Genomic DNA, 407,497 nt, shown 5'->3' with positions numbered 1-407,497 from the left:
CCGTCTTCATGGCGAGATCGGGCACGTGCCTCCTGTCGAGTTCGAAGTAGTCCACGCGCAGCTGCCTGCTCGGGCGTTGGCATCAATTTCCAGATAGAAATCCCTCTACAAAACTCGGGGCTTGACAGTTGGGCGGGGCATCGATGTCCCACCTCTGCGGTGCGTCGCACTGTGAGCCTACGAACCCGGGGCGCTGTCCATACCGGGGGTGTTCAGAAGATGAACAGTCGCATTCGGCCGGCCCGTCGGATCAACGAACCGGTCGAACTCGACGGGAGAGGCGGCTGTCCTCAGCCGGCCGTGGCATCCCAGGCATCGATGACCTCCTGATCCCATCCGGACAGCTCGGTGGAGGCCTCGTGCTGGCAGTCGTGGGGGTTCAGTGCCGTGCCGTCGGCCGTCGACTCGAACGTGAGGCACGGGGGATGTTCGACGGTGATGCGTGCAGTTCCCTCCCAGTCGACGCCGCGGAGAGCTGCGACGAGGGCATCGCGGCCCGTCGCAGTGGTGATGTCCGGCCCCTGGCCGTGAGGGAGTGTGACGTCGGGGGATGCAGACCCACCGCGGTCCGTCGCAGTGGTGAAGCCCGCGCCCCACAGTGAGGCGAGGACGTCCACGCGCTCGCCCCATGCCTCTGCGGGGAGGAACGAGGCGACATCCGGCGAGTCCGGATGGCTGAGTGCGATGCGCTGTGTGGGCTCCAGCGGCCACGCGGACGAGGACACCGCCTCTGCGACGTCGCGCAGGGCATCGGCGTCAGGCGCTTCGATCTCAGCCTCCTGCAGACTCTCCGATACTGACGTCAGTGCGGCGCCGAGGTCCTCGATCTGCTGATGGGCGGCCAGGACGTCGCCGATCGACGGAGCGCCCTGGCCGGTGTGGCCCTGCATGGTCGACCCGTAGTCCAGACGGAACCCGTCTCCCGTGTGGAATGTGAAGCCGGTCAGCACGTCGTACTCACCGGCGAACACGTCATCGAGCTGTTCGAGATCGGCGAGTGATTCCAGCTCCAGGTCCGCGTCGACCTCCCCCTCCGAGGAGACCTCCGCCGTGACGACCGCTGCGTCCGCGGAGTCAGCGGCGGCGAACAGCTTCTGAACGGTGTCGGCGTTCTTCTCGGAGCCAAGGTGGAACGTGAAGGACTCCTCGAGCTCGTCGGATTCGGCGGGGACCGGCACGACGTCTGTCTTACCGCTCCCCGTGTCGTCGGCAGTCGGTGCGTCCGCTCCTCCGTCCGTCCCCGGGGAGCCGTTCGGAGACTCGGTCTCCTGTGAGTCATCCTGCGCGGGGTAGGCGCGCACCCGTGAGCGTCCGTCCCGGGTGACGGCGTCCTCGACCCAGGTGTGCAGGTCCGTCCCTTCCGTGAGGGTGACGGTCGCAGTGCCATTGTGCAGGGTTCCCGATGCGACGTCGGGCAGCTCGCGGAGGTGGGGCAGCGCCGTCAGGTCCAGGCGGTGCGATCGGTAAGGGCCACCGTCCGGCTCGCTGTAGCCGTACGTGCCCGCGATGGTGTACGGACCGCTGACGATCGTGAGGGGCGAGGTCTCATAGGAGACTCCGGCATCGTCGAGCAGCCGCATGATGCGACGGCCTGTCGTTCGCAGTGCGGCCTCGCTCGCCTCAGCGGAGATCTCGGCCACGATTGCTTCTCCAGCGGCGGCCGATTCGACCGATGCGACGGCGGGGAGTTCGGCCACCGACTCGGCGAAGCCTTCGTAGTCGATGCTCGACTCCTGTTCGGAGTCGACGTGGCCGCATGCCGTGACGGTGAAGGCGAGTGCGAGACCGCTCAGGAGTGCGGGCAGGCGGGATCGGAAGTTCATGATGCTGACTCGTTCCATGCGTCGACGAACTCCTGTCCCCAGCCGTGTACGTCGGCCTCCGCACCGGAGGCGGTGTTGTGCGGGTTCTGGGCGCGACCGTCGGCGGTCGTCGTGAAGGAGGGCATGTCCCCGCTGGCCAGGGTGATCCTGGCGGTGCCCTTCCAGTCCACTCCTCGCAGTGTTTGGACGAGGGCGTCGCGGCCCGCCGGCGTGCTGAACTCGGACTCCGGTCCGATCTCGAGCGTCGTGTCGACATCCTCATGGCCGTACCTGTAGGCGACATCGACGAGCCCGGCGTCCCAGAGGTCGGTGAGCAGCGGCTCCCGTTCGTCCCACTCGTCGGCGCTGAAGGGCGCCTTGTAGTCCGAACTGTCCTCGTGGCTGACACGCACCGAGGTGTCCTGCGGCAGTGGCCAGGCAGCATCGGAGATCGTGTCGACCACGCTGCGGAGGACCTCGGAGTCGGGAACGGTGAGTTCGACGTAGCTGCCGCCTCCGCCGATCCGGGTGACCGCGGAGCGTGCGTCCGTCAGCAGACGGCGGGCCTCCATACTGTGCTCGATCGGGGGTCCGTCATCGTCCACGAGCACCTCGAGCCCGTCGTCCGTGACGATCTCGAAGCCGCTCAGCTCACGGTCGGGGACTTCCGCGACGACTGCGTCGTGCACGGCGGGGACGTCCGAGGGGCCTGCGACGCGCAGGGTCGCCGACGGGTACTGGATGCTCTGCTCGACAGAGGCCTCGACGACCTCGGCGCCGGTCAAGTCTGCGAGGTCGAACAGTGACGCCACGGCGTCCGCAGTGCCGTCGGCGCCCAGGCTGAGCACCAGCCACCGCGACTCCGGCTCCTGTGCCGTGCGAACGATCAGACGCGTCCGGACATCGGTCTCGAGCGCGTCCGCGACCCACCCGCGGACATCCTGGTCTTCTGCGAGCACGACCTCCGCGCCGCCTGCGGTGAGGGAACCGGATTCGACATCGGGGAGCGCACGGAGGTCGAGGAAATCGGTGAGCTCGATCCGGTCCTGCCCGCACGCGTCCGCGCAGGCCACGTATTCGCTGTCGGGACGCGACTGCGCAATCTCCGCGGTGAACGGCCCGTACCCGACGGTGACCTCAGGAGCGCCGGACGGGTACCTGTGGTCGTTCACCAGCGTGTGCGAGCGCTTGCCCACCGTGCGCAGCTCCGCCTCGCCGCTGTCCGGATCGAGGACGACGGTGAACGTCGAGTCCGTGGCGGGGGACGAGGGGGAGTGGCCAGGGGGTGAGGGGGAGGAAGGGCCGGCGTCGGCGTCGGCCACCGGCGTGTCCGGGGCCCCCGGCGTGCTCTCGACACTGTCGACTCCGGGGAGCGAGCGCAGCTCGTCGACGAGAGTCGCGTAGTCCGACGCCGGGCGATCGTCGCGGTCGTCAGGTTCGCACCCGGCGAGCAGGGCGAGGCTCAGGGTCGCGCCCCCGGCCGTCGCTCGGGTGACGGTCCGCCATGGCGTCTGCGACGTGGTGCGGCGGCGTGTGCGCGTGCTGGTCATATGACCAGTGTGGGTGGGGTCGGGCAGTCGAAGGCGACGCAGTCGTGCTCGAAGCCGCACACGTGTAGCGGATCAGGCACGACGGGCGCGGCGGGTCGGCCCAGGCGAGGCAGGCCGCCTCGGCGTCAGCCCTTGATCGGTGCCGCTGTGCCGTCGAGCCGGCCGCTGAAGTCCTCGACGTCCTCGAGGGGGAGCGCGAGGAGGCGGTCGAGTTCCGCGTCGTCCGGGTCGTGGGCGAGTAGGCGGAGGCTGAAGCGCGTGTACTCCCGCTCCAGATCGTCAATCGTCATGTCGCCGTCTTCGGAGAACCACAGCGGGATCGCATTGACGATCGACAGGATCGCGCGCGACGCGGTCTCTGCGCTCTCGACCGCGAAGACGCCGGATGCCCGGCCCTCTTCGACGACGCCGGCGAAGATGTTGCGGGATTCCTTCTGGAGTTCCCGGATCAAGCTGAAGCTGTCGGCGTTCAGCCGCTCGGTGTCGCGGAGGATCACGCGGCTGATCTGGCGGTACATCGACCGGTAGCGAACAGTGAAGCGGACCAGCACGGAGATCCGCTCGACCGGGTCCGAGCCGATCGCTTCGACGGTAGCGCTCGCTCGCTCACTGAACCACGAGAAGGCGTTGTGGATGAGTTCGCGCAGCGCATCCTGCTTGGAGGGGAAGTAGTAGTACAGTGCGGAAAGGCTGAGCCCCGCCTCCTGCGCGATGTCGCGGATCGACGCACCGTCGAATCCGTGCCGTGCGAAGGTGATCCGCGCGGCGCGCAGGATCTCAGCGCGTCCGTTGGTGGTCGCCACGTCGAACTCCTCTTTCGTCGTCCGCTGTCGGAAGCGCGTCCACGACGAGGCGACACTGCCCCGCGTGGGCTCTTCGGACGAGCTCCGGTCTCAGGCCTCACCGATCTGAGTGATCGTTCGGTAAGGGTGCATTCAGACACTACCTGAAATATTCGGTGCGTGGCGCGGTGAAGAGTGGTCCACCTCTGTGATTCACAGCCCATGAGGGGGCTCGGCTCGTCTGTGCGGCGACGTGCGTCCGCCCATCTGCGCCCCGTCGAGGCGGGCACGGACATCGTACAGAGTGACAGCGGCGGCCCCCGCCCACGCGAGGGTCTCGCCGCAGGGGCCCTTTCCAGGGCCCGTGGTGGGCGCCGAGGCAGGGTCACCGTCCGTCACACGGCGCTGCGTGCTCGAAGTGCCCGGCGTCGCGCTGACATACTGTCAGGGACGCATATGTCCCACCCCAGGAGGAACTGTGACCATCACCGTCAAGGCACTGCAGAAGACCGGGCCGGAAGAGCCCTTCCGCGTGACGGAGATCGAGCGGCGCGACGTGGGCCCCCGCGACGTCCTGATCGACATCCGGGCCGCAGGGATCTGCCACAGCGACATCCACACGATCCGCAATGAGTGGGGCGAGGCGCACTTCCCTCTCGCAGTGGGCCACGAGATCGCAGGCATCGTCGAGGCTGTGGGCTCGGAGGTCTCGGACCACGCGGTCGGCGACCGCGTGGGCGTGGGATGCCTGGTGAACTCCTGCGGCGAGTGCACGGCGTGCACCGACGGCGAGGAGCAGGACTGCACCGGCGGCAAGGGGAAGAAGGTGGGCACGTACAACTCGGTCGATGTCGACGGCTCCGTGACGCAGGGCGGTTACGCGCAGAAGGTCGTCGTCGACGACCGGTTCGTCCTGCGCATCCCCGACGCACTGGACTTCGACCGTGCGGCGCCGCTGCTGTGCGCGGGAATCACGACCTACGCGCCGATCGCCCGCTGGGGGGTGGGCGAAGGCACGAAGGTCGCTGTGCTGGGACTGGGCGGCCTGGGCCACATGGGCGTCCAGATCGCTGCGGCGAAGGGCGCTGACGTGACCGTGCTGAGCCGCAGCCTCAAGAAGGAGGAGACCGCGCTGAAGCTGGGCGCCTCACGCGTGCTCGCCACGACGGAGGAGGACTTCTTCCGCACCCACCGCGGCGCGTTCGACTTCATCCTCAACACGATCAGTGCGGACATCCCTCTCGACAAGTACCTGGGCCTGCTGCGCCGGCGTGGAGTCATGGCGGTCGTCGGACTGCCGCCGGAGAAGCAGCCCGTGGGCTTCGGCGCGCTGATCAGCGGCGGAAAGGTGCTCACCGGTTCCAACATCGGCGGCATCCGGGAGACCCAGGAGATGCTCGACTTCTGCGCCGAGCACGGTCTGGGATCGTGGATCGAGAAGATCGGCGTCGACGATGTGGACGCAGCCTACGACCGCGTGGTGGAGGGCGACGTGCTCTTCCGCTTCGTCATCGACACGTCGACGTTCGACAGCGCGGAGGGTGCTGAGAAGGTCTGATCTGAGACGGATAGTGCTGATGCGGAGACCGCCGAGTCCCAGGTCGATTGACGTGGACAGGCCGGCGCGCTCCGCTCGCCCGCAGCGGCCCGCAGCAGCCGGCCGCAGCCGGTTCTTCCGCGAGGGACGGGCTGAAGGTTCGAGGGCCGGGCGCACACACCCGGCCCTCAAGCCTCGGAGGTGTCCCTCGCGGCAGGACGGCGTCGTCACCCGCGGCAGGACGGCGGAGTCACCCGATTCGCGGGCCTGACGGAGCGAACCCTGGCCGGATGGACCCGGACTGGGCGAACTCTGACGGGGTGGGTTCTGATCGTGCAGATCCCGCCTCGTCCGTGCCGGACTGACGCGTCGAATGGACTGCGAGTCCGGAACGATCGGGTGCGAGGGGCGACCTGAGGACGAGGTCCTCGTCGTAGTCGCCGCCGTTCTGCGAGCGGTAGGGGATCGGCTCGGTCTCTCCGATCGCGGTGACCTGCCGGCGCACCGTTTCGGCAGCCGCGCGGTACTGCTGGTCGTCCAGTCGATTCGCGCCGTAGACGGCGACGGGCGGAAGCACGGACATGCCCGTGTACCAGAAGGTGCCGTGCAGCAGTGGGAAGAGGATCTGGTCGAGCTGGCCGTTGATCCCGCGCGGGGAGAAAGCGGCCTCAGGTCCGCCGGTGCTGGTGAGGACGAGTGCGCGCTTCCCTGACAGGACCCCCTCGCCATAGCGCAGGGTCCTGCCGGGGTGGTCCGGGTCGGTGACTCCGTAGGCGTAGCCCTTCACGAGCACGCGGTCGATCCAGCCCTTCAGGATCGCCGGGGGTGCGAACCACCAGAGCGGGAACTGGAAGACGACCGCATCGGCCCAGTCGAGCTTCTGGTGCTCTGCGGTGATGTCCTCGCTCAGGGTGCCGCGGTCGTAGGCGTGCCCGGACGCCCGGCCGATGCCTGCAGGGTCGCCATGGTCCTCCGTGAAGTCGTCGCGGTCGAGGGTGGGCTTCCACCCCATGGCGTAGAGGTCCGAGACGCGGTGGGAGTGTCCGGCTTCCGTGAGTGCGGCGAGGCCCTCGTCGCGCAGCGCTGCGTTCAGCGAGGACTGGTCCGGGTGGGCGAAGATCCACAAGACGTTCATGGTGGTCCTGTTCTGTCGGTGGCTGTGCTCGCGTCCAGTCTTCAGCGCGCGGCATCCCGACTCGAGTGGCCAGCCAGACAATATGTGAAAGAATCCGGCCATGCCTGGGTTCGCGTCCTCCGATCGACACCGCGTCGCAGTCCTCGTCCGTCCGGGGGTGCGGCCGATGGAGCTGGGACTGATCCATCAGCTGTTCGGAGCTGCTCGCTCGAGTGACGGCGCCCAGCTCTACGAAGTCCTCACCTGCAGTCCGGAACCGGGCACGATCCGCACGAACACTGATTTCGGGATCACGGTGGAGTACGGTGCGGACCTCCTGCGTGAGGCCCATACAGTGGTGATCCCAGCGGCGCAGGAGGACTACGCGCCGCTGTCAGATGGTGGTCTCTCCCCACAGATGCAGGACGTCGTCGCGCAGTTCCGTCCCGGGGTCCGCGTCGCCTCGGTCTGCACGGGTGCGTTCGCTCTGGCAGCTGCGGGGCTGCTGGACGGACGCAGAGCGACGACTCATTGGAATCACGTCGAGCACTTCCGGGCCCTGTACCCCGCGGTGGAGCTCGTGCCGGACGTGCTCTACATCGATGCGGGCGACGTGCTCACCTCGGCCGGTGAGGCCGCTGGCATCGATATGTGCCTGCACATGATCCGGAACGATCATGGAACAGCTGTGGCGAACTCCGTCGCGCGCACCACTGTCGTTCCACCGCATCGGGACGGCGGGCAGGCCCAGTTCATCCGTCTGCCCGTTCCAGAACCGACGTCCGGCGGGATCGGCGCAGCCCGGGAGTGGGCGCTGGAGAACCTGCACCGCTCCCTGCCGCTCCAGGACCTGGCGAAGCGGGCGACGATGAGTGTGCGCACCTTCACCCGGCGATTCCGTGCCGAGGTCGGCATGACTCCGCGGCAGTGGCTGATCCAGCAGCGCACGGAGCGGGCGCGGGAGCTGCTCGAGGATTCCGACCTGCCGATCGACGAGGTCTCGGCAAGGTCAGGGTTCGGCACGTCCGTCTCCCTGCGCCAGCACTTCAGGGACACTCTGGACACGACGCCGAGTGCCTACCGCAGGACGTTCCGAGGCGGAGCGCGTCCGGGAGCGACGGTGCAGAGCTGGGCCCCGAGGTGAACAGACAGCGGAGGACGCGCGCTAGTCGGCGAACGACAGCTCCGGCAGGATCGTGACCAGGTCCGGGAAGAAGATCAGGACGAGCGCGACGACGATCGTGATCGGGATGAACGTGATCGCCGCGCGCATGACATCCGTGATGGTGATCGTCTGCCCCAGGTTCACCTCCTCTGACTGCGAGAGGCGGTGGATCACGTACAGCAGCACACCGACCGGCGGGGTGATGACGGCGAGCTCGCCCAGCAGCACGATGAAGGCACCGAACCACAGCGGGTCGATGCCGAACGCGGGCGTGATCGGCAGCAGCAGCGGCACTCCTCAGGAGCGCGGGCCGCCGATCGTGACGGTGAGTGTGCGGCCCTCGCCGTCACCGGCGACGCGGGAGGTCCCGCTGGGCCCGCAGGCGGTCAGAGCGACCGCTGCGGTGCCCGCGATGGCTGTCAGGGCCATCGACGTGCTGCGCATGTTTCGTCCTCTCGTCGCGGAAGGATCTGTCGGTGTGGTCGGGCGAGGCTCAGCGCCTCGGCCATCGCAGACGTCTCAGACGCCCTTCTCCAGGCGTTCGCGGGTGCGGGCGTCCTCCGCGCCTGCCGCAGGCGGGAAGTCGAAGCGCGCCGCGTCCCAGCCGGACTCCAGAGAGGACCAGAAGAAGAACGACACCTTCCGCTCCTGGAATCGCCACCCGCGAGCTGTGCGCACGAGGGTGTCCTCGTACCGCCCCGCGGCCAGCTGGGACTCGCTCTCGACGACGCACGGCTGGAGCAGCCACGTGGTGCCGTGGGCGGAGTCGCCGTCGACCTCCACCGTCTCGTTGGAGCTGAAGTGCCACCACGACGTGACGGTCGATGCGTTGAGGGTGGGGAAGAACTCCAGCATCTCTTCGCGGCCCCGGGCGGTCGACAGTCCGACGAAGGCGCCGTCGGGGGTGAAGGTGTCCGCGAGGTCCTCCCAGAGTCCGTCGTCGAGGGCCTGGCAGTACCGTGCGCGCAGCTGAGTGATGTCGTGGATGTCCTCGAGGCGCTGGATGCGGGACGCGAGGTCGTCGTGTGAGGTGCTCACCTGGTCATCTCCTTCCCGGCGACTGTGCCGGAGTGGAACGGGGGTGAACGGAGGGGCTCGTGGTTGCACAACCTCATCGCTGAACCCGACCGCCCACAAGAACGATCGTTCTTGAGTCTCCAGGAGTGTCCCAGTTCACGTCGTGGTTGGCAACCGCCCGCAGGTGCGCTGGTCCGCGATGCCTCGGGCTGCGGCGGGTGGCGGGGTGCGGTGGGATTGACGCCGCGGGCGTCCGGGGCGTTGCGCCTGTCGCTCGCCGTCGTGGACGAGGTGAACAGCATGCGCTGAAGCACTGTCGGACGCCACGGGGCCTGTGATACAGTTCACTAGGAACGAACGGTCGTTCTTGCTTAATGGTCACACTCGTGCGGTTCAGCACGCACAGCAAAGGAGCTGGCAAGATGCAGTATCACCATGACGGCTACGTCGGCCATGACCCTCGCGTCAGGGAGGCCGCAGGGACCGGTGTCGATCGGACCGAAGAGCTTCCGGAGACGATGGACGTGCTCATCGTGGGCGCGGGTCCGGCAGGCATCGTCCAGGCTGCTCAGCTGACCGACTACCCCGATGTCCACACGCGCATCATCGAGCGCCGCCCGACGCGTCTGGCCGCCGGCCGCGCGGATGGGCTCTTCCCCCGCAGCGGTGAGACGTTCCAGGCCTTCGAGTTCTATGACTCCATCGCCCAGGAGGCCGCCCACATGCGGGAGATGAGCTTCTGGGGCCCCCATCCCGAGAACCCCACCGAGATCGCTCGCGGAGCCCGGGCTCCCGACCCGCCGGCCTCGGTCAGTGAGTTCCCCATCCTGACGGTGAACCAGGCGCGGGTGATCGACTACTTCGCGGCCCGGGCCGCCAACGGGCCGGCGCGCATCAACATCAACTACGGCTTCGAGTTCCTCGACCTGACGGTGCATGACAGTGGGGAGTACCCGGTCGAGGTCCGGCTCCGGGAGGTGGACGGCTCGGAGCGCACCGTCCGCGCCAAGTACGTCATGGGCTGCGACGGCGCACGTAGCCGGCTGCGCGGCTGCATGGATGTGGAGGTCAGTTCCGACTCGGCATCGCAGGCCTGGGCGGTCATGGACATCCTGGCGAACACCGACTTCCCGGACTTCCGCACCAGAAGCGGGATCCAGTCCGACAAGGACGGCACCATCCTGCTCATTCCGCGCGAAGGAGGCTTCCTGACCCGGTTCTACGTCTCCCTGGAGAGCCCGAACGACGAGAATCGCGAGCGGGTCATGTCCACCACTGCGGAGGAGGCCATCGAGCGGGCGAACCGCATCCTGCACCCCTACTCGGTCGATGTGCGCAAGGTGGCCTGGTACAGCAACTACGAGGTGCGCCACACTGTGGCCGAGAGCTTCGACGATGTGGCCGCTCAGCAGAATCCCGACCTGACGCCGCGGGTGTTCATCGCCGGCGATGCCTGCCATACCCACTCCGCCAAGGCCGGACAGGGCATGAACGTCTCCATCCAGGATGGGTGGAACTTCGCGTGGAAGATCGGGCAGGTGCTCGAGGGCCGCAGTGATGAGTCCCTGCTGCAGACCTACCATGATGAGCGCCAGGTCGTCGCCCAGAAGCTCATCGACTACGACAAGGAATGGTCGGCGATGATGTCCAAGCGTCCGGAGGAGATGGCGGGCCCGCAGGAGATCGTGGACTTCTTCGTCGACACCGCGAACTTCCCGGGCGGCTTCGAGACGCACTACCAGCCCTCCAGGATCACCGGAACCGCTGAGCACCAGGCTCTGGCCAAGGGCTTTCCGATCGGTATGCGCTTCAAGTCGGCCCTTGTCTCCCGCGTGGCGGACTCTCTGCCGGTGCATGTCGGTCATCATTTCCGCGCAGATGGACGGTGGCGCCTCTATGCATTCTCCGACGCGGAGGGGACCGACGTGGCTGATCTCGCCGCGTGGCTGGAGGACTCGAAGGATTCGCCGGTCAGGCTCTTCACGCCGGAGGGCGCCGATATCGACAGCGTCTTCGACGCCAAGGTGATCTATCAGCAGGACTACCACGCGGTCGACGTCAACGACGTGCCGAGCCTCTTCAGGCCGAAGGTGGGCGAATACGGCCTGACGGATTGGGAGAAGGTGTACGCGACGATCCCCGACGAAGACTTCTTCGACGCCCGCGGGATCGACCGCTCAGGCGCTCTGGTGATCGTCCGCCCGGACATGTATGTCGCACATGTTCTGCCGCTGAGCGCGCGCAATGAGATCACCGAGTTCTTCGCTCAGAGCATGGTCCGGCAGGCAGCTCCCGATCTCGTCCCAGCATGAAGAACCAGGCCGTGCAGGACGACAGGGAGGACGTGATGCCTTGAACGCGCCTCACTGGACCCTCTAGATTCAGCTCACCAGTACTTCGAGCCCGTGCATCCACAGCGACGCGCCGCCGCATCGCTGTTCCACACCCTCAGGGAAGGAATACTCATGAACACCCACTCCCCAGCAGCTGCCGACTCCGGTGCGAGCGCCACAGACGTCTTCCGCCAGTCCGGTCGTTCCAGCGCCGGCGCCGACATCCCGGTCGAGCGCGCCCAGGCTCTCATCGGCGATGCCATCAAGGCGATGAGCGACATCGCTGAGAAGCACTCGATGACCTACGAGGAGTTCAACATCCTCAAGGGCTGGCTGATCCAGGTCGGTGAAGACGGCGAATGGCCGCTGTGGCTGGACGTCTTCCTGGAGCACACGATCGAGGACATCGTCACGCGCGACCGCAAGGGCAGCAAGGGCTCCATCTTCGGTCCCTACTACGTCCCGAACTCGCCCGTGATCCAGTCCCCGGCCACCATCCCGATGCGTGACGACGAGAAGGGCACCAGGCTGAAGTTCACCGGCAACATCGCCGACGTGGACGGCGGGGCGCTCACGGATGCCACCATCGAGCTGTGGCAGGCGGACGAGGAGGGCTACTACTCCCAGTTCGCCCCAGGCATCCCCGAGTGGAACCTGCGCGTCACGGTGCCGGTCGATTCCGAGGGCAACTTCGAGATCAGCACCATCCAGCCCGCGCCGTATCAGATCCCCACCGACGGCTCGACCGGCAAGATGATCGCAGCCATCGACGGGCACGCCTGGCGCCCGGCTCACCTGCACATCCTCGTGAAGGCTCCCGGTCACCAGGACCTCATCCAGCAGCTGTACTTCCCCGGTGATGAGCACAACGACGACGACGTCGCACAGGCCGTGAAGCCGGAGCTGATGCTGGACCCGCAGCCCGACGGTGAGGGCGGCAAGACCGCCGTCTACAACTACCAGCTGGACAAGGCGTGAGCGGCTGAACAGTTGCGCCGTCCCTCGGGCGTGGCCCAGTCCGCGGCACTCCACCGCCGTAGACTGGGCCACGCCCGGTGGGCTAGTTCCCATGGGCTCCTTCCCGTGGGGAGCCCCCCGCCGATTCCCGTGACCTCTCCTCGTGCCGACGGAGCGGCTGCGGACTGATGGCAGACCCTGCGGCGGATCGGGCCGAGGTCTTGTGGGACGCGGCGCGCATGAAGCCCCGGCACCACCGCGTGAGACGATCGTGCTGAGAACGGCACAGGCGAGGACTGAGAGATTTGACCGAAGCAGGATTGCGGCGCCGAGCGCCGAACTTCATCGACCGTGAAACGGTCATCGCCGCGGCCCTGCAGGTCTTCGCAGAGCGCGGTTTCAACGGCGCCTCGATGCGCGGTATCGCCGCCGTGGCCGAGACGTCGCAGTCCAACCTCTACAACTACTTCGACTCCAAGGACGGGCTGCTGAAGTTCGTCCTCGAGGCGACCGGCCGCGAGCTCGCCGATGCGCTCGAAGCTGCCGAGGCCGAGGCGGGGGAGCCGCCCGCTGACCGGCTCGTCGCCGCCGTCACCGCCTACATTCGGTTCGTCGTCGCGAAGCCCAGTGCCTCGACCGTCGGGATCACGGAGTTCCGTTATCTGTCCGGTGACGACCGCGCGAGCGTCATCCAGGAGCGGGACCGGACCGAAACCGTCTTCCGGCGCATCGTGGAGGCCGGGACGCGTGCAGGCGACTTCGACGTCGCGGATGAAGGGTTCGCCACACGTGCCCTGGTGACGCTGTGCAATTCGATGTCCGGCTGGTACCGGCCGAATGGGCGACTGAGCCCCGACGACATCATCGTGCGCCAGGTCGACCTTGCGCTCGGCCTGGTGCGTTCGCCGCGCCGTCACTGACTCTTCGCGCGTCGTGCACGATCGCAGGCAGGTGCACGATCGACTGCGGGGAGGGAGCGCCGCTCCTTCCCCGCAGTTCTCAGCCGCGACCGATCTCAGTCGCGACCGAGCAGGTCGTCGGAGATGATGCGCATCTGGATCTCGGAGGAGCCCTCGAAGATCTTCGTCAGACGTGCGTCGCGCCAGTGGCGCTCGACGGCGAAGTCCTTCGTGTAGCCGGCCCCGCCGTGGATCTGCACGGCCTCGCTGGTGACCTTCTCCGCCATCTCGGCCGCCAGGTACTTCACCATCGCGGCCTCACGGTCGCAGCGTGCGCCCGTGTCGATCTGCGTGCACACGTGGTACATGAGCTGACGGCAGGCCTCGATCTGCGCGGCCATGTCCGCGATCTTGAACCGCAGGTGCTGGAAGTCGGCCAGCTTGTGCTTGAACTGCACACGCTGCTGCATGTACGCGATGGAGTCCTCCAGGGCGGCCTGCGCCAGTCCGATCGACCGGGCCGCGGTGTGCGCGCGCCCGACCTCCAGGCCGGACACCGCCTGATAGAAGCCCTTCTCCTGTTCGCCGAGCAGCGCATCGGCCGGCAGACGCAGACCGTCGAAGTTCAGGTCCCAGGTCTTCCAGCCGAAGTAGCCGATCTTCCGCGCAGGCGTGCCGGACATGCCTGCGGGGAACGAGCCGCGCTCCTTCTCCAGCAGGAACGTCGAGATCCCGCGGTGGCGCTTCTCCTCATCAGGCGAGGACGTGCGCGCGAACAGGATGATGTAGTCCGCCTGGTCGGCGTACGTGCACCACATCTTCGTGCCGGTGATGATCCACTCGCCGGTCTCCGGATCCTGGTCGGCCCTGCACGTGATGTTCGCGACATCGGAGCCGGCCTCGGCCTCGGACAGGGCGAAGGCGCCCAGGTACTCGCCGGTGGCGACCTTCGGCAGCAGTCGCTGCTCCTGCTCTTCGGAGAATCCGCCGCCCATGCCGTTGCCGCGAGCCAGCAGGCCGGACACGCTCATCCATGCGCGCGAGAGCTCCTCGGCGACCAGGCAGTACTCGAAGACACCCAGATCGAGCCCTCCGTACTCTTCCGGGATCAGGATCCCGAAGAAGCCCATGTCGGCCATCTGCTGGACCATCTCCGGCGGGAAGTCGCCCTCTTGCGGATCGACCTCATTGGCGATCGGCAGGACGACCTCGCGGGCGAACTGCCGGGCGAGCTGCTGGAGCTCGACCCGTTCCTCGGTCATGTAGTGGGGTGTGCCAGGGCGCGGGCGCGGCTTGTGCGTCATCCGAAATCTCCTCAACCGTCGATCGTGATATCAATCGATCGTCTCCATTATACAAATGTAATCAATCGTGCGCGGCGGCATCTCGCTCCGTGATGCGCAGTCCGTCCAGCGGACCGTCAGATCCCCGCACCTTCTGCACGGGGCTCGTTCGCCCATTCCCGCAGGGTCACGGTCCGGATCTTCTGTCCGTTCGTGCCTGCGGTGGTCGGCATGTCCTCGACTATCCTCACCTCCGCGGGCACCTTGTAGCGGGCCAGGTCCGCCTTCGTGTGCGCCTGCAGATCCTCGCCCGTCACCGTCGCGCCCGGGGTCGTCACGACGAAGGCGACGGCCTCCGTCTCACCCGCGGCGTCCGCACGTCCGACGACCTTCGCGACGACGACCTCCGGATGCGTCGCCAGGTGCATCTCGATCTCTGCGGGATCCACCATGAAGCCCTTGAGCCGCAGCACGTCGCCGATCCGGCAGATGTACGAGTACGTGTGGCCATCGACGGCCTCGGCGAGGTCGCCGGTCCGGAACCAGCCGTCGTCGGAGAACGCCTTCGCGCCCTCGCCGGCATCGCCCAGGTAGCTGGTCACCACGTTCCGCCCGCGCAGCTGCAGCTCACCGCGCTCACCGTCAGGCAGCTCGTCCTCCGTCGCCGGATCCGCGATGCGGTACGCGTAGTCGTCCGCGACCAGGCGACCGCCGCCGCCCACGCGGGGCTCGACATCCCCGTCGAGCGTCCAGAACGAGGTGAGTGCGAAGACCTCCGAAGAGCCGTACACGCCCACGGACCTCGTCCCGAATGCGGCCGCGGCCCACTCGGCGATCTCCTCCGACATTCCCTGGAAGTCGCCGATCCCGGTCCACCGCCAGCTGGAGAGGTCCTCGCGGCTGGACTGCCACGCATCGCGCAGCCGGGCGAGCATGTCATCGCCGCCCACGTAGTGCGTCCCGCGCTCCGTCTCCCATGCCCCGAGCAGCGCTGCGGGTTCGAAGACGGGCTGGATGAGGACTCCTGCTCCGCCGAACAGCGCGACCATCCCGGCGACGTAGCCGAACACGCCGGAGTAGGGCAGCGGCTCGACCATGAGGTCGCCCGGCCGGAACCCCACCTGCGCGGCGGCGGACTGCATGTGGTGGATCGTGTCCGCCTCGCCGTGTGCGGCGAGCTTCGGCATGCCCGTCGATCCCGAGGTCGTGAAGGCGACCGTGAGCAGATCGTCGCCGCCGTCTCCCGCAGCCGTGCCGCTGTCGGCGCGCAGGCCGGCCAGGGCCTCGGGCGCGGGCTGCGGCAGCTGCGAGGCGTCCGCACTGCCAGCGCCGAGGTCCCAGGCGCCCAGGTCCGGTCCCTGGTCGGCACCCGGGGCCGGGGTGACGAGCACGAAGGGTGTGGGAGTGCCCTCGGGCAGACCCTCCGCGACGCGGCGCAGCGTCGCGAGGAAGTCCACGCGCTGGAAGCCGTGAGCGGTCACGAGCACCTTGGGTCGGGCCTTGACGAGCACGTGGCTCACCTCCGCCACGTTGTAGCGGGTGTTCACGCCGATGACGTGGGCGCCCACGGCTGACGCCGCGAACTGCCATGCGTAGGATTCCGCCCAGGACGGCAGCCAGACGGCGAGGCAGTCGCCTTCGCCCACTCCCTGCGTGCGCAGCCATGCCGCGAGGGTGCGGGTGCGGGCGAGGAGACCGTCGGTGGTCACGCGCGCGGTGCCGAGCTCGCCCGGATCCACCTGCGTCACCAGGATGCGGTCGGGGTCCGCCGCGGCCCAGTCGTGCAGGTGGCCGTAGAGGGTGCGTGCAGTCGTCTGATCCGTGCGCGTCATGAGAGTGAACCTCCTGTGTCTCCACGATCCTGCCGTGTGTCGGATGAGAGGGCGTCCTGGATCCAGCCGTGGAGGACCGGCGCGAAGTCCGCCATCTCCTCCATGGGATAGTGGCCGATCCCTTCGAGCAGTGTGAACTGCGCGCCGGGGATCTGTGCAGCGGCGCGGCGGATCGTCTCCGGGTCGATCCAGAGGTCCCCGCTGCCGGCCACCAGGTGGGCGGGGGCGGTGATCTCAGGGAGCCGGTCGATGATGTCGTGCGTACCCCAGCCGATGAGGTCGGAGTGCGAGATGTCCGGATCCTCGCGGCGGTGCATGCGGGCGATGATCTCGCGACGGGCCTCGGGGACCGCGCCGCCGACGACGGCGCGCGTGCCCCAGTACGTGCGGTCGGAGCGGGACGGGGTGGAGATGTCGTTGAGCTCGCGCCGCATCGCCTTGACGTTCACGTGCCCGCGATCGGCGTTCGCGGCCATCGCCACCACCGCGCGCACGCCGTCGCCCAGGCGGATGCCCACATCGAGTGCGATCTTGCCGCCGATCGAACAGCCGACGACGACGGGACGCGTCACCTCGAGCGCGTCGAGCACCCGGATGCAGAACGCGGCGTAGTCGCCCAGGTCCGTGACCGGTCCGCCGGCCGGCTGCTCCGAATGCCCGTGTCCCGGCATGTCCGGGACGATCACCCGGTAGCCATGGGCGGCGAGCTCGCGTGCGGCGTCGCGATACTGGACGCCGGACTGCCCGGCGGTGTGGATCGCGAGAACGGGGAGGCCGTCGGCCGGCCCCCACTCCTGGACGAAGGTCAGGCGGCCGTCGAGCTCCAGCTGGTGCGCGCGCAGCCGTGTGTGGGCGGGCCGGTCCACTGCCATGGGATCCGCCGCCGAGGTCGCAGTCGGCTGAGCGGCTGCCGCGCCGCTCACGGTGGGTGCGGCCTCGTCGTGGGCGAGGGCCGTGCCTGCGCTGGAGGATGTGGGGGACGTCGTGGTCATGCCGAGGCTCCTTCCGTGACGGCGGCGCCGGGGACGTCGGAGGCCCCGGAGTGGCCCCAGCCGGCATCGGCGGCGAGGCTGCGGCAGAGGTCGATGACGCGGATGAGCGCGGTCGTCATCCGGAGGTACTCGTACCCGGAGCCCGATGAGCTGAGTCGACGGAGCATCGCCGACTCCATGAACATGTTCGCCTCCGCGGTCATGAGGGAGATGAACTCTGCGCCACTGATGTCGATCACGAAGTCGGCGCCCCTGATCGAGCGGGGCGACACTTCGAGCACCCGGCCGCGATAGCAGCGGATGTGGACCTCGCGTCCGCCGATCCGCAGCCCGATCGTGCCGTCGTAGGTCTCGATGAGCTCGGTGAACTCCTGGTCCGCGACGAGCCTCTCCTGCAGGAGACGGGCCCACTCGCGGGACCCGGGTGCCGCAAGGGGGTGGGGGGCCGGCAGATTCGTGAGGATGGAGAGTTCGACGGTGCCGAGGACCTCGGCGTCGGCCGTGGGGACGTCAGCGGAGGGAGCGTTCGTGAGGGTGACCGTGACCTCGGCGACAGTGCCCTCGCGAGTGCCGAGGAGAGCGGTCACGACCGCCTCGGCCTGCACGCTCGTCGGCGCATCGGTGGAGACGGAGGCGCCGGGCGACAGCGCGATCCGCGCGGCCCGGACGTCACCCGGACCGGCGGCCAGAGGGTGCAGGGCGACGGCGGTGGCTTCGTCCGCGAGGGCGAGCGTGCCCGACTCCGTCGTGACGGCGATCGTCGCCAGCAGGGTGCCGGGGGCGATCCCGGGGAGTGCTCCGAGCGAGGGGGATGCGGGTGCTGTCACCGTGGGTCCTTTCGTGGGCCGGCGGCGCCGGCCCGACTGCGAGGGGAGCGGCTGGGGTGCGCATCCCGGGGATGCGGGTAGCTGCGGAGGGGTGCGTGTGGGGCGAGGTGCACGGGAACGACGTGAGCGCGGACGATCACAGCGACCCGAGCAGGAGGATCGAGGCGCTGTACACCACGCCCAGGAAGAGCAGGACGAGGAAGAGATAGCCCATCACCTCGCGCAGCTTGATGCCGGAGATCGCGAGCACGGGGATGATCCAGAACGGCTGGATCGCGTTCGTCCACTGGTCGCCGTAGGCCACGCCCAGGGCGGTCACTGCGTGATTCGCGCCCATCTGCTGGGCCGCTTCGATCATGATCGGCCCCTGGACAGCCCACTGCGCACCGCCCGACGGAGCGAAGAGGTTGATCAGGCCGCCGGCGAGGAAGCTGAAGAACGGCAGGGTCTCCGGAGTGGAGATCGCGACGAATCCTCCGGCGAAGGTGATCATGAGGCCGGACCCGGCGAGCACGCCCATGATGCCGGCGTACAGCGGGTACTGGAGGAGGACGCCCGCGACCACGCCCACGCTGGCGCGCAGCCCGACGAGGATGTTGTTCGGGCGTGCGAAGAGGAGCAGGGTGAGGGAGAGGAAGGTGAGGTTGATGATGTCGAAGTCCACGCCGTCGCCGCCTGCGAAGTGCAGGACGGTGTAGAACAGTCCGACAGCGCCCAGCAGGATGCCCACCAGGGGGTTGGCGTTGAGGCGGTCGGCGAAGGTGTCGCGAGCCTCGTCCTCGGCGGCGGCAGGAGCCTCCGCCTGGGCGGGCGGCTCCGTGAACGCGATGACCTCGTCGTTGCGCGCCGGGTGGAGCAGGGCGAGGAAGACCGGCATGACGAGGATGACGACGATGCTGGTGGTGAGCACGATGGGATGGAAGATCGTCTCCGAGGTGGGGAGGATCCCCATCTGCTCCTCGAGGATGTGGCCCGGGGTGGCGATCGTCAGCGGGATCGTGCCGGACAGCCCGATGCCGTAGAGCGAGAAGCCCGCATAGCCGCCGGCGACGGCGAGCGGGTAGTGCAGTCCCGGGACGGTCTTCGCGAGCTTCCGCGCCAGCACGACGCCGATCACCAGCCCGAAGCCCACATTGAGCCACGTGCCCAGAGCGCCGGCGAACGTCGCGATGGCGACGGCGACGCGGGGATTGGTCACGCGGCTCGCGAGTGCGTTGAGGCCGCGATCGACCAGCGGGGTGTTCGCGAGCATGTAGCCGGTCAGCAGGAGCATCGCGATCTGCATGGAGAACGCGAGGAGGTCCCATGCGGACCCGCCCCACATCCGGGTGACGTCGATCGGGTTCTGCCGCTCGACCACGATCGCGAGGAGGAACGTCACGAATGTGAGGAACACCGCCACGACCAGCGATTCGGGGAGGAATCTGTAGAAGGCGCGGGACAGTCCGGCTGCGAGTGACTTCATCGTCGATCCGTTTCGTGGGAACTCAGGGGCGATTGCTTCGACGAGTTCTCGACTGAGGGCTCGTGCGGTGCGTACTCCGTGGTTCGCTCCCGCGGTTCGCCGCCTCGGCGGACTGCGGACTGCGAGCGACGGGCTGCACTTGCCGGAACAGACAAGAACGATCGTTCTTGTCTGTCATCGTAGGCGCACGGCCGGTGTTCGGGCAAGAGGGCGAGGGGTTCCGTCCGGATTGCCCGGGGCAGTGGGGCCGCGCGATCCGCCCCCCGTCACGCCGGCGCTTCCGGCAGATGGAGTGGGTGCAGCCCGGCCCCCGCGGGTCGGTTCGGGGCCGGGCTGCACCCACTCGCGGGATGACGTTGCACTCACTCGCGGGATGACGAAGACCTTCTTCGAGGGGGCTTCAGTCCCGTCGCTGTGATGTGACGGTTGCAGTGGTGTGACGGCGCGGGTGTGTGACGGTGCGGGTGCACTCAGCCGGTGGCGGGCCAGGTGGTGCCGTGGAGCCGCTCGTCGACAGCGAGGCGGCAGAGGCTCATGCCGGAAAGCACAGAGGCCCGCACGGCGCCGAGGCCATTGCCGAGGCCGTTGCCGAGGGCCTCGCCGAGGTCGTCACCGAAGTCGTCAGTCGGAGGCCAGCCACGCCCGGATCGCGTCGCCGTCCTCGCCGAGCTTCGGCGGTTCCTTGCGGTATGAGGGAGGTGTGGCGGACATCGTCAGCGAGTTCCGGATCGTGGCGACGGAGTCCGGGTCGTCCGTGTGCCAGACCGGATCCAGGCCCAGATCCTGTGCCGTCTTCAGTCCCTCGCCCACGTTCTGCACGGGCGAGCAGGGGAGTCCTGCCTCACGCAGCAGGAGGAACCATTCGTCCCTGCCCTTGTGGGACAGCGCCTCTTCGAGCAGGGGGCGCAGTTCGCCGCGATTGCGATTGCGCTTCTCCGGCGATCCGAATCGCTCGTCGTCTGCCCACTCGGGGTGTCCGAGAGCTGCGGAGAGGCGACCGAACTGGCCGTTGTTCGCGCCCACCACGATGAGGTCGCCGTCGCCGGTGGGGAACGCGTTGTAGGGATAGATCGACGGGTGCTCGTCGCCGGCGCGAGTGGGGACCGCTCCGTGGGTGGCGGTGGACTGGTACTGGTTGAGCATCGTGAAGACGGCGTTGCTCATGAGGTTGTTCTCGACGAGCTGTCCCTCACCGGTGAGATCGCGGTGGCGGACGGCCGCGGTGATTCCCAGTGCGGTCATCATCCCCGTCGAGAGGTCGAAGAGGGAGATGCCCGAACGGACGGGCGGCCCGTCGGGGCTGCCGTTCATGTCCATGAGCCCGGCCATGCCCTGGACGAGAACGTCGTACCCGGGCAGCTCCGCGCCCCCCTTCGTGCCGAATCCGCTGATGTGGGCGTAGATGATCGACTCATTGAGCGCGCGCACGTCGTCATAGCCGAAGCCCAGTCGCTCGATCGAGCCCGGCTTGAAGTTGTGGACGAAGACGTCCGCGCGGGCGGCGATGCCGCGTGCGGTCTCTCGGTCGTCCTCATCCTTGAGGTCGAGCGCGATCGAGTGCTTGTTGCGGTTCACCGCCTGGTAGTAGCTGGCCTGGTCCTTGTACGCGGGCGGCATCCACCCGCGGGTGTCGTCGCCGTCCGGGCTCTCGACCTTGATGACCGTCGCTCCCAGGTCCGCCAGCAGCATCGTGCAGTACGGGCCGGCGAGCACGCGTGCGAAGTCCGCGACCACGATCCCGTCCAGGGGTCCCGGGGTGGACGATGGTGCGGTACTGGGCAGAGCGGTCATCGAAGTCTCCTCATTCCTCGTCGAAGCGATTCTCGTCGACCATACTCACGCACGGTCGTGCGGGTTCATCCAGGGTGTGGACCGCGCTTGACGGTCACGACAGACCTTTCTAGCGTAGTAGGCATACAGGCCGAACGTTTGATCAGCTTGAGTGGTGAGACGTTCCGACAACGCGTGCCCGCGTGCGCGATGTGCAGGCGCGGATGTGCGTGTGGCGAAGACGCCATGGGGTCCGCGGGTGCTATGCCCTTCAGTGAGGAGACCGACGGCGATGTCCCCAGAACAGTCCAGTCCAGAGCAGACCACCGCAGTGAGCACTGATCCGCGCGGGATCGATGGCCCGCGCGTCCGTGCATGGATCGCCCAGAGGCAGAACGTCGACGCGGATGCCGTGGGGTTCCAGGTGCTGTCCGTGGGGCGCTCCAACCTCACGTTCACCGTCACCCACGACGGTGCGCCGACGTGGGTGCTGCGGCGGCCGCCGCTGGGCCACACGGGCGGCAGCGCGCACGATGTCAAGCGCGAGGGGCGGATCATGGCGGCCATGGGGCCCACTCCCGTGCCGGTGCCGAACGTTCTGGAGATCGTCGATGATCCGGACGTGCTCGACGTGCCGTTCGTCTTCCAGGACCACTGCCCGGGCTTCACGATCCACGCGCCGGAGGACCTCGAGCTCATCCCTGCTGGCGGTTCCGTCCGTGAGTCGATGCTGGACATGGTCGGTGCGCTGTCGAAGGTGCACGCCGTCGACGTCGATGCGGTCGGACTGGGCGACCTGCGGCGGCCCGGCGGCTTCGTGGAGCGCCAGCTGCGGCGATGGCTGGGTCAGTACGAGGCGATCACGACACGTGACCTGCCGGTCATCGGCGAGGTCCAGGCGGTGCTGTCGGAGGAGATCCCGCCGGAGAACGCCACCGGCATGGTCCACGGAGACGTGAAGCCGAACAACATGCTCTTCGATCGGACCACGGGCAGCGTGCAGGCGATCGTGGACTGGGAGCTGTCGTCGATCGGCGACGTCGTCACGGATCTGGGATACCTGCTCGCCATGATGTTCGTGGATGATTCGCTCACGGGAATCTGGACCCCAGGGGCGGAGGAGGGGTCGCCGACCGCGGAGGAGCTGTCGGCGCACTACTCGACGCTCACGGGTCGCGACACCTCGAACGTGCCGTACTACGCCGCGTTCGCCGTGTGGAAGCTCGCGTGCATCCGCGAAGGGGTCTACACGCGGCTGCTGCAGGGGAAGATGGGCGACCTCGACGTGGATCCGGAGGAGGCCGGGGCGAGCGTCGAATCCCTCGCCTCGTACGCCCTCGACATCTTGCGCACCGGTCGCATCTGAGCGGCAGGAGCCTGTGCGGCAGGGCCCGGGCCGGCGTCCGCGGCGGGGTCCGCGGTGGCTCTGACCCGGTGGCGCTGATCCGGCGGCCCTGACCCGGTAGCACTGACCTGGTGGCCCCGCAGCCGCGGCACTGCGGAGTATTCCCCCTCGTGAGGTGGGGGTTCTCACGCTGACCGTGACTCCTTGTGGCCATACCATGTAGTTGGAAGCTCAACTACATGGTCCCGCGTTACGCGGACACAAGGAGGAACGCACATGCGCATCGGAGTCATCGCAGGCAGCAGCCGCCCCGGAGCACTCAACCCGCAGATCGTCGACTGGGTCTCGACACAGCTGGCCGAGCGCGGACTCGACTCCGAGGTCCTCCACTTCGGTGCGTACGACCTGCCGATCCTCGACGAGGCGATCCCCGGCGGCGCCGGCATGTACGAGAACGAGCACACGAAGGCCTGGGCGGCGGCGCTGCGCCCGTTCGACGCCTACATCGTCGTGACGCCCGAGTACAACCACTCGGTGCCCGGCCCGCTGAAGAACGCGATCGATTTCGTCGGCCAGGAGTTCGCCCACAAGCCCGTCGCCTTCGTGTGCTACGGCGCGGACAAGGGAGTGCGTGCGGTGGAGGCGTGGCGACTGGTGTTCGCGAACTTCCGTGCGGCGACGGTCCGCGGCGCCGCGTCCTTCTCGATCTTCACCGACTTCCGGGATGGCGCGTTCGCTCCGGAGGAGGTCTCCGCGCAGACGTTCGCCCCGATGCTCGAGGACCTGGTCGCCTGGGCCGACGGCTTCGCCCACGTCCGCGCGAAGCTCGAGGAGAAGGTCTCCGCCTGACGCTCTCGGTCGTCGCCTGACACTCGTCAGCGAGCGCCGGCAGACGGCGTGAGTGCTCTCCGGCCCCCGACGTGACGTCGGGGGCCGGAACGCACTCACACGAGGCCGTGCGGGGAGAGCGCGCCGTCGAGCCGGCTCGACGTCAGTCCGCGACGAGCACGGTCCGGCCGGAGATCGTGCCCTCTTCGATCGCGGTGAGTGCGGCGTTGACCTCTGCGGCCTCGAGCGGCTTCTCCGTGATGGGCAGCTGGGGCAGCTGAGTCGACTTGGCCAGTTCGATGAGCTCGCGCAGTTCGGGCAGATTGCCCACGAAGTTGCCCTCGATCTTCAGCTGCTGCAGAGCGACGACGGTCGTGGGGAACGCGAGCTGGCCGCCGAACAGACCGACACCCACAAGCTTCCCTCCGGTCCCCAGGGTGCCCAGCGCGATCGACGACGTCACCGTGTTGTTGACGAAATCGATGACCGCAGCGAGCTTTCCGCCGCCTGCCTGGACGATGTCCTTCACCGGGTCGTCACCCGTGGTGAGGACCGTCGAGGTCGCGCCCGCTGCCTCCGCATTCTTCAGCGCGTTCTCGGAGACGTCCGCCGCGACGACGTTCTTGTGTCCGCGAGCCTTGAGGAGCACGACGGCGCTCAGCCCCACACCACCGGTGCCGATGACGGCGATCGGTCGGTCGACCTCGGTCGTGAGAGCCTTCGACACGGCGGCGTAGCCGGTGAGTCCGGAGCATGCGAGCGTCGCCGCCCAGCTGGGATCGAGATCGCCGACGGGGATGAGGTAGCGCTCGTCGGGCACCCAGACCTCGCGTGCGAAGCCTCCGTCGTTCTGCAGCGACAGGTTCCGTCGTGCACCGGTGCAGTAGTTCTCGCGGTCCTCCGCACACGCACCGCATTCGCCGCAGCCGATCCAGGGGAAGACGATGAACTTCTCCCCGCCCGGACTGAGGCTCGCATCGGGGCCGACTGCGGTGACCTCACCGACGATCTCATGGCCGAGGACCAGGGGGAACGACATCCCCAGCGACTCGACGGGCGCCTTGCCGGCGTCGCCCATGTCGAAGAAGCCCTCCGCGCAGTGGACATCGGAGTGGCACACTCCCGAGTTCGTGACCTTGACGAGAACTTCCCTGCCCGTGAGGTCTGGTGTGGGCCTCTCCGCTTCCTGTGCGGGAGCTCCGGCTGATGCGACTTCGAACACCTTCATGGGGTTCCTCCTGACGAATCTGTCACCCAGCTCCGTCGCCGGGTGCGTGACTTCAGCCAATCACAGAACGTTCATCCGTTCTAGAGCGGTCCGTCGTTCCCGGCCAGGTCAGCGCACCGAGTGAGTGGCTCCTCGCAGCGATCGTCCGTCAGCCGGCGGAACCGCCGGGTGGCCACCGCAGGGACCGGAGATGCTTCCCGCGCACCGTCCCCAGAGCAACGAGGAGCAGGGTGATGATCGTGGTCATCCCGATCGTTCCCCAACTGAGCCCTGGCTGCTGGGGCTGGAACGCCAACTGGGAGATGAGTGCGGACAGGATCGACGCGCAGATCGCAGGGACGGTCCAGGACGCGGAGACGCGCGATGAGATGGAGATGATGACGATCGCACCGCCCGCCATCGCCAGCGGAGCGACCTGCCACACCGTGATCACGACAAGACCCGCGACGAGTGCCGACGGCGGCCCGATGTAGGAGTCCTCCTCGAGCTCCTCCGTGTCATGGGCGATGGCGGCGGGCACGAGGCACAGGGCCAGCAGGCCCAGGATCAGGTCTGAACCCAGGAGCACTCCCACCAGCTGCCGATCAGGCACCTGCATGTGTGGGATCCAGCCGCTGATCGCAGCGGAGTGGTACGCGACCGAGTTCAGGACTCCCAGGACGACCGCGGCGGCGAGGAGAACGCGGATGCGCTGCCTGGAGCGCCGCGGCGGAAGGAACTGCATGGGCTGGGTCATGCGACGGGGCTCCCTGCGTGGGGGTTCTGCGGGCCGAAGGCTGCGGCGAGGCCGCCTCCGGAGACCGCATCGGATCTGTCGTCCATGGTAGTGAGATCGGGCCCTCGTCCACGACGACTAGGGTTTTCCCTACCGAGTTCTGCTGTTGACCCCGTGGCTCGGATGTGCCGTGGGCTGGAGAGTGGATGACATGAACGACGAACCGACCACGAGGCCGCTGCGGCCCGACGACGACAGACCCAGAACTCCCGAACCAGGTGCGACCGCATCGGCGGAGACCCGGGCATACGAGCCGCAGACTCGGCCGTACGATCCGCAGGGCGAGGAGCTCACGACGCAGGTCTCCACCCCCGTCCCCGCACCGACTGCTGTGATGGATGCCCCGGAGCACACCGGCGCCGTGCCGACGGGCCATGATCTGAGCACCGCACCGGCCGTGCCGCGGACCCATGGCCGTGACGCGGCAGACAGCGTCCGCCTCTTCGAACCGCAGCGACTGCCGTGGGCCATGGGGATGCTGAATGTCCTCGTCTCCGCAGTGCTCACCGTCGTGTGGCTCTGGTTCCCCATCGTCCTCTTCGTCACCGGGCTGGGCGGGATCTTCGCCCTGGGCGCGGGCATCTTCGCGCTCGCCGCGTGGTTCTTCCTGCAGCGCGGGGTCAATCACCTCGAACGCGTACGGTCGGAGGCTGTCTACGGCGAGCAGAACCTCGTTCCGGCCGCGCGGAGGACCCGCCGCACCGGCTTCCCGGGGTGGCTGCATCAGCAGTGGCTCATCCTCACCTCACAGGGATTCTGGAGGTCGACCGCGCACCACGTGGTGAAGACGCTCTACGGCGGGACCATCGGGATCCTTCTGCTGGCGGGGCTCACGTTCTCGACGTTCGCCCTCACCTCTGCCATCAACCCTGTGATCTTCGACGGTCTCATCTCTGCCGATGCGTCCATGGCCGCCCGCATGGGCCTGGGCCTCGCCGGTGGTGCGTCGGCCGTCGTCGGATTCGTCATCCTCGGACTGTCCGTGCTGCCGGACCGGCTGCTGGACCGCAGTCTGCTGCCGCCGACCCGTGCCGCTGCACTGCGTGCCGAACGCGACACGCTCACCCGGGAGGTGGGAGCCCTCGAAACGGCTCGCACCGGTGCGGTCGACGCGGCGACGACGGAGCGGCTGCGGATCGAACGCGATCTGCACGATGGCGTCCAGCCGATGCTCGTGGCCCTCAGCATGAAGCTGGGAATGGCGCGCAGGAAGCTCGACACGGATCCGGAAGGCGGACGGGACCTCGTCGCCGAGGCCCACCAGGATTCGAAGGACGCGATCACGGAGCTGCGCCAGCTGGCACGCGGCATCCACCCGGCAGTGCTCGAGGACCGTGGTCTGGACGCTGCGATCAGTGCCCTCGCCGCACGGTCGTCCGTACCTGTCGCGGTCGATGTGCAGGTGCCCGCTGACTTGAACAAAGAAGCGGAGAGCGTCTCCTACTTCGTCGTCGCGGAATCGCTGACGAACATCGCCAAGCACGCACAGGCGCACAGCGTGCGGGTAGCCGTGCGCGGGGCGCAGCCGGGCCGACTGCAGATCGTCGTGGCCGACGACGGTGCAGGTGGAGCACGGATCGACCGCGGCGGCACCTCCACCGGGCTCGCCGGCCTGGCGGACCGTGTCGCATCGGCCAAGGGAACCCTGACGGTCACCAGCCCCATCGGCGGCCCGACCACCATCGTTGCGGAGGTGCCATGCGCATCGTGATCGCTGAAGACAACGTCCTGCTCCGGGAGGGGATCTCCCGCCTGCTCACCGACTCGGGACACGAGGTCGTGGGTGCTGTGGCAGAGGCCAACGGCCTGCTGAGCTCGGTCGCCGCGCTCAATCCCGACCTCGCGGTCGTGGACGTGCGGATGCCCCCGACGTTCACGGACGAGGGAATCCGCGCGGCGACACTCATCCGTGAGCAGAACCCGGACGTGGGAGTCCTGGTGCTCAGCCAGTACGTCGAAGAGCGCTATGCGAGCGAGCTGATCGCCGGCGGCGGAGCCAGCTTCGGCTACCTCCTCAAGGATCGCGTAGCAGACGTCGGTGACTTCCTCGACGCGGTCGAAGAGGTGGCCGGGGGCGGCACCGTCCTCGATCCCGAGGTCGTCTCCCAGATCCTCGTCCGCTCACGGAAGCAGGACGGATTGGCCGGCCTCAGCGGGCGGGAGCGCGATGTGCTCGAGCATATGGCGTCGGGCAAGTCGAACTCCGCGATCGCCTCGACCATGTACCTGTCCGCCGGAGCCGTGGAGAAGCACATCAGCTCCATCTTCACGAAGTTCGGCCTCTCCGCAGACACGACCGAGAACCGCCGCGTGCTCGCCGTCCTGCGCTTCCTGGACGCGTGAGCGGCATGAACGCTCCGCAGCCGATCGGTGCACCGGACACGGGCACTCGCCCCACGACACAGCAGACACTCCTTGGCAGTCGCGCACATCGCGCACGCTGGAATGAGCATGAGGAACGACCATGAGCACCCCGCACGTCCCCGGCCCCGCTAGCGGGCAGAACCCCCGGTACCCCCAGAACCCCCAGAATCAGCACCAGGGCCCGCAGCAGGGCCAGCACCATAGCCAGCAGCAGCCGAACGATTTCGCTGCGGGTCCGCACCAGTCGCCGGAAGCGGCATCTCACGGCGCGGGACAGTACTCCCCGGCTGCACCGCAGGCCGGCCACCATGGTCCCGGCACCCATAATCCCGGCACCCAAGGCTCGGCCGGAGGCGCACATCAGCCACCGCCGATGGCACCGACCTCCGAGTCGGCCGGGCCCGCACGGCCACTGACCGTGGGCAGCGCTCCGCGGTCGCTCATGCGCGTCGGAATCGCGGTCGTCGGAGTGCTCGCGCTGCTCATGCCGGTGTCCGCGCTCGCGTACACCGGCGTGGGACTGTCGACTCTGGTGCGGGAGGAGACGACCCACGATCTTCCGGCGGATCTCGAGGCCCTCACCGTCAACGCTGACAGCGCCACAGTGGAGGTCGAATCGCGCGACGACATCGACGCGCCGCTGGTCCGCCACACCTACCGGGGCGCCGACACGCAGAAGAGCACCCCGGCGATCACGGGCGATGAGGGAACCGCCACCGTCTCGATACCGCGTGCACCGGGGAGCTACCGCTGGTGGACTCCGAACGTCGGAATGGAGAACACCGTCACGATCGAGCTGCCGAGCGATCAGGCGCGGACGATGGACCTCGACGTCATGAGCGATTTCGGCTTCACCGAACTGGTCGGCGAGTTCAACGACGTGCGGGTGCAGACGCAGGCAGGTGCGATGGTGCTCGACCTCGAGGCGAGCACCGTGGAGGCACGCACGCGCACAGGATTCCTCGACGTCTCCGGTGCGATGGACAGCCTGTCGATGGAGGCGACGGCCGGGTACATCGACGGGTCGCACCTCGAAGTCGCGGAGACCGTGACTGCGCGGACGACGACGGGTGGGATCGAGCTCGGCTTCAGCGGGACCGTCGTCCCGGTGCAGGGCATCGAGGCGCACGCGCAGAACGGAGCGGTCACGGTATCGCTGCCGCGCGAGGAGAACCTCGTGGATCAGGACGTGACCGGATACTCCGTGAACGCCGGGTCCTCTGCGGGCTGGACTGACGTCGCTGTGCAGCAGACTCCTCCCGGCGACGGGGTCGTGCCCGTGACGGTCTCGTCGGACAGCGGCTCCGTGAATGTGCAGTACCGCGACGGCTCCGATGGAGCGCGTGGTGCTGACACAGATGACGACTGGGACGACGACTGGGAGGACGACTGGGAGGACGGCTGGGACGACGATCAGGATGACCGGGGCGGCGACCGGGACTCCGGCGGGGAGTCTGACCGGGACTCCGACCAGGACGGCCAGGACGCTGATCGGGACTCCGACGAGGTCTCCGACCAGGATGCGGACCGGGACTCCGAGGGCGGAAGCGAGTCTGCGGCGTCAGACGCAGGTCGCGTCTGACGCAGGCCGGCCCTGACGGACGGGGACCCTGACGGACGGGGACCCTGTCGGACGGGGATCCTGACGGACAGGGATCCTGACGGACCGCGTCCGCGGTCTGCGGTGATGGACCCGCGACGGGCCGGGGGTCGCAGGTCGTGAAGGCCGGGCTAGTAGGCTGATCGGCACAGCCGTCGCACGCTTCTATCCGTGGCGGTTGACCAGCGCGAAGATGCGCACGTGTGCGTTCGGCACCGTCGCGTTCGTAGATGCCGACTTCGGCAGAACAGGGGATCCCGATGACCGAGACCTATCGCAGCTACCGACTCGCCGCCCGCCCGACGGGCGCGCCCACCGCAGACGACTTCGACATCGTCTCCAAGCCCATCCCGACCCCGCGCGATGGCCAGGCCGTCCTGCGCACCCTCTACCTGTCGCTCGACCCGTACATGCGCGGCCGGATGGACGACGCGAAGTCCTACGCGCCGCCGGTCGAGATCGGCGGACTCATGGTGGGCGCCACGGTGTCCGAGGTCGTCGCCACCGAATCCGACGCCGTCGCCGTGGGCGACGTGGTGCTGGGCTACGGCGGCTGGGCGGAGTATTCGGTCGAGGATGCGGCGAACCTGCGAGTGCTGAACCCGGACGAGGTGCCGATGACGACGGCGCTGGGCGTGCTGGGCATGCCCGGCTTCACGGCGTACGCGGGTCTGCTGGCGATCGGGAGGCCTCAGGAGGGCGAGACGGTCGCCGTCGCCGCGGCGACCGGGCCGGTGGGTTCGGCGGTCGGCCAGATCGCGAAGCTCAAGGGCGCGAAGGCGATCGGCATCGCAGGAGGCGAGGAGAAGGTCGCACTGCTGAAGGAGTTCGGCTTCGACGAGGCACTCGACCACCGCGGCGATGACCTGCGGGGTGCGCTCAAGGCAGCGGCTCCGGACGGAATCGACGTGTACTTCGAGAACGTGGGCGGTCCCGTGTGGGAATCCGTCCTCCCGCGTCTCAACCTCTACGCGCGCGTCCCGGTGTGCGGCCTGGTCGCGAACTACAACGGAACGGCAGAATTCGCCCCAGCCGGCTCGATGGAGAAGGTCATGCGGATGTCCCTCACCAAGTCGCTGACGATCCGCGGCTTCATCCAGAGCGAGTTCGTCGAGGCGATGCACGACGACTTCCTGCGCGACATGACCGCCTGGGTGAAGTCGGGCGACGTGAAGTACCAGGAAGAGGTCATCGATGGCTTCGACAACGTGCTCGACGCGTTCAACGCCATGCTCGAGGGCAAGAACTTCGGCAAGACGGTCGTGAAGATCGGGGAGTGAGCCACACCTGCGTGGAAGGGGCCGTGCGGAGACCGCGCTCGGGAGACCGGGCCGTCAGGACTCCGCGCGGCCCCCTGCTCGTGCCAGACGATCGCCGAGCCAGCACTCGATCGTCGGCTCGAGCCATCCGCGGGTCCCTCCGACGGTGACGTCCGGCTCCGGCAGGTCCGAATCCGTCTCCACCTGCGTGTGCGTGACGCCCAGCAGTTCGGCGACCTCCGCGACGGACAGGCAGCGGAGGGGGCCCTCCTGCGGCGCCTGTTCGGTGGTGGTCGACGGGCTCTCCCACGGATCGCCGGGTGTGGTCGGAGGCGGCAGGATCCCACTGCGCTGCCCAGCGAGCACTCCCAGTGACCCGAGTGCCGTTCCCAGGGCGGTGCCCAGTCCCACCAGTGCCAGCTTCCCCATCATGATCCTCCCGTGCGGTCGATGTCTGCGTCCGGTCCCAGTATGGAGCAGGCGAGTTGGATGGAGGCCGCCGGGAACGGTCAGAGACCCGGGAGGTCCGTCCCGAAGGTGAGCGCGAGGACCAGTGCCAGGCGGGCCTTCCGCGCGTTGAGCGTCCCCGCGGGGACGAGTCCGCGTCCCAGCAGGTCGATCTCCGCACCGGGGTACCCGTAGGTCTGCTCGAGTGTCGCACCGGCACCGGTGCGAGAGGCCAGGACGACCGGGATCTTCGCAGCGAGCTCCGCGACGCGCCCGACGGTCGACTGCGGGACGTGACCGCCTCCCACTCCAGCCAGGACACAGCCCGCGTACCCGGCCTCGGCGAGCTCCTCCACCAGCGACAGGTCGTCGTCGAGGCCCGCCTCGATGACGGCGACACGGGGGAAGGCCCGAGCAGCGCCGGGAGCTGACGGGTCGCCCTCCGGGTCCTCGGGAACGGACCAGCCGGCGACGGCGCGGGACACGGCGGGGACGTGGGGCAGGACGAGCCGGTCCTCGGACACCCAGCCCAGCGGACCCTGGCCCAGCCCGGCCTGGAACGCCGCGAACGAGGTCGTGTGCGCCTTCGTGACGGACAGCGGGTCGAAGACCTCGTCGGCGAAGACCAGGGCGGCGGCCAGACGACGGTCGGCTGCGAGGTCCTTCATCGTGGGGTCGAGGGCTGTGCGGGCGGCTGCCCGCACGTTGGCCCCGCCATCGGCGCCCGGCGACGAGGGGCTGCGCATCGCGCCCGTCAGGACGACGGGGATGCCCGCGTCGTTGAGCAGGGCGAGGACGAAGGCCGAATCCTCGAGCGTGTCTGTGCCCTGTGTGAGGACGACGCCGTCCGCGCCGGCGGCCGCCGCCCGGCGGATGGACCGCACAGCCTCGAAGAGGTGAGGGAGCGTGATCGACCCGGAGCCCACCTGCGCGAGCTGCTCGAAGGTGATCAGCGGGGGCTCGCCGGCTGCGGCTGGGCCGGCGTCCCGGGCGGTGCCTCCATCACTGACGGTGCCACCACCGGTGACGCGGAGCGTGTCGAGACGCGCGGCGGCTGCGATCTGCTCCGCACCGATGCTCGGGGAGACGCCGGGGGCGGCATCGGACTGCGGTGCGGAGGCGATCGTGCCTCCCAGGGCGATGACGTGGAGTCGGGGAGCACTCATGCCGCGAGTGTAGCGAGCCGCAGCCCCGTCACCGCGAAGCCCACGAGGTCGATGAGCCAGAGGAGCGTCGTCCATCCGCGGCGGGCGTCCGCAGTCGATCACGCCCCACGCCCTCCGTCGAGCGACCGCAGCGCATCGAATGCGTTCTCCGCACTCATGACGCACATGGGCAGCCCCACCCCGGGGGCGGTGTACGCCCCGGCGCGCAGGAGGTTGGACACCTGCGGCGAGACCACCGAGTCGCGGAACATCGCACTCTGCTTCAGCGTGTGCGCGGGTCCCAGCGCGGTGCCGGACCACGCGCGCAGGTGCAGGGCGAAATCACCGGGTGCGCGCACGTGCCGCACTCGCACCCGGGAGCGCAGGTCGGGGGCGCCCACCCGTGCCCCGACGGCGTCGATGATGCGGTCGACATAGCGCTCGATCTCCTCCTGCCCCGCCTTCAGCGCGGGGTCCGCAGGGAACGGGACGAGCACGAACAGGCTCTCGCAGCCCTCCGGGGCGACGGAGGGATCCGTGACCGTCGGCGCGCAGACATAGGTGCTCGCGGGTTCCGGCGGTCGAGCGCCGCGTCCGCCGAAGACGGACGCGAAGTTCGACTCCCAGTCGTCCGTGAAGAACAGGGTGTGGTGGGAGAGTCCGGGCACACGCCCCTCGACCCCCAGCATCACGGTGAGTGCGCCCATCCCCGGATCGCGCTTCTCCCACTCTCGCTTCGACACGCTCACGAGCTTGGGCGGCAGCAGGCGCGTCTCCACGTGGTGGAGATCACAGGCGGCGACGACCCAGTCGGGCTCGATGCTCTGCGGCCCGTCCGCGGACCGGTGCACGACCTCGGTGATCGCCCGGCTGCTGCCGGGGCCGGGGCGCAGGGACAGGACCTCGGCGTCGGTGACGATGTGGACGCCCGCGTCCAGTGCAAGGCGGGTGAACGCATCGATGAGCGTGCCCATCCCTCCCATCGGGTACTTCACCCCGTCGACCAGATCCATCCGGCTCATGAGGTGGTAGAGCGCCGGCGTGCGCCCGGGATCGGAGGCGAGGAACATCGACGGATAGAGCAGGATCTGCCGCAGCAACGGGTGCCGGAAACGTGCGTGGATGTGGTCGCGGAACGATCCGGTCAGCAGGCCCGGCAGCTGCGGCAGTGCCGCTCGCGCCTGCGGATCCCTGCCCGCTCCCGCGAGCACATCGGCGCCGAGGCGCCCAAGACTCCGCACCCGCCGCGGCATCCCGGCCGCGCCCCGGTGCTCGCGGCCGAAGTCGGTGCGCAGGGCGTGCTCGCACGCGAGGTCGTAGAGGAGGGAAGCGCTCGCCAGGTGATCGTCGAGCACCTTCGACGATCCCGGCTCCAGACGTTCGAAGAGCGCGTGGAGAGCGGCGCGCTCCGGCACGATGTCGAGGGGCTCGGGCAGGCCGGCTGGGTCGCTGTGCGCGGGGCCCCCGTTCGGAGGCCGTGCTGCTGTGGGGTGCACGTGGCTGGGGAAGAGCCGGTAGGACGGGCTGAGGTCGACGAGGTCGAGCTCCTGGTCCGCGGTGGTGCCGAACCGGCGGAAGAACGCGTCGAACACCTCCGGCATGAGGTACCAGGACGGTCCCGTGTCGAAGAGGAAGCCGTCGTCCGCGCGTGTCGCAGCGCGGCCCCCCACCTGTGACAGCCGCTCGAGGATCGTGACGTCGTGCCCGTCCTGTGCGGCGAGTGCTGCGGTCGCGAGGCCGGATATGCCTGCACCGATGACGACGACGCGGCTCACGCGGACCTCCTCGAAGACCCCACGGGCAGCCCCGGCCACGGACGTCCCGCCGCTGCGCGCGCGGTCCGTGTGCGGCGATGCGCGGGGGATCGGTGCGGCAGGGTGGGCATGGACGTCATTGTCCCTGATGCGTGCGCTCAGCGTCCCTTCACATACTTGTTCCTGAATGCGCGCTCCGCATGACGATCGCCGAGCAGCACGACGTGCGTGAGGTCTTCGGTGGGGATGTCCTCCGTCTCGACCTGCAGAGTCCCGTCGGAGTCGATCGCTGCGACGATGTGACATCCCGTCGTGTCGTGGATCTTCTCATCGCGGAGGGCCGCTCCGCTCAGTGAGCGCGGGCGGGGGACGGAGAAGAGCTCATTGCCCTCCGCGATGACCACGCGGTGCGCGCGGCCGAGTTCGTTCCACAGAGCAGTGGCCCCGATCGTGGCGTAGGACAGGACGCTGTCCGCTCCTGCGCGGTAGAGGGTCGCCACATTGCGCTCGGACGTCGCACGGGAGACGATCTGCAGGTCTGGTCGCAGCCGCCGGCAGTAGAGCGTGAGGTACACGTTGAAGTCGTCGTCGTGAGAGGTGATCACGACCGCGGAGGCCGCTGTGAGTCCCGCCGCCTGCAGGACCTCGATGTCGGAGGCGTCGCCTTCGACGACAGTGAGGTCGGAAGGGGTCCGGCCGGGGACCTTCTCCACGATCGTGGTGGGTACGCGGGAGTCGTCGAGTGCTCCGGCGACGGCTCGCCCGACGCGTCCGCCGCCGAGGATCAGCACGGGGCTCTCCACTCCCTCGGGGCTCTGGAACTGGTCGTTGAAGGTGTCGAGATCCTCCCGTGAGCCGGCCACGATCAGGACGGCCCTCTCGTCGATCCTGCTGTCCGGTCCCATGGGGCGCAGCCGTCCGCGCTGCATGATCGCCAGGATCGAAGCGGGGCAGCCCATCTGGTGCGTGACCTGATCGAGTGTGAGGCCGACCAGCGGTGTGCCCCGCACAGCGGCCTCTGCGATGAGGGTCTCCCCGATGGAGCCGACCACATGAGCATGGCCGCGGGTGCCGACGGCCCGGCTGGCCAGTTCTCGTCCGAGGCTGGAGCTGAGCTGGAAGATGTGGTCCGCCCCCGCCAGCTGCAGGACGTCCACAGAAGCGTCCTTGTCCGCCGTCACCGCGATCTTGACGGTCTTGTTCACCTGCCGAACGGTGAAGGCGACGTTGGTGTTCGTCGTGTCGACCTGCGTCGAGACGACCATGACGGCCCGCTCGACTCCTGCTTTGCGGTACGTGGCGGGAGAGTCCAGGGGGCCGACCATCACCTGATAGCCCTCGTCGTGGAGCCGGCTGGCGTCAGCCGGGTCGTCCACGAGCACGACCGACGGTGTCCTGGCCCGCTTCGCGCGAGCGATCAGGGTCTGGGTCACGGCGTCGAAGCCGACCAGGATCAGATGCCCGCGCAGGTGCTCCGGGACGCTGCGCGGAGCCCTCGACCTCTCCCGCTGCTCCATCCAGGGCCGCACGATGAACTGCACGAACAGGAACGGCAGAAGCACCAGGATGAGCAGGATCCCGCTGGCGAGGACCAGCATCGAGAAGAGGCGGCCCGCACTCGACGAGAAGGTGATGTCACCGTAGCCGAGCGTGGACATCGTGGTGATCGTCCAGTAGACGGCGTCGATCCAGCCTTGCGGCCGGCCCTCGCGGTCCATCAGGAGGAGGAAGATCGCACTGTAGGCCGACACCATGCCGATGCCGCCCAGTGTCATCCACAGCATCAGCCGCGAACGCCGACGATTCTGTCTCATCGTGGCCGCATTCGGCTCGTGGGGAGTGTGCTCCATGTCGTGACTCGGATCTTCCTTCTCCCGCATCTCCCGATGTGCGATCATCGCGGAGATCCGGGGCTACGGGATCATGCATGACCAGAGGTCTCAGGTCTGCGGCGCAGGGCCGGAGGAATCGTCGCAGAACTGCTCGAGCGCGTCCACTGCACGGGGCCCGCCGCACCACGCCCACTGCCGCGGGTGCCGTCTGCTGCGTGCGGCACTCGACCTGCGGTGCGCAGCAGACGGCACTCTGCCCGACCAGCAGCCTGCCCGACCAGCAGGCCGGTCAGCCGCGGCGGATGCTCCGCAGAAGGGCGGCGGTCTGCAGGGCCGCGGCGGTCGCCTCGTACCCCTTGTCCTCGACGGACGGCTGACCGTCGCCACGATCGGCGAGCCCCGCACGGTCGAGTGCCTGCGCATCGTCATCACAGGTGAGGAGTCCGAATCCCACTGGCGTACGGGAATCGATCGACACCCGCGTGAGACCGTCGGTCGCCGCCCGGCACACGTAGTCGAAATGCGGGGTGCCCCCGCGGATCACGACGCCCAGCGCCGCGACCGCGTCGTACCGCTCGGCCAGGTCCGCCGCGGCGACCGGCAGCTCGAAGCTGCCCGGCACGCGGACGACCTCCGCGTCCGCGCCGGCGTCCGCTGCGGCGCGTTCGGCGCCGGCGATGAGCCCGTCCATGACGGTGTCATGCCAGGAGGCGGCGAGGATCACGGTGCGCAGGCTGCTGAGGGAGTCCTCGGGATTCTGCGGGTCGGCCGGAGTGAGTGCGGGGGACGGTGCGCCGTGGTGGGCCATCAGGATGCCTTTCGGTCGGAGGGTGTGGAGTCTGCGGGTATGGAGCCGCCGGACGGGGAACCGGACGGGGGACTGGACGGGGAACCGGAGGCGGAAGCCGTCGTGCCACCGCCCAGGAAGTGCTGCATACGAGTCCGCTTCGTGTCGAGGTAGCGCGCGTTCTGGGGGCGGGCCGTGGTCTCCACGGGGATCCGTTCGGCCACCTCGACGCCCAAGACCTCGAGCGCCCGGATCTTCGCGGGGTTGTTCGTGAGCAGGCGGACCCGCTCGACCCCGAGGGCGCTGAGGATCGCAGCCGCGGCCCGGTAGTCGCGGGCGTCTTCCGGGTGGCCCAACCGGAGGTTGGCGTCCACCGTGTCCGCACCGGTCTCCTGCAGCGCATACGCGCGGATCTTCTCCCACAGGCCGATGCCCCGGCCCTCGTGACCGCGCACGTAGACGACCACGCCGCCGTGCTGCGCGACCAGGTCGAGCGATGTCTCCAGCTGCTCGCCGCAGTCGCAGCGGTGCGAGCCGAACGCGTCCCCGGTGAGGCACTCGGAGTGGACGCGCACCAGCGGGGTGTCTGCAGACGCGGGAGCGACCGCTTCGAGTGTGAGGTGCTCGATGCCGGGGCGTCCCGCGGAGTCCAGTTCCCGCCATGCGCGGGTGAGGAACGTGCCCTGCGGAGTGGGGAGCGCGACGGGCTCGGTGCCGACGACCTCGGGCGCGGTGGGGGCGTCGTCCTCCGGGACGGTGGAGACGGCATCGCCGTCCCGGGCGTCCAGGTGGACGATGAGGTCCGCGATGGACACGAGCGGCAGGTCGTGGGCGTCCGCGAACGTCCGCAGGTCCTCGCCCCGCATCATCGGACCGGCATCGTGGACGAGCTCCGCGATGACGGCGACCTCGCCGCTGTCGACCAGGCGGCACAGTTCGACGCCGGCCTCTGTGTGTCCGGGTCGTTCGCGCACGCCGCCGTCGCGGGCGATGAGGGGCAGCACGTGGCCCGGGCGCGTGATCGCCGTGGGGTCCGGCGTCGCGGTGGCGAGCGTGTGCACGGTGACCGAGCGGTCGGCTGCGCTGATGCCGGTCGTGACCCCGGTGGCGGCATCGCACGTGAGTGTGTAGGCGGTGCCCTTCGCGTCCTCGTTGACCTGGGTCATGGGCGGGAGGTCGAGCGCGCGTGCCCGAGCCTCGGGCATGGGCGCGCACACGACGCCCGAGGTGTGCCGGATCATGAAGCCCATCCACTCCGGCGTCATCGCGACGGCGGGCATGATGAGGTCGCCCTCGTTCTCCCGGTCCTCGTCGTCGACGACGACGACGGGTCTGCGGTCGCGCAGCGCGGTCAGCGCGGCGTCGATGCTGTCGAGGCGGATCATGACAGGTCTCCTTCGTGAGCAGGGGTGGCGTGTCGGTGGGCGGTCGCCCGGAACTGCGTGAGGCGGGCGGCGTACTTCGCGATGACGTCGACCTCGACGTTCACCTCGTCGCCGACCGCGAGCACGCCCATGCGGGTCGCGGCGAGCGTCGCGGGGATCAGGGCGACCTCGATCCAGTGGTCGGAATCGGACGGGGCCGGGTCGGACGGATCCGCCGCCGAGGCGGTGGCCGGCCGGGCGGTCTGCTCGCCCGCCGGTGCGGGGCTCACCGCCGACAGCGTGAGTGAGATCCCGTCGAGCGCGATCGATCCCTTCTCCGCGGTGAAGGGCGCGAGCTGTGCGGGGACGGCGATCCGCAGCGTCACCCAGTCTCCCTCGTCGACGCGCGCCAGCACCCGGCCCGTGCCGTCCACGTGGCCCTGCACGATGTGGCCGTCCAGGCGATCGCCCGCGCGCGGGCAGCGCTCGAGGTTGACGGGGTCCCCCGGCCGCAGCGCGCCCACGGTGGTGCGGGTGAGCGTCTCGCCCATGACGTGTGCGACGAACGTGCCGGTCGTCGGGGAGGCGGCTGTGCCGGTGGCGGGCACTGCGGCGGCAGCTGTGGCCTCGTCCTCGGGAAGCGACTCCGGTGCCTGCGTGAGGCACACCCCGTTGACGGCGAGCGAACCGCCGTCCGGCAGCCCGTCCAGCACAGCGCCTGCGCGGAGCGTCAGGACTGCTGAGCCCGCTTCCGTGGCTGTGAGCGAGACGACCTCGCCCAGCTCCTCGATGATTCCGGTGAACATGTCTCAGCGTCCCTTCGTGGGCTCGGTGGCCGGTGTGGTGGTCTGTGCAGTGGTCGGTGTGGTCGTGGATCCTGTGGTGGGGGTCGCCTCCGCCGGCGAGTCGGCCGGCCGGAGGCGGAGGATCGTGTCGGGGTTCGGCCGGGATGCGCTGTGGGAGACCCCGGCAGGGGTGTCGTCGGGGACCCAGCGGACGGCATCGGCGAGTGTCGTGACGCCCAGACCTGCGAGGCCCGGCAGTCCGTCGCCCAGGAGCAGCGGGGCGATGTGCAGTTCGAGCTCGTCGACGACTCCGGCGCGGAGGAACGCGCCGGCGAGGTGCGCACCGCCTTCGACGAGCACGTGCTCGAGGCCCTGTGTCCGCAGGGCCTGCAGCGCGGCGAGCGGGTCGTGCGTGCGCAGGTGCACCGTGCGCGGGTCGCGGGCCAGGTGGGAGTCCGGTGCGAGGTCGCGCATCCCCACGACGACGGGGATCGGTTGGGTGAGGGCGGCCGGCTGGGCGGAGTGGTCTGGCCGGGCGGCCGGGTCGGAGTGTGCGACGGGAGTCGACCTCGTGGTCCGCGCCGGCTGCGTGGCTGGAGTCCCGGTACGAGCGGTGAGCCGGGGATCGTCGGCGTGCGCGGTCCCGGTCCCGACGACGACGGCGTCGACGCGGGCCCGCAGAGTGTGGACGCGCTCGCGGGACGCGGGTGAGGTGATCCACTGCGAGGTGCCGTCCGCGGCGGCGATCCGGCCGTCCAGGCTCTGCGCGATCTTGAGGGTGGTGAACGGGCGATGCTCGTCCACGGCCCCCAGCCACCGGGCGTTGAGTGCGCGGGCCTCTGCCTCCCGCACGCCGGTGCGCACAGTCACTCCGGCGTCGCGCAGCCGTGCGCACCCGCCCGCGGCGGACGGGTTGGGATCGGCGAGAGCGATGACGACCTCGGGCACTCCCGCCTCGATGAGCAGATCAGCGCACGGACCGGTGCGCCCGTGGTGGGAGCAGGGCTCCAGGGTGACGCAGACGAGCGAGGCGGCGAGGTCGATGCCTGCGGACCGAGCGGCAGCCAGCGCGTCCGGCTCCGCGTGCGGCGTGCCGGCGCCGCGGTGGTGTCCGGTGACGATGGTGCCGTCAGGTGCGAGCACTGCGGCTCCGACGAGGGGGTTGGCGCCGCGGACGCCGAGTCGCGCGGCTGCGAGGGCGGCGTCCATGGCCGCATGCACAGAGCTGAGCCGTGCTGAGATGGGGGAGTGGCGCTCCACCGACCGTTCCATCCGTCCCTCCCGGGTTCTACACCGGGGTGTGGGAGGAGGCTGCGCGGCGGGTGCTGCGTGCCTGCGCGGGAGTGCGGTCAGGGTGCTTTCGAGCGACCCGTGACGCGAGACGACTGTCCTGCGCTCACGATGTTCCTCCCATCCAGACTTTACTGTCGGCCTCGGAATTCCACCGAGTCAACCGGTCCCCCTGTGAGGGAGGACGCGGGTCGCGGACTATCACCGCCGGTACGGAATCTCGCCGTCCCCGGAACATGCGGAACCCAGTGTAGCAAGCGACGTGTGGCGTGGCACACCCGGGTCCGAGACGGGGCGCCCGCGCCGTGTCCGTGCCCTCGCCTAGAGTGCCGATACGGTGGAGATCTCCGCCGGTACCGGACGGATGCGAAGACCGGAGGCGCCAGATGCAGGACAGCGGACCGAACGAGAACGGACTCCTGGAGGAGGCCGCACGACTCCTGGGTGATCTCACCGGCAATCCCGATGCGCAGCTGCGCGACGGTCAGGCCGAGGCGATCGAGGCGCTCGTCGCGGATCGTCGCAGGGCGCTCGTCGTGCAGCGCACCGGCTGGGGGAAATCGGCCGTCTACTTCATCGCGGCGAAGCTCATGCGCAGTGCCGGACGCGGACCCTCCCTCATCATCTCGCCGCTGCTCGCTCTCATGCGCGACCAGGTCGCCGCGGCAGCGCGTGCCGGCGTGGTCGCGCGCACGCTGAACTCCTCGAACATGACGGAATGGGACGAGGTCCGTGACGATCTCGCGGCAGGCCGCGTCGACGTCCTGCTCGTCTCGCCGGAGCGGCTCACGAACCCCGCCTTCCGGGACTCCGTGCTGCCGGATCTGATCGGCGCGGTGGGCATGATCGTCGTGGACGAAGCGCACTGCATCTCCGACTGGGGCCACGACTTCCGCCCCGACTACCGCCGCATCGGCGCGATGATCCGGGATCTGCCGCCCGGCACCCCGGTCCTCGCCACGACTGCCACGGCGAATTCGAGGGTGGTCGCAGACGTCGCCGAGCAGCTGGGCGACGACACGCTCGTCATCCGGGGCGAGCTCGCTCGAGCGTCCTTGAGGCTCGGCGTGACACCTGTGCGCCCGCCCGGGGTGCGACTGGCCTGGCTGGCGGAGCATCTGGGTGACTTCTGGGGGTCCGGAATCATCTACACCCTCACCGTGTCGGCGGCGCAGGACGCCACGCGCGCCCTGCGGGACTCCGGATGGGAGGTCGAGACCTACACGGGCGGCACGGATACGGAGGAGCGCGAGCGGCTGGAGGTCGCGCTCAAGGAGAACCGGGTGAAGGCACTCGTGGCGACCTCGGCTCTGGGCATGGGCTTCGACAAGCCCGACCTGGGCTTCGTCATCCATCTGGGCGCCCCGTCCTCTCCCGTCGCCTACTACCAGCAGGTCGGACGTGCAGGGCGCGCGACGTCGTCGGCGGACGTGCTCCTGATGCCCGGCAATGAGGACTCCGACATCTGGGAGTACTTCGCGACCGCCTCGATGCCTTCGGAGGAGGACGCGCAGGGGGTGCTCGCAGCGCTGGACAGGGAGGGGACGCTGTCCGTCCCCGCGCTGGAGACCCGGGTGGGTGTGAGGCGCGGTCGCCTCGAACTGCTCCTCAAGACGCTGAGCGTCGACGGGGCGGTCCAGCGCGTGCGCGGCGGGTACAGCTCGACGGGGGTCGGGTGGAGCTACGACGGGGAGCGCTACCGCCACGTGGCGGAGGTGCGACGTGCGGAGGCGCAGGCGATGCTGGAGTACGAGACGACGACGGGCTGCCGGATGCGGTACCTCGTCGACGCGCTCGACGATCCGGACCCGCAGGACTGCGGACGCTGCGACACCTGCGATGCGCAGTGGTGGGACGACTCGGTGAGCGATGAGGCCCGTCATCAGGCTCGTCAGGTGCTGTCCGCCGTGGGGATCCCCCTCGAGCCGCGGGGGCAGTGGCCTTCGGGGATGGCCAACCTGGGCGTCCGGCTGTCCGGCCGCATCCCGGTCGAGGAACGGGCGGAGGAGGGCCGCGCGGTCGCGCGCCTCACGGATCTGGGAGCCGGGCAGAGGCTGCGGGAATTCCTCGCGCCGGCTGCCGCGGACGGTCCGGTGCCCGACGACATCGGTGCGCTGTGCGTGCAGACGCTCCAGCAGTGGAGGTGGGAGCGCCGTCCCGATGCGATCATCGCGGTTCCCAGCGCAGGTCGTCCGCAGACCGTGCGCTCACTCGCGGCGAACCTGGCGGCCGCGGGCAAGCTCGAGGATCTGGGGGATCTGCAGCTGGTCCATGACCACGGTGGACCGGACGTCAACAGCGCCTTCCGGCTCAAGGAGGTGCACAACGCCTTCGCGCTGTCGCCGGAGCAGGCGGATCAGGTGCGTGGACGCGCGGTGCTGCTCGTCGACGACATGGTCGTCTCCCGGTGGACGCTCACCGTGTGTGCTCGGGAGCTGAGGCTGGCCGGTGCGGAGGCGGTGCTCCCGTTCGCGCTCGCCGTCCGCGGCTGATGCGGTGCACGATCGCCATGACGATCGCCGCGCACACCGCGTATGCGACGGTCGTCGTGAGGACGGCGAATGCGAAGTCGTGCAGAGAGAAGCCGGAGGCCGTCCGAGTCGTGGGGGAGAGCGCCCGGGACGCACCGTAGACGACAGTTGCGGATCCGGCGCCGGCGACGAGCACGGGGATCGCGAACATCCAGGCTGCGAGCTCTGGACGCCGCTGCGGGACCGCACGCGCGTCCCGTCGTGCCACTCGCAGCCACAGCCAGACGACGACGCCGAGCGCCCCGAGCAGACTGGAGGCGTACTGGAGCAGCAGGCTGTAGGAGAACCCGGCGATCGATCCCTGCAGCACACCGATCCGCTCCGAGATCACGGCGCCCTCGTCCGTGAGCTGGTCCCAGAAGAGGTGCGTGAGTGATCCGATGAGCAGTGCGGGGAGGGCGAGCAGCCACGGACGCACTCCCGTCGGGGCCGGGTTCGTCCGATCGCGCAGAGGCTTCGGCAGCGCGTCCCTGTAGGCAGGGCGCAGCAGCAGCCACCACAGGGCCAGGACGATCAGTCCGATGAGGACGTTGACGGTCAGGAGGCCCGTCAGGGAGTGGAGGAACTCGTACTGGTCGAACATCGTCGGCAGGGTGGGACCGTCGACCAGCAGCGTCAGCACGTCGAGCCCCGGAATCGCACGAGCGAAGAGCGGCAGGTCGGGGACGACAGTGCCGATGACGAGGGCGCCGAGCGGCAGGCCCGTCCTGGCGAGGGGCGCGACCGCGAGGGGGTGAGCGAACGTGACGGGCATCGGTGTCGGGCTCCTGGCACTCTGACGGGACATCTCAGAATAGGCGCTCCGACTGTGTGCGCCCCGACAGACTGAAGGGTGTACGCAGACAGGCTGAGAGGTGGCGCAGATGACTCCGCGCGCACTCGCAGGACAGACTTGTGAGTGCAGACAGGCAGGTGCTCGTGCCCACCGGTGCGTGCACTCGTCTGCTGGACACGAGAGGGGATCCATGCGCATCTACGGCTTCGACGAGTACGGCGGACCGGGCGTCCAGCACTTCCATGAGGTGGAGGAGCCCCCGCTGCGTGACGGGTGCGTGAGGATCCGCACTGCTGCGGCCGGGGTGAATCCGGCGGACGTCAAGGTGCGCTCAGGTGCCCGCCAGAGCGGCTTCCCGGTCGCGTTCCCGATGGCGATGGGCCGTGAGGCGTGCGGCCAGGTCGTCGAGCTGGGGCCCGGTGCGCCGCACCGGATCTCCGTCGGCGACCGCGTGTTCGGCTCCTGTGCTCCCGGGGTCGGGGCCTTCGCGGAGACGTCTGTGCTCGATGCGACGAGCGCCGTCCGCCTTCCCCCGAGCCTCGATCCCGTGCGGGCGGCGTGCATCCCGGTTGCGGTGGGCACCGCGCACGATGCGATCGCGGAGCTCGAGTGCGGCGCCGGCGACACGGTCCTGGTCCTCGGGGCGGGCGGCGGTGTGGGTGTGCACGCGATCCAGCTCGCACGGTTGGCCGGAGCGCGCGTGCTCGCCGTCGCGAGTGCGGGCAAGCAGGACCTGCTCGCGGGACTCGGTGTCGAGCACATCGCGTCCGGGGCCGGCTGGGAGGAGCGGGTCCGGGAGCTGACGGCCGGCGACGGGGCCCGGCCGGTCGATGCGTTCCTCGACTGCGTGGGCGGCAGGGCGCTCGCGGGCGGTCTCACTCTGCTGGCGGGCACCCGGATGCGCAGTGTCGCGGACCCGGAGACGGCCTCGGCCGCGGGTGGTTCAGGGGTCGTCCGGAGACGGACTGCGGAGGTCTTCGGTGCGCTCGCCTCGCGGGCGGCCGCGGGGAGCCTCGACGTCGTCATCGACGACGTGGTGCCGTTCGCCGAGGCCGCACGGGCGGTCGAGCGAGTCGAAGCCGGTCACGCGCGCGGGAAGACGGTTGTGACGTTCACCTGAGCGTGTGGGCGGGGCGCGTGCGCCTCACCCGACCGACGGCCATGCGTTCGGTTCGCACCCCTGCAGGCCCTTCGTCTGCTGCTGCATCAGCGGTGCGGTCCGGCCTGGCTCCGGGCAGGTCTCGTGGCCGTGGCCCAGTGCGTGTCCGACCTCGTGGTTGATGAGGTACTGCCGGTACTGGGTCAGCGAGTCGAACTCGTCCGTGGCAGACACCCACCGCTTCGCATTGAGGATGACGTCGCGGCCGCTGCGGCACGACAGTTCACCGTTGGTGATGAGCGGAGCACACATCTGGTCGGTCGTGTTCGGCGAGGCGAGGCTGATCACGGCGTCCGCACCGTCGGCCTCCGCCACGAGGCCGAAGGAGACGCCGTCGAGTTCCTCCCACCCCCGTTCGTCGCGGAGCGTCTCCATGATGAATGCGGAGGCCTGCTCCACGTCGATGGGCAGGTTCGACTCGACCCGGACGGCGACGTCGAAGGGTGCGCCGTCGCCGGTGGCCTCCGACCCCACCGAAGCGGTGTCCCATTCGCCGCTGCCGGCTGAGGGGACGTCTGTGGGCAGCGGCGTGGGCGAGGCTGTGCTGGGTGCGCCGGACGGCGTCGGCTCCAGGCCGACGAGCGGTTCCGCTGTGCCTGCGGCGCTCGGGGATGCAGATCCGCCGCTCGCAGGTGCGCTCGTGGCCGGGCGCTCACCCCCGTTCACACATCCGGCGAGCACGGTGAGGGCGATGACCGCCGTCGCCGCGGGTGCTGTGGATCGGGGGAGGGGCCTGCGAGTGCGCACCCGCTCAGGATCTCATCCCCCGGCCGCTGAGGCGACGACCGGCATCAGGTCGGGGACCCGGCGGTCCGGCGGGCCGGTGGGTCGGGGACTCGGCGGGCCGGGGACTCTCGGCGGTCCGGGGGCCCGGGCGTCGGTGATCTGGGGACCCGGGGCCGCCGCCGGCAGCCGGGGTCGACGGCGGCTCACAGGTGCGAAGACCAGTCCTCACGACCAGCGCCCCGAAGCAGTCGCGAGGCCGCGCATCCGCTGGGCCGTCCGGGCGAAGGCGTCGGGTGGGAGGCTGTGGGTGGGGCCGGTGACGGTGAGGGCGGCTTCGACCGTTCCGTCCGGCAGGCGCAGCGGCACCGCGACGGCGGTGATGTGCTGTTCCCACTCCTCGTTCGATGCGGCCCAGTCCTGTCCGCGTGCCCGGGCGAGCTCGGCTTCCAGCCCGTCCGTGTGCGTGATCGTCCGCTCCGTGTGCGGCTCGAGCGTGAGTCCAGCGATGGTCTGCCGCGCGGACTCGCTGTGTGCGAGCAGCATCTTCCCGGAGCTGGTCGCGTGCCCCGGCGTCCGCAGGCCCACATAGTGCCGGGGCGCGAGCAGCCCGGTGCCCACGGCCTGGGACACATTGACGGCATGGACGTCGTCGAGCACTGCGACGTTCGCGGTGAGGCTCAGATCCTCCGCGACCCGGTCGCAGAGGCGCTGCGCGATCTGCGAGAAGTCCAGTCTGCTGGTGACCGCGCTCGCCAGGCGCACGAGTCCGAACCCCAGGGCGTAGGTGCCGCCCGCGTCCCGCTGCTCGACGAGACCGTGCGCGGCGAGCGAGGACAGGATGCGTGACGCGGTCGATTTGTGGACGCCGAGCCGCTCTGCGACCTGACCGACGCTCGCGGTGCCGGTCGCGGCGAGGGCTTCGAGCGCCTCTGCCGCCCTGTCGACGGACTGGATCCCCATGCGTCACCCTCCTGCTCCTGTGCGGACTCCGACGGCTCTGCGAGTTCCGACGCAGTGTCCTCACCCTCTTGACGTGGTTCTCGTCACACGCTTGAATGGTTGCACGATACGCGCCCGTTGCAGTATATGCAACACAGGTCAGGTCGATGGTGACCCCGCCAGTGCGTGCATCCCCTCAGGACACCCCCTCAGCACCGCCCCACAGCACATCCACCACCGTATGCAGGAGGCGCCATGACCGGCACCGCCCCCAGAACCACCGCCAGCAGCGCGGCCACGACCCTCCCCGATCGTGTGAGCGCGCACCACCCTGAACCCGTCGACCCCTCGTCCCGCATCGTCGTCATCGGCGCAGGTGTCGTGGGCGCGGCACTTGCGGATGAATTGGTGATGCGCGGCTGCACGCACGTCACGGTCATCGACCAGGGACCCCTGCCCGTCACCGGTGGGTCGTCCTCGCACGCGCCCGGCTTCGTCTTCCAGGTCAACGGCTCCAGAGTGATGTGCGGCCTGGCGCAGAGGACGCTCGACAAGCTCGACGGGCTCGAAGTCGACGGCCGGCGCGTCCTCGACCGCACCGGTGGCCTCGAGGTCGCGACCACCGACGGCCAGCTCGCAGAGCTGCGCAGACGCTACGGCTACGCCCGCGCCTGGGGCGTGCCCGCGGAGCTCATCGACCCCAGCCGCGTCGCACAGCTGTGGCCCGGCGTCGACACGTCGCAGATCATCGGGGCGCTGCACACCCCGACCGACGGCGTCGTCTTCTCGAAGCGAGCGGTCGAGTACCAGCTGGCGCGTGCGGAGGAGGGCGGTGCGGTGGCCATCGGGCTGACCCGTGTCGTCGACGTCGAAGCGGAGGACGGGCGCGTCACGGGAGTCGTCGTCGAGGATGCGGCAGTCACCCCTTCGGACGGGGCCTCGGCGGACGGCACCCCGTCGGACGGCACCCCGTCGGACGGCACCTCGTCGGTCGGCGCCTCGGCGGGTGGGAGCCGCCGCACGATCCCGGCCGATGTCGTCGTCGCGACCGGCGGCATCTGGGGGCACCTGCTGGGGAAGCTGGGCGGGCTGCGGCTGCCGATGCACCCGATGGAGCACGGGTACGCATGGACGGCGCCGGTCTCGGACCTGCCGGGCACCGCCCCGGACGGTACGACGCTGGCCGACGACCAGGCCGGCCGGCCGATGATCCGTCACCAGGGTGCAGGTCTGTACATCCGCGAGTTCGGCGACCGGATCGGCATCGGGGCCTACGAGCACAGGCCGATTCCGATCGCGCCGGAGGACCTCACCGACACGGCGCACCTGCTGGAATCGGGTCAGGAGCCGGCGAAGCGGGCCTTCACCCACGAGGACTTCGAGTTCTGCAGGGCGGAGGCCGCCCGCCTGCTCCCCGCGATCGCGGACCTGCCGCTGGAGGACGCGTTCAACGGCGTCTTCTCCTTCACCCCTGACGGCGGCCCGATGCTCGGGCCCTCGCCGCGGCTCGACGGATTCTGGGCTGCGCAGGCGATCTGGGTGACGGCCTCGGCAGGCTGTGCTGAAGTGCTGGCCGACTGGATGATCACCGGCGATCCCGGCGTGGCGACCCAGGAGCTCGACTTCGCGCGCTTCGACCCCGCTCTGCTGAGCGACCAGTGGATCCGTGAGCGCGCGGCGGAGGCCTACGACGAGGTCTACGACGTCACGTTCCCCCACCAGGGCACCGCGGTGACACGTGGGCTCAAGACGAGCCCGTTCCACACGCGGATCCAGGAAGCGGGCGGCTGCTTCGATGAGGCGAACGGCTGGGAGCGGGCTCTGTGGCACGGACAGAACGCGAAGCTCCTGAACGACCCCCAGTTCCGCACCCGTCCCGTCAAGGCGTTCGGTGCCGCGGCCGCTGCGGCGACGGCACTCACGGATCCGGCGGTGCCGGGAGCAGTGGGCGGAGCCGCGGGCGAGGCCGGGACCGGGGACCCGGGTGGGGCCGCGGGCGGCGACGCCGACGAATCAGTCCCGGTGGTCGTCCCACGACGCGATGCGTGGGACCAGGTGAACTGGTCGCCCATCGCGGCGGCGGAGGCGTGGGCGACCCGCAACCGCGTCGCGGCCTACGACATGACGTCCCTCACCCGCTACCGCGTGCGCGGTGCCGGGGCGACGGAGTGGCTCGAGCGCCTGAACACGAACAAAGTGGGCAAGCTGCCCGGCGCGGTCACCTACTCGCTCATGCTGGACGAGACGGGCGGGATCCTCTCCGACATCACGGTCACCAGCCTGGGCGGTGAGGAGTACATGATCGGGGCGAACGGACCGCTCGACCTGGACCGCCTCTCGCGCCTGCTGCCGGCGTCCGGCACCGTCGTGCTCGACGACATCACGACGTCGACGTGCTGCGTGGGCCTGTGGGGACCTCGGGGGCGGGACGTGCTCGCCCCGATCACGGAAGGCGACATCAGCCACGAGGGCCTCCGCTACTTCCGCGCAGCCCGGATCCGGGTGGCCGGCGTGCCGGTGCTCGCGCTGCGGGTGAGCTACGTCGGAGAGCTCGGCTGGGAACTGTACACGGAGGCCGCCCACGGGCTGCGGCTCTGGGACGCGATCATGGAAGCGGGGGCCCCGTACGGGATCGTGCCCGGCGGGCGTGCGGCGTTCTCCAGCCTGCGGTTGGAGAAGGGATACCGCGCGTGGGGCTCCGACATGACCCGCGAGGACACCCCGGACGATGCGGGACTGGGCTTCGCAGTGCGGATGCAGAAGGACGGCGGGTTCGTCGGTCGGGAGGCGCTCGAGGAGCAGCCGTCGCGCGGGCGGAGGCTCGTCGCATTCGGGATGCGGATGGACGCGGGCCGTCCGGAGGCGGGGTCGCCGGTCTTCGCGGGGACCGGGTCCGGTGCGGTCGGCACGGAGGCGTTCGTCTCCACGGAGGCGTCTGCCGCGGAGTCGCCGACCGGTCAGGCCCTGGACGCCGATGCCGTCGGCTGGGTCACGAGCGCCGACTTCGGCTATGTCACCGGCCAGGTCATCGGACTCGCCTGGGTCGCTGCGGAGTACGCGGAGCCGGGCTCGCGGCTGGGGATCATGCGGTTCGGGCGAGTCCTGGATGCCGAGGTCCTGGCCGAACCTGTCTACGACGCCGGGATGAGCCGCATCCGCCGGTGAGCAGCGGGCTGTGAGCGGTGGAGATCCGCGAGGGGCGGGTCACTGGTTCGAGGGGCGGGCGCAGACGGCTGTCCTTCGAACCAGCGACCCGTCCCTCGCGCGTGCGAGACCGTGCGTGAGGCCGGGGCGAGTCGTGCGTCGTGGTGCGGTCCTGCGGATGTTCCTGCGCCTGTCACGCGTCGATGATGAGGTCCGTCGTCGCCGTTGAGCAGCAGGGCAGGAACTTGCCTGCATCGATCTCCCGCTGGCGGATGCCGCCCTGGTGGTTCATCTGCACCTCACCGGACAGCTTCACGGACTTGCACGACCCGCACATGCCCTCCTGGCAGTTCGCGCCGATCCGGATGCCCGACTGCTTGGCGACGGACAGGATCTCCTCTTCCTCGTCGATCCTGACGTTGAGCCTGCTGCGGACGAACGACATCGTGAGCGATCCCGTGCCCACGGTCTCGAAGTCTGCGGGGTCAGGGCCCGGCGCAGCCGAGTCGATGTCATCGCCCGCAGCGCCCGTACCTCCCGCAGAGGCCGCAGTGCCCGTGGTGCCCGCACTGCCCGTGGTGCCCGCACTGCCCGTGGTGCCCGCGGTGCCCGTAGACGCCGCAGCGCCCGTGGTGCCCGTAGAGCCCCGGGTGCCCGCGGCCTCGGACATCGGCGCCGCGGACGTCTTCACGGTCTCCGGCGCCGCGGACGTGGTGGCAGCCGCGGTGGTGTTCCGGGACCCGGCGGAGCCGCCGCCGGTGTCGGTCTCCAGGGCCTCGGCGTCGGGGTTCGAGACGAAGACGTTGAGCGCTGAGGTCTGGGCCTCGTGGAGGTCCTGGACCGCTTCCGCGTACTCCTCTGCGAGCTCCCCGGCCAGAGCGACCTCTTCCTTGTACTCGAGGCGCACCTGGCGGTCGCCGGAGAAGTACTCGACGTGGATGGCGGTCTCGTCGACCCCCAGCGTCACCAGGAGGTCCGCCGCGACGTCCAGGTAGCCTTCCGGTCCGCAGGCATACACATGGCGGCCGTTCGCGTCGGGGGCGACGTCGTCGATCATCGACGCCGTGAGCCGACCGACCATCCCCTCCCACGTCCCGTCGACGCTGCGGTCGCCCAGCGAGTAGTAGACGGTGATGCGCGAATCGACGGAGGCGAGGTACTCGAGTTCGCGCGAGAACGCGAAGGTCCCGGGCTTCGCGCCGTGGTACAGCATGACGATGTCGGCGTACCCCGGCAGCGAATGGATCGTCCGGATCATCGACATGATCGGGGTGATGCCGGACCCGGCCGCGAGCAGGAGGTAGCGGGGGCGCCGCTCCGCATCGGGCAGGTGGAACGCGCCCACGGGTCCCAGCATGTCGAGCACCGTCCCGGGGTGCACGGTGTCATGCACCCACCCGGAGACCCGCCCTTCCTCCTCCCGCTTGACCGTGATGTCGAACGTCCACGGCTGGGTCGGCGCCGATGAGATCGAGTAGCTGCGGTCCACCGGGTCCGCGTCCGGTCCGTCGACGGGGAAGGCGATGTTGAGGTACTGGCCCGGGCGGAATGCCAGCGGTGCACCGTCGACGCGGCGGAAGACGAAGGTCTTCATCCCGCCGGATTCGGGGACGGTGCCGACGCACTCCGCCTGGAACTCCTGGGGGTGCCACGGGTTGAGTGCGCGCGCCGCTCCCGCCTCCTCGGCAGTCGCCTGCAGGACGCGGTTCCACGGCATCTGGAGGTCGCGGATGCGCTCCGTGGCCTGCGCGTCCTGGCCGTTCGACCCGTGCTCGTGCGGCCCGTGCTCGTTCGACCTGTGCGCGCCGGCGGAGGCGGTCGGCGCCTGCTGTGCGTCCTGAGTCGCCGTCGAGGAGCTGCTCATGCGTAGTGCTCCTGCATCCGCTGGACGTACCAGCTGATGAAGGCCTCGACCTGGTACTCGCTCTTCATGTACGGGCCCGGTTCGTACGCGGGGCTGCTCGTGCCCTGCTGGCACAGCTCGACGAACGCCTTGTCCTGGAGGTTCGTCTGCTTCCACGTGTGCGTGAGCGTCTCGAGGTCGTAGTCGACCCCCTCAACCGCGTCGTCCGCCACCAGCCAGGTGGTCCGCACCAGGGTGCGGCCCGCCTCGAGCGGGAACGCGGAGAACGTGATGACGTGGTCGGACAGGAAGTGGAACCAGGAGTTGGGCTGCAGGTGCATCGAGCAGCGCCCCAGGCGGAAGTCCCGCAGGTCTCCCAGCAGCTTCTTCGACAGGCGGCGGCCGGACTCCGAGAAGGACTCCCCCTCTCCGTCCAGAGGCTCGCGCGAGATGCGGATGCCGGCGATGCGGGTGTCGAGCTCCTCGACGACCTCGTACGGCAGTCCGTAGCGGGCGCACCGCTGCTGGAGCGAGAGTTCCGCGGACAGGTTCCTCTCCCACACGTCCGCGAGGTGCGGGGGGACGATTCCGTCGGTGAGTCCCCACGTGGGGAACAGTGAGCACGCGAGCTCCGGGTGGCCGTCGCAGTGGTAGCACTCGCGGTTGTTCTCCATGACGAGCTTCCAGTTGCCCTCCTCGACCAGTTCCTGCTGGAACGCGACCTTCGTGCGTGAGAGGTCGTGCGGCGCCAGGTACGGCTCGAAGACTGCCGAGACCTCGTCGAAGTCCTCTGGGGGCTCGTCCGCGAGGCACACGAAGATCAGGCCCGAGACCTCCCGCGCGTGGGCGCGCTTGAGGTTGAAGCAGCCCGGTGCGAAATCGGCTTCGCCGGGGGCCGAGGCATGGATGAGTTCTCCCTCGGGGGAATAGGTCCACGAATGGTACTGGCAGACGAGGTTCCCGGTCGTTCCCGATGGTGCGGTCAGAACCCGCGCACCGCGATGCCTGCACACGTTGTGGAGTGCGTTGATGCCGCCGTCGTCGGTGCGGAGCACGATGAGCGAGTAGGGGCCGTACTCGACCGTGATGTAGTCGCCTGCGTCCGGAAGCTCCGCGATGCTGCCGGCGAACACCCAGTGCCGGCCGAAGACGCCTTCCATGTCCGCAGTGAAGAACGCGGGGTCGGTGTAGAAGGGCGCGGCGAGTGAGAATCCCGTGGGGCGTTCGGCGAGGAGCCGCACGTGGTCCGCGACGCGGTCCTGCGGGAGGGAATCGGTGAGCCGCCGGCCGGTCTTCGGGGTGAGGTTGACTGCGCGGGCCATAGGTCTGCTCCAAGCGTGAGAGTGCCGGGCGCACGTCGCTGTGGACCGGTTCTCCCGACACCATAGGAGTACTTGTCGTACTGGAAAAGCGCAGGTCTCAGCGGAATATCGTGCGCGGAAGCTGCATGGTTGAGAGATCTTGACGGCGGGGCTCAACGGCTCCAGACTTCGAGGACCGCTGCATATACGACTGATATATCAAACGATCGGAGGCTCGACGATGAGCAATAGAGCAGTCAGCTACGCGGGGCCCGGACGCGTCGAGGTGATTGATGCTCCGTATCCGGACTTCGAGCTCAAGGACGGACCCGGCGTCCACCCGGCCAACATCGGCCGACAGGTGCACCACGGGGTCATCCTCAAGACGATCGCGACGAACATCTGCGGCTCCGACCAGCACATGGTCCGCGGCAGGACGACGGCTCCAGAGGGGCTGGTCCTGGGTCACGAGATCACCGGCGAGGTCGTCGAGGTCGGTCGCGATGTGGAGTTCGTGCAGGTGGGCGACGTGGTCTCCGTGCCGTTCAACATCGCATGCGGCCGATGCCGCAACTGCAAGGAGGGGCAGACCGGCATCTGCCTGTCGGTGAACCCGGATCGCCCCGGCTCTGCCTACGGCTATGTCGACATGGGCGGCTGGGTCGGCGGCCAGGCCGAGTACGTCCTGGTCCCGTACGCGGATTGGAACGTCCTGACGTTCCCCGATCGAGACCAGGCGATGGAGAAGATCCTGGACCTCACGATGCTGTCCGATATCTTTCCGACCGGCTTCCACGGTGCTGTGGGCGCGGGCGTGACCGTCGGCTCCACCGTCTATGTCGCGGGGGCCGGCCCGGTCGGTCTGGCTGCGGCGACCTCGGCGCATCTGCTGGGCGCTGCCGTGGTCATCGTCGGAGACCTCAATGAGGACCGACTCGCGCAGGCGCGCAGCTTCGGCTGCGAGACCGTCGACGTGTCCCAGGGGAATCCGGTGGAGCAGATCGAGCAGATCCTGGGCGTGCCGGAAGTGGACTGCGGGATCGACGCGGTCGGCTTCGAGGCTCGCGGCCACGGAGCGGGGGCCGCGACCGAGGCCCCCGCCACCGTCCTCAATTCGCTCATGGAGATCACTCGTGCCGGTGGCAGCCTGGGCATCCCCGGCCTCTACGTCACGGGCGACCCGGGTGCGGTCGACGAGGCGGCGAAGCAGGGATCGCTGTCCATGCGGTTCGGATTGGGCTTCGCGAAGTCTCACACCTTCGTCACCGGCCAGTGCCCGGTCATGAAGTACCACCGGGGCCTCATGCACGCGATCCTCGCGGACAAGGTGACTATCGGGCGGAACGTGAACGCGACCCCGATCTCCCTGGACGACGCGCCCCAGGGCTACGCGGCGTTCGACGAGGGTGCGGCGCAGAAGTTCGTGCTCGACCCCCACGGGCTCATCCCGCGGTGACGGCCGTGGTGCGTGGTCGGGTGCGCGCGGCGGATGTCCTGTCCTCCTGCAGAGAAGTTCGCATCTGTTCGATTTGACTCTAGATTCCTGTGCGTCTATCGAATAGACTGTTCGAAAGACACATAGAACAGAGCTGTTCAGCAGACGCGACGGGGAGTGATCATGACGACGGCGCACAGCCCGGATGGTTCGGTCGAGGCGCCGGCCTTCCGCGTCCCCTTCTCTGATGCGGACAGGGAACTGCTGGTGGGCAGGGCTCCGGATCTCGTCGAGCTCATAGACCTTGGCCGGCGTGTTCGCGCTTCGCGTGCTCGGGGTTCGCTGGGGACGAGGGAAGTCTTGGCTGCGGTGCGCTCCCTCGAAGTGGTGCGGCGGGCAGTCGACTCGCTCAGCACGGACCTCCTGGCGACGTACCAGCGGATCGGCGACAGCTCGGTGCACGGATACCGGACGACCGAGGCTCTGCTGGCGGGCGAATTCCGGATCACTCCGCGGGAGGCTCGGCGTCGCACGCATCTCTGCGAGTACGTGGCGGGCCGCATCTCCGAGACCGGCGACGTGCTGGAGCCCTTGCGGCCCGCGATCGCGGACACCTTCGCGGACGGTCGCATCAGCGCGGATGAAGCGCGAGCACTGTGCGATGCGATCGATGATCTGCCGTCGTCCGCGCGGGCGATGCACGCGGACGCAGTGGAGAAGACGCTCGTGGAACTCGCCCCGGCGGTGCGGCTGAAAGACCTGCCCAAGCTCACCCAGCGGATCATCGATCACGTCGACCCGGATGGGAAGCTTCCGAAGTTCGAAACCGATCCTCACCGGTACAAGGTCAATCTCTTCCAGCAGCGCAATGGGGACTGGCGGCTCTCCGGTCTCCTCGACTGCCCGTCGGGCACGACCCTTCATGCGCTGCTGTACCACCGCATGAAGGACGCGGATGTGCCCGTGAGCGTGCGTCCTCATCGGGAGTGCACCGACGACCCCTCTGCGACCCAGGTGTCTGACGACGGTGCGGCCGGAGCAGGGGCGGCGGATCCTGGCATGCCGGGTGCAGACCTGCCAGGGCCCGTTGCGCTGTCTTCAGAGGGACCGCAGCGCGGGAGCTCCGACGGCGCGTCCCAGCGTGGCAGTGCACGCCAAGGGACTGCCGGGAGCGAGTCGACCGCCGGAAGACCTTCGAGCGGGGGAGTGCCGCACGACGATCACGAGTACTCGGTGACGTCCGCGCAGGGCGACGACGACGTGCCGATACCGACCATCCCGCGGGAAGCCGTCTGGGAAGGCACGCGGATCACGGTCCACGCGGATGCCCGGGTCGAGATCGAGGGGGCGTCCTACACGCTCGATGAGGATGAGCCGCAGTTCGTCCTGAACGCGGATGGATGGCCCTTCCGTATGCGGAAGGCGATCGCACGGGACGTGCAGGCGCTGCTCGAGCGAGTGCGCGCTGAGGGGGTAGACGTCTTGGAGTCGGTCGTGTGGGAGAAGATCCTCGGACGCCGTCCTGTGTCAGATGCGGGGGGCGCTGATCCCGATGCGGTCGAGATCCCCGACGAGGTCGAAGCCGCTGACCCGGGCTCGCCTCGCAGCGGTGGGCCACCCGGCGACGCCGTGTACGAGTATGACCCGGGCGGGCGTGTGTTCGCCGATGGGAGCAGGAGCAGGAGCTTCGCGGAACTCAAGGAATCGGATTCGCCGGGCCTGGCCCGCCACGACCGGTTCGCCTTCCTGCTGCGGTGCGCTGCGCGGGAACGCGTCCTCCACGGCGCCGACCATGCACTCGTGGTCACGGCACGCGCTGACGAGCTCGACACACCGGATGCCCTCTTCAGCACACACGCCGGTGGGCCCGTGACCCTGACCGACCTGGAGGGAAGGTCGAACGCCGCGCAGACGTTCCTGCACCTCGTCGACGGAGGCGGACGCACCGTCGAGGTCCGGTCGCAGGGCCGCTTCGCCACCCGCAGCCAGATGGCGGTCCTCGCCGCTCGCGATCAGGGCTGCACGTTCCCCGACTGCGATGCGCCGGCCGAATGGTGCGAAGCCCACCACATCCTCGCCTATGCGCGGGGAGGGAAGACGGAGATCGACAACCTCACCCTCGTCTGCCCCTTCCACCATCGCTGGTTCGAGCGGTCCGGATGGGACTCGGTGTTCCGTCGCGGGCTCCCCGGATGGCTCCCGCCCCAGGCCGTCGATCCGCGACGGAGGACGCTGTTCCACTCGAGGTTCCGAGTGGCGCTCCTGGGCCTCCCTCCGGAGCTTCCGCTCAGCGGCGCATGACGGAGCTTCCGCTCGGCAGAAGCTGATCCCAGCTCGAGATGACGGTGCCGATACTCATCGGAGGGTGTCCCTGCCGACACTCATCGGAGGATGACGGTCCGATCCACGTTGAGGAACACGCGCGACTCGCAGTGCCATCTCACGGCATCGGCCAGCGCCTTGTTCTCCGAATCGCGCCCGGCCGCCACGAGGTCCTCCGGCCCGTACGTGTGATCGACGTCGATGACCTGCTGTGTGATGATCGGTCCCTCGTCCAGCTCGTCGTTCACGTAGTGCGCCGTCGCGCCCACCGTCTTCACCCCGCGTGCGTACGCCTGGTGGTAGGGCCTGGCCCCCTTGAACGACGGGAGGAACGAGTGGTGGATGTTGATCGCCCGGCCCGTCAGAGCGCGCGAGAGCTCGTCAGAGAGGATCTGCATGTAGCGGGCGAGCACCACCAGGTCGACGTCGAACCTGTCGACGAGGTCCAGCAGCTTCGCCTCCGCCTCCGGCTTCGTGTCCTTCGTGACCGGCACGTGGAAGAACGGGATGCCGTGCCATTCGACGGTCTGCCGATGGTCGGGATGGTTCGAGACGACCGCGACGATCTCCGCGTTCAGCTCTCCCATCCGTGCGCGGTAGAGCAGATCGTTGAGGCAGTGGCCGAACTTCGACACCATGACGAGCATACGCTGCTTCTGTGAGGTCGGCCGGAACGACCACTCCGCCTCGTAGTCCTCACCGAGTGCTGCGACGTCCGCGCGCACCCGACCCAGGTCCGTCCCCGCAGCGAGCGAGAACCGGATGCGGGAGAAGAAACGGTGGGTCAGCGGGTCGTCGAACTGCTTGAGCTCGATGATGTCGCCGCCGTGCTCCACGAGTACACCCGTGAGTGCGTGGACGATCCCGCGACGCTGCGCGCAGGCGAACGTGACGACGTGATCGTGATCTGTGGCTGCTGCCGTGGTTGTGGACATCGTTGTCTCCTGGATTGAGCGGCAGTGCGGGAACGCCGGCGCGGATCGTGGTCCGACGGGAATGCAGCCGCCGCGGCGACTTCGTGCTGTGGCCGTGGATCTATGCGCTGAGCGCGCGGAACTCGAGCATGGCATCGCACAGCCACCGCACGGTGTACTGCGCGAAGGACGACCGCGGAAGCAGCCGGAACGTCTCCTCATGAGCCCGATGGACGATCATCGGCACTGGTCCCACCAGCGTGGACACAGCACATCCGACGGGGAACTCCCGCGGGTGCAGGTCGACGTGGCAGCCCTTCTCCAGGACTGCTCGCGCGCTGGGCCCGGTCAGCTCCAGGACGGTGCGGTTGCCGGACAGATCCACGACCTGTCCGGCGGTTCGTCCCGCACCCGGCCGATCATCGTCCAGCACTGCGGCTGCCGCCTCGGCCTCGCCCTGGACGTGAGTGCGGGACACGTCGATCGTGAGGAACTCATCGGGCCCGATCCAGACGCAGTGCAGCCCGTCCGGGTCGCCTGAGGTCGTCCCGACCGCTGCGGGCAGAGTCACTCCCACGACGCGCTCGATGCGCGCGGCGGCCTCCTCGCCGGGCACTGCGCGGATCCCCAGCTGTGCGACGAAGGGGATCTCGCGCAGCGCGACCCTGTGCGGTCCCGCCGTGCACGCCTGCTCCATCGCAGCACGCATGTCGTGCGCGGGGGAGCGGCGCAGGTGGACGGGTTCCGGCCTCGGGGTGGGTGTGTGTGAGTCAGCCATCTCTGCGCTTCCCTTCGGGGTCGATGAAGACGGAGGAGGTGATCTCGACGTCGACGAGCGTTCCGCCCACCGGCGACCGAACGATCTCGCCCATGCGGTTGAAGCCGTTCTCCACGAGCGCCAGACCGAACGGGCGCCCCAGCTCCGCGGACAGGTAGGAGGAGGTGACGTGGCCGATCATGGGGACCGGGCCCGCCTCCGGAGTCACGGGCGTCCCCGCGGCGATGAGCTGTGCGCCCTCGTCCAGGCGGGTGACGCCGTCGACCGGCAGCACGCCCACGAAGTGCTTGCGGTCCGGCCGGGCCGTGTCCGTGCGCTGGAAGGATCTCTTGCCCACGAAGTCCTTGAGCTTCGACACCGCCCAGCCCATGCCGGCATCCTGCGGGGTGACGGTGCCGTCCGTGTCCTGACCGATGATGACGAGTCCCTTCTCCGCCCGCAGTACGTGCATGGTCTCCGTGCCGTAGGGGGTGATGCCGAACTCCTGGCCGGTGTCGTCCACCAGTTCCCACGCGGCCAGGCCGTAGAAGGTCGGGACATTGACCTCGAACGCGAGCTCGCCGGAGAACGAGATGCGGCAGATGCGGGCCGGGATCCCGTTCGACAGCTGCGTCTCCCGGAACTCCATGAAGCCGAACGACTCGTTCGCCACGTCGATGTCCGGTGCGATCGTGGCGATGACATCCCGCGAGCGGGGACCTGCGACCGCGATCGTGTTCCACTGCTCCGTCACAGAGGTGAAGAGCACGTCCATGTCCGGCCATTCCGTCTGGTGCCACTCCTCGAGCCAGTCGAGTACGCCCGCTGCGCCCCCGGTGGTCGTCGTCATGAGGAAGCGGTCCTCGGCGAGCCGCATGGTCACGCCGTCATCGAACAGCATGCCGTCGGCCCCGCACATGAGCCCGTAGCGGCCCTTCCCCACCGCGAGCTTCTTGAAGCCGTTCGTGTAGATCCGGTTGAGGAACTCCGGGGCGTCGGCACCGCGGATCTCGATCTTCCCCAGAGTGGATGCATCCTGGAATCCGACGGAGGTCCTCACGGCGGCGCATTCGCGCAGCACGGCGGCGTCCATGTCCTCGCCCGCCCGCGGGAAGTACCGGGGGCGCTTCCATTGGCCGACGTCCTCGAACTCCGCCCCGTGGGCCACGTGCCACGGCTGGATGTTGGTCACCCGCGCGGGTTCGTACAGGTCTCCCCGGCGCCGTCCGGCGAGCGCGGCGAAGGCGACGGGTGTATAGGGAGGGCGGTTCGTCGACGTTCCGACCGATGCGGGGTCCGCGTCTTCCAGGAGCGAGGCGATGACCCCCATCGCATTCACGCTGCTCGTCTTGCCCTGGTCATTGGCGGTCGAGATCGACGTGTACCGCTTGATGTGCTCGACGGACCGCATCCCGGCACCGACCGCGCGGAGGACGTCCGCGACGGTCTGGTCCCGCTGGAGGTCGACGAAGTGGGACGCCCAGTGCTCGGGTGCGAGGGCTGGGGTGCCGTTGCCTGCGAGGGGCTGAGCAGTGGTGGGTGCCTCGGAATCGGCGGGCGCCCGGGGAGCGGTCGGCCCATGCGGACCGGCCGGAGCCCCGGGCGAGGCGATGAGCCAGAGCGGGTGCACGGGCCCGGGCGCCGACGCCGAGGCGGTCGGCACCACGAGCGGTCCTCGCGCTCCGGTCTCCGCCGCCGCGGCATGGCCCGCGTGGGCGCCCTGTTCGAGGGCCGTGCCGAGGCTGACCGCGCCGTTCGCGGAGCCCACGACGGACTGCCCGGACACCGGGGCCTCGGGCACGAAGCCCGCGAACGCCTCATCCCAGCGGGTCCGGCCCTGCCGCTGCGTGTGGAGGTGGAGGACGGGGGAGTGCCCGCCGGAGACGGCGAGGGTGTCGGCCGGAACCGTTTCGACGGCTCCGGCCGGGCGACCGGATCCGTCGACAGACGCGAACGAGACGGCCGTGACCCTGCCGCGGTCAGCTGTGCCGCCGGTGTCGGACGCGTCCGCCTGCCCGTTCGCCGAGGTCCCCACCACGGCCGCTCCGAACACGCCGCGGGCGCCGGTCGCCTCGAGCGCTGCGCGCGCCCGGTCAGATGGTTCCGGCCGGGAGTCGACCACGACCGGGACGGCGATGCCCGCGGTGTGGAGGTCTTCGAGCAGCGCGTAGACGCTGTCGTTGGTCGTCGCGAGGACGATGCGCTGCCCTGCCGCAGCTGCGTAGCGGTTCAGATAGGTGCGCACGGCTCCGGCGAGCATGATTCCGGGACGGTCGTTGTCCGCGAAGACGAGGGGTCGCTCGTGGGCGCCGGTCGCAAGGACGACTCGCTTCGCACGAATGTGCCAGATCCGTGCGCGCGCCACTCCGGCAGAGGCAGGGGCGGCGACGTCCGCCGCGCTCCGTTCGACAGCGACGACGTAGTTCGCGTCGTAGGAGCCGATCGCGGTGGTGCGGCGCATGTACGTGAAGTCCGGCTGCGCGGTGAGACGGTCCAGGGCGGCGCACGCCCAGGCCACGGCCTCGGTGTCGTCGATGGTCTCGTCCCTGCCGGACAGCAGGGACCCGCCCGGTGCGGACTGCTCGTCCAGGAGCACTGTGCGCGCCCCGGTCTTCGAGGCTTCGCGCGCTGCCGCGATCCCCGCCGGTCCCGCGCCGACGACGAGTACGTCCGTGTGCACGTACTTCCGGTCGTAGTAGGCGTCGTCGCCCGCGGGGTCCAGCACCCCCATGCCCTGCAGCCAGTGGGCGCTCAGCCCGTCGACGGCGTCGACCGTCGTCGCCGGGAGCATCGATTCGGACGGGGCGCCGGGAGTGCGCGCCTCGATGCGGAGCAGCGCGTTCGGCTCTTCGACCCCGGCGGCGAGGATGCCGCGGGGGCGCGACATGTGGATGGAGGGGCCGCAGCCCAGGCGGCCGGAGGCGATGAGGGCGCTGGCGATGCTGTCGCCGGTGAAGGCGGGCACGCTGGCCCCGTCGACGGTGACGGTGATCCCCGCGTCCCGGTCGATCCCGTGGCCGGGGGACAGATCGGGGTCCACGCGATATCCGGTCAGGCGGTGTGCGGTCATGAGGGATCACTTCCGGAGTCGTGTGCGGAGTCGTGCGCCGGGGGAGAGGCGGTCGACGTGTTCGGCGGAGGGGAGCCCATCGGGTAGACCGCGAGGAATTCGTACGTCACGGTGTCGCGGATCGCGTTGAACCACTTGCGGCATCCGACGGCGTGGACCCAGCGTTCCGCGAAGGGCCCGCGCGGGTTGTCGCGGTAGAAGAGGAACTCCGCCCATGCGCGGTCCGAGAGCGCGTACGGATCCACCGGGTAGGGCACGTGCGCCTGGCCGCCGTAGTGGAACTCGACCTCGTCCCGGGGCCCGCAGTGGGGGCAGTCGATGAGGAGCATGACCGTCAGGCCTTTCGTCAGGGGCGTCAGTGCGGTTCGTCAGGGGCGTCGGGATGGTCCGTCGGTGTGATGCGTCAGTGCGCGACGCCCGCGGCGCCGTGCTCGTCGATGAGGTGTCCGGTCTCGAACCGGTCCAGGAGGAACGGTTCGTTGAGGGGGTGCGGTGCCCCGGTCGCGATCGTGTGCGCGAACGTGTACCCCGCTCCCGGCGTGCCCTTGAAGCCTCCCGTGCCCCAGCCGCAGTTCACGTAGAGCTCGTCGATCGGAGTGGGGGAGATGATCGGAGAGGCGTCGAACGTCGTGTCGACGACGCCGCCCCACGTCCGCAGCAGATGCGCGCGGGAGAAGATCGGGAACAGCTCCACCGCTGCTGCCATCTGGTCCTCGATGATGTGGAAGCCGCCGCGCTGTCCGTAGCCGTTGTACGCATCGACCCCCGCACCCAGGACGAGTTCGCCCTTGTGCGCCTGCGACACGTACACGTGCACATGGTTCGACATCACCACGGTGGGGTGGACCGGCTCGAAGAGCTCTGACACGAGCGCCTGGAGCGGCCGGGACTGGATGGGCAGGCGGAAGCCGGCCTGGTCCGCGAGCACGCTCGAGTGCCCGGCCGCGGCGAGTCCCACCTTGCCCGCGCCGATCCGTCCGCGGTTCGTCTCGACGCCCACGACCCGGTTCCCGTCCTTGACGAAGCCGGTGACCTCGCAGTTCTGGATGATGTCGACGCCCATCGCGTCGATGGCGCGTGCGAATGCCCACGCCACATGATCGTGCTTCGCGATGCCGGCGCGCGGCTGGTAGGTGGCGCCCATGACCGGATATCGGATGTCGTCGGAGACGTTGATGATGGGGCACGCCTCCTTCACCTGATCGGGCTCCAGGAACTCCGCGTCGACGCCGTTGAGCTGATTGGCGTTGACCCGGCGGCGGGATTCGCGCACGTCCTGGAGGGTGTGGGCGAGGTTGAGCACGCCGCGCTGGGAGAAGAGGAAGTCGTAGTCCAGCTCCTCCGGCAGCTGCTCCCACAGCCTGATCGAGTGCTCGTAGATCGCGGCGGACTCGTCCCACAGGTAGTTCGACCGGATGATCGTGGTGTTCCGGGCCATGTTGCCGCCGGCGAGCCAACCGCGCTCCAGGATCGCGATGTTCGTCATCCCGTGGTTCTTCGCGAGGTAGTAGGCGGTCGCAAGGCCGTGCCCGCCCCCGCCCACGATGACGGCATCGTACGACGGCTTCGGATCTGGGTTCCGCCAGAGGAAGGCCGGGTGCTCCGGCAACTGATCGGCCACGGATGCGCTCCTTCGCGCCGTCGGACAGGTGATCCCCAACTGATATATCAGTTGTGCGTCTATAGTAGGTCGAGGTGTTCACGCGACGCAAGAGGTGCGGCAGGACCTGCGAGCGGGCACCGGGCCGACGGGCGCTGAGCAGACGGACACCAGCAGACGGACACAGGCCGACGGGCACGGGCCGACGGACACCAGGCCGACGGTCCGGGACGAGGGAGAGGACGGGCATGACAGCCGACGTGGAACTCGCAGACGAGACCCTGGCAGATCGGGCGTACCGCGTGCTGCGCGACCGCCTCGTCCTCCTCGACATCAGCCCGGGCGAGCCTCTGTCCGAATCTGTGCTGGCAGACGAGATCGGGGTGGGGCGGACCCCGATGAGGGAAGCCCTCAAGCGGCTCGAGGCGGACTACCTGGTCGTCACGTACCCCCGGCGCGGCACCTTCGCGTCCGCGGTCGACCTCACCGATCTCGCGGAGATCACGGAGATCCGCGGTGCTCTGGTCCCGCTCGCCGCCCGGCGTGCCGCGGCCGTGCGCGGTGGGGAGGCCGCTGCGGCGCTCACGGCCGTCCTCGAAGAGGTGCGTGCGGTCACGGGCGAGGAATCCCGCCGGGACCTCATGGAGCTCGATCTGGCGGTCCACCGGATCGTCGACCATGCGGCGTCGAGCTCGTACCTCGAGGAGACGCTGGTGCGCTTGGACGGGCTCGGCACACGGCTGTGGTGCCTCCTCATCGACCGGCTGCCGGCCATGCGGGATCACGTCTGCGAGCACGTCCCCCTCATGGAGGCCATCCTGGCCGGGGATGAGCAGGAGGCGGAGGCCCTCGCGCGCGCACACGTGCACCACTTCGACACCGCGGTCCGCGCCGTCCTCTGACAATCCGAGGTCGGCCCTCGCGAGACTCTGCTGGATCCTGTTATAAACAGTCGTAAAGCGTCAGGACCCGTGCATCGGACCGCTGACGACCAGCCGCGGGCGCGTCGGCGGGCCGGACGCGGGGAGGTGCCGATTCAGCCGGTGGTGCGGGTCGCCTCTGCGGCGGAGCGCAGTTCGCGGAGCGTCTCCGCGAAGAGCGAGTGCGCGCCGGCTCCGCGGCGCATCACCGCCAGGACCCGGCGGCTGGGGGCAGACGGCCCGTGGAGGGGGATGCGGACGGCCCGCGAATCCCCACTCAGCCGCATCAGGCGGGGGATGAATGCGACTCCCAGCCCGTCACCCACGAGCGATTCCTGCGAACCCCAGTCGGAGACCTGATGGACGACCCGCGGGGTGGCGCCCGCCGCCGTGAAGGCGGTGACGAACAGGGCCCGGTACGGAGTCCCGGGCCGGTCGGTGATCCACGGGTCCCCTCCCAGTTCGTCGAGGCCGACGGATTCGCGATCCGCGAGGGGGTGGTCGTTGGGGACCAGCACGTCCAGCGGGTCGTCGAGCAGCGGGATCTGCTCGACCCTGCGCTGATTCAGCTCGTGCCTCATCTGCATCGCGACGATCACGGCGATGTCCAGCCGGTCCGCGGTGAGCAGGTCCACACAGCGTGCGGGGTCGGCCTCGATGATGTGGACGTCGAGCCCCGGGTGATCCGCGCGGAGGCGCGCAGCGACCGGTGACAGGAGTGAACCGGTCGCCGTGGAGAATCCGCCCAGGCGCACGATCGCCGGGGCGAGGTGCTCATCCGCGTCCCGGACGGCCGCGTGGGTCTCCTCCCACAGCGCGACGAGGTCGTCCGTCCGTTCGACGAGCTCGGCTCCGGCGGCGGTGAGCCGCAGCCCGCGCCCGTCCCTGACGACGAGTCGGACGCCCAGCGCCCGCTGGTACTCGCGCAGCTGGGCGGAGACGGCGGAGGGAGAGTAGCCGAGGGCCTCGGCGGTCGCCGCGATGGTTTCCCGCGCGGCGAACGTGCGCAGGACGGTGAGGCGGTGGTCGAGCACAGGGACACCTTCGAGGCGGAGGGACCGGTCCCTGTAATCAACCACAGCGGTGAGCGCGGCGCAAGAGGGGGTCGCGGCGCGGGCGACCAGGTGGAAGGATCGTGCCATGTCGACCGAGGGTGCCATGTCGACCGAAGGTCCGGGGATGGTGGCGTTCCCGCCGACGGTGGTCGCCGTCCTGACCGACGGTGAGGACGGCGACGCGGCTGACGATCATCGCGAAGGGCTCACGCTTCGGAGTGAACCTCGCGACGCCTGCTCTCGATGCAGCGCTCGCTGCGATCGGGGCGGTCGTCGGGGACACTGTGCAGGAGCCGGTCGAACAGGACGACGGGATCCGTGATTGCGGCGGTTCGTGACCGGTCCGGCAGCCTCATCCGCATCCACGAGACGAAGGAGAACGACTGATGGTCGGGAAGAAGAACGCGCAGAAGGGCGGCTTCAGCGAGGCGGAGCTCGCCGCCATGAAGGAGCGCGCCGCGGAGCTGCGAGCGGAAGGAGCGGGCGGCAGCGGGACGGCGAAGAAGAAGCGGGAGGCCAAGGCCTGTGCGGATGCTCTCGCGAAGCTCGAGGGGACGGACCGCGAGATCGGGGATCGACTCCACACGATCGTCGCGGAGGAGGCGCCGCACCTGGATCCGAAGACCTGGTACGGCTTCCCGTCCTACGCGCGTGACGGCAAGGTCGTCGTCTTCTTCACGCCTGCTTCGAAGTTCGACGAGCGCTATGCGTCTATCGGCTTCAATGAGGACGCACTCCTGGACGACGGGATCCTCTGGCCGACCGCGTTCGCGGTGCTGGGGATGAACGACGAGGTCGAGGAGCGACTGCGCGACCTCGTCCGGCGCGCGGCCGGCTGAGCCCGCCGGCTGAGCCCGCCGGCTGAGTCCACCAGCTGAGTCCACCAGCTGAGCCCGCGGCTGAGCCCGCGGCTGAGCCCGCGGCTGACGCGGACTCGGCCGGGGGCGACGCGACCGGCTGGCGTCAGTCGCACTCTGCGTTCGCGAGGGCGCGCCGTCGCCGTGCGGCGGGGCGCATCACTGCGGGGTCATCACGGCGCGTGTGCGACAGCCAGCTCCGCTGTCAGTGCGGTGCGTCCGTCCTCGTCGCCATGGAGCGCGGCCGGCGTGTTCTGGAAGAGGTCGATGCTCCACGCATCCCCGCTGCGGGTGGCGACGATGGTCTGACGGGCGTTCGCCTCAGGAATGATCGCGTCTGCACCCGGCCGACGCATCCCAGCATCGGCGAGCAGGATGGCGGTGTCGCCGACAGAGCGGACGGACCGGACGATCGTGACGTACGAGGCGGTCGGGTGGTCGGCGAAGATCGGCGCAAGGTGTTCGATGACGCGCGTGCGACCGTCGACGATGCTGCCGTCGAAGCCGATCATGGCGCCGTCCGTGGCGAAGCAGTCGCCCATCGCCTGCGCGTCCCTGTCGTTCCACGCTCTCAGCAGCCGGAGGTACAGCTCGCGGACTCCGTCGGTCGTATCCATGTCGCACCTCATCACTGCTCTTCCTCCACGCCGTCCGCGTCGGCGCGAAGCAGGACGCTGTGGGGACCGGAGCGCGGGGTCACGAGGAGGATTCCCGACCGACGCTCGTGACGGTCGTCAGCAGGAACGCGCTGTCTTCGAGCGCCAGGACGGAATGGCGTTCGTGCGTGAGCGTCCACAGCTCCCCAGCGCCGAGCTCGCCCTGGACGTGCGTGTCCAGCTCGACTCGGATGCGACCGGCGAGCACCTGGATGCTTGCCGCGGGGGGAGAGTTGTGCTCGGGCAGTCGTGTGTCCCGGGCGAGCGCGATCACCGTCTGGCGCAGCTCTCCGTCGTGGACGACCAGTTCAGCGCTGCGCCCTCTCTCATCGACTCGTGCCGTCGCCAGGTGGGTTGTGGCCAATGCGTTCAGATCGGGCATGTCTGTCCTCACGAACTCGGATGTACGGGCTGTCCGCAGTGACGAGCCCTCGGGCCAGCCTACGGGTCAGCGGGACAGCTCGGAAGATCCTCGAGCTCCGAGGAATAACACCCCACCCATAAGGGTTGAGTCGAGTACGCGCAGGTTTGGTGAGGTGCGGCTTGACATCGACCCGGACCACTCGCAAGACTTACGACAGAACCTGAGCCGACCCGGCTCAAAGAGTCTTCCATCAGCAAGGAGAGTGAAAACATGGCACGAGCAGTCGGTATCGACCTCGGAACCACGAACTCGGTCGTCGCGGTCCTCGAAGGCGGCGAGCCCAAGGTCATCGCGAACGCAGAGGGCGCACGCACCACCCCGTCGGTCGTCGCAGTCAACAAGAACGGCGACTCGCTGATCGGCGATATCGCGAAGCGCCAGGCCGTCACGAATGTGAAGAACACCGTCGCGTCGGTCAAGCGCTACATGGGCTCGGACTGGACCACGGAGCTGGGCGGCAAGACGCTGACGGCGCCGGAGGTCTCCGCGCGCATCCTCCAGAAGCTCAAGCACGACGCGGAGGACTACCTCAACGAGGACGTCACCGACGCCGTCATCACCGTCCCCGCCTACTACGGCGACGCGGAGCGCCAGGCGACGAAGGACGCCGGTGAGATCGCGGGCCTCAACGTCCTGCGCATCATCAACGAGCCCACCGCTGCGGCACTGGCCTACGGTCTGGAGCGCGGCAAGGAAGATGAGCTGATCCTCGTCTTCGACCTGGGCGGCGGCACGTTCGACGTGTCCCTCCTGGAGGTCGGCAAGGACGAGGACGAGTTCTCCACGATCCAGGTGCGCGCGACCTCCGGCGACAACAAGCTGGGCGGCGACGACTGGGACCAGCGCATCGTCGACCACCTCATCAAGACGGTCAAGGACAAGGACGGCGTCGACCTCTCCAACGACACGACGGCACTCCAGCGCCTCAAGGAGGCTGCAGAGCAGGCGAAGAAGGAGCTGTCCTCGGCCTCCAGCACGAACATCTCGCTGCAGTACCTGTCGATGAGCCAGGACGGTCCGATCCACCTGGACGAGGGGCTCACGCGGGCGAAGTTCGAGGACCTCACCTCTGACCTCCTCGACCGCACCAAGAAGCCGTTCGAGCAGGTCATCAAGGATGCGGGCGTCACCGTGTCAGAGATCGACCATGTCGTGCTCGTCGGTGGTTCCACCCGCATGCCGGCCGTCAGCGAGGCCGTCGAGAAGCTCGCGAGCCGTGAGCCGAACAAGGGCGTGAACCCGGACGAGGTCGTGGCGGTCGGCGCGGCTGTGCAGGCGGGCGTGCTGAAGGGTGAGCGCAAGGACGTCCTCCTCATCGATGTGACCCCGCTGTCGCTGGGCCTCGAGACCAAGGGCGGCGTCATGACGAAGCTGATCGAGCGCAACACCCCGATCCCGACGAAGCGCAGCGAGACCTTCACGACGGCGGAGGACAACCAGCCGTCGGTGTCCATCCAGGTCTTCCAGGGTGAGCGCGAGTTCACGCGCGACAACAAGGCGCTGGGCACGTTCGAGCTCACCGGCATCGCGCCGGCGCCGCGCGGCGTCCCGCAGGTCGAGGTCTCCTTCGACATCGATGCGAACGGCATCGTGCACGTGTCCGCGACGGACAAGGGCACGGGCAAGGCCCAGTCCATGACCATCACGGGCGGCTCCGCAATGGAGAAGGACGACATCGAGCGCATGGTCCGCGAGGCTGAAGAGCACGCGGAGGAGGACAAGAAGCGCCGCGAGGAGCAGGACACCCGCAACAACGCGGAGACGCTCGCGTACCAGACGGAGAAGCTCGTCTCGGAGAACGAGGACAAGCTGCCGGAGGACGTGAAGACGGAGATCAACTCCGACGTCGAAGCGCTGAAGGAAGCCCTGAAGGGCGAGGACGAGGACGCAGTGAAGTCCGCCTACGACCGCCTGGTCGAGAACCAGCAGAAGATCGGCGAAGCGATCTACTCCCAGCAGGCCGACGAGGCCGCAGACGGTGCCGAGGGCGCCGAAGAGGCTGCGGACGCCGCTGAGGACGAGGTCATCGATGCAGAGGTCGTGGACGAGGACAAGGACGAGGAGAAGAAGTGACCGCTGACGAGGGTCCTCAGGACGGGCACACCGAGCCGGGCTTCTCGTTCACCGACAAGCGACGCGTCGATCCTGAGACGGGCGAGCTGAGGCCAGAGGCCCAGCAGGCTCCTGAGACGGATGCGACCGACGCCGAGGCCCCGGCCGGCACAGGTGAGCAGGCCGGGGAACCGGTCCCGGCCGCGGATGCCCCGGACGGGGATGCTCCTGCGGCGGACCTCCCGGCGGACGATCCGGCGCAGGCCGCAGGTGCCGACGCAGCGGACCTGGGGATCGAGATCCCCGACGACGCCTCCTCGATCGACGGGGCTTCCCTGGAGGAGCCTCTGTCTGCGGATGCGCAGCTCGCCGCAGAGCGACTCGCGGATCTGCAGCGCATCAACGCGGAGTACGCGGCGTACCGGATGCGGGCGACGCGGGAGCAGGAGAGGGCTAAGGAGAGCGGCGTCGTGGCGCTCGCCGAAGCACTCATCCCCGTGCTCGACGAAGCGCGGCTGGCGGAGGAGAACGGCGACGTCACGGGACCCTTCGAGGCCCACGTGACGAAGCTCTTCGCCTCGCTCGCGAAGGCCGGAGTCGTCCAGTACGGCGACGTGGGGGAGGGGTTCGACCCCGCATTCCACGAAGCGCTCATGCAGCAGCCGAGCGACGAGGTCGACGGCCCGACCATCTTCATGGTCATGCAGCCGGGATACCGCTACGGGGACCGCGTCATCCGTGCGGCCCGCGTGGGCGTCCAGCAGCCGGCCGACTGATTCGGTCCATCGCCCGGACCGGCCCTCCAGCCGGTCCGGGCGCTTCATCCGGACGGTGACCGTCCCGTCCCCGCAGTCGTGGGGACGGGTGCGGTGGCCGCCCAGCAGACGAAAGGAGGTGCCAGGTGAATACAGGACCTCAGAACGACTGGTTCGAGAAGGACTTCTACAAGACCCTCGGCGTCTCCGCGGACGCCACGGACGCTGAGATCAAGAAGGCGTATCGGAAGCTCGCGCGGAAGTACCACCCGGATCAGAACCCCGGTGACGCGAAGGCCGAGGAGAAGTTCAAGGAGGTCGGTCAGGCGCAGCAGGTGCTGGCAGACCCGGACACGCGAGAGCAGTACGACCAGGTCCGGCAGATGGGCCGCGGTGCGCGGTTCAGTGCAGGTTCCGGAGGATCCGGCGGTGGCGGAGGCGGCTTCGAAGACGTCTTCTCCGGTCTCTTCAACACCGGTGGCGGGCCGGCCGGCGGCGCACGCTACCGCACGGGCGGTGATGTCCCGCCCGACCTGTCGGACCTGCTGGGTGGGTTCGGAGGAGGCTTCGGCGGAGGCGGATCCCCGTACGGCGGATCGCCCTACGGCGGAGGATTCTCCACCGGCCCCACGAAGGGCGGCGACTACACGGCGTCCACGAATCTGTCCTTCACCGAAGCCGTCAGCGGCGCATCGGTCAAGCTCACGCTGCCCGGCGGCGTACCGCTGACCGTCCGCACGCCCGTGGGGGTGAAGGACGGGCAGAAGGTGAGGTTGAAGGGCAAGGGCAAGTCCAGCCCGAACGGCGGCGAGCCCGGCGACCTGATCCTCACCGTGAACGTGAAGCCGCACCCCCTCTTCACCCGCGACGGCGACAATCTGCGGCTGGAGCTCCCCGTGAGCTTCGCCGAGGCCGCCTTGGGGGCAGAGGTCTCCGTGCCGACGCTCGACGGTCAGCCGGTGCGCGTGAAGATCCCGGCGGGCACCCCGTCCGGTCGCGTGCTGCGGGTGCGGGGCAAGGGTGTGGCGGCGAAGAAGGCTACGGGTGATCTGCTCGTCACCGTGGAGATCGCGGTGCCGAAGGATCTGCCCCAGGAGGCGCAGGAGGCGGTCGCCGCCTACCGCGAGGCCACCGCCGGCATCGACCCGCGTGAGGGCCTGGACGACAGGGCTCGGAAGGCGTGATGCATGATGCGCATTCCCGCCACTGCAGCCGTCTACGTGATCTCCGTCGCCGCGGAGCTCGCGGGCATGCACCCGCAGACCCTGCGGCAGTACGACCGCTTGGGGCTCGTCACCCCTGAGCGCACAGTGGGGCGAGGCCGGCGGTATTCGGCTGAGGACATCGCCCGGCTGCAGCTCATCCAGCAGCTGAGCCAGGACGACGGGATCAACCTCGCCGGCATCCGCAAGATCCTCGACCTGCAGGACGATCTGAGACGGGTGCGCGCCCGGGCACGTGATCTGGAAGGGCAGGTCACGCGGTTGGAGGCGGAGCAGGAGCCCTCGTCACGCGTGTTCGCCGCAGGAAGCGGCGGGGACGTCTTCTCGATCCTCCGCGGCGAGCGTCCGCGCCGCCGCACTCCGGGCTCCGCGCTGGTCGTGTACCGACCGCATGGTCGCGGGGCGGCCCGCGCCTAGCTGCTGGGAGCTGCGGCCGGTCCGGGCAGGGTGGGTCGGCCGTGCTCAGCCTGCCCGGACCGGCGGCTGGTAGGCCCGGAAGCAGGTCAGGTCGGCCGCTCACCGGCCGGAGTGCATCTCAGAGCCAGTCAGTCAGAGCCAGGTCGGCGGTGCCGGGAGGTCTTTCGCGGTCCCGCCGCGCACACCCTTGCGGCGGTCGTCGGCAGTGGAGCGCGGCCAGCCGCGGCCCATGAGGTAGGACAGGACTTCGGCGGACTCGCCTGCGACGATGATCGGTTCACCGGTGCTGTCGCCTGCGCGGATGATGCGCTCCTCGTCCCGGTCGGAGAGCTCCAGCCGGTAGTGCGCACTCACACCCTTCTTCTCCCAGATCGGCGCGATGTCCTCGTACAGTCTATCGACGATCGACGCAGGGAAGTCGAGTGAGGTCGCACCGATGCCCAGGTCCAGCGCGTGGACGAAGACCTCACGGGTCCGCAGCCAGGGGATCTCCGCGGCGATGATGTCGTCGCCCCGGCCGGAGACGATGTGGGCCTTCCAATCCTCTTCACTCATCGCGGCGATGGCCTCGTCCAGTTCATCGACGACCTCGTGCGCGATCGCGATGGCGTCCTCCCCACCGGTGTGTGCGACCGATTCCTCGATCTCCCGGTCCCGTTCTTCCCGCGACGGGTACATGGGGGTCTTCACGCCGGTGCGCGCCCACTCGAGGAGGCGCATGAACCCCTCGGCGTTGTGGACGACGTGCATCGCGACGTGGGTGCGGGTCCAGTTGGGCAGCAGGGACGGTTCGACCATGCCCTTGGGCGAGATCTGGTCCAGTGTCTTGAGGTAGAACCGCTCGCCCAGCGTGCGAAGGTCGAGTTCCGTGGTGAGCGTGTCCGCGTCGAAGGTCATGGCACCACCCTATGCAACGAAGGCGCGGCGCGCGCGAGGACTCCGCCGGAAGAACTCGCCACTCGCGTGCAGCGCGGCCGCCGGATGGCAGATGTCAGACCACATACGGTGCACGACGGGGAATGGCCCGAGGCCCCTGCACGGTGGTGCAGGGGCCTCGGGTGCCGAGCGGGTCGGCAGGTGCGCTGGGGCGAATCAGGCCGTCGCTGCGCGGCGACGGCTGAGCAGCACGGTCGCTCCGCCGATCGTCAGGAGCGCTGCGCCGGCGGCCAGTCCGCCGAGCTCCATACCGGTGCGGGGGAGGTTCGAGCCGCCCTCGTCTTCGCTGCTGTCCGAGTCGTCTTCGCCGGCCTCGCTGTCGTCACCGGCTGCGTCGGTGACGGTGAAGGAGCCGGAGACCGTCTCATCCGACTCGTTCGTCGCGGTGACGTCGTAGTCGCCCAGGTATGCGCTGGGGTTGGAGGCGTCGAGTCCGTAGACGTTCCACTGGGCGACGCCGTCCTCGTCCGCAGTGACGACTTCGGTGAGGGATTCGACGTTGCTGCCCGCGGCTGCCACGGAGAACTCCGCCTCTTCGCCGGCTTCGAGGCCCTGGGCGGTGAGCGTGACGCCCTTGTCCTGGTCGACGAAGTCGGCCGGGCTGATCTCCTGCGGATCGACGTGGAGCGCGTACTCCACGTCCGCGTCGTCCTCGTCGTCGGTCGGAGTGGCGGTGGGCTCCGCGGTCTCCGTGGGCTGGTCCGTGGGGGTCGGCTCGGCCGTCTCTGTGGCCTCGTCCGTCGGATCCTCGGTGGGCTCGGCCGTCTCGGGCGGCTCCTCCGTGGGCTCCTCGGTCTCGCCGGAGTAGGACTCGACGACCTCGAAGGATGTGGAGACGGTCGTCTCTTCGCCGTCGGCGTTCGTGTAGGTGACGGTGAAGTCGACCGGTCCCAGCTCGGGTGCACTGTTGGAGACGATGACCCAGGACGCGATGCCGTTCTCGCCCACCTCGCCGAGCTCGGGGCTATCCTCCGTGAGGCTATCCATGGCGAACGAACCGGGCTGTGCATTCTGAACGATGACGGCGACGCCGGTGGACTGCAGATCGGCCGAGGTGACCTCGGGCTGCACAAGGACGTTGGAGTCCGATGTCGGTGCCGGGTCGGGCTGCGGAGCGGGTGCCTCAGCGGTGGCCGTCGCGGCGAAGGTGCCAGCGGGTGCCGAGAACGCCGGGGCGACACCGAATCCGGTGATCGCGACGGCGACGGCTGGGGCGAGGAGGAGCTTCTTCACGAAGTGGCCTTTCAGAGAGAATCAGCGCGGTGGTGACTCGTATGGCGACGACGTTATGCGAATGCTCAGGTGAGTGGAACTTGTGATCATTTATGGTCACGGTCGATTCTCAGTGCGAGGCGAACGGAGGGGGCGGCGCCACCGACTGGTGGCGCCGCCCCCTCGAACAGGTCCCAGCGACGTGCCCTCACGGACTCGTCAGCTGAGACTGCAGTGGCCGTATGAGACTCTCAGCGACCGTTGCCCGTGCTCTGCGCGTGCGTGGGGCGACCATCGTCTCCGCGTGCGGGGCCCTTGTCCTGCACGTGCTCCGGACGTCCGTCGGGACCGCGATCCGGCCCGCGATCCTGTGCGTGCTCAGGGCGTCCGTCAGGACCGCGGTCGGGTCCCTTGTCCTGCGCGTGGTCGGGCGGTCCCTGAGGTCCGCCGTCGGGCTCGACCTCGGTGATCCGGATGTGGTTGCGGGTGGTGCCGACGCGGACCTGGAGGACGTCCTGGTCGGCTGCGGTGCCGGAGCGGACGTCGTCGAGGAACTCTGCAGGCAGGGTGACCTGGAATTCGCCGTCTGCTTCGGTGACTGTGGCGGGTGCTTCGTAGGTGCCTTCGCCGTGTGTCTGGGTGTATCCGTTGACGATGACGCGGATCTCGTCGCCGTCGGTGGCGCCTGTGTGGGCGACGGTGGTGGTGAAGTCCTCGCCGATGGTGCGTTCTGCTGTGTTGTCCGGGTGGTCGGGGAAGGTGACGGCCGGCGCCGCCGCGGCATCGGCCGGTAGGGAGGTCGATCCCGCGGTGGCGGTGGGCGACGCGTCTGCGGCGTGCGCGCTCGTGGCGATGGCGGGGGCGGCGAACAGGGCGCCCGCCGCCAGGATCACGGCCGGGGCGAGTGTGCGTGTGCGGATCGTTGACTTCGTCATGGAGCAGCCCTCCAGGTGCAGGGGTGGCGTCCGCGAACAGGTCGACCGGACGCGGACGTGAACGATGTGCAGTCCGAGTCTGCGCGATCAGAGCGACAGGAGATCATCGTCTGTGTGAACTATGGGCGAACCCTGAACAGTGTGCGCGAGTGGCGTGTGCATGACCCGACTGTGATGCCGGGCACCCGTCGATCCTGCCGCGAGGATGCGCCGGTGCGACGGCTCAGTGGCTCAGCGCCGCTCCTCACCGACCCTCAGATCGTCAGGTACGGGCCGTCGTTGTCCCCAGGCCGAACGCCTCGCGGCGGATGCTCCTCTTGATCTCCGGGGTCGGGCGCTTCACGTACAGTGACGCGGGTTCCACGGCGAGCTCGAAGAAGTCGGTCTTCCCGTAGGCGTCTCCGTCCACCTGCACGTCGACCTGTTCCTGCGCGCGGATCGTGAAGGACTCCGCCTGCAGCGTCGCCGTGTGGAGCCCCCGGCGCACCCGCTTGCCCATGATGGAGGCCATGACGCCCACCCATTCCGCGAGATTGCGCGGGGAGACGATGAGGAGGTCGATGAGTCCGTCATCGATCACGGCATCGGGGAAGAGCCACAGGCCGCCCTGCAGCCGGCCGCAGTTGCCGGCGACGACCGACCGGATCTTCGCCTCCCTCTCCTCGCCCCCGTCGGACGCGATCGTCACGGAGATCCGGTGGCCCAGCAGGCGCCGGGACCCGGACTCCACATAGGCGAACCAGCCCATCTTGTCCTTGAGGTCCTCATCCACGTTGTCCATGACCTCGGCGTCGAACCCGATGCCCGCCATGACCAGGAACGTGTGCGCCTCCCCGTCCGGATCGATGCGGATCTTCCCGGTGTCGATGAGGGCGGACCGGCCGGTCAGAGCCGTTCGCAGCGCCCACTCGTGCCTCTCGAGGACGATGTCGAGGTTCCGGGCCAGGAGATTCCCCGTTCCCAGTGGGACGATCCCCAGTGCGACATCGGTGCCCACGAGCGCTCCGGCGACCGCGCGGACCGTCCCGTCACCGCCCGCGGCGATCACGACGGTGACGCCCTCCTCGACCGCTTCCCGTGCGGGGCCCCTGCCGGGGTCGTCCTCCGTCGTCTCCAGGACGAGCGGGTCGTCCCACTGCTCTTCGCGGCTGATCCGCAGCAGCAGTCGGCGCACCTCGTCGGCACCCGCCTTCGTGGGGTTGATGACCAGTGCCGCGCGCTCCCTGCGGACGGGCTCCGGTTCGTGACCGGCCCCGTTCTCGGGTGTGGCGGGTGCCCCCGTGCCCGAGGTGCCGGTCGCCTCGGGCGCGTTCGCGGCGGTGGCCCGCTGGTTGCGGAGGACGAGTGCGCGGCCGATGAGGAGGCCGGCGACCAGGAGGACCGCGGCGAGCGCGATCAGCAGCACCACATGGATCTCGAGCGTCATGCAAGCACGGTACAGCGACCCTGCAGGCGCGGCGGTGTCGGCCGCGCGGTTCGCGGCGACTCCTCAGCTGGTGGGCGGATCCCTGGACGCTCGCCGGGAAAGGCTCGTCGGCTAGGCTGGGGGCATGATCGACCTTCAGCGACTGCGCGACGAACCGGACGTCTTCAAGGCCTCACAGAGAGCCCGTGGCGCGGACGAATCCCTGGTCGACGACGTGCTGTCCGCGGATGCCGCGCGACGCTCCGCGCTCACGGCCTTCGAGGCGGCCCGCGCGCAGCAGAAGAGCTTCGGCAAGCAGGTCGCACAGGCCGCGGGCGAGGAGAAGGCCGCTCTCGTGGCGGAGGCCCAGGAGCTGTCCGCCAGGGTCAAAGCGCTGCAGGCGGACGCGGACGACGCGGAGTTCGCCTTCGACACCCTGCTGCGCCGCCTGCCCAACCTCATCATCGAGGGCGTCCCGTCCGGCGGCGAAGACGATTCGGTCGAGATCCGCAGCGAGGGCACTCCGCGCGATTTCACCGCGGACGGCTTCGAGCCCAAGGATCACGTGGAGCTGGGCGAGAGCCTGCGCGCGATCGACACGCAGCGCGGCGCGAAGGTGTCCGGTGCGCGCTTCTACTACCTCACCGGCTTCGGTGCCCGCCTCGAACTGGCGATGCTCACCATGGCGCTCGACACGGTCGAGGCCCACGGCTTCATCCCGACCATCACCCCGACACTCGTGAAGCCAGAAGTCATGGCCGGAACGGGATTCCTCGGGGAGCACGCCGACGAGATCTACCGCCTGGAGGCGGACGACCTCTACCTCGTGGGCACGTCGGAGGTGCCGCTGGCCGGCTTCCACATGGACGAGATCGTCGATCTGTCCGACGGGCCCAAGCGGTACGCCGGCTGGTCGCCCTGCTACCGCCGGGAGGCGGGCAGCTACGGCAAGGACACCCGCGGGATCCTCCGTGTCCATCAGTTCCAGAAGGTCGAGATGTTCTCCTACGTCCGGACCGAGGATGCCGAGGCCGAGCACGCCCGCATGCTTGCTGTGGAGGAGGACATGCTCGCGAAGTGCGAACTCGCGTATCGGATCGTCGACATCGCGGCCGGCGATCTGGGCGACTCCGCCGCGCGGAAGTTCGACACGGAGGCGTGGATCCCCACGCAGGGGACGTATCGTGAGCTCACGTCGACGTCGAACTGCACCACCTTCCAGGCCCGCCGCCTCAAGATCCGTGAGCGCGTGGAGTCCGGGACCCGCCCCGTGGCCACGCTCAACGGCACCGTCGCCAACACGCGGTGGCTCGTCGCACTGCTGGAGAACCACCAGCAGGCGGACGGATCCGTTCGGATCCCCGAGGCGCTGCGCCCCTACATGGGCGGAATGACCGCCTACGGCCCGAACGGGCCGATCCACTCGTAGCACCCGCGCGCCACGACTCGGTGGCTGCGCGTCCCCGATGACAGGAGAGATCACCGGTGAGCATGACCGTCACCCGCCCGCAGCTCGTGGCACTCGACGTCGACGGCACGATCGTCGACTACGACAACCGGATGTCCGAGGTGGTGCGCACCACTCTGGAAGCGGTCGTCGAGGCCGGACACCACGTGGTCGTGTCCACCGGACGGTCCGTCGGAGGCGCGCTGGAGACAGCCAACCGTCTGGGCCTCACAGAGGGCTACGTCGTCGCCTCGAACGGTGCAGTCGTCGTCCGGCTCGCTCCGGAGTCCGAGACGGGCTGGGTCGTCCAACACGTGGAGACGTTCGATCCGGGACCTGCGCTCGAGCGCATGGTCGAGGTCATGCCGACAGCGCTCTACATGGTGGAGGACGAGAGCCTCGTCCGCTACGCCTCCGCAGAATTCCCCTCGGGTGAGCTCGCGGACATGGAGGACTTCACGATCGTCTCGTTCGACGAGCTCAAGGAGCGCCGCGCGACCCGCATCGTCATGCGCGATCCCAACGGCACGTCCGACGATTTCCGCCAGGCCGTTGAGCGGGTGGGTCTGCACGGCGTCACCTACTCCGTGGGCTGGAGCAACTGGTTGGACATCGCCCCGGACGGCGTGTCGAAGGCCCACGGCCTGGAGATCGTCAGCGAACTGCTGGACGTCGCGCGCGAGGACACGATCGGTGCGGGCGACGGCAGCAACGACATCGAGATGATCGAATGGGTCGACTACGGGATCGTCATGGGCCAGGCGGGGGACGAACTCAAGTCATTCGCCAGCGTCGTGACCGCTCCGGTCGGCGAGGACGGCCTCGCAACGGCACTCATCGAGAGGCTCGGCCTGGGGGCCGTCGCCACGGCCTGAACACCACGGGCCGTCGCCACGGCGTGAGCACCACCTGCTGAGCTCTACCGCGTGAGGTCCGGCGGGAGGCCCGCTTCGGCCTCCGAGATCAGCCCGGCCGCCCGGTCCACATAGGTGCGGGCGGCGTCAGCGTACTCAGCGGACCTCGCCGACGGTCCGTGCGGATCCACCGTGAGCCGTGCGCGGAGCATGGTCGCGGACTGCAGCGCCTGTGCGACCAGGGCTGAGGCCCGTGACAGTCGCTCCGGCACGTCGCCCAGCCGCGCGCGTCCGGCGGCCGGGAACACGAGCCCCTCGAGCGGCACCTCGCGCTGCGCGGCCTCGGCGAGCGCCGCCACCCGATCATCCAGGCCGTTGAGGACCAGGGTCAGCTGCGCGAGCTGAGCGATCTGGGCTGCGGCATCCGATTCACCATGCTCCTCATGCAGCGCACTCGCCGTCTCGAAGAACCTGTCCACAGCCCGGGAGAAGCGATCCCGGTGCTGCCGCCACAGCCCGGTTCCGAACCGCTTCTCCTGCGGGCTGCGCCGGTCGCGCCGGAACGCGGACAGGAGTCCCACCGGTGCAGGCTCAGCCGTCGGCGGCGACGGACAGCAGGATCTTGCCGATGTTCTCGCCCGCCTCCATGCGCGCGTGGGCCTGCGCTGCGTCCGCAAGCGGGAACTCTGAGTCGACGATCGCCTTGATCCCGCCGTCCATCGCCACCCGCCAGAACGTCTGGGCGATGTCTGCGACGATACGGGCCTTCTGCGCTTCGGGGCGTGCGCGCAGCGTCGTCGCCATGACCGTGAGGCGGCGGGGCAGCATCCGTCCGAGGTTCGCCTCCGCCTTGACGCCGCCCTGCAGCCCGATGATGGTGAGGCGTCCGTCGACTGCGAGCGCCTTGAGGTTGCGGTCGAGGTACTTCGCTCCCACGACGTCGAGGATCACGTCCGCGCCGTCGCCGGGGGTGTCGCCGTCCCCGGTGATCTCCCGGAGGCGCTCGACGAAGTCCTCTTCCTTGTAGTTGATGACGGCGTCCGCGCCCAGTTCGCGGCAGAAGTCGCCCTTGCGGTCGCTGCCGACCGTCACAGCGACCTTCGCGCCGTGGGACTTCGCCATCTGGATGGCGGCCGTGCCGATGCCGGATCCGCCGCCGTGGACCAGCAGCCACTCGCCGGGCGCGAGCGAGGCGGCTGTGAAGACGTTCGAGTGGACGGTGCACAGGACCTCGGGCAGAGCCGCGGCCTCGGCGAGTGAGAACCCGTCGGGGACGGCCAGCAGCTGGCCCGCGGGAACCTCGACCTGCTCCGCGTATCCGCCCTCGGAGAGCAGTGCTGCGACGCGGTCGCCCACTGCCCAGTCGGTCACTCCGTCACCGAGTGAGGAGATGGTGCCTGACACCTCGAGGCCGGGGATCTCATGCTCTGTGTTCGCGCCGGGCGGCGGGTTGTAGTGGCCCTGGCGCTGCAGGAGGTCGGCACGGTTGAGGCCCGCCGTGTGGACGTCGACGACGACGCTTCCGGGCCGTGCGGTGGGCGCGGGGATCTCCGAGACCGTGAGGACGTCGGGACCGCCGTGTTCGGTGAGGGTGATAGCACGCATGCCACCACTCTACGGCGGCTCAGACGAACATGCGGAAGAGCGGCGAATCCTGGCTGACGCGCTCGATCTGGAGCGGCGATTCGTCCATCCGCTCCAGCAGTCCGCCCAGGTCGGACGGCTGTCCCAGTGTGACCCCGACGAAAGCGGGTCCCGTCTCCCGGTCCGATCGCTTCATGTACTCGAACATCGCGATGTCGTCATCCGGTCCCAGGACCTCGTTGAGGAAGCGGCGCAGAGCGCCCGGCTCCTGAGGGAAGTCGACGATGAAGTAGTGCTTGATGCCTTCGTGGACGAGGGAGCGCTCGATGATCTCCGAATAGCGGGAGATGTCGTTGTTGCCCCCGCTGACGATGCACACGACCGTGGAGCCGGGAGCCACGGTGACCGGCGATCCGGAGCCGGTGGGGCCGACGGCCGCGGACGCCAGCGCCCCGGCGGGCTCGGCGATGATGCCCTCCACCTGGTAGAGGTCCAGCATCTCCGTCGCCGCACGACCCTCCGGCACGGTGAACAGCGGGATGTCGTGCTGCGCGAGCAGCTCGTAGGTGAAGTCGCCCGCCCTCCGCACTGCCGCACCGTCCGCGAACGAGTCGATGTTGCTCAGGGTGACGGGGCGACCGGCCGCCATCGCGGCCATCATCGACGCGGCGCCCTCCGGCTCGACACCGACGACCGTCGTGTCCGGCATGTGCACCGATGCGTAGGCGACGACCCCGGCCAGCAGGCCGCCGCCGCCCACCGGCACCACGATGATGTCCGGATCGTGGGGCAGCTGCGTGTGGATCTCCTGCGCGATCGTCCCCTGACCGGCGATCGTGAGGGGGTCGTCGAACGCGGAGACGACGAGTGCGTCGGTCACCTGGGCGTGGCGCTTCGCGAGATCCGACGCGTCGTCGTAGGTCGAGCCCTCGATCATCACGTCCACGTGCCGACCGCCGAAGTGGCGGATGCGCTCGATCTTCTGCCGCGGGGTCGTCTTCGGCACGAAGATCGTCCCGTGGACTCCGAGCGCGGAGCAGGCCCGTGCGAAGCCCTGAGCGTGGTTGCCCGCGGAAGCGCAGACGACGCCCCGCTTCCGCTCCGCCGCCGTCAGCTGCAGGATCATGTTGAACGCCCCGCGGATCTTGTAGGACCGCACCGCCTGGAGGTCCTCCCGCTTGAGGTGCACCGTTGCGCCCGTCGCGGCGGACAGGCGGTCGGAGACATAGAGGGGAGTGGTGATGACCTCATCGGCGATGCGCGCGGAAGCCGCCTCGACATCATCGGCGGTGGGCAGGGCACGGCGGGCGTTCTCATGGATCAGCACCCCTCAATTGTGCGTCATCGGAGAAATCCATGCGCGCAGGTGGCCTGTCCGTCCCACACCGTGGTCCGGTCCTTGGCTAGAGTCTATGAACGCGTGCGCCGTCGCACGGAGAGAATCGGTCGAGTAGCGGAGGGGACCACGCATGGCCATCAGCAGCGATCTGGAGCGTCTGCTCGCCCGCTGGCTGCCGCGCCAGCGATGGATGCCGGCACTGGGCGGACGTGCGGGCGAGGAGCCCGACATCACGCCCCTGTCCGTCGCGAGGATCGCCGAGGTCTCCGACGACGATGCGGGCACGGTGCAGTGCCTGCTCGTGGTGCTCACCGTCCGCGGCCCGCGCAGACACACCCGGCTGTGCGTCCCGCTGTCCGTGCGGACGGTCGAGGACTACGCCCTGCGTTCGCACCTGGTGGGCGTGGTCGATGATCTGCTGCTGGGGAAGAGCTACGTCTACGACGGCGCAGCGGACCCGGTCTTCGTGCTGGCGCTCGCCGACGCCATCGTCGACGCGCACGGGACCCCCGACGAGCAGCTCCAGTCGTTCCGTGCGGGCGATGAACTCCCGGACGCCGATCCGGCGCCCGTCCGCGGGCAGGGGCCGGAGCCGGGCGCGTCCCTGCTGGCGAGGGCGAGTGCTCACCGCTTCCGTCGGACCGACGGTCTGGGCAGCGAATCACGCGTCGAGATCGACGGACCGGCCGGGGTCTTCGCCCTCACGATCCTGCGCGAGATCGGTGCGGAGAACCCTCCCGCCGTGCGATACCCCTTGGCTCTCACCGCAGTGGAGTCCGCCTCCGTGCACCCCGCGGTGGGATGGTCGCAGACCCGGTGGTTCGACGACACGGATCTCACGACGATCGCGGCTCCGTTCGCGCTTCTGTCGCACGCGCTGCCCGAATCCCGCCGCGCCTGGCGGGCTGCAGTGGAGACGGCGCTGCGCGTGGACTCCGGATCCGTCGGCTCCTTCAATCGACAGGCGTCCGCACTGGGAACCGCGGTGGGCGGACTGCACGTCGACCTCGGCTCCGAATTCGGTCGCGTGAGGAGTGAAGGCGAACCCACCCGTCGCCTCATCCGCAAGTGGCGCGAGCGCATCGACTGGGCGATCAGCCGCGCGCCCGGCGCGCTGGGCTCCCTCGAACAGCAGCTGCGGGAGCACGCCGACTCCCTCGACGGGATCCACGGCCTCGGTCCGCTCCAGCGGGTCCACGGCGAGCTGACCCTCGACCACATATCGGTCGGCACAGCGGAAGGGCCCCGCGTCATCAGCTTCGCGGTGACCCCCGACGAGCCCCGGCCCGTGGAGATCGACCTCGTCGCGATGCTCCGCAGCATGGACTATGCCGCGGGCTATGCATGGCTGCAGCGGACGGGGTCTCTGGCCGAGGGCGAACCGCGCATCCGTGCTCTGGCGACCCGGGGACTGGAGGACACCGAGCTCCGCGACGACTACCTCGCAGCACCGGAGCATCTCTGGTACCGGCAGACGGCGAATTCGTTCCTGTCCGGGTATGCGCACGCGCTCGGCGAGACGAAGTCCGTCACGGACCCGCTGCTGCGCGCGGCGCTCATCGACCGGCTGCTCGTCGAGGTCGTCTCGGAGATGAGGGACCGACCCGCCTGGCTCATCGTCCCGCTGGCCGCGCTCGCCGCAGCGCTGGGTGACGGTTCGGACGATGCGGGCCGGACGAGTTCCGAGCATGGATCCGAGTCCGGGCACGCAGAGACCGATTCCGAGGCCGAGACCTCGACGGGGGGTCCGGACGAGGAGGACGACGTGTTCGCCCGTGCGGTCAGCGCCGGGACACGCGATGGCGGTTCCGCAGAAGACGGGTCCGTCATCGAGGTCGCGGCGGGTGCCGACATCCTTCCCGGCCGGACTGCTGTCGAGGACGACGGTGTGGGGAGATGGGGGCGTCGCTCCACGGAGCCGCCCGCAGAGGAATCCGCTGAGCCTGAGTCCGCAGAGTCGGAGCCCGCAGCAGAGGCGGCGGCAGCAGAGGAACCGGCTGCGGAGGAACCGGCAGCAGAGGAACCGGCAGCAGAGATACCGGCTGCGGAGGAACCGGCTGCGGACCGGCCCGCAGCAGGCGACCTCACAGCGGACGACCTCACAGCGGACGAGTCCGCGGGGAGCGAACCCGTTGCGGACGAGGCTCCCGAGACGCCAGGCGCCACCCACCCGATTGAGGATGCGGGGGCCGCCGCGTTCGGAGTGCCTCCGAAACCGGACCGGCTGCCGCCCGGTATGGCGCATTCGGGCCTGGTGGAGGACGAGGATCCGGACGCGGACGAGTCTCTGGATGAGGACGGGGCCGGCGAGGATGAGCGCGATTCCGCCGTGCCGCCGCGCAGTGCGCGAGACAGCCGGGGCGTCACAGACTGATCCTCTGAGTGAGACGATCCTGAATGAGCGATCAGTCATCCGATACTGTGCTGTGACAGACACCACTGCACGAAAGGGGTTCGGATGACACCGCAGACCGACCTGCGTCCGCTGAGCGCCGCTCAGGCACAGGCGTGGAAGGACCGGGTGCTGCCCGCCGTCGAACGGATCGCAGACGGCACGTGGGCGGTTCCCGTCCCGATCCCGGACAACCCTCTCCGGTATACCTACAGCTACCTCCTCGAGGCCGACGACGGCGTCGCGGTCGTGGACCCCGGATGGGACGGCGACGCGCGGCTCCAGGCGCTCCTGGAGGGCCTGTCAGGTGCGGGATACGCGCCGACAGACATCGTCGGGATCGTCGTGACCCACTATCACCGCGATCACCTGGGGCTGGTCCCGGCGCTGCTGAGCCTCCAGCCCGGAGCGTGGCTCGCCCTGCACTCCCATGACGTCGAATCGATCGACGCGTTCCGCGTCCGAGCGTCCCGCACGACTCCGTCCTCGCTCCTGGCGCTCGGTGCGGACCTGGGACTGCCCGAACAGCGGTTCGAGGAGCTGGCGAAGTCGTTCGGGGGGCGGGCGCGCTCCGCCGACCGGACGGTCTTCGCCTTCGACTGGCCCGATGCTCTGCTGAAGGTCGAGGACGAGGCGCTTCTGCCGATCGCCGGGCGTCAGATCCGCGTCCTGTGGACGCCGGGTCACACATTCGGGCACATCGCGCTCCACGACGAGGAGACGCAGACCTTCTTCTCGGGCGACCATGTGCTTCCGGGGATCTCGCCGAACATCGGCCTCGACGTCACCTCGATCGGACACAGCCTGGGCGACTACCTGGGATCGCTCGAGCGGATGCGCGAACTTCCCGAAGACGTGGCGGTGGCACCTGCTCATGGATTCCGCTTCGATGGTCTGCGCATCCGCGCCGACCAGCTGATGCAGCACCACGATCAGCGCCTGGATGAGCTGCGGGCGCGGGCCGCGGCCACGGACGACCAGTCGGTCTACTCGATGTGCCGCGGGATGGAATGGGCGCGCGGGTTCGAGGGGCTCGCCGGCTTCCAGCTCTACGCCGCCCTCATGGAGACGGCCGCGCACATGCACTATCTGGACATGCCCGTCCCGTCGCTGGACGGTACACGACAGGGAGCGTGACGACCATGGCACACACGTCTGCACTCACTCAGCCGGAGCTGGCCCGGCCCGTGTCGCTCCGCCTGCCGCCGGGAACGGTGGAGGAGCGGGGCCGCCGACGCGGGGAGGAACTCGCGTCGCTCATCCGTGCGGCCGTGGATGGCTACACGGCTCTCTTCGACGCGCGCGGCATCTCACGGGAGGACCAGGCCTCCGCGGCTGCCGAGAGCCTCGAGGCCCTCCATCGCTGGGACCCGCTCCAGCACGCGGAGGTCCTCGCTGTGGCGCAGGCGGCTCAGGTCGGCCCGCACGAGCTGGGGGTCGTGGTCGCCCGCACGGAGGTCCTCGCCGCTGCGGGGGTCGGAGAGCCCGAGTGCTCGACACTCGCGGGTCTCACCCCGACGGGGTCCGGAGTCGGCGCGCAGACCTGGGACTGGCAGCTCGAGCTCGCTCCCCTCTGGCACATCCATGAGGTGGATCCGGGCGAAGGCACGCTGGGACACGTCGGATTCGCCGAGGCCGGAATGCTGGGCAAGATCGGCATGAATGCGTCCGGGGTCGGCGTCATGCTCAACATCCTGGCGAACGACGGAGACCGTGCAGGCGGTGTGCCGGTGCACGCGGTCCTCGCCGCGGTCCTCAACCGGGCGACGAGCCTCGACGAGGCGCGGGACATCGTCCGGTCGGCGTCGACGTCAGCCTCCTCGACGATCACGATCGTGGCTCCCGACGGTGTATGCATCGTGGAGATCGGACCGCAGGGCACCGTCGAGCTGCCGGTCAGCGGCGTCGCGGCCCATACGAATCACTTCGTCGCGGACGAGCTGCAGACCGGCGCGCGGGAGCTGTCGTCGGAGACGCGCTCGCACGAGCGCCTCGCGCTGCTGCAGCAGCGCATCGACGGGATGTCAGCGGCAGGTGCGGCTGACGAGCTGGCGGCGCTGCTGTGCACCTCTCCCGCCGAAGCTCCCGTCAGTCTGCTTCCCGACCTGCAGAAACCGCGGTGGGAGCGCCTGGCGACACTGGTCAGTGTCCGCATGGACGCCGCGAGCCGCAGTATCGGGATCGCCGCGGGCAGCCCCGCGAAGGCCAGTGCCGACGACTGGGTCACTCTGACCGCGTGGCGCAGGTGAGGTCACTCTGACGGTGTGACGCCGGGTTCCCGCCTCTCAGGTGGGCTCCGCGCGAGCCATCGGGCCGCGAATGCTCCGAACCCGATGCCGAGGACGTCGGCGACCGCGTCGGCCGCTTCGCCGGATCGGGACTCCATGAAGAGCCCCTGGATCAGCTCGCTGACGATCGCGTGGCCCAGCATGAACACGATGACGGGCACCCACGGCAGACGCGCCAGCAGTGCGAAGGCCGTGGCGAGGAGGAATGACCCGGCGTGGAGCACCTTGTCCCCGTGCGGGGGCAGGGGCAGAGTCCCGTCGCCCGAAGAGGGTGTGTAGAACCCCACCGCCTGGACCAGCACCACGAGGATGCCGAGGACCAGCCACAGGCGCCGGAGCGGCGCGTGCTCACGGTTCACGGTCGACAGGTCCTCACGGCTCACAGCTCACGGCTCACGGATCCGTCGGGCCGCCGGGCTCAGCATCCTCATCGACTCCGGCGATGCCCAGGAGCGCGGAGACGAACACGTCACCGGTCCGGTTCTGCAGTGCCGTCATGAGCAGTCCCAGGACGGACACGTCGATGGTGACTCGGGCCTCGGGCTCGGCTTCGGTGCCGGGACGTGCCTCGGGGTCAGCGTGTGCGGGAGCTGCGTCGTCACCCGGATCCGGCACCTGGACGTAGGGCATCCCGTGGTCGGATCCGTCCGGGTCGTGCTGCCACGACCCTCCGAGCGTTCTGAGGAACGTCTCGCCCACGTACCGCATGAGGTCCTCGGCAAGACGCTGGTTCGCCGGGGCAGACGCCAGCGCGGGCGTGGGGAGTCGTGACACTGCGTAGGCCTCGATCCACGGCAGTGATGCGGGGGAGAGGTCCTTCACGAAGGTGCGCTCCTCGTCGCCGACTTCGACGGTCTCGGGGAGACCGTGTGCGATGAAGGCGTTCAGCCTGTCGTCCATCGAGCTGAGGAACGCGGTGAAGGCGTCGGTCTGGTCGGCAGATGCGGAAGACATCCCCACAGACTAGTCGGGACGTCCCGCCGACCGGGCACCCCGCCGACCGGCCGACCCGTCGCCCGGTCGCCCCGATCGCTGGGACAGCGCGTCAGTCGGCAGAGCACGGGAGCCGGGGCGGCGTCCGTCAGGACGGCGCGCTGTCCGTGCTGCCGCAGTCCTCGGGGAACTCGACGAAGCTCACGAGCACGGTGAGCAGCATGGACCGGTCGACGTCGACGGTGTCGGCGTCGGGGTGTGCGACGACGGCGTCCTTCGCCGCAGTGTCGTAGCAGCTGTGGCAGATGTCGACGAGCGTGCGCAGCGGCACCGTCGACCGGGCGCCGTAGTGCGTGAGGATGTCGGAGACCATCGTGTAGAGGCGCTCCTTGTGCGTGCGCGTGACGTCGTCCAGGCGCATCCGCAGTTCGGGGTGCCGCAGGGAGTGGACCTCGATGTCGCGCATCGCGATGATCCGGGTGGGCGTGCTGGAGAACGGGAACCGGAACTGCTCGAGCGCGTGGCGGAGGACGTCGCGCTGCGCCGCAGGACTGTCGGCAGTGTCGCCGTCGCCCGCTTCTGCGCCGCTGATCGCGCGGCCGCGGGCAGTCGGGCGGTCCGGGTCGCCGTCGAGTCGATCCTTGAGGTCCGATGCACCTGCGACCGCCAGTGCGAACTCCTCGTCGATGAGCGCGAGCACGAGCTCGTCCTTCGTCGCGTAGTTCGAGTAGAACGCGCCGCGGGTGAACCCGCCCTCCTCGCAGATCTCCTCGATCGAGGCGCCGGCCACACCACGGCGGGCGAAGACGGTGAGGGCCGCGTCCTGCAGGGCGGAACGGGTGCGCTGGCGGCGCTGGCTGATGGTCACGGATCCCCTCGGTGGTCGGTAGGGCGGTTCGAAGCGGTCCTGTGCGGCAGCAGTGAGTCTGCCACGCGAGTTTGCGTCGGTGCGAAACACCCGCCAGAATACATGACTGTATCCGATACAGTTCTGTATCGAGGCTGTCTCGACCGTTCTCCACTCGCTGTGCGAAAGGGGCCCCTTGTCCTCGTTCCTCTACGACCTCGGTCGATCGTGCTTCCACCGCCGCAGGAGCGTCGTCGCCGTCTGGGCAGTGCTGCTCGCCGTGATCCTCGGTTCGGTGGCGCTCTTCGCCCAGTCCTTCGAGGACGACTTCGAGCTGCCCGGCTCAGAGGCGCAGGAGGCGCTCGATTCCCTCGCGCTCACCTTCCCGGAGGTCTCCGGCGCGAGTGGCCAGGTCATCGTGGTCGCCGCGGACGGTGACAGCATCGAAGAGGCCCCGTACCGCGAGCGGATCGACGACGCGGTGGACGACTTCGGCGAACTCGACCACGTGGAGTCGGCGACGTCCCCCTTCGCGGAGGCGGTCGAGGGCACGATCAGCGACGCGGGCTCCGCAGCGCTCATCTCGCTCCAGTACGACGAGTCCGTCGAGAATCTGCCGGACACCACGCAGGCAGACCTGGAGAGCGCGGTCGACGCGCTCATCGCGGATCTTCCCGCAGGCTCCGAGGGCTCTCCCGGCGGTGAGCTCTTCAACGCCACGGGAGTGCATCTGTCGATCGTCGAGGTGATCGGCGTCATCGTCGCCTTCGTCGTCCTCCTCGTGACCCTCGGTTCTCTGCGCGCGGCCGGCATGCCGCTGATCTCCGCGCTGCTGTCCGTGGCGATCGGGCTGCTCCTGGTCGTCCTCGCGACGGCGTTCTTCACGGTGAACTCGACCACCCCGATGCTCGCGCTGATGCTGGGGCTGGCAGTCGGCATCGACTATGCGCTCTTCATCGTGTCCCGGCACCGGGCATTCCTGGAAGAGGGCCTGCCCGCGGACGAGGCCGCTGCCCGCGCCAACGCGACCTCCGGCTCCGCGGTGGTCTTCGCGGGCGTCACCGTCATGGTGGCGCTCACCGGACTGTCCGTGGCCGGCATCCCGTTCCTCGCAGTCATGGGCATCGCCGCGGCAGTCACCGTGGCCATCGCGGTCGCCGTCTCACTCACGCTGCTGCCCGCACTGCTGGGCTTCGCGGGGGACCGCATCCGGCCCTCGCAGAAGAAGGCCGCCGCTGCCCCCGTCGGCGCTGCCCCTGTCGCCCCCCGGCCCTCGCTCGCCCATCGCTTCTACTCCGGCTGGGTGCGGGCAGCCATCAGGGTCCCCGCTCTCACGATCGCGATCATCGTCGTGGGCCTCGGCCTCTTCATGATCCCCGCGTCGCAGCTCCAGCTCGCGCTGCCGAACGGCGGGGGAGCAGAGGAGGGTACGCCGCAGAAGGTCTCCTACGACCTCATCGCAGACGAGTTCGGGGAGGGCTTCAACGGTCCTCTCGTCGTCACGGCGGACATCATCTCGTCCGATGACCCGGTGGGCGACATCGAGGCGATGGGCGAGGACATCGAAGCCGTCGAGGGCGTCGAGCAGGTCGTCATGGCGACGCCCAACCGCAGCGCGGACACCGGCATCATCCAGGTGATCCCGACGACGGCGCCGGACGCACCGGAGACGGAGGCGACGGTGGAGAGGATCCGCGCGCTGGAACCGCAGCTGCTCGATGAGTACGGCCACCAGATCGCCGTCACCGGTGCGACCGCGCTCGCCATCGACATCAGCGCCCAGCTGGGCGGCGCACTGCTGCCGTTCGGCATCTTCGTCGTGGGCTTCTCGCTGCTGCTCCTCATGGTGGTCTTCCGCTCGATCGTCGTGCCGATCAAGGCGACCGTGGGCTTCCTGCTGTCCGTCATCACCGCGTTCGGCGTGGTCGTCCTCGTCTTCCACGAGGGTGTGTTCGCCGGACCCCTCGGGATCACGGACACCGGACCGGTCATCAGCTTCCTGCCGATCATCCTCATGGGCATCCTGTTCGGCCTGGCGATGGACTACGAGGTGTTCCTCGTGACGGGGATGCGAGAGGCGTATGTCCACGGCGCAGACGCGCGCACGGCGATCGTCAGGGGCTTCACGACCTCCGCGAAGGTCGTCACCGCTGCCGCGGTCATCATGATCGCCGTGTTCGGTGCGTTCGTCCCGACCGGCGAGCCGATCATCAAGTCGATCGCCCTGGGCCTCGCCGTGGGCGTGTTCACCGATGCGTTCCTCATCCGCATGACGCTGGTGCCGGCAGTGCTGGCACTCCTGGGTGACAGGGCCTGGGCACTGCCGCGCTGGCTGGACCGTCTTCTGCCCAAGGTCGATGTCGAGGGCGAGGGCCTCGTCCATCAGGTCGCGCTGCGCGACTGGCCCCATGCCGACGCTGCATACGCCGCCTACGGAGAGGGCCTCACGCTCGAGCACGCGGACAGCGCGCCCGTCTACGCCGATCTCGACGTCGCAGTGGCTCCCGGGGACGTGCTCGCAGTATCCGGGCACGGATCGTCGGCGCTGCTCCTGACGCTCTCCGGCAGGATCGTCCCGGATCACGGCACTCTCAAGGTCGCCGGTCTGGTGGTCCCGGAGGAGAACCGGAAGATCCGCCGCGAGGTCCCCTTCCTCACGCTCGACTCCCCGGACGCGGGACTCATGGTCGACGCGGCCGCGATGCGGCAGATGGCGAAGAACCCGCCCGCGCTCCTCGTCCTGGACCACGCCGACCGCGCCCATGACCGCGAGACCGCGGCGGCGACGGAGGCCCTCGTCCGCGCGGCCGTGGAGAACGGCTCCGCCGTCGTCCTGGGTCTCGTCGACCAGCGGGCCGACTGGATGATCCCGTCGCAGGTCCTCTGCACACAGCTCGATCTCGAGGCGGACCGCCTCGCCGCCCATTCCACCGGAGGTACGCACTGATGGCGATGTTCGAACGCGCCGACTCGGACAAGCGGGTCACCTGGCTCACCCTGGTGGGACTCGTGCTCGTCCCCGTCCTCATCGCAGCAGGCTTCGTCTTCGCCACGTGGAAGGCCGGTGACCGACTCGATCAGGTCACCGCCGCCATCGTGAACAGCGACGACGGAACGGAGATCGACGGGCAGCAGGTGCCGTTGGGCCGCCAGCTGGCCGCGGGCCTCGTCGACTCCGATGCGCAGCAGAACATCCGATGGGTGCTGTCCGACGAGGACGACGCCGCCGCTGGGCTGTCCGACGGCCGCTACGCCGCCTCTGTCACGATCCCGGAGGGATTCTCCGAGTCCGTGGCCTCCGGGACACGGGACGACGCGACGGCCGTGCAGCAGGCGACGCTCGACGTCGTGAGCTCGCGGACGTCCCCCCTGGCGGACACCGTCATCGTCCAGGCCATCACGTCCGCTGCGACCTCACAGTTCAACCAGATGTGGTCCGAGCAGTATCTGGACGGCGTCTTCGTGGGCTTCAACGACATGGGCGATCAGATGCGCGAGATGGGCGACGCCGCGGGCGATCTTGCGACCGGTGCCGATGAACTCGATTCCGGCGTGGGCGAGCTGTCCGACGGTGCGGGGCAGCTCTCCGACACGTCGGGTGAGATCACTGACGGTGCCGGTGCCCTGAACGACGGTGTCGGGGGTATCGCAGAGGGCGCCACGGGGCTCTCCGATGGGGCCAGCGCGCTGTCGGTCGGCATCGGACAGTTCGATGACGGCGCGCAGGAGCTGGCCGGTGGTGCCGGCGACCTCGCCGACGGCCTGCGCGAACTGCACGACGGTGTGGAGGAGCTGCCCGACCAGACGCAGCAGCTGGCCGACGGCGCGTCCGACCTGGACAGCGGTGCAGGGGACCTGAGCAGCGGGGTCGATGAATACACGACGGGGATCGACGAGATCCTCAGCGGCTTCGCCGGTGACGGCGACGACGGAGGCGTCCAGGACCTCGCCGATGGCCTGGGCGAGCTCGCCGACGGCGCCGACCAGCTGTCCGACGGTGCCCAGGGCGTGGCCGGCGGCCTGGAGGAGTACCAGTCCGGGCTCGAAGAGGGTGCTGAGGGCGCTGGCGGACTCGCGGAGTCGACCTCGCCGCTCACCGTGGACACGCTCGTGGACGCGGGTGTCGTGGGTGCGGACGAGGCCGCCCAGCTCGAGGGCCAGGTGGGCCGGCTGTGCGGAGAGGCTGAAGAGCCCGCCACCTGCGAGGACACTTTCCTCCGCGGGTTCGCCTCTGGCCTGGCCGGCGGACTCGGAGGTGCTGCGACCGGTCTTGACGAGCAGGACCCCGCCACTGGCATGTCACTCAACGACGGCGCGTCCGGTGTCGCGGACGGTGCCGACGAGCTGTCGAGCGGCGTCGGGGAGGCCCAGGACGGCGTCCAGCAGCTGGCCGATGGCATGACGGACCTGTCCGACAATGCTCCGCAGCTGCTCGAGGCCTCACAGCAGCTGCGGGACGGCGCCTCCGGCCTGTCCGAAGGGACCGGAGAGCTCTCCGACGGCGTCCAGCAGCTGGCCGACGGCATGGGGCCGGTGGCCGAGGGCGTGGAGCAGTCGAGCGACGGCGCGGGGGAGCTGGCCGATGGGGCCGGCGCGTTCGCAGACGGCGTGGGCGAACTCGGCGACGGCGCAGGACAGCTGGCCGACGGCGCGGGTGAGCTCGCGACGGGAGCAGGAGAGCTCGGCACCGGCGCGGACGAGTTCACCGTGGGCCTGGGCCAGTACACCGACGGTGTGGTGCAGCTGGCCGACGGCACGGCTCAGCTGCAGGATGGAACAGAGCAGCTGGCGGACGGGACCGGCGAGTTCGCTGACGGCATCGAAGAGGGTGCCGAGGAGGTGCCCAGCTACTCGGAGGAGGAGCGCGACGATCTCTCGAAGGCCGTGTCGCAGGCGATCGGAGGCGACGAGGACGGCTTCTCCGGCCTCACGCAGGGATCGACGATCGCGCTGCTCGTCATCATGGCGATGTGGGTCGGTGCGCTCATCACGTACACGATCGTGCGAGCCGTGCCCGCGCGGGCGCTCACCTCACGTGCCCCCTCGTGGCAGGTGCTCCTCGTCGGCCTGGGGCCGGGGCTGTTCGTCGGCCTCATCCAGTCGGTGGTGCTCGCGGTCCTCGCCCATGCCGTCCTGGGGCTCCCGGTCTTCGACTTCGCTCCGCTGCTGGTCCTGCTGCTCTTCGCGGCGCTCACCTTCGCCGTCGTCACCTTCGCACTGACCGCGCTGTTCGGCGGCGTCGGGCGCATCCTCGCCGTGGCGATGGTCGTGCTCGCGGTGGCCGGACGACTGGTGGGCGCCGTGCCCGGATGGTTCGACGCGGTCGCCCCATTCCTCCCGCTCACCCCGGCGATGAACGGGGTGGCCGCGCTCGCCGCGGGAGCGCCCGGAGTCGGAGCTGCGTTCGGAGGACTGCTGGGCTGGTTCGTGCTGGGTCTCGTCGGCGCGTTCAGCGCTGTCGTGCGCGGTCGCATGGCCGGCAGCAGCGGGCTGGCGCGACTGTCCCGCAGCGGCGCCTGAGCAGGGCCGTCGGACCGCTCCCGAGGTGCCGGTCGCTCAGTGAGGCGACAGGCACCTCGGGAACGGATCAGTCGAGTCCGAGGACGGCGCGGGCGACGGCGTCCGCATCGCGCAGCGTCTGCGCGTCGGTGTCCGGGTTGGCCGCGATGGCCAGGCCCAGCTGTACGGACGACAGCTGGAGTGAGAGGCAGTAGCGACGGGGGTGCACGCGTGCCTGGGCGTCGAGAGTGCGGTACGGGGAGCCGGTCACGGCGAGTCCCGAGGACGGGACGCGGGTGCCGTCCTCCAGGTCGTGCGCCGCCGCGCACAGCTGGCCGCGGTCGAGCATGCCCCGGATCAGGGAGTCGTCGGCCTGCTGGACGCGGTTCGCGGGCGAGCTCGCGTCGATGAGTGCACGAGCGCGGAGCGAGCCCGGCGCAGCCGGACTCGTCGCGATGAAGGCCCCGGGCTCCCCGGGGCGGGACGTGGTGATGCGGACCTGCGGGCCCGCGAAGTCGACGAGTCCAGCCTCTGCGAGGGCCATGAGCTCTGCGAAGCGCTGCGGTGGCGGCCCGTCGCACAGTCCGGAGACGAAGTCCTCGAACCAGCCGCGCACCTCACGGATGAAGCTCGCCGGGGCGAGCCTGTCGTCGACGACGAGCTCCTTGAGCAGGGCGCGGGCCTGCCACAGGACGGGGAACAGCGATTTGAGCGGTGAGTGCGCCGGGCCGATCAGCGACTCCTCCAGGTCCGTGCGGAGGAACTCCATGAGTGCGGCGCGCAGCGATCCCCGGTCGGGGAACGACCCATCGCCCAGGGGGCGGAGGAGGCGGCGCATGGTGAAGACGAGGTGGGGTTCGGCGGCGATCACCTCTGCCCGCAGCACGCGCTCTTCGCGGATGTGCCACCGCTCGGACTCGTGCGCCGCGCCTTCTGCCACGACCCGCTCGACTCCGGTGGCGAGAGCGCCCAGCAGCTTCGACGGGTCCTCCGCGAACACATCGGGGCGCGTGCGGGCCAGCGTCGAGTACCAGGCGGAGCGCAGGTCCGCGAGGATGAGCGGCCACAGCTGTGCGTCGAAGCGCAGTCCGTCGCCGTGCAGCGGGAGTCGCGCGATCGTCTCCGGCGTGAAGAACCGCAGCTGCTGCTCCGGGTCAGCCGGCAGCGGGTGCGCCGGGGTGATCGGTTTGGAGCGGTAGGGGACGCCGCGGCGCGAGCCCGGGAGCAGGATGGGTTCGTCGCCGCTGGGCGTGTACGTGAGTGCGAGGGGACCGCGCTCCGGAGCGGGGCGGAATGTGCCTCCGCGGCCGTGGGTCAGCAGGGCCTGGAGGTCGAAGAAGTTGAGTCCGAATCCGCGGATGAGGACAGGTTCGCCCGGCCGCAGCGTGTCGACGGGCGTCTCTGCCGGCAGGCCCGGAGGGAGGTACGCGAGACCTGCGTCGCGGGCGAAGCGGCGCCACCGAGTGCGCTCATCGCTCAGGGCGGCCGGGATGTGGCCCACGCAGAGGACCGCTGCGTCGACGTCGACGCAGCGGCCGTCGGACAGCCGCAGCGTCTGCGCGTCGGACGGGGCGTCGAGGATCGTCGTCACCTCGAACGGTTCGTGGACGATCTCCACGTGGTCCGGGGCTGAGGCCGTGATCTGCTCCCAGCTCCAGGCGAGGTAGCGCCCGTAGTCGCGTCGCTGTGGGAACCGACCCGCGGGCGGTGCGGACTCCGCCCACTCCGCCATCGTGGGGCCCGTCCCGCCGTGTGCGACGTCGCAGGCGGCGTCGGGGAACACCGTCTGCTCCTCCAGGACGGTGTTCATGAGCAGATGCGGAGACTGGTCCGTCCGCCACACGCGACCGGCTCCGGGCGCGTACGGGTCGACGATCCGGATGTGGAGGGGAGAGCCGGCATCGACGGCGTGGGCGACCAGCCGTTCGAGCACGGTGAGGCCGCGGGGGCCCGCACCGATGATGCCGACCCGCAGGGGGACGGTCACCGGTCAGGACTCCTCGGGGCCGGGCCAGCCGGGCCAGCCGGACCCGGGCTCGTAGCCCTCCGGGTAGCACTTGCCCGCGTCGTTCTCGACGCCGGGCATGGGCGCCTCCGTGGGCTCGGACTCCTCAGTCTCCTCGGTTGCTTCGGACTCCTCGGTCTCCTCGGTCTCAGGAGCCTGCTGCTCCTCCGCCTGGCTGGGCGCGGCAGCAGTGATCTGCTCGTCCACCCACTCGTGGAGGACCTCATAGTCGGGGCTGTACGTCGAGGTGACGTCGTTGTTGATCTGCGCGGACTTGATCACTCCGCTCTGTATCGCGGCGGCCAGTTCGACGAAGGCACTCACCTCGCTCTGCGGGATGTCCGTGAGGATGTTCCGGCCGGCGGAGCCCGCGAGCTTCGGATAGGCGATCGCGAGCTCCTGCGGGTCGACCTGGTCGAGGGTGGACTTGAGCATCCGCTGCTGCCGGCACATGCGGTCGTAGTTGTCCGAGCCGTCGCGGGACCTGACGTACCAGAGCGCCTTCTGTCCGCTGAGCTTCTGCTCTCCCGGGTCGATCCAGCCGTAGATCTGGTTCTTCATGCCGGTGTTGAGGTTCGTGCCGCCGCCCATCGGGATCGGACGCTCGACATCGATCTCCACGCCGCCGATCGCGTCGACGACGTCCTCGAAGCCCTGCATGTCGACGCTCGCGTAGTAGTCGAGGCCCAGCCCCAGCGATCCCTCGACCGCCTGCATCGTGGCCTCCATGCCCGGATCGAGTGCCTCGGGCACCTCGCCGACGTCTTCGGGGTACTCCTCCGCCCAGGTCCACACGGCGTTGATCATGCTCTCCTGCGGGCCGAACGCGTTGAAGCCCTCGGGGAAGCGCTCTGCGAGCATGGAGCCCTCGGGGAACATGGCGCTGTTGAGGTTGCGGGGCACGCTGATGAGGGTCGTGTCGCCGGTGTGGGGCTTGATCGAGGCGACCAGCATCGTGTCCGGGCGGGTGCCCTCACGACCGTCGCCGTTGTCGCGACCGATCAGGAAGACGTTGATGCGCTCCTGGTTCCCCCACAGGGTCTCGATGTCGACTCCCTGCTTCCCATCACGGCCGAACACCTCGACGATGGCGTCCGCATGGACTTTCGAGTACGCGGACCCGATGCCCAGGGGGATGCCGACGCAGAGCACGAGCGAGGCTACGAGGCCCCATCCCAGCCACGTCTGCAGATCTGTGATCCGGTGGCCCCTCCGGAGCACTGCGTAGGACCTCAGGATGGTGAGTCCCCAGATGATGATGCCGATCGCGAGGACCACCGCGAGCGCATAGAGGATGGTCGGGGAGCCGGCGACGCGGGCCACCGCCTTGAGCGGGGAGCGCCAGACGACCCAGGCGAGGACGACGACGATCGCAGCGAGGAATCCCAGCAGCAGGATCCATCCTGTGCGGGAGCGTCCACGGATCATCCCGAGGCCCGGGAGCAGAGTGCCGAGGGTCGTCCACTTCACGATGGTGGGGAACGCGTCGCCCTCCCTGCGGGAGTGGCGGGGGCGGTCGTCGTCACGGGTGGACGCGGAAGCTGCTCCCGCACCCGGAGCTGTCCCCGTCCTCGGAGCTGCGGCTGCTGCGGCGGCGGCAGGGACGGCGCCTGTGCCGGCCGACGCCGCAGTGCCCTCCGTGCGCTGGGACGTTGGGCGGGATTCGTCGCCGAACGTGGGAGTCGCAGACGAGGCGGCGGCATCCGTCCCTCTGCGCCGCTGTGGGCGCGGCGACTGCTTCTCACGAGCCAGCGCCTCGCGGCGAGCACGACGGGAGGTGAAGCCCTGCGAGGCGGAATCGGCTGCGGAATCGGAGGTGGGAGACTGCGCCGCGGGGGTGTGCGCGGGGCCGCCGGCCGGGGAGTGGGAGGGAGCGGTGCCGGTGCGGGGAGCCGCAGGCATCGCCCCATCAGCGGGCTTCGCCTCCTCAGCAGCTGCCTCCAGATCGCTGTCGCGGGCGCCGAAGTAGTCGTCGCGCCGCACACCGTCCTCGCCGCGGAGTCGGGCACGGTCTGACGCGCGCAGCGGGCGCTTGTGTGCGGAAGGGTCACTTCCTGGGCGCTCGTCTCCGCGGCGGTCGTCGGCATCGGCCACTGGTGGGTCTCCTCGGGGCGGCACGCCTCACGGAACGCGGTCGAGGTGATCGTCCGGCGGGATGGGGCGTGTCTGGGGCAACGTGTCTCGCGAATAATAGTAGGGACTGAACTTGAGCTTTTGGTGACACCGCCCGTCTTTTGCCGCGCGGCTCGTCCGTTGTGTACTCTTGAGACGCTGTGCGTGAGTGCGCAGCAGTGGAGTCGTGGCTGAGCGGCCTAAAGCACCACCCTGCTAAGGTGGAGTCCTCTCTGAGGGGACCGTGGGTTCAAATCCCACCGGCTCCGCGTTTCTACCAGTTGCCGGGACATCGTTCATTCGATGCCCGGCATCTGTCGTTTCACGGGTGTGCGCGGGATGAGCGCGGTGAGCGGAATGAGACCGCAGTGCGGCCGGACGGCGCAGCGGCCCCGCAGTGTCGCATACTGGAGGGACGCAGAACGCACACTCATCGTGGAGAACGGAGTCGATCATGACGGAGCAGTCCTTCACCCTCACCTCGCATCTCGCGCGGGCGGCTCGCGCTCTCGTCGAGACCTCGGCGACGACCACCGGCCAGGGAGCGGATCTCACCCGCGGGCAGGTGCGGGACTTCGAGCGGGGCCGCATCGACCTCACCGCGGAGCAGCGCCTGGCTCTCCAGCACTCTCTCGAGGAACTGGGGGCGGTGTTCCTCGCGGACGATGCGACCGTCGGTGCGGGCAGCGGCGTGGGGGTGCGCCTCAAATTCAGTGCGGAGAAGTCTCGTCGCATCGACACGTGGGAGGGCGAGGGCGGCCCGGTCTACGAAGACGACGTCTGATCCGGCGCCCCGTGCGGATCCCCGGGCCGGAGGAGTGGCCGCCATGCGCATCGACGTGAACGCAGATCTCGGCGAGACGGTCGACGATGTCGCCGTGAGCGACGATGAGGCCATGCTCACGGTCGTGTCCAGTGCCAACGTCGCGTGCGGGTTCCACGCGGGAACCCCCTCGCACATCGCTCGGACGCTGGCGGCCGCGGCGGCGCGCGGCGTGACAGTCGGCGCGCACGTCTCCTACGACGACAAGCCCGGCTTCGGTCGCATCCCGATGGACTACGACCCCGGCGTCCTGGCGGACGAACTGCTCTACCAGATCGGGGCACTCGACGCCCTCGCCCGCGCAGCAGGCACCCGAGTCGCATACGTGAAGCCCCACGGAGCCCTCTACAACCGCATCGTGCACGATGACGTGCAGGCGCGTGCCGTGGTGGACGGAGTCCGTGCATTCGGTGATCTGCCCCTCCTGGTGCTCCCCGGCTCCGTCGTCGAGGATCGCGCACGAGCGGCCGGGCTGAGACCGGTGCGCGAAGCCTTCGCAGATCGTGGCTACGCGTCAGACGGAACGCTCGTCCCGCGCACAGAGCCCGGGGCCCTCGTCACCGACCCCGCGGCGGTCGCAGAACGGGTCGTCCGCCTCGCCGACCGCGGCACACTCATCGCGGTGGACGGTTCGGAGATCCGGGTCGACGCGGAATCGATCTGCGTCCACGGCGATTCGCCGGATGCAGTCGTGCTCGCCCGATCGATCCGTCGGGCTCTCCTGGGTGCGGGGGCTCGGATCGAGGGGTTCGCGTGACCGCGGACGCGCCGGACATCCGGCCGGCGGGCGATCGCGCCCTGCTCGTGGACGTCGGATCGCTCGCGGCGGCGATGACGTGGCAGTCAGCACTGCAGGGCGCCCCGCTGGGAGGTCAGGTCGAGGTCGTCGGTGCTGCTCGGACCGTGCTCATCCGCTTCTCCTCCGGTCCCGCCGCCGAGGCCGCAGTCGCCTCCCTGTCCTCGTTCACCCCTGCGCGGACGGGAGAAGACGCCCCCCGCGCGCACACACTCGACGTCGTCTACGACGGAGAGGACCTCGCGGAGACCGCCCGCCTGCTCGCCATGAGCACCGACGCGCTCGTCGCGGCGCACTCCACGACGGTGTGGCGGGCCGCGTTCGGTGGCTTCGCACCCGGGTTCGCATACTGCGCGGCGATCGCAGGTCCCGCAGCCGGTACGCAGTCACCGATGAGCGGCGCGCACGGACCCGCAGGCGACGCCCACGGATCCACAGCCGGCAGACCCCTGTGGGACGTGCCCCGGCTCACCGAACCTCGCACCGCAGTGCCTCCGGGCGCCGTGGGGCTCGCGGGGCCCTTCTCCGCGGCCTACCCTCGTCGCAGCCCGGGAGGATGGCGACTCATCGGATGCACCGACGCGGTGCTGTGGGACGGAGGGGCGGAGCGCCCCGCTCTCCTCGCCCCCGGCGACAGCGTCCGCTATCGCGCAGTCCGCGGCTTCGCTCGCACTGCTGCCCCCGACGTCGTCCGCACGGTGGATGAGGACAGCGACTCCGCCTCGCACACCCGCACAGTGCTCCGCGTCGAGGACCCGGGACTCCTCACCCTCATCGAGGATGAGGGGCGCCCTGGTCGCGGAGGCCTGGGGGTCTCCCCGTCGGGAGCAGCGGACACCGCGTCAGCCGTGGCCGCCAATGCGGTCGTGGGGAACCTGCCCGGAGCGCCCCTCCTGGAGATCGTGGGCGGTGCACGCTTCACCTGTCGTGCCGATGTGGTCGTCGCGGTGGCCGGGGCGGCTGGTGGCACGACCGTCGCACCGCAGCTGCTGCGAGCCGGGGAGGAGCTCGCGCTCGCCCCGGCCTCGGACCTCGCGCGGTCGTATCTGGCGCTGCGAGGAGGTGTGTCGGCAGCCCACGAGGTCGGTTCGGCCTCGGCGGATGTCCTGGCGGGCCTGGGGCCCGGCCCTCTCGTCGCCGGCGCCGAGGTCGCAGTCCCTGCCCGTGGCCCCGCAGCCTCCGTGGAGCAGGGAAGGGAGAACCCCGCACGGGTGCGGCGCGACGAGCAGCGGGCAGCCGCCGCGGGCGTGCGGCCGTCTGCGGACGGCTCCGAAGCGCCGGAACAGCTGTCTGTGGATTCCGAGTCCGTGGTCCTCCGCGCAGTCGCAGGTCCGCGCGACGACTGGTTCGCCGACGGCGAGCTCGCTCGGCTGGCCGCGATCCGCTGGGTGGTGGGGGAGCAGTCGAACCGTGTGGGCACACGGTTGGAGCCCGCAGACGGTGACGCGCCCCTGACTCGCTCCCGCGACGGTGAGCTCGCGAGCGAGGGGACGGTGACCGGAGCGGTCCAAGTGCCCCCCAGCGGGTCACCCGTCGTCTTCGGTCCGGACCGTCCGGTGACCGGCGGGTACCCCGTCATCGCCGCGCTCGTCGCAGAGGACCTCGACCTCCTCGCCCAGCTGTCGCCGGGCGCCTCCGTGCGCTTCGTCGTGGTGGACGGGGCGGAGCAGGGATGAGCTGAGCACGAAAGAGGGCCATCCGCATCCCGGCTCTTGGATGCGGATGGCCCTCTGGTTCGTGAGGACTCAGGACGTCACTTGAGGCCCAGGCGGTCGCGCAGCTCCTCGACCTCGGCTCGCAGTTCGGCGGGGACGTGCTCGCCCAGCTCGTCGTACCACGCGTCGATCGACTGGAGCTCTTCAGCCCACTCATCGGGCTTGACCTCGAGTGCCTTCTGGACCTGCTCCTCGGTGATGTCGAGGCCGTCGAGGTCGATGCCGCCCGCGACCGGCGCGAAGCCGACCGGGGTCTGCACAGCATCGGCGGTTCCGTTCACACGCTCGAACACCCACTTGAGGATGCGGGCGTTCTCCGTGAAGCCCGGCCACAGGAACGAGTTGTCCTCGGCGCGGCGGAACCAGTTGACGTAGAAGATCTTCGGCAGCCGGGCACCATCGGTCTTGCCGATGTTGATCCAGTGCTGCAGGTAATCGCCCACGTTGTAGCCGATGAACGGACGCATGGCCATGGGGTCACGACGCACGACTCCCACCTTGCCGACGGCTGCTGCGGTCGTCTCCGAGGAGAGGATCGAGCCCATGAAGACGCCGTGGTTCCAGTCGGAGGTCTGGGTCACCAGCGGCATGGTCGTCTTGCGACGCCCGCCGAACAGGATCGCGGAGATCGGGACGCCGTCCGGGTTCTGCCATTCCGGCGCGATCGTCGGAACGTTCGCGATCGGGGTGCAGAAGCGCGAGTTCGGGTGCGCGGCCGGGGTCTCCGACTCCGGAGTCCAGTCGTTGCCGCGCCAGTCGGTGAGGTGCGCCGGCTTCTCGTCGGTCATGCCCTCCCACCAGACACCGCCGTCGTCGGTGAGCGCGACGTTGGTGAAGACGTTGCCGCCTGCCTCGATCGCCGTCATCGCAGTGGGGTTGGTGACGTAGCCCGTGCCCGGAGCCACGCCGAACAGGCCGAACTCCGGGTTGACCGCGTACAGCTGGCCGTCCGGGCCGAAGCGCATCCACGCGATGTCGTCGCCCAGCGTCTCGGCCTTCCAGCCGGGGATGTTGGGCTCGATCATGGCGAGGTTCGTCTTGCCGCAGGCGCTGGGGAACGCAGCGGCGACGTACTTCGACTCGCCCTCCGGGTTGGTGAGCTTGAGGATGAGCATGTGCTCGGCGAGCCAGCCCTCGTCATGGGCGATCGCAGAGGCGATGCGCAGGGCGTAGGCCTTCTTGCCCAGCAGCGCGTTGCCGCCGTAGCCCGATCCGTAGGACCAGATCGAACGGTCCTCCGGGAAGTGGGTGATGTACTTCGTGGAGCTGCAGGGCCACGCGACGTCGTCCTGGCCGGGCTCCAGCGGAGCGCCGACGGAGTGGACGCACTCGACGAAGTCGGCACCGAGGCGGTCGATCGCCTCGAGGGCGACGTCACCCGTGCGCGCCATGATCCCCATGGAGAGGACGACGTAGGGGGAGTCGGTGACCTCGATGCCGAACATCGGCTGCGTCGCGTCGACGTGTCCCATGACGAAGGGGATCACGTACATGGTGCGTCCGCGCATCGCGCCGGCGAAGACATCGTTCAGGATGCCCTTCATCTCTGCGGGCGCCACCCAGTTGTTGAGGGGGCCGGCATCCTCTTCCTTCTCCGAGCAGATGAAGGTGCGGTCCTCGACGCGGGCGACATCGTCCGGGTCGGAAGCCGCGTAGTACGAGTCCTCGGGGTGGGACAGCTTGACGATGGTGCCGGTGTCGATCGCCTGGGAGAGGAGCGACGAACGCTGCTCCTCCGAGCCGGTGATCCATTCGATTGCATCGGGAGTCGTACGTTCTGCGATCGAGCGGACGAAGTCCAGAACCTTGGAGTTCTTCGTCGGCGCGTTCACGAGAAGGTCTTCGACTGAGCCACGGTCGATGACGGTCATGATGGGGTATCTCCTGGGTCGGACGCCCCCGGGTCCTCCGGGTTGACTCACACGCTACGGATGATGCGGAGTCTGGACCTCCTGTCCGGCGCCGAGGATCTGTGCTGTGACTCACAGAGGGCGAAGCTCTGACGTATATGAGTCATTCAGTTGACTCGTTCTGCCACACGGGTGACTGTTCATGCCATGTGAGTCATTCTCGGCCCTGCGGCTCGCCTGCAGGTGCACTGTCGAGGGTGTGCGCCCGAGGGTGACGCGGAGCTCACCGCGCAGGTTTGAGAAGGCTGATCCGTCTATGTATAGTAGTGCGAGTCGCAACGACGGCGCGCCACTAGCTCAACGGATAGAGCATCTGACTACGGATCAGAAGGTTGGGGGTTCGAATCCCTCGTGGCGCACCACAGGAAGAGGCCCCCGCCAGCGGAGACGCAGGCGGGGGCCTCTTCGTCTCGATCCCAGTAAGGTGCTCGTGTGCATTCGTTCACCGCCCGTCATCTGACCCCCTGGGCCCCCGCGATCGCAGCCGCGTCCGCGTTCGTGCTCTACGCCTCGTTCGCGATCCTCATGTGGCGCATCCACTACTCGCCGTCGTGGGACCTCGGAATCTTCACCCAGATGCTGTCCCAGTACGCGCAGGGCAATGCGCCGATCGTCGACATCAAGGGGCCCGGCTACAACCTGTGGGGCGATCATTTCCACCCCATCCTCATCCTGCTGACCCCGCTCTTCTGGGTCTTCCCGTCCGGTCTCACTCTCATGCTCGCGCAGGCCGCGCTCTTCGCGGCATCGGTCTGGCCCGTCGTCTCCCTGGCGTTCGAGCGGCTCACGGTCCGCGGTGCCTGGCTGCTGGCCTTCTCGTACGTGCTGTCCTGGGGACTGCTCAACGCGGTGCACTCCCAGTTCCACGAGATCGCCTTCGGCGTGCCGCTGCTGGCGTTCGGCCTGGTGTGGTGGATCCGCGGCAGGCGTCTGTCCGCGGTCGTGGCGATCGGACTGCTCGTCTTCGTCAAAGAGGACCTGGGGCTCACGGTCGCAGTGTTCGGGCTCGTCGTCTGGCTGCGGGACCGGTCCGAGCTCAGGCTTGCGCTGGCGCTCATCGCGTGGGGCGTGGGGTGGATGGTCTACGCAGTCATGCTCTTCCTCCCGCTGTTCAATCCGGAGGGCGGCTACGACTACACGGAGAACGTCTCGCTGGCGCAGACTCTGACGGACGGTCTGACGGTGAAGATCGGGACGGTCGGCTTCCTCGCCCTCGCCGCAGGCGCCATCGGTCTGCGGTCGCCGTACATGCTCCTCATGCTGCCCACGCTGGCGTGGAGGTTCGCGGGCACTGTCGAGGGCTACTGGGACACGAGCTTCCACTACTCGGCCGTGCTCATGCCGATCGCGGCGGTGAGCCTCATCGACGGCGCCGGGAGGGCTCACAGGTCCCTGGCCCCGCTCGTCGCCGCGATCGCCGCAGCGGCGCTGCTGAGCCAGACGAAGGCGGACCTCTTCTGGACGTCCGAGGGACACGCGGTCGACGCCGGCGGAGCGATCGAGGAAGCCTCTCAGTACGGCTCGGTCGCCACCGACGTCCGGCTGCTCGCCTATCTCGCACCGCACGCGCGCACGTACTGGTACGGAAGCATGGAGGACGCCGTGCCGGAGGCCGTGGTCCTTCGCCCTGACGACGTCGACTCCGCGATCGAGCCGTGGGCGGAGGAGCGCTTCGACGGCGACTGGGAGACCGTCTACAGCAGCGGCGGGTACGACCTCGTGGTGCCGGCAGGCTGAGCCCAGATGCACAGGCAGCAGAAGGGCCGGTCCGCGTCGTGCGGACCGGCCCTTCTGCTGGTGCAGGTCAGCTGATCGACCTCACCGGTGGTCAGACCCTGCGGCGGCGTGCGATGAGCAGAGCGATCGCGCCCGCTGCGACGAGGACGCCGCCCACCGCGAGTGCGGTGAGTCCGGTTCCCGTCCGCGGCAGGTCGCCGTTGCCGCGGTCGCGGTCTCCGCTGTCACCCTCGCTGTCGTCGCCACCGTCTCCGCCGTGGCCTCGGTCACCCTCGTCGCCGGAGTCACCCCGGTCGCCGCCCTCGTCGTCATCGCGCCCGTCGTCAGAGGGGTCGTCGGACGGATCCTGCGTGGGGTCACCGCTGGGGTCCTGCGATGGATCGTTCGTGGGCTCGTCTGACGGATCGTCGCTCGGATCCGCGGAAGGCTCCTCTGACGGATCGCCGGTGGGGTCCTCGGACGGCGTATCGGTCGGCTCGTCCGTCGGGTCATCCGTGGGATCCGGCGCCGGTGTGTCCGCGCCGCGGGCGAGGCCCATGATCAGGGGATCGTGGTCCGACGATCGGAAGGGACCCTCCGCATGGAGGTCCGTCACGTTGTTGTTGTACCGGCTGTACTCGAGGCCGATCGATTCGACGGAGTTGATGTTCCAGATGTCTGCGCCGGTCACGTCTTCGACGAGCCCATCCGACGCGAGGACGTGGTCCAGGCTGCCCACACGGCCGCCGAACAGGTACGTCTGCTCGTCGGTGAAGTCCTTGCCGATGTTCGCATACCCCGCGGAGTAGAGGACCTGCATGGGGTCCTCCTCCGTGTAGGAGTTCAGATCACCGAGCAGCACGACGTCGTCAGTGCCCGCCGCTGCCTTCTGCGCGTCCGCGAAGTCGACGAGAGCCTCTGCCTGGTCCACGCGGTCGGCGTTCGAATTGCCCTGGCCGTCGCCGTTGTCGACGTTGCCCTCACCGGAGCCGGACCCCTTCGACTTGAAGTGGTTGACGATCGCGACGAACGGCTCGTCGTCGTCGCCGGTCGTGAACGCCTGGGCCAGCGGTTCGCGGGCATTGCTGAACGCGTCACTGCCCGTGAGGATCGTGGAGCCGCCGACGGGCTGGACATCGGTCGGCTGGTAGATGAACGCGGTGCGGATGACGTCCTCGCTCTCCGGCAGCTCCTCCGGTGATTCCGCGAACGCCCACTTGTCGGATCCGGCATCCTCATTCAGCGCGTCGACGAGGATCGACAGCGACTCGTCGCGGTCCTTGTCGAATGCGGCGGACTGCTCGATCTCCTCGAGAGACAGGACGGAGGCGTCCAGGCCGTTGATCGCATCGACGATCTTGGACTGCTGGCGCTCCAGGTTGTCCGCGTCCCATGCGCCGCGGGCGTCGCAGCCCCCGCGCACGGTGGTCGGATCGCCCTCGCGGTCCTCGTAGAACGTGCAGCCGTTCAGCTGGTCGCCGGTCGTCGTGAAGTAGTTGAGCACGTTGAAGCTCGACACGGTGATGTCGCCTCCCACGTCCTGCGGTGCGGCTTCGCGGGTGTCCTCGAACGTCGCCGGCTGGACATCGTCGGCATTCTCGCCGGTCAGCCACTCGGTGGGCTGCAGACGCCACATGTCGAACCCGTAGCCCACGACGACCGGATCGGAGAAGGTCGCTGCGCCGCCCACCCGGAGCGGATCATCCGTCGAGACGTAGGGAACGGGGACATCGGAGGCCGAGCCTGTGTAATCGACCGATGCCCCGTCGTCCAGGACGTAGGCGCGCTGAGCGCTCTCCTCCTCGTACGCGATCGCCTCGGCCCCGGGGGAGACGACGTCGGTCGCCTGGAAGAGGGGCTCCGTGCCGTTGACCAGCCCGACCTCTCCGTACCGGTTCGTGCCGTAGGTGTCCGACACCGTGATGTCGCCCGTCGGCAGGATGAGCATCGATTCGAGCGACTCGCGGGCGTCGTCGCCCTCGGGGAACTCGCCCTCGATCGGGGTGGGTGCCTCGAGTGCCTCGTCGAGCTGCTGCAGGCCGCTCGACGTGACGGTGATCTGGGTCTGCCCGTAGTACTCGGAGACCGCACCGGTGACCTGCACGGAGTCGCCGACTGCGACCTCGGCGGCGGTCTGCGGCGAGTACACGAACAGGCCGTCGGACGCATCGCCGGCCTCTTTCGCGGCGCCGCCGGTCCCGGCGGTCTGGATGGTGTACCCGTTCAGGCCGCCGTCGGCCCAGACCGCGGTGACGACGCCGTCGGTGGTGACAGTCTGACCTGTGTAGTCAGATTCCGGGCCAGTGCCCTGGATGTCCGCGATCGGGAGCGATTCGCCGGGTTCCTGCGGCGGATCAGTCTCGCCGCCGTCGTCGCCGGGCAGTGCGTCAGGAGTGGGCGCGCCCGCGGTCCACGAGCCGTCGATCAGCTGGATCGACTCGCCGCGAGGCGCCGTGGCGCCGGTGGGCGTGGCCTCCTGGCCGCGCACCGATTCCGGCAGGTTCGACGAGTTCGTGGCCGTGACGCCTGCACCGCCCACGACCCCGCCGACCTGGTCGAAGTCGACGAGCGCGCCGTCGGCGTCCACGACGAATGCGGAGGATCCGTACGAGCCGTCCGCGGCGGCGCCGGAGTTCACGGAGTTCGTGATGGGCACCTCGACGGCGAGGGCGCCGGAGTCGCCCACGGCGATGCCGTCGGCGAGCGTCGTCACGTGAGCTTCCGAGTGCGGGCTGCCGCCGCGGGTCACCGAGCCGACGGTCCAGCCGGAGACGTCGGTGCCGGGGTCCGCTGCGATCTCGATGAAGTCCGTGTCGTCGCCGCCGGCATAGGCGATCTCGGAGATCTCCGGCTGGTCGGCGGCCTGCGCGGAGATCGGCAGGAGCATGGGGCTCGTGACGACGGCGGCGGTGACCGCCGCGGCCAGCGTGGCCCGCAGCTGCGGGGAGGTGGAAGTGGGCATGGAGTGGGGTCCTCGATCTGTCGGAGCCCGCACCGGGGCGCGGGGCTGTGTGGCGGGGCTCTGGCGGGGCTGAGACGGGCAATGGCTCCGAATGCGGCTGCGCTCTCAGAGCGGACACGCACACACTACCCAGGATGCACACAGGAACAGCGACGTGCGAGGGAACTGCGGGTGAACGGTCGGCTGGCGCGGGAGGGTGCGGCGTCGGCCTTGACCTCGCCGTCTCTCCTGTGTCACTGTATTAACCACTTAGTACAGTGACACAGAGGGGAGGCTCCGATGCAGTTCGATACGTCGACACCTATCTGGGTCCAACTGGTCGCAGACTTCTCGCGCCGGATGGCGACGGGGACGTGGGCGGCGGGCGCTCGCGTCCCGGGCGTGCGCGAGCTCGCGGTCGACGTGGGGGTCAATCCCAACACGGTGCAGCGGGCTCTGGCGGAGCTGGAGCGCGCAGGGCTCTGCCGGTCGGAGCGCACCGCGGGCCGCTATGTCACCGACGACGAGGACCGGCTGGACCGACTGCGCATCGAGCTCGTCGGTGACGCCGCCGATGACTTCATCCGCCGCGCACGCGGTCTGGGCATGGGCCGCGCACAGGTGCAGGAGCTCCTCGAGGAGAGATGGAACGACCATGACGGAGATGACCGAGCATGACGACCGCAGACACGCCGACGACCAGCACGCCGACGGGTGGGGCGAGCAACCTGACGGCGACCCCGCTGTCGGCGTACTTGAGACCGGAGCAGCACATGAGGCCTGAACAGCAGAGGGGGGCCGGCCCGATGACCGATGACACGAGAATCCCGCCGCTCCTGCGGACCCGCGACCTGCGGCTCACGTACGGCGCCAGGCAGGCGCTCGACGGTGTGGACCTGGACCTTGCTCCGGGCCGCATCGTCGGGCTGCTGGGGCCGAACGGGTGCGGAAAGACCAGTCTGCTGAAGATCCTCGCGGGAGTGCTGACCGGCTACTCGGGGGAGGCGACGATCGCGGGGCACGCGCCCGGACCGGAATCGAAGGCGCTCGTCTCCTTCCTCCCGGACGCCAGTGCGCTGCCGAACGGGGCGCGGGTGAGCACCTGCATCGCGATGTACCGCGACTTCTTCGCGGACTTCGACGAGGACCGGGCGCACGAGCTCGTCGGATTCTTCGGCCTGGACGAGTCGATGCGGCTCAAGCAGATGTCGAAGGGCATGCGGGAGAAGGTCCAGATCGCGCTCGCCCTCTCGCGGAGGGCGCGCGTCTACCTGCTCGACGAACCAATCTCCGGGGTCGACCCCGCAGCGCGGCAGACGATCCTCGACGGGATCCTCCGCGGATTCGACGACGACGCGCTCATGATCGTCTCGACGCACCTCGTGCACGACCTCGAGCCGGCGCTCGACGCGGCGGTCTTCATGGACCGCGGGCGCGTCGTCCTGACCGGTATGGCCGACGAGCTCCGCGAGGAGCATTCCGCCGGCCTCGACCAGATCTTCAGGGGGATGTTCCGATGATCACCACACTCCTCGCACATGAATGGCAGCGGACCCGCGTCATGGTGGGCGCCGTGACGGGGATCGCGCTGCTCGTCGTCGGCGCGGCCGCGCTGCTCATCGCCCCCGGGTGGCCGGGGCTCTCGCTGTTCGGCATCCTGCTCGGGGCGGCGGTGCTCTGCGGGTACGTCCCCGTCCTCCAGGTGCTGCTCGCGGTCGACTACTGGCGCTCGAGCTACGGCCGCACCGGGTACTTCACGCAGACGCTGCCGATCCGCGGCGGGACGATCTTCGCGGCGAAGTTCCTCCACATGAACCTCGTGATCCTCGCGGGACTCCTCGTGACGGTGCTGCTGGTGCCCCTCTACTGGTGGGGCCTCGCCTCCGGCGGCATGGTGGACCTCGGTCTGTTCGCCGCGGTGCGGGAGCTCTGGGCCACCATCACAGCGGTCCTCTCGCCCCTCCTGATGCTCGGCGCCGTCGCGGCCTTCCTCGGCCTCATGCTGTCGGGGCAGGCGATGTACACCTTCAGCGCGTCGATCGGCAGCGAGACGCCGATCAACCGTCTGGGATTCGGAGGCCCCGTCGTCGTCTACCTCGTCCTCTACGGCATCTCGCAGGTGCTCACGTTCGCGGCGCTCTTCGCGATCCCCCTGGGAATCGGCATGACCGGGGACGGGCTGGGGCTCGTGAGATTCGACGTCCTCGCAGAGGTGACGGGGGGCGCGGAATCCGACGAGGTCATGCCGGTGGCATTCCTCGCGCCGCTCCTCCTCATCGGAGCCCTGTGCGTGTGGCGGACAGCGCACTCGTGGAACCGGAAGGTCGCGCTGACCTGAGCCGCCGATCGAGCAGTGAGGGCCGAGGTCAGCGACGCTGCTTGAACTCCACCTCCACGAACGCGCACTCCTCGTCCGATTCGTTCACCACGTTGTGGGTGCTGCCGATCGGGCGGGTGTAGGAGGCACCGGGCGCCAGGGCGTTGTCGAAGTCGCCGTCCGGGGTGCGCACGCGCAGCGTCCCGCCGGTCGTGGGGACCACGACGTAGTCGAGTTCGTGCGTGTGCATCCCGGTCTGCGAACCGGGCGGGAATCGCCACTCCGTGACCCGCGTGAGGTCGTTGTCGATCTGGACCGTCGCGATCGCGGTCGTGCGGGTGTCGTCCATGGCACGACGCTATCAGCGGCGAGGACGACCCCACCGTCACCCCGCCGCAGACGATGGGCGTCGCGCCGGGTCCGTGGGTCGTGCCGTACCCGTGAGTGATGCACTGCGAGGCGAGCGCCGCGCCCAATAGCCCACGACCGCTGCAGACACTGCCGCGGGCCACAGGAAGAACGGGACGTAGGCGATCAGCAGGAGCACTCGTTCGCCGTCGGACATCCCGATGTCCGGTGTCCAGCCGTCGGTGATCCCCATCCACCTGCGCATGAGGGCCGCTGCGAGTGGCAGGAGGATCATCCACAGTGCGATGGCACCGGCGGTTCCGGCCGCCGTGGGGATCAGCCGGTGGATCGTCCTGCCGCCCACAGCCGGCAGCCAGTGGGGGAGGACCTCGCCCCAGGAGCGGATCAGCCCGAAGCACAGCAGTGCGACCAGCAGCTGGACGGATTCGAGTCCGACGACGTAGATCGCGGCGCCCGCCGAATCGCGATAGCTCGCCGCATCGCGGAAGCCCACGTCGATGCCCGCGAGCATCGCCATCCTCCACAGGATCGACGGCAGCGGGAGGAGAAGGCTCGCCCACCCGGCGACCGCGGCCCAGCGGGGGACCGGTGCGCCGACGACGCCCGGGTGTCGGAGAGTGTGTGTGCCCATACTCCGAAGCTAGTGGCCTCATCCTCCTCGGCAGAGGGGGAAGGCCCGACGAATGCGGTGGGGAACCTCCTGCCGCGGGCCGGCCCCTCCCCTCAGCCGCGGAGGCGGTCGGCCAGGGCGTGGAACGAGCGGCTCGCCGTGCCGAAGCGGTGCAGCGTCATCGACACCGCCTGTTCGTGCACATAGTGGCGCAGCTCGACCTCACCGGAGCCGGTGACGGGCCCCTCGAGGATGGCGACCTCCGGACGCTCCTGGGTCGTGCGCCGCAGGGCGTCCTCGACCGCGCCGACGACCCGGACGCGAGCCCCCACGGTGTCGTCGATCTCTCCGGCGGCCACACGCGCGGCGAACGCGTCCGCGTCCTCGACCACGACCTCGGCGGCGGAGGGTGCCGTGCCTGCGGCCACAGGCGCGAGGCTCCACCCGAGCGGTGCACCGGCCGTCGTCGCGGCGTGGGCGAGTCGCTCGAGCACCTGGGGGGCGACTGCCTCGGTCACACGGATCGTGACGGCCCGGGGAAGGACGCGGAGGATGTTCGCCTCCGACTCCAGCCCCGTCGGGTCGGCGGGCCGCATCGACTCCCACCCGTCGCGGTCCGATTCCTTCGCTGCCGCCAGCCATGCGCCCGGGTCCGCAGGGCCGGCATCATGCCACGTGCCGAACTGCATGAGGTAGCGCGGGCCGCCCGCCTTCGAGCCCAGTCCCACGCTCGACTTCTTCCACCCGCCGAACGGCTGGCGCTGGACGATGGCACCGGTGATCCCCCGGTTCACATACACGTTGCCGGCCTCCACACGATCGAGCCACGTCTCCACCTCGGCCGCATCGAGCGAGTGGATGCCCCCTGTGAGGCCGAAGTCGACAGCGTTCTGCATGTCGATGGCCTCCTCGAGCGACGAGGCGCGCATGATGCCGAGGACCGGTCCGAACACCTCCGTGAGGTGGAAGTGCGAACCGGGCGCCACGCCCGTCTTGATGCCCGGAGACCACAGGCGACCGGTGTCGTCCAGGCGTTCGGGTTCCAGCAGCCATTCCTCGCCGGGCTCGAGCGTCGTGAGCGCCTGCAGCAGCTTGTCCTCCGGATCGACGGTGAGCGGCCCCATCGACGCGGCGTGGCTGTGGGTGCGCTGCGCACCGTCCGGGCCGACGGTCGGCCAGCCCACGATGAGGGAGGACGCGGCGTCCACCAGTTGATCCCGGAACCGCTGCGAGTCCGCAGTCGATCCGACGAGGATCGCGAGCGATGCGGCGGAGCACTTCTGTCCCGCGTGCCCGAAGGCGGACGTCACGAGGTCGGCGACCGCCAGATCCCGGTCCGCGGACGGAGTGATGACGAGTGCGTTCTTGCCCGAGGTCTCGGCGGCGATCTGCAGGTCCGTCCGGAAGGACCGGAACAGCGATGCGGTCTCCGACGACCCGGTGAGGATGACGCGGTCGACGTGAGGGTGGGACACGAGGGCGCGCCCCACCTCGCGCTCGTCCGTCGTCACGAGCTGCAGGACGTCCTCCGGCACACCGGCCTGGTGGAGGCACTCGATGATGAGGGCCGAGCACCGCGGGGTCGGAGACGACGGCTTGTGGATCGCGGACGCACCCGCAGCGAGAGCCGCGACCGTCGACCCCGTGGGGATCGCGACCGGGAAGTTCCAGGGCGGCGTGATGAGCACGACGGAGTCTGGAGCGAACTCCGCGCCCTCCACCCGGTCGAGGTCCTGAGCCCGCAGCGCGTAGTAGCGGAGGAAGTCGATGGCCTCCGACACCTCGGGATCGGACTGGTCGGGCGTCTTGCCGACCTCGTCGGCCATGACGGAGAGGAACTCGCCCCGCCGTGCACCCATGATGTCCGCGGCGCGCAGGAGCATGCGGCCCCGATGCTCGGCCCCTGCATCGCGCCATCCGGCAGAGGCGGCACGTGCACGCCCGACGACTGCGTCGACCTCATCGGAGTCCGTGAGGTGCGTCGCATGCAGCGCTGCCCCGCCGTCGCTGTCGCGGTGCTCTTCCCACCAGCGGCGGTTGGAGGCGAGTGCCGGGTCCGTGTCCGGTTCATTGCGGAACTCCCCCGGCAGGGGAGGGGGTTCCGAGGAGGCGGTTCGGACCGCGGCGGCCTCCGCGACGCGGTCCTGGGTGCGGCGGGGTGCGGGAGGAGTGTCGTCGTCCGCTGCGATCGTGTCGGTGAGGCTGGCGACCGAGGCGCGGAACCGGGCCTCCTCGCGCTGGAAGATGTGATTGCCGTTGCGCAGCTCCGTGATCCCGGACATGAAGTTCTCCGGGGAGGAGTTCTCATCCAGGCGGCGGACCAGGTAGGACACGGCCGCATCGAAGTGGTCCGGGTGGACGGCGGGGACGTAGAGACGGATGTCGCCCACATCCCGTCCGATCGCGGCGGCCTCTGCCCGTGCCATGCCCTGGAGCATCTCGAACTCGACGGAGTCGTCGACGCCGCGAGCGCGTGTGAGCTCGTGGGCGAAGGCGATGTCGAAGATGTTGTGGCTGGCGATGCCCATGCGGAGGCCGTCGAGGTGCTCGCGCCGCAGGACCCAGTCGAGGACCCGCTTGTAGTTGGCATCGGTGTCCTCCTTCGACGGGCACACCGTCACAGGCCACCCGGCGAGCTCGCCGTGGACCTGTTCCATCGGCAGGTTCGCGCCCTTGACGAGGCGGATCTTGATGCCTGCACCGCCGCGGGCCACACGAGCGGCGGCGAACGCGGACAGACGCTGCACGGCACTCAGCGCGTCCGGCAGGTACGCCTGGATGACGATTCCCGCCTCGTAGTGGAGGAGCTCCGGTTCGCTGAGCAGTCGGGTGAAGACCGCCATCGTGAGCTCGAGGTCCTGGTACTCCTCCATGTCGAGGTTGACGAAGGCCGTGCCGGCGGGCTGGGCGGCGGCGAAGCGCAGCAGCGGGCGCAGGCGCTCGCACACCATGTCGGTGGACTCCTCGAACGCCCACAGATCGATCTGGGAGGCGATCGAGGACACCTTCACGGACACGTAGTCGACGTCGCCGCGCTGCAGGAGCCGCTGGACCTGCTCCGTGTGGTGCGCGGCCTCGGTCTCACCGAGCACGGCCTCACCCAGCAGATTGACGTTGAGCTTCGATCCGTCGGCGCGAAGGGAGGCGACCGCGCGGCCGAACGGTCCCGGTCGGGCGTCGACGATCATGTGGCTGAGCATCTGGCGCATCCGGGCCCGGGCAGCGGGAACCACGACCTGCGGGATGACAGGGGCCAGCGCGGCGCCGGTGCGTATCTGCGCGCGGTCCAGAACGGGGAGCGAGGCGGGTGCACTCCCCGCGATGTCGACGAGCGCGGCGCCCGCGGCGCGAGGGTCCTCGGTGCGGATCACACGATCGACGAACCCCACGGTGAAGTCGACTCCGCCCTCATCGCCGAGGACCGCGGCGAGCCGGTCCGCGGACGGATCCTCGACCTGCAGGCCGGAGGCGATTCGCAGCCATCGGCGCGAGGTGTCGACGGCGCGGTCCGCGATCTCGGTGAGCTCCGCGTTCCGGGCGACCGGTGAACGGTCGACGCCGACGGCTGCGGTGTCGGAGCCGGCCGTGGGAGGTGTGGCGGGGGTGCGGGTCTGCATGGTGGTCTCCTCTGCTGCGTCCTCGTCAGCTGTCCGAGTCGGATCCGCGCTGAGTCGCGGTCCACATCTGTCTCCAGTGTGCGCGCCGGGTTGCGAGGCGGTCACGGTCTGCGCCCGCGTTCTGCGGTGAATGAGTCATAATTGGTCGGACGGTGGTGGGGCCGGACCGAAGGCCGGGCCCGGTGACAGGGTTCGTTGAGGAGGTCCGATGGTGGGGTCTGGCGGTGGGTCCGGTGCAGGGGCGGCGCGCGGTCGGCCCCGGATCCAGGAGACCGCGGACGCCGCGGTGGCGCGGATGCTCGCCGGAGCGGGTGAGTCGGTGGACCGACCTGCGTGGTCGACGAGGTCGCTGGCGGAGCGCATGGGACTGAGTCAGACGATCGTGTCCCGTGCGGTGCGGCGGCTGGCGGACGGTGACGCGGACAGCGGATGCGGGGCTCCCTCGAGCGCCGGCCCGCCGGCTGTGCACCGTCTCGTCCTCACAGCGGTCGACGTCGACGGTCATGCGTGCAGGACGACCTTCGACGTCGCGCCGCAGGATGCCCAGAGCGCGCCGGCATCCGGTTCGCGCGTGCACAGGCGCCGGCGCGCGGCCTTCCGTGCGGCGATCGGGGTGCTCGGCGTCTCCGAGCCGCCGGGGCTGGAGGAGGACCTCGCGTCGGCAGTCGATGTGCCGCTGGGCGCCCTCGCGGCCCTGGCGGAGGCGGTGGAGTCGGGCGACGCGGGGCGGAGGGTGTCGTGGAGGCCGCTGCCGGATCCTGCGCAGGCGGCGAGTCGACGAGCGGCTGGGGTCCGGAGCAGGACAGCGGTCGGGGCTCAGGCAGAGGGTCCGATTTCTGACTCGTCGGAGGATCTGGACGTCTGGCTGCCACGTGCGGGGGTGTCTGTCACGGAGATGCTCGCAGTGCGCCTGCGCGACGCGATCATCGCGTCCGACCTGCGTCCGGGAGACGCCCTCACCGCCGCATACACCGCACGGCTGCTGGATGTCCCACGATCAGTGGCGGCCGATGTGCTCCGGAGGATGGTCGACGATGAACTCCTGGACGGCAGTCGTGGGCACGTGCGCATCCCTCTGGCATCCGCGAACGACGTCATCGAGCTCTACGCCGCACGCATGCTCCTGGGCGATGTGCTGCTGCGTGCCGCGTCCTCACGGCCTCGTCGGCACCTGCTGCGAGCGCGACGGGTGCTCGACGTCATCGCAGCGGGGGCCGCGGCCGGCACCAACGTGGGCGACGCGGACCTGCGGTTCCAGCAGGAGGTGGCCCGCGCCTCGGGCCTCGAGCAGACGGTGAGGCTCTTCGAATCGTCGACGGTGCGCGTGCGCATGCTCATCGCTGTCCTGCGGATGGACTACGCGCGCACAGCCCAGAGCATCCTGGCGGATGATCGTCGGATCCTCGCAGCGCTGGTAGCGGGGGACGCGGACGGGGCGGTGCGGGCGTGGCATCGGAAGACGGACGCCGCTGTCCGCCACATGCACGGCCGCGCGAGGCACGCGGCGTTCGACGTCGCTCTGTGGCGCCTGCTCACCGCACTGTGAGAGGCACGCGCCGGACACCTAGGATGTGATGCGGAAGACACCCTCAGGCGCGTCGTGGTCCCGTCCTCCGGCGCGCAGACCCGAGCAAGGAAGCTGGTCCTGATGCCCGAATCTCCCGCCGTGCTGTGGCGCCCCGATCCCGCGACCGTCGAAGCCTCGCAGATGCGTGAGTTCCAGAGGCTCATGGGTGAGCGCCACGACGCGCCCCAGGGCGACTACGCAGAGTTCTGGCGGTGGACGATCGATCGACTCGACGTCTTCTGGGAGGAGATCATCGAGTTCTCGGGCGTCGTGTGGGAACGCGGTGACGGACCGGTGCGCGACGGCGACACCATGCCCGACGTCCGCTGGTTCCCGGGTGCACGGATCAACTACGCGGAGAACCTGCTGCGCTGGTCCCACGAGCGGGGCGACGAGCCGGCGATCATCGGCCGCCACGAGGACGAGCGCCGTGAGGTGCTCACGTGGGACGAGGTGCGCGGACAGGTGGGGGCGCTCGCGGCGCGGCTGCGGAACTGGGGCGTGGGCCCGGGGGACACCGTGTGCGCGGTCCTGCCGAACGTGCCGCAGACAGTCATCGCGCTGCTCGCGACAGCCGCCGTCGGCGCGGTCTGGTCCGTCGTCAACACCGACTTCGGACCACGGGGCGTAGCGGAGAGGTTCGCGCAGATCGAACCGAGTGTGCTCTTCACCGCGGACTCCGTCCTCTTCAACGGGAAGACGCTCGACCTGACCGAGGCGATCCCCGCTCTGCTTGCGGTGCTGCCGACGGTCACCCGGCACGTGCTCGTCGATCAGGCGCCAGGGCGCTCGCCGGGCGAGCGCGGGTCCGTCGTGCGGTCTGATGACGGCCGCGACGTCTCGTCGGAGCTGTTCTCCTCCGTCGTCGGATCGCCGCAGGAGCCGGACTTCGAGCGGGTCGAGTTCTCCCATCCCCTGTGGGTCCTCTACTCATCCGGGACGACCGGAGCGCCCAAGGGCATCGTCCACGGGCACGGCGGAGTCGTGGTCGAGGCGAATCGGGCGAACATCCTCCAGTACGACGGTCGACCGGGCGACATCCAGTACTCCGCCGTCGCGACGACGTGGGTGGTGTGGAACCTCATCGTCAACGCGCTGAGCCGCGGCTTCACGATCGTCACGTATGACGGGGCGCCGTTCGCCGGCGGTCCGCACCGGCAGTTCGAGCTCCTCGCATCGGAGCGCGTCACGCACTTCGGGACCGGTGCCGCGATCCTGTCGACCGCTCAGCGGCTGGGGTATTCGCCCCAGGCCGACTACGACCTGTCCGGTCTGCGATCGATCCTCTCGACCGGCTCGCCGCTGCCGGACCCCACGTGGGACTGGGTGTACGAGCAGGTGAGCGCGACAGTGAAGCTGGGCTCCGATTCCGGCGGCACGGACATCGCCAGCGGGTTCATCGGTTCGAACCCCACCGCACCCGTGGTCCGCGGCCGGCTGCAGGGGCCGTACCTGGGCGTGGCGGCGGATTCGTGGGACTCCCACGGGAAGCCGGTGACGGGAGAACTGGGCGAGTTCGTCGTCACCGCTCCGATGCCGTCGATGCCCGTGGCGTTCTGGAACGATGCGGACGGCTCCCGGTACCGCGAGGCGTACTTCGACGCGTTCCCCGGCGTGTGGCGCCATGGAGACTGGGTCACGCGCCACGACGATCAGAGCTACGTGATCCACGGCCGCTCCGACTCGACGATCAACCGCGGCGGTATCCGCATGGGCTCCGCGGACATCACGCAGATCGTCGACCGGGTCGCGGGTGTGCACGCGTCCATGGTCATCGGTGCGGAGCTGTCGGGCGGCGACTACTACATGCCACTCTTCGTCGTGCCGGTCGACGGCGGTGCGGTCGACGACGATCTGGAGGAGCGGATCGTCGCAGCCATCAGGGAGCAGCTCTCGCCGCGCTATGTCCCGGACGAGATCATCCCCGCGCCGGGTGTGCCGACGACCCGGACCGGAAAGCTGCTCGAGATCCCGGTCAAGCGCCTGCTTCAGGGCGGCGATCCGCAGAGTGTGAATCGAGATGCGGCTGCGGACACGAGCGTGCTCGACTGGTACATCGACTTCGCCGCGAACCGACGCTGAGGCGCCGGCTGGGGGTGGAACGACACGCCCCTGCCAAGAGGCCGGCTCGACCTGAGCAGCGTCGGGAGCGACGCGATGTCCTCCGCCTGACGTTCCGGGCCGGCGGCGATGTCCTCCGCATGAGTACGACTCAGGAGGTGGGCGTACCGGTGGTCTCCGAGCCGGACCGCGAATCGTCCGTCACGAAGCTTGGCGCGGCAGCGGGTCCCTGATAACGGGTCTGCCCGCGCGGCGCCCCGGACATCGAGTCCGGGGCGCCGCGCGGGCGTTCGATCCCGGCTGTGCGTGCCGGCGTCTCTGCCGCCGGCAACCGTGCCGCTGCGATCAGCGTCGGCGGGTGACGGTGAGTGCCGCGACGCCCACTGCGATCAGCGTGATCGCCAGACCGAGGGCCATTATGGAGTCCGCGCCGGTGCGGGGGAGCGACGTGGGCAGGGGGTCGTCCTCGGCAGCGTCACGCGGCGCGTCGTTCGGCTGGTCCGGCGCGGACTCCACTGGCGGAGCCTCGGGCGTCTCCGGAGCCTCATCCACTGGCGGAGCCTCGGTGGTCTCCGGTGCGTCGGGGGTCGTGGCCCCGTCGGGGGACTCGCCGACGTCCGGAGTGCTGTCCGGTGACTCGGAGGGGGTTTCCGGAACCTCAGGTTCCGGGGAAGACTCCGGGGCTGTCGTCGGTGCCGGAGGCTCCGTGGAGGGAGTCTCCTCGGGTTCCTCAGAGGGCGTCTCAGCGGGCTCTTCTGACGCTTCTTCTGTGGGTTCGGGCGTTCTGGTGGGAACCGGCGGCTCCGGTGTGGCCGATGGTGTGGGCAGGGTGGTCGGTCTGGGCATCGGGAGCTCGACGCGGGGCTGATCGGTCTCCTCGGGCTGCGGCGGGCGCTCGTAGACCGCCTGCGCAGTGGCGTTCGTGGGTTCCCCGGCTGTGACGACTGCCTGCACACGATCGGAGCCGAGGCCTCGGGGGCGGTGCAGCTCGACCGTCGTCGCCGGCAGCTCCGCAGCGGAAGCGTCGACGACGAGGCGATCTGCGTCGAGGTCGGTGAGCGCGACGACCGTCGGCTGCTCGGCTGTCACGACGCTGTCCACAGCAGTGCGTGCGCCTGTCGCGTCCAGATCCACGCGGTGGCCGGCCATCGGCTGACCCGAGGCGCTGGTGAGTGACACGACGGCCTCCAGCGGGAATCCGGAGGTCGGCTGCGTCCCGTCGTCTGAGGAGGACCGGTCGACAGCCTCGTCGACACCCACGGCAGCGTCGCGCAGAGGGGGACCGAACTGCCCGTCGAGCGCTCGGAACGTCCGCACGCGGATGTCCACCGACAAGGTGTAGGGGCCGGCGAACAGCTCTGCGTCGTTCTCGATCGCGGCGAACTCCGCGGCGGCGTCCGCGAACGCGGCACCCAGTTCCGACGGATGGCCGGGTGGGATCTGGTGGCGGTGGGGTATCTCCTCATCGAGCCGTACCAGTGCGGACAGCGCGGACTGGACATCTGCCGACTCCGACTGGGCGTGCGTGTCGAGCGCCCAGCCGGACCGGGCTGATGCGATCGCCTCGCCTTCCTGGTCGCCGTCGAAATGCCGGCTGTGGGGCGTCCTGAGCCCCGCGTCCACGCAGTAGGCGAAGTCGTCCGGGAACGTCCGATAGGCGCCGTACCAGGTGCGCCCCTGCTCGGCCGTGTACCACTGGCCCGGCCCCAGGACGCTGTCGACGGACCGGCCGAGCAGCCACGTCCCCTCCTGTGACGCGGACAGCTGCGGATCGGAATCGCCGCCGAGGCTCGTGTCGGCACCGTCCTGGTCGGATCCGCCCAGCCGTGCGTGACCCCCGAGCTGAGCCGCACTGATCAGCCGAGCCGATCGGCTCACCATGAGCGTCCCGTCCCTTTCTTCCGGCCCGTCCAGTCGTGTCGGAGGGCCGAGCGCTGTGGGCTCTCCCTCGCGCTGTGCGGAGGCGTCGGAGACGGGGGCGTGAACGGTGCCGCCCTGACCTGGTTGCCGAGGATGCTCGGACCGCTCGACATGCTGCAGTGAGTGGCCCGCTGCCGGAGCGACGGCCGGGGAGACGACGAGCAGAGAGGTGAGGAGTGCTGCGCAGGCGGTGCGGGCAGTCGGACTGAGGTGCATGCGTGGTGTCATGGCGCCATTCGACGGGTCCGGAGGGGTCGAGCACAGGGCTGCAGGGGGACTGTGGACGGACCGGCCGTCCTCCACACCGTTGTGTGCGCATCGCGGGGCCGAAGCGGGCGGGGGCTGTGACCTCGAGTCAGGCTGACGATTGCTGCGGCGCCATCCGACAGGGCCGATTCAGTGCGGGAACACCCACGGGAGTAGAGTCGGAGTGTTGTGGCACGTGAGGCACTCCCATGCTCGTGACGTGCCCCCAGAACCGACCTGCATGTGAAGAGGCGAGGGTTTCGATGACCACACCCACGGACAACGCTGACGTCGTACTGATCGGCGGCGGCATCATGAGTGCGACGCTCGGTGCGCTGCTGAACGACCTGCAGCCCGACTGGGACATCCGTGTCTACGAGAAGCTCGACTACGTCGCCCGCGAGAGCTCCCACGCGTGGAACAACGCGGGGACCGGGCACGCAGCGCTGTGTGAGCTCAACTACTCGCCGCGGACCGCTGACGGTGACATCGACATCACCAAGGCCGTCACGATCAACGAGCAGTTCCACCAGTCGCGCCAGTTCTGGTCCTTCCTCGTGAAGGAAGGGATCGTCGCGGACCCGTCGACGTTCATCAGCCCCGTGCCCCACATGTCGTACGCACGCGGTGACAAGGGCCGCGACTACATCCGCGACCGCTACGAGACGATGGTCCGGAACCCGCTCTTCGCGGACATGGAGTACACGGACGACCCCGCGACGCAGGCGGAGTGGCTGCCACTCATGTTCGACAAGCGCGGGCCGGGGCAGGTCAACGGCGTCTCGAAGGTGGACCTCGGCACGGACGTGGACTTCGGGTCGCTCTCCCGCCAGCTGCTGACCCACGTCGAAGACAACGGAGTGCAGATCCGCACGGCACACACCGTGACGGACCTCGAGCGGTCTGCCGACGGGTGGAAGGTCTCCGTCCGGGACGACCGCGCACACGAGACGACCGAGGTCAACGCGAAGTTCGTCTTCGTCGGAGCCGGTGGTGGGGCACTCCACCTCCTCCAGAAGTCCGGGATCGCGGAGGGGCGCGGCTACGGCGGCTTCCCCGTGTCGGGCCTGTTCCTCCGCACATCCGACCCGGAGCTGGTGGACCGCCACTACGCGAAGGTGTACGGCCAGGCCGCGACGGGTGCTCCGCCGATGTCCGTGCCGCACCTCGATACCCGCGTCATCGACGGCAAGCGCTACCTGCTGTTCGGCCCCTACGCGGGCTTCTCTCCGAAGTTCCTCAAGGGTGGCAGCTTCTTCGATCTCCCCTCCTCCGTGCGCGGGAACAATCTGCCGGTCATGCTCAACGTCGCCAAGGACAACTTCGATCTCGTCACCTACCTCATGGGTCAGCTGGCGGAGTCGAAGAAGGGCCGCTTCCAGTCGCTCGAGGAGTTCACTCCCGAGGTCGATCCTGAGCAGTGGGATCTCATCACTGCGGGGCAGCGCGTGCAGATCATGAAGCGCGACCCGCAGAAGGGCGGTGTCCTGGGCTTCGGCACGGAGGTCGTCTCCGCGGCCGACGGCTCGATCGCCGCTCTGCTGGGCGCTTCGCCGGGCGCCTCGACGGTCACGTCGATCATGCTCGGCCTGCTGGAGCGCTGCTTCCCGCAGCAGTACGCGAGCTGGGAGCCGCGCCTCAAGGACATGGTCCCGTCGCTCGGTCGACAGCTGAACGAGGACGAATCGCTCCTCAGGGAGATCTCCGACTACACGGCGGGCACCCTGCAGATCGGCTGATCCGCTGGAGGTCCGTGCTCACGCGTCCGAGGCCCCGTCGTCCGCGAGGACGGCGGGGCCTCGTCGTGGAGTGACCGCCTCGTCGTGGAGGGGCAGAAGAGGCTCGGAACCTGTCGTTGCGGAACCGTCACGAGGCACGGAGCGCAGTGTCAGGCGGCGACCGTAGACTTGCGACAGACCAGAGCCCGACGTGCGTGCGGCGGGTGGCGAGACGGCCCGGAGGACTGAGGATGACGAACGGGAGGAACGACCCCCGCATGCAGCGGCCGGCGGGCGAGCAGGGACAGCCTCCGGGCAGCGGGGGAGCCCCCCGACAGCCCTTCGTGCAGCCGCCTCCTGTGCAGCAGGTGAACCAGCAGTACGGCTCGCAGCCGGGTCCGGGTCAGCCAGCTCAGCCGGGTCCAGCTCAGCCGGCTCCGGGTCAGCCGGGTCCAGGTCAGCCGAGTCCGGGTCAGCCGGGTCCAGAGGGCCCCGGGCCCGCCCACCCGGCCCAGCAGCAGCCCGCGGGCTTCCCACGGCAGCCGGCGTACCAGCAGCCTCCGATGCAGCAGCGGCCTCCCGCCCAGCAGCCTCCGATGCAGCAACCGCCTCCCGCCCAGCAGGCGCCCATGCAGGCAGGATTCCAGCAGCGGCCTCCCGTGCAGCAGCCGATGGGCGGCCCGCACGGTTCCGTGATGGCGCCGGGGCACTCACATGCGGGTGCTCACGTGATCCAGCCGCATCCCGGCGCCCCCGCCAATGCGTCGTGGACCACGCAGTTCACAGTGCGATCGAATGATGTGAATCCCCACCGGACGCGGAACATCGTCCTCCTCATCGCCGGCATCCTGCTCACCGGTGCTCTGGGGCTGGCGCTCTTCGTCATCGTCCTCTTCCAGTCGATCGCCTTCAGCGGCGTCGGGTTCGTCATCCTCCTGCTGTCGGCCATCCCGCTCGTTGCGATCATCGGAACGGTGCTCCTGCTCGACCGGTGGAAACCGCAGCCGATCCTCCTCATGGCTTCGTGCGTCCTCTGGGGTGCGGTGGCCTCAGTGGTCATCACCCTCGTGGGGCAGCTGATCTTCGGCGTCGCCGCGTTCGCACTCACCGGGATCGACACCTCGAGCCCGATCCTCAGCGCGGTCGTGCTGGCGCCGGTCTTCGAAGAGTCGGCGAAGACTGTGTTCCTCGTGGTGATCGTCCTCGCCGCCCGGAAGTTCTTCGAGGGGCCCCTCGACGGCTTCATGTACGGATCATTGATCGGCGCGGGCTTCGCCTTCACGGAGAACCTGCTCTACCTCAACAGCGCATACGCGGAGGCCCAGGCCGGCGGCCTCATCATGCTCTTCTTCGTCCGGTGCGTGATGAGCCCGCTGCTCCACTCGAGCTTCACAGCCTTGGCGGGCCTGAGCATCGGCTTCGCCGCGCGCCGTGGCACGTGGTGGATGGCTCTGCTCATGTGGGTTCCGGGCCTGATCGCGGGCATGGTCCTCCACGCAGCCTGGAACGGCGTCGCGAGCCTGCCACTGTCCGGGGTGATGAGCCTGATCGTCATGCTGGCTCTGTCGATCATCATCGGCGTCCTCTGGTGGGCGACGGCCTTCTTCCTCTGGTATCGGGAGACGAAGACCGCCCGCGAGGCGCTCATGCGCTACGCGGGTGCCGGTTGGCTCACCGAGGAGGAGGCCAGGATGCTCGGAACGTGGAACGGGCGTCGTGCCGGCCGTCGGTGGGCCCAGGGCTCGGCACGTACGCACATGAAGGCGATGATCCGTGTCGCCGCGAGCCTCCCGCCCGTCCGCGACCGGGTGGAAGCCGGAGTGGGCGGTGCCGCGGAGAAGGAGTACGAAGTCTTCCTCCTGAATCGATTGGCCGCTGAGCGCCGATCAATGATGAGAGCGATGGGTCTGCTCGCCCCGTGACCGCCTTCGACGTCGCACTGATCGTCTTCGCCGCACTGGCCGGGGCGGCCGGATGGTCGCAGGGACTCGTCGCAGGGGCGAGCACTCTCGTGGGCTTCGTCGTGGGTGCGGTCGTCGGGAGAGTGGCCGGTCCGCCGCTCGCGGAGCTCGCGGTCGATCAGGGCATCGCGTCCGAGGCGGGTGCATCCGGTCTGACGACCCTGCTGCCGCTGATCCTCGGGATCGTCTTCGCCTGCGGCGGAGGGTGGACCGGGGCGACGCTCAAGACCGCGCTGGGGGACGGTCCAGGGCGCGTCGTCGATGCTCTGGGAGGCGCGCTCACGGGGACCGTGGCGTTCTTCCTCATCGTATGGCTGATCGCCGGGTGGGTGCGCACGACGCCTCTGGTCGCAGCGAACGAGGCAATCGCAGAATCGCGCGTGGTCTCCGTCCTCGACCGGATCGCCCCCGTCACGTCCGCCGAGGCGGTGGGTGCCATCTCGCAGACACTTGCCACGAATGGATTCCCCCAGGTGTTCGCGGGGGAGTCGGAGCACATCCAGTCGGTGGGAGAGCCCGACCCGGCCATGATCGATGTGGGGCGCGAGGTGGAGGGCCGGACGGTGCGGGTGACGACGACGGCGTCGCAGTGCCCCGCACTGCAGTCCGGGTCCGGCTGGGTCTTCGACGACGACCTCGTCATGACCAATGCGCACGTGGTGTCGGGGTCGACGGAGCGCATCGTCCAGGTGGGCGGCGCAGGACGGCCGTACACTGCCGAACTCGTCCTGCTGGATGCCGCGCGGGATATCGCCGTCCTGAGGGTCCCGGGACTGGACGCGCAGCCGTTGGAGCTGGGGGACGCCCTCGCCGCCGACGACGACGCGGTGGTCGTCGGGTATCCGGAGAACGGGCCGTACACGATCTCACCGGCGCGAGTGCGCGAGGCAGTGACCGCCCAGGGGCTCGACATCTACGACGAGGACACGGTGGTGCGCGATGTGTACGCACTGCGCGCGGTCGTACGCTCGGGGAACTCGGGAGGCCCGCTGCTCGATGAGGATGGCAGAGCCGTCGGCATGGTCTTCGCGCGATCCGGTGAAGATCCGGAGACCGGGTATGCGCTCACGCTCTCGGAGCTCGAAGAGGCACTCGCCGAGGGCCGCAGTGCTGAGGAGCGCGTGCCGGTGGGAAGCTGCACCACGCAGTGAACCGGCCGCGCTGTGCCGCTTTCGGATCCAGCGCACACCGCCGGTCCGGGGCCCGGGAAGGCAGCCCGGGAACGCAGCTCGGGGAGGCAGCTCGGAAACCAGCCTCGGGGAGGTGTCGGTGGAACGACGTCAGGAGTCTCGCGGGTCTCCCGCGAGTCGTGGCCGACCTCAGAAGTCGTAGGAGACGAAGAGCGCCCGGTGGTCGCTCGTCCCGCGGTCCTGGACCTCATCGCCGATCGGTTCGAGGCCTCGGCTCAGGGAGTGGTCCAACCGGGTGAGGGGGAACCGCGACGGCCAGGTGAAGCCGAATCCGCCTCCGGTGGCCTCCCGCGAGTCGGTGAGGTCGTCTGTGAGGTCGGAGAAGTACCGGTCCGTCGCGGACGCGTTGAAGTCGCCTGCGACGATCACGCGTTCCGCCGGGTCGTTCTGGATGCGGTCGGCCAACGTCGTGAGCGCCGCGTTGCGCAGCGATTCCTGACCGGGCCGCACCGACGGCAGGTGCACGGCGTAGAAGCGGACGTCCCCCTGGTCGGTGCTGATGGTGGTCGCGAACGCGCGGGTCCACGAGAGACCGAGGTCGATCTCCTCAGCCTCACTCATCGGCCAGTCCGACCAGACGCCGACGGAACCCTCCACCTGTGAGTGTGCGAAGTGGGAGTCCATCTGCTCCTGGATGATCTGCCCGGACAGTGACTCGATCTCCTGGACCGTGACGATCTTCGGGTCCTGCTCGATGATGCTGAGTGCGGTCGCGGACGGCTGGGGCAGTCGGGCTCCCACGTTCTGCGTGGCGACCGTGAGGTCAGGGTCGACCGGGTCACTCGACGGTCGGAGGAACGGCCAGAACATCGAAGCCCACACGACGACGGGGATCAGGACGCCGGCGATCGACAGCAGCGAGAGCCGGAAGAGGGCGATGAGGAGCAGGAGTGCGATGAGCACCCATGACCACGGCAGCATGCTGTCGACGATGAGGGCGAGTCCTCGGGTCGTCGGTACGAGACTGTGCATGGCGAGCAGGGCCGCCAGGACGATCCCGCTCGCGAGGATGAGGACCCCTCTGAACGGGGAACGGCGCGGCGAAGTCACCCGGAGATTCTATGTCTCGATTCTGGAGTGATGCTGGACGAACGATCCCTGCCAGCCGTATGGGCGACCAGGGGCCATCGGCCGGTCAGTAGCTGGCGCGCGCCTGCCAGACTGCGACATCCGGATGCTCGTCGTAGCGGTAGCCGGTGCCGCGGATGGTGCGGACGATGGACGAGTATCCGCCCAGGCGGCGGCGCAGCCGACGCACGTGCACGTCGACGGTCCTCGCATCCGGTCGATCCCCACCTTCGGACCAGAGGGCGTCGATGAGGTCCTCGCGGGACAGCGTGCGACCAGTGTTCGCGACGAGGGTGGCGAGCAGGTCGAACTCCTTGTTCGTCACAGTCACGAGCGCGTCGTCGGTGTGGACCTCACGACGGGGGATGTCGATGCGCACGGGAGCGTGCTCATTCGGGTGCGACTTGGACCTGATGGCGGGCTGTGCGGGTGGCGCGGCAGCAGTGAAGGGTGCGGGCGGTGCCGGAGAGACCTGATGCGCAGGGGCCGCAGGGAGGTCCTCACGGCGTGGCGGAGGGCTGAGCCGGGAGGGGATGCGCTGGCGGACGGGGCCGTGCATCCCCGCAGGGCTCCCGGTCGCGGACTGGGACCCGTTGGAGACTGCTCGCACAGCGTCGATGTCGTTGCCCAGACCGTCAGGAGCGAGGGCGATGATGGCCTGCGTCTCTGCTGCGGACGCCAGCTCCGACACATGGTCCTTGAGGGCCTGGGCGATCTCCGTGAGATTCGTGCCCTCTGCCGCGGCCTTCGCTTCGTCCAGGCCGACGTAGAGGACGATGCCGCGTGCCGCGCGCGGACCCGCGGACACTCCTGACGGTCCGTAGGTGCGAGGGGCCGTCTGCGGGTCGATGGGGGTCAAGCGAGCTCCGGTTCGGCGTGCGGCGCGGGCACTGCGCGGGTGGATGGGCGTGGGCTGCGGTGCTGCGGCGCTCATGGCTCTCCTGGAACGACGTGATCTGTGCGGTGGACGCGTGGGCGTCCGCCGAGTGCGCTGTGGAAGATCTCGTTCGCGACCGGCACAGCAGGTGTCAGTGGACGTCGCGAACGCATGGCATCGCCGTGCTGGCGACGGGGCATTGCGAGATCGCTCGATGTGAGGCCACTGACTGCATGATCGCCATTGTTGTCGCCACTCCGTGAAGACGCAAGACTTATGTGACGAAGTGTTACGCACTGTGACTGCATGGGTCATTCCAGTGCCAACCGGTGAATGCAGAAGACGCCCCAGAGGTGGGTCTGGGGCGTCTTCTGCGTGTCACCGGGTGGAGGCGCACCGAGCCTCTGGCGCGGTGTTCTCGCCCGCTGGTCGCAGGCGGGGGTCTCTCAACCGCTGGTCGCGGGCGGGGGTCCTGGTGCGGTGATTCTCAGACGATGCCGTAGAGGCGGTCCCCGGCGTCGCCGAGGCCGGGGACGATGTACCCCTTCTCGTTGAGGCGCTCGTCGAGGGCTGCGGTGTGCACGGTGACCTCCGTGATCCCTCGGTACTTCTCCGCGATGGCCTCGACGCCCTCCGGGGCGCTGACCAGGCAGACTGCCGTGACGCTCGAGACGCCTCGTTCCAGCAGGAAGTCGATCGCCATAGCGAGTGTGCCTCCGGTCGCGAGCATCGGGTCGAGGACGAACACCTGCCGGTCGGTGAGGTCCGCCGGGAGGCGCTCTGCGTATGCGTGGACGTCGAACGTCTCGTCGTCGCGGACCATCCCCAGGAACCCGACCTCCGCGGTCGGCAGCATCTTGAGCATCCCCTCGAGCATGCCCAGGCCGGCGCGCAGGATCGGGACGACCACGGGACGGGGGGCGGACAGTGCCGTGCCGGTCGTCGTGCTCACCGGGGTGGTCACGTCCTTGGGCTCCGTGCGGATGCCGCGGGTCGCCTCGTAGGACAGCAGCATGACGAGTTCGTCGGTGAGGGTGCGGAACCGGGACGAATCGGTCTGCGCGTCCCGCAGGACGGTGAGCTTGTGGGCGATGAGGGGGTGATCTGCGACGTGGAGGTCCATGGGTGCGAATCTACCGGAGGGCGCCCGGTCCGACAGTGACATCCGCGGCGAATCGGTGACAATGGAGGCATGTCGTACTTCACTGCAGTGATGTCCCGGACCGATGACCGCTTCCGCCTGCTCGACCTCGCGGTCGAAGACGTGGCGGACCTCGCGGAGCTCGCCGACCTCATCGACGGCGCCGGCGACGGCTCCGCAGACGGGGACGCGATCGCGGTGATCGAGCATGAGGACGAGTGGTTCGCGTTCGTCCGCGTCGTGGGGGAGGAGACGGCAGTGTTCCTCTCCGACGCGAGGGCCGTGGCACAGAGCCCGTACGCGGAGCTGTTCGTGGACTACCTCGACTCCCAGCCTGACGAGTACGAGCAGGACGACGTCGTCGACCCGGACGAGGAGCTCGAGGAGGACGACGGCGACGAGGCTGAGGACGAGCCGCAGATGCTCGACTTCGAGGCTCCGCCTCTGTGGAGCGGCGATGCCAGCCTGTTCGCGGGGGACGGGCTGCAGGCGGCAGAGCTGCTGGATCAGCTCGAGCGCCACAGCTCCGACCCGGCGCGCATCGTCGCTCACGTGGGCGAGGCCGTGGGGTTCGCGGAGGTCCTGGAGGCGTCGCGCTGACTTCCATGGCCGCATCGGAGGGGGCGGCCGGATCGTCGGCCGCCCCGGTTCCGCGCACGGGTCTGGCGCCGAGGTCCGAGCACGAGGCGTGGATGAGGATGGCGCTCGCGGTCGCCGCCGAGGCGGCCGCCTCATCCGATGTGCCCGTCGGTGCCGTGGTGGTCGACTCGGAGGGGGCGGTGCGCGGGCTGGGGCACAACGTGCGGGAGGCTGTCCACGACCCGACGGGGCACGCCGAGGTCGTCGCGCTGCGCGCCGCGGCCGCGGACCTGGGACGGTGGCGCCTCGACGGGACGGTTCTCGTGGTCACCTTGGAGCCGTGCGTCATGTGCACAGGTGCGGCAGTGGCCGCCCGTGTCGACGGGATCGTGTTCGGCGCCTGGGACGACAAGGCCGGCGCCTGTGGGTCGGTGTGGGATCTGCCGCGCGACCGTGCGTCGCTGCACCGCCCCGACGTCTACGCCGGAATCCTGGCCCACGAATGCGCGGCGCTGCTCACCGACTTCTTCGCCGCGAACCGGGCCGCGGACTGAGATCACCGAGGCGTGCTGCAGCTCACAGAAGACGATTTGGGTGACGAGCCGCCGCGTGTGTACAGTTGTCGGCGGTAGCGTGTCCGAGCGGCCGAAGGTGCGACACTCGAAATGTCGTGTAGGGCAACCCCCTACCGTGGGTTCAAATCCCACCGCTACCGCCATGTGAAACGCCGGGTCTCAGATATTGAGACCCGGCGTTTTCGTATCTGCTCCTGCAGTCGCAGGCTCAGCGCCCGCGTGGACCGTCAGCGGCCCGTCGCTGGCCCGGAGGCTGAGCTGTCGAGGCCCGACGGGGGCTGGTCGACTCTGGCTGGTCGCCTCTGTCAGCGGACGGGGCCTCCGCCTCACCCCTCCACGCGCTCGATCGACCTCCGCAGGCGCGCAACCCCCTCGCCCATCCGATCGACGGTCGTCCGGGAGAAGCTCAGACGGATGTTCGCGTTGGGCCGCGAGTCCGCGAAGAACGGTCCGCCCGGCACGAACGCGACGCCCTCCTCAGCCGCTGCGGCCGCCAGCTGCGTCGAGTCGACGCCCGGGATCTCCAGCCAGGTGAAGAAGCCTCCGCCCGGGTGCGTCCACGAGGCGCGGTCGCCCAGACCCTCTGCGAGTGCGTCCATGAGCCCCGCGCAGCGCGCCGCATAGGCGCTGCGAAGGATCGGCAGGGAGGCCGCGTAGTGGCCCTCTGCGATGTAGGACTCGAGGATCGTCTGCCCCAGGGCCCCCGCGCACTGGTCCGTGTTGGTCTTCGCCTGCGCCATCGCGTCGATGACGGTCGCGGGTCCGCAGGCCCAGCCCATCCGCGTGCCCGGAGTGAAGGTCTTCGAGAACGTGCCCATCTGCACCGTGACGTCCGGCCCCAGTGCGTAGAGCGACTCGATGGACGAACCGTCGAACGCGAGATCGCGGTATGCGACGTCCTCGAGGACGAGCAGGCCCAGCCGCCTGGCGATCTCGATGATCTCGCCCCGCCTCTCGAGCGACAGGCGGAGCCCCGAGGGGTTCTGGAAGTCGGGAATGACGTAGACGACCTTGGGCGGGTGGCCGGCGGCCCGGGCCTGTTCGTACGCCTCCTCGATGCTGGCCGGGATCAGCCCGTCCTCGTCGTTGCGCATCGAGAAGCACGCGCCGTCGTGTGAGCGGAACACGCTGAAGGCTCCCAGGTACGACGGCGCTTCGACGAGCACTGCGTCCCCGTGGTCGAGCATCGACTTCGACACGAGTGTGATCGCGTCGACGCCCCCGGACGTGACGATCAGGCCATCCGCGGCGGGCGTGACGCCCTGCGTGCGGGCGACCTCCCCGCGCAGCACCTCGCGCAGCGAGGCGATGCCGTAGTTGGGTGCGTACTGGAGCGCGACCCCGGGCTTCGACGCGATGGCCTTCGACGCGGTCTCGCCCAGCAGTGCCGTGTCGTAGAGGGAGGGATCCGGGAAGCCGCCGGAGAAGTCGACGAGGTCCCCGCCGGCGGAGGCCAGCGCCAGGATGGCGGACAGGTCACTGGGTCCGCCCTGCGCGCGGGCGGCGAGCCGGGGGAACCACTCATCGTGTGTGATCTCAGTCATGCCCGCATCCTAGAGCTCCCGGCGCGCCGCGCCATCGGACCGTCCGCGTGCCGGTCACGTCCCCGCCGGCGAGCCCTCTGCCGTCGAGGATCCCCACGGCATGACGTCGGCGGTCAGGAACCCGCGGGCGAACCGCAGGAGGCCGGAGAACGCCTCGATCTGCGCTGTGGGGTGGGAGAGGAAGAGGTCGTGCATCGCGCCGGGGATGCGGTTGAGGGCGACGGTCCGTCCCAGGTGGATGGATCGACGGGCGATCGCGTCGACGTCGAGGACGATGTCCGTCGCCTCCATCTCCGGGTCGTATCCGATCTTCCGCAGACTCCTCGACGACGTCTGGACGAGGATGGGCGCGTCGACCTCCAGTCCGTCCTCCACAGCGGCGTGCCCCGCGAAGATCGCGCGGATCCAGCCGGCGTAGACGGGGAAGGAGTCGGTGGGCTTGAGCCGGGCGTCGTAGGGCAGGCGGCCGTGCGTCGCGGACGTCGCAACGGCGGAGTAGTTCGGCATGCGGAGACGCAGCGGGGTGGTGGCGGACCGTCCCCGTCCCAGGAACGGCTGGAGGATCTTGCGGATGGCGGTCGAGTACTGGAACTCGAGCCACGGCGAATTGAGCGTGATCCCGCTCAGGCGTCCGGGGTTGCGGTCCGCCCACAGCACGGCGATCAGGCCCCCGGTGGAGTGGCCTGACACGATGATCCGCCGCCCAGGAGAGGTCTCCTCGATGACTGCGAGCGCGGCTTCGAGATCTGCGTCGTACTCCCCGAGGTCCGTGATGTACCCGGGTCGCTGCACGTGGTCGTCGTCTTCCGAGCGGGGTGCGTGCGCCTTCTCCACGCGGTCGGGATCGAGGTTCCGGCCGTAGCCGCGCAGGTCCAGCGCGTAGAAGTCGGCGCCCATGTGCGACCAGAACCGGGCGAGGTGTGCGTGGTAGAAGTAGTCCGACCATCCGTGGAGGTAGAGGACTGCGACGTCGTCCAGGAGGTCGCGCGGCATCGAGTCCTCCAGCGTCGACCAGGTGTCCCGGTCGATCGCTGAGAGGGGTGTTCCGGCCGCAGGGTCGTAGGCGATGAGCGTGGCCTGCTCGTCCTCCGGCAGCGGCAGGCGGAGGCAGCGGAAGCCCCCGTCCAGCACGTCGGGCCGCCACTCGTGCGCGCCGCCGCCGTGTCCGATCGGAGGGCGGCCGGTGTCTGGTGCGGTGGGCTCGGCGTCCATACCTCCCAGTATCGGGCATGCACCGGCGGGCCCCGGTCCCTGCGTCAGTGCGAGGTGGCAGAATCTATGCATGACGAACTTCCGCGTGCGCCGTTCCCTGGCCGACACTCCCGCCTATATCCCGGGTCGTCCTCCCGCCGCGGTGGAGGGGATGACCAGCTACAAGCTGTCGTCGAACGAGAACCACCTCGCGCCGCTGCCGGCGGTCGTCGACGCGATCACCGGGGTGTCGGACACCCCTGCCCTGTATCCGGATCCGGCGGGGACAGACCTGACTGCCGCGCTGGCCCGGTTCCACGATGTGGCGACGGATCAGGTGGTGCTGTCGGCGGGTTCTTCGGAGAGCCTCGCCGCGCTCGTCGGGATCACCCTGGAGCCCGGCGCGCAGGTGGTGTACCCGTGGCCGTCCTTCGAGATGTACCCGCAGCTCACCAGCTTCGCGGGCGCCGACCGCATCGCCGTGCCGCTCGACGCGGACGGCCGACACGACCTGCCGGGGATGGCGGAGGCGATCACCGATCACACACGACTGGTCCTCCTCTGCTCGCCCAACAACCCCACCGGCACGGTGCTCGGGGACACGGAGTTCGACACCTTCATGTCGCAGGTGCCCGAAGACCTCATCGTCGTGCTCGACGAGGCGTATGTGGAGTTCGCGGACGGCAGCGAGGCCGCAGCGCGCATCCGCACACCGGAGGGCAACCTCGATGCCCCCGTCGACGCGGAGCAGGCGCTCGCCACGTACTCGAACCTGGTGGTGCTGAGGACGTTCTCGAAGGCGCACGGACTGGCCGGTCTGCGGGTCGGCTACTCCCTGGCGCACCCCGCGATCATCCACGAGATGCGCAAGTCGATCGCCCCGTTCAGCGTGGGCGCGGCCGGTCAGGCGGCGGGTCTCGTGTCCCTCGCAGTGCGCGACGAGGTGCTCGTGCGGGCGAAGGAGGTCGGTGCCGCGCGTGACGACCTCGCCGCCCGGCTGCGGGAGATGGGCATCGCCGTTCCTCCCAGCGGTGGGAACTTCGTGTGGCTGCCGCTGGGCCAGCACGACTCCGCGGCGTTCTCCGAGGCCTGCATGGCCCGCGGCCTGGCCGTGCGCAATCTGGGCGCAGGCGTCCGGATCACAGTCGGTCCGCGAGAGGCGATGGAGCGGCTCGTGGACGTTGCCGAGGAGTTCATGAGAGGGCGCGACGCATGACGGCCGCGCACACCGGCGGCAGCGATTCGGGAGCCGTCGACGCGGCACCGGCACTCCTCACCGAGCCCGCCGCGCTCGGGCTGACCGCGCCCGAGGTCCCGGTCGACCTTGCACCGCTCGTCGAGGCTCTCAGCCCGGGTGCCGTGGTCGACGACCCGGACGTCGTCGCCGCGCATTCGAGGGATCGCGCAGTGTTCGCGCCGATCGGTGCGCCTCGGGCCCTCGTCCGCGCACGCAGCACCGCGGACGTGCAGACCACCCTCCGCTTCGCACACGAGCACCGAGTACCCGTCATCCCGCAGGGAGCGCTCACAGGGCTGTCCGGCGGGGCGAACGGGGTGGACGGCGCCCTTCTGCTGAATGTCGCGGGAATGGACCGCATCCTCGACGTCGATGCCGTCGAACAGACCGCGACGGTGGAGCCCGGTGTCCTCAACCGGACCCTCAAGGACGCACTCGTCGAGCACGGACTGTCCTATCCGCCTGATCCGGGGTCGGTCGACATCTCCACTCTGGGCGGCAACGTCGCGACGAACGCCGGCGGACTGTGCTGCGTGAAGTACGGCGTCACGAAGGACTACGTCCGCAGACTGACAGTCGTCCTGGCCGACGGCTCGATCACGACGGTGGGGCGGCCCACGGCCAAGGGCGTTGCGGGGCTGGACCTCGCGAGCCTCTTCGTCGGATCGGAGGGGACGCTGGGCGTCGTCGTCGAGATCGTCGTCGAACTGATCCCCGCGATCCCCGACCCCATCACGGGGGTGGCGCTCTTCGACGACATCCGCGACGCCGCTCGCACGATCACGGAGTTCATGTCGTCCGGAGCGACGCCGTCGCTGCTGGAGATCCTCGACGGACAGTCGATCGAGTGCATCAACGACTACGGCGACTTCGGTCTGCCGGAGGGCGCGGCGGCGATGCTGCTGGTCCAGGCGAACGGCGACGGATCGCTCGAACGGGCGGCCGCCGATCTCGCGGTGTTCGAGCGGATCGCGGAGTCCCAGGGCGCGACGGAGGTGACGATCTCCGACGACCCCGCCGACTCGGAGATGTTCATCGCTGCGCGCAGGTCCGTGGGACACGCGCTGGAGAAGTACGCGATGGCGAACGGCGGGGGCGAGCTCGTCGACGACGTGTGCCTGCCGCGCGCAGCACTCGCAGAGTTCTTCACGCGGATGCGGAGCATCGCGGACGAGCACGACGTGCTCATCGCCGTCGCCGGGCACGCCGGTGACGGGAACATGCACCCGAACGTGCTCTTCGACGCGCAGGACCAGCCCTCCGTCGCCCGTGCCCACGCGGCATTCGACGCGATCATGGCGACGGGGCTGGCGCTCGGCGGGACGATCACGGGCGAGCACGGTGTGGGAGTGCTGAAGAACAGGTGGCTCGCACGGGAACTCGACCCGGTCGCACAGCGGCTCCACGTCGCCGTCAAGAGGGAATTCGATCCGCGGGGCATCCTGAGCCCCGGCAAGATGCTGGGAGAGCTGGCTGGATGACTGAGACGACGACTGCGGCCGCGGACTCTGCTGCGGACCGATCGGAGTTCGGCTTCGATGTGGGGACGACCATGTCGGAAGGCGGCCGGACGGGGACGATCCGCACCCCGCACGGGACCATTGCGACACCCGCGTTCATCCCCGTCGGCACGAAGGCGACCGTCAAAGCGGTGAAGCCGGAGGACGTCGATGCGCTGGGCGCGGACGCGGTCCTGGCGAACGCCTACCACCTGTTCCTGCAGCCGGGCGCGGACATCGTCGATGAGGCGGGCGGCCTGGGTGCGTTCATGAATTGGCCCGGTCCCACCTTCACCGACTCCGGCGGCTTCCAGGTGATGAGCCTCGGCGTGGGGTCGAAGAAGGTGCTCACCACGGAGTTCGCCGGCAAGGACCGCTCCGACCTGCAGACCGTCGACAAGGAGCGCCGCATGGCGAACGTCGACGAGGACGGAGTCACGTTCCGTTCGCACCTCAACGGCGACATCCACCGGTTCACCCCGGAGGTGTCGATGCAGGTCCAGCACCAGCTGGGGGCGGACATCATCTTCGCGTTCGACGAACTCACGATGCTCACGAACACGCGGGCCTACCAGGAGGAGTCGCTTGAGCGGACCCGCCGCTGGGCGGAGCGCTGCGTGACAGAGCACTTCCGGCTCACCCAGGAGCGCTCGCACCGTCCTTACCAGGCGCTCTTCGGTGTGCTGCAGGGAGCTCAGTACGAGGACCTGCGGCGGAGGGCCGCCCGCGACCTCGGGGCGATGGACGTCGACGGGTTCGGGATCGGCGGTGCACTGGAGAAGGAGAACCTGGGCACCATCGTCGGCTGGGTGTGCGAAGAGCTGCCCGAGGAGAAGCCGCGGCACCTGCTGGGCATCGGCGAACCGGATGACCTGTTCGCAGCGATCCGCCGCGGCGCGGACACGTTCGACTGCGTCTCCCCTTCGCGGGTCGCCCGGAACGCCGCCGTGTATTCGCGGGACGGCCGCTACAACATCTCCGGAGCCCGCCACAAGAGGGACTGGCGGCCGATCGACCCCGAGTGCACGTGCTACACGTGCACGAACCATTCGCGGGCGTATCTGCACCACCTGTGGAAGGCGAAGGAGATGCTGTTCTCGACCCTCTGCACGATCCACAACGAGTACTTCATCGTGCAGCTCGTCGCAGAGATCAGAGGGGCGATCGAGGACGGCCGGTATGACGAGCTCGAGGCGGACGTGATGGGACGCTACTACGCGAAGAGATGACCTCTGCTCGACGTGGGCTCCTGCGCGTGTGGTGACTCCTGCCGCGAAGGTGATCCGCTGCAGCCCTCGCCGCAGGAGACCGCCACCTGGTTGAATGGCGACATGAGCGATGAACTCTTCGAGCACGAGACCGAGTCCACGATGACCCGCGAGCAGGCGGCCGCAAAGCTGCGAGAGCTCGCGGACTCCCTGGAGCGGCAGAACGACGTGCGGGTCGTCCAGTCCGGCCGTGACGTGACGGTCCGGGTCGCAGACACCGTCGAGTATGAGCTGGAGATCGAGGTGGAGCCCGGCGGCACGTCCGAGATCGAGGTCTCCATCAGCTGGTCGTGACGGTGGAGGACGGTGCTGGCGGCGCGCCGACGAACGGGGGCGGCCCGGCGAACGACGACGGCCGCACTGTCGGTGAGGGCGAGGACGGCAGCGCGGCGACGATCGACGTCCTGTCGCTGGCCGCGCCGCCCGATCCCGAGCACCCACGAGGACGCCCCGCAGTGAAGCGCCTCATGGTGGGCGACGGTGCGAACCTCATCGCCTTCACCTTCGCGCCGGGGCAGTCGTTCCCGGACCATTCCGTCGCGCATCCGATCACCGTGCAGTGCCTCTCGGGGGAGCTCACGTTCGGGTGCGGGGACGAGACGATCCGGCTCACCCCCTGCGCCGTCGTGCACTGCCGGGAGCGAGTGCTGCACAGAGTCGACTGCCCCGACGACGCGCCGGATACGAACGTCCTCCTGCTGACGATGCTCACCGGCGAGCGCCACTGAGGCGCGCCTAGTCCGCCGATTGGCCGGTGGGGTGTTCGCATCGCCGGTGCAGTGCGCGGTGTCCCGAGCACGCCCCCGGCGAATCGGCACGCTGCTGGGCACGCAGGAAGGCCCACCTACTCCGCTCCGCCGGGCGCGTAGGTCGTCTCACGCTTCTTGACAGCCCGGATCACGCGGTACGTCACCGGCATGAAGAGCACCTCGACGGCGACCTTGTAGACGAAGCCGACGATGACGTAGTTGACGAAGTCCCACCCGGGGATGACACCGGCGAATGCGACGACGCAGAAGATGAGCGTATCCGCGAACTCTCCCACCCCCGTGGAGGTCAGCAGCCGCACCCACAGGTGCTTCTCTCCCATGCGCTGCTTGACCTTGACGAGGATGTACGCGTTGAGCAGCTGTCCGACGAGGTAGCCGCACAGAGAGGCGAGCACGATGCGCGGGTAGAAGCCCAGGACAGCCTCGAACGCGGACTGGTTCTCGTACCCGGGGCCCGGAGGTGCGATCTGGACCGCGAAGAAGACGAGGACCGCCAGGGCCTGCATCGCGAAGCCCATGAGGACTGCCCGCTTCGCGGCCCGGAAGCCGTAGACCTCGCTGATGACGTCGCCGAGTATGTAGGCGAGCGGGAAGAGGAAGGCTCCGCCGTCCGCCACGAACGGGCCGATCTCGATGACCTTCGTGGCAGAGATGTTGGAGATGAGGAAGACGCAGCACATGAGCGCGAGGATGTACGCGTAGAAGCGGCCTCGCGTGCTCGCGAACGCGGTGAGGCCGGCCGTGTGGTCGTGGAGCGAGTGCTTCTCTGTGTTCTCCGCCGGACCGGACTGCGGGAGTGTGGCGCCTGCGCTGCTCACTCCCGTGTCCCGGTCCGGCTGCCCAGATGCGGGCACGTCCGCGCCCCAGGGGGCGTCATCGCTGTTCGACATCGATCTCCTGTCCACTCGTCAGGTCGACGAGTTCCGAATAGGTGAGTGGCACCATCGCTTCGATGGTGCCGCCGCCGGCCCACAGCTTCTCGTGCATCCGCAGGTCGCGGTCGACGAAGGTGCGCAGGGGTGCGGGATGCCCTGCGGGAGCGACGCCGCCGACTGCCTGGCCGGTGGCGGCGAGCACCTGTTCGGGCTTCGCGCGCTTGAGCCGACGGGCGCCGATCGTCGCCGCGGTGAACTCCGTGTCGACGCGGTGCGCACCGGAGGTCATGATGAGGACGGGCTCGTCCTGGACCGGGGCGTCCGGTTCGGACGCGGAGGCGGGATCAGCCGCCGCGTCTGCTCGGGCGTCGGCCCTCCCGTCGTCTGCAGCGGTTCCCTCGGCCGACGAGGCGTCTTCCTCCACCTCGAACTCTGCGATGAAGACGAGCGAGTTCGCGATGGCGCCGAGGTCGACCCCGTGGTGCTCCGCGGCAGCCGCTGCGGTGGGGAGGGGCTCCGGATGTGTGACGACCTTCGTGTCGATGCCGGCCACGCGCAGATCACGTTCGAGCTTCGCGTGAGTCGGGTGCGCGGGCCCGGCAGGGCGCAGCGGAGCCAGGCCGCGGCGACGCAGCAGCGGTTCGACGGTGACGTCGTCGCCCAGGAACCTCCGCAGCGCGCTCAGCGGGTCGACGGAGAACCCGGGGGACAGGACCTCCGACCGGTAGCGCGCACCGAGCTCCGGGTCGAGCCCGCCGTGGTCCTCGAACATCTCGGACACCGCCGCAGCGTACTGCTCCGACCAGAGGTAGGAGTAGTAGCCGGCCGCATAGCCGCCCGTGAAGGTGTGGGCGAAGTACGTCGACCGGTACCGAGGCGGCACGACGGGATCGAAGCCCGCGGCGTAGAGGACTTCTGATTCGAAGGTGAGGACGTCCTCGATCGACTCGCCGTCCTCGAGTGCGTGCCACCCCAGGTCGAGCATCGCCGCGGCGAGGTATTCGAGCGTGGCGAGGCCCTGGCCGAATCCCTGGGAATCGAGAAGCGTCTCCACGAGGCTCTGCGGAATCCGCTCGTCCGTCTCCCAGTGGAGTGCGTACGCGGGCAGGACCTGCGGGTGGAGTGCCCACATCTCGAACTGCTGCGAGGGGAACTCGACGTAGTCCCGCGGCACCGAGGTGCCGGCCTGCGACGGGTGCACGGAGTCGGCGAAGAGCCCGTGGAGCACGTGGCCGAACTCGTGGAACAGCGTGATCGTCTCGTCGACGGTCAGCAGGGCCGGACGGCCCGGTGGAGGCTTCGGCACGTTGAGGCTGAGCGTGGTGACGGGGTGCAGTCCGGTCAGCCGCGAGCCGGTGACGAGCTCGTCCATCCAGGCTCCGCCCTCCTTGCCGGCGCGGGCATACGGATCGACGAGGACGAATCCCAGGTGGCGGGTCCCGTCGAGCGCTTCATACACACGGACGTCCTCGTGCCATCCCGACAGGTCCGGTCGCGACGTGAAGGCGAGCCCGAAGAGGGTCCCCGCCGTCGCGAAGACGCCGTCGATGAGCACCCTCTCGAACTCGAAGTAGGTCGACGCCTGCGCGGAGTCCAGTTCGAACGCCTCTGCGCGGTAGCGCTCCCACAGATGGGTGAGGTCCGCGCGCTCCAGCGGCTGTGACTCGTCCAGTCCGAAGTATTCGCGCACCCGTCGCGATTCGCGGGCGAACTGCTTGAGCGCCGGATCGATGAGAGATCGCAGCAGCCCGCCCGCGGACTCGACGTCCGGGGCGACCTGGTCGTCGACGGAGAACTGGGCGTAGCTGTGGAATCCCAGGTGCGATGACAGTGCGGCGCGCAGAGCAGTGAGGTCGGTGATCATGTCACGCGTGTCACCGGGGCCGCCTGACGACCCTCGTCCCATCGACAGGTCGAGCAGACGGGCACGGGTCGCAGGATCCGTCAGCTCCGCCAATGCGTCCTGCTGCGTGGTGTTCGTGAGCGGAAGGCGGAGGCCCTCGACGCCGTGACTCCGGGCGTCGTCACGGGCGGCTCGGATCGCGTCCTCGCTCAGACCCGCCAGTGCGGACTCGTCCTCGACGACGAGAGCGCGCGACGCGGCCTCGCGGAGCAGGGTCTGGCCGAACTCCGTCTCGATCCGATCGATCTCCGTCGCGATGGCGGACACCCGCTGTCGGTCCTCTGCCGGGAGGCGCACCCCTGCGCGGACGAAGTCGTTGACCATGAGCTCGTGGAGCCGGCGGTCCTCCGGGATGAGATCCGAGGTGGGCACTGCCTGCAGGCGGTCGAACAGTTCGGTGTCGAGTTCGACGCCCAGGCGCAGGGAGGTGAGCTGGCTCCACACGCCGGCCGCGGCCTCGGCGACGGCGTCGGTCTGGACGTTCGATTCGTACACCCGCACCAGCGCGCTCAGCGCGTCCGCAGGCTGCATCGCCCGCTCCAGTGCCAGGGTGACCGTCTGGAATTCGGCTTCCTCCGACGAAGCCAGGATTCCCGCCACCGCGTCCTGCGCGTAGCCCACCGCCAGCGTCGCCGCCTCCGTGAGGTGGGCGGGGGTGATGCCCGCGAAGTCGGGCAGCGCGAGGTCAGGGGTGCTGCTCACGAACTCCCACGCCGGGTTCGGCGTGGAGGGGACTGTCGGGGGCTGGGTCACTGGTTCTCCTGTGTCGACGACGACTGCACCCACCCCGCCATCCGTCAGTGCGGACGCCGGTCTAGGCTTGGCGCGTGAGCGACTTCGAAGGCTACCTGCGCGGGGACCCGCAGGCTAAACGCATTGAGGTCGGACTCCTCATGGCCGGTCTCGCAACTTTCACCCTGCTCTACGCCACACAGGCGATTCTGCCGTATTTCACCCGTGACTACGGCATCTCGCCCGCAGAAGCCGCCTTGTCGGTCTCGATGGCGACGGCGGGACTGGGCGTCGGCCTGATCTTCGCGGTGCCTGTGTCGGAGCGGATCGGCCGCGTGCGCCTCATCCGCTGGTCGCTTATCCTCGCCTCCCTCCTGGCACTGGTGGTCGCATTCCTGCCGTCCTGGCCGCTCTTCCTGGGTGCCCGCTTCCTCATGGGGTTCGTGCTCGCGGGACTGCCCGCGACCGCGGCGGTGTACCTGAAGGAGGAGATCCACCGCACGTACGTCGCGGCGGCGACCGGCATCTACATCTTCGGAACGACGCTGGGAGGCCTGTCCGGCCGGGTGCTGTCCGCACTGACGATCGAGGTCGCGCACCAGTGGGGATACGCCGGCACCGGTGTGCTGAGCGAATCCCACCTGGCGCTGTTCGTCACGGGCCTCCTCGCACTGGGGTGCGCGGTGGGCTGCTGGTTCCTGCTCCCCGAATCGCGCGGCTTCGTCCCGCACTTCGATTCGCCGCGGGAGCTCATGCGGAAGTTCGGCCGTGCCTTCCGCGATCCCGTGCTGCTGGGGCTCTACGCCATCGGCGGCCTGGGGATGGGCACCTTCGTGGGGGCGTTCAACTCGCTGGCGTTCCGCCTCGAAGCGGCGCCGTACCTGCTGTCCGTGGGAGCGATGGGCCTCATCTACTTCGTCTACCCGGTCGCCGGAGTCGGCTCGATCGTCGCGGGGCGGCTCGGCGGTCGGTACAGCCTGCGCGCGGTGCTGCCGTACGGTCCGCTGGTCGCGGTGATCGGGATCCTGCTCATGGGCCTCAGTCATCTGGTCTGGGTCGTGCTCGGTATCGCGATCCTGTCCGTGGGCTTCTTCATGAGCCACTCCCTGGCGTCCACCTGGGTGGCGCAGAGGGCCACCGCATCCGTGGGAGTGCCTGCGCAGGCCGCATCGATGTACATGCTCGTGTACTACGCGGGCTCCTCCCTCAACGGGAACCTCGCGCCGCTCGCGTGGGAGCTGCGGGGATGGAGCGGGGTCACCACGCTGAGCCTCGTGTTCATGGGGACGGCGTTCGTCCTCTCCGTGCTGCTCGCGCGCAGCCGGCCGCTCGTCCGATAGACGACGGGACGGATGTGCGACGATGATCCCACCGGCGCACGACCCAGGGAAGGGCCTTGTCATGAGGATCGAACTGACCAGCATCTTCGTCGACGACCAGAACAGAGCACGGGACTTCTACACGGGGGTGCTCGGGTTCGAGATCCGCCATGATGAACCGATGGGGGACGGCGCTTTCTGGCTCACCGTCGGCTCGCCCGAACGTCCGGACGGCCCGGAGATCCTGCTGGAACCGGCGGGGCACCCTGCGGTCGGACCGTACCGGGAGGCGCTGATCGCAGACGGCATCCCGCTCGCGCAGCTGGCGGTCGATGACGTGCGTGCTGAGGTCGAGCGGCTGCGGTCGCGCGGAGTCGCCATCACCCAGGAGCCCACCGACTTCGGTCCCGGGGTCTTCGCAGTCTTCGACGACACGTGCGGGAACATCATCCAGCTGCTCGAGATGAAGCCCGACGAGCAGGCGTGAATCAGGTCGATGGGGCCGACAGCCGGTCGGGGCTGAACGACCGGAATCACACCGGCCCCCGTGCGCCGCGGGCCGGCGCTGACCGTGAGGGCGGCGTCGGCGCGACCGGACTGCGGCGCGTCCTCAGCCTCCCCGGCGCGGTGATCGTCGGGGTCGGGTCGATGGTGGGGGCGGGAGCCTTCGCGGCTTTCGGCCCCGCAGCCGCTGCGGCGGGCTCGTGGCTGCTGCTGGGACTTGCGATTGCGGCGTTCGTCGCTTTCCTGAATGCGACGTCGACGGCACAGCTCGCGGCTCAGCACCCGGTCTCCGGAGGAGTGTACGCATACGGGACTGCGCAGCTGGGACCGGTGTCGGGCCTCGTCGCGGGATGGGGCTTCGTCCTCGGGAAGACCGCCTCGACGGCCGCGATGGCACTCGTCGCAGCGTCATACCTGCTGCCTGCCTCCCTGTCCGGATCGATGTGGGTCACGCTCGTCGCGCTGCTGCTCCTCGTCCTCGTGACCGGAGTGAACGCGCTCGGCGTGAACCGCACGGTGCAGGTGACCGCAGTGCTCCTCACCGTCGTCCTCGTCGTGCTCGTCCTGGTCATCGGCACGGTCATCGCGCGTGACGACTTCGCTCTCGGTGTGCTGGCATCGCCGGCTGCGGCCGGGCCGCCGATCACCCTCATCGGGGTGCTCCAGTCCGCCGGGATCCTGTTCTTCGCCTTCGCCGGCTACGCCCGGATCGCCACCCTGGGCGAAGAAGTCCGCGATCCGGCTCGGACGATCCCCCGCGCGATCGTCCTGGCACTGGGCAGCACGGTCGTGCTGTACACCGTGCTCGGGCTCGTGCTCCTGGGGAGTCTGGGAGCCCAGGTGCTGGCGGAGACGGATGCCCCGGTGGCGAAGCTGGTCGCCGGAGCGCCGATCGTGTCGCTGCTGGCGCGGATCGCCGCGGTCCTCGCAGCGCTCGGCGCACTCCTGGGTCTGACGGCGGGCCTGTCGCGGACGGCCTTCGCGATGGCGCGCGACCACACGCGGACTTTCGGAGCGCTCGCCCACATCCACGCACGGTCCGGTGTGCCGCTGCGCGCACAGGTGCTCACATCCATCGGCGGTGCACTGCTCATCGTCCTCGGTGATCTGACGGTCGCGATCGCGGTGTCGAGCGTGTTCGTGCTCGTCTACTACTTCATCGCGAACAGGGCGGCGCTGACTCAGACGGGGGCGCACCGCCGCTACCCGCGGTGGATGCAGATCGCCGGCATGGTGCTCTGCGCGCTGCTCGCCTGCGTCATGATCCCCGTCTGGTTCTTCTGAGGAGGGAGGGACGATGCTGGCGCTTCTGCTCCGACTGTTCGGACTCCTGCTGGTGGTCGCGCTGTTCGCAGTCGTGGTCGTCATCGGGATCGTTCTGATCCGTCGCAATCGGGAGCTGGTCCGACACGGGATCCCCGTGCGCTCGACGGTGGTCCGCGTCAGGGCCCAGGCGATCGACTCCTCGTTCGTCTACCTCCCGACGGTGCGCTACGAGCTGCACGGCAGAGTGTGGGAGTCCACGCCGTCCCTGGGGCAGCACGCCCTGAAGACGAAGGGATTCTGGAAGACGAGCTGGGCGGGGGAGCAGTTCATCGGGATGCCGTTGGACGTGCACGTCGATCCGGAGAACCCCGTGGTCTCCACGGTGCCCGGGCAGAGCCGGCTGGGGATCCTGCTCGTCGTCGTCGGATCCGTCTTCGGGGGTCTCATCCTGCTGTTCGGGCTCCTCGGAGTGCTGATCGGTCTCGTGCGCTGACGTGAGTTCGTGCGTGGATACGAGGAGTCTGCGACCCTGGAGGCATGGGGACGCAACCAGCCGGTGACGGCGCGCCCGGCGCGACGAGGACGCTGCGAGACGAGATCGTGGGGCCCCCTCGTCAGACCCGGCGGGCCCAGTTCTGCGTGGTCGGCTTCGGCTCGCTGCTCGTCGCCGGCCTCGTGATCACGGCACTGTCGGACGCCGAGGTGCCGCCTGGGATGTCGCTGGTGATGGTCGGGCTCATGGTCCTGTGCGGATTCGCGGAGCTGCTCGATCCGCGGCAGCGGCGGTTCGTCATCGCCCTGCGTGTCGCGGGTGCCGGAGCGGCCGCGCTCGGGTTCGTGCTGCTGCTCCTCTGACCCGGAGCTGAGAGGCAGCAGCGCACGGTCTCAGTGCTCGTGGCCCGTTCGCTGCAGCGCGTCGAGTGCCTCCTGCTCGGACACGTCGACGGTGAAGTGTCCCATCATGCCGTCGTCCTCGTGGAGCATGAGGTGGCAGTGGTGCATGTACGGCAGCTGCGAATGGTCGTCCGCGTGTGCGGGGAAGGCCACAGCGATGCGCACATCGCGCTGTGGAGGCGTGTAGATCGTGTCCTTCCAGCCTGCCATCTCAGGAGGTGGTGGCTCCCCGCTGATGTCCAGGATCCTGAACTGCGCATTGTGGATGTGGAAGTTGTGCGGTGACGAATCGAGGTTGCTCACCTGCCAGACCTCGGGCTGGTGCGAGGACGACACCAGATCGATGCGGCCCATATCCATCGACCGGCCGTTGATCTGACGGCCGCGCAGCGTCATCTGCCGCTCCCGACCGTCGGAGACCGGTTCCGGGATCTCGACGAGCTGTGCCGGCAGCCCGAGGTCCACGATCGATGAGGGCCCAGAGCCGTTCGCACGACCGGGGCCGTTCAGACCACCCGAGCCGTTCAGACCACCAGAGTCGCTCGAAGCAGCGGAGCCCGCCTCCCCGCTGCCTGCGTGCTCGAGGTGCAGGATCGTGAACTCGTCCTCACCACCCACCGCCTCGTAGTCGGCGACGTTGCCCAGATCCGGCTCGGACGACACGAGTGCCACGCCCTCGTCGGGGACCTCGAGGAGCACCTCGGCGCGTTCGGCCGGTGACAGGCTGATCGATTCGACCTCGACGGGTTCTGGAAGCAGCCCCCCGTCGGAGCCGATGACGGTGAGCGGTGCGCCGGTATCGAGCCGCAGCCCGTACGAGCGCGCCTGAGAACCGTTGAGGAGCCTGAGTCGCAGGACCCGTCGGTCCGTCGTGTGGACTGCGCCGACGACGCCGTTCGTCACGACGGTGCGACCCAGGAGCCCCACTTCCGACGTGAAGTTGTGGCCCAGCAGTTCGCCGTCCTCTGTGATCCGCATGTCCTGGATGACGACGGGGATATCGTCGACTCCGTACTCGTGGGGCAGGGCGGCGAGCACCTCTGCGGAAGGGGAGGGGGCCTCGGCGGCGGAGGGGGCGGAGTCCCCTGAAACGGTCCCCGGCGGGTGCGCGTCCGCATCGTCGAGGATCAGCATGCCGGTGAGGCCGCGGCGCACCTGCTGAGCCGTGGCCTCGTGCGGATGGGGGTGGTACCAGAGCGTGGCGGCCGGCTGGTCGGGGGTGAAGGCGACGGTGCGCGTCTCCCCGGGCCGGATCGGGTCGTGCGGGCCGCCGTCCGCGTGCGCTGGCACCAGCATGCCGTGCCAGTGGACCGTCGTCTCCTCGTCCGTGTCGTTCGTGATGACGGCCTCGACGGGGCGGCCCCGCTGCATGCGGATGGTCGGGCCCAGGTAGTCGCCGTCGTATCCCCACGTGTCAGTCGTGACGCCCGGGATGAACTCCATCGTCCCCCGCCCCGCGGTGAGCGTGAAGCGGCCGTCCGCATCCGGCTCGAGGAGCGGTGGGATGGGGAGGGGGGCGCCCGCGTCGGTGACCGGCACCTCGGTCTCCCGGGAGCAGGAGGCGAGGACCGGTGCGAGTGCGGCGATGCTCAGCAGTACGCCGCCGGCCCGCAGCAGGCCCCGGCGATCCAGGGACAGGCGCTGGTCGTCCGGCGCGGGGACCCGGGCCAGGAGCGTGGGTCGGCGGCCCTGGCTGCGAGGGGGGCGGGATGCGGACATGCACCTGATTGTCCCTGCCTGTGCCGTGGTCCCGCTGGGCGTTGCTGTCGGTGAGACGGCCCCGTCCGCTGGGCAGACGTCGCGGGGCGAAGGGCCGGTGCGCGGACCAAGATGGGTCATTGTGGCGCACCTCACGCGCGCGTAGGCTGGAGGGCCAGGTCGACGGCAGCGAGGGCCGGATCGACGTCAGCGCCGAGGAGGAGCCATGACCGTCCACGCAGCAGCACTCGAAGCAGCCCCCACGATCGACGGTGAGGATTTCTCCCGGGTCGCCTTCACGCAGGACGCGGTCGACCTGCTGGTTCGACTCATCGATCGCAGCGGCCCCGTCATGTTCCACCAGTCCGGCGGCTGCTGCGACGGCTCGTCTCCCATGTGCTATCCGGCTGGGGACTTCCTCACCGGGGATGCGGACGTCCTCCTGGGCGTGTTCGAGGTGCCGCTGGCGGATGGGCAGAACAGCGAGGTCGAGTTCTGGATGTCCGTGGAGCAGTTCGAGTACTGGAAGCACACCCATCTCACGATCGACGTCGTGGACGGGCGCGGATCCGGCTTCAGCCTCGAAGGCCCCGAGGGCAAGCGCTTCCTCACCCGCTCACGGCTGTTCTAGTCGGCTCAGTCCAGCGCGGACAGCTCCTGCCAGTCCTCCCACGAGTACACCCAGTCGGAGATGTCGCTGTGCTCCGTGCTGAGGTCGACTGACGACCCGGTGATCTCCACGGGATCTCCGTAGAGCGCCATGTCGTAGTACTCCTTCGCGCGCTCCGTCGACAGGTTGATGCAGCCGTGGGACACATTGGCGCTGCCCTGGACGCCCACGGACCATGGGGCGGCATGGACGAACTCGCCGTTGTTGTGGATACGGACGGCCCAGCTCACGTCCGTCTCATAGTCCCAGCGCTCCGAGGTCATCGTGTAGAACTCGTGCTTCGCCATGACGACGTGGGTTCCGTTGTAGGACGGGGCCTGAGCGGATCCCAGCGATGTCGGCCAGTCGGCGATCTGCTCGCCGTCCCGCTCGATCGTCATCCGGTGCGACTGGGCGTCTGCGACGACCCGCTGGTCCCGGCCGACGTCGAAGGACAGGTCGACGTCCTCCTTGCCGTACCAGCGCGGCGAGTACTCGACGCCCTCCAGCGGGAGGCTCACGTCGACGCTCACGTCGGCGGGCCAGAACTCCTGCGGTCGGTAGTGGACCCGGCTGATGCCGTCTGCTGTGTCGTAGAGCCAGCCCCACGCGCCCTCGACGTCGACCGGTGCGCCGTCCGCGTCCGTGACGTCGACGCTGAGACGCGCCTCGATCGCTGCCCGGGCCTCTTCCGGGACCGTCGAATTGAACGACACCACGATCGGCGCCCCCACGCCCACGGTCTGGTCGTCCGCGATGAGGGTGTTGGCCGTGAGCTCCTCCTGGGCCGTGGTGTCCGGCGTGGTGACGGTGCCGGTCGCGGTGTGCTCGGCGCCGTCAGGAGCGACGGTGGTCGCCTCCCACGTGTACGTCGCGCCGGTCACGAGTGCCGTGGAGGATTCCCATTCCGTGCCCGAGGTGCCCACCTCCTGCTCCGAGGCCTCATCGTCTCCTGCGGTCGCTGCGGAGTCCTCGACGTCCACGAGACCGTGGGTCGGATCCGTCGTCCCGCCGGCCCTCGCCTGTTCGTCGGTGCCCGCGGCCGCTGCTGCCTCTTCCGAGTCCTCTGATTCGCCGGAGTCCGCTGTCGCGTCTGTGCCGGTCGGGTCCTCTTCCGTGTCGAACGTCCCTCTGTCCGTGGGAACGGAGTCGTGGTCGGCGTCGACGAGTGTGACCTCGGTGAATGCGCCGCCTTCGACGGTGAGCCCGAGCTCGTCCCCGGCATCGATCATCCGGGAGTCGGCAGGTGGTGCGGAGGTTCCGGATTCCGCCTCGTCGTCCGCGATCGCCTCGTTCACGACCGTGACGACGGGCGCGGGATCGCTCTGCGCCGTGCTTCCGTCGGTGACCGGGGCAGTCGGATCCGTCGGACCCGCGGTGCACGCGGAGAGGACGATCGCGGCAAGACCGGCGGTGGCGACAGCAGAGAGGGCACGACGACGCACGGAAAACCTCCGAAATGGGTGGGGACTGAATGGATGGTACGCCGCTTCTCGGGGGTGTCCCTGTGCGCTGCGCGACCGTGCCCGCGGTTCCGGGGCGTTCTCAGGTTGCAGATGTGCAACCCCGGCCGCAGATGTAGTCCTGACCTGCGGCGATGTGGTGATCGGGCAGGGGAGCGTGTTGCAGAATCGTGACCGGCGTGAGGTGATCAGAATGAACGGAACGTGCTCCGGAGTGCTGCCGTGACGTGCGGCTGCGGCGTGCGGCGGAGCGTCCGGCCGGGGTGCGACAGCCCTCGATTTCACCTGAGCGTGCGAGTCCGGTAGGGTCATCTGCGGAGGATTCGCCTAGCGGCCTATGGCGCACGCCTGGAACGCGTGTTGGGTTAACGCCCTCAGGGGTTCGAATCCCCTATCCTCCGCAGTGAGAAGCCCCCGGTTCGCCGGGGGCTTCTCATATTCACTGACTCCACGGGCTGCGGACCGCGAGCGGCCTCGCGTGGGGCTCCCGGCCGAGGGGCCTGCTCGCCGGGGCTCCTGCGCAGTCTTCCCGCTCAGGACCCCGGACGGTTCTCGAGCGGCCCGGTCTCCTCGTACACCGCCCAGGCGTACTCGTCGAAGTCGGCGTCCCTGTCGACCCATTCGTTGATGGTCTCCATGCCTCCGCCGTCCTCGTAGCCCAGCTCTCCGATCGTCGCGGTCCATTCCTCTTCGAGTTCAGTGATCCGCGTGAGCGTCTCGTCGTCGATCGTCCCGTTGTCGATGGCCTCCTGCTGGAGGGTGGGGATGTAGTCGGCCAGCTGCTCCTGCCAGGCGTCGTCGAATTCGTTGATCGTGCCGTCGACGGAATGGAGGTCATCGATGTGCTGTGCGTTGGAGTTGATGTACCCCTGGACATCCGCGGCGAGCGACATCGCAGAACTGTCCGCGATGATCTGCTGGTAGGCGAGCGGCAGGTCCGCGAAGGACGACCCCGCCATGTACGCGGCGGGGAAGCGCGGCCAGCTGGCCTGCGTCGAGTACGTCAGGTGCGGCGCAGCCTCATAGACGCCGCTGATGTCTTTCGCGGACATGGGGGAGAGGTCGCAGTCGATCGTCCCGCGCTGCATCGCCTCGAACGCCTCCGTGAACTCCATGCTCGTGGGCACTGCACCGAAATGGTCGGCAGCTGACTGCTGCGAGGCCGCGCCGATCCGCACCTGCTTGTTCTCGAACTCCTCTGCCGTCGCGATCTCCGAGTTGCAGTTGAGCGAGTAGGCGCCGGACGTGATGAAGGGGACGAGGGGTGTGACGCCCTCGTCTTCGAAGCGCTGGAGGTGGTCCTCGTTGCTCCATCCGATCGCGCTGCCGACCGCATAGGCTGTCATCTCCCCGACCTGCGGCGAGTACTTGACGCTGGCGAGCGCCGTGCCGATGTCGGTCGCCTCCGGGAAGCGCTGGGGCTCGTAGCCGAGCAGGTGGTACGAGATGTCGACGCGACCGTCCTGGAGTGCGTCGACGACCTCCGGGTAGCCGGCGATGCTCATGCTCCAGGCGATGTCGACCGTGATCTTCCCGCCGGACCGCTCTTCGACCTCCTCCTTGAACTCGACCGCCTGTTCGCCGGTCGTGGAGATCTCTGACGGTGAGCCGCTCTGGAACGTGAGCGTGACGGGTTCGAGGTCGGCGAGCGCGGCGTCAACGTCGTCCTGTGAGGCTCCGTACTCGAACCCCGAGTCCTCTCCTGTGGCCTGCCCGGGCCCGTCGCCGCCTGCTCCGCCGGCGCAGCCCGCGAGCAGGGCCAGGGCTGATGCGGCGGCGCCGATTCCTGTGAGTCGTCTCCCGGACAACGGGTGAGTGGATCGCGTCATCTGCGGCTCCTCGGTGAGTGAACTGTGCTGGCGCATCGACGGTCTCGGAGCATCCCTGCTCCGCGCGTCGAGCCGTCTTCGCCGAGTCGCCATTGACACCGACGAAGACTGGTTCCGAGCGTAGTGTGCAAACGCGTGATCCACGTCACGTTCAGGTAACGATTGAACGAGCGATCAACCGTGGTCGAGGGGGGCGCTGGTGCGCGTGGATGCGCGCACGCGGGTGCCTGCAGGCACCCGGGAGAGCGTCCATGTCCTGCCGCGAAGATCAGGTGGACAATGGGGGCATGGACCTGTGGACGGAGTCTTCGGCCGTGGAGCTGGGCTACCTGGCTCTCGCGTTCGTGCTGTGCGCGTTCATCGGGATCGAGCGGCAGGTGCGCCAGAAGGCCGCCGGGTTCCGCACGCACGTGCTCGTCGGCACGGGGTCCGCGGGCTTCACCCTGGTGTCCGGCTTCGGCTTCGCCCATGTGTTGGGTGATGACGTCACGCTCGACCCGTCCCGCATCGCGGCGCAGATCGTCACGGGTATCGGCTTCCTCGGCGCCGGCGTCATCTTCACGCGCCGGGATGCAGTGCGCGGCCTCACGACTGCGGCGACCATCTGGGTCTCCGCGGCCGTCGGCATGGCGGCGGGTGCCGGCATGGTGTCACTCGCGGTCGGGCTCACCGTGGCCCACCTCTTCGCGCTCGTGGCCATGGGGCCGGTCGTCGCGAAGATCCCGACGCGCGATACGAACCGGGTGCTGCGGATCGTCTACGCCGACGGGGAAGGGGTGCTCCGTCGGCTCCTCGCGGTGGCGACGGATGCAGGGTTCTCCGCCTTCATCCTGTCGACCCATCGACTGGATCGGTCGGACCTCGTCCAGCTCGATGTCCGCTTCAAGGGGCGGATTCCCCTGCGGGACCTCGTGCCCCACCTCCACGAGGTGGCCGGTGTGCGCTCCATCCACGTGCAGCGCGACGCGGACGACGACGAAGAGGAGTCGCGGACGTAGGTCCAGCGCGACGTCACGGGGTCGTCCCCGTGAGCGGATGTGCGCGCCGCGTCCTGAGCCGCACCGGCGTGGGGCGGTCGAAGGTCTCCTCCGATAACTCCCTCGTCGCCGGTGCGAACGTGTGGAGCGCGGCGGGGGGCGTCGTTCAGGCGTTCAGGCGAGCGCCTCGCGGATCGCGGCGTTGAAGGCCTCGAGGTCGCCGGGGTTGCGGGACGTGATGAGATTGCCGTCGACGACGACCTCCTCGTCGACCCAGTGGGCACCCGCGTTCTCCAGGTCGACCTTCGTCGAGGCGTACGAGGTGAGGCGGCGGCCCTTCGCGACTCCGGCCTCGGCGAGGATCCAGGGGCCGTGGCAGATCGAGGCAACCGTCTTGTCCGCATCGAAGAAGGCCTTCACGAGCGCGACCGCCTCATCGTTCGTGCGGAGGGAATCGGCATTGAGGGTTCCGCCGGGCAGGATCAGCGCGTCGTAGTCATCGGCGGATGCCTGCGCGACCGGCACGTCGACGGGGAACGTGTCCGCGTGCGTCCAGTCCCCCTCCATCGCCTGCAGCGTGTCCTTCGACGGTGAGACGAGGACGGTGGTGGCTCCTGCCTGCTCCAGTGCGGATCGTGGGTTGGTGAGCTCGACCTGCTCGACGCCGCGGGTGAGGAGGAAGGCGACCTTCGTGCCGGTGAGGGGAGTGGGTGCAGCAGCCATGACAGCTTCCTTTCGTCGCGGGATGACGTCCACTCCCCAGAACGGGTGGAGGGCGGATGCTATTCCTGCGCGGGAGTGGCTGGCGCGGACGTGGTGCTCATGCGTGGGGGAGGGGTTCGTCGCGGCTGCAGTCGGAGGGCTCCAGCTGGAACGTCGTGTGCTCGATGCTCTCCTCGAAGTGATCGCGCACGCACGCGCGGAGGTCCTCGAGGATCGTCTGCGTGTGGCCCGCGGTGAAGCAGTCGGGGTCGACTTCGACGTGGGCCGTGAGCACCGGCAGCCCCGTTCCGATCTTCGACACGTGCAGGTCGTGGATGCCGAGGACGTGCTCGTTCTCCAGCAGGTGGCCCCGCACGTCGTCGAGGTCGAGCCAGGGCGGCACCGACTCCATGAGGATCCGTACGGAGCTGCGGAGGAGAAGGAAGGCGCGAGGGACTATGAGCGCGGCGATGAGGAGCCCGGCGAGGGTGTCGACCTGGGCCCACCCCGTCGTCGCCAGAATGATTGCGCTCGCGATGACCGCGGCGGATCCGAGCGCGTCATTGAGGACCTCGAGGAATGCCGCGCGGAGGTTGAGGTTGGAGTTCCGGCCGCCCAGGAGGATCATGAGCGCCGCGATGTTCCCCGCCAGCCCGATGATGCCGAAGACGAGCAGGCTGCCGGCCGGGACCTCGGGCGGGTCGAACAGCCGCTGGGCGGCGGCGATGGCGGCGTAGGTGCCGACGGCCAGCAGGATCAGCGACTGCAGTGCGGCGGCGAGCACCTCCGCGCGGCGCAGGCCCCACGTGTGCTTCGCGGACGCGGGGCGCAGCATGAGCTGCGCTGCGATGAGCGCCATGAGCAGGCCGCCCGCGTCGGTGAGCATGTGCGCGGTGTCCACGAGCAGCGCGAGCGACCCGGTGAGGACGGCTCCGGTCGCCTGGGCGACGAGGATGGTCGCGGTGATCCCGAAGGCCACGGCCAGGCGCGTGCGACTGCTGTGCGCGGCGCCGTGGTCATGCGGGTGTCCCTGGGTCACGGACATCGGCCTCTTCTGAGTGGGTGAGCGATCGACCCCTACATATTAGCAAACATGCATACGTGGGGCGGTGAGATGCAGCACGCCACGCGCCGGAAGCGCGCCCTCAGTGACCCTTCGTGCCCAGGGGAGTGAGGCTGATGACACCCAGCACGAGTGAGCCCGCGATGAATCCCAGCACCATCGAGCACAGAGTGTTGACCAGCCACGCGAGGAGACCGCCCACGGCCGCGATCCCCGCGACGGGGGTCTCGAGGGAGTGGACGAGGTCGTAGGGCAGGGAGAGGCCCAGGTCGGACATGCCGACGAGCAGGATATGGCCGCCGACCCACAGCATGGCGAAGGTGCCCACGATCGCCAGGCCATCGAGCACGTGGGGCATCGCCGTGACGAGTGCGCGCCCCACGCGCTGTGCAGCAGCACGCGGTCGCTGGGTCATCGCCAGGCCCACATCGTCCATCTTCACGATGATCGCCACCGCGCCGTAGACGAGTGCGGTGATGCCGATCGCCACGACCACGAGGATGATCGCGCGCGTCAGGAGCGTCTCCGCTCCGACCTCATTGAGGGAGATCACCATGATCTCGCAGCTGAGGATGAAATCAGTGGTGATCGCACCGCGCACGACGGTGTCCTCGGCCGCCCTGCCCTTCACCTGAGTCGGCTCCTCGTCCCGCTCCGCGTGCTTCCCCCGGAGCTTCTCCCACACCTTGTGCGCACCCTCATACGACAGATACGCGCCGCCCAGCATCAGCAGCGGGGTGAGGACCTGCGGCAGGAACGTGCTGAGGACCAGCAGGATCGGAACGATGATGAGGAGCTTGTTCCGCAGCGACCCCTTCGTGATCCGCCAGATCATCGGGAGCTCACGCGCCGGCTTCACCCCGGTCACGTACTGCGGGGTGACGGCTGCATCGTCGATGACCACACCGGCGGCCTTCGCTCCCGCTTTCGCGGCTCCTGCGGCGACGTCGTCCACGCTCGCCGCCGCCAGCCGTGCCATCGCGGCGACGTCGTCGAGGAGCGCGACCAGACCGCCGCTCATCGGAGGGATCCTGTGCTCGTGTGCATGGTGACAGCCTAGAACCGACGCGCCCTCTTCGGCGATGAGATCGCCGTCTCCTTCATAAGAGAACGCTCATGATCGTCTAACACGTGTCTCACACCCTCTCCCTAGCGTGGATCAGGCACACACCGGCGGCGGAAGTCACCGCCGGTCGACCGAACCCCAGGAGAATCGATGCGCGACACCACCACCGCGGACGCACTGAGAGTGGTGCTCTACTCTCATGACTCCGTGGGCCTGGGCCACACGCGGCGCAACCTTGCGATCGCCGAGGCGCTGGCCGCCGGCCTGCCCGAGGCGACTGGCCGTCCGGTGTCCGGCCTCATCATCTCCGGCGCAAGCGATGCCGCCCAGTTCCCCCTGCCCGACGGCTGGGACTGGCTCCTGGTCCCCGGCATCACGAAGGAGGCGACGGGGACGGACCACGGGCACCGTGACGTCTCCTCCTACGTGCCCCGCCGGCTCGACGTCGCGCCGCAGCGGGTCCGGGGACTGCGCTCCTCGGTCATCACGGGCGCTCTGCTGACCTTCCGCCCGCACCTGGTCGTCGTCGACCGCCACCCGTTCGGTGCGGACGGCGAACTCGACGGGCCGCTCACCGAGTTCCGGGCGCAGAAGCCCGAGGCGCGCATCGTGCTGGGTCTGCGCGAGGTGCTCGACGACCCGGTGACCGCGATGCGCGAGTGGGAGCACGTGGGCGTCGACCGGGTCGTCGACCTCTACGACGAGCTGTGGGTCTACGGCGACCGCTCCGTGCACGACACGATCGCCACCGGCGAGATCCCGCCCCAGCTCGTGCACATGACCCGCTTCACCGGCCTCCTCGCGGCCGACAGATCGGCGCGCGCGGACGTCGATCTCCCGAAGACCCCCTTCGTCGTCACCATGGTCGGGGGCGGTGGCGACGGCGCAGCACTCGCCGGTGCCGCTGCGGCCGCACCACTGCCCGAGGGTGTCGAGCACCTCCTCGTCACCGGCCCGCAGATGCCGGCCGCTGATCGTATGGCGGTGCATTCGGCCGCCGTCGTCGCGGGCTCCCGCACTCGCGTCGTCACGACCGTGCCGGACGGTCTCGCCTGCATCCGCTCGGCTGACGCCCTCATCGCGATGGGCGGCTACAACACCGTGACCGAGGCGCTGGCCACCGACACGCCCCTGCTCGTCTGTCCGCGGGTGGAGCCTCGCACGGAGCAGCTCATCCGGGCGCGCGGGCTGGGGGCGCAGGGCGCCCTCGACTGGTGCACCCCCTCGCGGCTGGCTCCCGAGTCGATCGGAGAGTGGATCGCCGCCGCAGTGACCGACGACGGAGCCGTACGGGACCGCCAGGTCGCCGCGCGCGGTTCCCTGCGCCTCGACGGACTCGCCCGCGTGGTCGAGCTGGCCGCAGGCCACGCCACGGGGGAGTCCGCGCGCGTGCGGACCCTGCCCCGCCCTGCTTCTGCACATCCCGCACCTACGTCCACGCTCGTACCCACACCCACACCCACACCCGATACCGCGCCCGCGAGCGCCGCGCCGCGCACCGCCCCCGGTGCACGTGCCACGGGTGGAGACCGAAGGGAGGCCGCCCATGTCGGCTGAACGACGCACCTCACCTGAACGACGCGCCTCATCCCGTCGCCGCACCGCCTACGTCGTCAAGGTCTATCCGCGCTTCTCCGAGACGTTCATCGTCACGGAGATCCTCGCCCGCGAAGCCGCAGGGGACTCGCTCGACATCTTCGCGCTCCGCCCCACCACGGACGTGCGATTCCACCCGGAGCTCGCCCGAGTGAAGGCCCCGGTCCACTTCGTTCCGCGCCCGCGGAAGATGTCGGAGGGCTGGGAGACCATCGGTGTGGCTACCGCGCATCTGCCCGGATTCGCACAGCGCTGGGCCGATCTCCTCCCGGAACTCACCGCCTACCCCGCAGACGACGTGCATCAGGCCGTGTGGATCGCGCTCGAGCTGCACCGCCGCGGCATCACGCACCTCCACGGGCACTTCGGTTCGCTCGCGGGTCAGACCGCGGAGCTCGCCGCGCTGCTGGCGGGAGTGACGTTCTCCGTCACGACGCACGCGAAGGATCTCTTCCACGATTCGGTCGACCCGGATCGCCTGCGCCTCCTGCTGAGTCGTGCGCACCACACCGTGACGATCTCCTCCTACAACCTCGACCACCTCGCTCAGCTCGCGCCGGACTCAGCCGACCGCGTCCACCTGGTCTACAACGGACTCGAGCTGGATCGCTTCCCCTATCGAGCTCCCCGCCGCGTCGACCAGACGACACCGCTGCAGATCGTCGGAGTCGGTCGCCTCGTGGAGAAGAAGGGCTTCGCCGACCTCATCTCCGCCGCCCTCCGTCTGCGGGACGGGGGGATCCCGGTCCATGTGCGGATCGCCGGTGACGGCGACCAGCGCGAGGCTCTCACTGACATGATCTCCGAGGCGGAGGCGGATGACGTCGTCACCCTCCTGGGTGCTGTGACGCAGGTCGAGGTCGTCGACCTGCTGCGGGACGCGGACGTCTTCGCGTCGCCGTGCGTCGTCGGTGCCGACGGCAACGCGGACGGGCTGCCGACCGTCCTGCTCGAGGCGATGGCGATCGGTGTCCCCTGTGTCGCCTCGACCGTCACCGGCATCCCCGAAGCGGTGCGCGACGAGGACACGGGGCTGCTCCACGCGCCCGGCGACCTCGACGGACTCGTCCGCGCCCTCACACGGCTCGCGGACCCCGCGTTCGACCGGGCGGGGATGGCCCGCCGGGCGCGATCGCTCATCGAGGCGCGCTTCGATTCGGGGCGTCAGGGACGCACCCTCATGGGTCTTGAGGACGGTGTGTCCACCGATGCGCTGTCGGCCGCTGACACCGCGAGCCTCCGGGCCCGGGCACAGGCGAGTCCGGCAGAGGGCTCGGCAGCCGCCCCGGCCTCGGCGGATGCTGCAGTGGCCGGACCGGTGCCGGATCTGCGGGGCAGGCGGGTCGCGTACGTGTGCGTCGATCCGGGGATCCCGGTGTTCGGCACGAAGGGTGCCACCGTCCACATCCAGGAAGTCGTGCGCGTCCTGCGCGACCGCGGCGCCGACGTCACCGTCTACGCCGCGCGGCGCGGGAAGGTCGAACCCCCCTCCGACCTCGCGGATCTCCGTGTGGTCCACGTGCCGGTGGGATCCGGCGGCACTGCCCAGCGCGAACGCGCTCAGGTCGATGCTGCTCAGGAGATCGCCCACCGCGTGCTGGCAGATGGCACAGACCTCGTCTACGAGCGGTACTCCCTCTTCTCCGACGTGCTCGCACGGGCCGCCGTCGAAGGCGTCCCGGGCGTCCTCGAGGTGAACGCCCCGCTCATCGACGAGCAGCGGGAGCACCGCGAGCTCGTCGACGCGGACGCGGCACTCACAGCGCTGCGCTCCCAGACCTCGGCTGCGACCCGCATCGCCTGCGTGTCCGAGCCCGTCGCGGACTGGGTGCGGACGACGGGAGGGGACGCCGTGAGCGGATCGACGATCGTTGTCGCGCCGAACGGAGTGAACACGCGCCGACTGCTCCCGCGTGAGGAGGACGCCGAGCAGGCGCCGGCACCAGCACGGGTCGTGTTCGTCGGCACCCTCAAGCCGTGGCACGGGACCGATGTGCTGCTGAGCGCACTCGCGGAATCAGCCGGGGACTGGCGACTGCGCATCGTGGGCGACGGGCCGCAGGGTGAGGAGCTGCGCGCACGCGTCGCCCAGCTGCCCGGGCACACCGCCGCCCGGGTCGAGTTCACAGGAGCAGTCGCCCCGGAGCAGGTCCCCGATCTGCTCGCGGACAGTGACGTCGCCGTCGCGCCATACCCGTCGGCGGCCGCGTCGGACTCCTACTTCTCCCCGCTCAAGGTCTACGAGTACCTCGCTGCGGGGCTGCCGGTCGTCGCATCGGCGATCGGACAGATCCCGCAGGTCCTGGACGGCACCGGTGCGGGGATCCTGGTGCCGCCGTCGGATGCGGGTGCGCTCGGCCGCGTCCTCGACTCGTTGGCCGAGGACCGGCATGCGCGTCAGGACATGTCCCGCCGCGCTCGCCGACTGGCCGTCGAGCGCCACGACTGGAACCGCGTCGTCGACGCCGTGCTCACGGGTATGGAGACCGGGGTCCTGGAGTCGCCGATCACTGACCGGGTGCCGGCATGACTGCCGAACCGGCCGTGCCGACCGAACCGACGGTGCCCACCGAACCGACTGTGTCCACCGCTGCGGATGCCGACGCTCGACGGGGGGCGTCTCGCAGTGGGCCGACCGGCCGCGTCGACGGTCACGCGCTGCGCCGCACTCTCGGCATCGTGTCACCGCACGTGCGCGGACACCGCGGTCTCATGGCCGGCGGCGTCGTCGCACTCCTCTTCGAGGTCGTCTTCCGTGTGCTGGAGCCCTGGCCGGTGAAGTTCGTCGTCGATGCGGTCTCCGCCCGGCTCGGTGCAGACCTCGACGGGGCGGCCGAGGCGACCACCGGCCTGCTGCTGGCCTGCGGTGCCGCCGTCGTGGTGATCATCGGGATGCGCGCTCTGGCGAACTACCTCGCGACCGTCGCGTTCGCGCTCGCCGGTTCGCGCATCGCCACACAGCTGCGCGCCCGCGTGTTCAGCCACGTCCAGCGGATGTCGATCGTGCGGCAGCGCCGAGCGCGCCGCGGCGATGTCGTCCAGCGACTCGTCGGAGACGTCGGCAAGCTCCAGGACGTCGCCGTGACCGCAGGACTGCCGCTGTTCGCGAACATCATCACGCTCATCGCGATGGGCATCGTCATGGCGATCCTCGATCCGCTGCTGGCCCTGGTGGTCGTCCTCGCCTGTGCGTCCTACGCGCTGCTGTCCCGCGGCTCGACGGGGAAGATCACACGGGCCGCGCGGAAGACGCGACGGGGTGAGGGGCAGCTGGCGGACATCGCCCAGGAGTCGCTGGGCGCATCCGACGTGGTCCACGCCTACGGACTCGAGGACGAGGTCTCCGGACGCTTCGCAGGATCCAACGCGAAGACCCTCAAGGAGGGTGTGCAGGCGAAGCGCCTGGCAGCCGGGCTGGAGCGCCGCACCGACGTCATCGTCGGCATCGCGACCGCACTCGTGCTCGCCGGAGGAGGCTGGCGCGTGACACAGGGCGCGATGACGCCGGGCGACCTCGTCATCTTCCTCACCTACCTCAAGACCGCGATGAAGCCGCTGCGCGACCTCGCGAAGTACACGGGTCGCATCGCGCGGGCGACGGCATCGGGTGAACGCGTGGCCGACCTGCTCGACGTGCCGATCGAGATCGGCTCTGCCCCGGGGGCTCGGGAGATGGGGCGGACGGAGGGACGTCTGCGGTTCTCCGGCGTGCATGCCGGCTACGGGATCCCCGGCGACGAGCAGGGTTCGGCTCCGCAGGTGCTGCGGGGCCTCGATCTGGACATCCCCGCCGGCCAGTCGGTCGCCGTGGTCGGACCATCCGGGGCGGGCAAGTCGACGCTTGCGATGCTGGCGCTGAGGCTGCTCGACCCCGTCGGCGGTCGCGTCGAGCTCGACGGGACCGATCTGCGCACCCTCACTCTTGAGTCCGTGCGCTCCCACATGGCGTACGTCCCACAGGACACGGTGCTGTTCGCCGGCACGATCCGCGACAACATCCGCTTCGGTCGGCTCGATGCGGATGACGCGGAGATCGTCGCCGCCGCACGCGCGGCATCTGCGGATGACTTCATCACCCGGATGCCTGACGGGTACGACACCCTCGTGGGCGAACGCGGCGGGACACTGTCCGGCGGCCAGCGTCAGCGGATCGCGATCGCACGAGCCGTCCTGCGCGATTCGTCCGTCGTGGTCCTCGACGAGGCGACCACCGGGCTGGACCCGTCCTCCGCCCAAGCGGTGCGCGATGCACTGGACAGCCTCACTCGCGGGCGGACCACTCTGTTCATCACGCACGACGCGGCGACGGCGCTCGACGTGGACAGGGTCGTGTGGATCGAGGAGGGCCGGATCCTCGTGGACGGTGCACCGCTCGACCTGCTCGCCCACGGGGAGGAGCGCTTCACCGCCTGGGTCGAATCCCAGCGCGAGGCGAATGGCGAGCGGGACGCGCGGAGTCCACGAGACGAGCCGGCAGTCCTGGGAACGAGCGCGGAGGAGCAGGTGACCGGTGCCCCGGCAGCGGAGCTCGCGGCCTCGGCGTCCGAACCGACGACGATGCTTCCCCACATCCCGCCCAAGCCCTCGTGGCACCCGGCAGAGCAGCCTCCACCGATGCCCGCGCACCAGCCGGCGCGCCGTGTGCGGACCTCGGCCGACCGCATCCACGTGCGGGGGTGAGGGCTGTGCACGGAGACCAGCGCATCGACGAGCCGCACGCGCTCGCTGACCCGCACGGGATCGGCGCATCGCCCACGACCGGGCCCTCGCGTGCGACGGGGGGCCGCCCTATGACCGCCCTGCTGGAATGGGTGCGCGACGCCGCGGTCGGAGGTGAGGCCGGCCGCGAGCTCGCACAGATCCTCGGGACCGACGTCCGGCTGGAGCACCTGCGGTACAAGCCGGGATACTCGCTCGTCGCCCGAACGGTCCCTGACGCACAGGAGCCACCCCGCTGGCTGGTGCTCTTCGGTCCCGAATCGCGTGACAAGATCTCGAATCTGCGTCGTGCCGCGAAGAGATCCGGCATTCGCCTCGTCGACGCTCCTGTGCCGCGCCATCCGGACTGCACTCTGCTGTCGGGACCGATCGGTGCGGACCTGCGACTGCGACGCCGCCTGCGTGCGGTCCGCCGGCTCGTCCACCGTGACGGGTCGCCTCGAGGACGCGTCCTGGCGTACAACCCGTGGAAGCGGCTCGTGCAGATCGCCGAATCACCGCGCGTCGACGGCGCCGTCGTGGCGGACGGGGAGGTCGTCGTCAAAGTGAGCGCAGCCGAAGACGATGCCGCCGACGACGCAGTGGTGCGAGTCCTCCGGAATCTCGCTGCGCAGGGGGTGCCGGTGCTCGAACCGTGCGCGGCGCCCGCTCCGGGGGTCCAGATCTTCCCCGTCATGCCCGGCGGAGACCTGGCCCGCGCGCTGGGAGCCACGGCCGCGGAGGCGCGTGCGTCTGCTTCTGCCGGTGCCTCTGGTGCGGCCAGTGCGGACGGCGACCGCCTCCTCACTGAGACGGCAGAGGCGCTGGCCGCTCTCCACACGGCAGACCGACGACGAGTGGACCGGGCGCTGGAGAGCACGGGACCGCTGTGCGAGATCGACCCCGCGGCACGCGTGGCAGGTGCTCGCGATGCGATCATCGCATTCGCGCCCGCACTGGTCGCCGCTTTCGACGCAGTGGCGCATTCGGTCCTGCGTTCGTTCGAGGACGCCCCGCCGGTCGTCCTCCACGGAGACTTCTCCACCGACCAGGTCCTGCTGGGCGATCGGGTGCTGCTGAACGACTTCGACCGCGTGAGCGCGGGAGCCCCCGGTTTCGACCTGGGGTCGTTCGCGGCCGTCGAGCTGCTCGCCGATCGCGCCGCGACGATCGACCCGTTCCTCGACGCGTACGCGTCCGCCGGGGGCCGCACACCGATCGATGTCCCTGTGTGGACCGCTCTCCACGTGCTGCTGCGCTGCAGCGAACCGGTGCGCGATCTCGTCCCCGACCCCGTCGACGAGGTCGAGCGGAGGATCTGGCTCGCGGATGCGCTCGTGGGCTCGACGGACTCCGTGGGCGCGGGCTCGCGATCGGCGGTGGACACGACCACCCGACGGGCTTCCCGACCGCTGCTGTCGCACTCGGTGGAGACCGCTGACGGGAACGTCGCGGTGGGCCGTGCCTGGCCGAGCGCTGACGGAACCCAGCTGTTCGAAGGCCGTGACGAGGCGGGCAGACTGCGCGCCGGGATCTTCGACGAGGACGGCGACATCCGCCTGCTCCCGCCTGCGACGGACGAGCGCCTGCCCGGACTGCGGCCCGGCGGCGAGCTGCTTGTCCACCGCGCCGGCCGGCGGGCGGTCGTGCGGCAGGCCGTGGATGATGCTCCCGGTGGAGTCGTCTACGTGAAGCACCTGCGGCCGAAGAAGGTCGCCCGCGTCGCGGAGGCGGCGGAGACCGCCGGCCGGCTGGCCCGTGGGGCAGGCTTCTGGGCGCCCGAGGTGCTGACCACCGACCAGCACTCCCTCACCCTCTCCTCCGCAGCGGGAACGCCCGTGGCGGACCTGGCCGCGCGTGCGGACCTCACCGCGTGGCAGGAGATGTGGGAGAGCTGGGTGGAGAACTGGCCCGGACTCGTGCGCTCGACCGGCGGGGTCGCAGACGTCCATGACGCAGATGCCGAGGCCGAGGTCGTGGCGACCTGGGCGGGCCATCTCACCGACTACGACCCGTTGGGCTGGTGCGACAGTCCTGCGGGCCGGGCGATGCGCAGGCAGTACGTCGCCGCCGCGGACGATGTCGCGTTCGCACTGCGGAAGCGGGCCGGGGGCCTCGGCATCAGCCACCGGGACCTGCACGACGGACAGATGCTGTTCGATCGGGGAACCGGCGCACTGTCACTGCTCGACTTCGACACGCTCGCGTACGCAGAGCCGGAACTGGACCTCGGCAATCTCATCGCCCACATGCGCCTGCGCCACCACCAGGGACTGATGAGTCAGCAGGCCCGGGACATCGCGCTCGCCGCCGTCGATCGGGCGGCGGAGCACCTGGAGGCCGATGAGGCGCGACTGGAGGCGTACACGCGCGCCTCAGCACTGCGCCTGGTGGGCGTCTATGCGTTCCGACCGCGCTGGCGTCCGATCGCGCAGTCATGGTGCGCAGAGGTCTGCGGCGAGCGCGGACAGGTCAGCGCTGGGCGCGGGCCACGAAGTCGACCGTGACGTCGAGGACCTTCTTGCCGTGCTGATTCACCAGTGACCCTGATGAGACGCCGACGGCGCGGCCCTCCTGCGGCGGACTCATCTCCTCCACCCGCATCGAGCCGGTGAGGGTGTCCCCCGGCCGGACCGGTCGCAGGAACCGCACGGAGCGCAGCTGCTTGCCCGCGACGATGTCGAAGCCGCTCAGCACCGTCTCGACACTGAGCCGCTGGAAGACCGCGAGGGTGTGGATGCCGCTGGCGATGAGACCGCCGAAATCCGACTGCTCCGCCGCAGCCGCGTCCACGTGGAAGTACTGGGGGTCCCAGTCGCGGCCGAAGGCGAGCACTTCTGCCTCCGTCACCGTGTGCGATCCGAGCGCTCGCTCGACACCGACGGGGATCTGCTCCGCGGGCAGACGGGTGGACGTGTGCGGAGTGGCTTCAGTCATCATCGACTCCTCGTTGGAGAGTGAAGGACTTCCCACGCACCCGCCAGAGCTCACTTACCCTTGCTGCCTTTCGGCCCTGGGGGAGTTCGCAAGATGACGCCGCGTGGGAAGCCGGGAGTCAGTCTAGTCCAGTGCTCGCCGAACGGCGAACCGGCCCCTGCCGGACGAGGGGACCGGGGATGCTTGAATGTCACCATGACTTCCCTCGACATGGTCTCCCAGGACGCGGCGACCGGCTCCTACGTCCTCACACTCCACTGCGATGACCGGCCCGGCATCGTCGCAGGGGTGAGCCGTGTCCTGAGTGAGCACGGATGCAACGTGACGGAGTCGAAGACGTTCGAGGACGCCGTCCACGGCACGTTCTTCGCGCGCTTCGCCTTCACGGTGCCTGCACGGGCGGACGCGGAATCCGCTCTGCGCACAGACCTGGACGTCGTCGCGGAGGAGTTCGCGATGACGCTTCTCCTGAGGCCCCTGGCGCGCCGCATGCCGGTCGTGCTCATGGTGTCGAAGTGGGTGCACTGCCTGCGTGACCTCCTCTACCGCGCGCAGTCCGGTCATCTCCCCGTGGAGATCGCGGCCGTGGTCTCGAATCACGAGGACCACCGGTCTCTCGTGGAGTGGCACGGTGTTCCGTTCCACCACGTGCCGGTCACCCCCGGCACCAAGCCGGAAGCGGAGTCGCGCCTCCTGGAGATCGTCGACCAGACGAGTGCGGAGCTCGTCGTGCTCGCCCGCTACATGCAGGTGCTGTCAGAGGGACTCACGGAGGAGCTGAGCGGTCGATGCATCAACATCCACCACTCCTTCCTGCCGAGCTTCAAGGGCGCCAAGCCCTATCACCAGGCGTTCGAGCGCGGCGTCAAGATGGTCGGAGCGACCGCCCACTACGTCACCAGCGATCTGGACGAGGGGCCGATCATCACGCAGCGGGTCGCATCCGTCGATCATTCCTACAGTCCTGCGGACCTGCAGCGGCACGGGCAGGACGCAGAGGTCGCGGCCCTGACCGACGCAGTGCGGATGCATGCCGAGCACCGGGTCATCATGCAGGAAGGGCGCACTGTCGTCCTGCGGTGAGCCGAGGCCCATCAGCGGGGTTCATCGATGAGAGTGCCGAGGCGCCGTCATTCCAGTGCTGAGGCCATGACCGTCGCGGTCATCTCCTGCACCTGCTCGAGGTGGGAGTCCTCGACCGCGCCCGTCCAGACGACCGGGTCGTGGGACAGCTTCCACCCGATCCCGGTGGTGAGCGCCTCCATCGCCTTCTCTGCGCCGGTGGTGTCGTAGCCGCCGTGGATCCAGTACGAGAACGGTCTGCCCGCCGTCTGCTCGCGGACATGGTCGTACACCGTGTCGAAGAAGTGCTTGAGGGCGCCGGAGATGTAGCCGAAGTTCGCGGTGGTGCCCAGGACGTAGGCATCGGCCTGCAGTACCTGGTCGATGTTCGGCTCCAGTGCGGCGACCTCGATCAGTTCGAGCTCGCCCAGCTCCGCGAGGTCGGGGAGCTTCGCTGCGCTCAATGCGGACGCGGCGATCTTCTGCGTCGACTCCGTCGGCGAGTGATGGATGAGCAGGATGCGAACCATGTCTCCACGGTACCGTCTACTGTTGAAACATGGGAGACGCAGATCACACAGAGGGCGCGGTGCGCGAAGACGTGCGCATCGGCAGCCCGTACGACAACGAGTCCGTCGCCGAACGACTGGGCGGTGAAGCCTTCACGACAGAGCTCGACGGGCTCGTCTTCGACGGCTTCCGCGTGCTCGCGACAGAGGATTCGGAGGCGGCCCCGGGCGGATCCCCGGCCCGGACCTCGGCCGCGGGCCCGGCCTCGGCGGAGCGCCCCGTCGCAGTGCTCGTCCACGGCTGGCCGCAGTTCGCGGCATGCTGGGAGGACACCGCGCGGCAGCTGGCCGCGAACGGCATCGATGTCATCGCCTACGACCAGCGCGGCTATTCGCCGGGCGCGCGGCCGACCGATGTCGCCGACTACGCACTCGACCGACTCCTCGACGATCTCGACGGGCTCCGCCGCGCCTGGGGCCTCGACCGCTTCCACCTGGTGGGCCATGACTGGGGCGGAGTGCTGGGCTGGTCGTACGCCGCACAGCATCCCGAAGCGCTCGCCACGTTCACCTCCGTGTCGACGGCGCATCCGGTCGCGCACGCGACCCGCATCGCGGAGGACCCGGAGCAGCACGAGCGGATGCACTACATGCGGCGGATCCGCACGGATCCCGCGGGTGTGGAGGAGCGGATGCTCGCTGACGGCGGGGCGAAGCTCGCCGCGCTCTACGACGGCACCTTCGCCGAGGACCGGGTCCAGTCGTACATCGACCGGTTCTCCCAGCCCGGAGTCCTGAAAGCCGCACTCGCGTACTACCTGGCGTATGGGGGAGCGCGATCGGAGGACGGACCGGTCACCATCCCCACCCTCTACGTGTGGGGCAGTGAGGACCTGGCATTCACGCGCGGCGCGGCGGAGCTCACCGGCCGGTACGTCGAAGGCGACTACCGCTTCGTCGAGATCCCCGGTGCTTCCCACTGGCTGCCGGAGCAGGAGCCGGAGGTGGTGGCAGGGTCCGTGATCGACTGGATCCGCGAGCACCCGTGAGAGGGTTCCAGCATGAGTGGTGAGTGCAGCAGACCCTCCGACACCGGGGGACCGCCGTGGCTGTGATCCGGGATCCGCTGCGGGGTCGTGAGCGCCCGGCCGCCCCGTCGCACACGGATGCGGAGATCATCGACCGGCTGCTGACCGTGGGCGCTGCGCGGACCGTCGTGCTCGCAGGGGCGGGGATGAGCACCGATTCGGGCATCCCGGACTACCGCGGCCCGGACGCGCTCACCCGCTCACCCATGACCTATCAGAAGTTCCTCGCCGGACCACTCGAGCGCTCGCGCTACTGGGCGCGCAGCTGGGTGGGCTGGGAGAGGATCGTGTGGGCGGAGCCGAACGCGGCACACCGCTCGCTCGCTGCTCTGGGGCTGCTCGGCACCATCACGCAGAACGTCGACGGGCTCGACCGGTCGGCGGGAGTGCAGAACGTCGTCGAGCTCCACGGTCGGCTCGACCGCATCGTGTGCCTCTCCTGCCGACGCACGAACTCCCGCCAGTGGATGCAGGATGAACTCACACGCCTCAACCCGGGCTTCCTCGACCGGATCGACGTCGATCCGCGCGATATCGAGGTCGCGCCCGACGGCGATGCGGAGCTCGAGCAGACGCGCGGGTTCCGAGTCCGCGACTGCCCGGTGTGCGGCGGACTGCTCAAGCCCGACCTCGTGTTCTTCGGAGAGACGGTCGATCGGGGCGTCGTCGACAACGCGCTGGGCATGGTCGAGCAGGCCGACGCACTCGTCGTGCTGGGCTCGTCGCTGGCCGTCATGAGCGGACTGCGATTCGTGCGAGCGGCCGCGAAGCGCGGCGCGCTCGTCGTCATCGACACCGACGGGCCGACCCGTGGCGATGAGCTCGCGGACATGCGGTCCCTGTCACGGACGGCGGACTTCCTCACCGCGTGGTCGAGCGCCGCGGGGCGCGGGTGACGAGTCGGGTGAGGGCGCACGGGACCTGAGCAGCAGGTGTCCCCTCTCTGTTCGTTGGTGCACGGGGCGTGGTCATGCTCGACACGCGCGGTCCCCTGGGGCACGCTTGGGGTATGACATCGCTCGCACGGGAAGAACGACTCAGGCTCGCATCTCTCCTGCGGAAGGTGGGGCCCGGAGCGCCCACTCTGTGCGAGGGCTGGGATACCCGTGACCTCGCAGTTCATCTGGTGATGCGCGATCGCGACCTCCCCGCCCTCGTCGGTGAGCACCTCAAGCTCTTCGCGAAGCGCCACGAACGAGTCGACGAACTGCTGCGAGACACCCCGTGGATCGAACTGGTCGGCAAGATCGCGCAGGGGCCCACCGCCTGGAACCCCAGTTCGTGGGGCGTGGGCGTCGACTCGCTCATGAACACAGCGGAGTTCCTCATCCACCACGAGGACGTGCGGCGTGCACAGCCGGGCTGGCGTGCGCGGGAGCTGGGCACTCAGGTGCAGAAGGACATGCTGCCCCTCGTCCGTGCGCTCGCGCTCTCGTATGCGATCCGTCAGGGCCTCCACGTCGTCCTGCAGCCACGGGGCTTCGACCCGTTCCGTGCCGGTCGGACCAACAAGACGACGGTCACCGTGACCGGGATGCCGATCGAACTGCTGCTCTACCTGTTCGGACGCGAATCGCATGCCGTCGTGGATGTGCGCGAATCAGCCCCTGTCTCCGACGACGAGGACGCCGAAGTCGTGGGCGGCACCCCGGACGAGGTCGCCGCGGCGGAATCCGACTCCGTCGCGGGCGAGTGGCCGGCCGCCGTGCAGCACCAGAAGAAGAAGCGCGGCCCGATCGTGGAGAGGCCCGAGGGCTCGGAGATCTGAGGGCTCACACGTGTGAGGGGTGAGGCTCGACCACGGGAGCGAGGCTGCCGTCGGTCATCTCGTATGTCGCATCGAAGCGCGGCATGAGCTGCAGGTCGTGGGTGACGAGCAGCGTCGCCGTGCCCAGGTCGCGGGTGAGGTCCACGACGAGCTCGATGATCTCCTCGCCGCGCGCACGATCCAGCGCGGAAGTGGGTTCATCGACGATGAGGACGTTCGGATGCCCCATGAGGGCGCGTGCGATGTTGATCCGCTGTCGCTGACCACCGGACAGCGCAGCGGGACGAGCGTCGCGGTGATCGCCCAGTCCGACGACGCCGAGCAGTTCGTCCGCAGCCCGATGACGTGCAGCGCGGGCGCTGCGATCACCGTCCATCTCGCCCATGATGAGCAGCTGTTCGCGAGCGGTGAGTGACGGCAGCAGGTTGGATTGCTGGAAGACGATGCCGATCCGCTCGCGCCGCAGGCGGGCCGCGTCCGTCTGCGAGAGCGAGGTCGCGTCGACGTCCGCGATCCGCACGGTGCCCGCATCGGGCCGCACGAGTGTGGAAGCGACGGCCAGGAGACTGGACTTCCCCGAACCGGAGGGCCCCGTGAGGCCCGCGACGGTGCCGTCGGCGACCTCGAGATCCGCACTGTCGACGGCGGTGATCCGGCTGGTGCCGTCGGGGAATGTCAGGGTGATACCGGTGAGCGAGAGCATGAGAAGGGTCCTTTCGGTGGAGCTGGGACTCATCCCAGCTGGGATTCAGCGGCGGGCGAGGGCACGGCCGGCAGACCGGCCCCCGGATCGACCGGTGCTCAGCGTGCGGTGCCCAGCGCGGTGAGTGGGTCAGCCTGCGTGACGGAGCGCAGTGCGAACCCGGCCCCCACGAGTCCCAGTGCGATGAGGAGCACGGCGGGCAGGAGCGTGGTGTACCAGGCGACGATGAACGGCACGACACCGCTGACCGCCAGTCCCAGTGCGGCCGTGAGCAGGATCCCTCCGCCCACTCCGGCGATCAGCACTGCCAGGGACTGGCCCAGGGCGTCGCGCATGAGCGACGGGGTCGACGCGCCCAGTGCCTTGAGCACGGCGACGTCGCCCGTGCGCTGCATGGTCCACACGGTGAAGAATGCGCCGACCACCAATGCAGAGATGCCGAACAGCATGCCCACCATCATGAGCAGGGAGCCGATCTCTGAGCGGAACGAGGCGATCGCGAGCAGTGAGGAGAGGCTGCTGCTCGCGGTCGTCGAGGACTCGTCCGCGAGCGCATCGATCTGCTCGGAGACGCTGGTGCCGCCGGCGTCGGCGGCACCAGAGGAGACGTCGAGGGTCAGCGCGGTCGCCGCCACGTCGTCGCGTCCCAGGCGGGTCTGCATGTCGTGCCAATCGTTCATCGTCACGTAGGCGACGGGGGTGTGCGCATACCAGCGGTCGTCGTCGAGCACGTCCACCGCGAGGTCGATGCCGAGGACTGAGACGTGGTCGTCGTCGCCGACGCCGAGGTCCTCCGCGGCCTGCGGGCTCAGCGCCACCTGGCCGTCGCGGGAGGGGGAATCGGAGGCGCCGCCGAACATCGCGGCGGAGATCCCCGAGCCCGAGGTCCCGGTCCCGTCGGCGGTCGCCGCGTCGGCGCGGCCGGGGTCGGCTTCGGGACCGTCGATCGTGAACCGGAGGATTCCGACCTCCCGGACGCTCTCCACGAGGTCCGAGTCGCTCCAGGCCTCGACCTGCGAATCGGTGAGCTCGGACTCGTCGAACGTCTCCGCCGCCAGCACGACGCGTTCTCCGTCGAGTGCGCGGACTGCGGAGATGTTCTGCTGCGCGAGCCCGCCCGTGAGGCCGGAGAGCAGCCCGATGAGGAGTGTCATGAGCAGGACGACTCCGGTGATGAGGGCGAAGCGGCCGCGGGCGAATCGCATGTCGCGCCAGGCGAGGAACATGACAGCCTCCGATGTGATGAGGAGCGGGGTGGTTGCGGACGGGTTCCCATCCGATGACCCCAGTCTTCTCGTCGCGGCACCGTGGCACATCGGACAGGTGGACGGTCCTCTTGCGCGGATAGGACGACTCCCGCCTCGTCCTTTCGACTGATACGCATGAAGACGCTGCGGAAGCGATGCCCGCAGCAGCGGCGGCGCAGTAGCGTGGGCAGCATGCCCCGCTCGTCCGCACTCCCCGCCGAACCGTCCGACGGCCGCGCCTCTGCCCTGACCTCGACATCCGTGTCGGTCGCTCTGCAGTGGGGACTGCACGTCCTCATCGTCGGCCTGGGCCTCCTCGTGGTGGTCCGCGCACTGTCGGGAGACGCGAGTCATCCGACCGCGGCCATCGGGCTGGTCGTGGCGTTCGAAGCGCTCTATGTCGTCGGAGCGGTGCTGGCGGGCCGGCTCGTCCGACTGCGGCTCGTCCGACTGCGGCTCGTCTGGGTGGCAGCGCTCGTGATCCTGTGGCTCGGCACCCTGGCGCTCGCCCCGGATGCCGCCTTCCTCGCGTTCCCCCTCTTCTTCCTCTGCTTCCACCTGCTGCGCGACTGGTGGGGGCCGCTGTCGGTGCTCGCGATCGCGCTGGCGGCGATCGCGGGACTCGCATTCCACCGCGGGCTCACCGTCGGCGGGGTCACCGGCCCGCTCGTGGGTGCTGCCGTCGCTGTGGCCATCGGGCTGGGCGTGCGCACCCTGGTCCGCGAAGTCCGTGCTCGCGAGCGACTCGTCACCCGTCTGCTCACCGCGCAGACGCGGCTCGCAGAGACGGAGCGGGCTGCGGGTGTGGAGGCAGAGCGCACGCGTATGGCCGCAGAGCTCCACGACACCGTGGCGCAGGGCCTCTCGAGCATCCAGCTGCTGCTGAGCGCGGCGGAGCGGCGCATGGGTCCGGAGGCCGCGGGGCTCCACGAGATCGCGCTCGCGAAGTCGTCGGCCGGCTCCGCGCTGGCGGAGACCCGTGCATTCATCCGTGCTCTGAACTCTCCGAAGCTGGCGGCCGCGACCCTGCCGGACGCGCTCGCCCGTGTGGTGAGCGAGACCGGTTCCGAGGCCTCGACCGCGGGGTTCGAGACATCAGGGTCTGAGACGTCGGGGTCCGAGGCGGCGGGGTCCGAGGCGGCGAGCCGCGCCGCAGCTGCCAGAGCCGCCGATCTCACGTTCCGCACGAACGGTGCGGCGCGCCCGCTTCCCCGGCCCGTCGAGACGACGATCCTCCGTCTCGTGCAGGGTGCGCTCGGCAACGCCGTGTCCCACGCACACGCGGACCGAGTGCGCGTCACGCTGACGTACGGGCACGACCGGATCGCGGTCGACATCACCGACGACGGACGGGGCTTCGATCCGTCGGCTGTGCGACCGTCGGGTGAGTCTGATTCGTTCGGGCTCGACGTCATGCGCGCCCGGGCACGTGCCGTGGGCGGGACGCTCACCGTCGAATCGCGGCCGGGTGAGGGCACCACGGTGCGTGCGGTGTTCGATGCGGGTGACGAGGGGAGTGGTGTGTGATGAGGAGAAGGAGACAGCGATGACGGTGCGCGTGCTCGTGTGCGATGACCACCCGGTCGTGCGGGCGGGGATCACCGCTCTGCTCGCGACTGACGAGGGGATCGAGGTGGTCGGTGAGGCCGCGACGGGGGAGGAGATCGTCCGACTCGCGGCGGAGGTGCCTGCGGACCTCGTCCTCATGGACCTCCAGCTGGGCGGCGGTGACGGCGTGGTCCACGGCCCGGAGGCGACTCGCCGGATCCGTGCGGGCGGCGCCTCAGCACCGAACGTCCTCGTCCTCACGAACTATGACAGCGACGCGGACGTCGTGACAGCGATCGAGTCGGGCGCGGCGGGCTACCTGCTCAAGGACACCCCACCGGATCAGCTGCTCGACGGGATCCGACGGGCGGCGGCGGGGGAGACTGCGCTGTCGCCCGACGTGACCGCCATGCTCATGAAGCGGATGAGGACTCCCGCCGTCAGCCTGAGTGTGCGGGAGCTCGAAGTCGTCGAAGCAGTGGCAGACGGCCTGTCGAACTCCCAGATCGCGGGGCGGCTCTTCGTGTCGGAATCGACGGTGAAGACCCACCTCGCCCACGTCTTCGACAAGCTGGGCGCCCGTTCGCGGACGGATGCGGTGGCGAAGGCTCGCGAGGCGGGTCTCATCCGGGGGTGAGGCGCCGTGCACCTCCCGCGTGAGACGCGGGGACGTCCGAACCGGTCGGGACGGCCCGGCCGGTTCGGACGGCCCGGCCGCCCTGTCCGGTGAAACGGTGGCGAGGGACGGGTGCAGCGTTCGACGGGCGGCCGCGCGCGCCCGTCCTTCGTACCGGCAGCCCGTCCCTCGTCGTGGAGCAGCCGCGAAGCCTCAGCCGCGACCGCGCTCCACAGCCGGGTGATTGATCGCATCGACGATCGCGCTGCCCAGACCGGCAGTGGTGCCCGTCCCGCCCAGGTCGGGGGTGACGACCGTCGTGTCACCGGCGGCCACGACGGACTCGAAGGCGTCTTCGACGGCCGCGGCGGCCTCTGCCTCGCCCAGGTGATCGAGCATGAGCGCTGCCGACCAGATCTGGCCGATCGGATTCGCGATGCCCTTGCCCGCGATGTCTGGGGCGGACCCGTGGACGGGCTCGAAGAGCGACGGGTGGGTCCCCTCAGGATTGATGTTCGCACTGGGGGCGATGCCGATCGTCCCCACGCACGCGGGTCCCAGATCGGACAGGATGTCGCCGAACAGGTTCGAGGCGACGACGACGTCGAACCAGTCCGGGTGCAGGACGAAGTTCGCCGCGAGGATGTCGATGTGGAACTGGTCGACGTCGATATCCGGGTACGACTCGGACATCGCGGCGACGCGCTCGTCCCAGTACGGCATGGTGATCGCGATGCCGTTGGACTTCGTGGCGGAGGTGACCTTCTTCGCAGGGCGCCTCTCCGCCAGGTCGAACGCGTAGCGGAGCACCCGGTCGATGCCCGTGCGGGTCATGATCGTCTCCTGGATGACCGTCTCCCGGTCCGTGCCCTCGAACATGCGACCGCCGACGGAGGAGTACTCGCCCTCCGTGTTCTCGCGGACGACGTAGAAGTCGACCTCGCCCGGCTCTCGCCCGGCCAGCGGGCTCCGCACACCCTGGAGGAGCTTCACGGGTCGCAGGTTCACATACTGGTCGAACACGCGCCGGAACTGGAGGATCGATCCCCACAGGCTCACGTGGTCGGGGACGACGTCGGGCCATCCGACCGCGCCGAAGAAGATCGCATCGACGGTCTCCAGCCGCTCCGCCCAGTCCTCGGGCATCATCGTGCCGTGCGCCTGCCAGTGCCCCGCGCTCGCCCAGTCGAGCTCCACGAGGTCGAGCTCGAAGCCGTAGACGTCCGCTGCGGCCTGGAGCGCACGGACGCCCTCTGGCATGACCTCGGTGCCGATCCCGTCACCGGGGATGACCGCGATCCTGTAGGTCCTGTCACTCATCGGTCGACTCCTTCCCTCCGTCGCGTTCGGACTCCCCGTCGAGCCCACGCTCCTCGTCGAGCCGGTCGACGTCCTCGAGCCGACGCTCATCCTCCAGCCTACGGCGTTCGCGCTCGAGGCGCCTCTGATCCTCGAGCTCCTCCCAGCGCTTCCGCGTGCGGGCACCGATCGCGGCGTCCGGGTTCTTCACCGTCCGGAGGATCAGCCAGCCGCCGCACACGATCGTGACGAAGAAGGCGCACGTGATGATGATGATCCCCACGGTCGAGGGTTCGGCCACCATGGTTCACGACCTCTTCTCGAGTCTGCGCTTGTCGAACCAGTTCGCATAGCGTGCAGTGAGGGTGCTCATGCCCAGCGAGCCGCGCACCCGGACGAGGGGGAGGCCCGGGCGCGGCACGTGGTCGACGTGGGACTTCCTGGTGCCCCAGGAGCCGCGGACGTCGTCGATGTCGACGCCCCATCCATCGGGCACGACGATGAGGCAGGTGCCCATGGCCCCGGCGACGTCGACGTTGATGACCTCCGGCGCGTTCTCGACCTCGAGGAAGCTCAGCTCCACGGTCGCTCCGATCGACTCGACCCGGATGAAGGGCGGGACCTCCCAGCGGCCTCGGCGTCGTTCGTCCTCCCACCCGGCGCGCAGCACGAGCGGACGGCCGAGCTCCCAGCCGGCGGCGTCCCTGGCCGGCACGACCGCGCCCGAGGCCGTCCGCGCCACCGTGCCGGCAGCGCCGCCCAGCGCACTGGACGGCGGTGGCACGGGAAGGTCGTCCACGAGGAGGTCGAGGTCCGCATAGGTCCTGGCGTCCGCGGTCTTCTCCATGCGCTCCGTGAGCTCTTCGACCGTCAGGCGTCCCTCACCTGCAGCGACGCGCAGCGTCTCGATGACGTCCTCGCGTTCGGCGTGTCCGATCCGGATCTTCCGGGCCGCGGAATCGCCGTCCATGTGCTGGTCCTCCTCGCCCGTGGGCTGCTGTCTGTCTGCCCGTGGGCTGCCGTCCGTGCCGGCGTCTGGGCTGATGCTCTGTGTCCGTCCCTGACTATAGGGTGGGGGACGTGTCCACCGCACTGTATAGGCGCTACCGCCCCGAAGCCTTCGATGAAGTGATCGGGCAGGAGCATGTGACCCGCCCGCTGTCCGCCGCTATCGACGCAGGGCGCATCAACCATGCCTTCCTGTTCTCCGGTCCCCGCGGCTGTGGGAAGACGACGTCGGCGCGGATCCTGGCGCGCTGCCTCAACTGCGTCGAAGGCCCCACGTCGAATCCGTGCGGTCAGTGCCCCAGCTGCCAGGACCTGGCGAACGGCGGATCGGGATCGCTGGACGTCGTGGAGATCGACGCGGCCAGCCACAACGGCGTCGATGATGCCCGTGACCTGCGGGAGCGGGCCGTGTACGCGCCGGCCAGGGACCGCTACAAGGTGTTCATCCTCGACGAGGCCCACATGGTGACGACGCAGGGCTTCAACGCCCTGCTCAAGCTCGTCGAAGAACCGCCGGCCCACGTGAAGTTCGTCTTCGCGACGACGGAGCCGGACAAGGTCATCCAGACGATCCGGTCGCGTACGCACCACTACCCGTTCCGGCTGGTCCCGCCGGAGACACTGGTGCGGTACCTCGACGATCTGAGCGGCCGGGAGAACGTGAACGTCGGCAAGGGGGTCCTGCCGCTCGTCGTGCGTGCGGGTGGGGGATCCGTCCGTGACACCCTCTCCGTCCTCGACCAGCTGATGGCCGGTGCCGACGATGAGGGCGTGGACTATCCGACGGCGGTCGCGCTGCTCGGCTATACGGACGACTCGCTCCTGGGTGACATCGTCGATTCGTTCTCCGCGGGCGATGGCGCCGGGGTCTTCCGCGTCATCGACCGCGTGGTCGAATCGGGGCACGATCCGCGTCGCTTCGTCGAGGACCTGCTGGAGCGCTTCCGCGACCTCTTCGTCATCTCCGCCGCAGAAGACGCCGCGGCCTCGTTCCTGCCGGAGGTGCCCGCGGACAGGTTGGAGCGCCTCAAGGTCCAGGCGCGTGCTTTCGGGCCGGCTGAACTGTCACGAGCGGCGGACCTCCTCAATGTCGGACTGACGGAGATGACCGGTGCCACGTCGCCCCGTCTGCAGCTGGAACTGATCTGCGCGCGGATCCTGCTGCCGGGGGCGGAGGACTCGCGTCGCTCCGTCGTGTCCCGCGTCGACAGGCTCGAACGGCGCATCGGAATGAGCGCCGGTGGCCGCATCCCGGCAGGAGCAGTGCCCGCGCAGGCGGACTCTGAGCCCGTCGGGGCGGGGCCAGCCAGAACTGAGTCCTCCAGAACTGCGCATTCCGGAGCTGAGACTGTCGGGACTGATTCGGCACGCACTGAGCCGGCACCGGGTTCGGGGGCTGCTCACGGGCAGGCGCCGAGTGCTGTGCAGGGCACGGAAGCGTCCGCGATCGCGGCGCAGGACGCGGACCCGTTCGCGGGTGTCGCGGATGCCATGGCATCGGCTCGCTCGGTGCTCGACTCCAGGCCGGAGGACAAGCCTCGCGGCCCGTCGGCGTCGGCCCCTGCGGAACCTCCTCGAGCGGACCAGCGGCCCGCCCCCCGGGCCGAACAGGTGCAACACGCTGAGTCGCAGCAGCGACCGGAGCGCGCTGAGCCTGCGGAATCGCCACAGCAGCGCCCTGAGCGCCCTGAGCGGGCGGAACCCCCGCAGGGGCGTTCCGAGCGCCCCGAGCCGGAACCCCCGCAGGAACGGCGACCTGTGCGCTCGGGATCACAGGCGGGCGCGCCCGCGGCAGATCAGCACGTGCATGCCCCGCAGACAGGTGCACCGCAGACGGCGCCACCGCAGACGGCGCCACCGCAGGCAGATGCCCCGCAGGCAGACGATTCGTCGGTCGACGTGCCGGAAGCACATGCATCGCCGGAAATCCGGCAGGCCCCCGGTGTGGGCGCGGAGATCGACGCGATCCGTCGCGGTTGGCCCGACGTGCTGGCCAGGCTTCAGCAGCTGCGCAAGCTCTCGTACGCGATCGTGAGCGGCAACTCCTTCCCGCAGCAGTTCGCCGATGGTGTGCTCTTCCTCGGCTTCAGCAACCCCGGGTCGGTCCAGGCCTTCCGCCGGGGCCCCCATGCGCAGTTCGTGAGTTCAGCCGTCGAAGATTCTCTGGGCATCCGCGCAGAAGTGCGTGTGGGCGACGAGAACGCAGGACCGGCTACCGCACCTCCGGCACCCAGTGGGCCTCAGCCCGGTGGTCCTGCCGGGCAGGGCAGCTCCGGTCCGGGTGGCAGAGGTTCGGACGGCTCCGGTTCGGGCGGCCCAGGCCAGAGGGCGGCGGGCCCCCACGATCGCTCGGGGCCGCGTCAGGTGACGCAGGAAGAATTGGACTCCGTCGTCGGTCCGCGCGAAGCTGATCGGGCGCCTGTCGACCACGAGCGGTATTGGCAGAGTGGCTCGGCCGATCAGAGTGGCGCCGTGCGATCGGGGGCGCCGAACAGTCCGCCTCCGTCCCCGCGGGGACGCGAAGGCCGTGACGATGCGGAGGGCGACAGTCGGGCCCCGCTGAGGGGTGCAGACGCTGAACGCGGCTCGCATGAGCCCTCCGCAGACCTGCACGGGGCGGCGACCGCGGTTGCTGCTGAACAGGTTGCTGCTGAACAGCCCGTCTCCGAACGCCCCTCGGCTGTTGAACCACCGGCCACAGAGTCAGGTGCGGCAGGGCCGCTGGCCACCGAGTCAGCTGCCACAGAGCCACCCGTCTCAGAATCTGCAGCCTCAGGGCCACCTGCCGCAGAGTCCGCGGACGCGGACTCGATGACTTCCGAGCCGACGGCTGCGGGCCAGTCGGGGTCAGTGCAGTCGGCGCAGGATCCGTGGGCACCGGACCCGTGGGCACCGGAGGCCGGGAACGAAGCGTGGTCGGGTTCGTCGAGCCAGGATTGGTCGGGCGACTCTCGCGAGGACTGGTCGGGCGACTCGACCGATAGTGATGAGCCCGTCGCGACCGCGGCGGGGGACAGGGCAGTGGATTTCGGTGCTGTCCTGGTTCCGCCGCCCGTCGACATCGAGCCCTCCCCCGAGGACGGGGAGTACGCGGACGAGTACGCGGATCCGTACGGGGACGCCCCACCCGGTCCCGTCGACGAAGGATCCGGGCACGGGATGCGCGATCGTGCGGAGTCCGAAACCTCCATGGATCGCGAGCCGATGGAGAACCAGTCACCCGCGGCGCGCGGCGACCTCGATTTCCTCGGTGCGTACGCGGACGTGGACATCTCGTTCACAGAGAATCCCGGCCACGCGCAGACATCGCGCACCGCTGAACCTGCAGCGTCCGCAGACTCACCCCTGGGGCGGTACGCGAACCTCGCACAGCGGCACAGCGGCGATGTGAAAGGGGCGGGCCAGCCCGCGCCGCCCATCGAAGAGCATGTGCCGGACCCGGTCGAGAACTACACCGACTACGACACCGAAGGCGACGCTGACATCGAGCACGACGATGAGTACGGGCCCGCCGTCGTCGAGCGCATACTGGGTGGCGTGATCATCGAGGAGCTGAACGAGTGAGCCTGCTGTACGAAGGCGCCCTGCAGGATCTGGTCGAGGAGTTCGGTCGTCTGCCGGGCATCGGTCCCAAGTCCGCTCAGCGCATGGCATTCCACATCCTCCAGGCGGACACCGCAGACGTCGACGCTCTCGCCCACGCGCTGCGCGAAGTGAAGCGCCGCGTCCGGTTCTGCGACACGTGCGGCAATGTCGCAGAGGACGCGACCTGCGTCATCTGCAAGGACGAGCGCCGCGACCGGACGATGATCTGCGTCGTGGAAGAGCCCAAGGACGTCCTTGCGGTGGAGCGCACCCGGGAGTACCGCGGTCTCTACCACGTGCTCGGCGGTTCCATCGATCCCATGGCTGGAATCGGCCCCGACGACCTCCGCATCAAAGACCTCCTGCCACGGCTGCAGTCAGGGGATGTGCAGGAGGTCGTCATCGCGACCGACCCCAACCTCGAGGGCGAGGCGACTGCTACGTACCTCATCCGCCTTCTCGGCAGTGTGGGCCTCACGGTGTCGCGGCTGGCATCGGGGCTGCCGGTGGGCGGTGACCTCGAGTACGCGGACGAAGTGACCCTGGGCCGAGCGTTCGAAGGACGCCGTTCCGTCTCCTGACGTCTCCCGGCGCGTGACACAGTGCTCACTGCCTCTTGACTTCTTATCGATAAACGGCAAGTATATTGTTTATCGATATATCGATCATCGATAAGAAGCAAGCGTAGCGCCAGGGGGCGAGCAGATATGAGCACCACGGATCCGCAGACACCCGATCAGACTCCCGATCCGACACCGCCGACCAGTGGAAGCTCGAACAAGAAGCCGTCGTGGGGGTTCGAGCTCTTCCTCATCTTCCCGCTCATCGCTCTCCTCAACCTCGCGGCGTCGCCGCTGTTCAGCCTGGCGCTGTCCGACCGGCTTCCCGCAGTGCTCGAGTTCGTTGAGCCGGCGTCGATCGCCCTCGACGGGACGGAGGTGGCGGTGGAGGGTCTGACGACGCTCACCGTCCCGGTGGACGACCTCAGCGGATGGGCGATCGGGCAATTCATCGTCGCGAAGGCGATCTGGATCCTCGGTCTCTTCGTCGCCACGTGGTTCGCCGCGCGCGTCGTGTCCGAGGTCGTGCAGGGTCGCCCGTTCTCGACCCGCGCCTCGAGGGGTCTTGCAGGGCTGTCCTGGACCCTCATCATCACCGGCCCGCTCTTCGCGCTGGCGCAGGTCCCGGGCGACAATCTGGTGATCCGCGATCTGGGCCTGCAGGACCTCGACGTGAGCCACAGCGTCACATCGAACATGACCTATCTCTGGATCGGCGCGGTCTTCCTCGCAGAGCTCCTCCGCAGGGCCGTCAGGCGCGGCCGCGAGGTCCAGGACGAGCTGGAAGGTGTGATCTGAGGTGGTGGATGTCGGCGGCCCCCGAGTCGCCTGCCATATCGACAGCCTGCTCGCGCAGCGGGAGATGACGCTCACTCAGTTGTCCGAGCGAGTGGGGGTGAGCCTGGCGAACCTCTCCGTCCTCAAGAACAACCGCGCGAAGGCGGTGCGCTTCACGACGCTCCTGGCACTGTGCGAGGTCCTCGAATGCCAGCCCGGCGACCTCTTCAGCGTCGTTCGCTGAGCCGGGGCACGGGACGCCCACCGCATCGCGAGATGAAGTGCCGAGGCGGTGTCGGTCCATCACGGCCGGCGCCGCCTCGGCGTCCCAGCATGACGGGGTGGCCGGAAGCCGGCCGGGAAGAGCCTCTAGAATGGTGCATGGCTCGGCCGCAGCGGTGCTGCATCGTTTCGCCGCCGGCCGGACCGAACAGCCCGCGAGAGAATTGAGCACATGAGCCTCGTCGTACAGAAGTTCGGAGGTTCCTCCGTTGCCGACGCCGCATCCGTCAAGAGGGTCGCCAAGCGCATTGCGTCCTACCGCAAAGCCGGCCATGACGTGGTAGTCGTCGTCTCAGCCATGGGGGACCAGACAGACGACCTGATCGACCTCGCCCAAGAGGTCTCGCCCGTTCCGCCGCCGCGTGAACTCGACATGCTGCTGACCGCGGGAGAGCGCATCTCCATGGCGGTCCTGGCGATGGCGATCGCGAACCTGGGGGAGAGCGCGCAGTCGTTCACCGGTTCTCAGGCCGGAGTGATCACAGACGAATCCCACGGGCGCGCCCGCATCATCGACGTCACGCCGGGCCGGATCCGTTCCGCGCTCGACGACGGCCACGTCGCGATCGTTGCAGGGTTCCAGGGCGTGAGCCAGACCACCAAGAACATCACGACACTGGGCCGCGGCGGCTCCGACACGACCGCCGTCGCGCTCGCCGCAGCCCTGGACGCGGACGTCTGCGAGATCTACTCGGACGTCGACGGCGTGTTCACGGCGGATCCCCGGATCGTGCCGTCCGCCCGCAAGATCGACAAGATCGGCTACGAGGAGATGATGGAGATGGCCGCCTCCGGCGCCAAGATCCTCATGCTCCGCTGCGTCGAGTACGCGCGCCGTTCCGGTGTGCCCATCCATGTCCGCTCGTCGTTCTCGAAGCACAGCGGCACGTGGGTCACCGACGGGGAGATCCCCGAGCCCTTCAGGACCGCAAGCACGAAGGATTCCACCATGGAACAGCCCATCATCTCCGGAGTCGCGCACGATCGCTCCGAAGCCAAGCTCACCATCGTCGGAGTGCCCGATGTGCCCGGCAAGGCGGCGGAGATCTTCAGCATCATCTCCGAGCAGGAGATCAACATCGACATGATCGTGCAGAACATCTCCACGCGCGATCCCGGTCGCACAGACATCTCCTTCACGCTGCCGATGACGGATGGCGCGAAGGCGATCGAAGCACTCGAGAGCCGCAAGGACAGCATCGGCTTCGATCACATCCGCTACGACGACCAGATCGGCAAGCTGTCGGTCGTCGGCGATGGTATGCGCTCGAACCCAGGGGTCACCGCGACCCTGTTCCGCGCGCTGAGCGACGAGCACGTCAACATCGATCTCATCTCCACCTCGGAGATCCGCATCAGCGTCGTGACGCGTGCCGAGGATCTGGACCGCGCCGTCACCGCGGCGCACAGCGCATACGGTCTGGACAGCGATGAGACGCAGGCGATCGTGTACGGAGGGACAGGACGATGACAGCAGTGACCATCGGAATCGTCGGGGCCACCGGGCAGGTGGGCGCGGTCATGCGCACCCTGCTCGAAGCGGACCCCGGGTTCGAGATCAAGGCGATGCGCTACTTCGCGTCCGCACGCTCGGCCGGTTCGACTCTGCCGTTCCGCGGCCAGGACATCGTCGTCGAGGACACGGCGACGGCCGACCCGACGGGCGTGGACATCGCGCTGTTCTCCGCCGGGGGCGATACCTCCCGTGCACAGGCTGAGCGCTTCGCCGCCGCCGGGGCGGTCGTCATCGACAACTCGTCGGCGTGGCGCGGCCATGAAGAGGTCCCGCTCGTCGTGAGCGAGGTCAACCCGGATGCGGCGGACGCGCGACCGAAGGGCATCATCGCCAACCCCAACTGCACGACGATGGCCGCGATGCCGCCGCTGAAGGCGCTGCACGACGCAGCGGGGCTCGAGCGCCTCAAGGTCGCCACGTACCAGGCCGTGTCCGGGTCCGGACTGGCCGGTGTCAAGGAGCTCACAGACCAGGCACAGGCGGTCGCACCGCATGCATCCGCCCTGGTGAGCTCCGGCTCCGCCGTCGATTTCCCGGAGCCGCAGGTCTACACGGACCCCATCGCGTTCAATGTGCTGCCTCTGGCAGGCGCACTCGTGGACGACGGCGAGTACGAGACCGATGAGGAGAAGAAGCTCCGCAACGAGTCCCGCAAGATCCTCGCCCTCCCGGAGCTGATGGTCGCCGGTACATGCGTGCGCGTGCCCGTCGTCACTGGTCACTCGCTGTCGATCCACGCGGAGTTCTCCCGCGCGATCTCCGCGGACGAGGCGCGTGCGGTGCTGGCGAACGCTGCCGGAGTCGAACTCGAGGACGTGCCCACCCCGCTCAAGGCCGCGGGTGCGGACCCCAGCCTCGTCGGACGGATCCGGCAGGACCAGTCCGTGCCGGAGGGCCGCGGTCTCGTGCTGTTCGTCGCGAACGACAACCTCCGCAAGGGGGCTGCGCTGAACACGGTGCAGATCGCACGGCTGGTGGCGGACCGCCTGGGCTGATCGCCGGCAGTCCGATCGGGCACCGGTCCATCGCGCGTTCGACGGCGCCTCGTCCCGCTGAGGGAAGAGGCGCCGTCGGCATTATGACGACGGGGTGACCGCATCGAAACATCGACATATCTGCATTAGTCCCGGCCTGGGGCCCGGCGTAGCCTGACAGCAGTATGCGCGATCTTCTGCGGAAGACCGGGCCGCCGATGTCACTGACCCCCTGGAAAGGCTCCACCAATGCGCCGTTCGCCTGCATTCCTCGCACTCCTGTCCGCCTCCGGTCTGGTGCTGGCGGGCTGTGGCTCCGGCGCGGGTGCGGCCGATGGCGACAGCAGCACGACAGTGGTCACCTCGACGAACGTCTACGCCTCTCTCGTCGAAGCAGTCGCAGGCGACGCGGTCGACGTCGTCCCGATCATCGATGATGCCGCACAGGACCCCCACGAGTACGAGGCGACCGCCCGCGATCAGCTGGAGCTGTCGCGCGCTGACGTCGTCGTCATGAACGGAGGAGGGTACGACGCCTTCATGACGACGATGCTCGACGCGATCGACGAGGATCCCGACGTCATCGATGCAGTCGCGACCTCGGATCTCCCCGGTGCCGAGGAAGCAGCAGCGAACGGACACGACCACGACCATGCTCACGACCACGAAGAGTCCGGCGAGGGCGAGGACGCTCACGACCATGAGGGCCACGATCACGAAGAGTCCGGCGAGGGCGAGGACGCTCACGACCATGAGGGCCACGATCACGAAGAGTCCGGCGAGGGCGAGGACGCCCACGACCACGAGGGCCACGACCACGGATCGTTCAATGAACACGTCTGGTACTCCGTCCCGACCATGATCGCCCTGGTCGACGAGATCGAGTCCCACCTCGCAGAAGCGGTCCCCGACAGTGCGGAGACCGTCACCGCGAACGCCGATGCGGCGCGCGGGGAGCTCACGGAGCTGGACGACCGGATCGCAGACCTCGCTGATTCCCACGGGGGCGAGAACGCCGCAGTGACCGAACCCGTCGCGCTGTGGCTCTTCGAGGACCTCGGACTCACGAACGTCGTCCCCGACCAGTTCGTGTCCGCCGTCGAGATGGGCTCGGACGTCTCGCCGATCGTCCTGCAGGAGGCGACGGAGGCGCTTGACGATGACGTGAGCGTATTCGCGTACAACACCCAGACCTCGGGCCCCCAGGCGGACGCGCTCCGTGCCGAGGCCGACAGCAGCGGCATCCCCGTCGTCGAGGTGACCGAGACGATGCCCGAGGGCACCGACTACGTCACGTGGATGACGGAGACCGTCGACGCCGTGGAGCAGGCGATCGCATGACAGATGCGCCGCCCGTCCGCGAGCCGGTCCTGGAGCTCTCCGACGCGGAGCTGCGCTTCGGAGAGCGTGTCGTGTGGCACCACCTGACCCTCGACGTGCAGCCGGGCGAGTTCATCGCAGTGCTGGGACCCAATGGCACGGGCAAGACGTCGCTGCTGAGGGCACTGCTGGGGCAGTACAGGCTGCGCGCCGGCTCGATCCGCGTGAACGGCCATCCGCCGCGCACCGGTGACGGCGACCTCGGCTACATTCCGCAGCAGAAGGGCATGGATCGCGATACCCCGATGCGGGGTCGCGATCTCATCCGCATGGGCCTCAACGGGCACCGGTGGGGGATGGGCCCCCTGAAGCGCGCCGACCGCGATCGGGTCGAGGAACTCATCGACGCAGTCGGTGCCCGCGAATATTCGGACTCGCCGGTCGGACTCCTCTCCGGCGGTGAGCAGCAGCGCCTGCGCGTCGCGCAGGCGCTCGTCGGGCAGCCGCGGATCCTGCTGTGCGATGAACCGCTGCTCTCGCTCGACATGCAGCACCAGCGCCGCGTGGCGGCGCTCATCGACGAGATGCGCAGGACGCGCGACACTGCGGTCGTCTTCGTCACCCACGAGATCAATCCGATCCTCCCCTACGTCGACAGGGTGCTCTACCTGGCGGGCGGCCACCACCTCATCGGTCCGCCGCGTGAGGTCATGACCTCGGCATCGCTCAGCCGGCTGTATCGCAGCCCGATCGAGGTCGTGGAGGTCGGCGGACGGCTCGTCATCGTCGGCGGAGACGACCACCACCCGCATCACGACACCGACGAGGATCCGGCCGATGAGCCGGGCATACTTCTCGGAAAGGGAGACCACTGATGGATGTTCTCACCGGTCTCTTCACATTCGAGGACTACGGGGCGCTCGTCTCCCTGCTCCTCAACTCGATCCTCGCGGCGGCACTGCTGGGCGTGGTGGGCGGCCTGGTGTCAGTCTTCGTCATGACTCGCGACATCGCGTTCGCCGTCCACGGCATCGCGGAGCTGTCCTTCGCGGGGGCCGCGCTCTTCCTGCTCATCGGCTTCGACGTCGTCCACGGCAGCTTCGTCGGCTCGATCATCGCGGCAGCCATCATCGCCGTGGGCGGAGTGCGCGAATCGGAGAAGAACTCGATCATCGGCGTGCTCATGCCGTTCGGCCTGGGCCTGGGAATCCTCTTCCTCGCACTCTACGACGGTCGGGCGGCGAACAAGTTCGGCCTGCTCACCGGTCAGATCGTCGCGATCAGTGGCGAATCCCTGCGGCTGCTGGTCGTGACCGCGCTCATCGTGCTCGTGGTCCTTGCGGTCATCTGGCGACCGCTCATCTTCGCTGGACTCGATCCGCAGGTGGCGCGAGCCCGCGGCGTGCCGGTCGCGTCGCTCCACCTGATCTTCATGGTGGTGCTGGGTCTGTCAGTCGCACTGTCCGTGCAGGTCGTGGGCGTGCTGCTGGTCATGGCGCTGCTGGTCACTCCCGCAGCCGCAGCCACGCAGGTCACCGCCTCCCCGGTCGTCACCCCGATCCTGTCCGTCGTCTTCGCGGTCGTGTCCTCGGTGGGCGGTGTCCTCGTCGCGCTCGGTTCACCGGTCGTGCCCATCAGCCCGTTCGTCACGACGATCAGTTTCCTCATCTATGCGGTGTGCCGACTGATCGGTCGACGCCGGATGCGGCGCCACATACGTGCCAGGACCCAGCGGGAGTCCGACCTGGACCGTCACCCATCGCTGCGGTGACGACCCCCGTCGAGGTGCGAGTCATACGCCGCGGTCGGGAATCCTGGCCGCGGCGCTGACATAATCGGGCGCATGGCCTCAGCACGCTCATCCCGCAGTCTCCGACGCGCGGCGGGAATCGCAGCGGGGATCGGACTCGCGGGCATCGCGGGCTTCGGGTACTCCGCCGTCGTCGAACCGCGGATGTTCCGGGTCCGTCGTCACACACTCCCGCTGCTTCCGCCGGGGTCCGACCCGGTCCGGATCCTCCATCTGTCCGATATGCACCTGGCGGGGAATCAGGGCTACCGATCCCGCTTCGTACGATCGCTCGCAGAGCTGGAGCCCGACCTCGTCGTCAACACGGGGGACAACTTCGGCGGCGATACGCTGCCGCTCGTGCTCGAAGCCCTGGATCCGCTGCTCGATGTGCCGGGAGTGTTCGTGCTCGGCTCCAACGACGTGTGGGGACCCACCTTCAAGAACCCCGCCCGCTATCTCACCCGCCGCACGACGCAGGGGGAGGACAAGTCGAAGGAGCCCACCCTCCCGGTCGATGAGCTCAGGGCATCGTTCGAGGCCCGCGGGTGGTCTCACCTGGACAACTGCACGAGCTCCCTCACGGTCGGGGACACGGCACTCGCCTTCGCAGGTCTGGGCGACGCCCATATGAATGCCGATCGCGTCACGGACACGCACCCGCGCTTCCCCAGCGGTCACGTGCGGATCGGAGTCACGCATGCTCCGTACTCACGGACCCTCGAGGCGTTCGCGGGGGCGGGTGCCGACCTCGTGCTCGCAGGACACACGCACGGCGGGCAGATCCGGGTCCCGTTCTGGGGCGCTCCCGTGACCAACTGCGATCTGGACCGGACACGTGCTCGTGGGCTCTTCTCGTATCGGCGGTCTCGCGTGCATGTGTCCGCTGGTCTGGGGTATTCGCCGTACTCACCTGTCCGGTTCGCCTGTCCGCCGGAGGTCAGCCTGCTCATGCTGGTCGGAAGGCCGGGTTCGGACTGAAGCACGCATACTGGCAGCGCCATCGGCGGACTCTGAGACCCTGCGATTGCCCGGGGCGCTAAAATCTAGACCATGGTGTCCTCTGTCGCATCCAAGAAGCCCGCCAAGCTCAGCGCGCTCATCCAGTTCATCGCGGTCAGCTGCATCGCCGGAGTCGTGTCCGCAGGACTCGCGATCCCGTCGGTCGGGATGGCCGCCGCTGCGGGTGACGGCGCTGTCGAGGTATTCAACGCGCTGCCTGCGGAGCTCGACGAGCGACCGCTCGCGCAGCAGTCCCGCATGCTCGCCGCAGACGGATCGCTCATCGCGAACTTCTACTGGCAGAACCGCAAGGAGGTCGCGTTCGACGACATCTCCCAGGAGATGAAGGACGCGACCGTCGCGGTCGAGGACTACCGCTTCTACGAGCACACCGGTGTGGACCTCAAGGGCATCGCCCGCGCGGTGGTGCACAATCTCCTCTCCGATTCGACGCAGGGCGGGTCGACACTCACGCAGCAGTACGTGAAGAACGTGCTCGCGGAGAACGCCCACGCGATCGAGGACTCTGAAGGAGTCGAGGCGGCGAAGGAATCGGACGGAGCATCCGGCTACGCCCGCAAGCTGCGCGAGGCGAAGCTGGCGCTCGCAGTGGAGAACAAGTACGACAAAGACGAGATCCTCCATCGCTACCTCAACATCAACAACTACTCCGGATCGCCCAACGTCTACGGCGTCGAAGCCGCTGCACAGCGGTACTGGGGCATCCCCGCATCAGAGCTGAACGCCACACAGTCGGCGACCCTGGCGGGAATCGTGAAGAACCCCAGCGCGAACAATCCGGAGCGGTACCCGGAACAGACGCTGGAGCGGCGCAACACCGTGCTGAGCCTCATGCACACCCACGGCTACATCGACGACGCGGAGTACCAGGAGGCGACGGAATCCGACCTGGACCTCGACATCCACAAGACGCCCAACGGCTGCGCGACGGCCGGCAACATGGGCTACTTCTGCGATTACGTGCAGCGCGTCGTCGAGAACGATCCGAGTTTCGGTGAGACGAAGGGCGAACGGCTGCAGTTCCTCAACCGGGGCGGCCTCACGATCCGGACCACGATCGATCCCGACATCCAGGCGGCCGCAGACGAGGCAGTCAAGGACCGGGTGCCCGTGGGCGATCCGTCCGGTGCGGGCCACGCGGCAGTGACCGTGGAGCCGGGCAGCGGTGACGTCATCGCGATGGCGCAGAACCGCAACTACGCGGTGGCCGAAGGCGAGGAGGACGTCGACACCCAGCTGAACTACAACGTCGACCGCGCCCACAACGGGGCCAGCGGCTTCCAGGTCGGTTCGACGTGGAAGCCCCTCGTGCTCGCCGAATGGCTGGATGAGGGCAAGGGGCTGAACACCGTCGTGAATGCGACGCGGCGCGAGTTCTCCGCAGGTTCGTGGTCGTACTCCGGATGTCCGGCGATGGGCGGAGCGTGGCACCCGAGGAACGCCGGCGACGGCGACGGGAGTCCCTCGATGACCGCGATAGAGGCCACGAAGCAGTCGCTCAACACCGCGTACGCGGCGATGGGCAATCAGCTCAACATGTGCGGCATCCTCGACACCGCCCAGTCTCTGGGCCTCAAGTACGGCAGCGGAGAACCTCTCGACACGGCAGACGACACGGGGTTCGTCCCCGCTCTCAGCCCCGCGTCGATCCTCGGCACCGTCGAGGTCGCACCGATCGACATGGCTGCCGCATTCGCGGCGTTCGCTGCCGATGGCGAGTACTGCAGGCCCACACCCATCCAGTCGATCGAGGACGGTGACGGCGAAGAGCTCGACGTGCCGTCGGCTGATTGCAGGCAGGCGATCGACGAGGAGGTCGCACAGGGCGTCGCCTACGCGATGAGCCAGACCTTCAACGGAGGCACGACCAGCAGCCTCGGGATCGGCGTGCCCGCGGCGGCGAAGACCGGTACGACGAACTTCGAGGTCGGTTCGACCTCGCTGATCGGCTTCACTCGTACCCTGTCCACCATGGTGTGGACCGGTGACCCGGACGGCAGCCGTGACTGGCGCAGGAACTCCGAGGGCGCAGTCACCGGCTACGTCTACGGCGCGACCGTGTCCGGCGCCACGTGGCAGGCCTACATGCGGGACGCGGTCCAGAAGACCGAGGGCAACACCGGCTTCTCCCGTCCCGGCGGCAGCGTGGGCGGCTCACAGGGCAGCGACCGCTCCGGTGGCGGAAACGGCGGCGGAGGCGGCAGCAACGGCGGCGGAAACGGCGGCGGAGGCGGCGGCGGGAACGACGACGGCGGGGACGACGGCGGGGACGACGGCGGGGACGACGGCGGGGACGACGGCGGGGACGACGGCGGGGACGACGGCGGGGACGACGGCGGGGACGACGGCGGGGACGACGGCGGGGACGACGACGACGGCGATGACGGCGGCGGTGGCGCCGGCCTGGGCGGGAACTGACGCCGACCATCTGTTCGAGGCGCAGGCTGTCTGGCCCTCCATGAGGAAGCCGCGGGATCACCGAATCGTTCGGTGGCCCCGCGGCTTCGTCGTCTGCGAGTTCAGCGTCTGAGTCCCCGGTGTCCCTCCTGCCTGCGAACACATAGCATGGGCAGAGCATGCGGGATCGAGCCCGCACGGACGACGAAGGAGCACCTCATGACGAAGTGGGAGTACGTGACCGTCCCCCTGCTCATCCACGCGACGAAGCAGATCCTCGACCAGTGGGGGGCAGAGGGGTACGAGCTCGTTCAGGTGGTTCCGGGACCCGAGGGCAGCAACAACCTCGTCGCCTACATGAAGCGCCCGCTGGCGGGCTGAAGGGAGTCACCATGAATCGCATCGAATCGGAGCTCGCTGAGCGCGGTCTCGCCCTTCCTCCCGTCGCCGCACCCGCCGGCGCCTACGTCCCGGCCCTGCGCGTGGGCGACCAGGTCCTCACCTCGGGTCAGCTGCCGTTCGTCGATGGGGCGCTTCCGAAGGTCGGTGCCGTGGGCGGCAGCGTGACCGCGGAGGAGGCCTACGAACTGGCCGGCGTCTGCGTCCTCAACGCACTGGCTGCGGTCAAGTCCGTGATCGGCGACCTCGACCGCATCGAGCGCATCGTCAAGGTCACGGGCTTCGTGAACTCCACCCCGGACTTCACCGGTCAGCCCGGAGTCGTCAACGGCGCCTCGGAGCTGCTGGGCGAGCTGTTCGGTGAAGCCGGGCAGCACGTCCGCTCCGCGGTGGGCGTCGTGTCGCTGCCGAAGGGCACGCCGGTGGAGCTGGAGCTCACTGTGCAGGTCCGCGCGGGAGAATGACGATGGCGGACGACCACCTGCGGCGTGCACTCGCGGACGACGGCGTCGATCTGGTGCTGGCGGACAATCCGTCACCCATGACGCTCGAGGGGACGAACAGCTACATCCTGAGGTCCCGGGACGGGGCGTCCGCGCTCCTCCTGGACCCTGGGCCGATGCTGGTGGAGCACCGTGATGCGCTGGTCCGCACGGTAGGCTCCGCGGAGCTCACCGCCATCGTCCTGACGCACCGCCATGGGGATCACTCCGGTCTGCTGGAGACCGCGGGGCAGTGGGCTCCCGGCGTCCCCGTCCATGCCGTCGATCCGACGTTCGCCTCTGGTGCCACGCCGCTGGTGGACGGCGAGCGCATCGCGTTCGGGACGCACGACGCCGACGTCCTCACGATCGTCACGACCCCGGGGCACACGGACGACTCCGTGTCGGCCGTGCACGGCTCCCGCCTGTTCGCCGGGGACACCGTCCTGGGTCGGGGCACGACGATGGTGTCCTTCCCGGACGGATCGCTGGGCGATTACCTCGACAGTCTCGAGCGTCTGACCGCTCTCGAGGCGGCAGGGGCCGTCACGACCATCGCGCCGGCTCACGGAGAGCAGCGGGAGGACGTGCGCGACCTGCTCGCGCACTATCTCTCCCATCGCCGGGAACGCATCAGCCAGGTGCAGGACGTGCTCGCGAGCGGTCGCACGACGGCGGAGGAGGTCGCGGACGTCGTCTACGCGGACGTCCCCGATTCCGTGAAGCCGGCGGCCCTGCAGATCGTCCGTTCTCAGCTCGCCTACATCGAGTCGCTGGAGGGCTGACCCCTCAGGCGCACGCACAGCCGCAGACGCCGAGGCCGTGGTCACCGGGAGGGTGACCACGGCCTCGGCGTCTGTGCAGGTGGTCCTGCACCGATACTCCTGTACTGGTGTCAGGCGGCGCGGTGGCGCAGGCGGTCGACGTCCAGGAGGACGACGGCGCGGGCCTCCAGGCGCAACCAGCCGCGCTGCGCGAAGTCGGCGAGGGCCTTGTTCACCGTCTCACGGGACGCGCCGACCAGCTGGGCGAGCTCTTCCTGCGTGAGGTCGTGGGCGACATGGGTGCCGTCCTGCGTGGGCTGGCCGAAGCGGTCCGCCAGATCGAGCAGGGCCTTCGCGACACGACCGGGGACGTCCTGGAAGACCAGGTCGCCCACCGTGTCGTTCGTGCGTCGCAGGCGGATCGCCAGGGCGCGCAGCAGATTCAAACCGGCCTTGGGCCGTTCTTCGAGCCACGTGGTGAGGTCCTCGTGTCGGAGGCTCAGCAGCTCAGTCTGCGACACCGCGGTCACGTTGGAGGAGCGCGGGCCCGGATCGAACAGCGACAGCTCGCCGATGATCTCGCTGGGCCCCACGACTGACAGGAGGTTCTCGCGGCCGTCGGGCGACTCGCGGCCGACCTTGAGCTTGCCGGTCGCGACGATGTACAGCTCATCGCCCGCATCGCCCTCGCGGAAGAGCACTGTCCCGCGTCGGACGCTGCGCGGCTTCATGAATTTGAGCAGCGCACTGGTCGCCTCGTCGTCGAGCCCGGCGAAGAGCGGGGCCCTGCGTACGACTTCGATGTCCACTTGGTTCCTCCTGATCGGTTCACGTCTGCGGCTAAATCTACCCTCACGCTGATGCTCCTGCCCACAGTTCACGCCGCCGATCCTGGTACGAGAGCCGCTGACACTCCCACGAGCGCCGTGGAGGCCCGCAGGGCACCGATAGGATGGTGCGGTGCTGTCAGTCGCAGAGAAGAGCAGGCGGCGCTTCCTCGAGGAGACTCCACTGGGGCGCACACGCCGAGCCAGGAAGATCCACCGCATCCTTGCGGACACCTATCCGGACGCCCATGCGGAGCTGGACCACCGCGACGCGTTCGAACTGCTGGTCGCCACGGTCCTGTCCGCGCAGACCACGGACATCCGCGTGAACTCCGTGACTCCCGCCCTGTTCTCCGTCTACCCGGATGCCGATGCGCTGTCTGCGGCCACACATGAGGACGTCGAGGAGATCATCAGACCCACGGGCTTCTACCGTGCGAAGGCCCGCAGCATCGTGGGACTGGCCCAGGCCCTCGTCGACCACTTCGACGGCGAGGTGCCCGCCTCGCTCGAGCAGCTCGTGACCCTGCCCGGTGTGGGGAGGAAGACGGCGAACGTGGTGCTCGGCAACGTCTTCGACGTCCCGGGGCTCACCATCGACACCCACTTCGCGCGCCTTGCCCGGCGATTCCTGTGGACCGACACGGACAATGTCGACCGCATCGAGAAGGACGTCGCCGCGCTCGTCCCGCGCAAGGACTGGACGATGCTGTCCCACCGGGTCATCTGGCACGGCAGGCGCATCTGCCACGCTCGGACTCCCGCGTGCGGAGCCTGCCCGATCAGTGCGCTGTGCCCCTCGTTCGGCACCGGCGAGCTCGATGAGCGGAAGGCGCGCAAGCTCCTGCGGTTCGAACTGGCGGAGGGTGCGGAATCCGCGGGGAAGTCCGACGGGGGATCGCGCGTTGAACCGACGAAGGCAGACGGGTTGACGACGGAGCATGGTTCGAGGAGCGCGGACGGCTCGGCGAACGGGGACGCACGGACGAACGGAGAGGATGCGTGATGACCGGTACGGGTCCGGTGGAGCGGACAGTGGACGGAGTCGTGGATCTGCGGGCTGCGCTGGACGGGCTGCTCGAGGCTGAGGCGCCGAGCTCCTGGCTGCGTCGACCGGATGCGCCCGAAGGGCTCAACGTCCGGGAGGCGTCCGTCCTCATGCTGTTCGGGCGCGGAACAAGGCCGCGCACTCCCGCGGGGCGGGACGAGCTCGAGCGGCTGGACGGCCTCGGCGTCGCCGATGTCGACATCGTGCTCCTGCAGCGTGCGTCGACGCTGCGCAGTCATGCCGGGCAGCCGGCGTTCCCCGGCGGTGCCCGCGACGAGGGTGACGGGTCCGCTGCCTTCACAGCGCTGCGTGAAGCGCAGGAGGAGACGGGGCTCGACCCCTCGGGTGTCGACGTGGTCGGGACGCTTGAGCCGCTCTTCGTCCCGCCGAGCCGCTTCGACGTCACCCCCGTCGTCGGGTGGTGGCGGGAGCCTATGGCCGTTGAAGCCGTGGACCAGGCCGAATCCGCCCTGGTCGCACGCATCGCCATCGCAGACCTCGTCGCACCGGGGAACAGGGGGATGTTCAGTCCCGTGGACCGGCCGTTCTCCACCCCCGTCTTCGACCTGGGCATCATGCGTCCGTGGGGCTTCACCGCGGGGCTGCTCGACTGGTCGCTCGAGACGTTGGGATGGGCGCGCGAATGGGATCGCGACAGGATGATCCACGTGGAGTTCTGACCGTGACCTCGCGTCCTGAGAGCGTGACGGAGGCCCAGCAGGATCACCTGCTGGGCCTCCGTCACGCTCTGTGAACAGGTGCTGCGCTCAGTAGCGAGGACCGCCCGGGTTGGACAGCGCACGCTTGATCGCAGTGACGACCGACTTGCCCGAGGCGATCGCGCTGGTGGGCGTCGGATTGCCCTTCTTGAAGAGGGGCAGGGCCACCGCGACGAGGATGAGCGCGATGAGGACCAGGAGGCCGAAGACGACGAGGAAGCTCAGCCACCAGGCCCACCCCAGCCCTTCATGGAGGGCCGAGGCGACGGTGAACATCGCCATGAACGACGACAGGAACAGAAGGAAGAGGGCGCCGATCGCCAGCCCCGCCCCGATGCCGAGGTTCTTCGCGCCATCAAGGGCTTCGGACTTCGCGAGCGCAGCTTCCTCCTGGGCAAGGGCCTGCGCGTCTGCGCCGATGTCCTTGACCAGCTTGGAGATGGACCGTTCCGACATGGGGCTCCTTCAGTGTTCGCGGCTGTCGTGGGCATGCAGCTGATCCCCACTTTAATGCCTGCTGAGCGTGCCTGACCACGACTCGCCCAGCGGGCACGTCAGCAGAGGGCCTCACCAGGTGCTCCGGCGCTGTTTCAGGACCCCTGCACCTGCTTCGAGATGACGTCCATGACGGAGGCGTCCGCGAGGGTGGACGAATCGCCCACCCCCTTGTCCTCCGCCAGGTCCTTGAGCAGTCGGCGCACGATCTTGCCGGACCGCGTCTTGGGCAGCTCATCGACGATGTGGACCCGCTTGGGCTTGGCGATCGGCCCGATGTCCGAGCCGACGTGCGCCCGCAGCGTCTCTTCCATGTCGTCCGTCCGTTCGACGCCGCCCCGCAGGATCGCGAAGGCGACGACGGCCTGACCGGAGGTCGCGTCCGCAGCGCCGACGACGGCGGCCTCCGCCACGATGTCGTGCGCGACGAGGGACGACTCGATCTCCGTGGTCGACAGTCGGTGCCCGGATACATTCATGACGTCGTCCACGCGGCCCAGGAACCAGATGTCCCCGTCCTCGTCGTACTTGGCGCCGTCACCGGCGAAGTAGATGCCCTCGAACCGCGACCAGTACGTGTCCTTGTAGCGTTCGGGATCGCCGTAGACGCCGCGCAGCATGGCGGGCCACGGCTCGTCGATGACCAGGAGCCCCGGTTCGTCGTTCTTCAGCGGATTGCCCTCGTCGTCGACGACCTTGACGGAGATCCCCGGCAGCGGACGCTGCGAGGATCCCGGTTTCGTCGCCATCGCACCCGGCATGGGAGCGATCATGTGCGCACCGGTCTCCGTCTGCCACCATGTGTCGACGACGGGGCAGCGGTCCTTTCCGATCACGCTGCGGTACCAGGTCCACGCCTCCGGGTTGATGGGCTCGCCCACGGTGCCCAGCAGGCGCAGGGAGGAGAGGTCGTACTGTCCGGGGATCTCGTCGCCCCACTTCATGCAGGTTCGGATCGCGGTGGGCGCGGTGTAGAGGATCGTCACCCCGTACTTCTGGACGATGTCCCACCAGCGGCCCGTGTCCGGCGTGTCCGGAGTCCCCTCGTAGATCACCTGGGTCGCGCCGGCGGACAGCGGACCGTAGACGATGAAGGTGTGGCCGGTGACCCAGCCGACGTCCGCAGTGCACCAGAAGACGTCCTTCTCCGGCTTGAGGTCGAAGGTCGCGAACACGGAGTACGTGGCCTGCGTGAGGTAGCCGCCGGAGGTATGGAGGATCCCCTTGGGCTTGCCCGTGGTGCCGGAGGTGTAGAGGACGTAGAGGGGGTTCTCCGCCTCGAACGCCTCTGCGGTGTGCTCGTCGGGCTGTTCGCCCATGAGATCGGCCCACGCGACGTCGCGATCGTCGAACCACTCGACGTCCTGGCCGGTGCGCTCGACGACGACCACGTGCTCGACCGGGGTGCCGCCCTTCTCGATCGCCGCGTCGACGGCCGGCTTGAGGCTCGAGGGCTTGCCGCGGCGGAAGCCGCCGTCGGCGGTGATGACGACCCGGGCCTCTGCGTCGAGGATGCGGGAGTGGAGCGCATCGGAGGAGAACCCGCCGAACACCACGGAGTGCGGTGCCCCCAGTCGGGCGCAGGCCAGCATCGCGATGACGGTCTCCGGGATCATGGGCATGTAGATCGCGACGCGGTCGCCCTGCGAGACACCCAGTGAGATGAGTGCGTTCGCCGCCTTCTTCACCTCGGCCGTGAGCTCGGCATACGTGATGCCGCGGGAGTCGCCCGGTTCCCCTTCGAAGTGGATGGCGATCCTGTCGCCGTTTCCGGCCTCCACGTGCCGATCCAGGCAGTTGGCGGCGACGTTGAGACGCCCGTCGGAGAACCAGCGGGCGAATGGGGGGTTCGTCCAGTCGAGGGTCTCCGTGAAGTCGGTCTCCCAGTCGAGGAGCGATCGGGCCTTGTCCGCCCAGAACCCCAATCGGTCCTCGTCGGCGCGTTCGTACTCCGCGGCGGTCACGTTCGCGTGTGCTGCGAACTCCTCCGGGGGCGCGTAGGTCGTCGACGTCGATTCCGTGTGATCAGTCATCTGTTCGTCCTTCCCAGCATCGTCGATGGCAAGCCGCGAGTAGTCATCGCTGACTCCGGGATCCGAGCCTATACCGCACCCGGCGCGATGCGCAGGCCGGAAGTTGCACAGGAGTTGCCTGAGCGACCTGAGGTGGGGAGCCTGCTGGGAACCGTCTGATCGTCGCGTCGCTCTTGGGGCATGACAGCAGTGCAATGCAATGATGGGGATGGAAGCGCACACGACAGTGCCGATTCCGTGCTGTCCGCGCGGAATTCGGAAGGAGACGAGATGAGCACGCCCTATCAGCCCCCGCAGGGCTCGGGCCACTATGAATGGGGCCAGCCCGGTGGGGAGCCCGCCGCGCAGTACGGCTCCGCGGCGGCCCCCGCCTACGGTGCACCGCAGCAGTACGGCCAGCAGCAGTACGAGCAGTACGGCCAGCAGTATGGCCAGCAGCCATACGGTGCTCCTGCGCAGGCCTACGGTTCGCAGGGTCAGCAGTTCGCTGCGCAGGGGCAGGCCCATGGTTCTCAGGGGCCGGGCTACGGCGCTCCCGAACAGGCCTATGGTTCGCAGGGCCAGCCGATGCAGACGGGCCCGGGGTACGACCCCTACGCGCAGCAGTACGGATCGATGCCGGGTGCGCACGGCTCCGGTCCGGCTGCTCACGCTCCGGCTCCGCAGGGTGCACCGAATCCGCAGGGTGCACCGATGCGGAATGCGCATGGCGGTTCCGGTTCCCCAGCCCGGCCGGGAAGTCTGCTGGGGCCGCTGAGCCTGCGCGATCTCATGCTCCTGGTCGCCGCACTGCTCGCCTTCATCGGCATGGTGACGCCCTTCTTCCGCTTCGGCGGCCTCAGCATGGGCTACGGGGCGTCCACCGTGTTCTCCTGGTCGTTCTGGGGCATGGGCATGGTGTTCCTCGGGATCCTGCCGCTCATCGTCGCGGGCGTTCTCACGCTTCTCCACAAGACGGTCTCCGGATTCCCCTCGCGGCTCGGTTCGCTGAGCATCGCGCAGGTGACGTCGGTCCTGACCTCCGTCGCGTTCACCGCGAACATCATCAACGTGTTCACCGGTGCGCCGATGCTGCACGTGGGCGCGTGGCTCGTCTTCGTCGCCGCGCTCATCGCCTTCTTCTTCGGCGTCTTCACGTTCCTGCCGTTCCTCGCAGCCGAGTTCACCACGCTGCCGGAGATGCAGACGCACCCCAAGGCGCGCGCAGCCTCCGGTGTCGCCTCCCAGCAGTACGGATCGCAGCAGCACGCAGGAATGGGGCACGCCGGTGCCGCTATGGGCGGCGCGGCTGCCGGAGGTGCTGCCATGTACGGCGCCGCTGGCGCACAGGGTCAGGCCTACGGGTCGCAGGGTCAGGCCTATGGTTCGCAGGGCCAGCCGTACGGCGGTGCTGCTCCCTACGATCCCACCGCACAGCAGTACGGGTCACAGGGCCACGCCTACGGGTCACAGGGGCAGGCCTACGGGTCACAGGGCCACGCCTACGGCGATCCGTATGCAGCGCAGCCCCAGAGCTTCCAGAGCCAGCCCGCCCCGCACACGGAGCAGGGCGCAGCACAGGCCGACGTCCTCGGAGGCCATGCAGCTGCGGGGTCGACAGCCTATGACGGGCAGTCCGCCGCGTACCACCAGGACCCGGAGCCCGATCAGAGCACGGCAGACGGGCAGGCGTATCTGGGTGCAGAGAACGCGACGTCTCCCGCGTTCGCCCAGTCCGAGCCGACCCAGGCGTTCGCCGCCGGAGCATTCGGGGCGGGAGCGTTCGGCGAGCCCGAACCGACTCCGCAGTCGGAGACCGCCTCGGGTGAGCAGACGGCTGCTGCCGATGCTCGGAACGCAGAGCACTCCGTTCCCGCAGCCGAAAGCTGGACGGCGCCCGAAGGCGCATCTGCCGAGGACACCCCGCGCGCCGACGGCGCTGTGCGGAATGGCGCACCCGATGAGGCGGGTCACCCCTTCGTCGCGTCGCAGTCGGCGTGGACGGCGGAACCTGCTGACACTGCTGACGATCAGCCCGTCGTCGCGCCGGAGGCACCTGCCCCCGAGCACGTCGCGCCGGAGGCCCGGGCGGCCGAGTACGCCGATTCGTCCCCCGGTGCGGACGCACCCGCGGCCGAGGGCCGGCAGGAGCGCTCCGGCTCCATGTTCGGTGCTGCAGCCGGTGGTGCCGTTGCGGGCGGCGCAGCTGTCGCCGGCGGCGCGGCACTCTCAGACGGCGACGACACGCACGAGGCCGAAGGAACAGGACTCCACGAGCCTGATGCGGCGGACATCGCCGCAGCGCAGGAGACTGCGATTCCGGTCGAGCCTGCGGCATCCGAAGCCGAACCGACCGAGCAGGGTGCGACCGACCACGCCGGCGATGCCGGGACGGATGCGGAACCCGCTGAGCAGCCGGCGGCCTCGGCCCAGACGCCTGCGGACCGTGACCCCCGGGAAGGTTCGGCTGCGGCCGACGCTCCCGCAGGCCACTTCCGCGGCGAGGAGCAGGGCGGTTCGGAGAACGAACCGACTCAGTGGTTCCGCATGGGCGGTGACAGCAGCGCACCTGCTGAGGAGGGGGCCCCCGCACCCACGTACGACGCGACGCAGGGCGAGCCGACCCAGGCGTTCAAGCCGGTCGTGTCGCAGATGTTCTGGTTCGCGGTGACGGAGCCCCGCCCGGCGGTCGATCCCGTCACCGGTCAGGAGATCTTCACGGTCACGCCGAACGAATGGTTCCTCGCGCTGGAGGATCACGGTTCGTTCTTCAAGGTCCGCGATGCCCACGGCCAGGAGGGCTACCTCAACAACGTCGAAGGCATCATCCGCGGCTGATCCGTCACAGCTGATACTCAGCAGTCCCACCACGCACCCGTCCGGCCCGGCGCCGGGCGGGTGCGTGCGCTTCGGCGGGTGTCGGAGCCTCACTCGAGGTCACAGGACGTCGATGAGGAGCCCCTCCGTCCACAGGTGGGAACGCGCGGTTCCGCTTGCGCCCGACGTCGCCCAGAGTGGGCGCATGTCTCGGATCGCGCTCCTCACGCAGCTGCCCAGTCTCGTCGACCAGTGCGCTGCTCTGGCCGACGGGATCGGCATCACCCTGGCCGTCGCCTCACCGATGACGGGCGGGTGGCAGGACGCCGCACTGGTCCTGCTGGGCGAGGACGTCTCCGATCCGCCCGGGGGCATCTCCGCGCCGACAGTGCTCATCGCCGTGGAGGACCCCTCGACGGCCTCACGGACTTCGGCAGACGCGTTCGGCGCCGCCGCCCGGCTCGGTGCCGACCACGTGGCGATCCTGCCCGCTGCCGCAGAGTGGCTCGTCCAGCGCATGATCTCGGCCGTGGAACCCCCGGTGGCGCCCGCGACGACTGTGGGCATCGTCCCGGGATGCGGCGGAGCCGGTGCGACGATGCTCGCCGCGGCACTGGCGGTCGAGGGACAGCGCACCGGACTGCGGACCGTGCTCGTCGACGGAGATCCGCTGGGCGGCGGCATCGACCTCGTGCTCGGGGCGGAGACGACCGAAGGCCTCCGCTGGCCCGCGCTCGCCGCCTCGAAGGGAAGCCTCCGACCGTCGACGCTGGTGGACGCGCTGCCGCGGGTCGCCGGCATGGCCGTGCTGTCGTGGGACCGCACCGACGCCGCCGACACGTCCGGGCACGTGTTCGACACCGTCCTGGGTGCGGCGCAGCAGGCATTCGACTTCGTGGTCGTCGATCTGCCGAGGCACGCTGCCGGGGGAGTGGTGCGCGCCTGTCACCATGTGCAGCTCGTCGTCCCTGCGAGAGTCCGTGCGGCGGTCGGTGCGGCACAGGTCGCGGGACGGCTGAGAGCCGGTCACCACAGGGTGGGCCTCATCGTGCGAGAGGACGAGCGGAGTGGGATCCCCGCCCAGCAGGTCGCGGATGCTGTGGGCCTGCCGCTGACCGCGCGGATGCGGGCGGAGCGGGGACTCGCGACCCGCATCGACCGCGGGGAATCGCTGCCGACCCGCAGGTCGTCACTGACCGCGACGGCGGCCGCGCTGGTCGAGGAGTGGTTCCCCGCGCGCGAGGTCCCGGAGACGGGGAGGGAACCGGTTCCGATGGGTGCCGGGCTCGCTGAGCGGATGGCGGCGGGGCTGCGATGACCGTTCGCGCCGAGGGGTCGTCGGGCCTCGGCGAGGCGGGGTGGTTGGATCCCGCGCTCGTCGCAGAGATCCGCGATGACCTGCTCGATCACCCGGGACCGGTCACGGACTCCGCAGTGGCGGCCGCAGTGCGCCGGTCGGGGCGGGTGCTCGGGTCCGCCGCGATGCTGGAGCTCGTCGCACGGCTGTCCGCACAGCTGGCGGGAGCGGGCCCCCTGCAGCCGCTGCTCGACCGGCCGGGCGTCACAGACGTCTTCGTCAACGGCCCCCGCGACGTGTGGGCGGACTTCGGCGCCGGCCTGGAGCAGGTGCCGCTGAGTCTGGGGGCCGAGTCCGACGTCCGGGCACTGGCTGTACGGCTGGCAGCCTCTGGAGGACGCCGACTGGATGATTCGTCGCCCCTGGTGGATGTGCGGATGCCCGACGGAGTCCGGGTCAACGCCGTCATCCCGCCGCTGTCCGGAGACGTCACCGTCCTCAGCTTCCGGATCCCTCGCCCGCGTGCGTTCACGCTGCCTGATCTGATCGGTGACGGCTTCGTCCCGGCGGCGCTCGTCACCCTCGTCGAGGAGACCGTTGCACGGCGTGCGAACTTCCTGATCTCCGGTGGGACCGGGTCCGGCAAGACGGTTCTGCTGGGAGCGATGCTGTCCGCAGCGGACCAGGCTCACCGACTGCTGCTCGTGGAGGACTCCCGCGAACTCGTCGTCGTCCACCCCCACGTGGTGCAGCTGTCGGCTCGGCAGGCGAACGTCGAGGGTATCGGGGACGTGCCGATGACCGCTCTGGTCCGCAATGCGCTGAGGATGCGACCGGATCGCCTGGTCGTCGGCGAGGTGCGCGGTGAAGAGGTCCGCGACATGCTCACCGCACTCAACACCGGACACGAGGGCGGGTGCGCGACCGTCCACGCGAACACCTCCGCCGCCGTCCCCAGCAGACTCGAGGCCCTGGGAGCGCTCGCCGGGATGAGCGCTGCGGCCGTCCACGCGCAGACGTCCACCGCGATCGACCTGCTCCTCCACCTCCGCCGCGATGGGGCGGGACCCGGAAAGCGTGGGATCGCCGAGGTCGCAGTTCCCGTCCTCGTCGAGGATCGCGTGCACACGCGCCTGGTCTGGGACCGGGCGACCGGGTTCCAGCGGGAGGGGGTGGCACAGCTCCAGCGCACATTCTCCACCAGGTCGGCTGCACCGTCCGAGTCGACGCCTGCGCATGCCTCGCGGATGCCTGCCTCGCCGCCGTCGGCGGGTCCCGGCCCCTCACGACGAGAGGCGCCTCGACTCGCTGTGATTGAGCAGGAGGACGGACGGTGATCGTTCTCCTCGTGGCCTGCGGCGCCGCCGTCCTCGGCATCGTGCTCGTGACTGTGGACCTCGCCGCGATGCGTCTGCGAACAGTCCTGTCGCCGCATCGGGAGAGGCCCCGCGATGCGCATCGGCCCACCGGGTCTGACGTGGCAGGCGGGCCTGAGTCCACCCTCGGTTCCGATGCGCGTCCCAGTTCGTCTGCGGCCGTGAACGATCCTTATCGAGCGATCGCCGTCATCGACCGGGCGGCTGCCCTGCTGCGCATCGGGATGCCGCCGGCGACGGTCACGACGCAGCTGGCGGAGGTGAGCGACCCCGACCTCGCAGCGGTCCTCATCCGTGTCTCACGCTCGATGAGCCTGGGAGACGATCCGCGCACCGCGATCGCACGCCACGTGGATGGCCTCCCGCCCACGCTGGCAGAGGTGCTCGTGGGGATGGGTGCGGTGTGGGAGGTGGCGGAATCGGCCGGAGCCCCCGCTGCCGACGTCCTCACACGGTACGCGCACAGCCGCCGTGAGATCGCCGACGCAGAGCGGGAGCGCGTCGTCGCGCTCGCGGGACCGCAGGCCACCGTCACCGTGCTGACGTGGCTGCCCGCCGCAGGGCTGGGGCTCGCGCTGCTCATCGGTGCCGACCTGGGGTCGCTGCTGGTCTCTCCCGTCGGCCTCGCCTCGATCGGAGGAGGCATCGTCCTGCTCGCGTGCGGGAGGGTGTGGATGAAGCGGATGCTGGAGCAGGCGACATGATCGCCGCGGCACTCCTCGTCGCGTCGGCACTGGGCGGTGTCTTCCTGCTGACGCGTGCCCCGCAGGTGAGGCGCTTGGCCCGACTCACCGGTGCAGGCACGCGTGGGGGTCGGGACACACGGACTCCGCAGAGCCCCCGCAGCGGTGGCGACGTCCCCGCGGGGACTTCTGCCGTGGATGATCTGGCGTTCGATCTGGATCTCGTCGCAGTGTGCCTGCAGGCGGGGCCGCCGGTGGATCGCGCACTCGACCACACTGTGCGGGCGTCGGGAGACCGTTCCGGGCTCGCCCATATCGCCCGGTCGGCACGGCTCGGACTGGCGGAGGACACCGGCGGCGAACGGACCGAGCTCTCCTCCGTCATCGCGGTCATCCGCTTCTCCAGTCGGACTGGTGTCGCGCTGGCACCGCTGCTGCAGGCGCACGCGGACGAGCTGCGTCGCCGCGAGCATCGGAGGAGGCAGATCGCAGCGGCGCGCCTGGGCGTCATGCTCGTCATGCCGCTGGGAGTGTGCGTGCTCCCAGCGTTCGTGCTCCTGGGAGTCGTCCCCGTCCTCCTCACGCTCCTCGGCGATCTGGCTCCAGCGCTCACCGGGCGGTGACGGTGCGGCGGGTGTCCGTGGGAGCGGCGCTGCGTCACAGCCGCGGTGTGTCATCACGTGTCCCTGCGCACACGACGCTGTGGACCGCATGCGATCCGTCCACAGCACAGGGCAGGGTCTTCTGCCGCCGATGAACGACGTGGAAGCTCGTGGCACGACAGCCACCAGGGCGTCGTCGCCGTGGGACGGACCCGCGGTGTCGCAGGACGGGACGAGACCCGTGCTGGGGAAGCACGGACGGGATGAGACCCGTCCGAGGGAAGGGGAGCACCATGACGACGACGCCATGTGATGACAGGAGCGGTCCGGAACGACGTGCGCACGAACGGGAGGAGCCGGATGCCGGCCACCTCGACGGAGTGGTGGCCCGGCCGGGAACGGTGCGGGAGTGCTTGTCCGATGACACCGGGGCGACGACTGCGGAGTACGCGATCACGACGCTCGCGGCGTGCGGGTTCGCCGCACTCCTGGTCGTCGTCCTCAAGAGCGATCCGCTCCAGGAGATGATCACGGGAGTCATCACCGGCGCATTGGGACTGGGCGGAGCCTGACATGTCGGGACGCACCGGCGCGCGCGACGAGGGTGCCGCAGCCGCGGAGTTCGCGATGATCATGCCGGCACTGGTCCTCATCATCGGGATCGTCGTGGGCGCCGGTGCTGTCGGCGCGACCCAGCTGCGCGCCATGGATGCCGCGCGGGGCGCGGCGCGAGAAGTGGCGCGCGGTGAAGCTCGGACCGCGGTCGTGGAGGAGGCGCGGAAGCGCGCAGGCGACTCTGCGCAGGTCCTCATCGCTGAGGACGGCGGCTACGCGGAGGTCACCGTGGAAGTGCCGCTGCCAGACGTACTCGCACCCGTCGCGGACACCGTCTCCGCCCATGCGACTGCACGGAAGGAGAGCTGACGTGTCGGCCGATTCCGTGGCCGGCACCCAGATCCGGACGGGCACCGAAGGTGCAGGACCGTCGCTGAGCGCTCAGGACCCGGCGTCCGGGCGGAGCACGGTCGCCCAGGTCTCCGACGCAGGTTCCAGCACGGTCCCGGCAGTCGGGATCGCGGGCGCCGCCGCAGCGCTCGCCCTCATGGTGGGGACGATCGGACAGGGACTGGATGCCCGGGCGCGTGCCGATGCTGCGGCGGACCTCGCGGCGATCGCCGTCGTGCAGGTGCAGGGCGAGAACGGCTGTGCGACCGCGGAGGAGGTCGCGGAGCGCAACGGGGCGAGGGTCTCCGAATGCATCACGCGCCCGGACCTGGGAACGGCGACCGTGACGGTCGAAGCGCCCCTGGGTATCCGGATCCCCGGGACGGACGATGACCTCACGGTGGAGGCGACAGCAGTCGCAGGTCGCGCTGAGTGACCGTCGCGATCGCCCAATGATTCATCGGTCGCTGTATAGTTCACCGTATGCTGACCATTGTTGATCGCCTTGGCGTGATGAATCGTCTTGGCCGTGCGATGGCCGATCCCACGAGGTCGCGGGTCCTTCTCGCGCTGCTGGCACGGCCGAGCTATCCGTCTCAGCTGGCACGAGACCTCGACCTCACCCGCCCGAATGTGTCGAACCATCTGACCTGCCTGCGTGATTGCGGGATCGTGGTCGCACAGATGGAAGGGCGCCAGACGCGCTATGAGATTGCGGATCCGCATCTGACCCGGGCGTTGAACGCGCTGGTCGAGGTGACGCTTGCTGTCGATGTCGACGCGCCGTGCATCGATCCCGGCTGCTCTGTCCTGGGCTGCTGCCACACGGCGGAGGGTTCGGCATGAACGCGGTCTGCTGCGCGCCGGCCGAGCAGGCCGTGTCTGCGGGCGATGTCGACGTGCCGTGGTGGAAGGATCGCTCCGTCTGGGTCCCCGTCGCCTCCGGCGTCGCGTTCCTGGCAGGTCTGATCTGTGGATGGTCCGGGGCCGGCATGGCGGCGCGTGTGCTGTTCTGGGCGGGTCTTCTGGTGGGAGCGTCCACCTTCGTACCGGGCGCGCTGCGCCGGCTTCTCAGCTCGGGCAGGGTCGGCATCGGACTGCTGATGACGATCAGCGCGGTCGGGGCCGTTCTCCTCGGCTATATCGAGGAAGCCGCCGCGCTGGCATTCCTGTACTCCATCGCTGAAGCTCTGGAGGACAAGGCGATGGATCGTGCCCGCGCAGGACTGCGAGCGCTCCTGACGCTGGTGCCCGAGACCGCGACCGTCATCGAGGACGGCACGGCGGGTGACGTACCGGCCAGCCGTCTGCAGATCGGTCAGACGCTTCTGGTGCGCCCCGGGGAGCGGCTGGCCACGGATGGCGTCGTGCGGCGTGGGCGCAGCAGCATGGACACCTCGGCCCTCACGGGCGAGTCCATCCCGGTCGAGGTCGTGCCCGATGACCAGGTCCTGGCGGGATCGATCAGCACATCGGGGGTGCTGGAGGTCGAGGCGACCGCAGCGGGCACCGACAACTCGCTGACGACCATCGTGAGGCTGGTCGAGCACGCGCAGGAGGAGAAGGGCGAACGGGCCCGTCTCGCCGATCGGATCGCCCGCCCACTTGTGCCGGGCGTGATCGTGCTCGCGGCCATCGTCGCATTCCTCGGCTCTCTGCTGGGGGACCCGGAGCAGTGGATCACTCGTGCACTGATCGTGCTGGTGGCTGCGTCCCCGTGCGCACTGGCGATCGCGGTGCCGGTCACAGTCGTCTCCGCGGTCGGTGCCGCCAGCAGGTTCGGCGTCGTCATCAGATCCGGAGCCGCCTTCGAACGGTTCGGCGGCATCCGGCATCTCGCCATCGACAAGACCGGCACGCTGACGCGCAACCAGCCGACTGCGGCCCGCGTGATCACGTCCCCCGAGGTCTCGTCGGAGGACGTGCTGACCTGGGCGGCGAGTCTCGAACAGCTCAGCACCCACCCTCTGGCGGCGGCGATCACGGCAGCGGCCCCGGACGCGACCGCCGCCACGGACGTCTCCGAGACCGCCGGACACGGCATCACGGGAACCCTCAGCGCGGGCACCATCACAGTGGGCAGCCCCCGCTGGTTGGATCCTGGAGCACTCGCAGACCAGGTCGAGGCACTGGAGCACGACGGCATGACAGTGGTCGTCGTGCATCGCAGCCAGTCCCCGGTCGGGGCGATCGGAATCCGCGACGACCTGCGTCCCGAAGCGCCCGAAGTGATCAAGACCCTCGCAGACCGGGCAGTGGGCGTGACGATGCTGACCGGCGACAACGCGCGCACCGCCCACGCGCTGGGCGCCCGGGCCGGCATCAGCGATGTGCAGGCGCAGCTGCGGCCGGCGGACAAGGCCGCCGCGGTCACCTCCCTGTCCCGCTCACGGCCGACGGCGATGATCGGAGACGGAATCAACGATGCCCCGGCGCTCGCCGCCGCAGACGTGGGGATCGCGATGGGCGCCGCCGGGTCAGACGCTGCGATCGAAGCATCCGACATCGCCTTCACCGGCGACGATCTGCGCCTGATCCCGCAGGCTCTCGCCCACTCTCAGCGGGGCCGCAGCATCATCAATCAGAACATCGCCCTGTCCCTGCTCATCATCGTCGTGCTCCTGCCGCTGGCGATCACAGGGGTGCTCGGCCTGGCCGCAGTCGTCCTGGTCCACGAGCTCGCCGAGGTGGTGGTGATCCTCAACGGACTGCGTGCCGCCCGCACACGCGCTCCGGGTCAGCCGACGAGCTGACGCCGGGCTGGTCAGCCCAGGACGACGCGCAGCAGTCGGGCCGCAGCGTCCTTCTCCAGCGGTTCGTTGCCGTTGCCGCACTTGGGCGACTGCACGCAGGAAGGACAGCCGCTCACGCACTCGCAGGCATCGATCGCCTCACGGGTCGCAGTCTGCCACGCGGTGAAGGCCTCGAATCCGCGCTCTGCGAACCCCGCCCCGCCCGGCTGCCCGTCGTGGACGAACACGGTCGCCACCCCGGTGTCCGCGTGGCGGGCCGTCGACACGCCGCCGATGTCCCACCGATCGCACCCGGCGAACAGGGGGAGCAGCCCGATCGCCGCGTGCTCAGCCGCGTGCACGGCACCGGGCAGATCGCCGGCCGACACATCCGCCTCGTCGACGAGCGCGTCGGGAGCAGCCCACCAGACCGCGGTCGTGCGGAGGACCTGCGACGGCAGCTCGAGAGCGTACTCGCCCAGCACGGTGCCGCTGCCGGCCTGCCGCATCCTGTAGCCGGTCACCTGCGACGTCACCTCGACCTCGCCCCAGCTCACCGCAGCACCGGACGGCAGCGGGGCCGTCGCACGGGTGCTGAGGATCCCGATCTCCGTGACGGACTGCGATTCCGTCGTGTAGTCGATATGGCGCTGCTCGAGGAGGGCCACCCGCTCCTGCGGATCCAGGTCGACCACGACGAAGGTGCGTCCCTGATGGACGTACACCGCCCCCGGATGGCTCTGGTGGTGACTTCCCGCATCATCGACCGTGCCCAGCAGTGCACCCGTCTCCCGCTCCACGAGGCGGATGGTCCCGCCGCCTCCGGAGCGGATGTCAGAGAGGTCCGCAGGGTTCTCCGCCTTCGACCAGAACCACCCGCTGGGCCGGCGCCGCAGCATCCTCGCGCTCGTGAGCTGGTCGACGATGGATGGTGCGGTGTCCGGGAAGTGGCGGAAGTCGTCGTCGGTGAAGGGGACCTCGGCTGCGGCTGCGCACAGGTGGCCGGCGAGCACGTACGGATTCCCCGGGTCGATGACGACGGCGTCCACGGTCGTGTCGAAGATCGCCTCCGGGTGGTGGACGAGGTAGGTGTCGAGCGGGTCGTCGCGCGCGACGAGCACTGCGATCCACTCCTGTCCGCTGCGGCCGGCGCGGCCCGCCTGCTGCCACAGGGACGCCAGCGTGCCGGGCCAGCCGGCGATGATGACTGCGTCGAGCCCCGATACGTCGATGCCCAGCTCCAGCGCGTTGGTCGACGCGACGGTGAGCAGGCGGCCGCTGCGCAGCGCAGTCTCCAGCAGGCGGCGCTCTTCGGGCAGGTAGCCGCCGCGGTAGGCGGCGATCGTGCGCACCAGCGAGTCGTCCACGCGGGCGACCCCGTCCTTGACGATCGAGGCCAGGGCCTCCGCGCCCCGGCGGGAGGCGATGAAGCCGATCGCTCGTCTGCCGGCGCACGTGGTGTCGGTGAGGAGGTCGGCGGCCTCGGCGAGCGACGACCGGCGCGCCTCGGAGACCTGCGTGGCCGGGACCTCGGTCACGGCCGACGAACCGGGGGAGGAGAGTGGTTCCGGCCCGCGAGCGTCCGGCCCGCGAGCGTCTGGTCCTCGTGCGCCCGGTACGGACTCCGCCCACGGATCGGGTGCGAGAGCGGGATCGGATGTGAGAGCCGCGATCGGCTGCTGTTGCCCGGCCATCGCGGGCGGCTCGGCCGGATCGATGCCGGGCAGCAGCGGCGGCTCCCACAGCAGGAATCGGCCTGCGGCACGCGGTGAGGCGTCGTCGACGACTGCGCGGGCGGGGGCTCCGATGAGGCGGGAGAAGACCTCGGCGGGGTCGCCCGCTGTTGCTGATGCACCGATCACGACCGGAGAGGCGCCGTAGTGTCGCGCCACGCGCAGCAGCCGGCGGAGGATGAGGGAGACGTGCGAGCCGAACACCCCTCGGTAGCGGTGGGCCTCGTCCACGACGACGTAGTCCAGGCGCTTGAGGACGGAGGAGAACCGTTCGTGGCCGGGCAGCATCGAGCGGTGGAGCATGTCCGGATTGGTGAGGATCAGGTTCGCGTGACGGCGTGCCCAGTCACGGTCCGCCCGGGGCGTGTCTCCGTCGTAGGTGGTCGGACGCAGACCCTTGAGGACGAGCTCGCGCAGGGAGGTCAGCTGGTCTGCCGCGAGCGCCTTCGTCGGTGAGAGGTAGAGCGTCGTCGACCCGCGGCCGCTGGGCGCGGCCGTTCCGCGGAACGCGGCGTCGAGCACCGGCATGAGGTAGCCCAGGGACTTGCCCGACGCCGTGCCGGTCGCGACGATGACGTTCTCGCCGGCCCGGGCGATGTCCGCGGTCTCCACCTGATGCTCGTAGGGTCGCTCGATGCCGGCGGTCACGAATGCGTCGTGCACCGCGGGGTCCAGCCATGCGGGCCAGTCCGTCGTACGGCCGGGGCGGGCGGGCAGCCGTTCGACATGGGTCACACGGTCGACGCGGTCGCCGAACCGGGTGAGGATGTCGAAGAGCTCCGAGGTCATGGGCCCATCGTAGGGACTCCTCCTCGCAGGGAATCCGATCCGACACGTCGAGACCCCGAGTGCCGCGAACGGCACGCCACCTGGGTTCCCAGTCCCTCCGCTGCCCGCGACCTGCAGGATCGTCTGCAGGTCGCGGGCAGGCGGTCACCCGTGAGCCGGCTCCTCAGAACAGCGTGTCGCCGATGAAGCCACCCTCCTGACACCCGGGCGGTATTGCGAAGACCGCGGAGCCCACGGGAGTCGTCCACTGGTTGAGGAGGTCCAGTTCGTCGAGTCTCCGCTGCACCGGGACGAATCCTTCGTCGACATCGCGCTGGTAGGCGAGGAACAGAAGCCCTGCATCGGTGATCTCCCCGTCACGTGCGCCCACCGTGTCGTCGTCGTAGTTGTAGCTGCGACGCAGCATGGTGGGCCGCGGGTCGTCACCGCGAGCGCGGGCGATGTGGGAGAAGTCCGGGATGACGGGGAACCCGTGCGGCCCCATCGCCTCGAAGTCCGGTTCGTCGAACTCGTGCTCGCCGGTCAGCGGCGCCCCGTCGGACTGCCGCCGTCCCATCGCCTGGTCCCTCCCCGGGGTGTCCAAGCGGTCCCAGCCGTCCAGATCCATCCGGATCCGGCGCAGCACGCAGGATGTGCCGCCCTTCAGCCACCCCTCCTCGCTCCAGACGCCGGACGCGAAGTCGTCGTCGCCCGGACGCAGGTTGACCGTCCCGTCGACCTGACCGAAGAGATTCCGCATCGTGGTGCCCGGCTCTTCTGAGCCCCGCGATCGGCGGAACCCGGACTGCCGCCACGTCGGCACAGCGGTCGCCCGCGCCGTCTTCAGCAGCATGCGCACGGCGTGGGCGACGGTGACCTGGTCATCGGCTGCGACGTGGAGCAGCAGGTCGCCTCCGGTCCACCGGTCCTCGAGCTCGTCGATCCCGAACGCGGGCAGCGGCTTCAGCCATGTCGGCACGGCCGATGCGCCCGCGACCCGGCGGACCAGCGCGGGACCGAACCCCAGTGTCACCGTGAGCCGGGCGGGCGTCACAGCGAGCTCGGGCTCAGTGTCCGCGAGCGCGCCCCGGCCCTGGGTGAGCCTCGACGCGTCGTCCGTGAGCACCTGCAGCATCCGCCGAATCGCGTCCGCATCCGCGTCGTCCCGCAGTGTGAGTGCTGCGAACGTCGCGAACGCCTGCGGCTTCGTCGCGATCCCCGCCTGATGCTCGCCGAAGAACGGGACGGTGTCCGACCCGACGTCCAGGAGGGCGTCCTCCAGCTGCTCGTCGGGGCGCGGCGTGCACGCGGTGAGCGCGGCGAAGCCGGCTCCGGCTGCCGCACCTCCCAGCAGCATCCCCCGTCTGCTCAGGGCGGTCATGAGTCATCACCGTCGCCGAGGTCGTGGTCGGCGTGGTCGTCCTCGGACTCCTGGCCGTCGTGGTCCTCGTGACCTTCGTGGCCGTGCGACTCCTCGTCGCCGTAGGACTCGTCGGCGCCCGCGAAGTCCCGGATCGACGCCTCGTAGTCCAGGCGCGAGTCATCGGAGAAGACGAGGGTGAGATCCACCGTGTCTCCGGCCTGCAGCGGCCCGTCGATGTCCATGAACATGATGTGGTCTCCACCGGGTGCCAGGTCGAGGGAGTCGCCGGCCGTGATCGTGAAGCCGCCCTGCTTCTCCTCCATCGACATCGCGCCGGAGCCGTCGTCGGAGGTCTGGTGCAGCTCGATGTCCTCGGCGATCGCCGATTCGACCGCCACAAGGGTGACGTCCGCCTCTCCCGCGTTCTCGACGAGTCCGAACGAGGAGGTCATTCCCTCGTCGGCGGCCTTGACCCAGGGGTCTTCGACGGTGACGGTCGAGGAAGCGTCACCGGTGGAATCGGAGCCGTCGCCGCTCGCACTGCAGCCGGTGACGAGGACGAGTGCGGCAGCGGCGGTGGAGGACAGCAGGACAGCAGTCTTCTGGATGCGCATGGTTCGCGCCTTTCGTGTGTGCGGGCGCACGGCGGCGCGAAGCATCGACGACGCGCGGGCCGTGCGGCCCGGTGGAGAAGGAGGGGATCGGTGAGCCCACGGAGGCCCGCGAAGGCCCTGAGTGCCCTGCAGGACCAGGGTCCATGTCGACCGGAGTGGTCCAGTGCTCAGGCGTGGGCGAGGACGCCCGCCGGGGGGCCGCGATCAAGTCGCGTCGACCGGATGACACCCAGCGATGCGGGCGTGTCGACCTCGCAGCCAGTGCCCAGGTGGAGCCGCGGCGACGTGATCATCGCGGTGTCGGTGAGCAGACGCCGCAGCGGGGCGAATGTGCTCCCGACCATCCGCAGCAGTCCCGCAAGCGCCCGCAGGACGACTTCGGACCGATAGAGCACTGCGATCGTCACAGCCGCGGCGACGATGTGGGCCGCCGTCATCGCGCCATCGCCGTGCGCAGCGTGGTGGGAGGCGCCTGCTCCGGTGACCGCTGAGGCGAAGCCGCTCGGCACACCGCCCACGTGGTTCGCGTGCAGGGCGAGCTGTGCCGCGGACGCGCCGGCTGCATCGGCGGCGGTCGTTCCGACGGCTCCGCTCGGGGCACGTGAGGCCGCTTCGAAGATCCAGTGGAAGACGGTCTGGCTGATGCCCACAGACGCACTGAGCCGCACCAGCGATGCCTTCCGCCCACCGAGTACGACACACACGAAGACGGCGAAGAGCAGCGGGACACCGACCCCCAGGGGAGTGGGGGACTGACCGCCGCCCGCGATGTGGGAGAAGAGCGCGACGAAGGTCGCGAAGAACCCGGCGGCGACTCCGCGCAGCAGACGCGTGTGATTCGCCCGCGCGTCGTCGAGGACGGGGGCGTCGGTGCTGGACATCTCGACCATCGTCGCAGGCTCTCTGCATCGCATCCATGCGGACCGCAGTGCGGACACTCCGGCTCACCAGACGGACGAGTCGGATGAGGCGGGAGGAGACGACGCGCACCTACGATGGTCCGGTGACTTCTCTTCCGCCCGTACCGGTGCTCTCATCGGCAGCGATCGATCTGCTCGCCGCAGCGCTCACCCGCGCGCACTACACTCCCGCTGCGCTGCGAGGACTGTGGGGGACGGACGTCGACGCAGCACTCGACGCGAACGATCCGGCGCCCGCCCGCCGGCACTGCCTGCGTCTGCTCGGAGCCTGTCCGAGGACAGCTGACGGGGTCGGAGGCCGGGCACAGGACCGCCCCGGCGCCGAGGCGGTCCCCGCCCGCGATCGTGCGCTCGCCGCGATCGCGCTCCTCTTCCTCCTGGACACCCCTGTGGAGGTGGACGCCGCGGCGGCGGCGCTGGGCAGCGATCTGGTCGCGACGCTGGGCGCCGAAGGACTCCTGGTGGAAGGGAACGAGGAGACCCCCGGTCTGCTCCGCTCCGTCCTCGCCCTCACCGCGCACCCGCTGCCGCTGGGCGTGCCCCGAGGTCTGACACCCGGCGACGACACGCTCCGCCTCTTCGCCGACCACGGCACCCTCACCCGCCCGGACGCCCTCGACGGAGACTACGTGCTGGGCTACGGCGGCGCGGGACGGACACTCCTCGACCTCACTCCGCGCGGTCCCGTCGAGCTCGCGGCGGACATCGGCACCGGATGCGGGATCCAGGCGGTCCTCCTGGCTCGCCACGCAGACCGCGTGATCGCGACGGATCTCTCGCAGCGCGCACTCGCCATCGCCCGCCTCACGGTCGGGCTCGCGGGAGTCGCGGACCGCGTCGAACTCCGCCACGGATCGCTCTTCGAACCCCTGCCGGAGAGGGTCGACCTGCTCGTCTCGAACCCGCCGTTCGTCATCACCCCCAGGTCGGAGGGGGCGCCGGGGGAGGACGCTGCGCGCTCCTACGGGTACCGCGACGGCGGACTGGCCGGGGACGCGATCATGCGGGCGATGGTGTCGGGAGCCCCCGCGCACCTGCGGGACGACGGCACGGCCGTCATGCTCGGCAACTGGGAGCACGGGCCCGATCGTGAGCCGCCCACCGCCTGGGTGCGCGGAGGCTCGGAAGCGCGAGGGACCTCGGCGACGGTGATCGAACGGCAGCGCATGCGCCCTGCGGCGTACGCGCGAACCTGGATCCGCGACGGCGGGATCGCCCGGGCGTCGGCCCGCTGGCACGCGGACGTCGACCGCTGGCTCACCGATCTGGAGGACCGCGGCGTCGAGGAGGTGGGATTCGGCTGGGTCGTCCTCCATCGCGCAGCCTCAGCTCATGCCGCCGTGCGCGACTTCGCCCGGATCGATTCCGGACCGGGGGCGAACCCTGCAGGGCTGGCAGCGTTCCTCGCCGCCCGCATCGCGCTGCTCGAGTGGCTGCAGGAGGCCGATGACGCGGAGCTGGCCGGAACCGTCTACCAGCTGTCCCCCGACGTCACCGAGCATCGTCACCTGCGCCCCGGCGCGGACGATCCCACGATGATCACCCTCGAACAGGGCGGAGGCCTCGCACAGACATTCCACGCCGATCCTGCGCTCGCCGGCTTCCTGGGAGTGTGCGACGGGACGCTCACGATGGGGCAGATCTCCGCAGCGCTCGCCCAGCTGCTGGCCGTCGACGAATCGGCTCTCACCACCCAGCTCCTCGACCAGGTCCGCACGCTCGTCCCGGCGGGAGTGATCGTCCCAGTGACGGACTGACAGGAATACGCAGCAGGCGGCTGGTGCTACATTGTGCACACATCCGACCGCGGAACGATTCGCCGTGCCCGAAAGCATGCGGATGAGAGCAGGTGAAAGGAATCCATGGCCGCTACCTCGACCCCCCATCGACTCGTCATCGTCGAGTCACCCACAAAAGTCCGCACGATCGTGGGGTATCTGGGGGACGGCTATGACGTCACCGCCTCCGTGGGCCACATCCGTGACCTTCCGCAGCCCTCGGAGCTGCCGGCGGACATGAAGAAGGGCCCGTACGGACGCTTCGCCGTCGACGTGGACTCCGGTTTCGCCCCGTACTACCGGGTCGACCCGGACAAGAAGAAGACCGTCACAGAGCTCAAGAAGCTCCTCAAGGACGCCGACGAGCTCTATCTCGCAACTGATGAGGACCGCGAGGGCGAGGCCATCGCGTGGCACCTGCTCGAGGTGCTCAAGCCGAAGATCCCCGTCAAGCGGATGGTGTTCCACGAGATCACTCCGGAAGCGATCGAGCGTGCTCTCGAGAACACCCGTGAGCTCGACGCGGACCTCGTCGACGCGCAGGAGACCCGCCGCATCCTCGACCGGCTCTACGGCTACGAGGTCTCGCCGGTCCTGTGGCGCAAGGTCCGTGCGGGCCTGTCCGCCGGCCGTGTCCAGTCCGTCGCCACCCGCCTGGTCGTCGAGCGTGAGCGCGAGCGCATGGCCTTCGTGTCCGCGGACTACTGGGATCTCGACATCGAACTGACCGAGGCCGCAGGCGGCACCGCGTTCAAGGCCCGCCTGGAGACCGTCGACGGGACGAAGGTCGCATCGGGGCGCGATTTCGATGACCGCGGTCAGTTGAAGAAGGCTGCGGGTGCCCTCGTGCTGGGGGAGCCGCAGGCGACCTCGCTGGCATCGGTCCTCACGGGGACCGCTCAGCAGGCGCTGTCCGTCACCTCCTTGGAGACGAAGCCGTACACGCGGCGCCCGGCGGCTCCGTTCACCACCTCGACCCTCCAGCAGGAGGCCGGTCGCAAGCTGCGGATGTCGGCGCGCCAGGCGATGCGCGTCGCGCAGTCCCTGTACGAGAACGGCTACATCACGTACATGCGTACGGACTCCACCCAGCTGTCCGGGCAGGCGATGGCTGCGGCCCGCAGTCAGATCGGAGAGCTGTACGGGGCGGAGTACGTGCCCGGCAAGCCGCGCATGTACGGGTCGAAGGCGAAGGCCGCGCAGGAGGCTCACGAGGCCATCCGTCCGTCCGGCGACTCCTTCCGGACGCCTGCGCAGGTGTCCGGTGCCCTGGGCGGCGACGAGTTCCGCCTCTACGAACTCATCTGGAAGCGCACCGTCGCCTCGCAGATGGCCGATGCCAAGGGCTCGACCGCGACGATGAAGATCGGCGCGGATCTCGCGGCGGCCTCGGCGGAGCTCGTCGGCGGGGGCTGGGAGACGGCTCCTGCGAAGGCCGGCTTCACGACCTCGGGAACGGTCATCACGTTCCGCGGATTCCTCGCGGCGTATGAAGAGGGCCGCGACGTCGAGCGCTACTCGGAGTCCGGCAAGGACGGGGAGTCCCGGCTCCCGGACGTCAAGGAGGGCGACGCGATCGCCGTCGACCGGGCGGAGGCAGACGGCCACACGACCGCGCCGCCGCCGCGCTTCACGGAGGCGAGCCTCGTGAAGCGGCTCGAAGAGCTGGGGATCGGACGCCCGTCGACCTACGTGGCGACCATTTCGACGATCCAGGACCGCGGGTACGTGACGAACCGCGGCAACGCCCTGGTGCCCAGCTGGGTGGCGTTCTCCGTGACCCGGCTGCTCGAGGAGCACTTCGCGGGCCTGGTGGACTACCAGTTCACGGCAGACCTGGAGGCGCAGCTCGACGAGATCGCCGGCGGCCGAGAGGACCGCACGCAGTGGCTGCATGACTTCTACTTCGGTGGTGAGGGCGAAGGCTCCACGCCCGGCCTCAAGGCAGTCGTCGACGACCTCGGCGACATCGACGCGCGTGAGATCAACACCGTGCCGATCGCAGAGGGCATCGAGCTGCGCGTGGGCCGCTACGGCCCGTTCCTCGAGATCGCGCCGGAGAAGGAGGGCGACTCCCCGGGTCGTGTGTCCGTGCCGGATGACCTCGCCCCCGACGAGCTCACCGAGGCCGCCGCCCGTGAACTCATCCGCACGCAGGGCACCGGCGACCGCGAACTGGGCCCCGATCCGGAGACCGGCCACACGATCGTCGCGAAGTCCGGCCGCTTCGGCCCCTACGTGACAGAGGTGCTTCCGGAGCCCGAGGAGAAGCCGAAGCGAGGTGCCAAGAAGCCCAAGCCGCGCACGGCCTCGCTCTTCAAGTCGATGGAGCCCACGACGGTGACGCTGGAGCAGGCGCTGCGCCTGCTGACGCTGCCCCGCACCGTGGGTGAAGACGCGGAGGGCACGCCCATCACCGCGCAGAACGGTCGGTACGGCCCGTACCTGAAGAAGGGCACGGACTCTCGGTCACTGGAGCGCGAGGAGCAGATCTTCGGGATCACGCTCGAGGAGGCGCTCGAGATCTATTCGAAGCCCAAGCAGCGCCGCGGCGCACAGGCCGCCCCGCCGCTCAAGGAGCTCGGCGAGGACCCGGAGTCGAAGAAGCCGGTCGTCGTGAAGGACGGCCGGTTCGGCCCGTACGTCACGGACGGCACGACGAACGCGACCCTTCGCAAGGACGACTCCGTCGAGGGCATGTCCGAGACGCGTGCGTACGAGCTGCTGGCGGAGAAGCGTGCCAAGGGGCCGGCGAAGAAGCGCACGACGACGCGGAAGACGACTGCTTCCAAGACGACTGCTTCGAAGACGACGACGGCGAAGAAGACACCTGCCAAGAAGACCACGACCGCGAAGAGCACGACCGCTGCCAAGAAGCCGGCTGCCACGAGCACCGCGACGAAGAGCACTGCGGCCAAGAAGACGACGACGGCTGCGAAGAAGACGACGACGCCGAAGACTCCGTGATCGCCTGACGACCCGTGACGGGTCGGCGCTCCTCGACAGGGCGGGTTCCTGCACCCCGGTGCGGGAACCCGCCCTGTGCGCGTGCCGGGTGGGGACTGCGGCGGCTGCGGTTCAGAGGAGGTGGGCGTCCATGAATCCGCGTGCGGCTTCGGCATCGGTGGGTGTGAGCGCAGCCGGGACCAGCTCGTACTCGCGCGCGTACGCGGTGAGGAGCGCCTGCTCCACGGCGTCCGCCGTCACGCCCGGGTGGAGTTCCGCGATGGCCCCTCCCGTCCGGGGCTCCCAGTCGAGCCCGAGCGCCGCCTGCACGTCCGTGAGGACCGCACGGATGGGGTCGGGGTCCGTCACGATGATCGACGACGAGAAGAGCCAGGCCCCGCCCACCACGCGCTGCGCAGTGCCGATCGCCTTGATCTCTCCGCCGACGTTCACACTGTGCTCGCCGGGGCAGTACTCACCGGGGATCTCGCCCATCCGCGCATCGATGCCGATGTCCCGCAGGGCGGCGGCGTACATCTCGCCGAACCGCACGAACCGGTCCTGCGTCTGGGTGAGGAACTCCTGCGTCGGCTCGATGTGATCGATGACGATGCTGCCCGGATGGTAGGCGGCGACCCGTCCGCCCAGTGTGCGCAGTGCGGGGGTGAAGCCATGCGAGCGGGATGCCTCGACCGCCGGCTGGAAGCCTGCGAGGAACCGATCGCGCGCACCGAAGGCGACGGTGGGGGAGGGTCGGTACATCCGGAGGGTGGGGCCGCGGCTGCCCGTGCGGACCGCGTCGAGCAGGGCCCGTGCCATCGCGAGGTCCGTGAGCGCGTCGCCCGGTCCGTGTCGCAGCACCGTGAGCTCAGGACGGGTGCCCCCGCCGGGCTCGTCTGTCGTCTCGTCGTTCGTCTCGTTCCGCACGTCCCAAGGATAGTCGTGCAGGCGGCGGTCGGGTCGTGCGCGGTGGGACCCGGGCGGGTGCGCGGCCGACCGGGTCCCGATGACGGATCTCCCGGTCCGTGTCAGGGGCCGCGGGTAAGGTGTGACCCGTGAATCATGTCGGATCCTCGCCCCCCGCATCGAAGCCCGCACGGTCGCAGGGCAGCCGCCCGGCGGCCGGTCGGCCCCGCACTGATGTCCTGGGCGTCTTCATCGTGGAGGTCGGTGCCTGGCTGACGATGCTGTCGGCCGCAGCGCTGAGCTTCGCAGTCGCAGGGGCCTACGGCGTCACTGCATTCCTCGCCCCGGACGTCATGGCGGACATCCACACGCTCACCGGCGAGGGGGGCTTCGCCTCCCGGCCTGCCGTGCTCCTCTACGCCGCGGTGATCGCCGCGGGGGTGGCGGGGATGTTCGTGCCGCAGGAGAGGCTCTCGGCACGGGTGTCCCTGCGCGTGGCACTCATCGCCGCCGTGGTGATCACGGGCCTTGCGCTCACTCAGCTGTTCACCGTGTCCGCGATCCTGGGCGTATTCGTGGGCCTGGGGGTGGGCGCCGCACTGGCCGCTGTCCTGAGTCTGGTGGCCGGTACGCGGGTGAAGCCGTGGCGCAGTGCGGGTGTCGCCGCAGCCGTCATGCTCTTCGCCTCGTACGCCGCGCAGCTGGTCGGCGGGACCGCCGGCGGACACGAAGCGCTGCGCTGGCTCCTGCTCGTGGGCAGCCTCGTGATGCTCGCCGGAGTCATCGTGCTCCTCACCCAGACGACCGATCAGGGCGTGGGACTGCCGGAGACCGGCGGGCACGTGCTGGACCGCAGCACTGCGCGTCCCGGTACACCTGTGACCTTCGCGTGGCCGTGCCATCTGCTGTTCGGCGTGCTGGGCACGGTCGGAATCCTCGCCCAGCCGTCCGTGGCGGATCTGGGCTTCGGCCAGGCGGGGATGTCCGTCATCCTGTGTGCGGTGCTGCTGGGGTGGGCCGTCGGCTTCGAGACGGGGCCGGACTTCGCGCCCGGTATGACGCGCACCCGGCTCACCTCCTTCTCGCTCATCGCCGCGGGCGTCTTCACAGTCTCCGCCGGTGTACTCGCTGAACTGTCGGGCAAGGCCGTCCTGTCCGGCGGAGTCGCGTTCCTCGTGGGGCTCGGGGTGCGTTCGCAGCGCTACCGGTTCTCGCGGCGGATCGGCGCAGTCGTCGGCATGGCCGTCGCGACCCTCATCACCGCCGTCGGCTTCACCGCAGAGATCCCCCTGAGCTCTGTCGCGTCGTGGAACATCCTTCCCGCTGACCTGGCCTACGTGCTGATCGGAACCGTCGCGTTCATCGGCGGCGTCGTCTCGCTCTTCACATTCGGTCCCACCGGGATCAGCGGGATCGGCGTCGATGTCATCCACGCGTTCCGACGGCCGGCCGCGTCCGGTGAGGTCGCGGCGGCGAGTGCGACCACGGCGGCGGGTGCGTTCGCTGCGGGGGCGGACACTCCGGTCGGGGCCGCGGATGCGGCAGAGGCCCCGAACGACTCTGTCGCCGGTGGGGGCGCGCAGTCCCTCGCCGCGGCGCTGGGCACGACTCCGGGCGCCGCCGGGTCAGTCGGTCCGGACGCACCGGGCGGCCTATTCATCGCGATGGAGGGCGGCGACGGCACCGGCAAGTCGACGCAGATACACCTCCTCGCGGATGCGCTGCGCGACCAGGGGCACGGCGAAGTCGTGACGACCCGGGAGCCCGGCGGCACGGCAGCGGGCACGCTGCTGCGCTCCGTGGTGCTCGACGGCGACGGCATCACCCCCCGTGCGGAAGCGCTCGTGTTCGCCGCGGACCGCTCCCACCACGTCGCGTCGCTCGTCCGTCCCATCGTCGAGCGCGGCGGCATCGTCATCACGGACCGCTACATCGACTCCTCCCGGGCCTACCAGGCGGCGGGCCGCGATCTGGGAGACGACGAGATCGCGGCGCTGTCGACGTGGGCGACAGAAGGGATGCGTCCCGATCTGACGATCATCCTCGACGCGAACCCCGCGGTGACCCGTCAGCGGACCACCGTCCGCGGCGACGAGAACCATCTCGATGCGCTCGACAACGACTTCCACTCGACGGTGCGCAGGTCGTTCCTCGACTACGCGGCGGCCGCTCCAGACCGCTATGTCGTCGTCGACGCTGGGCACGACATCGACACCGTCGCAGCGGACGTGCTCCGTGCGGTCGAGCAGCGGATCGCCCAGCGTTCTGCAGGAGCCGACCCCCAGCAGCATGCGGCGGGAGCAGACGTGCAGCAGCATGCGTCCGAGGACCCGGTGACGGTGGCACAGCCTGCTTCCACGGGCCCTCCGCACGCAGAGACGAGCCCAGAGCACTCTGCTGTTGAGCTCTCTGATGCAGAGCACTCTGATGCAGAGCACTCGAACGCCGAGGATTCGGTCACCGTGGCGCAGCCCACAGCCGGATTAGCGGCGGCTGCATCGGATGACCCCGCCACGGAGCTGCGTCCCGCTCCGGGGGCAGGTCACACCCCGGGTGCACGTCCTGTCGCGGACGACGACGAAGAGACCCGCGTCGTGCGCCGAGCGGATCCGACCGCCCAGCAGAACCATCCCCCCGGTCCCCAGACCCCACCTCCGCCACCCGTCGTGGAAGGGTCCGAGGCCCCGACCACGGTCCAGCCGGCGGTCCCGTCGACGAGCGGAGCGGGCCGTGCCGGGTTCACGCCTTCCCGCCAGACCAGCAGGGAGCGCCTGCGGGCCCAAGCGGAGATCGAACGCCAGGCGCGTGAGCGGCTCCGTGCCCAGCACGGCCACGACCGCCGCGGCCCGGACGCACCGGGACGGCGATGAGCGTCTGGAACGAACTGGTCGGCCAGGAGCGCGCGGTCGAGCAGCTGGCACGGGCCGCCGGTGCGGACAGCACGGCGATGACCCACGCGTGGCTCCTCACCGGGCCGCCGGGCTCCGGCCGTTCGAACGCAGCACGCGCCTTCGCCGCCGCACTCCTCACACCGGACGCGGGCGCCCATGATTCTCCAGAGGCTCAGCGAGCACTGCGCGGCATCCACGAATCCATGACGGTGCTGTCGACGCAGAAGTCGCTGATCTCGATCGATGAGGTGCGCGCGCTCGTCGCCACCGCCCATCAGGCGCCGGTGAACGCGGCCTGGCGGGTCGTCATCATCGAGGACGCGGACCGCATGGCGGAGCGCACGTCGAATGTCCTCCTCAAGGCCATCGAAGAGCCTCCTCCCTCGACGGTGTGGATCCTCTGCGCGCCCAGTCCGGAAGACGTCCTCACGACGATCCGGTCGCGGTGCCGCAACGTGAACCTCCGCATCCCTAGTCCGGACGCGGTGGCACAGCTGCTGCGCGAACGCGAAGGGACGGATGCCGATACCGCCCGCTGGGCGGCTCATGCGGCGCAGAGCCACATCGGTCGGGCTCGCCGCCTCGTGACATCGCCGACGGCACGGTCAGAGCGGTCCTTCATCCTCGACATCCCGCGTCAGCTGACATCCGTCGGCTCGACCATCCGGATCGCCGCGCGCATCGTCGACGTGGCGAAGGACAGGGCGAAGGCGCGCACCGAGGAGCGCAATGCGCAGGAGAAGGAACAGCTCCTGCGGACGCTGGGCATCGAAGCCGGGGGAAAGATCCCACCCAGCGCGCGCAGCCAGATCCGACGCCTCGAAGAGGAGCAGAAGCGCCGCGACGTGCGCGCACGCAACGACGAACTCGACTCGATCTTCATCGAGCTGCTCTCCCTGTACCGCGACGTGCTGGCCGCTCAGCTCGGTGCGGACACCGGGACGATCAACGTGGACGAGGACGAACGGATCGGCAGGCTCGCAGAAGAGGGCGACTCGACCGCGACGCTCAAGCGGATCGACGTCCTGCGACAGGCCCGGGAGCGGCTGGCGACCAACATGGCGTCGGCTCTCGTCGTCGAAGCGGCCTTCGTCGGTCTGTCCAACCCGTGGATCACCGACTGACGCAGCGGGGGAGGTCGCCTTTCAGCGAGCAGGCCCCTGAGTCGCTGCCGTGGTCGTCGTTGTGGTCGCCGTCGGGCGGACCACCGGGTCCCTCAGCAGTGAGAGGACCAGAGACGCCGTGAGCTCGACGCGCCGAGGGATCCATGACAGCAGCGCGTGCTCGTCGTCAGCGTGTGACCCGCCGCCCACCGTGCCCAGACCGTCGAGGGTCGGTGTGCCCACCCCCGCCGCGAAGTTGGCGTCCGACCCTCCGCCCACACGGATCGCCTCGAGCGGCGGATGGCCCAGCACCGCAGCCGCCGCCCGTGCGCGCTCGAAGATGTCTGCAGCGAACCGCTCTTCGAGAGGCGGTCGGTTGATACCGCCGTGCAGGGTCAGCTCCGCCTCCGGGTGAAAGGAGCGGAGCCCGCGCAGTGCGCGGTCGACCCGCTCCTGCTCCGTGACGGTCAGAGCGCGGGAGTCGACGCCGACGGTGGCCCTGGCAGGCACCGTGTTCGTCGTCGTTCCCGACTGCATGACCGCAGGCACGACGGTCGTGCTCCCGTCCGGGGTGCCGATGCCGTCGATCGCGAGGACCTGGCGGGAGACCTCGACGGTCGCGTTCACCCCGGACTCCGGCTCGACCCCCGCGTGGGCGGCACGGCCGACGACTTCGAGCTCATAGATCGCGACACCCTTGCGGGCGACCTTCACCTCGCCTGCTGGTCCACCGGATTCGAAGACGAGCACCGCCTCCGCCTCTCGAGACAGCTGCTCGATGAGCAGCTGCGAGGTGGGAGAGCCCAGCTCTTCGTCCGCGGTGAAGAGGATGCTGACTCCGTCGAGGTCCTCCTCGTCCACGTGGCGCAGCAGTGCGCCCACTGCGTGGAGAGCGATGAGGATCCCGCCCTTCATGTCGTCCGTCCCGGGCCCGCGGACCGTATCGCCGTCGACGGACCACGGCATGGAGGTGAGGGTTCCGCGCGGCCAGACCGTGTCGTGGTGGCCCAGCAGCAGGACTCGCCGCGGCCCGCTCCCGATCCGGAAGAGGATGTGGGGGAAGCCCTCGATCGTGCGGACGTCGGGGCGGATCCCCGTGATCTGCTCGCCGATCTCACCGATGAGTCGAGCGCTGGCGGCCAGGGACTGCGGGTCGTTCGACGGCGACTCGCATGCGACGAGGGCCCGGAACTGGGCGAGGAGCGTCTGGGCCCTCTCCTGCGAGAATTCGATCACTCTGCTCCACACCTCTGGTCTGCGGGGTCCGTCTGTGTGGTCGAGATTACGCCACGGCGAGCCGCGCGGCGATCATCAGCATGACTGCGGCGATCGCCACGTCGACGACCCGCCACACCCGGGGACTGCGCAGCACCGGAGCGAGCAGGTGTGCTCCCCATCCCAGGGCCGCGAACCAGACGAGTGAACCGAGCATCGCTCCGCCGGAGAAGACCCAGCGGGCCTCGTGCTGGTTCGCAACCGTGCCGAGCATGACGACGGTGTCGAGGTACACGTGCGGATTGAGGAACGTGAGCGCCGCTGTGGCCGCGACGACGGAGACGGCGGACCGCCCCTCCGCAGTCGTGGCACCGCTCGCAGTCGGGGCGAGCGCCTCGGAGTCGCCGAACGCCGACCGGATGCTCGTCCAGGCGAACCACACGAGGTAGGCGACGCCTCCCCACCGCATGATCTCCACGACCCACGGAGCGTGCTCGAAGACGATGCCGATCCCCGCCGTACCGAGGGCGATGAGCGCGACGTCAGCGATGACGCAGACGAGCACGACGACGGCGACCCGCTCACGACGGATTCCCTGTCGGAGGATGAACGCGTTCTGCGGACCGATGGCGATGATGAGTCCCACCCCGGTGAGGAAGCCGGTGGCGAGGAGAGCGAGGACGGGCATTCTTCGAACGTACGCCGCGCGGACGGTGAAGACCACGTGCATGGCCTTCACATGGTTAAGCTTGTCTTCATGAGCGAGAGCATCGCATGAGATCCGATACCCCCAGCCTCGTGCAGCTGGCGGCGCTCGTCGCAGTGGTGGACGAGGGCGGCTTCGACGCCGCCGGGTTCGCGCTGGGTGTGAGCACGTCCGCGGTCTCTCAGCGGATCCGGGCCCTGGAGTCGACGATGGGGCATGTGCTCGTCGCGCGCTCCACCCCTCCTCGCGCGACATCTGCGGGCGAGGCTGTGCTCGCCGCAGCGCGGCAGGTCGTCGCGCTCGTCGACTCCCTCGCCCCCGCCGTCGATGCCCCGATCAGGTCGGTGCTGCCGGTCGCGGTCGGTGCGGACGCCCTGGGCACATGGCTGTCCGGGGTCATCGAGGAGGCTGCAGACTGGGACGACGTCGTCCTGCGGGTGCGCGTCGAGGATCAGGACATCGGTCACCAGGCGCTCGCGCGCGGGGATGTGCTCGGAGCCCTCAGTTCTCTGCCCACCGCCCAGACGGGGTGCACGGCGACGCCCCTGGGGAAGATGCGCTATGTTCCCGTCGTGTCGCAGCGGCTGGCAGCGCGGCATCTGTCCGCTGACGGGACTCTCGATCTCACGACGTGTCCGGTGCTGACGTTCGGCGCAGCGGACGAGCTCCAGCACAGGGTCCTGCGGGCATGGTGCGAGGAGCACGACGAGGAGGCGAACCCGCCGACCCATATGATCGGGGCTCAGGACGGCTTCGTGACGGGACTGCGCGCGGGTCTGGGGTGGGGGTGCATCCACGAGCTGCTCCTGGGCGCACTCCCCGATGTCGACGACCTCGTCCGGATCCCCGGACTGCCCATGCTCGACGTCGACCTGCACTGGCACCGGTGGGCGACTGAGCTGCCCGTGCTGGACCGGTTCAGCGCAGCTGTCGAAGCGGCCGCAGCGCGGGCCCTGCGCCCGTTTTGACCTCGTCGCAGAGATGGGGATAAGCTCTTCCGCGTTGCCTCCTTAGCTCAGTCGGTAGAGCGTTTCACTCGTAATGAAAAGGTCGTCGGTTCGATTCCGACAGGAGGCTCGGTCTGGAAGCCCTGTCACCACCCGGTGGCAGGGCTTCCGTCGTTCGGTCCTCATCGTCCCGACACGCGACGGGGCGCTGCAGGAGTGCGCCGTCCTTCACTACCATCAGGGGAGGACCCGGATCTGAAGGAGGCGCTGTGCAGCTGAGCGGAGACGTGATCGTCGGAGTCGACGGTTCTGACCAGAGCGCCGAAGCCGCGGCGTGGGCCCTCAAGGAGCTGCGCGGCACCGGCCGTGCCCTGCGGCTCATCCATGTCATCACCCCCGCGCACTTGGAGATCGACGACGAAGCCGAACTCACGGAGGCCGGCCGGACCGTGCTCACGGGACTCGCGGACCGGCTCGGCGATCTCGATGCCGTGCATCCTGACGGCGCCTCGGGCACGGAGATCCTCACGGAGGTCATCGTCGGCGACGCGGGCGAGGAGCTCGCGATGCGGGCCGAGGATGCCGGCCTGCTGGTGCTCGGTCGACACGGCGCGGGGACGGTCAACAGCAGGCGGATCGGCACGGTCAGCTTCGGGCTGCCCGGTCATGCGCTCAGCGCCGTCCTGGTGCACACGGTGCGCGACGGCAGCGAGTTCGACGATCCGAGCGGTCACCCCAGCATTGCGCGCGGTGGGGCGAGGGGCGGAGTCGTGGTGGGGCTCGACACGTCGGAGTACGCCGGCGTGGCGGCCCTGGACGCCGCATCCCTGGCGGTGGCGAGCGGGTGGCCGCTGCGCGTGCTCGTCGGCGTCGACGCACTGGGCGATCGGGCCGAGGCGGAATCCCGGGCCCAGTCCGATCTCGCCTGGCTGCGCGAATCCTTCCCCGAGCTCGACGCGGACATCGAGTTCCCTCCCGGGGACCCCGCGGAGATGCTCATCGACGCGTCGAAGACGGCCGATGTCGTCGTCGTCGGCAAGCGCGGCAGGGGAGTCTTCGCCGCGATGACCTCGCAGCTGGGCCGCACGAGCTCTGCGGTTCTGACCGATGCGGAGGCGAGCGTCCTCCTCGTCCCCTATCGCCGGGACCCGCGCCTGAGCGCACGGTCCGCGTGAGCGGCGCGCCCCTCACGGACTTCCCCCGCCCCTCGCTCGCGGTCGACACCGCGACCTTCACCGTCACGGGCCGCGGCCTCGAGATCGTGCTCGTGAAGGAGGACGTCGGGTTCGCCCTGCCGGGCACGTTCGTCCACGAGCGGGAACGCCTCCACGCGGCCGTGCTGCGGAGCCTGCGGAGCAAGGCGGGGATCACGGGGCGCGAACCGCAGCAGCTCAAGGTCTTCGACGATCCGGATCGCGACCCGCGGGGATGGGTCGTCACAGTGGCCCATCTCGACGTGGTGCCCGGGTCCGTCGTCGCGGAGGGGCTGCGCGGGGGGAGCATCACGCTCGCTCCCGTGGGGGAGGTCGAGGCTGAAGGGGGAGTGCGGCTGCCCTACGACCATCCGAGGGTGTTCGTCGAAGCGCTGCGCCGGGTCCGGGAGGCGTATGCGGAGTACCCCGATCCCTGGGGGCTCCTGCCCTCGTCGTTCAGTCTGGGCGACCTCCAATCGCTGCACGAGTCCGTGGCGGGTGAGGATCTGCCGCGCGACACCTTCCGGCGGGCGATGAAGCGGCAGCTCGAAACCACCGGAGAACTCACCGACGGACGGCGAGGCAGGCCGTCCCGCCTGTATCGGATCCCAGCAGGAGCCCGTTCCCGGCATTCGTGACCGCGATGCGATCCTGTCGCTACTCTGTGACCATGACCACAGTCAGTGCTGAAGGTGGAGATGCACGTCGGAGTGTCGACGAGGTTCCGGGCAGTGCAGATGCGGTTCAGGCAGGTGCGAGCGCCAGCGTGGGCGGAGTCGGAGCAGCCCGTTTCGGTGCTGGCCGGTCAGCCGCGGTCGTCGTCGTGTCCACCCCGACGGCCAGGGGCCTGGAGGACGACAGGAGCGGTCCGAGGCTCGTCGAGTGGCTGCGGGCCTGCGGATACGAATGCCCGTCTCCCCGATATGCGGAGGACGGGGGTCCCGTCGGTGACGTCCTCCGCGAGCTCCTTGGAGGCGGCGCCGACTCCGATGGGGATGCTCAGCGCGCTCCTCGCGTCGTCGTGACCACTGGAGGAACGGGCCTCAACCTCGCCGACCTCACCCCACAGGTGACCGAAGCGCTGCTTGACCGGCAGACGCCCGGCATCATGCACGCACTCTGGACCGCGGGACTGCAGAGCACGCCCACTGCGGTGATGAGTCAGGGCGTGGCCGGCGTGGCCGGCACCGCGTTCGTCGTGAATCTGCCGGGGTCGACCGGTGGCGTCCGGGATGGGATCGCAGTCCTCACCCCGCTCCTCCCTCATATCCAGGCTCAGCTCGAGGACTGCGGGGAGCCTCCAGCCCTGTGATCCTCCGGAAGTCCTCCGCAGTGTCGAAGTCCTCGACGCTGGCGGCGCTCACGTCGACGAGCACGTGCTCGACGCCTTCCCAGAGGCGGCGCACCGGCTGATCCGCGGGATCGCCGATCAGCCACAGGCGATCACGCAGCAGTGTGTCCGGCCACGCCGCGCACAGGTACTGGAGTCGACCGGATGCATCGGCGCATCCGGCTGCCCTCCCCGTCGCTGCACTCGTCTCCGCCAGCAGGGAGAGGTCGGCGGTCGATGTGTAGGGGACGTCTCCGGCCAGGAGGAGCACGACCGCCCCGGGATCTGCGGGCATGTCCGACACGGCGGCGGCGATCCCTGCCAGCGGGCCGGAGAAGCGAGGTCTCTCGAAGACCTGACGAACACTGGGGCGCGCGTCCTCGTGCAGGCCGTCGGTGGGACCGGAGACCCAGATCGCGTGCACGGGCAGAGCGGTGAGTGCGGCGTGCAGACGAGTGAGCACCGGGGTGCCGTCCACGGAGACCCCCGGCTTGTGCACGCCCCCGAATCTGCTGGATCGCCCACCAGTGAGGATCAGCGCGTTCACTGCCCGTTCAGCACCCATGGGCTGATGGTAGGGGATTGCCCGCGTGTGCAATAGGTCACAGAATGCTGAGTGATCTCTTGCCGCGGATTCTTGCGGGTGAATTGTCCCAACAGTTCCCTGAGTGCACTAACGAGCCGTTCGGCGGGTGCGCGCCGATCGTTCGCCCGCCGCACCTTCCGTCTCCATGTCGTGCCGTCAGTGCCGCTGGTGCACCTCTTGCGAGTCTGGGACCTCCTGGGGAAGTGTTGTGCGAGAGATCACATTCCCGTCGAGTGGGGAGATGACATGCCGGACGCGACGTTGACCGACCATCAGGCTGCGGGCCGGCACCCGAACCAGGCCGCCCGCAGCGTCGCGCTCCTCATGGCCACACTCGGCTTCGCTGTGAACTTCTGGGCCTGGTCACTCATCAGTCCTCTGGGGCCGGTGCTCGTCGCTGACGGAGTGATGGACGACGCCGCGCTCATCGTGGCCGTCCCGGTGCTGGTCGGCTCGCTCGGCCGGATCATCGTCGGCGCGCTCACCGACCGATTCGGCGGGCGCCTCATGATGCCGGCAGTCTCCCTCCTCTCCGTCATCCCAGTGCTCTTCATCGGCTTCGTGGGGCAGTACACCGTGGCCACCCTCATCGTGGGCGGGTTCGTGCTCGGTGTGGCGGGCACCAGCTTCGCCGTAGGGGTCCCATACGTGAACGCGTGGTTCTCCAAGGAGAAGCGCGGAACGGCCATCGGCATCTACGGAGCCGGCATGGGCGGCACTGCCGTCGCCGCGTTCACCACCGTTCCCCTCTACGAGGTCGGGGACGCGGTCCCCTTCATCGCCGCCGCCGTCGGGCTCGTCGTGTACGCGGTCGTCGCACTCATCGTCATGAAGGACCCGCCGGGCTGGTCGCCCTCGCGGAAGCACCTGGGGGAGCAGCTCGCAGACACCGCACGCATCCGCCTCACGTGGCAGACGTGCTATCTGTACGCACTCTCGTTCGGCGGGTACGTCGCGTTCTCCGTCTATCTGCCGTCCTACCTGATGAATGCGTATCAGCTCGACGCCGGGGACGCGGCGATGCGGATGGCCGGATTCGTCGTCGCGGCAGTCGTGATGCGGCCCATCGGCGGGATCCTGTCCGATCGGATCGGCTCAGTCACGACGCTCGTCATCTCCTACCTCGTGGTCGCCGCGTGCGCACTCACCCTGGTCTTCGACCCGCCGCTGATGCTGCTCGGCACAGTCGCCTTCATCGTCATGTCCATGAGCCTGGGCATGGGGGCCGGTGGAGTGTTCGCCCTCATCGGCGGGGCGAGCGACCCTGCGAAGGTCGGTGCGATCACGGGCTTCGTCGGCGCGGCCGGTGGACTGGGCGGATTCGTCCCACCTCTGCTGCTGGGGATCCTGTGGCGGTCGCAGGGAACCTACGCGCTGGGACTCGTGCTTCTGGCCCTCGCCACCGTCATCGCTCTGCTCATCACCCTGTGGGTGGGACGCGACGCCCGCAGGGCCGCGCAGAGTCCCTCTCCGGACTCCTCAGCGAACGACCCCAGCCAGCCAGAACAGCACACTCAGCCGGACCAGCACACTCAGCCAGCACAGCACACTCAGCCGGACCAGCCCAACCAACCAGTACAGCCCAACCAGACAGCACAGCCCAACCAGACAGCACAGCCCAACCAACCAGCACAGACGGGGCGGGCAGCGCAGTCAGCGCACACAGACCCGTCGAGTCGGGAGGACTCGCCATGACGATCGACGACCGCTTAGGCGACCCACAGGCGAAGGGGATCGACAACCCGCTCATGGATGCCCTGATCGGTGCCCGCAGGTTCTTCAGCCGGAGGGCCGAAGTCTCCGAAGACAACCGCGAGGTGCATTACCAGGGCGGCCGCCACGGGGACTCGTTCTACCGCAACCGGTGGGCGCACGACAAGGTCGTCCGCTCCACTCACGGAGTGAACTGCACAGGCTCCTGCTCGTGGCAGGTCTTCGTGAAGGACGGGCTCATCACGTGGGAGTCTCAGGCGACCGACTACCCGAGTGCGGGACCGGACATGCCCGAGTACGAACCGCGAGGCTGTCCGCGCGGCGCGTCATTCTCCTGGTACACGTATTCGCCCACCCGCGTCCGATATCCATACGTGCGCGGTGCGCTCGTCACCATGTTCCGACAGGCGAAGCGCGAGCACGGCGGCGATCCTGTGCTCGCCTGGCAGTCGATCGTCGAGGACCCGGTGAAGTCGAAGCGCTACAAGTCCGCGCGCGGCAAGGGCGGCCTCGTGCGGGCGACGTGGGACGAAGCAGTCGAGATCGTCGCCGCGGCATACGTGTACACCGTCAAGCACCTGGGGCCGGACAGGACGACGGGCTTCTCTCCCATCCCGGCGATGAGTCCCGTCTCGTTCTCGTCCGGGGCACGCTTCCACCAGCTCATAGGCGGCTCGATGCTGTCGTTCTACGACTGGTACGCCGATCTCCCTCCAGCCTCCCCGCAGGTGTTCGGGGACCAGACGGATGTGCCGGAGTCGGGCGACTGGTGGAACGCGAGCTACCTCATGATGTGGGGCTCGAACGTGCCGCTGACACGGACGCCGGATGCCCACTGGATGGCCGAGGCCCGCTACCGGGGGCAGAAGGTCATCTCGATCGCGCCGGACTATGCGGAGAACGTGAAGTTCGCGGACGAGTGGCTGGCGCCGCACAGCGGCACCGACGGCGCGCTGGCGATGTCGATGGGCCATGTCATCCTCAAGGAGTTCTTCGTCGATCAGACCACCGACTACTTCGACGACTACATCCGTCGCTACACGGATCTGCCGTTCCTCGTAGAGCTGGACGCCGGTGAAGACGGCGCGTACACCCCTGGAAAGTTCGTCGTCGCGAGCGACCTCGGCGGTGCTGCGACCCCGGAGGCGGACACCGAGCACGCGGACTTCAAGCCGGCGCTGTGGGATGCGGCGACCGACGCGCCTGCCGTGCCGAACGGGACGCTCGGGCACCGCTACGCCGACGACGGGAAGGGCCGGTGGAACCTCGACCTGGGTGATCTGCGGCCCGCCCTGACATTCCTCGATACTGCCGATGACACCGTCGAACTGGACCTGGCCCGCTTCGACACCGCAGCGCAGGGGGAGATCGACACGATCCGCCGCGGCGTTCCCGTCCGCAGGATCGGCGACCGCCTCGTCACGACCGTGTTCGACCTCCTCCTGGCCGAGTACGGCGTGGGCAGGCCGGGGCTGCCGGGGCAGTGGGCGAGCGGGTACGACGATGCGACGTCGCCGGGGACTCCCGCCTGGCAGGAGCGCATCACGGGCGTGCCGGGTCCCGCAGCGGCGCGGATCGGCCGTGAGTTCGCGCAGAACGCGCGGGACTCCCAGGGCCGCTCGATGATCATCATGGGAGCAGGCACGAACCACTGGTTCCACTCGGATCAGACGTACCGCACATTCCTCACGCTCACGACACTATGCGGGACGCAGGGGGTCAACGGAGGAGGCTGGGCCCACTACGTCGGGCAGGAGAAGATCCGCCCCTTCACCGGCTGGCTCCACCTGGCCAACGCACTCGACTGGTCGCGGCCTCCGCGGCAGATGACGCAGACGACCTACTGGTACATGCACACGGACCAGTGGCGATACGACCAGTTCGGCGCCGACACCCTGAGCGCCCGTGCCGGCAAGGGCCGGTTCGCGGGGATGTCCACCGCAGACGCCATCGCCCAGGCCACCCGCCTGGGCTGGCAGCCCTACTACCCGACGTTCGATCGGAACCCGCTCGACATCACCGACGAGGCGGCGGCGGCCGGGAAGTCGAGTGCCGATCACCTCGTCGACTCCCTCAAGGACGGCAGCATCAACTTCGCCGTCGAGGATCCGGATGCGGAGAACAATTATCCGAGGATCTGGTCGATGTGGCGGGCGAACACGCTGGGCTCCTCTGCGAAGGGCGACCAGTACTTCCTCAAGCATCTGCTGGGCGTCGACAACACCGTCGCTGCGGAGGAGACGCCGGAGGCCGCACGGCCGCGGGACGTGCGCTGGCGCGACGAGGCTCCGATCGGCAAGATCGATCTGCTGCTCACCCTGGACTTCCGGATGACGACGACCACGCTGCACAGCGACGTGATCCTCCCGGCTGCCACCTGGTACGAGAAGCATGACCTGTCGACGACGGACATGCACCCCTTCGTCAACACCTTCAACCCCGCGATCTCCACCCCGTGGCAGTCGCGGAACGACTGGGACACCTGGGCGACGATCGCGAAGAAGTTCTCCGAGCTCGCCCGCACGCACCTGGGAGTGCGCAGGGACGTCGTCGCGGTGCCGCTCCAGCACGACTCGCCGGACGAGGTGAACACCCCGCACGGACGCGTGAAGGACTGGAAGTTCGGCGAGGTCGAGCCGATCCCCGGAGTGACACTGCCCAAGCTGATCGAGGTCGAGCGGGACTTCACCGCCATCCACCAGAAGTACACGTCGATCGGACCCCTGCTGGAATCCAAGGGGATGTCCGCGCGGGGGATCGACTTCGACGTCGATCACCACGTCGAGCGCCTGCGGAGGCTCAACGGCGTCGTCACTCACGGTGTGGGGAAGGGGCAGCCCAAGCTCGAGACGGATCGGCAGGCCGCGGACTACATCCTCGGACTGTCGGGCACGACGAACGGGCTGATGGCGACCGAGGGCTTCACGACACTGGAGGAGCGCACCGGCACGAAGCTCGCGGACCTGTCGGCGGAGCACGAGGGCAAGCAGGTGTCGTTCGAGGACGCGAAGGCCGCACCGGTGCCCGTCATCACCTCGCCGGAGTGGTCCGGCTCGGAATCCGGCGGCAGGCGCTACTCGCCCTTCACCATCAATGTGGAACGGCTGAAGCCGTGGCACACCCTGACGGGTCGCTACCAGTTCTACATCGACCACGACTGGTTCCAGGAGATGGGCGACAGCCTGCCCACCTTCCGGCCGCCGCTCGATATGAACGCCCTGTTCGGGGAGCCTGCGCTTGGGGAGACCGACGGCACGTCGATCACGGTCCGCTACCTGACCCCGCACAACAAGTGGGCGATCCACTCGATGTACCAGGAGAACTTCTTCATGATGTCCCTGGGCCGCGGCGGCCAGACCATCTGGATGAGCGTCGAGGACGCGGAGGCCGTGGGCATCGCGGACAACGACTGGATCGAGGCCGTCAACCGCAACGGCGCCGTAGCCGCCCGCGCGATCGTGTCGCACCGGATGCCGAAGGGCACGGCCTTCATGCACCACGCGCAGGAGCGGACGGTGAACGTGCCGCTGTCGGAGACCACCGGGCAGCGCGGCGGCATCCACAACTCGCTGACCCGGATCATGATCAAGCCCACGCACCTGGTGGGCGGCTACGGGCAGCTGTCGTTCGCGTTCAACTACTACGGGCCGACCGGCAACCAGCGCGACGAGGTCACAGTGATCCGCAGGCGCACGAACCAGAACGTCGAGTACTGAGGAGGTATGGGCGATGAGGGTCATGGCACAGATGGCGATGGTGATGAATCTCGACAAGTGCATCGGATGCCACACGTGCTCCGTCACCTGCAAGCAGGCGTGGACCAACCGCAAGGGCACCGAATACGTCTGGTTCAACAACGTCGAGACCCGCCCGGGACAGGGCTACCCCCGTGGGTATGAGGACCAGGACAAGTGGCAGGGCGGCTGGGCGCTCAGCGGTTCCGGCAGACTCCGCCTCAAGGACGGGGGCAAGCTTCGAAAACTCGCGCGCATCTTCTCGAACCCGAAGATGCCGAGCATCGAGGACTACTACGAGCCCTGGACCTACGAGTACGACAACCTGCTGAACTCGCCGGAGCAGAAGCACATCCCCACAGCCCCGCCCAAGTCGCTGCTCACCGGTGAGCGGATGGACATCCAGTGGTCGGGCAACTGGGACGACGACCTGGGCGGGACGTACGCGAACAAGGACAGGGATCCGATGCTCAAGGGCATCCAGGACAAGGTGCGGCTCGAGTTCGAGGACACCTTCATGTTCTACCTGCCGCGGATCTGCGAGCACTGCCTCAACCCGTCCTGCGTCGCGTCGTGCCCGTCCGGCGCGATCTACAAGCGGGAAGAGGACGGGATCGTGCTCGTCGACCAGGAGCGGTGCCGCGGCTGGCGCATGTGCATCACCGGCTGCCCCTACAAGAAGATCTACTTCAACCACAAGACGGGGAAGGCGGAGAAGTGCACGTTCTGCTATCCGCGGATCGAGAACGGCGAGCCCACCGTGTGCGCGGAGACCTGTGTCGGACGCCTGCGCTACATCGGCCTCGTCCTCTATGACGCGGACCAGGTGACGGCGGCCGCGTCGATGCCGGACGACAAGGACCTCTACGCGGCGCAGAGGGACCTCATCCTCGATCCCTTCGACCCGGAGGTCATGGAGGCCGCTGAGCAGGAGGGCATCCCCTACGACTGGATCATGGGGGCCCAGAAGTCCCCGATCTACAAGCTCATCAAGGAGTACGAGGTCGCGCTGCCGCTCCATCCCGAATACCGGACGATGCCGATGGTCTGGTACATCCCGCCGCTGTCTCCCGTCGTCGATGTCGTCAAGGACACGGGCTACGACGCGGAGGAATCGAGCAACCTGTTCGCCGCGATCGAAGAGCTGCGGATCCCGATCGAATACCTCGCGAACCTGTTCACCGCCGGCGATGTCGACATCGTCTCGGATGTGCTGCGCAAGATGGCGGCGATGCGGTCCTACATGCGCGACATCAACCTGGGCGGTGAGGGCGACGAGTCGATCCCCCATGCGGTGGGGATGGACGCGGAGTCGATGGAGGAGATGTACCGGCTGCTGGCGATCGCGAAGTACGACGAGCGCTACGTCATCCCGCCGGGCCACTCGGAGTCGGCTCACGACCTCGAGGCCGTCGGCGCCGACTGCCCGCTGAACTTCGACGGAGGCCCGGGCATGGAGGATGTCCCCGGCCTGCAGGGCGACGGACTCAAGCTCGCCGATTCCGGCGATCGTCCCGGGCTCAAGGGTCGTGTGAATCTGCTCAACTGGGACGGCCGGGGCAAGCCCGACGGTCTGTTCCCCGGGACGCAGGGGGCGTGACATGTTCGTACCCCTGGCGTTCCTCAAGAAGTGGAAGGAGCGGGCGCGCGCCGCGGCGGACGGTCAGCTGGAGACCGCGGTCCCTCTCACCGATGATCAGGTGCGCGCCACCTGGCTGACAGCTTCGTGGCTCGTCGGCTACCCCGACGACGCGGTCGTCGAGCGACTGGACCTCATCGAGCAGCTTGCGGGAACCCTTCCGGCCGGGGTCTCCGCAGACCTACTCGACGCAGCCCGCAGCGTTCGCGAGACGGACCCGGAGACGATCCGAGCGGAGTATGTGGAGACCTTCGACACCCGCCGGCGCGGCTGCCTTTACCTCACGTACTTCACCAACGGCGACACCCGGAAGCGGGGGATGGCACTGCTGGACATCAAGCAGACCTACCGGGAGGCCGGTCTCGAGGTGTCCGACGACGAGCTGCCGGACCACCTCGCGTACGTGCTCGAATTCGGTGCCGCCCATGACCTCCACCGAGGAGTGTCGATCCTCCTGTCGAACCGTGCGGGCCTCGAACTGCTCCGGATCCACCTGGACGAGACCGGATCATCGTGGGCCGGTGTGCTCCGGGCCGTCTGCGCGACCCTGCCCGCGCTCGACGGCGATGACATCCGTGCTGTCGACCGCCTCATCGCGGAGGGAGTGCAGGAGGAGTTCGTGGGGCTCACCGGCTACGGCTATGAGGACGGTTCCGCCGACATGCCGCCTGCGGACATGAGTCCGTACGCCATCGACCCGGCGGGACCGCCGGCGTCTTCGTTCACGGATCCGGCCCCGGGCGGGACGACATTCATCCCGCTCAGCGATGTGAAAGGTCTGCAGAGATGAGTTCCCCCTCGGCGCTCGCCACAGTCATGTGGGTCATCGTCCCCTACCTCGCACTGGCGGTCTTCGTGCTGGGCCACATCTGGCGCTATCGCTACGACCGCTTCGGATGGACCACGCGATCGAGTCAGATATACGAATCGAAGCTCCTCCGCGTCGGCTCACCGCTCTTCCACTATGGCGTCATCTTCGTGTTCCTGGGGCACGTCGTCGGTCTGGGCATCCCCAAGACATGGACCGCGGCGGTCGGCGTGACAGACGGCATGTACCACTTCATGGCGATCACCGTCGGGCTCGGCGCTGCGGCCGCGACGGTGGGCGGACTGGCCATCCTCATCTATCGGAGGCGCACGAACAACCGCGTCTTCGGAGCAACGACCAAGCTCGACAAGCTCATGTACCTGATGCTCGCGGTGACGATCCTCGCCGGCACGTACTCCACGATCGTGGAGTCGGCGATCGGGCATTACGACTACCGCGAGGGGATCTCAGTGTGGTTCCGGCAGTTCTGGGCGTTCCAGCCCGACGCGGCGCTCATGGCCGCGGCTCCGCCGGGCTTCCAGACCCACGTGTTCACCGCGATCCTGCTGTTCGCGCTGTGGCCGTTCACCCGACTCGTGCATGTGTTCACGGTGCCGCTGGGCTTCCTCACGCGCCCCTACATCGTCTATCGATCGAAGGACGAGCTGCGGCAGCCGCAGCGTCGCGGGTGGGAGACGATCGACTTCTGAGGCGCACTCTCGTCGGGCTCACTCCACCCCGAGTGCGGACCTCGCCGAGGCCCGCAGCTGCGTCGCCACGACCTCGGCGGGCAGCCGCCTGCTGAGGTGCGGCGTCGAGTTCACCATGCCGAAGAGTGCGTGGACGCGGACCGTCGCCTCCTGCTCGGTCAGCCCCGGATTGTTGGCCCGCACGACGCCGGCCCAGGCCGTGACGTACTGGCGCTGCAGTCGGCGCACGCTGCGACGCTCCGCGTCGGGGAGGGAATCGAGGTCGCGGTCCTGGATGCGGATGAGCTCCGGTTCGGTGAGCGCGAAGTCCACGTGGAAGTCGATGAGGTCACTCAGGGTGCGCTGGGGAGGTCTGCCCGCCGCGATGATCCGCTCACCGCCTGTGTGCAGGTACTCGGAGATGCCGACGAGCAGTTCGGTGAGCACGGCCTCCTTCGACTCGAAGTGCCGGTAGACGGCGGGCCCGGACACCCCTGCGCCCTGCCCGATGTCGCCCAGGCGGACCGCGCGGAATCCGAAGCGCGCGAACTGCTGCTTCGCGGAGCCGAGCAGCAGCCGGCGGCGCTCGGCCTTCGCGGCCTCGCGGCTGTTCGCCGGAGCCGCGGAGTTCGCTGGGTCCGGCGAGGTCCCTGTCCGGGCCGGGGCGCTCGTTCCGTCCGCGGAGAGACTCTCTGTGCGCCTTGTCACGTCGGCTCCTTCCGGGCTATCATCACATCAGTTAATCATTGTTAACTGAGTGTGTCGATGAAGCCGTCGCTCCGGACCTGCTGGTCCTGCTGAACCCGCGCGGGCGTCGTGCACACCTGATTCGGAGGAGACTCATGCGTTCCATCGGCTCGCCGGTCGATCCGCAGACTTCACCCCACACCCAGGCGCACGCGCAGCTGCTCGATGAACTGGGGCAGCGCACCGCGGCGACCGCACTGGGCGGGTCGGAGTCCTCGCGGCAGAGGCACCTGGATCGCGGCAAGCTGCTGCCGCGCGATCGCGTGGAAGGACTGCTGGACCCCGGCAGTCCGTTCCTCGAGTTCTCCGCACTGGCGGCGAACGGGATGTACGACGACGCGTCACCGGGGGCCGGCATCATCACCGGCATGGGGCTGATCTCCGGCCGGCTCTGCGTCATCGTCGCGAACGATGCGACCGTCAAGGGCGGCACGTACTACCCGGTGACGGTGAAGAAGCACCTGCGGGCGCAGGAGATCGCGCAGCAGAACAACCTGCCGTGCCTCTACCTCGTCGATTCCGGCGGTGCGAACCTCCCCAATCAGGACGATGTGTTCCCCGACCGCGACCACTTCGGCCGCATCTTCTTCAACCAGGCGACGCTGTCCGCCGCGGGCATTCCGCAGCTGGCAGCGGTCATGGGCTCCTGCACCGCAGGCGGCGCCTACGTGCCGGCGATGGCAGACGAGTCAGTCATCGTGAACGAGCAGGGCACGATCTTCCTGGGCGGCCCCCCGCTCGTGAAGGCCGCGACCGGTGAGGTCGTCACGGCTGAGGAGCTGGGCGGCGGCGCGCTGCATTCCCGCACCTCCGGCGTCACGGACCACCTCGCGGCGAACGACGAGCACGCGCTGGAGATCCTCCGCGACATCGTCGCCACCTTCGGCCCCCGCCACGCCCCGGCATGGGATCGTGCGGAGCCGCAGGCGCCCGCCCACGACCCGGATGAGATCACCGCGGTCGTCCCCGTCGACTCGAAGGTGCCCTACGACGTGCGCGAGGTCATCGCCCGCCTCGTCGATGCCTCAGAATTCCACGAGTTCAAGGCCGAGTACGGCACCACCCTCGTCACCGGCTTCGCCCGCATCGACGGACACCCCGTGGGCATCATCGCGAACAACGGCATCCTCTTCGGGGAGTCCGCGATGAAGGGCGCGCACTTCATCGAGCTGTGCGACCAGCGCTCCACTCCTCTGGTGTTCCTCCAGAACATCTCCGGCTTCATGGTCGGCCGCGACTACGAAGCCGCCGGGATCGCGAAGCACGGCGCGAAGATGGTCAACGCCGTCGCGACGGCCCGCGTGCCGAAGTTCACCGTCGTCATCGGCGGCAGCTTCGGTGCCGGAAACTACTCGATGTGCGGTCGGGCCTACTCGCCGCGCTTCCTCTGGATGTGGCCGAACGCCCGCATCTCCGTCATGGGCGGCGAACAGGCCGCGAGCGTGCTCGCGACCGTGAAGCGCGACCAGATCGCCGGCCGCGGCGAGGACTGGTCCACAGAGGACGAGGAGTCCTTCAAGGATCCCATCCGCCAGCAGTACGAGGACCAGGGCAACCCCTACTACTCGACTGCCCGACTGTGGGATGACGGCATCATCGCCCCCGCCGACACCCGTCGCGTGCTCGCACTCGCCCTCGAGGCCGCGCGCTTCTCCCCACTCGAACGACCGCTGGCCGCTTCCGGCTACGGCGTCTTCAGGATGTGAGGCACATGTTCACCAGGATCCTCATCGCCAATCGCGGCGAGATCGCTCTGCGCGTCATCCGCACCTGCCGCGCCCTCGGCATCGAGACCGTCGCCGTCTACTCCGACGCGGACGCCGATGCCGCGCACACCAGGGCCGCGGACGTCGCCCACCGACTGGGGCCCGCCCCGGCGGCCCAGTCCTACCTCGATATCGAGCGCGTCGTCGCTGCGGTCAGGGCCACGGGCGCCCAGGCGGTCCACCCCGGCTACGGCTTCCTCTCCGAGAACGCGGCATTCGCCCGCCGCCTCGAGGAGGAGGGGATCGTCTTCCTGGGTCCTACCGCGGCGTCGATCGACGTCATGGGCGACAAGATCTCCGCGAAGCGGGCTGTCGCGGCACGCGGCGTGCCCCTGGTCCCCGGAGTCGCGGAACCCGGCCTCACCGATGAGCAGCTGATCGCGCGCGCGGACGAGGTCGGCTTCCCCATCCTCGTGAAGCCCTCGGCCGGCGGCGGCGGCAAGGGGATGCGCGAGGTCCACGATCCCGCCGATCTGGCAGAGGCGCTGGCCTCTGCCCGCCGTGAGGCCGCGGGCAGCTTCGGCGACGACACCCTCTTCCTCGAGCGGCTGGTGCTCACTCCGCGCCACATCGAGGTGCAGGTGCTCGCCGATGAGCACGGGAACGTCATCCACCTGGGGGAGCGCGAGTGCTCGCTGCAGCGCCGCCACCAGAAGGTCATCGAGGAGGCGCCCAGCGCACTGCTCGACGAGGCCACCCGCGCCCGCATCGGGCAGGCTGCCGTCGACACCGCGAAGTCCGTCGACTACCGCGGTGCGGGCACGGTCGAGTTCATCGTGTCCGCGGACAATCCGGACGAGTTCTTCTTCATGGAGATGAACACCCGCCTCCAGGTCGAGCACCCTGTCACCGAACAGGTCACCGGAGTCGACCTCGTCGAATGGCAGCTGCGGATCGGAGCCGGCCAGCAGCTGGCCCTCGCGCAGGACGACGTCACGCTCACCGGCCATTCGATCGAGGCCCGCATCTATGCGGAGGACCCGGCTCGCGGCTTCCTGCCCACGGGCGGCACCGCGCTGGACGTCTCCTTCCCCACGGGTGAGGGCATCCGCGTGGACGCCGGACTGGAGCCCGGTCAGCGGATCGTGAGCGACTACGACCCGATGATCGCGAAGCTCATCGTCACAGCCCGGGACCGGCAGGAGGCCGTCGCGCGCACGCGCACCGCACTGGCCGGGTCCGCCGTACCGGGCATCGTCACGAACATCGGATTCCTCCAGACCCTCCTGGAGATGCCGGAGGTCGTCGCAGGCGATCTGCACACGGGTCTCATCGATGCGATGACGGAGGACGACCTCGCCGAGGCCGTCGACCCCGCTGCGCTGCAGCTCGCCGCCGCACACGTCGCGGCTGCGGAAGCAGATCGGGCGACCGACTCCCACATCGCGGGCGAGCCGGTCGGCATGTGGGCCGATGGAAGCGGCTGGCGCGGCGTCGCACCAGCACGGACAGTCGTCCCGCTCGTCCACCGCGGAGAGCGCCACGACGTGGAGTTCCTGCACCCGCCGGTGCGGGCGCGCGGGAATGCTGCGGACCGCAGCGGGGCCGCTTCCGGCTCAGTCATCGGGGCCCCGGGTGCGGGCAGCACCCTCCGGCTCACGCTGGAGGGTGAGCAGGTCACCGGACGGGTGTGGGCCTCGGCGGACGGCCGCACCCTGTGGGTGCGCACGAACGCGGGACTCGCACAGCTCACCCGACCACGGGCGGACACGGCGATCGGTGCGGCAGCGGCCGGGGCCGAGGTCCTGGCCCCCATGCCGGGCTCGGTCACCGGCCTCCGCGCTGAGGACGGGGAGACCGTCGTGACGGGGCAGCCGGTCGTCGTCGTCGAGGCGATGAAGATGGAGCACGTGCTGACCGCACCCGCTGACGGCGTCGTGCAGCTGAGCACCGTGCAGGGCGCGCAGGTGGCGCTGGACGAGGTGCTGGCCGTCATCGTCCCGGAGGACGCGGAAGCCGGCGCAGACGCCGGCACCGGGATCGAATCCGGCGCAGCCGCCGACGCGGTCCTGCAGGACGCCGCGGTGCAGGCCACGAGGGAGTGAGCGGCGACGTGACCGCGAAGAACCATGGAGGAGACGCTATGACCGTGTTCGTTCCGGGCATGCTGCCCGAAGAGTACGAGACCCTGCGACGGACCGTCGCGACGTTCACCGACGGTGAGGTCGCGCCGGTGAGTGCCCAGCTCGATGCGAAGCACGAGTTCCCGTACGCGCTCGTCGAGCAGATGGGCGACATGGGGCTGTTCGGCCTGCCGTTCCCCGAGGAGTACGGCGGTATGGGCGGCGACTACTTCGCCCTGTGCCTGGCGCTCGAGGAGATCGCGCGGGAGAACCAGTCGCTCGCGATGACGCTGGAGGCGGGGGTGTCGCTGGGAGCGATGCCGATCTTCCGGTTCGGCACGGACGCGCAGAAGCAGGAGCTGCTGCCGCACGTCATCGACGGCCGCGGGCTGGCCGCGTTCGGGCTCACGGAGGCCGAGGCAGGATCCGACGCGGGCGGCACGAAGACGAAGGCGGTCCTGGAGAACGGCGAGTGGGTGGTGAACGGGTCGAAGTCGTTCATCACGAACTCGGGCACCGACATCACGAAGTTCGTCACCGCCACCGCCGTGACCGGCACGCGGACGGGCAGTGACGGCAGCCGGAAGCCGGAGATCTCCACGATCATCGTCCCGAACGGGACTCCGGGCTTCACCCCCGAACCGGCCTACGACAAGGTCGGCTGGAACTCCTCGGACACGCATCCGCTCACGTTCGACGGCGTGCGCGTGCCGGAGGCCAACCTCCTGGGCGAGCGGGGACGCGGCTACGCGAACTTCCTGCGGATCCTCGACGAGGGTCGCATCGCGATCGCCGCCGTGTCCGTGGGCGCGGCGCAGGGCTGCGTGGACGCGAGCGTGCAGTATGCGAAGGAGCGCACGGCGTTCGGGAAGCCGATCGGCGACTACCAGGGCATCAGCTTCAAGATCGCCCGCATGGAGGCGCGCGTGCAGTCTGCTCGTGCCGCCTACTACGCGGCGGCGTCGAAGATGGAGTCCGGCCTGCCGTTCAAGAAGGAGGCGGCCATCGCGAAGATGGTGGCGTCCGAGGCGGCGATGGACAATGCGCGAGACGCCACGCAGGTGCACGGCGGGTACGGCTTCATGAACGAGTCCCTCGTCGCCCGGCACTACCGGGACTCGAAGATCCTGGAGATCGGCGAGGGGACCACGGAGGTCCAGCTCATGCTCATCGCCCGTGACCTCGGGCTGTGAGCGCAGAGGCTGTGAGGGTGTCCTCGACCGCTCGGCCTGCGGGCGGTCGAGGACACGTGAAGCACTTCTCACAGTGAGTGCATAGTCTGTGGTCGTGGACTCCAACGCACTCGACCTCGCCGGATGGGACTGGGCGCAGATCCTGTCGTCGACGATCCTCATCGTCGACTACACGATCAAGGTGATCGCGATCGGCGTCGTCCCGGAGAACCGGCGACCGTCGTCATCGAGCGCCTGGCTGCTCCTGATCCTGTTCCTGCCCCTCGTCGGGATCCCGCTGTTCCTTCTGCTGGGCAGCCCGTACATCACGGGTAGGCGGGAGAAGATCCAGGAGGAGGCGAACACCCGGCTGCGGCAGGGCACCGCGGACATCCCCGACTGGCCGGAGGCGCTGGGAGTGCCGGAGATGTTCGGCGGGCTCGTGACACTCAACCGGAACCTGACCTACCTGCCGATGGTGACGGGAACGGACCACGGTGTGCGGACGGACTACGAGGAGAACATCCGCGTCATGGCCGAGGCGATCGACGCGGCGGACGACTACGTCGACGTCTGCATGTACATCATGACTGCGGACTCCACGACGGAGCCGTTCCTCGCCGCACTCGAACGGGCCGCCGGCCGCGGAGTCACGGTCCGCGTCCTGTTCGACCACCTCGGGTCGCGGCCGTATGCGGGGTTCCGCCCGCTCATGCGGCGGTTGGACGCAGCGGGGATCGAATGGTCACTCATGCTGCCGTTCCAGCCGCTTCGGGGCAGGATGCGGCGGGTCGACCTGCGCAACCACCGCAAGCTCATGGTCGTGGACGGCACGCGGGCCTTCATGGGGTCGATGAATATGATCGAGGCCTCGTACGGAAGCGCTCGCAACGCGCAGATCGGTCGGCTCTGGCACGACATCATGGTCGAGCTCACCGGCCCGGTCGTGGCCTCGCTCGAAGCGGTGTTCGTGACGGACTGGTTCACCGAGAAGGGGGAGGACCTGTCGATCCGGGCATATGACGACGAGGAACGGCTGCAGAAGCGCGAGGCCGCGATCGGGCAGCGGCTCACGTCCGGGAAGGGTGTGAGCGCGGCCCGGGAGAGCGCGCCCGCGACGGTCGACGGAGCCGGAGCCGAGGCCTCGGCATCGTCCGACAGTGCGTCCGTCACATCCGTGCCGTCGGATTCGGAGCTCAACGCGGTTCAGGTGATCCCGTCCGGTCCGGGCTTCCGCACCCACCCGAACCTCCGTCTGTTCGTGTCGCTGGTCTACCTCGCGCAGGAGCGGCTGCGGATCGTGAGCCCCTACTTCGTCCCGGACGAGTCGATGCTCGCCGCAGTCATCACCGCGGCGCACCGCGGAGTGGAGGTCGAGCTGTACGTGAGCGAGCAGGCCGACCAGTTCATGGTCGACCACGCCCAGAGCTCGTACTACGAGGCGCTGCTGGAGGCGGGGGTGCGGATCTACCGCTATCCTGCGCCGAAGGTGCTGCACACGAAGTGCTTCACGGTCGACGACCTCTGCTCGGTCATGGGCTCGTCGAACATGGATATGCGGTCCTTCGGCCTCAACTACGAGGTGAGCCTGCTGGCCTATGGCGGCGACATCACGGAGAGCCTCCACGGGATCATGGACGAGTACCGCTCTGTGAGCTCGGAGCTCACAGAAGAGGAATGGGAGCAGCGTCCGTGGGGCCGCCGCTGGCTGGATTCGGCCATGAGGCTCACATCGGCGCTGCAGTGACGGACTGCTGACCCGTCGGTACGGGTCGGCTCAGAGGATTTCGGTTCAGAGGAATGCGGTTCAGAGAGGAGCCCCGCACATGACGGAGCAGAACGCAGCAGGAGCACCGGGCGCAAGCGCGGCCGCGCAGCCGGCGACGGCGGACGCGCAGCAGGAGGGCCCCGTCATCACACAGCGCGGCCTGTGGTTCGAGGAGTTCGAGGTGGGAGTGACGTATCGCCACGCTCCCGGCCGCACGATGACGGAGGCGGACAACACGTGGTTCACGGCGGTGACGATGAATACGCAGGCGCTGCACCTGGACGCGCACTTCGCGGAGTCGGAGCCGTTCGGCGAGCGCCTGGTGAACTCGATGTTCACACTCGCCACGCTGGTGGGGCTGTCCGTCTCGCAGCTGACGCAGGGCACGATCGTCGGGAATCTGGGCTTCAGCGAGGTCGCGTTCCCCACACCGGTCTTCCACGGGGACACGCTGTATGCGGAGACGCGGATCCTCGACAAGCGCCGGTCGCGATCGCGACCGGGGGAGGGGATCATCTCGCTCGAGCACATCGGTCGCAATCAGAACGGCGACGTGGTCGCGCGAGCAGTGCGCAAGACGATGGTCTTCACGCAGGACCACGCGAAGGACGCCTGAGCCGGGGCCAGAGCTGACGCAGTGCTGAGGGGCCGTACCGGAGCTCCGCCCCTCAGCCCGCCGTCAGCGGTCGGTGATGATGATGACGTCCAGCTGCCGCGGTCCGTGGACCCCCTCGACGCGCTGGAGCTCGATGTCGCTCGTGGCGGACGGTCCCGAGATCATCGTGACCGGACGCGTGAGGTCGATGAGAGCGACTGCCTCCGGCACGAGCTCCACGACCGTCGACTCCGGAACGAGGCACACGTGGTGGTCGGGCACCAGGGTGATCATGCGGCGACCGCAGTCCGTGTCGCCGTCGAGCATGATCGTGCCCGTCTGCGCGACGGACACCCGTGAGGCGGTGATGACAGCGCTCGTCTCGTCGAGCTCGTCGATCGTATGGATGCGGCGCTCCGCACTGGCGAACCGGTCAGCAGCCTCCGACTCCACGTCTCCGTCCGCGACCGCACCGTCCTGCGCCTCTGCGGCGTCGACGTTGATCCGCACGCCGTCGGGCAGCTGCGAGACGACGACCGCTTCGAGGCCGGGCGGGACCACGACGGAATCGGCCTGCTCCAGCCTCTCCGCCACGATGCGAGGAACGTCCGCAGCCGGCGCCTCTGCCACCCACGCCTTGTAGTCCACGAGCCGATCGACCAGCTGTGCGAGGACGGCCGGCCTCGCGAGGGATCCCTCGCGCAGGTAGGCGCGGGGGACCTCGGCGTCGAGATCGACCGGCTTCCCCGTCGACGGCACGATCCCCGGCCGCGTCGTCGTGCCGTCCTCGCGGCCCAGCGCAGTGCGCAGGCGGGTCAGGATCTCTTCACGCGCGCCGGTCATCGTGCGTCCCCTTCGTTCTGCGAGCCCTGATCGTGACCTGCATCCTGCTGAGCGGCGATCGCGTCCGCATCCGTTCCGCGAGACCTCCGCCACCAGTTCCTGAACGACTGGTCGGGCAGCGCCGGGATGTCGCGGCTGGAGGTCCACTTCCCGACGACTCCCGGCAGTCGGCTGATGCCGCCGGTGAGGCGAGTGAGGGCCGCGGCGATGGGCATCGCGCGTTCGGCCAGGGCGATCCGTCGTCCGTCGGCCATGGCCCACGACGCCGCGGCGAGTCCGGCGGAGAGCTGCCCGGTCGAGCTCGTCGCGTCCGTGAGTCGCTCCGCAGCCGAAGCTCCCTCCGCCTTCGTCGCGACGTCCTCACCACGCAGATGGACGAGGATCGACGGGATGTCGATCTTCACGGGGCATGCGTCGAAGCAGGCTCCGCAGAGGCTCGAGGCGTACGGCAGGGAGTCGTTCTCCTCCGCCTGCACGCCGGTCATCAGCGGCGAGAGGATCGCGCCGATGGGCCCGGGATAGGTCGACCCGTACGCGTGTCCGCCGGTCCGCTCGTAGACCGGGCACACGTTCATGCAGGCAGAGCACCGGATGCAGTTGAGGGCGGACCGGCCCCATTCGTCCGCGAGTGCACGGGACCGGCCATTGTCCAGGAGGACGACGTGGACGTTCTGCGGCCCATCGCCGGCAGTCGCCCCGGTCCAGAAGCTCGTGTACGGATTCATGCGCTCCGCGGTGGACGACCGCGGCAGCAGCTGGAGGAACACCTCCAGGTCCTCGGGCTGCGGCAGCAGCTTCTCCACGCCCATGACGGTGATGAGCGTCTCCGGGAGGGTGAGGCACATGCGGCCGTTGCCCTCCGATTCGACGACGCCCAGCGTGCCCGTCGACGCGATGCCGAAGTTCGCGCCGGACACCGCGACCTTGGTCGTGAGGAACTTGTGCCGCAGATGCTTCCGCGCGGCCTCGGCGAGCTTCGCCGGTTCATCGGTGAGGCCCGGGTCGACCCCGGGGATGCCCTCGAGGAAGATGTCGCGGATCTCCGAGCGGTTCTTGTGGATCGCCGGCACGAGGATGTGGCTGGGCAGATCATCGCCCAACTGGACGATGAGCTCGGCCAGGTCCGTCTCGAACGCGTCGATCCCGTGCGGCTCCAGGTACTCGTTGAGCCCGATCTCCTGCGTCGCCATCGATTTGATCTTCACGACCTCGCGGCGGCCGTTGCCCAGGATGGGTGCGTTCTCCTCGATGAGGTCGCGGACGATCGCGTTGGCCTCCTGGGCGTCGCGCGCCCAGTGGACGTGGCCACCGCGCGCTTCGAACGCGTCCGCGAACTGTTCGAGGAGGTCGGGCAGCTCCGCCATGACCCGCTGCTTGATCGCGGCACCGGAATCGCGGAGGTCCTCCCAGTCGGGCAGCTCCGCGACCGCGCCCAGGCGCTTCTCGCGGATCGTCCTGGTCGCGTGGCCCAGGTTGCGGCGCAGCTGTTCGTCCTCGAGCTCTCGCGAGGCGTACTGCGGGAACTGCTCGCGCTCGAACACGTTTCCCTGGGCTCCGGGCAGACCGTCGGCGATCTCTGCGCCGTCGGCGCGCAGGACTGCGGGCATGCCGAGGAATGTCGTCATCGGAGGCTCCCTCCTGACAGCAGTGGTTCGGATCGTGGGGGCAGGAGCGGCTTCTCCCGCGTCGACGCGAGGATCCGCGCCAGGTGTACGGTGCCGACCTCGCCGCGCTGGCTGCGGGCTCCGGTGCGGGACAGTCCGCCGCCGATGTGCATGAGGCAGCTCGCGTCGCCGCCGGTGCACAGGCTCGCTCCGGTCATGACGATGTTCTCCGCCTTGTCGGCGAGCATTGCGGTGGACACCTCGGCGTTCTTCATCGAGAACGTGCCGCCGAACCCACAGCACTGGTCCGCCTGCGCCAGGTCGCGCAGGTCGATGTCCTGGACCGTGCTCAGCAGATCGAGCTGGCGATCGCCCAGGCGGAGGATGCGCATGCCGTGGCACGACGGGTGGTAGGTGACGGCGTGGGGGAAGTACGACCCCAGCTGTGCGCCGGCGTCGGTGATGCCCAGCACGTCGGTGAGCAGCTGGCTGAGCTCGTAGGTGCGGCCCGCGAGGTCCTCTGCACGACTCGCGAGGTCGTCGTCGCCGGCGCGGCGGGCGATCATCGGCTGCTGGTGGCCGGCAGAGGCGGCGCAGGAACCCGAGGGCGCGCAGATGACGTCCCAGTCGGGGCCGTCCTCGAAGGCGCGGACGTGTCCTTCGACCACGGGCACCGCTCCGGCGAAGTCGCCGGAGTTCACGTGCATCTGACCGCAGCACGCCTGGCGTTCGGGGAAGACCACCTCGTGGCCCAGCCGTTCGAGGACTGTGACCGTGTCACGGGCCACTTCCGGGTACATCGCATCGACGATGCAGGTGGCGAACAATGCGATTCGCATGCGGCTCCTCCTCGGGGACGACCGCAGCCGCCGGAGGCTGCGTGCTGGGTCACACTCTAGGTCGGAGTCGCGGCGGAGGGTGAACGAGGGCGCGCGGGGAATGGCGGCCCCCACGGCCGGAGAGTCTCACGTGAACCTCTGGCGCGACGTGCGCGGCGGTGGCAGCGCTACGATGTCGACGACGAGGACGTCCCCGAACTGAAGGTGAACATGAGCTTCGACATCCGCCCCGCATGGCTGTTCGTCCCCGGTGACAGGCCGGATCGCTTCGCGAAGGCCGCGCAGCGATCCGACATCGTCATCGTCGATCTTGAGGACGCTGTCTCCGCCGGCGACAAGGACACCGCGCGGCAGGCACTGCGCGACGCTGCCCGCGACATTCCGGATCTGTCTCCGAGCCGCACTGTGATCAGGGTGAATGCAGCGGATACGGAACACTTCTCTGCTGATATCGAGCTGCTGCAGGAGCTCCCCTTCGAGATGATCATGCTGCCGAAGGCGGAGTCTGCGGAGGACGCCGCTCGGCTCGCCGTGACGCTGCCGGGCACCGGCGTCATCGCCCTCATCGAGACCCCTGCCGGTGCGGTGAATGCGGCAGAGATCGCAGCCGCGCCGAACGTCCACGGGCTCATGTGGGGGTCGGAGGACCTCATCGCGTCGCTGGGCGGCGGGTCGTCGCGCGGAGCCGATGGGTCCTACCGTGCCGTCGCCATGCACGTGCGGTCGCAGACCCTGCTGGCGGCGAAGGCGCACGGCAAGTGGGCGCTCGATTCGATCTGGACCGCGATCGACGATGTCGACGGGCTCGCGGACGAGGCGCTCGATGCAGTGGAGAGCGGATTCGACGCCAAGGTGTCCATCCACCCCAAGCACGTGTCCGTCGTGAGGAAGTCGTTCGCACCCACGGCGGATCAGACCGCCTGGGCCGCCGGTGTGCTGGAGGCGGCGAAGGGTCAGAAGGGCGCGTTCACCTACGAGGGATCGATGATCGACGCACCCCTGCTGTCGCACGCCCGTTCGATCCAGGCACGGGCCGCAGCGGTGCGGGACGCCTGAGCCGGGCCGGCGCGGTGCACCGGACGATCCGCTGATCGGCGCTCAGTCGGCCTGCGCGTGAGCGGAGCCTCTCTCCTCTGCGCGCACCTGCGCGCGCTCAGAGACCCAGCCCACAGCGGAGCGGAGGCTGGCAGTGGATTCGGCGACGACCTCGGCGGCGTTCAGCAGTGTGCGGTCCTCGCCGTAGTGCCGACTGCGCACACGGATGGCAGAGTCGACCTCCGCGAGGTCCACCCGCAGCCGGGTGAGCACGGTCCGCAGCTGTGCCGCGGCGCTCGTCCCGCCGGCACCGCCGTAGCTCACGATCGACCCCGGCAGATCGGCCCATTCGTCCTTGAGGAAGTCGATCGCGTTCTTGAGCGGGGCGGGATAGCCGCCGTTGTACTCGGCAGTGACGAAGACGCATCCGTCCACTTCGGAGATGGCCTCGGACCACGCTCGGGAATGGGGGAGGGTGCGCTCGCCGGAGGACGGGGGAGCGGGCTCGTCGAGGAACGGCAGTGCGATCTCGCGCAGGTCGAGGATCACAGGGGTGACGCCGGAGAACTCGTCACGCGTCAGGTCTGCGACCACGTCGGCGACCGCGTCAGCGATCTGGCGACCGATGCGCACCGGCCGGGTCGAGCCCACGATGATCCCGATGCGGGGGCGGTCGGAGTCCGCATCGTGCGGACGGTCGGTCACGCCTGCGTGCGGCGGTGCGGTCGTGGTCTGCGAGAGTGCGCTCATGCGGTCACGGTACGAAGAAGCGCACCTCGCACGCGGACGTGAGGACTCGAAGCGACACAGCGCGACGCTGCATGGCGCGAAGCGCCTGGCCGGGACGATACACGTGGCCGGGACGATACACGTGGGCAGGACGACACGGATGGACAGGACGATACGGATGGACAGGACGGGTGGATGATGGATCCGACGGAGACGATGAGCACGACGGACACGTCTGACGCGGCGATCCGCGACGCGGTTCGCAGGCTGCTCGAGGCGGCGGACGCGGCGGACGGCCTCCTGCCGATCGTCGAAGCGGGCGACCCCGTTCTGCGCACCCCGTGCGCCCGTGTCGACGGACAGCTGGACGATGCGGAGCTGAGCGCCTTCGCCGATGCGCTGCAGCGCACGATGCGCGCGGCACCCGGCGTCGGCCTCGCCGCTCCGCAGGTGGGAGTTCCGCTGCGGATGTTCGTCGCCGAGGACCCGGTGCCCACCCAGCCGGACGAGTCGGTCGCAGCGCGACTGGCTGCTCGGCGTCGTGTGCCGTTCGGGCCGCGGACGATGCTCAACGTCGAGTACACGGCGACGACGGACCGGACGGCCTCGTTCTACGAGGGATGTCTGTCGGTGCCGGGGTATCAGGCGGTCGTCGACCGGCCGCTCACGATCGGGCTGACCGGCCAGGACCTCGGCGGTACAGCGATCGCCGAGGAGCTGACCGGCTGGCCGGCGCGGATCGTCGCCCACGAATCCGATCACCTCGACGGCGTGCTCTACCTGGATACGGCGCAGATGCGGTCGTTGGCCACGAATGACGCAGTGGCCCGCTGGTGGGGCCGGGCCGATACCCGCGAGGCCGCCGCCGCACTCGGGTTCGACGTGCCGGCGACGAGCGTGTTCTGAGCCTGACCCCGCTGACGAGCCGCCCGGCACCATCCAACCCAATCCGGCCCAATCCGGCCCAATCCAGCCGAGCCCAGCCGAGCCCAGCCCGACCCAGCCCAGGGCCGTGTCTGGTGACCGTGCCGGTGCTATCCGCCGTCGCTGTTCGTGCCCGTGGGGGCAGTCAGCTCGAGATGCTGTCCCGTCCAGCCCTGGCGGAGCCACCGATCATGGGACGTGATCACGACTGTGCCGGGATAGTCCAGCAGAGCATCTTCGAGTGCGGTGACCAGGTTCAGGGAGAAGTGGTTCGTCGGCTCGTCCAGCAGCAGGACCTCGGGCGGATCTGCCAGCAGCACGGCCAGCGCGAGGCGGCGCTGCTGTCCTACGCTCAGCTCCGAGACTGGACGGTTGTGATCGCGACCGGCGAGCAGACCGAACGTGCTGAGGGGGACGTGATCGGCACGGTCAGTGCCGATCACGTCCGCATAGACCTCACGCACAGTGCGTCCGGCGCCGCGGCCAGAGGGGTCGGGCAGCGCGGTCTCCTGTGCGAGGACCTTCACACGGTCGTTCGCTGAGTGCGTGACCTGTCCTGTAGTGGGCGGCAGGCTCGCTGCGAGGACGTTCAGGAGCGTCGACTTCCCTGCCCCGTTCGGTCCGGTGATGAGCCACTTCTCCCCGCGACTGATGCTGAGCGAGAGGGGAGCCAGCCGGTCCTGGACTGCGACGTCCGTGACGGTGAGCACCGGCTCCACAGGGCCGTTCACCCGCAGATCGCCAGCGGCGGTGAGGCCGCCGAACTCCAGATGCGCCGGGGGTCTGCGGATCTGTTCGGCCTCGCGAGCCTCGAGGCGTGCTCGGGCGTCGTTGACGCGGCGGGAGACGACCTTCGCGTTCCGGTCGGCATAGAACTTCTGTGCCCCGCGGACCTCTGTGCGCGGCTTCCAGTCCGCATGCCCCACCGTCTGCTGATCCCTGACGGAGGCGCGGAGCCGGGAGAGCGCTGCCTGCTCGTGGTTGAACTGCCGTTCCCACCGCTGCTCGGCCTGAGCGCGCACGGTGAGGTAGTCGCTGTAGGCGCCGGTGAAGCGGGTGACTCCGATGCCGGTGCCGGTGCCGTCCTGAACGAGTGGGCCGGCGACCGCGTGCGGGATCGGGGACGGGTCGAGGTCGAGCAGGGACGTCGCGGTCTCATCGAGGAACGCCCGGTCGTGACTGGCCATGAGCAGAGGCCCGCGCCACGAGGTGAGCACGCTGACGAGGTAGGCGGTCGCGGCGTCGTCCAGGTGATTCGTCGGTTCATCGAGCAGCAGCACATCCGGGGCGCTGAGGAGCAGCCAGACAAGGGCCAGTCGTGCCTGCTGCCCACCCGAGAGCGCACCCGTCGGACGCGTTCGGTCGATGTCCCCCAGTCCCAGTCCTGACATCATCGTGGAGATCCGGGCATCGACGTCCCACGCTCCCACGCGCTCGGCCGTTTCCAATGCTCGGGAGAAGGCATCCGACGTCGACTGGTCCTCGGGATCCTGTGCCAGGGCCGTACCCAGGTCGCGCACCGCATGGGCGGCACTCCGCGCAGGGGCGACCGCAGTCTCCAACGACTCGGAGATCGAGGACGCGGCGGGGAAGGGCGCTTCCTGATGGAGCAGTCCGATCACGGGTTGACCGGTGCCGGGAGCATGGGCGGTGACGGTGCCGGCGGTGGGTGTCAGAAGTCCCGCGATCACGCGCAGCAGGGTGGACTTCCCGGAGCCGTTCTCGCCGATCAGACCCACCCTGTCGCCCGCGGGTACGACGAAGGACACGTCGGTGAGCACGCGGCGGTCGGCGAAGGAGAGGGAGACTCCGTCGATCCGCAGATGCGAATCCGGTGCCGAGGATGACGGAGAGATTGAAGCGGAGGGTGAGTGAGACATGAGTGTTCCCGTGAATGACGCGGAACCCGCCGGGCAGTCGGCCGCGGACGCAGGTCGGGTGACACTCACAGCTTCATGCCGCCACTGTATCAAGCCGCTCGAGGAGTGGACGCGAGCCACTCGGGCGTCGATCGGCCAGTAGTAGGCCGTCGTGACCGCATGATCGAAGGCCTGGACCGAGGAACCGACGAAGAAGCCGATGAGAAGGCTCCCGTTCGGGCGGAGCACCCGGCCCGCGTCGATGATCATGCCGCCCGTGCGGTCTGTTCATGTCTCGACCAGGTGACGGTCGGCGTGATGCACGGCGTCCATCGACCCGAGATGCGCGGTGTACTCGCCCGCGCTGGAATAAAACGTGCCTCCGGCCTGTCTGCACTGGCATGCAGACTCTTACCCTGGGCGCCGGATGCTTCTGGTGCCTCGACGCCGTCTACCAGCGCACGCACGGAGTCTCCTCGGTCGTGAGCGGATACACCGGAGGTCATGTCGACCACCCCACCTACGAGCAGGTGTGCGCCGAAACCACCGGCCACGCGGAAGCGCTCCAGGTGACGTTCGATCCGGAGATCGTCCCGGAGCACATCATCCTCGGGCTGTTCTTCACCGGCCATGACCCCACGAGCCTCAACCGCCAGGGCAACGATGCGGGCACGCAGTACCGGTCCGCGATGTTCTACCGCGATGAGGACGAGAAGAGCCGGTTCGCGCAGATCATCGAGCAGGTGCAGACGCAGATCGAGCGGCCCGTGGTGACGACCCTCGAACCGCTGGGGACGTTCTGGGAGGCGGAGACCATCCACCAGGACTTCTACTCGAAGTATCCCACCAACGGATACTGCCGCTTCATCGTGGAGCCGAAGCTCGCCACCGCCCGTGCCCACTTCCACGAGTGGGTCGCGTGACCGAACTCCTGGGGGAGGAGGGCGCGGTTCGACCCGCCCGCCGCACCCTCGTCAATGCACCGGGCGCATCCGCCTACCGGACCCCGGTGCTCGCCGCGATGGCACGACGTCGGTCCGTCGCGAAGGTCGGTTCGAAGGCGCCGGACGACCGTGAGCTCCTGACGCTCCTGCGCTCCGTCGTGACGGTCGCGGACCACGACGCGCTGCGCCCCTGGCGCCTGCTCACTGTGCGCGGGGATGATCGCGTGCGGCTGGGAGCGGCGCTCGACTCCGCCGCCGGCACCCAGCGCGCCGTCGGGGAGTCCAACCTCAAACCGCTGCGCGCGGAACTCCTCATCGCGCTCATCGCCTCGCAGATCGACCACCCGAAGGTGCCGCGCTGGGAACAGGTCGCCACCGCGGCCGGAGCGGGACACCTCCTGTCGCTCGCGCTGTCCGAGGCGGGATGGGGCGTCATGTGGCGGTCGGGCGTGCACACGAACGCGCAGCCGGTCCGCGATCTCCACGGTCTCGCGGACGATGAGCTGCTCATGGGCTGGCTGTACGTGGGTGACGTCGACCCGTCGTTCGCGCGCAGGTCGGCCACGTCCTCGCGGCCGGTCCCGGATCCCGCGTCGTTCCTCGGCACGATGCCGCAGGGGGACGGCACGATGCCTTCCATGGCCGACAGCCAGATGCCCCGATGACCGACCGTTCGCGAGCGTCGGAGCCGACCGGTCCGGAGTCGAGGGGTACGGAGCCGACCGGTCCGGTGTCATCCGGCTCCACGCCGACCACCGCTGAGGATCGCACACCGTCGCCGCCGCTGCCGACCGACATCTGGGTGCTCGTCTCCGCCGCGTTCATCGTGGCGATCGGCTTCGGCATCATCGCGCCGATCCTGCCGCAGTTCGCGGCGAGCTTCGACCTGGGAGTCACTGCCGCCAGCATCGTCGTGAGCTCCTTCGCGTTCTTCCGGCTGGTCTTCGCCCCGATGGGCGGCAGGCTCGTGGACAAGCTGGGGGAGCGGCGCGTGTACGTCGTCGGCCTCCTCATCGTCGCGGCATCCACGTATGCGGTGGCTGCGGCGACCACGTACTGGCAGCTGCTGCTGTTCCGCGGCCTGGGCGGCATCGGTTCGACGATGTTCACCGTGTCCGCGATGGCGCTGATCATCCGCATGGCGCCGCCGAAGGCCCGCGGGAAGGCCACCGGGGCGTATGCCTCCAGCTTCCTCTTCGGCAACATCCTCGGCCCCGTCGTCGGCGGCATGCTCGCGGGACTGGGAATGCGCATCCCCTTCGTGATCTACGCGACGGGCCTGCTGCTGGCCGCCGCGGTCGTGTGGTTCCGTCTCGAGCGGAAGCCGCAGCTGGACCGCCCCGTCGCCGAGCCGGCCGACGACGAGCCGGCCGACGACGGGCCGGCCGACGACGGGCCCGCACCCGAGGTGGGCGAGACGTCCGCGGTCACCGGCACCTCGGGAAGGGAGGCCGCCTCGACGCCTGCGGACCGTGAGACGGAAGCGGAGCCGGCGGGCGGGCAGACCGAAGCGGCTCCGGTGAGCCGGGAGATCGCCGGCATGCCACGGATGCGGTTCCGGGACGCGTGGCAGGACTCCGCGTACCGCGCGTCGCTGGGCTCCGGAATCGCCGTGGGCTGGGCGGCGATGGGCGCGCGGATCGCTCTGTACCCGCTCTTCGTCGTCGCGGTGCTGGGAGCGGACGAGCGCGTGGCAGGGATCGCGCTGACGGTGTTCGCCGCCGGGATGGCCGTGTCCGTCGCGGTGGCCGGCCGCCTGACAGATTCGTGGGGGCGGAGGCCGTTCATCCTCGTCGGTCTCGCTCTGCTGGGCACGGCGACGATCGCGGTGGGATTCTCCAGCACCGTGTGGGTGTTCTTCGCGCTGACCCTGATCGCCGGGCTGGGCGGTGGACTCGTGAACCCGTCGGTGCAGGCGACGGTGGGCGACGTGATCGGCAACGATCGGCGGGGCGGCACTGTCCTGTCACGGTTCCAGATGTCGATCGACGTGGGCGCGATCGCGGGGCCGGTGGTCTCCGGCATGCTCGTCGACGCGTTCGGCTACGACTGGGCGTTCCTGGTGACGGGCCTGGTCGTGCTCGTCGCACTGGCGATCTGGCTGCGCGGCCGAGAGACCCTTCCGAGCCGGCAGGAGGCGTCGCCGACGCGACGGTAGCGATCGCCGCGTCGTGCGGCGTCCCGGATGCGATGAGTGGTGGCGGGATCGCAACATCAGGAGTCGGCGCGGTGCGTGCGGCGTGCGGCACGATGGAGTCATGGACGAATCGACTCCCGGGCATCGCGCTGCGACCGGTCGCCACCAGCCGCCGCACGAGTGGCACGGGCGGCCCGATGAGCGGCAGCCGCGTGGGCCTCTGCGTGTTCCGCCCCCACGTGCACCGCAGCCCACTGAGGAACAGCGCCGCGACGAGGCCGCGCGGCGACTGCGCGCAGTGCGACGGGCCGAGGAGGACTCGCAGGTCCCCTCGTTCGGCCGCGACCTGCTCAGATCCGTGGGGCTCGCCGTCTTCGCGCAGGTCTTCTTCGCTGTCACCATCCTGCTGGTCCGCTGGCGGGTACTGCGCCACAACAACATGGAGACCGTGGACGATGCGCACAGCTGGGCGCAGATCAGCGTCATGGTCGCTGCGCTGCTGTGGGTCTTTCTCCAGCTGAAGCGGTCACGGCCGGACCACGGCTTCCGCAGATCGGGACTGGTGCCCTTCCTGCAGGTGGCGGTGGTTCTCGTGACGCTCGTCCAGCTCATCGCGATCCTGGTGTGGCCGGTGCTGATCGGTCCGGACCTGAGGTCCGGCACAGTGCTCGCAGACGTCGGGTCGGATCCACTGGCATTCCTCATCGCTGCAGGCTTCGTCCTGCTCCTGAACGCGCTGTTCACCGCCATCGCGCTCCCGATGATGACGTGCGGCTGGAAGGCCGCGCTCGTGTGCGTCCTGCCGTACCTCGGCATGATCCTGGTGGGTGGGTACCTGTCGACCGTCGTCCTCGACGGAACCCCCTCAGAGTCGCCTGCAGCCCTGTGGATGGGCGCGGGCGTGGGCGGGCTGGTGCTGCTGGCGGTCTCCTCTCTGGTCGTCCACTGGGTCCGGCGCAGCGACGCGACGGTGCGTGGAGCGCGGTGAGCCGCAGAGGATAGGTGGAGAACCTCCGGAACCTCCCCCCCCAGGAGGGCGGATAACCCTACTCCGCCGCCGCCATGCGCCACCGTAGAATCACCGTGACGCATCTTCTTCTGGCAAGGACCTCCGTGCTTTCTCTTACTCGCTTGAGCCTGCGCAATCGCGCCCTCATCGCACTCGTCACCCTCTGCGCGGCAGTCTTCGGCATCATCGGCACGTCGGCGCTGAAGCAGGAGCTGTTCCCACCCGTCGAACTGCCCCAGGCGTTCGTCTCCGCCCAGTACGAAGGCGCGTCGCCAGAAGCTGTCGAGCGCGAGGTCACAGTGCCCCTCGAAGAGGCGCTCACCGGCGTCGAGGCGGTCGAGAGCATCCAATCGACCTCGTCCTCCGGTGCGTCCCAGGTGATCGTCGAAACCGACTACGGCACGGATTCCGATGACGTGGTCCGATCCCTCCAGCGTGCGGTCTCCCAGGTGCAGTCGCAGATGCCGGACGGAGTCGAGCCCTCCGTCATGGCCGGTGGCCTCGCCGACTTCCCGATCGTCATGCTGTCCGTGAGCGGACCGGAGGATGTCGGCGCACTCGCATCCGACCTCGAGGATGTCGCGATCCCGGAGCTCAACGGCATCGAAGGCGTCCGCAGCGCCACCGTCACAGGCGACCGCCCTCTGCAGGTGAACATCACGGTCCGTGAGGATGACCTCGCGGACGAGGGCGTGAGCGTCGACTCGCTCGCCGGTCTGCTGCAGGCGAACGGCGTCCCCTCCTCACCCGGCCAGCTGGAGTCGGACGAGGGGTCCGCTCCCGTCGAGGTCGGCAGCCGCCTCACATCCGTCGACCAGATCAGCGAACTCGTCGTCGGCGGTGCGGACGGACCCGTCCCCGTCAGCGACGTGGCCGATGTCGAGCTCGTCGAGGCGCCGGCCACCTCGATCTCACGGACCAACGGCGACGACTCGCTCATGCTCCAGATCATGAAGACCCCGGACGGCAACACCGTCGAGGTCTCGCACGGGGTGGAGGAGGCCCTCGCCGAGATCCAGGAGACCTTGGGCGACGACGTCGAGTTCGTCACCCTCTTCGACCAGGCCCCGTTCATCGAGCAGTCCATCGAGGACCTCCTCGTCGAAGGTCTTCTGGGTCTGGGCTTCGCCGTCCTCGTTATCCTCGTCTTCCTGCTGAGCGTGCGGGCGACGATCATCACGGCGATCTCGATCCCCGCCTCCCTCCTCATCACCCTCATCGGACTGTGGGTGTCCGGATACACCCTCAACATGCTGACGCTGGCCGCACTCACGATCAGCATCGGCCGCGTCGTCGACGACTCGATCGTCGTCGTCGAGGCGATCCGCCGCCGGCACGCACTGGGCGGCGACAAGGCGGAGAACATCCGGGCTGCAGTCGGTGAGGTCGCCACAGCGATCACCGCCTCCACTCTCGTGACCGTGGCCGTGTTCCTGCCAGTCGCATTCGTGGGTGGACAGACCGGTGAGCTGTTCCGGCCGTTCGCCCTGACGGCATCCCTCGCGCTGCTCGCGTCCCTGTTCGTCGCCCTGACGATCGTGCCCGTCCTCGCGTACTGGTTCCTCTCCCGCCGAGGGAAGGAGGCGACGCTGACACGCGATCAGAAGCGCGCGTGGAAGTCGGACCGCCGCCAGTTCGTCGCGCAGTGGCGACAGGAGCGGAGGACCGCCGCCAAGCGACCCGTCGACGCCTCCAACCCCTCCGGGCGCCGCTCCACATCGGAACTCCCGGTGGTCGGGACCTACGGTGCCGACGCTCATGACGAGCCGGTGGAGGTCGACGAGATGGCGGCGATGCGTCAGCCCGTCACCCGTCTCCAGAAGACCTACGTCCCGGTCGTCGACTGGACGGTCCGTCACCCTGTCGCAGTCCTTCTCGTCGCAGTGCTCGTGTTCGCCGGCACCGTTGCGATGACACCGCTGCTGAAGACCGAACTCATGGGCGACACCGGTGATCCGGTCGTCCAGATCTCCCAGGAGTTCGAAGCGGGCTCAGCTCTCGACGAGGCGTCCGAGCAGGCCCGCGAGGTCGAAGCGATCCTCGCCGACACCGCAGAGGTCGCCTCCTCGCTCGTGAGCGTGAGCGGTGGCGGCGACGGGTTCTCGATGGGCTCGACCGGAGGCATCTCCGGGCAGTACATCGTGAATCTGGACGAGGATGCGGACGTGGAGGCCGTCGGCTCCGATCTCCAGACCCGGTTCGACGAGCTCGACGGGGTCGGCACGATCGAGGTGCTCGCCGCAGACTCCATGGGTGGCAGCTCGACCATCGATGTCCGCCTCACGGGCAATGACACCGATCAGCTGGAGGACGCGGCGTCCGAGCTCAGCGCCGACCTGGCCGACGTCCACGGCATCCGGTCCACCACCGACGACACGGCGGCGCTCCAGCCGATCGTCGAGGTCGCGATCGACCACGAGGAGGCCGCTGAGTACGGCCTCACGGAGCAGAGCATCGGCCAGATGGTGTCGCGTGCGATGGGCGGCCAGCAGCTCGGTCGGCTCGTCATCGACGATGTGGGACGCAGCGTCCTGCTCTTCGAGGGCGACGTCGAGACCGTCGACGAACTCCGCGGCTTCGAGTTCGAGGCCACTCCGGTCTCCAGCGGCGCCGCTGATTCGGGCGCCGGTCAGGCTCCCGGTGAGGGACAGGGCCCCGGAACCGGGGAGATGCCGGGTGTGCCGGACGGCGGAGCCCCCGCACCGCCTGAGCCTGAGACGCTCGAGCTCAGCGATGTCGCCGAGGTGACCGAGGAGACCACCGCGCCGACCATCAGCCGTGTCGACGGACTGCGTGCCGTCACCGTGGCCGCGACTCCTGAGGGCGACGACCTGGGCATGGTGAGCACGAACGTCCGGACTGCGGTCGACGAGCACACCTTCCCCGACGGCGTCCGTGCGGACATCGGGGGTGCATCGGCGGAGCAGGACGAGGCATTCGCCCAGATGGGACTCGCGATGCTCGTTGCGATCCTGCTGGTGTTCGTCATCATGGTGGCGACCTTCCGGTCGCTCATCCAGCCGTTCATCCTGCTGGTGTCGATCCCCTTCGCCGCAACTGGTTCGATCGGTCTGCTGCTGCTCACCGACACGGCCCTGGGCCTCACTGCGCTGATCGGCATGCTGATGCTGATCGGGGTCGTCGTGACCAACGCGATCGTGCTCATCGACCTCATCAATCAGTTCCGCGATCGCGGGGCGGATCTGCGCACCGCGATCGTGCAGGGGGCACGCCTTCGCTATCGTCCGATCATCATGACGGCGGCTGCGACGATCTTCGCTCTCATCCCGATGGCACTGGGCCTGACGGGCGGCGGGATCTTCGTGTCGAAGTCGCTTGCGATCGTCGTGATCGGTGGCCTGGTCTCGTCCACGATCCTGACGCTCATCCTGGTCCCGGTCCTCTATTCGCTGGTCGAGGGCTTCAAGGAACGCCGCATGGAGAAGCAGAAGATCCGCGATCTCACCCGCGACCGGGCGGCCGCGGCGACGGCACCCGCAGCCCACGAGGAGCCACCGGCGTCCGAGGCTGCCGATGAGGCAGCCGTCCAGAAGGGCGAAGAACGCTGATAGAGCAGAGCCCCGCCAGCGCCTCGGCGAGCACCCCGTCCCTCACGAAGAGGCAGGTGGTCGCCGAGGCCCTCGTGGTCGCGGGCCTGAGTCTGGCGCAGTCGGGCGTCTACGCGGTCGTGCGACTGCTGGACCTGCTGTCTCGTGCACCGCTGTCCGAGGCGCAGGCGGATCTCAACGTCTCCACGACCGATCGGCCGTGGTTCGACCTCACCTATCAGCTGCTCGGGATCGGCTTCGGCCTCGTCCCCGTCGCACTGGTGCTCCTGCTGCTGGGGCGTGACCGACTGCTGCGAGGCGGTGAGACCGTCCCACCGGTGCTTCGGCGGCTGGGTGTGGCCGGTGGTGGGCGATCAGCCTGGCGAGACCTCGGGCGCGGCAGCCTGCTGTTCCTCGTGATCGGGGTGGGGACGCTCGGCGTCTACGCTGCGGGCCGCGGGCTGGGCCTCACCGCCCAGATCAACACGGACAACCTCGCCGCCCAGTGGTGGACGGTGCCGGTGCTCGTGCTCGCGGCCGTGAAGAACGGGCTCCTCGAGGAAGTGCTGCTCATGGGGTACTTCCGGATCCGTCTGCACGCGCTGGGCTGGTCGCCCTGGACTGTCATCGTCGCCCTCGCCGTCCTGCGGGGCAGCTATCACCTGTATCAGGGGGTGGGCCCGTTCATCGGCAACCTCGCGATGGGCCTGATCTTCGGATGGTGCGCACTCCGCTGGGAGGGGACGCAAAGTCCACCTCGCAGCACTCCTCGTGCGAGTGGTTCTGCCCCGGCGGCCGTCTCTGGGCCCGGCTCCGCGATCATGCCGTTCGTCTGGGCGCACATCATCATCGATGTGGTCGGGTTCCTCGCTCCCGGAATCCTCCACATGGTCGACCCACTGGCGTGACGGGTAGGGACCACCAGCCTGGTTGACCAGGGGGTCGACGGGCCGGGTCACGCGGGACTCACCGCACCGCGTGACGTCGCTTCCAGCTGACGAAGAAGAGCGCTGCCATGCCGCAGAGCAGGAGTGCGAACGACACCCAGGAGAGCAGCCACTCCGCGCTGACGTTCGTGCCCTGCATGCGCAGGGCCGCCGCCTGCACGACGGCGCGCACGAGCGTGAGTCCCACGGCGCCGCACAGTGCGATCATGTGAACGGAGACTGCCCGCCCGGCAACGATGTTCCATGCCGTCAGCAGGCAGACCGCGTGCGCGAACATCACGGCAGCGGACGAGATGAGCAGGAATGCGGAGAAGACGGCACCCGGACCGATGCCCACAGCTGAGGCCATCGACCCCTGCACGGTGTTCACCGCGAGGGAGAAGACGGGGAGGAACAGGACGATTCCCATCGCTGTCAGTCGTCGCTCCATCGGAGCGGTGCGGAACAGCAGGACACCGGCGACCATCAGACCGGTCGTGATGGTGTGCTCGACAGCCCTGACGAGACCGAACACGACATCGGCTGAGCCAGGGTTCGTGGAGGATGCGGCGAAGACGGCCTGGACGATGTAGCCGAAGGCGACCGTGTACACGATCGTGAGACCGACCCCACTGAAGTAGAGCGCACGCGCGACCGGGGGTGCGTCTGCCTGGGCTCGCGCAGGCACGTGAGCGGGAGGCGGCGGAGCTGCCTGCGGCGCGCGATCTGATCCCCTCAGTGCGCGGCTGTCCGGATCGTGATGCGGAACGGGAGGAGGGTGCGCGGTCAGGAGTATCTCCGATCGAGGGTGAGGAGTGCTCCGTGCTGTCCTCCCGCCAGTGGACGCAGCTCCGGCAGGTCAGTGCCGGTGGACAGCGCCGGGAGTGGCACGGTCAGATCGTGACGAGACCCCGCGGGGTCGCGAAGGTCACGGACTGGATGCCGGGTGCCCCGTGGGGTGCGACCCAGTCGATGCTGATCTCGGAGATCGGCTTCCTGTCGTCCGTGCCCAGCCAGTCGCGGACCCGGTCGCGGTCGCCTGCGATCGACAGCTCCGCGATGGAGACGTCGTTGCGCGGCCCGAGTGCGGCGGGGTGCTGCGCGGCGGGGGAGTCCCAGCGGATGAAGTAGGGCAGCTGCGGATCAGCGATGAGGCCCTTGATGCCGATCTGCTTCCAGACGACCTCGTCGTGTCCCGGAGGCGTCCGGTTGCCGTCGACGGCAGCGCGCTCCAGTCGAGCCTCCACGGGTGCGAGGTCATCGACTCGGATGACCCAGCCCATCCATCCGCCGCCCATCTCCGAGCGTGCGCGGACGGCCTGGCCGAACGGGGTGGAGAGGGTGGCCGGGTGCTCGAGAGGTTCGACGACCTCCAGGTAGTGGCCGCTCTCCAGCGGGAAGACGAGGTTGCGTGTGCCGAACCGGGGGTGGACCCCACCGTCGTACGCCTCGATGCCCAGTGCATCGGCGAGGCGCCCGGCGGCGGCCTCGAGACCGTCGGGTTCAGCGGCGAAGGAGACGTGGTCGAGATGCATATGTGCAGAGTGTCACATTCGCCGCATCGGGGGCAGTGAGGTCACCCTAAGTCTCGTGGCTGTCGCCGCTGGGGCGGACACCACGCTCAGCGGACTCCCTCCACGCACAACGGACCCCTCGCGGAATCGTCGCTGCCCGCTGCGGTGAGGGGTGCGATCGTCCCGTGGGGGTCCGATGCGGAGCCGGCGGCGACGATCCGGGTCGGCAGGGATCGCCGCCCCGATGAGTCGGCCGGGCCGCCTCTGTCAGCTGTCGAGGTCGCCGCGCTGGGCGCCTGCGGCCTCGTGCGCCTCGTTCGGGTGGCCCTCGGCCTTGAAGCGCTCGATGGATTCGGTGACGATGCGCTCCGCCTCATCCTTGCCGGCCCATTCGTGGCCCTTCACGTACTTGCCCTTCTCGAGGTCCTTGTAGCGGGCGAAGAAGTGGGCGATCTCCTCGAGGCGGTACGTGGGGATGTCCTCGATGTCCTGGATGTGGTCGAAGCGGTGGTCCCCGCCCAGGACGGCCAGGACCTTGTCGTCGCCGCCGGCCTCGTCCTCCATGCGGAAGACGCCGATCGGGCGGGCGTCGACGAGGCACCCGGGGACTACGGACTCGTGGAGCAGCACGAGCACATCGAGCGGATCGCCGTCCTCGCCCAGCGTGTCGTCGAAGTACCCGTAGTCGGTGGGGTACGACATCGCGGTGAAGAGGTAACGGTCCAGCTTCAGCCGACCGGTCTCATGATCGACCTCGTACTTGTTGCGGGAGCCCGCCGGGATTTCGATGGTGGCGAGAAGTTCCATGTGGTCTCCTTACAGATGACTGACTGTCAGTTGCCTGACTGTGCACCACAGACGCCTGCCTGTGGAACGGCGCGTGGCCGTACGGACGGGAGCGCTCCCCGCGCTCCGGGAAGACTCACCTAGCATAGTGAGCGAATCCCGTACCGCGCGCAGGAGGCCGAGTGTCCCACACCACTGATCGCCGCCGGTCGCGCGCAGGCGGTCGCCGTCGACCGCGCACCGCGTGGCTGGTGTCGGTCGGCGCCGCAGTGCTGGTGGCCGCGTTCGTCGCACTGGACGCGGCAGACATCGTTCCGGGACCGCTCACGACTGCCCCGCAGATCGAGGTGGACGCGCTGCCGCGTCCAGGTGCGGTCGATCCCGAGGCGGCGGATGCCGCTGAGCCCCTCCCCGCAGACGCGCCGATCCCCACGGGTCTCGCTGGCATCGTCGAGCCGGTGTTCGAGGACGCAGAGCTCTCCGGCCGCTGGAGCTATGACATCCGTGACGCACTCACCGGCGATGTCCTGCTCGCCCGCGACGAAGCGACTGCCCACACGCCCGCATCGGTGACGAAGGTCCTCACGGGCGCCGCAGCGCTCGGTGCGCTCGGTGCCGACACCCGCTTCATAACGCGCGCCGTGGTCGATGCCCCGGAGGCAGACGACCTGGCTGCCGGCTCAGCTCCGGCGCCCGACGCGGATCCGGCTGCCGGCTCAGCCGGGCGGGCGGACGCAGCGGACCCCGACGAACCTGTGACAGTCCACCTGGTGGGCGGCGGCGACGTCCTGCTCGGGCCCGGCGCGAACGACGCGGACGCCGTCATGGGGCGTGCGGGTCTGACCACGCTGGCCACAGACACGGCCGCTGAGCTCGTGGAGTCGGGCACCACGCACGTGACGGTCTCCGCCGATCTGAGCAGATACTCCGGCAGCGGCTGGCATTCGGGATGGGAGCGGGCTGACATCGCCAGCGGCTACATCACCCCGATCGTCCCGCTCATGCAGGAATCCGGCTACGAGGAGCCGGACGAGCGGTACTCGGCGCGGCACGAGGACCCGGCGGCGGTCGCGACCGATGTATTCGCCGAGGCCCTGGCCGACGCGGGCGCGGGGATCGGACTCGACGTCGAGACCGAGGTGGTCGAACCGTCCGCCGCCCCCGCCGATGCTCGTGAACTCGCTGCCGTCGAGTCCGCACCGGTGTCGCAGCTCGTGGAGTTCATGCTCGTCCACAGCGACAACGTCGTCGCAGAGACCCTGGGCCGTGAGGTGGCCCTCGCGACCGACCGGGAGGCCACTGCCGCCGAAGCCCCGTCCGCCGTCATCGACGCGCTCGCCTCCCAGGACCTGGACACCGGCTCGATCGCCCTGGAGGACGCGTCCGGACTGGACTACGGCAACCGGATCTCCGCGGGCGACCTCACGACGATCATCGAGGCATCCGCCCGGGCGGAGGGCGACCTGTCGATGCTCGTCCCGGCGATGCCGGTCGCCGGGTTCTCCGGCACTCTCGCGCCGCGCTACACGAACGACGAGTCCGAGGCCGGTGCCGGCGTCGTCCACGCGAAGACCGGGTCGCTCGCCACGGTGAGCTCGCTGGCCGGCACCGTCGTGACGACGGACGACCGGCTGCTCGTGTTCTCGATGATGGCGGATGAGATGGACCGGGGCACGTCCGATGAGGCCCGTCTCGCCTTCGATGCGGCACTCGCCCGCATTGCGGAGTGCGGCTGCGCGTGACCGCGAGGTCGACCCCGCGTGTGCGGTTGCGGTGAACAGGGGTGTCCGTCCACGGCGGAGTCCGCGTATGGGGCAGGATGGATGCATGGACGGACACGGCACGGACATCCTGGACCTCACTCTTCTGGAGCGCTCGGTGAAGGAGCTGGTCCCGGGCGGTCCTCGCCTCCCGACGAAGGAGACCGCAGAGGTCGTCGACCAGCTGCGCGAAGCGGCGGACACGTCGATCGACCTCGTCCTCGACGTCATGCGCCTGGATCCCGGGGAAGCAGACGCCGTCCGCACCCGGGCCGCCGCCGGCGACGTCCTGATCGTCGACCGTCTGGGATGGGCGAAGGCGACGGGGCAGTCGCTCACCGCGATGGTGGGCACAGCGATGTCGGACGACGTCCGCGCCGCGATGGAGGCGGGACGCATCCCGAACACTCTCGAGATGGCCGCGGTCCTGTCCGTCCTGTCGACCCGGGTGCTGGGGCAGTTCGATCCCTTCGGCGGCGGACCCCACCCCGACGGGGCGGGGCGACTCCTGCTCGTCGCCCCCTCGATCGCACAGACCGAGGCGACGCTGAGCGTCACACCGCGCGACTTCCGCCTCTGGGTCGCTCTCCACGAGTCCACCCACCGGGTCCAGTTCGCCGCGGCACCCTGGCTGCGCGACCACCTCAGCTCACTCATCTCCGAACTGCTGGGCGATGATCCCGCCTTCTCCGGGCTCACCGGTCTGAAGCCGCTCATCCGCAGCATCCCGGAGATCGTGCGCGGCGAGACCCGGCTCGTCGACGTCGTGACCGGGCCGGAGAAGCGGGCGGTCCTCGACCAGGTCATGGCGCTCATGAGCTTCCTCGAAGGCCACGCCGACGTCGTCATGGACGCCGTCGGCCCCTCCGTGATCCCCGACCTGGCCCGAATACGCCAGCGCTTCGAAGCGCGGCGCGATGACGGGATCGGGCCGGGCGGGGCGATCAGCCGGCTGCTCGGGATGGACTCGAAGCTGCAGCAGTACCGCGAAGGCGCCGTGTTCGTCCGCTCCGTCGTGCGCAGTATCGGCCACGAGGGCCTCGCGACTGCGTTCACCTCCCCGGACATGCTGCCGACCGTCCGTGAGATCGCCCGTCCTGACGACTGGGTCGCACGCGTGCACGCTGCGCGGGAGTCGGAGGGCTCGGATGACACCGCGGGGGCTGCGGCTGAGGAGGCGGTCCGCCCATGACCGGCCGGCGGCCGCGGCTCGATCCTGCGACCGCCCGGATCCGGAACGCGCTGCGCGCTCACTGCCGGCCGTCCGGAGCACCCGCCCTCGTCGTCGCGGTGTCCGGCGGCGCCGATTCGCTGGCGCTCGCCGCCGCCGCCGCCTTCCTCCACCGGCGGGGTGAGGGGCGTTTCCTCGCGTGCACCGTCGACCACGGACTGCAGCCCGGTTCCGCAGAGGTGGCGGCGCGGGTGGTCGCGCGGGTGGAGGCGCTGGGGCTGCCCATCACGAGCGTGACGACCGCGGTCGCTGAGAACCACCCCGGCGGGCTCGAGGCGGCGGCTCGCAGCGGCCGGTACTCAGCTCTCGCCGGCGTCGCGGCGGGCGCTCACACGGGCGGCATCCTGCCTGACCACGAGGCGCATCCGGCTCGGCCGGGATACGGGGTGATCCCCCAGATCGTGACGGGGCACACGCGTGACGATCAGGCGGAGACCGTCCTCCTGGGGCTGCTGCGGGGATCGGGCGCGCGGTCCCTGTCCGGGATGGCTCCGCGCACCCGGTTCGGCACCGCGAACGGGCCGATCGAGATCGTGAGGCCCCTGCTCGGCGTGACGCGGGACGAGACGCGGGCCAGCTGCGCGGCACAGGGCCTCGACGTGTGGAACGACCCCATGAACGACGACACGCGCTTCACCCGGGTGCGCGCCCGCCGGACTCTCGAGCTGCTCACCGATTCGCTGGGGCAGGACCCGCGCGCGGGCCTGGTGCGCAGCGCCGACCTCCTGCGGGAGGACGCAGACCATCTCGACGCCGAGGCGGAGGCAGCCTGGGCGGGCCTCCTCGCCTCGGCGAACGAAGACGGCTCGGCTCCGGCCACGCTGGGGGTCCGGGACCTCACCGCGTTCAGCCCGTCGGTGATCAGCAGGATCCTGCGCCTCTGGCTGGTCGCCCGCGGTGTGTCCGCAGGAGAGCTCACCGCCGACCACGTGCGGGCCGTGCGCCAGGTGGCGGCGGCCTCGGGCGCGGTCAGGCCGGAGGCCTCCGTGCCGGGAGGCGGTTCGGTGCGCCGGATTCGCGACCGGATCCTCCATGTGGAGCCCGGCCGCGAGGATCAGGGACGTCCCTGAGCCAGCGGTGCTTCGGACGCTCTGCGGTCGAGCAGCATGAGCACGAGGACGAACACTGCACCGGCCACCATGAAGAGGACGGGGGAGACGACGTCGCCCGACGTGATCGGACCGGCCCCCGGCGTCCAAGGCCACAGCGCCCGCAGCGACCCTGCCATGAGCCCCGCCATGATGACCACGGTGAGGTGCGGGACCTTCTCCAGGGCGGTGAGGAGTCCCTGCACGATGCTCGCCAGTCCGACGATCGCGCCCAGCCCGAAGACACCGATGTACACGAGGTCCCGGTCGCTCACCGCCTGGAGCGTGGGGGCGTAGAGCCCCATCGCCAGCAGGAGGAACGACCCCGAGACCCCTGGGACGACGAGCGCGCAGATCGCGACGGCGGCGGCGAGGAAGACGACGATCAGCGCAGGGGATTCCTGATCGCTGTCGGCGACGAGCCCCGTCAGGAGGAACGCGGTGAGGAAGGCCGCGAGGAACAGTGCGCAGTGGACGAGGCGCGGTCGGGCGGTCCAGCGCACCATCCGCAGCGGTGCGGCGATGCCCACGACGACGATGCCGAAGAAGAGCCCCATGGAACTCAGGGGGAACGACTCGACGAGGTGGTGGATCGGCCCGGCCAGGAGCAGCACTGCCGCAGCCATACCGGCGAGCACGGGGATGATGATGCGCCACTCGACCTGCGCGAGCTCGTTCCGCACGGCACTCCAGCCGCGTCCGCGCAGAAGCTCCTTCGCGGCACCGACCACGTGCCCGGCCGAACGGATGAGCGCCGTGTAGATGCCGACGATCAGGGCGATCGTCGAGCCGGAGACGCCCGGCACGAGTTCGGTGAGGCCGATGAGGAAGCCTCGCACCAGGTCGAGGGGCAGGTGCGCCGGCGATCGGCGGGCGGCGGGCGCGGGAGCCGCACCACCGGGCCGTGCGCCGTGCGACCGCGTGCTGTCGGAGCGCCCGTCCTCGGACGGTCCGTCTGTGTGCGGGGTGGGGGTGGTCACACTCGTGTCCTCGTTCGGGGGCGCGGGGTTCGGACCGAACGATAGTCGATGCCGGACGCGCGAGTTCACGCCGGACGATCAGCCGCCGCACCGACCGCTAGAGTGGATGCCACATACGACGACTGTGCAGGCCGGCCCGGTCCGAGTCTGACGAGAGCGAACGAGGAGCTACAGGTGGACGAGCAGGACCTTGGCGACGACATCACGACCATCCATGTCACGGAAGCACAGATCAAGCACCGTCTGACGGAGATGGCGGCGGACATCGATCGTGATTACAAGGATCGCGAGGTGCTCCTCGTGGGCGTGCTCAAGGGCGCAGTCATGGTGATGGCGGATCTCGCACGCGCACTGCACTCGCCCGTGCGGATGGACTGGATGGCCGTCTCGTCGTACGGGTCCGGCACGAAGTCATCCGGTGTGGTGCGGATCCTCAAGGACCTCGACACCGACCTCAAGGATCAGCACGTCCTCATCGTCGAGGACATCATCGACTCGGGCCTCACGCTCTCATGGCTGCTCACCAACCTGAAGTCCCGCGGCGCCGCGTCCGTGGAGATCTGCACGATGCTGCGCAAGCCGGAGGCGTCGAAGGTCGACATCGACGTGAAGTACGTGGGCTTCGACGTGCCCAATGAGTTCGTGATCGGATACGGTCTCGACTTCGCGGAGAAGTACCGCAACGTCCCGTTCGTCGCGACGCTGGCTCCGCACGTCTACAGCTGACGCAGTCTCCCTGCCGGTGGAAGCGGTACCCTGACCGGGCCGTATATCCGCCGCTTGGCCGCCGTCGACGCTCCTGAGAGGACCCATGGCAGAAACCCCCGATCGCAGCACCCCCGTCAAGAAGGTCCGCCGAGGTCCCTTCATCTGGGTGCTGCTGGTCCTCGCCTTCATCACCACGGGCCTCCTCCTCGCAGGCGGAACCGGCTTCCAGAGAGTGGACACCGAACAGGGCCTCGCCCTCCTCGACGAGGGGAAGGTCGATCAGGCGAAGATCGTCGACAACGACCAGCGGGTCGACCTCGTGCTCTCGGACGACTACGAGTTCGCGGGCAATGACTACGGCAACAAGGTCCAGTTCTTCTACATCGAGCCGCGCGGCGAAGAGATCATCGATGCCGTCACGACGGCGGGTCCCGACGGCGGATACACCGATGAGGTGCCGCAGCAGTCATGGATCAGCACACTGCTGCTGAATCTGCTGCCGTTCGTCATCATCTTCATCGTCTTCTGGTTCCTCCTGTCGCAGCTGGGAGGCGGCGGCAGCCGCTTCATGAACTTCGGCAAGTCGAAGGCGAAGCTGGTCAACAAGGAGAACCCGGACGTCACGTTCGAGAACGTCGCAGGCGTGGACGAGGCGCTCGAGGAGCTCGAGGAGATCAAGGAGTTCCTCGCGGAGCCGGACAAGTTCCAGGCCGTGGGTGCCAAGATCCCCAAGGGCGTGCTGCTCTACGGGCCGCCCGGCACGGGCAAGACACTCCTGGCCCGTGCAGTCGCGGGGGAGGCCGGGGTGCCGTTCTACTCGATCTCCGGTTCGGACTTCGTGGAGATGTACGTGGGCGTGGGAGCGTCCCGCGTCCGCGACCTGTTCACACAGGCGAAGGAGAACTCCCCCTGCATCATCTTCGTCGACGAGATCGATGCGGTCGGCCGTCAGCGCGGTGCCGGCATGGGCGGCGGAAACGACGAGCGGGAGCAGACGCTCAACCAGATGCTCGTCGAGATGGACGGGTTCGAAGCCTCGACCAACGTCATCCTCATCGCCGCGACGAACCGTCCGGACGTCCTCGACCCGGCACTGCTGCGGCCGGGACGCTTCGACCGTCAGATCCAGGTCGAGGCCCCGGACATGAAGGGCCGCAAGCAGATCCTCGGCGTCCACGCGAACGACAAGCCCCTGGCGTCGGACGTCGATCTGGACATGGTCGCGAAGCGCACGCCCGGCTTCAGCGGCGCAGACCTCGCGAACGTCCTCAACGAAGCCGCGCTGCTCACGGCGCGCGAGAAGAAGTCCGTCATCGACAGCACGATCGTCGATGAGGCGATCGATCGAGTGATCGCCGGACCGCAGAAGCGCACCCGCCTCATGAACGACAAGGAGCGCCGCGTCACCGCCTACCACGAGGGCGGGCACGCGCTCGTCGCCGCAGCGATGAACGACACGGACCCCGTCACGAAGGTGACGATCCTGCCGCGCGGACGAGCACTGGGCTACACGATGGTGATGCCCAGTGAGGACAAGTACTCGACGACCCGCAACGAACTGCTCGATCAGCTGGCGTACGCGATGGGCGGCCGGGTCGCGGAGGAGATCGTCTTCCACGACCCGACGACCGGCGCGGCGAACGACATCGAGAAGGCGACGGACATCGCGCGCAGGATGGTGACCGAGTACGGCATGAGCGATCGTGCCGGAATGGTGAAGCTGGGCGACGGATCCTCGGAGCCGTTCGCCGGACGCAGCATGGGGGGTTCGGAGAAATCGTTCTCGGATTCCACGCTCGCAACGATCGATGCCGAGGTGCGCGCCCTCGTCGACGCGGCCCATGCGGATGCCTACTGGGCACTGAATGAGAACCGGGACGTCCTCGACCGCCTCGCGTACGACCTGCTCGAGAAGGAGACGCTCGACGAGGCGCAGCTCTCAGAGCTCTTCCACGATGTCGTGAAGCGAGACAGGCGCACCGTCTGGCTCGCCAGCCGCGACCGCCCGGTCTCCAGCCGTCCCCCCATCGATCCGCCCGCGCCTCGCGTGACGAACGGCGACGAGGATGCAGACGCCGGACACGCCGGCCAGACCGGACACGCCGGCCAGACCGGCCAGACCAGCCAGGCTGCTGACGGACTGGAGCCGCCGCGATGACCGTCGATCACGCACGCATCGAAGCCGCAGTCCGGGAGATCCTCCTGGCGGTGGGCGAGGACCCGGACCGCGACGGGCTCACCGAGACGCCGGCCCGGGTCGCACGGGCCTACGAGGAGGCCTTCGAGGGGCTCTCGCAGGACGCCGCAGACGTCCTGGGAGTCCAGTTCGACATCGGCTTCGACGAGATGGTGCTCGTCCGCGACATCGCCCTGTACTCGACGTGCGAGCATCACCTGGTGCCGTTCCACGGGGCTGCGCACATCGGCTACATCCCCGGCGCCGAGGGGCGGGTGACGGGCCTGTCGAAGCTGGCGCGCCTCGTCGATGTCTTCGCCCGCCGTCCGCAGGTGCAGGAGCGCCTCACCACGCAGATCGCGGACGCGCTCGTCGCGCACCTGCAGCCGCGCGGCGCCATCGTCGTGGTGGAGGCGGAGCACCTGTGCATGTCGATGCGCGGCGTGAAGAAGCCGGGGTCGTCGACGATCACGTCGGCGGTGCGCGGCCAGCTGCGCAATGCGGCATCCCGTTCCGAGGCGATGAGCCTCATCCTCAGGAGGTGACGGTCGTGGACCGGACGCGCACGCAGATCATGGGGGTCCTCAACATCACCCCGGACTCCTTCTCCGACGGCGGTCGCTGGTTCACGCACGCGGACGCGGTCGCCCACGGCATCGATCTGCTGGACGGCGGTGCGGACATCATCGATGTCGGCGGAGAGTCGACCCGACCCGGTTCCACGCGCGTCTCCGAGGAGGAGGAGCTCGCCCGGGTCCTGCCCGTCATCCGCGAACTCTCCCGTGACGGCGCTGTCATCAGCGTGGACACGATGCGCGAGTCCGTGGCCCGCGCATCGCTGGAGGCAGGCGCCACCCTCATCAACGACGTCTCCGCCGGACAGAGCGAGCCGGAGATGCTCCGACTGGCCGCCGAATCCGGGGCGCCCCTCGTCCTCATGCACTGGAGAGGCCTGCTGTCCGACACCGGCGCGCCGGTGCACTACGACGACACCGTCCGTGAGGTGGCCGAAGAACTCACCTCCCGCATCGAGGCGGCCGAGGCCGCCGGCGTGTCCCGCAGCGCCCTCATCCTGGATCCCGGGCTGGGGTTCTCGAAGAACGCCCAGCACAACTGGGAGCTGCTCGCCCGCCTCGACGTGTTCGTCGAGATGGGGCTGCCGCTGCTCGTCGCCGCCTCCCGGAAACGGTTCCTCGCATCGCTCGCCTCACCGGAGGCCCCGGCAGCGGCCACACAGGAGGACCGTGACGCCGGCACCGCCGCGATCACTGTGATGGCAGCACAGGCAGGGGCCTGGGCGGTGCGGGTCCACGAACCCCGTGCCTCGCGCATCGCAGCCGACGCCGTCGCCGCTGTCCGCGCGGCCGGGAGCACGAGGAGCTGACATGACGGACGAGATCCGACTGACCGGCCTCACGATCCGCGGTCACCACGGGGTCTTCGACTTCGAGAAGCGAGACGGTCAGGACTTCGTCGTCGACGTGGTCCTGCGCGGGGACCTGTCCCGCCCCGCTGCGACCGACGACCTGGCCGACACCACCGACTACGGAGCGCTCGCGGACGACCTCGCGGCGATCGTCGCGGGGAAGCCCTACGACCTCATCGAGGCGCTGGCGGGGGCGTTGGCGGACCGATGCCTCGCAGCCTGCGCAGAGGTGGAGGTGACGGTCCGCAAGCCACAGGCACCGATCGCCCACGCGTTCACCGACGTCGCCGTCACCGTGCGGCGGACGCGGGCCCCGACGCAGTGGCGCGCGGTCATCGCGCTCGGGGCCAACCTGGGGGATGCGCTCGCCACCCTCCAGGACGCGGCGCACGCCCTGGACCTCCACCCGCGCATCGATGTGGTCGTCGGGTCCTCCGTGTATGTCACGGTTCCCGTCGGCGGCATCGACCAGCCGGACTTCCACAATGCCGCGGTCATCGTCGACACGACGCTGCCCCCGCACCAGCTGCTCGCCGTCTGCCAGGGGATCGAAGTGGGAGCCGGGCGGACCCGTGACGTGCGGTGGGGCCCGCGCACGCTCGATCTGGATCTCGTGCACCTGTGCGCGGCAGCCGGGGCGGTGCACGATCAGGACGCCGCACCACCGGCCGCTGAGGTGCGCCTCGCAGATCCCGTGCTGACTCTTCCGCATCCGCGCGCGGGGGAGCGGGCGTTCGTGCTCGCACCCTGGGCCGACCTCCAGCCGGACGCGCTCGTCGACACTCCGCGCGGACGTGAGCGGCTCACGACAGCCCTCGCACACGCAGACGATGCGGACGGCGTGCAGCGCGCCGGCGCGCTCGTCTGGACAGCCGAGCAGACCGGCCGCAGCATGCAGCCTGCCGGAGCCGGACGAGCAGACCTGGCCGAACACGGTGATCCGGCCCCGGCCGCCGGGGGTGACAGAGGATGAACCGCACACGGCCCACACAGCTGCTCGTCTGGGGGATCGTCGGACTCCTCGCGTCGATCGCGTTCCACACTCTGTGGGAGCGCGGCGGGAACGCGCTGCCGCTGGTGCCGTGGCCCGCGATCGTCGGGATGCTCGTCCTGTCGGGGGTGCTGCTCGCGCTGGGATGGCCGGTGCGCGCCTGGCGCGACGGAGACAGGACCACGGCCATCGATCTGGTGAAGGCGGCACGGATCGCCATGCTCGCGAAGGCCGCGGCCCTGGCGGGTGCGGTGCTCACTGCCTGGTACCTCGGCGGCGCCCTCTACCTCTTCGCATCCGCGTTCGGTCTGCGCGCCGAAGCCGGACTGGGCATGCTCGCAGCTGCGATCTCCGCAGCCATCCTCATGGCTGTCGGACTGATCGTGGAGTCCTTCTGCTCGCTGCCGCCCGACGATCCACGAGCCTCGGACAGTTCCGGGGACGGACGACGTGAACGACACGACCCACCGGAGGCTCCCGCATGAGACAGCTCAACCCCGTCAGCCCGAAGTTCATCGGCGTCCAGCTCATCGGGTCCGCGATCGTGTGGGGGATCTTCCTCATCGTCCTCCTCGCCGCGGCGATCTGCGGGCTGATCTTCGACATCACCTGGCTCATGATCCTGGGCTTCGCGCTCGCGGCCGGGTGCGTCATCGTCGCGACCATCGAAGCGATCATCGTCGTGCGTCAGGTGAAGGCGCTGGGCTACCTCGAGCGTGAGCACGATCTCCTGGTGCAGCGCGGCATCATGTTCCGGTCGACCACCGTCGTCCCCTACGGGCGACTGCAGTACGTCGAGGTCTCAGCCGGTCCGCTGCTGCGCATGGCCGGACTCGCGACGATCACTCTCCACACCGCGTCTGCCGGGACCGATGCCTCCCTGCCGGGCCTGCCGAAGCCGGAGGCGGAGGCGCTGCGGGACTCCATCGCGTCGCGCGGCGGCGCCCGTCTGGCGGGACTGTGACCGCGCCGCAGGAGCCGGGTCAGCAGGGTTCGCAGTCCCCGCTGCCGCAGTCCCCGCCGCCGCAGACCCGGCCGGCACAGTCCCGGCCCGCACAGAACCATCCGCAGGTTCCGCAGGACTCTCGCCACGCTCCGCCGACGACTGCGGATGACCCTGCTCAGTGGCGGCATGTCCACCGGTTGACTCCGGTGCTCCAGGGCGGTGCCGGTCTGATCGCCGCCCTGGGTGTCGTCCTCGTCATCGCGTTCCAGAATCTCCAGACTGTCCTGGAGGACCTGGTGGTCGAAGGGCTCGGCGGTGAGAACAGCGACGCCGGAGGGTTCGGAGTGATCCGGCTGCTGCCGACGCTCATCCGAGAGCATCCGCTCATCACCGCTGCGGTGATCGGCATCGTCGTCCTCGCGCTGGTCGTCACAGTCGTCGCCCTGTGGCTGAGCTGGCGGTACACCCGCTTCCGGGTGGACGGAACAGGCGTCTTCCTGCGCACCGGGGTCATCGCGCGGAAGGAGCGGTCCGCCTCGCATGACCGTGTCCAGTCCGTCGACATCTCCCTGCCGTTCATCCCGCGCCTGCTGGGACTCGCCTCGCTCGTGTTCGACGTCGCGGGCGGGTCCGATTCGGACATCACGATCTCGTACCTCAGGCGGGGGCAGGCGGAGGTGCTGCGGGAGGAGATCCTCAGCTCCCTGCGCGCCGGACGGCAGCAGACGCCGCCCGGTCCGGGATCCGGCCCCGCCGCCGGAGCCCCGGGCGCCGGACCGCCGACCACCGAGTCGGCGGCGGAGCGGGTTCCGTCAGCAGGCCGCGTCGACACAGCAGGCCACGCGTCCCCGCAGACGTCCGTGCAGCGGCCGACCGCCCCGACCGCGCCGCTCGGCCAGCGACTGCTGAGCAGGACGGCCCAGCAGTTCCAGACGCACGCGTCCATGACCGTCGACGACCTGAGCAGCAGCCTCACGACACTGCTGACCCCGTATCGCCTGTCGCCGACGACAGGTGCCGAGGGTCGCCTGCTGCGAGTGCCGTTCCATCGCCTGCTGTGGTCCGCGCTATTGTCCACGACGGTGCTGGTGACCGCGGTGTTCATGCTGGCGCTGCTCGCTGCGATCATCGTCATAGCGATCCTGGCGACCCCGGCGGCGCTGGTGACCACGGTGTTCGCGATGGTCCCGGGCCTCTTCGCGCTCGTCGGCGTGCTGAAGTCGGAGCTGGGGCTCGCGAACTTCACGGTGGCCATCACACAGGACGGCCTGCGGGTCAGCCATGGACTGGCATCGACGACGAACCGGATCATCCCGCTCGACCGCATCCAGGCGGTGAAGCTCCGCCAGCCGCTGCTGTGGCGCGGCCCCGGCTGGTGGCGCGCCGAGTTCACCATGGCCTCCGAAGGCAGCGGCGACGACGACACGACCCAGAACGTGCTGCTCCCCGTCGGCACGCGCGACGACGTCATGCTCATGCTGGGTCTGTGCCTGCCCGACCCGCGCCCGCCGCAGGGAGCCGACGCACGGTCGCTCGTCCTCGCGGGTATGGCGGGTCCCCTGTCGCGCGACGCGGAGACCCTGGCCGGGGAGCACGCCTACCGCGGTCGTCCCCGCGCCTCGATGTGGTTGGATCCGGTCACGTGGAAGCGCAATGCGCATGCGCTCACGGGAACTCTCACCCTGATCCGGTCGGGGCGACTGTCCCGCACGCTCGAACTGGTCCCGCATGCCCGCGTGCAGTCGCTGCGCCTGACGCAGGGGCCGCTGCAGAGGGCACTCGGACTCTCCACGATCGCCCTCCACATCTCACCCGGGCCCATCGCACCGCACGTCGTGCACCTGCCGAGCGCTGAAGCGTCGCAGCTGTTCGACCACCACGCGACAGTCACCCGGATGGCGCGGGAGGAGCTGGACGCCTACCAGGACGCTCGCACCGCACCGCCGTCCCCGCCCCCGGCACCGCCGTCCCCGCCGGCCCCGGACCCGTCCCCGCCCGCACCTGCTGAAAGGCCGCCCCATGAACATTGACGATCAGACCCGGCTGGGTGTGGGCATCATCGGCGTCGGCAAGGTCGGAGCCGTCATGGGAGCCGCGCTGCGCGATGCGGGGCACGCGATCGTGGGCGTATCCGCGGGGTCCGAGGCGAGCCGTGACCGTGCCGACGCGATGCTGCCGGGCGTTCCGGTGCTCGACGTGGAGACCCTCGTCGAACGCGCAGAGCTCATCCTCTTCACCGTGCCGGACGACACGATCGAAGAGCTCGTCGAGGGGCTGGCGAAGCTCGGCCTCTTCAGCGCCGGGCAGATCGTCGTGCACTGTGCGGGCCGACACGGCCTCGGGGTCCTCCAGCCGGCGACCGCGGCTGGGGCGATCCCCATCGCCCTGCACCCCTCCCTCTCCTTCACCGGCACGAGCATGGACCTGCCCCGCCTCCGCCAGACCACGATCGGCGTCACCGCACCCAAGCCGGTCCTCCCGATCGGCCAGGCACTCGCGGTCGAGATCGGCTCCGAGCCGATCGTGCTCGCAGAGGCGGACCGGGCGCTGTACCACTCGGCGATCGCCCACGCGTCGAACCACACCGCGGCGATCCTCGCGCAGGCGATGGAGACTCTGTCCTCCCTCGGAGTGGACGACCCCTCGCGCGTGCTCGCCTCTCTCGTCGACGCGAGCGTGTCGAACGTGCTGCGGTCGGGCCCGCGGGCGCTCACCGGCCCTGTGAGTCGCGGCGATGTGGCGACCGTCGGCGCCCATGTCGCGGCGCTGTCCGAGTTCGCCCTGACGCAGGGGACCGCCGAGATCGTCGACGCCTATCGGGCGATGGCCCGTGCGACCACCGCCCGGGCTCTCGAGAACGGGACCATCGACGAATCCACCGCTGCCCAGCTGCTCGACACCCTGGACGCACAGGACCCCCTGGACGCACAGCACGGCTGAGGCCTGCAGGACCTTGGGCCCGACGGCTCGTTTTCCGCGCGACAGGAGCCGCGCGGTAGCCTTGGGCCCATGCCGCAGACCCAGCCCCAGCCCCATGACCACGACGATCCGGAGCAGTTGCGCATCCGCAAGGACAAGCGTGAGCAGATGCTCGGAGAGGGGCGATCGCCGTACCCTGTCGCGGTGGGACGCACCCACACCCTCGCGGGAGTGCGCGCAGCGCACCCGGACCTCGAGGCCGGGCAGGAGACGGACGATATCGTCGGCGTCGCGGGACGGGTGGTCTTCCAGCGCAACACCGGCAAGCTGTGCTTCGTGACTCTCCAGGCCGGCGACGGCACTCGTCTGCAGGGGATGCTCTCCCTCGCGGAGGTCGGCCAGGAGAGCCTCGACCGGTGGAAGCACGACGTCGACCTGGGTGATCACGTGTTCCTGCACGGACGCGTCATCATGTCGAAGCGCGGCGAACTGTCCATCATGGCCGACGACTGGGCCCTCGCTTCGAAGGCGCTGCGTCCCCTTCCGACACTGCACGCCGAGCTCACGGATGAGACCCGGATGCGGCAGCGCTATATCGACCTCATCACCCGTGAGCAGGCGCGTGAGAACGTCCGCGTCCGTGCAGACGTCATGAAGTCGCTGCGTCGGACGTTCGACGACCGCGGATACATGGAGATCGAGACACCGATGCTTCAGACCATCCACGGCGGCGCCGCGGCCCGGCCCTTCAGCACCCACATCAATGCGTATGACATGGAGCTGTATCTGCGCATCGCACCGGAGCTCTTCCTCAAGCGAGCGCTCGTGGGCGGACTGGACAATGTCTTCGAGATCAATAGGAATTTCCGGAATGAAGGCGCTGATTCCACGCACTCCCCGGAGTTCGCGATGCTCGAGGCCTATGAGGCATACGGCGATTTTCGATCAATCGGCGAACTGACGAAGACACTTGTGCAGAACGCGGCCCTTGATGCATATGGTTCTCATGTCGTCACGCTCGCGGATGGTTCGACATACGATCTCGGCGGTGAATGGCGAGTCATCCGCATGTATGAATCACTCTCCGAGAAGCTCGGTGTCACTGTGACATCCGATACATCGGTGGAGGAGCTCGAAGCGCTTGCGCGTCAGCACGATATCGATCTCGAAGGCGTATTCCGGCTGCACGGGAAGTACATCGAGGAGATGTGGGAGCATTTCCACGCTGATGAGCTCCACGAGCCCACATTCGTCACCGGGTTCCCCGTGGACACCTCCCCCCTCACGAAGAGTGACCGGAACGATCCGGGCATCGTGGAGAAATGGGACCTCTACGTGCGCGGGTTCGAGTTGGCGACGGGCTACTCCGAGCTCAACGACCCCGTTGTCCAGCGGGAGCGCTTCGAGGCGCAGGCGCGCGATGCGGCTGCGGGCGACGACGAGGCGATGCGCGTCGATGAGGATTTCCTCACGGCGATGGAATACGGAATGCCCCCGGCGGGCGGAATGGGAATGGGAATCGATCGCCTCCTCATGGCTCTCACGGGCCTGGGTATCCGCGAGACGATTCTCTTTCCTCTGGTCAAGCCGCTCTCCGAATGACATGAAATGCGTGCGTGCCGTTGTGGGTGACCCGATGAGGGTGCGCATTCCGATGAAGAAAAGGTAGTGTGTTCATGGAGTACATCAAGGTCCTCCTTCCCTCGATCGGTGTCGGACTGCTGTTCTGGTACGTCATGCGAGGGATTCTCCGTTCGGATTCGGTCGAGCGTGAGGAGATGGAGCGGTACTACCGACAAATGGACAGCGAAGAGACGGCGGAGGATCACGAGTCCTCCACCGGTGTCGCAGAGGAGAATCACCCGCATGGCACGCGAAATGAAGGTCGTCCTGACTGACGACATCGACGGCACTGAAGCGACGGAGACCGTCCGCTTCGGGCTCGACCAGGGAACATACGAGATCGAGCTGTCAGACGAGAACGCGGAGAAGCTGCGCGAGGCCTTCGCCCCGTACATCGCGAAGGCCCGTCGGGTCGCCGCGACCCAGCGGGCGGGGCGTCCGCGCCGTTCCTCCGGCGGACAGGACAGCAACATCAACGCGAAGATCCGCGAATGGGCCAAGGGCGAGGGCAAGCAGGTCTCCGAGCGCGGCCGCATCTCGCAGGCGATCATCGACGAGTACCACGCAGCGCACTGACATCCCCGCAAGCGCCCCGACCAGAGCTGGAGAACCCACCGCGGTCGGGGCGCTTTCGCGTGCCCACGGCCGGGGCATCTGCACCCGAGGGCGCGCTGCGAGTCGCTCCGCGTCCACATTCTTCGGCTCACGGCGAACACCGTTCGGCTCAGGGCGAACACCGCAATAGAAGGCCCCTCCGCGTGGTTAGAGTGCATAGCAATCAGACACGAGGAGGACCATCATGTTCGAACGGTTCACCGACCGGGCCAGGCGCGTCGTCGTGCTCGCGCAAGAAGAGGCGAAGCTCCTCAAGCACAACTACATCGGCACCGAGCACATCCTGCTCGGTCTCATCCACGAGGGTGAGGGCGTCGCCGCGAAGGCACTCGAAGGGATGGGGATCTCCCTCGAGCAGGTCCGCGAGCAGGTCACGGAGATCATCGGCGAGGGCCAGCAGGCTCCGTCGGGGCACATCCCCTTCACCCCGCGCGCGAAGAAGGTCCTCGAGCTGAGCCTGCGCGAAGCGCTGCAGCTCGGTCACAGCTACATCGGCACGGAGCACATCCTGCTGGGTCTCATCCGCGAGGGCGAAGGCGTGGCCGCACAGGTCCTCGTCAAGCTCGGAGCCGATCTGGCGCGTGTGCGCCAGGAGGTCATCAAGCTCCTCTCCGGCTACCAGGGCAAGGAGCCCGCCTCCACCGGTGCGCGGGAAGAGGGGACTCCGTCCGGGTCGCTCGTGCTGGACCAGTTCGGCACGAACCTCACCGCCGCGGCGCGGGAGGGCAAGCTCGACCCCGTCGTCGGACGCGAGCTGCAGATGCAGCGCGTCATGCAGGTGCTGTCCCGCCGGACGAAGAACAATCCGGTGCTCATCGGTGAACCCGGTGTGGGCAAGACGAGCGTCGTCGAGGGACTCGCGCAGGCCATCGTGAACCTCGAGGTCCCCGAACCGCTCGAGGACAAGCAGCTGTACACGCTCGACCTCGGGTCGCTGGTCGCGGGTTCCCGCTACCGGGGCGACTTCGAGGAGCGGCTGAAGAAGGTCCTCAAGGAGATCCGCACGCGAGGGGACATCATCCTGTTCATCGATGAGATCCACACTCTGGTCGGTGCGGGTGCCGCAGAGGGCGCGATCGATGCGGCGAGCATCCTCAAGCCCATGCTCGCCCGCGGTGAGCTGCAGACGATCGGTGCGACGACGCTCGACGAGTACCGGAAGAACATCGAGAAGGACGCGGCCCTCGAGCGCCGCTTCCAGCCGATCCAGGTGCCGGAGCCCACTCTCGCGGACTCCGTCCTCATCATGAAGGGCCTGCGCGACAAGTACGAGGCGCACCACAAGGTGACGATCACGGACGGCGCGCTGGCCGCATCGGTGAATCTCTCCGACCGCTACATCAACGACCGCTTCCTGCCGGACAAGGCGATCGACCTGATCGACGAGGCCGGAGCCAGGCTGCGGATCTCGCGGATGTCGTCGCCGCCGGAGCTCAAGGAGCTGGAGGACCAGATCCTCGACGCGCGCCGCCGCAAGGAGGCCGCGATCGACGCCCAGGACTTCAGCCTCGCGCAGTCCGAGCGGGACGCGGAGATGGCGCTCACGAAGCAGAAGGAGGAGCGCGAGAAGACCTGGAAGGCCGGCGACAAGGGCGCGGCCGTCGTCGATGAGGAGCTCATCGCGGAGGTCCTGGCGCAGTCCACGGGCATCCCGGTCTTCAAGCTCACCGAAGAGGAGTCCTCGCGTCTGCTGCGGATGGAGGATGAGCTGCACAAGCGGGTCATCGGCCAGGACGAGGCGATCAAGTCCGTCTCCCGGGCGATCCGCCGCACCCGTGCGGGCCTCAAGGATCCCAAGCGGCCCTCGGGATCGTTCATCTTCGCCGGCCCCACGGGCGTCGGCAAGACGGAGCTCGCGAAGGCATTGGCGGAGTTCTTGTTCGGCGACGAGGACTCCCTCATCACGCTCGACATGTCGGAGTACGCGGAGAAGCACACCGTCTCCCGCCTCTTCGGCTCGCCCCCCGGCTACGTCGGCTACGAAGAGGGCGGCCAGCTGACGGAGAAGGTCCGGAGGCGTCCGTTCTCCGTCGTGCTGTTCGACGAGGTGGAGAAGGCCCATCAGGACATCTTCAACTCGCTGCTGCAGATCCTCGAGGACGGACGTCTGACGGATTCGCAGGGTCGTGAGGTGGACTTCAAGAACACCATCATCATCATGACCACGAACCTCGGGACGAAGGACATCGCGAAGACCCAGCAGATGGGCTTCCAGGTCGAGGGCGATCCGTCGATCGACTACACGCGGATGAAGCAGCGGGTCAACGAAGAGCTCAAGCAGCACTTCCGCCCGGAGTTCCTCAACCGCGTGGACGACACGATCGTCTTCCCGCAGCTCGCGAAGTCGGAGATCCTCACGATCGTCGACCTGTTCGTCGAGCGCCTGGACACGCGTCTGGCCGCTCAGGGCATGTCCGTCGAGCTCACCGACGCGGCCAAGGAGCTGCTGTCGGAGCGCGGCTACGATCCGGTGCTGGGCGCGCGACCGCTGCGTCGCACGATCCAGCAGGAGATCGAGGACCAGCTCTCGGAGCGCATCCTGTTCGACGAGCTGCATTCGGGTCAGCGCGTGCACGTCGATGTCGAAGGCACCGGCATCGACGCGGTCTTCACCTTCAGGGGTGAGGAGGACGCGCGCGTCCTCGAGCGGGTCGGCGCGGTCTACGGCACCGACGAAGACGGCTCCGGGGCGATCCCGGAGGCGGGCGTGGCGAACAGCCCCGGATCGTCGGGCGACGGCGGGGGAGCAGAGGCGGAGGCGCAGGCCACCGCGGAGGTTCCGCCGGAGCGCTGACGGAGCGCGCAGGCGCCTGCTCGGTGGAAGCGGCGGGTCGGACGAGGAGTCCGGCCCGCCGCTTCGTCGTGCCGGGGCGGATGGTTCGTCGCAGCACTCGTCCACGGTGTTGAATGGTGGGATGACGACTGCAGCAGAGCGCGCGAGCGACCAGTACCGTCCCTACCCCCTCGGCGATGGCCTGATCCTGCGGCGGGCGAGGGCGGCGGACGTCCCCGCCATCGTGGAGCTCGTCGCCCCGATGGTCGATGCGCGCATCCTCGTGCCCAAGGAGCGCGTCGACTACTTCGAGGGCATCCATGAGTTCTGGCTCGTGCTCGAGCTGCAGGACGACGGGAGCGAGGTCCTGGCGGGCTGTGCCGCCTGCCACCTCATCTGGTCGGACGTCGCCGAGGTCCGGACCATCGCGACCAGCCCCGCCTACCGCGGGCGCGGGATCGGGAGGACGCTCGTCGAGCAGGTGCTCGCGGACGCGCGCGTGCTGGGCGCGAAGCGGGTCTTCTGCCTCACGTTCGAGACCGACTTCTTCTCCTCGCTGGGCTTCGAGGTGATCGAGGGCACACCGGTGGCGCCGGAGGTCTACGTCGAGCTCCTCCACTCGCGGGACGAGGGTACCGCGGAGTTCCTGGACCTCGCGCGGGTCAAGCCGAACACGCTCGGGAACTCGAGGATGCTCCGCACGCTGTGAACTGGATGCTGTGAACCGGATGCTGTGGACCGCACGCTTCGCACGCGAGGCGCATCCGCGACTGCCTTCCAGCAAGAAAGTACTTGCCATCATGGAAAGTGCATGCTTCACTGGACACATCGACGTTCTGCAGGAACCGGTCGATCGATGAAGCCGCAGCCCTCCTCACGGGGCTCGGGACGACCATGAAGCAAGGAGCAGTCCGATGGACACCCACAGCGACAGCCTGCCGACGGGGGACCGCGGCGGCGACCGGCCCACACCCGAGGAGGCGCGGCGGATGCTCGCCGACGCCGCCCGGATCGGTCACCGGACGCCTGAGGCGGTGCCGTCCGTCCTCATCTCGTTCGCGATCCTCTGCGCGACCGGCACCATGGCGACCCTGGGCGTGCACCTCGCTGCGCGGATGATCCCGGGCTCCACGTTCAACGCACCGCTCGCCGTCACCCTCATGGCGATGGCCTGGGTCTTCGTCGCGATCATCGTCCCGTTCCTCTTCCGCAGGCCCCTGCGGCGAGGGCTGGCCACGCGCTGGTTGATCTACATGGGGTCCTGGGGCGTCCTCTGGGCGGCGTCCATGCTGCTGGGGGATTCGTCCGCGGCCCTCGTGCTCGCACCGCTCTTCCTCGTGCTCTTCATGATCGCCGCGGCGACGGAGGCGAAGCGCACGCGGACCGCACAGGCCGAGGAGGAGGCCGCGCAGAGCGCCGTCGTGGACGGGGAGGCGCCGTGAGCGCGCCCCAGCACCCCCGGTTCGCGCTCGACTCGTCTCTCGCCCACCCCGTCCGGTTCTCGCTCGTCGCGGCACTCGCGTCGGTGGAGAAGGTGGCGTTCGGCGACCTCCGCGACGAACTCCAGGTGAGCGACTCGGTGCTGTCGAAGCAGATCGCGGAACTGGAGAAGGCGGGATTCGTCAGGGCGACGAAGTCGTTCGTCGGCAAGCGCCCCCGCACCACCCTCTCGCTGACCTCCGACGGGCTCGTCCGCTGGCGGGGGCACCTCGACGCCCTCCGACGGATCGCGGACCCCGGGATTCCCGACAGACGGAGCTCGTGACGGGAGCGGGCGCACGGAACGCGCCCCGCAGTCGGTGAGGCTGCGGGGCGCGTCGTGTGTGCTGCCCGGTCGGGTGCGAGCTCTGATCAGGCAGAGAACTCCCGGCTGATGCGGTGGATGATCATGTCGAGTGCGACGAGGTTGTGCCCGCCGTCGGGGATGATGAGGTCCGCCTTCCGCTTCGACGGCTCGACGTAGAGCTCGTGCATCGGCTTCACCGTCTCCAGGTACTGCGCCTCGACGGACTCCAGGGAGCGGCCCCGCTCGACGACGTCCCGGCGGATCCGGCGCAGGATGCGCACGTCGGCGTCCGTGTCCACGAAGAGGCGGATGTCCAGCAGGTCGCACAGCGAGGGCTCCGCGAAGAGCAGGATGCCCTCGACGATGAGGACCGGGGTCGGATCGACCGTGAGCGTCTCCGCCGACCGGTTGTGGTCGGAGAAGTCGTAGAGCGGGCTCTCGATCGGCGTGCCGGACTTCAGCATCTGGATGTGCTCGTGCATCAGCTCGATGTCGAAGGCCTCGGGCGCGTCGAAGTTCGTCGCCGCCCGCTGCTCGAACGTGCTGCCGGTGTGGGCACGGTAATAGTTGTCCATGAACAGGACCGTCGATCTGTTCCCGAAGCGGTCCAGCAGGGCCCGGGTCAGCGTCGTCTTGCCGCTTCCTGTGCCGCCGGCCACACCCACCGCGATCGCTCCCACGTCCGACCCTTCCGTCGTGCTGCCATGTCTCCGTCGTGCTGCCAGGCCGGCGTCCCCGGAGGGGGACCGCCGCGTCTCAGCGCTCCATCCTAGAGGAGGCCGGCTACGGCAGGCGGATCCCCCGGTCGTCCCGTGCGGCGAGCCCGTCACGCACGAGGTCGTCGACGAGCCGGGCGGTGCGGGCGCCGTCGGCATCGAGGTCGCGCACCGCCCCGATCGCAGTCCGCAGGGGCGACGGGTAGGCGGCCAGCGCCTCGGCGTCGTCTGCCGTGAGCGCGGCGGTCGCCGCCGTGAGCAGGTGCGTGGGCACAGCGGCTGCGTCCTCGGCGTGGGCGGTGCGCAGCGTCCGCATGATCGCGCCGCGCAGCTGCCGGTCCGTGCCGGCCCAGGCCTGCGCGCGCCGGACCACCGTGGGGTCCGAGGGCTTCCCGGCGGCGACCCAGGCGCATGCGTCCAGGAGTGGGCACCGCGCGCAGTCGGGGTTCCGCGCGGTGCAGACGAGGGCGCCCAGCTCCATCGTCCCGGCGTTCCACTCGACGTGGTCCTGCGCGGGCACGAGTGCGCGGGCCCACCGCTTCTCCGCGGCGGTCAGTGAGGCAGGCCGATGCTCCACTGCCGCGAAGACGCGCCCCAGCACGCGGCGGACATTCACGTCGAGGACGACTGCCCTGCGGCCGTAGGCGAAGCTGGTGACGGCGGCCGCCGTGTACGCGCCCACACCGGGGAGCGCCAGCAGCCGGTCCTCGTCGTGGGGGACCTCGTTGCCGTGCCGGTCCGCGATCGCGGCGGCCGTCTCCTGGAGTCTGAGCGCTCGACGCGGATAGCCCAGCGAGTCCCACGCGATGAGCACGTCCGAAGCCGGAGCGGCGGCGAGGTCAGCAGGGGTCGGCCAGCGGCGCATCCACTCGCGCCACCTGGGGAGCACCCTCGCGACCGGTGTCTGCTGACTCATCACCTCGCATACCAGGATCGACCAGGCGGATGCGTCGCGGTCGCGCCACGGCAGCGGTCGGGCATTGCGGCTGAACCAGTCGATCACGAGCCGCTGGACCTCTGCGGAGCGGCCCTCGGACACCTGCGGGAGTCCGGGTGCGGCAGAGGGCACGGCGCGGGGCGCGGAGAGGCTCGAAGGGTCGGCGGAGTCTCGGGGAGATGACGTACGGGTCGTGTGGCCGGGCCCTTCCGATGCGGGTGTGACCTGTGTCGTGCGGCGGTGTGTCATCGGGTCCTTCCTGCGCGCTCGCCTTAGGCTCGAGTGGATGAGCAGCTCCGGTCGTGGCCCACGTCAGGGTCGTCCCAGCCGTCCGTCCGGGAAGTCTACGGGTTCCCGCGGAGGGGCTCGTCCGCCTGCGCGCGGGAACGTGCGGGGGCGGACGCAGCGCCCGCACGATGCCAGGAGGCAGCTGTACCGGCGTCGCCGCACCGTCGTCGCAGTCCTGGCGATCATCGTCGCCTCCGTCCTCACGCTGGGCGTCGTGCTCGCGGTGCAGGCGGTCGAGAGTGTCCGGGAGGGCATGTCCGGCCCCGAGCCCGTGGCGGAATCGCCGGAGCCGAGCGCGCCCGGCCCGGTGGGCGATGCGGGATCCGGGTCCTGCCCGCCGGACACCACGCGCGTCGCCGCCTCGACCGACGAGGACGAGTACGAGGAGGACGAGGAGCCCGTCCTCACGATCGCGGTGCGCAACACCCACTCCGCCGACTGCCTGATCGACGTGGGCACCGAACGGCAGGAGTTCGTCATCGAGCATGACGGCGACACCGTGTGGTCATCGCGCTACTGCGAGAGTTCCGGCGAGGAAGCCGACGGCGGGTCGAACCCGTTGGTGTTCCCTGCGAAGTCGGAGAAGAAGACGTCTCTCGACTGGCCGCGCATCCCCGTCGACGATGCGTGCAGGCAGACGGACGAGGCATTCCCCGCAGGGCAGTACGACCTCATCGTGAAGCTGGGCGAGGAGGAGAGTGAGCCTGCTCGCTTCACCCTCAAGGGCGACCCCACGGATGAGGGGGGAGACGAGGACCCGGATGAGGACGCAGGAGAAGCCGCCGACGGCGACGATGAGGCGGAGGGCGACGGTGAGGATGCCGGCACGGACTAGTCGCCGCTGAACAGCTGGACACCGCTGAACGGGCCGCGCGACCAGTCCTCCTGGCCCCAGTCCTCCTGGCCAGTGCTCCGCCTGGCAAGTACTCCGCGCCCGTTCTGCGAGTCAGCCGTCCCGGGCGGGCAGGGTGGTGTCCGGCAGTGCCATGGCGATGGCTTCCGCGAGGTCTTCGCATTCTGCGACTCGCATGCTGTCCGGCACGGGCACGTTGTCGAGCGATCCGCCGGCGACGACCGCATTGGTGATGCCCTGGCGGGCCGCTTCGGACAGGCGCTGACCCATCCCGGGCACCTGGCGGATCTCACCGGACAGGCTGATCTCCCCGATCGCGACGAGTCGGGAGTAGAGCGGCTCGCCAGTGCGCGCAGACGCGAGGGAGAGCGCGAGGGCCAGATCGCAGGCGGGCTCCGAGACGCGCATGCCTCCCACCGTCGCAGAGAACACGTCCTTGTCCGCCGTCTTCGTGAGGCGCCCCAGGACGGCGAGGATCATGGCGATGCGGTTCGCATCGAGTCCGCTCACCGTGCGTCGCGGATGCCCGTGCGCATCGTCGATGAGGGACTGGACCTCGATGAGCATGGGGCGCCGGCCTTCGAGTGCGACCGTGAGGCACGAGCCCGGGGCGCGCGTCGCAGACCGGGTCAGGAACAGCCCTGAGGGGTCGGGGAGACTCTCCATCCCGGACTCCGTCATGTCGAAGCAGCCCACTTCATCCGTCGGCCCGTAGCGGTTCTTCACAGCGCGGAGCATCCGCAGGCGCGAATGGCGCTCGCCCTCGAACGAGCAGACGACGTCGACGAGGTGCTCGAGCGTCCGGGGCCCTGCCACACTGCCGTCCTTCGTCACGTGACCCACGAGGACCGTGGGGATCGCGTGGTCCTTCGCGGCGCGGATCACCGCCGCGGCGACCTCCCGCACCTGGGCGACGCCGCCCGGTGCGCCGTCGACGTCCGCGGACGCCAGCGTCTGGACGGAATCGATGATGAGGAGGTCCGGCTGGAGCTGGTCGATGGTGCCGAGCACGATCCCCAGATCCGTCTCCGCAGAGAGGTAGAGGGTCTCCGACATCGCGTCGACGCGTTCGGCCCGCAGCCGGACCTGCGCGGCGGACTCCTCGCCCGTCACGTAGAGGACCCTGGCCCCCTGGCGGGCGGTCCACGACCCGACCTCCAGCAGCAGGGTGGACTTGCCCACCCCGGGCTCACCGGCGAGGAGCACCACCGCACCGGGCACCAGGCCTCCGCCCAGGACGCGGTCGAATTCGGGGATGTGGGTCGAGCGGGCCTCCGCGAGCCTGCGGTCGACCTCTGTGATGGGGGTGGCGCCGGAATCGTCCGGTGCCGGCTTCGCCTGAGTGCGCACGGTCCTGCGGGCGGGGACCGTCTCCTCGACCGTCCCCCATTCGTGGCACTGCGGGCATCGGCCCAGCCACTTCGCGGTCGTGTGTCCGCACGCACTGCACAGGTACTGCATCGTCGACGCCATGGAGTCGAGTCTTCCATGCGGCGCGGACACAGCCCTACGATCAGGTCATGAGCGACACGGACGCACCCAGGACCTCGGCGGCGGACGCCGCGCCTGCCGCACGAGCGGCGGACACCGACTCCCCGGCCGGCGCGGCCGCGATCGAACGCGCGACCGGCCTCGACTGGGCCGCGATCGCCGCCGCCTTCGACGAGGCGGGCGGGACGTCGCTCTCACACGCCCAGCTGGCGCGCGCGATCGAGCCGCTGTTCACCGGCCGGGTCGAGAACCCCGGATGGTGGGCCCAGGGCGCGACCGTCGCCTACGAGCAGGCGATCGGTCGCCGCGTCTCCGGCCAGTCGAGCACGGGCGACTTCCAGGTCTCCGCCTCCCGCACGCTGCCGGGGGCGGCCGAGGACCTGCGCACCCGGTCCGCCGCCGAGGTCGTGGCAGCCGGCCGCATCGCCGGCCTGGCCGTCGAGCCGGGCGGGCGCGAGTCGGACACGCCCAAGCGGCTCTACTGGCGGACGGGGCTGGAGGCGGGGGCGAAGCTCGAGGTGTCCGTGGAGCCGAAGGAGGGCGACCGGTGCCTGGTGACCCTCACGGCGACGAAGCTCTCCTCGCAGGAGCAGAGGGACGCGGCGCGGGCGGACCTCAGGACGGCGGCCGCGCGCCTCTGAGGTGAGGAGCCGGTGGCTGCTGCTGAGCGACTCGCCGGAGTCACTCGCCGCAGCCCCTCCTCAGGGCAGCCCCTCCTCAGGGGAGGATGCCCAGGTGGGCGAGTCCCGCCCGCACGATGTGCTCCTGACCGTGGCGCATCTCCGCGATGACGTCGTCGCGGACCGCCTCCTGGGGCGTGAGCCAGTCGAGGCTCAGGGCGGCGCCGCGGGGTTCGCAGTCGCCGATCACGGGGAGCACGTAGCAGAGCGCCACGGCGTGCTGGCGCGGGTCGTGGTACTGCGAGACCGCTTCCGTCGGGAAGTACTCCGCGACGTGGTACGGGGTGAGCGACAGCGGCACCGTCGGCAGCGCGAGGTGGCCCAGGTCGTTCTCCGCGTGGCGCAGCAGCGCCGTGCGGATCGGCTCGTGGAACCGCACGCGGCCGCCGATGATCTCCCGTCCCAGGGTGCCGTCCTCCAGCGTCCGCAGCAGGAGGCCGATGCGCTCGACCCCGCCGTCGTCACCGCGCTGGACGGGCAGGCCGTGGACGTAGGTGATCGGGAGGCGCCGGCGGATGTGCTCCAGCTCCTCCGGGTCCAGCCAGTTCTCGTCGAAATCCAGGGCTGTGCGCGTCATGCCTCCAATGTAGCGGCGATCACCGCTGCGGGGGCGGCTCGAGGAGCCCTGAAAGATTTGAGAATCCCCTTCGAACTGAAGTATCTTGATGTCGAGATATGTGGTGTGATGCGGCCCACCGGGCAATCCCTCTGGGCCGACGACACCCCGCCGAATAGGCTTGTACCCATCCAGGTCACTCGAGCGGTCAGCGCTCAAGACGAAGGAGAGCCAGTTGATCAACCACGAAGTCCGCACGTACAAGAGCTCGGAGTCCCTCGCCCGTGAGGACCAGCTCGCCTGGAAGATCGCAGAGGTCGCGTCGGATGACGTCGCCGTCGAAACCGATGTCCAGGACATGGTCATCAACCGCGTCATCGACAACGCGGCCGTCGCGGCCGCCTCCGTGCGCCGCGGTGCACCCGTGCACGCCCGCGAGCAGGCTCAGGGCCACCCCATGAAGCCGGGCGCCTCCGTCTTCGGGCTCTCCCTCGATGAGACCATCTCTCCGGAGTGGGCCGCCTGGGCGAACGGCGTCGCCGTCCGCGAACTCGACTTCCACGACACCTTCCTCGCGAAGGAGTACTCGCACCCGGGTGACAACATCCCAGCGGTCCTCGCCGTCGCCCAGCACAAGGGCATCAGCGGTGCGGACGTGGTCCGCGGCCTCGCGACCGGCTATGAGATCCAGGTCGACCTCGTGAAAGGCATCTGCCTGCACGAGCACAAGATCGACCACGTCGCGCACCTGGGCCCGTCGGCCGCCGCAGGCATCGGAACGCTCCTGAACCTGCCCACGGAGGTCATCTACCAGGCCGTCCAGCAGGCGCTGCACGTCACGACCGCGACCCGCCAGTCGCGCAAGGGCGAGATCTCCACCTGGAAGGCGCACGCTCCGGCGTTCGCAGGCAAGATGGCCGTCGAGGCCGTGGACCGCGCGATGCGCGGGGAGGGCGCGCCGTCGCCCATCTACGAAGGCGAGGACGGCTTCATCGCCTGGATCCTGTCCGGGCCCGAAGCCCGCTACACGGTCCCGCTGCCCGGCACGGGCGAAGCGAAGCGCGCCATCATGGACACGTACACGAAGGAGCACTCCGCCGAATACCAGGCGCAGGCCCTCATCGACCTCGCGCGCCGCATGGGCCGGCAGATCGACGACTTCTCGACGATCCGCAGGGTGACGATCCACACCTCGCACCACACGCACTACGTCATCGGCACGGGCGCGAACGACCCGCAGAAGATGGACCCGAAGGCGTCGCGCGAGACTCTCGACCACTCGATCATGTACATGTTCACGGTGGCGCTCGAGGACCAGGCATGGCACCACGAGAAGTCCTACGCGCCGGAGCGCGCCGGTCGCCCGGAGACCGTCGAGCTGTGGCACAAGGTCGAGACCCGCGAGGATCCCGAATGGACCCGCCGCTATCACTCGACCGATCCGGACGAGATGGCCTTCGGCGGCCGCGTCGAGATCGAGTTCGAGGACGGCACCACGCAGGTCGATGAGATCGCCGTGGCTGACGCGCACCCGAACGGTGCACGTCCGTTCGTCCGCGAGAACTACGTGAACAAGTTCCGCACCCTGGCAGAGGGCATCGTGTCCGAGCAGGAGCAGAACCGCTTCCTCGATCTCGCGGAGAACCTCGCGAGCCTGGGCTCGGACGACGTCCGCGCGCTCGGCTTCGCCGTGGAGGGCCTCGAGCACTCCGGATCGAAGGGCATCTTCTGATGCTGGGCGCCACGAAGACTGCGGCTGCCAGGCGCGCGGATTTCCGTGCGCTGCTCGACAGCGGCGAGGTCGTCCAGTTCCCCGGTGCGATCAACCCGCTGAACGCGATGCTCATCGAACAGACCGGCTTCGAAGGCGTCTACATCTCCGGCGGCGCGTTCTCCGCGGCGCAGGGCCTGCCGGACATCGGTCTGACGACGCTCACAGAGGTCGTGGACCACGGGCGGAGCATCGCACGGGTCACGAACCTGCCGACGTTCATCGATGCGGACACCGGCTGGGGCGAGGCGATGAACGTCGCCCGCACCGTCCAGGAGTTCGAGGATGCCGGGCTGTCCGGCATCCACCTCGAGGACCAGGTCAATCCCAAGCGGTGCGGCCACCTCGACGGCAAGGAGGTCGTGACGACGGCGGAGATGGTCAAGCGCATCTCCGCCGCCGCCAAGGGCCGTCGCGATGAGAACTTCATCCTCTGCGCTCGCACGGATTCCCGTGCGGGTGAGGGGTTGGACGCGGCGATCGACCGGGCCAGGGCCTACGTCGCTGCCGGTGCGGACATGATCTTCCCGGAGGCGATGCGGGATCTGGGTGAGTTCGAGACGTTCGCGAACGCCGTCGACGCCCCGATCCTCGCGAACATGACCGAATTCGGCAAGAGCGAGCTGTTCACCACGAAGCAGCTGGCCGATGCGGGTGTCCGCGTCGTCATCTACCCTGTCACCACACTGCGGCTGGCGATGGGTGCGATCACGGACGGCCTCCAGGCCATCCGTTCGGAGGGCACCCAGGCCTCGGTGGTGGATCGCATGCAGACGCGTGCGGATCTCTACGAGACCGTCGACTACGAGGCGTACAACTCGTTCGACTCGGCCGTCTTCAACTTCTCTCAGGAGGGACACCAGTGACCGATCAGGAGATCAAGAAGGGACTCGCGGGGGTCGTCGTCGACACCACCGCCGTGTCCAAGGTGGTGCAGGAGACGAACTCCCTGACGTACCGGGGGTACCCGGTGCAGGAGCTCGCCGCGAACTGCACGTTCGAAGAGGTCGCCTACCTCATCTGGAACAGCGAGCTGCCGAACGCGGAGCAGCTGGCAGAGTTCAACGCCCGCGAACGCGGTCAGCGTGAGGTCTCGCAGGCGCTCATCGACATCGTCCTCGGCCTGCCGAAGGACACGCACCCCATGCACGTCGTGCAGACGGCGGTCGCGTATCTGGGCGCCGTGGATCCTGAGGCGGAGGAAGAGGGTGAGGAGGCGAACCGTCGGAAGGCGGAGCGCCTCTACGCCCAGCTGCCGACCATCGTGGCGATCGACCACCGTCGTCGCCACGGGCTCGACCCGGTCGCGCCGTCGTCGGAGCTCAGCTACGCGGAGAACTTCTTCAAGATGGTCTTCGACGAGGTGCCGGATGCCGCGGTCGTCCGCTGCTTCGACGTGTCGATGATCCTCTACGCGGAGCATTCGTTCAACGCCTCGACCTTCACGGGGCGCGTCATCACGTCGACGACGTCGGACATGTACTCCGCCGTCGCCGGTGCCGTCGGTGCGCTCAAGGGCGCCCTGCACGGCGGTGCGAACGAAGCAGTCATGGCGATGCTCGAAGAGGTCGAGAGCGCGGACAACGTGAGCACCTGGATCGACGAGGCGCTGGCGAACAAAGAGAAGATCATGGGCTTCGGCCACCGCGTGTACAAGAACGGCGACTCGCGCGTTCCCACCATGCGGAAGGCGTTCGAGGACATGGTCAGCGCGAAGGGTGCGGACGATCTGCTCGCGCTCTACAACGCCTTCGAAGAGGACTTCGTGGGACGGAAGGGGATCTACCCCAACCTCGACTACCCGTCGGGCCCGGCCTACCACCTCATGGGCTTCGACACCCCGCAGTTCACACCGATCTTCGTGATGTCCCGGATCACCGGCTGGTCCGCGCACATCATGGAGCAGCAGGCGTCGAATGCGCTCATCCGACCGCTGAGCGCGTACAGCGGCTCCGAGCAGCGCGAGGTGCCGACCGACCGCTGATCCGTCAGCCCCCTCCGGGAGCGCCGCGCCCGTGACCGGGCCGGCTCCCGGTGCTGCGTCACCCGCACGGCCGGGGCACCTCGTCGGTGCCCCGGCCGTGCGGCGTCGCATGCGATGCCGCACGCCCCTGCACACATCCGAGGAGATCCCGTGACCGCTGAGTCGTCCGTCCCCGCCATCCCGCTCGTCGACGGATTCCGCTTCGACGTCGAGGATTCCATCGGGACGCTCACGATCGACCGACCGGAGAAGCTGGGCGCCCTGTCCCGCGACATGTGGTTCGCACTCCCGGAGGTCGTCGCGGCCATCGATGCCTCGCCGGATGTCTCCGTGCTCATCCTGCGCGGCACGCACGGCAACTTCTCCGCCGGCTCCGACATCGGAGACCTCGATGTGCCCCTCGCCGACTTCTGGGCGATGAACTCTGCTGCAGAGGATGCGCTGGCTGAGTCCGACATCCCCACGATCGCCGCGATCGAAGGCGTCTGCGTGGGGGGCGGCACCGAACTGGCGGCCGCGTGCGATGTCCGCATCGCCGCCCCGGGCGCCCGTTTCGGGATCACGGCCGCGAAGCTGGGCCTCGTGTACCCGCCCGGCCCCACCCGCCGGTTCGCCGCAGCAGTGGGCGAGTCGTGGGCGCGCTACCTGCTGCTGACGGGGAACCTCATCGACACCGGTCGCGCGGACTCGCTCGGCTTCCTCCACGAGGTCGACGACGATCCGTTCGCCGCGGCGCAGCGGACAGCCGAGCGCATCGCAGGGCGCTCTGCCTTCACCCAGACGGGACTCCTGCGGATCCTGCGGGGCGAGAAGCTCGACCCGTCGGGCTGGCTGGGCGATGTCTACCCTGTCGAACTGGGCGAGGGACAGCGGGCCTTCTTCGCGAAGGAGAAGCCGCGCTTCGGATTCCGCCGACAGGACTGGCAGGGCTGACCCGGCTCATCGTGGTCCTTCTCGCTCAGCGGCGCGGAAGCGCGATCGCGGTCGCGACGATCCCCTCCGCGACCGCCCAGCGGCCTGAGAACGTCTGCACCCGCAGACCATCCACGACGGGGCCCTTCACGAGCAGGCGGGCGGTGAATCCCCCGTCGGAGCCGATCACGACCTCGGCGTCCTCGAAGTCCAGCCAGCGGCGAGTGAGTGGGAACCAGGTCTTGTAGAGTGCCTCCTTCGCACTGAAGAGCACCCGGCCGAACAGCGGATCGAACCGGCGCAGCGCCGTCTGCTCCCGCGGCAGCGCGATCGTGCCGAGGACCCCGTCGGGAAGTGGTGCAGCAGCCTCCGCATCGATGCCGAGCGCGGCGATGTCTGTGCAGTGCGCGACGGCGGCGGCCCGCAGCCCTGCGGCGTGCGTGAGCGATCCGACGATTCCGTCCGGCCACGGCGGAGCGCCCCTCTCGCCCGGGACCATGGGGCCGCGTTCGATCCCCAGCTGAGCGAGTGCCGCCCGTGCGCAGTGCCGCACTGCGGCGAAGTCGGCGCGCCGTGCGGCCACGGCACGGGCGATGTGCGCTGACTCGTCCGCGAACAGTTTTTCAGCGGGCGCGTCGGCACGGGTGGAGGCGACACGGACGGTCGCCGGCAGCAGTCGGCGCAGCAGGGGGTTCTGTTCCATCCGTCTCCGTTCACGGGGAGAGTCCACGGTACGTCACGGCGGTGGGCATCAGTGCGCGCTACCATGGCAGACGTGCGACTAGCCGTCCTAGACATCGGGTCCAACAGCGTCCACCTCCTCGTGGTGGATGCTCACGTCGGTGCGCCGCCTCTGCCGGCGACCTCACACAAGGAGGTGCTCCGGCTCGCCGAATACCTGAAGGACGACGGGTCGATCTCGACGTACGGGCAGAACCGCCTGGTCGAGTTCGTGCGCGACTCGATCGACATCGCGGAGGACCAGGGGTCCGAGCAGATCCTCGCCTTCGCGACCTCCGCGATCCGCTCCGCGCCCAACGGCGACGAGACGATCGATCGGATCCGTCACGAGACGGGCGTCGAACTCAACGTCATGAGCGGCGAGGACGAAGCGCGTGTCACGTTCCTCGCCGTCCGCCGCTGGTTCGGGTGGTCCGCCGGGAGCATCCTCCTCATGGACATCGGCGGCGGCTCACTGGAACTCGCCTCGGGTCGTGACGAGTACCCGGACGCGGCGCTGTCGCTTCCGCTGGGCGCGGGACGCATGCATCGCGACTTCCTCCAGTCGGACGTCCCCTCGAGCGACGAGGTCGATGGACTGCGGAAGTACGCGCGGCACACGATCGGTCGCGTCGCGGGCAATCTGAACCGCGTCGGTCGGCCCGACCGCATGGTGGGCTCGTCCAAGACGTTCCGCTCGCTGGCCCGGATCGCCGGAGCCGCTCCCAGCGGTGCAGGGATCTTCGTCCCGCGGGAGCTCAAGCGGAAGGACATGCCGGGGATCATCGATGAGCTCGTGCATCGGACGCCCAGCCAGCGAGCCGCACTGCCGGGTGTGTCCGAGGCCCGCTCCGGCCAGGTGCTCGCCGGGGCGATCGTCGCAGAGGCCGCCATGACGATCTTCGACGTCTCCACGCTCCGGATCTCGCCGTGGGCGCTGCGCGAGGGCATCATCATGCGCCAGCTCGATCTCCTCGATTCCTCAGAAGTCCTCTCGCCCACCCGCCCCGGGATCGGCGCTCTCCCTCCGCCTGCTCTGACGATGCCGTCGAACGGCACATCGACCGGAGGGACCCCGGACCTGTCGTCCGCCGACGATGCGGGCGCGGCGATCCGCCCACCGGTGCCCGCCGCGACAGCGGTCCCGACCGCCGCGGCGGGGTCCGGGCGAGCGGCCGGCTCGAAACGACGGAAATGACCCGTGGCTGAGTCGCCGCGACCACCTCTGACCAGCCGCAACGCCGCTCGTTCGAAGGCGAGGAGGCAGCGGGAGGCGCTCGCCGAGAATCCCGTCTACGACAGCGACGCCTCGCATCGGTCGGAGCACGAGATCCGGATCGGGCTGTCCACCTCGTCCGTCTATCCGATGACGGTGCGCGAATGCTTCGAGACGGCGGCCCGCCTGGGCTACGACGGTGTCGAGGTCATGATCACGAACAACGAGGAGACGCAGGACCCGGCGCTCATGAACCTCCTGTCACGGTCCACCGGCCTGCCGGTGCTGTCCGTGCATGCGCCGACGCTCCTGCTGCTCCCGCGGGTCATGCACCACGACCACTGGGAGAAGCTGCGCCGCACCGCCGAACTGGCGAAGGACGCGGGTGCGGACACAGTCGTCCTCCACCCGCCGTTCCGCTGGCAGGGGAGCTACGCGCGCCACTTCGTCGAGGGCGTCCGCCAGATGGCTCGGGAGACCGGGATGCCCCTGGCGGTGGAGAACATGTACCCGTGGCGCGCCGGCCTGCGGGAAGTGATCGTCTACGCCCCGCACTGGGACCTCGCCGGGCAGGACTACGACGCGGTGACGTTCGACTTCTCGCACGCATCCACAGCGGGCACAGACGCACTCGAGGCGGTCAGGACCCTCTTCCCGAAGCTGCGGCACATCCACCTGACGGACGGTGCGGGCACCCTCACCGATGAGCACCTGGTCCCCGGCCGAGGGCGCATGCCGGTCGCGGAGACGCTCCAGTACCTCGCGAAGCACGACTGGTCCGGCGATGTCGTCGTTGAAGTGAACACCCGCTTCACCGCCCGCCGGTCGACGCGCGACGCGATGCTCGCGGAGTCGCTCGCATTCGCCCGCCGACACCTGGGGCTGGACTCGCGACAGTCCTGAGTCCGGACGTGCAGTCGTGCAGGCGGCCGGCCGGTAGTAGCCTCGTCCCATGCGGATCGCTTTCGTGGGCACAGGGAACATGGGCAGTGCACTTCTGGCGGGGATCCTCGCCGCAGGGCAGGACGCGGAGGAGGTGCGCGCGACGACCCGCTCCGCGGAGTCGGCCGCGCAGCTCGGGTCCCGTCTGGGGGTCCCGACGATCGCGGTCGAGGACGACACCCAGGCCAATCGCAGCGCCGTCGCCGGTGCGGACCTCGTCTTCCTCGGGGTGAAGCCCTGGATGCTCGCTGAGACCGCATCGGAGCTGGACGGCGCACTGCCGGACACCGCGACAGTCGTGTCGATGGCCGCCGGCGTCGATCTCGCGACGCTCACCTCGCACTTCCCGCACCGCCCGGTCGTGCGGATCATGCCGAACACACCGTCGTCCGTGGGCCACGGCGTCATCTCCCTGGCCGCCGCTGACGAGGTCCCCGCCGCCACCATCGACGAGCTCACCTCTCTGCTCGGCGGTGCGGGGCTGGTCGTCCGGATCGGTGAGGAGGACATGCCGGCGATGATCGGCGCCTCTGCCTCGGGTGTCGCCTTCTTCTTCCAACTGGCGGAGCACATGGTCGCTGCGGCGGTGTCCCAGGGGCTCGAGGAGGAGACCGCCAGGCGAGCCGTCGCGGCCACGGCAGAAGGCGCGGGGCGCCTGCTCGCGGACTCTCCCGATCCGGCCGCCCTGCGGTCGGCGGTGACCAGCGCGGGCGGGACGACGGCTGCCGGCATCGCGTCGTTCGCCGAGGACGGGCTGGCCGAGATCGTCGCACGCGCAGTCCGCGCGGCGGGGGACCGGTCGCTGCAGATGGAGGCGGAGAACCGTGAGGGGTGAGCGTCGCCGGGCGCAGACGTCGGAGTCGGGCGTCCTCGTCGTCGGACTGGGCCGGTTCGGGTCGGCCACGGCACGATCCCTCGTGGCACTGGGACGCGAGGTGATGGCGATCGAGAAGGACCCGGAGCTCGTGCAGACGTGGTCGTCGAAGCTCACGCACGTCGTGGAGGCGGACGCCACCCATCTCGAAGCACTGCGTCAGCTGGGCGCCGGCGAGTTCTCGACCGCGGTCGTCGGGGTCGGCTCGTCGATCGAGGCGAGCGTGCTCACGACCGCGAACCTCATCGACCTCGGCGTCGGGCAGATCTGGGCGAAGGCGATCTCCGAAGCGCACGGAACGATCCTCCGCCGCATCGGGGCGGAGCACGTCCTCTATCCGGAGACCGAGGCCGGGGACCGGGTCGCTCATCTGCTGGATTCGCGGATGCTCGACTACCTCGACTTCGATGACGGGAACTTCGCGGTCGTGAAGATGCGACCGCCGGAAGAGGTCAGGGGACTCTCCCTCGCGGAGGCGGGGATCCGGGATGACTACGGCGTGACCGTCGTCGGCATCAAGGCGCCCGGCAGGGAGTTCACCTATGCGAACGTCGACACGCGGGTCGGAAGCCAGGACGTCCTCATCGTCGCCGGTCATGTCGACGATCTGGGGAGGTTCGCGCGGCGACCGTGACCGTCAGCCGACGATGGGGCGCTCTTCCGCATACCTGTACCTGCGGCTCTGCGATCGCTGGGACAGTGCGGACGCGAGAGTGATGGTCCCGAGTCTGCCGATGAGCATGAGCGCACTCAGGACGTGGAGACCCGCGTCGGGAGCACGTTCGGTGACCCCCACGCTGAGTCCGCACGTGGCGAAGGCGCTCACGACCTCGAAGAGGACCAGGTCCAGGGGCTCGTCGGTGACGTTCAGCATCACCACGGTGCCGAGGAGGACGGTCCCCGCGCCTGCGAGCAGGACCGTGATGGCGAGGCGGATGCTCGAGGGGTCGATGCGACGGCGGAATGCAGTCGTGTCCGTGAGGCCCCGGGCTTCTGAGACGGACGCGAGGACCAGCACCGCGAGGGTCGTCACCTTGATCCCACCGGCAGTCGAGCCGGAACCGCCGCCGATGAACATGAGGACGTCCAGCAGTACGTGACTCGTCTGGGTCATGCTCTGGACGTCCATCGTCGTGAACCCGCCGGATCGGGACATGACGGAGAGGAAGAGCACCTCACCGGCCGTCGCGACGGGCCCCGTGTCCGCCAGTGTGCGGGGATTGCCCGTCTCGAAGACGAGCAGCAGTGCCCAGCCGACGAGCACGAGGGCCGCGGACACCGTGAGGGTGAGCTTCGTATGGAGGTCCCACCCTCGGGGAGTGCGCCAGAAGACACTCATGACGAAGACCACGGGGAAGCCGAGCGAGCCGATGAACACGGCTGTGCCGATCACACCGAGGATCCACGGATCGTCGGCGAAGTGCTCCATTCCTCCCGGGTGCACGGTGAACCCCGCATTGTTGAACGAGGACACGGCGTAGAACACGGCGTGCCAGAGGGCCTCCCACACACCCTCACCACGGAGCAGGAACCGGGGGAGGAGCAGAAGCGTGACTACGACCTCGGCGGCGATCATCGTGAGCAGCACGACTCGCAGCAGAGACCCGACCTGACCCAGTTGGGAGGCGCCCGTGGCCTGAGCGGCGAGGAGCCGCTGGCGGACGCCCAGCCGCTTCGACATGGCCATGCCCAGGAGCGATGCGGCCGTGAGGATGCCGATGCCGCCCACCTGGATGGCGATCGTGATCACTCCCAGTCCGAAGGAGGACCACTGCTGCTCCGTGACGACCGAGGTGAGACCGGTGACGCTGACGGCGGAGACGGCGACGAGCACCGCATCGGCGACGGATGCGGATCCCGGGCCCCGTGCGGCCACCGGCAGCGCGAGCAGCACGGAGCAGACTGCCGCGACGAGTGCGAACCCGGCCATCGCCGTGCGTGCGGGCGATGCGAGCACGAGCGAGTCGGCCAGGTCACGGAGACGGCGCCGCGTCGGTGCCTGCGACGGTGCTCGATCGGCAGTGCTGGAACGCGGACTGTCCTCCATTCGTCACATAGTACGGCCAGGTCGAACGAGCCGGTCGGCATCGGGACGGATACAGTGTGGGCATGGAAAGCAGTGATCTCGATCTCTTCGTCACGTGGGACGAGACCTTCACCGACTACGACTTCGGGCCCAGCCATCCCATGCATCCGCTCAGGCTGGACCTCACTGCGAAGCTCGCGACCGACTTCGGCCTCTTCGACCATCCGCGCATCACGGTGTCCGCGGTCGGCGGGGTGGATGAGGCAGAACTCGAGAAGGTCCACACGCGCGACTACGTGGCTGCCGTGAAGGAGGCGGGGGAGGCGACCTCGCTCGACGAACCGTTCCAGCAGGAGTGGGGGGTCGGCACGGAGGACGTGCCGCGGTTCGAGAAGATCCACGAGGCGTCAGGCCGGATCTTCCAGGCCGGTGTGGAAGCCGCGCGTGCAGTGGCGGGCGGCGGGTACGACCGCGCCGTGAACTTCTGCGGCGGCATGCATCATGCGATGAGCGACCGCGCGTCGGGCTTCTGCGTCTACAACGACCTCGCGGCGACGATCACCACGCTCCTGGAGAACGGGTACCGCCGCGTCGCCTACGTCGACTTCGACGCCCACCACGGCGACGGGGTCGAACGGATCTTCTGGGACGACCCCCGCGTCCTCACGCTGTCCGTCCACGAGAACGGCCGGTTCCTCTTCCCCGGCACGGGCTTCGCGAACGACATCGGGGGGATGCAGGCGGCCGCGTCCGCCGTGAATGTCGCACTGCCGCCGCGCGCCGACGACGCGGACTGGCTGCGCGCCGTCGATGCGGTGGTGCCCCACGTGCTGCGGGAGTTCGATCCGCAGATCCTCGTGACCCAGCACGGCTGCGACGGGCACCGCGCCGATCCGCTCACCCACCTGCGGTTCAGCGTCGACGGCATGCGGGAGACCGCGCTGCTCGCCCGTTCGCTGTCGGAGGAGCTGACAGGCGGGAAGTGGATCGCGACGGGAGGCGGGGGCTACTCCATCCTCGACGTGGTCCCGCGCGCCTGGACCCAGCTCGTCGCGATCGCCGCCGGCCAGCCGATCGCGCCGAGCACGGATACGCCCGAGCGGTGGAGGCGCTACGCGGAGTCGATCGTGGGCCGCGACGCGCCGCTGCTCATGACGGACGGCTACGACGGCTCCTTCGCCCCGTGGTCGAACGGATACGACCCCCAGGCGGACCTGGACCGCGCGGTCATGGCGACCAGGAAGTCCGTCTTCCCGTTCTTCGGACTCGACGCCTACTATGATTGAGTGCACGTCGGCCGGGACGAAGCACGCGTCCGGCGGTCTCCGATCGCGAGTGTGACCGGACTCCTTTTGCCCTGACCCGAGCGCGGGGATAGACTTGAGCGGCTATGTTCCGGCGGTGGGCATCCCCTGTTCACCGTGATGTCAACCCGGTGAGGTGTGCCCATGGGCTCAGTGATCAAGAAGCGCCGCAAGCGTATGTCGAAGAAGAAGCACCGCAAACTGCTTCGCAAGACGCGCCACCAGCGCCGCAACAAGAAGTAATACTTCTCGCGCAGACCCCGTCCGGCACGCATGTGCAGGCCGGGGGTTTGTTGTGAAGGGGTGAAGGGAGACCGGTGGTCGTTCGGGTCACCGTCCTCACGAGGGCGGACTGCGGACTGTGCTCCGCTGCGGAGCAGGTCGTGGCGCAGGTGGCCGCGGGCCGTGACGTCGATGTGACGGTCACGGACATCGACACAGACCCTGAACTGAAGGACCGATACGACTGGGATGTCCCCGTCGTACTGGTCGAAGGCCGTCAGGTGGGCTTCCACCGGATCGACCCCGACCGCCTGGCGCGCGCCATCGACGCGCGCCAGGCGGCCGAAGCCTGAACGCGCTCAATCGGACGAGCATCCGACAAGAGCGCACAGCGCAGAGAGGAGAGCGAGACGCGGTGGCACAGACCCTGTCGGCTGCGACGGCGCCTGATGGCGCAGCACGGTCGGCTCCCATGCCCGCCGTGACGCGCATGCCGGTGTACCTCGGTGCGCTGACCGCTCTCATCGCCGCCGGCCGGACGACTGCCTCCAGCGAGGACCTCGCCCGCACATGCGGTGTCGGCGCAGCGATCGTTCGCCGGGACCTCTCCCTCCTCCGCTTCACCGGACGCCGCGGAGTCGGCTACGACGCACTCGACCTCGCTGAAGCGATCCGCGGCTTCCTCGGCATCGATCGGCTGCGCCCGGTGGGCGTGGTCGGCGCGGGCCGACTCGGAACTGCGCTGGCCCACTACCTGTCGGACCCCGAGCACGGCTTCTCGGTGAAGGCGGTCTTCGACGACGCCCCCGTGCGCATCGGTGAGCCGGTCGGCGATCTCGTGGTCGCGGACATCACCGATCTGCCGCGAGCCGTCGAATCGCTCGCGCTCGAACTCCTCGTCATCGCCGTTCCCGCGGACGCGGCCCAATCCGTCGTCGACGCCGTGTCGGGCACCCCCGTCAAGGGTCTGCTGAACTTCGCGCCCGTGCCCGTGCGCGGCCCCGCCGGCGTCGAAGTCCGTCAGGTCGACCTCGCGACCGAACTGCAGGTCCTCTCGCACTTCGCTCCCAACAGCCCGCAGGCGGTCCCGGGAGCTTCCGCACACAGTCCACATCCGTCGCCCGGCCCCCTGGAGGCAGAGACGTGACCACGCTCGTACTCGGAGTCTCACACCGTTCCGCGCCCATGTCGGTGCTCGATGCCGTCGCCCTGTCGGGCAGAAGCGTCGACCTCCTCACCGAACGCGTCCTCGGCGGTGAGTACGTCGACGGCGCGCTCGTGCTCACGACGTGCAACCGCCTCGAGATCGTGGCCGACGTCCGGGCCTTCCACGGCGGGCTCGCCGACGTGGGCGCGGCGCTCGTGAGCGTCACGGGGATCGACTGGGCGGACCTCGCGCACCACGTCTACGTCCGGTTCGACGACAAGGCCGTCGAGCACCTCCTGACGGTCGCCTCCGGGCTGGACTCGATGGCTGTGGGCGAGTCGCAGATCCTCGGTCAGCTCCGCCAGTCGTACAGCGCTGCGCAGGAGGACGGCCGCCTCACGGGCGAGCTCAGCCGCACGGTGCAGGAGTCGCTGCGGGTGGGCAAGCGCGCGCACGCGGAGACGGAGCTCGACTCCGTCGCCCGCTCCCTGCTCGACACCGCCCTGACGGAGGCCGTCACCCACATCGGTCCGCTGGCTGCCGCGGATGTGCTCGTCGTGGGCGCAGGTGCCATGTCCGGACTGTCCGTCGCGTCGCTCGCGCGCCAGGGAGTCGCCTCACTCACCGTGCTCAACCGGACCCTCGACAAGGCGCAGCGGCTCGCGGACTCCGTCGCGGGGCGTGCCCGGGAACTGACGCCCGACGTGCTCGCGGAGGAGTTCGCCCGCGCGGACCTCGTCATCTCCGTGACGGGCGCCCGCGGGACCGTCATCGATGCGGGGACCGTCACGGCATCGCTCGACCACCTGGCCCCCGGCGCAGAGCCCACCAGCACGTTCGTCGTCGACCTGGCCCTGCCGTTCGACGTCGACCCGGACGTGGAGACCCACGAGCACGTGCGGACGATCGGCCTCGAGGGCCTGTCGTCGCTCTTCGCCGACTCCGCCTACACGGAGGCCTCCGGCGTCGTCGAGATCGTCGCGCAGGTGCGATCGATCATCCACGAGGAGCTCGCGTCGCTGTCCGCGAGCCGCCGCGCACGCCAGATCGCCCCGACCGTGACCGCACTGCGCCGTCAGGCCCGCGACACCGTCGATCGTGAGTTCGAGAGGCTGTCGCGCCGACTGGGCGGCCGGGTGTCGGACAAGGACCTCGAAGAGATCCGGAATTCCCTGCGGCGCGTCGCGACCAGCCTCCTCCACACCCCGACGGTCCGGGTGAAGGAGCTCATGGGCGCGGACGACGAATCGGTCGACTACGCCGCGGCCCTCTCGATGCTCTTCGATCTGCAGCGCACGCCCCCCGCCTCGGTGGACGCCTCGTCCGTTCCCGGACCGGACGCCACTGCCACCGCCGCCGAGGCCATGGCCGCGAATCCGTTCGCGCTCGCGTCCGCGTCCCTGGGCGGCTCCGCGTCCGCGGCCTCGCCGGCATCGGCGCCCACAGCAGTGCTGGATGCGGCTGCCGCCGTGTCGACGCCGGACTCGGTCCCGGGTTCGGGCTCAGGCTCGGCTCCGAGCACGGACTCGTCGGGCTCAGGCTCAGGCTCGTCGGCCGACCACTACGTCGCCGCTGACGGCCAGAGTCCGGTGGCGGACCACACGATGGACGTCATCGAACCGGACGAGCCCACCGGCCGCACCGTGCGCCTGGGCACACGCAGGTCGCGGCTGGCGCGGTCGCAGTCGACGGCGGTGGCACAGCAGCTCGCCGCGCAGACGGGGTGGCGGGTCGAGATCGTGGAGGTCGTCACCGAGGGCGACGTGAACATGAGACCTCTCGCCTCCTTCGGCGGCACCGGTGTGTTCGTCTCCGCTGTCCGCAGCGCACTGCTGAGCGGCACGATCGACATCGCCGTCCACTCCCTGAAGGACCTCCCCACGACACCGGCGCCCGGCATCCACCTCGCCGCGGTGACCCCGCGCGTCGATCCGTCGGACGTCCTCATCGCCCGCGACGGCATGAGCCTCGCGGACCTTCCCGCAGGCTCCGTCATCGGCACCGGCTCGCCGCGTCGCGCCGCACAGCTGCGGGACGCGCGGCCCGACATCGAGGTGACGGGAGTGCGCGGCAACGTCGAGACCCGCATCCGCCACGTGACGGAGGGGCGCCTGGACGGTGTCGTCCTCGCCGCTGCCGGTGTGCGCCGACTGGGCCGGATCGACGAGGTCACCGACGTGCTCGCCGGACCAGTCATGCTCCCGGCCCCGGGCCAGGGCGCCCTCGGAATCGAATGCCGCGACGCGTCTGCGGATCTGAACGCGGACGACGGATCCCTGCGTGAGGGACTGCGCGGACTGCACGACTGCGCGACGGCACTGACCGTCGACTGCGAGCGCGCCATCCTGTCCCGTGCAGAGGCGGGCTGCTCCGCTCCCATCGGCGCACTCGCGACCCTGGACGGCCGCACCCTCGAAGTCTCCGGAGTCCTCGCAGACGACGAGGGGACGCTGCTGCGCGTCACGCAGTCGACGAAGCTCCCCCGTGCGGCGGATGCCGCCCGGACCTCGACGGACGGAGACCACTCCCTCCTGCTGGCCGTGGCGAAGGACCTCGGCGCGCAGGTGGCCGAAGAGCTCCTCGACGGACTCGGCATAGACCCTCGGAAGTCTGTCGGAGCGAACGCTCCGCAGACCCACCTTCCGACCACCGACCACGCAGCAGGAGGTGACGAGGGTGTCGATTCCCGCTGATGAGGCGTTCGGTGCACTCGCCGTGCCCACCGTCTACTTCCTCGGTGCGGGCCCCGGCGATCCGGCGCTCATGACCCGACGCGGTACGGATCTGCTGGCGGCCGCGCCGCTGGTCGTCTCCGATCCCACGGTGCACGACGGGATCCTCGACGCATACGCCGGAGCAGAGGTCGAGCGCATGGACTCGACCGAGCTCGGCCAGGCCGCGACGACCCGGGGGCGCAAGCTCGCGGGCCTCGCCCGCGAGCACGGCAGCGTCGTGCGGCTCGTGCCCCACGACGGGGTCCTCTTCTCCGCGACGACGGACGAGGCCGCGGCAGTGCGCCGCCAGGGCGTCGACTTCGAGATCGTGCCCGGTGTGGGAGTCGCCGCGTCCGCCGCCGCGTACGCAGGTGCCCCGGTGACCACGAACCGCGTCCGCTCCATCCGCCTGGTCGAGGCCGGAGAGCAGTCGCACATCGACGTCTCGAAGCATCGGAACACCGGACACGTCATCAACGGTGAGCGCGACGACGTCATCGACGCGCTCAACGCTCTGCTGGGCGACGGGTGGGATGAGGACACTCCCGTCCTCCTCACGACGGAGGTCTCGACGATCGCCCAGCTCACGCTGGAGACGACGTTCGGTCTCGCACCGGGCCGTCTGCGCGAGGAAGTCCCCGAGCGCACCCGGGTGACGATGTTCTTCGGACAGGGCGTGGAACAGCACGCGGAGCTCGACTGGTTCGAATCGCGTCCGCTCTTCGGCTGGCGGGTCCTCATTCCGCGCACCAAGGAGCAGGGACGCTCTACCGCCCGCGAACTGTCTGAGCTGGGTGCGATCGGCACGATCGTGCCGACCATCGCGATCCAGCCGCCCCGCACACCCACCCAGATGGAGCGGGCGATCCAGGGCCTCGTGAACGGCGACTACCAGTGGGTCGGTCTCACCAGCGTCAACGCGGTCCGTGCAGTCCGCGAATGGTTCGAGGAGTTCGGACTCGACGCCCGGGCGCTCGCCGGAGTGCGGGTCGCGGCCGTGGGCGGACCCACAGCAGAGGCACTCGAGGACTGGGGCGTCACGCCGGACCTCGTCCCATCGGGAGAGCACTCCGCTCGCGGCCTCGTCGAGGACTGGCCGGATCGGGATCCGCTCATCGACCCGGGCGGCCGTGTCCTGCTGCCCCGCGCGGACATCGCGACCGAGGTCCTCTTCGAGGGGCTCGAGGAGCGCGGCTGGGAGGTCCATGACGTGACCGCCTACCGGACGGTGCGGGCCGCTCCGCCACCGGCACCGGTGCGCGATTCGATCAAGTCCGGTGACTTCGACGCAGTGCTCTTCACCTCGTCATCCACAGTCCGCAACCTCGTGGGGATCGCGGGCAAGCCGCCGTCCAGCACGGTGGTCTGCGCCATCGGCCCGGCCACAGCGCAGACCGCGCAGGAGCACGGGCTGGACGTCGACGTGCTCGCGGACGAGGCGAACCTCGGGTCCCTCATCAGCGGCCTCGTCGGCTACGCGGTGAAGAAGCGCACGGAGGACCTGGCCGAAGGTCGGGCGCCTCTGCGGCCCTCCCAGATGCGCCCGCTCAAGAAGAGGTGACGATGATGGACAGCAGACCGGTCTACCAGTTGGCGGACGGTGCGTCGCGCCCCCGTCGGCTCCGCACCACGCCGGCGATCAGGCGATTGGTGAGTGAGAACCGACTCCACCCGGCGGACCTCATCCTCCCGATGTTCGTGAAGGAGGGCCTCGAGGAGCCGCTCGAGCTCACGTCGATGCCCGGAGTGAGGCAGCACTCACTCGATTCGCTGCTGGAGCACGCGCGCGCGGCGGTCGCCGCGGGCGTCGGCGGGCTCATGCTCTTCGGCATCCCCGCCGTCCGGGACGAGCAGGGATCCCAGGGCGACGATCCTGACGGGATCCTGAACCGCGCTCTGCGACTCCTGCGCGACGAGCTGGGCGATGACACCGTCATCATGGCCGACCTGTGCCTCGACGAGTTCACCTCGCACGGTCACTGCGGCGTTCTCGCGACGGACGGCTCCGTCGACAACGACGCGACACTGGACCGCTACGCATCTCTGGCCGTTGCACAGGCCGACGCCGGGGCCCATGTGCTGGGCCTGTCCGGGATGATGGACGGCCAGGTCGCGGCGGTCCGCCACGCGCTGGACGCGACGGGCCATCAGGACGTGGTCGTCCTGGCCTACGCCGCGAAGTTCGCCTCGGCGTTCTACGGCCCGTTCCGCGAAGCGGTCGACTCGCAGCTGACCGGCGACCGCCGGACCTACCAGCAGGACGCGGCGAACGGCAGGGAGGCCCTGCGCGAGCTCGAGCTCGACATCAGCGAGGGCGCGGACCTCGTCATCGTGAAGCCCGGGATGCCCTACCTGGACGTCCTCGCAGACGCGGCGGCGGCGAGCTCCGTACCCGTCTGGGCGTACCAGATCTCCGGAGAGTACGCGATGATCGAGTTCGCGGCGCGTGCCGGAGCGATCGACCGCATGCCCGCGATCCTCGAGAGCCTGGTCGGGTTCAAGCGGGCGGGCGCGGACGCGGTCCTCACGTACTGGGCCGCAGAAGTCGCCGCTCTGCTGAGTGGGCAGACCGCGGACTCTGGTGCGGAGCCGACGACGGAGGATCTCTGATGCGCTGGCTCACGTCGGGGCAGCTGCTCGCGTGGAGGTCGTTCCTCGACTCCCACATGCTGCTCATGACCCGCCTGGACCGGGAGCTGCGGGCAGAATCCACGCTGGGACTCACGGAGTACACCATCCTGGTGCGGCTGTCGGAGTCCGATGACCACACGCTGCGGATGGCCACCCTCGCCGCCGACACCGGGGTGTCGCGCTCACGGCTGACCCACATCGTCGCGCGGCTCGAGGACCGGGGGATCGTCGAGCGCGAGAAGACCGCCGAGGACCGCCGCGGTGTGCGCTGCAAGCTCACCGACGACGGCTTCCACCTGCTCGAGAAGACTGCACCCGTGCACGTGACCGGTGTCAGGACGCATCTGATCGATCTGCTCGACGATGCGGAGATCGAGGTCATGGCCGGGATCTTCACGAAGGTGCTCGCGCACATGCGCGAACTGCCGGCCGATGCACGCATCATGGCCGACGCCGCAGTCGATCCGGCTGCCACCGACGCCGCCGGCACCCTCGTCCCCGGCACCACCGAGCCATCCCACTCAGCTGACGGAGAGGACGTCTCTTGACACACCCCGCACCCGCTTCTGCCGCACTGTTCAACCGCGCCACGTCGGTCATCCCCGGGGGCGTGAATTCACCCGTCCGCGCGTTCGGCGCGGTGGGCGGCACCCCCCGCTTCATCGAGCGCGCCGACGGCGCGGTCCTCACCGACGTCGACGGCCGGGACTACGTCGACCTCATCGGCTCATGGGGCCCCATGATCCTGGGGCACTCGCATCCGGAGGTCGTCGCCGCCGTCCGTGAGGCCGCCGGTCGCGGCTTCAGCTTCGGCACCCCCGGCGAAGCCGAGGTCCTGCTGAGTGAAGAGCTCGTCTCCCGCGTCGAACCGGTCGAGCAGGTCCGCCTGGTGAACTCCGGGACCGAGGCGACGATGTCCGCGATCCGGCTGGCTCGCGGCTTCACCGGGCGTGCGAAGATCGTGAAGTTCGCAGGCTGCTACCACGGGCACGTCGATGCCCTCCTCGCTGCGGCCGGGTCCGGGCTCGCGACCTTCTCCCTGCCGGACACCCCGGGTGTGACCGGTGCCGCCGCGGCCGACACCCTCGTGCTGCCGTACAACGACCAGGAGGCGCTGGCCGCGGCATTCGCCGAGCACGGCGCGGACATCGCGTGCGTCATCACGGAAGCGAGCCCCGGCAACATGGGCGTCGTGCCGCCGCGCGACGGCTTCACCCAGGCGATCCGGCGGATCACGCAGGAGCACGGCGCCCTCATGGTCTCCGATGAGGTCATGACGGGCTTCCGCGTGTCCGAGGCGGGCTGGTACGGCTATGAGTCGGCGCGTGAGGGGTATCCGGAGGGCCCGGCTGACCTCTTCACCTTCGGCAAGGTCATGGGCGGCGGGTTCCCCGCCGCGGCGTTCGGCGGACGCCGGGACGTCATGGAGTTCCTGGCCCCCGCCGGCCCCGTCTACCAGGCGGGGACGCTCTCCGGGAACCCCGTCGCCTCCGCAGCAGGCCTCGCGACGCTGCGGCTCACCCGCGAGCTGAACGTGTACCCCCGCCTCGAGGCGGCAGCGGACACGCTGCGAGCCGCCGTGGGCGAGGCGCTGACAGGGGAGGGGATCGCCCACCGCATCCAGAGCGCGAACTCGATGTTCTCCGTGTTCTTCACGGACCGTGAGGTGCGCGACTTCGACGACGCAGCGTCACAGGACACGGCGGCGCACGCCGCGTTCTTCCAGTCGATGCTGGAGTCCGGCATCCACCTGCCGCCCTCGGCCTTCGAAGCATGGTTCCTGTCCTACGCCCACACGGACGAGGTCCTGGACCGCATCGTGTCCGCACTGCCGGCCGCAGCACGGGCAGCGGCGGCGGCCGGGACGACGGCGGACTCCTGATGCCGCGCCTGCGGATCCACCTCGTCCGCCACGGCGAGGTCTTCAACCCGGAGGGGATCCTCTACGGGCGGATCCCCGGCTACGGACTGTCCGAGCTGGGCTTCGAGATGGCGCAGCGGGTCGCCGACGCGCTGCCGGAGAAGGACCCGCATGTGCAGGCGCTCGTCGCCTCGCCGCTCCAGCGCGCGCAGGAGACGATCGCACCCCTCGCAGAGCGGCTCCGCCTGCCGGTGGTCACGGACGAGCGCGTCATCGAGGCGGAGAACGACTTCGAGGGCACTCGTGTGACGAAGGACTCACTGGTCCGCGATCCGCGGTCGCTGTACCGCGTCCGCAATCCCCTGCGCCCGTCGTGGGGTGAGCGCTACCTCGACCAGGCTCTGCGGATGCGTGCGGCGATGATGTCCCTGCGCGCCCGCCTGACCGCGATCGCCGCGCGAGACGGGCTCGACGAGGCGTCCGGCGTCATCGTGTCCCACCAGCTTCCGATCTGGTCGACGCGCCTCTGGACAGAGGGTCGACCGCTCGCGCACGATCCCCGCAGGCGGGAGTGCGCGCTCGCTTCGGTCACGAGTTTCTCAGACGGCTCCGGCACACTGGACGTCGTGGAATACGAGAACATCGCCGGGGATCTGCAGCTCACTCAGCCGGGGACGGGAGCATGACGCGACTGTACGGCGACGCTGGACGTGAGGGGCTCGGACGGCTCGACAGACTGGCGGGGATCGACCGGATCCCGACCCGTCGGGGCGCTCTGGGACTGCTCGGGCTCTCCAGCCTGGCACTGGCAGGGTGCGGCTCCGGTTCCGAGGACCTCGCGCAGCAGGCGCAGTCCGGTGGGGACAAGGGCTACGTGTCCGGCAGCGGCGTCATCACGCAGCTGAGCGGTGACGAACGGGGGGAACCGCTCGATCTCGACTTCGAGACGCTCGCCGGAGACAGCACGAGCCTCGCCGCCTGGCGCCCCCGGGTCGTCGCCATCAATCTCTGGTACGCGGCATGCCCGCCCTGCCGGGTCGAGGCACCGGATCTGCACGAGACGTACGAGTCGTTCGGCGACCAGGTCGAGTTCCTGGGGGTGAACGTGCGCGACCAGGCGGCGACGGCGGAATCGTTCGTCCGCACCTTCGAGGTGCCGTACCCCATCATGATCGACGGGGACGGCTCCATGGTCTCGCTCCTGTCGAGCGTCCTCCCCCCGCAGGCGACCCCTTCGACTGTGATCCTCGACGCGTCCGGTCGCGCTGCTGCACGCGTGGTCGGCGCCGTCACCAGGTCGACGCTCACGGGGCTCATCGAAGACGTCCTGGCGCAGTGACGGATGTCCTGGCCGGCGGCCTGGGCGAAGCATTCGCGCAGACCGTCCTGAATGGCCCGCTCCTGCTGGCTGTGCTCGTCGCCGCCCTCGCCGGAGTCGTGTCCTTCGTCTCTCCGTGCGTGCTGCCGCTGGTGCCCGGCTACATCGGCTACGTGACCGGCCTGTCCGGTACGTCGCTCGAGGACCGGAAGACCTCCCGCGTCGTCATCGGCATCAGCCTGTTCGTGCTCGGCTTCGCCGCGGTCTTCGTCGCGATGGGGGCGGCGTTCTCCACGGTCGGCATGTTCCTCGCCGAGTGGATGGACGTCGTCAACCGGGTGCTGGGCGTGGTCGTGATCCTGGCCGGCGTCATCTTCCTCGGCGGCATCCCGTTCCTCCAGCGGATATCGCAGCCGAAGCCGCGTCCTCGTGCGGGTCTGGCCGGGGCTCCTGCACTGGGTGCCGTGTTCGCTCTCAGCTGGGCGCCCTGCATGGGCCCCACCCTCGCTGCCGTGCTCGCCCTGTCGACCGGATTCGGTGCGCAGGGAGCGATCGCACGAGGGACCCTCCTCACGTTCGTCTACTGCCTGGGGCTGGGCATCCCGTTCATCGTCGTCGCCGTGCTCATCCACAAGGGCCTGGGTCGACTCGAGTGGGTCCGCAGGCACCAGGCGGGGATCATGCGCGCCGGCGGGATCATGCTGATCGTTCTGGGACTGCTCCTGCTGAGCGGCGTGTGGACGATGTGGATCAACAGTCTGCAGGGCACGATCGCAGGATTCGAGGTAGTCATCTAGTGACGCACAGGAACGACGTGAAGAAGCAGTCGAAGAGCGGTGCCCCGGCGGCGGACATCGGCGTCGTCGGCATGCTGCGGTGGGCGTGGCGACAGCTGACCACCATGCGGGCGGCACTCATCCTGCTGCTCGTGCTGGCACTCGCCGCGATCCCGGGGTCTCTGCTGCCCCAGCGGATCCAGGACCCGGGCGCCGTCTCGACCTTCATCGAGGAGAACGGTGCATGGGGAGAGTTCCTCGACGCCGTCCAGCTGTTCGATGTCTACACGTCCGTGTGGTTCTCCGCGGTCTACATCCTCCTCATGGTGTCGCTGGTGGGCTGCATCATCCCGCGCACCAAGCACCACCTGCGGGCGATGCGTCAGGCCCCGCCCACAGCTCCGCGCAGACTCACCCGCATGTCCGCCTACCGCACGACACCGCTCACGACGCAGTCGGAGCAGCGCACGACGGACGAGCTTTTGGATGCGGCGCGGGCGCATCTGAAGAAGTCGGGGTACCGCACAGTCCGGGCCGATGACCACATCGCGGCCGAACGCGGGTACCTCAAGGAGACGGGCAATCTCGTCTTCCACGTGTCGATCCTGGCGACCGTCATCATCATGGCGATGGGCGGGCTGTTCGGATACTCGGGGCAGCGTGTCCTGGTCGAGGGCGAGACGTTCTCCCACTCGCTCGTGTCCTACGACTCGTTCGACCCCGGCACGTTCTTCGATGCGGATTCTCTGCCGGAGTTCCGGCTCACACTCGATGATCTCGAGACCCGCTTCGATGATGAGGCGAGCGGCGCTCAGTTCGGGCAGCCGCGTCAGTTCGATGCGAGCGTGACCCTCAATACGCCGGAGGGGGCGAGCGAATTCATGCTCCGGCCCAACGAGCCGGTCCGCGTCGACGGCTCCAGGGTCTACCTCATCGGCAACGGCTATGCCCCGGTCATCACGGCCCGCAATGCGAACGGGGACGTCACGTACTCCGGCCCAGTGGTCTTCCTGCCGCAGGACGGTGTCTACACCTCCACCGGAGTCGTGAAGATCCCGGACGCCAGCCCAGACCAGCTGGGCTTCGGGGGAGTGCTGCTGCCGACGACGGGGCGCAATGACGACGGCGAACTCATCTCGACGTTCGCGGAGCTGCGCAATCCGCTGCTCGTCATGGACGCCTACCGCGGGGACCTGGGACTGGATACCGGCGTTCCGCAGTCGGTGTACCAGCTGGAGTCCGACTCCATGGAGCAGCTGGTCGACGAGGACGGTTCGCCGTACCAGATGGTCATGCAGCCCGGTGACACCGCTGAACTGCCCGACGGCCACGGCAGTGTGACGTTCGAGGAGATCCGCAAGTATGCGGCGCTCGACGTCCACCACGATCCCGTGCAGGTGTGGATGATGCCGTTCATGGCACTTCTGTTCGGCGGGCTGTCGCTGTCGCTCTTCGTGGCACGCCGGCGCGTCTGGGTGCGCGTTCGCGGCGACGAGGTGGAGATCGCAGGCCTGGCGCGGGGTGAGGATCCCCGCGTCGATGAAGCCGTCGAAGAACTCACACAGGTTCTCGCATTAGAATCGCTCGAGCCGGAATCCGCCGATCCAGACGCGGGCTCCGCACAGAACAGTTCCGGGAAGTAGAGGTCATGGACGTCAACGTCGCACTGGCACAGTGGTCGAACCTGCTGATCTATTCAGCGATGGCGGTGTACGCGATCGCGTTCATCATCTACGCGTTCGACCTGTTCGGCCCGGCCTTCGCCGGGGACACGCAGAAGGCCGACAAGGAGTCCGGCGGCACGGCCGACTCCCAGGCTGACCGCACTGATGACCCGAGCATCGGTGCGAAGAGCGTGAATCGGACGGCTGGCAGCCGCACAGAGTCGACAGCTGCAGCCGCGGGCCCCGGTTCTGCCGCGACCGCCGTGCTGGACGACGGTGACAGGCCCGTCGACGGGACGCGCGACGGCGGAATGGGCTCCGGCGGCGCGGAGGACGACGGCCACGCCGACGCGAGCACGCCGGATCTGCGGCGCTGGGCCCGCGCGGGCACGGCCCTGACGGTCCTCGCCACGGCATTCCTGCTGGGCGCGATCGTCACCCGCACCCTTGCTGTCATGCGTGTGCCGTGGTCGAACATGATGGAGTACGCGCTCATCGCCTCCGCCATCGCGGCGGTGGCCTACCTCGTGCTGCTGAAGTTCCGCGATTTCCGCTACCTGGGGACGTTCGTGACGTTCTCCGTCCTTCTGGTGCTGGGCCTCTGCATCACGGTGTTCCACACACCGGCCGCGCAGATCATCCCCGCACTGGACAACTACTGGATCTGGATCCACGTGCCGATCGCGATCCTGTCGACGGTCCTGCTCTACCTGTCTGCGATCATCGCGCTCGTCCAGATCCTGCGCAGTCGCAGCGAGTCCAAGCCGTGGCGGGGACCGCTGCGCTTCATCAATGCGCTCCCGGGCTCGAAGGAGCTGGAGAAGGCGTCGTATCGCTTCGCGGCCGTGGGCTTCGTGACGTGGACCTTCACGCTCGTCGCCGGCGCCTACTGGGCGGAGATCGCCTGGGGCCGCTACTGGGGCTGGGACTCCAAGGAGATCTGGACGTTCGTGGTGTGGGTCGTCTACGCGGCGTACCTCCATGCCCGCGCGACCCGCGGCTGGACGCCTACCCGTGTCGCCGTCCTCAACCTCATCGGCATCGCCTCGGTCATCTTCAACTTCTCCGTGGTGAACCTCTACTTCAACGGCCTGCACGCCTACGCAGGAGTCTGAGCCGCGGCGCGGTCCACGGGTCTCCCGCTCCCGGGAGGGGTCGCTGCGGCGCTGAGACGAGCAGTGAGCGCTGAGACGAGCAGAGGTCAGGGGCTCGTGCCCCGAATCACTGCCGGCGTGCCCGCAGAGGAGCCACTGCCGGCTTGCCCCGCAGAGCCGCACACGTCAGTGAGTGTGCAGGGCGGTCCGAGACGGCGCAGAACCCGGCCGGGCTGCCGCCACCCGAAGACGCGGGTCCTGCCAGACGCGTGCAGGTGGGTTCGGCTTCCCGAGCGAGCGGAGAGCGCCTGCTGCTGCCTCAGTCGAATTCGCCGCGTTCGCGGCGTTCGCGACGCTGCTGCTGCTCGACGTCGTCCGCGATGCGCTGGAGGAAGTCCGGGTCATCGTCCGGTGCGCTGGGGCCGGTGGCCTTGCGACCTCCGCCGAATCCGCCGTCTGCGCGCCTGCGCCCGACGAGGAACCAGAGAGCCGCACCGATGACCGGCAGCAGGAGGATCACGAGGATCCACCCCCACTTCGGCAGTGCGGCGATCCTGTCACGCGGGCGCGCAGCGCAGTCGAACACGCTGTAGAGCATGATGGCCACGACCATCACGACGGCGACGACGATTCCCCTTGCCATGGAGACAATCGTAGTCGACGAACGTCGTCCGGACGCTGAGGGTTCACACAGTTCGACCCGCAGTTCGACCCGCAGTTCGGACTGCCGTTCCGACTGCAGACCCGGTGAGGGGCAGCCGCGGCGTCGCAGACCAGTCTGAGAGCCGGCAGACCGCGCGATCACTACACTGGAGAACCATGCGTTCCTTCCTCCTGTACAACCTCGCCCGCCTCGCCATGCTCGTGGGCTGCGTCCTCGTCATCTGGACGATCTGGGGTCGGACCCTGGTGGGCACGATCGCGGGGATCCTGATCTCCGCGCTGCTGAGCTTCGTCGTGCTGGCGCCGCTGCGCAGCCGATCCGCGGAGGAACTCATCGACGGCATGCAGCGCCGCCGCCAGGACAGGGCGCAGAAGAAGGGGCGCGACGAGTCCGACGAGGACCGCAGCATCGACGACGCATGAGCATCAGGCCGCCCGCGGCGCTGTGATGCGCGGGCAGGCGCGATGAGTCCTGCTCAGAGGGCTATGCCCAGGGCCAGCAGGAAGGAGAAGGCCAGGGCAGTGAGCGATGTGGCCTTGATCGTGGGGATGAGATCGGCACCCGTGGCTCCCGACAGGACGAGCTTCACCGGCTGCACGACCAGGACGAGCGAGAGCACCGCGATGACGCTTGCCGGATGCCCATCGACGATCGGCCCCATGAGCATCACGAACGGCGCGGACACGAACACGGTGTAGATCGCGCGCGCCATCGAATCGCCCAGGACGACCGCGAGCGTCGTCTTCCCGGCCTCACGGTCCGTGGGGATGTCCCGGATGTTGTTGGCCATGAGCACGCCGCACGCGAAGAGGCCGATCGCGATCGCACCGCTCACCGCCGACAGGGTCACGCCGCCTGCGATCGAGGCGGCGGTGCCGAGCGTCGCGACCAGGCCGAAGAAGGTGAAGACGAACAGCTCACCCATCGCCATGTACCCGTAGGGACGTCTGCCGCCCGTGTAGAACCAGGCGGCCAGCACTGCGGCGGCGCCCACAGGGATGAGCCACCACTGGCCGGACACGAGCACGAGCATCAGCCCTGCGGCCCCGGCGATCCCGAAGGAGATGAACGCCGCACGCTTCACCGATCCGGGTTCGGCCGCACCGGATGCCGTGAGCCGCATCGGGCCCACCCGCACGTCGTCTGTGCCGCGGATGCCGTCGGAGTAGTCGTTCGCGTAGTTGGACCCGATCTGCAGGCCGAGTGACACGATGAGCGCCAGCAGGGTGCGCAGCAGGACTGCGGTGATGTTGACGGTCTGCTGCTCGCCCGGCCCCGTCGAGCCGAGGATGATGGTCGCGAAGCCTCCCAGCGCACCCAGGCCGGCTCCGGCACCGATGAGGACCGGTGCGATTGCCAGCGGGAGCGTGCGCATCCGCGCACCTTCGACCCATTCGCCGAACGTCGCCATCCGCACCCTTCCCTTCTGTCGAACCTTCCGTATCCTACCCATCCGCAGGCGGCACGGCCGCTCCGAGGGCCCGTGCCGCTGCGCGATCCGGCTTCCCGATCGATCTGACCGGCAGCGCAGCCACTTCGATCGCGTATCGGGGGACCCGTGGCCCGGTGATCCCCCGTGAGCGCAGCCCTGACGTCAGCGACTCCAGCACCGCCTGCGGTGCGGGAACGGGTCGCTGCGCAGCGGCGCTCGAGCCCGACGCGCTAGGGCCCGCGGGCACGAGCAGAGCGACGAGGACCTCGCCCCATTCCTCGTCTGCCCGGGCAGTGACGAGGACCTCCGCATACCCCAGCGGTTCGGCCACGGGGAGCAGCGCGGTCTCGACCTCGTGGGGCGAGACGTTCTCGCCGCCGGTCACGATCACATCATCAGCACGTCCCAGCACGTCGAGGCGGGGACGGCGGTCCACACCACCGTGAGCACTGCGAGCCTGCCCGCGGTGCCCCCGCGTCGCCGGGTCCTCCCACCTGCCGAGGTCGCTCGTCACGAGCGCCCGGTCAGCGCCCTCTCCGTGGAACCCGCCGGCGAGGCCCACAGCCGTGGAATCCTCGCGGGGCGCGTCGGTCAGGTCGCCGGCCGGGCCATCGGCCAGAACCCCGGGGGGCGCCGGAGGGTGGGGGATCGCGGTCAGGGTGACCGGGGCCTCGGCGACGGTGCCTCGCCGGGGGGCTTCCGGAGCCGCGGCGACCCCCACGTACCCGTCCGCGAGGACGGGACCAGCCAGCACGATGCGCCCGTCACCCGCGATGCGGACGTCGACATCGGGGAACGGGAGGCCGTCGTAGACGCATCCGCCGGCCGTCTCGCTCATGCCGTAGGTGCGGACGATCGGCACACCGGCCTTGGCCGCGGTCTCGAGCAGGCGCGGCGAGATCGACGCGCCGCCCAGCAGGACGGCGGAGGTGCGCGCGAGGACCTCCGCGGAGCTCGGCCTCCGCAGCACCCGGGTGAGCTGGGTGGGGACGAGCGAGGTGTAGACGGGGTCGTCTCCGGCCGCTGCGAGCGTCCGGCCGAGGTCCTCGGCGAATCGCGACGGGTCGAACCCGGCTCCGCCCCCCGGAGCGGGGGACGCCACGGTGGGCGGCGCTCCCGCGAGCAGTGCACGCAGGACCACCTGGAGCCCCGCGATGTGGTTGACGGGCAGGCACAGGTGCCAGCGGCCCGGCCCGGACAGCAGGTCTTCGGTCGCGCGGGCGGATGCCACGAGGGCGTCGCGGCTCAGCGCGACGCCCTTGGGCGGCCCGGTGGATCCCGAGGTGAAGAGGACCAGGGACGGCATGGGACGCGGCGTGCCCGCCGGATCGTACGCGTCCGGACCGAACGTGCGGATCGCTCCGGAGCGTTCGCGGGGCAGCAGGATCCCGGGACCGCCGTCCAGCATCCGCGCGACCGCGGAGACAGCGCTGGGCGTCGTCATGGGGAAAGCCGATCCGGGCGGGACAGGAGGCTCACCGGCTCAGTAGTACCAGGGGAACGGCGACCAGTCGGGGTCCCGCTTCTGGAGGAAGGCGTCGCGGCCCTCGACCGCCTCGTCCGTCATGTATCCGAGCCGGGTGGCCTCGCCTGCGAACACCTGCTGGCCCACCAGTCCGTCGTCGACCAGGTTGAAGGCGAACTTCAGCATGCGCTGAGCGTTGGGGGACTTGCTCAGGATCTCGCGGGCGACGCCCAGTGCGGTCGACTCGAGCTCCGTGTGGTCCGCGACGATGTTCACCGCCCCCATGCGCTCCATGTCATCGGCGGAGTAGGCACGGCCCAGGAAGAAGATCTCGCGAGCCTTCTTCTGCCCGACCATCTTCGCGAGGTAGGCGGAGCCGTAGCCGGCGTCGTACGAGCCGACGTCCGAGTCCGTCTGCTTGAAGCGGGCGTGCTCCCGTGAGGCGATCGTGAGGTCGCAGACCACGTGCAGCGAATGGCCGCCACCGGCGGCCCAGCCGGGCACGACCGCTACGACGACCTTGGGCATCGTGCGGATGAGTCGCTGCACCTCGAGGATGTGGAGCCGCCCGGCGCGGGCGGGATCGACCGTCTCCGCCGTCTCACCGTCGGCGTACTGGTAGCCGGAGCGCCCGCGGATGCGCTGGTCGCCGCCGGAGCAGAACGCCCAGCCGCCGTCCTTCGCGCTGGGTCCGTTGCCGGTCAGCAGTACCGCACCCACATCCGGAGTCTGACGGGCGTGGTCGAGCGCCCGGTAGAGCTCGTCGACCGTGTGGGGGCGGAACGCGTTGCGGATCTCCGGGCGGTCGAACGCGATGCGCACGCAGCCGATGTCGGAGCCGCCTGCGTCGATCGCGCGGTGATACGTGATGTCCGTGAAGTCGAAGCCGACGACCTCCCGCCACGCCGTCGGGTCGAAGATGTCGGAGACCTGTGTATCGCTCATGCCCGCCAGCATATCGGCCGGTGAGGAGGTCTCGGCGCGCACGCGGTCCGCGGGCTGGCGCTGCCCCGGGGTCGTCGACGTATCGTGGCTCGTATGCTCATCAGTCCTGAGGTCCGCACAGTCCTCGACCACACGGCGGCGCCCGGCGACCTGTTCGAGCGGGTCGTCCCTGTCGCACTGCCGATGAAGGCCCGGTTCCGCGGTCTCACGGTGCGGGAGACGTGCCTCGTGAAGGGACCCGCGGGATGGGCGGAGTTCGCCCCGTTCACGGAGTACGACGTGCCGGAGGCCTCGCGCTGGCTGCTGGCCGCAGTGGAGTCGGCCGCACTCCCGCTGCCCCGACCACTGCGCGACCGCGTCCTCGTCAACGCGACGATCCCTGCAGTGCCCGCGCACCGGGTGCCGGCCATCGCCGCGCACTATCCGGGGGTCAGCGCAGTCAAGGTGAAGATCGCGGAGCGGGGGATCGCGTCGCTCGACGAGGACCTCGCCCGGGTCGCCGCAGTGCGCCGTGCGCTGCCGGACGCGGCCGTCCGCTGCGATGCGAACGGTGCGTACACCCACGACGAGGCGAAGACGGCGCTCACCGCGCTCGCCCGGACGGGCCCGCTCCAGTACGTCGAGCAGCCCGTGCCGGACGTGCACGGGCTGGCGCGGCTGCGCGAGTGGGTGTCCATCGCACGCCTGCCGGTGCCGATCGCGGCCGACGAATCGATCCGCAAAGTCTCCGACCCCCTGAGCGTCGCGGCTCTGGGCGCCGCCGACGTCATCGTCGTGAAGGCACAGCCGCTGGGCGGGATCCGCGCCGCCGCCTCGATCATCGAGGCGGCGGGACTGCCCGCAGTCGTGTCCTCAGCGCTGGAGTCGAGCGTGGGGCTGGCCGCCGGTGCCGCGCTCGCCGCGCACCTGCCGCTGTCGAGCGCCGGGCAGGGCCTCCTGGGGCCCGAACCCGCTGCGGGCCTGGGCACGGCGGCGCTGTTCGCCGCCGATGTCGCAGCGCCGGGGCTCCGTCCCCAGGACGGGAGCCTGCCGCTGGGGCGGGTCGAACCCGACGAGGACCTGCTCGCCGCACACGCGGCAGGCCCCGAGCGCGCCCGGTTCTGGACCGAACGGCTCGAGGCCTGCTGGACGCACGTCGCACGGGGAGAGGACTCCGGGCGAGCGGGCTGACCGTGAGGGGTCCGCGTACCAGGACGCCGACTCGATCAGGCTGACTGGATCAGGGCAGCGCCGCCACCATGTCCGCAGCGGTGGCACTCAGCTCGTCGACACCGGGAGCCTCGTCAGCGCCGGGCATCGACGTGCCGGTCACGGAGAAGATGGCCGACCCCTTGATGGCCTGGACCGTCGTGGTCGTCACCGTCTGCCCGGACACGTCCATCGACGACTCCGTCGCGACGACCTGGTCGGCTCCCTCGACCTCGGCGTCGACCTCGGTCGTGGACGTGGAGAACTCCGTGCCCTGCGTGGACACCGTGATCTCGCTGCAGGCGTCCAACGACCCGGCATTCGCGCCCAGCGCGGAGGATGCCGCGTCAGGGGAGGGGTAGCCGATCGCCGTGCCCACGTTCGTATCTCCCTCGGATGCGGTGCCGACGACCAGCGTCGTCTCCGTGTCCTCGCTCGCAGCGAGTGCCGCATTCATGAAGACCTCGCACTCCTCGGGCTCGACGGTCATGTCGCCCATGATCCCGGCGGCCTCGCCCGTCGCCGCAGCGTCCGTGACCTCCGCCGTGAACCCGCCGGCCTCGACAGCGGCGACGAGGTCCTCCTCGGTCGCCGGCCCGGCCTCGGCAGGAGCCTCCTCGGCTGACGCTCCGGCCGTATCGCCCTGCTCCTCCGAGACCGGGTCGGTGCCCGCGGCTTCATCGGACCCGCCGCCGCAGCCCGACAGGACCAGGCCGGCTCCGACACACGCGCTCGCGACGGCCAGACGCACTGTCGACTTCTTCATATCCACTCCTCGGAGGTCGGGACGCATCGCATCCCCTTCGGTTCGTACGGGATGACTGTACGCGGCGTCGGGAGCGGTCGACGCGCGTGCGTGTGCCGAATCGGGCACACGCCCGTCAGTCTGCGAGCAGTGCGCGTACGCGGGGGATGACCTCCGTTCCGTACAGCTCGATCGAGCGCAGGAGCTGCTCATGGGGCATCGGTCCGTTCGCATACTTGAGGTCGAAGCGGTCGACGCCCAGTGCGCGCACGGCGTGTGCGATCTTCGCGGCGACGGTGTCGGGCGAGCCGACGTAGAGCGCGCCCTCCTCGACCTCACCGATGAACTCGCGCTCTCCTGCGGGGCCCCAGCCCCGTTCGCGACCGATCCGGTTGCGGTTGGCGATCCAGTGCTCGCGCAGGTGATCCCGCGCCTCGGCGTCCGTGTCCGCGACGTGTCCGGGGGAGTGGACCCCGATCGGAGCCTGCGGCTGCTCGAGCTGGTCGTTCGCCCGGCGGTAGAGGTCCGCGTAGGGGGCGAAGCGGTCGACCGGCCCACCGATCACGGCAAGCATGAGGGGGATGCGGTACTTCGCCGCACGGATGACGGACTCCGGACTGCCGCCCACCGCGATCCACGTCTTCAGGCCGTTCTGCGTGGGCGGGTACACCCTCTGATTGCGCAGCGGGGCCCGCAGGCGTCCGTCCCAGTCGAGGGGCTCCTCGGTGAGGAGATGGGAGAAGAGATCCAGCTTCTCCTCGAAGAGCTCCTCGTACTGCCTCAGATCGAAGCCGAAGAGGGGGAAGGACTCGGTGAAGGATCCACGGCCCAGGATGACCTCGGCGCGGCCGGAGGAGATCGCGTCGATCGTCGAGAACCGCTGGAAGACGCGGATGGGATCGTCGGAACTCAGGACGGTCACCGCGGAGCCCATCCTGATCCGCTCCGTCTGCGCTGCGATCGCGGCCAGGACGATGTCCGGCGCGGACACCGCGAAGTCGTCTCTGTGGTGCTCGCCCACGCCGATGAAGTCGACGCCCACGGAGTCTGCGAGCACCGCCTGGGCGACGATGTTCCTGATCACCTGGTGGTGCGGCAGCGGGGTGCCGTCGGCGTCGACGGTGACATCGCCGAACGTGTCGAGTCCGAGCTCCGGGCCCGCCGTCCTGGGCATCGTGCCCGGGTTCGTGTCGTGTGCGGCGCTGCTCATGGGGTCCTCCTCCTCACGGCGGAGCCCTGCATCCGCCGACGGTTAAAACTTCAAGTTCTCGAGGGGTGAACCACCGGAGACGTCGTTCTGTTCCCGCTGCGCGCTCTCGTCCAGGGGCTCCAGGGCATCCCGGGCGTCGTGACCGCGGTGGGCGGCAGGAGCGGCGATGGAGACGTGCGTGACGGCGTCGGCACCGAACTCGCGGAAGTGGCGCGTGCGGCGGCCGGGGATGATCGGGTCGTGCATGGCGCCTGCCATCCGGCCGGTGATCTCCAGGCGGCCGTCCGCGTCCGCGCGCAGCGAGTACGAGTTGTCGGTGAGCGGCGAGGAGACCGTGACCCGGTACTTCTCACCCGGGTGGAAGACGTCTGCGGTCCGCACGCGGAACGTGCCGGAACCGGTGAGGGTGAATCCCTGACCGCTCACGTCGCAGAACCGGGTGAGCTGAGCGCGCCGTCTGGAGAGCGACACGTCCCAGCCGTGGACGGAGAACGCCGGTTCTCCGGTCACATGGTCGAAGGAGGCACCGTCCGCGTACGGATCGTCCACGGCATCCGGGGACACGTCGACGTGGGCGAGCCATTCGGCGAGCTCGCGCCGCCACAGAGCCCAGTTGTGGACCCCCGTGGGGCGGGGGCGCCAGACGTGGGGGATGCCGAGCTCGTCGAGCGCGGTGTGGAAGCGCGCGCCGTGAGCCGCGACCTCGGTCTCCAGCAGATCGACGGCGTCCTCCGTGTCCGGGTCCGGCGTGCCGGAGCCCGCAGAGAACCAGAGGTCCGTGTGGCGGAGGTTCGCGGCGAGCGCGACCGGGGAGTTCGCGTCCCATTCCGCGCGGTCGTGCCGGGGGTCGCCGAACAGCGACTTGGTCGTTCCACCCTCGCGCAGAGCGATGATGTCGAACAGCGGTACGGCTGAGGCCGGGTCCAGTGGGGAGGAGAAGGCGGCCGCCGCCGCGAACCTGTCGGGGTGCAGGGCCGCGTACTTCATCGCGCCGTATCCGCCCATGGACAGGCCGGCGACCGCGGAGTCGACGCGGTCAGGGCGGACGGAGAAGGTATCCGCGATGAAGGCGGAGAGCTCCTCGATGTGGAACGCGGGCCAGTCGAGCACCGCGTCGTCGCTGTCGACCCGTGTGCCCTGGCCGGTGTCGCGGGTGCCGCGGACCGCGTGGCGGCTGTAGCTCGCGGCGCCGGCATCCGGCATGACGACGAGGTGGGGCGAATCGGAGGTCAGCGCCTCGGCATCGCCGAAGTCCGTCCAGCTGCGGAAGTCATCGCCGGATCCGTGGAGCAGCAGCAGGACCGGAGCGGACTCCGAGGGGCGCCCGGGGAGGAGCACGCGGACCCCGACGGTGCGGCCCAGGGCGGGGGAGAACACGAAGAACTCGCGCAGCCGTGAGGTGAGCTTCCGCTTGTCGCGGACGTGGAAGCGGCGCGCGGCGTCGCCTGTGGGCTCCGGGCCCAGGAAGGCGGTCGACTGATCCCTGCCGGGGAACGCGCCGGTGCGGCGGCGCAGCACTGTGAGCGCCCGCACGGCGCGGGCGCCCACGGACAGCTTGAGTGCAGCGGGGATCATCGAGTCTCCTTGAAGGGGTGCGGCTTGAAGGGGTGCGGTGGCTTGACGGGGCGCGACAGCGGAGTGCGCACGGCGCCGTCGCGGGTGGCGGGTCGGTGGCGAGTATATGGCCGGAAGGTGAACTCGCAAGTCAGGTTGAGGACAGTGGACCTCGACCGGGGGGCCGCGGGGCTCGTGGGAGAATCGCCGGGTGAATGCCTCGACCGTCTCCGCCCGCCGTCTGGTGCGCGCGCTGCTGGCATCCGGCGTGCGCGACGTCGTCCTGTCTCCGGGTTCCCGCTCCGCTCCGCTGGTCTACGCCTGGGCGGATGCGGAGGCCGAGCTCGCGGGGCCCCCGCCGGGCGGAGGGTCCCCGCTGCGTCTCCACGTCCGCATCGATGAGCGGGACGCCGCGTTCACGGCACTGGGCATCGCGAAGGCGGGCAGACTCGCGGGGACACATCGGCCCGTCGCAGTCGTGACGACGTCCGGGTCTGCCGTGGGAAACCTCCATCCCGCGGTCATGGAAGCCGCCCACGCACACCTGCCGCTCGTGCTCGTGACCGCCGATCGTCCCGCTCGACTGCGCGGCACGGGCGCCAATCAGACGCTCGACGCCCAGCATGCGGCGCTGCCCGAGGTCGTCGCGGCATGGGACCTGCCCCTCCCTGCAGGAGACGACGACCCCACCTGGACCACGGCCGCCGAGGCGGCCGTCATCCGGGCCTGTGCGTCCCCGGGCGGACCGGTCCAGCTCAATGCGCAGTTCGACGCGCCCCTCGTCCCGGACACCGAGGAAGCAGGGGGAGTGCCGCCCGGTCCGGCGGTCGGTGCGCAGAGCGCCGCGGGAGGGACCGACCGCGGTGGGGACGCGGCCCGGTGGAGCGCAGTACGAGACGTGCTGGCGGACCCGCAGTCACGGCCGGTGATCGTCGCGGGAGACGACCTGGGCTTCGCCACCAGCACCCTGGCGGCCCTCGCATCGGAGTTCGTCGTCCCCATCTTCGCAGAGCCGTCGTCTGTGCTCGCCTCGCATCCGTGCACCATCCCGGCGCATGCGCAGCTGCTGGGCCGGCCCGCAGCGGCGGAAGCGCTCGCGCGCATCACCCACGTCATCGTGACCGGCCGCCCGACCCTGTCGCGGCCCATCGTGCAGCTGGTGGACCGGGACGATCTGGAGACGGTCGTCGTCCCGTACGACGCTGATGGGCTCGTGGCCACGCTGACGCCGTCCTGCGCGAGCATCGCGAGGGCCGGCACGTGGTGGGCCGAGTGGTCGGAGCTCGGCTCTGCGACGGCGGGCGGGTCGTCCGACCCCACCGATGCGGCGGTGCTCGCCCTGCTCGAGCGGCCCGGTGTCCTGGTCGCGGCGAGCTCCAGCACCATCCGGCACCTCGCGCGCCTCCAGCAGCCGCACCATCGGGCCCGCGTCGTGGCCTCGCGCGGTCTGGCGGGTATCGACGGGCTGGTGGCGACGGCCTCGGGCATTGCTCTGGGACTCGAGGACCAGGGCGTCCTCGATGCCCCGGTGCGGCTGCTCATCGGCGACCTCGCGGCCCTCCACGATCTGGGCGGATTCGTCGTGCCCACCCACGAGCGCAGGCCGCGGCTGCAGACCGTCGTCCTCCACGATGACGGGGGTGCGATCTTCGCCGGCCTCGAACACTCGCGTCCGCACGTCGCATCCCGCTTCGACCGCTTCTTCGGTACACCGCACGGCACGGACCTCGCGGAGGCAGCGCGCGCGCTGGGCACGGAGGCGGAGTCGGTCGACCTTCGAGCAGGCGCCGACGGCGAGCACTGCGACGAGGCAGGTGCTGGAGCGCTGGAGCGCTTCCGCCGCTTCCTGGACAGGGGAGCGGCCGGTGTCTTCCAGCTCCGACTGCCGCCGGTGCGCTGCTGAGGCCGGCTGCTGAGCCGGTCCCGGACTCAGTGCGAGGTGTCCGGACTCCACTCGACGCCCAGCGCCCTCCGCATGGGTGCGAACTTCGCGTCCGTCTCCCGCCGCTCGGATTCGGGGTCCGAGTCCGGCATGATGCCCGCGCCGGCGAACAGGCGGATCCGATTGCGCTCCTCGAGCTGACCGCACCGCAGAGCGATGCCGAACTGCCCGTTCCCGTACCCGTCGACCCAACCGACGGGGCCTGCGTAGCGGCCGCGGTCCATCTCCTCGAACCGGCTGATGAGGTCCATCGCCCGTGCGCGGGGCGTGCCGCCCACCGCGGCCGTGGGGTGCACGGCGTGCGCGACCTCGAACGGGCTGATCCGTGACCCGTCCGCGCGGGTGGAGAGTCGGCCGTGTGCGTCGGAGGCCAGGTGGATCACGTTCGCGAGCTGGAGGAGGTGCGGCTCCGGGTCCACGTGGAGCTCCTCCGTCACCGGCCCGAGCGTGCTCGCGAGCGAATCGATCGCGTACGAGTGCTCGACCGAGTCCTTGCGACCCCCCAGATGCTCCCGCGCGTCGGCGACCTCCTTCTCCGGATCCTCCTGGACCCGGTACGTCCCGGCGAGCACCCGTGAGTGGACGGCGCCGTCCTCCACCCCTATGAGCAGCTCCGGCGTCGCGCCCACGAGCCCCGCGACGAGGAATGCCCAGGTGCTCGGGAACTCGGCGTTGAGCCGGCCCAGGACAGTCCTGACGTCGATGTCGTCCTCTGCCGTGATGACCTCGTCCCGGGCGAGGACGATCTTGCGCTCGCCCGCCTCCGGGCTGCGCAGGCGGGAGGCTGCCAGCGCGACGATCTCCTCGAACCGCTCCGGACTCACACGCCCCGGCTCCCGCGTGACGATCCGCTGGTCGCGCAGCGGAGTGGGCGTGAGCTGGAGTCCTGCGACGAGCTCGTCGGACGGGGCGTCGACGTCCTCGGAGCCCGCGGACCGGTCATCCGGAGAATGCCCACATGCGCCATCGTCGCCGTCTCGCACGTGCGTGAGCCACACGCGCCCGTCTCGTCTGCCCAGGATGTACTCGGGCACGTCGATCACGGAGTCCACGCCGGAATCCGCGGCGAAGGAGATCGCGGAGAAGCCGACCAGGCCGGACCCCATGAGGCTCACGCGGTCGTCGACCACCGCCGCTGCGACCAGGTCATCCCACTGTCTCGCGAGGTCGTGGAACCGGTGCTCGCCGCGAGCATGGAGCCGCAGCCGCCGTCCGATCCCCACGAGCCCCGACCGTCCCCGCACCCAGCAGGCGAAGCCTGATGTCGGCAGCTGCGCGAGGAAGTCGAGCGAGCTGGTGGGGATGTTCCCGGCGAACGGCGGGGGAGCATCGGGCGCGAGGCCGTCGACGAACCACGACCGGACGGTCAGCCGGGGCGTGGGATCGGACGTGCGGGAGGAATGGGTCACGGTCCCACGATACTGAGCCGCGGACCCGCGGGACCAGGCGCTTCCGGATTCGCCACCCGCGCGCGGGTGGGGGAGACTGGTCTGCATGAATCGCGCCCAGCTGGACAAGGATCCCGGTGACGTCGCGTCGATGTTCGACGCCGTCGCGGATCGGTACGACCTCATGAACGACGTGCTGTCGCTGGGGCAGACGCGCCGCTGGCGCCGCGTCGTCGCCGACGCGGTCGCTGCGCAGCCGGGTGAGAAGGTGCTCGACCTCGCGGCCGGGACCGGGACGAGCTCCGTCCCGTTCGCGCAGGCGGGCGCGGACGTCATCGCCGGCGACATCTCCGAGGGGATGCTCGACGTGGGACGCGCCCGCAACCCCGGTATCCGCTTCCTGTACGCGGATGCGCTGGACCTGCCGTTCGACGACGGGGAGTTCGACGTCGTCACCATCAGCTTCGGCTTCCGCAACGTGAACGATCCGGAGCGTGCGCTCGCCCAGATGCGACGGGTGCTGAGGCCCGGAGGGCGACTCGTGGTCTGCGAGTTCTCCCGCCCGGTGCTCGGCCCCCTCGACACCGTCTACCGCGAATACCTCATGCGCGCTCTCCCGCCGGTGGCGCGGCTCATCAGCTCGAACCCCGCGTCGTATGAGTACCTCGCCGAATCGATCCGGGCGTGGCCGGGTCAGGATGCGCTCGCCCATGTCATCGCGGACTCCGGGTTCGACCGTGTCCAGTACCGCAACCTCTCCGGAGGGATCGTCGCCATCCACCGGGGCATCCGCCCGGCGGGCGCGTGAGTGCAGAGCAGGATCCCAGCACGACGATGCAGGACGCCCAGCCCCTCGATTCCCCGGTGATCGACGCCGACGTCGTCGTCGTGGGCGCGGGGCCCGCGGGCGCTGCGACCGCGGCGCACCTCGCCCGTGCGGGCCTCGACGTCGTGGTGCTCGAGAAGTCGGCCTTCCCGCGCGACAAGGTCTGCGGCGACGCCCTCACACCGCGAGCCGTCCGTGAGCTCGACCACCTGGGCGTGGACACGCGTCCGGAGGACGGGTGGCACCGCAACCGCGGTCTACGGCTGATCGGCGGCGGGCACCGCATGCAGATCGACTGGCCCGGCGGCGGCGGCTTCCCCGACTACGGCCTCACGAAGACGCGCATGGGCCTCGACGAGACCCTGGCGCGCCACGCGCAGCGTGCGGGTGCACGGCTCTACGAGCAGGTGGCCGCGACGGAGCCGGTCATCGGTTCAGACGGCTGGCTCACCGGCGTGCGCGCGACCGGCACGGATCATCGCGGTCGCAAGGTCGGTCCGGAGGCGTACTTCCGTGCGCCGCTCGTCGTCGCCTGCGACGGCGTCTCCTCCCGCGTCTCCGTCGCCCACGGTGTGCAGAGGCGCGACGATCGGCCCATGGGGGTGGCCGTCCGGACCTACCACTCCTCGCCGCGCCACGACGACTCCTACCTCGAGAGCTGGCTGGAGCTGCGCGAATCGGGAGGCGACCCCATGCCCGGCTACGGGTGGCTCTTCCCGCTGGGCGACGGCACCGTGAACGTGGGACTCGGGATCCTCGACACGTCTCCGCAGTTCGGGACCGTCAACTACCGCACCGTGCTCGACGAGTGGCTCGCGGCGATGGGCCACGAGTGGTCGATCGATGAGTCGACGCAGCTGGAGCAGGTCCGCTCCGCAGCACTGCCCATGGCCTTCAACCGCACACCGCACTTCCGCGACGGCCTCATGCTCGTGGGGGACTCCGCCGGCATGGTGAGCCCCTTCAACGGGGAGGGGATCGACTACGCGCTGGAGAGCGCGCGGATCGCAGCGGACGTGATCGTCACCCATCACCGGATGCCGGAGCACCGCAGACGGGTCGCCCTGCAGGAGTATCCTGAGATCGTCCGCGATCGGTTCGGCGGGTACGTCACGCTGGGACGCGTCTTCGCTGGTCTCATCGGACGTCCCGAACTCATGAGCTTCGGGATCAAGTACGGTATGGGAGTCGATGCGCTCATGACCTTCGCGGTGAGGCTGATGGGCAACATCCACCGTGAGGGGAGCGACGCGGACGCCATGGATCGCGTCATCGCCGCACTCACACGCTCCGTCCCCGCGACGACGAACAGCTGAGGGGATGAACGACCGAGTCCGGTGAGTGCGATACTGACTGCGACGTCTGAGACCATGAGGAAGATGAACGAGCCGATGATTCCGGATACTGCGGGCACCCTGTCGCGTCCCTCGGCGGGGCCGTTCGCCGCGGCGGACTCTGCGCTGGACATGGCCCTGGCGACGCGCCTCGAGCATGTCGAGACACGGCTCACGGAGGCTGCGGCGCAGTCGGACCGGCTGCCGCATGAGGCCTCCCATCACCTGATGCGCGCCGGCGGCAAGCGCGTGCGCCCCCTGCTCGTGCTCCTCGCCGCTGAGCTGGGCGAGGGAGCGCGTGCAGACGTGCTCGATGCTGCGGCCGCCGTCGAACTCATCCATCTCGCGACCCTCTACCACGACGATGTCATGGACGACGCGCCCGTGCGCCGGGGTGCACCCAGTGCCCACGAGGTGTGGGGCAACTCCGTCGCCATCCTCACCGGCGACCTCCTCTTCGCCCGCGCCTCACTGCTGTCCGCCGGCCTCGGCCCCGAAGCGGTCCGACTGCAGGCGACGACGTTCGAGCGGCTGGTCCTGGGGCAGCTCTCGGAGTTCACCGGCCCGCAGCCGGAGGACGACCCCATCGACCACTACATACGCGTGCTGTCGGACAAGACCGGTTCGCTCATCGCCGCAGCGGGTGAGTTCGGCATCCGCTACTCCGGTGCATCCGACGTGCTCATCGACCCGATCCGGGTGTACGGCGAGAAGGTCGGCGTGGCCTTCCAGCTGGCCGACGACATCATCGATCTCACCTCTGACGCGGCGACATCGGGCAAGACGCCGGGGACGGACCTGCGGGAGGGCGTCCCGACCCTTCCGGTCCTGTACGCACGCCGTGCCGCTGCCGGCGGAGACGCAGCCGCGGCCGAGGTCGTGGCTCTGCTGGACGCGGATCTCACCTCTGACGAAGCGCTGGAGGCAGCGCGCTCCGCGCTCGCGGCGCACCCGGTGACCGAACAGGCCAGGGCCGAGGCCCGCCGCTGGTCGGAGGACGCGATCGCCGCACTCGCAGCGCTGCCTGAGGGCGACGTCCGCGCAGGGTTCGAATCGTTCGCCCGGCAGGTCGTCGAACGCTCCTCCTGACGACTGGCCGGCTCCTCCCGACGACCGGTCAGCGCCTCCGTGAGGTGCGGACCATGTCGGTGATGAAGAGCGTGCACGCGATCCAGATGACGGCGAAGCCCGCCCAGCGGGCCGGTGACATCTCCTCGCCCAGCAGCCAGACCCCGGTCACGAACTGCAGCGACGGCGTGATGAACTGCAGCATCCCCACCCAGCTCAGCGGGATCCGGCGCGCCGCGGCGCTGAACAGCAGCAGAGGCAGTGCGGTGGCCGGCCCCAGCAGCAGCATGAAGACCAGATGCCACGATCCCTGGGTCGTGAAGGTGTCCGTGCCGGCGGCCAGGGTCCAGCCGATGAATGCTGCGGCAGGGAGCGTGAGGATCAGCGTCTCGACCGTCAGCCCGCCCAGTGCGCCGACGGCGGCACCGACCTTGTTCTTCAGCAGCCCGTAGCCCGCGAAGGTGAAGGCGACCAGCAGGCCCAGCCAGGGGACGGAGCCGTAGCCGACGGAGATCACCAGGACGGCGACGGCGGCGACGCCGACCGCCGTCCACTGCAGAGGGCGCAGCCTCTCCCGCAGGAAGAGCACACCCAGCAGGATCGTGATGAGCGGGTTGATGTAGTAGCCCAGGGAGACCTCGACGACTCGCCCCAGCTCCACACCCAGCAGGAAGCCCAGCCAGTTGACCGCGATGAGCACACTCGCGGCGATGAGGGTGACAGCGGCCCGCGGGCTCCGGAGGATCCGCCACACGAGCGGGTACCCCCGGGTCAGGGCCAGCAGGAGCCCGCAGAAGAGCAGGCACCACACGATCCTGTGCGAGAGGATCTCGAGGCTGCCCGCGGGCGCCAGCGAGTTGAAGTAGAGGGGGAGGAAGCCCCAGAGGAGGTAGGCGGCCGTTCCGTTGACCAGTCCTGCACGGCGCCTGGCCGTCTCATCTGCGGGCAGGCCGGAGGAATCTGGGGTCTGCGTCACAGCCCCACTCTAGTGACGCCTGTGAGTTCCCGATCAAGTGGTCCGTGTGTGAGCAGGGTCGCGGCGAGGTGAGGTGAGGTACCACTAAGATGGACGGTCGGTACTCGTCAGTCGTGGTGGTCGCAGACGCGCCCACCCGCGAAAGGTGTGTGAACAGTGAGTCGAGCTCTTCGTGTTGCGATCGTAGGAGCGGGGCCAGCCGGAATATACGCGGCGGACCTCCTCACCAAAGCCGAACGCGACTTCGAGCTCAGCATCGATCTCTTCGAGCGGCTGCCCGTTCCGTTCGGCCTCGTCCGCTATGGCGTGGCTCCGGACCACCCGCGGATCAAGGGCATCCAGAAGGCACTCATCAAGGTGCTGGACCGCGGCGACGTGCGGCTCATCGGCAACGTCGACTACGGGACCGACATCACGCTCGAGGACCTGCGTCGCCACTACGATGCGGTGATCTTCTCGACCGGTTCGTTCGATGACGCGCGACTGAGCCTCCCCGGTGTGGAGCTGCCCGGGTCCTACGGTGCCGCGGACTTCGTCAACTGGTACGACGCCCATCCGGATGTGCCCAGGGAGTGGCCGCTCGACGCGGAGCGCGTCGGCGTGATCGGCAACGGCAACGTGGCGCTGGACGTCGCTCGCGTGCTCGCGAAGCAGGCCGACGACATGCTGAGCACAGAGATCCCGGATCACGTCTACGAGGGCCTGAAGGACTCGAAGGTCACGGACGTCCACGTGTTCGGACGCCGGGGGCCCGCTCAGACGAAGTTCACCCCGCTGGAGCTGCGGGAGCTGGGACTCGTCAAGGATGTGGACATCGTCGTGTACCCGGAGGACTACGAGTTCGACGAGGCGTCGATGGCCGCGATCCACAGCAACAACCAGACGAAGCAGGTGACGAAGACGCTCACGGACTTCACTCTGCGCGAGCCGTCGGGGGCACCCCGCCGCCTGCACCTCCACTTCCTCCATGCGCCCGTCGAGGTGCTCGGCGATGAGGAGACCGGAGTGACGGGCCTGCGGACGGAGCGTCAGCAGCTGGACGGGAACGGCGGAGTCGTCGGGACCGGCACGCTGCACGACTGGAGCCTCGACGCCGTCTACCGCGCCGTGGGCTACTTCGGCTCGCCGCTGCGGGACATCCCGTTCGACGCGGACAAGGGCGTCATCCCGAACGTCGAAGGCCGGGTCCACGAGGGCGACTCGCAGGCGACCGCAGCGGACGCGCCCGCCGTCGACGGCCTGTATGCGACCGGGTGGATCAAGCGCGGACCCGTCGGGCTCATCGGCCATACGAAGGGCGATGCGCTCCAGACGATCACCCACCTCATCGACGACCGTGAGGCCGGTCGGCTGCCGGAGCCCGAGGAGCCGTCGGAGGATGCCATCACAGCGCTGCTGGACGCGCGCGGGGTCGACTACGCGGACTGGGACGGGTTCCACCGCCTGGAGACCGCTGAGAAGGCACTGGGAGAGCCGCAGGGCCGCGAACGGATCAAGATCCCCACCCGCGACGGGATGCTCGAGCACTCGCGCCGGCAGGCCTGAGCCTGCACCGCGCCGCAGGCGCGGAGCACTGAGGGTCTCACACGCACGAAGCGGCGGCCGCACCCGATCGGGTGCGGCCGCCGCTTCGTGCGTGTGAGGCGGGGAGTCAGGAGATCGGCGAGCCGTCCTCGTTGAGAGCGGGGTAGACACCGTTCTCGTCATGGACCTCGCGCCCGGTGACGGGCGGATTGAAGGTGCAGATCATCCGCATCTCATGCTCGGTCCGCACCGTGTGCTTGTCGTTCTTGTCGAGGAGGTACATCGTGCCGTCGCGCAGCTCGTGGACCTCTCCGGTCTCCTCATTCGTGATGGTTCCGGAGCCGGCGACGCAGTACACGGCCTCGATGTGGTTCTGGTAGTGGAACGTCGAGGTGGTTCCTGCGAAGAGGGTCGTCTCGTGGAACGAGAAGCCGACGCCCTCGCGCGCCAGCACCATACGGCGGCTGCGCCAGTTGTCGCTGACGATGTCGCGCTCGGTGCCGTTGAGGTCATCGATGTTCACAACGTACATGGGATCACTCCTGAAGGTGGTGGTGTGAGCGGTGCTCGGGCGGCGAGCAGCCGTTGAGGCAGTGTGCCGCCCCGGCCCGACGGACGGCCGTGGCCGTCTGTCGGACCGGGGCGATGGGGGTCCGTCAGGCCTTCTGGGCCCCGGAGGCGGAGGGGCTCTCCGCGGCGGGGCCGGTGACGGTCCGGACAGCGGCCTCGAGGATGTCGAGTCCGCGCTCCAGCTCATCAGCTGTCACCGTCAGCGGCGGCATGATCTTCACGACCTCGTCCTTCGGGCCGGACGTCTCGAGGAGCAGCCCCTGGCGGAAGGCCTCGGCCGCGATCTTGCCGGCGGCCTCGGCGTCCTCGAAGCACAGACCGGACAGCAGTCCGCGTCCGCGGACTCCGGCGCCGCTCGTCGTGACCGCGATCGACCCGAGGCGCGCGTGCATCACGTCGATGGTGGTCGCGAGTCCCTCCTGGAAGGAGGGGTCGGCCCAGTACTCCTTGAGCGCAGCGGTGGCGGTGACGAACGCGGGGTTGTTGCCGCGGAACGTGCCGTTGTGCTCGCCCGGCGACCAGATGTCGAGCTCCGGACGGAACAGGGTCAGCGCCATCGGCAGGCCGGAACCGGCGATGGACTTCGACAGGCACACGATGTCCGGGACGATCCCGGCCTCCTCGAAGCTGAAGAACGTGCCCGTCCGGCCGCAGCCGGCCTGGACGTCGTCGACGATCAGCAGGATCTCGTGCTCCGCGCACAGTGCGGAGAGGCGACGCAGCCAGTCGAAGCGCGCGGCGCGGAGGCCGCCCTCGCCCTGCACCGTCTCGACGATGATCGCAGCCGGCTTGTCGACGCCGGAGCCGGAGTCCTCGAGGACGCGCTCGAGCCAGAGGAAGTCCGCCGTCTCACCATCGAAGTAGTCGTCGTAGGGGATCTTCGACGAGTTGGTGAGCGGGATGCCCGCACCCTGGCGCTTCATCGAATTGCCGGTCACGGACAGTGCGCCGAGCGTCATGCCGTGGAAGGCATTCGTGAACGAAAGGATGTGCTGGCGTCCGGTGTACTTGCGGGCCAGCTTGAGGGCGGCCTCCACCGTGTTCGTGCCGGTCGGGCCGGGGAACATGACCTTGTAGGGCAGTTCGCGCGGCTCCAGGATGACGTCCTTGAACGTCTGCAGGAAATCGCGCTTGGCCGGAGTCATCATGTCCATCGAGTGCAGGACGGCGCCGGACTGCAGGTACTCGATGAGGGGTTCGATGACCACGGGATTGTTGTGGCCGTAGTTCAGCGCGCCTGCTCCGGAGAAGAAGTCGAGGTACTCCGCGCCGGATGCGTCCGTCTGCGTCGCGCCGGACGCCTGCACGAACTCCACCGGCCAGCTACGGGAATAGCTGCGGACCTCTGATTCGAGGGAGTAGAAGATGTCGGTCATGGTGGTTCTCACCTTCCTGGGGTCTTCGACCCTTGGGATTCGACCGGACGGGAGCCGCTTCTCGGCTGCTGGACCGAACGGTCCGGACGCGTGCGGAGGTTCAGTCCGAAGCGCCCAACGCGGGTGGGGACGGTGTCACCGTGTGGACAGTGACGGAACGCGGTGCGATGGCCGCGGTCGTCCGTGCTCAGCGTGAGCCGAGCGGTGCGATCTCGTAGAGATGCTCCGTGTCGTGGCCGTCCGGGTAGTCCTCGGGCACGAACAGGGGGCTGTGGGTGCAGTCCGCGCCGTGGCGGGCTGCGAAGGACGTGAAGAGTCGCTGGGACGCTTCGTTGTCCGCGGTGATCGTCGTCTCGAGGCGCGCGGCCCCGGTGCGGTCGGCCAGTTCGTCCAGCATCCGGCCTGCCAGGCCGTGTCCACGGCTGGCGGCATCGACGGCGACCTGCCAGATCATGAGGGTGTCCGGGGCATCCGGACGCATGTAGCCGGTGACGAATCCGGCGGGTTCTGCATCGAGGGTCGCCAGGACGGAGGTGCGGGAGAAGTCGCGTGCCCACAGGAGGTAGGCATACGAGGTGTTGAGATCCAGGACCTTCGAATCGCGGGCCAGCGTCCACATGTGCTTGCCGTCTGCGATGGAGGGGACGCGGAGCTCGACCCGCTCGGAACCTGAGTCCTCAGCGGGGGTAGAAGCGGAAGTGGTCTCTGTGTCTGCGGGAGTCACGTGTTCCAACATAGCGATCTGAGAGGGGATCACAACCGCCGGAGTGAGCCGTATCGGCCCGGAATGAGCGGCCTCAGGGGGTCCGTAGCGGTGCTTGGGGCGACCGCCGCATCGTCAGTGGTGCCAGGGGCATGCGGGGGGTTGCTCGGGTCGGATCCGGGTGGCCGTGGAACTGAGGTCTCACAGCCGCACGACCGTTATCGGTTCGTTACCCAGAAACCGCATGGCGGGACTCGTCTGTGAGGTGAGTCACGACGAGGCGGGTGGGGTGCCTCCTTCGAGGCGCCCCACCCGCCTCGTCGTGAGTGCGCGGTGTCCGCCGATCAGCGGTAGTTCACGAACTGGAGGTCGACGTCGAGGTCCTTGCCCTTGAGCAGGCTGATGACGGTCTGGAGGTCGTCGCGCTTCTTCGAGGTCACGCGGAGCTCGTCGCCCTGGATCTGGGCCTTCACGCCTTTGGGGCCCTCCTCGCGGATGATCTTGGAGACTTCCTTGGCGGTCTCCTTGTCGATGCCCTCCTTGAGGGCGGCGTCGATGCGGTGCTCCTTGCCCGACGGATACGGCTCTCCCGCGTCGATCGACTTGAGTGAGATGCCCCGGCGGACGAGCTTCGACTGGAAGACGTCGAGGACCGAGGCCACACGATCCGCTCCGTCCGCGCGCATCTGCACGTCCTCGCCCTTCCACTCGATCGCGGCGCCGGACCCCTTGAAGTCATAGCGGGATGAGATCTCCTTCGCCGCCTGGTTCAGGGCGTTGTCCGCCTCCTGGCGATCGATCTTGCTGACGATGTCGAAACTGGAATCCGCTGCCATGCCTGCCTCCTGCTCGGCGACGGGCGGACCGACGTCCTGGCCGATGCCCCGTCTGTCTGGGTGGTCTGTCGCCGCGACGGCGCGCACGGGCGCCCTCGCATGTCGCGCCCATGCTAGTCCAGGCCGTCGCGCAGTGCCGGTGCGGACGTGTCGAGGGCCTCATCCGCACGATTAGCGCCGGTGCACTCGAATGTGTATTCTCTATCAGGTGCTCGAGAGAGCGCGGCGGCAGATTGCCCGAGCGGCCAAAGGGAGCTGACTGTAAATCAGCCGGCACAGCCTTCGAAGGTTCGAATCCTTCATCTGCCACCCACGGAAGACGGCCCGTCTCCAGCGGAAGCGCTGGAGACGTGCCGTCTTCGTCTGTCCCGGCGCTGTCGTGGCACCGGTGGCGGGCCGCGCCACCGGCGCACACGCACACCTGCAGCGTGACGGGACGGACACCTGCGCGTCCGTCTGACGCGGCATCCGGACAGTAACCTGATCGCATGCGCTCTCCTGTTCGCTCCTATCTGCTGAATCTGCACGCGTCAGTCAGCGGCGCCGATCCCTTCGCCGATCACCGCCTCTCCCGCGTGCGGACCGCGGCTGCGCCCGAACCCGCGTCCGATCCCCACGTCCTCTACGGAGCGGACTCCGCGAGCATGGGGATCGCGATGACGACGGCGGACGGACACACCTACGGGGTGGGTGATGCAGAGGTGGAGTTCTCCATCCAGTCGATCTCGAAGGTCTTCGTCTATGCGCTCGCGCTCATGGACTCCGGTTTCGACGTCGTCGATTCGAAGATCGACGTGGAGCCGTCCGGCAGCGCCTACAACGACATCTCCTCGGAGTCCGGCAGCGGGCGTCCCAAGAACCCGCTCATCAACATCGGTGCGATCGCCGCCGTCTCTCTCGTGAGGCCCGCAGCGGGGGAGTCGGTCTTCGGCAGGATCCTTGCGACGATGTCCGCCTGCGCAGGTCGTGAGCTGCGCCTGGATGAGGACGTGCTCGCCGCAGACCTGCGCGACGGCGCCCACAACCGGGGCCTGTCATGGTTCCTGTCGTCCTGGGGCATCATCGCCGGCGATCCGGTTCCGGCGTTCGATGACTACACGCGCCAGTGCGCCGTGACCGTCACCGCGGTGGATCTGTCCGTCATGGCCGCCACCTTCGCCAATCTGGGCGTCAATCCGCTCACCGGAGAGCGGGTCTTCACAGAGGAGGTCGTCGAACGCGTCCTGTCCGTCATGACGACGTGCGGGATGTACGACGACTCCGGTGACTGGGTGGCCACCGTGGGCCTGCCCGCGAAGAGCGGAGTGGGCGGCGGCATCATCTCCGTCCTGCCCGGACAGCTGGGCATCGCGACGTTCTCTCCACCGCTCGACCAGCACGGCAACAGCGCGAGGGGCATCATCGTGCACGAGGAGATGTCCGAGGACCTGGGCCTCCACTTCGTGCGGGCCGCGACCGTCGGCCGCTCCTCCATCCGCTCTCACGTGACCGTCGACTATTCGCACTCCACCGTGCGTCGCCCGGCTGAGGCCGACGCGGTGCTCGCGGAGCACGGGGATCACGCCCACCTCGTCGAACTCGTGGGTGACCTCCAGTTCAGCGGATTCGAAGCGGTCGCACGACTCATCGGAGGCCTCGAGGACCCGCTGTGCGTCGTCCTGGACTTCACGAAGGTCGATGACCTCTCCCGCGTCACGATCGCCAGCCTCAACCGGCTGGCCGCGGCGATGTCGGAGGCGGGCATCGCCCTGGCGGCCGTCGACTCGGACGGCCTGCTGGCGGATCACGTCGAGGAGATGGGGATCAGATCGTTCGCCTACCGGTATGCCGCGCTGTCCTGGGCGGAGAACATCGTCCTGCGCCGGTACGGTGACGAATCCTGCTTCTATGACCCCGAATACACCCACGCCCCCATGCTCGACTCCCTCGATGCGAAGCATCGGGCGGTCATTCTCGATCGCCTGGTCAAGCAGAGGTATCGCAAGGGCGAAGTGGTCAGGGCCATCGGCGCCGACTTCGACGGAATCCGCTTCATGCGGTCCGGCGAGGTCTGCACCTACAGCGCGGACGGGGACCTGCTGGCAGTGCTGCGGGCAGGCACCACCTTCGGCGAGTTCGCGCTGAACCCTGATGGAGGCCAGCCGTTCGATATGATCGCGACGAGCGCGACGACCCTCGACTTCCTGCCCGCAGAGGCGATCGACCGGATCGGCATCGACGACCCGGCCGCAGCAGCCGCTCTGTGGCGCAGCATCACGGTCAACGGGTACACGCGACTGGCTCAGGCGGTCCGAGGAGAGGCGCAGACGCAGTGACGAACGACAAGGTCCGATCCGACCCGCTCACCAGCTCATGGGCTGAACGCGTGCGCAATGCGGCGTTCGCGCACGAAGACATATCCGGCGGGCCCCTCGTGACGGATCGGCCGTGGGTCATCGCCCACCGGGGGTATTCGGGGGCAGCCCCGGAGAATACGCTCGCCGCAGTCGATGCGGCCCGCATGGTGGGCGCTGACTGGATCGAGGTCGACCTGCACGTGAGCGGTGACGGCACCCCGACCGTGATCCATGACCAGTCGGTCGATCGGACCACTGACGGATCCGGCGCGGTCGGCAGGCTCGACGACGACACGCTGTCGCGCCTGGACGCGGGATCGTGGGCGGGCCCCGGCTTCGCAGGCCAGCGGCTGCCGAAGCTCGACACGCTCCTCAGGGACGTCTCCACGAACGGCGGCCGGCTGCTGCTGGAGCTCAAGGGGGAGTGGTCGCCGGGCGCCGTGGCGTCCGTCGCGGGATCGATCATCGATGAGGGCATGGCCGACCGCACCGTGGTCCAGAGCTTCTCCGTCGCGACTCTCGCGTTCCTGCGCGACATCGCACCGCTCGTGGAGCGCTGCCTCCTGCGCACCGTGCCGCGCGAGGACGATCTGGCCGTCGTCGACGATCTGCAGGCGCTCGCCTACAACCCGTCCGTCCGTGGCTTCTTCATGCGACGAGGGGTCGTCGACCAGTTCCTCGACGCCGGCTGCGGGATGTTCGTCTGGACGGTGGACGACCCCACCTCCTGGGAGAAGCTCTTCGGCGCCGGCGTCCACGGCATCATCACCAACCTGCCGGCGACGCTCCAGGGCTACCTCGCAGCGAAGTACGAGCCGGTGTGAGCAGCCGAGCGCGCCCTCTCCGCGGCACCCGCCCGACCCTGCTGGTCGCGGCGGGTGCCTTCGTCGCGATCTGCGGCCTCGGTCTCGGTCCGGCGGGGGCCCCGGCCGCTGCGGCGGCCGTCGGCGACGACTCCCCGACACCCGCCGAGGCCCCAGCCGTCCCGCAGTCCGCGGTCGCCTCCGGGACCGCACCCGCAGGGACACCGACCGCAGAGACTCCGACCGTCGGTGCGGGGTCGGTGACCACGGACGCGGACGACGGTGCTGATGCCCCCTCGCCGTCGCTGCGCGAGGAGTATCGCGCCGCGGTCGCGGACTACCTCGTCGAGGCAGTAGCCCAGTCGTGGCAGCACGACGTCGTCGCCGTCCCGCCGGATGCGGTCCAGGAGTGGGACGCCCGCCAGCGCACGATGGTCGACCCGCAGATCAGGGCACTGGAGGACGCCGGGTGGACGGTGCGCATCGCCGTCCTGCCGCATATCCCGTACCCGTACGAGTCGGACATCGACACCCCTGACGTCGTCGGGGGACTGCAGCGCGGACTCACGCGCCTCGCTGCTGAGGACCCGCACCCCCGCACCGTGTATCTGCTGGCGCAGGGCTCGTCGACGTCCTTCAGCATCTATGAGGACGGGCGGCTGCAGGCGGAGCTCGACCAGACCTATGCGGTGGGCCCTCCGTACGTGAATGCGACGACCTCCGCCCCCGCCCTGTCCTATGCGCTGCGTGCGATCGGCGCGGGTTCGGACAAGCCGGAGCTGCTCGACGAGGAGACGGCCGCCGTCAGCTGGACGGGCGAACGCTATCGCACGTCGGACGTCGCGGGGTCTCAGATCATGACCGCGGCATTCCTCGCAGGCGGGATCGCGGGCGGGGTACTCCTGATCCTGTCGCTGCTGGTCCTGCTGCCGCGCCGGTCCGGGCCTCTTGCGAGGATCTTCGGCACGCGGATCGATCGCGCGCATGAGGCGTCAGCTCTGGTGGCCCTGCGTGATCGCGCGGCCCGGGCTCATGCGAAGCTCACCCGGTCGACACGGCTCTCCTCGTCGTTCGAGTCCTCGCTCGACAGGCTCCCGGATCCCGAGGAGTCCTACTCCCCACTCGTGTGGGCCGGCTGGGTCACGCTCGAGGACGAATGGTCGAAGCGGGAGCGGAAGCACTGCTTCTTCCGTCCTGACCTGCATGCCGACGGGGAGGAGGACGCAGAGGTCCTGGGCGCACGGCTGATGGTCCCCCTGTCCGATCTCGCCGCGGAGCGGATCGGGAAGGGCCGTGCACCGTCGTACCTCAGCCTGTCCGGGATCGACCGCGGGAGGCCCTACTGGACACGGGCCTCGTCGCCCTGGGCCGCGAGCGGCTACGGGGCGTTCGGCCCGCTGCACGAGGCGATCGCGGCGATGCCTGCGGAGTGGAGGCCGGCACCCGGCGCTGCGCGTGTGAAGCGTGCGATCGAATCCGCTCGCGTGGCCGCGCCGTCCGGCAGCGCAGGAGCCTCCCCGTGGGCGCGGACCGCTCTGCTGGCGGTCGCCGCAGCCGCTGCGCTCGCCGCGGGCATCGTGGGCGGACTCCATGACGCCGATCAGCTGAAGAAGGTGCACATGGCTGAACTCGGGGCCCCCGGATCGCTCGTGGATGACCCGACAGCCGTGAGCAGGCAGGCGGTCGCCGAGGTCGTGGCCGCGGCCGCGGACGGTCCCGTCGTCGACCCGTGGACCGGGCTCGAGCTCATCGGCGAGGATCTGCCTGCGGTCGGCGACGTCGCGGACGAGGTCGCGGAGCAGACGGGCCGTGACGTGCGCGTCATCGGCTTCGACCCGTCGTTGACCGGTGTGGTCGACGGATCCGACCTCGCTGATCTGGTGGCCGCGGAGCTGCCCGCTGGATCGCTCGCTGTCGTCCTCAGCAGCAGCAGCGCGGAGATCGTGGAGGGAGGGATCACCATGGACCCCATGTCCGATCGGCCAGACCGCCCCGAGCACGACTCGGACGATACCGTCACGGATCGCGCTGTGGCGCAGCTGCGCTGGGCGGCCGAGGTCTCCTGGATCACGGATGAGGGCGACGAGGGGCTGACCGACACGGACGATGCAGAGGCCCGTGAGTTCGAACCGACGCCGGACACCGCGGAGTGGGAGAACCGCACGTGGGTGCGCACGCTGCTGGGGGCGATCGGCGCCGCGCTCGCCGTGATCGTCGCCGGGACGTTCCTCCGAGGTCTGGTCGTCGACCGGACGGAGCCGACGACGAAGACGCAGACGTATACGACGACGAAGACTGCAGGGAAGAGGAATCGGCGATGAGGCAGCAGGCGGTGAGGGTCGCAGGGGCGGCCGTGGTGCTCGGAGTGGCATGCGGCGGGCTGGGATCCGGTGCCGCCTCGGCGATGGAGCCTGCGGAGACCTCGACTGCGGGGTCTGTGACGACCGCAGGAGCAGGAGCGACGGCAGAGGCGCAGGCAGGGGTGGAGGCGTCGGCGGGCGTCCTCGCGGCAACGGCTGCGGAGAAGATGGAGAGCGGTGATGCCGGGTCTCTGCTGGGCACTGTCCAGTCGTACGCGATGCAGCTGGAGGACGAGCCGCTCGTCGCAGACAGCGCGTCCGAGGACCTCTACGGCGACGCGTTCGACGAACTGCGGGAGCTGCAGGAGGAGGCCGCCGTGCCGACGTACATCGTCTTCGACGCGACCCTGGAATACCAGGAGGACACCACCGTCGCGCAGCTTCTCGCGGACGTGCTGCCGGGAGATGAGTTCATCGTCCTCGTGGTGGGGGCGGACGCCATCGGGCCGCGGGCCGAGGTCGTCGCGGCGGATGAGGACCGCAGCCGACTGCTGGACCAGCAGTTCTACTCGACGTCGATGACGGGGGCGCGATCGGGATCCGTGCTCGAACAGCTGCGGACCGGACTGGAACGGCTGCAGGACCCTCAGCCCGTGGAGTCGCGGTCCTCCAGTGGCAGCAGCACGCTGCGCTGGCTCCAGTACCAGGTGGTGGCGCACCCTCTGCGGTCCTTCATGATCGCGGTCATGATCGTCGCCGCCGTGGCCGTGGCACTGTGGTTCCTCGTCCCGCGGGGAGCCAGGCGGAAGCGCTACCGGATCCCCCGGGCGGTCGCGAGTGCGGCGGCCGCTGCGGACCGCGGGGCGATGCGCCGCGCGCTGGGCGATGATGCACTCGACATCGTCGAACGGCTGGAGAAGCTCCAGACGGACGGCATCGACCGCGAGACGGCGGACCTCGTGGAGCACGGCCTCGACGCCTACGGATTGGCGCGCAGGCTCGCGGACGACAAGGGCTCGCAGGAGGACGACCTCGCCGGGGCGATGGTGCTCATGGGGATCGCGGAGTCCGCGGTCTCGCGCGCGGAGGCGTCCACCGGATCCGGCGCGAAGGGCGGCAGGGGACGGTTCCGCCTGGGCTCACGGAAGTCGACCGGGGGTGCGTCCGGGCGGCAGCTGTGCAGCATCGACCCGCGGCACGGGCAGGCGAAGAAGACGATCGCTGCGGACGTCGCAGGACGGGAGGACTCCCTGAGCGTCCCGGCGTGCGCGAAGTGCGTCCACGACGCGGGGAGCGACAACCCCCTGCAGTGGCTCACCGTCGCTGGGAAGCCCTACGTCCTGCGGGACACGGTGTGGGCGAAGACCCTCTACGGGGGCACGCAGGACGACCTCGTCGACGCCGTCGTGGAGGCTCGCGCGAAGGGGTGAGTGCGGGGTCGGTCACACTGGGTGAACCCAGCTTTGCAAACAGTCTGGGCCCTGTGTAGAGTTACTGCTCGTTGCCCCAATAGCTCAGTCGGCAGAGCGTTTCCATGGTAAGGAAAAGGTCAAGGGTTCGATTCCCTTTTGGGGCTCTCGTGGGCTCCGCGCAGTCCGCGCGTGGCGGGGTAGCTCAGGTGGTTAGAGCGCACGACTCATAATCGTGAGGTCGGGGGATCGAGCCCCCCTCCCGCTACAGCAGAAGAACCCCTCATCGGACAGGATCCGGTGAGGGGTTCTTCGTGCGCGGCCTCTCACCCCTGAGCGGGGCCGGAATTCGCAGCCCTCCGTCTGCCGCACGGAGTGCAGGGAGATGAGGACGACACCAGGTCCGCGCACTGCTCAAGCACCTGGACGCGGGCGCGGGACGAGGGAGGGGCGCCATGGTCGACTACGAGGAGCGCGAGGGCGAGGCCGCAGACATCGCGGCACGGCTGTCGCACGAACTCACGGAGCGCGGTCTCACCGTCGCCGTCGCGGAATCGCTGACGGGCGGGAAGATCGCCAACCAGCTCGCGGCCGCACCGAACTCCTCGGAATGGTTCGCCGGTGCAGTCGTCTGCTACTGGTCGGAGGTTAAGCACCTGGTGCTGGACGTCCCGCCGGGACCCGTGATCTCCCGGAGTGCAGTCGAGACGATGGCGCGGAACGTCGCCGCGATGCTGGGGACGTCCGCGAGCATCGCCGCGTCCGGCGCCGGCGGTCCGGACCAGCAGGAGGGTCAGGAGCCGGGGACCACGTGGATCGCCGTGTGCGTCCGCGGAGAAGTCCACGCGGAGCTGCATCACTTCGACGGTGAGCCGATCGACGTGCTGGCACAGACGGAGAAGGCCGCACTCCTGCTGCTGGAGCGCGAGGCGGCGCAGCTCGACTGACCTTCACCGCGAGACGGCCCCACCTCGCCCCGCCGCACCTCCCTGCGCGCTGTGGGCTACCATGGGCCGCACACGGGAGCTTGGCGGATCCAGGCTGAGAGGAGGGCATCGAGCCCTCGACCGTCGAACCTGAACCGGATAATGCCGGCGCAAGGAAGACTCTTCACCCGTGCCGTTCGTCGAACGAAAGGCACTTCACAGTGACGCATTCACAGAATCACACCCCTTCGACCGAGCCCAGCCCTGCCCCCACGACGACCCGGCCACCCACTCGCTTCCGGTGGAGGACCCTCGACATCGTCATCGCCGCCGTCCTGGGCGTGGTCATCGGGCTGCTCTTCACCTTCTGGAACTTCGCGGGCTACGCCGGTTTCATGGCTCTGGACGCGCTCACACCCGGCTTCGGCGGCCTCGTCGCCGGAGTCTGGCTGCTGGGCGGAGTCGTGGGTGCTCTGATCATCCGCAAGCCGGGGGCCGCGCTCTTCGTCGAGCTGCTCGCGGCAGTCGTCTCGATGCTCCTGGGCAGCCAGTGGGCCGTGGAGACCGTGTACTCCGGCATCGCGCAGGGCCTGGGCGCTGAGGCGGTCTTCCTCCTGAGCCGCTACCGCCGGTTCGGCGTGGGCGCAGCCGTGCTGGCCGGCATCGGCTCGGCGCTGTTCGCCTGGACGCTGGAGCTGTTCCTCTCCGGCAATATCGAGATGAGCTCCCAGTTCCTCGTCATCTACCTGGTGTGCCTCGTGGTGTCGGGCGCCGTGCTCGCGGGTCTGGCCGGATGGGCTCTCACACGGGCGCTCGCCCGCACCGGTGCGCTGGACCGATTCGCCGCCGGACGAGAGGTGAGGGGGCTCGCGTGAACGCGTCCCACTCCTCCCGCCCCGCGCGCGTCGTCGCATCCGGGTGGGGGTGGCGGCACGCATCCCGCAGGCTTCCCGCCGTCTCCGGACTCGACCTGGTCATCGAACCGGGGGAGCGCGTCCTGCTGCTGGGGCCTTCCGGGGCGGGCAAGTCCACCCTGCTGGCGGGCCTCGCCGGAATCCTCGGTGATTCCGAGGACGGGGCAGAGGCCGGTGCGCTCACCCTCGACGGAGCCCCCGCCGCCCGCCAGCGCGGGCGGGCGGGCCTGGTGCTCCAGGACCCCGAGGCGAACACGATCCTTCCGACGCTCGGTGATGACGTCGCCTTCGGCTGCGAGAACCTCGCCGTGCCGCGGGACGAGATCTGGCGACGCGTCGCCCGGTCGCTGGACGCCGTCGGTCTCCGCTACCCCCTCGATCGGCCGACCGCGCACCTGTCCGGCGGCGAGCGTCAGCGCCTCGCGATCGCCGGCGTGCTCGCGATGAGTCCGGGGCTCCTCCTGCTGGACGAGCCCACTGCGAACCTCGACCACGCCGGCGCGGCCGAGGTCCGACGCGCAGTCGCTCAGACCCGCACGACGCTCGTCGTCGTCGATCACCGGGTCGATGAGTGGCTGGGACTCGTCGACCGCGTGGTCGTCCTCGAGCCCGCCGGCGGGCTCATCGCGGACGGCCCTCCGGACACGGTCTTCGCCCGTGCGGGCTCCGCGCTCGAGGCCGCGGGAGTCTGGGTGCCCGGCTCCCACCCGCTCGTGTCCCGGACGCCACCGGGCCCGAGTCCTTCGTCGCTTCGGTCGTCCTCGCCCGACGAGACGTCTGACGAGACGCCCGACGAGTCGTCCCCGCGCGGCACGCTCGGACCGGTCTGCCGATCGAGCCCGGCTGATCCACCGCTCGTCACGGCCGCCGGCGTCGCGGTGGGGCACGGGGGCCGTGCTGTGCGGAAGGACGTCGACCTCGAGGTGCGGGCAGGGGAGTCGCTCGTCATCACCGGTCCGAACGGGGTCGGGAAGACGACCTTCGCCTTCTGCCTCGCCGGCCTCACCTCTCCGCTGGAGGGAGAGGTGAGGGCATCGGCGCAGCTCGCCCACGGGACCCGTTCTCCGCACCCGCACCGGTGGAGGGCACAGCAGCTCCTCACACGGATCGGCACCGTCTTCCAGCGGCCCGAGCACCAGTTCGTCGCCCGCAGCGTGCGCGACGAGCTCGCAGTCGGACCGCGGCTGGTCGGCGCCCGGGACCAGAGCGCGCTCGTCGATGAGCTCCTCGAGCGACTGCGACTCACGCACCTGGCGCATGCCCATCCCTGCACGCTGTCGGGCGGCGAGCAGCGCCGCCTGTCGGTCGCGACCGTGCTCGCGACAGCGCCGCGCGTGCTCGTCCTCGATGAGCCGACGTTCGGTCAGGACCGCACGACCTGGACGGAGCTCGCGGAACTCGTCGCGGCCCATGTCGACTCGGGCGGCGCCGCGGTGTCCGTCACCCATGACGATGACTACGTCCGCGTCCTGGGCGATCGACGACTCCGGCTGGAGGCGACCGCGGTCGCGCAGGCGGTGCGAGCATGACGGGCGCCACAGCCTCGGCGGCGGAGGCGTCCACCGCAGCGTCTGCGGAGGCATCCGCAGCATCGAACGCGCGTACCGACCCGGTGGCCGCGGTCAACCCGCTGGCACTCTGGTTCGCGGCCGTCCTCTACTCTCTGCCGCTTCTCACCAGTGTCGACATCGTGAGCGGCGGCACGAGCCTGGGCGTCTGGCTGGTGCTCTTCACCGCGCTCGGCATCACCCCGGCGACGATCGTGAAGCGTACGTGGCCCCTGCTGCTGGCCGCCCCGCTCAGCGGACTCAGCATGCTCCTCTACGCGGAGCCCGGCGGCACGGTGCACGTCACCTGGTGGCTGGTGACGGTGAGCGACAACTCGATCGAGCTCGCGCTCGCCATCACCGTGCGCGTGCTCGCGATCGGGGTGCCCACACTCGTCGCGCTCGTCGGCATTGACCCCACCCGCCTTGCAGATGCGCTCGCCCAGATCGCCCGCCTGCCGGCCCGGTTCGTCCTGGGCGCGCTCGCCGCCGTCCGTCTGGCCGGAGTGCTGGCCGCAGACCATCGATCGCTCGCACAGGCCCGTCGTGCCAGAGGACTGTCAGACACCCGCTCGCTGACGGGCTGGCTCGCACTGGCCTTCGCACTGCTCGTCACGGCCATGCGGCGCGGGACGATGCTCGCGACCGCGATGGAGGCACGGGCCTTCGGAAGCGGCGAGCGCACGTGGGCGAGGGCATCGCGCCTCACCCGTCGCGATGCGGTCGTCGTCGCGCTCGCGCTGGGGATCGCGCTCGCCGCAGTGGGCCTCGCCCTGGCGACCGGCACATACAGGCTCGTCGGCTCCGGCGGGGGCGCATGACGCGGGCGGACCCACGGCCGGAGCGTCCGGAGGACGCGGACCTGTCGACGGGGATGGACCCTCAGGTGGGTCGGCTGGTCCTGGTGGACGGCACCTCGGGCGCGGGGAAGACGACGCTCGCGGAGTCCCTCGCGCGGGCAGACGCTGCGCGGCTCGTCCACATGGACGACCTCTACGCGGGCTGGGACGGGCTCGCCCACGCGACGGCGACCCTCGAGCGGATCCTCACCGAACGCGCGCGGGGCGGGCACCCGCAGTGGCGACGCTGGGACTGGCACGCCTCCGACTGGAATGCGGAGGACTCCGTTGCTCCGGGCGCGCCGCTCGTCGTGGAGGGCTGCGGCAGCGTCACCGGCGTGACGGCGCGCCTGGCGCAGCGCGTCCTCTGGCTGGACGGCCCCGAACCCGTGCGGAGAGCCCGGATCCTCGCACGCGACGGCGACGATTCATGGTGGGACGGATGGCGACGGCAGGAGGCGATGCACCGCATCCGCCACCGCCCCGACCTGCTGGCGACCGAACACCGGGACCCCTCGCTAGACTGTCCACCGACCTGACCATCCAGGCGCGGCGATCCAGGCCGCAGCGCCGGAAGCGAGGAGGCATACGTGTCAGTCAACACAGACCTGCAGGGAGCCCAGTACTCCCTCGAAGCACCCTTCGACGTGGGGCGCGAGGCGATCGCGGAATTCGCCCGCTCCGTGGGCGCAGAGCACCCCGCGCACTTCGACGCGACCGCGGCGAAGCAGCTGGGATACGCGGATGTCATCGCTCCCACCACGTTCGCAGTGATCCCCTCGCAGCGGTGCGAGGCCCTGTACATCTCGAGCCCCGGTGCGGGCATCGACTACTCCCGGGTGGTCCACGGCCAGGAGCAGTTCACCTACACCCGTCCGATCGTCGCAGGTGACCGCCTCGCCGCGACGACGCACGTCGACGGTCTGCGCGAAGCCGGCGGCAATGCGATGATCACCACCCGCACAGAGCTCACGGACGCGGACACCGGGGACGCAGTCGTCACCGTCACGTCGACCATCGTCGTCCGCGGCGAGAAGTGAGGAGTCCCGACATGACGAACACGACCAGACCCGCCCTCGCCTCGCTCGAGGCCGGGCAGACCGTCATCGACACGATGATCCCCGTGTCCCGCGCGGACCTCATCGCCTACGCGGCGGCGTCCGGCGACCACAACCACATCCACTGGAACGAGCGGTACGCCCGGGAGGTGGGGCTGCCGAACGTCATCGCGCACGGCATGCTCACCATGGGCTCCGTCATCGCACGGATCACGGACTGGGCGGGGGACCCCGGTGCGGTCGTCGACGCCCGCACGCGCTTCACCTCGATGGTCGTCGTGCCCGACGCGGACTCCGGTGTGCCCAGCACGCCCACTGCGGAACTGGCCCTCACCGCGACCGTCGGCGCGATCGATGCGGAGACGGGCGTCGTCCGCCTCGACCTCACTGTGCACGCCGCGGACGAGGCCGTCCTGGGCCGGACCCAGGTGAAGGTCCGCCTGGCGTGAGGCTCTCCGACCTCACGACCCTCCGCGTGGGCGGACCGGTCACGGACCTCCGCGAGGTCCGCTCCCGTGCGGACCTCGCGGACTTCGTCCGCGCACATCCGCTCACGGCCGGCGCGGCGGACTCGCCGGACGTCCTGTTCGTCGCGGGCGGGTCGAACCTGCTGAGCGCTGACGAGGGGTTCGCCGGGCCGGTGTGCCTGATCCGCACGCGGGGGATCGGCTGGGGCGGACCCGATGCCGACGGGCGCATCCGTGTGACCGCTGAGGCGGGGGAGGACTGGGACGCCTTCGTCGCAGCGACCGTGGCCCGGGGCCTGTCGGGCCTCGAAGCGCTGTCCGGGATCCCCGGGTCAGTGGGCGCCACCCCCGTCCAGAACGTCGGAGCATACGGCGCGGACGTCGCTGACTGCCTCGTCGAGGTCCACGTGATCGACCGGGTCACCGGTGAGGAGACGGTCCTGGGGCCCGAGGACATGGGGTTCGGCTACCGGACGTCCCTGCTGAAGCGGAGTGCGGGTGAGCTGGGCGCAGTGCGCTACGTCGTCCTGGCGGTGACGTTCGCACTCGTCGCTGCGGACGATGCCGCGGTCCCCACCGCACCCGTGCGCTACACACAGCTCGCCCGCGCACTCGACGTGGACCTCGGCGACCGCGTCCCCGTCGACGAGGTGCGGACCGCCGTGCTCGATCTCCGCGCGTCCAAGGGCATGGTGCTGGACGCCTCCGATCACGACACCTGGTCGGCGGGCAGCTTCTTCACGAACCCCATCCTGTCGCTGGTCGACGGCCCCGCCGGACGTGTGGAGGCGAGGGACGTCCTCCCCGCGGGCGCCCCCGCCTACCCCGTGACCGACCCCGACACCGGCCAGGCGGACCCGGACGTCGTGAAGACGTCCGCCGCGTGGCTCATCGAACACGCCGGGTTCGGCCGTGGCTTCACGGTGGGGGAGGGGCGCGCAGCCCTGTCGACGAAGCACACCCTGGCCCTCACGAATCGCGGTGAGGCCACTGCTGAGGACGTGGCAGCGCTCGCCCGTCACATCCGCGCAGGAGTGGCGGAGCAGTTCGGCATCACGCTGGTCCCCGAACCGAATCTCGTCGGCGTCATCCTGTGAGCCGACGGCTGCGTGGAATCCTCACGCGGCGTCCTCGCTGGGTGGGGGCGCTGCGCGGGGCGATCGTGCTCGTGTGCTGCCTCGTGATCGTCGCACCCTGGGCGGTGCTCGGAGCGCAGGCCGAATCGACCTTCGGTCCGCATGACGCGGTGTACTCGGTCACCGCGGACTCGGCGATCGACGCAGATCTGGGGCCCCTGGGAAGCGTCGTCGTCCCCGCGGACGGCCTCATCCCCTTCGGGCTGGGCGTCCACATCGCGGTGGGGGAGATCCCGGTCGAATCGGGCGTGGGCGGTTCCACCATCGACGCGCTCGGCGGAGACGTCGCCGCCTATGCGGCCCTCTTCTCCGACCCCTCGGCCCACGCACGGACCGTGGTCGTCGCGATCGGGCAGAGCATCGCCGTCCGAGCAGCGGTCGGAACCCTCGCACTGTTCGCCCTGATCGTCGGCGTCCGCGCACTGCTGGGCGCCCCCCGCAGGAGCCTCCGGGTGCGGGGCCACCGCCAGAGTCTGCAGGCGGGAGCCGCCACGACGTGCATCGCAGTCCTCGCCGGTGCTCTCGCGGTGCCCGTCGAACCGCCGCGGGCCATCGAATCCGACCCCGTCTTCATCGGCACGCCCCTGGCGGGAGCAGAGGTGACGGGGCGGCTGTCCGGCGTCGTCGACGAAGCGGCGAAGGCGGCAACGGACATGCTGCGCGAGAACGACGAGTTCTATTCGGCCGTCCGCACGGATCTGGCCCGGGCCTGGCCGCTGCGCCCGGCCAGCATGCGCGTGGGCCCCGGGCCCCTGGGCGGACTGGGGGCGGCGGCGCCCCCGGATCTCGCGACGGTCGTCTGGACGAGCGACATCCACTGTCAGACCGGCATGTCACCGGTCATCGGCGATGTCGTGCGCTGGTCGGATGCGGATCTCCACATGGACGGCGGAGACATCACGATGACGGGGACGGACGCGGAGAACGTCTGCGTCGACTCCGTCGACCACGCGCTGCCGTCCGACGTGCCCAGTGTGTTCGTCAAGGGCAACCACGACTCCCTCGACACCGTGCGCCGCGCTCGCGAACTGGGGTGGACCGTCGTGGAGGGCGAACCCGTGGAGGTCGCGGGACTCACCGTGTTCGGCGCCGGGGACCCTCGACGGACCGTCTTCCCCTCTGGGGACGTCATGGAGACCGGAGAGACCACGGAGGAGTTCACGGCGCGCCTCGCCGCCGATTCCTGCCGTGCGGACGCAGGACTGCTCCTCGTCCACGACCCCCGTCACGCGGAGCCCGCACTCGCCTCCGGCTGCGCCGACTACGGACTCCACGGACACTGGCACCGCCGGGTGGAGCCGGAGCGGTACGGACAGGGCGTGCGCACCGTGGGCTCGACGACCGGTGGTGCCCTGGCGGAGGCGCTGACGCCCGGCCCGCTCAAGATGGGTGCGGAGATGAGCATCATGCGCATCGACCGCACGACCGGCCGGCCCGTCGACGTGCAGTACATGAGCATCGGCATGGACGCGAGCGTCGAGTTCTCCGAGTGGGTGTCCTTCCCCGAACCCGCGCCGGCGATCGTCGTCGAATCGACGGACGGGGACGAGTCGGATCCGCAGGGCGACGCAGGCGATGATCAGTGATCTCCGCGTGGTTCGACGCGGGTACTCGGGACCATGTATGCTCGATCCTCGGCGGTGAGTCACTCATCGCTGAAGGGGTGTGGCGCAATCGGTAGCGCAACGGTCTCCAAAACCGTAGGTTGCAGGTTCGAGTCCTGTCACCCCTGCTCAGTCAGGCCGACCCCGACGGGGTCGGTGACGGAAGCCGAGGAATGAGTGAGGTCGCGTGGCTGAGACTCCCACAGCCGTAGAGGGGAAGAGGCCCGGACTCTTCGGGCGGATCCTTCGTTTCATCCGCGAGATCATCGCGGAGTTGAAGAAGGTCGTCACCCCGACCCGCAAAGAGCTCATCAACTACACGCTGGTCGTGCTCGCGTTCGTCGCGATCATGATGCTGCTCGTCACGGGTCTCGACTTCCTCTTCGGGCAGCTCGCCGGCTGGGTCTTCGCCGGTACGACGCCCATCTGATCCGGTTGATCGAGGGCCCTGCGCCCCACTGATCCACCCTGAACTCTCACTACGCATCGAATGAGGAGACACCACGTGTCGGAGACAACACCGGAAGAGCTGAACCCCGAGCTCGATGGGGCGCCAGCCGCCGCCGAGCCCGCGGCAGACGCCGCAGCCGCCGGTGAGGTCGAAGCGATCCAGGCAGACGTGCAGGAGACCGAGTCCGGTGCGCCTGACGTCGAGTCGGCAGATGCCGAGCCGACGGATGAGGGGCCCGTCCAGGAGGAGTCCGCGGAGTCCTCCGACGGCGAGGCCGCGGAGGCATCCGCGGATCTCACCGAGGACGACGCGGTCGAGAGCTTCAAGTCGGACCTGCGCATGCAGGACGGCGACTGGTACGTGATCCACTCCTACGCGGGCTACGAGAACCGTGTGAAGGTGAACATCGAGTCGCGCACGGTGAGCCTCAACATGGAGGAGTTCATCTTCGAGGTCCAGGTCCCGATGGAGGACGTGGTCGAGATCAAGAACGGCCAGCGCAAGCAGGTCCGCCGCGTGCGCGTGCCCGGATACGTGCTGGTCCGCATGGAGCTCACCGACGAGAGCTGGGGCGCGGTGCGCCACACTCCCGGAGTCACCGGCTTCGTCGGCAACGCCTACGACCCGGTCCCGCTCACGGTGGACGAAGTCTTCGAGATGCTGCGTCCCATCTTCGACGAGCAGCAGGCGAAGGACGCCGCGGAGACCGGCAGGGCACCTGCGGGCAACCGCGGCGACGACTCCGAGTACGTCGTCGAGTTCGAGGTCGGAGAGTCCGTGCTGGTCAAGGAGGGGTCCTTCGAGGGCCACCCCGCGACGATCCAGGAGATTCGTCCGGAGAACCAGAAGCTCACCGTCCTCCTGTCGATCTTCGAGCGCGACGTCCCGGTGGAGCTGGGCTTCGACCAGGTCTCGAAGATCTGAGGATCCCGCACGGAATTCACCCCTCGGGATGCGAAGCTTCGCGGCGAGCGCCGCGAGAACCGCGGCGAAGTGCCGCACACAGGCCATGACACGACGTCCGGTACGCGATTCCCCACAAGGATTCGCGTCCGGGCGTTCAGTCGTGGAATACTAGTGGAGTTTGGCCGCCCCCACATCGGAGGGGCGCGTCGAAACCCGACCCGCGCGAGCGTCGCGCGGGTGACGGAAGAGAAGAGTAAGGACCGAACATGCCTCCCAAGAAGAAGGTCGCCGGTCTGATCAAGCTGCAGATTCAGGCGGGCGCCGCGAACCCGGCACCCCCGATCGGCCCCGCGCTTGGTCAGCACGGCGTCAACATCATGGAGTTCTGCAAGGCGTACAACGCTGCGACGGAATCCCAGCGTGGCAACGTCATCCCCGTGGAGATCACTGTCTACGAGGACCGTTCGTTCACGTTCATCACGAAGACGCCGCCGGCTGCAGAGCTCATCAAGAAGGCCGCAGGCGTGAAGTCCGGCTCCGCGACGCCGCACACGGACAAGGTGGGGCACATCTCCGCCGACCAGGTGCGAGAGATCGCTGAGCTCAAGATGACGGACCTCAACGCGAATGACGCTGAGGCCGCGGCGAAGATCGTCGCCGGCACGGCACGGTCGATGGGCATCACCACCGACGCCTGAGGTCCCCGGATCTCACCCCCACCCCAGTGGAAGGGCCCGCGCGGTCCGCACCACGACTGCTAGGAGAAGAAGAGCAGATGGCAAAGCGCTCAAAGGCCTACAGGGCCGCCGCAGAGAAGATCGCTGCGGATACACAGTACGAACCGGCACAGGCGATCGCCCTGGCCAAGGAGACCTCGGTGTCGACGTTCGACAGCACCGTCGAGGTCGCCCTGCGCCTGAGCGTCGATCCCCGCAAGGCCGACCAGATGGTGCGCGGCACCGTGAACCTGCCCCACGGCACCGGCAAGACGGCCAAGGTCCTCGTCTTCGCCGCGGGTGACCGTGCAGAGGCAGCCCGCGCGGCAGGTGCCGACTTCGTCGGTTCCGATGACCTGCTGGAGAAGGTGGCCGACGGCTTCACCGACTTCGACGCGGCGGTCGCCACACCGGACATGATGGGCAAGGTCGGGCGTCTGGGCAAGGTCCTGGGTCCCCGCGGCCTCATGCCGAACCCGAAGACGGGAACCGTGACGATGGATGTCGCGAAGGCCGTCGCGGACATCAAGGGCGGCAAGATCGAGTTCCGCGTGGACAAGCACTCGAACCTGCATTTCATCATCGGCAAGGCATCGTTCTCGCAGGAGCAGCTCGAAGAGAACTTCAAGGCTGCAGTCGATGAGGTCAACCGCATCAAGCCCTCGTCCTCGAAGGGTCGCTACATCTCGAAGGCGACCGTGTCGACGACGAACGGCCCCGGGGTCCCCATGGACTCCGGCACGCTGCGCGCCTGAGGTGACCACTGATCCGGTGCGATGCCGGATCTGAGGAAGGGCGGAGGCTCCCCGACGGGGGCCCCGCCCTTCGTCGTGTCAGCTCGCCCTGCCGAGGGCGAACCTGTCGGCGATGCGCGAGACGACGGCACCGAGGACGAGGGAGCCTCCGACTGCGATCGCGACCGACGCCCACATCGGCAGGGGGATCCAGCGGGCCGTCAGCCAGCCGAAGGCCAGTGAGTAGGCCGTCCAGATGGCTCCTGCCGCGGTCGTGAGCCCCAGCCACTGGCGGACGTCGACTCGCTGCCCACCGGATATGAGGGCGATGAGAGTGCGGCCCAGCGGAATGAACCGAGCGATCACTGCGAACAGGAGACCCTGCTCTGCGAGCCTGGAGGTCAGGCGGTCGATGCGTATCTGATTCGCGGGTGAGCGGAGCAGGGGCCATTGGGTGAATCCGCTGCGCATCCCCAGCAGGTACATGACGTGGTCACCGGCGACGGACCCCAGTGCCCCGGCGAGGAGCGCCAGTGCGAGGTCGGGCGCCCCGGACTGGGAGTTCACCGCGCCCAGTGCCACGATGAGAGCGCTCGAGGGGATGGGCGGCACTGCGGCGGACACCGCGATGAAGAACCCGAAGACCGGGTACAGCCACGGGGAGCCGACCAGGCCGATGACGAATTCCTGGGATTCCTGCACCGCACCAGCCTAGACGCCGCGTGCCGGAATCGGCGTGCGCTCGTGGGCCGTGCGGGGGAGAAGCCCGCCGCGGGCGGATGGTGCAGGACGGTCACGGCACGGTGACCGACGGCGTTTTGACGAGAGGGCCGGGTGTCTGTAATGTTGTGGATTGCCCAAGACCGTTGGTCTCTGCGGTGGTTCGCCTCGTGACGAGGAGTGCGACTGCAGACGAAGACTCGTCAGAGAGTGACCCGCGCAGGTGAGAACCTCTCCGGCACGCACTCGTGCGGACCGGAGCCCGAGCGTCTCATGCCTGCGCATGGGACGCTTTTTCTATGAGTCGGGATGCACCGACATTTACGAAAGGAATGCCATGGCGAGGCCCGACAAGGCAGCCGCGGTCAAGGAGATCAAGCAGGAGCTTGAGTCCTCGAACGCCGCATTGCTGACCGAGTACCGCGGGCTCACCGTTGCGCAGATGAAGGATCTGCGCAGGTCTCTTGGTGAGCACGCCACCTACGCCGTGGTGAAGAACACTCTCACCGCCATCGCTGCCAAAGAAGCAGGGATCGACGCCTTCGACGGACACCTTGCCGGACCCACGGCAATCGCGTTCGTCAAGGGCGAGCCCTCTGAGGCCGCGAAGGCGCTGCGTGACTTCGCCAAGGCGAATCCCCAGCTCGTCATCAAGTCGGGAGTCCTCGAGGGCTCCGCACTGACTGCTGAGGACATCACCACGCTCGCCGATCTGGAATCCCGCGAGGTGCTGCTTGCGAAGGCAGCTGGTGCCATGAAGGCCGGTCTGTACCAGGCCGCTTACCTGTTCACCGCCCCGCTGGTCAAGACCGTGCGAACAGTCGACGCTCTGCGCGAGAAGAACGGCGGTGCCGAAGAGGCGCCCGCCGACGACGCCTGAGCCAGACGCCCCGAACACCCCCATCGGCCGGAGCACCCGTCCCGGTCGCGAACGGAAGGAACAGCCACCATGGCTAAGCTCACACCCGAAGAGCTCATCGAAGCTTTCAAGGAGCTCTCCCTCATCGAGCTCTCGGACTTCGTGAAGAAGTTCGAGGAGACCTTCGAGGTCGAGGCAGCGGCTCCGGTCGCAGCCGTTGCAGCCCCCGCCGCCGGCGGTGCCGGTGTCGAAGAGGCCGAAGAGCAGACCGAGTTCGACGTCATCCTCGAGTCGGCCGGCGACAAGAAGGTCCCGGTCATCAAGGAGGTCCGTGGACTCACGTCGCTCGGACTGAAGGAAGCCAAGGACCTCGTCGACTCCGCTCCGAAGGCTGTCATCGAAGGCGTCGACAAGGACGTTGCCGAGAAGGCCAAGGAGACGCTCGAGGGCGCAGGCGCGACCGTCACCCTCAAGTGATGCCGACCGTGTGAGCTGCCGTCCGCGGCAGTCCACACGGTTCGCCGCACACGACGACCCCCGACCCACTGTGTGGGACGGGGGTCGTCCTGCATTCAGACGCGCGACGCGTCAGAGAAGCCGTGTGATGTGGACACCGGATGGCGGGTCGATGCGGGTGGACGGTGCAGAGTCGTTCATGCCGACGTGACGTCCGCTGCGGCGGGCGGGAAGCCCAGAGGCATCGTCCGCCTCCGCTGCGCGCAGCAGGTCGTCGCGCTGAGTCTCGACGAAGGCTCGGGTGACCGGGCTGCCGTGGCCGGGCACGAATCGTTCGACATCGCGCAGTGCGAGGAGCGCGTCGAGCGAGCGGACCCACGCCAGTGGGGTCGCATCGAGGCCCACCTGCGGCGGAGCACCCTCCTCGACGAGGTCGCCGCAGACGACGATCGGTCCCACCCGGACTGCGAGATCCGTGTCCGTGTGTCCGGACAGCGACAGGAGCTCGACGCGGTGGGGGGCGCTTCCCCGGGGCGAGGACTCCCCTCCGTGCGCTCCGTCCGGGCGGAGCGCACCCAGATCCAGGATCTCGCCGTCGGCGACGGCGCGGGTCGTCACGAGGAGCGCATCGGGGGCAGGAAGCTCGAGCACGTGCTCGCTCGCCTCCGCGTGCTGCAGCCAGGCCGAACCGGGGGAGTCGCGGACGAACGCAGGGGACCCGAGGAACTCTGTGACTCCGGCCTCGGCGAACGTCGGGTTGCCGAAGAAGTGGTCCCAGTGATCGTGGGTGTTCGCGACGGTGAGTGGCAGGTCGGTCAGGCCGCGGACGGCCGCGAGGATCCGCGTGGCCTGCTCAGGACCGGCTCCGGTGTCGATCAGCAGTGCGCGGTCTGCGCCCGTGATCAGCACGGAGTTGAGTCGGACGGGATCGGTGACGAGGACGTGCACAGTGGCGGACATGCCCGCCATTCTCACAGATCCGGGCGGCGTCGACCGGTGGAGGTCGCCGGGTGATGCGCCGGTGGCCGAGCCCCTCGTACACTGGAACCGTGATCGACACCGTCTCCATGCGTCGTTCCCGCGACCTGCCGGATGACGAGGACGCGGACGTGGACTTCCATGAGCGGCTCGCCGCCCTGGAGCTGGCCGTAGTGAGCGATCGCCTGGGCATCCCCGAACTGGCGACGACAGCAGAGCGCCGTCGCAGTGAATGGGAGCACGACGCGACCCATGTCCGCGAGGCGGCGGTCGCCGTGGACGCGACCGGCCGTGATGTGGGCGCGTGGGTCGTCGACGTGCCGGTGCGGGACAACCTGGACACAGCAGACGTGCAGGTACTCGATCCGCCGCTTTCGGCAGTCACCGACTCCGAGGCGGATGACCTCCACGCGGCGCTGCTCGCAGACGCGCTCGCGACGGTGCGACGGCACGGACGGCACGTGGTGTTCACGCATGAGGTGCTGAAGGAGGTCGTGGGCGAGTCCCTCCCGCCCCACGTGCTGGAGCCGGTCGCCGGCGGACCGGCCGACGCCGATCTGCGCTTCGCCGTGGTGTGGGACCTGCCTGCCGGGTCCGCGATCCCCGCGCGCTCCGGCAGCGGAGCGGTGTCGCGGTCGGACCGGAGTGTGCGACGGATGACCGCTGCGGGCTTCGTCCCCGTTCAGCTCGAGAGGTTCTCCGTCCTCGACCTCATCGACTCCGGCGGCACCGGCGACCCGCACCCGAGCCTCCGAAGCGTCAGCTGGGTGGACGATGCTCCGGTTGAGTGGGCCGCACAGCTTGCGGACCTCTATTCCGTCTTCGAGGCGACGGTTCCCACGGGAGGCGCGTCCTTCGACCCGGAGGTGTGGGACGTCGCCAGGCTGCGGGCCGTCGAGGCGACCGCCCGTGCCGCCGGCGTCGTGCGGGTCGTCAGCGCGGTCGCAGAGGGACCCCGGCTCCTCGCCTTCACTGTGTTCGAACAGACCCCCGGCAGTCCCCTCGTCTTCCAGGAGCACACGGTGGTGCGACCGGAGGTCAGGGGCCTGGGGCTCGCGGCCGCCGTGAAGAGGGCCAACGCCGCGCATCTGCGAGCGGTCTCGCCGGATGCCGTGACCGTGTGCACGTGGAACGCCGTGGAGAATCCCGCGATGATCGCGGTGAACACGGCGGCGGGCTTCCGGCCGTGGGCCTTCACCGTCTTGTGGGAGCTGCGGCTCGACAGGTGACGGGAGAGGCCCCGCGAATCGGGGAAATCAGTGAGCCTACCACAGGGCGTTTGCATACGGTGCGACACGCGTCTAGACTGGTTCTTTGCATTGCTCTGCCTTCGAGGTGCCTTCATATAGCGGTGGGCCCGAATGAGCTCGTATCTGCGTCTCCCTGCATCCCTCCGGGTGCGTGTCGACGCCGAACGCGAGCGGGCAGGCCTAGCCGGAGACATCAGGTTTTCACCCGGAAGGATCCCATTGGCTGCTGCCGACGAACACACCAGGACCGCTACCCACCCGCAGCGCATCTCCTTCGCGAAGATTCGCGAACCACTCGAAGTCCCGGACCTCCTCAGTCTCCAGACCGACAGCTTCGACTGGCTGATCGGCAACGAGCGCTGGCAGGACCGCGTCATCGAGGCGACGGAGATCGGTGACGACTCCGTCGCCACCACTTCGGGCCTCGAGGACATCTTCGAAGAGATCTCCCCGATCGAGGACTTCGCGGGCGCGATGTCGCTCTCGTTCCGGGAGCACCGCTTCGAACCGTCCAAGTACTCCGTCGACGAGTGCAAGGAGCGGGACATGACGTACTCCGCTCCTCTGTTCGTCACCTCGGAGTTCATGAACAACAACACCGGCGAGATCAAGTCGCAGACGGTGTTCATGGGCGATTTCCCCCTCATGACGCCGCAGGGCACGTTCGTGATCAACGGCACGGAGCGCGTCGTCGTCTCCCAGCTGGTCCGTTCGCCCGGCGTGTACTTCGAGACGGCGCCCGACCGCACGTCCGACAAGGACATCTTCACCGCCAAGATCATCCCGTCGCGCGGTGCGTGGCTCGAGTTCGAGGTGGACAAGCGCGACCAGGTGGGCGTCCGCCTCGACCGCAAGCGCAAGCAGTCCGTCACGGTGCTCCTCAAGGCACTGGGCTGGAGCGAGTCGAAGATCCTCGAGGAGTTCGGCCAGTACGAGTCGATGCGCGAGACCCTGGCGAAGGACACCGTCCAGACACAGGATGAAGCGCTGCTCGACATCTACCGCAAGCTCCGCCCCGCAGAGCCCGCGACGACCGAAGCGGCGCGCACGCTGCTCAACAACCTCTACTTCAATCCCAAGCGGTACAACCTCGACAAGGTCGGTCGCTACAAGATCAACCGCAAGCTCGGGACCGATGCACCGCTGTCCGGCTCCGTGCTCAGCACCGACGACGTCGTCGCGACGATCCGCTACATCGTCGCGCTCCACGCCGGCGACGAGCACATGTCGGGCCTGCGCGACGGGGAGCCGGTAGAGCTCCGCGTCGCGGACGACGACATCGACCACTTCGGCAACCGCCGCATCCGTGCGGTGGGCGAGCTCATCGAGAACCAGGTCCGCACGGGCCTTTCGCGGATGGAGCGGGTCGTCCGTGAGCGCATGACCACTCAGGACGTCGAAGCGATCACTCCGCAGTCGCTCATCAACATCCGCCCGGTCGTCGCTGCGATCAAGGAGTTCTTCGGCACCAGCCAGCTCTCGCAGTTCATGGACCAGAACAACCCTCTCGCGGGCCTCACGCACAAGCGTCGCCTGTCCGCGCTGGGACCCGGCGGGCTGTCGCGTGACCGCGCCGGCATGGACGTCCGCGACGTCCACCCCTCGCACTACGGCCGCATGTGTCCGATCGAGACTCCGGAAGGCCCGAACATCGGCCTCATCGGTTCGCTCGCCTCGTATGCGCGGATCAACCCGTTCGGCTTCATCGAGACGCCGTACCGCAAGGTCGTCGACGGGAACGTCTCCGACGAGACCGTGTACCTCACGGCCGATGATGAGCTCGAGTACACGATCGCGCAGGCCAACGCTCCGCTCGATGACTCGTCGAAGTTCGTCGAGGACCTCGTCCTCGCCCGTCCGAAGGGCGGCTCCGGTGAGGCCGAGCTCATCCCGGTCGTTGAGATCGACTTCATGGACGTGTCCGCGCGCCAGATGGTGTCCGTCGCGACCGCGCTGATCCCGTTCCTCGAGCACGACGACGCGAACCGCGCACTCATGGGTGCGAACATGCAGCGCCAGGCCGTTCCGCTGGTCCGCTCCGAAGCCCCCTACGTGGGCACGGGCATGGAGTACCGCGCGGCTGTCGACGCCGGTGACGTCATCACCGCTGACAGCCCCGGTGTGGTCACCGAGGTGTCGGCCGAGTACGTCACCGTCATGAACGATGACGGCACGCAGCAGGTCTACAGGGCGGAGAAGTTCCGTCGGTCGAACCACGGCACGTCCTACAACCAGCGCATCCTGGTCGACGAGGGCGACCGCGTCGAGGTCGGCAGCGTGCTGGGAGACGGCCCGTCGACGGAGAACGGCGAGATGGCGCTGGGCAAGAACCTGCTCGTCGCCTTCATGTCCTGGGAGGGCTACAACTTCGAGGACGCGATCATCCTGTCGCAGCGCATGGTGCAGGACGACGTCCTCTCCTCGATCCACATCGAGGAGCACGAGGTCGACGCCCGCGACACCAAGCTGGGCGCTGAGGAGATCACCCGCGACATCCCGAACATCGCCCCGGACGCACTCGCGGACCTGGACGAGCGCGGGATCATCCGCATCGGCGCCGAAGTCTCCGACGGCGACATCCTCGTCGGCAAGGTGACCCCCAAGGGCGAAACCGAACTGACCCCGGAGGAGCGCCTCCTCCGTGCGATCTTCGGTGAGAAGTCGCGCGAAGTCCGCGATACCTCGCTCAAGGTCCCGCACGGCGAGTCCGGCACCGTCATCGCAGTCAAGGTCTTCGACCGCGACGAGGACGACGAGCTGGCTCCGGGCGTCAACCAGCTGGTGCGCGTCTACGTGGCCATGCGCCGCAAGATCACGATCGGCGACAAGATGGCCGGCCGCCACGGCAACAAGGGCGTCATCTCCCGGATCCTGCCCGTCGAGGACATGCCGTTCCTGGAGGATGGCACCCCCGTGGACATCATCCTCAACCCGCACGGCGTGCCGCGCCGCATGAACATCGGTCAGGTCATGGAGATCCACATGGGGTGGATCTCCAGGCAGGGCTGGAAGCTCGAAGGCACCCCGGAGTGGGCAGAGAGGATGCATGGCTTCCTGGACGACGCGGAGCCGGGCACGAATGTCGCGACTCCCGTGTTCGACGGGGCCCACTGGGAGGAGCTGCGCGGACTGCTCGAGTCCACGAAGCCCAACCAGGACGGCGAGCGACTCGTCGACGCATCCGGCAAGGCGCGCCTCTTCGACGGCCGCTCCGGCGAGCCCTTCCCGTACCCCGTGTCCGTGGGCTACATGTACATGCTCAAGCTGCACCACCTGGTGGACGACAAGATCCACGCACGGTCGACCGGCCCGTACTCGATGATCACCCAGCAGCCGCTGGGCGGCAAGGCGCAGTTCGGCGGTCAGCGCTTCGGTGAGATGGAGGTGTGGGCGCTCGAAGCATACGGCGCGGCCTACACGCTCCAGGAGCTCCTCACGATCAAGTCGGATGACATCCCCGGTCGCGTCAAGGTGTACGAGGCGATCGTCAAGGGCGAGAACCTGCCGGACCCGGGGATCCCGGAATCCTTCAAGGTCCTCATCAAGGAGATGCAGTCACTCTGCCTGGACATCGAGGTGCTCTCGTCCGACGGCATGGAGGTCGAGATGCGCGACTCCGATGAGGAGGTCTTCCGCGCTGCGGAGGAGCTCGGCATCAACCTGTCTCGCCACGAGGCGAACACCGTCGAAGAAGTCTGACCCCACCGAACGAACTGGGGACGGCCCGATCGGTCGTCCCGTCAACAGAGAAGGATTCACGTGCCTGACGTCAATTTCTTTGATGAACTGCGCATCGGCCTCGCCACGGCCGACGACATCCGCCGATGGTCGCACGGTGAGGTCAAGAAGCCGGAGACCATCAACTACCGCACCCTGAAGCCTGAGAAGGACGGACTCTTCTGCGAGCGGATCTTCGGTCCCACCCGGGACTGGGAGTGTGCCTGCGGAAAGTACAAGCGCGTCCGCTTCAAGGGCATCATCTGCGAGCGCTGCGGCGTCGAGGTGACGCGCGCGAAGGTCCGCCGTGAGCGGATGGGCCACATCGAGCTCGCCGCGCCGGTCACCCACATCTGGTACTTCAAGGGCGTCCCGTCGCGCCTGGGCTACCTCCTCGACCTGGCTCCGAAGGATCTCGAGAAGATCATCTACTTCGCGGCCTACATGATCACGTCCGTGGACGAGGAATCGCGCCACCGCGATCTGCCGACGCTGCAGAACCAGATCGATATCGAGAAGAAGCGCGTCGAGAACCGCCGCGATTCCGATATCGACCGCCGTGCCAAGAAGCTCGAAGAGGACCTGAAGGCCCTCGAGGCCGATGGGGCGACGGCCGCGGCGAAGCGGAAGATCGAGACTCAGGCGGAGAAGGAGATGTCCAATCTCCGGAAGTCCTCCGACCGTGAGCTCGACCGGATCGAGAAGGTCTGGGATCGGTTCAAGGGCCTCAAGGTCTCCGATCTCGAAGGCGACGAGTCGCTGTACCGCGACATGGTCGCACGGTTCGGCCTGTACTTCTCGGGTTCCATGGGCGCCGATGCCATCCAGCAGCGGCTCAAGGACTTCGATCTCGAAGCCGAAGCGGACATGCTCCGCGAACTGATCAAGACCGGCAAGGGTCAGCGGAAGACCCGCGCGCTCAAGCGCCTCAAGGTGGTCAACGCGTTCCTCACGACGGACAACTCGCCCGCCGGCATGGTGCTGGACGCCGTCCCGGTCATCCCGCCGGATCTGCGTCCGATGGTGCAGCTGGACGGCGGCCGCTTCGCGACCTCCGACCTCAATGACCTGTACCGCCGCGTCATCAACCGCAACAACCGGCTCAAGCGTCTGCTCGACCTGGGTGCACCCGAGATCATCGTGAACAACGAGAAGCGGATGCTGCAGGAGTCCGTCGACTCCCTGTTCGACAACGGCCGCCGTGGTCGTCCGGTCACGGGTCCGGGCAACCGTCCGCTGAAGTCGCTGTCGGACATGCTCAAGGGCAAGCAGGGGCGCTTCCGCCAGAACCTGCTGGGCAAGCGCGTCGACTACTCCGGTCGTTCGGTCATCGTCGTGGGCCCGACTCTGCAGCTGCACCAGTGCGGTCTGCCGAAGACCATGGCGCTCGAACTGTTCAAGCCGTTCGTCATGAAGCGTCTCGTCGATCTCAACCACGCTCAGAACATCAAGTCCGCCAAGCGGATGGTCGAGCGTCAGCACGCCCAGGTGTGGGACGTGCTGGAAGAGGTCATCACGGAGCACCCGGTGCTGCTCAACCGTGCACCCACGCTGCACCGTCTGGGCATCCAGGCATTCGAACCGCAGCTGGTCGAGGGCAAGGCCATCCAGATCCACCCGCTCGTCTGCTCCGCGTTCAACGCGGACTTCGACGGTGACCAGATGGCTGTGCACCTGCCGCTGTCCACCGAGGCCCAGGCAGAGGCTCGCGTTCTCATGCTGTCCGCGAACAACATCCTGAAGCCGTCCGACGGCAAGCCCGTGACCATGCCCTCACAGGACATGATCATCGGCATCTACCACCTCACCAGCGAGCGCTCCGGCGCCGTGGGCGAAGGCCGTGAGTTCAAGGACATCGCCGAGGCGATCATGGCCTTCGACCTGGGTGAGCTCGATCTGGGCGCTCCGATCCGGGTCCGGGTCGACACCCTGGTGCCCGGCAAGGACATCCCCGCACCAGAGGGGTGGGAACCGGGTCAGCCGGTCGTCCTCTCGACGACGCTGGGCCGCGCGCTGTTCAACGACGTGCTGCCCGAGTCCTACGAGTACGTGAACCGCACAGTGGACAAGAAGCTGCTGTCGGCGATCGTCAACCGCCTGGCCGACGAGTACCCGAAGGTGGAGGTCGCTCAGACGCTCGACAACTTCAAGGCGGACGGCTTCTACTGGGCCACCCGTTCCGGAATCACCGTGGCGATGTCCGACGTCGTCGCGCCGGAGGCCAAGAAGGAGCTGCTGGACGCTGCTGAGGAGCTCGTCGATCGTGTCGAGGAGCAGTACGGCATCGGTGCGCTCACCTACGAGGAGCGCCGTGGAGAGCTCGTGAAGATCTGGACGGAGGCTACGGACAAGGTGTCCGGGTCGATGGAGCAGAACTTCCCCGAGGAGAACTCCGTGCTGCGGCTCGTGAACTCCGGAGCGTCGGGCAACTGGATGCAGGTCCGTCAGCTGGCGGGCATGCGTGGACTGGTGACGAACCCCAAGGGTGAGATCATCCCGCGCCCCATCAAGTCGAACTACCGCGAGGGACTGTCCGTCCTCGAGTACTTCATCGCATCGCACGGTGCACGCAAGGGACTGGCGGACACGGCTCTGAGGACCGCTGATTCGGGTTACCTGACACGTCGACTCGTCGACGTGTCCCAGGACGTCATCGTCCGGGCCGCGGACACGGATTCGGGGAAGGGCATCACACTGCCCATCGCCCAGCGCGGCCTCGACGGGTCGCTGGAACCGCACGAGTACGCGGAGACGAGCGTCTACGGCCGTCTCACGGTCTCCGACGTGAAGAACTCCGACGGCGAGGTGATCGTTCCGGCGAAGACCGACGTGAACGGGGACGTCGTCGATCTGCTCGTGGCGAACGGTGTGGAGGTCCTCAAGGTCCACTCCGTCCTCACAGCGGATTCCGACGTCCAGATCTCCGCGATGCACTACGGCCGCTCCATGGCGACCGGTCAGCTCGTGGACATCGGTGAGGCGATCGGCACCGTTGCGGCGCAGTCGATCGGTGAGCCCGGCACGCAGCTGACGATGCGTACGTTCCACACCGGTGGCGTCGCCGCCGGCGGCGGTGACATCACGCAGGGTCTGCCCCGTGTGACCGAGCTCTTCGAAGCACGGACGCCCAAGGGCTTCGCTCCGATCGCGGAGGCCGCCGGCCGTGTGAAGGTCGACGATTCCCGCAAGACGCGCTTCGTCGTCGTCACCCCGGATGACGGAGGCGAGGAGATCGAGCACGCAGTCGGACGCCGCAGCCGCCTGCTGGTGGAGGACGGTCAGCGTGTCGACGCGGGCTCACAGCTCGTCGAGGGTGCGATCGATCCCAAGCAGGTCCTGCGGATCCGCGGTCGTCGCGAGGCCGAGAGGTTCCTCGTCGACGAAGTGCAGAAGGTCTACCGCTCCCAGGGCGTGGGCATCCACGACAAGCACATCGAGGTCATCGTTCGGCAGATGCTCCGTCGCGTGACGGTCATTGAGTCCGGTGACACCAGGCTGCTGCCCGGCGAGCTGGTGGACCGCGGTCGCTACCAGGAGGCGAACAAGGCCGTCGTGGCAGAGGGCGGACAGCCGGCTTCTGCGCGTGACGAGCTGATGGGCATCACGAAGGCGTCGCTCGCGACCGAATCGTGGCTGTCCGCAGCCTCCTTCCAGGAGACGACCCGCGTCCTGACAGAGGCCGCGCTGGAAGGTCGCTCCGATCCGCTGCTGGGTCTCAAGGAGAACGTCATCCTCGGTAAGCTCATCCCGGCCGGTACGGGCATGCACAAGTACCGCGACATGATCGTCGAGCCGACGGAAGAGGCGAAGCAGGAGCTGTTCACCAACTCCTACAGCGACTTCTACCCGCCGCTCGGCGCCGACTCCGGTGCAGCGATCCCGCTCGAGGACTACGACTTCGGCTCCTTCGCCTGAGTCGTCCCTCCGGTGACGGAGAAGGCCCGCACGTGCGAACGCACGTGCGGGCCTTCCGCCTTTCAGCACGCGCTGCTCGTCGGTATGCCGCACACCTGCGTGTGAAGAAGAACTGGATGGTCGTTCAGGAAGCCTTCACTGCGAGGTCGCCTGCTCGACGGGCACGTTCGGTCGAGCAGCGTGTACGGAATAGGGTCTCGGCATGGAGATCACAGGGGATCACAGGATCCTCCCCTCGCCGTTGCCGGCGGGGAGGGTCGCGATCGATGCAGTGCGCTCTGCGCTGATCGCCGCAGAGGCCGTCGGAGCAGCCCGGGGGAGGTCGCACCGCTTGGGTTCGGATACCGCATGGATCGAAGATTCGTTCGACTCCCTCCGGCACCTGAGGGTCGACGGGAGGGCCCCCGTGTCGTTCTCGGCGTACTCCGGATTCTTCGAGACGGGGGACGGCTGGATCCGCACACACGGGAACTACCCGCACCACAGGGACGCCCTCCTGATGGCATGCGGGCTCAGCGCCGAAGCGGACGCGGTCGACCTCCGAGCCGTTCTGCGGAGGGGATCGGCGACGGACCTGTCGGAGAAGATCACGTACTCCGGAGGGATTGCGACCCGCGTACTCACCGTGGATGAATGGCTGGGCCACCCCGGGATCGGAGTACCGCGTCGCGGTGCACGAGTGCGGACTCGCGAACGGGGCGCAGTCGCGGTCGCCCGCTCACGCGGACGCGACGAACGGACGAGCGACGATCCCTGGCGCGATGAAGCGCCGGGGGAGGCGGGGTCGTCCCTGCCTCTCGCAGGACTCCGCGTGGTGTCGTTCACCCGCGTCATCGCCGGCCCCGTCGCGGCGCGGCTGCTTGCAGCCTTGGGTGCGAAGGTCATCCGGATCGACCCGCCGCACATGCCGGAACTGGAGTCGCAGCACCTCGACACGGACGGCGGCGTGCATGTGCGCACCGCGGACATGCGCCGGTCCGCGGACCGTACCGCGGTGCACCGGCTGCTCGCCGACGCGGACGGGCTCCTCGTCGGCTACCGCCCCGACAGCATGGATCGGCACGGCCTCGGACTCGACGCGATCCGCGCAAGCCATCCCCACCTCGCGGCGGTGATGATCCGAGCGTGGGATCCCCTGGGAGAGTGGGGCCGCCGTCGGGGGTTCGACAGCATCGTGCAGGCCGCCTCCGGCGTCGCGTGGGAGTGCGGGGCCGACGGGCGTCCGGGGACGCTGCCCGCGCAGGTGCTGGACCACACGACCGGGTACCGTGCGGCGGCGGCCCTCCTGCACATGTGGGCGCATGGCGAGGCAGGCGTGCGGGAGTTCGCGCTCTCCGACGTGGGCGCCGAGCTGCTGGGGATCCCAGCCATGACGGCGGGGGGCCGGCTGGTCGCAGCGGACGCACGGACACACCCGTTCACAGGCCCGTCGCTTGTCACGGGGGACACTGTATCGACGTCGGACAGTCGCGAAGGCGGCTCAGACGGGGCGGCGCGGGAGCCGCACACCGAGGAGGTGCAGAGCGCCCACGGCGTGCTGCGGCGCGTTCCACCGCCGGTCGCGGTGGACGGCACGCGACTCCGCTGCCCCTCCCCGCCGGACAGTCGGCGCGCTCTGAGGCGATGACGGCTTCACCCCAGGAGGATCTGCATCTCGTCCCACCGGCTCTGGGGCACTCGCTTCAGCTTGTCGACCGCGTCGGCCATGCGGACGCGGACGATGTCCGTTCCGTCGAGCGATGCCATCTGGCCCCATGCCCTCTCGACGGCGATGTCTGCAGCGGCCATGCCCAGCCGTGTGGACAGGACCCGGTCATACGCAGTGGGGGAGCCGCCCCTCTGCAGGTGACCCAGGACCGTCGACCGGGTCTCGATGCCCGTCGCCTCCTCGATGAGAGGTGCGAGTTCATCGGCGATCCCTCCCAGGCGGGGGCGACCGTCAGGGGCTTCTCCCTTGGCGGCCACGGCCTCGACGCGGTCCTCGGGGACGAAGCCCTCGGCCACGACGACGATCGGGGCGCGGCCGCGGGCCCGTGCTGATCGCACCCAGCGGTGGATCCGGTCATAGGAGACGGGGAATTCGGGGAGCAGGACTGCGTGAGCCCCGGCCGCCATGCCGGCGTGCAGTGCGATCCACCCGACGTGGCGGCCCATCACCTCGACGACCATGCAGCGGTGGTGGGATTCAGCGGTCGTCCGCAGGCGATCGATCGATTCGGTCGCGATCGCCGCTGCAGTGTCGAACCCGAACGTGTAGTCGGTCCCGTCGAGATCGTTGTCGATCGTCTTCGGCACACCCACCACGGGCAGTCCCTCGTCATCGGCTAGGCGTGCGGCGCCTGCCAGCGTGCCCTCGCCGCCGATCGCGATGACTGCGTCAATCCCGCGAGCTCTCAGCACCTCGCGCATCCGGGCAGGTCCACCGCCGGAGTAGGGATGGGCCCGTGAGGTGCCGAGGATCGTGCCTCCGCGTCCGGACAGACCGCGGACGTCGTAGGTCGTGAGCGGAGTGACGTCGTCCTCGAGCAGTCCCCGCCACCCGTCGCGGATTCCCGCGAACTCGGACTGGTGGGCGCGTGTGCCCCTGCGCACTGCTCCGCGGATCACGGCGTTGAGGCCCGGACCGTCGCCGCCTGATGTCATGATCCCGATGCGCATGCCGCCAGCATATCCGTCCGGCGTCCGGGAGCGGCAGTCGGAGGCCTGTCAGCCTGCGAGTTCGCCGCGGGGCCTCCAGTTGGGGTCGAGTTTGACGTCGTGGCCCGCCATGAGACTGAAGCCGGTGAGGATGACGGTGCCGTTCGAGCCGTCTCCCCGTGCATTCTTCGCGATCGTGTTGCCCGCCATCAGGTTCATCGTCCTGTCGAGCACCTTGACCCCGGCGGGGACGTAGACGTCATTGCCGGCCCACATGGCGTAGCACTCGAGGGTCACTTCCACGCCCGGTCCCATCACGTCGCCCAGGTAGATCTCGTCGCCGCCCATGAGCCCATAGCTGCGGACGAGACCGGTCCCCGGCTCGACGACATGCTCGCGGCCGCTCATCACCGCGACTGTCGTCTCGGGCGGCCCGCTGCCGGGGGCCACCGGCACGACGTCGCCCGCCGGTGCATGGGCGAGGGTGCCGGGGGAGCGCCGATGCTCGCCGCGGCCGGACTGGGACGCGAAGCGGGCGGCGAGATCGCGGCCCTCGGGCAGATCGTCGATGAGGTCGGGGAGCTCGTCGACGAAGCGCGCGCGGAGCGTATGCCGTTGGCGCTCATCGACCTCGGCGGGATCGAGGCGACCTGCACCGTGCGCACGCGCGAGGACGTCGAGGACCGCGTCGCGCTCCTCGTCGCCTGCGCGCAGGCGCGGCGTCCTGGGGACAGGTTCGTCGCCGTCGGACCGATCAGGACCGGAGGAGTGCGGAGGCGTCATGCGTCCCAGACTACCGAGTGGTGCGGGAGCCCCTCCGCGCGTGTGATCCTGCTTGCTTCTCCGTCGCGACTTTGACCGCCGGCGACCGTGCGAGATAATCTGGAACGTGGCTGTCCTGAGGGCAGTCACGCCCGCGCGCTGTGCGAGCCTGCCGCGACCCGCCTGCAGGGTGGTGGACACCAGGACGCGCCGCTCACGGCAGTGCAGCTCCGCTGAGAAGCGGCGTTGCGCTGGTCCGCCGGTCCGACACACCCGAGTGCGGGTGCAGAGGTCTTCGGCGGATACTGGGATCGGGCAGGCAGCTTCACCCGGTCACCAGTCGGACACGCTCGGGTTCATGCAGGCCTCCATCCGTGGAGGGCCCGGGATTAGGAACATCGAGAAGCATCGGAGAACAACTCAGTGCCCACTATTCAGCAGCTCGTCCGCAAGGGGCGACAGGACAAGGCCGTGAAGAACGCCACGCCTGGCCTCAAAGGCGGCCCGCAGCGGCGCGGCGTGTGCACTCGCGTGTACACCACGACTCCCAAGAAGCCGAACTCCGCACTCCGCAAGGTCGCGCGCGTCAAGCTCTCGAGCCAGATCGAGGTCTCCGCGTACATCCCCGGTGAGGGCCACAACCTGCAGGAGCACTCGATCGTGCTCGTCCGCGGTGGTCGCGTGAAGGACCTCCCGGGCGTTCGCTACAAGATCGTCCGCGGCGCCCTCGACACACAGGGAGTCAAGGGTCGTCAGCAGGCCCGCAGCCGCTACGGAGCCAAGAGGGAGAAGAAGTAATGCCGCGCAAGGGCCCCGCACCCAAGCGACCGGTCGTCGTCGACCCGGTCTTCAGCTCACCCGTCGTCACGCAGCTCATCAACAAGGTGCTGCTCGACGGAAAGCGCTCCACTGCTGAGCGCATCGTCTACGGAGCTCTCGAGGGCACCCGTGACAAGCTCAACGGACAGGATCCGGTCACGACGCTCAAGAAGGCGCTCGACAACATCCGTCCCTCACTCGAAGTCCGTTCCCGCCGCGTCGGCGGTGCGACCTACCAGGTCCCCGTCGAGGTCCGTGCGAGCCGCTCGACGACGCTGGCACTGCGCTGGCTCGTCGGCTACTCCCGCCAGCGCCGCGAGAAGAGCATGACCGACCGTCTCCAGAACGAGATCATGGATGCGGCCAACGGTCTGGGCGCCGCTGTGAAGCGCCGCGAGGACACGCACAAGATGGCGGAGTCCAACAAGGCGTTCGCCCACTACCGCTGGTAACAGAGGCGACGAACCCCGGTCCGGGCCTCCGGGCCCGGACCGGGGGAGTCATCGATACGAGAGAGAGAAACCGTGGCACTTGACGTGCTCAGCGACCTCAGCAAGGTCCGCAACATCGGCATCATGGCCCACATCGATGCCGGCAAGACGACGACGACGGAACGCATCCTCTTCTACACCGGCGTGAACTACAAGCTCGGCGAGACGCACGACGGTGCCTCGACGATGGACTGGATGGAACAGGAGCAGGAGCGCGGCATCACCATCACGTCGGCCGCGACGACCTGCTACTGGGAGGACAACCAGTTCAACATCATCGACACCCCGGGTCACGTCGACTTCACCGTCGAGGTGGAGCGATCGCTGCGCGTGCTCGACGGTGCGGTGGCCGTGTTCGACGGCAAGGAGGGCGTCGAGCCCCAGTCGGAGACCGTGTGGCGCCAGGCAGACAAGTACAACGTGCCGCGCGTCTGCTTCGTCAACAAGATGGACAAGCTCGGCGCCGACTTCTACTACACCGTCAGCACCATCAAGGATCGCCTGGGAGCCAAGCCGCTCGTCATCCAGCTGCCGATCGGTGCTGAGTCCGACTTCCGCGGTGTCGTCGATCTCATCGAGATGAAGGCCTACGAATGGCCGGACGAGTCGAAGAAGGGTCAGGACATGACGGAGGTGGCCATTCCGGCCGACCTCCAGGAGCGTGCCGAAGAGTACCGCGCGCAGCTCGTCGAGGACGCCGCTGAGGCGAATGACGACCTCACGGAGAAGTACCTCGAAGAGGGCGAACTGACCATCGAGGAGATGAAGGCCGGTATCCGCCAGCTGACCATCGCCTCGCAGGCATACCCCGTCATGTGCGGCTCGGCGTTCAAGAACAAGGGCATCCAGCTCGTGCTCCACGCGGTGACCGACTACCTCCCGTCCCCTCTTGATGTCCCGGCTATCGAGGGACACCCGGTCAACGACGAGGACACGGTCATCACGCGAGAGCCGAAGAAGGACGGACCGTTCGCGGCTCTTGCCTTCAAGGTCGCGACGCACCCCTTCTTCGGTTCACTCACCTATGTGCGCGTGTACTCGGGCACCGTGAAGACCGGTGACCAGGTCGTCAACACGACGAACGGGCGGAAGGAGCGCGTCGGCAAGCTCTTCCAGATGCACTCCAACAAGGAGAACCCGGTCGAGCAGGCCTTCGCCGGCCACATCTACGCGTTCATCGGTCTGAAGGACACGACGACCGGCGACACGCTCTGCGATTCCGACCAGCCGATCGTGCTCGAGTCGATGTCCTTCCCGGATCCCGTCATCTTCGTCTCCATCGAACCGAAGACGAAGAGCGACCAGGAGAAGCTCGGCACCGCGATCCAGAAGCTGGTGAAGGAGGACCCCACCTTCACGGTCAACCTCAACGAGGAGACCGGCCAGACGGAGATCGGCGGCATGGGCGAGCTGCACCTCGACGTGTTCGTGGACCGCATGAAGCGCGAGTTCAAGGTCGAGGCGAACATCGGCAAGCCGCAGGTCGCGTACCGCGAGACGATTCGTCGCGCAGTGCCGAAGATCGATTACACGCACAAGAAGCAGACCGGCGGCTCGGGGCAGTTCGCGAAGGTCCAGGTCTCCATCGAGCCGATGGAGGTCGAGGGCGACAAGGTCTTCGAGTTCGTGGACGCGATCACCGGCGGGCGCGTGCCGAAGGAGTACATCCCCAGCGTTGGTGAGGGCATCGAGTCCGCGATGGAGCTCGGAGTGCTGGCCGGCTACCCGCTCGTCGGCATCAAGGCGACGCTGCTCGACGGCGCCTACCACGACGTCGACTCGTCGGAGATGGCGTTCAAGATCGCCGGGTCCATGGTGCTGAAGGAATCCGTTCCGCGCGCCGACCCGGTGCTCCTCGAGCCGGTCATGGATGTCGAGGTCCGTACTCCCGAGGAGTACATGGGCGACGTCATCGGTGACGTGAACTCGCGTCGTGGTCAGATCCAGTCGATGGAGGACGCCACCGGCGTCAAGGTCGTCAAGGCTCTGGTCCCGCTGTCGGAGATGTTCGGATACATCGGCGATCTGCGTTCGAAGACGCAGGGTCGCGCTGTGTACACGATGCTCTTCCACAGCTACGGAGAGGTTCCGAAGAACGTCGCCGACGAGATCATCCAGAAGGTCCGCGGCGGGGAGTGACCCTCTCTCACCCGTGACATTGTGCGGGGGCCTATCGGCTGTCAGCATAGTGACACTCATCTACCCACAATCCGGTTCTAGGATATGAACCGCATATCCTGCACCAAACACCAGGAGGAACCCAGTGGCAAAGGCCTCATTCGAAAGGACCAAGCCCCACGTCAACATCGGGACGATCGGGCACGTCGACCACGGTAAGACGACTCTTACCGCAGCGATCACCAAGGTCCTCGCGGACAAGTACCCCGAGCTCAACGAGTCCCGGGCATTCGACCAGGTCGACAACGCGCCGGAAGAGAAGCAGCGCGGCATCACGATCAACGTGTCGCACGTCGAGTACCAGACGGAAACGCGCCACTATGCGCACGTCGACGCACCGGGCCACGCTGACTACGTGAAGAACATGATCACCGGTGCCGCACAGATGGACGGTGCGATCCTCGTGGTCGCAGCGACCGATGGCCCGATGCCGCAGACGCGTGAGCACGTGCTGCTCGCGCGTCAGGTCGGCGTCCCGTACATCGTCGCCGCGCTGAACAAGTCGGACATGGTGGAAGACGAGGAGCTCATCGAGCTCGTCGAGTTCGAGGTCCGCGACCTCCTCTCCTCGCAGGACTTCGATGGAGACAATGCGCCAGTCGTGCCGGTGTCCGCTCTCAAGGCTCTCGAGGGAGACGAGAAGTGGGTCCAGTCCGTCGCTGATCTCATGGAGGCGGTCGACGCGAACGTTCCGGAGCCGGAGCGCGATGTCGACAAGCCCTTCCTCATGCCGGTCGAGGACGTCTTCACCATCACCGGTCGCGGCACGGTCGTCACCGGTCGTGTGGAGCGCGGCGTTCTCCTCCCCAACGAGGAGATCGAGATCGTCGGCATCAAGGAGAAGTCGTCCAAGACGACGGTCACCGCGATCGAGATGTTCCGCAAGACCCTGCCGGATGCCCGCGCGGGTGAGAACGTGGGGCTCCTGCTCCGCGGCACGAAGCGCGAGGACGTCGAGCGCGGCCAGGTCGTCGTGAAGCCGAACTCGATCACGCCTCACACGAACTTCGAGGCGCAGGTCTACATCCTCTCGAAGGATGAGGGCGGGCGTCACAACCCGTTCTACTCGAACTACCGCCCGCAGTTCTACTTCCGTACGACGGACGTCACCGGCGTCATCGCGCTGCCCGAGGGCACCGAGATGGTCATGCCCGGTGACAACACCGACATGTCGGTCGAGCTGATCCAGCCGATCGCTATGGAGGAGGGCCTCCGCTTCGCCATCCGTGAGGGTGGACGCACGGTGGGCGCCGGTCGTGTCGTGAGCATCACTAAGTGATCTGATCGACTCTCCTGCAGGTCTCTGACCTGCGACGGAATTGAAGAAGGGCCTCGGGGGTGACCCCGGGGCCCTTCCTCGTCCGCTGCTGCGGCCAGCACGGGTCGCGATCGGATTTGCGACGACACGCCCGGCATGCCAAGATAGTGTGGTTGTGATCCGGGACCACCGACCCCTGCACTGCGACCCTGCGTCGCGAACGGTCCCGGGGGATCCGGCTGTTGAATCTGCACACGTGCGGGTTCGGGCCGGGCAGCCATTGAACGAGTGTCGTCACTCTGCCGCGAGGCAGAAGCGACACGCCCGACCTCGGGGGTCGGTCACGTCAAGCCGGCGCAGACGCTCATCCGGAAGGAGGGCGTTGATGGCCGGGAAGTTCGGAAGGAAGAGACTTTCGCCATGGCGGGACAGAAGATCCGCATCCGGCTCAAGTCGTACGACCACGCTGTGATTGACAGTGCCGCGCGCAAGATCGTGGACACCGTCACTCGCGCAGGCGCAACGGTCGTCGGCCCGGTGCCGCTGCCTACGGAGAAGAACGTGTACTGCGTCATCCGTTCGCCGCACAAGTACAAGGACAGCCGCGAACACTTCGAGATGCGCACGCACAAGCGCCTCATCGACATCGTGGACCCGACGCCGAAGGCGGTCGATTCGCTCATGCGCCTCGACCTCGCCGACGACGTCAACATCGAGATCAAGCTCTGAGGGGGAGGACATGGCCAACACACGTTCCAAGGCTCTCCCCACCACCCGCAGCGTCAAGGGCATCCTGGGCACCAAGCTCGGCATGACCCAGGTGTGGGACGAGAACAACAACTTCGTGCCGGTGACCGTCGTGCAGGCGTCGCCGAACGTTGTGACACAGATCCGCAGCGAAGAGGTCGACGGCTACTCAGCCGTGCAGATCGGCTTCGGAGACATGGATCCGCGCAAGGTCAACAAGCCCGACGCGGGTCACTTCGAGAAGGCCGGTGTCGCACCGCGTCGCCACCTCGTCGAACTGCGCACCGCTGACTCCGTCGACTACGAGCTCGGCCAGGAGATCACCACTGAGGTGTTCGAGGCCGGCGCGAAGATCGACGTCACCGCCACCACCAAGGGCAAGGGCACCGCAGGCGTCATGAAGCGCCACGGGTTCGCCGGTGTCGGCGCGTCGCACGGTCAGCACCGCAATCACCGCAAGGCGGGTGCGATCGGCGGAGCCGCGACCCCCGGGCGCGTGTTCAAGGGCATGAAGATGGCCGGCCGTATGGGCGCTGTGCGTCACACGACACAGAACCTCACGGTCCACTCCGTCGACGCCGAGGCCGGACTGCTGCTCATCAAGGGTGCTGTCCCCGGCCCGAAGGGCGGAGTCGTTCTCGTTCGTTCCTCTGCGAAGGAGGCATAAGAGATGACTGACACGAAGACCATCGATGTCATCGATGCGGACGGCGCGAAGGCCGGCACCGCTGAGCTCCCCAGCGCGGTGTTCGCCGTTCCGACGAACGTCCCGCTCATCCACCAGGTCGTGATCGCTCAGCTCGCGGCTGCGCGTCAGGGCACCCACAAGGCGAAGACGCGCGCCGAGGTCCGCGGCGGCGGGCGCAAGCCGTACCGCCAGAAGGGCACCGGCAACGCGCGCCAGGGCTCGATCCGCGCCCCGCAGTACGCGGGCGGCGGCATCGTGCACGGTCCGGTTCCGCGTGACTACTCGCAGCGGACGCCCAAGAAGATGAAGGCGGCCGCGCTGCGCGGTGCGCTCTCTGACCGGGCACGCCTCGACCGGGTCCACGTCGTCACCGCACTGGTGACCGGTGACGTGCCCTCGACCAAGACCGCACGTGCGGCGCTCGCGAAGATCTCCGACCGCAGGAACAAGCTCGTCGTCATCGAGCGCGGCGACGATCTCACCCACCTGAGTGTGCGCAACCTGACGCGTGTCCACGTCCTCCCCGTCGATCAGCTCAACACGTACGACGTGCTGATGTCCGACGATGTCGTGTTCACCCAGGCCGCACTCGATGCCTTCCTCGCACGCACGGCCGTCACGGCCGCAGCGACGAGCGCTAAGGAGGACGCACAGTGAGCTCCGTGACCATCAAGGACCCGCGCGACATCATCTTCGCGCCGGTCGTCTCCGAGAAGACCTACGCGCTGATGGACGAGGGGAAGTACACCTTCCTCGTCGACCCGCGGTCGAACAAGTCAGAGATCAAGTACGCCATCGAGGCGATCTTCGGCGTCAAGGTCGACCGGGTCAACACCCTCAACCGCCAGGGCAAGGTCCGCCGGACACGTACTGGCACGGGCAAGCGCAACGACACGAAGCGTGCGATCGTCAGCCTGAAGCAGGGCGACATCGACATCTTCGGCGGCGCGCTCTGAGCGCCGGCTGACAGGTAAGGATTAGAAGACAATGGGAATCCGTAAGCACAAGCCGACGACCCCGGGCCGCCGCGGCAGCTCCGTCGCCGACTTCGTCGAAGTGACCCGGTCGACACCGGAGAAGTCGCTTCTCCGTCCCCTCCCGAAAAAAGGTGGACGCAACAGCAACGGTCGTGTGACCACCCGTCATCAGGGCGGCGGACACAAGCGCCAGTACCGCGTCATCGACTTCCGTCGCCATGACAAGGACGGCATCGAGGCGCGCGTAGCGCACATCGAGTACGACCCGAACCGCACGGCGCGCATCGCGCTGCTGCACTACGTGGATGGCGCGAAGCGCTACATCCTCGCTCCGACCAAGCTCAAGCAGGGCGACGTCATCGAAGCAGGTGCTGAGGCCGACATCAAGCCCGGCAACAGCCTGCAGCTGCGCAATGTGCCCGTGGGCACGGTCGTGCACGCTGTGGAGCTTCGTCCCGGCGGCGGCGCGAAGATCGCGCGTTCCGCCGGTTCGTCGGTGCAGCTCGTGGCGAAGGACGGCCCGTATGCGCAGCTGCGCATGCCGTCCGGTGAGATCCGCAACGTCGATGTGCGCTGCCGCGCGACGATCGGCGCGGTGGGCAACTCCGAGCAGTCGAACATCAGCTGGGGCAAGGCGGGACGCATGCGCTGGAAGGGCAAGCGCCCGACCGTCCGCGGTGTCGTCATGAACCCGATCGATCACCCGCACGGTGGTGGCGAGGGCAAGACTTCGGGTGGCCGCCACCCGGTCAGCCCGTGGGGTCAGGCCGAGGGCCGGACCCGTCGCCCGAACAAGGAAAGCGACAAGTACATCGTGCGTCGCCGTCGCACCGGCAAGAAGCGCTGATAGGGAGCCTCACACATGCCTCGCAGTCTGAAGAAGGGCCCCTTCGTCGACGAGCACCTTTACAAGAAGGTCGCTGGTCAGAACGATAAGGGCACGAAGAATGTCATCAAGACCTGGTCCCGCCGCTCGATGATCATCCCGGATTTCCTGGGACACACGATCGCCGTGCACGACGGCCGCAAGCACGTTCCCGTGTTTGTCACCGAAGCGATGGTCGGGCACAAGCTCGGCGAGTTCGCACCGACGCGGATGTTCCGCGGCCACGACAAGGATGACCGGAAGGGCCGTCGCCGCTGACGCGGTGCGCCCACGGTCTCTGAGACTGAAGGAAGTAGGAAACGATGGAAGCCAAGGCGAAGGTGCGCTACCTGCGCGTCACGCCCCAGAAGGCTCGCCGCGTCGTCGACCTCATTCGTGGTCAGCAGGCGTCGGAAGCCCTCGCGGTGCTCAAGTTCGCAGAGCAGTCTGTGTCCGATCCGCTGTACAAGCTGGTCGCTTCGGGCGTCGCCAACGCACGCCAGACGGCCGACAAGCTGGGCGAAGCGTTCGATGAGGACGAGCTCGTCATCACCCAGGCGTTCGTGGACGAAGGACCGACCATGCGTCGGTTCCGTCCCCGCGCGCAGGGTCGGGCCGGCCGCATCAACAAGCGCACGAGCCACATCACAGTGGTTCTCGCATCCGGTGACGACGTCCCGGCTGACCGGAAGGGGAACCGCTGATGGGTCAGAAGATCAATCCCAACGGATTCCGACTCGGAATCACCACGGACCACCGCTCGAAGTGGTTCGCGGACTCGTCGAAGGCTGGTCAGCGCTACGCCGACTACCTCGGCGAGGACATCAAGATCCGGGCGCTGCTGAGCACCGGTCTTGAGCGCGCTGGCATCTCGCGCGTCAATATCGAGCGCACCCGTGATCGTGTCCGTGTGGATATCCGCACGGCTCGTCCCGGCATCGTGATCGGCCGCCGCGGTGCGGAAGCCGATCGCATCCGCGGGGATCTCGAGAAGCTCACGGGCAAGCAGATCCAGCTCAACATCCTCGAGGTGAAGAACGCCGAGGTCGACGCCCAGCTCGTTGCACAGGGCGTAGGCGAGCAGCTCGCAAGCCGCGTGGCATTCCGTCGCGCGATGCGCAAGGCCATCCAGAGCGCGCAGCGCGCTGGTGCCAAGGGCATCCGCGTGCAGTGCTCCGGCCGTCTGGGCGGCGCAGAGATGAGCCGGTCGGAGTTCTACCGCGAGGGCCGTGTGCCGCTGCACACCCTTCGTGCGAACATCGACTACGGCTTCTTCGAGGCGCAGACCACCTTCGGCCGCATCGGCGTGAAGGTCTGGATCTACAAGGGCGACTTCACGGACAAGGAGCTCGCGGCGCAGGAGGCTTCGCAGCCTTCAGGCCGCGGGGGAACCCGTGGCGGTGGCGCCGGTGGGCCCGCAGCACGTGGACGCCAGCGCGGCGGACGCGGACGCGGACGCAGCGGTGACGCCCAGCAGAAGACGACAGAGAACACTGCTGAGGCCGCTCCGGCGGCCGAAGCCGGATCGGAGGGCTGACCATGCTCATCCCACGCCGTGTCAAGTACCGCAAGCAGCACCACCCGGGCCGCCGCGGAATGTCCAAGGGCGGCAACACCGTCACGTTCGGTGACTGGGGAATCCAGGCCATCGAACCGGCGTACGTGACGAACCGTCAGATCGAAGCGGCTCGTATCGCGATGACGCGCCACATCAAGCGTGGCGGAAAGGTCTGGATCACGATCTACCCGGACCGTCCGCTGACGAAGAAGCCTGCTGAGACCCGCATGGGTTCAGGCAAGGGCTCGCCTGAGTGGTGGGTCGCGAACGTGAAGCCGGGCCGAGTGATGTTCGAGCTCGCCGGTGTGTCCGAGGAAGTCGCTCGTGAGGCGCTCCGCCTCGCGATCCACAAGCTTCCGCTCAAGGCCCGCATCGTGCGGCGCGAAGGTGGTGAATGAGAATGGCTATCGGTTCCAAGGATCTCTCCATGGACGCGCTCGATGGTTTCGACAACGAGCGTCTCGCCGAGGAGCTGAAGAAGGCTAAGGCCGAACTCTTCAACCTCCGTTTCCAGACGGCCACCGGCCAGCTGGAGAGCCATGGCCGCCTCAAGGCCGTCCGTCGCGACATCGCACGGATCTACACGGTGCTCAACGAGCGCAAGCTTGCAATCCGGACCGATCCGTCCGCTGCGAAGGAAGAGGATAAGTGATGGCCGAGCAGACTCAGGCTCCGGTCGAGCGCGGCTCGCGCAAGACCGCCCGCGGGTACGTCGTCTCCGACAAGATGGAGAAGACCGTCGTCGTGGAGATCGAGGACCGCAAGATGCACCGCCTGTACGGCAAGGTGCTTCGCAGTACCAGCAAGATCAAGGTCCATGACGAGGAGAACACCGCCGGTATCGGCGACCTCGTCGTCGTGGCCGAGACCCGTCCGCTGTCGGCGTCCAAGCACTGGCGACTCGTCGAGATCGTCGAACGCGCCAAGTGACCCAGACGCTGCCCCCGTCCCTCCCGGTCCCGCCTCTTCCGCGGCGGCCACCGGGAACCGGGGGTGAGCGGACGGCTGCCCCATATCCGTTCCGCAAGGCTCGCGCACTCGTGAGAACCGGCGAGACGACAGGAGAGAACAAGTGATTCAGCAGGAGTCGCGACTCAAAGTCGCCGATAACACGGGTGCGAAGGTGATCCATACCATCCGTGTGCTCGGCGGCTCCGGCCGGCGCTATGCCGGCATCGGCGACACGATCGTCGCCACCGTCAAGGATGCGATCCCCGGCGGGAACGTCAAGAAGGGCGACATCGTCAAAGCCGTCATCGTCCGCACCGCCAAGGAGCGTCGTCGTCCGGATGGCTCGTACATCCGCTTCGACGAGAACGCTGCCGTCATCCTCAAGACTGACGGCGAACCCCGCGGTACGCGCATCTTCGGTCCCGTGGGCCGCGAGCTGCGCGACAAGAAGTTCATGAAGATCATCTCGCTGGCTCCGGAGGTGCTGTGATCATGGCGAAGTTCAAGATCAAGAAGGGCGATCTCGTACAGGTGATCGCCGGTGCACGCCAGGAGCGCGGCGGCGACCGCGGCAAGCAGGGCAAGGTCCTCGAGGTCTACCCGGAGCGCAACCGCGTGCTCGTCGAAGGCGTCAACCGCGTGTCCAAGCACCGCAAGCCGACGCAGACCGCATCCGGCTCCACCGCCGGCGGCATCGAGATCCACGAGGCACCCGTTCACATCTCGAACGTGATGCTGGTGGATCCCAAGGACAGCAAGCCGACGCGTGTGGGCTACCGCGAGGAGACCGTCGAGCGCGACGGCCGCACTCGCACCGTCCGTGTGCGCGTCTCGCGCCGTACCGGGGAGGACATCTGATGACTGAGACAACTCACGCCCGCCCGGCACCGCGCCTCAAGCAGGTCTACCGCGACGATGTCGTCGGCAAGCTGCAGGAGGAGTTCGGCTACTCGAATCCCATGCAGGTGCCCGGCCTCGTCAAGGCCGTCGTGAACATGGGCGTCGGCGATGCTGCGCGCGACTCGAAGCTCATCGAGGGTGCGATCCACGACCTGACACTCATCACGGGCCAGAAGCCCGTCGTCACACGGGCTCGGAAGTCCATCGCGCAGTTCAAGCTGCGCGAGGATCAGCCGATCGGCGCTCACGTGACGATGCGCGGAGCTCGCATGTGGGAGTTCGTGGACCGCGTCGTGTCACTGGCGCTGCCCCGCATCCGCGACTTCCGCGGTCTGTCGGACCGCCAGTTCGACGGAAACGGCAACTACACGTTCGGCCTCACGGAGCAGTCGATGTTCCACGAGATCGATCAGGACCAGATCGATCGGGTCCGCGGTATGGACATCACGATCGTGACGACTGCCAAGACGGACGACGAGGGGCGTGCTCTTCTGCGGCACCTCGGCTTCCCGTTCAAGAAAAACTGAACCTCTACGTTGAAGGTCCCCGCCTCACGGCGGGGAAACCGTGACGAGGAAGGGCACGAGCCCACATGACTATGACCGATCCCGTCGCAGACATGCTGACACGTCTGCGCAACGCGAACTCGGCGTACCACGAGGACGTGAGCATGCCTTACAGCAAGCTCAAGTCTCGTATCGCCGAGATCCTCAAGAGCGAGGGCTACATCTCCGACTGGAGCGTCTCCGACGCCGAAGTGGGGAAGACCCTGGAGCTCGATCTGAAATTCGGACCCAACCGTGAGCGCTCGATCGCCGGCATCCGTCGCGTCTCGAAGCCGGGCCTCCGCGTGTACGCCAAGTCGAACGGCCTTCCGAGGGTGCTCGGCGGACTCGGCATCGCGATCCTCTCGACCTCGTCGGGGCTGCTCACGGACAAGCAAGCAGGCAAGCAGGGCGTGGGCGGCGAAGTCCTCGCGTACGTCTGGTAACGGGAAGGAGGAGAAACTTATGTCACGCATTGGCAAGCATCCCGTCTCCGTTCCCTCCGGCGTCGACGTCACCGTCGATGGCCAGGACGTTCGCGTGAAGGGCCCCAAGGGTGAGCACTCGTTCACCGTTCCGGCTCCGATCTCCGCGTCCCTCGAGGACGGCATGATCACCGTGTCGCGTCCGGACGAGGAGCGCGAATCCCGCTCGCTCCACGGTCTGGCGCGCACACTGATCAACAACATGATCATCGGCGTCTCAGAGGGCTATTCGAAGTCCCTCGAGATCGTCGGCACCGGTTATCGCGTGCAGGCCAAGGGGACGAGCCTCGAGTTCGCACTGGGCTACAGCCACTCGATCACTGTCGAGGCTCCGGAGGGGATCACCTTCTCCGTCGAGGGTCTGAACAAGGTGACGGTGTCCGGCACCGACAAGCAGCAGGTCGGAGAAGTCGCCGCTAATATCCGGAAGCTCCGGAAGCCCGAACCCTATAAGGGCAAGGGTGTTCGTTACGCCGGCGAGAACGTCCGTCGCAAAGTCGGAAAGGCTGGTAAGTGACCATGGCCTTCGGAAAGAAGCAGAGCTACGGCAAGGGCAAGACCGCCGCGCGCATCCGGCGCCACGCCCGACTCCGCAAGCACATCAACGGCACCCCCGAGCGTCCGCGTCTCGCGGTCACTCGTTCATCGCGCCACGTGTTCGTCCAGATCATCGACGATGCAGCCGGCCTCACGCTGGCATCGGCATCCACGATGGAGGCGGACCTCCGTGGTGCGAGCGACGACAAGACCGCCAAGGCGCACCGCGTCGGCGAGCTCGTCGCTGAACGTGCCAAGGCAGCCGGAGTCGAGACAGTGGTCTTCGACCGTGGTGGCAATGTCTACCACGGCCGTGTGGCCGCAGTCGCTGACGGAGCACGTGAAGGAGGACTCGCACTGTGAGCACTGAAGAGAACAAGGCGGCACAGCCCACTGAGGGCCAGGCCGATTCGCAGCAGCAGGCGCCCACCTCCGACGCCGGTGACCGCGGTCGCGGCCGCGGCCGGGGTCGCGGGGACGGCGGCAATCGCCGTGGGAACCGTTCGGAGCGCGAAGACAAGAATCAGTTCGTCGAGCACGTCATCACCATCAACCGCGTCTCGAAGGTCGTGAAGGGCGGACGCCGCTTCGCCTTCACCGCTCTCGTCGTGGTGGGTGACGGTGACGGCATGGTCGGCATGGGCTACGGCAAGGCCAAGGAAGTTCCCTCGGCGATCGCCAAGGGTGTGGAGGAGGCGAAGAAGAACTTCTTCCGCGTCCCCCGTATCCGGAAGACCATCCCGCACCCGATCACCGCGGAGAAGGCGGCCGGCGTCGTCCTGCTGCGTCCCGCCACTCCGGGTACCGGCGTCATCGCGGGCGGACCCGTCCGCGCCGTGCTTGACGCCGCGGGTGTCCATGACATCCTCTCGAAGTCGCTGGGCTCCTCGAACGCGATCAACATCGTGCATGCCACGATCGCCGCGCTCAAGGGCCTCGAGCGTCCTGAAGAGGTCGCGGCACGTCGTGGTCTGTCCGTCGATGAGGTTGCTCCCGAAGCACTCCTCCGTGCAGCGGAAAGCGGGGCGACCTCCTGATGGCCAAGCTCAAGATCACCCAGCTGAAGTCTGATATCGGTGGCAAGCAGAACCAGCGCGAGACCCTGCGCTCGCTCGGTCTCAAGCGGATCGACGATGTCGTGGTGAAGGATGACCGTCCTGAGATCCGCGGCATGGTCAACGTCGTGAGCCACCTCGTCACCTGGGAAGAGGTGGACTGATATGGCAGAAGAGAACGCACTCAAGCTGCATCACCTGCGTCCCGCCCCCGGCTCCAAGACCGCGAAGACCCGTCTGGGTCGCGGTGAAGGCGGCAAGGGCGGAAAGACAGCCGGCCGCGGTACCAAGGGCACGCAGGCCCGCTACCAGGTGCCGCACGGCTTCGAGGGTGGGCAGACTCCGCTGCACATGCGGCTGCCCAAGCTGCGCGGGTTCAAGAACCCGAGCAAGGTGACCTTCCAGGTCGTCAACCTCGAGAAGCTGTCCGTGCTCTTCCCGAAGGGCGGGGACGTGACTGTCGCCGATCTCGTGGAGAAGGGCGCCGTCCGTGCGAACCAGCCCGTCAAGGTGCTGGGGACCGGCGAGATCACCGTTGCGATCAACATCACTGCGGACAAGGTCTCCGGTTCCGCGGAGCAGAAGATCGTCGCGGCCGGAGGGTCGGTCACGACCGCCTGACGCTCGCGCGTTCGACGACGCAACACCCTGCGGGGCACAGCCGAATCGGCTGTGCCCCGCAGTCGTTCTGCCGCGGCGGCGACGATTCGGTGCGGTTCCCGTGCACTGATAGAGTCTCTCGAGGAATATTGTCGTTTCGTCGTCGATCCTTGTCTTGGACCTGCCGGTCGCAGGCGCGAGCATCCGAGTCCCCCTCAGCGCGGACCTTGCCCGCAGTGCGTCCGCCGGAACTCCGCCCGGACCGGCGCACGCACATCAGGAGGACGAGTGCTCGGAGCTGTAGGGCGCGCTTTCAGGACGCCTGACCTTCGCAACAAGCTGCTCTTCACCCTCGGGATCATCGTGCTCTTCCGGCTCGGTTCGTTCATCCCGTCCCCGGGGATCGATTACGCGCAGGTGCAGGAATGCGTCGCTTCGCCCCAGCTCACGCAGGGTGCGTTCGGCATGATCAATCTGTTCTCGGGTGGGGCTCTGCTCCAGCTGTCGATCTTCGCGCTGGGGATCATGCCGTACATCACGGCGAGCATCATCACCCAGCTGCTGCGAGTCGTGATCCCACGGTTCGAAGCGCTCCACAAGGAGGGTGCCTCAGGGCAGGCGAAGCTCACGCAGTACACCCGGTACATGACACTCGGCCTCGCAGTCCTCAATGCGACGACGCTCGTGTCGACGGTCCGTACCGGCGCGCTGTTCGGGAACGTGGCGGGCTGCCAGGACCTCATCATGAATGACTCGTGGTGGGGCATCGGCGTCATCATCATGACGATGACAGCGGGGACCGGCCTCATCATGTGGCTCGGCGAGCAGATCACGGAGCGCGGTGTCGGCAACGGCATGTCGCTGCTCATCTTCACGTCGATCGCCGCGGGCTTCCCGTCCTCGTTCGGCAACATCCTGAACTCGCAGGGCATCGACATCTTCCTGCTGGTGATCCTCGTGGGCCTCGTGATCGTGTGCCTGGTCGTGTTCGTCGAGCAGTCGCAGCGGCGCATCCCGGTCCAGTACGCGAAGCGCATGGTGGGACGTCGCATGTTCGGCGGCACCTCGACGTACATCCCGATCAAGGTGAACCAGGCCGGCGTCATCCCGGTCATCTTCTCCTCATCGGTCCTGTACCTGCCCAGCCTGCTCTCTCAGTTCGGCGATCCGGAGGACCAGTGGGTGCAGTGGATCGGAACCTACTTCACGCAGGGCGACCACCCGATCTACATGGTCAGCTACTTCCTCCTCACGATCTTCTTCACGTTCTTCTACGTGGCGATCACGTTCAACCCCGAAGAGGTCGCGGACAACATGAAGCGCTATGGCGGCTTCATCCCCGGCATCCGCGCGGGCCGGCCCACGGAGCAGTATCTCAGCTACGTGCTGACCCGCATCACGCTCCCCGGTTCGCTCTACCTCGGCTGCGTCGCGCTCATCCCGCTCGTCGCGCTCGTCCTCATCAACGCGAATCAGGACTTCCCGTTCGGCGGCACGTCGCTGCTGATCATCGTGGGCGTCGGACTGGAGACGGTCAAGCAGATCAACTCGCAGATGCAGCAGCGCCACTACGAGGGCCTGCTGCGCTGATCCGAACCGGCACGCGGTGACCCGAGCACCCAGGGCCCTGTCCGGGGCCGGGCTCGGCGTCGCGGTCGGCGGTCGGACAGCGACCCCGGCCCTGCCACAGAGAGAAAAGGAATCTCATGAGCACTCGCATCATCCTGATCGGCCCCCCCGGGGCGGGAAAGGGCACGCAGGCTGCCCGACTCAGCGAGGCACTGGACGTCCCCGCGATCTCCACGGGCGACATCTTCCGGGCCAACGTCAAAGGCGAAACGGAGCTGGGCAAGGCCGCCAAGCGCTACATGGACGCGGGGGAGTACGTCCCCGACGAGGTCACCAACTCGATGGTGGCGGACCGGTTGTCCCAGGACGACGCGCAGGGGGGCTTCCTGCTCGACGGCTACCCGCGCACGCAGGCCCAGGTCGAGGAGCTGGACGGAATGCTCGAGGCATCGGGCCACTCGCTGGACCACGTCGTCGAACTCACGGCCGATGTCGATGAGGTCGTCGGCCGTCTCCTGGCACGCGCATCGCTGCAGGGTCGTTCCGACGACACCGAGGACGTCATCCGCCACCGTCTCGACGTGTACGCGGAGCAGACCCAGCCGCTCACAGAGATCTACGCACAGCGGGGACTGCTGAAGCAGGTCGACGGACTCGGCGAGGTCGACGCGATCACGGATCGAATCCTCGCGGCGATCGGGCACTGATGTTCGATTCGGTCGAGCTGAAGAGCGACCAGCAGATCCGCACGATGCGCCGTGCGGGACTCGTGACACGGGCGGCCCTGGAGGCCGCCCGTGCGGCGTGTGTGCCGGGCGCGACGACGGGGGACGTCAATGCGGCCGGGGCGAAGGTCATCGCCGACAGGGGCGCGACGTCGAACTTCAAGGGCTATCACGGCTTCCCTGCCGCACTGTGCGTTTCGGTCAATGAGGTGGTCGTTCACGGGATCCCCGGTGAGCGCGTCCTGGCGGCGGGCGACATGGTGTCGATCGACGGCGGTGCGATCGTCGAGGGTCTGCACGGCGATTCGGCGATGACGGTGTTCGTGGGCGGAGAGGAGGCCGCGGATCCGGCTCATGTGCGCCTCTCGCAGACGACGGAGGAGATCATGTGGGCCGGCATCGCTGCGATGGCGACCGGCAAGAGGGTCGGCGAGATCGGTGCGGCCATCGAGGAGCGCGCTCAGGAGCTCGCCCCGGACCTGGGTCTCATCGAGGACTTCACGGGCCACGGCATCGGGTCGCAGATGCATATGGAGCCGGAGGTCCTCAACTACCGCGCGAAGCGGATGGGCCCCAAGCTGAAGCCGGGTATGTGTCTGGCCATCGAGCCGATGCTCGTCGGCGGGGACATCGCCACGAAGACGCTCGACGACGACTGGACCGTCGTGACCGTCGACGGTGCTCGCGCGAGCCATTGGGAGCATTCCGTCGCCCGGCATGCCGGCGGCGTCTGGGTGCTCACCTCCCCGGACGGGGGAGCGGAGCGGCTCAGGCCCTACGGCGTCGTCCCTGTGCCGTTGGACTGAGCAGGCCCTGACGCTCAGCGGCTCCGGGCCGGCGCGCTGGGCCCAGCCCCACGATGCTCGGACCACCGTGATCATTTCGTGACCACAATGAACACAAGTTCCATAGTGCTGGTGTGAGTGGGAGAGTCGGCCCAGCGATGCACGCGCCCTTGTCGTGTGCAGTTGCAGACTTACCTCGACAACGAAGGATGAACGAATGGCACACCCCACCACGGGTAGGCGCTTCGTCGCTCTGAGCGCGGCTGTCGCTCTGGGCTTCGGCGGCGCGATGACCGCCGGCCCTGCGGCTGCGGCTCCGACCACGGACCTCAAGACGGCGGCGGCGGAAGCCTTCACCAGCAGCGAGAGCATCGCTGCGATCGGCCACGGCGCAGACGGATCACTCGTCGCGCAGGTCGTCGTCGGATCGGACGAGGCCGAGGTCGAAGAGGCTCTCGAGACGGCGAACGCCGTCGCGCAGGCGCAGACGGGTGACGACATCGTCGTCCAGAAGGTCGCGTCGACCTACTCGACGACGTCTCCGGAGCAGCCGGAGGGCGGCGAGAAGGGTGACTTCGAGGCGCCGGACGACGTGGTCGCCGGGTCCGGCTATGTGCTGGTCGGCAGCGACGGCAGCGCGGGCCTCTGCTCTGTGGGCTTCCCGGCGACGGGACCTGACGGCGAGGATGCCATCATCACGGCCGGGCACTGCTCCGGCGGTGAGGCCACCGGCGACGTCTACGTCGAGAAGCCGTCCACGACGAACGTCTTCACGGACACCTACGACACGTTCGACTTCGACGGCGACCGCAAGCTGGGTACCTTCACCCACTCGCAGTACGGTCCGACGACGGCTGAAGAGGTCCAGTCGGAGGATGATCTGAATCCAGAGACGATGCAGGACTTCGCGGTCATCACCGTCGACGAGTCCTCGGGCTTCAACCTCGTGGGCGAGGCCGCGACGTGGAGCGAGGAGTCCGGCATGGCCGACGACCTCGCGTCCGACACGACCGACATCACCGGCGTGCACGATGTCACGATCGACGACATCGGCGCCGAGGTCTTCCACTCCGGCCGTACTACGGGCAAGACCGCCGGCCCGGTCGGCTTTCAGGGCGAGACCGTCGGGATGGTCGATGGCTACGCTCCCGTCGCGGACGACGCGGGTAACCAGTACATCGTGTACGGCTTCGCATCCGAGACTCCGGTCGAGGGCGGCGACTCCGGCGGCACTGTGGTGATGGGTGAGAAGGCCGTGGGCGTCGTGTCCGGCGGCGCCCCCGCCGGCGAGGACGAAGAGGGCAACCAGGTCCCCGCCATGCTCTGGACCGCCGAGCTGGCTGAGGGCCTCGAGCACCTCCCCGGCGACTACGAGATCACGACCTCGGACGTGAGCGAGGAGCCCACGGAGGAGCCGACCGAGACGCCCTCCGAGGAGCCCACTGAGGATCCGACGACCCCGGCACCGTCCCCCACGGAGACGGATGACGCGGATGTGGATGCCGAGCTGGCCATCGATCCGCAGGAGATCGCCGCGGAGCGGTTCCTCGCGGACGACGAGGACCAGGCCGAGTCCGACGACCGCGGTGTGACGTACACGGTCGAGGGTGTGGAGCCGGGCTCCGAGGTCGTGTTCGAGACCTTCACCGGTTCGGACGCGGCTTCGGCCGATGCAGGTTCCGAGCAGGCTCCGGCTGAGGGGGCCGACCAGGAGCCGGCCAAGTCGATCACCGTCACGGCCGATGAGGACGGCGTCGCGCAGTCCCGCATCTGGGGCATGACGACCGCTGAGGCCGAGGCCTACATCGGTGACTACGACGTGACTGCTCAGACCGAGGACGAGACCCTGCAGGGCTCCTTCTCCGTCGTCGCCGGTGAAGGCGACGAGGGCGAAGGCGGCGACGAGGGAGAGGGCGGCGAGGACCTGCCCCGCACCGGTTCGACCGTGGCACCGCTGGCCGCAGGTGCGGCCGGACTGGTCGCACTCGGTGGCGCACTGGTCTACGTCGCACGTCGTCGTCAGGCCTGAGTCACAGCACTCGTGCAGTCGGTGAGACGGGCCTGACCCGTTGATCCGGACGAAGGGGCGCAGGGAGACCTGCGCCCCTTCGGCGTTCCCGGAACACCCACGGGGACCGGTAGCGTGTGTCACGGTGCTCCTCCCTGGAGCCCGCACCGACCGGAGGGAGATCGACTCATGTCATCGGACGAGCACACCAGCAGTCCGCTGCAGGGCAGGTGGGAGGCCGAGGATCCCGCGTCCGCGTTCCTCGAGTTCCGGGCTGCTGCACCCGCCGGAGGACTGCTCGGAGGAAGACCGGGGGAGGGCGCTCTCATGGGATCGGACGGGTGCAACGGCGTCGGCGGGTGGTACACGCCCGACGGAGAGTCGGCGACCATCCGTCGTGGGCTGAGCACGCTCAAAGCGTGCCCGGGTGTCGACACGTGGCTGTCGAAGGCGGCGTCCGTACGAGCCGAAGGGCCCGTGCTCCGCGTGTACGACCGTGACGGCGAGGAGATCGGCGTGCTGACCCGCACCGACGCCTGACCAGCGGTCAGTCCAGTGGGGGACCCACATTGACGCTGATGAACGCGCGCCGCAGCTGCCGGCCGGACAGGTAGAGGTCCGTTCTGCGCAGCCTCGGGGAGTCCCCGGCGCTCACCGGATTGCGGACGTGCAGTCGCAGCGGCGCAGAGGGGTCCGGTCGTCCATCCTCGGTGCAGCGAAGGGTGCGCACTGCGGTGTAGACGTGGGCATCCATGAGAGCGACGTCGCCGGCACCGTCCTCGCGCGGGAGGGTGAAGGAGCCCCCGGGCCGTGCGAGTGTGGACAGCACCACGGGGCGTCCCGCCTCCAGCCACGTCGCGATGTGCTCAGTCGTGCGCGGCACCGCGCGTGCGGGGCACCACCGTCCCGTCAGCAGCAGGAAGCCGATCCCGGCGAAGTCATTCTGGAGTCGGCGGTAGGAGCCGCTCGCCCAGACCAGGGCGGCCGCCTTCTCGACCAGCGACGCCGCACTCGGTCGCATCCGTCCGTCACCGGCACGGTGCGCGAGGGGGACGCGGGTGCTCATGACGATGCGGCGACGCCGCACAGGAAGGAACGGGATCCGTCTGAGGACGGGTCCTGCACGGGCGGGCTCGAACAGGTCGACCCTCACGAGTCGCACCGACGAGTCGGGCGGTACTGATCCGTCCACGCTCTCAGGGGTATCGGACGACACGTCCCCCTCGTGTGCGATGAGTCCACGCAGGAAGCCGGGATCGATCAGCTCACAGGCGGACATGGCGGCGACCAGCCAGCAGTCGCCCAGTCTGCCCTGCCGCACCCGGTGGCTGCGTGAGGTGAGCGCACCCAGCGGCACGGCCACGAATCGCTGGGGTCCACGGGGGATCGGCTCGAGTCCGCGGGCCCAGTGCAGGGCCGACACGGCCCGGGTCCGCATCAGCGATCGCGAGAGCGACTCCCACACCGACGGTCCGGGGGAAGGGCCGAGCCTGCGCAGGAGCATCTGGCGGAGGGCCTCGGGCGCGGGAAGTGCCGTGAGCGACGTGGTCTGAGCGCGGTCGATCAACCGTGCAGCGGCCATCCGATCCGCCGGCCACGCCGCTGGGTCCAGGAGCGACGGCAGGACACGGCGGGCGAGCCCGCGAGGACGGCGGGCGAGCGTGATCGAGCCGTCCAGCGGGTCGGTGGCGTGGGGCATGGGAAGCTCCTCCGGCGTGTCCACCTTGCGCGTGTCAGGCCATGTGGCGTATGAGCCCCCCGTCCTGTACAGTGATCTCTTGGCCTGTGACCACGGGACGTCTGTGCACGCCGCAGGGGATCGTGTTGTGGAGAGTCTATCCACGATGGTTCACCGGCGGGGCATGGCGGACTCCCAGGAATTCGGGCTGCCGGTCGACGAAGGGCGAAGCCCTGACAAGACGAACGACACGCGGTCACACCGCGGGAAATTGAGGGTGAGAACACACATGGCCAAAAAAGAAGGGGTCATCGAGATCGAGGGAACTGTGTTGGAGGCTCTTCCGAACGCCTCGTTCCGGGTCGAGCTGACCAACGGCCACAAAGTTCTCGCTCACATCTCCGGCAAGATGCGTCAGCACTACATCCGCATCCTGCCTGAGGATCGGGTCGTCGTGGAACTGTCTCCCTACGACCTGTCGCGCGGCCGTATCGTCTACCGGTACAAGTAAGCAAACGATCGCTTCGACGATTTCGCAGGCGCTGCCCCGGGGGGACTCGGGGCATTCGCGGTGAAAGAAGGAACAGCTATGAAGGTGAAGCCCAGCGTCAAGCCGATCTGTGAGAAGTGCAAGATCATCCGTCGCCACAGCCGCGTCATGGTGATCTGCGACAACCCGCGCCATAAGCAGCGTCAGGGCTGATCGTCCCCACTTCGGGCAGATCTGGTGTCACTCTCGACTGATCGAGAGCGAGCCGCACACCCACGCAGACCTCGCCCCCCGCTCCGCAGGGATCCCTGTGATCCGAAGCGGGCGGGACGACACCCTCGGTCGGAGGCCGGGGACCCACGGGACATCCCGGGGGAGAAGGACTGCAACAGCACCTCCGAATCAATGAGAAGGAAGAACAGATGGCACGTCTTGCCGGAGTCGACATCCCCCGTGAGAAGCGGGTGGAGGTCGCCCTGACATACATCTTTGGTGTGGGCCGCACACGTGCGCGCCAGACCCTGACGGAGACCGGTATCAATCCGTCGACCCGTGTGAAAGACCTGACTGACGCGGAGCTGATCCAGCTGCGCGACTACATCGAAGGCACCTTCAAGGTGGAGGGTGACCTCCGCCGCGAGGTCTCCGCCGACATTCGCCGCAAGGTCGAGATCGGCTCCTACGAAGGCCTCCGCCACCGCCGCGGTCTGCCCGTGCGTGGACAGCGCACGAAGACCAATGCGCGTACCCGCAAGGGCCCCAAGCGCACCGTGGCCGGCAAGAAGAAGTAATCCTTCCAGGATCGATCAGGAGTTTCGACGAATATGCCTCCCAAGACACGCACAGCTGCGCGCAAGACGCGCCGCAGCCTGAAGAAGAACATCGTCGCCGGTCAGGCGCACATCAAGTCCACGTTCAACAACACGATCGTGTCCATCACGGACCCGGCGGGCGCCGTCATCTCGTGGGCGTCCTCCGGTGAGGTCGGCTTCAAGGGTTCGCGCAAGTCGACCCCCTACGCCGCTCAGATGGCCGCGGAGTCCGCAGCCCGTCGCGCGCAGGAGCACGGCCTCAAGAAGGTCGACGTCTTCGTGAAGGGCCCGGGTTCGGGACGTGAGACCGCGATCCGCTCGCTGCAGGCCGCCGGTCTGGAGCTGGGCACGATCCAGGACGTCACCCCCACGCCGCACAACGGCTGCCGTCCGCCCAAGCGTCGGCGCGGCTGATCAGCACCGGCCGCGGCCCTGCGCCCCGGCGATGATCCGCAGGACATCGCGTCTGGGGTGCGGCGGGCCGCAGCCGGACCTTCAACCGCCAGCGTTTCGAGCACGTCCCCGCCGCGTGCTCTTGAATGCCCGCGAACGTCATATAGCGGATGTTCGCTGAAAGGAAGCCCACGTGCTCATTGCACAGCGCCCCACGCTCACGGAAGAGGTCGTCTCCGATCGTCGATCGCGGTTCACCATTGAACCGCTCGAGCCCGGATTCGGCTACACCCTCGGCAACTCGCTGCGTCGCACTCTCCTGTCGTCCATTCCCGGTGCCTCGGTCACGAGCCTCCGGATCGACGGAGTCCTGCACGAGTTCTCGACGGTGCCGGGGGTGAAGGAGGACGTCACAGAGTTCCTCCTCAACCTGAAGTCGCTGGTCGTGTCCTCGGAGTTCGACGAGCCCGTCGTCGCCTACCTGCGCAAGCAGGGGCCCGGCGCCGTCACCGCTGAGGACATCTCCGCGCCCGCAGGCGTCGAGATCCACAACCCCGATCTCTACATCGCCACCCTCAACGACACCGGTCGGCTCGACATCGAGCTGACCGTCGAGCGTGGACGCGGCTACGTGTCCGCCGCGCAGAACAAGAATGCGGACGCAGAGATCGGCCGCATCCCGGTCGACTCGATCTACTCGCCCGTGCTCAAGGTGTCGTACAAGGTGGAAGCCACCCGTGTCGCGCAGCGCACGGACTTCGACCGTCTCATCGTCGATGTCGAGACGAAGCCCTCGATCGTCCCGCGCGATGCGCTGGCATCGGCGGGCAAGACTCTCGTCGAGCTCTTCGGCCTGGCCCGTGAGCTCAACGTCGAAGCTGAAGGAATCGAGATCGGACCGTCGCCGGTGGACGCCGCGATGGCCGCTGATCTCGCTCTGGCGATCGAGGACCTCGAACTGACGGTCCGCTCGTACAACTGCCTCAAGCGCGAGGGCATCCACACGGTGGGTGAGCTCGTGGCTCGCAGCGAGGCAGATCTGATGGACATCCGGAACTTCGGTCAGAAGTCCATCGACGAGGTGCGTCAGAAGCTCGGTGAGCTCGGTCTGAACCTGAAGGACAGCGCAGTCGGCTTCGGCGAAGCTGACGAGACCGGCGAGATCGGCGAGACCGGCGAGACCGACGACGACGCGTACGTCGAGGACGAGCAGTACTGAGCGGTTGCCCGCGGTACGTAAGAATTCCAAGGAGACAGAACAATGCCCACTCCCACTAAGGGAAACCGCCTCGGAGGCTCGCCGGCGCACGAGCGCATCATGCTCAACAACATGGCTGCGCAGCTCTTCGAGCACAAGTCCATCACCACCACCGTGAACAAGGCCAAGCGCCTGCGTCCGGTTGCGGAGCGCCTCGTCACGTTCGCGAAGAAGGGCGACCTCGCGTCGCGTCGTCGCGTGCTGGGCTCGATCTCCGACAAGGGGATCGTCCACGAGCTGTTCACCTCGATCGCACCTGCGGTCGCTGAGCGACCGGGCGGCTACACCCGCATCACGAAGATCGGCCCCCGCAAGGGCGACAACGCCCCGATGGCCGTCATCGAGCTCGTCCTCGAGCCCTACTCGCCCAAGCAGGCGACCGTGAACGAGGCCGAGCAGGCCACTGCGGCCGAAGCCGCTGCTGCGGACGCCGAGGTCGTCGAGACCGAGGAGGCGCCGGCCGCTGAGCCCGACGTCATCTCGGGTGCACAGGTCGACGAGTCGCAGGCGGCTGCTGAAGCAGACGCCGATTCGGCGCCTGCCGATGACACTGCTGAGACGCCGGCAGACGACACGAAGTGAGTGCGCAGTCCCCGTAGGAATGCTCTGCGGGGACTGAGCTCCACGAGCCGCAGTACTCGTGTCGCGAGTGGGTGCGCACGGAAGCCGCTGTCCTCCTGTGGGAGGGCGGCGGCTTCCGTCATTCAGCGGCCGCAGTGCGGATGAATGCCGCACGGAGGAACTCGACATGCGGCAGATGCGCGACCCGTCGATCCACATGGAGCATGATGCGGCGGTGGGGCGTGGGATCCGTCAGGGGACGCGAGGTGAGGTCGGAGGGCAGCCCCGCCACTGCAAGACGGGGAAGCGCGGCGAGGCCGATTCCGGCGGACACCATGGCAAGGATGCCGTAGTGGTCGTCAGCGCGGGCCGCGTAGCGGGGTGAGAACCCTGCGGCCCGTGTCGCGTGTTCGATGACATCGCCGGTCGCACTGCCCTGCACGTCGGGGTCCAGCAGGGGTTCATCTGCGAGCTGTCCGACGGAGACGACGGAGTGCTCGCTGAGCGGATGCTGTGCGGGCAGGACGAGCAGATACGTGTCGTCGATGAGATGGTCGGTGCTCCCACCGCCCTTCGCCGTCGGCTCGGTGTGGCCCGGTTCGCTCACGACGTCCACGTCCGCCCGGTGCCGGTCTGCACCTGATGAGGGTTCGTTCGTCATCACGTCGTAGCGGAGGTGGGGGAAGCGGACGACAGCCTCACGCAGGACATCGGGGATCCATTCGCGGGCGACGGACGACGAGCACCCGATGGAGACGTGGCCCCGCGGGCCCGACCGCAGCGCATCCACGACGTCCGTGAGCCGTGCGGACTCGTCGAAGAGGTCGTCCGTCTCCTGGGCGAACCGACGGCCCGCCTCGGTGATCTCGATGCCGCGGCCCACCCGCCGATAGAGGGGGAACCCGAGGGCCTGCTGAAGCGCGATGATCTGCTGGCTCACGCTGGCGGGGGAGTACTGGAGGTTCCGTGCAGCGTCTGTCACCGACCCGGTGCTCACGACTGCCCGCCACATCCTCAGCCTGTTGAGATCCCACATGCTCCGATCATAAGGCTGAGACTGATGGTGCTGCAGGAACATCTGCTTTTCAGCGACGGCCGCACCGTGCATCCTTGAGTGGGCCCCGGCGTCTGGCGGGGCCTGCCGACTGTCTGATGGAAGAGGTGCTGGATGGTGCTGCGGGAGATCCTCCGGTGACCGGCGCGGAGTACAGTGCGTTCCTGGGTGCGAGCGTGATCCTCGCCGTGACGCCCGGTCCCGATACGTTCCTGACCCTGCGGTTCGCGGCGCGCAGTGTGCGTGGGGGGCTGGTGTACACCGCTGCGGCAGGGCTGGGGGTCCTGGTGTGGGCGGTGCTCGCACTCACGGGAGTGGCCGCACTCCTGGAGCGGTTCCCGGACGTGCGCGTCGCGCTCACCTGGGTGGGCGGGAGCTATCTGGTCTTCCTCGGGGCGTCCGCTCTCCTGCAGGTCCGCAGAACCCGGAAGGAGCTCGCTGCGCAGTCGGCGGCTGAGTCATCTCAGGTGGGGTCGGCCGGCGCCGAGGCGTCGACGGCTCAGATGGTCCAGGCGGCTCCGGCGGTCCAGGCGGTCCAGACTGCCCAGGCGGTCCCGGATGCCGCGGCGGTCCCGGATGCCGCGATGGCCGGGACGTGGGCTGGGCCGCACGGAGCTCCGCACGGATCCGCGGCTGCTCCGGCGGCAGCTGTGGCGCCTCCCCGGCAGGGAGTCGGCGCACATACCGGGCAGGGAGCAGACGTCGAGCCGCGCGTGCCCGCCCGATCGCTGCCGACGGTCTTCCGGACCGGGCTGATCAGTTCGCTCACGAACCCCAAGACGGGACTGTTCTTCCTGGCGCTGCTTCCGCCGTTCCTGCCGGAGTCTCCGGGACCCGTCGAGCACGTGGTGCTCGTCGCGACCGTCGTCGGGTGCATGCTCGCCTACGGGGCGGGTCTATCCGTCGTCGCAGCGCGCGTGGGTCGGTTCCTGACGGGAGGCTCGGGGCCACTCATCGTCGATGGTGCTGCGGGCGCGGTCCTCGTCGTCCTGGGCGTCTCACTCGTCGTCCTGTGAGAGCGCGGCGTCTCCGCAGCCGGAGGGGGCGGAGACGACCGCTTCGAGCACCTCGTCCCACGTGCGCACCGCCCACGCGGTGCGCGACGGCACCAGCGCGACGAGTGCGTCCGCGAGCGCGCCGCGGTCGATGGCTCCGGTCATCCGGTCGACGAAGACGATCATCCGCGGCCGGGCCAGCCCACCGAGCTCCGCGTTGACCGTGGCGATCAGTTCGCGTGCCGTTCCCGGTCCTGGTTCGCCGTCGGCGACGACGCAGGCGATGATCGTGCTGCCGGAGTTCTCCCTGTGCGCGCGCAGGGCCGTGGCCGCCGTGACGAAGGGGTGCTCCAGCAGGGACTGGGCGACGGCCTCGAGTGAGATCAGCTGTCCGGACACGGAGACCACGGCATCCATCCGACCGCGGAAGTGCAGACTGCCGTCCTCCGAGGCGGTGACGAGGTCCTCCGTGAATCCCAGAGCGTCCGCGGTCTCGTGCTCCCATCCGTCCGCCAGGGCATCGGCGAGGACCAGCGACCCCGGGGTGGGGAGCCGCAGGACCAGCTGTCCGGACTCACCGGGTCGGATCGCCCGGCCGTCCTCGCCGAGAGCGGCCACGTGCGCCGTGTCGAGCAGCGGGGTCGGTCCGTTCACGTGGACGATCCCATTGAGCTCCACCTGCCCCCAGCCGTCCGAGACCTCGCACCCGGTCCCGGCGAACGTCTGCTCCATCCAGTGTCGCAGTCCGGGTTCGACGGGCTCGCCCGCGGTCACGAGCCTGCGCAGCGTCGAGCCGCGAGCGCTGAGCTCCGCGTCGATGTTCCACGAGCGCAGGGTGCGCATCACCGATGGTGACGACACCAGGGTCGAGACTCCGTAGCGCTCGACCACGTCGAGCGTGCGCAGCTGATCCGGCACATCGAGTGTGCCCTCGTAGACCACGATGGTGTCGCCGAACAGCAGTGGGCCGATGAACCCATGCCATGTGGAGACAGCCCAGGACACGTCTGCGGCGCACCAGAAGACCGGACCGGTGCGAACGGCCGCGTGGAAGGCGGCAGCGGTCAGGAGGACCCCGGCGGCCGAATGCTGGGTCAGGCGAGTGGTCGGTGCTCCGGAGGCCTGCTGCCGGGTGCAGAGCACATGGTCCGGCCGCACGCCCATGGGCCGGTCCGGCACGCGTCGGGCGTTCGGGGAGCGTTCGGGGGACGGCGACGGCGAACCGCCGACTCCGGTCGACGGAGAACCGTCTGCACCGGCGAAGGCGCCGCCCGCGCCGTCGACGAGGGCGCTGTACCAGTGGTCCCCGTGGAACCACGGGACGTCCATGCCGGTGCGTCGGATGACGATCGTGGCCTCGACGCCTGCGGCGCTCGCGAGGGCTTCGTCAGCCCGGTTCTTCAGGGGAAGCACCGCCCCGCGGCGCCAGGCGCCGTCCTGGGTGAGGAGAACCCTCGGAGAGAGCGCGTCGATGCGGGTGCCCAGGGCTTCGGACGGCAGGGAGACGGGGAGCATCGACCACGATGCGCCGATCCCCATGCATGCGAGCATCGTGATGACGGTCTCCGGCAGCCATCCGGTATGCAGCGCGACGACATCCTCGGGGCCGACCCCCAGCTCGCGCAGTGCGCGTGCGGCCTGCTCGACCTGGCGCGACAGCTGCGCATAGGTCAGGGATCGTCGGTCGCCCGGTTCGCCCTCCCAGTGGACGGCGATTCGGTCTCCTAGTGTGGGGGCATGACCGCACCCCCCGCATCCCGTCCGGCCGCCTCCGCCGTCCACTCCGGCCGGGTCGTCCCCGGCTCGCCCGGCTATGACAGCACAGCTCCGGAACCACGAGCCGCACGTCCGGCATCGGCGACGCCAGGCCGTGCGTTCGCTCTGATCGTGGGCGCGTCGATCGCGGTACTGACCGCCGTCTGCGGGATCTTCCTGATCACCGACGTCTCGGTGCCGCCGTGGGCACTCTTCATCGGACGGTGGATCCCCGCGCTCGTCGCCCTCGTCGTCATGGTGCGCACGCCATCGCTCCACGGGGCAGGACGGGGCACGCTCGGATCCTGGTGGGGACTGCGGCGACCCCGCGGCACGCAGGGCCGTGCACGACCGGTCGGGACCCTCGTCGCGAGTGCGGGATCGGCCGCGGGTGTGCTCGTCATCGCCGTCGTCACCGCTGCGCTCGCCGCCACGGTCGGTGCGATCGAACTCCAGTCCACAGGGGTGCTCTTCATGGGCGTGCTGTCGATCCTGTCGTTCACCCTGGTCCTCGCGGCGTCCACCCTGGGGGAGGAGGTGGTGTGGCGATCGCATCTGCCCCGCCTGCTGGACGGCGGCTTCTGGCCGGGTGCCTTCCTGATCGCCGCCGCATGGACGGCGTTCCACGTGCCCCTCCACCTCACGTACGTGCTCCAGGGTGACATGCCAGGCTCGCACGCCGTCGCTCTGACGTTCGGGCTGCTTCCGCTCAGCCTGTTCCTCAGCGCGGCGGCGTCTCGCTGGGGGAACGTGTGGCCGGCCGTCATCGCCCACGCCGTGCCGGTCTCCGCGCTGACCCTCGCGACGGATTCGGCGGGGCTGGATGCGGCAGCGGTGTGGACCGTGACCGGGATCAGTGCGGCACTTCTCCTGAGCGCATCCATGGCGGTGGCTCCGGTGGAGGGGGAGAGGCGCCCTCAGCGCGAGATCCGGCGGTGATTCGCTTCCCGGACCATCCGGATCGTGGGATGCTGGGACGGCGGTTCGGCTCTCGATGGCCGCTGTTACCCTGATCGAGGACCGCGCCCGCGGCTGTCCTATCGTCCCGTGAGGAGTACCCCCCAGATGACAGAAGTCCCGTCCTCGTTGAACGCCGGCCTCGCCGACGTCGATCCGGAGATCGCACAGGTGCTGGACCAGGAGCTGTCGCGTCAGCGCAGCACGCTGGAGATGATCGCATCGGAGAACTTCGTCCCGCGCGCAGTCCTGCAGGCGCAGGGATCGGTCCTGACGAACAAGTACGCCGAGGGCTACCCGAACCGTCGGTACTACGGCGGCTGCGAGTACGTGGACGTCGCCGAGGAGCTCGCGATCGATCGGGCGAAGTCGCTGTTCGGCGCTGCGTACGCGAATGTGCAGCCGCACTCGGGCGCACAGGCGAACGCAGCCGTGATGCACGCGTTCGCGCGTGCGGGCGACAAGCTGCTGGGCATGGACCTCGCCCACGGCGGTCACCTGACCCACGGGATGAAGATCAACTTCTCCGGGCGCCTCTACGACATCGCCTCCTACGAGGTGGATCCGGACACCTACCGCGTCGACATGGACAACGTCCGTGAGCGGGCACTCGAGCACCGGCCGAAGGTCATCGTCGCCGGCTGGTCCGCATACCCCCGGCAGCTCGACTTCGAGGCATTCCGGTCCATCGCGGACGAAGTGGGCGCGACCCTCTGGGTGGACATGGCGCACTTCGCGGGCCTCGCAGCCGCCGGACTCCACCCCAACCCCGTCCCGATCGCCGACGTCGTGTCGTCGACGGTCCACAAGACGATCGGCGGCCCCCGCTCCGGCTTCATCCTGTCGAAGGACGAGGCGCACGCGAAGAAGCTCAACTCCGCCGTCTTCCCGGGACAGCAGGGCGGACCGCTCATGCATGTGATCGCGGCCAAGGCAGTCGCCTTCAAGCTCGCAGCGCAGGCGGAGTTCCAGGAGAGGCAGGAGCGTACGCTGCGCGGCGCGCGGATCCTCGCTGACCGCCTGCAGGAGGCCGACGTCGCAGGCGAGGGGGTCCAGGTGCTCACCGGCGGCACTGACGTGCACCTGGTGCTCGTCGACCTGCGCAACTCGAAGCTTGACGGCAAGCAGGCCGAAGACCTCCTCCACGAGGTCGGCATCACGGTCAACCGCAACGCCGTGCCGTTCGACCCCCGTCCGCCGATGGTGACGTCGGGCCTGCGCATCGGCACACCGGCCCTGGCCGCTCGTGGGTTCGACGATGCAGAGTTCGCGGAAGTGTCGGACATCATCGCGCAGGCGCTCAAGCCGGGTGCCGACGCTGACGCACTCCGCGCACGCGTGCAGAGGCTCGGCGACGACTTCCCCCTCTACGAAGGGCTGGAGCAGTACTGATGACGACGGACACAGGCACGGCTGCGGCGACGGACGTCGCCGCGGGACCGCTGAAGCTCGACGGCAAGGCGACTGCGTCGTCCATCAAGCAGGAGCTCGCTGAGCGCGTCTCGGCGCTGCGCGAGCAGGGGGCGGCACCGGGGCTCGGCACGCTGCTGGTCGGCGACGACCCGGGCTCGCAGTGGTACGTCGCGGGCAAGCACCGCGACTGCGAGGAGATCGGGATCGCATCGATCCGGGAGGATCTGCCGGAGACCGCCACGCAGCAGGAGATCGAGGACGCGGTCCGCCGACTCAACGAGAACCCTGAGTGCACCGGCTACATCGTGCAGCTGCCGCTGCCGGAGGGGATCGACGAGAACCGGGTGATCGGCCTCATCGACCCGGAGAAGGACGCTGACGGACTGCATCCGCAGAACCTCGGCAATCTCGTCCTGCGGGTCAAGGAGGAGGTCGAGACGCCTCTGCCCTGCACCCCTGCGGGCATTGTCGAGCTCCTCACGCGCCACGACATCGACCTGAACGGCAAGCACGTCGTCGTGCTGGGGCGCGGCGTGACGGTGGGACGCCCGATCGGGCTGCTGCTGACGCGAAAGGACGTGAACGCGACGGTCACCCTCACCCATACGGGCACGCAGGACCTCGCCTCGCTGGTCGGCCAGGCGGATGTGATCGTCGCGGCCGCCGGACAGGCGGAGATGGTGACTGCCGACATGGTGAAGGAGGGAGTCATCCTCATCGATGTGGGCGTGTCCCGCGCTGAGGATCCTGAGACCGGGAAGTCGAAGGTCATCGGCGACATCGCCAAGGACGCGCGCACGCGGGCGTCCGCGTTCACACCGAACCCCGGCGGGGTCGGACCGATGACGCGGGCGATGCTTCTGGTGAACGTCGTCGGCATCGCAGAACGGCAGGCCGCCGAGGCCTGACGGGCTGTCAGCGCCTGCTGGCCTGCGCTCTGCTCCGTGCGTCGGCCGCGCCGCGGGCATCCTCCTCAGACGGCGACCTGACCCGCGGGTGGTGCCCTGTGCCCCGGGGCGCCGGCCCACGGCGCGTCGGGCAGGAACCTGATGAGCTGGGACGTGGGCTGGCTCAGGGCGGTGCCGACGACCTCGGCGGCGAACTTCTGCGCGTAGAGGTCGACGAGAGAGGCCATCACCGCGGAGACCCGCCGGCGTGCGTCGAGGCCCGGTGTCAGCTCGTCGGGGAGTGACGGCAGGGACATCGCGCGCTTCGACGTCTCGAAGAAGCCGTCGTAGAAGGTCTCCAGGTCTGCGGACTGCTCAGTGGATCTGGCGGCGATCTGCTCGAGCGTGCGCAGCTCCGCGTGGAGGCCCCGCACGTCGAAGGCGATCTCAGTCCACCTGCGCGCCTGCTCGCGGTCGGTGGGAACCAGAGTGCAGCGCTCCCAGAGGACGCCGTCGGCACCGTGGGTGTCACGGGTGGCGCCCGCTTCCTCGAACTCCGTCGCCAGTGCGGCTGCGAGTGTTCCTGCGGCGTCCTCGAAGCCGATGAGGACGCCTGGCCGCAGCTGCCGGTAGCCCGCGAACTGCGCGACGTACACGATCCGATCGCGCAGGGAGCGCCTGCTCTCCGGCACCGCCACGATGAGCGCGTGGAACGTGCCTGTGAAGGACGGTGCCTCGGCGTCGCCGGACAGGATGGAGAACCCGCGCTGCAGCGACTCGTCCAGCGTGTACACCGATGCGGTGTCGGCAGGTCTGCCACGGTGTGACTCCGTTTCGGGACGAAGTGGTCGGTCGCGTGTAACCGACCATACCGTGAGGGGCATCACATCAGGGTGGTCGATGGAGGAGGAATCATGGCGCAGGTGTCCGGAATCGGAATCCAGGAGAACTTCTATCTGTCAGCGATCTCGTCGGGCATGGCCGTGGGCATCACCGCGGTCATCGGGTTCGTCTGCTTCATGCTCTTCGGAGCGGGCATACAGGAGACCATGCAGTGGGTCGTGACGCTCTGCCTGGTGTCCGGCGGTGCGACGTTCGCCGGCGTCGCCGTGGGGAGGTCCGCCGGGGCGAAGCGCGAGCGGAATCCCACGCCGGCCGGGTGAGGGCCGGCCCGGGTGTGGACCGGCTCGGGTGAGGACTGGCCCGGTGGGGTCGGTCCGCTGAGGATCGGTCCGGGAGGTCGGCTCAGTATGAGCGGGGGAGGCCGAGCACCTTCGTCCCGAGGTAGTTCAGCACCATCTCCTGACTCACCGGCGCGATGCGCATGAGGCGGACTTCCCGGAGGTAGCGGCCCACGTGGTACTCCTCCGAATACCCCATCCCCCCGTGGACCTGGAGCGCGCGATCGGCGGCTTCGTGGCCCGCCTCCGCGCACAGGTACTTCGCGGTGTTCGCCTCACGACCGCTGGGCAGACCGCGGTCGTAGGTCCATGTGGCGCGTCGGAGGGAGAGCTCTGCCGCATCGAGCTTCGCGAGCGAATCCGCGAGCGGGAACTGGAGCCCCTGGTTCATGCCGATGGGGCGGTCGAAGACGACCCGCTCCTTCGCATAGGCGGTGGCCTTCGCCAGCGCCGCACGGCCGATCCCCAGGGCCTCCGACGCGATGAGCATGCGCTCTGGATTGAGGCCGTCGAGGATGTAGGTGAAGCCCTTCCCCTCCTCGCCGACGCGGTGGCTCTCTGGTACGACGAGGTCCTCGATGACCAGTTCGTTCGACGACACCGCATTGCGGCCGATCTTGCGGATGGGGCGGATGGATACGCGGTCCCGGTCGAGATCGGTGAAGAAGAGGGTGAGCCCGTCGGTGGGCTTCTCGACCTCGCTGCGCGGCGTCGTCCTGGTCAGCAGGAGGATCTTCTCCGACTCGAGGGCCTTGGAGATCCAGACCTTGCGGCCGTTGATGACGTAGTCCGATCCGCGACGGACCGCTGTCGTCGTGATCCGGGTGGTGTCCAGGCCGGCGTCCGGTTCGGTCACGCCGAAGCACACGTGGAGGTCCCCCGACGCGACGCGCGGCAGGTTCTCGTCCTTGAGCGCAGCGGACCCGTGGACGATCACCGGGTGCATGCCGAAGAGCGTCATGTGCACCGCGCTCGCCGCGTTCATCGCGCCGCCGCCCGCAGAGATCGCCTCCAGCAGGAGTGTGGCCTCTGTGATCCCCATGCCCCCGCCGCCGTATGCCTCCGGGGTGGTGATCCCCAGCCAGCCGTGGGATGCCAGATGATCGTAGAACTCCTGGGGGAACTCCCGATCGGCGTCCTTCTGCGCCCAGTACTCGTCGTCGAACGGGGCCACGATGTCCTTGGCCGCTTCGCGGACGTCGATCTGGTCGTCGGTCAGTCCGAACTCCACGGGCCCTCCTGGTGTCTTCGCCGTCTTCTCCTTCTGAAGGTACGACCATGACGGCTGTGGCGTGAAGGGGGCTTATGAGCGGATCAGAGCCTGTGGCCGTGGACCGGCGCGATCCTTGAGACCGGGATGGCATTCAACCGCAGTGAGATCGTGTCGGATCTGGGTGCCGGACAGCGCCGAGTCGGAGAGGAGCGTTGCACGGTCCGGTGCGCTGACCGAGCATGCTTCCATGCCCGGTCAGCCGTCTGCTCAGTGGTTCGCGAGACGGAGCGTGAAGAACACCCGATCCTCACCCGGGCCCGCGTAGTCCTCGATGCGAGTGCCCTCGAAGCCCAGCGACGAGTGGAACGCGATCGCATTGGCGTTCTCCGCGATCGCGGTGGCCTGCACCTCGTGCTCACCGTTGGCATGGGCGCGCGCGATGAACGCCTCGTAGAGGCGACGGCCGATGCCCAGGTGGCGGTAGTCCTGTCGCGCGGCGACGAGGTGGATGTAGGACGGGCCCTCCTTCGGGAAGGCGCCCAGGAGGTATCCCACGACCTCGTTCTGATAGCGGGCCACGAGTCCACCGGCTGCGAACTGCCGGAACCAGTGGGGTTCGTGGGCGCCGCTCAGGTCGCGGTCGCCCCAGAAGCGCTCCTGGGCGTTCACGATCTCGACGCGAAGCTCCAGCGGATCGAGTTCGTCGAGAGGACTGATGATCAGCTTGTCCGGATCGAAGTTCGTGTTCTCGGTCATGGCCTCTCCTCACATGTGACTGAGCACCAAGCATACGTGGAGCTCACTGTCGAGTATGTCGCAGCAGGGTCACAGTTCGTCGTGAACCGGCTGGTTACGGGCGTGGGTCTCCAGGTTACGGGAGATGGAGGGAGAGTGCTCGGCCGGCGAGGTCGAACCCTGCGGGCGGCGTCCGCGGACGTGGCAGGATAGGTGCCATGCTGCGCATCACCACTGTCAACGTCAACGGCATCCGCGCTGCCCTGAGGAAGGGCATGGGGGAGTGGATGGCCGCCGCCGGGTCCCCGATCATCACTCTGCAGGAGGTGCGGGCCGCCGACGACATCGTCTTCGACGTCCTCGCCGAGTCCGGGTACCGGATCCAGAGCGCCGACGCAGAGGCGAAGGGCCGTGCCGGTGTGGCGGTCCTGTCCCGCACGGAGCCGGAGGCCACCAGGACGGGCATCGGCGACGACTACTTCGACACGGCCGGACGCTGGATCGAATCGGACTTCCGGCTGGAGGACGGCTCGCTGCTGACAGTGGTGAGCGCCTACGTCCACTCGGGGGAGGTCGACACCCCCAAGCAGGCGGACAAGTACCGCTTCCTCGACGCGATGCTCGTCCGCCTTCCAGAGCTCGCCGAGCACGCGGACCATGCGGTGCTCACCGGCGACCTGAACGTGTGCCACACAGAGCTCGATCTCAAGAACTGGAAGGCGAACCGGAAGAAGGCGGGATTCCTGCTCGAGGAGCGGGCGTACTTCGACAGGTTCTTCTCCGACATCGGGTACGTCGACGTCCATCGCATGCTCTCCGGTGAGGTCCCCGGCCCCTACACGTGGTGGTCGATGCGAGGGAAGGCGTTCGACAACGACGCGGGCTGGCGGATCGACTACCAGGCGGCGACGCCGGGCCTCGCGGAGTCGGCCACCGCCGCCCGTGTCGACCGCGCCGCGAGCTGGGGAGAGCGCTGGTCCGACCACGCCCCGCTGGTCATCGACTACGACGTCCCCGGCCTGCGCGGGAGCTGAGCGGGTCCGTCCTCGGCGCCCGCCCATCCCCATCGTGGCGGCACCGCCACGGCCCCGGGTGACGGGCCGTGGCCGCAGGTCCGGCCGCCGGTGGCAGAATGAGGGTATGACCGACTCTTCTGGCCTGCAGTCAGGCCGCCCGCGCTCCCTGTCCGGAATCCAGGCGACCTCGGACTCCCTCCACTTGGGCAACTACATCGGAGCGCTGCAGCAGTTCGTCGAGCAGCAGGAGACGCACGACGCGTTCTTCTTCATCGCGAACCTCCACGCCATCACCGTCGACCAGGACCCCGCCCAGCTGCGCGAGCGGACACTGCGCACCGCGGCCCAGTTCATCGGTGCGGGCCTGGATCCGCAGCGTTCGACCCTGTACGTGCAGTCGCACATCCCCGCGCACACCCAGCTGGGGTGGGTGCTGGAATGCACGACTGGACTGGGCGAAGCGCAGCGCATGACCCAGTTCAAGGACAAGTCCGGCAAGAACGAGCACGTCTCGCTGGGCCTCCTCACGTACCCCGCGCTCATGGCAGCGGACATCCTGCTCTATCAGGCGGACGTCGTGCCGGTCGGTGAGGATCAGCGGCAGCACCTGGAGATGACGCGGAACCTCGCTGAGCGCTTCAACCATCGGTACGGGGACACCTTCACGGTCCCGGAGGCGCATATCCTCAAGTCGACGGCGAAGGTCTACGACCTCCAGGACCCGACGGCGAAGATGTCGAAGTCCGCGCAGACCCCGGCCGGGCTCATCGAGATCCTCGACGATGCGAAGTCGATCACGAAGAAGATCAAGTCGGCCGTCACGGACGCGGGCACGGAGGTCACCTACGATCCCGAGGGCAAGCCGGGGGTCTCCAACCTGCTCACGATCCACTCCGCTCTGTCGGGCCGGTCGATCGAGGACATCGTCGCGGAGTTCGAGGGGAGGATGTACGGCCATCTCAAGGTCGCTCTCGCCGAGGTCGTGGTCGAGACCCTGCGTCCGCTGCGTGAGCGGACCCTCGAGCTTCTGGACGATCCCGCGGAGCTCGCCCGCGTACTCGATGCGGGTGCCGAGACCGCCGGTGCGATCGCGGAGCGCACGATCGCGGACGTGTACGACCGGGTGGGGTTCCTCACTCGCTGACTGACAGTGCCCTGTCGGGCCGAGGTCCGATGCACGCTAGAGGAAGGTGGGCACCCGGGTGATCCTCTCTCCCAGGAACCGCAGACCGAAGCCGCTCAATCTCTCTCCCGAAGTGCAGCACACCGCCGCACGTGTGGAGGACCGTGTCCATGAGTGGGCGAGGAAGCGGGTGACGAAGCGGGGCTGGCGGCGCACAGTCGTCTGCTACGACTCCTACGGCACGGAGAAGAGCGTGCGCGTGCTGGGACGGATGATCCTCACGCGCAATGGGAAGCTCGCGGCGGACATGCACGCCAGCATCCGCGGATTCCGCTCGTTCGGTGCGGTGCCGCTGGCGAACGAGACCGCGTGGGTGAGGATCGGCGACCAGGAGCACATGGTCGAATGCGATCGCGGCGGGATCATCGACATGGTGATCCCGGGGGAGTACGAGCCGGGCCCCGTCGAGATCGAGCTGTGGACCTCGGATTCGATGGTCGACCGCGCGACCGTGACGATCATCGGCGAGGACCAGCGCTTCGGCATCATCTCCGACATCGACGACACGGTCATGGTCACAGCACTGCCGCGTCCCTTCCTCGCGGCGTGGAACACCTTCGTGCTGGACGAGCACGCCCGCAGCCCCGTGTCCGGGATGGCGGTCCTGTACGACCGGCTCTCGTACCTGCGGCCGAATGAGCCGATCATCTACCTGTCGACCGGTGCGTGGAACGTCGCACCGACCCTCAAGCGCTTCCTGTCGCGGAACCTCTACCCGGACGGCCCGCTGCTTCTCACCGATTGGGGGCCGACGACGACCCGTGCGTTCCGCAGCGGGGTCGAGCACAAGCGGAACTCCCTTGAGCGCCTGGCACGGGAGTTCCCGCACATGAGGTGGCTGCTGATCGGTGATGACGGCCAGTATGACGAGGACGTCTATGGGGAATTCGTGGACAACCACCCGGAGAACGTCGCGGCCGTGGCGATCCGCCGGCTCACCTCCGGCGAGGCCGTGTGGGCGGGTGGACGCTCGCGCCGCACGGGCCGGGGGCAGGGAGTGCCGTGGATCTATGCCTCGGACGGCGCGGGCCTCGCCTCGGAGCTCACGGAACGCGGGATCATCAGCGAATTCTGAGTTCTCAGTCCCGCTGTCTGCGGTCCCGGCGCACGCGCAGCCAGAGTGCGACGGCTGTGGCGGCACCCAGACCGATCCCGCCTGCCAGCAGGATGTGCGGCAGGCCGGGCGGTCCGCCCTCGGCGTCCACGGAGTCGGCCGCATCCGCAGCGACGGCGGCGTCGTCCGTCGGTACCGACGCGGTGGGCGACTGCGCAGCGGCCGTCTCCGCTGCCTCGGCGGCGGTCTCGAACGACATCGTGCCGATCGGCTGCGGGGAGGACTGGGCGAAGCTCCATTCGATGAGGTCGACGGCCGCGTCCCGCGTCATCGTCTCGCCGCCCAGCACTGCGGCGGCGAGACGACGGTCGTCGCGCTCGACCACGGCGACGAACGACCCGCCGGCGGCGCGCGTGTAGCCGTTCTTGAGGCCGAGGCCGCCGTCGACCTCGCCGACGATCCGCGTGTGGTTCTGGATCGGGTAGCCGGACAGCTCCTCGCCCGTGTCCGGGTTCGTGGCGCCGGGGAAGTCGTAGTCAGTGGTGGCGATGATGTCCATGAGGTACTCGTCGTCGAGCACGGCCCGCCCGATGCGCAGCAGATCCTCCGCGGTCGTGACCTGGTCGTCCTCGTCGAGTCCTGACGTGTTCCACGCCTCCGTGCCGGTGAGCCGGAGATCCTCGGCCTTGGCATTCATCAGGTCGACGGCCTCGTCCTGCCCGCCCGCAGCGTCCGCGAGGGCGTGCGCGGCGTCGTTGGCGCTCGACATCAGCATCGCGTGGAAGAGATCGTCGATCGAGTAGTCGTTCTTCTGCACGAGCCCCACCTTGGTCCCGTCGACCAGCATGTCCTCGTAGGTCGCCTCGTGCATGTGCTCCGGGTCGTCCAGTTCGTCGACGAGCGCCAGACCGGACAGCAGCTTGATGGTCGAGGCGGGCGCGTGCTGGAGGCCTGGTTGGTGCGAGGCGAAGACCTCTCCTGTGTCGAGGTCGGCGACGATCCATGCCTCTGCGGAGGGCTCCGGCGCCGGTGATCCGTCGGTGAGGGGACCCGGATCGTAGACGGCGGAGGGCGACGGTTCCGACTGGGCGGCTGCCGGCGCGGTGAGAGCCGCTGGTCCGACGATCAGCGCGGGCGCCAGTGCGATGACCGCAGCGAGCACAGCTGCAGGGAAGCCGGTGAGGGGAGGGCGCACGGCGACAGCCTAGCGGCTGGCATCACAGATCGACAGCCGTGGGCCAGTCGTGGGGACGGGCGGCAGAGCCGTGCGGAGGGGGAGCGTGCGCTCGGGCAGGATGGGCGGGAGGGGAGACGACCCAGCAGAGACGCGGCGGGGGAGGTTCCACGGATCCGTGGAACCTCCCCCGCC

At 69.0% G+C, this 407,497-nt stretch carries 359 protein-coding genes, 9 tRNA genes, 1 other RNA gene and 1 riboswitch; of the genes, 243 read left to right on the top strand and 126 right to left on the bottom strand.

What is annotated here, in order from left to right; all coding sequences use genetic code 11:
• Positions 1–290 precede the first annotated feature (290 nt).
• From BJEO58_RS01835 to BJEO58_RS01825, 3 genes are all read right to left on the bottom strand, one after another.
• Complete coding sequence (locus tag BJEO58_RS01835; protein WP_144573792.1) at positions 291–1,841, bottom strand: hypothetical protein; 1,551 nt, start codon at positions 1,839–1,841, stop codon at positions 291–293.
• Entirely contained in the window at positions 1,820–3,352 is a 1,533-nt protein-coding gene (locus BJEO58_RS01830; RefSeq protein ID WP_101587181.1) for a hypothetical protein, read from the bottom strand. Before BJEO58_RS01830 ends, BJEO58_RS01835 begins: the two co-directional genes overlap by 22 nt.
• Before the next feature lie 125 nt (positions 3,353–3,477).
• Entirely contained in the window at positions 3,478–4,155 is a 678-nt protein-coding gene (locus BJEO58_RS01825; protein ID WP_101587179.1) for a TetR/AcrR family transcriptional regulator, read from the bottom strand.
• A gap of 457 nt (positions 4,156–4,612) precedes the next feature.
• Here BJEO58_RS01825 and BJEO58_RS01820 point away from each other — a divergent pair, with 457 nt between their 5' ends.
• Entirely contained in the window at positions 4,613–5,692 is a 1,080-nt protein-coding gene (locus BJEO58_RS01820) for an NAD(P)-dependent alcohol dehydrogenase (RefSeq protein WP_101587178.1), read from the top strand.
• 229 nt (positions 5,693–5,921) lie between these two features.
• On the opposite strand, the gene BJEO58_RS01815 is transcribed toward BJEO58_RS01820, so the two are convergent.
• Complete coding sequence (locus BJEO58_RS01815; RefSeq protein ID WP_101587176.1) at positions 5,922–6,806, bottom strand: NAD(P)H-dependent oxidoreductase; 885 nt, start codon at positions 6,804–6,806, stop codon at positions 5,922–5,924.
• Between the two features lie 100 nt (positions 6,807–6,906).
• Here BJEO58_RS01815 and BJEO58_RS01810 point away from each other — a divergent pair, with 100 nt between their 5' ends.
• A complete protein-coding gene (locus BJEO58_RS01810) occupies positions 6,907–7,929 on the top strand; it encodes a GlxA family transcriptional regulator (protein WP_101587175.1) in 1,023 nt (340 codons plus the stop codon).
• A gap of 21 nt (positions 7,930–7,950) precedes the next feature.
• On the opposite strand, the gene BJEO58_RS01805 is transcribed toward BJEO58_RS01810, so the two are convergent.
• The 3 genes from BJEO58_RS01805 to BJEO58_RS01800 form a co-directional block, all read right to left on the bottom strand.
• Positions 7,951–8,244 (bottom strand): TRAP transporter large permease subunit, encoded by a 294-nt coding sequence (locus tag BJEO58_RS01805; protein WP_101587173.1) that lies wholly within the window; start codon positions 8,242–8,244, stop codon positions 7,951–7,953.
• 3 nt (positions 8,245–8,247) lie between these two features.
• Complete coding sequence (locus tag BJEO58_RS14895) at positions 8,248–8,394, bottom strand: hypothetical protein (protein ID WP_180951785.1); 147 nt, start codon at positions 8,392–8,394, stop codon at positions 8,248–8,250.
• A 75-nt stretch (positions 8,395–8,469) separates the two neighbouring features.
• Positions 8,470–8,988, bottom strand: coding sequence for a nuclear transport factor 2 family protein (locus BJEO58_RS01800; RefSeq protein ID WP_101587171.1), 519 nt, complete (start codon positions 8,986–8,988; stop codon positions 8,470–8,472).
• A 401-nt stretch (positions 8,989–9,389) separates the two neighbouring features.
• Here BJEO58_RS01800 and BJEO58_RS01795 point away from each other — a divergent pair, with 401 nt between their 5' ends.
• From BJEO58_RS01795 to BJEO58_RS01785, 3 genes are all read left to right on the top strand, one after another.
• A complete protein-coding gene (locus BJEO58_RS01795) occupies positions 9,390–11,279 on the top strand; it encodes an FAD-dependent monooxygenase (RefSeq protein ID WP_101587270.1) in 1,890 nt (629 codons plus the stop codon).
• Between the two features lie 153 nt (positions 11,280–11,432).
• Positions 11,433–12,278 (top strand): catechol 1,2-dioxygenase, encoded by an 846-nt coding sequence (gene catA, locus BJEO58_RS01790; RefSeq protein ID WP_101587170.1) that lies wholly within the window; start codon positions 11,433–11,435, stop codon positions 12,276–12,278.
• Between the two features lie 284 nt (positions 12,279–12,562).
• A complete protein-coding gene (locus BJEO58_RS01785) occupies positions 12,563–13,177 on the top strand; it encodes a TetR/AcrR family transcriptional regulator (RefSeq protein WP_180951784.1) in 615 nt (204 codons plus the stop codon).
• 95 nt (positions 13,178–13,272) lie between these two features.
• Here the strand turns inward: BJEO58_RS01785 and BJEO58_RS01780 are convergent, their stop codons facing one another.
• The 6 genes from BJEO58_RS01780 to BJEO58_RS01755 all read right to left on the bottom strand — a co-directional run bounded on the left by BJEO58_RS01780 (position 13,273) and on the right by BJEO58_RS01755 (position 21,346).
• Complete coding sequence (locus BJEO58_RS01780; protein WP_101587166.1) at positions 13,273–14,460, bottom strand: acyl-CoA dehydrogenase family protein; 1,188 nt, start codon at positions 14,458–14,460, stop codon at positions 13,273–13,275.
• Positions 14,461–14,576: 116 nt separating this feature from the next.
• The gene (locus tag BJEO58_RS01775) at positions 14,577–16,271 is read right to left on the bottom strand and encodes an AMP-binding protein (RefSeq protein WP_101587164.1); all 1,695 of its coding nucleotides are present in this window, start codon (positions 16,269–16,271) and stop codon (positions 14,577–14,579) included.
• Complete coding sequence (locus BJEO58_RS01770; protein ID WP_219617047.1) at positions 16,268–17,263, bottom strand: alpha/beta fold hydrolase; 996 nt, start codon at positions 17,261–17,263, stop codon at positions 16,268–16,270. Before BJEO58_RS01770 ends, BJEO58_RS01775 begins: the two co-directional genes overlap by 4 nt.
• The gene (locus BJEO58_RS01765; protein WP_101587163.1) at positions 17,260–18,090 is read right to left on the bottom strand and encodes a hypothetical protein; all 831 of its coding nucleotides are present in this window, start codon (positions 18,088–18,090) and stop codon (positions 17,260–17,262) included. The genes BJEO58_RS01770 and BJEO58_RS01765 overlap by 4 nt, the downstream gene beginning before the upstream one ends.
• Before the next feature lie 136 nt (positions 18,091–18,226).
• Complete coding sequence (locus tag BJEO58_RS01760) at positions 18,227–19,555, bottom strand: short-chain fatty acid transporter (RefSeq protein ID WP_101587161.1); 1,329 nt, start codon at positions 19,553–19,555, stop codon at positions 18,227–18,229.
• Positions 19,556–20,176: 621 nt separating this feature from the next.
• Entirely contained in the window at positions 20,177–21,346 is a 1,170-nt protein-coding gene (locus BJEO58_RS01755) for a CaiB/BaiF CoA transferase family protein (protein ID WP_101587159.1), read from the bottom strand.
• 271 nt (positions 21,347–21,617) lie between these two features.
• Between BJEO58_RS01755 and BJEO58_RS01750 the strand changes: the two genes are divergently transcribed.
• Together BJEO58_RS01750 and BJEO58_RS01745 are read left to right on the top strand one after the other, a co-directional pair.
• Positions 21,618–22,691, top strand: coding sequence for a phosphotransferase family protein (locus BJEO58_RS01750; protein ID WP_101587157.1), 1,074 nt, complete (start codon positions 21,618–21,620; stop codon positions 22,689–22,691).
• Positions 22,692–22,946: 255 nt separating this feature from the next.
• Positions 22,947–23,519 carry an NADPH-dependent FMN reductase gene (locus tag BJEO58_RS01745; protein WP_101587155.1) on the top strand — a complete coding sequence of 191 codons (573 nt, stop codon included), beginning with the start codon at positions 22,947–22,949 and terminating at the stop codon, positions 23,517–23,519.
• A 142-nt stretch (positions 23,520–23,661) separates the two neighbouring features.
• Here the strand turns inward: BJEO58_RS01745 and BJEO58_RS01740 are convergent, their stop codons facing one another.
• Both BJEO58_RS01740 and BJEO58_RS01735 read right to left on the bottom strand, forming a co-directional pair.
• Positions 23,662–24,726 carry an alcohol dehydrogenase gene (locus tag BJEO58_RS01740; protein ID WP_101587154.1) on the bottom strand — a complete coding sequence of 355 codons (1,065 nt, stop codon included), beginning with the start codon at positions 24,724–24,726 and terminating at the stop codon, positions 23,662–23,664.
• A 148-nt stretch (positions 24,727–24,874) separates the two neighbouring features.
• Positions 24,875–25,462, bottom strand: a complete 588-nt coding sequence (locus BJEO58_RS01735; RefSeq protein ID WP_101587153.1) for a hypothetical protein — start codon at positions 25,460–25,462, stop codon at positions 24,875–24,877.
• Between the two features lie 190 nt (positions 25,463–25,652).
• Here BJEO58_RS01735 and BJEO58_RS01730 point away from each other — a divergent pair, with 190 nt between their 5' ends.
• From BJEO58_RS01730 to curA, 4 genes are all read left to right on the top strand, one after another.
• A complete protein-coding gene (locus tag BJEO58_RS01730) occupies positions 25,653–27,212 on the top strand; it encodes a sensor histidine kinase (protein WP_101587151.1) in 1,560 nt (519 codons plus the stop codon).
• On the top strand, positions 27,200–27,844 hold the full coding sequence (locus BJEO58_RS01725) for a response regulator transcription factor (RefSeq protein WP_101587150.1): 645 nt from the start codon (positions 27,200–27,202) through the stop codon (positions 27,842–27,844). Before BJEO58_RS01730 ends, BJEO58_RS01725 begins: the two co-directional genes overlap by 13 nt.
• Before the next feature lie 394 nt (positions 27,845–28,238).
• Positions 28,239–29,447, top strand: coding sequence for a DUF4097 family beta strand repeat-containing protein (locus BJEO58_RS01720; protein WP_101587148.1), 1,209 nt, complete (start codon positions 28,239–28,241; stop codon positions 29,445–29,447).
• 278 nt (positions 29,448–29,725) lie between these two features.
• Positions 29,726–30,745, top strand: coding sequence for an NADPH-dependent curcumin/dihydrocurcumin reductase (gene curA / locus BJEO58_RS01715; RefSeq protein WP_101587146.1), 1,020 nt, complete (start codon positions 29,726–29,728; stop codon positions 30,743–30,745).
• Between the two features lie 54 nt (positions 30,746–30,799).
• On the opposite strand, the gene BJEO58_RS15045 is transcribed toward curA, so the two are convergent.
• The 8 genes from BJEO58_RS15045 to ribD all read right to left on the bottom strand — a co-directional run bounded on the left by BJEO58_RS15045 (position 30,800) and on the right by ribD (position 40,110).
• On the bottom strand, positions 30,800–31,156 hold the full coding sequence (locus BJEO58_RS15045; RefSeq protein WP_219617046.1) for a hypothetical protein: 357 nt from the start codon (positions 31,154–31,156) through the stop codon (positions 30,800–30,802).
• Positions 31,157–31,233: 77 nt separating this feature from the next.
• On the bottom strand, positions 31,234–32,337 hold the full coding sequence (locus BJEO58_RS01705) for an asparaginase domain-containing protein (RefSeq protein WP_101587263.1): 1,104 nt from the start codon (positions 32,335–32,337) through the stop codon (positions 31,234–31,236).
• A 98-nt stretch (positions 32,338–32,435) separates the two neighbouring features.
• Positions 32,436–34,091, bottom strand: coding sequence for a phytoene desaturase family protein (gene crtI, locus BJEO58_RS01700; protein ID WP_101587144.1), 1,656 nt, complete (start codon positions 34,089–34,091; stop codon positions 32,436–32,438).
• A gap of 137 nt (positions 34,092–34,228) precedes the next feature.
• Positions 34,229–35,920, bottom strand: coding sequence for a potassium channel family protein (locus BJEO58_RS01695; RefSeq protein ID WP_246075921.1), 1,692 nt, complete (start codon positions 35,918–35,920; stop codon positions 34,229–34,231).
• 271 nt (positions 35,921–36,191) lie between these two features.
• Positions 36,192–36,710 carry a 6,7-dimethyl-8-ribityllumazine synthase gene (gene ribH / locus BJEO58_RS01690; protein WP_101587143.1) on the bottom strand — a complete coding sequence of 173 codons (519 nt, stop codon included), beginning with the start codon at positions 36,708–36,710 and terminating at the stop codon, positions 36,192–36,194.
• Positions 36,710–38,074, bottom strand: coding sequence for a 3,4-dihydroxy-2-butanone-4-phosphate synthase (gene ribB, locus BJEO58_RS01685; RefSeq protein ID WP_101587141.1), 1,365 nt, complete (start codon positions 38,072–38,074; stop codon positions 36,710–36,712). The genes ribH and ribB overlap by 1 nt, the downstream gene beginning before the upstream one ends.
• On the bottom strand, positions 38,071–38,859 hold the full coding sequence (locus BJEO58_RS01680; protein ID WP_101587139.1) for a riboflavin synthase: 789 nt from the start codon (positions 38,857–38,859) through the stop codon (positions 38,071–38,073). Before BJEO58_RS01680 ends, ribB begins: the two co-directional genes overlap by 4 nt.
• Positions 38,860–38,862: 3 nt before the next feature.
• The gene (gene ribD / locus BJEO58_RS01675) at positions 38,863–40,110 is read right to left on the bottom strand and encodes a bifunctional diaminohydroxyphosphoribosylaminopyrimidine deaminase/5-amino-6-(5-phosphoribosylamino)uracil reductase RibD (RefSeq protein ID WP_101587137.1); all 1,248 of its coding nucleotides are present in this window, start codon (positions 40,108–40,110) and stop codon (positions 38,863–38,865) included.
• A gap of 126 nt (positions 40,111–40,236) precedes the next feature.
• A riboswitch (FMN riboswitch) is annotated at positions 40,237–40,369 on the bottom strand.
• 145 nt (positions 40,370–40,514) lie between these two features.
• On the opposite strand from ribD, the gene BJEO58_RS01670 reads away from it, so the two are divergent.
• A complete protein-coding gene (locus BJEO58_RS01670) occupies positions 40,515–42,620 on the top strand; it encodes a RecQ family ATP-dependent DNA helicase (RefSeq protein ID WP_101587135.1) in 2,106 nt (701 codons plus the stop codon).
• Here BJEO58_RS01670 and BJEO58_RS01665 read toward each other — a convergent pair.
• Positions 42,544–43,413, bottom strand: a complete 870-nt coding sequence (locus BJEO58_RS01665) for a DUF4184 family protein (RefSeq protein ID WP_180951783.1) — start codon at positions 43,411–43,413, stop codon at positions 42,544–42,546. The genes BJEO58_RS01670 and BJEO58_RS01665 overlap by 77 nt on opposite strands.
• A 211-nt stretch (positions 43,414–43,624) precedes the next feature.
• Here BJEO58_RS01665 and BJEO58_RS01660 point away from each other — a divergent pair, with 211 nt between their 5' ends.
• Complete coding sequence (locus BJEO58_RS01660; RefSeq protein WP_101587131.1) at positions 43,625–44,554, top strand: NADP-dependent oxidoreductase; 930 nt, start codon at positions 43,625–43,627, stop codon at positions 44,552–44,554.
• A gap of 24 nt (positions 44,555–44,578) precedes the next feature.
• On the opposite strand, the gene BJEO58_RS01655 is transcribed toward BJEO58_RS01660, so the two are convergent.
• Both BJEO58_RS01655 and BJEO58_RS01650 read right to left on the bottom strand, forming a co-directional pair.
• Entirely contained in the window at positions 44,579–45,340 is a 762-nt protein-coding gene (locus BJEO58_RS01655) for a DUF3152 domain-containing protein (protein ID WP_246075922.1), read from the bottom strand.
• A 204-nt stretch (positions 45,341–45,544) separates the two neighbouring features.
• Positions 45,545–46,279, bottom strand: coding sequence for an IclR family transcriptional regulator (locus BJEO58_RS01650; RefSeq protein ID WP_101587129.1), 735 nt, complete (start codon positions 46,277–46,279; stop codon positions 45,545–45,547).
• 234 nt (positions 46,280–46,513) lie between these two features.
• Here BJEO58_RS01650 and BJEO58_RS01645 point away from each other — a divergent pair, with 234 nt between their 5' ends.
• Positions 46,514–49,423: a GcvT family protein gene (locus BJEO58_RS01645; protein WP_101587128.1), complete on the top strand. Its 2,910-nt coding sequence runs from the start codon at positions 46,514–46,516 to the stop codon at positions 49,421–49,423.
• Between the two features lie 172 nt (positions 49,424–49,595).
• On the opposite strand, the gene BJEO58_RS01640 is transcribed toward BJEO58_RS01645, so the two are convergent.
• Positions 49,596–51,119, bottom strand: a complete 1,524-nt coding sequence (locus BJEO58_RS01640; RefSeq protein ID WP_101587258.1) for an iron-sulfur cluster-binding domain-containing protein — start codon at positions 51,117–51,119, stop codon at positions 49,596–49,598.
• A gap of 143 nt (positions 51,120–51,262) precedes the next feature.
• Positions 51,263–52,567, bottom strand: a complete 1,305-nt coding sequence (locus tag BJEO58_RS01635) for an aromatic ring-hydroxylating oxygenase subunit alpha (RefSeq protein WP_101587125.1) — start codon at positions 52,565–52,567, stop codon at positions 51,263–51,265.
• A gap of 220 nt (positions 52,568–52,787) precedes the next feature.
• Here BJEO58_RS01635 and fdhA point away from each other — a divergent pair, with 220 nt between their 5' ends.
• Entirely contained in the window at positions 52,788–54,002 is a 1,215-nt protein-coding gene (gene fdhA / locus BJEO58_RS01630; RefSeq protein ID WP_101587124.1) for a formaldehyde dehydrogenase, glutathione-independent, read from the top strand.
• 162 nt (positions 54,003–54,164) lie between these two features.
• Positions 54,165–56,282, top strand: coding sequence for an HNH endonuclease signature motif containing protein (locus BJEO58_RS01625; protein WP_101587120.1), 2,118 nt, complete (start codon positions 54,165–54,167; stop codon positions 56,280–56,282).
• 80 nt (positions 56,283–56,362) lie between these two features.
• Here the strand turns inward: BJEO58_RS01625 and purU (BJEO58_RS01620) are convergent, their stop codons facing one another.
• From purU (BJEO58_RS01620) to BJEO58_RS01600, 5 genes are all read right to left on the bottom strand, one after another.
• Complete coding sequence (purU, locus tag BJEO58_RS01620) at positions 56,363–57,238, bottom strand: formyltetrahydrofolate deformylase (RefSeq protein ID WP_101587118.1); 876 nt, start codon at positions 57,236–57,238, stop codon at positions 56,363–56,365.
• A gap of 100 nt (positions 57,239–57,338) precedes the next feature.
• Positions 57,339–57,995 carry a sarcosine oxidase subunit gamma gene (locus tag BJEO58_RS01615; protein WP_101587116.1) on the bottom strand — a complete coding sequence of 219 codons (657 nt, stop codon included), beginning with the start codon at positions 57,993–57,995 and terminating at the stop codon, positions 57,339–57,341.
• Entirely contained in the window at positions 57,988–61,044 is a 3,057-nt protein-coding gene (locus tag BJEO58_RS01610; RefSeq protein WP_101587114.1) for a 2Fe-2S iron-sulfur cluster-binding protein, read from the bottom strand. The genes BJEO58_RS01615 and BJEO58_RS01610 overlap by 8 nt, the downstream gene beginning before the upstream one ends.
• Positions 61,041–61,373, bottom strand: a complete 333-nt coding sequence (locus tag BJEO58_RS01605) for a sarcosine oxidase subunit delta (protein WP_101587112.1) — start codon at positions 61,371–61,373, stop codon at positions 61,041–61,043. Before BJEO58_RS01605 ends, BJEO58_RS01610 begins: the two co-directional genes overlap by 4 nt.
• A 74-nt stretch (positions 61,374–61,447) precedes the next feature.
• Entirely contained in the window at positions 61,448–62,665 is a 1,218-nt protein-coding gene (locus tag BJEO58_RS01600) for a sarcosine oxidase subunit beta family protein (RefSeq protein WP_101587110.1), read from the bottom strand.
• A 227-nt stretch (positions 62,666–62,892) separates the two neighbouring features.
• Here BJEO58_RS01600 and BJEO58_RS01595 point away from each other — a divergent pair, with 227 nt between their 5' ends.
• A complete protein-coding gene (locus BJEO58_RS01595) occupies positions 62,893–63,546 on the top strand; it encodes a GntR family transcriptional regulator (RefSeq protein WP_101587109.1) in 654 nt (217 codons plus the stop codon).
• A gap of 134 nt (positions 63,547–63,680) precedes the next feature.
• Here the strand turns inward: BJEO58_RS01595 and BJEO58_RS01590 are convergent, their stop codons facing one another.
• Positions 63,681–64,598 carry a LysR family transcriptional regulator gene (locus BJEO58_RS01590; protein WP_101587256.1) on the bottom strand — a complete coding sequence of 306 codons (918 nt, stop codon included), beginning with the start codon at positions 64,596–64,598 and terminating at the stop codon, positions 63,681–63,683.
• Positions 64,599–64,786: 188 nt separating this feature from the next.
• On the opposite strand from BJEO58_RS01590, the gene BJEO58_RS14890 reads away from it, so the two are divergent.
• Complete coding sequence (locus BJEO58_RS14890; RefSeq protein WP_180951782.1) at positions 64,787–64,957, top strand: hypothetical protein; 171 nt, start codon at positions 64,787–64,789, stop codon at positions 64,955–64,957.
• Positions 64,958–65,005: 48 nt separating this feature from the next.
• Positions 65,006–65,458, top strand: a complete 453-nt coding sequence (locus BJEO58_RS01585; protein ID WP_101587107.1) for a hypothetical protein — start codon at positions 65,006–65,008, stop codon at positions 65,456–65,458.
• 191 nt (positions 65,459–65,649) lie between these two features.
• On the opposite strand, the gene BJEO58_RS01580 is transcribed toward BJEO58_RS01585, so the two are convergent.
• Positions 65,650–66,093: an SgcJ/EcaC family oxidoreductase gene (locus BJEO58_RS01580; RefSeq protein WP_101587105.1), complete on the bottom strand. Its 444-nt coding sequence runs from the start codon at positions 66,091–66,093 to the stop codon at positions 65,650–65,652.
• Between the two features lie 79 nt (positions 66,094–66,172).
• Entirely contained in the window at positions 66,173–66,514 is a 342-nt protein-coding gene (locus tag BJEO58_RS01575; protein ID WP_101587104.1) for a cupin domain-containing protein, read from the bottom strand.
• A gap of 252 nt (positions 66,515–66,766) precedes the next feature.
• Between BJEO58_RS01575 and dnaK the strand changes: the two genes are divergently transcribed.
• From dnaK to BJEO58_RS01555, 4 genes are all read left to right on the top strand, one after another.
• Entirely contained in the window at positions 66,767–68,629 is a 1,863-nt protein-coding gene (dnaK, locus tag BJEO58_RS01570) for a molecular chaperone DnaK (RefSeq protein ID WP_101587102.1), read from the top strand.
• Positions 68,626–69,384: a nucleotide exchange factor GrpE gene (locus tag BJEO58_RS01565; protein ID WP_101587101.1), complete on the top strand. Its 759-nt coding sequence runs from the start codon at positions 68,626–68,628 to the stop codon at positions 69,382–69,384. Before dnaK ends, BJEO58_RS01565 begins: the two co-directional genes overlap by 4 nt.
• 125 nt (positions 69,385–69,509) lie before the next feature.
• On the top strand, positions 69,510–70,547 hold the full coding sequence (locus BJEO58_RS01560; RefSeq protein ID WP_101587099.1) for a DnaJ C-terminal domain-containing protein: 1,038 nt from the start codon (positions 69,510–69,512) through the stop codon (positions 70,545–70,547).
• A 6-nt stretch (positions 70,548–70,553) separates the two neighbouring features.
• The gene (locus BJEO58_RS01555; protein ID WP_101587254.1) at positions 70,554–71,003 is read left to right on the top strand and encodes a heat shock protein transcriptional repressor HspR; all 450 of its coding nucleotides are present in this window, start codon (positions 70,554–70,556) and stop codon (positions 71,001–71,003) included.
• A gap of 132 nt (positions 71,004–71,135) precedes the next feature.
• Here the strand turns inward: BJEO58_RS01555 and BJEO58_RS01550 are convergent, their stop codons facing one another.
• The 4 genes from BJEO58_RS01550 to BJEO58_RS01535 form a co-directional block, all read right to left on the bottom strand.
• Positions 71,136–71,900 (bottom strand): maleylpyruvate isomerase N-terminal domain-containing protein, encoded by a 765-nt coding sequence (locus BJEO58_RS01550; RefSeq protein WP_101587098.1) that lies wholly within the window; start codon positions 71,898–71,900, stop codon positions 71,136–71,138.
• Positions 71,901–72,095: 195 nt separating this feature from the next.
• Positions 72,096–73,172 carry a hypothetical protein gene (locus BJEO58_RS01545; RefSeq protein WP_101587096.1) on the bottom strand — a complete coding sequence of 359 codons (1,077 nt, stop codon included), beginning with the start codon at positions 73,170–73,172 and terminating at the stop codon, positions 72,096–72,098.
• Between the two features lie 230 nt (positions 73,173–73,402).
• Complete coding sequence (locus BJEO58_RS01540; RefSeq protein WP_101587094.1) at positions 73,403–74,086, bottom strand: hypothetical protein; 684 nt, start codon at positions 74,084–74,086, stop codon at positions 73,403–73,405.
• Between the two features lie 262 nt (positions 74,087–74,348).
• Positions 74,349–75,512 carry a diacylglycerol/lipid kinase family protein gene (locus BJEO58_RS01535; protein ID WP_101587092.1) on the bottom strand — a complete coding sequence of 388 codons (1,164 nt, stop codon included), beginning with the start codon at positions 75,510–75,512 and terminating at the stop codon, positions 74,349–74,351.
• A gap of 124 nt (positions 75,513–75,636) precedes the next feature.
• Here BJEO58_RS01535 and serS point away from each other — a divergent pair, with 124 nt between their 5' ends.
• Together serS and BJEO58_RS01525 are read left to right on the top strand one after the other, a co-directional pair.
• Positions 75,637–76,920, top strand: a complete 1,284-nt coding sequence (gene serS / locus BJEO58_RS01530) for a serine--tRNA ligase (RefSeq protein WP_101587091.1) — start codon at positions 75,637–75,639, stop codon at positions 76,918–76,920.
• 62 nt (positions 76,921–76,982) lie between these two features.
• Positions 76,983–77,813, top strand: a complete 831-nt coding sequence (locus tag BJEO58_RS01525) for an HAD family hydrolase (protein WP_180951789.1) — start codon at positions 76,983–76,985, stop codon at positions 77,811–77,813.
• Positions 77,814–77,857: 44 nt separating this feature from the next.
• On the opposite strand, the gene BJEO58_RS01520 is transcribed toward BJEO58_RS01525, so the two are convergent.
• Genes BJEO58_RS01520 through ilvA form a run of 3 tightly spaced genes read right to left on the bottom strand, consistent with a single transcriptional unit; the run spans position 77,858 to position 80,703 of the window.
• Positions 77,858–78,373 (bottom strand): hypothetical protein, encoded by a 516-nt coding sequence (locus tag BJEO58_RS01520; RefSeq protein ID WP_101587087.1) that lies wholly within the window; start codon positions 78,371–78,373, stop codon positions 77,858–77,860.
• A 10-nt stretch (positions 78,374–78,383) separates the two neighbouring features.
• Positions 78,384–79,397: an NAD(P)H-quinone oxidoreductase gene (locus BJEO58_RS01515; protein WP_101587086.1), complete on the bottom strand. Its 1,014-nt coding sequence runs from the start codon at positions 79,395–79,397 to the stop codon at positions 78,384–78,386.
• A 19-nt stretch (positions 79,398–79,416) separates the two neighbouring features.
• Positions 79,417–80,703: a threonine ammonia-lyase IlvA gene (gene ilvA / locus BJEO58_RS01510; protein ID WP_373270396.1), complete on the bottom strand. Its 1,287-nt coding sequence runs from the start codon at positions 80,701–80,703 to the stop codon at positions 79,417–79,419.
• 142 nt (positions 80,704–80,845) lie between these two features.
• On the opposite strand from ilvA, the gene BJEO58_RS01505 reads away from it, so the two are divergent.
• From BJEO58_RS01505 to BJEO58_RS01495, 3 genes are all read left to right on the top strand, one after another.
• A complete protein-coding gene (locus tag BJEO58_RS01505) occupies positions 80,846–83,089 on the top strand; it encodes a maltokinase N-terminal cap-like domain-containing protein (RefSeq protein WP_101587084.1) in 2,244 nt (747 codons plus the stop codon).
• A gap of 84 nt (positions 83,090–83,173) precedes the next feature.
• Positions 83,174–84,244, top strand: coding sequence for an MBL fold metallo-hydrolase (locus tag BJEO58_RS01500; RefSeq protein WP_101587082.1), 1,071 nt, complete (start codon positions 83,174–83,176; stop codon positions 84,242–84,244).
• 5 nt (positions 84,245–84,249) lie between these two features.
• A complete protein-coding gene (locus BJEO58_RS01495; protein WP_180951781.1) occupies positions 84,250–85,356 on the top strand; it encodes a C45 family autoproteolytic acyltransferase/hydrolase in 1,107 nt (368 codons plus the stop codon).
• Positions 85,357–85,358: 2 nt separating this feature from the next.
• Here BJEO58_RS01495 and BJEO58_RS01490 read toward each other — a convergent pair whose 3' ends face one another.
• The 3 genes from BJEO58_RS01490 to BJEO58_RS01480 form a co-directional block, all read right to left on the bottom strand.
• Entirely contained in the window at positions 85,359–85,754 is a 396-nt protein-coding gene (locus tag BJEO58_RS01490) for a VanZ family protein (protein WP_144573794.1), read from the bottom strand.
• A gap of 34 nt (positions 85,755–85,788) precedes the next feature.
• Positions 85,789–86,349 (bottom strand): hypothetical protein, encoded by a 561-nt coding sequence (locus tag BJEO58_RS01485; protein WP_101587076.1) that lies wholly within the window; start codon positions 86,347–86,349, stop codon positions 85,789–85,791.
• A gap of 127 nt (positions 86,350–86,476) precedes the next feature.
• Positions 86,477–87,196, bottom strand: coding sequence for a TetR/AcrR family transcriptional regulator (locus BJEO58_RS01480; protein ID WP_101587074.1), 720 nt, complete (start codon positions 87,194–87,196; stop codon positions 86,477–86,479).
• A gap of 175 nt (positions 87,197–87,371) precedes the next feature.
• On the opposite strand from BJEO58_RS01480, the gene BJEO58_RS01475 reads away from it, so the two are divergent.
• The gene (locus tag BJEO58_RS01475) at positions 87,372–90,122 is read left to right on the top strand and encodes an MMPL family transporter (protein WP_101587072.1); all 2,751 of its coding nucleotides are present in this window, start codon (positions 87,372–87,374) and stop codon (positions 90,120–90,122) included.
• Entirely contained in the window at positions 90,122–92,695 is a 2,574-nt protein-coding gene (locus tag BJEO58_RS01470; RefSeq protein ID WP_246075923.1) for a YhgE/Pip domain-containing protein, read from the top strand. The genes BJEO58_RS01475 and BJEO58_RS01470 overlap by 1 nt, the downstream gene beginning before the upstream one ends.
• A 67-nt stretch (positions 92,696–92,762) precedes the next feature.
• On the opposite strand, the gene BJEO58_RS01465 is transcribed toward BJEO58_RS01470, so the two are convergent.
• Complete coding sequence (locus BJEO58_RS01465) at positions 92,763–94,661, bottom strand: FAD/NAD(P)-binding protein (RefSeq protein WP_101587070.1); 1,899 nt, start codon at positions 94,659–94,661, stop codon at positions 92,763–92,765.
• A 3-nt stretch (positions 94,662–94,664) separates the two neighbouring features.
• Complete coding sequence (locus tag BJEO58_RS01460) at positions 94,665–96,773, bottom strand: LCP family glycopolymer transferase (protein ID WP_101587068.1); 2,109 nt, start codon at positions 96,771–96,773, stop codon at positions 94,665–94,667.
• Between the two features lie 199 nt (positions 96,774–96,972).
• Here BJEO58_RS01460 and BJEO58_RS01455 point away from each other — a divergent pair.
• The 4 genes from BJEO58_RS01455 (at position 96,973) to BJEO58_RS01440 (ending at position 100,086) form a co-directional block, all read left to right on the top strand.
• A tRNA-Ser gene (locus BJEO58_RS01455) sits at positions 96,973–97,060 on the top strand.
• A 185-nt stretch (positions 97,061–97,245) separates the two neighbouring features.
• Positions 97,246–97,575 carry a transcriptional regulator gene (locus BJEO58_RS01450; RefSeq protein ID WP_101587065.1) on the top strand — a complete coding sequence of 110 codons (330 nt, stop codon included), beginning with the start codon at positions 97,246–97,248 and terminating at the stop codon, positions 97,573–97,575.
• Positions 97,576–97,618: 43 nt separating this feature from the next.
• A complete protein-coding gene (locus BJEO58_RS01445) occupies positions 97,619–98,371 on the top strand; it encodes a LamB/YcsF family protein (protein ID WP_101587063.1) in 753 nt (250 codons plus the stop codon).
• On the top strand, positions 98,368–100,086 hold the full coding sequence (locus BJEO58_RS01440; protein WP_246075924.1) for a 5-oxoprolinase subunit B/C family protein: 1,719 nt from the start codon (positions 98,368–98,370) through the stop codon (positions 100,084–100,086). The genes BJEO58_RS01445 and BJEO58_RS01440 overlap by 4 nt, the downstream gene beginning before the upstream one ends.
• 77 nt (positions 100,087–100,163) lie before the next feature.
• Here BJEO58_RS01440 and BJEO58_RS01435 read toward each other — a convergent pair whose 3' ends face one another.
• Entirely contained in the window at positions 100,164–101,996 is a 1,833-nt protein-coding gene (locus tag BJEO58_RS01435; RefSeq protein ID WP_101587061.1) for a phosphoenolpyruvate carboxykinase (GTP), read from the bottom strand.
• 325 nt (positions 101,997–102,321) lie between these two features.
• On the opposite strand from BJEO58_RS01435, the gene BJEO58_RS01430 reads away from it, so the two are divergent.
• Both BJEO58_RS01430 and BJEO58_RS01425 read left to right on the top strand, forming a co-directional pair.
• A tRNA-Arg gene (locus BJEO58_RS01430) sits at positions 102,322–102,397 on the top strand.
• A gap of 70 nt (positions 102,398–102,467) precedes the next feature.
• Positions 102,468–103,772, top strand: coding sequence for a DUF2079 domain-containing protein (locus tag BJEO58_RS01425; protein WP_246075925.1), 1,305 nt, complete (start codon positions 102,468–102,470; stop codon positions 103,770–103,772).
• A gap of 91 nt (positions 103,773–103,863) precedes the next feature.
• On the opposite strand, the gene BJEO58_RS01420 is transcribed toward BJEO58_RS01425, so the two are convergent.
• Entirely contained in the window at positions 103,864–106,713 is a 2,850-nt protein-coding gene (locus BJEO58_RS01420) for an ExeM/NucH family extracellular endonuclease (protein ID WP_101587060.1), read from the bottom strand.
• A 279-nt stretch (positions 106,714–106,992) separates the two neighbouring features.
• On the opposite strand from BJEO58_RS01420, the gene BJEO58_RS01415 reads away from it, so the two are divergent.
• Genes BJEO58_RS01415 through BJEO58_RS01405 form a run of 3 tightly spaced genes read left to right on the top strand, consistent with a single transcriptional unit; the run spans position 106,993 to position 109,030 of the window.
• Complete coding sequence (locus BJEO58_RS01415) at positions 106,993–107,370, top strand: GntR family transcriptional regulator (RefSeq protein ID WP_101587058.1); 378 nt, start codon at positions 106,993–106,995, stop codon at positions 107,368–107,370.
• The gene (locus BJEO58_RS01410; RefSeq protein ID WP_246075926.1) at positions 107,367–108,212 is read left to right on the top strand and encodes an ABC transporter ATP-binding protein; all 846 of its coding nucleotides are present in this window, start codon (positions 107,367–107,369) and stop codon (positions 108,210–108,212) included. The genes BJEO58_RS01415 and BJEO58_RS01410 overlap by 4 nt, the downstream gene beginning before the upstream one ends.
• Positions 108,209–109,030 (top strand): hypothetical protein, encoded by an 822-nt coding sequence (locus tag BJEO58_RS01405; protein WP_101587056.1) that lies wholly within the window; start codon positions 108,209–108,211, stop codon positions 109,028–109,030. The genes BJEO58_RS01410 and BJEO58_RS01405 overlap by 4 nt, the downstream gene beginning before the upstream one ends.
• A gap of 28 nt (positions 109,031–109,058) precedes the next feature.
• Here BJEO58_RS01405 and BJEO58_RS01400 read toward each other — a convergent pair whose 3' ends face one another.
• The 3 genes from BJEO58_RS01400 to BJEO58_RS01390 form a co-directional block, all read right to left on the bottom strand.
• On the bottom strand, positions 109,059–109,358 hold the full coding sequence (locus tag BJEO58_RS01400) for a cupin domain-containing protein (protein ID WP_101587055.1): 300 nt from the start codon (positions 109,356–109,358) through the stop codon (positions 109,059–109,061).
• Positions 109,359–109,394: 36 nt separating this feature from the next.
• Positions 109,395–110,009 (bottom strand): hypothetical protein, encoded by a 615-nt coding sequence (locus BJEO58_RS01395; RefSeq protein WP_101587053.1) that lies wholly within the window; start codon positions 110,007–110,009, stop codon positions 109,395–109,397.
• 92 nt (positions 110,010–110,101) lie between these two features.
• Positions 110,102–113,605, bottom strand: a complete 3,504-nt coding sequence (locus BJEO58_RS01390) for a proline dehydrogenase family protein (RefSeq protein ID WP_101587052.1) — start codon at positions 113,603–113,605, stop codon at positions 110,102–110,104.
• 208 nt (positions 113,606–113,813) lie between these two features.
• Between BJEO58_RS01390 and BJEO58_RS01385 the strand changes: the two genes are divergently transcribed.
• Both BJEO58_RS01385 and BJEO58_RS01380 read left to right on the top strand, forming a co-directional pair.
• Positions 113,814–115,151, top strand: a complete 1,338-nt coding sequence (locus BJEO58_RS01385; RefSeq protein ID WP_101587050.1) for a GntR family transcriptional regulator — start codon at positions 113,814–113,816, stop codon at positions 115,149–115,151.
• A 102-nt stretch (positions 115,152–115,253) separates the two neighbouring features.
• Complete coding sequence (locus tag BJEO58_RS01380; RefSeq protein WP_101587048.1) at positions 115,254–117,254, top strand: acetoacetate--CoA ligase; 2,001 nt, start codon at positions 115,254–115,256, stop codon at positions 117,252–117,254.
• A gap of 324 nt (positions 117,255–117,578) precedes the next feature.
• Here the strand turns inward: BJEO58_RS01380 and BJEO58_RS01375 are convergent, their stop codons facing one another.
• Positions 117,579–119,381: a hypothetical protein gene (locus BJEO58_RS01375; RefSeq protein ID WP_144573795.1), complete on the bottom strand. Its 1,803-nt coding sequence runs from the start codon at positions 119,379–119,381 to the stop codon at positions 117,579–117,581.
• 281 nt (positions 119,382–119,662) lie between these two features.
• Here BJEO58_RS01375 and BJEO58_RS01370 point away from each other — a divergent pair, with 281 nt between their 5' ends.
• The 3 genes from BJEO58_RS01370 to BJEO58_RS01355 all read left to right on the top strand — a co-directional run bounded on the left by BJEO58_RS01370 (position 119,663) and on the right by BJEO58_RS01355 (position 124,229).
• Positions 119,663–121,138: a malate:quinone oxidoreductase gene (locus BJEO58_RS01370; RefSeq protein WP_101587044.1), complete on the top strand. Its 1,476-nt coding sequence runs from the start codon at positions 119,663–119,665 to the stop codon at positions 121,136–121,138.
• A gap of 575 nt (positions 121,139–121,713) precedes the next feature.
• Positions 121,714–123,039 (top strand): PrsW family intramembrane metalloprotease, encoded by a 1,326-nt coding sequence (locus tag BJEO58_RS01360; RefSeq protein ID WP_144573796.1) that lies wholly within the window; start codon positions 121,714–121,716, stop codon positions 123,037–123,039.
• The gene (locus tag BJEO58_RS01355; RefSeq protein WP_101587038.1) at positions 123,036–124,229 is read left to right on the top strand and encodes a MarP family serine protease; all 1,194 of its coding nucleotides are present in this window, start codon (positions 123,036–123,038) and stop codon (positions 124,227–124,229) included. The genes BJEO58_RS01360 and BJEO58_RS01355 overlap by 4 nt, the downstream gene beginning before the upstream one ends.
• Before the next feature lie 168 nt (positions 124,230–124,397).
• Here BJEO58_RS01355 and BJEO58_RS01350 read toward each other — a convergent pair whose 3' ends face one another.
• The 3 genes from BJEO58_RS01350 to upp all read right to left on the bottom strand — a co-directional run bounded on the left by BJEO58_RS01350 (position 124,398) and on the right by upp (position 127,336).
• A complete protein-coding gene (locus BJEO58_RS01350) occupies positions 124,398–125,318 on the bottom strand; it encodes an endonuclease/exonuclease/phosphatase family protein (RefSeq protein ID WP_101587037.1) in 921 nt (306 codons plus the stop codon).
• 85 nt (positions 125,319–125,403) lie between these two features.
• Entirely contained in the window at positions 125,404–126,270 is an 867-nt protein-coding gene (locus tag BJEO58_RS01345) for a winged helix-turn-helix domain-containing protein (RefSeq protein ID WP_180951780.1), read from the bottom strand.
• Between the two features lie 430 nt (positions 126,271–126,700).
• Positions 126,701–127,336 carry a uracil phosphoribosyltransferase gene (gene upp, locus BJEO58_RS01340; protein WP_101587034.1) on the bottom strand — a complete coding sequence of 212 codons (636 nt, stop codon included), beginning with the start codon at positions 127,334–127,336 and terminating at the stop codon, positions 126,701–126,703.
• Between the two features lie 69 nt (positions 127,337–127,405).
• Here upp and BJEO58_RS01335 point away from each other — a divergent pair, with 69 nt between their 5' ends.
• The 3 genes from BJEO58_RS01335 (at position 127,406) to BJEO58_RS01325 (ending at position 128,651) form a co-directional block, all read left to right on the top strand.
• Positions 127,406–127,954: a tRNA adenosine deaminase-associated protein gene (locus tag BJEO58_RS01335; RefSeq protein ID WP_101587031.1), complete on the top strand. Its 549-nt coding sequence runs from the start codon at positions 127,406–127,408 to the stop codon at positions 127,952–127,954.
• 5 nt (positions 127,955–127,959) lie between these two features.
• On the top strand, positions 127,960–128,487 hold the full coding sequence (tadA, locus tag BJEO58_RS01330; protein ID WP_257904188.1) for a tRNA adenosine(34) deaminase TadA: 528 nt from the start codon (positions 127,960–127,962) through the stop codon (positions 128,485–128,487).
• A 73-nt stretch (positions 128,488–128,560) separates the two neighbouring features.
• Positions 128,561–128,651: transfer RNA gene (locus BJEO58_RS01325), tRNA-Ser, on the top strand.
• A gap of 183 nt (positions 128,652–128,834) precedes the next feature.
• Here BJEO58_RS01325 and BJEO58_RS01320 read toward each other — a convergent pair.
• Together BJEO58_RS01320 and BJEO58_RS01315 are read right to left on the bottom strand one after the other, a co-directional pair.
• Positions 128,835–130,052, bottom strand: coding sequence for an aminotransferase-like domain-containing protein (locus tag BJEO58_RS01320; protein ID WP_101587028.1), 1,218 nt, complete (start codon positions 130,050–130,052; stop codon positions 128,835–128,837).
• A 54-nt stretch (positions 130,053–130,106) separates the two neighbouring features.
• On the bottom strand, positions 130,107–131,264 hold the full coding sequence (locus BJEO58_RS01315) for an alpha/beta hydrolase (RefSeq protein ID WP_101587027.1): 1,158 nt from the start codon (positions 131,262–131,264) through the stop codon (positions 130,107–130,109).
• Positions 131,265–131,334: 70 nt separating this feature from the next.
• On the opposite strand from BJEO58_RS01315, the gene BJEO58_RS01310 reads away from it, so the two are divergent.
• The 5 genes from BJEO58_RS01310 to BJEO58_RS01290 all read left to right on the top strand — a co-directional run bounded on the left by BJEO58_RS01310 (position 131,335) and on the right by BJEO58_RS01290 (position 135,975).
• Positions 131,335–132,459, top strand: coding sequence for a histidinol-phosphate transaminase (locus tag BJEO58_RS01310; protein ID WP_101587025.1), 1,125 nt, complete (start codon positions 131,335–131,337; stop codon positions 132,457–132,459).
• Positions 132,456–133,961, top strand: coding sequence for an FAD-binding oxidoreductase (locus BJEO58_RS01305; protein WP_101587023.1), 1,506 nt, complete (start codon positions 132,456–132,458; stop codon positions 133,959–133,961). Before BJEO58_RS01310 ends, BJEO58_RS01305 begins: the two co-directional genes overlap by 4 nt.
• On the top strand, positions 133,958–135,208 hold the full coding sequence (gene tgt, locus BJEO58_RS01300) for a tRNA guanosine(34) transglycosylase Tgt (RefSeq protein ID WP_101587021.1): 1,251 nt from the start codon (positions 133,958–133,960) through the stop codon (positions 135,206–135,208). The genes BJEO58_RS01305 and tgt overlap by 4 nt, the downstream gene beginning before the upstream one ends.
• Positions 135,209–135,310: 102 nt before the next feature.
• Positions 135,311–135,541 carry an amphi-Trp domain-containing protein gene (locus BJEO58_RS01295; RefSeq protein ID WP_101587020.1) on the top strand — a complete coding sequence of 77 codons (231 nt, stop codon included), beginning with the start codon at positions 135,311–135,313 and terminating at the stop codon, positions 135,539–135,541.
• Positions 135,538–135,975, top strand: a complete 438-nt coding sequence (locus BJEO58_RS01290) for a cupin domain-containing protein (RefSeq protein WP_246075927.1) — start codon at positions 135,538–135,540, stop codon at positions 135,973–135,975. The genes BJEO58_RS01295 and BJEO58_RS01290 overlap by 4 nt, the downstream gene beginning before the upstream one ends.
• Before the next feature lie 116 nt (positions 135,976–136,091).
• Here the strand turns inward: BJEO58_RS01290 and BJEO58_RS01285 are convergent, their stop codons facing one another.
• Both BJEO58_RS01285 and BJEO58_RS01280 read right to left on the bottom strand, forming a co-directional pair.
• Entirely contained in the window at positions 136,092–136,907 is an 816-nt protein-coding gene (locus BJEO58_RS01285; protein WP_246075928.1) for a queuosine precursor transporter, read from the bottom strand.
• Positions 136,891–139,548, bottom strand: coding sequence for a M3 family metallopeptidase (locus BJEO58_RS01280; RefSeq protein WP_246075929.1), 2,658 nt, complete (start codon positions 139,546–139,548; stop codon positions 136,891–136,893). Before BJEO58_RS01280 ends, BJEO58_RS01285 begins: the two co-directional genes overlap by 17 nt.
• A gap of 74 nt (positions 139,549–139,622) precedes the next feature.
• On the opposite strand from BJEO58_RS01280, the gene BJEO58_RS01275 reads away from it, so the two are divergent.
• The 5 genes from BJEO58_RS01275 to BJEO58_RS01255 all read left to right on the top strand — a co-directional run bounded on the left by BJEO58_RS01275 (position 139,623) and on the right by BJEO58_RS01255 (position 143,471).
• The gene (locus BJEO58_RS01275; protein WP_101587018.1) at positions 139,623–140,867 is read left to right on the top strand and encodes an MFS transporter; all 1,245 of its coding nucleotides are present in this window, start codon (positions 139,623–139,625) and stop codon (positions 140,865–140,867) included.
• 61 nt (positions 140,868–140,928) lie between these two features.
• Positions 140,929–141,333, top strand: a complete 405-nt coding sequence (locus BJEO58_RS01270) for a VOC family protein (protein ID WP_101587016.1) — start codon at positions 140,929–140,931, stop codon at positions 141,331–141,333.
• The gene (locus tag BJEO58_RS01265; protein ID WP_101587014.1) at positions 141,330–142,634 is read left to right on the top strand and encodes an APC family permease; all 1,305 of its coding nucleotides are present in this window, start codon (positions 141,330–141,332) and stop codon (positions 142,632–142,634) included. Before BJEO58_RS01270 ends, BJEO58_RS01265 begins: the two co-directional genes overlap by 4 nt.
• Positions 142,635–142,647: 13 nt before the next feature.
• Entirely contained in the window at positions 142,648–143,109 is a 462-nt protein-coding gene (locus tag BJEO58_RS01260; protein ID WP_101587012.1) for a DUF3592 domain-containing protein, read from the top strand.
• A gap of 44 nt (positions 143,110–143,153) precedes the next feature.
• Positions 143,154–143,471 (top strand): DUF8011 family protein, encoded by a 318-nt coding sequence (locus tag BJEO58_RS01255; RefSeq protein ID WP_101587010.1) that lies wholly within the window; start codon positions 143,154–143,156, stop codon positions 143,469–143,471.
• 30 nt (positions 143,472–143,501) lie between these two features.
• Here the strand turns inward: BJEO58_RS01255 and BJEO58_RS01250 are convergent, their stop codons facing one another.
• Positions 143,502–145,229, bottom strand: coding sequence for a multicopper oxidase family protein (locus BJEO58_RS01250; protein WP_101587008.1), 1,728 nt, complete (start codon positions 145,227–145,229; stop codon positions 143,502–143,504).
• Between the two features lie 205 nt (positions 145,230–145,434).
• On the opposite strand from BJEO58_RS01250, the gene BJEO58_RS01245 reads away from it, so the two are divergent.
• The gene (locus BJEO58_RS01245) at positions 145,435–145,839 is read left to right on the top strand and encodes a DUF779 domain-containing protein (RefSeq protein ID WP_101587007.1); all 405 of its coding nucleotides are present in this window, start codon (positions 145,435–145,437) and stop codon (positions 145,837–145,839) included.
• 5 nt (positions 145,840–145,844) lie between these two features.
• On the opposite strand, the gene BJEO58_RS01240 is transcribed toward BJEO58_RS01245, so the two are convergent.
• Positions 145,845–147,302, bottom strand: coding sequence for an Ig-like domain-containing protein (locus tag BJEO58_RS01240; RefSeq protein WP_246075930.1), 1,458 nt, complete (start codon positions 147,300–147,302; stop codon positions 145,845–145,847).
• 334 nt (positions 147,303–147,636) lie between these two features.
• On the opposite strand from BJEO58_RS01240, the gene BJEO58_RS01235 reads away from it, so the two are divergent.
• Positions 147,637–147,721 (top strand) — tRNA-Ser (locus tag BJEO58_RS01235).
• A 132-nt stretch (positions 147,722–147,853) separates the two neighbouring features.
• Here the strand turns inward: BJEO58_RS01235 and BJEO58_RS01230 are convergent.
• Positions 147,854–149,149 (bottom strand): type 2 periplasmic-binding domain-containing protein, encoded by a 1,296-nt coding sequence (locus tag BJEO58_RS01230; protein WP_101587003.1) that lies wholly within the window; start codon positions 149,147–149,149, stop codon positions 147,854–147,856.
• A 287-nt stretch (positions 149,150–149,436) separates the two neighbouring features.
• Here BJEO58_RS01230 and BJEO58_RS01225 point away from each other — a divergent pair, with 287 nt between their 5' ends.
• Complete coding sequence (locus BJEO58_RS01225; protein ID WP_101587235.1) at positions 149,437–150,147, top strand: MgtC/SapB family protein; 711 nt, start codon at positions 149,437–149,439, stop codon at positions 150,145–150,147.
• A 153-nt stretch (positions 150,148–150,300) separates the two neighbouring features.
• Here the strand turns inward: BJEO58_RS01225 and BJEO58_RS01220 are convergent, their stop codons facing one another.
• The 3 genes from BJEO58_RS01220 to BJEO58_RS01210 all read right to left on the bottom strand — a co-directional run bounded on the left by BJEO58_RS01220 (position 150,301) and on the right by BJEO58_RS01210 (position 152,912).
• Complete coding sequence (locus BJEO58_RS01220; protein WP_101587001.1) at positions 150,301–150,849, bottom strand: type 1 glutamine amidotransferase domain-containing protein; 549 nt, start codon at positions 150,847–150,849, stop codon at positions 150,301–150,303.
• A 97-nt stretch (positions 150,850–150,946) separates the two neighbouring features.
• A complete protein-coding gene (locus BJEO58_RS01215; protein ID WP_101586999.1) occupies positions 150,947–151,873 on the bottom strand; it encodes a cation diffusion facilitator family transporter in 927 nt (308 codons plus the stop codon).
• Between the two features lie 100 nt (positions 151,874–151,973).
• Complete coding sequence (locus BJEO58_RS01210; RefSeq protein WP_101586997.1) at positions 151,974–152,912, bottom strand: DUF808 domain-containing protein; 939 nt, start codon at positions 152,910–152,912, stop codon at positions 151,974–151,976.
• Between the two features lie 195 nt (positions 152,913–153,107).
• Between BJEO58_RS01210 and BJEO58_RS01205 the strand changes: the two genes are divergently transcribed.
• Genes BJEO58_RS01205 through BJEO58_RS01190 form a run of 4 tightly spaced genes read left to right on the top strand, consistent with a single transcriptional unit; the run spans position 153,108 to position 161,758 of the window.
• Complete coding sequence (locus BJEO58_RS01205; RefSeq protein WP_180951779.1) at positions 153,108–154,514, top strand: glycosyltransferase family protein; 1,407 nt, start codon at positions 153,108–153,110, stop codon at positions 154,512–154,514.
• Complete coding sequence (locus tag BJEO58_RS01200; protein WP_101586995.1) at positions 154,504–157,083, top strand: glycosyltransferase; 2,580 nt, start codon at positions 154,504–154,506, stop codon at positions 157,081–157,083. The genes BJEO58_RS01205 and BJEO58_RS01200 overlap by 11 nt, the downstream gene beginning before the upstream one ends.
• The gene (locus BJEO58_RS01195) at positions 157,080–159,233 is read left to right on the top strand and encodes an ABC transporter ATP-binding protein (RefSeq protein ID WP_101586992.1); all 2,154 of its coding nucleotides are present in this window, start codon (positions 157,080–157,082) and stop codon (positions 159,231–159,233) included. The genes BJEO58_RS01200 and BJEO58_RS01195 overlap by 4 nt, the downstream gene beginning before the upstream one ends.
• 5 nt (positions 159,234–159,238) lie before the next feature.
• Positions 159,239–161,758 (top strand): phosphotransferase, encoded by a 2,520-nt coding sequence (locus BJEO58_RS01190; RefSeq protein WP_101586990.1) that lies wholly within the window; start codon positions 159,239–159,241, stop codon positions 161,756–161,758.
• On the opposite strand, the gene BJEO58_RS01185 is transcribed toward BJEO58_RS01190, so the two are convergent.
• Both BJEO58_RS01185 and ffs read right to left on the bottom strand, forming a co-directional pair.
• Positions 161,724–162,188 carry a MaoC/PaaZ C-terminal domain-containing protein gene (locus tag BJEO58_RS01185; protein ID WP_246075931.1) on the bottom strand — a complete coding sequence of 155 codons (465 nt, stop codon included), beginning with the start codon at positions 162,186–162,188 and terminating at the stop codon, positions 161,724–161,726. The two genes, BJEO58_RS01190 and BJEO58_RS01185, sit on opposite strands and share 35 nt — an antisense overlap.
• 20 nt (positions 162,189–162,208) lie before the next feature.
• Positions 162,209–162,304: signal recognition particle sRNA small type (gene ffs / locus BJEO58_RS01180), an RNA gene on the bottom strand.
• A gap of 79 nt (positions 162,305–162,383) precedes the next feature.
• Here ffs and purU (BJEO58_RS01175) point away from each other — a divergent pair.
• Positions 162,384–163,271 (top strand): formyltetrahydrofolate deformylase, encoded by an 888-nt coding sequence (gene purU, locus BJEO58_RS01175; protein ID WP_101586986.1) that lies wholly within the window; start codon positions 162,384–162,386, stop codon positions 163,269–163,271.
• Positions 163,272–163,318: 47 nt separating this feature from the next.
• Here purU (BJEO58_RS01175) and BJEO58_RS01170 read toward each other — a convergent pair whose 3' ends face one another.
• Positions 163,319–163,780: a flavodoxin family protein gene (locus tag BJEO58_RS01170; protein ID WP_101586984.1), complete on the bottom strand. Its 462-nt coding sequence runs from the start codon at positions 163,778–163,780 to the stop codon at positions 163,319–163,321.
• A 29-nt stretch (positions 163,781–163,809) separates the two neighbouring features.
• Here BJEO58_RS01170 and BJEO58_RS01165 point away from each other — a divergent pair, with 29 nt between their 5' ends.
• The 3 genes from BJEO58_RS01165 (at position 163,810) to BJEO58_RS01155 (ending at position 166,615) form a co-directional block, all read left to right on the top strand.
• On the top strand, positions 163,810–164,808 hold the full coding sequence (locus BJEO58_RS01165) for an alpha/beta fold hydrolase (protein WP_101586982.1): 999 nt from the start codon (positions 163,810–163,812) through the stop codon (positions 164,806–164,808).
• Positions 164,809–164,831: 23 nt separating this feature from the next.
• A complete protein-coding gene (locus BJEO58_RS01160) occupies positions 164,832–165,743 on the top strand; it encodes a Sir2 family NAD-dependent protein deacetylase (RefSeq protein ID WP_246075932.1) in 912 nt (303 codons plus the stop codon).
• A gap of 113 nt (positions 165,744–165,856) precedes the next feature.
• Positions 165,857–166,615 (top strand): TIGR03085 family metal-binding protein, encoded by a 759-nt coding sequence (locus BJEO58_RS01155; RefSeq protein ID WP_180951778.1) that lies wholly within the window; start codon positions 165,857–165,859, stop codon positions 166,613–166,615.
• Between the two features lie 4 nt (positions 166,616–166,619).
• Here the strand turns inward: BJEO58_RS01155 and BJEO58_RS01150 are convergent, their stop codons facing one another.
• Positions 166,620–167,318, bottom strand: a complete 699-nt coding sequence (locus BJEO58_RS01150; protein WP_101586979.1) for an ABC transporter ATP-binding protein — start codon at positions 167,316–167,318, stop codon at positions 166,620–166,622.
• A 98-nt stretch (positions 167,319–167,416) separates the two neighbouring features.
• A complete protein-coding gene (locus tag BJEO58_RS01145) occupies positions 167,417–168,544 on the bottom strand; it encodes an ABC transporter permease (protein ID WP_101586977.1) in 1,128 nt (375 codons plus the stop codon).
• 213 nt (positions 168,545–168,757) lie between these two features.
• On the opposite strand from BJEO58_RS01145, the gene BJEO58_RS01140 reads away from it, so the two are divergent.
• Positions 168,758–170,092 (top strand): sensor histidine kinase, encoded by a 1,335-nt coding sequence (locus BJEO58_RS01140; protein WP_180951777.1) that lies wholly within the window; start codon positions 168,758–168,760, stop codon positions 170,090–170,092.
• Between the two features lie 19 nt (positions 170,093–170,111).
• Complete coding sequence (locus BJEO58_RS01135) at positions 170,112–170,750, top strand: response regulator (protein ID WP_101587232.1); 639 nt, start codon at positions 170,112–170,114, stop codon at positions 170,748–170,750.
• Between the two features lie 192 nt (positions 170,751–170,942).
• Here the strand turns inward: BJEO58_RS01135 and BJEO58_RS01130 are convergent, their stop codons facing one another.
• From BJEO58_RS01130 to BJEO58_RS01120, 3 genes are read right to left on the bottom strand one after another with little or no spacing between them, the layout of a single operon-like run.
• A complete protein-coding gene (locus tag BJEO58_RS01130) occupies positions 170,943–172,049 on the bottom strand; it encodes a tartrate dehydrogenase (RefSeq protein WP_101586973.1) in 1,107 nt (368 codons plus the stop codon).
• Positions 172,042–172,332: a hypothetical protein gene (locus BJEO58_RS01125; RefSeq protein WP_101586971.1), complete on the bottom strand. Its 291-nt coding sequence runs from the start codon at positions 172,330–172,332 to the stop codon at positions 172,042–172,044. The genes BJEO58_RS01130 and BJEO58_RS01125 overlap by 8 nt, the downstream gene beginning before the upstream one ends.
• A 3-nt stretch (positions 172,333–172,335) precedes the next feature.
• Positions 172,336–172,998 (bottom strand): DUF1707 SHOCT-like domain-containing protein, encoded by a 663-nt coding sequence (locus BJEO58_RS01120; protein WP_101586969.1) that lies wholly within the window; start codon positions 172,996–172,998, stop codon positions 172,336–172,338.
• A 110-nt stretch (positions 172,999–173,108) separates the two neighbouring features.
• Here BJEO58_RS01120 and BJEO58_RS01115 point away from each other — a divergent pair, with 110 nt between their 5' ends.
• The 14 genes from BJEO58_RS01115 to BJEO58_RS01055 all read left to right on the top strand — a co-directional run bounded on the left by BJEO58_RS01115 (position 173,109) and on the right by BJEO58_RS01055 (position 188,925).
• Positions 173,109–176,600: a DNA polymerase III subunit gamma and tau gene (locus BJEO58_RS01115; protein ID WP_101587230.1), complete on the top strand. Its 3,492-nt coding sequence runs from the start codon at positions 173,109–173,111 to the stop codon at positions 176,598–176,600.
• A 5-nt stretch (positions 176,601–176,605) separates the two neighbouring features.
• Positions 176,606–177,202, top strand: a complete 597-nt coding sequence (gene recR, locus BJEO58_RS01110; protein WP_101587229.1) for a recombination mediator RecR — start codon at positions 176,606–176,608, stop codon at positions 177,200–177,202.
• Between the two features lie 126 nt (positions 177,203–177,328).
• Positions 177,329–177,979, top strand: coding sequence for a DUF2975 domain-containing protein (locus tag BJEO58_RS01105; RefSeq protein WP_101586967.1), 651 nt, complete (start codon positions 177,329–177,331; stop codon positions 177,977–177,979).
• Between the two features lies 1 nt (position 177,980).
• The gene (locus BJEO58_RS01100; protein WP_373270395.1) at positions 177,981–178,202 is read left to right on the top strand and encodes a helix-turn-helix domain-containing protein; all 222 of its coding nucleotides are present in this window, start codon (positions 177,981–177,983) and stop codon (positions 178,200–178,202) included.
• Positions 178,203–178,412: 210 nt separating this feature from the next.
• The gene (locus tag BJEO58_RS01095) at positions 178,413–179,711 is read left to right on the top strand and encodes an aspartate kinase (protein WP_101586965.1); all 1,299 of its coding nucleotides are present in this window, start codon (positions 178,413–178,415) and stop codon (positions 179,709–179,711) included.
• Positions 179,708–180,751 carry an aspartate-semialdehyde dehydrogenase gene (locus BJEO58_RS01090; RefSeq protein ID WP_101586963.1) on the top strand — a complete coding sequence of 348 codons (1,044 nt, stop codon included), beginning with the start codon at positions 179,708–179,710 and terminating at the stop codon, positions 180,749–180,751. Before BJEO58_RS01095 ends, BJEO58_RS01090 begins: the two co-directional genes overlap by 4 nt.
• A 228-nt stretch (positions 180,752–180,979) precedes the next feature.
• On the top strand, positions 180,980–182,071 hold the full coding sequence (locus BJEO58_RS01085; protein ID WP_101586962.1) for a metal ABC transporter solute-binding protein, Zn/Mn family: 1,092 nt from the start codon (positions 180,980–180,982) through the stop codon (positions 182,069–182,071).
• Positions 182,068–182,925, top strand: coding sequence for a metal ABC transporter ATP-binding protein (locus BJEO58_RS01080; protein WP_101586961.1), 858 nt, complete (start codon positions 182,068–182,070; stop codon positions 182,923–182,925). Before BJEO58_RS01085 ends, BJEO58_RS01080 begins: the two co-directional genes overlap by 4 nt.
• On the top strand, positions 182,925–183,821 hold the full coding sequence (locus BJEO58_RS01075; protein WP_101586959.1) for a metal ABC transporter permease: 897 nt from the start codon (positions 182,925–182,927) through the stop codon (positions 183,819–183,821). The genes BJEO58_RS01080 and BJEO58_RS01075 overlap by 1 nt, the downstream gene beginning before the upstream one ends.
• A gap of 72 nt (positions 183,822–183,893) precedes the next feature.
• The gene (locus BJEO58_RS01070) at positions 183,894–184,820 is read left to right on the top strand and encodes a metallophosphoesterase (protein WP_101586958.1); all 927 of its coding nucleotides are present in this window, start codon (positions 183,894–183,896) and stop codon (positions 184,818–184,820) included.
• 72 nt (positions 184,821–184,892) lie between these two features.
• Positions 184,893–187,280 carry a transglycosylase domain-containing protein gene (locus BJEO58_RS01065; protein ID WP_101586956.1) on the top strand — a complete coding sequence of 796 codons (2,388 nt, stop codon included), beginning with the start codon at positions 184,893–184,895 and terminating at the stop codon, positions 187,278–187,280.
• Positions 187,281–187,478: 198 nt separating this feature from the next.
• Positions 187,479–187,640: a Sp36 family protein gene (gene sp36, locus BJEO58_RS14885; protein WP_180951776.1), complete on the top strand. Its 162-nt coding sequence runs from the start codon at positions 187,479–187,481 to the stop codon at positions 187,638–187,640.
• A gap of 11 nt (positions 187,641–187,651) precedes the next feature.
• The gene (locus BJEO58_RS01060) at positions 187,652–188,122 is read left to right on the top strand and encodes a RidA family protein (RefSeq protein WP_101586954.1); all 471 of its coding nucleotides are present in this window, start codon (positions 187,652–187,654) and stop codon (positions 188,120–188,122) included.
• A 2-nt stretch (positions 188,123–188,124) separates the two neighbouring features.
• Positions 188,125–188,925, top strand: a complete 801-nt coding sequence (locus BJEO58_RS01055) for an MBL fold metallo-hydrolase (RefSeq protein ID WP_101587225.1) — start codon at positions 188,125–188,127, stop codon at positions 188,923–188,925.
• 110 nt (positions 188,926–189,035) lie between these two features.
• Here BJEO58_RS01055 and BJEO58_RS01050 read toward each other — a convergent pair whose 3' ends face one another.
• The gene (locus tag BJEO58_RS01050; RefSeq protein WP_101586952.1) at positions 189,036–189,713 is read right to left on the bottom strand and encodes a Crp/Fnr family transcriptional regulator; all 678 of its coding nucleotides are present in this window, start codon (positions 189,711–189,713) and stop codon (positions 189,036–189,038) included.
• A 151-nt stretch (positions 189,714–189,864) separates the two neighbouring features.
• On the opposite strand from BJEO58_RS01050, the gene nth reads away from it, so the two are divergent.
• Both nth and BJEO58_RS01040 read left to right on the top strand, forming a co-directional pair.
• A complete protein-coding gene (gene nth / locus BJEO58_RS01045) occupies positions 189,865–190,737 on the top strand; it encodes an endonuclease III (protein WP_101586951.1) in 873 nt (290 codons plus the stop codon).
• On the top strand, positions 190,737–191,459 hold the full coding sequence (locus BJEO58_RS01040) for an NUDIX hydrolase (protein ID WP_101586950.1): 723 nt from the start codon (positions 190,737–190,739) through the stop codon (positions 191,457–191,459). Before nth ends, BJEO58_RS01040 begins: the two co-directional genes overlap by 1 nt.
• Positions 191,460–191,546: 87 nt before the next feature.
• On the opposite strand, the gene BJEO58_RS01035 is transcribed toward BJEO58_RS01040, so the two are convergent.
• Positions 191,547–191,954: a phage holin family protein gene (locus tag BJEO58_RS01035; protein WP_101586948.1), complete on the bottom strand. Its 408-nt coding sequence runs from the start codon at positions 191,952–191,954 to the stop codon at positions 191,547–191,549.
• Between the two features lie 134 nt (positions 191,955–192,088).
• Positions 192,089–194,026, bottom strand: coding sequence for an acetate--CoA ligase (acs, locus tag BJEO58_RS01030; RefSeq protein ID WP_101586946.1), 1,938 nt, complete (start codon positions 194,024–194,026; stop codon positions 192,089–192,091).
• A gap of 270 nt (positions 194,027–194,296) precedes the next feature.
• Between acs and BJEO58_RS01025 the strand changes: the two genes are divergently transcribed.
• The 10 genes from BJEO58_RS01025 to BJEO58_RS00980 all read left to right on the top strand — a co-directional run bounded on the left by BJEO58_RS01025 (position 194,297) and on the right by BJEO58_RS00980 (position 204,478).
• Positions 194,297–196,843 (top strand): hypothetical protein, encoded by a 2,547-nt coding sequence (locus BJEO58_RS01025; protein WP_101586944.1) that lies wholly within the window; start codon positions 194,297–194,299, stop codon positions 196,841–196,843.
• Between the two features lie 184 nt (positions 196,844–197,027).
• Positions 197,028–198,140: a septum site-determining protein Ssd gene (gene ssd / locus BJEO58_RS01020; RefSeq protein ID WP_246075933.1), complete on the top strand. Its 1,113-nt coding sequence runs from the start codon at positions 197,028–197,030 to the stop codon at positions 198,138–198,140.
• Positions 198,137–199,456 carry a TadA family conjugal transfer-associated ATPase gene (locus BJEO58_RS01015; protein ID WP_101586941.1) on the top strand — a complete coding sequence of 440 codons (1,320 nt, stop codon included), beginning with the start codon at positions 198,137–198,139 and terminating at the stop codon, positions 199,454–199,456. Before ssd ends, BJEO58_RS01015 begins: the two co-directional genes overlap by 4 nt.
• A complete protein-coding gene (locus BJEO58_RS01010) occupies positions 199,453–200,199 on the top strand; it encodes a type II secretion system F family protein (protein ID WP_101586939.1) in 747 nt (248 codons plus the stop codon). Before BJEO58_RS01015 ends, BJEO58_RS01010 begins: the two co-directional genes overlap by 4 nt.
• Positions 200,196–200,801, top strand: a complete 606-nt coding sequence (locus BJEO58_RS01005; RefSeq protein WP_101586937.1) for a type II secretion system F family protein — start codon at positions 200,196–200,198, stop codon at positions 200,799–200,801. The genes BJEO58_RS01010 and BJEO58_RS01005 overlap by 4 nt, the downstream gene beginning before the upstream one ends.
• A 272-nt stretch (positions 200,802–201,073) precedes the next feature.
• A complete protein-coding gene (locus BJEO58_RS01000) occupies positions 201,074–201,352 on the top strand; it encodes a DUF4244 domain-containing protein (RefSeq protein ID WP_101586935.1) in 279 nt (92 codons plus the stop codon).
• A 1-nt stretch (position 201,353) separates the two neighbouring features.
• On the top strand, positions 201,354–201,704 hold the full coding sequence (locus BJEO58_RS00995; RefSeq protein ID WP_101586933.1) for a TadE family protein: 351 nt from the start codon (positions 201,354–201,356) through the stop codon (positions 201,702–201,704).
• Between the two features lies 1 nt (position 201,705).
• Entirely contained in the window at positions 201,706–202,161 is a 456-nt protein-coding gene (locus BJEO58_RS00990; RefSeq protein WP_101586931.1) for an Rv3654c family TadE-like protein, read from the top strand.
• Between the two features lie 47 nt (positions 202,162–202,208).
• Positions 202,209–202,571 carry a Cd(II)/Pb(II)-sensing metalloregulatory transcriptional regulator CmtR gene (gene cmtR, locus BJEO58_RS00985; RefSeq protein WP_101586929.1) on the top strand — a complete coding sequence of 121 codons (363 nt, stop codon included), beginning with the start codon at positions 202,209–202,211 and terminating at the stop codon, positions 202,569–202,571.
• A complete protein-coding gene (locus BJEO58_RS00980; RefSeq protein WP_101586927.1) occupies positions 202,568–204,478 on the top strand; it encodes a heavy metal translocating P-type ATPase in 1,911 nt (636 codons plus the stop codon). Before cmtR ends, BJEO58_RS00980 begins: the two co-directional genes overlap by 4 nt.
• A gap of 11 nt (positions 204,479–204,489) precedes the next feature.
• On the opposite strand, the gene sftH is transcribed toward BJEO58_RS00980, so the two are convergent.
• The 4 genes from sftH to BJEO58_RS00960 form a co-directional block, all read right to left on the bottom strand.
• Complete coding sequence (gene sftH, locus BJEO58_RS00975) at positions 204,490–206,979, bottom strand: DEAD/DEAH box helicase (protein WP_101586925.1); 2,490 nt, start codon at positions 206,977–206,979, stop codon at positions 204,490–204,492.
• 163 nt (positions 206,980–207,142) lie between these two features.
• A complete protein-coding gene (locus tag BJEO58_RS00970; RefSeq protein ID WP_101586924.1) occupies positions 207,143–208,339 on the bottom strand; it encodes a Dyp-type peroxidase in 1,197 nt (398 codons plus the stop codon).
• Positions 208,336–208,935: a copper chaperone PCu(A)C gene (locus BJEO58_RS00965; protein ID WP_180951775.1), complete on the bottom strand. Its 600-nt coding sequence runs from the start codon at positions 208,933–208,935 to the stop codon at positions 208,336–208,338. Before BJEO58_RS00965 ends, BJEO58_RS00970 begins: the two co-directional genes overlap by 4 nt.
• A 167-nt stretch (positions 208,936–209,102) precedes the next feature.
• Entirely contained in the window at positions 209,103–209,816 is a 714-nt protein-coding gene (locus tag BJEO58_RS00960; RefSeq protein ID WP_144573799.1) for a hypothetical protein, read from the bottom strand.
• Positions 209,817–209,938: 122 nt separating this feature from the next.
• Here BJEO58_RS00960 and BJEO58_RS00955 point away from each other — a divergent pair, with 122 nt between their 5' ends.
• Together BJEO58_RS00955 and topA are read left to right on the top strand one after the other, a co-directional pair.
• Positions 209,939–211,612, top strand: a complete 1,674-nt coding sequence (locus BJEO58_RS00955) for a methyltransferase (RefSeq protein ID WP_246075934.1) — start codon at positions 209,939–209,941, stop codon at positions 211,610–211,612.
• Between the two features lie 105 nt (positions 211,613–211,717).
• Entirely contained in the window at positions 211,718–214,600 is a 2,883-nt protein-coding gene (gene topA, locus BJEO58_RS00950; protein WP_101586918.1) for a type I DNA topoisomerase, read from the top strand.
• A gap of 111 nt (positions 214,601–214,711) precedes the next feature.
• Here topA and BJEO58_RS00945 read toward each other — a convergent pair whose 3' ends face one another.
• Positions 214,712–215,398, bottom strand: coding sequence for a lipoate--protein ligase family protein (locus tag BJEO58_RS00945; RefSeq protein ID WP_246076080.1), 687 nt, complete (start codon positions 215,396–215,398; stop codon positions 214,712–214,714).
• A 236-nt stretch (positions 215,399–215,634) separates the two neighbouring features.
• Between BJEO58_RS00945 and tmk the strand changes: the two genes are divergently transcribed.
• Together tmk and BJEO58_RS00935 are read left to right on the top strand one after the other, a co-directional pair.
• Complete coding sequence (gene tmk / locus BJEO58_RS15105) at positions 215,635–218,355, top strand: dTMP kinase (RefSeq protein ID WP_101586916.1); 2,721 nt, start codon at positions 215,635–215,637, stop codon at positions 218,353–218,355.
• A complete protein-coding gene (locus BJEO58_RS00935; protein WP_101586914.1) occupies positions 218,352–219,500 on the top strand; it encodes a DNA polymerase III subunit delta' in 1,149 nt (382 codons plus the stop codon). The genes tmk and BJEO58_RS00935 overlap by 4 nt, the downstream gene beginning before the upstream one ends.
• 21 nt (positions 219,501–219,521) lie before the next feature.
• On the opposite strand, the gene BJEO58_RS00930 is transcribed toward BJEO58_RS00935, so the two are convergent.
• Both BJEO58_RS00930 and BJEO58_RS00925 read right to left on the bottom strand, forming a co-directional pair.
• Positions 219,522–220,715 carry a M20 family metallopeptidase gene (locus BJEO58_RS00930; protein ID WP_308297847.1) on the bottom strand — a complete coding sequence of 398 codons (1,194 nt, stop codon included), beginning with the start codon at positions 220,713–220,715 and terminating at the stop codon, positions 219,522–219,524.
• A 46-nt stretch (positions 220,716–220,761) separates the two neighbouring features.
• Complete coding sequence (locus BJEO58_RS00925; protein WP_101587217.1) at positions 220,762–221,382, bottom strand: LysE/ArgO family amino acid transporter; 621 nt, start codon at positions 221,380–221,382, stop codon at positions 220,762–220,764.
• Between the two features lie 86 nt (positions 221,383–221,468).
• Between BJEO58_RS00925 and BJEO58_RS00920 the strand changes: the two genes are divergently transcribed.
• From BJEO58_RS00920 to BJEO58_RS00900, 5 genes are all read left to right on the top strand, one after another.
• Positions 221,469–222,368 carry an ArgP/LysG family DNA-binding transcriptional regulator gene (locus tag BJEO58_RS00920; RefSeq protein ID WP_101586913.1) on the top strand — a complete coding sequence of 300 codons (900 nt, stop codon included), beginning with the start codon at positions 221,469–221,471 and terminating at the stop codon, positions 222,366–222,368.
• 36 nt (positions 222,369–222,404) lie between these two features.
• Positions 222,405–222,477: transfer RNA gene (locus tag BJEO58_RS00915), tRNA-Thr, on the top strand.
• 139 nt (positions 222,478–222,616) lie between these two features.
• Positions 222,617–223,522, top strand: coding sequence for a universal stress protein (locus tag BJEO58_RS00910; protein WP_101586911.1), 906 nt, complete (start codon positions 222,617–222,619; stop codon positions 223,520–223,522).
• A complete protein-coding gene (locus BJEO58_RS00905) occupies positions 223,519–224,178 on the top strand; it encodes an NUDIX hydrolase (protein ID WP_101586910.1) in 660 nt (219 codons plus the stop codon). Before BJEO58_RS00910 ends, BJEO58_RS00905 begins: the two co-directional genes overlap by 4 nt.
• 32 nt (positions 224,179–224,210) lie before the next feature.
• The gene (locus BJEO58_RS00900; protein WP_101587216.1) at positions 224,211–224,852 is read left to right on the top strand and encodes a MogA/MoaB family molybdenum cofactor biosynthesis protein; all 642 of its coding nucleotides are present in this window, start codon (positions 224,211–224,213) and stop codon (positions 224,850–224,852) included.
• Here BJEO58_RS00900 and BJEO58_RS00895 read toward each other — a convergent pair.
• Entirely contained in the window at positions 224,788–225,435 is a 648-nt protein-coding gene (locus BJEO58_RS00895; RefSeq protein ID WP_101586908.1) for an NTP transferase domain-containing protein, read from the bottom strand. The two genes, BJEO58_RS00900 and BJEO58_RS00895, sit on opposite strands and share 65 nt — an antisense overlap.
• 267 nt (positions 225,436–225,702) lie before the next feature.
• Between BJEO58_RS00895 and BJEO58_RS00890 the strand changes: the two genes are divergently transcribed.
• Genes BJEO58_RS00890 through narI form a run of 5 tightly spaced genes read left to right on the top strand, consistent with a single transcriptional unit; the run spans position 225,703 to position 234,060 of the window.
• Positions 225,703–227,151, top strand: coding sequence for an MFS transporter (locus BJEO58_RS00890; protein WP_101586905.1), 1,449 nt, complete (start codon positions 225,703–225,705; stop codon positions 227,149–227,151).
• Entirely contained in the window at positions 227,148–230,885 is a 3,738-nt protein-coding gene (locus BJEO58_RS00885; RefSeq protein WP_101586903.1) for a nitrate reductase subunit alpha, read from the top strand. The genes BJEO58_RS00890 and BJEO58_RS00885 overlap by 4 nt, the downstream gene beginning before the upstream one ends.
• A 13-nt stretch (positions 230,886–230,898) precedes the next feature.
• On the top strand, positions 230,899–232,503 hold the full coding sequence (gene narH, locus BJEO58_RS00880; protein ID WP_101586901.1) for a nitrate reductase subunit beta: 1,605 nt from the start codon (positions 230,899–230,901) through the stop codon (positions 232,501–232,503).
• Between the two features lies 1 nt (position 232,504).
• On the top strand, positions 232,505–233,332 hold the full coding sequence (gene narJ / locus BJEO58_RS00875) for a nitrate reductase molybdenum cofactor assembly chaperone (RefSeq protein ID WP_101586899.1): 828 nt from the start codon (positions 232,505–232,507) through the stop codon (positions 233,330–233,332).
• Complete coding sequence (narI, locus tag BJEO58_RS00870) at positions 233,329–234,060, top strand: respiratory nitrate reductase subunit gamma (RefSeq protein WP_101586897.1); 732 nt, start codon at positions 233,329–233,331, stop codon at positions 234,058–234,060. The genes narJ and narI overlap by 4 nt, the downstream gene beginning before the upstream one ends.
• Before the next feature lie 18 nt (positions 234,061–234,078).
• On the opposite strand, the gene BJEO58_RS00865 is transcribed toward narI, so the two are convergent.
• Positions 234,079–234,747, bottom strand: coding sequence for a TetR/AcrR family transcriptional regulator (locus BJEO58_RS00865; RefSeq protein ID WP_101586895.1), 669 nt, complete (start codon positions 234,745–234,747; stop codon positions 234,079–234,081).
• Positions 234,748–234,881: 134 nt separating this feature from the next.
• Between BJEO58_RS00865 and BJEO58_RS00860 the strand changes: the two genes are divergently transcribed.
• The 5 genes from BJEO58_RS00860 (at position 234,882) to BJEO58_RS00840 (ending at position 242,171) form a co-directional block, all read left to right on the top strand.
• The gene (locus BJEO58_RS00860; RefSeq protein ID WP_101586893.1) at positions 234,882–236,492 is read left to right on the top strand and encodes a carboxyl transferase domain-containing protein; all 1,611 of its coding nucleotides are present in this window, start codon (positions 234,882–234,884) and stop codon (positions 236,490–236,492) included.
• A gap of 5 nt (positions 236,493–236,497) precedes the next feature.
• Positions 236,498–238,597 carry an ATP-binding protein gene (locus tag BJEO58_RS00855; protein WP_101586891.1) on the top strand — a complete coding sequence of 700 codons (2,100 nt, stop codon included), beginning with the start codon at positions 236,498–236,500 and terminating at the stop codon, positions 238,595–238,597.
• Positions 238,598–238,635: 38 nt separating this feature from the next.
• Positions 238,636–239,808, top strand: a complete 1,173-nt coding sequence (locus BJEO58_RS00850) for an acyl-CoA dehydrogenase family protein (RefSeq protein ID WP_101586889.1) — start codon at positions 238,636–238,638, stop codon at positions 239,806–239,808.
• 94 nt (positions 239,809–239,902) lie between these two features.
• Entirely contained in the window at positions 239,903–241,534 is a 1,632-nt protein-coding gene (locus BJEO58_RS00845) for a phospholipase D-like domain-containing protein (RefSeq protein ID WP_101587214.1), read from the top strand.
• Positions 241,535–241,613: 79 nt separating this feature from the next.
• Positions 241,614–242,171 carry a MaoC family dehydratase gene (locus BJEO58_RS00840; protein ID WP_101586888.1) on the top strand — a complete coding sequence of 186 codons (558 nt, stop codon included), beginning with the start codon at positions 241,614–241,616 and terminating at the stop codon, positions 242,169–242,171.
• 63 nt (positions 242,172–242,234) lie between these two features.
• On the opposite strand, the gene BJEO58_RS00835 is transcribed toward BJEO58_RS00840, so the two are convergent.
• Genes BJEO58_RS00835 through BJEO58_RS00825 form a run of 3 tightly spaced genes read right to left on the bottom strand, consistent with a single transcriptional unit; the run spans position 242,235 to position 245,436 of the window.
• Positions 242,235–242,993 carry a LutC/YkgG family protein gene (locus BJEO58_RS00835; RefSeq protein WP_101586886.1) on the bottom strand — a complete coding sequence of 253 codons (759 nt, stop codon included), beginning with the start codon at positions 242,991–242,993 and terminating at the stop codon, positions 242,235–242,237.
• On the bottom strand, positions 242,990–244,618 hold the full coding sequence (locus BJEO58_RS00830) for a lactate utilization protein B (RefSeq protein ID WP_101586884.1): 1,629 nt from the start codon (positions 244,616–244,618) through the stop codon (positions 242,990–242,992). The genes BJEO58_RS00835 and BJEO58_RS00830 overlap by 4 nt, the downstream gene beginning before the upstream one ends.
• On the bottom strand, positions 244,615–245,436 hold the full coding sequence (locus BJEO58_RS00825; RefSeq protein ID WP_101586882.1) for a (Fe-S)-binding protein: 822 nt from the start codon (positions 245,434–245,436) through the stop codon (positions 244,615–244,617). The genes BJEO58_RS00830 and BJEO58_RS00825 overlap by 4 nt, the downstream gene beginning before the upstream one ends.
• 210 nt (positions 245,437–245,646) lie before the next feature.
• Between BJEO58_RS00825 and BJEO58_RS00820 the strand changes: the two genes are divergently transcribed.
• The gene (locus BJEO58_RS00820) at positions 245,647–246,492 is read left to right on the top strand and encodes an HpcH/HpaI aldolase/citrate lyase family protein (protein ID WP_101586881.1); all 846 of its coding nucleotides are present in this window, start codon (positions 245,647–245,649) and stop codon (positions 246,490–246,492) included.
• A gap of 42 nt (positions 246,493–246,534) precedes the next feature.
• Here the strand turns inward: BJEO58_RS00820 and BJEO58_RS00815 are convergent, their stop codons facing one another.
• A complete protein-coding gene (locus BJEO58_RS00815) occupies positions 246,535–247,221 on the bottom strand; it encodes an NADPH-dependent FMN reductase (RefSeq protein WP_101586879.1) in 687 nt (228 codons plus the stop codon).
• Between the two features lie 174 nt (positions 247,222–247,395).
• On the opposite strand from BJEO58_RS00815, the gene BJEO58_RS00810 reads away from it, so the two are divergent.
• A complete protein-coding gene (locus BJEO58_RS00810) occupies positions 247,396–248,106 on the top strand; it encodes a peptide deformylase (protein ID WP_101586877.1) in 711 nt (236 codons plus the stop codon).
• A gap of 128 nt (positions 248,107–248,234) precedes the next feature.
• Here the strand turns inward: BJEO58_RS00810 and BJEO58_RS00805 are convergent, their stop codons facing one another.
• On the bottom strand, positions 248,235–250,004 hold the full coding sequence (locus BJEO58_RS00805) for an ABC-F family ATP-binding cassette domain-containing protein (RefSeq protein WP_101587213.1): 1,770 nt from the start codon (positions 250,002–250,004) through the stop codon (positions 248,235–248,237).
• 380 nt (positions 250,005–250,384) lie between these two features.
• Between BJEO58_RS00805 and msrA the strand changes: the two genes are divergently transcribed.
• The 6 genes from msrA (at position 250,385) to BJEO58_RS00775 (ending at position 258,529) form a co-directional block, all read left to right on the top strand.
• Complete coding sequence (msrA, locus tag BJEO58_RS00800) at positions 250,385–250,906, top strand: peptide-methionine (S)-S-oxide reductase MsrA (protein ID WP_101586875.1); 522 nt, start codon at positions 250,385–250,387, stop codon at positions 250,904–250,906.
• A complete protein-coding gene (locus BJEO58_RS00795) occupies positions 250,903–251,592 on the top strand; it encodes a nitroreductase family protein (RefSeq protein ID WP_246075935.1) in 690 nt (229 codons plus the stop codon). The genes msrA and BJEO58_RS00795 overlap by 4 nt, the downstream gene beginning before the upstream one ends.
• Positions 251,589–253,085, top strand: coding sequence for an MFS transporter (locus BJEO58_RS00790; RefSeq protein ID WP_101586873.1), 1,497 nt, complete (start codon positions 251,589–251,591; stop codon positions 253,083–253,085). Before BJEO58_RS00795 ends, BJEO58_RS00790 begins: the two co-directional genes overlap by 4 nt.
• 100 nt (positions 253,086–253,185) lie before the next feature.
• The gene (locus BJEO58_RS00785; protein WP_144573800.1) at positions 253,186–254,052 is read left to right on the top strand and encodes a hypothetical protein; all 867 of its coding nucleotides are present in this window, start codon (positions 253,186–253,188) and stop codon (positions 254,050–254,052) included.
• A 143-nt stretch (positions 254,053–254,195) separates the two neighbouring features.
• On the top strand, positions 254,196–257,642 hold the full coding sequence (locus BJEO58_RS00780; RefSeq protein ID WP_246075936.1) for an efflux RND transporter permease subunit: 3,447 nt from the start codon (positions 254,196–254,198) through the stop codon (positions 257,640–257,642).
• Between the two features lie 56 nt (positions 257,643–257,698).
• Positions 257,699–258,529: a CPBP family intramembrane glutamic endopeptidase gene (locus BJEO58_RS00775; RefSeq protein ID WP_246075937.1), complete on the top strand. Its 831-nt coding sequence runs from the start codon at positions 257,699–257,701 to the stop codon at positions 258,527–258,529.
• 58 nt (positions 258,530–258,587) lie between these two features.
• On the opposite strand, the gene BJEO58_RS00770 is transcribed toward BJEO58_RS00775, so the two are convergent.
• The 3 genes from BJEO58_RS00770 to BJEO58_RS00760 all read right to left on the bottom strand — a co-directional run bounded on the left by BJEO58_RS00770 (position 258,588) and on the right by BJEO58_RS00760 (position 260,868).
• Positions 258,588–259,235 carry a hypothetical protein gene (locus BJEO58_RS00770; protein ID WP_101586865.1) on the bottom strand — a complete coding sequence of 216 codons (648 nt, stop codon included), beginning with the start codon at positions 259,233–259,235 and terminating at the stop codon, positions 258,588–258,590.
• A 205-nt stretch (positions 259,236–259,440) separates the two neighbouring features.
• A complete protein-coding gene (locus BJEO58_RS00765) occupies positions 259,441–260,082 on the bottom strand; it encodes a VOC family protein (protein WP_101586863.1) in 642 nt (213 codons plus the stop codon).
• 246 nt (positions 260,083–260,328) lie between these two features.
• Positions 260,329–260,868: an inorganic diphosphatase gene (locus tag BJEO58_RS00760; protein WP_101586860.1), complete on the bottom strand. Its 540-nt coding sequence runs from the start codon at positions 260,866–260,868 to the stop codon at positions 260,329–260,331.
• Between the two features lie 161 nt (positions 260,869–261,029).
• Here BJEO58_RS00760 and dacB point away from each other — a divergent pair, with 161 nt between their 5' ends.
• From dacB to tilS, 3 genes are all read left to right on the top strand, one after another.
• Positions 261,030–262,589 carry a D-alanyl-D-alanine carboxypeptidase/D-alanyl-D-alanine endopeptidase gene (gene dacB, locus BJEO58_RS00755; RefSeq protein WP_246075938.1) on the top strand — a complete coding sequence of 520 codons (1,560 nt, stop codon included), beginning with the start codon at positions 261,030–261,032 and terminating at the stop codon, positions 262,587–262,589.
• Positions 262,590–262,674: 85 nt separating this feature from the next.
• Complete coding sequence (locus BJEO58_RS00750; RefSeq protein ID WP_180951774.1) at positions 262,675–263,799, top strand: Rv3626c family coenzyme F420 biosynthesis-associated protein; 1,125 nt, start codon at positions 262,675–262,677, stop codon at positions 263,797–263,799.
• Positions 263,796–264,908 carry a tRNA lysidine(34) synthetase TilS gene (gene tilS / locus BJEO58_RS00745; protein WP_101586856.1) on the top strand — a complete coding sequence of 371 codons (1,113 nt, stop codon included), beginning with the start codon at positions 263,796–263,798 and terminating at the stop codon, positions 264,906–264,908. Before BJEO58_RS00750 ends, tilS begins: the two co-directional genes overlap by 4 nt.
• Here the strand turns inward: tilS and BJEO58_RS00740 are convergent.
• Positions 264,893–265,906, bottom strand: coding sequence for a DUF368 domain-containing protein (locus tag BJEO58_RS00740; RefSeq protein WP_101586855.1), 1,014 nt, complete (start codon positions 265,904–265,906; stop codon positions 264,893–264,895). The two genes, tilS and BJEO58_RS00740, sit on opposite strands and share 16 nt — an antisense overlap.
• Positions 265,907–266,080: 174 nt before the next feature.
• Between BJEO58_RS00740 and hpt the strand changes: the two genes are divergently transcribed.
• The 16 genes from hpt to BJEO58_RS00660 all read left to right on the top strand — a co-directional run bounded on the left by hpt (position 266,081) and on the right by BJEO58_RS00660 (position 281,848).
• Positions 266,081–266,632: a hypoxanthine phosphoribosyltransferase gene (gene hpt, locus BJEO58_RS00735; protein ID WP_101586853.1), complete on the top strand. Its 552-nt coding sequence runs from the start codon at positions 266,081–266,083 to the stop codon at positions 266,630–266,632.
• Between the two features lie 85 nt (positions 266,633–266,717).
• Entirely contained in the window at positions 266,718–268,772 is a 2,055-nt protein-coding gene (gene ftsH, locus BJEO58_RS00730) for an ATP-dependent zinc metalloprotease FtsH (RefSeq protein WP_101586850.1), read from the top strand.
• On the top strand, positions 268,769–269,335 hold the full coding sequence (gene folE, locus BJEO58_RS00725) for a GTP cyclohydrolase I FolE (RefSeq protein ID WP_101586848.1): 567 nt from the start codon (positions 268,769–268,771) through the stop codon (positions 269,333–269,335). The genes ftsH and folE overlap by 4 nt, the downstream gene beginning before the upstream one ends.
• A 5-nt stretch (positions 269,336–269,340) precedes the next feature.
• A complete protein-coding gene (folP, locus tag BJEO58_RS00720; protein ID WP_308297846.1) occupies positions 269,341–270,174 on the top strand; it encodes a dihydropteroate synthase in 834 nt (277 codons plus the stop codon).
• 1 nt (position 270,175) lies between these two features.
• On the top strand, positions 270,176–271,189 hold the full coding sequence (folK, locus tag BJEO58_RS00715; protein WP_101586847.1) for a 2-amino-4-hydroxy-6-hydroxymethyldihydropteridine diphosphokinase: 1,014 nt from the start codon (positions 270,176–270,178) through the stop codon (positions 271,187–271,189).
• The gene (locus BJEO58_RS00710) at positions 271,186–271,692 is read left to right on the top strand and encodes a DUF3180 family protein (protein ID WP_101586845.1); all 507 of its coding nucleotides are present in this window, start codon (positions 271,186–271,188) and stop codon (positions 271,690–271,692) included. Before folK ends, BJEO58_RS00710 begins: the two co-directional genes overlap by 4 nt.
• Positions 271,689–272,171 carry a PH domain-containing protein gene (locus BJEO58_RS00705; RefSeq protein WP_101586843.1) on the top strand — a complete coding sequence of 161 codons (483 nt, stop codon included), beginning with the start codon at positions 271,689–271,691 and terminating at the stop codon, positions 272,169–272,171. Before BJEO58_RS00710 ends, BJEO58_RS00705 begins: the two co-directional genes overlap by 4 nt.
• 188 nt (positions 272,172–272,359) lie before the next feature.
• On the top strand, positions 272,360–274,183 hold the full coding sequence (locus BJEO58_RS00700) for a PH domain-containing protein (protein WP_257904189.1): 1,824 nt from the start codon (positions 272,360–272,362) through the stop codon (positions 274,181–274,183).
• A complete protein-coding gene (locus BJEO58_RS00695; RefSeq protein WP_101586839.1) occupies positions 274,173–275,093 on the top strand; it encodes a Rossmann-like and DUF2520 domain-containing protein in 921 nt (306 codons plus the stop codon). The genes BJEO58_RS00700 and BJEO58_RS00695 overlap by 11 nt, the downstream gene beginning before the upstream one ends.
• A 69-nt stretch (positions 275,094–275,162) precedes the next feature.
• The gene (lysS, locus tag BJEO58_RS00690) at positions 275,163–276,674 is read left to right on the top strand and encodes a lysine--tRNA ligase (protein WP_101586837.1); all 1,512 of its coding nucleotides are present in this window, start codon (positions 275,163–275,165) and stop codon (positions 276,672–276,674) included.
• 74 nt (positions 276,675–276,748) lie between these two features.
• On the top strand, positions 276,749–276,970 hold the full coding sequence (locus BJEO58_RS00685; RefSeq protein ID WP_101587205.1) for a hypothetical protein: 222 nt from the start codon (positions 276,749–276,751) through the stop codon (positions 276,968–276,970).
• A complete protein-coding gene (locus tag BJEO58_RS00680) occupies positions 276,939–277,271 on the top strand; it encodes a histone-like nucleoid-structuring protein Lsr2 (RefSeq protein WP_101586836.1) in 333 nt (110 codons plus the stop codon). The genes BJEO58_RS00685 and BJEO58_RS00680 overlap by 32 nt, the downstream gene beginning before the upstream one ends.
• Before the next feature lie 223 nt (positions 277,272–277,494).
• On the top strand, positions 277,495–280,104 hold the full coding sequence (locus tag BJEO58_RS00675) for an ATP-dependent Clp protease ATP-binding subunit (protein WP_101586834.1): 2,610 nt from the start codon (positions 277,495–277,497) through the stop codon (positions 280,102–280,104).
• Positions 280,105–280,225: 121 nt separating this feature from the next.
• On the top strand, positions 280,226–280,792 hold the full coding sequence (locus tag BJEO58_RS00670) for an amino-acid N-acetyltransferase (RefSeq protein WP_087007482.1): 567 nt from the start codon (positions 280,226–280,228) through the stop codon (positions 280,790–280,792).
• A 205-nt stretch (positions 280,793–280,997) separates the two neighbouring features.
• Entirely contained in the window at positions 280,998–281,525 is a 528-nt protein-coding gene (locus BJEO58_RS00665) for a hypothetical protein (RefSeq protein ID WP_101586832.1), read from the top strand.
• Positions 281,522–281,848: a winged helix-turn-helix domain-containing protein gene (locus BJEO58_RS00660; protein WP_101586830.1), complete on the top strand. Its 327-nt coding sequence runs from the start codon at positions 281,522–281,524 to the stop codon at positions 281,846–281,848. Before BJEO58_RS00665 ends, BJEO58_RS00660 begins: the two co-directional genes overlap by 4 nt.
• A gap of 86 nt (positions 281,849–281,934) precedes the next feature.
• On the opposite strand, the gene udk is transcribed toward BJEO58_RS00660, so the two are convergent.
• Positions 281,935–282,549: a uridine kinase gene (gene udk, locus BJEO58_RS00655; protein WP_101586829.1), complete on the bottom strand. Its 615-nt coding sequence runs from the start codon at positions 282,547–282,549 to the stop codon at positions 281,935–281,937.
• A gap of 103 nt (positions 282,550–282,652) precedes the next feature.
• Positions 282,653–283,771: an iron-sulfur binding domain-containing protein gene (locus BJEO58_RS00650; protein ID WP_101586827.1), complete on the bottom strand. Its 1,119-nt coding sequence runs from the start codon at positions 283,769–283,771 to the stop codon at positions 282,653–282,655.
• A gap of 139 nt (positions 283,772–283,910) precedes the next feature.
• Here BJEO58_RS00650 and BJEO58_RS00645 point away from each other — a divergent pair, with 139 nt between their 5' ends.
• On the top strand, positions 283,911–284,645 hold the full coding sequence (locus tag BJEO58_RS00645) for a hypothetical protein (protein WP_101586825.1): 735 nt from the start codon (positions 283,911–283,913) through the stop codon (positions 284,643–284,645).
• Between the two features lie 111 nt (positions 284,646–284,756).
• On the opposite strand, the gene radA is transcribed toward BJEO58_RS00645, so the two are convergent.
• Positions 284,757–286,136, bottom strand: a complete 1,380-nt coding sequence (gene radA / locus BJEO58_RS00640; RefSeq protein WP_101586823.1) for a DNA repair protein RadA — start codon at positions 286,134–286,136, stop codon at positions 284,757–284,759.
• Positions 286,137–286,183: 47 nt separating this feature from the next.
• Here radA and BJEO58_RS00635 point away from each other — a divergent pair, with 47 nt between their 5' ends.
• Positions 286,184–286,795 carry a hypothetical protein gene (locus tag BJEO58_RS00635; RefSeq protein ID WP_101586822.1) on the top strand — a complete coding sequence of 204 codons (612 nt, stop codon included), beginning with the start codon at positions 286,184–286,186 and terminating at the stop codon, positions 286,793–286,795.
• 76 nt (positions 286,796–286,871) lie between these two features.
• On the opposite strand, the gene BJEO58_RS00630 is transcribed toward BJEO58_RS00635, so the two are convergent.
• Positions 286,872–287,411, bottom strand: coding sequence for a DUF4916 domain-containing protein (locus BJEO58_RS00630; RefSeq protein ID WP_101586820.1), 540 nt, complete (start codon positions 287,409–287,411; stop codon positions 286,872–286,874).
• Positions 287,412–287,625: 214 nt separating this feature from the next.
• On the opposite strand from BJEO58_RS00630, the gene BJEO58_RS00625 reads away from it, so the two are divergent.
• The 4 genes from BJEO58_RS00625 to BJEO58_RS00610 all read left to right on the top strand — a co-directional run bounded on the left by BJEO58_RS00625 (position 287,626) and on the right by BJEO58_RS00610 (position 292,078).
• Positions 287,626–289,122, top strand: a complete 1,497-nt coding sequence (locus BJEO58_RS00625) for an MmgE/PrpD family protein (protein ID WP_101586818.1) — start codon at positions 287,626–287,628, stop codon at positions 289,120–289,122.
• Entirely contained in the window at positions 289,122–290,027 is a 906-nt protein-coding gene (gene prpB, locus BJEO58_RS00620) for a methylisocitrate lyase (protein WP_101586816.1), read from the top strand. Before BJEO58_RS00625 ends, prpB begins: the two co-directional genes overlap by 1 nt.
• Positions 290,024–291,145, top strand: coding sequence for a bifunctional 2-methylcitrate synthase/citrate synthase (locus BJEO58_RS00615; RefSeq protein ID WP_101586815.1), 1,122 nt, complete (start codon positions 290,024–290,026; stop codon positions 291,143–291,145). Before prpB ends, BJEO58_RS00615 begins: the two co-directional genes overlap by 4 nt.
• A 150-nt stretch (positions 291,146–291,295) precedes the next feature.
• Positions 291,296–292,078 (top strand): enoyl-CoA hydratase/isomerase family protein, encoded by a 783-nt coding sequence (locus tag BJEO58_RS00610; RefSeq protein WP_246075939.1) that lies wholly within the window; start codon positions 291,296–291,298, stop codon positions 292,076–292,078.
• Between the two features lie 25 nt (positions 292,079–292,103).
• Here the strand turns inward: BJEO58_RS00610 and BJEO58_RS00605 are convergent, their stop codons facing one another.
• Positions 292,104–292,760, bottom strand: a complete 657-nt coding sequence (locus tag BJEO58_RS00605; protein WP_219617043.1) for a 4'-phosphopantetheinyl transferase family protein — start codon at positions 292,758–292,760, stop codon at positions 292,104–292,106.
• A gap of 72 nt (positions 292,761–292,832) precedes the next feature.
• Between BJEO58_RS00605 and BJEO58_RS00600 the strand changes: the two genes are divergently transcribed.
• The 4 genes from BJEO58_RS00600 to BJEO58_RS00585 are packed head-to-tail and all read left to right on the top strand — an operon-like array spanning position 292,833 to position 296,443.
• Positions 292,833–293,975: a Ppx/GppA family phosphatase gene (locus tag BJEO58_RS00600; RefSeq protein WP_444500370.1), complete on the top strand. Its 1,143-nt coding sequence runs from the start codon at positions 292,833–292,835 to the stop codon at positions 293,973–293,975.
• A gap of 3 nt (positions 293,976–293,978) precedes the next feature.
• Entirely contained in the window at positions 293,979–294,896 is a 918-nt protein-coding gene (locus BJEO58_RS00595) for a sugar phosphate isomerase/epimerase family protein (protein ID WP_101586810.1), read from the top strand.
• A gap of 49 nt (positions 294,897–294,945) precedes the next feature.
• A complete protein-coding gene (gene proC / locus BJEO58_RS00590) occupies positions 294,946–295,770 on the top strand; it encodes a pyrroline-5-carboxylate reductase (RefSeq protein ID WP_101586808.1) in 825 nt (274 codons plus the stop codon).
• On the top strand, positions 295,760–296,443 hold the full coding sequence (locus BJEO58_RS00585) for a potassium channel family protein (protein ID WP_101586806.1): 684 nt from the start codon (positions 295,760–295,762) through the stop codon (positions 296,441–296,443). Before proC ends, BJEO58_RS00585 begins: the two co-directional genes overlap by 11 nt.
• Positions 296,444–296,446: 3 nt before the next feature.
• Here the strand turns inward: BJEO58_RS00585 and BJEO58_RS00580 are convergent, their stop codons facing one another.
• Complete coding sequence (locus BJEO58_RS00580; RefSeq protein ID WP_101586804.1) at positions 296,447–297,856, bottom strand: TrkH family potassium uptake protein; 1,410 nt, start codon at positions 297,854–297,856, stop codon at positions 296,447–296,449.
• Positions 297,857–297,918: 62 nt separating this feature from the next.
• Here BJEO58_RS00580 and BJEO58_RS00575 point away from each other — a divergent pair, with 62 nt between their 5' ends.
• From BJEO58_RS00575 to ccsB, 14 genes are all read left to right on the top strand, one after another.
• A complete protein-coding gene (locus BJEO58_RS00575; protein WP_101586803.1) occupies positions 297,919–299,121 on the top strand; it encodes an acetoin utilization protein AcuC in 1,203 nt (400 codons plus the stop codon).
• Between the two features lie 162 nt (positions 299,122–299,283).
• Positions 299,284–299,382 carry a 30S ribosomal protein bS22 gene (locus BJEO58_RS00570; RefSeq protein WP_005504750.1) on the top strand — a complete coding sequence of 33 codons (99 nt, stop codon included), beginning with the start codon at positions 299,284–299,286 and terminating at the stop codon, positions 299,380–299,382.
• A 74-nt stretch (positions 299,383–299,456) separates the two neighbouring features.
• Positions 299,457–299,714, top strand: a complete 258-nt coding sequence (locus BJEO58_RS00565; RefSeq protein ID WP_101586802.1) for a glutaredoxin family protein — start codon at positions 299,457–299,459, stop codon at positions 299,712–299,714.
• A gap of 62 nt (positions 299,715–299,776) precedes the next feature.
• Entirely contained in the window at positions 299,777–300,508 is a 732-nt protein-coding gene (locus tag BJEO58_RS00560; protein WP_101586800.1) for a redox-sensing transcriptional repressor Rex, read from the top strand.
• On the top strand, positions 300,505–303,201 hold the full coding sequence (gene hemA, locus BJEO58_RS00555) for a glutamyl-tRNA reductase (RefSeq protein WP_101586799.1): 2,697 nt from the start codon (positions 300,505–300,507) through the stop codon (positions 303,199–303,201). The genes BJEO58_RS00560 and hemA overlap by 4 nt, the downstream gene beginning before the upstream one ends.
• Positions 303,185–304,783 carry a uroporphyrinogen-III synthase gene (locus BJEO58_RS00550; RefSeq protein ID WP_101586797.1) on the top strand — a complete coding sequence of 533 codons (1,599 nt, stop codon included), beginning with the start codon at positions 303,185–303,187 and terminating at the stop codon, positions 304,781–304,783. Before hemA ends, BJEO58_RS00550 begins: the two co-directional genes overlap by 17 nt.
• 5 nt (positions 304,784–304,788) lie before the next feature.
• Positions 304,789–305,832: a porphobilinogen synthase gene (gene hemB / locus BJEO58_RS00545; RefSeq protein WP_101587201.1), complete on the top strand. Its 1,044-nt coding sequence runs from the start codon at positions 304,789–304,791 to the stop codon at positions 305,830–305,832.
• The gene (locus BJEO58_RS00540) at positions 305,832–306,401 is read left to right on the top strand and encodes a MarR family winged helix-turn-helix transcriptional regulator (RefSeq protein WP_101586796.1); all 570 of its coding nucleotides are present in this window, start codon (positions 305,832–305,834) and stop codon (positions 306,399–306,401) included. Before hemB ends, BJEO58_RS00540 begins: the two co-directional genes overlap by 1 nt.
• The gene (gene hemL / locus BJEO58_RS00535) at positions 306,398–307,735 is read left to right on the top strand and encodes a glutamate-1-semialdehyde 2,1-aminomutase (protein ID WP_101586794.1); all 1,338 of its coding nucleotides are present in this window, start codon (positions 306,398–306,400) and stop codon (positions 307,733–307,735) included. The genes BJEO58_RS00540 and hemL overlap by 4 nt, the downstream gene beginning before the upstream one ends.
• Positions 307,735–308,400, top strand: a complete 666-nt coding sequence (locus BJEO58_RS00530) for a histidine phosphatase family protein (protein ID WP_101586792.1) — start codon at positions 307,735–307,737, stop codon at positions 308,398–308,400. The genes hemL and BJEO58_RS00530 overlap by 1 nt, the downstream gene beginning before the upstream one ends.
• Positions 308,397–309,053 (top strand): TlpA family protein disulfide reductase, encoded by a 657-nt coding sequence (locus tag BJEO58_RS00525; protein ID WP_101586790.1) that lies wholly within the window; start codon positions 308,397–308,399, stop codon positions 309,051–309,053. The genes BJEO58_RS00530 and BJEO58_RS00525 overlap by 4 nt, the downstream gene beginning before the upstream one ends.
• Positions 309,050–309,829 carry a cytochrome c biogenesis CcdA family protein gene (locus tag BJEO58_RS00520; RefSeq protein ID WP_101586788.1) on the top strand — a complete coding sequence of 260 codons (780 nt, stop codon included), beginning with the start codon at positions 309,050–309,052 and terminating at the stop codon, positions 309,827–309,829. Before BJEO58_RS00525 ends, BJEO58_RS00520 begins: the two co-directional genes overlap by 4 nt.
• Positions 309,829–311,451, top strand: a complete 1,623-nt coding sequence (gene resB / locus BJEO58_RS00515; RefSeq protein ID WP_246075940.1) for a cytochrome c biogenesis protein ResB — start codon at positions 309,829–309,831, stop codon at positions 311,449–311,451. Before BJEO58_RS00520 ends, resB begins: the two co-directional genes overlap by 1 nt.
• Before the next feature lie 5 nt (positions 311,452–311,456).
• Positions 311,457–312,587 carry a c-type cytochrome biogenesis protein CcsB gene (gene ccsB, locus BJEO58_RS00510; protein ID WP_101586786.1) on the top strand — a complete coding sequence of 377 codons (1,131 nt, stop codon included), beginning with the start codon at positions 311,457–311,459 and terminating at the stop codon, positions 312,585–312,587.
• Between the two features lie 298 nt (positions 312,588–312,885).
• On the opposite strand, the gene BJEO58_RS00505 is transcribed toward ccsB, so the two are convergent.
• Positions 312,886–313,209 carry a PLD nuclease N-terminal domain-containing protein gene (locus BJEO58_RS00505; RefSeq protein WP_180951773.1) on the bottom strand — a complete coding sequence of 108 codons (324 nt, stop codon included), beginning with the start codon at positions 313,207–313,209 and terminating at the stop codon, positions 312,886–312,888.
• A gap of 176 nt (positions 313,210–313,385) precedes the next feature.
• On the opposite strand from BJEO58_RS00505, the gene BJEO58_RS00500 reads away from it, so the two are divergent.
• Positions 313,386–313,652 (top strand): DUF4229 domain-containing protein, encoded by a 267-nt coding sequence (locus BJEO58_RS00500; protein ID WP_101586785.1) that lies wholly within the window; start codon positions 313,386–313,388, stop codon positions 313,650–313,652.
• A gap of 53 nt (positions 313,653–313,705) precedes the next feature.
• Here the strand turns inward: BJEO58_RS00500 and BJEO58_RS00495 are convergent, their stop codons facing one another.
• Genes BJEO58_RS00495 through BJEO58_RS00485 form a run of 3 tightly spaced genes read right to left on the bottom strand, consistent with a single transcriptional unit; the run spans position 313,706 to position 317,072 of the window.
• Positions 313,706–314,641, bottom strand: coding sequence for a 1,4-dihydroxy-2-naphthoate polyprenyltransferase (locus BJEO58_RS00495; RefSeq protein ID WP_101586783.1), 936 nt, complete (start codon positions 314,639–314,641; stop codon positions 313,706–313,708).
• Positions 314,642–314,675: 34 nt separating this feature from the next.
• The gene (locus BJEO58_RS00490) at positions 314,676–316,106 is read right to left on the bottom strand and encodes an AMP-binding protein (RefSeq protein ID WP_101586781.1); all 1,431 of its coding nucleotides are present in this window, start codon (positions 316,104–316,106) and stop codon (positions 314,676–314,678) included.
• 39 nt (positions 316,107–316,145) lie between these two features.
• The gene (locus BJEO58_RS00485) at positions 316,146–317,072 is read right to left on the bottom strand and encodes a 1,4-dihydroxy-2-naphthoyl-CoA synthase (RefSeq protein WP_101587196.1); all 927 of its coding nucleotides are present in this window, start codon (positions 317,070–317,072) and stop codon (positions 316,146–316,148) included.
• 93 nt (positions 317,073–317,165) lie between these two features.
• On the opposite strand from BJEO58_RS00485, the gene BJEO58_RS00480 reads away from it, so the two are divergent.
• Positions 317,166–318,242, top strand: a complete 1,077-nt coding sequence (locus tag BJEO58_RS00480) for an o-succinylbenzoate synthase (protein ID WP_101586779.1) — start codon at positions 317,166–317,168, stop codon at positions 318,240–318,242.
• Between the two features lie 49 nt (positions 318,243–318,291).
• Here BJEO58_RS00480 and BJEO58_RS00475 read toward each other — a convergent pair whose 3' ends face one another.
• From BJEO58_RS00475 to BJEO58_RS00465, 3 genes are all read right to left on the bottom strand, one after another.
• Complete coding sequence (locus tag BJEO58_RS00475; RefSeq protein ID WP_101586777.1) at positions 318,292–319,026, bottom strand: hypothetical protein; 735 nt, start codon at positions 319,024–319,026, stop codon at positions 318,292–318,294.
• Positions 319,027–319,141: 115 nt separating this feature from the next.
• The gene (locus BJEO58_RS00470) at positions 319,142–320,215 is read right to left on the bottom strand and encodes an LLM class flavin-dependent oxidoreductase (RefSeq protein ID WP_101586775.1); all 1,074 of its coding nucleotides are present in this window, start codon (positions 320,213–320,215) and stop codon (positions 319,142–319,144) included.
• 42 nt (positions 320,216–320,257) lie between these two features.
• A complete protein-coding gene (locus BJEO58_RS00465) occupies positions 320,258–321,790 on the bottom strand; it encodes an alpha/beta hydrolase (protein ID WP_101586773.1) in 1,533 nt (510 codons plus the stop codon).
• A gap of 190 nt (positions 321,791–321,980) precedes the next feature.
• Between BJEO58_RS00465 and menD the strand changes: the two genes are divergently transcribed.
• On the top strand, positions 321,981–323,672 hold the full coding sequence (gene menD, locus BJEO58_RS00460; protein WP_101586772.1) for a 2-succinyl-5-enolpyruvyl-6-hydroxy-3-cyclohexene-1-carboxylic-acid synthase: 1,692 nt from the start codon (positions 321,981–321,983) through the stop codon (positions 323,670–323,672).
• Positions 323,673–323,698: 26 nt separating this feature from the next.
• On the opposite strand, the gene BJEO58_RS00455 is transcribed toward menD, so the two are convergent.
• The gene (locus BJEO58_RS00455; RefSeq protein WP_246075941.1) at positions 323,699–325,120 is read right to left on the bottom strand and encodes an isochorismate synthase; all 1,422 of its coding nucleotides are present in this window, start codon (positions 325,118–325,120) and stop codon (positions 323,699–323,701) included.
• A gap of 85 nt (positions 325,121–325,205) precedes the next feature.
• On the opposite strand from BJEO58_RS00455, the gene BJEO58_RS00450 reads away from it, so the two are divergent.
• The 3 genes from BJEO58_RS00450 to BJEO58_RS00440 all read left to right on the top strand — a co-directional run bounded on the left by BJEO58_RS00450 (position 325,206) and on the right by BJEO58_RS00440 (position 328,348).
• A complete protein-coding gene (locus tag BJEO58_RS00450) occupies positions 325,206–325,907 on the top strand; it encodes a demethylmenaquinone methyltransferase (protein ID WP_101586768.1) in 702 nt (233 codons plus the stop codon).
• A gap of 26 nt (positions 325,908–325,933) precedes the next feature.
• Entirely contained in the window at positions 325,934–327,241 is a 1,308-nt protein-coding gene (locus BJEO58_RS00445) for a geranylgeranyl reductase family protein (RefSeq protein ID WP_101586766.1), read from the top strand.
• 63 nt (positions 327,242–327,304) lie between these two features.
• The gene (locus BJEO58_RS00440; protein ID WP_101586764.1) at positions 327,305–328,348 is read left to right on the top strand and encodes a polyprenyl synthetase family protein; all 1,044 of its coding nucleotides are present in this window, start codon (positions 327,305–327,307) and stop codon (positions 328,346–328,348) included.
• A gap of 28 nt (positions 328,349–328,376) precedes the next feature.
• Here the strand turns inward: BJEO58_RS00440 and rarD are convergent, their stop codons facing one another.
• Positions 328,377–329,303: an EamA family transporter RarD gene (rarD, locus tag BJEO58_RS00435; protein ID WP_101586762.1), complete on the bottom strand. Its 927-nt coding sequence runs from the start codon at positions 329,301–329,303 to the stop codon at positions 328,377–328,379.
• A 156-nt stretch (positions 329,304–329,459) separates the two neighbouring features.
• Here rarD and BJEO58_RS00430 point away from each other — a divergent pair, with 156 nt between their 5' ends.
• Positions 329,460–330,848, top strand: a complete 1,389-nt coding sequence (locus tag BJEO58_RS00430; protein ID WP_101586760.1) for an FAD-dependent oxidoreductase — start codon at positions 329,460–329,462, stop codon at positions 330,846–330,848.
• A 106-nt stretch (positions 330,849–330,954) separates the two neighbouring features.
• Here BJEO58_RS00430 and BJEO58_RS00425 read toward each other — a convergent pair whose 3' ends face one another.
• The 4 genes from BJEO58_RS00425 to BJEO58_RS00410 all read right to left on the bottom strand — a co-directional run bounded on the left by BJEO58_RS00425 (position 330,955) and on the right by BJEO58_RS00410 (position 334,312).
• On the bottom strand, positions 330,955–331,359 hold the full coding sequence (locus tag BJEO58_RS00425; protein ID WP_101586758.1) for an ectoine synthase: 405 nt from the start codon (positions 331,357–331,359) through the stop codon (positions 330,955–330,957).
• Positions 331,360–331,483: 124 nt separating this feature from the next.
• The gene (ectB, locus tag BJEO58_RS00420) at positions 331,484–332,773 is read right to left on the bottom strand and encodes a diaminobutyrate--2-oxoglutarate transaminase (protein ID WP_101586756.1); all 1,290 of its coding nucleotides are present in this window, start codon (positions 332,771–332,773) and stop codon (positions 331,484–331,486) included.
• A 187-nt stretch (positions 332,774–332,960) separates the two neighbouring features.
• Positions 332,961–333,497: a diaminobutyrate acetyltransferase gene (ectA, locus tag BJEO58_RS00415; RefSeq protein WP_257904187.1), complete on the bottom strand. Its 537-nt coding sequence runs from the start codon at positions 333,495–333,497 to the stop codon at positions 332,961–332,963.
• 323 nt (positions 333,498–333,820) lie between these two features.
• The gene (locus BJEO58_RS00410) at positions 333,821–334,312 is read right to left on the bottom strand and encodes a YajQ family cyclic di-GMP-binding protein (protein ID WP_101587194.1); all 492 of its coding nucleotides are present in this window, start codon (positions 334,310–334,312) and stop codon (positions 333,821–333,823) included.
• A gap of 227 nt (positions 334,313–334,539) precedes the next feature.
• Here BJEO58_RS00410 and BJEO58_RS00405 point away from each other — a divergent pair.
• The 21 genes from BJEO58_RS00405 to rplA all read left to right on the top strand — a co-directional run bounded on the left by BJEO58_RS00405 (position 334,540) and on the right by rplA (position 352,479).
• Positions 334,540–334,621 (top strand) — tRNA-Tyr (locus BJEO58_RS00405).
• Positions 334,622–334,800: 179 nt separating this feature from the next.
• Complete coding sequence (glsA, locus tag BJEO58_RS00400; RefSeq protein ID WP_101586753.1) at positions 334,801–336,627, top strand: glutaminase A; 1,827 nt, start codon at positions 334,801–334,803, stop codon at positions 336,625–336,627.
• Complete coding sequence (locus tag BJEO58_RS00395; protein WP_246075942.1) at positions 336,624–337,472, top strand: glycerophosphodiester phosphodiesterase; 849 nt, start codon at positions 336,624–336,626, stop codon at positions 337,470–337,472. Before glsA ends, BJEO58_RS00395 begins: the two co-directional genes overlap by 4 nt.
• Positions 337,469–339,772 (top strand): hypothetical protein, encoded by a 2,304-nt coding sequence (locus BJEO58_RS00390; protein WP_101586751.1) that lies wholly within the window; start codon positions 337,469–337,471, stop codon positions 339,770–339,772. The genes BJEO58_RS00395 and BJEO58_RS00390 overlap by 4 nt, the downstream gene beginning before the upstream one ends.
• The gene (locus tag BJEO58_RS00385; protein ID WP_101586750.1) at positions 339,769–341,181 is read left to right on the top strand and encodes a hypothetical protein; all 1,413 of its coding nucleotides are present in this window, start codon (positions 339,769–339,771) and stop codon (positions 341,179–341,181) included. Before BJEO58_RS00390 ends, BJEO58_RS00385 begins: the two co-directional genes overlap by 4 nt.
• A gap of 73 nt (positions 341,182–341,254) precedes the next feature.
• Positions 341,255–341,327: transfer RNA gene (locus tag BJEO58_RS00380), tRNA-Thr, on the top strand.
• 27 nt (positions 341,328–341,354) lie between these two features.
• A tRNA-Met gene (locus BJEO58_RS00375) sits at positions 341,355–341,428 on the top strand.
• 187 nt (positions 341,429–341,615) lie between these two features.
• Entirely contained in the window at positions 341,616–342,107 is a 492-nt protein-coding gene (locus BJEO58_RS00370; RefSeq protein WP_101586748.1) for a CinA family protein, read from the top strand.
• A gap of 200 nt (positions 342,108–342,307) precedes the next feature.
• Entirely contained in the window at positions 342,308–342,961 is a 654-nt protein-coding gene (locus BJEO58_RS00365) for an ECF transporter S component (RefSeq protein ID WP_101586746.1), read from the top strand.
• Entirely contained in the window at positions 342,958–344,529 is a 1,572-nt protein-coding gene (locus BJEO58_RS00360; protein WP_246075943.1) for an ABC transporter ATP-binding protein, read from the top strand. Before BJEO58_RS00365 ends, BJEO58_RS00360 begins: the two co-directional genes overlap by 4 nt.
• Positions 344,526–345,368, top strand: coding sequence for an energy-coupling factor transporter transmembrane component T family protein (locus BJEO58_RS00355; protein ID WP_101586743.1), 843 nt, complete (start codon positions 344,526–344,528; stop codon positions 345,366–345,368). The genes BJEO58_RS00360 and BJEO58_RS00355 overlap by 4 nt, the downstream gene beginning before the upstream one ends.
• Complete coding sequence (locus BJEO58_RS00350) at positions 345,365–345,925, top strand: AAA family ATPase (RefSeq protein ID WP_144573801.1); 561 nt, start codon at positions 345,365–345,367, stop codon at positions 345,923–345,925. The genes BJEO58_RS00355 and BJEO58_RS00350 overlap by 4 nt, the downstream gene beginning before the upstream one ends.
• A 51-nt stretch (positions 345,926–345,976) precedes the next feature.
• Entirely contained in the window at positions 345,977–346,426 is a 450-nt protein-coding gene (locus BJEO58_RS00345) for an FAS1-like dehydratase domain-containing protein (RefSeq protein WP_101586739.1), read from the top strand.
• A gap of 11 nt (positions 346,427–346,437) precedes the next feature.
• The gene (locus BJEO58_RS00340; RefSeq protein ID WP_101586737.1) at positions 346,438–346,893 is read left to right on the top strand and encodes a MaoC/PaaZ C-terminal domain-containing protein; all 456 of its coding nucleotides are present in this window, start codon (positions 346,438–346,440) and stop codon (positions 346,891–346,893) included.
• Positions 346,890–348,008 (top strand): UDP-N-acetylmuramate dehydrogenase, encoded by a 1,119-nt coding sequence (locus tag BJEO58_RS00335; RefSeq protein ID WP_101586736.1) that lies wholly within the window; start codon positions 346,890–346,892, stop codon positions 348,006–348,008. The genes BJEO58_RS00340 and BJEO58_RS00335 overlap by 4 nt, the downstream gene beginning before the upstream one ends.
• Positions 348,005–349,633, top strand: coding sequence for a metallophosphoesterase family protein (locus tag BJEO58_RS00330; protein WP_144573802.1), 1,629 nt, complete (start codon positions 348,005–348,007; stop codon positions 349,631–349,633). Before BJEO58_RS00335 ends, BJEO58_RS00330 begins: the two co-directional genes overlap by 4 nt.
• Before the next feature lie 73 nt (positions 349,634–349,706).
• A tRNA-Trp gene (locus tag BJEO58_RS00325) sits at positions 349,707–349,779 on the top strand.
• Between the two features lie 59 nt (positions 349,780–349,838).
• Positions 349,839–350,081, top strand: a complete 243-nt coding sequence (gene secE, locus BJEO58_RS00320; protein WP_101586734.1) for a preprotein translocase subunit SecE — start codon at positions 349,839–349,841, stop codon at positions 350,079–350,081.
• A gap of 75 nt (positions 350,082–350,156) precedes the next feature.
• Positions 350,157–351,026 carry a transcription termination/antitermination protein NusG gene (gene nusG / locus BJEO58_RS00315; RefSeq protein ID WP_101586733.1) on the top strand — a complete coding sequence of 290 codons (870 nt, stop codon included), beginning with the start codon at positions 350,157–350,159 and terminating at the stop codon, positions 351,024–351,026.
• Between the two features lie 248 nt (positions 351,027–351,274).
• Entirely contained in the window at positions 351,275–351,706 is a 432-nt protein-coding gene (gene rplK, locus BJEO58_RS00310; RefSeq protein ID WP_101586732.1) for a 50S ribosomal protein L11, read from the top strand.
• Between the two features lie 77 nt (positions 351,707–351,783).
• The gene (gene rplA / locus BJEO58_RS00305; protein WP_101586730.1) at positions 351,784–352,479 is read left to right on the top strand and encodes a 50S ribosomal protein L1; all 696 of its coding nucleotides are present in this window, start codon (positions 351,784–351,786) and stop codon (positions 352,477–352,479) included.
• Positions 352,480–352,557: 78 nt separating this feature from the next.
• Here rplA and BJEO58_RS00300 read toward each other — a convergent pair whose 3' ends face one another.
• Positions 352,558–353,160 (bottom strand): DedA family protein, encoded by a 603-nt coding sequence (locus BJEO58_RS00300; protein WP_101586728.1) that lies wholly within the window; start codon positions 353,158–353,160, stop codon positions 352,558–352,560.
• Positions 353,161–353,515: 355 nt separating this feature from the next.
• On the opposite strand from BJEO58_RS00300, the gene rplJ reads away from it, so the two are divergent.
• Complete coding sequence (gene rplJ, locus BJEO58_RS00295) at positions 353,516–354,058, top strand: 50S ribosomal protein L10 (RefSeq protein ID WP_101586726.1); 543 nt, start codon at positions 353,516–353,518, stop codon at positions 354,056–354,058.
• A 69-nt stretch (positions 354,059–354,127) separates the two neighbouring features.
• Entirely contained in the window at positions 354,128–354,514 is a 387-nt protein-coding gene (rplL, locus tag BJEO58_RS00290) for a 50S ribosomal protein L7/L12 (RefSeq protein WP_101586725.1), read from the top strand.
• 111 nt (positions 354,515–354,625) lie between these two features.
• On the opposite strand, the gene BJEO58_RS00285 is transcribed toward rplL, so the two are convergent.
• Positions 354,626–355,453: an MBL fold metallo-hydrolase gene (locus BJEO58_RS00285; protein ID WP_180951771.1), complete on the bottom strand. Its 828-nt coding sequence runs from the start codon at positions 355,451–355,453 to the stop codon at positions 354,626–354,628.
• An 89-nt stretch (positions 355,454–355,542) separates the two neighbouring features.
• Here BJEO58_RS00285 and BJEO58_RS00280 point away from each other — a divergent pair, with 89 nt between their 5' ends.
• From BJEO58_RS00280 to BJEO58_RS00265, 4 genes are all read left to right on the top strand, one after another.
• The gene (locus tag BJEO58_RS00280; RefSeq protein WP_144573803.1) at positions 355,543–356,700 is read left to right on the top strand and encodes a hypothetical protein; all 1,158 of its coding nucleotides are present in this window, start codon (positions 355,543–355,545) and stop codon (positions 356,698–356,700) included.
• Positions 356,701–356,940: 240 nt separating this feature from the next.
• The gene (gene rpoB / locus BJEO58_RS00275) at positions 356,941–360,420 is read left to right on the top strand and encodes a DNA-directed RNA polymerase subunit beta (RefSeq protein ID WP_101586718.1); all 3,480 of its coding nucleotides are present in this window, start codon (positions 356,941–356,943) and stop codon (positions 360,418–360,420) included.
• A gap of 60 nt (positions 360,421–360,480) precedes the next feature.
• Positions 360,481–364,353 carry a DNA-directed RNA polymerase subunit beta' gene (locus BJEO58_RS00270; protein ID WP_101586716.1) on the top strand — a complete coding sequence of 1,291 codons (3,873 nt, stop codon included), beginning with the start codon at positions 360,481–360,483 and terminating at the stop codon, positions 364,351–364,353.
• Positions 364,354–364,555: 202 nt separating this feature from the next.
• Positions 364,556–365,980, top strand: coding sequence for a CoA transferase (locus BJEO58_RS00265; protein WP_101586713.1), 1,425 nt, complete (start codon positions 364,556–364,558; stop codon positions 365,978–365,980).
• A gap of 5 nt (positions 365,981–365,985) precedes the next feature.
• Here BJEO58_RS00265 and BJEO58_RS00260 read toward each other — a convergent pair whose 3' ends face one another.
• Positions 365,986–367,011, bottom strand: coding sequence for a 6-phosphofructokinase (locus BJEO58_RS00260; RefSeq protein ID WP_101586711.1), 1,026 nt, complete (start codon positions 367,009–367,011; stop codon positions 365,986–365,988).
• Positions 367,012–367,059: 48 nt separating this feature from the next.
• On the bottom strand, positions 367,060–367,773 hold the full coding sequence (locus BJEO58_RS00255; RefSeq protein ID WP_101586710.1) for a DUF1707 SHOCT-like domain-containing protein: 714 nt from the start codon (positions 367,771–367,773) through the stop codon (positions 367,060–367,062).
• Between the two features lie 402 nt (positions 367,774–368,175).
• Here BJEO58_RS00255 and rpsL point away from each other — a divergent pair, with 402 nt between their 5' ends.
• The 29 genes from rpsL to BJEO58_RS00110 all read left to right on the top strand — a co-directional run bounded on the left by rpsL (position 368,176) and on the right by BJEO58_RS00110 (position 388,033).
• The gene (gene rpsL, locus BJEO58_RS00250) at positions 368,176–368,550 is read left to right on the top strand and encodes a 30S ribosomal protein S12 (RefSeq protein WP_101586708.1); all 375 of its coding nucleotides are present in this window, start codon (positions 368,176–368,178) and stop codon (positions 368,548–368,550) included.
• The gene (gene rpsG / locus BJEO58_RS00245) at positions 368,550–369,023 is read left to right on the top strand and encodes a 30S ribosomal protein S7 (RefSeq protein ID WP_101586705.1); all 474 of its coding nucleotides are present in this window, start codon (positions 368,550–368,552) and stop codon (positions 369,021–369,023) included. The genes rpsL and rpsG overlap by 1 nt, the downstream gene beginning before the upstream one ends.
• A gap of 72 nt (positions 369,024–369,095) precedes the next feature.
• Positions 369,096–371,201: an elongation factor G gene (gene fusA, locus BJEO58_RS00240; protein WP_101586703.1), complete on the top strand. Its 2,106-nt coding sequence runs from the start codon at positions 369,096–369,098 to the stop codon at positions 371,199–371,201.
• A 124-nt stretch (positions 371,202–371,325) separates the two neighbouring features.
• On the top strand, positions 371,326–372,519 hold the full coding sequence (tuf, locus tag BJEO58_RS00235) for an elongation factor Tu (protein ID WP_101586700.1): 1,194 nt from the start codon (positions 371,326–371,328) through the stop codon (positions 372,517–372,519).
• A 399-nt stretch (positions 372,520–372,918) separates the two neighbouring features.
• Complete coding sequence (rpsJ, locus tag BJEO58_RS00230) at positions 372,919–373,227, top strand: 30S ribosomal protein S10 (RefSeq protein WP_009379191.1); 309 nt, start codon at positions 372,919–372,921, stop codon at positions 373,225–373,227.
• 10 nt (positions 373,228–373,237) lie between these two features.
• Positions 373,238–373,912 (top strand): 50S ribosomal protein L3, encoded by a 675-nt coding sequence (rplC, locus tag BJEO58_RS00225; protein ID WP_101586696.1) that lies wholly within the window; start codon positions 373,238–373,240, stop codon positions 373,910–373,912.
• Positions 373,913–373,915: 3 nt separating this feature from the next.
• Positions 373,916–374,590 carry a 50S ribosomal protein L4 gene (gene rplD, locus BJEO58_RS00220; RefSeq protein WP_101586693.1) on the top strand — a complete coding sequence of 225 codons (675 nt, stop codon included), beginning with the start codon at positions 373,916–373,918 and terminating at the stop codon, positions 374,588–374,590.
• Entirely contained in the window at positions 374,587–374,889 is a 303-nt protein-coding gene (gene rplW / locus BJEO58_RS00215) for a 50S ribosomal protein L23 (protein WP_180951770.1), read from the top strand. Before rplD ends, rplW begins: the two co-directional genes overlap by 4 nt.
• A gap of 31 nt (positions 374,890–374,920) precedes the next feature.
• Positions 374,921–375,757 (top strand): 50S ribosomal protein L2, encoded by an 837-nt coding sequence (gene rplB, locus BJEO58_RS00210; RefSeq protein WP_101586691.1) that lies wholly within the window; start codon positions 374,921–374,923, stop codon positions 375,755–375,757.
• Positions 375,758–375,772: 15 nt separating this feature from the next.
• Complete coding sequence (gene rpsS / locus BJEO58_RS00205) at positions 375,773–376,054, top strand: 30S ribosomal protein S19 (RefSeq protein ID WP_101586689.1); 282 nt, start codon at positions 375,773–375,775, stop codon at positions 376,052–376,054.
• A gap of 44 nt (positions 376,055–376,098) precedes the next feature.
• The gene (gene rplV, locus BJEO58_RS00200; RefSeq protein ID WP_101586688.1) at positions 376,099–376,479 is read left to right on the top strand and encodes a 50S ribosomal protein L22; all 381 of its coding nucleotides are present in this window, start codon (positions 376,099–376,101) and stop codon (positions 376,477–376,479) included.
• Complete coding sequence (gene rpsC, locus BJEO58_RS00195) at positions 376,479–377,312, top strand: 30S ribosomal protein S3 (protein WP_101586686.1); 834 nt, start codon at positions 376,479–376,481, stop codon at positions 377,310–377,312. The genes rplV and rpsC overlap by 1 nt, the downstream gene beginning before the upstream one ends.
• A 2-nt stretch (positions 377,313–377,314) precedes the next feature.
• A complete protein-coding gene (rplP, locus tag BJEO58_RS00190) occupies positions 377,315–377,731 on the top strand; it encodes a 50S ribosomal protein L16 (protein ID WP_087007638.1) in 417 nt (138 codons plus the stop codon).
• 2 nt (positions 377,732–377,733) lie between these two features.
• A complete protein-coding gene (gene rpmC / locus BJEO58_RS00185) occupies positions 377,734–377,985 on the top strand; it encodes a 50S ribosomal protein L29 (protein WP_087007641.1) in 252 nt (83 codons plus the stop codon).
• On the top strand, positions 377,985–378,263 hold the full coding sequence (rpsQ, locus tag BJEO58_RS00180) for a 30S ribosomal protein S17 (protein WP_101586684.1): 279 nt from the start codon (positions 377,985–377,987) through the stop codon (positions 378,261–378,263). Before rpmC ends, rpsQ begins: the two co-directional genes overlap by 1 nt.
• Positions 378,264–378,405: 142 nt before the next feature.
• A complete protein-coding gene (gene rplN, locus BJEO58_RS00175; RefSeq protein WP_101586682.1) occupies positions 378,406–378,774 on the top strand; it encodes a 50S ribosomal protein L14 in 369 nt (122 codons plus the stop codon).
• A gap of 2 nt (positions 378,775–378,776) precedes the next feature.
• Complete coding sequence (rplX, locus tag BJEO58_RS00170) at positions 378,777–379,142, top strand: 50S ribosomal protein L24 (RefSeq protein ID WP_180951769.1); 366 nt, start codon at positions 378,777–378,779, stop codon at positions 379,140–379,142.
• Positions 379,142–379,711 (top strand): 50S ribosomal protein L5, encoded by a 570-nt coding sequence (gene rplE / locus BJEO58_RS00165; RefSeq protein WP_101586681.1) that lies wholly within the window; start codon positions 379,142–379,144, stop codon positions 379,709–379,711. Before rplX ends, rplE begins: the two co-directional genes overlap by 1 nt.
• A 65-nt stretch (positions 379,712–379,776) precedes the next feature.
• Positions 379,777–380,175 carry a 30S ribosomal protein S8 gene (rpsH, locus tag BJEO58_RS00160; protein WP_101586679.1) on the top strand — a complete coding sequence of 133 codons (399 nt, stop codon included), beginning with the start codon at positions 379,777–379,779 and terminating at the stop codon, positions 380,173–380,175.
• A gap of 19 nt (positions 380,176–380,194) precedes the next feature.
• The gene (gene rplF, locus BJEO58_RS00155; protein WP_101586677.1) at positions 380,195–380,731 is read left to right on the top strand and encodes a 50S ribosomal protein L6; all 537 of its coding nucleotides are present in this window, start codon (positions 380,195–380,197) and stop codon (positions 380,729–380,731) included.
• A 2-nt stretch (positions 380,732–380,733) separates the two neighbouring features.
• Positions 380,734–381,114 (top strand): 50S ribosomal protein L18, encoded by a 381-nt coding sequence (gene rplR, locus BJEO58_RS00150; protein ID WP_101586675.1) that lies wholly within the window; start codon positions 380,734–380,736, stop codon positions 381,112–381,114.
• A complete protein-coding gene (rpsE, locus tag BJEO58_RS00145; RefSeq protein ID WP_101586673.1) occupies positions 381,111–381,788 on the top strand; it encodes a 30S ribosomal protein S5 in 678 nt (225 codons plus the stop codon). Before rplR ends, rpsE begins: the two co-directional genes overlap by 4 nt.
• A complete protein-coding gene (gene rpmD, locus BJEO58_RS00140) occupies positions 381,788–381,970 on the top strand; it encodes a 50S ribosomal protein L30 (RefSeq protein WP_101586670.1) in 183 nt (60 codons plus the stop codon). Before rpsE ends, rpmD begins: the two co-directional genes overlap by 1 nt.
• Position 381,971: 1 nt before the next feature.
• Positions 381,972–382,427 carry a 50S ribosomal protein L15 gene (gene rplO, locus BJEO58_RS00135; protein WP_101586668.1) on the top strand — a complete coding sequence of 152 codons (456 nt, stop codon included), beginning with the start codon at positions 381,972–381,974 and terminating at the stop codon, positions 382,425–382,427.
• Between the two features lie 267 nt (positions 382,428–382,694).
• Positions 382,695–383,996 (top strand): preprotein translocase subunit SecY, encoded by a 1,302-nt coding sequence (secY, locus tag BJEO58_RS00130; RefSeq protein ID WP_101586665.1) that lies wholly within the window; start codon positions 382,695–382,697, stop codon positions 383,994–383,996.
• 116 nt (positions 383,997–384,112) lie between these two features.
• A complete protein-coding gene (locus BJEO58_RS00125; protein ID WP_101586663.1) occupies positions 384,113–384,682 on the top strand; it encodes an adenylate kinase in 570 nt (189 codons plus the stop codon).
• On the top strand, positions 384,682–385,506 hold the full coding sequence (map, locus tag BJEO58_RS00120) for a type I methionyl aminopeptidase (protein WP_101586662.1): 825 nt from the start codon (positions 384,682–384,684) through the stop codon (positions 385,504–385,506). Before BJEO58_RS00125 ends, map begins: the two co-directional genes overlap by 1 nt.
• Before the next feature lie 196 nt (positions 385,507–385,702).
• Positions 385,703–387,514 carry a S1 family peptidase gene (locus tag BJEO58_RS00115; RefSeq protein WP_101586660.1) on the top strand — a complete coding sequence of 604 codons (1,812 nt, stop codon included), beginning with the start codon at positions 385,703–385,705 and terminating at the stop codon, positions 387,512–387,514.
• 168 nt (positions 387,515–387,682) lie between these two features.
• Positions 387,683–388,033: an META domain-containing protein gene (locus BJEO58_RS00110; protein ID WP_101586658.1), complete on the top strand. Its 351-nt coding sequence runs from the start codon at positions 387,683–387,685 to the stop codon at positions 388,031–388,033.
• A gap of 7 nt (positions 388,034–388,040) precedes the next feature.
• Here the strand turns inward: BJEO58_RS00110 and BJEO58_RS00105 are convergent, their stop codons facing one another.
• On the bottom strand, positions 388,041–389,192 hold the full coding sequence (locus tag BJEO58_RS00105; protein ID WP_101586657.1) for a calpain family cysteine peptidase: 1,152 nt from the start codon (positions 389,190–389,192) through the stop codon (positions 388,041–388,043).
• 268 nt (positions 389,193–389,460) lie between these two features.
• On the opposite strand from BJEO58_RS00105, the gene infA reads away from it, so the two are divergent.
• The 6 genes from infA to rplQ all read left to right on the top strand — a co-directional run bounded on the left by infA (position 389,461) and on the right by rplQ (position 392,706).
• Positions 389,461–389,682, top strand: a complete 222-nt coding sequence (infA, locus tag BJEO58_RS00100) for a translation initiation factor IF-1 (protein ID WP_101587186.1) — start codon at positions 389,461–389,463, stop codon at positions 389,680–389,682.
• A gap of 78 nt (positions 389,683–389,760) precedes the next feature.
• The gene (rpmJ, locus tag BJEO58_RS00095) at positions 389,761–389,874 is read left to right on the top strand and encodes a 50S ribosomal protein L36 (RefSeq protein WP_101586655.1); all 114 of its coding nucleotides are present in this window, start codon (positions 389,761–389,763) and stop codon (positions 389,872–389,874) included.
• 209 nt (positions 389,875–390,083) lie between these two features.
• Positions 390,084–390,452, top strand: a complete 369-nt coding sequence (gene rpsM, locus BJEO58_RS00090; RefSeq protein WP_101586653.1) for a 30S ribosomal protein S13 — start codon at positions 390,084–390,086, stop codon at positions 390,450–390,452.
• Positions 390,453–390,485: 33 nt separating this feature from the next.
• Entirely contained in the window at positions 390,486–390,887 is a 402-nt protein-coding gene (rpsK, locus tag BJEO58_RS00085) for a 30S ribosomal protein S11 (protein WP_101586650.1), read from the top strand.
• A gap of 172 nt (positions 390,888–391,059) precedes the next feature.
• Complete coding sequence (locus BJEO58_RS00080; protein WP_101586649.1) at positions 391,060–392,085, top strand: DNA-directed RNA polymerase subunit alpha; 1,026 nt, start codon at positions 391,060–391,062, stop codon at positions 392,083–392,085.
• A 42-nt stretch (positions 392,086–392,127) separates the two neighbouring features.
• Positions 392,128–392,706 carry a 50S ribosomal protein L17 gene (rplQ, locus tag BJEO58_RS00075; RefSeq protein WP_101586647.1) on the top strand — a complete coding sequence of 193 codons (579 nt, stop codon included), beginning with the start codon at positions 392,128–392,130 and terminating at the stop codon, positions 392,704–392,706.
• 118 nt (positions 392,707–392,824) lie between these two features.
• On the opposite strand, the gene BJEO58_RS00070 is transcribed toward rplQ, so the two are convergent.
• The gene (locus BJEO58_RS00070; protein ID WP_101586645.1) at positions 392,825–393,721 is read right to left on the bottom strand and encodes a LysR family transcriptional regulator; all 897 of its coding nucleotides are present in this window, start codon (positions 393,719–393,721) and stop codon (positions 392,825–392,827) included.
• A gap of 116 nt (positions 393,722–393,837) precedes the next feature.
• Between BJEO58_RS00070 and BJEO58_RS00065 the strand changes: the two genes are divergently transcribed.
• Positions 393,838–394,755 (top strand): LysE family translocator, encoded by a 918-nt coding sequence (locus tag BJEO58_RS00065; protein WP_101586643.1) that lies wholly within the window; start codon positions 393,838–393,840, stop codon positions 394,753–394,755.
• On the opposite strand, the gene BJEO58_RS00060 is transcribed toward BJEO58_RS00065, so the two are convergent.
• On the bottom strand, positions 394,738–396,516 hold the full coding sequence (locus tag BJEO58_RS00060) for an acetate--CoA ligase (protein ID WP_180951768.1): 1,779 nt from the start codon (positions 396,514–396,516) through the stop codon (positions 394,738–394,740). The two genes, BJEO58_RS00065 and BJEO58_RS00060, sit on opposite strands and share 18 nt — an antisense overlap.
• Here BJEO58_RS00060 and BJEO58_RS00055 point away from each other — a divergent pair.
• The 3 genes from BJEO58_RS00055 to BJEO58_RS00045 all read left to right on the top strand — a co-directional run bounded on the left by BJEO58_RS00055 (position 396,472) and on the right by BJEO58_RS00045 (position 399,767).
• The gene (locus BJEO58_RS00055; protein ID WP_101587184.1) at positions 396,472–397,428 is read left to right on the top strand and encodes a CPBP family intramembrane glutamic endopeptidase; all 957 of its coding nucleotides are present in this window, start codon (positions 396,472–396,474) and stop codon (positions 397,426–397,428) included. The genes BJEO58_RS00060 and BJEO58_RS00055 overlap by 45 nt on opposite strands.
• 126 nt (positions 397,429–397,554) lie before the next feature.
• Entirely contained in the window at positions 397,555–398,838 is a 1,284-nt protein-coding gene (gene glyA, locus BJEO58_RS00050; RefSeq protein WP_101586639.1) for a serine hydroxymethyltransferase, read from the top strand.
• Positions 398,838–399,767, top strand: coding sequence for a bifunctional methylenetetrahydrofolate dehydrogenase/methenyltetrahydrofolate cyclohydrolase (locus BJEO58_RS00045; protein ID WP_101586637.1), 930 nt, complete (start codon positions 398,838–398,840; stop codon positions 399,765–399,767). Before glyA ends, BJEO58_RS00045 begins: the two co-directional genes overlap by 1 nt.
• A 65-nt stretch (positions 399,768–399,832) precedes the next feature.
• Here BJEO58_RS00045 and BJEO58_RS00040 read toward each other — a convergent pair whose 3' ends face one another.
• Entirely contained in the window at positions 399,833–400,540 is a 708-nt protein-coding gene (locus BJEO58_RS00040; protein WP_101586635.1) for a hypothetical protein, read from the bottom strand.
• Positions 400,541–400,660: 120 nt separating this feature from the next.
• Between BJEO58_RS00040 and BJEO58_RS00035 the strand changes: the two genes are divergently transcribed.
• Positions 400,661–400,909 (top strand): hypothetical protein, encoded by a 249-nt coding sequence (locus BJEO58_RS00035; RefSeq protein ID WP_101586633.1) that lies wholly within the window; start codon positions 400,661–400,663, stop codon positions 400,907–400,909.
• Between the two features lie 82 nt (positions 400,910–400,991).
• On the opposite strand, the gene BJEO58_RS00030 is transcribed toward BJEO58_RS00035, so the two are convergent.
• Together BJEO58_RS00030 and BJEO58_RS00025 are read right to left on the bottom strand one after the other, a co-directional pair.
• Positions 400,992–402,158, bottom strand: coding sequence for an acyl-CoA dehydrogenase family protein (locus BJEO58_RS00030; RefSeq protein WP_101586632.1), 1,167 nt, complete (start codon positions 402,156–402,158; stop codon positions 400,992–400,994).
• A 249-nt stretch (positions 402,159–402,407) separates the two neighbouring features.
• A complete protein-coding gene (locus BJEO58_RS00025) occupies positions 402,408–402,896 on the bottom strand; it encodes a GNAT family N-acetyltransferase (protein ID WP_101586630.1) in 489 nt (162 codons plus the stop codon).
• Positions 402,897–403,093: 197 nt separating this feature from the next.
• On the opposite strand from BJEO58_RS00025, the gene BJEO58_RS00020 reads away from it, so the two are divergent.
• The 3 genes from BJEO58_RS00020 (at position 403,094) to BJEO58_RS00010 (ending at position 406,149) form a co-directional block, all read left to right on the top strand.
• A complete protein-coding gene (locus tag BJEO58_RS00020; RefSeq protein ID WP_101586629.1) occupies positions 403,094–403,909 on the top strand; it encodes an exodeoxyribonuclease III in 816 nt (271 codons plus the stop codon).
• A gap of 106 nt (positions 403,910–404,015) precedes the next feature.
• On the top strand, positions 404,016–405,035 hold the full coding sequence (gene trpS, locus BJEO58_RS00015; RefSeq protein WP_101586627.1) for a tryptophan--tRNA ligase: 1,020 nt from the start codon (positions 404,016–404,018) through the stop codon (positions 405,033–405,035).
• Between the two features lie 58 nt (positions 405,036–405,093).
• Positions 405,094–406,149, top strand: a complete 1,056-nt coding sequence (locus BJEO58_RS00010) for an App1 family protein phosphatidate phosphatase (protein WP_246075944.1) — start codon at positions 405,094–405,096, stop codon at positions 406,147–406,149.
• 4 nt (positions 406,150–406,153) lie between these two features.
• On the opposite strand, the gene BJEO58_RS00005 is transcribed toward BJEO58_RS00010, so the two are convergent.
• On the bottom strand, positions 406,154–407,323 hold the full coding sequence (locus tag BJEO58_RS00005) for a D-alanyl-D-alanine carboxypeptidase family protein (RefSeq protein ID WP_101586624.1): 1,170 nt from the start codon (positions 407,321–407,323) through the stop codon (positions 406,154–406,156).
• Between the last annotated feature and the right edge of the window lie 174 nt (positions 407,324–407,497).

This window comes from Brevibacterium jeotgali, assembly GCF_900169175.1.
GTDB lineage: Bacteria > Actinomycetota > Actinomycetes > Actinomycetales > Brevibacteriaceae > Brevibacterium > Brevibacterium jeotgali.
This window is presented reverse-complemented; position numbering and strand designations above follow the sequence as displayed.

What these genes read in the sequence shown, in the direction of transcription:
- BJEO58_RS01060 (WP_101586954.1), top strand. Translation starts at nt 187,652, where the DNA reads ATGAATCGCATCGAATCGGAGCTCGCTGAGCGCGGTCTCGCCCTTCCT.
- BJEO58_RS01215 (WP_101586999.1), bottom strand. Translation starts at nt 151,873, where the DNA reads ATGTCCGTGACCCAGGGACACCCGCATGACCACGGCGCCGCGCACAGC.
- BJEO58_RS01345 (WP_180951780.1), bottom strand. Translation starts at nt 126,270, where the DNA reads ATGAGCGCCGCAGCACCGCAGCCCACGCCCATCCACCCGCGCAGTGCC.
- BJEO58_RS01250 (WP_101587008.1), bottom strand. Translation starts at nt 145,229, where the DNA reads ATGTCCGCATCCCGCCCCCCTCGCAGCCAGGGCCGCCGACCCACGCTC.
- rplE (WP_101586681.1), top strand. Translation starts at nt 379,142, where the DNA reads ATGACTGAGACAACTCACGCCCGCCCGGCACCGCGCCTCAAGCAGGTC.
- BJEO58_RS00965 (WP_180951775.1), bottom strand. Translation starts at nt 208,935, where the DNA reads ATGCGCATCCAGAAGACTGCTGTCCTGCTGTCCTCCACCGCCGCTGCC.
- BJEO58_RS00695 (WP_101586839.1), top strand. Translation starts at nt 274,173, where the DNA reads ATGAACATTGACGATCAGACCCGGCTGGGTGTGGGCATCATCGGCGTC.
- glyA (WP_101586639.1), top strand. Translation starts at nt 397,555, where the DNA reads ATGACAGAAGTCCCGTCCTCGTTGAACGCCGGCCTCGCCGACGTCGAT.
- BJEO58_RS01165 (WP_101586982.1), top strand. Translation starts at nt 163,810, where the DNA reads ATGGGAGACGCAGATCACACAGAGGGCGCGGTGCGCGAAGACGTGCGC.
- BJEO58_RS00445 (WP_101586766.1), top strand. Translation starts at nt 325,934, where the DNA reads ATGCAGGACGCCCAGCCCCTCGATTCCCCGGTGATCGACGCCGACGTC.
- rplQ (WP_101586647.1), top strand. Translation starts at nt 392,128, where the DNA reads ATGCCCACTCCCACTAAGGGAAACCGCCTCGGAGGCTCGCCGGCGCAC.
- BJEO58_RS00490 (WP_101586781.1), bottom strand. Translation starts at nt 316,106, where the DNA reads ATGACGACGCCCAGCGCTGTCTCCGCGGTCGCGCGGATGCTGGACGGC.
- BJEO58_RS01585 (WP_101587107.1), top strand. Translation starts at nt 65,006, where the DNA reads ATGGTCGGGAAGAAGAACGCGCAGAAGGGCGGCTTCAGCGAGGCGGAG.
- BJEO58_RS01415 (WP_101587058.1), top strand. Translation starts at nt 106,993, where the DNA reads ATGCAGTTCGATACGTCGACACCTATCTGGGTCCAACTGGTCGCAGAC.
- BJEO58_RS00970 (WP_101586924.1), bottom strand. Translation starts at nt 208,339, where the DNA reads ATGACCGCCCTGAGCAGACGGGGGATGCTGCTGGGAGGTGCGGCAGCC.
- BJEO58_RS01015 (WP_101586941.1), top strand. Translation starts at nt 198,137, where the DNA reads ATGACCGTTCGCGCCGAGGGGTCGTCGGGCCTCGGCGAGGCGGGGTGG.
- BJEO58_RS01640 (WP_101587258.1), bottom strand. Translation starts at nt 51,119, where the DNA reads ATGCCGTGGAACCGCGTCCTGCAGGCGACTGCCGAGGAGGCGGGAGCG.
- BJEO58_RS00255 (WP_101586710.1), bottom strand. Translation starts at nt 367,773, where the DNA reads ATGACGCCTCCGCACTCCTCCGGTCCTGATCGGTCCGACGGCGACGAA.
- BJEO58_RS01450 (WP_101587065.1), top strand. Translation starts at nt 97,246, where the DNA reads ATGACGGAGCAGTCCTTCACCCTCACCTCGCATCTCGCGCGGGCGGCT.
- BJEO58_RS00815 (WP_101586879.1), bottom strand. Translation starts at nt 247,221, where the DNA reads ATGAGCGCACTCTCGCAGACCACGACCGCACCGCCGCACGCAGGCGTG.
- BJEO58_RS00890 (WP_101586905.1), top strand. Translation starts at nt 225,703, where the DNA reads ATGCCGGACGCGACGTTGACCGACCATCAGGCTGCGGGCCGGCACCCG.
- BJEO58_RS01070 (WP_101586958.1), top strand. Translation starts at nt 183,894, where the DNA reads ATGGCCTCAGCACGCTCATCCCGCAGTCTCCGACGCGCGGCGGGAATC.
- rpsH (WP_101586679.1), top strand. Translation starts at nt 379,777, where the DNA reads ATGACTATGACCGATCCCGTCGCAGACATGCTGACACGTCTGCGCAAC.
- BJEO58_RS00450 (WP_101586768.1), top strand. Translation starts at nt 325,206, where the DNA reads ATGAATCGCGCCCAGCTGGACAAGGATCCCGGTGACGTCGCGTCGATG.
- ftsH (WP_101586850.1), top strand. Translation starts at nt 266,718, where the DNA reads ATGGCAGAAACCCCCGATCGCAGCACCCCCGTCAAGAAGGTCCGCCGA.
- BJEO58_RS01090 (WP_101586963.1), top strand. Translation starts at nt 179,708, where the DNA reads ATGACAGCAGTGACCATCGGAATCGTCGGGGCCACCGGGCAGGTGGGC.
- ectB (WP_101586756.1), bottom strand. Translation starts at nt 332,773, where the DNA reads ATGACCGACATCTTCTACTCCCTCGAATCAGAGGTCCGCAGCTATTCC.
- acs (WP_101586946.1), bottom strand. Translation starts at nt 194,026, where the DNA reads ATGACTGATCACACGGAATCGACGTCGACGACCTACGCGCCCCCGGAG.
- BJEO58_RS00710 (WP_101586845.1), top strand. Translation starts at nt 271,186, where the DNA reads ATGAACCGCACACGGCCCACACAGCTGCTCGTCTGGGGGATCGTCGGA.
- ribH (WP_101587143.1), bottom strand. Translation starts at nt 36,710, where the DNA reads ATGGCCCACCACGGCGCACCGTCCCCCGCACTCACTCCGGCCGACCCG.
- BJEO58_RS00425 (WP_101586758.1), bottom strand. Translation starts at nt 331,359, where the DNA reads ATGTACGTTGTGAACATCGATGACCTCAACGGCACCGAGCGCGACATC.
- BJEO58_RS01080 (WP_101586961.1), top strand. Translation starts at nt 182,068, where the DNA reads ATGACAGATGCGCCGCCCGTCCGCGAGCCGGTCCTGGAGCTCTCCGAC.
- purU (WP_101587118.1), bottom strand. Translation starts at nt 57,238, where the DNA reads ATGTCCACAACCACGGCAGCAGCCACAGATCACGATCACGTCGTCACG.
- BJEO58_RS00465 (WP_101586773.1), bottom strand. Translation starts at nt 321,790, where the DNA reads ATGATCCCCGCTGCACTCAAGCTGTCCGTGGGCGCCCGCGCCGTGCGG.
- BJEO58_RS01695 (WP_246075921.1), bottom strand. Translation starts at nt 35,920, where the DNA reads ATGGAGCACACTCCCCACGAGCCGAATGCGGCCACGATGAGACAGAAT.
- folK (WP_101586847.1), top strand. Translation starts at nt 270,176, where the DNA reads ATGACGGACGAGATCCGACTGACCGGCCTCACGATCCGCGGTCACCAC.
- BJEO58_RS01605 (WP_101587112.1), bottom strand. Translation starts at nt 61,373, where the DNA reads ATGCTCCTCATCGACTGCCCCCACTGCGGGCCCCGGGACGAGGTCGAG.
- BJEO58_RS01210 (WP_101586997.1), bottom strand. Translation starts at nt 152,912, where the DNA reads ATGAGCGGCGGTCTGGTCGCGCTCCTCGACGACGTCGCCGCGATGGCA.
- BJEO58_RS01220 (WP_101587001.1), bottom strand. Translation starts at nt 150,849, where the DNA reads ATGGCTGCTGCACCCACTCCCCTCACCGGCACGAAGGTCGCCTTCCTC.
- BJEO58_RS00760 (WP_101586860.1), bottom strand. Translation starts at nt 260,868, where the DNA reads ATGGAACTTCTCGCCACCATCGAAATCCCGGCGGGCTCCCGCAACAAG.
- BJEO58_RS01610 (WP_101587114.1), bottom strand. Translation starts at nt 61,044, where the DNA reads ATGACCGCACACCGCCTGACCGGATATCGCGTGGACCCCGATCTGTCC.
- BJEO58_RS01255 (WP_101587010.1), top strand. Translation starts at nt 143,154, where the DNA reads ATGGGGACGCAACCAGCCGGTGACGGCGCGCCCGGCGCGACGAGGACG.
- ribD (WP_101587137.1), bottom strand. Translation starts at nt 40,110, where the DNA reads ATGGAACGGTCGGTGGAGCGCCACTCCCCCATCTCAGCACGGCTCAGC.
- BJEO58_RS01540 (WP_101587094.1), bottom strand. Translation starts at nt 74,086, where the DNA reads ATGACGAAGTCAACGATCCGCACACGCACACTCGCCCCGGCCGTGATC.
- BJEO58_RS01500 (WP_101587082.1), top strand. Translation starts at nt 83,174, where the DNA reads ATGACACCGCAGACCGACCTGCGTCCGCTGAGCGCCGCTCAGGCACAG.
- BJEO58_RS00055 (WP_101587184.1), top strand. Translation starts at nt 396,472, where the DNA reads ATGACCGCACCCCCCGCATCCCGTCCGGCCGCCTCCGCCGTCCACTCC.
- BJEO58_RS01310 (WP_101587025.1), top strand. Translation starts at nt 131,335, where the DNA reads ATGACGAACTTCCGCGTGCGCCGTTCCCTGGCCGACACTCCCGCCTAT.
- infA (WP_101587186.1), top strand. Translation starts at nt 389,461, where the DNA reads ATGGCCAAAAAAGAAGGGGTCATCGAGATCGAGGGAACTGTGTTGGAG.
- rpsC (WP_101586686.1), top strand. Translation starts at nt 376,479, where the DNA reads ATGGGTCAGAAGATCAATCCCAACGGATTCCGACTCGGAATCACCACG.
- BJEO58_RS01410 (WP_246075926.1), top strand. Translation starts at nt 107,367, where the DNA reads ATGACGACCGCAGACACGCCGACGACCAGCACGCCGACGGGTGGGGCG.
- BJEO58_RS00500 (WP_101586785.1), top strand. Translation starts at nt 313,386, where the DNA reads ATGCGTTCCTTCCTCCTGTACAACCTCGCCCGCCTCGCCATGCTCGTG.
- BJEO58_RS01035 (WP_101586948.1), bottom strand. Translation starts at nt 191,954, where the DNA reads ATGTCGGAACGGTCCATCTCCAAGCTGGTCAAGGACATCGGCGCAGAC.
- BJEO58_RS00895 (WP_101586908.1), bottom strand. Translation starts at nt 225,435, where the DNA reads ATGGGTGCTGAACGGGCAGTGAACGCGCTGATCCTCACTGGTGGGCGA.
- rplF (WP_101586677.1), top strand. Translation starts at nt 380,195, where the DNA reads ATGTCACGCATTGGCAAGCATCCCGTCTCCGTTCCCTCCGGCGTCGAC.
- rpsJ (WP_009379191.1), top strand. Translation starts at nt 372,919, where the DNA reads ATGGCGGGACAGAAGATCCGCATCCGGCTCAAGTCGTACGACCACGCT.
- hemB (WP_101587201.1), top strand. Translation starts at nt 304,789, where the DNA reads ATGGACAGCAGACCGGTCTACCAGTTGGCGGACGGTGCGTCGCGCCCC.
- lysS (WP_101586837.1), top strand. Translation starts at nt 275,163, where the DNA reads ATGCCGCAGACCCAGCCCCAGCCCCATGACCACGACGATCCGGAGCAG.
- BJEO58_RS00470 (WP_101586775.1), bottom strand. Translation starts at nt 320,215, where the DNA reads ATGAGCAGCGCCGCACACGACACGAACCCGGGCACGATGCCCAGGACG.
- purU (WP_101586986.1), top strand. Translation starts at nt 162,384, where the DNA reads ATGACTTCCCTCGACATGGTCTCCCAGGACGCGGCGACCGGCTCCTAC.
- BJEO58_RS01835 (WP_144573792.1), bottom strand. Translation starts at nt 1,841, where the DNA reads ATGGAACGAGTCAGCATCATGAACTTCCGATCCCGCCTGCCCGCACTC.
- BJEO58_RS01795 (WP_101587270.1), top strand. Translation starts at nt 9,390, where the DNA reads ATGCAGTATCACCATGACGGCTACGTCGGCCATGACCCTCGCGTCAGG.
- BJEO58_RS00485 (WP_101587196.1), bottom strand. Translation starts at nt 317,072, where the DNA reads ATGAGCGATACACAGGTCTCCGACATCTTCGACCCGACGGCGTGGCGG.
- BJEO58_RS00285 (WP_180951771.1), bottom strand. Translation starts at nt 355,453, where the DNA reads ATGTCCGCCACTGTGCACGTCCTCGTCACCGATCCCGTCCGACTCAAC.
- BJEO58_RS00070 (WP_101586645.1), bottom strand. Translation starts at nt 393,721, where the DNA reads ATGTGGGATCTCAACAGGCTGAGGATGTGGCGGGCAGTCGTGAGCACC.
- rplP (WP_087007638.1), top strand. Translation starts at nt 377,315, where the DNA reads ATGCTCATCCCACGCCGTGTCAAGTACCGCAAGCAGCACCACCCGGGC.
- radA (WP_101586823.1), bottom strand. Translation starts at nt 286,136, where the DNA reads ATGGCGTCGACGATGCAGTACCTGTGCAGTGCGTGCGGACACACGACC.
- glsA (WP_101586753.1), top strand. Translation starts at nt 334,801, where the DNA reads ATGCGCTCTCCTGTTCGCTCCTATCTGCTGAATCTGCACGCGTCAGTC.
- BJEO58_RS01780 (WP_101587166.1), bottom strand. Translation starts at nt 14,460, where the DNA reads ATGACGCACAAGCCGCGCCCGCGCCCTGGCACACCCCACTACATGACC.
- BJEO58_RS00035 (WP_101586633.1), top strand. Translation starts at nt 400,661, where the DNA reads ATGGCGCAGGTGTCCGGAATCGGAATCCAGGAGAACTTCTATCTGTCA.
- BJEO58_RS01775 (WP_101587164.1), bottom strand. Translation starts at nt 16,271, where the DNA reads ATGACGCGCACGGATCAGACGACTGCACGCACCCTCTACGGCCACCTG.
- BJEO58_RS01395 (WP_101587053.1), bottom strand. Translation starts at nt 110,009, where the DNA reads ATGGGCACACACACTCTCCGACACCCGGGCGTCGTCGGCGCACCGGTC.
- map (WP_101586662.1), top strand. Translation starts at nt 384,682, where the DNA reads ATGTTCGATTCGGTCGAGCTGAAGAGCGACCAGCAGATCCGCACGATG.
- BJEO58_RS01065 (WP_101586956.1), top strand. Translation starts at nt 184,893, where the DNA reads ATGGTGTCCTCTGTCGCATCCAAGAAGCCCGCCAAGCTCAGCGCGCTC.
- BJEO58_RS00475 (WP_101586777.1), bottom strand. Translation starts at nt 319,026, where the DNA reads ATGAAGAAGTCGACAGTGCGTCTGGCCGTCGCGAGCGCGTGTGTCGGA.
- BJEO58_RS01140 (WP_180951777.1), top strand. Translation starts at nt 168,758, where the DNA reads ATGCCCCGCTCGTCCGCACTCCCCGCCGAACCGTCCGACGGCCGCGCC.
- BJEO58_RS00900 (WP_101587216.1), top strand. Translation starts at nt 224,211, where the DNA reads ATGACCACAGTCAGTGCTGAAGGTGGAGATGCACGTCGGAGTGTCGAC.
- BJEO58_RS01360 (WP_144573796.1), top strand. Translation starts at nt 121,714, where the DNA reads ATGCAGCAACCGCCTCCCGCCCAGCAGGCGCCCATGCAGGCAGGATTC.
- rplC (WP_101586696.1), top strand. Translation starts at nt 373,238, where the DNA reads ATGGCCAACACACGTTCCAAGGCTCTCCCCACCACCCGCAGCGTCAAG.
- msrA (WP_101586875.1), top strand. Translation starts at nt 250,385, where the DNA reads ATGCAGACTCTTACCCTGGGCGCCGGATGCTTCTGGTGCCTCGACGCC.
- BJEO58_RS01055 (WP_101587225.1), top strand. Translation starts at nt 188,125, where the DNA reads ATGGCGGACGACCACCTGCGGCGTGCACTCGCGGACGACGGCGTCGAT.
- BJEO58_RS00440 (WP_101586764.1), top strand. Translation starts at nt 327,305, where the DNA reads ATGAACGAGCCGATGATTCCGGATACTGCGGGCACCCTGTCGCGTCCC.
- BJEO58_RS01120 (WP_101586969.1), bottom strand. Translation starts at nt 172,998, where the DNA reads ATGGACGGCGATTCCGCGGCCCGGAAGATCCGGATCGGACACGCCGAA.
- tadA (WP_257904188.1), top strand. Translation starts at nt 127,960, where the DNA reads ATGGCCGCATCGGAGGGGGCGGCCGGATCGTCGGCCGCCCCGGTTCCG.
- BJEO58_RS01815 (WP_101587176.1), bottom strand. Translation starts at nt 6,806, where the DNA reads ATGAACGTCTTGTGGATCTTCGCCCACCCGGACCAGTCCTCGCTGAAC.
- BJEO58_RS01730 (WP_101587151.1), top strand. Translation starts at nt 25,653, where the DNA reads ATGAACGACGAACCGACCACGAGGCCGCTGCGGCCCGACGACGACAGA.
- ribB (WP_101587141.1), bottom strand. Translation starts at nt 38,074, where the DNA reads ATGATCCGCCTCGACAGCATCGACGCCGCGCTGACCGCGCTGCGCGAC.
- cmtR (WP_101586929.1), top strand. Translation starts at nt 202,209, where the DNA reads ATGCTGACCATTGTTGATCGCCTTGGCGTGATGAATCGTCTTGGCCGT.
- BJEO58_RS01550 (WP_101587098.1), bottom strand. Translation starts at nt 71,900, where the DNA reads ATGACCTTCGACGCGGACACGCTCACCACGGAACTCGACCTTCGCACG.
- BJEO58_RS01435 (WP_101587061.1), bottom strand. Translation starts at nt 101,996, where the DNA reads ATGACCGTCATCGACCGTGGCTCAGTCGAAGACCTTCTCGTGAACGCG.
- BJEO58_RS01205 (WP_180951779.1), top strand. Translation starts at nt 153,108, where the DNA reads ATGCGCGACACCACCACCGCGGACGCACTGAGAGTGGTGCTCTACTCT.
- BJEO58_RS00840 (WP_101586888.1), top strand. Translation starts at nt 241,614, where the DNA reads ATGACGGAGCAGAACGCAGCAGGAGCACCGGGCGCAAGCGCGGCCGCG.
- BJEO58_RS01380 (WP_101587048.1), top strand. Translation starts at nt 115,254, where the DNA reads ATGCCCGAATCTCCCGCCGTGCTGTGGCGCCCCGATCCCGCGACCGTC.
- BJEO58_RS01555 (WP_101587254.1), top strand. Translation starts at nt 70,554, where the DNA reads ATGCGCATTCCCGCCACTGCAGCCGTCTACGTGATCTCCGTCGCCGCG.
- BJEO58_RS01665 (WP_180951783.1), bottom strand. Translation starts at nt 43,413, where the DNA reads ATGCCCGTCACGTTCGCTCACCCCCTCGCGGTCGCGCCCCTCGCCAGG.
- BJEO58_RS01750 (WP_101587157.1), top strand. Translation starts at nt 21,618, where the DNA reads ATGTCCCCAGAACAGTCCAGTCCAGAGCAGACCACCGCAGTGAGCACT.
- rpsM (WP_101586653.1), top strand. Translation starts at nt 390,084, where the DNA reads ATGGCACGTCTTGCCGGAGTCGACATCCCCCGTGAGAAGCGGGTGGAG.
- BJEO58_RS00350 (WP_144573801.1), top strand. Translation starts at nt 345,365, where the DNA reads ATGACGCGGGCGGACCCACGGCCGGAGCGTCCGGAGGACGCGGACCTG.
- BJEO58_RS00670 (WP_087007482.1), top strand. Translation starts at nt 280,226, where the DNA reads ATGACGACTGCAGCAGAGCGCGCGAGCGACCAGTACCGTCCCTACCCC.
- BJEO58_RS01470 (WP_246075923.1), top strand. Translation starts at nt 90,122, where the DNA reads ATGGCGATGTTCGAACGCGCCGACTCGGACAAGCGGGTCACCTGGCTC.
- rplL (WP_101586725.1), top strand. Translation starts at nt 354,128, where the DNA reads ATGGCTAAGCTCACACCCGAAGAGCTCATCGAAGCTTTCAAGGAGCTC.
- BJEO58_RS01485 (WP_101587076.1), bottom strand. Translation starts at nt 86,349, where the DNA reads ATGTCTTCCGCATCTGCCGACCAGACCGACGCCTTCACCGCGTTCCTC.
- rpsK (WP_101586650.1), top strand. Translation starts at nt 390,486, where the DNA reads ATGCCTCCCAAGACACGCACAGCTGCGCGCAAGACGCGCCGCAGCCTG.
- sp36 (WP_180951776.1), top strand. Translation starts at nt 187,479, where the DNA reads ATGACGAAGTGGGAGTACGTGACCGTCCCCCTGCTCATCCACGCGACG.
- BJEO58_RS00505 (WP_180951773.1), bottom strand. Translation starts at nt 313,209, where the DNA reads ATGGCAAGGGGAATCGTCGTCGCCGTCGTGATGGTCGTGGCCATCATG.
- sftH (WP_101586925.1), bottom strand. Translation starts at nt 206,979, where the DNA reads ATGACCTCGGAGCTCTTCGACATCCTCACCCGGTTCGGCGACCGCGTC.
- BJEO58_RS01305 (WP_101587023.1), top strand. Translation starts at nt 132,456, where the DNA reads ATGACGGCCGCGCACACCGGCGGCAGCGATTCGGGAGCCGTCGACGCG.
- BJEO58_RS01580 (WP_101587105.1), bottom strand. Translation starts at nt 66,093, where the DNA reads ATGGATACGACCGACGGAGTCCGCGAGCTGTACCTCCGGCTGCTGAGA.
- BJEO58_RS00630 (WP_101586820.1), bottom strand. Translation starts at nt 287,411, where the DNA reads ATGACGCGCACAGCCCTGGATTTCGACGAGAACTGGCTGGACCCGGAG.
- BJEO58_RS00530 (WP_101586792.1), top strand. Translation starts at nt 307,735, where the DNA reads ATGCCGCGCCTGCGGATCCACCTCGTCCGCCACGGCGAGGTCTTCAAC.
- BJEO58_RS01390 (WP_101587052.1), bottom strand. Translation starts at nt 113,605, where the DNA reads ATGCAGACCCGCACCCCCGCCACACCTCCCACGGCCGGCTCCGACACC.
- BJEO58_RS01400 (WP_101587055.1), bottom strand. Translation starts at nt 109,358, where the DNA reads ATGGACGACACCCGCACGACCGCGATCGCGACGGTCCAGATCGACAAC.
- BJEO58_RS01575 (WP_101587104.1), bottom strand. Translation starts at nt 66,514, where the DNA reads ATGCCCGATCTGAACGCATTGGCCACAACCCACCTGGCGACGGCACGA.
- narI (WP_101586897.1), top strand. Translation starts at nt 233,329, where the DNA reads ATGAGTTCCCCCTCGGCGCTCGCCACAGTCATGTGGGTCATCGTCCCC.
- BJEO58_RS01650 (WP_101587129.1), bottom strand. Translation starts at nt 46,279, where the DNA reads ATGGGGATCCAGTCCGTCGACAGGGCGGCAGAGGCGCTCGAAGCCCTC.
- BJEO58_RS01615 (WP_101587116.1), bottom strand. Translation starts at nt 57,995, where the DNA reads ATGGCTGACTCACACACACCCACCCCGAGGCCGGAACCCGTCCACCTG.
- BJEO58_RS00920 (WP_101586913.1), top strand. Translation starts at nt 221,469, where the DNA reads ATGAGATCCGATACCCCCAGCCTCGTGCAGCTGGCGGCGCTCGTCGCA.
- BJEO58_RS01830 (WP_101587181.1), bottom strand. Translation starts at nt 3,352, where the DNA reads ATGACCAGCACGCGCACACGCCGCCGCACCACGTCGCAGACGCCATGG.
- BJEO58_RS01810 (WP_101587175.1), top strand. Translation starts at nt 6,907, where the DNA reads ATGCCTGGGTTCGCGTCCTCCGATCGACACCGCGTCGCAGTCCTCGTC.
- BJEO58_RS00785 (WP_144573800.1), top strand. Translation starts at nt 253,186, where the DNA reads ATGGACGAATCGACTCCCGGGCATCGCGCTGCGACCGGTCGCCACCAG.
- rplK (WP_101586732.1), top strand. Translation starts at nt 351,275, where the DNA reads ATGCCTCCCAAGAAGAAGGTCGCCGGTCTGATCAAGCTGCAGATTCAG.
- BJEO58_RS00635 (WP_101586822.1), top strand. Translation starts at nt 286,184, where the DNA reads ATGAGCGACACGGACGCACCCAGGACCTCGGCGGCGGACGCCGCGCCT.
- BJEO58_RS01645 (WP_101587128.1), top strand. Translation starts at nt 46,514, where the DNA reads ATGACCGGCACCGCCCCCAGAACCACCGCCAGCAGCGCGGCCACGACC.
- proC (WP_101586808.1), top strand. Translation starts at nt 294,946, where the DNA reads ATGCGGATCGCTTTCGTGGGCACAGGGAACATGGGCAGTGCACTTCTG.
- BJEO58_RS01005 (WP_101586937.1), top strand. Translation starts at nt 200,196, where the DNA reads ATGATCGCCGCGGCACTCCTCGTCGCGTCGGCACTGGGCGGTGTCTTC.
- rplJ (WP_101586726.1), top strand. Translation starts at nt 353,516, where the DNA reads ATGGCGAGGCCCGACAAGGCAGCCGCGGTCAAGGAGATCAAGCAGGAG.
- BJEO58_RS01075 (WP_101586959.1), top strand. Translation starts at nt 182,925, where the DNA reads ATGGATGTTCTCACCGGTCTCTTCACATTCGAGGACTACGGGGCGCTC.
- BJEO58_RS00065 (WP_101586643.1), top strand. Translation starts at nt 393,838, where the DNA reads ATGGAAGAGGTGCTGGATGGTGCTGCGGGAGATCCTCCGGTGACCGGC.
- BJEO58_RS00995 (WP_101586933.1), top strand. Translation starts at nt 201,354, where the DNA reads ATGTCGGGACGCACCGGCGCGCGCGACGAGGGTGCCGCAGCCGCGGAG.
- BJEO58_RS00675 (WP_101586834.1), top strand. Translation starts at nt 277,495, where the DNA reads ATGTTCGAACGGTTCACCGACCGGGCCAGGCGCGTCGTCGTGCTCGCG.
- rpmC (WP_087007641.1), top strand. Translation starts at nt 377,734, where the DNA reads ATGGCTATCGGTTCCAAGGATCTCTCCATGGACGCGCTCGATGGTTTC.
- BJEO58_RS01370 (WP_101587044.1), top strand. Translation starts at nt 119,663, where the DNA reads ATGACCACACCCACGGACAACGCTGACGTCGTACTGATCGGCGGCGGC.
- BJEO58_RS01150 (WP_101586979.1), bottom strand. Translation starts at nt 167,318, where the DNA reads ATGCTCTCGCTCACCGGTATCACCCTGACATTCCCCGACGGCACCAGC.
- BJEO58_RS01770 (WP_219617047.1), bottom strand. Translation starts at nt 17,263, where the DNA reads ATGACCACGACGTCCCCCACATCCTCCAGCGCAGGCACGGCCCTCGCC.
- BJEO58_RS00860 (WP_101586893.1), top strand. Translation starts at nt 234,882, where the DNA reads ATGCGTTCCATCGGCTCGCCGGTCGATCCGCAGACTTCACCCCACACC.
- BJEO58_RS00945 (WP_246076080.1), bottom strand. Translation starts at nt 215,398, where the DNA reads ATGGCACGGGCCCTGCTCGACGCGGTCCGCACGGGCAGCCGCGGCCCC.
- BJEO58_RS01295 (WP_101587020.1), top strand. Translation starts at nt 135,311, where the DNA reads ATGAGCGATGAACTCTTCGAGCACGAGACCGAGTCCACGATGACCCGC.
- BJEO58_RS01705 (WP_101587263.1), bottom strand. Translation starts at nt 32,337, where the DNA reads ATGAGTGCTCCCCGACTCCACGTCATCGCCCTGGGAGGCACGATCGCC.
- BJEO58_RS00340 (WP_101586737.1), top strand. Translation starts at nt 346,438, where the DNA reads ATGACGAACACGACCAGACCCGCCCTCGCCTCGCTCGAGGCCGGGCAG.
- ccsB (WP_101586786.1), top strand. Translation starts at nt 311,457, where the DNA reads ATGGACGTCAACGTCGCACTGGCACAGTGGTCGAACCTGCTGATCTAT.
- BJEO58_RS00410 (WP_101587194.1), bottom strand. Translation starts at nt 334,312, where the DNA reads ATGGCAGCGGATTCCAGTTTCGACATCGTCAGCAAGATCGATCGCCAG.
- BJEO58_RS01270 (WP_101587016.1), top strand. Translation starts at nt 140,929, where the DNA reads ATGAGGATCGAACTGACCAGCATCTTCGTCGACGACCAGAACAGAGCA.
- BJEO58_RS01225 (WP_101587235.1), top strand. Translation starts at nt 149,437, where the DNA reads ATGGACCTGTGGACGGAGTCTTCGGCCGTGGAGCTGGGCTACCTGGCT.
- BJEO58_RS01170 (WP_101586984.1), bottom strand. Translation starts at nt 163,780, where the DNA reads ATGGTTCGCATCCTGCTCATCCATCACTCGCCGACGGAGTCGACGCAG.
- BJEO58_RS01335 (WP_101587031.1), top strand. Translation starts at nt 127,406, where the DNA reads ATGTCGTACTTCACTGCAGTGATGTCCCGGACCGATGACCGCTTCCGC.
- BJEO58_RS01285 (WP_246075928.1), bottom strand. Translation starts at nt 136,907, where the DNA reads ATGTCGAACAGCGATGACGCCCCCTGGGGCGCGGACGTGCCCGCATCT.
- prpB (WP_101586816.1), top strand. Translation starts at nt 289,122, where the DNA reads ATGCTGGGCGCCACGAAGACTGCGGCTGCCAGGCGCGCGGATTTCCGT.
- BJEO58_RS01525 (WP_180951789.1), top strand. Translation starts at nt 76,983, where the DNA reads ATGACCGTCACCCGCCCGCAGCTCGTGGCACTCGACGTCGACGGCACG.
- BJEO58_RS01420 (WP_101587060.1), bottom strand. Translation starts at nt 106,713, where the DNA reads ATGCCCACTTCCACCTCCCCGCAGCTGCGGGCCACGCTGGCCGCGGCG.
- BJEO58_RS00680 (WP_101586836.1), top strand. Translation starts at nt 276,939, where the DNA reads ATGGCACGCGAAATGAAGGTCGTCCTGACTGACGACATCGACGGCACT.
- BJEO58_RS01670 (WP_101587135.1), top strand. Translation starts at nt 40,515, where the DNA reads ATGCAGGACAGCGGACCGAACGAGAACGGACTCCTGGAGGAGGCCGCA.
- BJEO58_RS00650 (WP_101586827.1), bottom strand. Translation starts at nt 283,771, where the DNA reads ATGACACACCGCCGCACGACACAGGTCACACCCGCATCGGAAGGGCCC.
- ssd (WP_246075933.1), top strand. Translation starts at nt 197,028, where the DNA reads ATGTCTCGGATCGCGCTCCTCACGCAGCTGCCCAGTCTCGTCGACCAG.
- rpmJ (WP_101586655.1), top strand. Translation starts at nt 389,761, where the DNA reads ATGAAGGTGAAGCCCAGCGTCAAGCCGATCTGTGAGAAGTGCAAGATC.
- BJEO58_RS01725 (WP_101587150.1), top strand. Translation starts at nt 27,200, where the DNA reads ATGCGCATCGTGATCGCTGAAGACAACGTCCTGCTCCGGGAGGGGATC.
- BJEO58_RS01145 (WP_101586977.1), bottom strand. Translation starts at nt 168,544, where the DNA reads ATGTTCCTCGCCTGGCGCGACATGCGATTCGCCCGCGGCCGCTTCGCC.
- BJEO58_RS00925 (WP_101587217.1), bottom strand. Translation starts at nt 221,382, where the DNA reads ATGCCCGTCCTCGCTCTCCTCGCCACCGGCTTCCTCACCGGGGTGGGA.
- BJEO58_RS00810 (WP_101586877.1), top strand. Translation starts at nt 247,396, where the DNA reads ATGATGGATCCGACGGAGACGATGAGCACGACGGACACGTCTGACGCG.
- BJEO58_RS01595 (WP_101587109.1), top strand. Translation starts at nt 62,893, where the DNA reads ATGACAGCCGACGTGGAACTCGCAGACGAGACCCTGGCAGATCGGGCG.
- BJEO58_RS00025 (WP_101586630.1), bottom strand. Translation starts at nt 402,896, where the DNA reads ATGACCGAGAACACGAACTTCGATCCGGACAAGCTGATCATCAGTCCT.
- BJEO58_RS01445 (WP_101587063.1), top strand. Translation starts at nt 97,619, where the DNA reads ATGCGCATCGACGTGAACGCAGATCTCGGCGAGACGGTCGACGATGTC.
- BJEO58_RS01660 (WP_101587131.1), top strand. Translation starts at nt 43,625, where the DNA reads ATGCGCATCTACGGCTTCGACGAGTACGGCGGACCGGGCGTCCAGCAC.
- BJEO58_RS01735 (WP_101587153.1), bottom strand. Translation starts at nt 25,462, where the DNA reads ATGACCCAGCCCATGCAGTTCCTTCCGCCGCGGCGCTCCAGGCAGCGC.
- BJEO58_RS01200 (WP_101586995.1), top strand. Translation starts at nt 154,504, where the DNA reads ATGTCGGCTGAACGACGCACCTCACCTGAACGACGCGCCTCATCCCGT.
- BJEO58_RS01105 (WP_101586967.1), top strand. Translation starts at nt 177,329, where the DNA reads ATGAGCACCACGGATCCGCAGACACCCGATCAGACTCCCGATCCGACA.
- BJEO58_RS00750 (WP_180951774.1), top strand. Translation starts at nt 262,675, where the DNA reads ATGGACGGACACGGCACGGACATCCTGGACCTCACTCTTCTGGAGCGC.
- BJEO58_RS01720 (WP_101587148.1), top strand. Translation starts at nt 28,239, where the DNA reads ATGGCACCGACCTCCGAGTCGGCCGGGCCCGCACGGCCACTGACCGTG.
- BJEO58_RS01385 (WP_101587050.1), top strand. Translation starts at nt 113,814, where the DNA reads ATGGTGGGGTCTGGCGGTGGGTCCGGTGCAGGGGCGGCGCGCGGTCGG.
- BJEO58_RS14895 (WP_180951785.1), bottom strand. Translation starts at nt 8,394, where the DNA reads ATGCGCAGCACGTCGATGGCCCTGACAGCCATCGCGGGCACCGCAGCG.
- upp (WP_101587034.1), bottom strand. Translation starts at nt 127,336, where the DNA reads ATGGACCTCCACGTCGCAGATCACCCCCTCATCGCCCACAAGCTCACC.
- BJEO58_RS00570 (WP_005504750.1), top strand. Translation starts at nt 299,284, where the DNA reads ATGGGCTCAGTGATCAAGAAGCGCCGCAAGCGTATGTCGAAGAAGAAG.
- BJEO58_RS00685 (WP_101587205.1), top strand. Translation starts at nt 276,749, where the DNA reads ATGGAGTACATCAAGGTCCTCCTTCCCTCGATCGGTGTCGGACTGCTG.
- BJEO58_RS00665 (WP_101586832.1), top strand. Translation starts at nt 280,998, where the DNA reads ATGGACACCCACAGCGACAGCCTGCCGACGGGGGACCGCGGCGGCGAC.
- trpS (WP_101586627.1), top strand. Translation starts at nt 404,016, where the DNA reads ATGACCGACTCTTCTGGCCTGCAGTCAGGCCGCCCGCGCTCCCTGTCC.
- BJEO58_RS00855 (WP_101586891.1), top strand. Translation starts at nt 236,498, where the DNA reads ATGTTCACCAGGATCCTCATCGCCAATCGCGGCGAGATCGCTCTGCGC.
- BJEO58_RS01230 (WP_101587003.1), bottom strand. Translation starts at nt 149,149, where the DNA reads ATGACGCGATCCACTCACCCGTTGTCCGGGAGACGACTCACAGGAATC.
- BJEO58_RS00960 (WP_144573799.1), bottom strand. Translation starts at nt 209,816, where the DNA reads ATGTCCAGCACCGACGCCCCCGTCCTCGACGACGCGCGGGCGAATCAC.
- BJEO58_RS00765 (WP_101586863.1), bottom strand. Translation starts at nt 260,082, where the DNA reads ATGCATCTCGACCACGTCTCCTTCGCCGCTGAACCCGACGGTCTCGAG.
- BJEO58_RS00805 (WP_101587213.1), bottom strand. Translation starts at nt 250,004, where the DNA reads ATGTCTCACTCACCCTCCGCTTCAATCTCTCCGTCATCCTCGGCACCG.
- BJEO58_RS00935 (WP_101586914.1), top strand. Translation starts at nt 218,352, where the DNA reads ATGAGCGTCTGGAACGAACTGGTCGGCCAGGAGCGCGCGGTCGAGCAG.
- BJEO58_RS01535 (WP_101587092.1), bottom strand. Translation starts at nt 75,512, where the DNA reads ATGACGCTCGAGATCCATGTGGTGCTGCTGATCGCGCTCGCCGCGGTC.
- BJEO58_RS01000 (WP_101586935.1), top strand. Translation starts at nt 201,074, where the DNA reads ATGACGACGACGCCATGTGATGACAGGAGCGGTCCGGAACGACGTGCG.
- BJEO58_RS00980 (WP_101586927.1), top strand. Translation starts at nt 202,568, where the DNA reads ATGAACGCGGTCTGCTGCGCGCCGGCCGAGCAGGCCGTGTCTGCGGGC.
- BJEO58_RS00020 (WP_101586629.1), top strand. Translation starts at nt 403,094, where the DNA reads ATGCTGCGCATCACCACTGTCAACGTCAACGGCATCCGCGCTGCCCTG.
- BJEO58_RS01740 (WP_101587154.1), bottom strand. Translation starts at nt 24,726, where the DNA reads ATGAAGGTGTTCGAAGTCGCATCAGCCGGAGCTCCCGCACAGGAAGCG.
- folE (WP_101586848.1), top strand. Translation starts at nt 268,769, where the DNA reads ATGACCGTCGATCACGCACGCATCGAAGCCGCAGTCCGGGAGATCCTC.
- BJEO58_RS01095 (WP_101586965.1), top strand. Translation starts at nt 178,413, where the DNA reads ATGAGCCTCGTCGTACAGAAGTTCGGAGGTTCCTCCGTTGCCGACGCC.
- BJEO58_RS00495 (WP_101586783.1), bottom strand. Translation starts at nt 314,641, where the DNA reads ATGGCGACGTTCGGCGAATGGGTCGAAGGTGCGCGGATGCGCACGCTC.
- BJEO58_RS01625 (WP_101587120.1), top strand. Translation starts at nt 54,165, where the DNA reads ATGACGACGGCGCACAGCCCGGATGGTTCGGTCGAGGCGCCGGCCTTC.
- BJEO58_RS01125 (WP_101586971.1), bottom strand. Translation starts at nt 172,332, where the DNA reads ATGGTGGCCGAACCCTCGACCGTGGGGATCATCATCATCACGTGCGCC.
- BJEO58_RS01085 (WP_101586962.1), top strand. Translation starts at nt 180,980, where the DNA reads ATGCGCCGTTCGCCTGCATTCCTCGCACTCCTGTCCGCCTCCGGTCTG.
- tilS (WP_101586856.1), top strand. Translation starts at nt 263,796, where the DNA reads ATGACCGGCCGGCGGCCGCGGCTCGATCCTGCGACCGCCCGGATCCGG.
- BJEO58_RS00355 (WP_101586743.1), top strand. Translation starts at nt 344,526, where the DNA reads ATGACGGGCGCCACAGCCTCGGCGGCGGAGGCGTCCACCGCAGCGTCT.
- serS (WP_101587091.1), top strand. Translation starts at nt 75,637, where the DNA reads ATGATCGACCTTCAGCGACTGCGCGACGAACCGGACGTCTTCAAGGCC.
- rplD (WP_101586693.1), top strand. Translation starts at nt 373,916, where the DNA reads ATGACTGACACGAAGACCATCGATGTCATCGATGCGGACGGCGCGAAG.
- BJEO58_RS00105 (WP_101586657.1), bottom strand. Translation starts at nt 389,192, where the DNA reads ATGCCCCACGCCACCGACCCGCTGGACGGCTCGATCACGCTCGCCCGC.
- BJEO58_RS00820 (WP_101586881.1), top strand. Translation starts at nt 245,647, where the DNA reads ATGAGCTTCGACATCCGCCCCGCATGGCTGTTCGTCCCCGGTGACAGG.
- curA (WP_101587146.1), top strand. Translation starts at nt 29,726, where the DNA reads ATGACCGAGACCTATCGCAGCTACCGACTCGCCGCCCGCCCGACGGGC.
- BJEO58_RS01315 (WP_101587027.1), bottom strand. Translation starts at nt 131,264, where the DNA reads ATGGACGCCGAGCCCACCGCACCAGACACCGGCCGCCCTCCGATCGGA.
- BJEO58_RS00265 (WP_101586713.1), top strand. Translation starts at nt 364,556, where the DNA reads ATGGAGATCACAGGGGATCACAGGATCCTCCCCTCGCCGTTGCCGGCG.
- BJEO58_RS01515 (WP_101587086.1), bottom strand. Translation starts at nt 79,397, where the DNA reads ATGCGTGCTATCACCCTCACCGAACACGGCGGTCCCGACGTCCTCACG.
- rpsG (WP_101586705.1), top strand. Translation starts at nt 368,550, where the DNA reads ATGCCGCGCAAGGGCCCCGCACCCAAGCGACCGGTCGTCGTCGACCCG.
- BJEO58_RS00830 (WP_101586884.1), bottom strand. Translation starts at nt 244,618, where the DNA reads ATGACGACATTCCTCGGCATGCCCGCAGTCCTGCGCGCCGACGGCGCA.
- BJEO58_RS00885 (WP_101586903.1), top strand. Translation starts at nt 227,148, where the DNA reads ATGACGATCGACGACCGCTTAGGCGACCCACAGGCGAAGGGGATCGAC.
- rplR (WP_101586675.1), top strand. Translation starts at nt 380,734, where the DNA reads ATGGCCTTCGGAAAGAAGCAGAGCTACGGCAAGGGCAAGACCGCCGCG.
- BJEO58_RS00115 (WP_101586660.1), top strand. Translation starts at nt 385,703, where the DNA reads ATGGCACACCCCACCACGGGTAGGCGCTTCGTCGCTCTGAGCGCGGCT.
- BJEO58_RS00045 (WP_101586637.1), top strand. Translation starts at nt 398,838, where the DNA reads ATGACGACGGACACAGGCACGGCTGCGGCGACGGACGTCGCCGCGGGA.
- rplB (WP_101586691.1), top strand. Translation starts at nt 374,921, where the DNA reads ATGGGAATCCGTAAGCACAAGCCGACGACCCCGGGCCGCCGCGGCAGC.
- BJEO58_RS01505 (WP_101587084.1), top strand. Translation starts at nt 80,846, where the DNA reads ATGGCCATCAGCAGCGATCTGGAGCGTCTGCTCGCCCGCTGGCTGCCG.
- narH (WP_101586901.1), top strand. Translation starts at nt 230,899, where the DNA reads ATGAGGGTCATGGCACAGATGGCGATGGTGATGAATCTCGACAAGTGC.
- BJEO58_RS00790 (WP_101586873.1), top strand. Translation starts at nt 251,589, where the DNA reads ATGACCGACCGTTCGCGAGCGTCGGAGCCGACCGGTCCGGAGTCGAGG.
- tgt (WP_101587021.1), top strand. Translation starts at nt 133,958, where the DNA reads ATGACTGAGACGACGACTGCGGCCGCGGACTCTGCTGCGGACCGATCG.
- BJEO58_RS00110 (WP_101586658.1), top strand. Translation starts at nt 387,683, where the DNA reads ATGTCATCGGACGAGCACACCAGCAGTCCGCTGCAGGGCAGGTGGGAG.
- rpsS (WP_101586689.1), top strand. Translation starts at nt 375,773, where the DNA reads ATGCCTCGCAGTCTGAAGAAGGGCCCCTTCGTCGACGAGCACCTTTAC.
- rpmD (WP_101586670.1), top strand. Translation starts at nt 381,788, where the DNA reads ATGGCCAAGCTCAAGATCACCCAGCTGAAGTCTGATATCGGTGGCAAG.
- rplV (WP_101586688.1), top strand. Translation starts at nt 376,099, where the DNA reads ATGGAAGCCAAGGCGAAGGTGCGCTACCTGCGCGTCACGCCCCAGAAG.
- BJEO58_RS01185 (WP_246075931.1), bottom strand. Translation starts at nt 162,188, where the DNA reads ATGACTGAAGCCACTCCGCACACGTCCACCCGTCTGCCCGCGGAGCAG.
- BJEO58_RS01745 (WP_101587155.1), top strand. Translation starts at nt 22,947, where the DNA reads ATGCGCATCGGAGTCATCGCAGGCAGCAGCCGCCCCGGAGCACTCAAC.
- BJEO58_RS01130 (WP_101586973.1), bottom strand. Translation starts at nt 172,049, where the DNA reads ATGAGTGACAGGACCTACAGGATCGCGGTCATCCCCGGTGACGGGATC.
- BJEO58_RS01245 (WP_101587007.1), top strand. Translation starts at nt 145,435, where the DNA reads ATGACCGTCCACGCAGCAGCACTCGAAGCAGCCCCCACGATCGACGGT.
- BJEO58_RS00575 (WP_101586803.1), top strand. Translation starts at nt 297,919, where the DNA reads ATGGAAAGCAGTGATCTCGATCTCTTCGTCACGTGGGACGAGACCTTC.
- topA (WP_101586918.1), top strand. Translation starts at nt 211,718, where the DNA reads ATGGCCGCTACCTCGACCCCCCATCGACTCGTCATCGTCGAGTCACCC.
- rplA (WP_101586730.1), top strand. Translation starts at nt 351,784, where the DNA reads ATGGCAAAGCGCTCAAAGGCCTACAGGGCCGCCGCAGAGAAGATCGCT.
- BJEO58_RS01375 (WP_144573795.1), bottom strand. Translation starts at nt 119,381, where the DNA reads ATGACACCACGCATGCACCTCAGTCCGACTGCCCGCACCGCCTGCGCA.
- BJEO58_RS00705 (WP_101586843.1), top strand. Translation starts at nt 271,689, where the DNA reads ATGAGACAGCTCAACCCCGTCAGCCCGAAGTTCATCGGCGTCCAGCTC.
- rplO (WP_101586668.1), top strand. Translation starts at nt 381,972, where the DNA reads ATGGCAGAAGAGAACGCACTCAAGCTGCATCACCTGCGTCCCGCCCCC.
- BJEO58_RS01755 (WP_101587159.1), bottom strand. Translation starts at nt 21,346, where the DNA reads ATGACCGCTCTGCCCAGTACCGCACCATCGTCCACCCCGGGACCCCTG.
- BJEO58_RS01260 (WP_101587012.1), top strand. Translation starts at nt 142,648, where the DNA reads ATGCTGGCGCTTCTGCTCCGACTGTTCGGACTCCTGCTGGTGGTCGCG.
- BJEO58_RS01135 (WP_101587232.1), top strand. Translation starts at nt 170,112, where the DNA reads ATGACGGTGCGCGTGCTCGTGTGCGATGACCACCCGGTCGTGCGGGCG.
- BJEO58_RS01155 (WP_180951778.1), top strand. Translation starts at nt 165,857, where the DNA reads ATGACATCGCTCGCACGGGAAGAACGACTCAGGCTCGCATCTCTCCTG.
- BJEO58_RS00605 (WP_219617043.1), bottom strand. Translation starts at nt 292,760, where the DNA reads ATGGAACAGAACCCCCTGCTGCGCCGACTGCTGCCGGCGACCGTCCGT.
- BJEO58_RS15045 (WP_219617046.1), bottom strand. Translation starts at nt 31,156, where the DNA reads ATGATGGGGAAGCTGGCACTGGTGGGACTGGGCACCGCCCTGGGAACG.
- BJEO58_RS00385 (WP_101586750.1), top strand. Translation starts at nt 339,769, where the DNA reads ATGAGGCAGCAGGCGGTGAGGGTCGCAGGGGCGGCCGTGGTGCTCGGA.
- BJEO58_RS00480 (WP_101586779.1), top strand. Translation starts at nt 317,166, where the DNA reads ATGCTCATCAGTCCTGAGGTCCGCACAGTCCTCGACCACACGGCGGCG.
- BJEO58_RS00370 (WP_101586748.1), top strand. Translation starts at nt 341,616, where the DNA reads ATGGTCGACTACGAGGAGCGCGAGGGCGAGGCCGCAGACATCGCGGCA.
- BJEO58_RS00835 (WP_101586886.1), bottom strand. Translation starts at nt 242,993, where the DNA reads ATGACCGGCGCGCGTGAAGAGATCCTGACCCGCCTGCGCACTGCGCTG.
- BJEO58_RS00850 (WP_101586889.1), top strand. Translation starts at nt 238,636, where the DNA reads ATGACCGTGTTCGTTCCGGGCATGCTGCCCGAAGAGTACGAGACCCTG.
- BJEO58_RS01680 (WP_101587139.1), bottom strand. Translation starts at nt 38,859, where the DNA reads ATGTTCACCGGAATCATCGAGGAGCTGGGCGAGGTCGTCTCGCTCACA.
- BJEO58_RS00580 (WP_101586804.1), bottom strand. Translation starts at nt 297,856, where the DNA reads ATGGAGGACAGTCCGCGTTCCAGCACTGCCGATCGAGCACCGTCGCAG.
- BJEO58_RS01195 (WP_101586992.1), top strand. Translation starts at nt 157,080, where the DNA reads ATGACTGCCGAACCGGCCGTGCCGACCGAACCGACGGTGCCCACCGAA.
- BJEO58_RS01495 (WP_180951781.1), top strand. Translation starts at nt 84,250, where the DNA reads ATGGCACACACGTCTGCACTCACTCAGCCGGAGCTGGCCCGGCCCGTG.
- narJ (WP_101586899.1), top strand. Translation starts at nt 232,505, where the DNA reads ATGTTCGTACCCCTGGCGTTCCTCAAGAAGTGGAAGGAGCGGGCGCGC.
- BJEO58_RS00125 (WP_101586663.1), top strand. Translation starts at nt 384,113, where the DNA reads ATGAGCACTCGCATCATCCTGATCGGCCCCCCCGGGGCGGGAAAGGGC.
- BJEO58_RS00525 (WP_101586790.1), top strand. Translation starts at nt 308,397, where the DNA reads ATGACGCGACTGTACGGCGACGCTGGACGTGAGGGGCTCGGACGGCTC.
- BJEO58_RS01025 (WP_101586944.1), top strand. Translation starts at nt 194,297, where the DNA reads ATGAGCACGCCCTATCAGCCCCCGCAGGGCTCGGGCCACTATGAATGG.
- BJEO58_RS00260 (WP_101586711.1), bottom strand. Translation starts at nt 367,011, where the DNA reads ATGCGCATCGGGATCATGACATCAGGCGGCGACGGTCCGGGCCTCAAC.
- rpsQ (WP_101586684.1), top strand. Translation starts at nt 377,985, where the DNA reads ATGGCCGAGCAGACTCAGGCTCCGGTCGAGCGCGGCTCGCGCAAGACC.
- BJEO58_RS00540 (WP_101586796.1), top strand. Translation starts at nt 305,832, where the DNA reads ATGCGCTGGCTCACGTCGGGGCAGCTGCTCGCGTGGAGGTCGTTCCTC.
- BJEO58_RS01320 (WP_101587028.1), bottom strand. Translation starts at nt 130,052, where the DNA reads ATGACTGAGATCACACACGATGAGTGGTTCCCCCGGCTCGCCGCCCGC.
- rplX (WP_180951769.1), top strand. Translation starts at nt 378,777, where the DNA reads ATGGCGAAGTTCAAGATCAAGAAGGGCGATCTCGTACAGGTGATCGCC.
- BJEO58_RS01760 (WP_101587161.1), bottom strand. Translation starts at nt 19,555, where the DNA reads ATGAAGTCACTCGCAGCCGGACTGTCCCGCGCCTTCTACAGATTCCTC.
- BJEO58_RS01040 (WP_101586950.1), top strand. Translation starts at nt 190,737, where the DNA reads ATGACCGGTACGGGTCCGGTGGAGCGGACAGTGGACGGAGTCGTGGAT.
- dnaK (WP_101587102.1), top strand. Translation starts at nt 66,767, where the DNA reads ATGGCACGAGCAGTCGGTATCGACCTCGGAACCACGAACTCGGTCGTC.
- BJEO58_RS00825 (WP_101586882.1), bottom strand. Translation starts at nt 245,436, where the DNA reads ATGCGAATCGCATTGTTCGCCACCTGCATCGTCGATGCGATGTACCCG.
- BJEO58_RS01405 (WP_101587056.1), top strand. Translation starts at nt 108,209, where the DNA reads ATGATCACCACACTCCTCGCACATGAATGGCAGCGGACCCGCGTCATG.
- BJEO58_RS01635 (WP_101587125.1), bottom strand. Translation starts at nt 52,567, where the DNA reads ATGGCCCGCGCAGTCAACCTCACCCCGAAGACCGGCCGGCGGCTCACC.
- fdhA (WP_101587124.1), top strand. Translation starts at nt 52,788, where the DNA reads ATGAGCAATAGAGCAGTCAGCTACGCGGGGCCCGGACGCGTCGAGGTG.
- catA (WP_101587170.1), top strand. Translation starts at nt 11,433, where the DNA reads ATGAACACCCACTCCCCAGCAGCTGCCGACTCCGGTGCGAGCGCCACA.